The following is a 375,464-nucleotide window of genomic DNA, read 5'->3' as shown; positions in this document are numbered from 1 at the left end:
CACCCATGCCGCCATGGAAGGTGTCATTCCACGACGAGCCTGACAGAGTGTCGTTTCCGACCGTGCCTTTGAACCAGGCCCGACTGTTGATCTCGGAGAGATTCCAACTGGTACCGTCGGCGAATTCGAAGCGCTCGACGCCCCAATTGGCCGTCTGCGAGTAGAAATGCTCGTCGACCGTGATGGTCTGGCCTGTGCTGTTCACCGTGACGACGAGGTGCTGGCCAGCCCGCGCGAGTGTCAGATCAGAGGCATTGAGATTAGCGAACTTCAGGACATCGACTTCCGTGGTCGACCCCGACTCCTCGTTGATCACATCGCTGCCGTCACCCGAGCGATAGATATAGGTGTCGTTACCTGCTCCGGAGTTGAAGCGGTCATTGCCTCCACCTCCTTCGAAAACATCGTTTCCAGACGTTCCAGTGAGCGTGTTGTCGCCAGCATCACCCCTGATCCAGGCTGCCTGCTGGATCGCGGCCCGATCCAGGCTCGTGCCGTTGGCGAAGACAATCTGATCGATGCCGTAGCTGGTTGTGTAGAAATGATCTTGGACCTTCAGGGTTTCACCGGTCGCCTTGATGACGACGAAGAGGTGATTGCCGCTGCGGCTCAGCACCACGTCATCCGGATTGAGGCCCAGAAGCTCGATCCGGTCCGTGTCGGCTGCGCTCGAGGTCTCGATGACCACGTCGTTGCCGGACCCAGCACCAAACCGGTAGGTGTCCGAGCCGGTGCCGCCGTTCAATGTGTCGTTCCCGGCGCCGCCGTCGAGCGTATCGTTCGCTGCCGAGCCAGTGAGCGAATTGTCGCCGCCATCGCCTCTGATCCAGGCAGCCTGCTGGATCGCGACCCGGTCCAGCGTCGTGCCGTTGGCGAAGACGATCTGATCGATGCCGTAACTGGTCGTGTAGAAGTGGTCCTGGACCTTCAGGGTTTCACCGGTCGCCTTGATGGTGACGAAGAGGTGATTGCCGCTGCGGTTGAGCACGACATCGTCCGGGTTGAGCCCGAGCAGATTGATCCGATCCGTGTCGGCCGCGCTGGAGGTCTCGATGATCACGTCGTTGCCGGAACCAACACCAAAGCGATAGGTGTCTGAGCCGGTGCCTCCAGTCAGCGTATCGTTCCCGGCGCCGCCGTCGAGCGTATCGTTCGCTGCCGAGCCAGTAAGCGCATTGTCGCCGCCATCGCCCCTGATCCAGGCAGCCTGCTGGATTGCTGCGCGATCCAGCGTCGTGCCGTTGGCGAAGACGATCTGATCGATGCCGTAGCTGGCGACGTAGAAGTGGTCCTGAACCTTCAGGGTTTCACCGGTCGCCTTGATGACGACGAAGAGGTGATTGCCGCTGCGGCTGAGCACGACATCGTCCGGGTTGAGGCCTAGAAGCTCGATCCGATCCGTGTCGGCTGCGCTGGAGGTCTCGATGATCAAGTCGTTGCCCGAGCCAACACCGAACCGGTAGGTGTCCGAGCCGACACCGCCAGTCAGCGTGTCGTTTCCACCATAGCCATCGAACGTGTCGTTACCGGACGTGCCGGAGATCGTATCGTCGCCAGTCGTTCCAGGATGCGTGACGCCGCTGGAGCCAATCTGTTCGGCAATGATGTTCGCGATATCGGCTTTCGTCCAACTAACGCCATCCGAGAACGTCACGGTCTCAACGCCACGATCATAGAGCGATTGGTACTGCTCCTTCAGCTTGATACGTCCGCCATCGCCAGCGCCTGGAGCGCTTTCGGCAATCACCAGGGTCACGTCACTGCCAAAGCGTTCGACGGTGACCGCCGTTGACGCCACCCCCGTCAGCACCAGCGTGTCGGCTACCCCTTCTAAGAACCCGGTTTCGACGATGACATCGTGGCCGTCGCCGCGGGCGTACACATAGGTGTCGGCTCCGCCGCCGCCGGTCAGCGTGTCGTTGCCGAGCCCGCCGGTGATGCTGTCGTTGCCAGCGCCTGCATTGACGGTGTCGTTGCCGGCGCCGGCCGTGATGACGTCGGCGACGTCGAAGCCGGCGATGGTGTCGTCGCCTGCCGTCGAGGCTTGGGCGAGCAGCATCAGGCGCAGATCGGCCTTGGTCCAGACCGTGCCGTCGGCGAGGACGATCTGCTCGAGGCCCGAGCTGTAGTAGTCGTCGAGCGTGGCCTTGATCAGGATCGAGCCGCCATCGCCTGCCCCTGGCTCGCTCTCGGCGATCACCAGGGTGAGGTCATTGCCGTTGCGCTGAAGCGTGACCGCGCCCGGGTCGACCCCGGTGAGGACGAGCTTGTCGACCTCGTTGTTGTAGGAGGCGGCGTCGATGATGACATCGTGGCCGTCGCCGCGGGCGTACACATAGGTGTCGGCTCCGCCGCCGCCGGTCAGCGTGTCGTTGCCGAGCCCGCCGGTGATGCTGTCGTTGCCAGCGCCTGCATTGACGGTGTCGTTGCCGGCGCCGGCCGTGATGACGTCGGCGACGTCGAAGCCGGCGATGGTGTCGTCGCCTGCCGTCGAGGCTTGGGCGAGCAGCATCAGGCGCAGATCGGCCTTGGTCCAGACCGTGCCGTCGGCGAGGACGATCTGCTCGAGGCCCGAGCTGTAGTAGTCGTCGAGCGTGGCCTTGATCAGGATCGAGCCGCCGTCGCCTGCCCCTGGCTCGCTCTCGGCGATCACCAGGGTGAGGTCATTGCCGTTGCGCTGAAGCGTGACCGCGCCCGGGTCGACCCCGGTGAGGACGAGCTTGTCGACCTCGTTGTTGTAGGAGGCGGCGTCGATGATGACATCGTGGCCGTCGCCGCGGGCGTACACATAGGTGTCGGCCCCGCCGCCGCCGGTCAGCGTGTCGTTGCCGAGGCCGCCGGTGATTCTGTCGTTGCCAGCGCCCGCATTGACGGTGTCGTTGCCGGCGCCGGCCGTGATGACGTCGGCGACGTCGAAGCCGGCGATGGTGTCGTCGCCTGCGGTCGAGGCCTGGGCGAGCAGCATCAGGCGCAGGTCGGCCTTGGTCCAGACCGTGCCGTCGGCGAGGACGATCTGTTCGAGGCCCGAGCTGTAGTAGTCGTCGAGCGTGGCCTTGATCAGGATCGAGCCGCCATCGCCGGCCCCTGGCGCGCTCTCGGCGATCACCAGGGTGAGGTCATTGCCGTTGCGCTGAAGCGTGACCGCGCTCGGGTCGACCCCGGCGAGGACGAGCTTGTCGACCTCGTTGTTGAAGGAGGCGGCGTCGATGATGACATCGTGGCCGTCGCCGCGGGCGTACACATAGGTGTCGGCTCCGCCGCCGCCGGTCAGCGTGTCGTTGCCTTGGAAGCCGATGATGATATCTGCTTTCGTCGTTCCGACGATCGCCTCCCCTGCGACCGTGCCTTTCGTCAGGGCAGAGCCGTTCGACGCAAGATCGACCGCGAGAGTGGCTAGCCCCTTATCCGTCAGGTCGAGCAGATTAAGTCGAACATCCTCCACAAATCTTGCACGATCGCCGCTGTAAAATTCGAGAGTCAGGCCAGACAGGATGAAAATAACCTCGTCTATGTAGTCTATGGCAGCCTGGGGTTGCGCGGGAATGTTATGAAGTGCTTCGAATATGACAAATTTGGCCTGTCCCTGAAATCCGTCAGAGCCGGCTTCATATTTAAGGTGACGCAACGACAGGAAGGGAAGGTCAAGGAGATTATCCCAATCTGCCCCCAATTGGAGCATCGAGATCGGGACCGAGCTCAAAAAGCGAACTAGGAGAGCGCCGAACACCTCGGCAAAAGAGCTTTCGATTTCCTGGCCAAAGCGAGCATTTGGAATCCCTGGGCTTCCGTTGGAAGCTGGCCGAACGATCGGAGATCCAAAGAATTTATCCAGGAACGCCAAGTGTACGGCATCAACATTCGGGCCGCGACTGCCAGGAGCAACCCCTTCGACGCCAGCCCATCGATACATCAATGCCATGAAGGCCGAACTCATCTGCGCTCGGTCCATGGACCCGACGCCGAGCGTAAACTCCTGCACCATCTGCTTCAGATTTGAATCCAAAGTCATGGCGTAGTTCAGATCAGGCAGAGTCCCGTACCCCTTCAGAAGGGGCAAGACAGCGGTATCCGGGTCGAGAACAAATCCTTCTGGAGGATTCCAACGGGTTAGCGTCCGGTCTGCTTGAAAGAAGACGGCCCCGGTAGCCCCAACCGAACCATCGCCGCGAGCGAAACTGCCTGTGAAGGCAACCTCATTTCCAGCTATCGGTCGCCCGTGGGGGGTGCGCTCGAGGCCGATGGTTACGATGCCCAACGAGGATAGCGAAACGAGCTCGCCGGCCTCAGACGTGCCATTACCGTTGAGGTCGCGCCAAATTTGCAGTTGGGCGAACTGCTCGTCCGCCGAATTGATGACTCCATCCTGATTCGTGTCGAGCTCGCGCAGCTTCGTATAGCCATCGACGAGTTCATTGCCGAACAGTTCTGACGCACTGTTGATCGAGCCACTGGCATCGCGATCCAGCACGAGAAAGCCGTCATCGGGCGCAACCCAGCCGACGCGCTCGGAGAAGCCATCGCCATCGAAATCGAAATGCGTCGACGACGCACCTACGGAAATCAACTCGATCCCATCTCCATCGAGATCCAGTACGAGCGGGTCGACAGGCGGTGTTGGCACCTTCGGAGGCCACGGGCCCGGATTGGGACCAGGATTTGGGCCTGGGTTAGGCCCGGGATTGGGACCTGGGTTAGGCCCGGGATTGGGGCCGGGGTTAGGCCCGGGATTGGGACCGGGGTTAGGCCCGGGATTGGGACTGGGGTTAGGCCCGGGATTGGGACCGGGGTTAGGCCCGGGATTGGGACCGGGGTTAGGCCCGGGATTGGGACCGGGGTTAGGCCCGGGATTGGGACCGGGGTTCGGCTCCGGATTGGGATTTGGCTCCGGATTGGGATTTGGCTCCGGATTGGGATTTGGCTCCGGATTGGGGTTCGGCTCCGGATTGGGGTTCGGCTCCGGATTGGGATTTGGCTCCGGATTGGGGTTCGGCTCCGGATTGGGGTTCGGCTCCGGATTGGGGTTCGGTTCCGGATTGGGGTTCGGCTCCGGATTGGGATTCGGCTCCGGATTGGGGTTCGGCTCCGGGTTTGGATTGGGCTCTGGATTGGGGTTCGGCTGCGCATTTGCCTGAATCCGATCCAATGCACGGTCAAGGTAACCACGGTTGGAATCTGCATTTGGAAATAGGGCCCCATCGTAATTCGAGGCCCGGGGATCCAAGGTATCCATCCCATTAAACACAAAATCAACGCAACTATGGTTAAGCGCGTTATATGTTCCGGGGTTTGCAGAAATTCCGTCAACATAATTCTGAATAGTATTCAGTTGAGATGAAGTAAGATCAATAGTTTTGCTGTAGTCAACAGAATTATATGATCCTCTGTCAGTTTGGCGAACTTCTCCGGGCCCTCGTATGCGCTCGGCACCATCATTCCTTGGGTAATACCCGTAACTCCTCGTAATTCCGTCGTTGCCTGTGATTTCGATCCACGCGTGCCCGAGTGGCGACGTATGCCCAAAAACATCAACTCGTCCAGCGCCAACGATCTTCACGGTAAGTTTTGCCATGGCAATAAATCCTTAAATCGATATGAGCTATTTTATAGAATTCAAAATTGCCATATTACATGAGAAACTACATAGTCATATAATCTATTCGAATTTTGGTTTGACCCAGATGTTCTGAGTTGCTACTGTTAAGTAGTATTTTAAATACATACTCTCCTTTCTCTAAGCTAAATCTATCTAAAAGCCTACCGAGGGAGTTTTTTGAAAAAAATCCAATACCTTCAGTGCTTAATGTCTTTCTGAATGTCGTTTTCCCATTTGTGTCGGAAACTTCGAACTCAAAATTCAAAGGAATATTTCTGCCTGGCCCTTTTCCCGGGACTCGATCGGAGAAATTCATTAGAATGTCGTCTCTTCTAGCCTCTGAATCGGTCTCAAAATCGAGAACAAGAACATAGCTTCTATGCTCTCGAATATTGATTTTAAATTCTTGAGACCGTTTCCAATTATCTACAGGAAAAGAAGCTGGGGCGCTTTTATAGTAACTCATGATAGCATCCTTGGGAAATAAATAAGAGATCAACGAAGTTGTAACTAGCAGTGCGCCGACGTAAATAACGGTTCTGCGGCTACAAAAGATCACCGTGAGAGCAGAAGTAACTTTCACGCGGGTTCCTCTTCAACATCATTTCTGATGATTCTCTGGTGAGGGAACGGGCAGTCGACACCCTTCGCGTAATATCCGTGCCAAGGTTGCTTTGTTCCACTACAAGCTTCCCTCGCCGCCACCCACCGCTTCCGAGCCTGGTCGAGAAGTGGCTCGTCCTTGCAATCGGCGATCATCAGCTTGGCCGATGCGACCGACGCGAGCGGATAAGGAACCAGCTGCGCAAGCACGGCCCCCTTCCGCAATCGAATCTTGCCAGGCGCGGCAAAGCGGAAATTGATTGCGAACGGATAGGGCAGCTGATCCGTCTCGATGATCGCTTCCAGGTTCTGGAGCGGCCCGCTCTCAGTATTCGGCACACCCTTGACCCAAATGCCCCAGCCAGGGTCCGTCCGAAAGATATGCCCTTGGTCGAAGGTGACGATCCGCTCACCGAAGTGCAGCTTTGCATGCGACGGATCGCTCGACATCAGTTTCGTGCCGTCCCATTCGACCGTCACGTCTTTGGGATTCACGACGAACCAGCCAATGCCGTTGGCTATCCGCAACGGCAGACATCGATTGGAGAAGCGCGTCGCCGGCTTCATCATCCAGGCGCGCGTCTGAGAGGCCGGGCGAAGCGGAAAGGCATCCGAGCTAGTTCGGTAGGCCACGACGCGATCTAGCGGAAAAACAAACTCGCTCAACGTCCACCTGCCGCAGCCTGATGCCCTCTCAGGTTGCACAACCAATGCTGGCGGTCAACGCTAAAAAATCCATAACCGACGCATATTTTTCTCAGTTTTATGACATAATATAGAATATTATAGATATGTTTCGTATTGCAAGCTTTTAGTGTGTTCAGGAGGTTTAGATTTTGTGTGATAATTTGTTTATATAACAGTTATTATCTGTAATAGAATTCAGGTTGGCGGTTGATTATTCGAAGGGGCCGCGAAAAAACTTAGATATATCCTTATACGAAATTTATCCTTCGAACACGACCAGAATTTGGTTTTTGAGTAAAACGCTACGGTCGTTCTTTGAGATGGTCCTTCCATAAAATAGATCATCCAAAATCTGAGATATTTTTCTAATTCTAAGTGTTTCAGGTGTAATATGGGTTGTATCTTCTATGCATGAAATTATATGTGCAACAGCTGAGCCCAAATTAATGTTAGATTTAGAATGCCTAAGCCATAGAGAGAACGATTCTATCGTAGACAGCCCGAGTATTTTTGATACTATATAGAATGCACTGAATTTTTCACCAGACAGTATCGTATCATTACCAAAAATCTTTGGAGCAATGAACCTGCCCGGAAAGGAAATTACTGTATTTTTGTTTACGAAATAAGAAATTCCAGCCATAACGTTATACCTTCACCCCAAAATTACCGGCGGGCCAAGTTCCTAGCGGTTACTCGCTTCCCGGCAGCGAACTGGGCGATTGCTCTTGTGATTTTTGAATTGTCGTCGAAGCGTTCAGCGAAGCTGTCCGTGCGCATGTCAATAGTCTCGGCAAACCACGAATTAGGCGTCTGGGGTGAGCCGGTGGCTGACCCCGTCTCCATATGGCTACTTTGAGGCAGCGATCTCAGCAAGCCATTCACGCCATGCTTGGCGCCCAAGCCGGTTTCGCTATGTGATTAGGCGAGCCGCGTTCGCTCTTGTTCCTCGAACCCATCGGGCACCAGCTCCCTGACCTCACTCCAGGCGGCTTCGAGCACCGCAACTGCCCGTGCGAGATCGACCGGATCCAATGATCGAAATGGCATGTCCTTCCTCATGCGATTGCCTCAGACGGCGGGAAATTTAGTACCCGATCGCTCGTCGGCAAGAGGCCACAAAAAGCCCCATCGGCGAGGAGCACGTGTCACAGAGCGACAATTCACGCATGGACAACCGTTGGCTCCTTGTAGATGGGCACAGCCTGCCGTCCAGCCGGTCACGGCAGCGATAGCCGCGTGATGCTGGTTCACTCATCAGCCTGTCGCTCGACCGCCGTTGCTGGCGTTCGCCGCCAAGCGCGGATCCAGCCTTCTGGCGCACCTTCCCATCGGTGCCTGCTTCGGCGTGAACCTGCTCGCGGCGGACCAGGAGCGAGTTGCGAGGGACTTTGCAGCAGGAGGGCGGGATAGATTCGAACGCACGCTTTGGTGCCATGACAACGGTGTCCCGCGCATCGTTGGGAGCGCTGCTTGGCTCGTCAGCGAGGTGGCAGCGCGACACCTCGCTGGCGATCATGAGTTCATTGGCGGCCACGTCGTCGTGGCCAAGCGAGAGCATCGGCCACCCCTGCTATTTGCTGAGCATCGCTTCCACGCGTTCGTAGCGACATCTATCGGCCAGCGATCTTGTCCGTGCGGTCGCCAAATAGACCAGCGTGATTGATAGGGTCGCAGCACGTCTTCCAGCTTATCACTCAGGCTGAGCGCACCCGGCAGACCAGGCAAACAAGTCTCGATAGAAACAGTTTCCCGTCACCATTGCGCCAATAGCGGACATCTGGCCATCGCCTGACACCGGACCTTCGGAGGCGTTGGTTTCGTCCGAGCCTAGTGAGCAAGCGATGCGTCGATTGGTCTGCTGAGGTGTGCGGCGGCCGCGTCTTTAGCGCCGCCCCCACTCGAGCGGATCGACGCCTAATTCGCGGCTCGCTCCAAGGCGATCGCATCGCCACCGAAGGCCCGCGTGGCCCGCGCGGCAGCAGCGAGCAGCGGCCGTTTCATCTGTCCGATGAAAGTCTCGTCGATGCGCATCCGTGGTCCTGCGAGCGTGATCGCGCCGACCAGGGTGGCGCTGGGGCCGAACACGGGGGCCGACAAGCCGGCCGTATCGGGGTCGCGATCGCCGAGCGAGACATAGTGATAGTTTCGCCGGATCGTCTCGTAGGGCTCGCCGGACTCGCCCGAAAAGGCCGCCAGCACCCGTCCGCCCGAGCCCTGATGCAGGGGCAACACGTCCCCCTCGCGCACATGGTAGCGAATCGGGTGCTTGGACTCGATGCGATAGAGGCAGGTCCTTAAGTTCCCCGCCGGAGCATAGAACGCAACGCTCTCGCCGCTCTCTTCGGCGAGGTCGCGCATGATCGGTAAAAGGATGTCGGCCGCCGCGACTGAGCGCTGGTAGATCGCACCAAGCCGGAACGCTCCCGACCCGATCCGGTAGAGGCCGTCGGGCAGGCGCTCGAGCAGGTGGCCCCGGATCAGCGAGCCTGCCAGGCGCATGATGGTGCTCTTGTAGAGGCCCGTCCTGGCCGCGATCTCTGCCAGCGACAGCGCGCGGTCCTGCGGCGTGAAGGCGTTGAGGATCGCGACGGCGCGATCCAGCGCCGCGACCCCGTCCGACGATGCCGGCAGGGCTGCCGCGCCGTCCTGTTTCGTCTTGCTTGCCACGCCAACCGTCCTCGTCACGCCAGATCGATATCGGATCATGCCTGCTTCGTCCAGTTCGTTCTGTTACGCAGAATGATATTCTGATTGACAGAACGATTGGGTGCTGGCAAAAGCGCTCTCGATCAGGCCGCACGATGAGAACGAGCGATCAGCTCGCCGGTCCGATCCAGAGAGATGCCGACAGCACGGCATCGAACCATGGAGGAAACCGATGCTGTCTCGCCGTCACGTCCTGTTGGGTTCGCTTGCCGCCGGAGCTGTCGCTCACGCGCAATGGTCGATCGGCGCGGCTCTCGCGCAGAGCCCCGCCCAGCTCCAGCTATTCGTGCCGGCCGCGCCCGGCGGCGGCTGGGACCAGACCGCCCGCACGATGGAGCAGGTGCTGCGGGCGGAGAAGCTGATCACCGGTGCGCAAATCACCAATGTCGGCGGCGCCGGCGGCACGGTCGGCCTGCCGCAGTTCACCAATCAGTGGAAGGGCCGCTCCAACGCCCTGATGGTCTCCGGCATGGTCATGGTCGGCGCCATCATCGCCAACAAGGCGCCGGTGAAGCTGACCCAGACCATACCGATCGCCCGCCTGACCGGCGAATTCCTCGCCCTCGTCGTGCCGGCGAGCTCGCCCTTCAAGACGGCGACGGACTTCGTTGCGGCGCTCAAGGCCGATCCGGCCAAGGTCCCGGTCTGCGGCGGCTCGGCCGGCGGCTCCGACCACATCCTGCTCGGCCTGATGGCGAAGTCGGTCGGCGTCGCGCCGGCCAAGCTCGCCTATGTCCCCTATGCCGGCGGCGGCCAGGCGGTCGCATCGCTTCTGGGCAACCAGGTGGCGGCGGGCATTTCCGGCTATGGCGAGTTCTCGGAGCAGGTGAAGGCCGGCAAGCTGCGCCTGCTCGCCATCTCCGCCGACAAGCGCCAGCCCGGCATCGAGGCGCCGACGCTGAAGGAGCAGGGCATCGAGGTCGAGCTGTTCAACTGGCGCGGCGTCTTCGCCCCGCCGAACGTCAGCGCCGACCAGCGGGCGGCGATGATCACGCTGATCGAGAAGATGGCCGGCAGCCCGACCTGGCTCGACGAGGTCAAGAAGCGCGACTGGACCCCGATCCTGCTCACCGGCGACGCCTATGCCGGCTTCCTCCAGGAGGAGACGGCGCGCATCGAGGCGATCCTCAGGGATCTCGGCCTGGCCGCCTGATCGCGCCGGGGGCCCACTCCCCGACAATCTCACTCAAGGACATCCGTGATGACTGACGCTCATTCGCGGCAGCGCCCGCACGCGCGCCTTGCTCCGGCAGAAGCCCTGATCGGGCTCGGGCTGCTGCTCTTTTCCGGGCTCACCCTCTGGCAGACGCTCTCGATCCCGGTCTCGCCGATGTATACCCAGGTCGGCCCGCGGGTCTTCCCCTACATCACCAGCGCGGGTCTCGCGGTCTTCGCCATCCTTCTCCTGGTGCAGGCCGCCCGTGGCGGCTGGCAGCCGGTCGATGAGAAGGAGGTCGAACTCGACTGGAAGGCGGTCGCCTTCGTCGCCGCCGGGCTCGTCGCCAATGTCGCGCTGATCGGCCCGCTCGGCTTCTCGGCCGCGTCGACGGCGATGTTCGTGCTCGTCGCCCATGGCTTCGGCAGCCGGCGGCCGTTGCGGGATGCAGCGATCGGGCTCGTCCTCGCGCTCGCCGCCTATTTCGGCTTCGCCAAGGCGCTCGGCGTCAACATCGGCGCCGGCCTCATCGAAAATCTGCTGGGGGGCTGAGGTCGTGGACACACTCTCACAGCTCGCGAACGGCTTTTCGGTCGCCTTCTCGCCGAACAACCTGCTCTGGTGCCTCGTCGGCACCACGCTCGGCACCGCCATCGGCGTGCTGCCCGGCCTCGGGCCGGCGCTCACCATCGCGCTCCTGCTGCCGATCACCTTCCAGGTTGCGCCGGAGGCGGCCTTCATCCTCTTCGCCGGCATCTACTACGGCGCGATGTATGGCGGCTCGACCACCTCGATCCTGCTCAACACGCCCGGCGAGAGCGCCACGATCGTCACCGCGCTCGAAGGCAACAAGATGGCCCGCTCGGGCCGGGCCGGTGCCGCGCTCGCGACCTCGGCGATCGGTTCCTTCGTCGCCGGCACGATCGGCACCATGGGCGTCACCTTCCTGGCGCCGGTCGTCGTCAGCCTCGCTCTGCTGTTCGGCCCGGCCGAATACTTCTCGCTGATGGTGCTCGCCTTCGTCACGGTCTCGGCCGTGCTCGGCTCCTCCGCGGTGCGTGGCCTCGCCAGCCTGTTCCTCGGCTTCTATCTCGGCATGATCGGCATCGATCTGCAGACCGGGCAGCCGCGCTTCACCTTCGGCCTGACCGAATTGCTCGACGGCACCAATGTCATCGTCGTGGCGGTCGGCCTGTTCGCGGTCGGCGAGACGCTCTACGTCGCCGCCCGCCGTTATGCCGGCAAGGACGAGATCGTTCCCTTGCGCGGCTCGCTCTACATGACCCGCGAGGAATGGTCGCGCTCCTGGAAGCCCTGGTTGCGGGGAACCGCGATCGGTTTTCCGATCGGTGCCATGCCGGCCGGCGGGGCGGAAATTCCGACCTTCCTCTCCTATGTCGTCGAGAAGCGCCTGTCGAAGAAGCCTGAAGAGTTCGGCACGGTCGGCGCGATCGAAGGCGTCGCCGGCCCCGAAGCCGCCAACAATGCCTCCGCCGCCGGCGTGCTCGTGCCGATGCTGACGCTCGGCCTGCCGACCTCGGCCACCGCCGCGATCATGCTCTCGGCCTTCCAGAGCTACGGCATCCAGCCGGGGCCGTTGCTGCTTGATACCCAGCCCGCGCTGGTCTGGGGCCTGATCGCCAGCCTCTATGTCGCCAACATCCTGCTCGTCGTCCTGAACCTGCCGCTGGTCGGGCTCTGGGTCCGGATCCTGAAGATCCCGGCGCCGCTCCTCTATGCCGGCATCCTCGTCTTCGCGACGGTCGGCACCTACGGCATCTCGCAATCGCCGATCGACCTGATCCTGCTCTACGTCCTCGGCGGCGTCGGCTTCCTGATGCGCCGCTTCGACTTCCCGACCGCCCCGGTCGTGATCGGGATGATCCTCGGGCCGATGGCCGAGACCGAGTTCCGCCGGGCGATGACGATCTCGGGCGGCGACTGGACGGTGCTGTTCACCCAGCCGCTCTCCGCCGCACTGCTGGCGCTCGCCTTCACCGCGCTGTTCGGCCCGCGCCTCTACCACCTCATCCGCACCTGGCGGGGTCCGAGCCCGGACCACGTCCCCGGCGATGCGTAAGCGAGACATCCGATGACCCAGCTTCTCCACGGCCTTCGCGTTCTCGACCTCACCAATGTGCTGGCCGGCCCCTATTGCGGCTATCAACTCGCTCTGCTCGGGGCTGATGTGATCAAGGTCGAGGTGCCCAATGGCGGCGACCTCGCCCGCCAACTCGGCGCCTCGCCGGAGCTCAACAAGGCGGCGATGGGGGCCTCGTTCCTGGCCCAGAACGCCGGCAAGCGTTCCGTCGTCGTCGACCTCAAGAGCGAGGAAGGCCGGGCACAGTTCCGCGATCTCGTCACCACGGCCGACGCCCTCGTCGAGAACTTCCGGCCGGGCGTGATGGACCGTCTCGGGCTCGGCTACGAAAGCCTGCGCGCCATCCGGCCGGACCTAGTCTATTGCGCGATCTCCGGCTTCGGCCAGACCGGGCCGATGCGGGACAACCCCGCCTATGACCAGATCATCCAGGGCCTCTCCGGGGTGATGAGCATCACCGGCACGCCGGAGACCGCGCCCTTGCGGGTCGGTTACCCCGTCTGCGACACGCTCGGCGGCCTGTTCGGCGCGTTCGCGGTGGTCTCCGCCCTGCTGCGCCGCGCCAGCACCGGCGAAGGCGCCTTCCTCGACGTCTCCATGCTCGAATGCACGCTCAGTGCCTTGGGCTGGCCGGTGTCGAACTATCTGACGGCCGGCGTCGAGCCGCGGGCGATGGGTAACGAGAATATGACGGCGGCGCCCTCGGGCGCCTTCGAGACCGGTGACGGGCTGCTCAACATCGCGGCCAACAAGCAGGAGCAGTTCGTCACCCTCTGCGGCGTCATCGGGCGGCCCGAGCTTGCGAGCGATGCGCGCTTCAGCGAGCGCGAGGCCCGCAAGCGCCATCGCGGCGAGCTGAAGGGGCTGATCGAGGCGGCGCTCGCCGCCGCTCCCGCCGCGGACTGGGAGGATCGCCTCAATCGGGCCGGCGTGCCGGCTGGGCGGGTGCTGACGATCCCGCAGGTCCTGCGGGAGGAGCAGGTCACATCCCGCGACATGACCACCCGCTTCGAGACCGGCGCGGGGACCGGCCCGCTGACGGTGATCCGCGGCGGCTTCCTCGTCGACGGCGAGGCGCCTCGGCCGACGCAGCCGCCGCCGAAGCTCGGCGAACACAGCGAAGAGATCCTGACGGAGGCGCGCCGGCAGCGCGAGATGAGGAGGCAGGCATGAGCGACGGGGCGCGCAAGGAAGGCCGCGAGCGCGGCGAGGAGTGGTGGTCGACGCAGATCATCGAGATGCGCCCCGGCCTGATCCGGCTGCGAGGCTACCCGATCGAGGACCTGATCGGCCGGATCAGCTTCCCGGCGATGATCTGGCTGATGCTGCGCGGCGAACTGCCGAGCGAGGCCCAGGCCGAGCTGCTCGGCACGGCACTGGGGGCGGCGGTCGATCATGGCCCGCAAGCGCCATCGATCGCGATCGCCCGCATGGCCGCCACCTGCGGCGTCAGCATCAACAGCGCCATGGCCTCCGCCATCAACGTGCTCGGCGACGTGCACGGCGGCGCCGGCGAGCAGGCGCTCGGCTTCTTTGGCGACATCGCCGCGGCGATGGATGAGGGCCAACCGCTCGAAAGCGCCGTCGAGGATCGTGTCACCCGCTTCTTTGCCGAAGCCGGCTACGTACCGGGCCTCGGCCACCGCTTCCACCCGCTCGACCCGCGTGCACCTCGCCTGCTGGCGCTGGTGCGCGAGGCAGCCCGCGAGGGGACCGTGGGTGGGCGTTTCGCTGATATCGCCGAGGCGGTGGAGGCCGCCGTCGCGCGCCGCAAGGGCAAGCACATCCCGCTCAACATCGATGGCGCCACCGCCGTCATCTATGGCGAGCTCGGCTTCCCGCCGCCGCTGACGCGCGGCCTGTTCGTGCTCTCGCGCTCGGTCGGCATCCTCGCCCATGCCTGGGAGCAGTCGCAGCAGCCCGACCGCAACAAGGGCCCGCTGCCGCGCGAATGGCTCTGGGCCTACCAGGGCGCGCCGGAGCGCCGGCTGCCGGAAGCTGAGGCCGCGCAGTCACCGCCGGCCAACCGATCACCAAAAGCGATCTAGGGGGAGACCAACATGACGCATCTAAATCGCCGCTCGTTCCTGCACGCTTCGCTCGGGGCCTCCGCCGCCTCGCTCGGACTCGGCCGACTGTCCGGCCCCGCACTCGCGCAAGCCTATCCGTCGGCCAACATCCGGATGGTCGTGCCCTATGCGGCCGGCGGAACCACCGACTTCGTCGGGCGGCTCGTCGCGGAGGCGATGAGCGAGCAGGCCAACGGCCATCGCTTCTTCGTCGAGAACAAGACGGGAGCCGCCGGCGGCATCGGCATGAAGGATGTCGCGGCGGCCAAGCCCGACGGCTACACGGTGCTGCTCGGCGATTCCACCATGGCGGTGACTCCGACGCTGACGCCAGCGGCCGGGATCGATCCCCTCAGGATGTTCAGGCCGGTCTGCCTGATCGCGACCTTCCCCTCGGTGCTCGTCGTGCATCCGAGCGTGCCGGCCAAGACCGTCGCCGAGCTGATCGCCTATGCCAGGCAGAACCCCGGCAAGCTGAATTTCGGCTCGGGCGGCGTCGGCACCGTTCCGCATCTCCAGGGCGAGCAGTTCCGGCTGAAGACCGGCGCGAGCCTGCAACACGTGCCCTATCGCGGCGCGGCCGCCGCGCTCCAGGACGTTGTCGCCGGGCAGATCCAGATGCTGTTCACCGCGGCGCCGACCGCGCTCTCCTTCATCGAAGGTGGACAGTTACGGTTGATCGCGACGACGGGCGCCGAGCGCCTGCCGATCGCGGCCCAGGTGCCGACCCTGGTCGAGGCTGGCGTCAAGGATTTCGTCTCCTCGCAATGGTTCGGCCTGCTCGCCCCGGCGGGAACGCCGGAGCCGATCGTCGCCCGCCTCAACGAGCTCGCCGTCCAGGCGACGCGCAACCCTGGCGTCGCCAAGCGCATCACCGAGCAGGGCGGCTTCCTGCAGCCGGGCAGCCCTGAGGACTTCACCAGGTTCATCGCGAGCGAGCTCAAGAGCTGGGGCGAAGTCGTCCGCGCAGCGCAGGTGCAGTAGCTCTTCGAAGAGCCGCCGCCTTCCAAGGGAGTTGACCGATGAGCTGGTTCGCACCGCCGCAGCCGATTGAGACGCAGGTTCACACCAGCCTGCCCGATGCGTTCCGGGATCGGCGCGCGAGCGCCTGGAGCATCGCCAACAAAGGCGGACAGGCGATCGACTCCTTCCTGGAAGGGCCGTGCCTGGGCCCCGACGGCACGCTCTATGTCGTCGACATCCCGTTCGGACGGATCTTCGCGATCGACCTGGCCGGGCAATGGCGTCTGGTCACTACCTATGACGGCTGGCCGAACGGGATGAAGGTCGCTCCGGATGGCCGTCTGGCCGTCGCCGACTATCGCCGTGGCCTGCTTTCCGTCGATCCCGAGAGTGGAGTGATCGAGACCATCCTCGGGGCGGTCAACAGCGAAGGCTTCAAGGGGCTGAACGACCTCCAGCTCCTGCCCGATGGCTCGATCCTGTTCACCGACCAGGGCCAGACCGGCATGCAGGACCCGAGCGGCCGGCTCTACCGGCTCTGGCCGGACGGGCGCCTCGACCGGATCATCGCCAATGCGGCGAGCCCGAACGGCGTCGCCGTCTCGCGCGAGGGAACCCATGCCTTCCTGGCGCTGACCCGCGCCGCCCAGATCTGGCGGGTGCCGCTCGATCCCAGCGCCCAGGCCAGCAAGGCCCAGGTCTTCGCCCAATTGCCCGGCGGCCTGTCCGGACCGGACGGACTGGTGGTGGATGGCCATGGCCGCCTGATCGTCTGCGATCCCGGCCATGGTTGCGCCTGGATACTCTCGCCGCTCGGGGTTCCGCTCTACCGCGTCATCTCCTGCGCCGGCCGGACGGTGACGAATGCGGTATTGCTACCCGACGGAGCAACATTGCTCCTGACTGAATCCGAGACTGGGCAAATCCTGAAAGCGCGGCTGCCGCGCGCCGTGGCGCCGCAATCAGGCCCATGAGCCGAAGACCAGGCAAGACATGGATCTTGGTAGATTACGATCGTCGTGTTCTGGCGCGATAGGATCGAATCGGCGGAACTTGTCAGGAGCTTCTGCGCCACCAGCTGACATTGGCCCGTTGCCAGGGAGCTGACATTGCGACTGGACTGACTCAGGTCCCCTCCCGACTTAGCGGTTTAGCGAGCCCTTTGGACACCATTTGCTCCTCGCGCCTGCTGTCGTCGGGGTGGGGGCGGACGCACCGAAGATATTGAGCACGATCTCGCCGCGCCGCATGCAATCCTTACTCGCGCCTGCAACGAGCGCGGTCCCCTTCTGCTGCAAGCGTAGATCCAGCGAGCACTCGATCGGGCTTTGCGCTGCTCGCCGCCTTTTTTGCGATAGCGCGCTTGATGGCGGCGCGATCGCATATTGGGGATGCAACGAGTATCCGCTCAGCTTGCTGGCCCGGCTTCGCGGGAAGCTCATGACTGCGCAGGGGCGCGGGTGGATGGGAACGGCCGGCGCGTGACCCGTCGGCCGCCTCTGCCGCGCGCATAAATTGCAATGCTGCCATACCGTTCTTGCATGTTGCTATTGTCATCAGAACTACTACCGTCGCCTACAACTTATACGCTATTTGGAGTGATTTTTCCTGAAAATAATCGCTATTATAGTATGTTTATTGTTTAGCCGAATTTTTTCTGTCATTTGCGAAACGTTGTTACTGAGAAATCTTCAAAATCCCGCGAGGAGATCGGCGTTATGGCTACGAAATACGGAACCGAGCAGGCGGATGTTCTCTTTTCCGATGAAGAGTTCGTCGATGTTTCGGGGCTGGGTGGCGATGACCAGATCTTTGGCGATGCGCAGGCCAACGTTCTATCAGGTGATGCCGGGGCTGATTTGCTGGATGGCGGTGCTGGCGACGACACACTGATCGGCGGCACGGGCGATGATATCTATGTGATCGACAGTGCGGCCGATGCCGTCGTCGAAGCGGCAGCTGAGGGTGTCGACGAGGTCCGCACGAACCTTGCCGCTTATACGCTGGCTGCCAATATCGAGAACCTGACCTACACTGGCGCCAGCGCCTTCACCGGGGTCGGCAACAGTGCCAACAACGTCATCATCGGGGGCAGCGGCGACGACATCCTGATTGGTGGGGAAGGCGCTGACACGCTCGACGGCGGCGACGGGACTGACACCGCGAGCTATGCAGCCAGCGCGGCGGCTGTCACGGTCAATCTGGCGACGGGCATCAACACTGGCGGTGATGCCGAGGGCGACACGCTGATCAGCATCGAGAACCTTACGGGTTCGGCCTTCGCTGATAGCCTGACCGGTGATGCCGGCGCGAACGTGCTGGCCGGCGGCGCAGGCGCTGATTTGCTGGATGGCGGTGCTGGCGACGACACACTGGTCGGCGGCACGGGCGATGATATCTATGTGGTCGACAGCGCCTCGGATGCCGTTGTCGAAGCAGCGGATGAAGGCGCGGACGAGGTCCGCACCAGCCTGAGCGCCTACACCCTCGGCGCAAACGTCGAGAACCTCACTTATACCGGGACAGCCGCCTTCACCGGGGTCGGCAACAGTGCCAACAACGTCATCATCGGGGGCAGTGGTAACGATACCCTGATCGGCGGTGCCGGGGCCGACACGCTCGACGGCGCTGGCGGCAGCGATACCGCGAGCTATGCAGCCAGCGCGGCGGCCGTCACGGTCAATCTGGCGACGGGCATCAACACCGGCGGTGACGCCGAGGGCGACACGCTGATCAGCATCGAGAACGCTACCGGTTCGGCCTTCGACGACAGCCTGACCGGTGATGCCGGCGCGAACGTGCTGGCCGGCGGCGCCGGCAACGATACGCTCGATGGCGGCGCCAGGGCCGATACGTTGATCGGCGGCACCGGCAATGACCTCTATATCGTCGATGACGCCTCTGACGTTGTGACGGAGCTCGCGAACGAAGGCACGGATGAGGTCCGCACCAATCTGGCGGCCTACACCCTGGCGACCAATGTCGAGAATCTGACCTATACCGGCACAGGCAACTTCATGGGTACCGGCAATGCCGGTGCCAACACGATCATCGGCGGCTCGGGCAACGACACGCTCACTGGTGGCGCCGGCGCTGACACGCTCGACGGCGGTTCCGGTTCCGACACGGCGAGCTATGCGACCAGCTCCCAGGCCGTGACCGTCAACCTGGCGACCGGCGTCAACACCGGCGGTCACGCTGCTGGCGACACACTGATCAGCATCGAGAACGTCACCGGCTCGAACTTCGCCGACACGCTCACCGGTGATGGCGCCGCCAATGTGCTGAGCGGCGGCGGCGGCAATGACGTGCTGATCGGTGGTGCCGGCGCCGATACGCTCGATGGCGGTGGCAACACTGATACGGCAAGCTATGCCGCCAGCGCCGCTGGCGTCTCGGTCGACCTTGCGACCAATCTCAATACCGGCGGCGATGCCCAGGGCGATACGTTGACCGCGATCGAGAACGTCGTCGGCAGTGCCTTTGACGATACGCTGCGCGGCAATGGCTCGGCGAACGTGCTGACCGGAGGCGCCGGCAACGATACGCTCGACGGCGGAGCCGGAGCCGACACGCTTGTCGGCGGCGCCGGCGACGATCTCTACTTCGTCGACCATGCCTCGGACATCGTGACCGAGCTGGCTAGCGAAGGCACCGACGAGGTCCGCGCGAATGTGGCCGCCTATGCCCTGTCGGCCAATGTCGAGAACCTCGTCTATACCGGCACCGGCAACTTCACCGGCACCGGCAACGCGCTCGACAACACCATCATCGGCGGAGCCGGGAACGACACGCTGACTGGTGGCGCCGGCGCTGACACACTCGATGGCGCCGGCGGCAACGACACGGCGAGCTATACGACGAGCGCGGCGGCCGTCACGGTCAATCTCGCGACCGGCGTCAACACCGGTGGCGATGCCCAGGGCGATACGCTGATCAGCATCGAGAACCTCACCGGTTCGAACTTTGCGGACACGCTCACAGGTGATGGCCAGAACAACATCCTGAATGGCGGCGCTGGCGACGACAGCCTGACCGGCGGTGAAGGCGACGACGTCTATGTCGTCGACAGCGGTGCCGACACCATCATCGAAGCGGCGGGCGAGGGCGTCGACGAGGTCCGTACCAGCCTTGGAGCTTATACGCTCGCGGCAGCGCTCGAAAACCTGACCTACACAGGCACCGGCGCCTTCACCGGCACCGGTAACAGCGCCGCCAACGTCATCACCGGCGGCACCGGCAATGACAGGCTGATCGGCCTCGGCGGCGCCGACACGCTGAACGGCGGCTCCGGCTCGGATACGGCCGACTACTCGGCCTCGGGCGCTGCGGTGACGGTCAACCTCGCCACCGGCAGCGGCTCGGGCGGCGATGCCGCCGGCGACACGCTGGTCAGCATCGAGAACCTGATCGGCACGGCCTTCGTCGACAGCCTGATCGGCAACGGCGCGGACAACGTCCTGGCAGGCGGAGCCGGAGCCGACGTGATCGACGGTGCCGGCGGCTCGGACACGGCGAGCTATGCGACGAGCGCGGCGGCTGTGACGGTCAACCTGCTCACCGGCGTTCATACCGGCGGCGATGCCCAGGGCGATACGCTGACCTCGATCGAGAACCTGATCGGCTCGGACCTCGCCGACAATCTGCGCGGCGACGGCAACGCCAACACCATCGAAGGCCGGGCCGGCGCTGACGCGATCGACGGCGGCAACGGCAACGACACCGCAAGCTACGCCTCCAGCAATGCCGGGGTGAACGTCAATCTGGGCGTGACCACACAGTCTGGGGGGCACGCCCAAGGCGATACCCTGACCTCGATCGAGAATCTGATCGGGTCAGCCTTCGCTGATAACCTTACCGGCAGCGCGAGCGACAACCTGATCACCGGCGGGGCGGGCGACGACAACCTGCGCGGCATGGAGGGCGTCGACACGCTCAATGGCGGTAGCGGCAACGACACCCTGGATGGGGGCCTTGGCGCCGACATCCTCAATGGCGGCGACGGCATCGACGCGGCAAGATACCTCAACGCCGCGAGCGCGGTAGTGGTGAACCTGAGGACCGGCGTCCATGGCGGCGAGGCGCAGGGTGACGTCTACAACAGCATCGAGATCATCGAGGGCTCGCTGTACAACGATACGCTAATTGGCGATGCCGGCGACAACATCATCAAGGGCTATGGCGGCAGCGACGTCATCGAGGGCGGCGCCGGCGCCGACACCCTCGACGGCTGGGTCGACAATCCGGGCCAGTTCGACACGGTGAGCTATGCCGGGAGCAGCGCCGCGGTCTCGATGAACTTCGTGACGGGGGTGCATACAGGCGGGGACGCGGCCGGCGACGTGCTGACCGAGTTCGAGATCATCGTCGGCTCGGCGTTCGGCGACACCTTCGTGGCCAATGCCAGCACCGAGATCACCTCCTATCGCGGCGGAGCCGGCAACGACCTCTACATCTTCAACGACCTGAACGGCAGCGTGACCGAGCTTGGCGGAGAGGGCACCGACGAGGTCCGCACCAGCCTCGCGAGCTACACCCTCGCCGCCAATGTCGAGGTCCTGACCTACACCGGCTCAGGCAACTTCAACGGCACCGGCAGCGCGAGCGACAACCTGATCACCGGCGGGGCGGGCGACGACAACCTGCGCGGCATGGAGGGCGTCGACACGCTCAATGGCGGTAGCGGCAACGACACCCTGGATGGGGGCCTTGGCGCCGACATCCTCAATGGCGGCGACGGCATCGACGCGGCAAGATACCTCAACGCCGCGAGCGCGGTAGTGGTGAACCTGAGGACCGGCGTCCATGGCGGCGAGGCGCAGGGTGACGTCTACAACAGCATCGAGATCATCGAGGGCTCGCTGTACAACGATACGCTGACTGGCGATGCCGGCGACAACATCATCAAGGGCTATGGCGGCAGCGACGTCATCGAGGGCGGCGCCGGCGCCGACACCCTCGACGGCTGGGTCGACAATCCGGGCCAGTTCGACACGGTGAGCTATGCCGGGAGCAGCGCCGCGGTCTCGATGAACTTCGTGACGGGGGTGCATACAGGCGGGGACGCGGCCGGCGACGTGCTGACCGAGTTCGAGATCATCGTCGGCTCGGCGTTCGGCGACACCTTCGTGGCCAATGCCAGCACCGAGATCACCTCCTATCGCGGCGGAGCCGGCAACGACCTCTACATCTTCAACGACCTGAACGGCAGCGTGACCGAGCTTGGCGGAGAGGGCACCGACGAGGTCCGCACCAGCCTCGCGAGCTACACCCTCGCCGCCAATGTCGAGGTCCTGACCTACACCGGCTCAGGCAACTTCAACGGCACCGGCAGCGCGAGCGACAACCTGATCACCGGCGGGGCGGGCGACGACAACCTGCGCGGCATGGAGGGCGTCGACACGCTCAATGGCGGTAGCGGCAACGACACCCTGGATGGGGGCCTTGGCGCCGACATCCTCAATGGCGGCGACGGCATCGACGCGGCAAGATACCTCAACGCCGCGAGCGCGGTAGTGGTGAACCTGAGGACCGGCGTCCATGGCGGCGAGGCGCAGGGTGACGTCTACAACAGCATCGAGATCATCGAGGGCTCGCTGTACAACGATACGCTAATTGGCGATGCCGGCGACAACATCATCAAGGGCTATGGCGGCAGCGACGTCATCGAGGGCGGCGCCGGCGCCGACACCCTCGACGGCTGGGTCGACAATCCGGGCCAGTTCGACACGGTGAGCTATGCCGGGAGCAGCGCCGCGGTCTCGATGAACTTCGTGACGGGGGTGCATACAGGCGGGGACGCGGCCGGCGACGTGCTGACCGAGTTCGAGATCATCGTCGGCTCGGCGTTCGGCGACACCTTCGTGGCCAATGCCAGCACCGAGATCACCTCCTATCGCGGCGGAGCCGGCAACGACCTCTACATCTTCAACGACCTGAACGGCAGCGTGACCGAGCTTGGCGGAGAGGGCACCGACGAGGTCCGCACCAGCCTCGCGAGCTACACCCTCGCCGCCAATGTCGAGGTCCTGACCTACACCGGCTCAGGCAACTTCAACGGCACCGGCAGCGCGAGCGACAACCTGATCACCGGCGGCAACGGAAACGACGGCTTAAGCGGGTTGGCAGGCGCCGATATCCTCGTTGGCGGCGCTGGTAACGACACCTTGCTCGGCGGCACCGAAAGCGACGTGTTCGTCTTCGCATCTGGCTTCGGCAAGGACACTATCACAGATTTCGTGGCCGGGTCCGGCACGGCCGATCTTATCCAGATCGACGATGCAGTGTTTGCGGATCTCAGTGCGGTGCTGGCGGCGGCGACCCAAGTCGGCACGGATACGGTCATCACCTACGACGCCAACAACTCGATCACGCTGAAGAACGTCACCAAGACCAACCTCCATGCCGACGATTTCCAGTTCGTCTGAGCTGGCGAGCCGGAGCTGAGCGACCACCACACAGGCGCAATACGCCGGGAACGAATTGCCTGTTTCCGACGATACAGCCCTGGCCGGCGACAAGCTTGCGGACAGGAGGCCGTGGCATCCGTGTCTGGTCCAGCCCCCGAACTGGCCTCGGACCAGGCCGGCAGCGAGCCGGGTTTCTGGTAAGCGCAGCTGTGCTGGTCATGCTGTCTGTCGGCCACAGCGGCATCGCGGCCCTCCTAACGTTGGCGGGGTAGAAAGCTGAAGAATCAACCTTCTCTCGAGCAAACTTCGATGACGACCGAATGGACGGAAACCGAGTGAAGCCTGAGCCAACTTCGGCCACCACTCATGGCCGGTCAGGCTACCCGAAACCGGACGTTGCAAGTGTCGGGAAAGGGCCAAGACACGACCTTAGCTCGCGGCCCGAATGCGAACTTCAAAGCGCCGCATGAGCAAGACCGGAGTTGGCCCTTAGCTGACGCCCAGAATGTCTGCTTCCGGGTATGCCGGTCGGCCATCGGCCCAAGGAGCCGATCGGTCCTCTCCTGATGTCAGCAATGCCTGCTTTCCGGCAGAAGGGTGCCGAGGTTCAGCGCCACTGTATGCCGCCGATCGTTGGTATGGGGCGACAGCTGAAGCTTCGAGCGCCGGTCCTTTGCCGGCCTCCGCGCGGCCCTCATAGGGCCGAGGGCGGCGCTTGGGCCAGGCCCCGGCCATGGTCCTCGCGATTGTAGCCCGGGATTGTCCGATTGCATGACAGCTCCAGTCTGCTGCGGGTCTGACGCGCAGACGCCACACCGCTGTCGCGGAGCTCTGCCTGCCAGTGTAGCGCAGCGAGCCCCGCCACATGCGGGCAGGCCATACTCGTACCATTTTTGGCGACGAGCCCGTTGGAGCGGTGGTCGGCGCCCAGGATGCCGTAGCCCGGAGCGGACAGCACGGGGTTGGTGTTGGAGAACGATGCGACCTTGCGGCGCTCCGCCGCCGTCGGTCCTCCCAGAGCGGCGACAGAGACGACATCCGGCATCGCGGCTGGCATCGTGGCGCTCACCGTATAGGAATCGCGACGGCTTTCATTGCCGGATGCGGCTATGATGAGCGCCCCTGGGCCGTCGATATCGAGCGTCATCAACCGAAGCTGCGCCTCAAATTGCCGGACCACGTCGAGATAGGCGCGCAAAGTGAGCGATGTCGCGGCTGCGGGTGGGCGGCTGGCTTGAAGCCTGGCCTGCATCGCGACGAAATCGAGCCCGAGCGACATCGAGACGATATTGGCCTTCAGCTCGTGGCACCAGAGCAGGGATTTGAGCAGGATCGCCGTCGAACTCCCGCCATGATCGTCGAAAACCTTGCCGATCAGGGCGTGCCGCACGCCACGGGCGACGCCTATGCGGATCCCATCAGCGTCGCGGCCGAAGATCGTGCTGGCGCAGTGTGTGCCATGGCCCAGCACGTCGTGAGGCACACCCTTGGTGAAGTTTTTCTGGACGAGCGTGATCTGGTCCGCGGGGAAGGCGGGGTGGTCGTCCTTGATACCAGTGTCGAGCACGGCGACAAGGGCGTCGCGCCCGTCTTCAGTGGCTTTGTCGGCGCCGATCTCCGCGATGCCCCAGGCCACCCCCTCCGGTGCGAGCAATTCGCGGCGAGCCACGTCGTCCTCACCCTGTTCGGACTCCGCCGCCGGAGCGCCGATATGGACGAGAGGAAAGTTCGGGGCGATGAGATTGTTGGCGTCAAGCGCCTCGTCTCGCCGCTGCTTCTCGGTCAGCTTGGTCACTTCGACCGTGGCCTTCGGCGTGCCCTGCAGCGCATCGAAATCCAGGACCTCGGCGCTCGGCGCGCTTCCCAGGCTCTGGAGTCCGCGGCCGGTTGGGGCCGGTGCCGTTTTCGGGACGCCTTCGATCCTGACGACGACGTATTCATCTTCCATGGTCGGGTCCTCGCGCTGTCAGCCCGGCTGATCGAGGTCGATCCAGACCTCGATCGTGCCTGGGCGGGGGGGATTCTTCCAGTTGAGCAGGGCGACAGGCTTCATCTGGCGTGGCCGCGGCGAACGGTTCCATTGCTCGGCGATTGCCTCGGCGAAGGCGCGATCGTCCTGGTTGAAATAGCGAACCTCGGCGAGGCCCTTGGCCGAGGCAACCTCTTCCTCGGGCAGAATGCGCAAACCGAAATCGGTGACGACCGCTTTGATCTCGTTGAGGCGATCCTGCGGGCCGACATACTGGATGAAGACGTTGATGCAGTATTTGCGCTCGACCTTGGCCTTGAGCCACCATTGTTCGCCGCTCGGACGCGCGTAACCTCTGGCGGCGCCGATGCCGGTGATCATGGCGCCACGCGGCGCCACCCCGATCTCCGGCCGCATGACGTAGTCGTCGGCCCCCTTCGTCAGCGGAAAGTCCGAGCGGAGGCGGATCGGGATGGTGAGCTCAAAGCGATCGTCATTGACGTTCTTCGAGTCAGGCGGCGGCCTCACTTTCCAGTTCTTGTCGCCGCCGATCCAGAGATAGGCCTCGCAGGTCGTGGTTCCGCTCACGCTCGTTCTCGGCGGTGGCAGAGCGGACACCGCAGTTTCGGAGATGTCTTCGCGCCGCAACGGTGTGATCGTGTCCGCTGCCGGCGCGGCGCCCGTCGCGAGGCTGACGCGATTGACAAGGGCATCTGGCGCCTTGAAGTGCCGCAGCAGTGAACGCAGGGGCTCGACATTGTTCGCGCGAAGCCCGTCCAACGCGACGTTTACCTTGTTTACATACTCGTCGATCGTGCGTTGGTGATCGGCGGCTCGCTGCTTTTCTCTTTGCCCCTCGATTTGCTGGATCTGGGTTAGCTGTGTCTGCAGAGCAAGCTCCGCATCGAGCATAGACCAGAATGTCCAGACCACGAGAAACGTCACAAAAAAGACCGCAGCAATTCCAGTTCGCCTGACCCAACGATGGTAGCGTTGTTGAGTCTTACTCTCGTCCAGGAACGCGATGACAGCTTTCGAGGGATCGCGCGATCCGGCGACGATGACATTCGCTGTCTCGAGCGCATCCCCGGAAAGAAGATAGCCTTTGTCACGGTTGCTCTTCTCCCAAAGGGTAACCCATTGGCGCAGCTGCCAGGCGCCGCGGTACTGTTCGAGATCTCCTTTGAGCCAGCCGTCCAGGGTCGACCAGTGCCGGATCAGCGCCTCGTGCCTGATCTCGTACCAGACATCATTGTTGCTGGTGCCGTCCTCATCGCGCCGCAGCAGCCCGGCCACATGAAACTTGCCGAGCACCTGGTCGAGAAGCTCGGCTTTCAGCTCGACGCCCCGGCCGATCGCGGTGCGAATGGCATTGTCGAGCCAGTTGCGTGTCTGCGGCCGACGCAGGAACTGATTCTCGCCTCCCGGCGTCGCGAGCCGGATGAAGATCGCCCGGGCGATCTCCTGTTCATCCGGCGTCAGCGCCGTGTAGATGGCGTCGGCCTTCTTGCCGAGGGCACCGCGCACGCCGCCGATCTCCTCGACGTCTCGCCGTCGAATCCAGCCCGACTGGGCGCGCTCGACCAGCTGTTTCAAGGCGAATTGCAGGAGAGGCAACGGGTTCGGCGTATGGGCGATTTCGGCAATCAGGCTTTCGACGACGCCGTCCTCGAACCGGACGACGCCGCTGGCCGGCACACTGATGATCTTGCGGAGGTCTTCGGAGGAGAGCGGGGGCAGGGCATAGCGGTTCGCAGTCTTCCCCACGAAATCCTTGATCGGCTCCAACTTCTTGAGATCCGACAGGAAATCGTCCCGGATCACGATGACGGGCTTGTGCGGTGGATCGAGGCTGGCGATGACGCGGGCAAAATGCTCACGCGTCTCGCCGGACTGCACGAGCGTGAACAACTCTTCGAACTGATCCAGAATCAGGATGACAGGCTTGTCGCCGAAGCGCCCTTGCAGCAAGGAGGCCAAGCTTTTCGGATCGCTCTCCAGGGCATCGACCGCGACCTTGAAATCCGGTGCGCGCTCGGCGCCCTCCAGGACCGCCGCGACCAGTTCCTCGATGGGGGCGAGGCCGGGTCCGTTCATGATGACGTGGGCATGCGTACCGCTTGCACCGAGCATCCTTTCCTTGGTCAATTGCGGGACTACACCGGCTCGGATGAGCGAGGACTTGCCGCTGCCCGAGGGGGCGGCCACAATAACTAGGCGAAGCTCCGGATCTCGAAGCTTGGCGCAGAGTTCGGCCGTCGCTTTTTCCCGACCGACGAAAACCGCAGCATCCTGTTCGGAAAAACTGTCGAGACCCTTGAAGGGCGAGATCTTGATGGTCTCGGGCAGGCTCTCCGGTGCGAAGGCATCAAGCCCGATATCGTCGCTGAACCCCTCAGGAAGCGCCTTGTCGAGATAGAGCTCGGTGGCCCAATAATCGAGCTCGGCTTGGGCGCTCTCGCGCTCGCTCTTCTTGGGCAGACGCCTGCCGAACGATTTGATGTCGACAAGGAAGTGCTGGAGCTGCTTGATCAGGGCCGGCGCGGCGGATTTGCCTTTGCGACGTTCACCCCGCCGGTTCTTCCAAGCCTTGCGAAACGCATTGCCGCGCTCGCGGATGTCGTTGAGCGATTGGATCGGATTGGCAGAAACAGGAAGGAGAGGGGTCATGGCAAATGGCTCGCAATATCTTGGATGATTTCGCCGAGCTGATCAGTCCTATCGCATTGGAGGAGCATTTCCTCGTCTATTCTGAAATATAGCGATTGATATGATCTCCTAAAAACTCTGAACGAGTTAATTATCTTGTTACTTTCTCCGATTGAAAGGTTTATTTTAAATTCTTTACGCCAGACAATAAGCTCTGCGATATCAGTTATATTGAGGGCATCTTTTACTAAAAGGTCAATATCCTCTTCTATGCTGATCCATTTCTGCCGGATGTCGTCAATTACAAAATCGTGATCCGCCTGCAGCTCCCGGTCGACCACATGGATCTGGCTTTCTAGAGCCTGTGCGGTCTCGTGCTGGGTGGCAACGCACAGCAGTTCGTCATAGATTGCCTTGGCAGTTTGGGAGGCTGCCAAGGCCGCCTCTGGCGATCCCGCCCGCGCCGCGCGGCTGAGCTTCTTGAGCAATCCGGGGAGATCGCTGAGAGTCCCCGTCCTCACCGTATCGACGAGCGCCCGGGTGAGTAACGGCATCTCTCGCCGCACGACGGCCTGCATTAGCCTCGTCAGGGTTAGCGGGTTGGGCGCATTGCCCTGATGCCATTGTTCGGCTTCGTGGAGCGCCTGGGTCAGTTCGGCGAACCAGATGCTGTTGCGGCTCTTGTCGCTGATTCCAACAGCTGGCAGGCGGTTGATATCGCGGGCTAAACCTTTGCATTCCAGGAGGATGTCGCCGGCAATCTCGGCTGCCCTGCCGAAGTTCCCGGCACGGATATAGTCATCGAGTAGATTGATGCTCTGCTTCTGAAGCCGATGCAGAAAGTCATGGAGGTTCTTGTAGCTTCGGATTGTCTGCGTCTCGGCAAAGATGAGCTTCAGTTTGGTGCGAATCGCTTTGAGCGTCTTTTGCTGCTCGGAAGTGCCGGGTCCGGTCTTGGCTTCGGCGATGCCCCGAGCGAGTTTGACAACCGGTTTCAGCCTGTTTGCCATGTCGTAATCGGGAATAAGTGCGGCGGCACCCTGGCGGACGATATCGGCGCGGATGCGCTCGATCGGGACGGCTCGCTTCGCCGCCTCGGCCGGATGGCGAAAATGCGGATCGCCATAGACATGGAGCGCCACCAGGTCCCATTGCGAGGTGAACACGGGCGAGCCCGACGAGCCAGGCGCCGAAGAGATCCGATAGATGATCCGTGTCTTCGCGTCGGACAGGAAGCGCTCGAAACTCTTCGGCTGCTCGACAATATCCGCCGCCGCTGCTTGCGGGTGCTGGACACTTCTGAGCATTTGCCCGTACTGCAGCTGCACGGCCTTCTCGGGCAGCGGGATCCAGCCGCGCGGCAGCTGGTCGAACGATGAGGGCTGCTCGCCTGTGTCCTCGGCGAGTTCCAGCAGGGCGTAGTCGAGCTCGCCATCTGAAATGTCGGCCGACGAGTCGTTGTCGAGTTCGGCCTGGCTGGTGCGGCTAAAGACGCGAATCGCGATGACGGCGACCCTATCGCCCGCTCCCGCCCCACCTTGGGGCATCCTGTTGAAATCGAAAAGGCAGGCCAGGTCGTGGTCTGGGCGAAGCTGTCCGTTCGCGGCAATCCGGCCGCTGACGACGTGGTGGTTCGTGAGGACCGCCTTGGGGCCGACGAGGAAGCCGGTGCCGGCGCCGTGGTCGGCGATGTCGATGCGGCAGACGCAAAAATGAGCCCGCCGCGACCGGTCGTAGCTGATCAGAAGGTCAGTCGCCGGCATGGGGTATCTCCCGCAGGTTGCGGCCGACATCGTTCAGTTCGACGAAGAGATCCTGCGCCTTCGGCCCGCGTGCCGGCAGCTGTTCGAGATCGACCCTGTCATGCTTGGCGAAGATGAGGGGCCCGTCTTCGCTGACGATTGCCTCCAGTGCCAGGTCGGGAGGTGCGTATGCGGTTGGCGCGGCGGTCTCGGCCAGTGCGATCTGCACGGACAGGTCAGCAGCTGTCAGCTTCGCTTCACGGCGGGTCCGGCGCTCAGGAGGACGGGGGCTCGCTCGCTCGATCAACGCGCGGTTCTTGCGGTCCGTGTCTGCTAGGTCGGTCATCTGCTTGTCTCGGATGGACCATAGGTCGTCGTCGGCAGGGGCGGACACAGGCGTCTCAGCCGGACTTAAACGTGCCGCTGCGCTTGAGCAGCTCGGTCAGAACGGTATTGCTGCCGAGGCCGGCGCCGATCCCGAACAGCAGCGCCGTCACGAGATCGCTCGGGCGGCCCCAGGCATAGGAGTCGATCCAGAGCACCTGGACACCCGCCAGCACCGTGAGCGCGATAGACAGCCCAAAGACGACCCAGGCCAACTGCCGGGAGATGCGCTCGTACTCCAAAGGCTCGGCGACCAACGGTGGGCGAATGAACACGTCGAACGGCAGCGAGAATACGCGTGCATCGACCAATGGCGGCGGACCATCCGGCGTGTTCAGTACTACGGCGTCAGGGCCAACCGCCGGCGCGCCGGCCGCCAGGGCTGCCAGGCTCGCGGCCGTTTGCAGCCGGCGGCAATAAGCGTCGAACCATTGTTCAAACGCCTCAGCCGTGAGTGACGGCTCGGGCTCAACGAGCGAGCCCAGCAGCACGCCCCATTGTGCCTCGAGCTCCGGCGAGGCTGCTGCCTGCTTGCGACTTTCGACAGCCTGCCTGAGGCGGGCTGACCGCCATCGTGCATCCCGCCCGAGGAGCTGATGGAGAGCCTCGTCAGCGGCCGGTGTGGCCGCTCGCCACCCCCGGAATGCCTCCGTCATGTCGTCGGCATGCGCCTGCCATTCGGCGGACGTTACGCCCCAGGGCGCCGGTTGCGAGAGCCGGACAGCCGCGAGCGCGGCGGCGAGGGCTAGATAAGCACCCTTTGCTCCGCGGACCGAGGCGCTTGCCGCGGTTGCGTTGCGTTCCTCCAAGGCCTTGTTCAGCGCTGCGAGGTGCGCCTCGAGAACACTCAGCTCGTCGGCGACCCCAGCTCTCTCGCCCTTGGCGCCGAGCCAGGTCTCGAACGCCCTGAAGCTGTTGCGGAAGCGGACCGCGTCCAGGCGGATGGGCGCCAGGGCCTGGCAGGCGCGCAGAGCTTTGCCGTAACTTTCGAGCGTGGCCGAGCGCGTGGCGTCGATGGCTGCAAAGGGGCGCTCGAACAGCTGCTTGGCCTCGTCATACTTGGCGGCGAGAAAGCTTTTGTCGTCTTCGTCGAGCTCATCGAAGTCGCGATGCAACCGTCCCCAGATTTCCAGCAGGTCGACCTGTTGCCGGAGCCCGGCGACGCGCGCGGGCTGCGTCTCGGTTTGAGCCCCGCTGTCGCGCAACTCGCCCAGCAGGGCGTTGCCGTGACCAACGACCTGCTCGGCGCTCGCCCTGGCATCGCCTCGCGCTTCGAGCATCAGAGCCTGTGCGCGCTTGGTGGCGTGGGCCGCCTCCTTGAGATGCCGCAATCGCTCCTCGCCGCCACCGCGCCACCATTGCAACATGCCACCTTCGCATTCGATGGCAGCTTTACCGATCGCCGCTCCCAGGGAGTAGCTCGCCGCGCCGATCTTCTCGAGCACGTCGACGACCACGGCTTCCGGCCGCGGCAAGGCCCGCGTCGAGCCGTTTCGAAGCCAGCCGCGCATGATGATCGGGCTGTCACCGAGATCGGCGCGCGTATACGTGCTGGTGTCGAGTGTGATCTCCGCAGCACCGTTCGGCTTGCGCTGTATGGCGATCGGGATGGCGATGGTCGACCTCTGTTGCTCGCCGTGATCGATCCAAAGTTCGGCACGATAGTCGCCAGCCTGGTCGAGCTTCGCGAAGAGGGCGATTTCGACCGGCTGACGGCTATCGAGCGTGGTCTGGCTGCCGGCGGGCGCGATCAAGATCGGCTTCAGCTCTGCCCTGGCGCCGGCAGTCGAAACCAGGTCGGACGCCTTGACCTCGACGTTCTTCAGCTCGGTGCTGGTCGCGCGAATGAAGATCGCGCCGCGAAATTCGGTTTCGTCGGTTGAGAGGCTGACCTCGGCGTTCCGATTATTGGCCGTCACGATCGTGATGGCCGGCTCGGCCCAGGCGGCCGTAATCGAGATCAGGGCGATCGCCGGGGCCAGCAGACGGCGCATCAGCGCCGCCAGATGGCGCCTGCTCCCAACCCTGTGCTCACCATGGCGCCACGCCGGACCGATCTGGTTCACGTCTTGTCGGCTTGTGCTCTTCATCGCACGGCTCTCCGGAAAACAGGGGCATGCGCCGGCGAATGGGCGCTTCAGAACACGTCCAGTCCAAGCGCCGTCGCGCTTTGCGGCGAGAGGATGCCGTCCGCCTTGCCGAACATGGTCTGTTGGCGCTGCACGAGCGCCATGCGCGTGATCGGCCCGAGCATCGGATCCGTGTCGCGGTCGAGTCCGAGGGCGTCCTGGAGCTTGCCGACGGCTTCGCCGCGCGAACCATAGCGGAGACGCCGCAGCGCCACCTCGATGTCGCCTTGTGGCGCCGCGCGCTCGCGCAGGCTGGCCGCGAGCGCTGCGTCTGTTCCGGTCAGCAGGACGCCGGAGTACTGTTTGCCGTCATTGTTTCCGGCAGCAAGGCCGATCGCGTCGCGGAACTCCTTCCACAATCCGCTATGGACGCCCGCTCGCCAGAAGCCTGGAAGCGTGAGGCAGCCGGCGGAAGAAAAGCCGCTCGACATTTGTCCAGGGTGGATATTGTCCCCAGGCGCCGTCGTCTGCCAATGATCCATCGTGTCATAGATGAGATCGCTGAGTGAACGCAGGACGAGCACTGTCGATGCGCCAGCCGCGCTGGTCGAGAGACGCAGGACTTCCGGGATCTCGCCTGGCTGTCCGCGCTTGTGTGTGCCAACGGTAAAGGTGTAGCAGCCGGTTGGAAGAATATTGCCGATCCATTTGGCAGGTTGATTGGCCAGCGAGAAGCATTTGAAGACGTAGTGCGCGTTCGGCACTGTCGAGGCCTTGAAGGCTGAGAGCCGCTGGCGTGCGCGATCGTAGACCCCGATCACGCAACGGAAACTGCGATGGTCCGGCCTCTGGTCGGTCAGCAGGAGTGCCTCGTGGTCGAGTGCTTTGTCGCTATTGGCGAGGCGCGCGCCGCGCAGCATGAAGATGATCCGCGCCTCGGCCGGATCGCCGAGCACACGGAAGCCGTTCATTGTGATCAACTGCTCGAGATCGCCGGGACGAAGTGTGAATGTTTGCCCGATCGGCGCGCCGTCAAGATGAGCGTAATCCGGCTGGCGGCTGTCGTCGGGGTTCCATTTGACCGAATCCGGCGAGACGCCGGGCACGGCCAGCGCCTCGATCTCCAGAAGGCCCTCCTCATCGGGCTCCGCGATCTCGTCGCTGGCGGGAGCTGTTTCACTCTCCGGCAGTTCGCGCAGGCGAGAGAGCGGAGCGGCCTCCGGCGCCTCCATCTGCGACGCCAGCATGGCCATGATGCCGACCGTCCCGCTCTCGGCCAGACCGGCCTCGAACAGCTCGGCCTCGCCTTCACGTCGCTTGGCTAGGCTTGAGTTCTCGCCCCAAATGCGCTTCATGCTGCGCAGCTGAGCCGGAATCTGCCTAATTTCGGTGTCGCCTCCCGTCCGCATGAGGCGCGCGATCTCCCGCATTTCTGCATAGCGCTCGCCAGCAGCAGCAAAGGAGGCGCCGCGATTGAAGACGAGGCTGAGCAACGCGCCCCGGCAGTGCGGGTGCAGCCGGTCGAGACTGTCGAGGGCACCATAGAGATCGCGCAGGAGCTTTGGCATCTTGGAGGTGTCGAACTGCTCGATCGCGACATCCCAATTGATCTTGATGTCGGCAACTTGCGGGATGAATCCCTTGACCCAGGCGACCTTCGCGTCCCGATTTGGCTGGACCGTCTTGAAGCCCACCGCTGGCGAAAGCCGGCTGATGGCGGCCGCTTTGAGACGCGAACTCCAATCGGCGGCGAATTGCGAGGCAGTATGGTAGCCAAGATCGTAGCCGCACCCGATGGTGACGCCTGAAGCGTAGCCCGGCCAAATCGGGGCCTCCTTGATGACCTGCTTGTAATATGCCGGCCCACCGGTTTCCCAGCGTACGATGAATTCGTAGGCGACAGGCGAGATCAGATCGCGCCAATCGGAAGAAAGCGGCGTGGTCTCCAGAATGGACGGCGCTGCCTGGGACTGAGGCTGGAAATCGGCCGGCTCGCTTTCCTGACGAGCCTGGTCAACATCCATGTCGGTAACGGTCGACAAAAGGCGCGACGAGAGCGCGCTCCCATATTCAGAAAGCAACATGTTGTCCCTCATCCGTTTGAAGCGCTGAGCCTCAGCAGATCGATACGATATCGCGAAGCAAAACTGATGTATTTTCAGGTGATGGATCTTTTTTCATGATATTCGTCGTGTGGTAGACATCGTTCATTACCGGAAGCGGCTATTCTGTGCGTCGAATTCAAGCATCGCCTGGGTCTGCAATCTGACTATATGGCAGATTGCTTGGCGCGCGAGGTTCGACATCGCTTTCTCCCACCCTGTCGGCCAGCGCGATCAGCCAACCGATCACCCAGCGCTCGTCTGGTGTAAGCACGGCTCTTCCCGCGACACGGGCTGCAGTTGCTCGGAACTCCTGCCAGCGCAGGTGGAAATCTGCGACATCGCGCACATCGGCTGCGCGGGTCGGAGCTCTCGCCATGTCGCCACCTTGCGTCTCGTTTCGCTCATGACGCAATGTAACTGTGGGTGGATTCGATGACGCGTGAAGAAAGTGTGAAGTCGCTTTCTGTCGAAAGCCGTTTGATGTTACGTCTTCGCTGGGGATCATGGGCGACGTTTGACTATGTCCAGCAAGGTCATAGAAATCAGTCTGTTTGGCGCGTGCACCGTCCGAGGGCTGGGCGCTAATCGATTCGAGATTACGGGCACCAAGCACCGCGCCCTGTTCGCTTTGCTGGTAACCGCGCCTTTCGGCCGGCGGACGCGCAGTTTTCTGCAGGAAACGCTCTGGGGTGTCGCTTGCTACGATACCGGGCGGCAAAGTCTGCGCAGGGCGCTCGCCGACATCAAGCAGGTGATGGGAGACAGTTACGGCAAGGTTCTGTCGAGCACGAATTCAGACGTAACGCTTGACCTCAGCGCAGTGTCCTTCCTGGGGGCACCCGGAATCGGCGAATTCCTCGAAGGGCTGGACATTCGCGAGATCGGCTTCGCACAATGGCTGGCCGGCATTCGCCAGAATGCAGCGCAGCTCGAAGGCCTCTTCGGTCATCGCCGCCTCAGCATCCTGCCTGCTCCGCTCCCAGTCGTAGCAGTCTTGCCGTTCCGAGCGATCAGCTCTGACCCGAATGACACAATCCTTGGCGATTGGCTGGCCGAGGAGGTCTGTCGCTCTCTCAGCCGTTCGACGCTGTTGGCGGTCATCTCGCATCTATCGAGCCGCCAGTTCGTCAAGACCGGCTTCGACCTCGCGGGTGTCGCTTCCGTGCTGCAGGCGCATTTCTGCCTGTCCGGGAGCCTGCGCCGGGTCGACGAGAAGCTGGTGCTGGACCTCGATTTCATCGATGTCAGCTCGAGCCGCATCCTGTTCACGCGTCAGATCGCCTACGCGGCCCGGGATTTCCTCGGCCTGTCGGCGGCCGGAATCGGCACCGTCGTCAAGGCCGTGGGGGCCGCCATCGCCGACGAGGCCATCGGCCACAGCGTCGGACATGTCCCGTCCGAAATCGCCGATCATCGCCTGCTCGTCGCCGGCGTCGGCCTGATGCATCGTACGACGCTGCGCGATTTCGCCCGCGCGCGGGAGCTGATCGAGGAGGCGCTCCGGCGTGCTCCGCGAACGCCAGAGATCCATGCCTGGCTCAGCAAATGGTACATACACGGGGTCTTCAACGGCTGGAGCAGCGATACGCCGCGCGAAAAGCAGCTCGCCCTCGATCATTCGGCCCGAGCGCTCGATCTCAGCCCCGACAACGCTTTCTGCCTGACGATCGACGGCTTTGCGCACAGCAATCTGTTCCGCCGCCTCGACATCGCGGAACAGCGTTATGATCTCGCGCTCTCGGTCAATCCGAACGAGGCCCTGTGCTGGCTCTTGAAGAGTGCCTTGCACACTTTTCGTAGCGAGGGCGAGCAGGCCGTACGGGCCTCGGAGACGGCCCGGGCGCTCTCGCCGATCGACCCGTTCGGCTACTACTACGACGCCCATACCGCCGGCGCCTATCTCTCGGTCGGCGACTACGATCGCGCTTTGGAACTGGCCGAGCGTTCGCTTCGCAAGAACAATCGCCATCTCTCGACGCTTCGAATTCTCTTGTTCGCCGCGTACTACGCCCAAAAATCCGAGACATTCCGTACGGCCGCGCAAGATCTCATGCGCCGACAGCCGAGCTTCACCGTATCCGAATACATGAGAACTCATCCATCCGCCGATTCCGAAATGGGACGAAAGATGGAGAGGGCTCTGATTGCTGCGCAAATACCACTAGGGGGCTGACATGGCGATCCTCGGCAATATGGGCAACATGGCTGCCGCCGGCAACATGGGAAATATGGGCAATATGGGGAACATAGGCGGCATCGCGGGAGCGGGGGCTGCGGACCCTGCTCTGGCAATCGGCCTGATGGTCAGTGCCCAGATCCTGTTCGGGCACGCGGCAGATGCGGACGATCCGCTCGATCTTGTCAAGGTGGAGCCCGCGCATCACCTCGCGCCCGGGGCGGAGCGCAATCTGGGGCGCTGGTTCCCCTGGGTCCGCGCCTCGCTCTACCTGACCGATTTCCTGCGCGATCTGGACTGGGACGCAACCTATGGTTCGGCGGCGTCCCCGGGCGAGGTCGCGTTGTCCTATCGCAAGCGCGAGGGCGATGCCGCCGGGGCGAAAACGTTCTACGTCGTAAAGCGCCCCGCCATGGCGGTGTTCGCCGCGCAGCTCGAGCAGCTGCGCAACTATATGGATCAGCGCGCCGAACGCGCGACCGAGATTCTGAACCAGGTCGCCCTGCCGCCAGACTATCTCGGCTCGATCATCGGTCTGACTGCGCGCAACCGGAGGACGCTGGAGCTGATGAACACCGCTCTCGTCATCGCCGGCAATGTCGGAATGATCGCGAAGCACCATCTCGCCTGCCGCCGCCCGGGCGATATCGGAGCGCGCGTCCTGCCGATGCTGCCAACGCCGGATCATGGCTCCTTCCCGAGCGGGCATGCCACCGAGGCCTTCGCCGTGGCCACCGTCCTGTCGGGGCTGGTCAGGTCCGACGCCGGCCGCAAGCATTTCCCGGCCGGCGACAAGCTCGTCGCCTTGCTGCACAAGCAGGCGGAGCGCATCGCCGTCAATCGCACTGTCGCTGGTGTCCACTACCCCATCGACAGCTGGGCCGGCGCCGCACTGGGCGTAGCGGTCGGCCAGATCATCCTCGCGAAATGCGGCGAGCCATCGGCCGGGCCGGTTCGCTATGATTACGACGCCAAGGCCAAAAGCGATTTCCTGCTGGCCCATTTCCTCGACGATTCCAAAGCACTCGCCGAGGGGCTGACCGTGAACAGGGCCGCTTTCCCCGTCGATGTCAGCCCCGTTTTTCGATGGCTCTGGAGCGAGGTCAAGGCGGAGTTTGTTCCAACCTGATCCTGTGGAGCTGCGGACGCGGCCCGACAATCGAGGTTCATCTGGAGGCCACTATGGCGCCGAACGACACGCTCGCCCGGCTGGACGGGCCCTACGAGGCATGGGTCTTCGGCGACGAGGGGCAGTCCTATGCCGCGCCGCATGGAAAGCTGGCCGGAGCCTCGTTTGTCAGTGCACTCGCCGAGCTGCCGGTGGCTCACCAGCTTTTCAAGGAAGCGAGGCCGCTGGCGATCCCCGAGATGGGTGTCGCCCATCGCCCAACCATCTGGCGAAATGCGGCTGCGTCCGAAGTGACAGACGGGACCGCCTTCCTGCCAATCATCTTCGAACCGGTCGCCAGAATCGAACGATCGCTCGCGCTCCCCGATCTGCGCATGCTCATGCTCGCCGTCGCCAACCATCCCAGCCCGCCTCTCGTCGAGGTCGCGCCTAGGCCGCATCATGGCTTCCGGCTCAACACGCCCCTGCCGCCGGAAACCTTCGACCGGTCCTTCGCGGAGGCGGAGACGCGACCCGAGCCGAAATTGCAGCCGAACGCCCGCCTCAAGAAGGAGCTCCCGCGCGACGGCGCCGAGGGCGCGCCGCTGGTGATCATGGCCGTCATAGATGATGGTCTCGCCTATGCCCACCCGGCGCTGCGCGACACCAGGAACGACCCGCGCATGGAGTTTTGCTGGCTGCAATCGGCCGAAAGCGCCAGTCGGGAGGAAGACCGTACCGTCCTCTTCGGCCGCGAGCATACGCGCGAGACGCTCGCGGATCTTCTGAAGCATCACGGGGACGATGAGGACGCCTTCTATCGTGAGGCCGGTTCGATCCGACACAACGGCATGGCGCAACCGGTCATCGGCCTGAGCGCACATGGCGCTCACGTGCTTAGCTTGGCCGCCGGGTCCTGGGGCGAGGAGGCCACGCCCGCCGAATTGGACCGCATCCGTCTGCTCGGCGTCGAGCTACCGTCGCCGGTCGTGATGGACACCGTCGGCTTCGGCAAAGACGCCTATATCCTCAGCGCTTTCCACTACATCTTCGACCGGGCTGACAAGGTCGCTACAGCCTACGACGTCAAGGCGCTGCCACTGGTGATCAACTTCAGTTTCGGCTTCACTGGCGGCCCGCACGATGGCAATGACCGACTCGCGGACGCGATTAGCGCTCTCATTAAAGAGCGCAGCAAGCTAGCGCCGACTGAGCTGGTAATGCCTGCCGGCAACCAGTTTCTCAGCTCGCTGCATGCAAGGATACCTGCTCGCGCGCAGAAGGAGACGGGCGACCGCTTCATTGTTCCCTGGCGCATCCAGCCCAACGACCAGACCGCCAACTATCTTGAAATCTGGTATCCGCCCGAGGTGGAAGGCTCCCCCAGCGCAATGCCCGAGCCGCCGCGCATTAGCGGCCCGGGAAACCTGCGCTGGTGCTCCGAAATGGTCGAGGCGATGGCGACCCAGGCGCCGCCGCAGACCCTCTGGCCGCTTACAGTCGATGGGCGAACCTATGGCCAGGTGAGCATCGACAAGTTTCGCGAGGCGCGCTGGCGCGTCACCGTCATTCTGGCGCCTACGGAGACTACTGGGACGACACCGAGCGGTGCACCTGCCGGACTATGGCGCATCGATATCGACGCGACCCCTGCGCGCACGCTTGGCAAGATCATCTCGTGTCGCATTCAGCACGACCGCAATCTAGCCCACCCGCTGCATCACGGCCGGCAAAGCTATTTCGACCATCCGGAAGACCCGGTGTTCGCGGATGATGACAGCTGGAAACAGGACGACAGCGGCGCGAAATTCACCCATCGCTTCGGCAGCCTGAATGGCCTCGCCACCCGCGACGAGGTGATCGTGGTGGCGGGCGTCGTGGCACATTCGGCCCGTGGGCCGGATTTGCCGGCACCTTACAGCGCCGCCGGTGAGCCGGACTCACCGTCGAGCAAGCAGGTGACTTGCGCCGCCATCTCCGATCACTCACCGGTTCTGCCCGGCGTCAGGGCCGCAGGAACCCGCAGCGGATCGGTATCGCGGCTCTCGGGAACGAGTGCGGCGGCGCCGCAGGTCGCACGTGCCCGCGCACTGTGCCTGCTGCGCGGGAGCCGCAACAACACACTCAAGAGCGGCGATACTCCGCCGCAACAGGGCATCACAGCCAAACTCGACCTGAAGCCCCGGCCTGCGCAGTCCGGTCAGCTGCGGCAATCGGGTAACGATCCGCTGCTTGCACGGATCGGTGCGGGCGTGTTGGACGCCGGAGCACCCGGCTAATCACGGGCCCGTCTGGATGCCAGCGAAAATTGGGAAGGCCAAGTTTAGCGCCGGGAGTGCCCGCTTTCGGGCAGATGCGCGAGGTCCGCTCCTGGCGCATCGCTGACGTGGTTACTCACTACAGGAACAAAGCAACTGTCGGTGGTTTCACGTCCCCGCAACCAAACCTCCCAAGACCACCAAAAACCCCGGCGCGCACAATGCGGCCGGGGTTCTTGCGTTCGAAGACGCTCAAGTCAGAACACGCGCCAGGTCGCCGCAGAGCTCAAGCGCCCCACGCCGCCATTGCCCCCAAAGTGATGATCGCCGTATCTCTAAAGACTGTTTGCCAGCGCCGCAAAGAAGGCGTCGTCATTGATCTCCAGCCTGCGGCGATAGCCTGGCTTCGAGCGCGCGCTCAGGACCACGACCACGAGGCGCGTGCTGGGGTTGATGTGGATGAACTGCCCGTAGATGCCTTCGGCCTGGAACGTACCCTTCAGTGCCGGGTCATCGAGCACGGGAACCCACCACATATAGCCGTATGGGATGAGCGTCTCGCCGATCCGGTAGGGCGAGCCTGCCTCCTCGCGCCAGCCTTGCGGCAGCAGCTCCTGCGCGCCGACCCGTCCGTTGTCGAGGACGAACTGGCCGAAGCGGGCATAGTCGCGCAGCGTCGCATGCAGGCCGCTGCCGGCTATGCCCATGCCGTCCGGGCTCTCGCACCACCAGGAGGCGTCGGCCTCCATGCCGATCTGCGACCAGAGCTTCGTCGAGAGGTAATCGGCGAGGTTGCTGCCGGTCGCGCGCTCCAACACCAGGCCGGCGAGATAGGAATCACCGGTGTTGTATTTCCACGAGCCGCCCGGCGGCGTCTCGGCGGGCAGGCTCTCCATATGCCTGACGATGCCGCCCGGCTCCCAGTTCATCTGGGTGTCCATCAGCAGGCGCCGGTCGGAGGCCGGGTCGGTATAATCCTCGTTCCAGCGCACGCCAGTCGCCATGCGCAAGAGCTGGCGTACCGAGACGCCGGCATAGAGCCCGCCGAGTGGTACGTAGCGCGTGACGGGGTCGTCGAGGTTCTCGATCGCGCCTTCGTGCAGCGCGATGCCGTAAAGCGTCGCGGTGACGGATTTCGCCAGCGAGCAGGACTTCCATTGCGTCTGCGGCCCGATGCCGAGCGAATAGCTCTCCTCGACGACGGCGCCGTCCTGCAGCACCATCAGCCCGGTGACGCGGTTCACCGACAGATAGTCGTAGAGATCGAAGGTCCGATCGTGATCGCGGATCTCGAGTGGCGGCAGTTCGCGGCCGGCATTGGGAAGCGGCGAGACCGTCGCGCCCCGTCGCACACGCCGAGCGGGAAACCAGCCGGCCTCCTGCGACATCGCCGCGACCATCTCGTCGGGCCGCAGCGTGCCGTCATAATAGCGGCGGATGTGCTCGCGGGCGCCGGCGTCCATGCCCGTTCCCTGGGTCATCATCGATCCTCTCGAAACCCGTTCCGCTCTGCCATCGTCGTCATCAGAGCGGGGCATGCGGTGCCGAATAGGTGCCGCGGGCGAAACGGTCCAGCCTGAGCGGCGCGAGGGTCGCGGCCGGGCTCTCGCCTCTGGCCAGCCGGGCGACATGCCGGCCGACCGCGGGAGCGAGCCCGAAACCGTGACCGGAGAAGCCGGTGGCGACGATGAGCCCACCGACTTCGGCCGGGGCATCGAGCACCGGCAGCGCATCCGGTAGGACGTCGATGCGGCCGGCCCAAGATTTGACGATCTCGATGCCGGCGGCGCCGGCGAACAGGTCACGCAGGGCAGCGCCGGTCCGCGCCGCCAGCCTGCGGTTCGCCGGGATGCAGGGGCGCCGTGCGACAGCACGCTCGTGACCCGGCACAGAGAAGCGCTGATGCAGATCATCGACGAAAGGACGCCCCAGTCGCAGCGAGAAGCTGCCGCCATGGCGCAGCAGCCCCGGCAGGAAGAAGCGGGCGGCCCGGAAGGAATCGAGCGACAGGTCGATATCGGAGGTCGAATCGGCCGCAATGATGCAAGAGCCGTCGGCCCGTTGGCGCAGGCCGATACCGAAACCGCAGAAGCAGGCCTCGCTCAGTGGCGGCAGCGGCGCAGTCAGGGAGACGGTGCTGCGCACGCTCTGCTGCGGCAGCGACAGCCCGAGCGGGGCAAGAAGCCGGTGGCTCTGGGCGCCGGCAGCGCAGACCACGGCGCCACAGTGGATCAGGCCGTGCTCGGTCTGAACACCGCTGACAGCCCCGCCTGACGTTTCGATGGCGAGCGCACCGCAATCCTCGACGATGCGGACGTTGCGCCTTGCCGCGGCCCGGGCGAAGGCCAGGGTCGCCAGCACCGGCTCGGCCTGTCCGTCGGTTGCGGTGTAGAGCGCGCCTTCCGTCCTGCCGTGCAGCGACGGCAGCAAAGCGGTGACCTCGCTGGCGGAGAGCAGCCGGGCATCGCGAGCGGTATCGCGTGTTTTCTCATGCCAGCCGGCGAAGGCGGCCATTTCCTTTTGTGTCGCGGCGACGAAGACGCAGCCGGTCCGGCGCCAGCCAACGGTGGTTTCGAGCTCGCGCTCCAGGTTCGGCCACAACGCGAGCGCTTCGATGGCGAGCGGCAATTCCAGCGGATCGCGGTACTGCGTCCTGACGAAGCCCCAGTTCCGGCCGGATTGCTGCGAGGAGACCTTGTCGGCTTCGAGCAGTACTGTCCGCAGCCCGGCGCCGGCAAGATGAAAAGCGGCGGCGGCACCGATGATGCCGGCGCCGATGACGACGACATCGGCCTGCCCAGGAAGGGAATCGGCAGCCGCGATGACGTCGTCAGGAACGTGCGAGCGCAGGCTAAGCATCGACATCGACGAGGGCGTCCATGTCCATCTCGACCAGGATGTCGGGATCGAAGAGGCCCGCCTCGACTGTGGTGCAGGCCGGTCTCGCCTCCCGGAAGGCCTCGGCGAAGACTGCCATCACCGGCTCGTAGTCGGCGGCGCGAGCGATGAACATCCGCACGCGGACGACGTCGGGGAGCCCTGCTCCGGCCTGGGCAAAGGCGGCCGCAGCGTTGCGAAAGAGTTGGCGGGTCTGTTCCGCCGCGCCTTCGGCCAGTGTGCTCGTGGCATAATCGTAGCCGGTCGTGCCCGACAGCATGACATGCGTGCCGACGACGACTGCACGGCTGTAGCTGTACTGCGCCTCGAAGGCGCTGCCGGATGAGATGTTGCGCCGGCGCGGCGCTTGCAAACCGGTCCCGCTCATGGGTGTTGCTCCGCTGATCTGTTCGGGCCAAGGCAAGCCCCGAGGCGGCGGCGATGTCGATTTCAATAATTGGGGGCGGGGCTCAGGGAATTCGGCCCGTCCGCGTGCTGCCCAGCGACCCAGCTTTTGAGGTGCCGGCCCCCAATTATTGAAATCGACTGCGGGGCGGCGCGGTGCTGTCGTTGATCCTGCCGGTGGGTGGCTGCCGGTGGCCGATGACCGGAAAGCTGGTGTGGGGACGATGCGGGTCGATGTGATCATTGTGGGCGGCGGGATCGCGGGGGCATCCGCGGCCTATTTCCTGTCCCGGCACGGCTCGGTCGCACTGATCGAGCGCGAGGAGCAGGCCGGCTACCACAGCTCCGGTCGCTCCGCCGCGCAGTTCACGGTGGGCATCACCGCGCCGACGATGCGGCGGATGGCGCAGGCCAGCCGCGTCTTCCTCGAAGCACCGCCGGCCGGCTTCTGCATCCAACCGATCATGACGCCGCGCGGCTGCCTGACGGTCGCGGCCGCTAGCCAGGAGGCGGCGCTGGACCGGCTGGAAGAGCGCATCCTCTCGGTCGGCGCCAGGACGGAACGACTGGATGGACGCGCGTCCCTCGATCTTTTCCCGGCACTACGTCCTGAGAAGGTCCATGGCGGCGTCTACGAGCCCGACGCCATGGACATCGATGTCGACGTGCTGTTGCAGGGTTACCTGCGTGGCGCCAGGGCGAACGGCGCGACCATCGTTCTGAAGGCGGGCGTCGACACTATTCGTCGCGATGCTACCGGCTGGACGGTGGCCTGGCCCGGTGGTGACTTGCAGGCGCCGCTGCTGGTCAATGCCGCCGGCGCCTGGGCCGACGAGATCGCCGGCATGGCCGGCGTCGCCCCGCTCGGCATCGTGCCCAAGCGCCGTACCGCTTTCACCTTCGCGCACCAGCCCGACCATGACAGCCGCGGCTGGCCACATGTCAGCAATGTCGATTACCGCTGGTATGTGAAGCCCGAGTCCGGTTGCCTGATGGGCAGCCTCGCCGATGCGACGCCAACCACGCCGGGCGATGCCTATGCCGACGATCTCGATGTCGCGCAGGCGATCGAAAATATCGAACAGGACACCAGCTTCCGGATCGGTCGGCCGCTGAGCCAATGGGCCGGCCTGCGCAGCTTCGTCGCCGATGCGGAACCGGTCGCCGGCGCGCGGCCGGACGAGCCCGGCTTCTTCTGGCTGGTCGGGCAGGGCGGCTGCGGCATCCTGACTTCGCCGGCGATGGGAGAGGTGACGGCGGCCCTGCTCGCCGGGCGTGCGTTGCCGGCCGCCATGACCGAGCTCGGTGTCACGGCCGCAGACCTGTCACCGACCCGAAGCAGCCTGGAACGGTCCGGCTGAACCATCAGCCGAGAAGACATGGCCGAGGCTGAACACAGCCCGGACGCAATGAGGGGAGATCGACATGACCGAACCTGACAGCCGCAGGACATATCGGAGCCGGCGCGAGGCGCTGGCACTCGGCCTTGGCGCCGCTGCGCTGGCGGTGGGAGGTGCGCAGGCGCAGCCGCGTCCGCCGCAACAGCCGAAGGGGCAGGTGGTCGCGGGTCTTTCGCAGGAGCCGACGGTCTTCAATCCGCTGATGCCGGGCAGCGAGGTCGACCAGGGCGTCTGGTGGCAGCTCTTCAGCCCGCTCTGGTTCGTCGATCCCGATGGCAAGCTGGTCCCCGACCTTGCCGCCGAAGTGCCGAGCATCGGCAATGGCGGCCTCTCGGCCGACGGACTGAGCTGGAAGATCAAGCTGCGGCGCGACGCGAAATGGCATGATGGCACGCCGTTCACCGCCGAGGATGTCAAGTACACGCTCGATCTGATCAACACGCCCGGCTTTCGCGTGCGCAACCGCGTCGGGCACAGCCTCGTGCGCGACATCAAGGTTGTGGCGCCCGACGAGATCCACTGGCGCATGGGGAGCGCCTACTCGCCCTATCTCTCGATCCTGGCGCTGACCTTCATCGTCCCCAGGCACATTCTGGAAAAGGCGTCCGATCCCAATACCGCGCCGTTCAACGGGGCGCCAGTCGGCACTGGCCCATTCCGCTGGGGCGAGCGTGCCGCGGGCGATCATCTGCTGCTGCGGGCCAACACCACCTATCATGGCGATGGCCCTTATCTGGAGCGCGTCGTCTTCAAGTACATTCCGGACCTGACGGTCCTCTACACCCAGTTCCGCACCGGGCAGGTCGACTATCTCGGCATCGGCGGCATCGCGGCGCATTTCGTCAAAGAGGCGCAGGGTCTGAGAGGACGGCGCATCTCGCGCTCGCCGACGCCGTTCATCGAGCATATCGCACTCAATCTCGAATTCGGCCCCTTCGCCGACAAGGCGGTGCGCGAGGCGCTTTATCTCGCCATGAACAAGGCGGCGCGGATCGACGCGCTCTATTACGGCCTGCCGGTGCCGACCGAATCCTTCCTGCCGCGCGAATCCTGGGCCTATGACGACGGCCTGCCGGCGCATCGCCACGATCCGGCCAAGGCGAATGCCATCCTCGACGCGGCCGGCTGGGCGCGCGGCGCCGACGGCATCCGCCAGAAGAACGGCATGCGCCTCGAATTCTCCAATTCGACCACGGTCGGCAATCCCGGCCGCGAGCAGTCGCAGCAATTGCTGATGCAGGACTGGCGGACGATCGGCGTGGCGCTGCGCATCAACAACATGCCGGGCGCGGTGATCTGGGGCGATTTCTGGCAGAAGTCGAAGTTCGAGTCGGTGATGGTCGGCTCGAACTTCATGATCGGCAACGATCCCGACGTGACGCCGCGCTTCGCCTCGACGGCGATCCCGGCCAAGGCCGGCACCGGCCTCAACACCTCCCAATACCAGAACCCGGAAATGGACCGGCTGCTCGCCGAAGGCGCCAGCCAGTTCGACCCGCAGGAGCGCAAGATAATCTACGGCCGGATCCAGCGCATCATCCGCGACGACCTCGTCCTGCTGCCGATCTACCAGACGGTATTGGCCGAAGGCATCAAGGATGGCCTCCAAGGCTTTCAACCCAACATCAACTGCTCGTCGAGCTGCTGGAACATGCGACGCTGGTACTGGGCGGCGTGACCGGCTGAGATGGGTCCGTTCCTCGCAAGGCGACTCTGGCAGTCGCTGCTCCTCCTCACGATCGTCTCGGCGATCGGCTTTGCCATCCTGCACCTGGCGCCGGGCGGGCCGATGTCGCAATTCGCCCAGTCGGCCCAGATGACGCAGGAAGACCTCGACCGGATCAGCCGCGAGCTCGGCCTCGATCGGCCGCTGCCGGTGCAGTATCTCGACTGGCACCGGCGCATGCTGACCGGCGACTGGGGCCGCTCCTATCGCGACAATACCCCGGTCTGGAGCGTCATCGCCTCGCATCTGCGCGCGACCTTCGAGCTGATGGCGGCTTCGACCCTGATCGCCATGCTGCTCGGCTGCGCCATCGGCATCCTCGGCGCGATCCGGCGCTATTCGCTGTTCGACACGGTGGCGACGGTCGGCGCCATGATCGCGCTGTCGATCCCGACCTTCTGGTTCGGACTGATCGCGATCTATCTCTTCTCGGTCGAGCTCGGCTGGCTGCCGGCCGGCAACCGCCAGACGATCGGCGACGGTTCCCTCGCCGACGTGCTGCACCACATGATCGCGCCGGTCCTGGTCCTGGCCCTGGTCGAGACGGCGGTCTGGGCGCGCTTCACGCGCTCGGCAGTGCTCGACGTGATCGGCCAGGACTATATCCGCACCGCCCGCGCCAAGGGTGTGTCGGAGCAGGCGGTGCTGAGCCGTCATGCCCTGCGTAATGCCTTGCTGCCGCTGATCACGCTCGCCGGCCTGCAGTTCCCGACCCTGCTCGGCGGGGCGCTCGTCACCGAGACGGTGTTCACGTGGCCGGGCATGGGCCGGCTCTTCCTCGATTCGATCGAGTATCGCGACTATCCGGTGGTGATGGGCATCCTGATGCTGTCGGCGCTGATGGTGCTGATCGGCTCGCTGATCGCCGACATGCTCTACGCGGTCGCCGATCCACGCATCCGGTTGGGCTGATCATGAGTGCGGACGTCTTCCAGCTACCGATCGAATCCGAGGGGCTCGCCCGGAAAAACGCCTGGAGCCGCTTCCGGCGGCACCGGCTCGCCATGGCCGGCGCTGCGATCATCCTCATCCTTGCACTCGTCTGCCTCCTCGGCCGGTTCCTGCTGCCGTTCGACGAGACCCGTATCGACGTGATGAACCGCTTTGCGCCGCCTTTGACAGGAGCGCATGTCCTCGGCACGGACGAGCTCGGCCGCGACATGCTGGCCCGGTTGATGATGGGCGGGCGCATCTCGCTCGGCATCGGCTTCGCCGCCATGGCGATCGCGATCGCCATCGGCACTGGCGTCGGCATGATCGCCGGCTATCATGGTGGCGCCATCGGCTCGCTGCTGATGCGCCTGGTCGACGCGATCCTGTGCTTTCCGACGATCTTCCTGCTGCTGGCGCTGGCGGCTCTGGTCAAGCCGGGCCTGATCTCGATGGTCCTGCTCATCGCCGCGACCTCCTGGATGAACGTCGCGCGCATCGTCGAGGCCCAGATCAAGGTCCTGCGCGACCAGGACTACGCCGTGGCGGCGCGCTCCTTCGGCGCTTCGCATCTGCGGGTGATGGTGCGCGAGCTCCTGCCCAACGCCATGGCGCCGATCGTCGTCGCGGCGACGCTCAACGTCGCCCGCGCCATCCTGCTCGAATCCTATGTCAGCTTCCTCGGCTACGGCATCCAGCCGCCGACTGCGAGCTGGGGAAACATGCTCAACAATGCCCAGATCTACCTGACGAGCGCGCCATGGCTTGCGATCCTGCCGGGAGCTGCCATTACACTGGCGGTGACGAGCTTCAACTTCACGGGAGACGGGCTGAGGGATGCGCTCGACCCGCGCATGGACATCCGATGAGACGGGCGGCCGCGACAGCACCGCGCCCGAGCCTGCGGCCATGACCCGCCGGCTGCCCTCCCTCAATGCCCTGCGCTGCTTCGAGATCGTCGCCGCCCAACTCAGCATCAAGAAGGCCGCGGCCGCGCTCAATGTCAGCGAGAGCGCCGTCAGCCGGCAGGTCAAGATCCTCGAGGACCAGCTTGGCACGCCGCTGTTCCAGCGCACCCATAACGGGCTCGAGATCACCGATGCCGGCCAGCGCCTCGCACTCAGCGTCAAGGAGGCGTTCGACCATATCGCCGAGGCGATCACGCCGTTCCGCGCCGAGCAAGAGACGGTCACGATCAAGTGCCTGCCGACCTTCGCGCTGCGCTGGCTGTTGCCGCGCCTGAAGGCCTTCCAGGAGCGGCACCCGCTGGTGAAGGTCAGCGTTCAGACCCGGCTGAACGACATGACGCTCAACGATGCCGATGCCGATCTCGGCATCCGCTACGGCATGGGCAATTGGCCGCTCGACTGCGTCACCGAGCTCTATCCGGAATGGATCCTGCCGGTCTGCGCGCCTTCCTATGGCGGTGGCCGCTTCTCTGGCGCGGACCTGCCCGAGGCGACGCTGCTCCACCCGCTGCCCGACCGGCGCGACTGGCGGACCTGGTCCGAGAAATCGGGGATGCATATCGAGACCCGCCATGGGCTCGATTTCGACGCGCTCGACATGGCGCTCAGCGCGGCTGAGGCCGGGCTGGGTGTCGCCATGACCGATGTCGTCCTTGCCCATGAGGCGATCCAGGACGGCCGGCTCGTCGTGCCGTTGCGCAGGGCCGTGCCGACCGGCATTTCCTACTACCTCGTCCGGCCGCCCGGCATGCGCCGGCGCCGCGAGGTCAGGCTGGTCGACGAATGGATCTGCGACGAGATCTCGGCCGCACGCGAGCTGGTCAGGCGCTACTCAGCTTGAAGGCGAGCTGCCTCTAATTTTCAGAAGCCCCCCACGAATAAACGCGGTCGACGGTCAACGCCGCATCGCGGTACCGCATCGTTCGGACATGAGATGACGTCGCGCGAGCATTCGTGCGGCGCTGTCGGTGTGTTCACAAAAATGCATCGATTGAAGTAATTATAAAGTATTCGTTGCAAAATTAGCACGTAGGTATGCGATCTATTGATCGTTTTGCATTACAACGTCTGCGTGCTTTTCTTTTTAGCCCGTGACGAACAGGGTCCCCGCCAGCTGGAATCAACTCCGGCGGCGGTTCCGGGGTCTCGTTATGTCGAAAATTCGTCTCGCAATGTTGCTGCCTCGGTCTGTTCCCTGCGGTACTGCCGGGCGTGCAAGGCTCCCCTTGTCCTTGCTGGCGGGCACGGCCCTTGCCGTCGTCGCGGCTTCGGCAGCGAGTGCCCAGGAGCGCAATGACGGTCAGGTCCGGCTCGACGAGATCGTGGTCGACGGCCCGGCCCGCGCCTCCGGCGTGCCCGCTCCGTTTGCCGGCGGGCAGGTCGCCCAAGGCAGCCGGCTCGGCCTGCTCGGCAATGCGGAGACGCTGAAATCCCCGCTCAGCACGACGAGCTATACCGGTGAGCTCGCCCGCAATCTCCAGGCCTCGACGGTCGCCGATGCGCTGATCCTTGATCCCTCGGTGCGCAGCTCGCATCCGTCGGGCGGCATCGTCGATTCCTTCAATATCCGCGGCTTCCCGATCGGCGAGGGCAATAGCGGCGAGATCGCCTTCGACGGCGTCTATGGCGTCGCGCCGAACTATCGCGTCTTCACCGATTATGCCGAGCGCATCGAGGTGCTGAAGGGCCCGGCGGCGGCGCTGACCGGCATCGCGCCCAATGGCGGCGTTGGCGGCGTGATCAACGTCGTGCCCAAGCGCGCCGAGGCCGATCTCACCCGCGTCGGGGCCGAGTTCTCGTCGCGAGCCTATGGCGGCGCGACCTTCGACGTCGCTCGCCGCTTCGGCACGGGCCGCGAGTTCGGCGTGCGCGTCAATGGTTCGCTGCGCGGTGGCGATACGGCGGTGAACCGGCAATCCGAGACGACGGGCATCGGCTCGCTGGCGCTTGATTATCAGGGTGCGCGCTTCCGCAGCTGGCTCTATGCCCTGGCGCAGCGGGACGAGCTCGACGCGCCCAACCGCCCGTTCCTGATGACGCGAGGCCTGCGCGTCCCTTCAGCCCCGAGCGGGCGCGAGAACGTCATCCAGCCCTGGGAATGGTCGCGCATCGATGATCGCTCGGTGCTGTGGAAGAACGAGTTCGACCTCACCGACAACATCACCGTCTTCGGCAATGCCGGCGGCTCGCAGACCCGGGTCGAGCGCTTCTTCGGCCTGCCGACGATCCTGAACGCCCGTGGCGACACCAGCCACACCCCGCAATATTTCGATCTCGGCATCGGCCGCCAGAGCTATGAAGCCGGCATCCGTGCCCGCTTCGAGACCGGCTTCATCAAGCATTCGCTGACGCTGCAGGCCTCCTACTATCGCGAGACGCTGGAGCGGGCCCTGACGAACGGCACGGCCGTCCTCTCGAACATCTATGCACCGAGCTGGAGCGCCACGCAGTTTGCGAGCCGCGCCCCGCGCACGCGCCTCTCCGACAGCGACCTGACCAGCTTCGCGCTGGCCGACACGATGTCGGCCTTCGACGACCGCGTCATGCTGACGCTCGGTATCCGGCGCCAGTCGGTCGCGATCAACAATTATGCGGCGGGGACCGGCATCCTGACCTCGGCCTATGACGAAAATGCCACCACGCCAATGGTGGGCCTCGTGCTGCGGCCGCTGGACTACCTCTCGGTCTACGCGAATTACGTGGAGGGCTTGAGCCGCGGCGACGTCGCTCCGACCACGGCGAGCAATGCCGGCGAGACCTTCGCACCCTACCGCACCAAGCAGTACGAGGCGGGCGTCAAGCTGCAACATGGCAGCTTCGGTGCCTCGCTCGCCGGCTTCCAGATCAGCAAGCCCAGCGGCGAACTGAATAGCGGCCTGTTCTCCGTGACCGGCGAGCAGCGCGTGCGCGGGCTCGAGCTCAGCGTCTATGGCGAGGTCACGCCGCAGCTGCGCTTGCTGGGCGGCGCCTCGCTCCTCGACGGAAAGCTGACTAAGACCGCGGTCGCCGCCAATCTTGGCAACCGGCCGATCGGCGTCGCGCCGGTGCAGCTCAATCTGGGTGCCGAATGGGACGTGCCCTGGCTCAGAGGCCTGACGCTCACGGGGACGCTTGTCTACACCGGCAAGCAGTATGTCGACGCGGCCAATACCCAGTCGCTGCCGGACTGGACGCGGTTCGACCTCGGCGCGCGCTACGCCACCGAGATCGCCGGGCGCAAGACCGTGTTCCGCGCCACGGTCCAGAACGTCGCCGACACCAAGTACTGGTCGAGCGTCGCCTCGTTCGGCACCTTCTATGTCGGTGCGCCGCGCACCTTCCGGCTGTCGATGTCGATGGATCTCTAGCGTGAGCGGGCAGCGGCCCCGCTGTGCGAGCACCCTGCGCTGGTTTGCGCTTGCGCTGCTCACCTGGCTCGCGCTCATGCCAGCACGCGCGATGGCGGAGACCGTCACGGTGACCGACGTGGCGGGACGACAGGTCTCCGTCACGGTTCCCGTCCGTCGCGTCATTCTCGGCGAGGGCCGGCAGATCCATGTCACCGCGGCGCTCGACCGCGAGAATGCGTTCGGGCGGATCGTCGGCTGGGGCGAGGATTTCGAGAAATCCGATCCCGACACATATGCCGCCTATGTCGCGCGCTTTCCGCAGGCGGCGGCGCTGCCGCGCTTCGGCTCCCCCAGTCGCGGCTCCTTCGACATCGAGAAGGCGATCTCGCTGTGGCCCGATCTCGTCGTGCTCGGAGCCGAGATGCAGCGCCCGGCCGAGGAGATCCGTTTGGTCGAGCGGCTGGCAGAGCTGGGCATCCCGGTCGTCTATGTCGACTTCCGGCAAGCGCCCTCGCGGAACACCAAGCCGTCCCTGCGCCTGCTAGGGCAGCTCTTCGGCAAAAGCGAGATCGCCGAGGCGCTGATCGCCTTCCGGGCTGCGGAGGTCGCTCGCGTGACAGAGCGGCTCGCCGCGGCCGGCCCGCTGGCCAGGCCGCTGGTCATGCTCGACCGGATTCCCGGCTATTCCGACGAATGCTGCTTGAGCTTTGGCAACGAGAATTTCGGCGCCATAGTCGCCGCTGCCGGCGGCATCAATCTCGGCAGCGAGCTGCTCGCTGGCACGTTCGGGACGATCAATCCCGAGACGATCATTGTGCGCGATCCCGATGTGGTGATCGTCACCGGCGGCAACTGGGAAGCGCTGGCGCCGAATGGCGCCTGGGTCGGTCTCGGCCCCGGCGCCGATCTTCGCAAGGCGCAGGAGAAGCTTGCCGCGCTGGCGGCGCGGCCGGCCTTCCGAGCGACGAAGGCGGTCAGGGCCGGCCGCGTCCACGCGATCTGGCACCAGTTCTACACCAGCCCGTACCAGTTCGTGGCGCTCCAGCGGATCGCCCGCTGGCTGCATCCCGAACTGTTCGCTGATCTTGATCCCGATGACACACTGCGCCGGCTGCACGAGCAGTTCCTGCCGATTACCTATCGGTCAGGCTATTGGATCGATCTTCAGCGCTAACGTAGGGGCATTTTGCGCCACTACCAGACATTGGCCCATCGCCAGCAACCGGACATTCCCTGCCGGGTGGATCAAAGTTGGCTCTCGACCCATAGGCGAAGTTCGGAGCGTGTCAAAAATCCTCCTTAGCAACGGAATGTCGGTAGCGGGTCTGCCAAAATTTCTGGGAGCGGCGCCGGCCAACCCCGCGGGGATTATTCAGTCTTTGATTGTACAGCGTGCTCTCTCACCCTGCTCCTCCTGAGTGATCAGAACAAAGCGCCCTAGGGCGGAGGCTCATCCCGCGCCACACAACGGTTGGCGATTTCCGACCGGTGGGGATGGAGAATTGCCGGGCGCGATTGTGGCGAAATGGCAAGACAGGCGGACGCCTGTGTTGGGAAAGGGGCAGGCCCAATGCCAGACCGCGCTGTCGACGCCACGTTTGGCGTGGACAGGCCAATGTCGTCGACTTCCACGCGAGACTGAGACCATGGCTGCCGATTTACGGACCGACGAGCTCGAGGCTGCAACCGCGATGCTCCATCGTTTCTCCATGCTGATCGAGAACGGTCTGGCAGCGAGGTTCTCGGGATGGCTCTCTTCGGGTGGGGCGTGGCAGGATTTCCTCCAAGGACTCAAAACCGCTGATTATAGTCCTGCGCTGCTGGCTCTCGGCATTGTCGCGATTTGTCTGATCGCTGTTGTCGCAACGGCAGCGGTTGCTAGCTCGATCCTCGGGAGGTCGAAGGCTCGGCCGCTTCTGTCCGCGGCGGCCTGGATCGCGGCTGCCTTGCTCGTGGTGCTGGCGTCCTGGGTCCTGCTGCTGAGTCTCATCTTCGATCCAGTGCTCCGCCGCGCCTTGCTGAACTGCGTCGTTATCTCGGCTGTGGCGACAATGATATGTTTCCCGTTGACCACAGGTCGCAGGTCGATCTTCTCGCGTTGGCGGCGCGATCTCGCCGTCGCGATCGGAATCGCCTCCGGCGGCCTGGTGGTATTGGCCTGTCTACGCGTATGGAATGCGGCTGATCCGCCACGCGATCTCTTCGCGACATTCGCGGTGTCTTTGCCGTTCACCCGAGCTCGCCATTGGCCGAATGGCGAAACGGGTACGGCGGGCACCCGCGCTGAGCGCGTTCGAACCAACCATAGGGCCGAAGGAAGCTTGAGATGTTGCTTCCTCCTCCGGCCTGTATCGGCCTGTCAAAAGATCGAACCCGTCGGCAAGCCTAGCGCCATTGCACCGGCATAGCGTGCCTGGGGGCTGGCCTGGAGCGGGTGAAAACGTGCCCCTTGGATGTCACGGAAGCGCCGCTCCAATCCCGTTGCCCGGTAGAACGACGCACCGCCTGCCAGCTCCATCGCCAGATCGACGGCTGCAATCGCGTGACGGGCAACCAGAGTACGCCCGATCATGACCTCGTTGACTGTCCCGGCGCACGGCGCGTTACGCGCCACGGTATCCAGCATCAAACGGTGTGCGAGCTGCGCGGCCCGCAATTCGGTGTCCATGCGTCCGGCCAGCGACGGGTCGGATGCCTGCTTCTTCTTCGCGATCTCGATGGCGATGTCGCGCGCGCTCTCGGCAACTCCAAGGTAGACAGCATAGATCAGCGGGAAAGCGATGGTCGCAATTGTCTCGAAAACGGGGTGCCACTCGCCGGCCTTGCGCGAAAATGCGACATTCGCGGCAGGGATAAAGAGATCCTCGATCACGACGTCGTTCGACGCGGTGCCACGCATGCCCAGCGTGCGCCAGGTATCCTCAATGCGCACCGCCGAGGATTTCATCGGCGCACCGAAGTGAATGACCGACCGGTTCCCGTCTTCTCCTTCATGAATCGCTCCGGTCATCAGGATATCGCCGGCTTCGGCGCCGGAGGTGAACACCTTCCGCGCGGTGATACGGTAGCCGTCGCCGTCCCTCTCGGCTTTTCCTGATCCGCCGATCCAGTCCGAGCCGCCGGACGACAACAAGATGATTCTCTCCGCGGCGACCCGTTTCAGCAGGGGTTCCACAGCGGCGACCTTCTGGTGCCGCCAACGCCAGGCGGGGATGGCGACCTGATGGGTATGCATGGAAAAAGCCAGCGCCGTGGAACCGCATGCCCTTGCGAGTACGCGCAGCATCTCGGCGAGCTCGGATATCTCGGCGCCGCCGCCGCCGAGTTCCCGCGGGACGCCTGCCTCGACGAGGCCCGCCTCCTTCAGCAAGGAGTAGTTCTCGCTGACGAAACGGTCATTCTGGTCGATCTCGGCGGCACGCGCGGCGAGTTTCGGCGCAAGATGGCGCGCCGTTTCCACGATATTGGCGGGAGAGGCGGTGCCTCCGACGAATGACGGGGCCGAGGCTTTCGAAGCAGTGATCGTCGACATGGTGTCCTCCATTCCTGCGAGGCAAAAGGATCACCGCTGAGGTTCCGAGCTTCCAGTTCAGCAACTGAACTACCGGCGTTTTCCGTGCGGCCCTGATCTGGTACCATTCGCCAGAAGCAAAACGGGGCTCGCCATGAACAATCGCGGCGGTTACGGCCAGTTCTGCCCGGTGTCGATGGCCTCGGAGATATTGTGCAGTCGATGGACGACGCTGGTCGTGCGAGAGCTGCTCTGCGGCAGCACCCGATTCAATGATCTGCGGCGCGGCCTACCGAAGATGTCGCCGGCCTTGCTCTCGAAACGGCTCAAGGAATTGCAGCAGGCCGGGGTCATCACCGTATCGCGCAAGGCGAAGGGCTCGGTTGAATATCACCTGTCCGAGGCGGGCGAGGAACTGAGATCGTTGATCATGGGCCTCGGCAACTGGGCGCAGCACTGGATGGAATCGCGGCTCTCGCTCAAGAACCTCGACCCTTCGCTGCTGATGTGGGACATGCGCCGAAGTCTCAACGTCAAGCTGCTGCCGGCGCATCGCTGCACGATACAGTTTCTGTACCCCGAACTTCCGGGGTCACAGAAGAGGTGGTGGCTGGTGGTGGCCGACGGTGCAGTCGACCTTTGCAATTTCGATCCCGGCCATCAGCTCGATCTGCTGGTCACGAGTTCCCTGCGCACGATGACAGCGATCTGGATGGGGCTGACGACGATCAAGAAGGAGTCCGACACCGGTCACTTCGAGATCGACGGCGATCAGGCCCTGGCTTGCTCCATGCAACAATGGCTGGGGCTCAGCGCCTTCGCCTTCGAACCGCGTCGGGTGCAGTGACGGACGCGACGATCACGCGCGAATTCTGGCAAGAGGAAGGCTTGGTTGTGCCACTAGCGGACTCTTGGCCGCCGCCAGAAAGCGGGCATCCAGAGCTCGGCACCGGCCTATCGACCGACCTGGCAGGCCTCATCGAGCGCCGGATCGTCATAATCGATCCTCATTCGGGCATCTCGGCCCGTCACAAAGCGAGCGGGCTTGGCAGCGCTTCGATCCGTCCCGCAGCGGTCAGCCGGATCGAGGCGACATCTGCGCCTCGATCAGTTCCGCCGTCCGCCGATAATGCGCGGCAAGAAGATCCTGGGCCTTGTCGGCATCTCTTGCGAGAGCCGCGTCCATGATCTGCCGATGCTCGAACGCGACGTCGCGCGGGCCCGTCGGCATCTTTCCCGCGAGCGCCGGCAGGCGATAACGCTGGGTCTCGACATGGAGCTGGTCGGAGAGGTTGATCAGCCGGCGCGAGCCGCACCGGGCAATGAGTGCCCTGTGGAACTCCTGATGACGGATCTCGAGCGCTGACAGCTCGTCGACACTGAGCTCGCGGCCAGCCGGAACGTGCCGGCGCACCTGCAGGTCGAGCGCGTGAAAGGCCGCGACGATGCCGGCCTCCCAATCATCGTCGCCGCGAGCGATGGACCGCTTGAGAGCCTCGCATTCGATGAGCGTTCTTGTCTCCGTCACATCCCACATCTCTTCGATCGAGACTGGAGCGACCGAGAAGCCGCGTAATGCTGCCGCGAGGACGAGCCTTTCGGTCTGCAGGCGGTTCAACGCCTCGCGCAGCGGCGAGAAGCTCAGTCCGTAGCGCTGGCGCAGGAATTCGAGCCGCAGCGGCTGCCCGGGCTCGAAGACACCCGCGACGATATCGCTCCGCAGTTTCCGATAGGCGGTTTCAGCCGCTGTGAACGACGCCTCGGGGGAGGCCGTCTCCTCATGGCCCGCCATAGCTGCCGCATTTCGCTTCACGCGCACGATTCGATCCCATTCCTCGGTTCTGGACCGACCGTACACGAATGCGCGTCTAACGCAAAAACATCTTTCTTTCGAAAATACGGCATGCTAACCAAAATCCATATTTTGAGAGGAGGTCGCCATGTCAGCTCCGAAACAGAACCATCGAGAGGATGTCGCCGGCCGGGCGAACGTCGAGGACACGCCAGAGCTGCTGGCCTATTACGAGCAGCTGGAAGCGCTCGAAGCGGGCGCGCTCTGGACCGTGGCCAACAAGATCGAGCCCTGGGCGCCCAAATCGGCCTCCGTTCCCGTGCTCTGGCGCTATCGCGACCTGCGCGAGCATGTCCTGCGCTCGGTCGAGCTGGTCACGCCCGAAAAGGCCGGCCGCCGCGTGATCTATCTGAACAATCCGGGCCGGCGGGATGTCTCCGCCGCCGTGGGCTGGCTCTATTCGGGCCTGCAGGTCATGCACCCCGGCGAGACGGCCTCCGCCCACGCGCATTCAGCCTCGGCGCTGCGCTTCATCATGGAAGGCTCCGGCGCGTACACCATCGTCGACGGCCACAAGATGACGCTCGGAGCCAATGACTTCGTGCTGACGCCGAACGGCACCTGGCACGAACACGGCGTCTCGTCTGATGGCTCGACCTGCATCTGGCAGGACGGTCTCGACATCCCGCTGGTCAACGCGCTGGAAGCGAATTTCTACGCGGTCCATTCGGATCTGCGCCAGGCGGTCGGCTATCCCGTCGACGACATGACCGGGGCCTGGGGCAATCCCGGGCTGCGGCCGGCCGGCCACGACTGGGGCAAGCCCTATTCGCCGCTGCTGAAATACGAATGGGCGCCGACCTACGAGGCGTTGACGCGCTTTTCCAAGGTGACGGACGGCTCGGCCTTCGACGGCGTGCTGATGAACTACGTCAATCCCATCACCGGCGGGCCGGTGATGCAGACGATCGGCGCCTCGATGCAGATGCTGCGGCCCGGCGAGAAGACCAAGGCGCATCGCCACACTGGCAGCTTCATCTACCAGGTCGCCAAGGGCAGCGGTCACTCCGTCATCGATGGCAAGCGCTTCGATTGGCAGGAGCGCGACATCTTCTGCGTGCCGTCCTGGGCCTGGCACGAACACGCCAACGCGTCGGCCAGCGACGATGCCTGCCTCTTCGCCTTCAACGACATGCCGGTGATGAACTCGCTCGGGCTCTATCGCGAGGAAGCGTTCGGCGACCATGGCGGCCACCAGCCGCTCGCACTCTGAGGACTGCCGATCATGCGTCTCGTAACTTATCGCAGCACGATTGAAGCGGCAGCGCGGCTCGGCGTCATCGAGGGTGACCTCGTCGTCGACGTCGCCACGCTCGGCGCCGGTGTCGGCCTCGACCTGCCCTCGGCGATGCTCGATCTGATCGATCTCGGCCCGGCCGGGCAGGCGTCGCTGGGTGCGCTGCTGGAGCAGCATCGTGGGCGCTGGCCCGCCCACTCCGCGTTCCCGCTCGCCAATGTCAAGCTGCTGGCGCCGATCCCGCGTCCGCGGAAGAACATTTTCGGCATCGGCCTGAACTATGTCGAGCACGTCGCGGAATCGGCCGCCGCGCTCGACACGTCGAAGGACCTGCCGAAGCAGCCGGTGATCTTCTCGAAGCCGCCGACCAGCGTCGTCGGCCCCGGCGAAGCGATCGAGCACAACGCCAAGATTACGCAGCAGCTGGACTGGGAGGTCGAGCTCGCGGTGGTCATGGGCCGGACCGCGCGCCGTGTCACCGAGGCCGAGGCGATGAGCTTCGTCTTCGGCTACAGCGTGATGATCGACGTTAGCGCCCGCGATAACCGCCGATCCGGCCAGTGGATCTACTCGAAGGGCCAAGACACCTACGCGCCGTTCGGTCCCTGCATCGTGACCGCCGACGAGATCACCGAACCGCACGCGCTCGACCTCTGGCTGACCGTCAACGGTGAGACCAAGCAGCGTTCCAACACGCGCCACATGCTGTTCAAGATCCCGACCCTGATCGCGGACATCAGCGCGGCGATCACCCTGGAGCCCGGCGACATCATCGCCACCGGTACGCCGGATGGGGTCGGGGCGGGCCGGACGCCGCAGGAATGGCTCTGGCCGGGCGACGTAGTCGAGGCCGGCGTCGACGGCATCGGCCAGATCCGCCACCCCGTCGTGGCGGCCTGACATCCACGCATCAGTGACAAAAGGGCAGCGGCAACGACCGCGCCGTAACGGAGGGGAATTCGATGAACAGGTCAGCATTCACACGCAGGATGATCGTCGCCAGCCTCGCATCGGCAGCGGCAATGCCGATCACGCAATCAGCGTTCGCCCAGGCCGGTGCGAGCGCCCCGGTCACGATCGGCTTCATCACCACGCTGTCGACGCCGGCCGGCTATATCGGCGAGGACATCCGCGCCGGCTTCCAGCTCGCCTTGACCGATGGCAAGCTGGGCGGCGTTCCCGTCAACCTCGCTATCGAGGACGACGCGCTGAAGCCGGCGAACGCCAAGCAGGCCGCCGACCGGCTGATCCAGTCCGGCGTCAAGCTCTTCACCGGCGTGAACTTCTCGAACGTGCTCGCTGCCGTGGTTCCGGGCGTGCTGGAATCGGGCGGCTATTATGTCAGCCTCAATCCCGGCCCCTCATCCTTTGCCGGCGAACGCTGCCACCGGAACTATTTCGTCGCCTCCTACCAGAACGACGCCTTTCACGAGGCGGCAGGGCTCGCCGCCAACCGGCTCGGCTACAAGCGCGTCGCGCTGCTTGCGCCAAACTATCAGGCCGGCCGCGATGCGCTGGAGGGCTTCAAGCGCACCTTCAAGGGCGAGATCACCGGCGAGATCTACACCAAGCTCGACCAGACCGACTTCTCCGTCGAGCTTGCGCGCGTCCGCTCGCTCGCCCCGGAAGCGATCTACCAGTTCCATCCGGGCGGCGCCGGTATCAACTTTGCCAAGCAATATGCCAATGCCGGCCTGGCGAAGAGCATTCCCATGCTGATCCCGGCCTTCTCGATGGATGCGCATATGGTCGGCGCGACCGGCGATGCTGCAGACGGCATCTACGCTTCCGCTCTCTGGACGCCCGAGGCCACCACCCCTGCCTCCAAGGCGTTCGTGGAAGCCTTCCGCAAGGCCTATTCGCGGACGCCGACCATGTATGCCCAGCAGGCCTACGATACCGCCAACCTGATCGGCAGTGCCCTCAAGGTAGTGAACGGCGACATCGGCAAGCAGGACGAGTTCCGCAAGGCGCTGCGAGCGGCGCAGTTCACCGCCGTGCGCGGGAAATTCTCCTTCGGGCCCAACCAGCACCCGGTCCAGGATTACTACCTGACGAAGTTCGAGAAGCGCCCGTCCGGCGAGATCGTGCAGACGATGGTCCGCAAGATCGCCGAGGATTACGGCGATGCCTATGCAGCCCAGTGCAAGCTCAACTGAGCGCTGCGAAACCCATCGACACATCTGACCCCTGATTCACCGCGCAACAAGGGCGTGTGGAGATGATCCTCTTTATCGAGCAGGCTCTCAACGGCCTGCAATATGGATCGATGCTGTTTCTTCTGGCATCGGGATTGACGCTGATCTTCGGCATCATGGGAGTGATCAACCTCACCCATGGCGCCTTCTACATGGTCGGCGCCTATAGCGCGGCGTTCGCGGTGCTCTCGACCGGCTCCTTCCTGGTCGGCATCGCGGCCGCCCTGATCGGTGCCGGGCTCTATGCGGTGCTCGTCGAGGTCGCGGTGGTGCAATGGCTGTATCGCCGCGACCACCTCTACCAGGTGCTGGCGACGCTCGGCCTGATCCTGTTCACCAACGAGGCGGTGAGCATGATCTTTGGGCGCCGCCCGCCGCTGATGGACATTCCGCCCTTCCTGCAGGGCTCGGTGCCGCTGCTTCCGGGCCTCGACTACCCGCTGATGCGCGTCGCCTTCATTGTGACCGGGGCACTGGTCGCGATCGGCCTGTGGGCGCTGGTCAATCACACCCGCGTCGGCATGCTGATCCGTGCCGGTGCCGACGACCGCGAGATGGTCGATGCGCTTGGCGTCGACATCCGCCGGCTCTACACGCTGGTCTTCGGCCTCGGCGGCGCGCTGTGCGGCCTCGCCGGCGTCATGGCGGCGCCGCTGCTGGCCATCGAGATCGGCATGGGCGAGCGGGTGCTCATCACCACCTTCGTGGTCATCGTCGTCGGCGGCGTCGGCTTGGTTCGCGGCGCGCTGGTCGGGGCGCTGCTCGTCGGCATGGTCGACAGCCTGGGGCGGGCCTACATCCCGCAGCTGCTGCAATTGTCGCTGCCGGCCTCGACCGCCGACACGCTCGGCGCCGGGCTGGTCTCGGCCAGCATTTACGTGCTGATGGCGATCGTCCTCCTCGTGCGGCCGAACGGCCTGCTGCCGGCCAGGGGGTGAACGCGATGATGACCTCCCGCCTTCGCCTCGCCGTCATCGCCATCGGGCTTATCTTCCTGCTGGCCGCCCCCTTTCTCGCCCAGCTGACCGGCTCGGCCGGGCTGCTCGGCCTTGCCAACCGTATCGCCATCTACGCCATCGCCGCCGTCAGCCTCGACCTTATCCTGGGCTATGGCGCGCTGGTCAGCTTCGGCCATGCCATGTTCTTCGGGCTCGGCGGCTACGCCGTCGGCATCATCGCCTTCCACACCGGCGCGGGCGAGCCGCTCCTTGGTTGGCAGGGGTCGAATGCGGCGCTGATCGTCTGGCCGCTGGCGCTGGTAGCCTGCGCGCTTCTGGCCGCGATCGTCGGGACGCTCTCGCTGAAGACCAGCGGCGTGCAGTTCATCATGATCACGCTCGCCTTCGCGCAGATGGTCTTCTTCGTGCTGGTCTCGCTGCAGAGCTATGGCGGCGACGACGGCCTGCTGCTCGACCGGCGCAACACGCTGCCTTTCATCGACCTCTCGCGGCCGACGACCTTCTACTATGTCTGCATCGCGCTGCTGATCGGCTGGACGGCCTTCTGCGCCAGGGTCGTGAACTCCCGCTTCGGCCTCGTCCTCCAGGCGCTGCGGCAGAGCGAGCGACGCTCGATCAACCTCGGCGTCGATCCGTTCCCGTTCCGGCTCACCGCCTTCGTCATCTCCGCGATCGGAACCGGCCTCGCCGGCGTGCTCTGGGCCAACTACGCCCGCTTCGTCTCGCCCGACATGGCCGCGTGGAGCAAGTCGGGCGAGTTCATCGCCATCGTCGTGCTCGGCGGGCTCGGCACGCTGCTCGGCCCGATCGCCGGGGCCGCCGTCTTCATTGCGCTCGAGCAGATCCTCTCGATCTGGACCGAGCACTGGATGATCGTGATGGGGCCGATTCTGACGCTGGTCGCTCTGTTCGGTCGCCGCGGCATCGCCGGGCGCCTGTTCGGAGAGCGCAATGGTTGAGCTCTCCTCCCAGCAGCAAGCGCCGATCCTGGCGATCGACGGGCTGCGCAAGGCCTTCGGAGCCCTGGTCGCGACCGATGACGTCACGCTCGACATTCGTCCCGGCGAGCTCCACGCGCTGATCGGTCCGAACGGCGCTGGGAAATCGACGCTGATCACCCAGATCTGCGGGGAGTTGAAGCCGGATGCCGGGCGCATCCTGTTCGACGGGCGCGACGTCACCCGGCTGCGTCCGCATCTGCGCTCCCGGCTCGGGCTCGGGCGGACCTTCCAGATCACCCAGCTCTGCCCGGACTTCACTGCGATCGAGAACGTGCTGCTGTCGATCGAGACCCGGGGCGGCGGCTCGTTCGACATGTTGTCGAACCCGCGCGGCAATGCCGGCGCCATCGCCAGTGCGCGCGCGCGGCTCGCCGAGGTCGGCCTCGGCGAGCTCGCCGACAGGCGGGCGGAGACACTCGCCCATGGCCAGCGCCGGCAGCTCGAGATCGCGGTCGCGCTCGCACGCGAGCCGAGGCTGCTCTTGCTCGACGAGCCGATGGCCGGGCTGGGGCCGGAGGAATCGGGGCGGATGACCCGGCTGCTCGACGGGCTGAAGCGGCGCTACGCCATCCTCCTGGTCGAGCACGACATGGCCGCCGTGTTCGCGCTGGCGGACCGCGTCAGCGTGCTGGTCTATGGCCGCGTCATCTTCACCGGCACGGTGGCGGAGGTGCGCAGCGATCCGCAAGTCCGCGCCGCCTATCTCGGGGGAGAGCCGGCATGCTGAGCGTGCGCGAACTCGCGGCCGGCTATGGCCATGCCCGGGTCCTGTTCGGCTTGTCCTTCGACGCCCGCGCCGGCGAGGTCGTCTCGCTCATCGGCCGCAATGGCATGGGCAAGACCACCACGATCCGCGCCATCATGGGGCTGACGCGGCCCACCGGCGGCGAGATCGCCTTCGACGGCCGGCCGCTGTCCGGGCTGGCGCCGAACGCGATCGCCCGGCTCGGCATCGGGCTGGTGCCGGAAGGGCGACGGGTGTTCCCGTCGCTGACGGTCGAGGAGAACCTCATCGCCACCGCGCGCGGCGGCAGCGCCGGGCACTGGACCTTGCCGCGCGTGATCGAGCTGTTCCCGCGTCTCGGCGAAAGGCGGCGCCAGTCGGCGAGGACCTTGTCGGGCGGCGAGCAGCAGATGCTGGCGGTCGGCCGGGCCCTCATGACCAATCCGCGCCTTCTCATCCTCGACGAGGCGACCGAAGGGCTCGCGCCGCTGATCCGCGCCGAGATCTGGCGCTGCCTGCAGATGCTCAAGCAGGCCGGGCAAACCATCGTCGTCGTCGACAAGAACCTGGCGGAGATGGCGGCCCTGGTCGACCGCCACCACGTCGTCGAGAAGGGGCGGATCGTCTGGGCCGGCACGCCGGCCGCGCTCCACGACGACCCAGATCTCGCCAGCCGCTATCTCGGTCTGTGAGGACATCGCCATGGCACAAACCGCCAGCGAACCGGTCTATCGCGGCTTCGACCGCGTCGCGCTCGACCGCGAGTACAATGCCCGCGAAAGCGTCGCCTCATTCGACGCGGAGTACGCGAAATACGTCTCGGTCAGCGCAAAGGTGCAGCGGGAGAACGAGCGCATCGCCGACATCGTCTATGACGAGGCCAGCGGCGAGACGCTCGACCTCTATCCGGCCGAGCCGGGTGCGCCGCTCTTCCTCTGGGTCCATGGCGGCTACTGGCGGGCGAGCTCGAAGGACGACAACGCTTTCGTCGTGCCGGGCCCGAAGGCGCACGGCTTTGCCGTCGCGGTGATGAACTACACGCTGGCGCCGCAGGCTTCGCTCGACGAGATCATCAGACAGACCCGCACCGCCGTCGCCTTCCTCCATGCCCGGCGCGCGCAACACCGGACCGGTAGCCTTGCCGTCGGTGGCTCCTCGGCCGGCGGCCATCTCGTCGGGATGCTGCTGGCCGGTGGCTGGCAGGCCGATTTCGGGCTGCCGGGCGATGCGATCAAAGTCGGCATGGCCCTGTCGGGGCTGCACGACATCGAACCGCTGCGCTCCACCCATGTCGATGCCTGGCTCGGGCTGGACGACGCCGCGATCGCCCGCAACAGCCCGATCCGGCATATCCCCCAGAGCTCGGCCACGACATTGCTGGCCTCTGTCGGCGGACTGGAAACCAGCGAGTTCCGGCGGCAGACGGCCGAGTACGCCGCGGCTTGGCTGGCGGGAGGACGCACAGGCGAAGTCATCGCCATGCCGCGGCACAACCATTTCGACATCGCACTCGACCTGGCCAGGCCCGATGGCGTGTTGGCGCCCGCCCTCGCAGCCGCGATGGGCAGCTCCGGGCCGAAGGACTGAGGCCCGGACATGATTTTCGACATGGCGACGCTGCCGCCGCAGGACCGCTACAAGATCATGACAGCGACGATCGTGCCGCGGCCGATCGCCTGGATCACCACGCTGTCGCGCGACGGCGTGCTCAACGCCGCTCCGTTCAGCTTCTTCAATATGATGGGCAATGATCCGCCGACCGTTGCCATCGGCATCATGCCGAAGGCCGGCCTGCTCAAGGACACCGCCGCCAACATCCTCGAAACCGGGGAGTTCGTGGTCAACCTGGTGGCGGAAGCCGACGCTTCGGCGATGAACCTGACCTGCATCGATGCGCCGCCGGAGGTCGACGAACTGGCGCTGGCCGAGTTGGAGGCAGCGGCTTCACGTTTCGTCGCTCCGCCGCGCATCAGGACGGCGCGGGTCGCGTTCGAATGCCAGGCGCTCACCTCGCTCGTCACCGGACCGCTGCAGACCATCGTGATCGGCCGCGTCCTGTGCGCCCATGTCGAAGACCGCTTCGTGCAGGATGCGGAGCGCTGTCACATCGACACCCCGGCGCTCGAGCTGATTGCCCGCATGCATGGCGGAGAGGCCTATCTTCGGACGTCCGATCTGTTCCACCTGAAGCGGCCGAGTTGGGCCGAATGGCGAGGACCGACACCGCGAGATGAGAGTGCCGCCACGACCTGAGCCGGTCCGAGCTGCGACCTCTCTAATAATGCTGTGCTGCTGAATCAGCCCCCCAAATTGCTTCCCAGGACGGGGCGATCCGAAGGGGTGCTGCTACCGCGCATATGTTCGCGCGAGCAGTGGCGGTATTCGACAGTACGCGCAGTTCTCCGTTACGCCAGCCTCAACCGGCTCGTCACATCGCCCAAAACCGGATCTCGCTAAAGTCGGCTATGGGCCAGGAGCAGACGCTCTTCCTTCGTGCTCTCGGTGATTTCAGCCCCCCGCAACCAAATCAAACACACGCAGACCAAACAAAACCCCGCCCGCATCGCGGCCGGGGTTCTTGCGTTTAAGGCGCTCAAGTTTAGCCCTCACCGCCATGGCGGTGCTTCGTCGTGATCAGCAAGACCTTCGCTATGCTCTCGGCGAAACGTTTCTAGCTGTATGCCCGCGCAGCCCAATCGTTTTTCACCGCTTGTGGACATTGGATAAACGCCAGGAAGCGGGCGTTGGTGGAACGGATCATTGCTCTCACGCGCTCACGCGGCCATGGCATCACCGCCCTTCGCTTCGCTAAAATGATCTAAAAGCGAGCCGTCGTCAGGGCTCGCGCGCGACGCGGAAGCCATTGGTGTAGAAGCGCACATCGGCCTCGTATTTGAAGCGGGCGGCCGAGCGCAGATAGCGTGGATCGTTGTTGAAGGAGCCGCCGCGCAGCACGCGCTCGCGGCAACCAGGCGCGACATGGGCACTGCCATCGCGCGGTGCAGTGCGATAATTCTCGCTCCAGCAATCCGCGACCCACTCGGCCGCGTTGCCAGCCATGTCATAGAGGCCGAAGGCGTTGGGCGGATACTGGCCCGAAGCGGCGGCACTGCGGCGTGGCTGATCGTTGCAGCCCAAGCAGTTCGCGCGCTCCTTATCCACGGTCTGGCCCCAGGGATAGGTCGTCGTCGTGCCGGCACGAGCGGCATATTCCCATTCGCTCTCGCTCGGGAGCCGATAGCGCTTTCCCGTCTTGGCCGAGAGCCAGGCGAGATAGGCATTGGCGTCGTTCCAGTGAAGATCCGTGACGGGTCGCTTGCCGCGCCCCAGCCCGCGATCGTCAGGCCGGTAGTTGCAGCCGCCCTCGTTCACGCAGCGATCCCATTCCTCGAAATTCACCTCGCGCGTGCCAAGATAGAAGCCACGCACGGCAACGGGGTGAACAGGCTTCTCGAATTCGTAGAGATCGTTCGAACCCATCTGGAAAGAGCCGGGCGGAATCGCCGTCAGCTCGGGGCAGTCGTTGCAGTCGCGGATCGGGCCCGTCTTCGGCGCCGGCGCGGCGGGCGTTGCGGGGGCCGGAGGCCGGGCGGCCGAGGCTGCGGGCGCAGCCGCTCCGGGCTTGCCGCGGTAGAGCTGCTCGCGGGCGCGCGCCAGTGCCGAGAAACGGCCATTCGGATAGGCGTCGAGATAGGCGCGGTATTCGCTGGCATTCTCGCTGTTGCGGATCGATTCCCAGAAGGCGAGCTCGAAGGCGTCCGGCGAGGTGTCGGAACTGGGTGGTGACAGGATGACGGCGCGGTTCGCCTGCGCGACCGCGAGGGGCTGGCCGACCGGGGTCACCACGAGCCCCTTCGGTGGCGCCGATGAGAGCCAGATCTGCTGGCTGCGCCGGCTCGCCTTCGCCACCGCGTCGCGTACGCGCTCGACCGCCGCCGCCATGTCGAGACCGGGCGTGCGGATCGCCTTCAGCCATTCCTCGACCGCGGGATTGCCACGAGGACCGGAGTCCGCGACCGTTTTTCCCGGTGCGGCCGTGAACATCACTGCGACGGTCTCGAGGCGCTCGGTCGCACGCAGGCCCTTGCCTCGCGCCTGCCAGGGATTGTCGCGGCTGGCGTCGATCAGCACGAGGGCACTGGACGGCTTGGCAATGATCAGCGGGTCGATCACCTCGTCGAGATCGACTGCGTCCTGCACCGGATTGGGCGAGATCGGCACGAGGAAATCGCGGTCACGCTGCTGCACGGCATGACCGGAATAGAAGACCACAGCCGAAGCGCCGGGGCGCAGCTTGCCGGCAAACTGAGCGATGGCCTGCCGCATGTCCGCGCGGGCCCCATTTTCCACCGCGACTACCTCGAAGCCGCCTTCGCGCAGAGCCGCGGCAACGGCGCGGCCCTGTGCCGGCACTTGGGCGAGGGCCGCATCGGGGTAGGCGCCGTTGGCTATTACCAGCGCAACGCGGGTGGGCGGCGCAGCCTCCTGCGGCAGGGCAGGGATTGCCGCGAGCGCGACGAGCGGGACGGCGAGGACGAAGGAGCGCAACCAGTCCATGCTAGCGACCATCTGTCATCAGCGGCGTCTCGGGGCGCAGTCTGCCGCAGTCTCAGCGCACATAGATCGTGATCTTCTGCGACATCACAGGCGGATCATGCGGCGTGTGGGTGTGGTCCCCAAGCAATAATTGCAGCGTATGTGACCCTTTCGGCAAGGTGACGACAACCTCCGTTTGGCCGTTGCCAAGATGGATATTGTTGTAGTCGGACGGGATCGGCTGGCCGGGCGGGCCAGGATCGGTGTCGATCAGCAAATGGTGATGGCCGGTCGCCGCATGGTCGACGCCAGCCGGTGCGACACCCATGTTGCGCAGCCCGATCCGGACGGTGAAGCGCTCCGGTACGCGCAAGCCATCGAGGGGATAGTGAAAATAGACGAGCGCGCCGGGCGGCGGCTTCTGCCGCTTGGCGGCCTGCGCCAAACCGTCGGTCGCCCAGAAGGCGCCAGCCATCACATAAGAGGCCGCCAGGAGACCGGCCACGCTGCGGCGCGAAGTTCTCATCGACGCCTCGCCGATTTGCGGCCGCCTGGCATCACCGTGACGGTGATGCGCTCCGACATGACCGGCGGATCGTGCGGCACATGGGCTGCGTCCGCGAGAAGGAGCTGCAGCGTGTGCTTGCCAGGCGGCAAGGTGATGCGCCGCTCCGTCTGGCCACCGCCGAGATGAATGTGGTTGAGGTCGGACGGGATCGGCTCGCCGAGTGCGGGTGTCGGCACGTCGACCAGCAAATGATGGTGCCCGGTGTTCGGCTTGGTGACGCCGGCCGGCGCGACGCCCATATTGCGCAGCCCGAAGCGGATGGTCGAGCTCGGGAAGATCGTCGCGCCATCCTTCGGATAGATGAAGTAGACGGCAGCGTCGTTGGGCGCAGCCGTACGCGGGCGGCCCGCTCCCGCCGCCGGGGCTGCAGATGCCACAGAGCCAGCCTGCACCGCATCGACGACGCGCACGCGGATTCGCTCGGACATCACCGGAGGATCATGCGGGACATGCTCGTGATCGCCCAGGAGAAGCTGCAGCGTATGCTCGCCGGGGGGGAGCGAGAGCTCGACCTCGGTCTGGCCGCGTCCGAAATGCAGGTGGTTGAAATCGCTGGGGATCTCGCGGTCGAGCGCCGGCACCTCCGCGTCGACGAGCAGGTGGTGATGGCCGCCATTGGCGCTCACCGTGCCGGCGGGCGTGATGACGATACCCTCGATGCCGAAGCGAATCTTCGCGTGGGTCGGAATCGTCGCGCCGTCCTTGAGGTCGATGAAGAAGACCCGGCCGCCAGGGGCGGCGGCGGTGCGCGGCTTCTCGGCCGGATCGGCCGCGACCTCGACGGTGATCCGCTCGGACACGACCGGCGGATCATGCGGCACATGGCTATGGTCGGCGAAGAGCAGCTGGAGCGTGTGCCGGCCCGGCGTCAGTGCGATCTCGGCCTCGGTCTGTCCGCCGCCGAAGTGGATGTGGTTGAAGTCGCTCGGGATCGGCTGGTCGAGCGCCGGCAGCCCGGTGTCGATCAGCAGGTGATGGTGTCCGGCATTGCGCCTGGCTTGCCCGGCGGGCGCGATCTCCATGCCGCTGATCGCAAAGCGGACCGTGAATTTGCCGGGAACGCGGTCATTATTGGCGAGGCCGACGAAGCTGAGCCTGGCGGTTGCCGGGGCCGGGCTGCGCTGCATTGCGCGCGCTTGGGCCGCAACCTCGCCGACCGGAAGAGCAATGACCATGGCCCATGCCAGAGCCGCCGGTACCAGGGTGGGTATAAGGCGAAGCGCCCTCGATGGCATCGACGTCTCCCCATCCATGAGACGAGTGCAAGCAGGCTACCAGCGCGGCTGCACGTCTACAAGCGGAACACTTGGCGTTGACGTAGCTGGAGCGGCTTTGTTCTGGCGTCCAGCGAAGTCATGCGGTAGCCTGCGACGGTAGGAAGGGGCCATGATCCTCATCGCCAGACTCTGCGGGCTGATCATGCTCATGCTGACCGGGCTGGCCATGGCGGCGCCGGCTTCGGAGCGTCGCGTTGCGCTCGTCATCGGCAATTCCAGCTATCGCAATGCGCCCGTCCTGCCCAATACGGTCAACGACGCCCGCGACATGGCCACGGCGCTGCGCAAGGTCGGCTTCGAGGTGGTCGATGGCATCGATCTCGACAAGCGCGGCATGGATGCGGCACTGACCCGCTTCGCCCGGCTGGCGCAGGACGCCGATTCCGTGATGTTCTACTTCGCCGGCCACGGCTTCCAGTTCAACGGCGAGAACTATCTCGTGCCGGTCGAGGCCAAGATCGAGGACGAGGCCGGCGTCCAGTACGAGACGACGCGGCTCAACGACGTCGTCACGGCGCTGAACTTCGCCAAGGGCGTCAAGATCATGGTGCTGGACGCCTGCCGCAACAATCCTTTCGTCAACCAGCTCGCCAAAAGGCAGGCGACACGCGGCTTCTCCGTAGGCTCCGGCCTTGCTCCCGTGGCGCGGGCACAAGGCATGGTCATCGCCTATGCGACGCAGGCCAACGACGTCGCCGCCGACGGCGCCGGCCGCAACAGCCCGTTCACGGCGGCGCTGGTGCGCGAGATCGATCAGCCGGGACTCGAGGTGGCGACCATGTTCCGCCGCGTCCAGAAGAGCGTCTACGATGCAACCGCGGGGCGGCAAACGCCGGAGCTTTCGCTGTCCTTGCTCGGCGATTTCTACCTCAATCTCGCGGAGACCGATGCCAGTGTCTGGCAGCGCATCCGCACCAGCGACGAACCCGACATTCTCCGGGATTTCATGCAGCGCTATCCCACCAGCTCCTTGTCCATCGACGCACGCACGCGCCTCGACCTGATCGAGCGCCGCTCGGGTGCGGCCAATGAACGCGACCGGTTGGTGCGCGAGTTCGCTGAGCGCGAGCGGGCACTGCTCGAACGGCTCGAACGAGCCGAACAGGGGCGTAAGCAGGCCGCGACCGACCTTGCCCGGCAGGAGCCCGGCGAGGTGGTCGCGCCGCCACCGCCCACGAGCGGGGATGCCACGCAGGTGAAACCGGCTCCCATCACGCCCAAGCCATCGACCGGGGGTATGGCCGAGCGCTCCCGTCTCGCCGACGAACTGGCCCGGCGCGAGAAGGAGTTGGCCGCGCTCGAGGCCGAGAAGCAGCGCTTGGCAGAAGAGCGCCGCAATGTCGAACAGGCTCTGGCGGCGCGGCTCGGCACGTTGATGCTATCCCCGCCCGATCGTTCGGCTCAGCCCCAGACCGTGCCGGCGAGCGCGCCGCGCCCGGTCGAGCGCCGCGCCGATACTCCGGCTGCGGCGGCGCCGGCCAAGGCGAATTGCAGCGAACTGCTGCTCCAGGCCCAGCTCGGTGAACTGACTCCGTCAGCGCGCGAGCAGCTCCAGCAATGCCGCTGAGCGGCATACGACGAAATGAGGCGAAGGCCCGAAACGGGGAGGAATGAAGCATGTCGATCGTCACGCGCCTCGGCTGCATCCTCACTCCGCTGACGCTTCTGGCGAGTGCCGCTGCCGCTTGGGCACAAGCGGCATCGCCGCCGACACCAGTGCCCTTCCCGCAGGCTTTGCAGAAGGCGGCCGACGACCTCTTCGGCAAGGCCACGCTCACTGATCAGCAGGTCGATCTCGTCATCGACCCGCTGATCGACGCGGCCTCCGGCTCGCAATCGACAGCCACCCGCTCGATGCAGCAGACGCTGATCGAGATCGTTCGAAAATCCTATCCGCGCTTCACCGTGCAGTCCTTCGACAGCGCTTCGTTGGCGCGCAAGCCGGTCGTGTTGGTCGGCACCTTCACTGCCGTGAACAACAACGGAGCGGCCGACGGCGTGCGCGACGCCTACCGGATTTGCCTGACGCTTGCGGACCTGAAGTCGAACAGCGTTGTCTCGAAGGGCGTGGCGCGTGCCCGGATCGAGGGCGTCGACACAACGCCGACCCAATACTACAGCGACGCGCCGCTCTGGGCGAAGGACCAAGCCACCGACGTCTATATCAAGACCTGTCAGGGCACGAAGCTCGGCGAGACGATCGACCCGGCCTATGTCGAGCGACTGACGGCGAATGCCTTGGTCAATGACGGCATCCTTGCCTATGAAGCACAGCGCTTCCGCGAGGCGCTGGCCTATTATCGAGCTGCCCGCAAGTTGCCGGGCGGCGAGCAGCACCGGGTCAGGATCGGTACCTATCTCGCCGCCGGCAAGCTCGCGCGGCGCGACGATATGGTCGACGCTTTCGGCGACCTCGTCGACTATGGCCTGGGTGCCAATCAGTTGATGGTGAAGCTGCTGTTCAAACCCGGGACCACGCAGTTCATCGATGATCCCCGGATCGCCGAACCCTATCCGATGTGGCTGAGCCAGATTGCAACGCGTGCCCGCCAGAAGGGAGCTTGCCTCGAGGTTGTCGGCCACAGCTCGCGCACCGGGCTGCCCCAGGTGAACGAGCGCCTCTCGACACTGCGCGCCCAGTTCGTCATGGACCTGCTGCTGACCGGTGCGCCGGAAAACCGCAACCGCATCATCGCCACCGGGCGCGGCTTCAAGGAAAATCTCATCGGAACCGGCAAGGACGACGGCAGTGACGCGCTCGACCGGCGCGTGGAATTCAAGGTGATCGGCTGCTGACAGGCTGCCTGTTAGGAGCTGGATCAGGTCCATCCCATTCATCATCTTGAGATGCGTCGAAACGAAGTGACCTGAACGTACTCACGCCATGCTGACGGGGCTTGAAACCAAGTCTTTCATTGCGGCTATAAGGGCACTTGGACGCAATCGGTATGGGATGTCCGCATGGCCAAGGACTTCGCCGGCAAGAGAGTGATCGTGATGGGCGGCAGCCGTGGCATCGGACGCTCCATCGCGCTCGGGTTCGCGGCGGGCGGCGCATCCGTTTCGATCTGTGCTCGGGGCAGGGGACCGCTCGAAGCGACCCGCCGGGAGATCGAAACGCTCGGCGTCGCCGCTCACGGCGCCAGTGTCGATCTTGCTGATGCGAGTGCGATCGAGGCCTATGTGCCCGCGGCGGTGAAGGCTCTCGGAGGGCTCGATGTCCTCGTCAACAACGCCTCTGGCTTTGGCCATTCCGATGATGAGGAGGGGTGGGCAGCCTCGCTCAACGTCGACATGATGGCCGTTGTCCGCGGCAGCCATGCGGCGATCCCTCATATGAAGCCGGGCTCGTCGATCGTGAACGTCTCGTCGATCTCGGCCATGCGGGCTTCGTCCCGTTCGGCACCTTACGGCGCTATCAAAGCAGCCGTGATGCATTACACGGCGAGCCAGGCGAAAACGCTGTCGAAAAAGGGCATTCGGGTGAACTGCGTCGCGCCCGGTTCGATCGAGTTCCCAGGTGGCACGTGGGAGGATCGGAAGACGTCGAGCCCCGAACTCTATCAGTCGACACTGGCCAGCATTCCTTTCGGCCGGATGGGCAAGCCCGACGAGGTCGCCCAGGTCGTGCTCTTCCTCGCTTCCGACAAAGCCAGTTGGGTCACCGCTCAAACCGTAGTGGTCGACGGCGGCCAGCTCGTCGGGCCCTGATCTCAATCGGCACTCGCAATTGCTCGATCTCGTGGCGCAACTGATCTCGATCGGGCTCGACCTAGCGTCGGCGTGACGTTCGACCGAAGTCTGCTCCGGGTGGGGACTGCCAAACCGCGGATTGCAGCCGCCGAGGAAATCGAGGCAAGAAGGAGCGTACTGAATCGTTCGAGCCGGTCAGATTGCCGAGCTGGCGGTCCGGCGGGCAACTGGATGTTCTGATGGTTACACGCGTAGAGCTCGTGTCGCGGCTGGAGCGAGCGTTCCTCGACCATGGCTACGAGCACTTGACCATGACCGGCCTCGCCAAGGCCGTCGATGTCACGCGGCGGACGCTTTACAACTACTTCAGTAGCAAGGAACAAGCCTTTCGCTTCCTGATCGAGAACGTCAACGCGCAAGCGGTCGAGATCGGGATGGCGGCCGGGCGAGAAGCTCTGGCAGACGGGCGAGACGCCGCCGAGATTCTGGCGACCATTCTCGATACGCGATACGGCAATACGCGCCGGCGCCTGGCGACGTCGCCTCATTCCATCGAGATCAACGATCAGGCTTTCCGGCGCTGCCGCGACATCATGATCGCATCGGCAGTCGGGTTTCAGTCCGAGCTCGCGCGCTTCATCGGCGAGCTGGAGGCGGGAGGTATCCTGCTGGTCAAGCCGGATGTCGGCCCCGAAGCCCTGGCGCAATTGCTCGCAGATGGCGCGCGCGGCACCAATCAGAGTTTGCCTCCAATCGATCCAGCCAGGCTTCACCAGCGCTATCACAGCATGGTCCGCGCGCTGCTTCATGGAGCGACGCAGCCTGCCATCTGACAAGGCGGATCGATTGGCCGAAGCGTTGCGACGAAGACACTCTGCGGCGTGAAACGAGTACCGCTTCGCCGTGTTGTGAACGGCTGTTCAAAAGGGCTCGGCAGCGAGGCCTCCAACGCGAGTTGCGTAGCTGTACTGCACCGTGTCGAACGAACAATAAATGCCCGGCGTGCGAGCGCAGCAGGCGGGGGATCGGATGCAGACGCTGGAAGCGGAGATCGAGCGGCTGCTCGCCTATCCGCGGTTCGATCGCGTTGCGCGCCGCCTGGTCCAGGGATTCTTGGCGGTGCAGACCGCGGCGCCCCGGCTGGCCTCGCAGTTCTCGACCCAGCAGCGCTGGCTGATGTCGCATGCGGCGCTGTCCCGCTATTTCCGTGGGCTCGACCTCGGCCGGCCGGGATTGTCGCAGCGCGAGTTCATCGAGGAGGTTCTCGCTCATGGCCTGGCGAGCCGAAACACCGCTGCCTCCTTCTTCACCGAGGCGCTGCAATACGGGCTCGTCCAGCCGACCAGAATGCATGCCGGCTTGGCGGAGCCTGCGCCTTCGACCCTGTGGGCGCTGACGCAATGGTACGCCATTCATCTGACCGCGCTCGATTCACTCGATGATGGTGCCAGGACCTCGCGGTTGCAGGCGGCGGACGGTGCTCTCCTGAAGGGGATCGAGCCTGCCACCGCTGATGCTCTGCTGTCGTCCGCGGTGATCCGCGTGCCGCCGCCAGGCTATGCGGTGTTCGCCTCGGTCGACGAAGGCGGCAGCCTGATGGATCGGCTCATCGTGGGCGTCGACATCGCCGCGGCACGTGACGAGGAGAGGGAGTTGACTGACGTGACCTCTATCTCGGCGCTCGCCCGTCCCTTCAACCTCTCCCGGACACATGCCGGCCGGACGCTCGCGGCGGCGGTGGCGATGGGTAGCATCGGCTGGAGCGGTGTGCGCGGGCGCTCCCCGATCTGGCTGTCGCGAGGCTTCCGCAAGGAGTATGCGCGTTTCCAGGCGGCGAAGCTCGCCATTATCGGCGCAGCTTTCGCGCAAGCGACAGCGAGCTCGCCGCCAGAGTTTACGGACGAGAGCGCCGCCGGGGGGCTGTTTATGAAATCTCGGGTAGCGCGGCGTGCTGACCAGGGTTGAGAACCCAAACGCGTCGGTGCGGGCGATCGGCGAGCGCCTCGATGCCTTGCCGTTCTGCCGTCTGCGGCTTGCGCTCTTTGGCGTCCTGACTCTCGCTCTCTTCGCCGACATCGCTGAGGTCGCACTCGGCAACGCCCTGGGAGCCGTATTCCAGGCGCCGCCCCGCACGATGACGCAGGCCGAGCTGTCGCTGTTCCTCGCGGCGATCTTCGCGGGGGGCGCTGTTGGAGCCCCCGTCTTCGGCATGCTCGGCGACCGCTTCGGGCGCCGGCTCACATTGCAGCTGGCGCTGGTCGTGATCGCAGCCGGCTCGCTTGGCGCCGCGGCGAGTCAGCATCCCACGACGCTGATCGGCTTCCGCTTCCTGTCGGGCCTCGGCATCGGAGCCTGCCCACCGCTGATCGCCGCCTACATGGCCGATGTCATGCCGCCACGCTGGCGCGGCACCCTGTCATGCCTGTGCGCCGGCCTCGCCTTTCTAGGCGCACCAGCGATCATCTTCCTGATGCGTGCGGCGTCGCCAACGGCTTTTGGCCTTGAAGGCTGGCGTTGGGCTCTCGGCTCCGGTGCGTTCGTCGCCGTCGTCGCAGCGGGCCTGCTTGCGCTCTTGCCGGAATCGCCGCGCTGGCTTGCCGCCGCCGGCCGCTTCGCCGAGGCCGACGCTGCACTGCGGCGCTTCGGTGCGCGAAGCAAAGTGCCGTTGGCCACTTCGGACGGAGCTGGAAAGGCATCCCAAACGGCACTCGATCGCCCACAGACAGATCTGGGGCGCCGCCTGCTCCTGCTATGCACCCTCTATGCGCTCGCCCCCTGGGCGACGATCGGCTTTCCGCTGATGAGCGGGGCCGTAATGGTCGCGAAGCAGTTCAGCATCGGCGATTCCGTCATAGCGGCCGGCCTGATCATGTTCGGACCGGCACTGGGCAATCTGCTCGTCGCTCCGGTGATCGACCGGATCGGCCGCAAAGCCAGCCTGATCGGCGCCGCGGGTGCGATGGCTGCGCTGGGCTTGGCCTTTGCAGCCGCAACCACCTTCCTGCCGCTTGTCGCCCTCGGCATCGCCTTCGCGCTGGCCAGCGCCATCTATGCCAGCGTCCTTGCGGTCTACGCCGCCGAGATCATTCCAACCGAGCTGCGGGCCTCGCGGACATCCATAGCTTGGGGGGTAGGCCGCTTCATCTCCATCTTCGTGCCGTTGGTCTTTTTCGCGCTGATCCACCAGGTCGGAGCCTGGAGCATGTTCGTGCTGATCGCGGCGGCGTTGGGTCTCAGCGCAGCGCTGATTGCGGTCGTCGGACCACGGGGCCGATCGCAGCAGGCAGTCGCCTGAGACCGATCGGTGGGCCAATTCGGCGCCAAGGTGAACGGCTGTTCGCATTCGGCCCACCGCGCATTGATCAAAAGGGCCGATCGGGCAATATCCGATATGACCATTTTTGAAACTCGTATTGCGCAGTTTCGAGCAATTTGAGAAATCTGCGGCGTTCCGAGCACAGCGATCCTCTCGTTGAGCGACATGGCACGGCCGACAGGACATTGCGGATGAACTGGTCGGGCGACCTGTCGGTGAGAGGAGCTATCGCGGGGGCGAGGCGCCGGCGGCATGATTGGGGTAGGGGCGTGACAGCAGTGCACACATTGTTCGGTCCAGCGGTGCTGGGCGTGGCTCTCGCCATGGGCGCGGGCTCCGCCATCGCGCAGTCGACGGCTCCGAAACCCGGCAGTCAGCCCGCGCCACCGTCCACGCCCGCCGTCCAGCCGGTGTCGACGGAGCCCAGCAGCACCACCGCGAGCTTTGGCGACTGGACGCTGCGCTGCCAGCGCGTCTCGGACAATCCCAAGTCGGCCCGCATCTGCGAGGTCGCGCAAGTCCTGCAGAGTCAGGGGCAGCAGGCCCCGATCGCCCAGGTTGCCGTCGGTCGCGCAGCTGCCGGGGAGCCGTTGCGGGTTACGGCCGTGATGCCGATCAGCATCTCCTTCCCCAGCGTCGTGCAGATCGCCATCGGCGAGAAGGACGCAAAGCCGCTCGAGCTCGGCTGGCGGCGCTGCATTCCGAGTGGATGCTTCGCCGATGTGGCACTTGGCGATGAGATGATCAAGCAGTGGCGCAAGGCGAGCGAGCCGGGCCGGATCGTCTTCAAGGATGCCGCCGGGCGTGACCTGGCCTTGCCATTGTCGACCCGCGGTCTCGACCAGGCTGTCGAGGCCCTCGCCAAGGAACGGCTCTGATCATGGCCCGGCGGCGCGAGGCCCGTTCACAGACCGCAACCCGAGCCGACGGGGCGGTGTTGCGTCACATGACGGCTTCGAGCGAACGTCGCTCCGTTCTCGCTGCCCTGCGGCAGCGTTGCCTCGTCGGGCAGGCGATGGCGCTCGCTCTCTGGAATGCGCCCGCCTTCGCACAGAACGTCATCACGCCGGACGGACGCACGCAGACCAATGTCGCGGTCAGCGGCAGCACGACGACGATTACGACCAAAACGATTTCCGGCGGCGCCGGCTACAACTCGTTCTCGCGCTTCGAGCAGGGCGCCGGCTCGACGGTCAACATGCACCTGCCGCAGAACACCGGCGTGCTGGTCAACATCGTTCGCGATGGGCCGGTGGTCATCAACGGCATCCTGAATTCCTATCGGAACGGCCAGATCGGGGGCCATGTCTACTTCTCGGATTCGGCCGGCTTCACCGTCGGGCCGAGCGGCGTCATCAATACCGGCCGGCTGACGGTCAATACGCCGACACGTGAGTTCTTGGATCAGGTGATCGGTCCGGACGGCACCGTCAACGAGACGATGGCTGGCAGGCTCCGGGCGAACGACGTGCCGATCTCGCCCGATGGCAAGATCACCATTGACGGTGCGATCAATGCGCGGCGCGGCGTGTCGCTGAATGGCCATTCCGTCAGCGTCGTCGGGCAGATCAAGACGAACGCTGCTCCGGTCGACATTGCCGAGCGCCGCGAGCGGCATCGCACCGCGTTCTCTCAGAGCGTCAACACGGCCGGTCTCCGCCATGGCGGGGGCATGGTCGTCCGCAAGGGCGGCGGCATCGAGATCGTCGCCGCCGGCACTGTCAGCGTCTCTGGGCGGCTCAGTGCCGATGCGACGGCGCGGCGCGCCGCCGGCACCGTCACCGTCCGCTCGGGCAAGGGCACCACGATCGCGCAGACGGCGAAGATCACCGCCACGGGCGCCGCGCCCGCTCCCCTGCCGGCCGGGGCGGCTCCGCCCACCCCTGCGAACTCCATCCCTGTGAACACGGGGGACGGCGGCAAGGTCTCCATCACCTCCGACGCCGCGATCACGATCGCCCGTGGCGCGACGGTCGACGTCAGCGCGGCCCGCGACGTGGCTGGGAAGGGCGGATCGGCGATCGTCCTTGCCGGCACAAACCTCGATGTCGCGGCCGGCGCCATGTTCCGCGGCATGGCGGGCACGAGCGGGGATGGCGGCTTTATCGAGCTCAGCGCCAAGCAGACCGTCAGGCTCGGCGCCGTCGATGTCGACCTCTCGGCCCGCAAGGGCAAGGCCGGCCTGCTCTATATCGACCCGACCGATATTGTGATCGGGACCGGCGGCAACGCCAACATGATCACCAACGGCACGAACGTGCTGCTGGAGGCGACGAACAGCATCACCATTCTCGGCGACGGGATCATCGATACCCGCAACTTCAACCGTTCCGCCAATGGCGGGGTGCTTTCGGCTGCGAACCCCTCCCTCGGCAACTCCGGCAGCATCACGCTGGAGGCGCGACAGATCAACGTCGCCGGTCAATTGCTGGCCGGCGTCAGCCCCGGCAGCCTCTACACGGCCGGCGACGTCACGCTGAGCGCAAGCGCCTCCGATAGGCGCAATTCCGGCAAGGCGACGGCTGAGGCGACCATCGACGTCAGCGGCACGATCACCGGCCGTGACGTCAAGCTCCTGGCGGATGCGACCGGCATCTCCTCCTTTATCAATCCCGGCCCGGGCCTCGCGCTGTTCGCCGGGCTGACCAACCTGTCCATCCTGACCGGTCTCAATGGCGGTTATGTCGCGAGCGACATCACCGCCCGCGTTTCGGTCAAGAACGGCGCTTCGATCACCGCGACGCGCGACATCGTCATCAGCGCGACCGGGACGCAGGAAGCGACCCTGCCGGCCATCTCGGTCACGGCGGTGTCGCCGATGGCGGCCGCGGTGACCTATGCCGATCTCAAGGCGCGGGTGACCGCCGAGGTCGAGTCGGGGGCGTCGCTGACGATCGGCCGCAATCTGACGGTCGAGGCGAAGAACGAGGCGGCTTTGGGGGCGACGGCGCTCGCTGCGTCAGCCGGACAGACCCTGGCCGCCTTCGCCGTCGCGGTTGGCACCACCGACATCGAGACCAAGGCGATCGTCAGCTCCGGGGCGACTGTCACGGTCTCCTCCTCGGCGAGCAATGTCCGGGTCTCGGCGATCAACGAGAACACGTTCTCGACCTCGGCCACGGCGATGTCGATCAGCGGCGGCATGGTCGGCCTGTCCGTCGCCTATTCCGACGCCAAGGCGAGTGCCGAGGCGAGGCTCGGGGCCTCGCTCGGTTCGAGCAGCGGCCGGATCGGTAACGTCACGGTCGAGGCGATCTCGGACAACAGCAAGAACGCGACCTCCTCGGCGGTGACGCTCGGGCAGAACCTGATCATCGAGTCGCTCCAGGTCGCCAATGCGATGGAGACGCTCTTCGCCCCGCTGACCTCCCGGCTCGGCTCGCGCGAGATCGGCAAGTTCGGCAGCACGCTCACTTTGGCGAAAAGCGATCTTTCTGCGATCGCCTCGATCGCGGCCGATGCCGGCGGCCCGGCCCCGACGATCTACGCGACAAAGGCAGCCGTGGTCAGCGATGTCCGCGATTTCGCCCTGCGCGCCGCGGCCGATGCCGGCCTCAGCTCGAATTCGAAGAACCCGACGGCCGTCAATCCGGAAGCGACGGTCGCGATGTCGGCTGCCGTCGTGTACGGCGATTTCCGCCACACCTCGCGCGCCTCGATCGGTGCCGGCGTCACCGTCGACGCCAATCGCATCGGCGTCTCCGCGACGACCGCTGTGCCGATCGCCAATACCTGGACCGATTGGGGCGGCTTCGGCGAGACGCTCTCGCATCTGAACGGCACCTTCGGCGTCGCCGGCAACATCCTCACCAGCTATGCCAGCGCCACGGCGGAATCGAGCCAGCTCGGCCTCGCCGGCGCCGTCGACTACTACAAGATCGCCAACCAGACCGAGGCCTATGTCGGCCCCGGCGCGACCTTGCGGCAGAACAGCGGCCTCGGCTCCTGGGACATAGCGCTCGGCACTGGCGCGCTCCAGAGCTTCGACAAGGCCGTCACGGTCGCCGCCAGCACGAAGACGGAAACGATCGACGTCGCCGGCAACTACGGTATCTTCTCCGGGACCGGTACCTCCGGCGGCGCCGGGTCGGCAGTGGGTGGTGCCTTTGCCGATCTGCAGCGCGAGAGCCGTACCGTCGCGGCGGTCGGCGCCGGGGTCACGATCACCGCGCTCGAACTCGCGGTCACGGCGAAGACCGAAGACAAGATCTTCGTGCTCGCGCCGACCTCGGGCAAGGCTGCCGGTGCCTTCGCCGCCAACGGCATGGTCGTGCTGGTCGGCATCGACAATCACACGCTCGCTTCGATCAGCAACCAGGCGACGATCGACGTCACCTCGATCGATGTCACGGCCCGCCAGTTCATCTCGCTCTTCGCGCTGACCGGCGCCGTCACCTATGGCGGCGCCAACGCTATCGGCGTCTCGGTCGCGGCGCTCGACACGGCCGGGGTGACGCGAGCCTATATCGGCGACAACTCCGCCGATCTGTCCGGCGACCGTCTGGGCAATGGCTACGCACAAGGGCTGATCACCACCCGCTCGCTCGATGTCGAGGCGGTGACGGATGGGCGCATCACCGTCGCGTCGATCGCCGCGGCGATCTCCGACCCCAACGCCTCGAAGCTCAGCTTCTTCAAGGGCATCGCGGCCCAGGGCAAGGCCGATGCGGCGGTGCTGCGTTCCGGCGCAGGCAGCGGCATCAGCCTGACCGCGGCCGGCAGCGCCGCCGTCGCCACGACGACGCTGGGCACCTCCGCCTGGATCGATGGCGCGGTCGTGGTCGCCAAGGCCGGCGGCGCGGTCATCACCGATGTCGCGGCAACGAACGCCACGGTTGCCGAAGTGGCCTCCGGCTCGGCCGCCCTCAACCTGACCGGTGCCTCGAGCCCGCTCAGCGGCGCGCTTTCGGGTGCGGTCGCGATCGGCCTCTTCGACAACAGCACCGATGCCCGCATCGCCAGCACGACCATCACCGGGGCGGGCGACACCATCGTGCAGGCGCTGGCCGGCGGGCGCCAGACCGTGGTCGGCGTCAGCATCGCCGCCGCCCGCGCCAATAGCGGCGCGGCTGCGGTTTCGGCTGCAATCGGCATCATCACCGACAGCGTCAGCGCCCAGATCCGCAATTCGGCGATCAACGGCATTTCCGGGGCGTCGTCCGGCAACGACGTGCTGGTCAACGCCTATCGCGCCACGGATATCGGCATTGGCGGCGGCGCCGCCTATTTCGGCGCGCAGGCCGGCCTCGGCGTGGCGCTCACCTATGTCTCGATCGGCGACCCTTCCGGCCGGGACGCTGTGGCTGCGCTGATCACGGATACGTCCCTCTCGGCCGTCGACAAGCTGACTGTCGCGGCGCGGACCTCGAGCCGCATCGTCTCGAGCGCCATCGCCGGCGGTGGCGGCCCTGATTCGAACGGCCTGGCCGGCGCCATCGTCATCACCGAGATCAGCCCGACGACGCGCGCGGCCATCACGGATGGTTCGGGCGCCCCGTCGCGCATCGCGATGGACGGCGATGCCCTCGTCGTCGCCGACAGCGGCAAGGACGGCACGCTCGACGCCGCGCTGGATAGCCGGCTCGCCAACACCGATCCGGGTCAGATCGACTTCACCGGCAGCGCCACGAATGCGAACCAGGCTGCTAATCCCATCGGCGCCTCGATCATCGCCATTGCCGGCGCGGTCCAGGCCGGCAAGAACAATATTGGCTCGTCCTTCCTCAGCAATACGATTAGCCAGTCGCATATCGCGCTCATCGAGAACGTCGACCTGACGAGCTCGACCGGCGTCACCGTGCGTGCGCAGGACGGGTCGCTGATCACCGCCGTGGCGGTCGGCCTCGGTGTTGCGACCGGCCAGTTCGCCGGCGTGGCCTCGGTCGCGCAGCAGACGATCGATGCTGTCGTCAGCGCACGGATCAGCGGCGGCAGCATCATGAGCCGCGACGTTGCCGTGCAGGCGCAGGCCTCCTCGACGATCCGCGGCAGCGCCGGCTCGCTCGGCATCGGCATCGGCGCCGCGGCCGTCGGCCTTTCGATCGTCGAGAGCAGCATTGCCAACGATGTTGCGGCGGAGATCGACGGGACCCAGATTCGCGCCTCGCGCGACGTCGTGCTCACTGCCAGCTCGACGGCGACGATCGACACGATCGCCATCGGCATTGCCATGTCGCGCAATGTCGGCCTCGCCGGCTCGGTCGCCAACAACAGCGTCGCCACCGATGTCGGCGCGACGATCACCGATGCCGACATCATCGCCGGAAACAATCTCGGCGTGTTCGCCGCCAACACCGACCGGATCACGGTCTCGGCCGGCGCGCTCGGAGCCACCGCCGCGGCGCCCGGCGTCGCGGGCGGCGTTTCCGTCGTCAACAACACGATCGGCGGCGCGACTGCCGCCGCGATCGCAGGCAGCAGCGTCGATGCGCGTGCTGGCGGCACCGGCTCGCTGAGCTATGATGCCGGCCAGCTTCTCACCGCCTTCGATCTGAGCACGGCCAACGGCCCAAGCGCGGCGCAGCCTTCGCTGGCGATGACGGCACGCAGTGTCCATGGGCTCGGCGTCATCGCGACCTCGCAGCAATCGGTGCTGGCGAATGCGGTGACCGGCGGCGTCGCTGCCTTCCCGATCACCGGCGCGGTCGCGATCGTGCCGATCCGCAACGTGCTCGGCGGCAGCACGAGCGCCACGATCGACTCCAGCCAGGTCGACACCCGCCTGACCGGCACGGGCAGCGCCGCGGTCGCGATCGAGGCGGCAAGCCACTCCTATGCCGCGACCTTCATCACGGTCGGTGCGATCGGCGGTATCGCCGCCAGCGGCGCCAATGCCGGCACTGTGATGGAGCGCAGCACCAGGGCAGCGCTGACGCGTTCGACCACCGGCACCACGACCCCCGGCTACACCGGCCCCGGCGTCACTGCGCTCGACATCGCCGCGGCCTCCTCGCAATCGGCGGCGAGCAATGTGATCGGTTTCGCCCTCGGCCTCGGCGGCGCCGCGGCGATGGGTGTCGTCAACAGCTTTAACGCGTCGACAAGCGCCTCGCTGGATCAGGGCCTGGTCACGGCCGGGCGGGTCGGCGTCACCGCCGATAGCCGCAACGGCTTCTATGCCCGGACGGTCGCCGTGGGGATCGGCGGCGTTGGTGTCGGCAGCGCCTTCATCGTCGGCACCAGCCGCAATGCGACATTGGCGACGATCGGCGGCGGCTCCGGCCAGACGGTGCTCAACCTCAATGGCGCCCTCGCCGTGGCCGCAGCGAGCCGCAACGCCTTCACCACGCTCGCCGCAGGCGGTGCAGCCGGCGGCTTTGCCGGCGTCGCCGGCATGGTCAGCTTCGTCGATGTCGACAACCAGACGCGGGCGGGGCTTTACGGCACGACCGTCACGATCAAGCCGGGCGCGACGCAGACTGTCGGGGGTGTCACCAGCGCGGCGGGCGTCAGCGTCACTGCTCATGAGGCGACCAGCATCACGCCGACGACGGCCGCCGGTGCGACCGGCAGCATCGGTGCCGGCGCAGGCGCCAATATCGCCAGCCTCGACGGCCTCGTGCAGGCCGATATCCAGGGCTCGACCCTGGTTGCGCCGGGCACGGTTTCGGCCTCCGCCACCTCCGAGCGCGATGTCAGCGCGCTGACAGTGACCTATGGTGTCGGCGGTTCGGCCGGCATCGGGGCGGCAGTCGCCCTGATCTCGGTCGGCACCGGCGCGCCCTCGGGCGCATCGGGCGAGCTCACTGCCGGCGGCAGCGGCACGCTCTCCCGCATCGGCCAACTCACCGCCGGCAATGCCGATCTCGTCCTGAGTACCGCTGGGCTCGCCAGCTATCGCAGCTATCGTGGCGCCGCCGGAACGGCGATGAGCGAGAGCGAGCTGCGCGAAGCCGCGCGGACCGACTATAATCTCTTGCTGGCCAACGGCACTGTCTCCGGCGGCGCGTATACGTTGACCGATGCGGGTGTCACTGCGCTGCGCAGCAATGCGGCGACGGCGCTCGGTATCGCCAATCCATCCGACGCCCAGGTTCGCAGCTGGGCAGCGACGCGTTACGCGGCCTTCAGCGGCGGCGCGGTCAGCTATCTCCTCAGCGACACCGGCCTCAGCACCTATCGTTCGCAGGTGGTCGCGACGACCCCGGGCGCGAGCGACGACCAGGTCCGTAGCGCCGCCAACGACGCCTATGCCCGCCTGCTCGCCAACGGTACCGTCAGCGGCGGTGTCCTGACCTTGTCCACGGCTGGTCTCGAAACCTATCGGGCCGAGGCCAACGCCAGCCTTGGCCGTACGGCGACCGATGCCGAGATACGGAACTACGCCGCCCAGCAATACGGCTTCTTCACCGGCAATCGCAGCCGCATCGCGGCTCCGGCGGCGCAGAGCGCTGCTGCCCTGCTCGAAAGTGCCGGCTCCGCCACCACCGCCAGCGTCAGCGGCGGCAGCATCGTCAGCGGCGCCGTCTCCGTTTCGGCGCTATCGCGGACGAAGACGACCAATACCGCCAGCGGTGTCGGGGTGGGTGGTGGCGGCGTTGGTGCGGCGACCGCCTATACTGATGTCGGCGACAAGGTCTCGGCGCGTCTCGACCAGATCAGCGTGACCACTGGCTCCATCGCCGTGACCGCGAACTCGACTGACGGGACAGGCTCCGCCGCCCGGGTCGAAGCGACCGCGGGGGCCGGCGGTCTTGCCGCTGCGGCCGGCGCTGCCGTGGCCGACGGTGCGATTTCCAACCAGGTCACGGCGACGCTCGGCGGCACGCTGACCGTGACCGGCGCGACGAGCGTCAACGCGAACAACAGCCAGACCAGCCGGTCGGACGCATTCGGAGCCACGGTGGCGGGCGGTCTGGCGCTCGGTGTCTCGCTCGCGACGAGCAGAGCCGAGAGCACTGTTGCGGCGCGATATGCCAACGGCTCGAGCCTTACGGGCACCGGCCTCACGATCGGCGCGCAAAGCACCGGAGCGGCCCATGCCGCGGCCGTTGCCGGCGTCGGCGGCTTGCTCGTGGCCGGCTCGGGCGCGGCTGCGAATGCGACCGACAGCTCCAACGTCTCCGCGGTGATCGGCGCCGGCGCCAGGGCGAATGTCGGAACCGGCACGATCAGCGTCACGGCGACGGCATCGCCCGATGCGAAGGCAGCAGCCTTCGGCGTCGCGGTCGCCGGCGGCCTTGCGGTCGGCGTCGCCGTCGCCAAAGCCACTGTCGGCACGCAGGTACTCGCTGCGATCGAGGGCAATGCCAGCCTGATCGCGAGCCAGTTCACCGCCGGCCTCCTCTCGGTCACGGCGACCGGCTCGGTGTTCGGCACGGCTGCCGGTGATGCCGTCAGGCTGGCGGATTCGACCTCCGGCTTCGCGCGCGGCGGCTACTCCGCCGCCGCCTCGGCGGTTGCCGGCTCGGGCTCCTATTATGTCAGCGCCACCGGCACCGATGCGCGGGCGCGCAACACCAGTTCGGTGACGGCTTCGGTCGGCGACTACGTCCGCCTGCCGTCCGGCACGGTGACCATCACCGCGACGAACACCACGCTCCAGGCGGCCAAGGCGACTGGCATCACCGTCGGCGGGACGGGGGCCGTCGGCGCGGTCAACGCCCAGGCCGATGCCGCAACGACGACGACGGCCTCGCTTGGCGCCTCGTCCACCATGGTCGGGAGCGGCACCGGCAGGTTCACCCTGACCGCGACCGGGGAGGATACGCAGATCGTGCGTGCGGAGGCCGGCACTGGCGGCGGCCTCTATGCGGGCTCCGGCGCGACCGGCTCGACCTCCAACACCTCGGATGTGACCGCCTCGATCGGCGCCAATGCAGTGATCCAGACCGGGCTCGCGGCGATCGGCGCGAGCCACGTCGCGCGCTATGCCTCGCTAGTCGACAGCCTGCAGGCCACCGCGTTGGGCGCCAGCGCCGCGCTTGCCCGCAACAGCGCCAATGTCGACGTGCTGGTCTCGCTAGGCGCCAGCAGCCGGATCACCGCCGCTGGCCCGAATACCGCCGGCTGCTATCTGACGAGCTGCCTGCAGGCGATCTCGCTGACCAGCCGCAATGCGTTCACTCAGCTCGATCTCGGCGACTCCGTGCGCGCAGCCGCCGGCGGCGGCATCAACGGCGCCGGCGCGACTTCGCGGACGGAGATCGACGGCACGTCGAACGTCACGCTCGGCGACGGCACGACCCTGATTGCCGGCACAAATCCGATTGCTGCACCCGGCCCGATCCTGGTGCAGGCCTGGACGGAGTTGACGGGGAACGACACCGCGACGCTGACCACCGGCGGCCTCCTGCAGGGCGCGGGAGTGTCGGCGCGCTATCGCGCCGATGTCGACAATACAGTGACGCTCGGCAACAACGTCGTCCTGAACTCCTTCGGCGTCATCAATATCGGCACCTATACGCTCGCCGATGTCAGGGCGAACGCCTATGTCAGCACCTACGGGCTAGCCAGCGTCGGCCTCGCCGATGCCGACGTCACCATCCGCACCGACAACAAGGTGCTGATCGGCACGAACTCCGAATTGCTCGGCCTCTACGACGTCAACGTGACCGCCGGTCGCGACGGCTCCGGGCTACGGACGAACAGGCTTTCCGGCACGGCGACCGCGCTCGGCTATGTCCGCGGCCTGATCGCAGTGCCGGATGCCGACGCCTCGACCAACCTGCAGAACCATGCCCGCGTCGAGGTCGGCAGCGGCACCACCATCTCCAGCGCCCAGAACGTCACGCTCGGCGCCTATGACGGCGTGCTCGACGCCGATGCCGATGGCACCGGCCACGGCTACCAGCTCTATTTCATTCCGGTCACCTCCGGCTCGAGCAGCCCGGGCCGGTCCTCGACCTCGACCTTGGTGATGAACGGCACCGCGACGGCCGGCATCTACAACACCCAGCGCGTCGAGATCGGCTGCGGCGTGAACGCCTCGGTGCAATGCGGGCCGAATGAGACTCCGACGATCCGCTTCATCAGCGGCGCGCCGGTGACCGCCAGCTACACCACAGCCTTCGACCCCATCGCCTACATCAATGCCCGCTACGATGCTGCGGTCGCGAGCACGCTGATCTCCGGTGTCAGCTCGGCCCCGGTCAAGGCGGTGCGGCTCAGCCAGCTCTATGCGGCGGGCGGCAACGTCTTCGTCAATGCCAGCACGGTTCAGGGCAATGGTTCACTGATCGCCAATGGCGGCCCGTCGATCACCGTGATCAATCGCAGCGCCGCCTATCTCGTGCTCGACGGCGGCGCCTATATCCCGGAATCGACCGGCGGCCAGATCGTCGGCTCCAGCGGGTCCCTGACACGCCAGAGCAATCCGGACGCGACGCCGAGGATCATCATCGACAATGCCTATGGCGGCCAGCTCGACGCCAGCGGCAACGGGCCGGCGCTGCTGATCGCGGGCGATCTCACCAATCTCGGCGGCCTGGTCTCGATCAACAATACGCTTGGCTCGTTCGGCTTCTCCGGCCAGCGTATCGACGCGCTGCAGTTCAATGCGACCGTGCCGAACGGCGCGGTCGCGGTCTCGTCGAACGGGCCGAACGGCATGTACACGCCCGGCGCCTCGCCACAGGCTGAGTATGGCTCCTATATCTACTATCCGGGCGGCAGGCCGGGCTCGACCAGCTTCAACGCCGATGAAGCGGTCATCGCCGCGGCCAACGCGCTCGCAGCGGGGCAGGGCGCGACCGACCTGAACTACTTCCTGTATGGCAGGCAGAGCGAGGGCGCGACCCGCAACTTCTCGATGCAGTTCTTCGGAAATTGTGCCGGCTACATCGCCGATTCCGGTTACAACTGCACCGGCGGCTATGACATGGGCAACAATATCCGGTTCATGGTCATCCCGATGGTCCCGACCTACCGGGAGAGCAATCCGGTCGCGCAGGGCGGTGGCACGCAGATCTACGGCGCCCAGGTCGCGATCAAGGCGACGACGATCAACGTCAACGCCTCGATCGAGGCGGGGCGGATCACCAACTGGTCTGGCAATATCGGTGGGAACGTCGGCGATATCCTGCGCGGTTCCCGTCAATCCTGGCTCGATGCCGGCTACACGACAGTGAGCCTGGCCAGCATCTTCGGTGGAGGCTGGTCGGCCGCCGGCGCGGCCCCGGTCTCCTACGATCTCGTCAACGACCGGCTGGTCATGGCCGACGTCAACGCCTCCTCGGGCGGTGGCTCGGTGCTGCTCGACGGTCAGATCATCAGCACCAACACGCTCGGTCGCATCAAGATCAATGGCGGCTTCGGCGATGTCAGCGTCAACAACCAGTCAGGGCTCGATTTCGTCGTCAACCGCATCAACACCGGCACGGCCGCAGGAGTGAACGCCAGCGTCAGCAAGATCACGATCGTCGACCGGCTCGTCACCTCCGGCGCGAACACGACCGTCTACGCCTACACGCCCGGCTCCGGCATCGCAGTCTACAAGACGCATAATGGTGCGCAGCCGACCTTGAGCGGCGTCGGCGCCTCGACGCCTGTCGCCTTCATCTCCGGCGACACGACGAGCTACAATCCCGTCACGGGCACGCGCTATGAGTGGACCCAGCAGGCCATCCTACAGAAGGAAGGCTTGACCGAGGCAAACCGCAACCAGCGCGACATCCCGGGCGTCTACTGGCGCTTCGATTCAGGCACGTCGGGCAACCCTTGGGTCTATGTCGACGCCCAGTCGCCGAGCACCAATCCGGGTCAGGACTGGGGGTACTGGTGGTCGCGCAGCGCACAGGCTCCAAGCGCGACGACCGTGTCGGGCCGCCTGACGAACGACACCAGTCTGACCAATGTCGGGTTGACGCAGGAGATCACCGGCGGCCAACTCGACTTCATCCACAACTCGGCAAGCTATGGCGGCTGCAACGGGCAAGCGATCAATCACTGCGACCGCGACTTCGTCGCCCAGCCCGGGGCATCGCAAGCGCAGTGGGCCTACAACTATGTAACCCGGGCCTTCGTCCAGGTCACCGCTTCGGTGAAGGCCGACAATCCGTTCGCGGTCAGTTTTGCCGGCAACGCGGCCGGCCGCGTCAGCATCACCTCTAACAGCTCGGTCATCCAGCAGGGCAACATCGTCAATCCGAGCGGCACGACGACGATCGTCGCCTCGGGCGGCAGCTTCACCCAGGTGGCGAACGCCACGATCCTCAGCAACAACCTGACGCTGACCGCGCGCGATTCGATCGGCACGCAATCGTCGGCGATCCGGGCTACGCTCACCCCGGGTGCGCAGCTCGACGCCAGGACTGGCAGCGGTGGCATCAATCTCGACATCACCGGCAGCGCCCGGGTTGTCGCCCTGCGCGCCGACCAGACTCCGGGCGCTTACGGCAACATCAACGTGCGCGCCACCGGCAGCCTCGAGGCCGTGGCCACGGGATCGACGAACATCGTCGGCCGCAACATCACGCTGGTGAGCGACGAGGGCAGCATCGGCTCGCTCTCGAACCTGATGACGATGCGCGCGGTCGCAACGCAGCTGCCGAATGGCAGCTATGTCGATGGTGTCGTCAGCCTCACCGCCCGCGGCGATATCGGCATCTCTCAGGTCGTGGGCGATCTGCGCGTCGGGCAGATCGAGAGCAAGGCCGGCGATGTCCGCATCGACGTCGTCGCCGGCAGGCTCGTCTCGGCCTCGGGACAAACAGCGGCGCAGGCGCTGAGCGCCGACCAGCTCTCGAAGGTCTCGCGTGCGCTGAAACTCACCGCGGCGGATGGCGCCGCTGCCGCCGCCCAAGGCAGTATCACTGCGTTCGAGAAGCAGGTTACGCAGACCTACGCCCAGTATTCCGCGCTGCTCCGCGACGGTAGCGTCGCCATGGTCGACACCAACAATGACGGGGTGCCGGACAAGCGCGTCTTCACGCTCAACACTGCCGCTATTCCGCTCTATCAAGCCTTCGCGGATGCCGAGCTCGGGCGTACGGCCGGGACTGACGAAGTCGCGGCCTATGCCGCGCGACGTTACGCCGCCTATTCGGGCGTCTTCGAGTCCGCCTATGGCGGCGGCTGGGCGGATCAGGCTCGATTCAACCCGGCGACGCTCGAGAGCAATTACAGCTTCAGCGTCAATGGTGCGGGTGTCGCTCCCGGCCTTGCCAACCGGATCGCTGGCGATGCGGTCTGGACCGAGCGGCAGCTCGTCTCGGCGATCAATACCTCGGCGCTGCAGCCGGACCCGGGCGTCGTCGGCAATGGCCGGGCGCTGGTCATCGGCCACGACGTCACGCTGAACACCGCCGGCAGCATCGGCTCGCTCGCGCCGGATGTGCAGGTTGCGCTTGCGGACATCCGCAGTGGCTCGGTCTCGAATGCCCAGCTCGCCGCGCTCGCGGTTGCGACCACGCCTGGCACGGTCAAGCTCGTCGGGCAGCGGCAGGACGGCAGCCTCGTCGAGGTCACCGATCTCAACAACGTCCCGAACGGCGTCACGCTCGTTCGCGTCGACGTCAAGCAGACCGCGCCGCTCTTCATCAATGCGACCGGGACGTTCTCCGCCTCGGCGCAAGGGGACGTCTATGTCCAGTCGACGGGGGCGCCGAACTCGGCCGGCGGTACACTGACGATCGGGCGCATCACCGCGACGGGCACGGTCAATCTGCAGGCGCCGCAGGCGATCGTCGCCGGGACGCAGGCGGACGGCACGACGCCGCGCAACCCGGTGCAGATCCAGACCAATGGCGATCTCGTGCTGGTCGCGGGCGGGGGCGGCATCGGTTCCGCCGCGACACCGCTGACCTACCAGATCGGCGGCAGGCTGGTCTCCGCCTCTGCGGCCGCCGGCGATGCCTATCTCGTCGCCAATGCCGGCAATGCCGAGATCGGCCGCATCTTCGCGTCCGGCACCGCCTCGCTGACCGCGCGGGCCGGCGGCATCCAGGGGTATCTGCCGGGCGTCGCGATCTCGGCGAACTCGATCCGGCTCAGCGCGACCGGCAATGTCGGCTCGGCCAGCGCCGCACTCGGCCTGCGGGTCGGCGCCGCCGGTGAGATCTCCGGCACCGTCGGCGGCTCCGCCTGGCTCTCGGGCCCGACCGTGGCCGGCCAGACGCCGACCGCCTTCCGTATCGGAGAGCTCGCGGCGACAAACGGGCTCGACATCGTCGCCGATGGCGAGATCGACATCCTGCGCAATGTGCACTCCAGCGCCGGGGCGGCGTCCCTGGTCGGCGCCAGGATCACGATGGCGAGCGGCGCGGAAATCAGCGCCGCGGGCCGCGTCAGCCTTGCCTCCAACAGCGCCATCGTGCTCGGGCGGGTCGCCAGCACGCTCGCTGCTCCTGCCGGCGGCACCTCGATCGCCCTGACCGCGACGGGCACGATCATCGGCAACGGCGATAGCGGCCCCCTGCTCGACGCTTCCCAGGCAGGTGGCGTGGTCTCGCTCTACGCCGGAAACGGCATCGGCACGGCGAGTGCGTCACTCGCCTTCGCTGCCCCCATGATCACTGCGCGCAGCCTGAATGGCAGCGTTTATCTTTCAACGGTTGGCGCCACTCATGCCACCAGTCTCACCGCGGATGCAGGCGCGGTCACGCTGAGCGCTGGCGGCGATCTCGTCCTCGACACGGTCGCGAGCAACGCGGGTGCGCGGCTCTCGACGAGCAATGGCAGCCTGACGCTTGGAACACTCACGGCCGGTGGTGACAGCGCGCTTTCGGCGAGTGGTGCGATCGCAATTGCCTCCGCCACGACGACGGCCGGCGATCTTTCCATCGCCTCGACCGGCGCCGGTATCGTCGCCGCCAGCATCGATGCTGCCGACGATGCGACACTGATCGCTGCGACCTCGATTTCGGTCACGACCGGCCTGACGGCGGGTGACGTGGCCAATGTCACCGCTAGCGGCGGAACGCTTGCCCTCGCCAACCTGAGCGCCGGCGCGAGCTCGATATTGACGGCTTCGGGTGCAGTTACGCTGGGGAGCGCCGCTACCACCGCGGGCGATCTCTCCGTGACATCGACGGGCGCCAGCATCGCCGCTGCGAGCATTGAGGCCGCCGGTGCCGCGACACTGGCTGCTGCGACCTCGATCTCGGTCACGACCGGCCTGACGGCGGGCGGTGCGGCCAATGTCACCGCTAGCGGCGGAGCGCTCGACCTCGCCAGCCTGAACGCCGGCGCGAGCTCGGTGTTGACGGCGTCGGGCACGGTCACGCTCGGCAGCGTCACCACGACGGCCGGCGATCTTTCCGTCACTTCGACGGGTGCGGGCATCACTGCCGCAAGCATCGACGCAGCGGAGGATGCGACGCTTGCCGCAGCGACCTCGGTTTCGGTGACGAGCGGCGTGACGGCGGTCGGCGCGGCCAGCATCACGGCTAGCGGCGGCGCGCTGGGTCTCGGCAGCTTGAGCGCCGGCGCGAGTTCGTCGCTGACGGCCTCGGGCGCTATCACGCTCAGCAGCGCAGCGACAACGGTGGGTGATCTTGCGATCACCTCGACCGGCGCCAGCATCAGTGCCGTGAGCATCAACTCCGCCGCCGACGCGACGCTCGCTGCCGCGACCTCTATCTCGGTGACAAACGACCTGACGGCGGGCGGCACAGCCAGCTTCACCGCCAGCGGTGGGACGCTCGATCTCGCCAGCCTGAGCGCCGGTGCAAGCTCGACAGTGACCGCGTCGGGTGCGGTCACGCTCGGCAGCGCCACAACGACGGCAGGTGATCTTTCCGTAACGTCGACGAGTGCCGGCATCACCGCCACAAGTATCAATGCAGCCGAAGATGCGACACTTGCCGCAGCGACTTTGCTCTCGGTGGCGAATGGAGTGACGGCGGGCGGCGCGGCGAGCGTGACGGCCAGCAGCGGGGCACTCGGCCTCGGCAGCTTGAGCGCCGGCGCGAGCTCCTCGCTGACCGCTTCGGGGGCGATCACGCTCGGCACTGCGACGACGACGGCGGGTGATCTCGCGATCACCTCGACGGGCGCGGGGATCAGCGCCATGAGCATCGATGCGGCCGATGACGCGACGCTTGCTGCAGCGACCTCGATCTCGGTGACGAATGGCGTGATGGCGGGCGGCGCGGCCAGCGTAACCGCCAGCGGCGGGACGCTTGGCCTTGGCAGCCTGAGCGCCGGCGCGAGTTCGTCGTTGATGGCATCGGGTGCGATCACACTCGGCACTGCGACGACAACGGCGGGGGATATTTCCGTTACCTCGACGGGCTCGAGCATCGCGGCCACCAGGATCAATGCCGCTGACGCAGCCAGGTTGACCGCAGCTACCTCCGTCTCGGTGACGAATGGCCTGACAACCGGCAGCGTGGCGAATGTGACTGCCAATGGTGGGCCGCTCGCAATCGACAGCGTGAACGCGGGAGCAAGTTCGTCTCTGTCGGCTTCGGGGGCGATCACCCTTGGTAGCGCGATTACGACCGCAGGCGACTTCTCTGTCACGTCGACCAGCGCAGAGATCATCGCCGCAACCGTCAATGCTGCCGGAAACGCAACCCTCTCGGCTGCGACCTCGGTCTCGGTGACGAGCGGCGTGGTTACGGGCAGCGGTGTCAACCTCTCGGCCAATGGCGGAACGTTGACTGTCGCTCAGTTGAATGCCGGTTCGAGCTCGACGCTGACAGCTTCGGGCGCGGTCACTCTCGGTACCGCGACGACAACCGCGGGCAGTCTGACCGTCGTTTCGACCGGCGCTGACATCGCTGCCGCCAGCATCTCCTCCGCCGGGGACATGTTGCTTTCGGCAGCGAGCTCGATCTCCGTGACCAATGGCCTGATGGCGGGTGGTGTCGCGACCGTCGACGCCAGTGGCGGGACGTTGGATATCGACAGCCTGAGCACAGCCGGAGCCGTTCTATCCGCTTCCAATACTGTCACGTTAGGCAGCGCCACGACGACAGCAGGCGATCTTTCCGTCGTCTCGACCAGCGCCGGCATCGTCGCCGCCAACATTGACGCTGCCGACGATGTGACCTTGACAGCCGCGATCTCAGTCTCGGTGACGAATGGCGTGACGGCGGGCGGTGCGGCCAGCGTTACCGCCAGCGGCGGGGCGCTCGATATCGGCCGCGTGAGCGCGGGCGCGAGTTCATCGCTGACGGCATCGGGCGCGATCACGCTGGGCACTGCGACGACGGCGTCGGGCGATCTTTCCGTCACCTCGACGCGTGCTGGCATCGTCGCCGCGAGCATCGACGCGGCGGAAGATGCGACGCTTGCTGCAGCGACCTCGGTCTCGGTGACCAACGGTGTGACGGCAGGCGGCGCAGCCAGCGTCACCGCCAGCGGCGGGGCACTCGGCTTGGGCAGCCTGAGTGCCGGCGCGAGCTCCTCGCTGACGGCATCTGGTGCGATCATGCTCGGCAGCGCCACCACGACGGGTGGCGATCTTTCTGTCACCTCGACGGGTGCGGGCATCACTGCCGCAAGCATCGACACAGCGGAGGATGCGACGCTTGCCGCAGCGACCTCGGTTCTGGTGACGAGCGGCGTGACGGCGGGCGGCGCGGCTAACGTCGCAGCCGGCGGCGGGGGCCTCGCCATCGATACGTTAAGCGCAGGGGCGAGTTCGTTCTTGTCCGCTTCCGGGGCGATCACGCTGGGGCGCGCGGAAACAAGCGCGGGCGACCTCTCTGTCATTTCCACGGGGGCTGGGATTCTTGCGGCGACCGTCAACGCCGCCAGAAGCGCGACCCTTGCGGCTGCGACCTCGGTCTCGGTCACGAACGGGTTGAGCGCGGGGCGCGGCGCCAACCTCTCGGCCAATGGCGGAGCCCTGGCGGTTGATCAGCTGAATGCCGGAGCAACCTCTACGCTGACGGCTTCGGCGGCGATCACGCTTGGCAATGCGAGAACGACAGCAGGCGATCTCGTTATGACCTCGACGGGTGCCGGCATTACCGCGGCGAGCATCGAGGCAGCCGAAGATGCGATGCTGACCGCTGGGGCCTCGATCTCGGTGACGAACCGCCTGACGGCGGGCGGCACGGCGAACGTCACTGCCAATGGCGGGACATTGGGGATCAATACCCTGAGCGCCGCGAGCGCGAGCCTGTCCGCTTCCGATGCCGTAACGCTGGGCAGCGCCAGGGCGACGGCAGGTGATCTCGCCATAACCTCGATCGGCGTTGGCATCACCGCCGCCACCGTCGATGCCGCGGGCACGACGACGTTGCGGGCCGCGACGGATCTGTCGATCTCGCAGCTCGTTGCCGGCGCTTCGGCGCGGCTCTCAGCGGGCGGTTCGGTCATCGTCGGTAGCCTCAATGCCAGACACGACCTTGCTCTCGCGGCCGGTGAAAACCTCTCGCTCGGCACCGGGCGGGCGCGTTCGGGTGCGGTCTCGCTCATCTCCCAGCGCGGCGATATCCGGGTCGACCTGCTCGAAGGCGCCGGCACCGTGACCAGCTCGGCACTCGGGAACCTTGCTTTCGGCACGGTGCGCAGCGGAACGGACATCCTGCTCCAGTCCTCGGCCGGAACGATCCGCAGCGGAGCGCTGACCAGCGGGCGCGATATCGGCCTGCAGGCACGCAGCATCATCTTCGATCGCCTCGATGCCGGCCGCTCGGCCTCGCTCGCCGCCGAGGGGGATATAGCCGGCAGGCTTGTCGTTGCCACCGATGCGCTGGTACTGCAGGCAGGCCGCAGCGGCCACGGCTCGATCGCGATCGAAACCGGCGCCGCGCGTAGTGCCAGTGCCGCGGCCGACGAGGTCAAGCTCGGGCGGTTCGGGGCGGGCGACAGCATCGTCATCCTGGGCACGCGCATCGCCGCCGACATCGTCCAGCTTCCAGGCGGAGCGGGGCTGCCGCTCAAGCTCGACATTGCCGGCTTGCGCGAGCGCACCGCCCAGACGGTCGACCTGCGCATCGATACCGATCGTTTCCGGATCGGTCGCTTCGAGAGCATCGACGGTATGCTCACCACAACCTCGAACGACTTCGCGATTGCGGAAGCCTTCGTCCCCGGCGCCTTGCGGGTGGCGACACCGATCATGACCATCCTCGCCAATAACCGCAGCCTTGCTCCGGTGCCCGGTTATGATGTCCAGCTCTATCAGCGGGATCGGGGCTTCTCGCTGTCCGTCAACGGCAAGCGGCTGGCGACGAGCGCCTTCATCGTCGGGCTCGACTCCGATGTCGCCGATGCCCCGGAGGCGATGCATCTGGGCCGCGATCTGGCGCGGCTTGGCACTCTGTTGCCGAACGGGCTGTCCTTCGGCGAGATCGCCCGCGGCTTCGTTATGGGCACGGATGGCCGCTGGCGCAGCACGGGCTCCGACGAGCCTGCCACGACCGCCAGCACAGGCGCTCCGCCCAAGCCGATCGTCAATCTCGCTGGTTTCGAGGAGCAGCCTTGAACCGAGCAAGACGCGTTGCCGTCGGTTGTGTTCTAACTCTCGCGGCGGGCTTCGCCGCGAGCCCTACGCTTGCGCAGGTCCTGCCGCAGACCCTGGAGAACGAGGCTGCGCGCCAGCGGCGCGAGATCGAGCGCCAGACCGCACCGCCGCGTCAGCGCGGTCCGGGCGTGGTGGCGCCTACACCGGGGCCAAGACTCGAATTCCCCGCCGGCGGCGCGACCGTGGTGCTCACGCGGGTCGACTTCGACGCATCGAAATTTATCAGCCAAGCCGAGCTCGATGCTATCCGGTCCCGCTATCTCGGCAAGCGCGTCGATCTCGCCGCGATCGGCAAGCTCGTCCAGGAGGTCAACGACCTCTATGCCGCGAAGGGCCAGATCACGGCGAGTGCCGTGCTGCCGCCGCAGAAGCTCGACGGCGGCGTGCTCAAGGTCAAGCTCGTCGAAGGTCGGGTCGGCAAGGTCGGCATCAGCGGCGCCGTGCAGACTTGGCCCTGGTATGTCCGTTCGCAGGTGCCGATCGCGGAGGACGATGTCGTCGATGCGCCGGCGCTCAATCGCCAGGTCTCGATTTTCAACCGCCTCAATGAGTTGCAGATCCGGGCCCAGCTTGCGGCAGGCGCGGCCTTTGGGCTGACGGATGTCGAGCTCTCGCTGACCGAGCCGCTGCGCAACACCGCCCAGATTTCCTATGACAATCAGGGCGTGCTCTCGACCGGGCGTTATCAGGGCACGCTGTTCCTGCGCCACCACAATCTGCTCGGGATCGACGACAAGCTGGTGCTCTACGGCTCGCGTGCACGCGGCAGCATCCTCGGCAGCGGCAGCTATACAATTCCCGTTTCGCCCTGGGGCACGCGGCTGGGCGTGACCTATACGCGTTCGGCCTATCGCATCGTCGGCGGCTCCATCCGTGAACTGCGCCCCGAGGGCATATCCGAGAGCGGGGCGTTCACGCTTTCGCAGCCCATCTTCGCCACCGACACCATTTTGCTGCAGGCGACGGGCGCACTCGGCCGCGGGCGCGGCCGCAGCAAGCTCCTCGACATTTCCACGGTCGACACCAACTACATCAAGACCTCGGCTGGCGGCTTACTGACTGTGAACCTGCCGAACCTCACGCATTCCACGAGCGTGAACTGGACGCAGGTGGCGCATGAGGACACGCTGGCGGGCAGCAAGCGCAACTACACGATCTGGACCGGCAACAGTGCCTCGCTCTGGCGCATCACCGATGATATCTACGGCTCGCTCGTCGGGGCCGGGCAATACACCGCCGAATCGCAACTGCCGGGTGACCAGATATTCCAGATCGGCGGCCCGACGACGGTTCGCGGCTATCCGATCGGCAGCGCCTTCGGCAATTCTGGCTTCTACGGCCAGGCCGAGCTGCACTACGCGCTGCCCGAGCCGCTGAAGCTCGAAAGTTTCGTCTTCCTCGACCACGGCCAGACCTATCTCAACGGCGCGCGGGTGACGCACGCCACCTCGGTGGGCGCGGGCCTGATCTGGCGCCCACTCGAATGGGCATCGCTCGAAGGCGGCGTCGGGCGGCCGCTCCAGCGCGTTTCGGCTGCGCAGCGCGACGTCGAACTCTATTTCCGGCTCACTTTGCGCGCGAGCATCTAAGCTTTTCTGACGAGGAACCGATCATGGCGCCCCTGCCGCTGTTCTATTCAAGCATCACCGTGCTCGACCGCAACGAGCATCGCGAGGCGCGCATCGCGCCGTCGGAGGCACCTTACACCTTCGCGGCCGGAGCCCATGTGTTGCCGGCGCTGATGCCGGAATTTGCAGTCGCATGCCGGGACATGCCGATCCTTTTCCTCGATGAGGCCGGCACCGTCTCGCCGTTATTCATGGTCGGGATGCGTCCCGGCGAGAGCTGCTTCGTCGATGCGCAAGGGCGTTGGCGCGGCCAGCATGCGCCGGCCTATCTGCGGCGCTACCCCTTCGTCGGTGGTGAGGTCTCGGCGGAGCAGCAGGTCATCTGTGTCGATGGTGGCTTCTCCGGCCTGCAGAACGAGCAAGGCGAACGTCTCTTCACCGAGGAAGGTGAGCCGGCGGAAGCCTTGCAGCGGGTCATCACCTTCGTTGGCGAATATGCCGATGCTGCGAAAGCCACGGCCGCCTTCACCGCCGAGCTCAAGGCCCTCGACCTGTTCAACACGATCAACATCGAAATCCGCTCGGCCAACGGCGCGAGCTCGAGTTTCTCGGGCTTCATGGCGGTGAGCGAAGAGCGCCTCAACGCGCTGTCCGACGAGGTCTGGCTCGATCTGCGGCGGAAAGGCTATCTGGCGCCCATCCACGCCCACCTGATCAGCCTGGCGAATTTCGCCCTGCTCGGCGAGCGCTCATAGTCGAAATCACCGATCGCCATCGGCCTTGCCGCTGATATCTGGTTCAGAAGCCGTTCAAAGCGCCGAGCGTAGACGATCGGCGCTCTGATCGGACACGAAAGCTTCGTTTCGTCGCCGGATGCGGCAAGGAGACGATCCTCCTGGCCGGGCGCCGAACTATGGAAGCCTTGCCTCCCGCTGGCCGGCTAGTCTCGCGCCTGCGGCGCGTATGCCGTGCGCAGGCGAGGGTTCACGGTCATGGCAGAGGCGATCGAGCGCCGCTCCTTCCTCAAGATGTCGGCTGCGCTCGCGGCCGGCGCCGCCACCGGCTTCGCCTGCGTGGAGATCGCCAGCGCCGCGCCGATCGAAGTGCCTACCGTCGACCGCCTGTCGATGCGCGTGCTGATCGATTCGGCCCATGATCAGTTCCTGAAGCCGAGCACGGTCCAGGGCGTGCAGCATCAGCCGCCGGGCTCGGGCCGTGGCGCCGATTATCGCCAGGTCCTGCACAATCAGTGGGGTCTGTCGCTCTTCCTGGAATCGCAGCGTGCCGACGAGGCCCGCACCATCCTGCTCGATTTCGGCTACAGCCCGGATGCGCTGCTGAACAATATCGGCATCCTCAAGGTCGATCCGACCAAGGTAGACGCCCTGATCGTCAGCCATGGCCACCACGACCATTATGGCGGGCTGGGCGGCTTCCTCGCCAAATACCGCGACACGCTCGCGCCGGACCTCAAGCTCTATGCCGGCGGCGAGGACAATTTCTGCCATCGCGTCAGCCCGAGCGGCGTCCAGGGCCAGTTCACCGATTTCGGCCAGCTCGACCGCCGCGAGTTGACGGCGCGCAAGGTTGCGACCGTGCTCTGTGAGACCCCGACCGTCGTCGCCGGCCATGCCTTCACCACCGGGCAGATCAAGCGCCGCTCGATCGAGCGTATCCTGCCCAACACCTTCGTCGAGCGCGCCATCAAGGACGGACTCGGCTGCGATGCCAGCCACTACAGCTCGGCCGAGCTGCAGGGGAAGATCATCCCCGACGAACATGTCCACGAGCACGCGACCTGCTTCAACATCCGCGGCAAGGGCCTGGTGGTGATCAGCTCCTGCGGCCATGTCGGCATCGTCAATTCGGTCCGGCAGGCGCAGGAGGTCTCGGGCATCGAGAAGGTGCACGCCATCGTCGGCGGCTTCCATCTCGGCCCGGCGCCGAAGGACTATCTCCGGCAGGTCGTCGCCGAGGTCGGCAAGCTGAAGCCCGACGTGGTCGTTCCGATGCACTGCTCCGGCCTCAATTTCGCGCTGGAGGCGCAGGCGCAACTGCCGGAGAACGTCATCGTGCCGACGACCGGCAGCCGCCTGATCTTCTCGGCCTAAGCGATGCGCGCCCGTCAGCTCCGTATCGCGGGCCTGTTCTGGCAAGCGGTGATGGCCGCCGCGTTCACCCTGCTGTTCGTCACTATCTGGTCGGGTCTGCTGCGCGCCGAGGAGCCGCGCCGCTCGGCCGCCGAGCTGATGGACATCATGATGTGGAATCGCGAGCCGGTCGGCGGCGCTTTCGAGCTCACCGACCAGACCGGCCGCGTCCGCCGCGATACCGATTTCCGCGGCAAGCTTCTGCTGGTCTATTTCGGCTTCAGTTACTGCCCGGATATCTGCCCGACCGACCTCCAGGAGATATCCCGCGCTGTCGACCAACTCGGCCCGGATGGCGAGGCGATCCAGCTGCTCTTCATCACGCTCGATCCCGAACGGGACACGGCCGAGCATCTTTCGACCTATGTTTCGCTCTTCCACCCGCGCCTGATCGGCCTCACCGGTTCAGCCGACGCGATCCGCCAGGCGGCCGATGCCTACAAGGTGTTTTACGAGAAGGTCGACACCGGCAAGAACGAGTACACGATCGATCACTCGGCCTATGTCTATGTGATGGATCGTGGGGGCCAGTATCTCGGCTTCTTCCCGCCGAACACGCCAGCCGAGCGCATGCTCACCGTCATCCGCCCCCATCTCCAGGCGAAATGAGGTGCTCTCCGTGAGAGTAAAACGCCTGTCCGGGCAAATTCTGGAAGGTTGTTCTGCCAGCGGAGGGCGTAACTTTGAAAAGCCGTTTCATTGACGATGTGGGCTGCGTGGAAGATCATTCGTGACAACTGAAGCGATGACATCGCCGACGTCGCGGGATTTGCTGGAGCAGCTTGCACCGCGTCACCAATGCTAAAAGCACCACGATGAAATCGTGGGCTCCGAGAGCGGAGACACGTCAATGAAGCTGAGTATTACTTCGGGTCCCGAGCCCTTCGCGGCGCTGCCGCGATGTTCCTGATCCTTCGTCCCGCGGCCTGACCGCAGGACCTGTCTCTTTCCAGCAGATTCAGCGCGCCGGCTCGATCGGCAGAAGCGTCGTCACCTGGCGACGTGCGTTGCGCTGCGTCTTTTTCAGCCGAGGTCCCCATGACCGTTGTCTCGCTCGTTCCGCCCGCATCTGCTGTCTCCCGTCCGCTCGGCCGGATCACGCAAGCTGAGCCGCCGAGCTTCCGCTCAGCACTGCGTCATCTCGCCGGTGGCGTCAGCGTGATCACGACCGGGCAGGGCGAGGATCGCACGGGTCTCACCGTGACCTCGCTGTCCTCGCTCTCCGCCGAGCCGCCGACGGTGATGTTCGGGCTCAATCTGGCTTCGTCGAGTTTTCCGGTGCTCGCCCGCCATCGCAGCTTCGGCGTCAACTTCCTCAATGCCACGCAGAAGCAGATCGCCGACCGCTTCGCCGGTCGCGCCGGCGAGAAGGGCGAGGCGCGCTATGCCGGGGCGAGCTGGACGCAAGGCGTAACCGGCGCTCCGCTGCTGGAGGGCGCGCTGGCCGCGCTCGACTGCGAGGTCGAGGAACTGATCGAGCGCCATTCGCACGCCATCGTCATCGGCCGCGTGCGCGAGGTCAGGCTCGGTGGCGACGATGCGGCGCTGCTCTACTGGCGCGGTGATTATGAGCGCCTCGGCTGGATGGCCGAGGAAGCGCGTACGGCGCTCGGCCTGCGCAGCATCTGACACCGGCGAGACATCCCATGGCCTATTCCCTCAGCCTGCTCGACAAGAGCCCGATCCTCGACGGCGAGAGCGCGGTCGACGCCTTGCAGCGCACGATCGCGCTGGCGCAGGCCGCCGAGCGGCTGGGCTATCGCCGCTTCTGGCTGGCCGAGCATCATGGCTTTCCCGGCCTCGCCAGCTCGGCGCCGGAGATCCTGGTGGCGCATCTGATCGCCCGCACCCGCCGCATCCGCATCGGCTCCGGTGGCGTGCTGCTGCAGCACTACAGCCCCTACAAGGTCGCCGAGACCTTCAATCTGCTCGCGGCGCTTGCACCGGATCGCATCGATCTGGGCATCGGCAAAGCGCCGGGCGGCCTGCCGCTCTCGACCAGGGCGCTGCGCGTCCAGCACGGTCCGGAGCGGGCCCGCTCCTTCGAGGCGCTGCTGGCCGAGCTCGACGGCTTCCTTTCGGGTTCGCTCGATGCGGATGATCCGCTCGCCGGCGCGCAGGCCCTGCCCAAGCCGCCCGCGCCGGCCGAGCGCTTCCTGCTCGGCGCCAGTCCGGACAGCGCACGGCTTGCGGCGGAGCGCGATTGGCGCTTCGTCTTCGCCGGCCAGCTCAATGGCGACCCAAAGGCGATCGAGGCCAGCCTGGATGCCTATGCCAAGGCAGGTGCGAAGCAGCGGCCGCTGTTCGGCCTCGCCGCCCTCGCCGCGGCGACAGCGGAGGAGGCGCGGGCCCTCACTGATCCGTTGCGGGTGGTCAGGCTGACGCTCGACAATGGCCAGAGCGTCAACCTCGGCAGCGAGGAGCAGGCGGCCGAGTTCGCCCGCCAGGCTGGAGCAGCGTCCTACACCACCGAAATCCGTCGCCCGAGCATTCTTGCCGGTACCGCCGACGACGTCCGGCGCGAACTCGATGCGCTCTCGGCCCGCTTCGGCATCGCCGAATTCGTCATCGACACGCCCGCCGCCGCGACGGCCCAGCGCCTCGCCTCGATCACGCTGCTCGTCGGCGATGCGCCGGCCCTGGCCGCCTGAGCCGACAGGAGACATTCATGAGCAAGACCCGTCTCAGCTTTGGCCTGATGCTGCAGGGCCCCGGCAGCCACATGAACGCTTGGCGCCATCCCAGCAATCCGGCGGATGCCAGCGTCAATCTCGATTTCTTCATCCGCAACGCCCGCAAGGCGGAGGAGAACGGCATCGCCTTCGCCTTCGTCGCCGACGGGCTCTACATCAACGAGAAGTCGATCCCGCATTTCCTCAACCGCTTCGAGCCGCTGACCATCCTGTCGGCACTGGCGACGGCGACGAAGAAGCTCGGCCTCGTCGGCACGGTCTCGACCTCCTATAGCGACCCCTTTACCGTCGCCCGGCAATTCGCCTCGCTCGACCTGATCTCGGGCGGGCGCGCGGGTTGGAATGCTGTGACCTCGCCGCTGGAGGGGTCCGGCCGCAACTATGGCCGCCCGCATCCCGAGCATTCGCTGCGCTACGAGATCGCGCACGAATATCTCGATGTCGCCAAGGGGCTCTGGGATTCCTGGGAAGACGACGCTTTCGTCCGCGACCGCGAGGCCGGCCGCTTCTTCGATCGCGAGAAGCTCCACACGCTCGGCTACAAGGGCCGCTTCTTCCAGGTCGAGGGCCCGCTCAACATCCAGCGCTCGCCGCAGGGCCAGCCGGTGCTGTTCCAGGCCGGTGCGTCCGATGCCGGCATCGGACTTGCCGGCCGCCATGCCGATGCGGTTTTCGCCAATCATGTCTCGCTGGAGGAGGGGCAAGCGTTCTATCGCAGCATCAAGACCAGCGCGATCGCGCAGGGGCGTCTGGCCGACGACGTCAAGATCTTCCCGAGCGCCGGGCCGATCGTCGGGCGCACCCGAAAGGAGGCCGAGGACAAGTATCAGGCGATCCGTGATCTCGTCTCGGTCGACGATGCTCTCGCCTATCTCGGCCGCTATTTCGACCATCACGACTTCAGCGCCTATCCGCTCGACGCGCCCTTTCCGGAGCTCGGAGAGATCGGCAAGAACAGCTTCCGCTCGACCACCGACCGGATCAAGCGCACCGCGGCCCTGAAGCGCCAGACCCTGCGCGAGGCGGCGCTCGAAGCGGCGACCCCGCGCGCCGACCTGATCGGCTCGGCCGAAGAAATCGCCGATATCCTGATCGAACGCGTCGAGAAGCAGGCGGCCGATGGTTTCATCCTGGGCTTCCCGGTGATCGGCCAGGGACTCGACGATTTCGTCGAGCTGGTCATCCCGGTGCTGGAGGCTCGCGGAGTCTATGACCGCAACCTGCCGGGCGCAACGCTGCGCGACCATCTCGGCCTGCCGCGCCGCGAGAGCCGCTATGCCCGCTCAGCTCCGGCCTCGGCGCCACGCAAGGTCGGGTGAGGTCGAGGCTGTGACCGTCCACGCTCCCATTGCCAGCGCTGGAATCGATCCCGGTATCGCGGCCTCGGTCGAGGAGTTCATCGCGCTGCGGCGCGATCTGCATCGGCATCCCGAACTCGCCTTCCGCGAGACGCGTACCAGCGCGATCGTCGCCGGGCGGCTGGCGAGTTATGGCTACGAGGTGACGACCGGGCTCGCCGGTACGGGCGTGATCGGGCAATTGCGCAAGGGCGATGGCTTGCGCCGGCTCGGCCTGCGCGCCGACATGGACGCGCTGCCGATCGCCGAGCAGACGGATCGCGCCTACGCCAGCGAAACCGCCGGTGTGATGCACGCCTGCGGCCATGACGGCCATACCGCCATCCTGCTGGCGGCGGCCAAGCGGCTGGCCGAGCGCGATTTCTCCGGCACGCTCAACCTGATCTTCCAGCCGGCCGAGGAGATCGGCGCCGGTGCGCGCAAGCTCCTGTCGGAAGGGCTGTTCGAGCGCTTTCCCTGCGACGCCGTCTTCGGCCTGCACAACTGGCCGGGCGTACCATCAGGCCAATTCGGCTTCGTCGAGGGGCCGGCGATGGCGGCAGTCGACAAGGCCATCATCCGCATCGTCGGCAGGGGCGGGCACGGCGCCTCGCCGCATGAGACGGTCGATCCCGTCGTCGCTGCGTCCAGCCTTGTGCTGGCGCTCCAGAGCATCGTCTCGCGCAACATCGATCCGCGGCAGGCCGCCGTCGTCACCGTCGGCTCGATCCATGGCGGTGAGGCCTCGAACGTCATCCCCGATGCCGTCGAGCTGAAGCTGACCATCCGCAGCTTCGACGCAGGTGTACGCGCACAGCTGGAAGAGCGCATCCCGGCGCTGGCACGCGCGCAGGCCGAGAGCTTCGGCGCGACAGCCGAGGTCAGCTATCGCCGCGGCTTCCCGCCACTGACCAACCATGTCGCGGAAACACAGCTCGCTCGCGAGGTCGCGCTCGCCGCCTTTGGAGCGGGAAAAGTCGAGCATGATTTCAAGCCGCGTATGGCGAGCGAGGACTTCGCCTTCCTGCTCGAAGCCTGCCCCGGCAGCTATTTCTTCGTCGGCAATGGCGAGAGCGCCCCGCTGCACAGCCCCGCCTACGACTTCGACGATCGTCTGATCGCCCCGGCCGCGACCTTCTGGGTTCGCCTCGCCCGCACCTTCCTCGTCTAGATCCTGCAACTGAGAGGCTCAACGCCATGTCCGACCAGTTCCTCTACACCACGCCGCTCGATCCGCTCGCCCAGCCCTTGGTCGAGCAGCTGACCTGGGAATACGCCACCCGCTACGGCACCTATTTTGGCGAGGCGCCGGGCGCCGAGATGAGCCGTTACCCGGCCTCGCTGTTCGCGCCGCCTGAAGGCAATTTCGTGCTGCTGCTGCGCGAAGGCCGCGCCATCGCTGGTGGCGCCTTCAAGCGCTATGACGCGCAGACGGCGGAGCTGAAGCGGATGTGGACGGACAGCGCCTTCCGCCGCCAGGGTCTGGCCCGCCGCGTCGTCGAGGAGCTCGAGGCGCAGGCCGCGCGCCAGGGCTATGGCAAGATCTTCCTGACCACCGGCTTTCGCCAACCCGAGGCGAGGGACCTCTACCTCAATACCGGCTACACGCCGCTCTTCGATCCCGCCGTCGATCCCGAGGTCTACAAGAAGCTCGCCTTCGAGAAGGATCTGGCGGTTGCAGCCTATCGGCCGCGCCCGCCCGCCGAGCAACTGCCACTCAGCGCCGCCTGATCGCGCCGCTTCGCAAGCATCAAGGGGACGAATTCCAGCCATGACCCTCGCCAGCGATCTGGCGGGCCTGCCACCGCACGCCCGCAGCACTCCGCCGACCCGCGATTTCAGCCGCTACAAGATCGTCCCGGCGCGCTATCCGGCCCGGACGATCGGGACCGCCTTCGCGGTCGTCGTGATCTTCGCGATCGCCAACTCGATCCTGTCGAATCCGCGCTGGGGCTGGGACGTCTTCGCCGAATGGTTCTTCGCCGAGCCGGTGCTGGCGGGCCTCGCGCGCACGCTGCTGCTGACCTTGCTCGGCACGGTGCTCGGCTTCCTGCTCGGCACCGGCCTCGCTTTGGCGCGGGTCTCCGGCTCGCCGCTGCTGGCCTCTTTGTCCTGGGCCTATGTCTGGCTGTTCCGCTCGATCCCGCTGATCGTGCTGCTGCTGATCCTCAACAATCTCGGCTATCTCTATTCGACGATCTGGCTCGGCGTTCCCTTCACCGGGATCACCTTCGCCTCCTGGTCGACGACACAACTGATCACGCCGTTCTTCGCGGCGGTGCTCGGGCTGACGCTGCATGCCGGCGCCTTCTCCTCCGAGATCGTGCGCGGCGGCATCCTCTCTGTCGATCAGGGTCAGCACGAGGCGGCGGCGGCGCTCGGCCTGCCGCGCCACCGGCAGTTCTCGCGGATCGTGCTGCCGCAGGCGATGCGCACCATCCTCCCCAACGGCTTTAACGAGATCATCCTGCTGGCGAAGGGCACCAGCCAAGTCTACATCCTGGCGCTGCCGGAGCTGTTTTATACCATCCAGATCATCTATCGGCGCAATCTCGAGGTGATCCCGCTCTTGATGGTGGCGACGGTCTGGTACCTCGTCATCCTGAGCGTGCTCTCCTTCGTCCAGCACCATATCGAGCGCTATTATTCGCGCGGCGCGCTGCGCAATCCGCCGCCCTCGCTGATCGGTCTGGCACTGGCGCGCTTCGGCCGCTCGCGAGATGCCGCGGCGGCACGGCGCACCGAAGCTGCTTTGGCTCAGCCGAGTTCATCCGCCGCGGTGGTCCCTTCGCTGGCGAGCCTGCGGCGCAGCGGCGGCGAGATCCGCATCAGCAATGTCTCGAAGAGCTTCGGCCCGCTGAAGGTGCTCGACGATGTCAGCCTTGCGTTACGGCCTGGCAGCGTTACCGCGATCATCGGCCAGTCCGGCTCCGGCAAGTCGACGCTGCTGCGCTCGATCAACCATCTTGAACGCGTCGACCAGGGCTTCATCGCCATCGACGGCGAGCTGATCGGCTACCGCCAGGATGGCGACACGCTCTACGAACTCAAGGAGCGCGAGATCCTGAAGCGCCGTGTCGATGTCGGCATGGTCTTCCAGAGCTTCAACCTGTTCCCGCACCTCACCGCGATCGAGAACGTCATCGAGGCGCCGCTCTCGGTGCGCGGCGTGAGCCGCGAGCAGGCTCTGTCCGAAGCGCGCGAGCTGCTCGCCCGCGTCGGCCTCGCCGACAAGGTCGATGCCTATCCGCGCCAGCTTTCCGGCGGCCAGCAGCAGCGCGTCGCCATTGCCCGGGCGCTCGCCCTGAAGCCCAAGGTCCTGCTCTTCGACGAGCCGACCTCGGCGCTCGATCCCGAGCTCGTCAACGAGGTGCTCGACGTCATCAAGGAGCTCGCCCGCTCCGGCACGACGCTGGTGATCGTCACCCATGAGATCGGCTTTGCCCGCGAAGTCGCCGACGAGGTCGTCTTCATGGAAGCCGGCCGCATCCTCGAAGTCGGCCCGCCGGCTCGCATCCTCGGCGAGCCCGACCATCCCCGCACCCGCGAATTCCTCGCCAAGGTCCTCTGACCGCCATTTCTCAAGGAGCAAAACCATGATCACCAGACGCAACACGCTCGCTCTGCTCGGCGCCGCCTCGGCCAGCGCGCTTCTTCCCTCGCTCGGCCTCGCCCAGCAGGTGATCGACCTCTCGCCCGAGCAGGCCGGCCGGCCGCGCGCCGGGCGCGACGAACAGGCAATCAAGCTGATAGGCAAGGACGCGAAGTTCGTGAAGGACGGCGTCTTCACCGTCGCCAACGCCACCGGCCGTCTGCCTTTCGCCGGCTATACCGCCGATGCCAAGACCATCGTCGGTTCTGAGCCAGACATCGCCTACCTGGTCGCCGATGCGCTTGGCCGCAAGCTCGAGATCGTCCCGGTCTCCTGGGCCGATTGGCCGCTCGGCGTCGTCTCTGGCAAATACGATGCGGCGATCTCGAACATCACCGTCACCGAGCAGCGCAAGGAGAAGTTCGACTTCTCGACCTACCGCAAGGACCTGCTCGGCTTCTATGTGAAGAAGGACAACGAGATCCAGATCCGCGAGCCGCGCGACATCGCCGGCCTCAAGATCATCGTCGGCTCCGGCACCAATCAGGAGCAGATTCTGCTGCGCTGGAACGAGCAGAACGTGAAGGACGGGCTGAAGCCGGCCGAGGTTCAGTACTATGACGACGACGTCGTGCTCTATCTCGCGCTCGAGACTGGCCGCGCCGACGCCTATCTCGGCCCCAACGCTCTGCTGAGTTTCAAGGCGGCTCAGGAGAGCAAGACCCGCCTCGCCGGCAATTTCAGCGGCGGCTGGCCCCTGCTGGCCGAGATCGCGGTGACGACGCGCAAGGGCGCCGGCCTCGCCGAAGCGATCACCCACGCCGTCAACACCCAGATCGGTAATGGCAACTACGCCAAGGCGCTCGGGCGCTGGAACCTTGCCGCCGAGGCGATCGAGCAGTCGCGCACCAACCCGCCCGGCCTGCCGGCCAAGTGAACGCAGCGGGCGCCGCCGCGGCTGGCCGCGGCGCTCAATTCACCAGGAAAGACGGAAGACAATGATGTTGCGAGCGCGTGCCATGCTGGCCCTTCTCCTCGGTGGCCTGGCTATCTTCGGCTCGGGGCAGAGTCCGGCCGTGGCTCAGGCGCCCTTCGACCTCGGGCCGGAGCAGCCGGGCCGGATCAGGGCCGAGCAGCAGCCAGCGGCGATCGCCGCTATTCCGAAAAGCTTCAAACTCGCCGCGCCCGGCGTGCTCACCGTGGCGGTGAGCCCCGGCGGGCCGCCGCTCGCGACTTATGCGACGGACGCCAAGACCGTGGTCGGCGCCGATGCCGATTTCGCTCAGCTGATCGCCGACAGCCTCGGCCTCAAGCTCGACCTGCAGCCGATCGCCTGGGCCGACTGGCCGCTCGGCCTCGCCTCCGGCAAGTACGACGCGGTCATCTCCAATGTCGGCGTCACCGAGCAGCGCAAGGAGAAGTTCGACTTCTCGACCTATCGCAAGGGTCTGCACGGCTTCTTCGTCAGGGCGGATAGCAAGGTCACCGAGATCAAGGAGCCGAAGGATGCGGCCGGGCTCAAGGTCAGCGTCGGCGGCGGCACCAATCAGGAACGCATCCTGGTCGAATGGAGCAAGCAGAACGTCGCCGCGGGCTTAAAGCCGATCGAGCTTCAGCTCTTCGACGATGAAGCGGGGCGGCTGGTGGCGCTGCGCTCCGGCCGGGTCGACGTCATCGTCCAGCCGCATGCGCAGCTCGTCTTCATCGCGGCGCGCGACAAGGACATCAAGCGCGTCGGCACGCTCAGCGCCGGCTGGCCGCTGAAGTCGGATGTCGCGATCACCACCCGCAAGGGCAGCGGCCTGGTCGACGCGCTCACCGTCGCGACCAATGGCTTGATCGCCAACGGCAAGTTCCGGCAGTCGCTGGCGCGCTGGAGCCTGGAGGAGGAAGCGCTCGACCGTTCCGAGACCAACCCGCCTGGCCTGCCGAAATACTGAAAAGCGCCATGTCCTCGCTCGCCATCCGGCACCTCGCCTTCCTGACGCCTGGCAATTACGACGACGCCGATCCGCGCGCCGGCCTCGAGGAGACGCTCTCGCTCTTCGAATATGGCGAGGCGCTCGGCTTCGACAGCGCCTGGGTGCGCCAGCGCCATCTCGAGCCAGGCGTCTCCTCCGCCGCGACCTTCCTCGCAGCGGCGAGCCAGCGCACGAGCCGGATCGGGCTCGGCACTGCCGTCATCCAGATCGGCTATGAGAACCCGTTCCGGCTGGCCGAGGACCTGTCGCTGGTCGACGTGCTCTCCGGCGGGCGGCTCAATGTCGGCCTGAGCGCCGGCCCGCCGCCTTTCGGCAAGCTGCTGGGCGAGCGCTTCTTCGACGCCGATCCCGCAACTTACGATTTCTCGCATGCGCGCGTCGCCCGGCTCGCCGCCAACCTCGACGGCGATTGGCTCGGCGAAGCCGACAGCCGCATCACCTCGGCTGCGGGCGAGCATCGCCCGCGCCTGCGTCCGCATGCACCAGGCTTGCGCCAACGTCTGTGGTACGGCGGCGGCTCGCTGCGCTCGGCCCGCTGGGCTGCCGAAAACGGCTTCCACCTGCTCGTCGGCAACATCAACACCGGCGAGGACACCGACGAGTTCTTCGTGGCGCAGCGCCGCCACATCGAGAGCTTCCGCAGCCACTGGCGCGGCGAGGGCGAGCCCAGGGTCGCGGTCGGGCGTGTCATCGTGCCGCTCGACAGCGCCGATGGCGCCACGCGCCGGCGTTATCGCGACTACGCCGCCAGTCGTCATGCGCGCACGCTGCAGCCCCAGGGCGAGCGCCGAACCTTGTTCGCCCCCGACCTCGTCGGCACGGCGGCCGAGATCGTCGAGCGCCTCGCAGACGATCCGGTCCTGCCGCTGGTCGATACCTTGCGGCTGGAACTGCCCTACAACTTCTCCAGCGAGGATTATCGCCAGATCCTGTCGGACACGATCGCGCTGATCGCGCCGTTCCTGGGCCGTTCGGGCGAGCCCGCGGCGGTCTTCCGGGCCGCCGCCACGGTTGCCGGCTGAGCCGCGATCAGATGTCGAAGAACACCGTCTCGTCGTCGCCCTGGAGCTGGATGTCGAAGATATAGGTATCGCCGCTGCGCTGTGCGATCAGCGTCGGCACGCGCACCTTGTGCTCGATGCGGGCCAGCACCGGATCTTCGGCGTTGGCCGCGTCCTCGTCGCCGAAATACATCCGCGTGTGCAGGCCGATATTGATGCCGCGCGCGACGATCCAGACGGTGAGGTGAGGCGCCATCAGGCGCCCGTCATTGAAGGGCACGCGGCCGGGCTTGATCGTCTCGAAGACGCATTCGCCGCTGACCATGTCGGTCGCGCGCCGGCCCCAGCCGGTGAAGTGCGGATCGGCGGCGCCGCGCCGCTCGGCCGGAGAATTGTAGAGGCCGTCGGCATCGGCCTGCCAGATCTCGATCAGCGCGTCCTTGAGCGGCGTGCCGGCCCCGTCGATGACGCGCATCGTCACGGTGATGCGCTCGCCCTTGGTCTTGTCGCCGACCATGGCGGCGCCGAGATCATCAGGATAGACCCCGCCGATATCGGCGAAGTTCGGGGTCAGGCCGATATGGACGTAAGGACCGGCCGTCTGCGACGGGCTTTCCTTCAGGCGGTCGAGCTTCTGGGCCATCAATTGCCCTCCCGCCGGTTCTCGAACATCGTCGAGCGGCGCCCGCGCAGCACGATATCGAACTTGTAGGCGCGCATGTCCATCGGCAACGTCGCCTGCATGTCGAGCGCGGCGGTCAGTTGCTCGATCGCCTGGGGATCGTTGATCGTCTTCACGATCGGGCACTTCCAGATCATCGGATCGCCCTCGAAATACATCTGCGTGATCAGCCGCTGGCCGAAGCCGTGGCCGAAGACCGAGAAATGGATATGGGCCGGCCGCCAATCGTTCGGGCCGTTTGGCCAGGGATAGGGGCCGGGCTGGATCGTGCGGAAGCAATAGGAGCCGTCATCGCTGCTGATCGTGCGGCCGCAGCCGCCGAAATTCGGATCGAGCGGCGCCAGATAGCTTTCCTTCTTGTGGCGGTAGCGCCCGCCGGCATTGGCCTGCCAGACCTCGACCAGCACGCCAGGCACGCCGACGCCGCGCTCGTCCAGCACCCGGCCATAGACCATGATGCGCGGGCCGATGGCGCTTTCGCCAGGCTTGGCGAAATTGACGATCATGTCGTCGTCGAGCTCGCCCAGCATGTCGTGGCCGAAGACCGGCCCGGTGATCTCCGAGATCGTGCTGTTGAGCGAGAGCAGCGCCCGGCGCGGCGAGCGCAGCACCGAGGTCTTGTAGCCCGGCGTGAAAGCCGGCGGATGCCAGTCGCGGTCGCGCTGGAAAAAGGCGCCCGCCTCGGGCGGGCGGTTGGGAGCGACGATGTTGCTCATGACTTGGCTGCATCCATCTCGTCGAAGGTCTTCTTGGCGATCTTGATCGCATGGTTCGCGGCCGGCACGCCGGCATAGATCGCTACGTGCAAGAGCGCCTCGCGGATATCCTCGCGGGTCGCCCCGGTATTGGCGGTGGCGCGCACATGCATCGCCACCTCGTCGTCCTGCCCGAGCGCCGCCAGCAGCGCGATGGTGATCAGCGAGCGCTCGCGCTTGCTGAGCTCGGGCCGCGACCAGACATGGCCCCAGGCCGCCTCGGTGATCAGCTCCTGGAAGGGCAGGTCGAACTCGGTCTTGTTCGCTTCGGCGCGGTCGACATGGGCATCACCCAGAACTGAGCGCCGCGTCGCCATGCCTTGCCGATAGCGGGGAGAGCCCGGTTGCGTCATGTCCGCACTCCGTCGCGGTTATCAGTCATGAAATCGGCGATGAGCGCGGACAGCGCCTTAGGTTGCTCGACGCAAGGAATATGGCCGGCGCCGGCAATGATCTCGAAGCGCGCGCCCGGAATGGCCTCGGCCAGGCCGCGCACAAGATCGGGCGGCGTCGAGCCGTCCTGATCGCCGACGACCACCAGGGCCGGCACGGCGATCGCCGGCGCCGCAGCCGAGTAATCCGCATCGCGGAGGGCCTCACAAGCAGCCACGTAGCCGGCAGGTAATTGCCGGGAGAGCATGGTCTTGTAGCCGGTGAGATCGGCTGCACGCTGCCGGTGGAATTCCGGGGTGAACCACTTCTCCATCACGCCGTCGGCGAAGCTGGCGATGCCGGTCGACAGCGTCGCCGCGATACGATCGTTCCACGACTGCGGCGTACCGATCTTGGCTGCCGTGTCGCAGAAGATCAGTCTTTCGATCAGGCCGGGCTTCGTCCTGTAGAGGCTTTGCGCGATCAGCCCGCCGATCGAGAGTCCGCAAAGCGTCGCGCGTTCGATGCCGAGATGGTCGAGCAGAGCTGCCAGGTCGGCTGCATAGGTTTCGATGCTGGCGGGCGCATCGCCGAGCTCGCTCAGGCCATGGCCGCGCTTGTCGTAGAATACAAAGCCAAACTGGCTGGCCAGTGTGTCAGCGACATCCTGCCAGATGCGGAAATCCGTCCCGAGCGAGTTGATGAAGACCAGCATCGGCCGACCCGGCGCGGGCTCGTGGCGATAATGCAGGCAAACGCCGTTGATACGCGCGAACACGATGCTGCCATCCTCCCGTTTCGCGAAAAATGACGCTTCAGTTTGGTTATGTAAAATGATATTTTTGCGTTCAGAAATAACCTATAGGTTATGATTTGACCTTCCCAATCAAGCTCCGCCATCTTGAAGCCTTTGTCGAGGTCGCCCGGCAGAGGAGCGTTCAGAAGGCGGCGCATGCGCTCCATGTCAGCCAGCCCGCGGTCACCAAGACGATGCGTGAGCTTGAAGAGAGCCTCAATGTCACTCTCTATGAGCGCGAGGGCCGCGGCATCCGGCTGACCAATCAGGGCGAGGTCTTCCTGCGCCATGCCGGGGCGGCGCTCGTCTCGGTCAGGCAGGGTCTGGATTCTGTTTCGGACGGGCGCGCCGGCGAGCTTCAGCCGATCCGCGTCGGCGCCCTGCCGACGGTGTCGTCGCTGATCATGCCGCGGGCGATCGAGCTCTTCTTGCAGGATCAGCCGGAGCGGCGGGTCCGGATCGTCACCGGCGAGAACGCCGCGATCCTCGAACAGCTTCGCCAGGGCGAGCTCGATCTCGTGGTCGGGCGGCTAGCGGCCACCGAGTTGATGGTCGGCCTATCCTTCGAGCATCTCTACTCCGAGGCTGTCCGCTTCGTCGTGCGCCCTGGGCATCCATTGTCGCGGGCGTCGGGCTCGGTTCTGGAGCGGATCGTCGACCATCTCGTGCTGATGCCGCCTCCAGCCTCGATCATCCGGCCCTATGTCGACCGACTGTTGATCGCCAATGGCGTGCATGCCGTTCCCCGGCAGATCGAAACCGTGTCGGATGCGTTCGCGCGCGCCTTCCTGCGGACGAGTGACGCGGTCTGGATCATCTCGGCCGGCGTCGTGGCCAACGACCTCACCGACGGAGCACTGGTCGCCCTGCCAGTCGACACGACGCAGACGCTGGGGCCGGTCGGGCTAACGATGCGGGCCGATGGTCCCTTGCGTCCCGGAACCGAGCTGCTGGCGCGAGCGATCCGGGCCGCCTCGCGCCAGAGCGCGTGAGGCTCCTTCGGAGTGCGCTCAGGATCAGCGCAGCCGCTTGACCTCGTCCGCCGTGACGCTCGGCTGCTGTCCGCCCCAGTTCGCGCGCAGCCAGTTGGAGAGGTCGGCGACCTGCTGATCGGAAAGGTGTGCAGCGAAGCCCGGCATGGGCTGCATCCGTTCGAGCCCCGGGAAGCGCTGGGCCGGGATACCGGTCAGGATGACCTTGTTCAGGTTGCGCGCATCCGCCAACCGCAGCGAGGCATTGGTCGCCAGCGGCACCACGACATGTGGGATGCCCTGCCCTTCGATGCCATGGCAGCTGGCGCAAACGGCGAGATAGCTGGCGCGGGCCGATGTCGCGACCTCGGCGGAGACCGCGACCGGCTTCGGCGGTGCCGGCGGGGTCGCGCTCTCCGGCAGCTTGTCGAGGTCGAAGAGATAGGCCGACATCGCCGCGAGGTCGTCGGCCGTGAAATACTGGGTCGAGAAGTGGACGACCTCGAACATCTGGTTGGTCATCGCCCCCTGCGCCGAGATCCCTGACTTCATGAAGCTCGCGAACACCAGCGGGTCGAAGCCCATCTGCGTCAGCCCGGCCTTGGTGATATCCGGCGCGATCACGCCTTCGAGCTCGGAGCCTTGGAGATAGGCGCTCTCCTTCATGCCCATGGCGAGGTTGCGCGGCGTATGGCACTCGCCGCAATGGGCGAGCGCGTCGGTCAGGTAACGCCCGCGATTCCACATCGCCGAGCGCCCGGCAACCTCGCTCCTAGTGTCGGAGGAGAGGTTGACTAGATTCCAGAAGGTCAGTCCCTGCCGGATATTGAGCGGGAACGGCATGTGGTTGGCCTTGTTCGCCACCTTCATCGGCTCGCGGCTCATCAGGAAGGCGTAAACGGCGTCGACATCATCAGCCGTCAGCTTGCGATAGGAGGCGTAGGGCATCGCCGGATAGAGATGACCGTGCTTGCCGACGCCGTCGCGCACAGCGCGGTGGAATTCGGCGCGCGTCCAGTTGCCGATGCCATGTTCCTTGTCGGGCGAGATATTGGTCGAGAAGATCGTCCCGAGCGGCGTCTCGAACGGCAGCCCGCCGGCCCAGGGTGCGCCGCCCTTGACGACATGGCAGGCATAGCAATCGGCAGCCACGGCGACATAGGCGCCGCGCTTGGCGAGCGCCTTCATCTGCTCGGCCGATAATGGCTGCTCGATCTCCCTGGCGACCACGCTGCGCTCGAACAGACCGAGGAAGACGGCCCCAGCCCCAAGCGCACCGACGACAGCGACCGCCAGGGCGGCCAGAAGCAGCTTCCTCGCCATCAGCTTACGCCTTCACCAAGCCGGGAGTTCTGAGGGCGAGATCGCGCACCGCTTCGAAATAGCGGACATAGCCGGTGCAGCGGCAGATATGGCGGTCGAGCGCCTCGCTGATCACCTGTTCCAGCGCCTCACGCCTGACCGGATTACGCTTCAACTGGTCGAGCAGCACCGTCGCGCCGGTGACGAAGCCGGGTGTGCAATAGCCGCACTGGAAGGAGAAATGCTCGATGAAGGCCTGCTGGACCGGCGAGAGCTCGGTGATCGCGCCATTGGCGTCGCGCTTGGCCTGCCCCTCGACCGTCCTGACCTTGCGGCCGGCGAACCAGTGCGCGCCGGTGATGCAGGTCCGCATCTCCTCGAGCGAGCCGTCGGCCTTCTCCAACACCACGGTGCAGGCATGGCAGATGCCCTGGCCGCAGCCCATGCGCGAGCCAGTGAGGTTGAGGTACTCGTAGAGGAAGTCCTGCATCATCATCGTCTCGGGCACGTCGATCGGACCGACTGCCTTGTCGTTGATGGTCAGGGAAAGCGTCTTGGTCGCGATCGTCATGCCAGCGCCTCTCGGATCCTCTCAGGCGTGAGCGGCAGGGTGTAGAAGCGCTTGCCGATCGCGTTGGCAACGGCGTTCACGATCGCCGGCACCACGGCGATCATCACCACCTCGGCCATGCCCTTGGGCGGATCGGTGTCCGAGAGCGGCGGCAGCACCTCCGCCGTCTGCTTCCAGACGGCGACATCCCTGGAGGTCGGCAATTCGTAGCGGTTCCAGTTCCAGGTGCCGTCGCCCGGCCCGTCCTCATAGAGCGGCAGGTACTCCTTCAGCGCGTGGCCGATGCCCATGGCGAGCCCGCCCTGGATCTGGCCGGAGACCAGCTCCGGCACGATCTGGTTGCCGCATTCGAGGATGGAGTGGTGCGAGAGCAGGCTGACCTCGCCGCTGGCGGTATCGACGACGATCTCGGTGAGTGTCGCCATCGGCGCGTAATAGGTGACGCCGGCATTGTTGCGCTGCGCCGGCGGGTAGGAGACCGAGGCGCGCTCGACGAAGTGCCAGCCGCCCTGTGTCATCAGCGCCTTACGCTCGGCCGGCGCGCCGTTGCCGTACTTCACCGCCAGCGCGTCGATGGCGAAGCGGCGGCGGCCTGTCCCCAGCAGCTCGAACTCGGCCTCGGCCCATTGCCAGCGATTGAAACTGTGCACGGTGATACCGGTGACGAGGCCGAGCCGGTGCGCCTCGGCCGCGACCGCGGCGAAGGGCAGCGGCTGCATCGCTGCGGCCGTGATCCCGCCATTGGTGACGCGCAGATCCTCGCGCCGCACTGCTTCGGGCGCCATCTGGCCGCCGCCGATGCCGCGCGACCAGAGCGAGCGTGCCGCCGGCCAGATCGTGAGCTCGATTAGGGCGCGAGCGGCCTCGCGCGTCGCATGGCCGAGATAGTAGACGCTGTTGGAGGCGCTCATCGGCGAGGTGAAGCTCGGCGTCCAGCGCGGATTGGCCATCCGCTTGTCTTCTTCCTCCTGCGAGAGCGTATAGGGCTCGTCGGTGGTCTCCAGCGGCATTTGCGGCCAGCGCACCTTGCCGAACACGGTCTCGTCGGGCTGCTTGCCGAGGATGGCAGCGGCCATCACAGCCTGCGAGGTCGTCGCGCCCGTGCCGATCTCATGCGCGACATGCGATAGCTGCAGCCGCCCGCTCGCATCGAATTCGAGCGCGCAGAGCGCAGCCTCGGCGCCGGTGCCGTAGTCCTTGTGCACATGGCCGTAGCCGACGCCGTATTTCTTGCCGGGATTGGCGGCCTCGAACTCGGCCTTGCGCTTCTGCCGGTTCGCCCAGAGCGGGTGTTTTTCCGCCTTCGCCAGGATCTCGTCATGGCGGAACGCTCCCGAGGGGATCGCGCCTTGCGAGTTCTTCATCCCCGATTTCAGCGCATTGCGCCGGCGGAACTCCATCGGGTCCAAGCCGAGCGCCTCGGCGGCTTCGTCGACCATCATTTCGGTCGCCGCCATGGTCTGCAGCGTGCCGTAGCCGCGCATCGAGCCGGCGTCGACGGCGCGCGAGGACATGATCGCGGCGGAGAAGTCGCTCTTCGGCAGGTAGTAGATCGATTGCGCCGCCGTCGCGCCGACCGTACCGACCGAGACCGAGAAGTTCTCGCGCCCGCCGCCGTCGTTTTGGTAGCGGCCGGTCATCGCCCGGAACTTGCCGGTCTTGCGGTCGATGACCATGACCTTGTCCATCTGGAAGGCATGGCGCTTCAGCGCGGTCTGGAACTGCTCGTAGCGGTCATTGGCGAGCCTGACCGGGCGGCCCTCGGCGTAAAGGCCCGCGAGCACGCAGAAGAACGGGAAGATCGCGTGGTCCTTGGTGCCGTAGCCGACGGTGTAGCCGATCTTGAGGTCGATGCTCCCGAGCGCGAATTTCGACTTCGACAACATATGGGCCGCCATCTCGGCGACCTCGTGCGGCGACTGCGTCGCGATCAGCGCATGCAGCACGCCGCTCCCGCGCTCGTACCAGACATTGCCGTTGTCGGCCTCCATCGCCGAAGCATCGGCCGACTGGGTCGAATAGGAGCGCCGCAGCACCAGGACATCGTCGCCGGCAGTGGCGATCTCGCGCTCGATCTCGGCCGCCGCCGCCATGCCGCGCGCCATGGCGTCGCCCTCGCCGGCGGCGGGCCATTGCGGCTCGGTCCCCTTGAAGCCGGCGCGGATCGTTGTGTCCTTCAGCGCCGAATAGCGGTCCTCGGCATCGGGATTGCCGCCGTCGATCCGGACATAGCGCGCCGCGCCATAGGGGCCGGGCGTGGTCGAGGGCCCCTCAGTTCCGTAGCGCACGACCTTGTCGTTGAAGCGCAGCTTGCGCTTGGCCGCGTCGTAACGGGCGAAGTCGTGATAGATCAGCATCGCGACGGGCTGGCCGAGCAGCCGCGCCGTCTGACCCTTCGGCACGAAGAAGACGTCGCCATAGAAGCCCGGCCACGGCGCCGGCATCGCGACGCCGTCGGCGACGAGGTCCTCCTGCAGCACCAGCCGGTCCGGCTTGAGATCATCGCCGAGCAAGGCAAGGTCGACGCCGTCGAAGACGCGGTCGACCCGCGTCGCATGCAGCATGAAGGCGTGCGCCTGCTCCTTCGGCCAGCCGTCGAGATCGCGGGCGCGATAGTCACGGGTGAAGGTCTTGCCGCCAGTGACCTTGGCGATGGCGTCGAGTCGGTATTTCGGCTTGCCGCCAGCGGCCAGCCAATCGGCGCCGGGACGCGGCGGCGTCTCGATCAGTTCCGCCTGGGTGGCCGAAGGCAGCAGCGAGATCTTGATGGCGACGCCGGCGGCTCCGGCCTGGAGAAAGCCTCTGCGGGATAGACCTGTCTTCACGCTGACACCCCGCTCGGCGACGAGCCGACTCTGTTCTCCTGCCGATATTATGGGCACACGTCAGGCGCGTATACCGGATATTCGAATTGGTCTGGTTTAAGGATCGGAAGGCGGCGGACTGCGGGCCGCGTCGAGCGCACCCGGCTCGCTAGGCGCCTGTGCCGCTCGCCGGATGTGCCGCTGGTCTCGGGTGCGGCGATGGGCGCGGTCCTGCTGCTGGCGGCGGATCTGATCAGCCAGCGCTTCCCGTCCGGCCTTATCTGCCGATCGGGCTGACGACCTGACTTCTGGGCGGACTCTACCTGCTCTGGCGGCTGGCCCGCGATGAGAGGGTGGGAGGCTCGGCGCGAGCCGCAGCCAAAATGGCCTCACACGGTCGGTGAGTGGCTCCAATAGGCAACCAGCTTCTGACGCCCGTCGACGAAGCAAGGCAGGGACTTGGCCTGCTCACGCAGCTCCCGGACCGCAGACTTCTCGCCGGCGACCCAGAGATAGCCACCATCCTGGGCTCGCGGGGCGTTCGCGAGTAGGCTGCCAATCTTGCTTTCGGTGATGCCGTTGCCGCTACCGGTGAGCCAGGTCACGCGCGCTCCGGGGTGATCTGGCAAGGCCTGGACATGCGCTTCGTCGGCGAGCTCGACGAATATGTCGCTGAAGATCCCGGCCGGCGTCTGTTCGAGGATGCGGGCGACCGCCGGCAGGCCGGTCGCATCGGCGATCAGGAGCTGCCAGCGCAGGTCGGCCGGCGGCACATAGAGCCCGCGAGGATTGTTGATGACGATGTGCTCGCCAATCGGTGCGGCCATCGCCCAGTCGCTGGCCTGCCCGCCCTCATGGACGACGAGATCGATGTCGAGCTCGCGGTTGACCGCATCGAAGCTGCGGACGGTATAGGTGGAATAGCGGACGCGGTGCCGCTCTTCCGGGAAGGTCCAGCGGCCGTCGGCGTCGATGGTCGGCAGGACGAGCTGACCGCTCTCCGGATCGGGAAAGAACAGGCGGATGTACTCGTCGGGAATGCCGGTCGAGCGGAAGTTCGCGAGGCCTTCGCCGGAGAAGGTCAGCCGGACCATGCCGGGCGTCAGCATCTCGCGCCGCGCCAATGTCGCTTGGTGGAACGGGCTGGCGGTCATGGGCTCGCTGACGTGGCTGACACTGCTCATGGCAGCGCTTCTTCCATGCCTCGGACCCGTAGGCAAGCAGCTTAGATGTTTGATTTCTTTAGACTATCTCTAAATCATCGCCGTTGTGGCAGAAGGCCTGCGCTGTTATGGACGCGTCATGTGATGGCATCCGCGGAGCCTTTTTCGGCCATGTCCACGAGCCTCGATGACATCGAGAGCCTCTATGCGTTGGAGCAGCGCCGGCTCGAGCGATTGGCCGCGCGCCGGGTCGGAGCGGCCAATGCCGCCGATGTCGTGCAGGACGTCTTCATCACGCTGTGGACTCGGGCGCGCGAGCAGATCGGCTGTTCGTCGGCCTATCTGACGCGGGCGACCCATTACACCGCGATCAGCCATTTGCGGGCCGAGCGTCGGCGGGCCAGCCTGCCGCAACGCATCACGCAGGAGCAGTACGCCGCTCCCGTGGTGCAGCCGGACCAGGCGGTCGTGGCGCGGCAGGAACTCTCGCGGCTCGACGATGCGATCACCGCCCTGCCGGAGCGGACCCGACAGATCTTCCTGCTGAACCGGCTGCACGCCTGCTCCTATGAGGAGATCGCGGCGGCGCTCGGGCTGTCCTACAGCACGGTCGAGCGCGAGATCGCGCGGGCCCTGCTGGCTTGCCGCGACGGCCTGCGCTAACCAGCGGCCGAGCGAGCATAGAGGCGGCTTCCGGACCATGTCGGACGAGAGGCAGATCGAGAAGCAGGCGATCGCCTGGTTCACGCGCATGAACGGCAAGCCCTCGACGGCTGACCGCGAGGACTTTGCGCGCTGGCTTGGCGCTTCGCCCACGCACGAGCAGCACTACGCCAATGTGCAACGGCTGTGGACTGATCTCGGCCCGCTTTCCGATGCCCTCGAACAGCGCGACGCAGCTGCGCTGACCGGCCCCCTGCAGAAGATCGAGGAGTTGCGGCGCCAGCGCAGTCGCGGCAAGGTCGCGGCCGGTGCCATTCTCGGCTTGCTCCTATGCCTCGTCACCGGCTGGCTCTGGCTGGAGCGTCCGCATCTCCTCCAGGATTGGCAAGCGGACTATGCGACGGCCCGGGCCGAGCAGCGCAGCCTGACGCTGGCCGATGGCTCGATGGTGCTGCTCGACGCTGACAGCGCGATTGCGGTCGATCTCCGCGCGACCGAACGCCGGGTCGAGCTCATCCGGGGAACCGCCTTCTTCACAGTCATTCCCGGACAGACACCGTTCACCGTCGCGGCCCGCAATGGCGAGGCGCGCGTGCTCGGCACCCGTTTCGAGGTCGCGGCCGAGGATCGCGAGGTCAGCGTCACGCTCGACAGCGGCAGTGTCGAGGTCGCGCTGCCCGGCAGCGCTGACCGTCTCGTGCTGAAGCCGGGCGAGAGCGTTGCCTATGGCACCGGTGGCCTCGGCAGCGCCCATCCGGTCGATCTCGCCGAGACCACGGCCTGGCGGCAAGGTCGCTACATCTTCACCAATGCCCGGCTCGCGGATGTGCTGGAGCGGATCGGGCGCTATCGCGGCGGCCGCATCGTGGTGACGAGCAGTGAGCTCGGAGACCGGCGCGTCAGCGGCAATATCGCGCTGCGCGATGGCAATGCGGCGCTGGCGGCAGTCCAGTCTTCCGTCGGCTTCCAGGTCACCGGGCTTGGCCGACTGACGCTCGTCAGCCCCTGAGCAGGCCATTTTGCGGTCTCGCAAATTTTTTCTCGAAACGGTGAGGGTGGTGCCGGCTCCCGGACGACTAGGAGATGAAGGCAGCGCGCGACGGGTGCGCGGAGCTGCCGGCATCACTGGGTTTCGGGAAGGCTGGGGCATGAGCAAGGCAAGGCTGGGCAGGGTGGGGCTCCTGCTGGCGACGACGATGCTGGTCGGCGCGAGCGCCGTTGGCACTGCTCGACCGGCGCAGGCGCAGTCGGCCTACAGCTTCGACATTCCCGCCAAGCCGGTGCGCGCCGCAATGAACGACATCGTCCGGGTGACCGGCATCGACGTCGTCTTCGCCGAAACCGCGGCGGCCTCGCGCCGTGGCAACCCGGTCCAGGGTTCGCTGACGACCGGGCAGGCGGTCGCTGCGCTCCTGACCGGCACCGGCCTGTCCTATCGCTTCAGCAATGCGACGACGGTCGAGATCTTCGACCCGGCCCGGCCGCAACCGGGTACTGCGGGAATCCCGGCCGGGGCCATCCCGCTCGACACGATCAACGTCACCGGCACGGGCGTACCGGGCCTCGCACCGGTCTATCCCGGCGGCCAGATTGCCACCGGCGGGCAATTGGGCGTGCTCGGCGCCAGGAGCGTCATGGACGCGCCGCTCACCGTCACGAACTACACGGCCAAGCTGATCGAGGATCAGCGGGCGCAGTCGGTCGCCGATGTCGTCAAGAACGACTCCGCCATCCGCAATGTCGAGTCGACCAATGTCGGCAACGCCAATTACTTCGTCATTCGCGGCGTCCAGATCGGCAATGCCGCGGTCGGCTTCGGCGGCCTCTTCGGCATCGCCCCGAACGCGCAGACCACGCTCGCCGGCATCGAGCGGGTCGAGATCATCAAGGGGCCGGGCGCCTTCCTCGGCGGGCTCTCGCCGAGCGGTGTCGGCGGCGTCATCAACCTGATCCCAAAGCGTGCCGGCGACGAGCCGCTGACGCGCTTCACTGCGACCTGGATCGGCAACAGCCAGTTCGGCGGCCATCTCGACGTCAGCCGCCGCTTCGGGGCAAACAAGGAATTTGGCGTTCGGGCGAACCTGCTCTATCGCGACGGCGGCACTCCGATCAGCCAGCAATCGCAGACCCTGATCAACGGCACGCTGGCGCTGGACTATCGCGGCGAGGCGCTGAGACTCGCCCTCGATCTCGGTCATCAGATCCTGAATACCGACCGGATGAACAACACGGTGACGCCGCTCGCCGGCCAGCGCGTGCCGCGGCCGATCAAGCCCGACAAGAGCTATGTCTCGCCGTGGAACTACAGCAAGTTCGCCGACACCTACGGCATGCTCTCGGCCGAATACGACATCACGCCTGATGTCACCGTCTACGCCAAGGGCGGCGCCAGCCGGATGGACTGGGACCAGGCGGTCGAGGCCGGCACGCGGCTGATGTCGAACGGCAACTTCACCGCGACCAGCGCGGCCTACCTGATCGACATCAACCGCCACTCCGGCGAGACCGGCCTGCGCGGGCGCTTCGTCACTGGCCCGGTCGAGCATGAGGTCACGGTCTCCGCCAACACGCTCTATTCCGGTCGCGCCGGCGCTCCGCAGTCACCGGCCGTGGTGACGCAGTCCAACATCTACAATCCGCGGTTCTCGGTGATGCCGTCGCTCGGGTCGCGTATCCGCTACAAGCAGAACGAGAGCACCTTCAGCAGCGTCTCGGTCTCCGACACGCTCTCGATCCTCGACAAGCGCGTCCAGCTGACGCTCGGGCTGCGCCAGCAATATGTGGAGGCCAAGACCTTCGCGGCCGTGACCGAGGCCGTGACCTCGCGCAACAGGAGCAACGCCCTGACGTCGATGCTCGGCCTCGTCGTCAAGCCGCTCGAGAACGTCTCGCTCTATGCCAGCTATATCGAGGGGCTGACGGTCGGCACCGTCGTCGGCAACACCTTCGTCAATGCCGGCCAGATCCTGCCGCCCTTCGTCACCAAGCAGTACGAGGCCGGCGTCAAGGTCGACTGGGGCACGATGCTGACCACGCTCAGCGCCTTCCACACGACGCAGGCCTCGGGCATCGCCAACACCGTGACCAACACCTTCAACGATAATGGCGAGACCCGCTATCGCGGCATCGAGCTCAATGTCGCCGGCGAGGTCGTCCCGGGCGTGCGGGTGCTCGGCGGCGTGACCCTGCTCGATGCCAAGCTGACGCGCACGCAGGACGGGCTCTATGACGGCAACACGGCGCAGGGCACGCCGCGCCTCCAGGCCAATCTCGGCGTCGAATGGGGTCCGGGCTTCGTCCGCAACCTCACGCTGTTCGGGCGGATGATCTACACCGGCTCGAACTATGCCGACGCCGCCAACCTGCAGAAACTCAAGGCCTGGACCACCTTCGACATCGGCGCGCGCTACAAGATCGAGCGCGCCGACGGCAAGCCGATCACGTTGCAGGCCAATGTGAGCAACCTGTTCAACAAGGCCTACTGGACGACCTATCCGGGCTTCAACCTGCTCTATCCGAGCGAGGCGCGCATGGTCTCGGTGTCCTCGACCTTCGAGTTCTGAGCGGAGTGCGCGGACGGGCGAAGCTTTCGCGGCGCACCTTCGCCGCCGGGGCGGCGGCGCTGTTCGGCGCTCCCGTCGCCATGGCCGCAGCGGCGAGGCGGCAGGTCGAGACCACGCTCGGCCGGGTCGATATCCCGGCCGCGCCGCAGCGCGTGGTCGCGATCGACTCGCGCATCGGACTGGAGCAGGCGCTGGCCTTCGACCTGCCGCTGGTCGGCTACAGCCATAGCCGGGCCCGGCCCTGGGTCCCGGTGCCGGTGGGCGTGCCCTTTCTCGCCGCGCCGCCCGATCTCGAGCAGATCCTGATGCTGGCCCCGGACCTGATCCTGTGTCCGGACAGCGCGCCGAACTCCGACTGGTGGCCGCTGGTGCGCCTGCCAGCGATCGCCCCGGTTCTGCCAAGCAACCACCGCATCACCTGGCAGGAGAACCTCATCCGCCTCGGTGGCTGGTTGGATCGGCAGGAGAAGGCAGCGCGGATCGTCGCCACGCATGCCGAGACGATCGCCGCGATCCGGCGGCGCCACCGACAGGTGATCGAAAGCTCGCTCGTCGCCGCGGTCCATTACGATGCGATCAAGCGCCGGCTGCTGGTCCGCAGCGCCGGCACCCGCTACGGGCTCGTCATGCCGGCGCAGGTGCTGGCCGAGCTCGGTGGTCGCGAGGTCGCTGCCGACCGGCTCGGCTCCAATGGCGAGGTCGTGCTCGATTCCTTCGGCGACGTGCTCGGTGCCGTCGACGCGATCCTGCTGATCGATTTCGGCGATGGCGGGCCGCAGGCGCTGACGCGCGAGGCGCTCTGGCAGCGGCTGCCGGCAGTCCGGGCCGGTCGGGTCGAGACCGTCGCCGGCAACTGCACCTTCGGCTCGCTCTACACGGCGCGTTATCTCGCCCGCGCATGGGACGCGCTCTTTGCGCGGCTTTCGGCATGACCGGCTGCCTGCGCAGTACTCTCAGCGTTGGCCTCCTGCTCGCAGCCGCGATGCTGGCCAGCCTGGTTGCCGGGGCGAAGCTGCTGCCGCCGTCAAGCCTGCTCGAGCTGGCCCAAGGCCACGACAGCGAGGCGACATTGATCCTCCTGCAATTGCGCCTGCCACGGCTCATGCTTGGGCTCGTGGTCGGCGCGGCTCTCGGAGCGGCCGGTGCGATCATCCAGGCGGCGACGCGCAATCCGCTCGGCGACCCCGGCCTGCTCGGCATCAATGCCGGCGCGAGCCTCGCCGTCGTAACCGGCTCGGGCCTGTTCGGTCTTGCCCCGGCGATGACGGTCTGGCTCGCTTCCGGTGGCGCTGCGCTGGCAGCACTCGCCGTGCACGCGGTCGCCGGCGCGCCGCGCGGCTCGTCGCCACCGATCAAGCTCACCCTCGCCGGCGTCGCCGTTACCGCCTTCTGCCTCGGCATCGGGCAGGCGATCGCGCTGGCCGATCCCGAGCGCTTCGACCTCGTCCGCAACTGGCGTGTCGGCGCCTTGTCTGGAGACGGCCTCACCCTGCTGCCCGTGATCACTCCGTCGCTGTTGGCGGGCACGGTGCTCTCCGTCGTGCTCGCGCCACGGCTCAACCTGCTGGCTCTCGGCGAAGATCGCGCTGCCGCGCTCGGGCTCAGCGTTGGCTGGACCCAAGCGAGCAGCCTGCTCGCCGTGGTGTTGCTGGCGGGAGCGGCTGTCGCGGCCGCCGGGCCGATCGCCTTCATCGGCCTCGCCGCTCCGCATATCGCGCGCCGCCTTGGCGGCGTCGACCAGCGCATCGTGCTGCCTTTGGCCGCTGCCATCGGTGCGGCGCTTGTTGTCGTGGCCGATGCGATCGGGCGGGCTGTCGCGCCGCCGGCGGAACTGCCCGTCGGCATCGTTGCAGCCCTGATCGGCGCTCCCATCCTCGCCATGCTGGCGCGGCCCCGGCGCAGCGAGGCATGACGGTGCCGATGGCGGCCCAGGTTCCGGCGCAAGGTGGCTCATCCGCCAACAGGCGCATCACCCGCCGCTCTCTCGCAGTCGATCTCGGCCTTGTGGTGGCGTGTGTCGGCCTCGGGCTACTTGCACTCACGCTCGGTACCATGCGGGTCTCGCTGACGGATGCCGCCCGTGCGCTGGCCGGCGAGGCAACAGGTCCGGTTCAACTCGTCGTGCTCGAATGGCGACTGCCGCGGATCCTTGCCGCGCTTTGCGCCGGCGCAGCGCTCGGCATGGCCGGCGCCCTGTTCCAGACCCTGCTGCGCAATTCGCTCGGCAGCCCGGATGTGATAGGCTTTGACGCCGGTGCCTTCTCCGGCGCGATCCTAGCGATGCTGGCCGGTGCTGCGGCGTCGATTGTTGCGCTGGCCTCCTTTGCGGGAGGGCTCCTCGCCGGGCTTCTCGTCTATGCCGCGGCCGGCGGCGGCCATGTCGAGCGCAATCGATTGATCCTGATCGGCATCGCCGTGGGCGCCGGCTTCACCGCACTGAACGACTGGCTGATCTTCACTGCCCCGCTCGATTCCGCCCTGATCGCGGCGAGCTGGAAACAGGGCGCGCTCGCTGGTGTCGATAGGGGGCGTCTCGCGATTGGGGCAGCCATCCTGCTCGTGCTGCTGCCGCTGGGTCTCGCGTGCCGCCGAACGATGGATGCGCTCGTGCTCGGTGATGACAAGGCAATGTCGCTGGGCGAGTTGCCGGGCGCCGCGCGATTGCGTCTCGGTCTTGTCGGCTTGAGCTTGACCGCGACCGCCACCCTGATTGCCGGGCCGGTTGGGTTCGTCGCGTTGATCGCGCCGCATGCGGCTCACCGGCTCGCCGGCACTGCCGGGCTGCCGCTCTCGACCTCGGCCCTGTTCGGGGCGCTCTTCCTCCTCGGCAGCGACTGCGTCGCGCGGACCCTGTTCGCGCCACGCTCGCTTCCGGTGGGAGCGGTCACCGCCTGCCTTGGCGGTCTCTATTTCGTCCTGCTGCTGCGGAGCAGGCTGCGGCGCGGTGCGGAGTCATGAGCACGACCTCTCCCCTCGAAACCCGTGCCTTGCGCGCCGGACACGGCTCAAGGGAGATCCTGCGCGGGCTCGACCTGGCCTTTCCGCGCGGCGGCTTCACGGTCGTCGTCGGTCCCAATGCCTGTGGCAAGTCGACCCTGTTGCGCACGCTCGCGCGCCTGCATGAACCGTCCGGCGGCAGCGTCCTGCTCGACGGGCGCTCCATCGCAGATTTCAGCCATCGCGAGCGCGCCCGCAGGCTCGCCGTGTTGCCACAAGGCGCCGAGACGCCGGATGGGATCACTGTCGCCGATCTCGTCGCGCGCGGACGCCACCCGCATGGCGGGCTGTTCAAGCGCTGGTCGGCCGAGGACGAGGCGGCTGTCGCCGGAGCCATGGCGGCCGCCGGCGTCACCGCTCTCGCGGCGCGGCGGCTGGACGAACTGTCGGGCGGCCAGCGCCAGAAGGCCTGGGTCGCCATGGCGCTCGCCCAGGAAACCGATCTGCTGCTGCTCGACGAGCCGACGACCTTCCTCGACCTCGCCCATCAGATCGAGGTGCTGGAGCTCTGCCGGGCGTTGAACCGGGCAGGCAAAACCATCGTCGCCGTGCTGCACGACCTCAACCAGGCCTGCCGCTACGCCAGCCATCTCGTCGCGATGAAGGGTGGCGCGGTCCATGCGCAAGGCAGGCCCGATGAGATCGTCGACAGTGCCCTGATCCAGTCTGTGTTCGAGATACCGTGCGTGGTCATTCCGGATCCGGTCGCCGGGACGCCGATGATCGTGCCGGCATTTGAGGGAAGTGCTCCGCCTCGACCCTAGACCCGGCGGACCTACAGTCGCTCCGCTGTGCTGCGGCGCCAGGCTGCCGGCGTCTCGCCGACCATGCGGCGGAAGACGCGGGTGAAATGCGCCTGGTCGGAGAAGCCGGCATCGGCAGCGATCTCGGTCAAGGGCCGGTCACCCGCCGCGAGCAGGCGCTGGCCACGTTCGATCCGCGCCTTAAGCTGCCATTGGTGCGGCGGCAGGCCGGTCGAGGCCTTGAAGGCGTGGCTGAAATGCGATTGCGACATGCCGACGAGTTCGGCGAGGTCCTGCAGCCGGATCGTCCCTGCCGCATGCTCGCTGATGTAATCGGTCACCGCCTTGAGCTGCCAGCTGCTCAGCGGCGTGCGCTGACGTGGCGCGTTGGCGCGCACGCCGAAGAGATCGATCAGGACCGCCAGGACCAGCCCGTCGCCATAGAGGTCGTGCCGCGCATCCGGCTCGGCGCACTCGCCGGCGATCAATCGCGCTAATGTCAGGATGCGCTCGTTCGAGAAGGCGATGCGCGGCTGCGCCAGACGCTCGGGCGACAAGGCTTCTCCGAGCCGCTCACTGACGGTCGCGGCATCGAAATGCAGGTCGAGATGGCGGATGCGCATGCGCTGCTGCGTCCGTCCCCAGACCGGCAAGCCCGCCGGCATGAAGCTGATGGCGTTGGCGCGGGCCCGGCTGGAAATCCCCGGCTCGTTCGGATTGAGCCGCGTCTCGAAATTGCCGCCGACCTTGTCGAGCACCACGAACAGGCGCGGATGCTCGGAGACGTATTCGCCGCTGGCGCCAGCCTGGCATTCGGCCTGCCAGAGATCGGCGACGACGCCGTTCCACACTCGATACTTGAGCGAGCCGATGACGCTGATGCCTTCGCGGACCGAGCGCATGCGCGGCTGGAAACCCATCTTTAGCCTCCGCAGTGCGGATGATCGCGCCTCGGCGCGTGTTCAAAATGCAACGTGATCAGCGCAATTGTAGACGCGCCCAAGAACGTTCAATGCATGACAGGAACGATCAATCCTGTATCGCGCGATACTGATATTGCCCAACGGAAAGCTGAGTGCTGCTTTTGAACAGTTCTAAATTTGATCAGTTCTGAAGCAATGGCAATTATTGGGGCTGAGATTGAGAATGTGCTACTCGCGAACAATGAAGACTGGATTTCTTCTTGGCTCCACTGCGTCGCTCGCTCTGCTTTGTGCCGGTGCGGCATGGGCACAGGGGCAACCCGCTCCCACGGTCCAGCTCGACACGATCACGGTCGAGGGCGAGGGCAGTGCCACCGGGCCGGTGAACGGCTATGTCGCGACGCGCTCGACCACAGGCTCGAAGGCGAGCACGCCGATCACCGCGATCCCGCAGGCGGTCTCGGTGCTCGGCCGCGACGAGATCGACGATCGCAAGGCGCTCAAGGTCGACGAGGCACTGCGCTACACCGCCGGCGTCGCCGCCCAGGCCTTCGGCCCCGATCCCGACACTGATTGGATCTTTATCCGCGGCTTCCAGGCGACGCAGACCGGCGTCTTCATGGACGGGCTGCAGCTCTATGGCTACGGCTTCGGCGGCTTCCAGATCAACCCGTTCCTGCTCGAGCGCGTCGAGGTGCTGAAAGGCCCGGCCTCGGTGCTCTATGGCGGCTCCACCCCCGGCGGTATCGTCAATCTCGTCAGCAAGCGCCCTACGGCCAAGAATTTCGGCTATGTCGAGGCCGGCATCAACAATTTCGGCAACGCCTATCTCGGCATCGACGTCGGCCTCAGCGACAAGCAGGGCATCTGGAGCACGCGCCTGACCGGCAAGCTCTCCGGTGGCGACCAGTACACCGACGTCGCCAAGGATTTCCGCGGCACGATCATGCCGCAGATCACCTATCAGCCGACCGGCGCCACCCGCATCACCGCCTATGGCGTCTATTCGGCGCTCGACCAGATCCATGTCGGCGGCGGCTTCCTGCCCTATGTCGGCACCGTGGTGAACGCGCCCTTCGGCAAGATCCGGCGCAAGGCCTTCCTCGGCGAGCCCGCAATCGATGATCAGGAGCGCACCGAGACGCTGCTCGGCTACGAGTTCCAGCATCAGTTCGCCAACAACTGGAACTTCACCCAGAACCTGCGCTACGGCGTGATGAAGGGCTCGCAGCTCGGCCCCTACGGTTTCGGCTATGCCGGCCCCGATGCGCCCTTCGGTGATCGGCTGCAGCCGCTTGGACCCGACTACCAGCTCTATCGGATCGGCTTCCAGGAGCGGACGCGGGTCAATACCTTCACGGTCGACAACCGCATCGACGGCAAGGTCGTCACCGGGCCGCTCGAGCATTCGCTGCTCTTCGGCGTCGACTACAAGTACTTCAACATCGACCACACCCAGGCCTCGGGCGGCGCGACTACGATCAGCGTCACCAATCCGATTTATGGGGCGCAGCAGGGCCCGACCGGCGTCTATCTCAACCAGAACCTGAAGCACCATCAGATCGGCTTCTACGCCCAGGACCAGATCCGCTTCGGCGGCGGCTTCCTGCTGACGCTGAACGGCCGCTACGACTATGTCGACAAGAAGTCGGTCAGCCCCGCTGGCCTGCTGTTCTCGCCGACCTACGACAAGAAGGAAGCGTCCTGGAGCGGCCGCGCCGGCCTCGGCTACGAGTTCGCCAACGGGCTCACCCCCTATGTCAGCGCCGCGACCTTCTTCACCCCGGTCTTCGACGCCGTGCCCAATCTGCTCGGCGGCCCCGGCCAGCCTTTCCGTCCCGAGGAGGGCCGGCAGTTCGAGGCGGGCGTGAAATACAAGCCGACCTTCATGGACGCGCTGTTCACCGCCTCGGTCTTCCAGATCACTAAGCAGAACGTGCTGAACCCGGCCCCGACCGCGCTCAACCCGTTCGCCCAGCAGCAGCTCGGCGAGGTCACCTCGCGCGGCGTCGAGTTCGAGGCCAAGGCCAATATCACCAAGGACCTGAAGGCGCTTGCCTCCTTCACCGCCTTCGACCTGAAGACGACCAAGGACACGCGCCCGCTGCTGGTCGGCAAGACGCCGGTCGTCGTGCCCGAGGTCACCACCTCGGCCTGGCTCGACTACACCGTTCCGGAGGGCGTCTTCAAAGGTGTCGGGCTCGGTGCCGGCGTGCGCTATGTCGGCAGCTCCTACGCCAATGCCGAGAACACGCTGAAGGTGCCGTCGGCGACCCTGGTCGATGCCGCGATCCGCTACCAGATCGGCAATTGGGGCATGGCGCTCAACGTCACCAACCTCTTCGACAGGGCCTATGTGAAGAGCTGCAACGGCCAGTCCGGCTGCGGTTATGGCGATGCCCGCACCGTCACCGTCTCGGCCAATTATCGCTGGTAGAGGCATTGCACCCGGTACGAAGGCCGCAGCGCCTGCTGCGGCCTTCGCCTGTGATAGACCGCTGACATGATCGACCCGACGGCGTTCCCGACCCGACGCTCCACGCTCGCCATGCTGGCGGCGGTGGCCTTGCCGCGACAGGCGCAGGCGGCCGGTCTTCGCATCGCGACCATCGACTGGTCGGTGCTGGAAACGCTGCTCGCGCTTGGTGTTGCGCCGGTTGCTGCGCCCGAACTTCTGCAGTTCCGCGAGGTCGCGGTCGAGCCGCAGGTGCCGGGAACCGTCACCGATCTCGGCTTGCGCGGCACCGTCAATTTCGAGCTGCTGCTGCTCTCCCGGCCGGAGCTGATCTACTCGTCGAGTTTCTACGCCAGCTCGGAGCCGCGGCTGCTGCGGATCGCGCCGGTGGAGCGTTTCTCGATCTACGCGCCGGGGCGACCGCCCTATGAGCCGGCAGCGGCGATGATGCGCAGCATCGGCGCGCGCCTCGGCATCGGCGTCGTCGCCGAGCGCTATCTTGCCGAGACCGAAGCCGAGTTCGCTGTGCTGCGCGAACGCCTGAAGCCGCATGCGAGGCGCCCGGTGATCCCGATCAATCTCGGCGATGCCAGGCATTTCCGTGTCTTCGGCGCCGACAGCATGTTCGGCGAGGTGCTGAAGCGGCTAGGCCTCGCCAATGCCTGGACCGACGACACCAGCTACTCCGCTACGGCGCCGGTCGGCCTCGAGGCGCTGGTGCGTGTGCCAAACGCCTGGATCGCCTTGATTCCGCCGGTTCCGCCTGGCGCATTGGAGGTGCTCTCTGCCAGTACCTTCTGGAACGCACTGCCCAACCTGCGCGAGCGCCGGCTGCTATGGCTCGCCCCGATCAATCCCTATGGCGGCCTGCCGGCGGCGCGGCGGTTCGCCCGACTCCTGACCGAAGCGTTGTTGGTGGCGGAGGCGAGCCGTGGCTGATGCCGCCCTGCCGCTGCGACGGCTGCCCCATCGCTATCTCGGCCTCTGGTTCCTCGCCGCGCTGGCGGCTGCGCTGCTCTTTGCTGCCGTGGTGGCGACACGCCCGCCGCTGCCGGCTTCGGGCGAACTCGCCCGGACGCTTCAATCCATCCTTCTCTGGCACAGCCTGGTGCCGCGCAGCGTCACCGCGCTGATTTGCGGTGCAGCGCTCGGCCTCGCTGGAGTCTTGCTGCAGCGCGTCCTGCGCAACCCGGTCGCGGATGCCTCGACGCTCGGGGTCGTCTCCGGCGCGCAGCTCGCCTTGACTGCCGCCACCGCCTACGCGCCGGCCCTGATCGTCTTGTCGCGCGAAGCTGTCGCGCTGGCGGGCGCTGTCGCTGCAGTCACGCTGGTGCTCGGCCTGAGCTGGCGGCGCGGGCTCGATCCGATGACGGTCATCCTCTCCGGCATGGTCGTCTCGCTGATCGCAGCGGCGCTGAGCGCGACCGTCATCCTTGCCAAGGGCGATTACGTGCTCTCGCTCTTCATCTGGGGCGCCGGCTCGCTGAGCCAGCAGAGCTGGGATGCCGCGCTGTCGCTCGGTCCGCGCCTGCTGGTCGGTGGCGTTGCGGCAGCGCTGCTGCTGCGCCCGCTCGGCCTGCTCGGTCTCGGTGACGATATCGCCCGCAATCTTGGTCTTGCCTTGCATGCCGTGCGCTTCGCCGTCCTCGGCGTTGCGGTCTGGCTCGCGGCCAGCGTCACCGCCGAGGTCGGCGTCATCGGTTTCGTCGGCCTCGCCGCGCCGACGTTGGCGCGCGAATTCGGCGCGCGTACGCAACGCCAGCTGCTGCTGGCGGCGCCGGTGCTCGGCGCGCTCCTGCTCTCGATCACCGACAGCGCCGTGCAGTTGTTCGGTTCCGGCTTCAACGACTTTGCTCCCACTGGCGCCGCCACCGCGCTGCTCGGGGGGCCGCTGCTGCTCTGGCTGATGCGCCGCGTGCCCTCGGCCCCGCCCGCGCAAACTGTCGATGCGATGGCGCTGACGCGCCGCATTAAACTGCCATTCCCGGCGCTCGCCATCCTCGCGGTGGTGATAGCGATCGTCGCCATGCTCGGCCTTGTCCTTGGACGCGGGCCGCAGGGCTGGGGGCTGGCGACCGGCGCGCTCTTCGCCGACCTGCTGTCCTTCCGCGGGCCGCGCCTGGTCGCTGCCGGTGCTGCCGGCGCTCTGCTCGGTGCAGCCGGCTGCCTGATGCAGCGCCTCACCGCCAACCCCTTGGCCGGGCCGGAAGTGCTCGGCGTCAGCGCTGGTGGCGGGGTCGGGCTGACGCTCGCGCTCGCGCTTCTGCCCTTCAGCCCGTTCTCCATGCTTGCCGGCATCGCCGGCGGCTCGCTCGCTGTGCTCCTCGTCATGCTGATGCTGACGGGCCGTCCGGGCATCGGCTCGCAGCGCCTGCTGCTTGCCGGCATCGCCATGGGTGCGCTTTGCATGGCGCTGGTTTCGACCGCGCTCGCGAAGGGCGATCTGCGGGCCTATGTGCTGCTGACCTGGCTGTCGGGCTCGACCAATCGCGCCGGCGAGTTCGAGGTCTGGATTGGCCTGATCGGATGCCTCGTCCTGATCACGCCGCTGTTTCTCGCGGCGCGCTGGCTCGATCTGATGCCGCTCGGCGAGGCGACGAGCCGCGGCCTTGGCCTCGGCATCGAACGCAGTCGCCTCATCCTCGCTGCCGTCGCGGCCCTGGCGACGGCGGTCGCGTCGTTGTTGACCGGGCCGCTCAGCCTGGTCGGGCTGATCGCGCCGCATCTGTCGCGTCTCGCCGGCTTTGCGCGCGGCCGCGACCAGCTTGCCGCCTCGGCCCTGATCGGTTGCGGCGTGATGATCCTCGCCGACTGGCTCGCGCGCCTCGTCGCTTTCCCTTATCAGGTGCCGACTGGGCTGTTTGCGGCGCTGATCGGCGGGCCCTATCTGATCTGGCTGTTGAACCGCACAGGGAACCGGCATGGCTGACGAGACCGAGCTGCAAGCCACTACGACCGTCGCTTTGGCGGATCCGGCAGGCATGCTCGAGCGCCTCTGCGGCCATTTCGTCGAGCATGGCACCGTGACACGTAGCGAACGCGGCGCTCGGCTCGACGGCCAGTTCGGTTCGGTCGATTTGAGTGAGGATGATGGCGTGCTGCGCATCGCCGTGACCTGTCCTGACGAAAGCCGGCTCTTCGTCGTCAAGTCTTCCGTCGCCGAGCATCTCTTCGAATTCGCTGAGGGCGAGACCGTCTCGCTGAGCTGGCAGGGCGATGCTCCCGCGCCGACACGCATTCCCTATTTCCGTGAGGTCGTGGTGCGCTGCGCCCGCGACATCACCCCGGCGATGCGGCGGATCACCGTCGCCTGCGACGATCCCGGCCATTTCGCCAGCGGCGGCCTGCATGTGCGCGTCTTGATCCCCCCGCAGGGGCGCGTGCCGGTCTGGCCGAGCGTTGGTCTCGACAGCCGGGTGATCTGGCCGGAGGGCGAGGATGCACTGGCCAAGCGCACCTATACCGTCCGCGCGATCGACCAGGCGCGTGGCGAGCTCGATATCGACGTCGTGCTGCACGACGATTCACCGGGCTCGGTCTGGGCGCGCGAGGCGAAAGCCGGCGACCGCATCGGCCTGCTCGGGCCGGGCGGCGGCGACGTGATACCGGCCGATTGGTATCTGCTGTGCGGTGACGAAACCGCCTTGCCGGCGATCGCGCGCATTGCCGAGGAGTTGCCGAGCTCCGCTCGCGCCAGCATCGTCATCGAAGTGGCCGATGCCAGCGAGCAGCAGGATATCGCCTCCAAAGCCGCGATCGAGGTGACCTGGCTGCACCGCAAGGGCGCGCCCGCGGGCTCGACAGATCTGCTGACACAAGCGGTGCGCGGCATCGCCCTTCCGGAGCATGGCAGCCCGTTCGTTTTCGCCGGTTGCGAGCAGGCGACGGCGCGCGCGATCCGCAAACACCTGCGCAGCGAGCGACAGCTGCCGAAGGATCGGCATCTCGTCGCAGCCTACTGGCGCAAGGGCCACGCCGATGTGCACGACCATGGTGACTGATGCAGACTGAAGCCATCTCCAGCCCAACCGACCTCATCGACATTGCATCGCCCGGTAGCGCAGCCGAGGCCGCTTCAAGCGACCCGCTCTTCGCGCTGGAAAGCGTCGGCTTCTCGGTCGGCGACCGCGTCCTGCTCGAACCGCTGACGCTCGATCTCGGCGCCGGCAAGGTGATCGGCATCCTTGGCCATAACGGCTCTGGCAAGTCGACGCTGCTGAAGCTGCTGGCACGCCAGCAGCGGCCATCGCGCGGGACCTTGAGTTTCGCCGGCCGGCCGATCGAGAGCTGGGACAATCGCACCTTCGCCCGCAAGCTCGCCTACCTGCCGCAGCAGACGCCGCCCGCGGCCGGGATGCTGGTCAAGGAGCTGGTCGCGCTCGGCCGCTATCCCTGGCATGGCGCGCTCGGCCGCTTCGGGCAGCGCGACCGCGACAAGGTCGCGCAGGCGATGGCGCTGACCGATGTCGAGCCCTTCGCCGAGCGCCTGGCCGACAGTCTCTCAGGCGGCGAGCGTCAGCGCGCCTGGCTGGCGATGCTGGTCGCACAGGACGCGCAATGCCTCCTGCTCGACGAGCCGATCGCGGCGCTTGATCTCTCGCATCAGGTCGAGGTGCTGACGCTGGTGCGGCAGCTCTCGCACCAGGCGGGTCTCGGCATCGTCGTCGTGCTGCACGACGTCAACATGGCCGCCCGCTTCTGTGACGAGATTGTCGCACTCCATTCCGGCCGGCTGGTCGCGCGCGGCACGCCCGAAGACATCGTGCGGCCGGATATCCTGCGGGCGATCTACGGCATCGAGGTCGGCGTGATGCCCCATCCCGATGGCGGCCGGCCGCTCGCCTTCGTCTGACGCTGCGTTCAGAGCCGTTCTGTGCGACGCACCGTCGCTTGCATGCTCACTCGAAGAAGCAGCTCACAGTGCCGAGCGGGCCGTAATCGGCTGTGATCGTGTCGCCATGGCGCGCTTCAACGGGCCGGATGAAGGACCCGGCCAGCACGATCTGCCCCGCCCTGATCTGACCGCCATAGCTCGCGAGCCGGTTTGCAAGCCAGGCGATGCCGCGTGCCGGGTCATTGAGCACGCCGGCGCCGAGACCGGTTTCCTCGACCTGGCCGTTGCGCGAGACGATGGCGCCGACCCAGCGCAGATCGACCTGATCCGGGCGCATCGCGCGCCCGCCGGTGACGATGCCGGCATTGGCGGCATTGTCCGAGATCGTGTCGACGATGGTGCGCGCCTTCTTCGTCTGCGGATCGACGCGCAGGATGCGCGTATCGAGGATCTCGAGCGCCGGAACGGCGTAGTCGGTCGCGTTCAGCACGTCGAAGACCGTGACGTCCGGGCCTTTCAGGTCGGCCTTCATGACGAAGGCTATCTCGGCCTCGATGCGCGGCTGGATAAAGCGATCCTTGGGAATGTTGCTACCATCGTCGAAGCGCATATCGTCGAACAGCACGCCGGAATCGGGCGTGTCGATGTCGAGCGCGTACTGCATCGCCTTCGAGGTCAGGCCGATCTTCCAGCCGATGATCCTGCGGCCGGCCGCACGCTTGCGCTCCACCCAGGCGGCCTGGACCGCATAGGCGTCATCCATCGTCATCTGCGGAAAGCGCAGCGACATCAGGCCGGTCTGCTGGCGTGTCCGTTCGGCCTCGTCGAGGCTGAGGGAGGCGGCTGAGATCTCGTCGGCGGACAGCATCGCTCAGGCCTCGTCGGAAATGGTATTGCGCAGGAGGCCGATACCCTCCGCCTCGACCTCGACGACATCGCCGGGCTTCAGCCAGATCGGCGGGTCGAAGCGCGCGCCGGCGCCGGTCGGCGTCCCGGTGATCAGAATGTCGCCCGGGACGAGGGTGGTGAAGGTCGAGATGTAGCTGATGATCTTCCTGAAGGAGAAGATCATGCGGCTGGTGCGGTCGCTCTGGCGCAGCTCGCCATTGACCTTGGTGGTCAGGGCGATATCGGCGATCTGCGCCTCGTCGGTGAAGGGCACCAGCCAGGGGCCGATCGAACCGGAGCGATCGAAGTTCTTGCCCTGGGTGACGTTGAACTTGGCGTGGCGCACCCAGTCGCGGAGCGTCCCTTCGTTCGACAGCGTCAACGCCGCGATGTGGCCGATCGCGTCGTGCTCGGCGATGCGGCGCCCCGCCTTGCCGATCACGATCGCGATCTCGCCCTCGTAGTCGAGCTGCTCGCTTTCCGGCGGCCTGATCAGCGACTGCTCATGGGCTGTGAACGAGCGCAGGAACCGCGGAAACAGCGACGGGTTCGGTGGCGCTTCCTGTCCATCCTTGTACTCGGCGTTGCGGTCGGGGAAATTCACGCCGACGCAAATGATCTTCTCGGGCGCGAGGCTCGGAATCTCGTAGCGGAGCCCGTCGAGCGGCAGATCGGGAGCGAGCGCCGCGCCCTTCGCCGCCAGGGTCTCGAAAGCCCCGTCGACGACGATGTGCCGCAGTGTCGGCCACTGCGTCCGATAGCGGGCAGACAGGTCGACGACGCCGTTCGGAACGACCAGGCCATAGCGCGCCTGATCGCCATGACTGAAACTGACGAACTTCGGGGTCAAGGATCGCGTCCTCATGTTTGGCGAGGCGATGAGCCGCTGAATTCACGCATGGCGCCCACTCCCAGTGCTACCCGAATGGAAGCTTGCGAGCACTATGTCATATCAATTAATTATCATGTTAATCAGTTTTGGTGGCGTGGTGTCAATCGGCGGGCTCAAAGCCTCGGCAGCTCGGCCTTGATATGCTCGCTCAGGGCTTTCGCGGCCGCCGATGGTCGCTGATCCGCGAACTCCACAGCGATGCCGATTGAGGGAAGTGGCGGCAGCCCGACGTGCACGACATGGAGATCGGGTGGCACCGCCGTCTCGGTCAGGACGCTGATGGCATGTCCGGAGCGGGCGATTGCGATCAGCCCGGCAAGGCTGTTGCTGGCGAAGGCGATCCGGTAGCGCCGGCCGACCGCTTCCATCGCATCGCAGGCCGCCCGGTGATCGAGTGTCATCGGCGCGGACAATGCCAAAGGCAGGTTGGCGCTGTGGAGGATGGCGGGCTGCGCCTCATTGGCGACCCAGACGAAGCGCTCCGGCCGAATGACCTCCGTGCTGCTGGCGTCGGCGAGCGAGACGAGCGCCATCTCGATCTGGCGGCGATGCAGCAGCGGCCGCAATTCCGAGGTCGGCGCACAAACCATGCGCAATTCGACGTCCGGGTGCAGGGCGCAGAAGCTGCGCAGCAGGTTCGGCAGGAAGGCGATCGAGTAATCCTCGGGGCAGCCCAGGTTCAACGCGCCCTTGAGCCCGGTCCCGCGCATGTCGGCGAGAACTTCATCATGGGCGGCAAGCAGGGCTTCGGCCTGCGCCAGGAACTTGTGGCCCGCCGTGGTCAGATGCACGCCTGAGCCGCTTCGATGCAGGAGCGGTTGGCCGATCTGGTCTTCGAGGCGCTGCATCTGCATGCTCAGCGCCGACTGAGTGCGTCCGATCTGGAGCGAGGCGAGGCTGATCGAGCCGGTGCGTGCGATGACGGCGAAGTTCCTGAGCAATACGAGGTCGAGCATCAGTCGCCATCAATTCGATCGATATCGGATTGAAGAAGTATCAATTTGCCTGCTGAGGCAAGCATCGGTAGCGCTCTGGAACGGCAATTGCTGGGAAAACTGCCGAAAAGGGGAACGTGATGTCGCTCAATGCCGATTCCGCCTTCTGGGCCATCGCCGACAAGCACCTGACGCGCTATGGGCCCAGCTTCGAGTCGATCATCGTCGAGCGGGCCGAGGGCTCCTTCGTCTACGATGCCGATGGCCGCGGCATTCTCGACTTCACCTCCGGCCAGATGAGCGCTGTGCTCGGCCATACCCATCCCGACATCGTCGCGACGGTGAACCGGCAGATGGCATCGGTGGCGCATCTGTTCAGTGGCATGCTCTCGCGCCCGGTCACGGCACTGGCCGAACGGCTGGCCGCGCTCGCGCCCGGGCTCGACCGCGTGCAGTTGCTGACCACGGGAGCGGAGTCGAACGAGGCGGCCATCCGCATGGCGAAGCTGGTGACCGGCGGGCACGAGGTCGTCGCCTTCGCCCAGAGCTGGCATGGCATGACCGGTGCGGCGGCTTCGGCGACCTACAGCGCTGGCCGACGTGGTTATGGGCCTGCCGCAGCGGGCTCGTTTGTGATACCCGCGCCGAATTCCTATCGCCCGCGCTTCAAGAACCCGGACGGCAGCAATGACTGGCAGGCCGAGCTCGACGATGCGTTCGAGCTGATCGATCGTCAGTCGACGGGCAACCTCGCTGCCTTCATCGCCGAGCCGATCCTGTCGAGTGGCGGCATTTTGGAGCTGCCTTCCGGCTATCTCGCCGCGCTGAAGCGCAAATGCGAAGAACGCGGCATGTTGCTGGTTCTCGATGAGGCTCAGACCGGCGTCGGCCGGACCGGGCACATGTTCGCCTTCCAGCGCGACGGCGTGACGCCGGACATCCTGACGCTCTCCAAGACCCTCGGCTCCGGCCTGCCGCTGGCCGCGGTGATGACGACGGAAGCGATCGAGCAGAAGGCCTTCGAGCGCGGCTTCCTGTTCTACACCACCCACGTCTCCGATCCGCTCACGGCGGCGGTCGGTGTCACGGTTCTCGACGTGGTCGAGCGCGACGGCCTCGTCGCCCGGGCGCGGGAGCGCGGCGAGCGGCTGAAGCAGGGGCTGCTCGCCCTTCAGCAGAAATACGAATGCGTCGGCGACGTGCGCGGGCGCGGGCTGCTGCTCGGGCTCGAGGTCGTCAGCGACAGGCAGACCAAGGCGCCGGGCTTCGAGCTCGGGGCGCGGATCATGGAGGAAGCCATGCGCCGCGGCCTGAGCATGAACATCGTCAAGCTTCCCGGCATGGGCGGCGTCTTCCGCATCGCGCCGCCGCTGACGGTGTCGGAGGCCGAGATCGACCACGGCCTCGCCATCATGTCGGACGCGATCGAGACCGCCGCCAGAGCGCAATGAGCCTGGCAGGAGATCGAGCTAGGAGACGGGAGATGTCACCTCGCGACGCTCACCACGTCACGGGCGTGTGCTACGCTGCGAAGGATTGGCAGCTCGCTTCGTCCTTGCCGGCTTGAGGGCCCGAAAGGACTTCAGAGCCCGAAGACCATCGAGCCGCGGCGCTTCATCACCAGGTAGAAGACCGTTGCGATCGTGCTCATCAGCAGCGACCAGAGCAGGCCGAGCGCCGCGACCTCGCTCAGCTCGCCATTGACGGCACGGTCGAAGATCGCAACCGCGATGGTCTTGGTGTCCGGGCCGGCGAGGATGATCGCGGTCGAGAGATCGCGCGAAGCGTTGAGGAAGATGAAGACCCAACCGGCCATGATCGCCGGCCAGAGCAGCGGCATTACGACCTTGAGCAAGATCTTGCCGGGCGAGGCGCCGCAGACGCCGGCCGATTCCTCGAGTTCCTTGTGGATCTGCAGGACGCCGCCATAGGTGTAGCGCATGCCGAAGGGCAGAAAGTGGACGACGAAGGCGATCACCACGATCGTCAGCGTCGAATAGAGCGGGATCGGCGCGCGCAGCGCGACGTCCATCATCGCGACGCTGAGCACGATGCCGGGCAGGATCATCGGCAGCGTGATCAACTGGTCGGTGACGGCATGAAAGGCCAGGCGGCGCGCGACGAGCCAGCCACAGACGACCATCAGTGCCATCGTGATGCTGGCCGCGGCAGCCGCCGTGATCAGCGTGTTGGCGATCAGCTCGAGATAGCCCTGGCTGCCAAGCACGACCCTGAAATTGTCGAGAGTCAGCGACTTGAACGCCGCGACGCGGACTGGCCGGACGAAGGGCGTCAGCGCGATCCAGAGCAGGGTCAGGATCGGCAGCACCAGCACCACGATGCAATTGGCCCAGATCAGTCCGCCGCCGAGCCAGCGCAGCCGCCCGAGCGGCAGGGGGCGCGGGCGAAAACCCTTGCCGGTCACCGTGGCGAAGCGCGAGGCGTTCAGAGACAGGCGGCTGTAGAGATACATCAGGCCGGCGACGAGCACGGTCAGCACGACCGAATAAGCGCTGGCATGGCCGACCCTGGGCGGCACCGCAGCGCGGATGTCGTCATAGATGTCGGTTGTCAGGAGCTTGATGCCGGCGGAGGTGCCGACGAGCTTGGGCACGTCGAAGGCCTGCAGCGTCTTGATGAAAATGAACAGGCCTGTCGCCAGCGCGGCCGGCGCCGCCAGCGGGATCGAGATGCGCAGGACCATGGTCAGGATGCCGGCCCCGCTCATCCGCGCCGCTTCCTCCAGCTCGGCATTGGCGGTGCGGAAACTCGCGGCAAAGAGCAGGAACGACATCGGCAGCCAGCCCAGTGTCTCGATCACGACCATGCCGGCGATCGAATTGACGCTGAACAGGTTGCCGTCATTGCCGGTGAGGTTGCGGTAGAACTCGTTGAACGGGCCGACCGGGCCAAGCAGGAAGAGCCAGGCCGGGACATAAATGATCAAGGGTATGCCGAGCGACACCACCGTCATCAGATAGGCGAGCGAACGGTGCGGCGCGTCGGTCCGCTCCACCACCCAGGCGAGCGAGGCGCCGAAGACGAGCGAGAACAGCGTCGACAGCGCCGCGAACTGGATCGACTTCCAGCCGCTGGCGAGGATGCCCTTCTCGCTGACCAGATGGGTGAAGTTGTCGAGGGTGAAGGCGCCGTGCGAGCCGTCGGGGTTCATCACGAACAGGCTGTTCTGGACCAGCGTGACGACTGGCGGCAGCACCAGGCAGGCGATGACGAGTAGCATCGCCAGCGCCAGCAGGTTGGTCTGCGCCGGGCGCTTGGCCAGCCCGGCGCGGCGTTGCTGCGGCAGCGCCGCGGCAGCGTCGATGACTTCGGTCATTTGAACAGCTCGTCATAGATCTTCAGCCAGCCCGCCAGCGGCTCGCTCTCCTGCGAGGAGATTTCCGGCGCGAGCAGGGTCGAGGTGAAGTTGCCGGTCACCGGGCCGATCGAGGGATCCTTCGGCGGCACATCGGGATTGCCCGGCGGATAGCCGGCCTCGGCGATGATCTTCTGCCCGTCATCCGAGAACATGAATTCGAGGAAGAGCTTGGCGGCGTTCGGGCGCGGAGCGTTCTTGACCAGCGCGATGACGCCGAGATTGGCGACGAGCGGCTCCATCTTGACCCAGGCGATCGGGGCCTCCTTGGCCCGGCTGATCACCGCGTGATGATTATAGGTCATCAGGCCGATCGCGTATTGGCCGGAGATCACCTTGTCGAGGATGACGCGCTGGTTGCCGGGCTCGCGCACGATCTTCTGCTTCGACAGCTCGCGCAGATAGGCCATGCCCTTGTCCTGGCCCATCACCGAGAGGACATTGCCGATGAAGCCGGGCGGGCCGGAAATGGCGCGGGTGTCGGACCAGACCATCTTGCCGCGCCATTTCGGGTCGAGCAGGTCGTCATAGGACTTCGGCGCTTCGGCCGCTTTGACCAGGTCGGTGTTGTAGGTCGTCGTCAGGTAGAGCGCGTAGATGCCGGAATAGAGTTGGCTCTGCGGCTTGAAGGTCGGCGCGTATTTGGCGAGCGCCTCGGGCGCGAAGGGCTCGATCAGCCCGGCCTTGCTCAGCGGCGGAATCGAGGTGCCGGGCGAGTCGAACAGATCGGCCTCCATCTTGCCGGCCCGCGCCTGGCTGGTGATTTTCAGCACCGTGTCGGAATCGCCGGTCGTCGCGTAGCGGACCTCGATGCCGTACTTGGCCTGGAATTTCTCGGCCAGCGGCCGCACCACCTGGCTGACCACCATGCCGGTGTACCAGACGAGCTGGCGCTCGGCCTTGGCCTTGGCGATCAACTCGGCAGCGGGCTGGCTCTGGGCGAAGCCGGCGGTCGGCAACAGCGCAAGCGTGCTCGCCCCGGCAATGAAGCCGCGTCTGGTCTGCATGTCCTTCCTCCCAATCCTCACGCTGCGCCGATGCCGGCGCTCGAGCTTCTGACGGTCTGACGCCGCCGTGTTGCTCCCTTTGGTCGAGAGGGGAGCATGTTAGGGAAACTGCCTGTCCGATCATGGCTGGTCAAACGAGTAAACGAGACAGGCGTATGAGGAATTCTCAATAGTCTCGGGGTTGACCATCTACTGGCCGGGCACCCGCGAAACCTGTTCGGGCGAAGAAATCCCGGAGTGTCGCTGCCACCAGTTCGGGCGTATCGATCGCCATGACATGGCCAGTCTCCAGGACCAGGAATTCCGCGCCCGCGATCTTGTTGGCGACGCCCGCGACATGCTCCGGCGGGCGGGCCGCATCGTAGCGCCCGGCGACGACGAGGGTCGGACAGCGTATCGCTGCCAGATCGGCATCGAGATCAAGCCCTGCCAGCATTCGCCAGGTTGCAGCGAGCCCGGCGGGGTCGGCCGCGAGGCGCAATTCTTCATAGCGCGAGAGTGGCTTTCCCGCCTCGTCTGCGAAAGCACGTCGGACGCCGAGGCGCTCGATCGCCGCGATCCGCTGCTCGGTCCGTGCCCGCTTGGCCTCGTCGAGCACGGTCGCCGGCGCGAGCAAGGCGAGCGCGGCGACGGTCTGCGGATGGCGCGCGGCGAAGGCGGCGGCCACCGCCGCCCCGACCGCAGCGCCGGCCACCGCGACAGGCCCGGTGATGGCGAGCGCGGCGAGCAGGGCGGCAAGATCGTCGGCGGCCTGCGCGACGGCGTAGGGGCCGGGCGGTTTCTCCGACAGTCCGGCGCCGCGCAGGTCATAGCGCAGCACGCTGGCGAAGGGCGCGAGCCGCGGTACGACCGCATCCCAGCTCTCCAGCATGCCGCCCATCTCGTGCAGCAGCACGATCGTCCGGGGCGGTCCTGCCTGCAACTTGTAACGCAGTTGGACCCCGTTGGCCTCGATCCAGCGGTTCGGCATGAAACGCACCTCCGACCGCGAGCCTTGGCTTCGGAACGAGCCGGCGTCAAACGAGGGAAACTGAGCCGGGTTTGAGGAATGCTACGGCATCGCCTCTTGTGAGCATTGCTCAATCGCCCTTTCGGTTAAGTCGTTTGACCCTTCGCCGGCATTGCGAAAAACCTCCGAAGTCTCGCCGGCCGATCCGGCCGAGGCTTTCGCGCAAGTCAGAATGAGGTTTCCGCATGACGGGTTCGCTGTCCGGGGTCGCTTCGGTGATCGGCATCGGCCAGAGCGATTGGGTCGGGGACCACAAGCGGGTTCGGGCCGGCGAACGGCCGCATGATTCCTATGGCTATGGCGCGCAGGCCTTCCTCTCGGCGCTGGCCGATTCCGGCATTGCCCGCGACGAGATCGACGGGCTGATCGTCGGGCCGACCACCGCCTATGAGCGCGTCGGCGAGCTGCTCGGCCTCAATGTCCGCTGGGGCGGGCAGGCGGATGCGATGACGGCAGTGATGGAGGCCTGCATGGCGATCCGTGCCGGTCTCGCCTCGGTCGTGGCGCTCGTCTACGGCAACGACCAGCGCTCGGCGCAGGTCAACTATGGCGGCCCTGACGCGCAGGGCGGCGGTGCCTTCCTCGCCTATGTCTATCACGCGCCCTGGGGCTTCACCTCGCAGGGCGCGCTCTATGCGATGATGGCGCGCCGCTACATGCATGAGCGCGGTCTGACGCAGGCCGAACTCGGCGAGGTCGCGGTGGCGCAGCGTCTCGCCGCCTCGCGCAATCCCCGCGCCCTGATGCGCAAGCCGATCACTGTCGAGGACTATCTCGCCTCGCCCTTCATCTGCGAGCCGCTGCATCTCTTCGATTATTGCCTGATCAATGATGGCGGCGTGGCGCTGATCATCGCCGAGGCCGGCAAGGCGCGCCGCGCCGGCCGGGCCCCGGTCGCGATCAAGGGTGTCGGCCGCTATGATCTCAACCGCGGCGCCACCAGCCTCGAGCCGCGTTTGCTCGACTATTATTTGCCGGCGCAGCAGGCGGTTGCCGCCCAGGTTTTCGAGATGGCCTCGCTTGGCCCGAAGGACATGGACGCGCTGCAGATCTATGACAGCTTCTCGCTTCACATCCCGCTCGCGCTCGAAGGCTATGGCTATTGCCCGGTCGGCGGGGCCGGGCAGTTCATGCGTGAGACCGGCATCTCGCTAGCCAAGGGCCTGCCGGTGAACACCAGCGGCGGGCATCTCTCCGAAAGTTATATGCAGGGCTGGAACCACCAGATCGAAGCGGTCCGGCAGGTCCGCGGCGAGGCCGGGGACCATCAGGTCGAGGGCTGCCGCCACGTCCATTACAGCTCCGACGTCGCCGGCAAGGCGATCTCGATCATCTACGGAGCCTGACCATGGCGAACAGCCAGCCCGTCGTCGCGCTCTACGACGCTCCGATGTGGGAGAGCCTGTCCCGCGAGCGCATGCAGCTCCAGTCCTGCGGCCATTGCGGCACGCTGCGCTATCCGCCCGGGCCGATCTGCACGACCTGCACCAGCCTCGACTATCGCTGGACCGATCTCTCCGGCGGTGGTGAGATCCTGTCCTGGGTGCGCTTCCACCGCGCCTATTTCGACGATCACCCGCCGCCCTACAACGCCGTCGCGGTGCGGCTCGACGAGGGGCCGATCGTCGTCTCCAACCTGATCGGCCCGGAGCCGGAGGGCGAGTGGATCGGCCGGCGCGTCAGTCTCGTCTATCGCCGTCATCTTGATCGCACGCAGCACGCCTTCATGCTGTCTGAGCAACCCTGACGGCGAGCCGTCGCGTGGAGAAGATCATGTTCGAGAAAGACGTTTCCATCGTGACGCGGCACGGCCGGATGCCGGCCTTCGCCGTCAGGCCGGAAGGGCCGGGCCCTTATCCGGTCGTCATCCTCTACATGGATGCGCCCGGCATCCGCGAGGAGCTACGCCATATGGCGCGCCGGATCGCGACGGCCGGCTATTACTGCCTGCTGCCCGATCTCTATTATCGGATCGGCACCGTGCGTTTCGATCTCCCGCGGCGCGACGAGCGCATGTCGGCCGTGGTCGGCGCCTGCATGCGTTCGATCGACAATGAGCGCACCACCGACGACACCGCCGGCATGCTCGCCTTCCTCGACGGGGAGGCCGAGGCCAACGCCCAGAAGGTCTCCTGCCTCGGCTTCTGCATGAGCGGGCGCTATGTCGTCGCCGCCGCCGCGAAGTTCGGCCCGCGCATCGCCTCGGCCGCCTCGCTCTATGGCGTCGGCCTCGTCACCGAGGATGAGGGCTCGCCGCACAAGCTGGTCGCGAAAGTGCCGGGCGAGCTCTATTTCGCCTTCGCCGAGACCGACGGCGCCGCCCCGCCGGCGACGATCGCCGCACTGCAAGAAGCGCTCGCCGCGACCAGCGTGACGCATGATGTCGACGTCTTCCCGAACAGCGAGCACGGCTACTGCTTCACCGCCGGCCGCTGCTACCAGCCGGAGGCGGCCGAGGCGACCTGGGCCAAGCTCTTCGCGCTCTGGAAGCGGACGCTGGCGTAAGCCTATGGCCCTTGCAACGCGCAGCATGCTCGATCGGACGCGGCCATGACGGCGCGGCGCCCCTATGCCGGCCTCACCGTCGCCGAGGTGATTTCCGATGCGGCCGACGATGCGCTCGTGCTCGCCGCCGGAATGGCAGGGCGCATCCTCGCCGATCTCGGCGCGCAGGTGCTCTGCCGGCAGGGGCGCGAACGCGGCTTCGATGATAGTACCGAGTTGTTCCTGTCGCGCGGCAAGGCGATGTCGAACGAGAGTGTGGGCGAACTGCTCGGCCGTGCCGACGTCGCGCTCGTCGATGGCGCTGTGTTGCGGGAACGGGGGCGGGCGGGCCTGCCCCCTGTCACAGCGGTGCTCAGCCTGTTCGGTGGAGCCCTCGCCGAAAGCGGCGGGCCGGCGAGCGCCTTCACTGCCGCAGCGTCGGCCGGCTTGCTGGCGATGGTCGGCGATCCCCAGCGCGAGCCCTTGCGCCTCGGCGGTCATCAGGAGGCCTTCGCCCTCGGCCTCTCCGCCTATGCCGGCCTCGCGGCGGCGCTGGTCTCGGCGCGCCCAGAGGGCGTTCCCGTCACGATCCGGGCAAGCCTGCTCGAAACCCTCGTCTGGCTGAATTGGAAGGCCGTGCCGCTGGAGGGCTACGAAGTCCTGCCGGCCCGAACCGGCGCTGCTGCCGAATGGCAGGTGCTGCGCTGCGCCGACGGCTATGCCGTGCTGGTCTATCAGGAGCCGGACTGGCCGCGGCTGAAGGCTGCGCTGGCCGAGCCGGCTCTGGAAGAGCCGCGTTTTGCGACAAGGGCAGGGCGGCTCGGACATCTGGCCGAGCTCGCCGCGATCATCGAGCGGCGCTTCCTGACGCTGACCCGCCGGGAGATCCACGATTTGGCGCGGCAGCATCGCCTGCCGCTGGGGCCGGTCTGGAGTCCGGCCGATGCCTTCCATGAGCCGCACAACCGGGCGCGCGGCCTGTTCGAGCCGCTTGGTTCCGATTCCGGGGTGAAGGCGCCGCGCCTGCCGCTCATCTGGCTCGATCAGGCGGCGGCCCGTCGGGTCGATGTCGCGGTGGGAGCGGCCTGATGAGACTGCTGGAAGGCTGTCGCGTCCTCGATCTCGGCATCATAACTGCCGGCGCCGCGACGGCCGCGCTGCTCGCCGATTTCGGTGCCGAGGTGATCAAGGTGGAATCGCCGACCTATCGCGATCCGTTCCGTGTCTGGAGCGCGCAGGACGAGCCGGGTGCGATGCCGCCGCTGTTTCGCGCCACCAACCGCAACAAGCGCGCGATCAGCATCGACCTGAAGCGGCCGGAAGGGCAGGCGATCTTGTTGCGCCTCGTGCGCCGGGCCGATGTCGTGGTCGAGAATTTCCGCCGCGGTGTGATGGAGGGGCTCGGGCTGAGCTTCGCCAGATTGCGCGAGGCCAATCCCGACATCATCCTCGCTTCGATCTCCAGCCAGGGCGAGGCCGGTCCCGATGCCGGCCATGTCTCCTATGGCTCGACGCTGGAGGCACTGAGCGGCCTCGCCTGGGTGACCGGCTATGAGGGCGGCAAGCCCGAAGTCTCCGGCCGCGACGTCAACTATCCCGACCAGATCGTCGCGCTGTTTGCTGCCGGGGCGATCGCGACCGCGCTGCGCTCGGTGCGCAATGGCGAAGGCGGCAGCCATCTCGATCTGTCGCAGCGCGATCTCGCTGCCTTCATGATCGGCGATCGCTTCGCCGCAGCTTCGCAAGGCGCGGCCGTCAGCCGCCAGGGCAATGCCCAGCCGCATTATCCGCTGCAGGACTGTTTCCTCGCCGCCGATAGCATCTGGGTCGCGCTCTCGGTGCCGACCTCCGCGCTGCCACTCCTGTCGGATGGGCTTGCTGTTGGCGATTCCGATCGTCCGGACGCTCTTCGGAAGGCAGTCGCGGCGGCGACCGCGGCACGATCCGCCCGCGAGGCGGTAAGCTTCTTCGTTGGGCTCGGCATGCCAGCTGCCATCGTCAATGACGGCAACGGCATGATGGCCGATTGGGGTGAGGCCTGGCAGCACGCCTTGCAGCGCGACGAGCAAGGCCTGATCGTCAAGGGCTTCCCGCTGCAGGTCGACGAGGCGCCGCTTGCGATCGAACGTCCGGCTCCGGAGGTTGGCGCCGAGACCTATGCCGTGCTTGCCGAGATCGCCGGTTATAGCCGCAGCGAGATCGCTGGCTTTGCCGCGGCGGGGATCGTCGAGACCGCGCGCTGAGGCGAAGGGTGCCGGCCGCTCAGGCCGGCACCAGGCTCTCGCCGCCAGGCAGCCGCATATGGCGGACGGTCGCTTCGTATTCGATTGATTGTCCCAGGATCCAGTCGCGGAATTCGGCCACGCCGGGCTTCTTCACCGCGTGCTCGACATAGGTGAGGTAGTAGGCGATGCCGCTGTCGTGGATGAAATCGAACGGCGCGACCAGCCGGCCGGCGTTCAAATCCTCCAGCACCAGCGCCATCTGTCCGATCGCCATGCCGATGCCTTCCATCGCCGATTGGTAGGCGAGGGTCGAGCTTTCGAAATAGAGGCCGCGGTCGCTCTCGATCTGCTCGCCGCCGGCAGCGTCGAGCCATTCGCGCCAATCATCGGGCCGGACGGTGGAGTGCAGCAAGGTCTGCTCGGCGAGGATATCGATGACAATCTCTGGGCCGAGGCGCTCGAGGAAGGCCGGGCTGCATACCGGGATGAGAGCGCTGCCGGCGAGGCGATGCGAGACCAGCCCCGGCCAGTCGCCGTCGCCCTGCTGGATCGCGATGTCGATATCGCCCATCGAAAGCTGGTTGATCGGCCGCGGCGAGAGCGAGGTGGCGAGCTGGATTTCCCGCTTCGGATAGAGGCGATGGAACAGCGGCAGGCGCGGCACGAGCCAGCGCAGCGTGAAGGTCATCGGGCAGTGCACCCGCAGCGAGCTTTCGCCCTGCGCGCCCATCAGCCGCTTGGTGGCGCGCTCCATCTGGTCGAAAGCGGTGCCGAGCGCCGCGACATAGTCGTTCGCCTCGGCGGAGATGCGCAGGTCCCGGCCGGTGCGTTCGAACAATTCGACGCCGAGGACGTCCTCCAGCAGCTTGATCTGCCGGCTGATCGCTCCGGGCGTCACCGAGAGCTCGTCGGCGGCCTTGGTGAAGCTGACATGCCGGCCGGCCGCCTCGAAGGCGCGCAGCGCGTTCAGCGGGGGCAGGCGACGCAGCATATCTCACACGCTTGATGATTTCTCACAGGTGGCCTCCCTTTTAGTCGATTGACGCTTCTGTGCTTTTCGCGTTGCTTGTGGGGCACTGGCGATGATGGATCAAATCGCTTGGATCATCAACAGGATGAAGCATGTTTTGCCTCGGTTTCGGGCCGATTTCGATGCAGATGCGAGCGCGGCGGCGAGATTCCGCTGCGGCGCCATCTCATGTGATTTTTCCTGAGTCTGGGCCGGAAAAATGATGAGGCTTTTCTGGTCGCCGCGCTCGCCCTTCGTCCGCAAGGTCCTGGTCGTCGTCCATGAGGTCGGTCTGAACGATGCGATCGAGCGCGTGCCGATGGTCATCCTCTCGACTCAGCCGAATGACGGGCTGCTCGCGCTCAATCCGCTCGGCCAGATCCCGACGCTCGTCACCGAGGGCGGCGAGGCGATCTACGATTCCGTGGCGATCTGCCATTACCTCGACGTCGTGCGCGGCGCCGGACGGCTGCATCCGGTGGCTTCCGACGCGCGGACGGCCGCGCTCCGGCGACAGGCCCTTGGCGATGGGCTGTCATGGTTGTTGCTCAACTGGCTGGGCGAGCGTTCGCGTCGACAGGGCGAGCAATCGGCCATGCGTATCGCCGCCGTGCACAAGAAGCTGCCGCACATCTTCCGGGTGCTCGAGGCGGAGGCTACGGCGGCTGACGCCGCTACTTTCGATGTCGGCCACGCCGCGATCATCGCGGCGCTCGGCTATCTCGATTTCCGCTTCGCGCCGGATTTCCTCTGGCATGAGCGCTATCCGCGCCTGGCGCAGTGGTGGCAGGCGGCGCAGCAGCGTCCCTCCGTTGCCGCGACGGTGCACTACGACGAACTCGCGACGGCCGGCTCCGCCCTGTCGCGCCAGAAGGGCCGGGCATGAGCATCAACGGACAAGCCTATATCGCTGGCGCCTATGAGCATCCGCTACGCAGGGCGCCGGACAAGTCGCTGGCGCAGCTCCATGCCGAGGTCGCACTCGGCGCGCTCGCCGATGCAGGGCTGAGCAAGGACGATGTCGACGGCTATTTCTGCGGCGGCGACGTGCCGGGCACCGGCCCGTTCTCGATGGTCGACTATCTCAATCTCAAGGTCCGCCACGCCGATTCCACCAATATCGGCGGCGCCTCCTACATCCTGCACGTCAACCATGCGGCGCAGGCGATCACGGCCGGGAAATGCGATGTGGCGCTGGTCACGCTCGCCGGCCGGCCGCGCAGCGAGGGCGTTCCCAAGGGCGGGCTGAAGCGGGCCGACAGCCCGGTCCAGCCGGACTATGCCTGGGAAACCCCCTTCGGCATGACGATCCTCAACGTCTACGCCATGTGCGCGATGCGCCACATGCACGAGTTCGGCACGACCAGCGAGCAACTGGCCTGGGTCAAGGTCGCTGCCTCGCATCACGCCCAGCACAATCCCAACGCCATGCTGCGCGATCTCGTCACGGTCGATGATGTCCTGAACTCGACGCTGGTCGCCGACCCCTTGCACAAGCTCGATTGCTGCATCGTCTCGGATGGCGGCGGCGCCGTTATCGTCACCCGGCCGGAGATCGCCCGCCAACTGAAGCGCCCGCTGGTGAAGATCCGCGGCGCCGGCGAAGCGGTGAAGCACACCGCCGGCGGCGCGATCGACCTGACCTATTCCGCTGGTCGCTTCAGCGGCGCGGCGGCCTTCGCCGAAGCCGGTCTGACGCCGGCCGATGTCAAATACGCCTCGGTTTATGACAGCTTCACCATCACCGTGATCGTGCAGCTCGAGGATCTCGGCTTCTGCGCGAAAGGCGAAGGCGGCCGCTTTGTCGCCGACGGCAACCTGATCGCTGGTGTCGGCCGCTTGCCGGTCAACACGGATGGCGGGGGCCTCTGCAACAACCACCCGTTCAATCGCGGCGGCATCACCAAAATCATCGAGGCCGTCCGGCAATTGCGCGGCGAGGCGCATCCCGCCGTCCAGGTCGCCAATTGCGACATCGCGCTGGCGCACGGCACCGGCGGCATGCTCGGCACAAGGCATGGCGGCGCCACCCTCATCATGGAGCGGGAGTGAAGCCCATGTCGGTTCTGCGTGAGGCGCTGGATCACCAGCCCGAGACCAAGGCGTTCTGGAGCGAGCTCGCCGAGGGGCGTTTCAAGCTGCGGCATTGCCGCGCCTGCGAGCGGGCGCATTGGTATCCGCGGGCGATCTGCCCGCATTGCGCCAGTCCGGAGACGGAATGGCGGCCGGCGAGCGGGCAGGGCACGATCTATTCCTACAGCATCGCCCGCACTACGGCCGAGCCCTTCGTCATCGCCTATGTCACCCTCGCGGAGGGGCCGACCATGATGACCAACATCGTCGGCAGCGACTTTGCGGAGATTGCGATCGGCAAGCCCGTCGAGATCGCCTTCGGCCATCAGGTCGAGGACGGCATCACCTTGCCGGTGTTCAGGGTCGTCTGAGGCGACGCCTGCGCCGGACCGATTTGCGCGGCGTGCTCGATCACCCTGCGCGCGACCATAAAGACATCAGAGGAAACGACCATGCCGACAGCCCTGTCACGCTCGCTTGCCGGTTTCACTTCTGGCCTGCGCTATGAGCACTTGCCGGCCCGCGCGCTCGAAGCCGTCCGCATCGGCATGGCCGACACGGTCGGCGTCATGCTTTCGGGCATCGATATGCCGGTCTCCCGCCATGTCCTCGCCAGCCTTGGCACGCGAGGGCTGAATAACGAGGCCCGCATCCAACTCGGCGCCGAAAAAGCCTCGGTCGCCGATGCGACGCTGGTCAACGCCGTGACGACGAGCAGCGTCGTCTTCGACGATGTCGCCTTCGCCGGCTGCCATACCAGCACGGTGCTGATGCCGGCTCTGCTCGCCGAGGGCGAACGGATCGGCGCCAGCGGCAAGCAGGTCATCCAGGCCTATGCGGCCGGCTACGAGGCCTGGGCGCGGCTCGCCGAGCGCGATCCCGACAGCTATTCGAGCAAGGGCTGGCATGCCACCGCCTGCTTCGGGCCATCGGCCGTCGCATTGGCGCTCGCCAATCTGCGCGGCTTCGACGAGGCGACGACCTTGCGCGCCCTCGGCATTACAGCCTCGATGTCGGGCGGCATCACCGCGAGCTTCGACACCGATGTCGGTCCGTTCCAGATCGGCCGTGGCGCTGCCGGTGGCGTGCTGGCGGCGCAGCTCGCCGAGGCCGGCATGTCGGCGCCGGCTGATGCGCTGGAACGCTCCGGGCGCGGCATGCTGGTCGCGCTCTCGCCCAAGGGCGCGGTCGATCTGGAGAGCCCGCTCGACGATCTCGGCCGCGCCTGGCGCCTCGAAAGCATCGGCATCAACGTCAAGCAGTACCCGTTCGGCAACATCGCGCAGCGGGCCGTGGACGGTGCGCTCGATCTTGCTAAGGCTCATGACGTCAAGCCGCAGGAGGTCACGCGGGTCGAACTGCTGATCAGCGACGCCCAACATGCGGTGATCTCGAAATCGCCCTCGGTGCTGCATTTCGTGCCCTCGCACAGCGTGCCGCTGGCGGTTGTGGCAGCGCTGTTCGAGCGGCGCGTCACCTTCGATGCGCTGGAGGAAGCCTTCCACGGCCGCCCGGAAGTTCAGGCGCTCTTGCAGAAGGTCGAGACCGTGGCCGACAGCCGCATCCCGGCCGACACTCAGCCCAATCTCGGCTTCAGCGGCGGCGTCCGCTTGCATCTCGCTGATGGCCGCGTGCTCGAAAGCCCCAGCGTCGACTATGCCCGCGGCCACTGGACGCGGCCGATGAGCGAGGCCGAGCTCTGGCAGAAGTTCTGGTCCTGCAGCGCAAAGCAGCTCGCCCAGCCGCAGGCGGAAAAGCTCTTCGCCAGCCTGATCAGGCTCGACGAGATCGCGAATGTCGGAACGCTCAATCGTTGAGCGATCGCGATGGTGAGTGCTCGCGAAGAGCGGCCGCATCGGTCCTTCGATTGAGGAAAGCTCATCGGCCTGCGCGGTTAACTCGTTTGACCGGCACCGGTGTAGGGGCCTACCTAGGTGGCAACCAGCGCTTGATCCGGCGGAGAGACTGAATGGTCCCCGAAACCCCATCGCTCCAGTTCAGCCAGGCCGGTCATGTCGCGACGATCGTGCTCGACCGGCAGCAGGCACTGAACGCGATCGACCCGGAGACGGGCGCCGCGCTCGTCGCCTGTTTCGAGCGCATTGCGAGCGACGACAGCATCCGGGCGGTGGTCCTGACCGGGGCGGGCGAGCGGGCTTTCAGCGCAGGCGCCGACCTCAAGAAGACCGCGGAAGTCAGCGGCCAGTATGCGGCGCAGGCCTTTGCTGGCAGTGGAGACAACAGCTTCGCATCGGCGCTCGATTGCGAGAAGCCGCTGATCGCTGCGATCAATGGGCTCGCGCTCGGGGGCGGGCTGGAACTCGCTCTGGCCTGCGACATCCGTCTCGCGGCGCCGCAGGCGCGCTTTGGTCTGCCGGAGGTCAAGGTCGGCACGATCCCGGGCGCCGGCGGCACGCAGCGCCTGCCGCGCAGCATCGGCCAGAGCGACGCGATGCTGATGCTGCTCTCTGGCGACATGATCGACGCGCCGGAAGCTCTGCGCCTCGGGCTGATCAGCCGGATCGTTCCCGCGCCGGATCTGCTGGCGGAAGCGCAGGCGCTCGCCGCCAGGATCGCGGCGAATGCGCCGCTCTCGGTCCGGGCGGTCAAGCGCCTCGTCCGCAGCGGTGGCGAACTGCCATTGCCCGAAGCGCTGCGGCTGGAGCGCCTGGTCTGGGGCATGCTGCGCGACACGCAGGACAGGGCGGAGGGCCGGCGTGCCTTCGCCGAGAAACGCCCGCCCGTCTTCACCGGGCGCTGAGACTGGAAGTGAGAGCCTATGATCGACAAGCAGGTTCCCGACATGGCCGCGGCGTTGGCTGATATAGGCGACGGCGCCTCCGTCCTGGTCGGCGGCTTCGGCGCGGTCGGCCAGCCCAATGCGCTGATCGATGCGCTGGCGCTGAGCGGCGTGCGCAATCTGACGGTGATCGCCAACAATGCCGGCTTCGAGCCGCAGACCGGGCTCGGCAAGCTGATCGGCAGCGGCGCCGTCTCGAAGCTGATCTGCAGCTTCCCGCGTGGCTCCACCGCCTTCGATGCGCGCTATGAGAAGGGTGAGATCGAGCTCGAAGTCATGCCGCAGGGCACGCTGGCCGAGCGGATCAGGGCGGCCGGGGCCGGGATCGGGGCCTTCTATACGCCGACCGGCGCGGGCACGCGCCTCGCCGAGGGCAAGGAGACCCGCAACATCGGCGGGCGCGACCATGTCCTGGAATATGCGCTCGGCGCCGATGTGGCGCTGATCCAAGCCTACACCGCCGATCGCTGGGGCAACCTCACCTACAAGGGCAGCGGCCGGAATTTCAATCCGATCATGGCGATGGCGGGCAGACTCACCATCGCCCAGGTCGGCAGCGTCGTCCCGCTCGGCGAGCTCGATCCCGACATCATCGTCACGCCCGGCATCTTCGTGAACCGCGTGCTGACGGTCGCGGGCGGTGATCCGCCTCTGGCGGCGACATCAGCCAGCAAGGAGGGCGCCCGATGACCGCTGCGCTGGATCATACCCCGTTCAGCCGCAAGGAGATGGCTGATCTCGTCGCGAACGACATCGCCGAAGGCTGGTACGTCAATCTCGGCATCGGCCTGCCGACTTTGGTTGCGGACCACATCCCCGCCGGGCGAGAGGTTGTGCTGCATTCCGAGAACGGCATCCTCGGCATGGGCCCGGTGCCCGGCCCGAACGAGGCCGATCCCTGGCTGGTCAATGCCGGCAAGGAGAACGTCACCTTGGTGGCGGGCGCCGCGCTTTTCCACCATGCCGACAGCTTCGCGATGATCCGCGGTGGCCATATCGACCTCTGCGTGCTCGGCGCCTTCGAGATTGCCGAGACCGGCGATCTCGCCAATTGGTCGACCTCCGGCAGCGACCGCACCCCGGCAGTCGGCGGCGCCATGGACCTCGCCGCCGGTGCCCGCAATGTCTGGGTGATGACCACCCATGTCACCAAGGCGGGCCAGCCCAAGCTGGTGCAGCAGTGCCGCTACCCCCTGACAGCGGCAAAGGCGGTGAACCGCGTCTACTCCGATCTTGCAGTCATCGACGTGACCGAGGGCGGCTTCGTTGTGCGGGCGATGGCGCCGGGGATGACGCAGGGCAGATTGCAGGAATTGACCGGCGCTCCCCTCACATTTTCGTTGAGGTGAATGCGTGTCGCGGGAGGAAAGACAATGACGGCGGATACCACCGCAGCGATCGAGGTTCGGGGCCTCGAGAAGATCTTCTTCAACACGCAGGACGGTCCGGCTGGCGGCGTCCGCGATGTCGCGTTCACGCTGAAGCCCGGCACCTTCTTCACCCTGCTCGGGCCTAGTGGCTGCGGCAAGACCACGACCCTGCGCTGCATCGCCGGGCTGGAGCAGCCGGATCGTGGCTTGATCCGCGTCGGCACGCAGCCGCTCTTCGATGATGCCCGCGGCGTCAACGTGCCGCTCAACCGGCGCAATATCGGCATGGTCTTCCAGTCCTACGCGATCTGGCCGCATATGAGCGTGTTCGAAAACGTCGCCTTCCCTTTGCGCGTCTCAAAGGGGCACGGCTTCGACCGCTCGCAGATCGAGCGGATGACCAATGATGCGCTGAAGCGGGTCGGCCTCGACGGCTATGGCAGCCGCTCCGCGACGCGCCTGTCCGGCGGCCAGCAGCAGCGCGTCGCGCTTGCCCGCGCCATCGTGCGCCAGCCGAAGTTGCTGCTGCTCGACGAGCCGCTCTCCAATCTCGATGCGACCCTGCGCGAGGAGATGCGCACCGAACTGAAGCGGCTGCAGCAGGAGGTCGGCGTCACCACGATCTACGTGACGCACGACCAGGCCGAGGCGCTCGAAATGTCGGATCTCGTCGCGGTCATGGATCGCGGCCGGATCGTCCAGCTCGATCATCCGCGCGAGATCTATTTCCGGCCGGCCAATCGTTTTGTCGCCGGCTTCGTCGGCGCGACCAATCTGCTCGACGGCACGCTCGCCGCGGAGCCCGACAGCCGTGGTGTTGCCAGGGTCAGCCTGGGCGCGGCCGGAGAGGTCGGCTGCCTGCTGCAGGGCGGCATCACTGTCGGCCAGCCTGTTGCCGTTTCGATCAGGCCTGAGGCCTTTGCGCTCCGGACGCCGCAGGAGCCGGTGCCGGACGGCTCGAGCCGCCTTCACGGCACAGTCGAGCTCTCCGGCTTCCTCGGCAACATGATGCGCTATCGCGTGCGGGTGGCAGGCGGCGTGCTTCAGGTCAGTGCCGGGGCCGAGACGGTGTTCGACAACGGCACTGCGGTCTGCCTCGACGTGCGCGACGAGGCCGTGCTGGGCCTTGCCTCGGAGGCACGGGCCGAGGCCGCCTGAGCCGAAACACCGGAGATGCCGACCGGTCGTATCGGCGCGCCGATGCTTGAAAAGGGGTTGCCGGATTTGAGTTTTGATCGTGCCTAGATGAGAAAATTGGCATGGATGCAGAGTAGATAATTTGCATTGATTGCTCTCGTCATTGTCATAACAAGAAGAGGGTGATCATGATTTCTGAAGACAACGCTTCCGCAGGCGATCGTCTCGTATGCGAGCCGGGGCGCCGGAGTCTTCTGCGAGCCGGTGCTGCCCTTGGCCTGGCCGCGTTCGCATTCTCGCAGATGAGCGGCGCGAACGCTGCGCCGGCCGCCGATCAGGGTGTGAAGCCGGTGCCGCCGCCGGCGCCGATCAAGGCGGCCGAAGGTCTGGTCGAGGTCGGGGACGGGCACAGCATCTGGTATTTCGACACCGGCGGCGACGGCGTTCCGGTGATCTTCCTGCATGCCGGGACGGGCAGCGGGCTGGTCTGGCTCTATCAGACGCCGGTCTTCGCCGAGGCCGGCTATCGCGTCATCGGCTATTCCCGGCGCGGCTACCACGGCTCGGTCGTCGGCGATCCCGCCAAGCCCGGCACCGGAGCCGCTGACCTGCTCAAGCTGGTCGACCATCTCAAGCTGGTGAAGTTCCATCTTGTCGGCTCGGCCGCCGGCGGCATGGTCGCGACCGATTTCGCGGTGTCGCATCCGCAGCGCCTGCGCAGCCTCGTGCTCTCCAATACGATCGTCGGTATTCGCGACGAGGATTATCGGGCGATCTACAAGCTGATCTGGCCGAAGGAGTTCGACGCCCTGCCTCATGACTTCAAGGAGCTCGGTCCATCCTATCGCCATCTCGACCAGGAGGGTCGCCGCCTCTGGAATGAGCTGGAGCACAAGGCCAAGACGGCGAAGATGGAGAGCCAGGCCTACGAGAACAACGTCACCTGGAAGTCTATCGCCGCCTGGCGCATGCCGGTGCTGGTGACGACCGGCGACGGCGATCTCTACACGCCGCCCTCGATGGCGCGCCTCGTCCACTCCCGCATCCAGGGCGCTGAGTTCAGCCTCATCCCCGATTGTGGCCACTCCGCCTATTGGGAGCGACCGGACCTTTGGAATGATTTGGTCCTGGGCTTCATCAAGAAGCACAATTCCTGAACGCATACAGGCTTCAGGGGCTGTGTCAGCTCCCGAAGCCTACTTCGTTTTCATGAGAGGCGCCGGCGCGGTTGCTTTACAATGTCCGCGCCAGGCGAGGGTCGAGCATATCGCGCAGGCCGTCGCCGATCAGGTTGATGAACAGCACGGTGGCTCCGAGGAAGAGGCTCGGATAGAGCACGACCCAGAAGGCGAGCTGCACGACATTGCGCCCCTCCGAGATCACGCTGCCCCAGGTCGGCGTGGTCGGCGGGATGCCAAGGCCGAGGAAGCTGAGATAGGCCTCCGACAGGATCGCGGAGGCGCAGACGAAGCTCGCCTGCACGATCAGCGGCGCGATCGTGTTCGGCAAGACATGCCTGATCAGCAGGCCGGGAAAACGCACACCGCTCAGGCGCGCTGCCTCGATATAGGGCTGCTCGCGGATGCTGAGCACGACCGAGCGGACGAGGCGCACGACGCGTGGAACTTCGGGAATCGCGATCGCCACGACGACCGTGGTGATGCTCGGCTTGACGATCGCGACGAGCGCGACGGCGAGCAGGATGCCGGGGATCGCCATCATCCCGTCCATGATCCGCATCAGGATCGCATCCGCGATCCGGTTGAAGCCGGCGATCATGCCGATCGCGAGGCCGAGGCAGACCGACAACGCGGCGACGCCGATGCCGACCGTGAGCGAGACCCGCCCGCCCCAGATCACCCGGCTGAAGACGTCGCGGCCGAACGGATCGGAGCCGAACAGCCAGGCATCGCTCGGCGGGCGCAGCCGGGCCGCCGGATTGATCGCGACAGGATCATGCGTCCCGATCAGCGGCGCGAACAGTGCGAGCAGGATGATCGCGGCCAGCCCGATGCAGCCGAGGATGAAGAGGGGATAGCGCCGGAGCCAATAGCTCGGCGTCTTGGACCTGGCGCTCTTGCGAGGGGCCTCGATGGCGATGCTCATGGGCTCGTCCTCAATAGCGGATGCGCGGATCGAACAGCGAATAGGACAGGTCGATCAGGAGGTTGATCAGCACGTAGAGCGCCGACAGCACGAGGATCACCCCCTGCAGGATCGGGAAGTCGCGGCGGATGATCGCGTCGATCATCAGGCGGCCGATGCCGGGGATGGCGAAGACGGTCTCGGTGACGACGATGCCGCCGAGCAGCGACGACAGCCCGATGCCGACCATGGTGACGATCGGCACGGCGGCGTTCTTCAGAGCATGCACGGCGAGGATACGCGGCGTCGCCATGCCCTTGGCGCGGGCGGTGCGCATATAGTCTTGGTTCAGCACGTCGAGCACGGTCGCACGGGTCATGCGCGTCAGCAGGGCGATGTAGATGAAGCTGACGGTCAGGCTCGGCAGCACGAGATGCGAGAAGAATTTCGCCGGCCCTGAAGACATCGGCTGATAGCCGCGGACCGGGAACCATTTCAGCTCGACCGAGAACTTGAAGATCAGGAGATAGCCGATCAGGAAGATCGGCATCGAGAACGCGATGACCGCGAGCGTCATGATCAGCTGGTCGATCCAGCTGCCGGCCTTCCAGGCGGCGATCACGCCGAGCGGGATCGCGACGATCACCGCGAAGGTCATGATCGTCAGGCCGATGATCAGGGTCGGCTCGATCCGCTGCGCGATCAATTGCGCGACCGGCATCTGGTTGAACAGCGATGTCCCGAGATCACCCTGCAGGACCTGCCAGAGCCAGCCGAGGAATTGCTCGGCGATCGGGCGCTCCAGGCCGAGCTGCTCGCGAATGCGGCGCAAATCCTCGGGCGTCGCGAGGTCGCCGCCGATCAGCGCGGCCGGGTCGCCGGGCGTCAGATGCAGCAGCATGAAGACGATGACCGCGACGGTCGCCATCACCGGGATGGTCGCGAGCAGGCGCTTGAGGATATAGGCCAGCATCGGTGTTTTCCGTTCTGCAGGGCAGGCCACGCATTAGACCGCCGATCTTGCCGATCGCCCGGTGGCGTGAGCTTGCTCGAGATGGGAGGCGGCGCACGCAGGGGGCGCGCGCCGCCGGCCGCTCATTTCTTGCGGATGTTCCAGAACAGCGGGATCGGTGAATCGATCAGGCCGTCGACGGATTTGCGATAGGCGGTCAGCTGCTTGTACTGGCCGGTCAACCCATAGAGCGAGGCGGTGTAGGCCTCCTGCTGGATCTTGTCGGCGATCGCGCCTTGCTCGGCCTCCGGCGCCTTGAGGAAAGCGGTCCGGAGAGCCTCGATCGCCTCGTTCTTCGGCCAGCCGATCGAGGCCTTGCCGACGCCGCCGGCGCGCAGGGCGTTGTTGAGGAAGGGTACGGAGTAGTTCGTGCTGTCGGCATATTGCGGGCCTATGTTCCAGCCACCCTGCGCGATCGGCTCCTGCTTCAGCATCAGCGCGAAGATGGTGGCGCCATCCGTCGCCCGGAGCTCGACATTCATGCCGATGGCCTTGAGGTTGTCGAAGAGCACGACGGTGACCGGATGCAGGATCGCGTCGTCGACGGCGTCGAGCAGCACGACCTTCTCGCCCTTGTAGCCGGAGGCGGCGAGCGTTTTCTTGGCTTCGTCGAGGTTCTTCTTGAACAGCAACTGCTCGGGCGCGAGGTCCCGGCCGAAGCGGGTGCCGCAGAAATAGAAGCTCCGGCAAGGCTCCCAGCTGCGCTTGTCGTCGCTGAGGACACGCAGATATTCGCCCTGCTCGATCGTCTGCAGGACGGCGTGCCGGACCTTCTCGTTGTCGAAGGGCGGATGGATATGGTTGAAGCGGATCATGGTCTGCATGCCGAAGGGATCGACGGCGCGGACGGTGATATCCTTGTCGTTTTGCAGCGTCGGCAGCAGGTCGGAAGGCGGATGCTCGAGCCAGTCGACCTCGCCGGCCATCAATGCGGCGGCGGCGGTGGCGCCGCTGGGGATGAACACCCACTCCATGCGCTCGACATTGGCGATTTTGCCGCCGGACATGAAGTCGGAGGGCTCGGAGCGCGGCTTGTAGCCCTTGAACCTCTTGTAGACAGCCTTGTCGCCCGGCATCCATTCGTCGCGCGCGAAGATGAATGGACCGGAGCCGATGGCCTCCTTGATCTGCTCGAAGCCGCTGGTCCTGGCGATGCGCTCGGGCATCATGAACGGCACCGGCGAACCGGTCTTGGCCAGCGCGGAGAGCACGTGGCCGAACGGCTCCTTCAGCACGATCTCGAACGTGTCCGTCCCGGTCGCCTTGATTTCGCCGGCGGTGGCGATCAGCGCCTGGCCAATGGAGTCGCGCTGGCCCCAGCGCTTGATCGAAGCGACGCAGTCGGCGGCGGTGACCGGCGCGCCGTCATGCCAGGTCAGGCCGGGCCGCAGCTTGAACTTGTAGTGCAGCTTGTCGTCGGAGACGGTCCAGCTATCGACCATCTGCGGCTTGATCTGGAACTTGGAATCGTAAGCGAACAGCGTGTCGTAGACGAGATAACCGTGGTTCCTGCTGTTGTATTCCAGCGACCAGATCGGATCGATAACGCGGATATCGGTCGCCGCGGCAAAGCGGAACGTATCCTTGTCCTGCGCGAGCGCCGTCGTCGCCACGCTGGTAGCGATCACGACGCCCGCGGCGCGCATGGCACGGGCAAAATTTATCCGGATGTTCATTGTCTGAGCTCCTCCACCTGACGAGATCACGGATCGCGCGCTCTTTGGCGCTTCGTCGACCTGTGTCGGTGAGGAAAGCTCGATATAACGAGGATTGAATCCCTCGCTATCGCCAACCGCCTGATCTTTGAAGCCTGAGGCCATGCCTCTGGAATGTCAAGTATTCTCCGATAGTTGCGGCAGCCCCGAGCCGACACCTTGCGGTAGAGCGAGTTTGCCTGCCTGGGCTGCCAGGCCGGTGAAGGGATCATCGAGCAGATGGTCGAATTCGGCGAACTCGACCGGGTAATGGAAGGACGGCAACGCCGCGGCCAGATGCAGGCATTGCGCGGCGATGAGCCGTGGGCCGTAAGCCGTCCCGACCCGGTAGGCGCGTCCCGCTGCCTCGCAGATCTGGGCGGCGATGAAGACCTTGCCGAGCCCGCCGAGCACCGAGCCCTTCAAGTTGAAACTGTCGCAGGCGCCTTCCGAGATCAGGGTGACGATGTCGCGCAGCGAGCGGATCGCTTCGTCCGCCTCGACCGCGATCGGGCTGCGCTGCGAAACGAAGGCCAGGCCGGCAATGTCTGCGGCGGGGACCGGCTGCTCGATGAGATCGACACCATGGCGGGCGATGCGCTCGATCATGCGCAGCGCGGCCTTCGGCGTGTAGCTCTGGTTGGCGTCGGCGGAGAGCCGGATGGCCGGGCCGACGCTTTCGCGCACGGCCCTGACGCGGGCCTCGGCGAGATCGGCATCGCCGTCGACCTTCACTTTGAGGCAGCGATAGCCCAGCCCTGCCAGCCGCGTGGCGTCCGCGGCCATGCCTTGCGGGTCCTTCAGCGGCAGGATGCGCTGGAGTTCGACGCTTTGGCGTCGCGCGCCGCCGAAGAGCACATGCAGCGGTACCTGCAAGGCTCGTGCAGCGAGCTCATGGAGCGCGCTGTCGATGCCGGCCTTGACCGCCTCGTGCCCGGACAGGGCCTTGTCGAGACGATCCCGCGTCTGGGCGTAATGCAAGGCATCGGCGCCGAGCAGGACGGGGCGCAGCACCTCGATTGCGGCCTCCGAGCCGGCGAGATCGTCGGCATAGAAGGCCATGGCCTCGACATGCCCCTCACCGGCGAGGCCGGAAGCCGTGCGCAATGTCACGATCAGGCCGTCGAGGCGCGGGATGCCACCCAGCGCGAAGCGCCAGGCGGGATCCTGCTGCGGCTGGACGCAGCGCCTGACCTCGACGGCGACGATCCGGTCGGCCTCGGTGGAAGGGATAGCCATTATCGAACGACTCCTAGCGGCTCACCGAGCCGAGAAAACTCAGGATTTCGCGGTTGTAGAGCTCCGGCACCTCCCACCAGGGCGAATGGCCGGAATCGGGCAGGATGGCGAGGTGCGCGCCGGGGATCTTGCTGGCGATCAGGCGCGCATTGGCCGGCGGGGCATAGAGATCGGCATCGCCGGTCAGCACGAGGACCGGAAAGTCGAAGCACTGCAAATCGACCCAGCGGACGCGGTTGGCGAAGCGCAAGGGAACCCGCTCAATGCCCGAGCGCGCCAGCATTACCTTCCAGCGGGCGACACCCTCAGGGCATTGCGCGCGGTAGGACGGGCCGAGCTCGCGGAAATCATGCGGGAGCTGCTCGAACTCAGGCGGCAGCAGCCGATGCAGGACCACCTGATAATCGTCATCGACCAGCCCGACGATGCTGCTGGAGATGACGAAGCTGAGCAGGCGCTGCGGATGCGAGACGGCAAAGTCGGTCGCGACCATGCCGCCGGCGGCGGTGCCGATCAGGTGGAAGCGGTCGAGCGCGAGTGTATCGACCAGCCCGAGGAGATCGGTCGAGGCCGGCGTCGTGGTCGCCGCATCGCCGGCCTCGGAGCCGAAATGCCCGCGCCGGGAATAGCCGATGACGCGGTAGCCGGCTTCGGCGAAGACCGGCCATTGCAGATCCCAGCACTCGCCGCTGCCGGCCGAGGCGTGCAGCAGGACGATGGCCGGCCCAATGCCGCCCGTATCCCAGACCCAGAGCCGGCCGCCGTCGCCGACATCGACTTGGGCTTCGTGCCGGGCGCGGCCTTGGGGGAGGGCGGCGTTCACCGGTTCAGTCCGCCTTGAAGGCGATAGCGTCGGCCTCGATCAGCCAGGCGGGGTTGGCGAGGCCGCCGACCACGAAGGCCGTCGTCGCTGGTGGCTTATCGGAGAAGTAGCCGTTGCGGATGCCGGCATAGCCGATGATTTCCTCGGCGCTGCGGCAATAGGCGGTGATCTTGACGATATCGTCGAAGCCCATGCCAGCCGAGGCGAGGACGGCGCCGATATTCTGCATCATATGGCGGACCTGATCGTCGAAGGCTTCGGGGACGGAGCCGTCGGGCCGCACGCCAACCTGCCCGGCGATGAAGAGCTGGCGGCCAGGGCCACGTGTCTCGACGCCGTGCGAATAGAGATTGCGGGCGGGCGGCGCGATCGAGGCCGGGTTGTGCTGGATCGTGGTCATGGATCGTCTCTCGAACGTGAAGGGTTAGGTGCTCAGGCGCCGACCTGGCTGATGAACTTGGTCGACAGATAGGCTTCGAGCCCCTCCGTGCCGCCTTCGCTGCCGTAGCCGGAATCTTTGATGCCGCCGAACGGGGTCTCGGCCGCAGCGAGGCCGAAATGGTTGATCGAGACCATGCCGCTCTCGAGCCCATCGGCGAATTGCGCGGCGCGCCGGGTCGAGCGGGTGAAGGCGAAGGCGGCGAGGCCAAAGGGCAGAGCATTTGAGCGTTCGATCGCCTCGTCGACCGAGCCGACCCGCAACAGCGCCGCGATCGGCCCGAACGGTTCGTCGCGCATGATGCGAGCGCTGTCTGGGACGTCGGACAGCACGGTCGGCTCGAAGAAGAAGCCCTCATTGCCGATGCGGCGGCCGCCGGTTTCGAGCTTGGCGCCGTGCTGGACGGCATCGGCGACGAAATCCTGTATCGCATCGAGCCGTCGGGCATTGGCGAGCGGGCCCATCTGCGTGCCCTCGGCCGCGCCCGGGCCGACCTTGACCGCCTTGGCCGCTTCTGTGAAGGCGGCGCGGAAGCCGTCATAGATAGCATCTTGCACATAAAAGCGCGTCGGCGAGGCGCAGACTTGGCCGGCATTGCGGAATTTCAGGCCGACGCCCAGCTTCACCACTGCTTCGAGATCGACGTCGTCGCAGACGATGAAGGGGGCATGGCCGCCGAGCTCCATGGTGGCGCGCTTCGCTTGCGCTCCCGCCAGCGCGCCGAGATGCTTGCCAACCGGGACCGAGCCGGTGAACGAGACCTTGCGGATCACCGGCGAGGCGATCAGCCGCTCCGAGATTTCCGCCGGCACGCCGAACAGGATGTTGAGCGCGCCCTCGGGCAGGCCGGCCTCCTGAAAGGCTTTGGCGAGTTCGATGCAGGCCGAGGGCGCCTCTTCCGGCGGCTTGGCGATGATCGAGCAGCCGGCTGCCAGCGCCCCGGCGATCTTGCGGACGAGCTGGGCGAGCGGGAAGTTCCAGGGGCTGAAGGCTGCGACCGGGCCGACCGGCTCCTTCACGACGATCTGGCGCGCGCCGGGAATGCGCGAGGGGATCACCCGGCCATAGGCGCGCCGGCCTTCCTCTGCATACCATTCGATGTGTTCGGGCGCGGTGCCGGCTTCGCCCCGCGCCTCGGCCAGCGGCTTGCCCTGCTCGCGGGTCATATGCTGCGCCATCACCTCGGCGCGCTCGCGGACCAGCGCGGCGGCGCGATGCAGGATGCGCGCGCGTTCGAGCGCGGTCATGGCGCGCCAGGCGGCGAAGCCCTTCCGCGCGGCCTCCAGGGCAGCGTCGACATCGGCGGCCTCGGCGTAACCGAGCTTGCCGATGACCGCACCCGTGGTGGGATCGGCGACATCGCCGGTGCGGGAGCCGGACGGTGTGCGCCAGCTGCCGGCGATGAGAAGGGGCTTGTCGAGCATGATCCGATGTCCTGCGTTGGAAGCTTGGGGCCGCTGCTGCGCGGCCTTGGTGACTGGTCGAAAGAGGAGGGTGGGCGCTATTCGAGCTTGACCCCGATCGAAGCGATCAGCGGTCCCCATTTCGCTCGCTCGGCCTTGATGAAGGCGACGAACTCGTCCGGGGAGGTCGGCGAGGAGATCGCTTCCTGGCTCTCGAACTGCTTCAGCAACTCGTCCGAGCGGAGCGTCGCCAGGGCGGCGGCGTGGATCCGGCTCGACACCTCCGCCGGCATCCCGGCCGGGCCGACCAGTCCGTACCAGTTGTCGGAGACGACCTTGGGAAAGCCAACTTCCGCCGTGGTCGGGACATCCGGTAGGGCCTTGATCCGCTTATCCGTGGTGACCGCCAGAGCATTGACGTTGCCGGCCTGGATCTGCGGCAGCAGTACCGGGATATCGGCCGTGACCATGTCGATATGACCAGCGATCAGGTCGGTCACGGCCGGCGCCGCGCCACGATAGGGCACATGCGTGATGTCGACCCCCGCTTCCGCCTTGAACAGCTCGCTGGCAAGATGGGTGATGCTGCCGAGCCCGGCCGAGCCGAAATTGACCTTGCCCGGATTCTTCTTCGCGTAGGCGACGAGGTCGGCGAGGCTCTTCAGGCCGAGCTTGGCGTTGGTGGTAATCACCTCCGGAACGCGCGACACCAGAGTGAGCGGCGTCAGGCTCGTCTCCCAATCGAACGGCATCTTCGCGACCATGAACGGCACGGTCGAGAGCGCCGCCGCGCCGACCAGAGCGAGCTGGTAGCCGTCCGGCCCTGCTTTCGCGATCGCGTCGATGGCGGGCAGGCCCGCTGCGCCGCCCGGGCGATTGTCGATGACCACCTGCTGGCCGAGCCGGGCGCTCATCCCGCTGGCGAGCGTGCGGGCGAACAGGTCGGCCGGGCCGCCGGCCGCAAAGGTCACGATCAGGCGGATCGGCCTGACGGGATAGCCCTGCGCGCCAGCGCTGCGCGGCGCCAGCATGGCTGCCCCGGCCGTCGCCATGAATCTGCGCCTGTCCATGCCGTTCCTCCTCCCGTTTGTTGGTTTTTCCTGTCCCCGGCTGCGGGGATGGTCACGAAGGCTGCAAGGCGGGTTCGCGCGCGGCTTCGACTGCAGGAAGCCGTGCCAGTGTCGCCCGGTATTCCCCCGCGATCCGCGCCACGAGCTCGCCAGCCGGGACGATGTCGTCGATCAGTCCGGCGCTCTGTCCGGCCTCGACCTTGCCGTCCTCGACGTCGCCGTCGAAGGCGGCGAGCTTCAGCGACGAGCGCTGGAACAGCTCGCGCCGCTCCTCGTCGGGACGCCCGGCGCGCTCGGCTGCCGCCATCGCCTCGGCGAAGCGGTTGCGCAGCACGCGGATCATGCCGAAGCCGCGGCCGACCACCATGGTGTCGGAGACGGAGGCCGTGACGACGCGGCGGCGATAATCGTCATGCAGGCGCGCTTCCGGCGTCGCCATGAAGCGGGTGCCGAGCTGCACGGCGTCGGCGCCAAGGGCGAGCGCGGCCGCAAGGCCATGGCCGTCGGCGATGCCGCCGCCCAGCACGATCGGCAGCTCGGGCACGGCTTTCGCCACGGCCCGCCCGATCACCAGGGTCGAGACCAGTTCGGGCGGCGGGTGGCCGCCAGCCTCGCCGCCGACCACGACGAGGCCGTCGACGCCCTTGGCCGCCGCCTTGGCGGCATGGACCTCGGAGGCGACCACGTGCAGGCAGAGCGCGCCGACCGCCTTGAAGCGATCGAGATAGCGCTCCGGTCCGCCTTGCGAGGCGATGATGACCGGGACGCGTTCGTCCACGAGCAGAGCGAGGATGTCATCGACCTCCTTGCGATAGAGCGGGACGTTGACGGCAAAGGGCCGGTCCGTCTGCGCGCGGACGCCGGCGATCGCCGCCTTGAGGTCGTCGCGCCGCATCGGCCCGGCGGCGATGACGCCGAGCCCGCCCGCGCCCGAGACCGCTGCCGGCAGCGCCGCGCAGGAGGAGGCCCAGCTCATCCCGGCCTGCACGATCGGCAGGTCGATGCCGACCATCCGGGTGAAGCGGGTCTCGATGCGCAAGCTCATGCCACTGCCTCGAGGCCGAAGAGCTGGCGCGCATGGGCGGCGAGCTTGTTCTTCTGGACCTTGGAGCTCGCGGTCATGCCGATCTGGTCGAAGCTCTCGACGATCTCGACATAGCGCGGCACCTTGAAGCCGGCGAGGTGCTCCTTGCTCCAGGCGATGATCTCGTCGGGCGCGAGCGAGGTGCCGCTCGCCAGGATCACGAAGGCGGCGGGCACCTCGATCAAGCGCTTGTCGGGCACGCCGACGACCTGCGCCTGCTGGATGCCGGGATGGCGGTGCAGCACGTTCTCGATATCGGCTGAGGCGACATTCTCGCCGCCGACGCGGATGATGTCCTTGGCCCGCCCGACGAAGGCGAGCCGGCCATCGGGCGCGAGGCGGCCGAGATCGCCGGTGCGGAGCCAGCCGTCTTCGCTGAGAACCGCGCGGGTTTCCTCGGGCTTGGCGTAATAGCCCTGCATCACGTTCCAGCCGCGTGCATAGATCTCGCCGACCTCGCCGGGGCCGGGCTCGGGGCCATCCTCGGTCGCCCGGATCTCGACCTCGACGCCGGGATGGATGCGCATCCAGCCGGCGATCCGGTCGGCGAGCGGGTCCCACCAGGCGGCGGTGCAGATGTTCGGGGAGGCTTCCGACTGGCCGTAGCAGACCGCCATCTCGGTCGCGCCGAGCTGGCGCGCGATACGCTCCATCACCGAGGGCGTCGCCGCGGCCCAGCCGCCACGCAGCGAAAGCTTGCGCTGGGGCAGGTCGGGATGGTCGAGCAGCATCAGGAAGATGGTGTCGTTGCCTGACATCAGCGTGCAGCGCTCCTCCTCCATCAGGCGCAAGGCATCGCCCGGCTCGTAGCGCTCGCAGCTGACGAGGCAGGCGAGATGCTGCAGAGAGGCGATGACCGCGAGCGTGCTGCCGGCGACATGGAAGAAGGGGCGGGGGCTGAAATAGCGCTCGCCCGAGCGCAGGCCGAAGAAGCGGCCGGCGGAATAGGCGTCCCACGTCATGTTGCGATGGGTCAGCACCGCCCCTTTCGGGAAAGAGGTGGTTCCGGAAGTATATTGGATCAGCAGCGGGTCATCCGCTGTCGGCACGGGCTCCGGCACTGGCTGGCCGGCGCCCACCTTGAGGAAGTCGGCGAAGCCGGTTGCGCCCGCCGGGACGGTCTCGCCTAGAACGACGACGCGGGTCAGCTTGGGCAGGGCCGGGTCAGGCAGCTTCGCATCGATCGCCGGGCAGATCTGCCTGATGATCTCGACGAAATCGATCTTGAGCAGCCGGTCGGTCATGAACAGCAGCGAGACGTCCGACTGGCGCAGCGTGTAGGCGATCTCCTCGGCCTTCAGCCTGGTGTTGACCGGTACGGTGACGGCGCCGAGCCGGGCGATGGCGTGGAACAGCACGATCCAGGGGATGCTGTTGCCGAGGCAGATGCCGACATGGTCGCCCTTGCGCACGCCATGCGCGGCGAGGGAGGCGGCGACTTCGTCGACCCGCGCGGCCAGCGCGGCATAGCTGATGCGTTCGCCATTGCAGACGACGGCCTCCTCGTGGCCGGCCAGGCGCACGGCACGCGCCAGTGCCTCGGGCAAGGTGTCGGCGCAGCCGAACAGATCGGATGGCAGCTCGCTGGCGCTCATGAGTTCTTTCCCTGTGCGTCGCGTTCGGCGAAGGCCTCCAGGCCCTTGCGCCATTCGGTGTCGGCGAGCGCGCGCTCGATCGCGGCGAGCTCGATGCGGATGCCGGTGGCGAGATCGGTCTTCTCGCCGAGCTCGATCGACTGCTTGGCAAGGGTCAGTGCCAGCGCCGGCGCCTTGGCGATCTGAGCCAGCAGTTCCGTGACGGTCGCTTCGAGCGCGTCCGGCGCGACGACGCGGTTGACGAGGCCGGCGGCCAGCGCCTCCTCGACCGGCCAGCGCCGCGCGGTGAACAGCAGCTCCTTGGCCAGCCTCTTGCCGACGACGCGCTGCAGGCGCTGCGTCGCGCCGACCGTGCCCCAATGCGCTTCCGGGAAAGTGAAGCTCGTGCGCTCCGATGCGATGATGAAGTCGCAGGCCATGGCGATCTCGCCGCCGGAGCCGACCACGGGCCCGTCGACGACGCAGATCACGGCCTTGCTGGAGCGTTCGATCGCGTCATAGGCGGCGAAGGAGGCGAGCCGGCGCTGCCGGACCCAGATCTCGTCCTTGCCCTTGCGCTCCTTGAGGTCCGCCCCGGCGCAGAACACCGGGCCGGCGCCATCGACACGGACGATGCGGATCGCCGGATCGGCCTCGATCGCCTCGAACACGGCGCGCAATTCGCGGCACATCGTCAGGTCGAGGGCATTGCGCGCCTCGGGGCGGTTGAGCGTCACCCGCAGGATCGGGCCATCGGCGGCGACCGCGAGGCGCTCGAACGCCATTCCGGATAAAAGGCTCTGGCTCATGCGCCGATCTCCTTCAGGCCGAATTCGGCGGCGAGGGCAGCGCTGTCGGCGCCGTGCAGCGGTGGCGTGCCGAGAGACGGGGCGTCATAGCCGGTGAAGCGCAGCGGGTTGCGCAGCGCCGGGAAGGCGCCGGCTGTCGGATGCTGGAACTCCGCCACCATGCCGCGCGCCTGTACATGCGGGTCGGCCAGCGCCTGCGCGACCGTGTTGACCTCACCGGCGGGCACGCCGGCCGCTCGCAGGGCCTCGGCGACATCGGCGCGCTTGCGCCCGGCCAAAACCTCGCGCATCGCCGCCATCACGCGCTCGCGCTGCTTCACCCGCTCGGCATTGCGGGCGAGGGCTGTGTCTGCGGCGAGTTCGTCGAGGCCAAGGACCGAGCAGATCGCCTGCCAATGCTGGTCGCTGCCGCTGATATGGAGCCATTCGTCGCCGGCGCAGGCGAAGGCGGCGGAGGGCACGCGGCCGGGATGCTCGGTGCCGGTGCGCTGCGGGTCCTCGCCGAGGGCGAAGAGGCGCGCTGCGGCGATGGTCAGCAGGCTGATCTGGGTGTCGAGCATCGAGAGATCGACATGGCAGCCCTTGCCGCAGCTGGCGCGGCCGACGAGCCCGGTTAGGATGGCGACGGCGTTCCACAGGCCAGCGGTCAGGTCCGCCATTGGCACGCCGACCTTGGCGGGCGGGCCACCCGGATGGCCTGTCAGCGCCATCACGCCGCTCAGCGCCTGGAAGATCGTGTCGTAGCCGACGCGGTCGCGATAGGGGCCGCTCTGGCCGAAGCCGGTATTGGAGACGTAGACGAGCCCCGGCTTCTCTTGGGAGAGCTCAGCATAGCCCAGCCCCATCTTGTCCATCTGGCCCGGCAGGAAGTTCTCCAGCACGACGTCGGCCTGCAGCGCGAGCCTCTTCGCCGCGGCGCGGCCAGCCGGCGTCTTCAGGTCGAGGACGATCGATTCCTTGCCGCGGTTGAAGGCGAAGAAATAGGCGCTCTCCTCGCCGACGCGCGGCTCCCATTGCCGGGATTCATCGCCCGTGCCGGGACGCTCGACCTTGATGACCCTGGCGCCCATCTCGGCCAGGATCATCGTCGCCATCGGCCCGGCGAGGACGCGCGAAAAGTCGACGATGGTGACGCCGTCGAGCGGTCTCATGCGCCGTCCCCGTCGCGGAAGCTGCGCATCAGCGCGTTGATGTCGCGCCCGGCGGCCATCGCCGCCTCGAAAGGCAGGTCGGCGACGCGGTAGAACAATCGCTTGGTCGCCTCCATTGCGACCGGCTTCACCTTGGCCCAGCCCTCGGCGATGGCGAGCGCCTCGGCCAACACGTCTTCGGGCGCTACGACCTTGTTGACGAAGCCGAGCCGCAGCGCCTCCTCGGCGCCGACCATCCGCCCGGTGCTGACCAGTTCGAAGGCGAGCTTGCGACCGATGGCGCGCTGCAGGCTCGTCATCACGATCGCGGGGACAATGCTGTGGCGTAGCTCGGGATAACCGAATTTCAGGTCGCTGCCGGCGACGACCATGTCGCAGCCGATCGCGGTACCGGCGCCGCCGCCGACCGCGACGCCTTGCACGGCGGCGACGATCGGTTTTGACAGGCCCGGCAGCAGCATGTGCAGGCGCGTGGTCAGGTCGGCGCGAGTGACCACGGCCTTCTGGTTGGCGGGGGTCAGGTCGGCGAATTCCTTGAGGTCGGCGCCGGCGCAGAAGCCGCGCCCGGCACCCGCCAGGACGACCGCCCGGATCGCCTCGTCCGCCTGCGCCGCAAGGAGCGCGTCGAAAAGCGCCTGTGTCAGCGCCGTGTCGAGGGCGTTGAGCTTGTCGGGCCGGTTCATCGTCAGGATGCGGACGGCGCCGCGGGTCTCGACGAGCAGCGGGCTTTGGGTTTGGGACATGGTTCCTCTTTCGGATCAGGCGACGAGGCCGAGCCCGGAGCGGGCGACCATCGAATGGAGCTGGCGACCGAGCACTTCCTCGCAGCGATGCGCGGTCTCGATCAGGGCGGTGAGGTCGAGGCCGGTCGAAACACCCATCGCCTCGAATATGTTGACGAGGTCCTCGGTCGCGACATTGCCGGTGAAGCCGCCGCCATAGACGAGCTGGGCCGGGTGGCCGCCGATGCCGCCGAAGGCGCTGTCGAAATTGCGGATGCCGGCTTCGTAGGCGGCAACGCAATTGGCGAGGCCGGTGCCACGGGTGTTGTGGAAATGCACGATCAGGGTGAGTTCCGGCACGGCCGCGGCGACCGCTTGGAGCAGGGCCTTGGTGGTGCGCGGCGTGGCGAGGCCGGTGGTGTCGCCGAGCGTGACATGGTGTACGCCGAGGGCTGCGAACCTGGCGGCGTCGGCGATGACGGTCGCGGTCTCGACCGGCCCCTCGAACGGGCAGCCGAAGGCGACCGAGATCGTGCCGATCAGGCGGAAACGGCCCTGTGCGGCGGCGACCATCGCCTCGACATTGGCCCATTGCTCGGCCCGCGAGCTCTTGAGGTTGCGCTCGCTATGCGCCTCCGTCGCCGAGACCAGCAGGCTGATCTCGTTGGGTCCATAGCCGGCTTCTGAATCTGCGATGGCGCGGGCGACGGCGCGCGGATTGGGGCAGGTCGCCTTGTAGAAGACCCCGTCCTTGCGCCGGATGCCGGCGAGGACCTCGCTGGCGTCGGCGAAGGCCGGCACGACCTTGGGGTTGGAATAGGAGGTCGCCTCGATCCGCTGGAAGCCGATGGCGGTGAAGGCATCGATCAGCGCGATCTTCTGCCCGCTCGGCAGGAAGACAGGCTCATGCTGCAACCCGTCGCGGGCAAAGCATTCGCAGATGACAACCGCATCGGTCATGGCGTGAGTCCAAAAAAAAACCGGCACACGGACGAGCGGGGTTTCCGCTCCTGCGTGTGCCGGTCCGATTTGTTGTGATCCCGCTGCCTTGAAGGGCGTCGGGGCACAAATCTCCTAGCTGCTTTCAGGTCTATGCCCGTGTCCGGCGCCCCGTCAAGTGGCGAAATTCGGGGCGCTCACCGATGCGCAAGTGGCCGGTTCCTCCCTCACCGGGGCATGGCGGATGCGCGCCACCCGGTTTGACAACTACCGTGCCCGCAGGCATTTTCGGTGCTGTCAGGCGATTGGCGATGGGCCGCTTCGACGGCTGCCCAGACAAGCGATCGAACCGGCTCTTCCCGAAATTTTGCGCGGATGCGAGGCGGTTTTCGGCTGCCTTGAGCCGGCATGCGAGGTGCGCCATGACCGCCAATTCCAATCACGCCAGAGACATCGCCTACCAGCTCCATCCGCAGACGAATTTCTCGCTGCACGAGAAGATCGGCCCGACGATCATCTCCCGCGGCGAGGGCTTCCACGTCTACGACGACGCCGGCAACCGCTATCTCGAAGCCATGGCCGGCCTGTGGTGCGCGGCGCTCGGCTTCAGCGAGAACCGGCTGGCGGAAGCCGCGGCAAAGCAGTTCGCGGCGCTGCCCTACTACCAGAACTTCGCGCACCGGACCTCGGAGCCGGCGATCGCGCTGTCCGAGCGCCTGATCGAGATCGCGCCGGTGCCGATGTCGAAGGTGCTGTTCCAGAGCTCGGGCTCGGAAGCCAACGACACCGCGGTGAAGCTGGCCTGGTATTATTTCCACGCGATCGGCAAGCCGCAGAAGCGCAAGATCATCGCCCGCAAGCGCGCCTATCACGGCACCTCGATCGCTAGCGCCAGCCTGACCGGCCTCCCGCACATCCACCGCGACTTCAACCTGCCGCTCGACGGTTTCCTGCATGTCACCTGCCCGCATTTCTACCGGGAAGGCTTGCCGGGCGAGAGCGAGGAAGCCTTCGCCGACCGCCTCGCCAAGGAGATCGAGGACCTGATCCTGGCGGAAGGGCCGGAGACGGTCGCCGCCTTCTTCGCCGAGCCGGTGATGGGCACGGGCGGCTGCGTCGTGCCGCCGAAGGGCTATTACGAGAAGGTCCAGGCGATCCTGCGGAAATATGAGATACTCTTCGTCGTTGACGAGGTCATCACCGGCTTCGGGCGCACCGGCAACTGGTGGGGTTCGCAGACCTATGACCTCAAGCCGGACATGATCAGCAGCGCCAAAGCGCTGACCGCGGCCTATCAGCCGCTCTCGGCCTTGCTGCTGTCGGAGCCGATCTATCAGGCGATGAAGGAGCAGGGCGACAAGATCGGCGTCTTCGGCCATGGCTATACCTATGGCGGCCACCCAATCGCCTGTGCGGTCGGCCTGGAGGCGTTGACGCTCTACGAGGAGCGCGGGCTGATCGCCGGCGCCCAGGTGTTGGGCGCCCAGCTGGAAGGGCGCCTCAAGGCCTTGCTCGACCATCCGCTCGTCGGCGAGGTCCGCGGCGTCGGCCTGATGTGGGGAATCGAGCTCGTCCGCTCCAAGGCGACGCGGCAGGCCTTCGAGCCCTCGCTGAAGTTCGGCCTGGAGATCCAGCGTCTCGCCTTCGAGAACGGCCTGATCGTGCGGGCGCTCGGCGATACCCTGATCATGACGCCTCCGCTGATCATCACGCCCGAGGGCATCGACGATGCCGTCGACCGCTTCACCAAAGCGCTCGACCTCGGGCTCGATCTGCTGACGACGAAGGGCATTGCGCTGGATAAGGCCGCCTGACGGCAGCCGGATCCATCCTTCTCAGCCGCGATTGTCGCGGATCTGGAAATAGCGCTGCACGGCGGCGCGCGTGGCGACGATCAGCGCCTCGCGCGACGGCGTGTGCACGGCCGTGGAGATCAACCGCTCCAGCGGCGCCATGCCGTTGCTGACGTCGTAGCCGACGATCAGCCGCGAGTAGAACGAGCGTGCGAGCTGGGTGACGAAGGTGGCGTCGACCGCCACGATGACGTTCGTCGCCGGGTCGATCTCGAGCACCACGCCGGCGTGCTTGAACTCCTCGAACATGCTGGTGCCTTTTGGGGCGGCTGAGTAGCCGCTCACCAACACTGTCCTGACATCCGACATGACGTTCCCCTGTTTCGTGCTTGCTTGGCTCGACGGCTCTCACACTCGCCTGCCAGCTGGCAAGGCTGAAAAGACAGGTGCGGGACGACGGTTGACAGGGGTGAAATTCCGGCGCGTACTAAACGAGCTAGGTGATTTGTGCTGGGCCTGCCCCTCTCGCGACGGGCTCCCAGAGGAACAATTCAGACCGGCGCTTTTTCTCCAGGCCGATCCGGCCGGGGTCAAAGCGCCGGTCTTTTTTTGTTCTGGATCACCTCGGCGCAGAACAATTCCGAGGGGTTGGCAATGACCGACAGGACAGACAGCGCAAGGCGCCGACAGATCGCCATGATCGTCGGTGTGGCGATTTCCGCAATGCTTCCCGCTGCCGCGATCGCGCAGGAGACCGTGACTGTAGCCGGCTATGGCGGCGCCATGCGCAAGGGCTTCGATGCGGCGCTGGTCAATCCCGCCGCACAGAAACTCAGCCTCAAGATCCGCAGCGAGACGCATGGTGACCTGCCTTCGATCCGGGTGCAGGTCCAGTCCGGAGCGCCCGCCTGGGATCTCGTGCATCTCGGCGGCGACGAATGCGCTCGCGGCGAGAGCGAGGGGCTGTTCGAACCGCTCGACCTCTCGAAGCTCGACGATGCCTCGATCCCGGCCGCGGCGCGCGGCAAGAGCTGGGTCGCGACCAATTATTATTCCGTGGTCCTGGCCTGGCGCACCGACAAGGTGAAGCAGCCGCCGAAATCCTGGGCCGATTTCTGGGACGTCAAGGCGTTTCCGGGTCGCCGCGCCATCGCCGGTCTCGCCCAGGAGACGCTGGAGATCGCATTGCTCGCCGACGGCGTGCCGAAGGACAAGCTCTATCCGCTCGATGTCGAGCGCGCGCTTGCCGCGATCAAGCGGCTCAAGCCACAGATCGGCGTGTTCTGGACGACGGGCGCCCAGTCGACGCAGCTGATCAAGGATGGCGAGGTCGATCTGATCGCGATCTATGGCAGCCGGGTCTCACCGGTGATCGAGGACGGCAGCGCCGTCAAGTTCACCTATGACCAGGGGCTGCTCGGCTATGGCTGCATCGCCGTTCCCAAGGGCGCCAAGAATGCCGCCAAGGCGAAGGAGCTGGCTTTGGCGATGATCTCGCCCGAGATCCAGGCCAACATCATCGAGAAGATGGACAATTACGGCCCGGTCAACGCCAAGGCCTATGAGGTCCGCAAGTTCACGCCGGAACAGCTCGCCAAGACCAACTCCTCGCCGCAAAACGCTGCCAAGCAGGTGCTGATCGACGCAGCCTGGTGGGCCAAGAACGGCGACAAGGCGGAAGAGGCCTTCAAGTCGGCGATCCTGCAATGAAAGTTCCGGTTTCGATCCGGGGGCTCTCGAAGAAATTCGGTTCGTTCGAGGCTCTCAAGGACATCAATCTCGACATCGCGCCCGGCGAGTTCGTCACGCTGCTCGGCCCCTCCGGCTCGGGCAAGACCACGCTGCTGCAGGTGCTCGCCGGCTTCGTCACCCCGACCAGCGGCAGCATCCTGGTCGCGGGCGAGGAATTGCTGACGAGGCCGCCGCATCAGCGCGAGATCGGCCTCGTCTTCCAGAACTACGCGCTGTTCCCGCACATGAACGTGTTCGAGAACGTCGCCTATCCGCTGAAGCTCCGGCGCCTCTCGCGCAGCGAGATCGAGACCAGGGTGCGCGGCGCGCTCGACATGGTCAGGCTGAGCCAGTTCATCGATCGTCCCGTCGACAAGCTCTCGGGCGGGCAGAAGCAGCGCGTCGCTCTGGCGCGGGCCATCATCTTCGAGCCGCGCATCCTCCTGATGGACGAATCGCTCTCGGCGCTCGACAAGAAGCTGCGCGAGCAGATGCAGATCGAGTTGCGCCATCTGCATGAGCGCCTGCACACGACGACGGTGTTCGTGACGCATGACCAGCGCGAGGCGCTAACCATGTCGGACCGGATCGCCGTGATCAACAACGGCGCCCTGATCCAGTTCGACACGCCGCGCGCGATCTACGACCGACCGAGGACGCGCTTCGTCGCCGATTTCGTGGGGGAGACAACCTTCCTGCCGGTCGAGCTCGGCAGCGGCGGCGCGAGCGTCTTCGGCACGCCCTTGCGCCTGCCCGATCATGCGGGAACATCGACGGCCAATCCGCGGGAAAGCTGGCTGGCGCTGCGGCCGGAAAAACTGGCGATCGGGCCGGTCGCCGGTCCGGAGGCCGAGGTCAACTCGTTTTCCGCCGTGGCGCGCGAGACGATCTTCCAGGGCGACAGCCTGCTAGTGATCGCGGGCTTCCCGGACGGCCAGAACATCGCGGTGCGGCTGGTGCCGCAGGAGGCCAATCGCGGGCTCGTGCCGACCCCGGGCCAGCCGATCCACATCAACGTCCACCGCAATGACAGCATCCTGGTCAGCGGCGATGTCTGAGGCGCGGCCCATGACCGGCTTGATCGCAGCGGCGTCGTCAGACACTGCCGATGCATCCTATTTCGCCAGCGCCGAGCGGCGCGAAGCCTGGTCCTTCGCACTCCTCGCAGTGCCCGGACTCATCGTCATCGGGCTCCTGCTGATCGTCCCGGTCGGTTGGCTCTTCGTCCTCTCCTTCATCGGCAAGGATGGCGGTGTCTCGCTCGAGAACTACGCAAGGCTGGCGCAGCCGGTCTACGTCATCACCTTCGTCACGACCTTCCAGATCGCGGGGATCGTCACGCTCGGCTCGATCCTGCTCGGCTATCCCGTCGCCTATCTGCTCTCGCAGCTCAGCCCAAGGGCGGCGGCGATCTGCATGATCTTCGTGATCCTGCCGTTCTGGACCTCGGTGCTGGTCCGAACCTATGCCTGGCTCGTGCTGCTGCAGCGACGCGGCCTTGTGAACAGCTGGCTGATCAGCCTCGGCATCATCAACGAGCCGATCCCGCTGGTGAACAACTTCATCGGCACCACGATCGGCATGCTGCACGTGCTGCTGCCCTTCATGATCCTGCCGCTCTATTCGAGCATGAAGACCATCGACACCGATTATCTGAAGGCGGCGTCGAGCTGCGGCGCCTCGCCGATGCGAGCCTTCTGGGACGTGTTCTTCCCGCTCAGCCGGCCCGGCCTCTTCGCCGGCACCGTGCTCGTCTTCATCCTGAGCCTCGGCTTCTACCTGACGCCGGCCTTGCTGGGCGGCGGACGGGTCAGCATGTGGTCGATGCAGATCGCCACCAATGTCTCGACCTACAGCAACTGGGGCGCGGCGAGCGCGCTCGGCGTGCTGCTGCTCGTCGTGACCATCGCCATCCTTGCCGCGCTGAACAAGGTGTTCCGCGTCGACAAGCTATACGGGGGCCGCTGATGCTGACCGCCGCCGCCAGCGCCACGCAGATCAGGCACTATCAGAGGCTCTGGCTGTACAGCCTGTGCGCGCTGATCTTCACCTTCCTGATCGTGCCTTGCGTGCTGATCGTGCCGATGTCGTTCTCGGCCTCGAACTATCTCGAGTTCCCGCCGCGAGCCTGGAGCTTGCGCTGGTATCGCGAGTTCTTCGACTCCGCCGAGTGGATGGATGCGCTCTGGCTCTCGCTCAGGGTCGGCGGGCTGACCACGCTGATCGCGACGCCGATCGGGACCGCGGCGGCTTACGGCCTCTCGCAGATGCCGGAGCGATTGACCAAGCCGCTGCGCATGTCCTTCCTGCTGCCGATGATCGTGCCGAACATCCTGGTCGCGATCGGCGTCTTCTTCGTCTTTGCCAAGCTCGGGCTCAACAATACGGTCACCGGCCTCGTGCTCGTTGGCATCATGCTGGCGCTGCCCTTCGTGCTGGTGACGGTGTCGAGCGGGCTGCAATCCTTCGACGGCAATCTGGAGCGGGCGGCGCGCAGCCTCGGCGCGACCAGGTTGAAGGCGTTCCTCACGGTGACCGTGCCGCAGATCAAGAGCTCGATCGCGGCCGGAGCACTCTTCGCCTTTGTCGCCGCCTTCGACGAGGTGGTGATCGCCCTCTACATCTCCAGCGGCGAGAACTCGACCTTGCCGCGCCGGATGTTCGCCAACATCCGCGATCAGGTCGACCCGCTGGTCGCGGCGGTTTCCTCGGTGCTCGTCGTCGCCTCGATCGTGCTGCTGCTCATCGTCCAGATCGCGAAGCGGCCGGAAAAGGGAGCAGCACGATGACGGCCAGATCCGTTTCGAAGCGTGACGACAGGGACGCGACAGAGCTTGACTCGCTCTGCCAGTACGCGATCCAGGGCGTGCATGAAGCCTCCTATCTGGAATTCCTGCGCTTCGCGCCACTGGAGAAGCCGGGCGCCGTGATCAAGGCGACGCTGCATCCCGGCTGCGACCGGATGCGCCTGCCCGCGCATATCGAGGCGCGCGCCGGCTTCTATCTCGTGGATGCGCTTACGGCGGTCTCGCCCTCGACCTGGCCGGACGCCTTCAGTGACGCACGAAGCGTCATGGCTGGCGCCTTGCGCGTCGCGGCGGGCGAGCGGCAGGTTGTCATCCGCTGTGCTGGCAGCGGGCGCCATGCCTATGCCGGACGTGCGGCGCATGGTTGCTACCTCAACCATGCGGCGATCGCGGCGTCCTATCTGCGCGAGAACCTGCCGCGCGTCGCGGTGCTCAGCCTTGGCGAGCACCATGCGAGTGGAACCCAGTCGATCTTCCTGTCGCGTGCCGATGTGCTCTGCCTGTCGGTTCATGGCGATCCCGCCCTGCGCTATCCCTTCTATACCGGCTATGCTGACGAGCATGGCGGCGAGGACGCCGCCGGCGCCAATCTCAATCTCGTCCTCGGGGCCGAGGCCGACGAAAAGGCTGCCGATGCGGCGCTGGCCGAGGCTTGCGAGGCGATCAGGCGCTTCTCGCCCGGCGCGGTCGTGGTCGATATCGAGGCTGGGCTGACGGCGCCGTTCGACCGCCCCGCCCTGTCGGGCCCCGCCGCCGCAGCGCGCAAGCTTTCCGGCGCCCTGAATTGTCCGGTCATGGTGATCGCATGTGAGACCAGCTAGCCGGCCGCGCGCCCTCGACTAGGGCGCTCGGCCCGAACCCGCCTTTTTCATCAACGTCGCAAGGCATTTCGCGGTGTCCTTCCCGCAAGGATGGACACGAGCAAGCGGATGGACCGGCGCCGGCATGCGGACAGCCCGTCCGCGTGCGCGGCGCCGTTTTCACATGGGGAGGAGAAGAAACATGACGCAGTTTTCATCGGGCATGATGACGTCGCGCTTCGCATTCGCTGCCGCCGTGCTGATCGGTTCGGCGCCGGTCGCCATCGCGCAGGAATCCGTCACCTTCGCCGGCTTCGGCGGGCAGTATCAGGGCAGCGTCCGCAAGGCGCTGTTCGACCCGGCCGGCAAGAAGCTTGGCGTGCGCGTCCGCGAGGAGAGCCATAGCGGGCTCGCCAGCGTCAGGGTGCAGGTTCAGTCCGGCAAGCCGGGCTGGGATATCGTACAGCTGGGCGAGGCCGATTGCGCCCGCGGCCAGAGCGAAGGGCTGTTCGAGCCGCTCGACTATTCGAAGATCGATACGACCGGCATCGCGCCGCTGGCCCGCGGAACGGCCTATATCGGCAGCAACTACGTCTCGACCGTGCTGGCCTGGCAGAAGGACAAGTACAAGGACAAGCCGCCGCGCAACTGGAAGGATTTCTGGGATCCCAAGGCGTTCCCGGGCCGGCGGGCGATGCACATCTACCCGCAGGAGAGCATGGAGGTCGCGCTCCTCGCCGATGGGGTCGACAAGGACAAGCTCTACCCGCTCGACGCCGACCGGGCCCTGGCTTCGCTGGCGAAGCTGAAGCCTTCGATCGACGTGTTCTGGCAATCGGGCGCCCAGGCCGCACAGCTGCTGAAGGATGGCGAGGTCGACATGATCGTGATCTGGGGCAGCCGGGTCGCGAGCGTGCTGGCCGACGGCGCGCCGGTCGACTTCACCTATGACCAGGCCCTGCTCGGCTTCGGCTGCTTCGGCATTCCCAAGGGTGCCGCCAACGCCGCCGCCGCGCAGCGCATGATCGCGCAGATGGTCACGCCCGAGATCCAGGCCAACATCCCCGATGTGCTGCCCTATTACGGGCCGATCAACGAGCGCGCCTTTGCAGCCAAGCAGTTCTCGGCGGAGGCGCTGGCGAAGGCCAATTCCTCGCCGCAGAACAAGGATCGCCAGGCGCCGCTCCAGCCTGCCTGGTGGGCCGACAATATCGCCAGCGTGCAGGAGCGCTACCAGGCGCTGATCGCGAAGTGAGCCTTTGAGGACTGCCTGAGATGAAGACGATCTTCCATCCTGACCAGTACGGTCATCTCGTGCGCACCCGGCTCTCGGGCGGGGCGCTCACCACGGCGCTGGAAGTGCCGGACCGGGCGCGCGTTCTGCTCGCGGCGGCCGAGGGCTGTACCGAGGCCGTGGTCGCGCCGGGGCCGGCCGACCTCGCGCTGATCCGGCGCGTCCACGACGCCGATTATCTCGCCTTCCTCGAAACCGGCTTCGCCGCCTGGAAGCAGCGCTTCCCGGCGAGCGAGGAACTGCGCCCGAGCCTGCATCCCAACGCCTATATGCGGCGCCTTCCGCAGGACCTGCTCGGACGGGCCGGCTACTACATCGCCGATGCGGCGAGCGTCCTGCTCGCCGACAGCTGGGCCGCGATCCTTGCCAGCGGCGCGACGGCAATTGACGCAACGGTACGGGTCCTGAACGGCGAGCGGGCGGCCTATGCGCTGTGCCGGCCGCCGGGGCATCACGCCTATTGCGACCAGGCCTGCGGCTACTGCTTCCTCAACAATACGGCGCTGGCGGCGACGTTGGCGCGCGATCACGTCGAACGCGTCAGCATCCTCGATATTGACGTGCACCACGGCAATGGCACGCAGGCGCTGTTCTATGATCGCGCCGACGTCCAGACCATTTCCGTCCATGCCGACCCGGCGACGGTCTACCCGTTCTATGCCGGCTATGCCGACGAGGTCGGTGAAGGCGCTGGCGAGGGCTTCAACCTCAACCTTCCGGTTCCGGAGCGGGCCGACGACGAGGTCTATCTCACCGCCGTCCGGCATGCGGTCGAGCAGGCGAAGGTGTTCTCTCCCGATGTCCTGGTGATCGCGCTCGGTCTCGATCCCTCGGTGGCCGATCCTTTCGCCTGCACCGCTGTGACGACCGAAGGCTTCCAACGCATGGGCGAGAGCCTGGCGAGCTTGCGGCGGCCGACGGTGATCATCCAGGAAGGCGGTTATCCCTCGCCGGTGCTGGGGACCAATCTCGCGGCGTTCCTGACCGGCTTCCAGGAGGCGATGGCGTGAGCGGCGTTGCTGCGCCCGCGCTGGACGACGCGCTGATGGCGCCGCTACCACAGTTCGCCGGCGATGAACCGGCGCAGGTTCTTCGCGAGCATTTCGGGATCAGCGGCTCGTTCGCGCGGATCAGCGGCGAGCGCGATCTCAACCTCCATGTCCGCGGCGCGGATGGCAGGGACTACGTCTTCAAGGTCTGCGGCGACTCCGACAGCGCGGAGGAGCTCACCTTCCAGAACGCGGCGCTCACCCATCTGGCGCGGACCGATCCGGCCCTGCCGGTGCCGCGCGTGGTCGCCGCACGCGATGGCAGCACCATCGTGGCGCATGAAAGTGGCGGCCGGCGCCATCTGATGCGCGTCCTGACCTATCTGCCGGGCGAGCCGGCGCTCGGCAGCACGCTGTCGCGGGCCCAGCGCGTCGAGGTCGGCATGCTGGCGGCCCGGCTCGATCGCGCTCTGGCCGATTTCGATCATCCCGGAGCCAACCGGGCCTTCATCTGGGACCTCGTCCACTTCGCCAGCCTGCGCGAGAAGATCGCCTTCCTCGATACCGACCAGCGCAAGGCCCTGGCGGAGCGGGTGCTCGACCGCTTTGCCGAGCGCGTCGTGCCGCTGCTGCCGGCGCTGCCCCGGCAGGTCATCCATAACGACCTCAACCAGAACAACCTCCTGCTGCGGCCGCAGGACGGGGCGGTCTCCGGCATCATCGATTTCGGCGACATGATCAGGACGATCCGCGTCGCCGAGGTCGCGATCGCGGCTGCGCATCTCATCTATCGCGAGGCCGACCCGGTGAGCGCGATGGCGCAGGTGGTAAAGGGCTATGCCCGAGTCTTGCCGATCGAGGCCAGCGAGATCGCGGTGCTGCCGGTTCTCATTCAGGCGCGGCTCGCGACCCGCGAGCTCATCGTCTCGTGGCGCCGCCAGGCCAATCCCGCCGCGACCACCTCCTATCGCGACGATGTCAGCCGCTTCGGCTGGGAGGCGCTCGCCCGCTGCGACGCGCTGCCTCCGGCCGAACTCCACGCTCGCCTCGCCGAGGCCGCCGGCCTCGGCAATCACTGACAGTCTCTCCCGGAAAGAAGCCCGCCATGTACGATACGCTGATGGAACGCCGCGCCCGCCTGCTCGGGCCGATGTACAAGCAATTCTACCAGGCTCCGTTCGTGCCGGTGCGCGGCGAGGGCGTCTGGGTGACCGATGAGAGCGGCAAGCGCTATCTCGACGCCTACAACAACGTCCCGCATGTCGGCCATTGCCATCCCAGGGTGGTCGAGGCGGCGAGCCGCCAGCTCGCGACCTTCAACTCCAACACCCGCTATCCCAGCGAGCTGATCGTCGACTATGCCGAGCGCCTCGCCGAGACCATGCCGGACCCGCTCAAGGTCTGCATGTTCGTCTGCTCGGGGACCGAGGCGAACGAGCTAGCCTGGCGGATCGCCATGGCCAATTCCGGGGGCAGCGGCGCGCTGATCACCCGCTCTGCCTTCCACGGCAACTCGACCATCATCGGCGCGCTCGATTCCTCGACGATCCCCGCCGAGCGCCAGCAGGGCTGGGTCGCGACCGTGCCAGCCCCCGAGCACCGCGGCACCGGCGACCGGACCCCGAAGCTGACGGCCTCGGACTATACCGAGCAGTACCGCGGGGCGATCGCCGGGCTCGCCGAACGCGGGCACCGGTCGGCGGCGTTGTTCGCCTGCCCGGTCTTCGCCAGCGACGGTCTCTACAGCCCGCCCGCCGGCTACCTCGATGAAGCGATCGCCGAGGTCCGCAAGTCCGGCGCATTGATCATCGCCGACGAGGTCCAGTCGGCGCTCGGCCGCACTGGCACGCATTTCTGGGGCTTCCAGCACGCCGGGGTCGTGCCTGACATCGTCACCATGGCCAAACCCATGGGCAACGGGCTGCCGCTCGCCGTCGTCATCACCCGCCGCGAGCTGGTCGAAGGCTTCCTTAGGACAGAACGCTACTTCAACACCTTCGGAGGCAATCAGGTCGTCGCCGCCGCCGGCATCGCCGTTCTCGACGTGCTGCGCGACGAGGGTTTGCAGGAGAACGCGCTTCAGGTCGGAGCCTATTTGCGCCAGCGCCTCGCAGGGCTGATGGAGAAGGACGAGCGCATCGGCGATGTCCGCGGCACCGGCCTGTTCGTCGGTGTGGAGATCGTGAAGGATCGCGCCGGATATGCGCCCGCGCCGGAGACGGCCCGCGCCTTGATCGAGGGCCTGATGCAGCGCGGCGTCCTTGTCGGCATCACCGGCGGCGGCCGCAACCTGCTCAAGATCCGTCCGCCGATGGTCTTTTCGCGGGAGAATGCCGACCAGCTGGTCACAGCGCTGGAGCAGACGCTCGAGGCGACGAGGCGGTAGGCGTACCACAAGGCGGCACCCTGGCGGTGCGCGCATTCAATCTGCTCGATCACCTGAGCTGTCGCGACATCAAGGCCCGGACTTCGCCGCAGACGCTCCGATCACCAGCGCAAAAGCCGGGGAAGCGCCAGTGCGCTGACGCCGGCAACCAGCGCAACGGCGAGCGTATACCAGATCGCCAGGAACGGAATCGTGTCGTCCGGACAATGCAAGGCATAAGCGACTGCAGCCAGTCCACCGGACGCAAGCCCGGCGGAGGCGCCGGTCAAGCGCCCGTCGATCGGTGCACCGCGGCGGGCCAACAGCAGAAGGACGGCTAGTGGTAGCAGCGCATAGAGTGGCACGTTGACGAGGCAACTGCGCCAATAGCGACCGAAGATCAGTGAATTCCACTGCTCGGCTGGCGCCTGGGCTAATGTGAGCAGGGCAAAGCCGGCGATCAGCGCGGCCGGAATCGCGGCCAGAGGCAACAAGCGCCGCGGCTGCAGCCCAGGCCGCAAGCTCTGCTGGAACAGGATGAGGGCGATCACGGCGATGCTGCCGCCGAAGAGCAGCTTGGCGATGACCGGCATCGTCATGATTGCAGCCGCCAGATCCGGACGTACGCCGAGCGTGTTGACGAGCACCGTCGCGGTGACGCCGAGCGCCGCCGCCGCCGCGAGCCAGGTCGCGTGGCGCAGCCGGCCGGTGTCCACCGGCTGGTGGCTCGCGGCCATGAGGGAGATCAACTCGTCGGTCTTCATGTCCAATTCCGCCCAGGGGCTGGTTTAAGGGAATTCGCCGCAAGCCGGCGAAAGGTTACGCTGCTGCTGATCTCCGAGCCGGTCACGGCGAGCGCCCGCGCCGCGATAGGAACTTCGCCATCGCCTGAAGGCCGCGATGGATCGCGACCTTGGCTGCCGTTTCGGTCATTCCCGCAGCGCCTGCTGCCTCGGCGACGCTCGCGCCCTGCAGCTTGACCTGCTCGACCAGGCGGCGCGTCCGCTCCGGTAGCGCCTGCATGGCGCGCTCGAGGTCGAGCCTTGCGTCGGCCGCACCGCTTTCGGGCGCTGCGAGCTGATAGACCTCGTCATCGAGCGGCAGGTTCCCGGCATGGCGGCCGGTTCGGCGCAGATGGTCGACGAGCTTGTAGCGCGCGATCGCATGCGCCCAGGCGGTCACCGGGCTCGACGGCTCATAGGTATGGCGGGAGAGATGCAGCGCCAGCAGCGTTTCCTGCAGAACGTCCTCGGCCTCGCTCGGCTCGCTGCGGCCGGTGCGCGCCAGCAGCCGGCGCAGATAACCGCGTAGACGGGTGCTGATCGTATCGAGGAAGACCTTGTAGGCCGCGGCATCGCCGGCGAGCGCGGCGAGGAATATAGGCCGAAGCTCGGTTTCGAGGTCGTCCAGCGACAAGGCTTGCTTTTCCGAGGATGCACGAACTCGCCAATGCGTGCCATGGCGCGGGCCGGCTCACAAGCCGGCGCTGCCTTTCGGCACCCTGGCCGGGCTCATATCCAAAGAGCCTGTAACCAAACCCCCTCCGATTGCGATCTCGTCAGCAAGCCGCTGCAGCGGCCGGCGGAGAGAGTGTATGCGGCAGGACCTCGAGCGAAGCGAGACAAGCGCAGGTAATAGCCCGCAGCTCATGGTGACGGGCGCCGATCTGCTGGCGGCGCGGCTACGGGCCGCCGGCGCGACCCACGCCTTCGGCATTCCCGGCGGCGAAGTGCTGGTCCTCGTCGATGCGCTGGAGCGGGCCGGCATCCGCTTCGAGCTCGCCAAGCACGAGAACGCCGCCGGCTTCATGGCCGAGGGGCTCTGGCATGCGACCGGCGCCTTGCCTGTCCTGGTCGCGACTCTGGGGCCCGGCGTCGCCAACGCGGTCAACGTCGTCGCCAATGCCCAGCAGGACCGCGTGCCGCTGATCTTCGTCACCGGCTGCGTCGACCAGGCCCTGGCCGAGAGCTACACGCATCAGGTCTTCGACCATCAGGCCGTGCTGCGGCCTCTGGTCAAGGCGAGTTTCCGTGCCGCGCCGGGCACCGAGGATCTGGTGGCCGAGAAGGCCGTGGCGGTCGCCCGGCGCGGTCGCCCCGGTCCGGTGCATATCGACCTGCCGATCTCGGTCGCCGAAGCGCGCACCTCTTGGCGAACACCGCCGATGACACCGGTGATGCAGCCTGCTGTCCCCGCCAATCTGAGTTTCGCCCGGGGTCTGATGGCGCAGGCGCAGAGGCCGCTGGTCATCGCCGGCCTCGACCTCGTCAACCAGGTTGGCGCCGCCGCACTCGATCGCTGTCTCCAACGGATCGGCGCGCCCCTGCTGACGACCTACAAGGCCAAGGGCCTTGTGCCGGAGGACGACGCGCGCGTCATTGGCGGCGTCGGACTGTCGCCGAAAGCCGATGCGATCGTCCGGCCGCTGATCGACGCCGCCGACCTGATCGTGCTCGCCGGTTATGATCCGATCGAGATGCGGCAGGGCTGGCGCAATCCCTGGCCCGACGGGAAATGCGTCATCGATATCGTCGCCGAGGACATGCCGCACGGGGTGCATGCGGCGACGCTGCGGCTCGAAGGCGATGTCGGCGCGATCCTCGATGCGTTGACCGATCGCCAGGCCGCCAAGGCAACATGGCCGGAGGGCGAGCCGGCGGAACTTCGCTCGCGCTTTCGCGCCGCCTTCGCCGCACCGTCCGCGTGGGGGCCGCATGCGGTCTTCGAGACCCTGCGCGAAGCCGCTCCGGCCGGCACCGTCGCGACCGCCGATTCCGGCGCGCACCGCATCCTGCTCAGCCAGATCTGGCGCTGCGACGGACCGCGCCAGCTGCTGCAATCGACCGGGCTGTGCACCATGGGCTGCGCACTGCCGCTCGCAACTGGCGCAGCGCTGGGTTCAGGCAAGCCGGTGCTGTGCTTCGTCGGCGATGCCGGGCTGGAGATGGTGCTGGGCGAACTCGCCACGCTGCGCGACCTGAAGCTGCCGGTCGTGATCACCGTCCTGGTCGATGAAAGCCTCGGGCTGATCGCGCTGAAGCAGCGTCAGCTCGGCCTGAAGCGTGCCGGAGTCGATTTCGGCGCGACCGATTTCGCTGCGGTCGCTCGGGCGATGGGCGGGCATGGCGTCACGGTCAGTGATCGCGAAGGCTTGCGGCGCGAGGCGCAGGCCGCCTTCCGGCGCGAAGGCTTCACCGTGCTCGCCTGCCGCATCGATGCCGCCGATTACGAGGGGGCGTTCTGATGAGTGTGGCTCACCGGACGTCCGAGAAGCGGTCGCGCGACGAACGGCTCGATCTCTTCCGCGGGCTGACCATGCTGATCATCTTCGTGGCGCATCTGCCGGCGAACAGCTGGAACGCCTTCATCCCTGCCCGCTTCGGTTTCTCCTCCGGGGCGGAGCTCTTCGTCTTCTGTTCGGGCTTTGCCAGCGCGCTTGCTTTCGGCAGCGTCTTCGTCCGGCGCGGCCTGCTGCTCGGCAGCGCGCGTATCGCCTACCGGATCTGGCAGGTCTACTGGGTCCAGCTCGGCCTCGTGCTGGCGGTGATCGCGCTCGCTGGCCTGCTGGATCATGCCTTCGGGATGGCCGAGCTGCCCAAGCAGTTCGCGCCGCTCGTCGCCGATCCCGCCGGGGCGATCGTCGGCCTCGTCACCCTGACCTGGCAGCCGGACTATCTCGACATCCTGCCGATGTATCTCGTCATCCTGGCACTGGTGCCGGTGATGATGGCGCTGCGCCGTCTGCAACCAATGCTGCCCTTCGCGCTGTCCGGATTGCTCTACGCGCTGACCTGGACGACCGATCTCAACCTGACCGGCAATCCCTGGAACGGCGCCGGCTGGTTCCTCAATCCCTTCGCCTGGCAGTTGATCTTCTTCATCGGCTTCTTCCTCGGGATGGGCTGGCTGCCGGCGCCGCGCCTTCGCGACCGGTGGCTGATGCTGGCCTGCGCCGCGATCCTGGTGTTCGCCGTGCCGCTGTCCTTCTGGGGCATCCTCGAACACTGGCCGGCGGTGCAGGCGCTGCGCGATCTCGTCCTGCCCGCGAGCGAGAAGAGCAATCTGCATCTCCTGCGTCCGCTGCACTTCCTCGCTCTGGCCTATCTCGTGCTGAGCCTGATCGAGCCGGTGCGCGACCGGCTCGACAGGGGCGTGGGCCATCTCCTCGTCCTGATCGGCCGGCAATCGCTCGCCGCCTTCCTCGCCAGCGTCGTCCTCGCCCGGCTCGCCGGCAGCACCGCCGAGCTGGCTGGACACAGCGAACCCGTGGTCGCGGCGCTCAACCTCGCCGGCTTTTCCCTGATCCTCGCCACGGCGGTGGTGGTCGGCTGGTTCAAGCGCGCGCCCTGGGCCGGGCCGGCGCCGAAGCCCGAGGCCAATCCGCTGTCCGAGCCGACCAGCGCCGGTCCGTCCATGCCTACACGCGTCCGTGAAGCGAGTTGATCGCCGTTTGATCGCCCGCCTGCGAACTCCCTGATGAGCGCTCGTCGAAAGCGCTGCAAAGGAGCCTGCCATGTACCACGACCTTTCCGGCGACCGTGTCACCGTCGCGAACGATGCCGCCAGGCTCGCCTGGAACGACACGCTCGAAGCGGTGCTGGCGCATGCCGCCGCGGCGCCGGATCACCTCGCCCGCACGCTTGCCGCCGATCCCGATTTCGCGCTTGCCCATGCCGCCAAGGGGCTGATGCTGATGTCGCTCGCCCGGGCCGAGCTGCTCGGCCCCGCATACGACTGTCTCGCCAGGGCGCGTACTGCCGTCGCGCAGCGGCCGGTGACGCCGCGCGAGCGCATGGTCATCGAAGCGCTTGCGCTTTGGCTTGGCGAGGCGCCGCGGCGAGCAGCCGAACAGCTCGAAGCGATCCTGAAAAGGCACCCCCACGACGTGCTGGCGCTGAAAATCTCGCATGGCATTCGCTTCATGCTCGGCGACCAGCGCGAGATGCTGGCGACCTTGCACCGCACCGCGCCCGGTTTCGGCGAGCACCACCCGCTCGCCGGCTATGTCCATGGTTGCTACGCCTTTGCTCTGGAGGAGCGTGGCCTCTATGCCGAGGCTGAGCGGGTCGGCCGTCGCGCCGTGTCCCTGAGCCCGCGCGACGCCTGGGGCCGCCACGCCGTCGCTCATGTCCTGGAGATGACGGGTCGTGTCGACGAGGGTATCGCCTGGCTCGGCGACAGTCGCACCTTCGCTCATGCCAACAATCTGCGCTTCCACATCTTCTGGCACCTCGCGCTGTTCCATCTCGAGCGCGGCGAGACCACCGAGGTGCTGCGCCTCTACGACGAGGAGATCCGGGCCGAGCAGACCGACGATTATCGCGACATCGCCAATGGTGCCTCGCTTCTCGCGCGGCTGACCTATGCCGGCGTCAATGTCGGCACGCGCTGGGAGGAGCTCGCTGCCAAGGCGGAAGGCCACGCCCAGGACGGCCGTCTCGTCTTCGCCGACCTGCACTATGCGCTCTCGCTGCTCGGCGCCGGCCGTCCTGACGGCGCCGAGGCGATCGCCCGCTGCCTCGTCCTCGATGCGCGGTCCCACCCCAGTGAAGAGCGCGCCGAGGCCGCCTATGCCGGCGCGCTCGCCGCCCTGGGCCTGATCGCGTTCAACGAAGGTGATCATGCCGAAGCGGCTCGCCGTCTCGGCACCGCTCGCGATCATCTCCTGGCCATCGGCGGCAGCCACGCCCAGCGCGACCTGTTCGAGCAGGTCTATGTCGAGAGCCTGATCCGCTCCGGCAATCACGACCGCGCTGCGGTTGTGCTGCGGCAACGCTTGGCCCGGCGTGGCGGTCACAACCGCTTCGCCAGCCGAAGGCTCGCAATGCTCGGAAAGTCTGCCGGCGGTCTCATCGCCGCGCTCGCCGTCGCATCGACCCCGCTCGCCATCGCCCATTGAACCCCGAAACCAGGGAGCCCACCGTCATGACCAGCGCCACCATGTCCCGCAGCCTCGCGCTGCCCTCCGCCCGCACAGTGCTCAATCTCGCGCTTGGCGGCTTCGCGGCTCTCGGCTTCTGGGAGCTGTTCTCGGCGGTGCCGACCGCCTGGTTCGCCGAATACCCGCTGGAGCCACCGGAGCTGGTCAAGTCGCTGTTCTCGCATCAATTCGGCCTGGCGCTGTCGACGCCGGTCGCCAAGCTGCTGCATTTCCTCACCGGCTTCCTGTTCTACCCGCTCGGCTACTGGCTGCTGACCCGCTGGGTGAAGAGCTTCGGCATGCCGGCCGATGGCTGGATCTGGGGCGTGATCACTTATTTCATCGCGCTCGGCTTCTTCGCCCCGCTCGCCGGCCAGCATTTCCTGCTCAGCGATGTGCCGCGCCTCTCGCTGATGAGCCTGATCGGCCACGCCATTTACGGCTATCTCGCCGCTTACGTCTTCGAAGCGCTCGAAGCGCGCTCGGCTTGACCGTCACCACAGGGAGAAACGCAATGTTCGACAGGCGCAGTTTCATCCGGATCGCGGTCGCAGCCTTTGCAGCTGCAATCGTAACAAACGGCGTCAGTGCCGACGAAACCCGTCCCGTCAACACGCTCGGCTCGCCCGACGGCATCGCGATCCGCGGCTACGATCCGGTCGCCTATTTCCGCGAGGGTGGCCCAAGGCTCGGCAAGGCGGAATTCTCGGTCAGTCATGCCGGCGCCACCTGGCGCTTCGCCAGTGCCGAGAACAAGGCTGCGTTCGAGGCACAGCCAGCGCGCTACCAGCCGGCCTATGGTGGCTTCTGCGCCTACGGCACCTCGCGCGGCTACCTGGTCAAGATCGAGCCGGAAGCTTGGTCGATCGTCGATGGCCGGCTCTACCTCAATTATGACCTCGGCGTCCGCAAGACTTGGGCCGGCAAGCCGAAGACATACATCACCCGCGCCGACGGCAACTGGCCGCGTCTGGGCAAGGCGGATATTCGCTAGGTAGCACGACCGTCCGCCGGCATTCGCTGTGCGCCAATTGCGGATGGAAGCCAGCTCGGGCTGACGAAGCTGAGCGTTGCACGATCGACCACTAGTCCCGCGGCAGGCTGCGGGCGGTGAAGTCGCAGGATTGCTGGGCGATCGCCGCGACGCGTTCGGCCAGCGGCGAGACATCGCCCTTGCGGTGCACCGCGTAGTAGCGCAGCGGCGGGATCGGCGGCTCGGTCCGGATGACGCGCAGCCGGCCGCGGGCGATCTCCGGCCCGAAATAGCTCGCGGTCAGGAAGGTGACGCCCAGCCCAGCGGCGGCGAGACCGGCCAGCACGTTCAGGCTGTTGCACTGGACGACGCGGTTGATCTGAAGCCCGTTTGCCACGGCCCAATCGAGCACCAACTTCTGGAGGCCGGAACCCTGTGTCTGGCTCAGGATCGGATAGCGCGCCATCTCGCCGAGTGGAATCGTATCCAACTCAGGACCGAAGCCCGGCGCCGACACCCATTCGAGCTGGACCGCGTCGAGCGGCAAGCTGGCGAAATCGGGACGCTGCGGCGGGTCGAGCGCGATAACGAGATCGAGCTCGTTGGCGCCGAGCTTGCCGAACAGGTCGACGCTGGCGGCGACTTCGGGAACCGGGATCACATTGGGGTAGTCGCGCTTCATCGCGACGATCAGCTTGGGCAGCCAGGTCAAGGCGACGAGCTCGGTCGCGCCGAACCGGAACGGGCCCGAGAAGGTCGCGGCCCCGCCCGCCGCCTCACGGAAGCGCGGCTCCAGTGCCAGCAACTCGGCCGCGATCGGCAGGCTCGCTTCGCCGGCCCGGGTCAGGCGCAAGGCGTGGTTGGAGCGGTCGAAGAGCGGGCCGGCGACGACGCTCTCGAGCTCGATGATCCGCTTCGACACCGTCGATTGCGCGAGGCTGAGATGGTGCGCAGCCTCGGTGAAACCTCCCAGCCTGGCCGTCCAGTAGAATGCCTCGATCTGCTTGAGGCTGGCCGATCTCATGATGCGTGTCCTCGCGTCCAGCAATCGACTGGTTATGAAGAAAAGCGATGCCTATCGAGAATTATATTCGCTTTCTGTCATCGTCGCTATGTCACATAATTTTTGCAATGGCGTCATCCGGGACAGAATCTTCCATGCCGTTGATCGGTCATCGCACTAATCCGAGCTCTCCCGCCGTTCCCGGCGTAGTCCTCGACGGGTTCCGCAACGCCGCGGTCTCGCTCATCTCCGATGTGATGAACCGACTGCATGGGACGAAGGCCTTGCGGCCCTATCATCGCTCCGGCGTGCTCGTCGGCACGGCGGTGACGGTCAAGACGCGGCCCGGCGACAATCAGACCCTGCACCGCGCCTATGAACTGCTGCGCGCCGGCGACGTCCTCGTCGTCGATGGCGGCGGCGACCTGACCCAGGCGCTGGTCGGCGAGATCATGATGAGCCGGGCTCGCGCCATGGGCGTCGCCGGCTTCGTCATCGACGGCGCGATCCGCGACGTCGATGCCTTCCTGCAGTCCGACTTCCCCTGCTACGCCCGCGGCGTCACCCATCGCGGCCCCTACAAGAGCGGGCCGGGCGAGATCAACGTGCCGGTCTCGATCGACGGCATGGTGGTGATGCCGGGCGATGTCGTGGTCGGCGACGCCGACGGCATCGTCGCCTTCGATCGAACCGATGCGGCCGAGCTCCTCATGTTGGTGCACCAGCAGGAAGAACGCGAGGCGAACGCCCTCGCCGCGATCGCCGAGGGCCGGATCGACACGTTCTACATGGGTGCCGGAAAGGCTGCGTCGTGACCGTTTCCGCGATACCGCTCTCGGCCCGGGTCGGCCGGATCAAGCCCTCGCCCAGCATGGTGGCGCGCATGCGTGCCCAGGAGCTCAAGGCGCAGGGTCGCGACATCATCGACCTCACCACCGGCGAGCCCGACTTCGATACGCCCCTTCATATCCAGCAGGCGACGACCGCGGCGATGGCAGCCGGCGAGACGCGCTACGCGCCGGTCAACGGTACGCCGCGCCTGCGCAAGGCGATCATCGCCAAGTTCGCGCGGGAGAACGGGGTGACCTACGCTGCCGACGAGATCGTCGTCGGCAGCGGCGCCAAGCAGGTGATCTTCAATGCGCTGGCGGCGACGGTGGGCGAGGGCGACGAGGTCGTCGTGCCGGCGCCCTATTGGGTGTCCTATCCCGACATGGTGCTGGCCTGCGACGGCACCCCAGTCATCGTCGCCTCCGGCGAGAATGCCGGCTTCAAGCTAACCGCCGAGGCACTCGAAGACGCGATCACGCCGCGCACGCGCTGGCTGCTTCTGAACACGCCGTCGAACCCGACCGGCGCCTTCTATTCGGCTGCCGAGATGACGGCGCTGACCGAGGTCCTGAAGCGCCACCCGCAGGTGGCGCTGATGACTGACGACATCTACGAGCACATTCGCTTCGACGGCGGGAAGCCGGTCTGCCCGGTGGCGCTCGCACCGGAATTGCGCGAGCGTACCTTGCTCGTCAACGGCGTCTCCAAGACCTATGCGATGACCGGCTTCCGGATCGGCTACGGGGCTGGGCCGAAGGGGCTGGTCAAGGCGATCAATATCATCCAGTCGCAGACGACGTCGGGCGCCGCCTCGATGTGCATGGCCGCGGCCGCGGCGGCGCTCGAAGGCGACCAGAGCTTCGTCGGCGAAGCGCGGGCCGCCTACCGCCAGCGGCGCGATCGCGCCGTCGAACTGCTCGACGCGATCGATGGCATGAGCTGCCTGAAGCCGGATGGCGCCTTCTATGTCTATCCGAGCTGCGCCGGGCTGATCGGCCGGCGCCGGCCGGACGGGCGGGTGCTCGAGAGCGATCTCGATGTCGCTCTCTATTTCCTCGAGGAAGCCGGTGTCGCCGTCCTCGACGGCTCGGCCTACGGGCTCTCGCCCTATCTGCGCCTGTCGATCGCGACCTCGCTTGCTGCGATCGAGGAGGCCTGCGCCCGCATCAGACGGGCGAGCGAAGTACTGCAACGATCATAAGAAGGGGATGACGATGAAGCTCTTTTCGGTTCTGGGCCTGACGGCTGTTCTCGCCGCCGGCCTCTGCGGCACCGCGCAAGCCGACCAGCTCGCCGACATCAAGGCGCGCGGCAAGCTGATCTGCGGCACGCTCGGCACTGCCGAGCCGTTCTCCTTCCAGCATCCGCAGACCCGCCAGATCGTCGGCTACGACGTCGACATCTGCCAGAAGGTCGCCGACGCCCTGGGCGTTTCGCTGGAGCTCAAGGGCATCGCGGTCGAAGCCCGCATCCCAGAGCTGCTGCAGGGCCGGGTCGACATCCTCGCTGCCAATCTCGGCTACACGCCGGAGCGCGCCCAGCAGATCGACTTCTCCCATTCCTATTTCGTCAGCCAGCAGAAGCTGCTGACGACCAAGGATTCCGGCATCACCACGCTGGAGGGCCTGGCCGGCAAGAAGGTGACCGCGATCAAGGGCTCGTCCTCCGAACAGGGCGTGCGCCGGCTGATCCCGACCGCCGAGACCGTGACCTTCCAGGACACCTCCTCGGCCTTCCTGGCGCTGGCGCAGGACAAGGTCGATGCGTTCTGCGGTTCCGAGCTGATCCTGGTGAAGCTCGCCAAGCAGTCGAAGGTGCCGATGCTGGTGATCGAGAAGTCGCTCTTCGTCGAGCCCTGGGGCCTTGGCCTGCGCAAGGGCGAGACCGCCTTCAAGGAACAGGTCAACGGCGTGCTCAGCAAGCTCGCGAGCTCCGGCGAGCTCGACACGATCTTCGGCAAATGGCTCGGCGAAGGCACCGCCTTCAACATCAAGCGCGACTACAAGGTCGAAGAGATCAAGAGCTGATCGCGCGGCGAGCGCCAGGGGGCGTGGTCGGATGGGCTATGTCTTCGATCTCGGCAGCGTGCTGAACGGGAAATATCTCGACTGGTTCCTGATCGGTCTTGCCACCACGCTGGCACTGACGGTCGCGGCTTGGTGCCTCGCCATGGCGATGGGGATCATCCTGACGCTCGTCCGGATGATCCCGTTCCCGCCGCTCGGCTGGTTCGTGGCGCTCTATGTCGAATACCACCGCAACGTGCCGCTGCTGGTCCAGATCTTCGTCTGGTATTTTGGCGTGCCCTCGCTGCTGCCGCGCCCGGCGCGGCAATGGATCAACGCCCATCACGGTGAATTCCTGCTGGCGGCGATCGCGCTCGGCCTCGCCGCCGCAGCCTATGTCGCCGAGGACATCCGCAGCGGCATCCGCTCGATCCCCAAGGCGCAATACGAGTCGGCCCGCTCGATCGGCTTCGGCTATCTCGGCGCCATGGGCTATGTCGTGCTGCCGCAGGCGCTGCGCATCGCCGTGCCGCCGCTGATCAACCAGACCTTGCTGCTGTTCAAGAACACCAGCCTCGCCATGGCGATCGGCGTCGGCGAACTGACCTACCGGACGCGCGAGGTCGAGAGCTACACCTTCAAGACCTTCGAGGCCTTCGCGGTCGCGACCGCGATCTACCTCGCCATCTCTTTCGGCATCATGGCGCTGGGCAGCTGGTCCGGCCACCGCCTCAAGCTCGAGACGCGCTGATGCTCGAGATCCTTGAGAACAACTGGCTGCTCTTTCTCGTCGGGCAGTACCCGCACGGGCCGATCGGCGGCCTCGCCATGACGCTGTTCATGGCCTCGATTTCGCTGGCGCTGTGCTTCCCCTTCGCCATCGCGCTGGCGCTGGCGCGCCTCAGCCCCTATCGCTGGCTGCGGCTGCCGGCGACCGCAATCGTGCACACGGTGCGCGGCCTGCCGCTGATCATGTTCATCTTCTGGACCTATTTCTTCTCGCCGCTGATCATCGGCCGGGCGGTCGGCGGGGTCGAGACGCTGGTGATCGCGCTCGTAATCTATGAAGCAGCTTATCTCTCCGAGATCATCCGCGCCGGCATCGAGGGCCTGCCCAAGGGCCAGGTCGAGGCGGCGACCTCGCTCGGCCTGCGCTACTGGCCGACAACCTTCAAGGTCGTGCTGCCGCAGGCGCTGCACAACATGCTGCCGAGCATGGTCAGCCAGTTCGTCTCGACCATCAAGGAGACCTCACTCGGCTATGTCATCAGCGCCCATGAGCTCACCTTCGCGGCGGCCCAGGTCAACAACGTCCTGCTGACTCAGCCCTTCGAGGTCTACGGCATCCTGGCGCTGACCTATTTCGCGCTCTGCTTCGCGCTGACTTCGCTGGCCCGCTTTATCGAGCGGCGTATCTCGGGCGACCGCGGCGGCACGCCCGGCGTCACCATTGCGGCATGAGGCTGGCATGATCCGCTTCGAGAACGTCGACAAATGGTTCGGGACGCTGCAGGTGCTGGCCGACGTCTCCGGAGAGGTCCGGCGCGGCGAGGTCAAGGTCCTGATTGGACCATCGGGTTCGGGCAAGTCGACCCTGATCCGCACCGTGACGCGGCTGGAGAAGGTCCAGGGCGGGCGCGTCTGCGTCGATGGCGCGGATGTCGCAGCACGCGGGCTCGACATCAACCGCCTGCGCCAGCGCGTCGGCTTCGTCTTCCAGGCCTACAACCTGTTCCCGCATCTCACTGCGCTCGGCAACATCACGCTGGGCCTGACCAAGTTGCGCGGCCTGTCCAAGGCGGCAGCACGCGAGCGCGCCATGGAAGAGCTCGCCCGCGTCGGGCTGACCGAGAAGGCGAACGAGATGCCCGGCCTGCTCTCGGGTGGCCAGCGTCAGCGCGTCGCCATCGCCCGCTCACTGGCGATGGACCCGGAGGTGATGCTGTTCGACGAGCCGACCTCGGCGCTCGATCCGGAGATGGTCGGCGAGGTGCTGGCCGCGATGAAGCGGCTCGCCGCCGGCGGCATGACCATGATCTGCGTCACCCACGAGATCGGTTTCGCCCGCGAGGTCGCGGACGAGATCTGGTTCATGGAGGCGGGGAGGGTGATCGAGCGCGGCAGGCCGGCGGAACTCGGCGACGCGGCAGCCTATCCGCGGCTCGCAGACTTCCTGCGCATGGTCGGTCACCACCGATAGATTCCGGCAGAGAGACGAAGGCCTTGTCGCGCACGACCGATGAGGTGTTCTCGGTCCCGATCGGCAGTCTGACCTCTGGCCGAAGGCCCAGAGGCGACGGCCTTCGGAAGGCCGACGTCGAGGTCATAGAATCCCAACTTGGTAGTGAAGGGAAATGCATCGAAAGGGCTACGCAAGCCCCTGTCAATGCTGAACTCTTTGACGCCGAAGCGAGAAAGAGTGGTGCCCAGGAGAGGACTCGAACCTCCACGCCCTTGCGAGCGCCAGCACCTGAAGCTGGTGCGTCTACCAATTCCGCCACCTGGGCAACGGCGGTTCGTTTACGGGGGCCGAACGCACCTGTCAACGGGCGAAGCCGGCTTTATTGGTAACACTGCATCTGCCCGTCCTCCGGCAACGTCTCGCTGCCTTCACAGCCGCGTTGCGATGCACTAGGACAGGCGCAGCGATCCCAGTTTTCAGCGCTTCCAAACGGAGCTTCGCGGCATCATGACGGTCCTGCCTCCCGCTTCGCAACTCGTCACGGTTTTCGGCGGCTCGGGCTTCCTCGGGCGGCATGTCGTGCGGGCGCTGGCGCGGCGCGGCTATCGTGTCCGCGCTGCGGTGCGCCGCCCCGATCTCGCCGGCTTCCTGCAGCCGCTTGGCACCGTCGGCCAGATCACCGCGGTGCAGGCCAATCTGCGCTACCCCGATTCGGTCGCGGCCGCTGTGAAGGGCGCCGATGCGGTGATCAACCTCGTCGGCATCATGCAGGAGAAGGGCCGGCAGAACTTCTCGTCGGTGCAGGCGCAGGGCGCGCGCACCGTCGCGCAGGCCTGCGCGACTTTCGGCGTCGACCGGCTGATCCAGGTCTCCGCGCTCGGCGCCAGCGCTGATTCGAAATCAGCCTATGCTCGCAGCAAGGCCGAGGGCGAGGTGGCCGTTCATGCTCTGGTCGAGCAGGCGATCGTGCTGCGCCCCTCGGTGATGTTCGGGCCGGAAGACACCTTCTTCAACCGCTTCGCTTCGCTGGTGCGCATGCTGCCGGTGCTACCGCTCGCCGGCGCCGAGACCAAATTCCAGCCGGTCTTCGTCGGCGACGTCGCCGAAGCGGTTGCTCGTGCCGTCGACGGCAAGCTCGAGGCCGGCAAGGTCTATGAGCTCGGCGGTCCGGAGGCGAAGACCCTGCGGGAACTGATCGGCTATGTCTGCGAGGTCACCGGTCGCAGGCGCCTGATCGCGCCGATGCCTTTCGGGCTCGCCCGCCTGCAGGGGCAGGTCCTCGAGATCGCGGACATGCTGACGCTCGGCCTTTTGCCGAAAGAGCTTATTCTGACGCGCGACCAGGTCCATCTGCTCGAGAGCGACAATGTCGTGTCCGAGACGGCGGAGAAGGAAGGCCGGACCCTGCGCGGGCTCGGCATCGCTCCGGTCTCGGCCGAGGCTGAGGTACCGGGCTATCTCTGGCGCTTCCGCAAGTCCGGCCAGTTCGACACCGCCCGCGCTGGCGGCTGACCCCGGTCACGGCACCAGCACAAGCTTGCCGGCCGTCTGCCGACTTTCGAGCGCGGCATGGGCGGCGCTCGCCTGTGCCAGCGGGAAGGTGCCGCCGGGCAGGAGCTTCAATTCGCCAGCGCTAGCCAGCGCGAACAGCTCGCCAAGATCCTGCGCGAGGCGCTCGGGCGCCAGATGCTGTAGGAGCGAGAAGCCGGCAATCGCGCGATTGCCGAAGATCAGGGCGTTCAACGCCTCTGCATCCGGCCGGAAATCGGCTATCGAGAGCGGGCCGTAAAGCACGAGACGTCCAAATGGCGCGAGCAAGGCGAGGCATTGCGCCGGGATGTCGCCGCCGGACGCATCGAAGATCAGGTCCGGACCTGCGCCGTCGGTTAGGGCACGGACCTGTTCCGGCCAATCGGGCCGTGTGTAGTCGACGCCCGCATCGGCGCCGATGTCCTGTGCCAGCGCGAGTTTCTCGTTCGAGCTCGCCATAGCGATCACGCGCTTCGCCCCGGCCCGCTTCGCCAACTGGACCAAAAGGCTGCCGACGCCGCCAGCCGCGGCGCTGATCAGGACGTTGCGCCCGGCGGCCGGATTGCTGCGCTGCAGATGCAGCGCGGTCAGGCCCTGCACCTGCAGCGCGGTAGCGGCCGCAAACGGCAGTGTCTCCGGCAAGTGCACGAGGACATCCGCGCTGACCGCGACATAGTCGGCGTAGCCGCCGCTCTGACGGTCTGCGAGATAAAGGGCTGCGGCGACGCGCTCGCCGACCGAAAACGTTGTGACGCCTTCCCCTAGAGCCGCGATGGTGCCGGCAATCTCGACACCGGGATTGAAGGGCAGGGGCGGTGTCACGACATAGCGGTCCTGCCGCATCAACACCTCGAAGAAATTGACGCCGACGGCGCCGACCGCGATGAGCACCTCGCCGGGGCCAGGCGAGGGCTGGTCGATCTCGACGGTCTCGAGCACGTCGGGGCCGCCGAAGCGGCTGTACTGGATGGCTTTCATGGCAGGCCTCACGCGAAGGGGCTGAACGTGAGGCGCGTTCTGGGCTAGGGTAGCGAGCGGTGGCTACACACCGATTTGTTCGCTGCAGACCAAGAGGTGAGCATGGCCGACCCGATGAAGCGCTTGCCGATGCTGCCGGTCGAGCGGGCGCTCAAGGTGATCTCCGGCCGCTGGAAGGCCGTGATCCTCTACCAGCTCTTCGACGGCCCCAAGCGCCTGTCGGAGCTGCAGAAGCGCATTCCGCCAATCACCCAGAAGGTGCTGATTCAGCAATTGCGCGAGATGGAAGAGCACGGCCTCGTCAGCCGCGAGATCTTCCGGCAGGTGCCGGCGCGCGTCGACTATGCGGCGACACCGCTTGGCCAGAGCCTCGCCCCGGTGATTGCAACGCTGTGCGACTGGGGCCGCCGCCATGCCGCCGATCTCGGCGAGCTCGACACCCTGTCCGAGTGCCGTTACCGCCCGGGCGAGCGTTCCGAGGCGGCCTGAAGCCGTCTCAAAGCATGCTGGGCAGGACGCGGTCCGGAGGCTTGTGCCCGTCCATGAAGGTCTTGATGTTGACGATGACCTTCTCGCCCATGTCGGCGCGGCCCTCATGCGTGGCCGAGCCCATATGCGGCAGCACGACGACGCGATGATTGCGCGCGAGCTTGAGCAGGCGCGGATTGACCGCCGGCTCGTGCTCGAACACGTCGAGGCCGGCGCCGGCGAGTTCGCCGGCCTCCAGCATGCGCGACAGCGCCGTCTCGTCGACGATCTCGCCGCGCGCCGTGTTCACCAGGATGGCGTCCGGCTTCATCAGCTTGAGCCGGCGGGCCGAGAGCAAATGATAGGTCGCCGGCGTATGCGGGCAGTTGACCGAGACGACGTCCATCCGTGCCAGCATCTGGTCGAGCGAATCCCAGTAGGTCGCGTCGAGCGCCTCCTCGATGCGGGCGTCGAGCCGGCGGCGGTTGTGGTAGTGGATCGAGAGGCCGAAGGCGGAGGCCCGCTTTGCCAGCGCCTGGCCGATCCGGCCCATGCCGACGATGCCGAGGCGCTTGCCGGTGATGCGACGGCCGAGCATCCAGTTCGGCGACCAGCCGCCCCACTCGTCGTCGGTGATGATGCGTGCGCCTTCGGCGATGCGGCGTGCCACGGCGAGGATCAGCGCCATCGTCATATCGGCGGTGTCGTCGGTCAGCACGCCCGGCGTGTTGGTCACGGTGATGCCGCGCTGCACGGCGCTGGCGACGTCGATATTGTCGACGCCATTGCCGAAATTGGCGATCAGGCGCAGCTGCTCGCCAGCCTGGGCGATCAAGCGGGCATCGATCTTGTCGGTCACGGTCGGGACCAGCACGTCGGCGGTCTTCATCGCCTCGACCAAAGCGGCCTGGCTCATCGGCGTGTCGTCGAGGTTGAGCCTGGCATCGAAGAGCTCGCGCATGCGCGTCTCGACCACGGCGGGCAGCTTGCGCGTGACGACGACCAGGGGCTTCTTCTTCGACATGGGCGGCTCCTTGAAGGCCCCTCAGGCTCCGATATTACTGGCGAGCGCCGGCTAGGCGCGACACCGTGGCTGCTTCGTCGCCATTCCGCCTCAACCCCCCATTAACCGAGGCACTTCAGGAATTGAGTCGGACAGTTTCGACGGACAGCAGCCGTTTCGTTGTCTAGCAGCGTTGCGGCGGAACACAACCTGACCCATTGGCGCGTAGTCGGCGCCGGGCAGGTCGAGGAGTGGGTTGAATGACGGTTCAGACGATGCGCGGCGCCGCCGGCCTTCTGCTCGCAGTGGGCCTGGCCCTGCTGGCGACGCGGAGCACTGCGCAGGAGGTCGCCGCCGGCCCCGTCTCCGGCCTGCCGTTGCCGCGCTATGTCAGCCTCAAATCGGACCGGGTCAATCTGCGCGAGGGCCCGTCGAAGGAGCATCGCACCAGCTGGGTTTTTCAGCGCGCTGGCCTGCCCGTCGAGATCACCGCCGAATTCGAGACCTGGCGGCGCGTGCGCGACGCCGACGGCACTGAAGGCTGGGTTCTGCACAGCCTGCTCTCGGGGCGGCGCACCGTGCTGGTCTCGCCCTGGTCGAAGAACAAGAACGAACCGTTTTCCCTGCGCGATGCCGCGAATGAGGGCGGGGCCGTGGTCGCGACCCTCGAGCCCGGCGTCATCGCCAATGTGCAGTCCTGCCAGAATGCCTGGTGCCGTGTCACGGTCAGCAAGATGTCGGGGTATATCCGGCAGGATCGGCTCTGGGGCGTCTATCCCAACGAAACCGTGCAGTAGCGCTTCGATCCGGGAAGCGCTGAACGGTCGGACCCGCCCCTGAACCAGGGGCTTCAGTCGGCGATCTTGCGCAGCCTGACCACGACATCGACCCGGCTGATCTCGTAACCTTCGGGCGCGGGCGGCAGTTCGGCGACGTCGATTGCCGAAGCCGGGATGTCGATCACCTTGTCCTCGCCGTCGACGACAAAATGGTGATGGTCGCTGTTGTCGGTGTCGAAGAAGGTCTTGGCGCCGTCGATCGCGAGCTCGCGCAGCAGGCCGGCCTCGGTGAACTGATGCAGCGTGTTGTAGACGGTCGCGAGCGAAACCGGCACGCGCGCCTTCATCGCTTCCTCGTAGAGGATCTCGGCGCTGACATGCCGATCCCCCTTGGCGAAGAGCAGCCAGCCGAGCGAGACGCGTTGACGGGTCGGTCTCAGGCCTACCCGGCGCAGCTTCTGGCGCACATCGTGGAAGGGGCAGCCCTGCCGCGCATCCGCTCCATTGCCCTCGTCCTGCGTCAGGCGGTCCATGCCTTGCGTCAACTCCTCATATCTTTCCCGGAATGGGAAAGCGCCAGCTTAGATTCGATGTAAGGCTTTGATCCCCTGGCCGCAAGCATCGCAGCGCCGCCGCCAGGACCTGCGAGAGACTAACACAGTGTCGCCGGCTGATCATCCACGGCCGCGCCGGCCTTGCGCCCTTCCGTTCCGCAGCGACGCTGTGTTAGGCACATTGCATCGGGGGTTGGCAGCCGAATGCATGGCGGCCGGAATGGAGTGAAGTCGGATATGGAGCGGCAATCGTCATTCAGCTACGAGGAAATCCTCGCTTGCGGGCGCGGTGAACTCTTCGGGCCGGGCAATGCGCAGCTGCCGCTGCCGCCGATGCTGATGTTCGATCGTATCGCCGAAATCAGCGAGGATGGCGGTCCGCACGGCAAGGGCCTCGTCCGTGCCGAGTTCGACATTCGCCCGGACCTCTGGTTCTTCGATTGCCATTTCAAGGGCGATCCGGTCATGCCGGGCTGCCTCGGGCTCGACGCGCTCTGGCAGCTCACCGGTTTCTTCCTTGGCTGGCTCGGCCTGCCGGGTCGTGGCCGGGCGCTCGGCGTTGGCGAGGTCAAGTTCGCCGACCAGGTGCTGCCCTCCGTCAAGCGCGTCGTCTACGGCGTCGACTTCAAGCGCGTCTTCAAGTCCAAGCTCGTCCTCGGCATCGCCGATGGCTGGCTCGAAGCCGACGGCAAGCGTATCTATACGGTCTCGGATATGCGCGTCGGCTTGTTCAAGCCCGAAGCGGCCTGAGCCAAACCAGCCGGATCGGGATGCGGAAAAGTGGCAGCCGCTTTTCCGCAGGGACGCCGCTCTAAAATATTAGAATCGATGGCGTTTGCGATTTTGGACCCTTCTTGTCCGGAATCATCGTGATCGAGGTGTCTTGCGTTCGCCGTCCGCGCGGTCCATTTGCGCAGGTATCGACTGAACGAGGGTCCGGGGCTGGCCTCCCGGCCTGTCACCAAAGAGCCGGAGAAGCAGCATGAGACGCGTTGTGGTCACCGGGATGGGCATCGTCTCGTCCATCGGCAACAATACGCAGGAAGTGCTGGCCTCGCTGCGCGAGGCCAAGTCCGGCATCTCCTATGTACCGGATTTCGCCGAGCACGGCTTCCGCAGCCGCGTCGCCGGCGTGCCCTCGCTCGACCCCGCGACCGTGCTCGATCGCCGCGCCATGCGCTTCCATGGCGGCGGCTCGGCCTGGAACCAGGTCGCGATGGAGCAGGCCATCCGCGACGCCGGGCTGGAAGAAAAAGAAATCAGCCATGAGCGCACCGGCATCATCATGGGGTCGGGCGGCCCCTCGACCCGTGCGCTGATCGATGCCTATGACAAGGCCCGCGAGAGCGGCTCGTCCAAGAAGGTCGGCCCGTTCGCAGTGCCCAAGGGTATGTCCTCGACCGCTTCGGCGACGCTTGCCACCTGGTTCAAGATCAAGGGCGTCAATTATTCGATCTCCTCGGCCTGCGCGACCTCGAACCATTGCATCGGCAATGCCTATGAGCTGATCCAGTGGGGCAAGCAGGACGTGATCTTCGCCGGCGGCTGCGAGGAACTCGACTGGACGCTCTCCGTGCTGTTCGACGCGATGGGCGCGATGTCGTCCGACTTCAACGAGACGCCTGCGGTCGCCTCGCGTGCTTATGACGCGAAGCGCGACGGCTTCGTCATCGCCGGCGGCGCCGGTGTCGTCGTGCTGGAGGAACTCGAGCACGCCAAGGCCCGCGGCGCCCGCATCTATGGCGAGGTCGTCGGCTATGGCGCGACCTCGGACGGCTATGACATGGTCGCGCCCTCGGGCGAGGGCGCCGAGCGCTGCATGCGGATGGCGCTTGATGGCGTGAAGGCTAAGGTCGACTACATCAACCCGCATGGCACCTCGACCCCGGTTGGCGACGCCAAGGAGATAGAGGCGATCCGCGCGGTCTTCGGCGCCGGCGACAAGAGCCCGCCGATCTCGGCGACCAAGTCGCTGACCGGCCATTCGCTTGGCGCCACCGGCGTACAGGAGGCGATCTACTCGCTGCTGATGCTCAACAACGACTTCGTCGCCGAGAGCGCCCATATCGAGGAGCTCGACCCGGCCTTCGCGGACATGCCGATCGTGCGCAAGCGCATCGACAATGCCGGTCTCGGCTGCGTGCTCTCCAACTCGTTCGGTTTTGGCGGCACCAACGCCACGATCGTAATGAAGCGCCTGGAAGCCTGAGGCCGCCATGCTCTTCATGGTGATCGAACATTTCGACCAGGCGCGGGTGAAGGAGATCTATGCCCGCTTCCACGAGAAGGGCCGGATGATCCCTGACGGGCTGACCTATGTCGACAGCTGGATTTCGGCCGATTTTGCGCGCTGCTTCCAGGTGATGCAGTGCGACGACGTCACCAAGCTGCAGGAATGGGTGCTGGCCTGGGGCGACCTCGCCCGCTTCGAGATCGTGCCGCTCGCGGCCTCGAAGGATACGGCGGCGGCGGTGAAGAAGCATTTGTAGCGAGCGGGCCTGCCGCTTAATGGTTGGAGAGCGCTTCTAACCACGCCATAGAATTCCCATCCCTTTCCGAGTTCCGGAAATCCGCCCGAGACAGGCTCATGCTCCCCTTGATGCACAACAAGCGCGGCCTCGTCATGGGCGTGGCCAACCAGAACTCGATCGCCTGGGGCATCGCCCGGACTCTGCACGCGCATGGCGCCGAGATGGCCTTTACCTATCAGGGCGATGCGCTCGGCAAGCGCGTCAAGCCGCTCGCCGAGAGCATCGGCTCGAAGCTTGTGATTCCCTGCGACGTCGAGGACGTCTCGACGGTCGATGCTGCCTTCGCCGCGATCGACGAGGCCTGGGGCGGTGACCCGGAGCGCAACACGCTCGACTTCCTGATCCACGCCATCGGCTTCTCCGACAAGAACGAGCTCAAGGGGCTCTATGCCGACACCACCCGCGAGAATTTCTCGCGGACGATGGTGATCTCCTGCTTCTCGTTCACGGAAGTCGCGAAGCGCGCTGCCGAGCGCATGCCGCAGGGCGGCAGCATGATCACGCTGACCTATAGCGGCTCGACCCGCGTGATGCCGAACTACAATGTCATGGGTGTCGCCAAGGCAGCGCTGGAAGCCAGCATGCGTTACCTCGCCGCCGATTACGGGCCGAAGGGCATTCGTGTAAATGCGCTCTCTCCCGGGCCGGTGCGCACCCTTGCCGGCGCCGGTATCTCCGATGCACGCGCCATGTACTCCTGGCAGCGTGCCAACTCGCCGCTGCGCAAGTCCGTGACGCTGGAGGAGATCGGCGGTTCGGCGCTGTATTATCTCTCGGACCTGTCCGGTGGGGTGACCGGCGACATCCATCATATCGATGCCGGTTATCACATCACCTCGATGCCCGTGCTGGATGGTCTGCGCGCCGCCGATACCGGCAACGGCGACTGAGTCAGCCAAGGCCTTCCGCCGACCGCGCGGCAGGACTATCCTCCCCACCGGTGGAACCTGGGGCGCATGCCGTCGGTTCGATCAGTGAGCCATGGAGGACGCTCATGGTCATGGTGAAATACGAGATCGTCCAGCACGATGGCGGCTGGGCCTACAAGGTCGGCGACGCCCTCTCCGAAACCTTCCGCTCGCATGATGCGGCGCTCAAGGCGGCCAATAAGGCTGCCGCCCGCCAGAAGCGGCCGGGCGTCACCGACGGCATCGTCTATCAGGATGCGAAGGGCGAGTGGCACGAAGAGCTGGCCGATGGCCGTGACCGGCCCAATACCCGGATCGTCGATGGCGGCTGAGGCTGCGCCTCACCTCTGCGTGAAAAAGGTCAGCAGCACTTTGCCTTTCTCGCCGATGAGGCAGAGGAAGCGGCGCGGCTTGTCGGATTTGTCGGTCTTCAGATAGGCCTCGCCCATCAGGATGCGCGTGATCGGCGTCGTCTCGACCTTCGTCTCCGCGACCGCGATCGTCAGCCCATCCTCGTCGATGAAGATGTCCTTGATCTCCGGCTCGCGCGCGGTTAGCGCCGCCATTGCCGTCGATTTGCAGGCGGCAAGCTCGGGCGAGGCCGGCTTCTCGACTGGCGCGGGAGATGCCGGTGAGGCGTCCTGGGCGAGCGCCGGGGCGGCCAGGAAAGCGAGCAGCGCAGTCGTACAGGCGGTTTTGCGGAGCATGTGAACCTCGGTTGTTGCCGAGGTTCAAACGCGCGGTCGCGGTTCTGGTTCAGATCAGGCAGCCAGCGCCTGCTGGAGATCGGCGATCAGGTCGTCGGCGTGCTCCAGGCCGATCGAGAGGCGGATCAGCCCGTCGCTGACGCCCATGCTGGCGCGAACCTCCGGCGTGAAGCGCTGATGGGTCGTTGTCGCCGGATGCACGATCAGGCTCTTGGCGTCGCCGAGATTGTTGGAGATCCGGATCAGCCTGAGCTTGTTGAGGAAACGGAAGGCGGCGTCTTTGCCACCCGCGACCTCGAAGGCGATCAGCGTCGAGGGGCCGCTCATCTGCTTCGCGATGATCTCGGCCTGCGGATGGTCAGGGTCGCCGATGAAGGCGACATGCGGCAGTTCCTTGCGGCCCTTCAGCCACGCAGCGACCACAGTCGCGCTCTCGGCCTGGCGGCGGACGCGCAGGGGCAGCGTCTCCAGCGCCTTCAGCATCACCCAGGCATTGAAGGGCGACATGGCCGGGCCGGTCTGGCGCAGGAAGGTCTGGATATCTCCCTCGATCAGCTCCTTCGAGCCGAGCACGAGGCCGCCGAGGCAGCGACCCTGACCGTCGATGTGCTTGGTGGCGGAATAGGCGACGAGATCGGCGCCGAGTTCGAGCGGACGCTGGAACAGCGGCGTCGCGAAGACATTGTCGACGATCAGCTTGGCACCGGCCTCCCTGGCGATCGCAGCGACCGCGGCGATGTCGATCACCTCCAGCGTCGGGTTTGCCGGGCTTTCGAGGAAGAAGGCCTTGGTGTTCGGCCTGACGGCGGCGCGCCAGGCGGCAAGGTCGGTGCCGTCGACCAGCGTCGACTGAACGCCATAGCGCGGCAGATGGTCCTCGACGATGTAGCGACAGGAACCGAACAGCGCGCGTGCCGCGACGACATGGTCGCCGGCCCGCACCAGGCTCGACAGCGCCGCGGTGACGGCGGCCATGCCGGTCGCGGTGGCGCGGCAGGCTTCGGCGCCTTCGAAGGCGGCCATGCGCTGCTCCAGCATGGTGACGCTCGGATTGGAGAAGCGGGCGTACTGGAAGCCCGGATCCTTGTTGAGGAAGCGCGCCTCGCACTGCTCGGCGCTGTCGTAGACATGGCCTTGCGTCAGGAACAGCGCTTCCGAGGTCTCACCGAACTGCGAGCGCAGCGTGCCGGCATGGACCAGTCGGGTCTCGGGGTGGAGCGCTGCTGCGCTAGTCGCATCGTTCGCCATGATAGGTCGCCCGTTCCGTTCTATATAACGGACGAAGGGAATATCACTGTCGATTGCGTTCGTAAAGGCGAACGAAATTTCCTTTTGGGGAACGTTGGATTGCGGCAGTCAGCGGCGATCGGAGCCAGCTTGCGAACCAAGGCGTCATCTGAAATCGACTGCGACCAACGCTGATGGGATCGTCTTCAGGCTTGTCGCCCCCAGGCCTCCGACTGTTCCTTCTTGATCATCTCCTCGGCACTGGCTGGGCGCACGGTGCGATAGGCGGGTTTATCCGCCTCGATCACTTCGATGATGGCCTGGATCATTTCTGCTGGATCGTGCTGACGGTTGAGCTCACGCACGGGCCAGTGCTCGACGATGCGCTCGCCTTGTCCCCACCATTGGTCCATGCTTTCCATGCCGGTGTCGTTGAAACCGGTCCGAAAGGCGCCGGGGTTCACCGTGACGACTTCGACCCCGTAAGGTTTGAGTTCTTCATGCATCGCCGAGCAGATGCCTTCGACCGCGTGTTTCGAGGCTGCATAAGCGCCGTCGAAAGGCACCTTCACCAGCCCAGCGACCGAGGATGTCCAGACGATTCGTCCGGAGCCGCGCTTCACCATGATGCGCGCAAAGCTTTGCGCAAGCTCAAGCGCGGCAAAGACATTCGTCTCGAAGACCGAGCGGAATACGGTCATCGGAATCTCGACCAGAGGCCCCGATTCCATGATCCCCGCATTATTGAACAGGACGTCTACATCGAGGCTGATGGCGTTTCTCCGGTCGATCTCGTTGAGCACGTCGAGTTTGATGACCTGTATGTCGACGTCCTCTGCCCTGGCGGCGTTCCGAAGCTCCCAGACTTGCGGCCAGATTTGGCAGCCGGCGATGACCTTGTGTCCATGTCTTGCGAGCCCCCACGCCACCCCGCGGCCAAAGCCGGATGCAGCCCCTGTGATGAGAACTGTCTTGACCATGCCGTTTTGCCTCCCAGGTCTTGCGTATTAGCCTTCGATGTCGCCGTTGCGGATCGCCACCCTGACTGCTTGGGCTGTCGTCGTGACCCCAAGGCGCTGCCGTGCCCGGCGCAGATGGTTTTCGACGGTGCGCTCCGACAAGCCGAGTGTTGCGGCGATATCGATCTGACGGCGACCGGCGGCTGTCCAGGCGAGAACCTCGCGCTCACGTTCCGAGAGTCTCTTGCCGGTATCGTTGGTCGGCAGTTCTAACAATCTGCGGGCGGCAAGAAAGGCTGCGATTGCCACCGTTGCCAGCGCCAGCCGAGCTTGAGGCGAGGCATCGATGCGCTCTCCGCCGAGGCTTACCGCTCCTTCGAGTCCGAGCGGGCCGAAGACCGGAACTTGCAGGCCGTGGATGCCGCCGCCGCGAGGTATGCGGACGACGCGATAGCGCTCTCCGTTCTCCTCACTGACCTTGGTCCAGAAGAACGGTTCCCGTGCTTCGATGACGTGCCGGGTTACCGGGCAGAGACGAATATACGTCTCCGTATCGACATTTTCTGCGTTGTCGAACCAGTCCCCCTCGACCCAGTAAATCCGCTCGATGACGTCGCTTCGGGCGGGCGAGGCGGAGAACATCACGAAGCGGTCATATCCGAGCGGGTGTGCGCAGGTGCGAACCACCTGCTCTATCGCCAAGAGGGTTTCGCTGTTCTCTATGTCGAGAGCAGCGCGGAACACCATCTCGGCCTGCAGCGGCTTCACCCCGCCGCGACCTCTTCGAGCAGCGCACTGGCCGCGAGCTTGCCGAGTGCATTGCCCGCGAGCGGGCTGTCGCCGGTCAGCAGCTTGCGATCCCGGTAGGTCATGCCGGAGATGTCGGTGTTGATGATCTCGATGCCGAGCGCCTGCAGTTTCTTACCGAAGGCCCAGGTCAGGTGGCCGGGCATGTAACCTATATCGGGCGTCTTTGCGTCGAGGCTGTCGGGGAAGGCACAGATCTTGTAGCCGTTGTAGATGTAGCTCTCCTTCGTGGTCCCGGTGCCTGCAGCGAGGAAGGCGGCCGGCCCATGGCACAGCGAGATCACGAACTTGTCCTTCGCGGCGGCCCATTCGAGGACAGCCTTGACCTCTTCGCTCGCTGGCAACCCGATCAGTGCGCCATGGCCACCAGGGATGAAGACGGCGATATAATCGGATGTGTCACCGAGTGCCTGCTTGACCACATCCGACAGCTTCAGTGGCTGCTTGAACCGGTCGCGATACTTTGCAAATAGCCCTTTCACCTCGTCATCTTGGGATGGCATTGCCCAGAGTTCGAACTTGACGGGATTGCCGGACAAGGTCGCGATGTCGAAGGAGAATCCCGCTTTGTCTAGATGGTACATCGGCAGCAATGTCTCCACGGGGTGGTTCCCGGTCGAGAACATCGTGCCGTTATCGGTCAGCAGGTAGCGCTCATCGGCGCCGATCAGTAGGATCTTCCAACGCCCGTCAGCATAAGGCGCCGGATAGTCCGCGCCCTCGAGATTGGATTTCGGCGCAGTGAACTGACTGAGGGAATAAGGAGAGGGAAAGAACGCGTTGTCCTCAGCCTGATCCGGGGTCGGGCGCTTGTCGGGGGATTGCGAGTCGGCCATGGCTTCCTCCGTCGTTGCAGGCGATTGCTACTGCCAAACCTAAGAGGTCGTCGTTCGGCGACAATGAGGGATTTCCCTCAACCATAGCAAGGCGCCTTCGGAACGCAGTCAGGCGAGTCAAATCGCCGCGCCGTCGGCAACGATGTCCGCGCCGAGATCGACGCGCACCGCCCGCACGATCTCCGCCTCGGCTTCTGCCCCGCGCCGGCGTGGATGGGCTGCCGAAATCCGGTGCTCGGCGATGATCTGGCCCGGTGCTCCGGAGAGCACCACGACCCGGTCAGCGAGATAGGCCGCCTCGTCGATGTCATGGGTGACGAACAGCACGGTCTTGCCCGTGCGCTGCCAGACGCGGATCAATTCGTCCTGCAAGGTCTCGCGCGTCAGCGCGTCGAGTGCCGAGAACGGTTCGTCCATCAGCAGGATCTCAGGCTCGACCGCGAGCGCCCGCGCCAGCGAGACGCGCTGGCGTTGGCCGCCGGAGAGCTGGTGCGGCCAGCGCTGGGCCAAGGGCCCGAGGCCGACAAGATCGAGCGTCTCCTGCGCCTTGGCGAGGCGTTCCGCTCTCGGCTTCTGACCTTCCAGCCCGAAGCCGACATTGGCGATCACCTTGCGCCAGGGCAGCAGCCGCGAATCCTGGAAGACCAGTGCGACCGGCCGCCTTGTATTGTCCTTGGCGTTGATCACGACCTCGCCGCCGCTCGGCTTGGCGAGGCCGGCGATGACGCGCAGCAGCGTCGACTTGCCGACGCCCGACGGGCCAACAATGGCAAGGAACTCGCCGCGCGAGACCTTGAGATTCAGCTTGTGCAGCACCTCGGTCGCTTCGCCGTCGCGGGTGAAGGTGAGCGACAGTTCCTTGATGTCGATCACGCTTTCCAACGCAGTACCCATCCCTGGAAAGCGACGAACAGCGTGTCGAGCAGGCCGTACAGCGCCGCCATGGTCAGCATGTAGATCACCACGAGATCGGTCGCGAGCAGGCTGGAAGCCTGCATCATGCGCTGGCCGACACCGGCAACGCCGAAGATCTCGGCCGCGACCACCGCCATCCAGGCTTGGCCGAGCGCAGTGCGTACGCCGACGAGGATGCCGGGCATCGCCGCCGGCAGCAGGATTTTGACCAATCGCTGGAAGGGCGAGCGGAAGCCGAAGGCGTCGGCGACCTCGATCAGGTCGCGATCGACGCCGCGGATAGCGCCCTGCGCTGCGAAGAAAACGATCCAGAACACGCCGATCGCGATGATGAACACCGCCGCCTGCGGATTGACGCCGAACCAGATGATCGCGAACGGCACCCAGGCGAGGCCGGGGATCGGCCGCAGCAGCCGGACCACCCAGGCGGTCGTCTCCTCGGCGATCCTCGACATGCCGGTCAGCACGCCGAGCGCGATGCCGAGGCCGGCACCGGTGATGAGGCCGATGAAGTAGTGGCCGAGCGAGCCCATGATGGCCGTGAGCCAGGCGCCGGACCTCACTTCGCGCAGGAAGGCGCTCGGCAGGGCGCTCGGTCCTGGCAGGAAGGCCGGGTTGACCAGGCCGAAATAGGGGATCGCCTCCCACAGCAAGAGGAAGGCGATGAGGCCCGTCAGGGCGAGGGCCGGAGCCCGCAGTGAACGCAAATCGGTAGTCCCGTCAGCCCTTGATGGCGCGCTCGTAATACTGCGTCTCGAACAGGCCGTCGAACGGAAGTTCCTTCTCCAGCGAGCCGAGCTTGACCTGATAGGCCTGCATGGCACGCGCCGGCTCGATGATCTTGCGCGGGTCGATCTCGAACCTCGTCGCCGGCGAGACCAGCGACTTCTCGATCAGAGCGGGGTCGACGATGCCCTTGCCGAGTGCGGCGCCGACATGGGGCGCGGCCTTGGCGGGCGTCTTTACCAGCACCTCGGCCGCTTTGACGAGGCCGGACACCAGTCCCTGGACGGCGGCGGAGTTCTTGGTGAGGAAGGCGCCGGAGACAGCGACGACGGTGCCGGGCTGGCCTGGGAAGACGTCCTCACCGCCGGCGATCAGCTTGATGCCGGGATTGCGGGTCTGGATGATGGTCAGCGCCGGCTCGCGCACGATCGCACCCTCGACGGCGCCGGCGAGCACCGCCTGCTGCGTCGCGTCGATGCCCATCGGCACCACCTCGATATCGGCCTTGTCAGCCTTGGCGACCTCCCAGAGCCAGTACTGCAGCACGGTATTGGGCACCGAGCCGGCCGGTTGGGTGGCGAGACGCGCCGGCTTGCCGGTCGCGGCCTTGTGCGCCTTGAAGGCGGCGGCCGCGCTCGTTCCCTCCGTGAAGAACTTCGCCAGAGCGGGAGCGGCGACGAAGACGTTCTCGCCGGTCGCGGTCGAGGCGACGACGCGGATGTCGACGCCGCGCGAGCGGGCCACGGCGAGCGGGGCGACGCCGGCGACGTAAAGGTCGATCGTGCCCGAGGCGAGCGCCTGGATCATGTTCGGGCCGGATTCGAACACCGTGAACGTCGGCGTGATGCCGGCCTGCTTCAGCCAACCCTCGCCATTGGCGACGAAGATCGGCGCCGTGCCGATGACGGGGATGTAGCCGATCCGGGCCGGGACCGCTTCCTGCGCGTTGGCGCCGGCGAAAGGCGTGGCGGCCAAGGGCAGCGCGGCGAGCGAAGAGCCGGCAAGCAGGAACTGGCGGCGATCCATAATCGTATTTCCCCAGACGGTGTGTGATATCTAGCCTATTGACGTTTGATAAAAGGATTTTCTATCTAAATACAAGATGAGCCCTTCAAAAAGAAGAAAATTCTCTATTGCCTAGCTCTGGCAAAAGGAATTTTCTCCATCATCATGGATCGAGAGATGGACGCCATTGATCGCAAGATTCTGACTGTGCTGCAGGCAGACTCAAATATCTCGATCGCGGAGCTCGCCGATCGGGTCGGGCTGTCGCAGACACCGTGCTGGAAGCGCATCCAGCGCCTCGAACAGACCGGCGTGATCATCAAACGCGTCGCCCTCGTCGCACCTGAGAAGATCGGGCTCGGCCTCACCGTCTTCGTCCAGATCGAGACGGCCGATCATTCCGGTCCCTGGCTGGAGAAGTTCGCCCAGAGCGTTGCCGCGATGCCGGAGGTGATCGAGTTCTACCGCATGGCCGGCGACGTTGATTACATGCTGCGCGTCGTCGTCGCCGACATGGCCGCCTATGACACCTTCTACAAGAAGCTGATCGAGACGATCCCGCTCAAGAACGTCACCTCGCGCTTCGCCATGGAGCGGATCAAGGCGACCACCGCCTACAAGGTGCCGGACCTGCCGAAGGCGTCCTGATCCTCATTGCGAGGAGCGCAGCCCCGCCAAGCGACGCGGGGCACTTGCCCCGGCGGGCGTGCTCCCGCATGAACGCTCCCGCATTTCTCGAACGGGGCGCCTCATGTCCAGCTATGTCATCGATCAGCCGAAGGTCGTCGCCATTCCGGTGGCCGGCGGCGGGCTCTTCCCGGTGCGCCGTATCTTCTGCGTCGGCCGCAACTACGCCGAGCACACCCGCGAGATGGGCGGCGATCCCGATCGCGAGGAGCCGTTCTTCTTCACCAAGCCGTCCGACGCCGTGCTGACCGGCGGCGCCGACATGCCCTATCCGCCGAAAACCGCCGATCTCCATCATGAGATGGAGTTGATCATCGCGATCGGGAAGGGCGGCAAGGATATCGCCGAGGCCGACGCGCTCTCTCATGTCTTCGGCTATGCCGCCGGCTTCGACATGACCCGCCGCGATCTGCAGGGCGCCGCCAAGAAGGCCGGCAAGCCCTGGGACATGGGCAAGGGCTTCGATTCCTCGGCTCCGATCGGCGAGATCGTTCCGGCTGCCGAGGCCGGCCATCCCGACAAGGGGCTGATCGAGCTCAAGGTCAACGGCACCATTCGCCAGAGCTCCGACCTCGCGAAGATGATCTGGAACGTGCCGGAGACGATCTCGTACCTCTCCGGCTTCGTCACGCTGGCGCCGGGCGATCTGATCATGACCGGAACGCCGGAAGGCGTCGCCGCCGTCGTCAAGGGCGATCTGCTGGAAGGCACGATCGCGGGTGTCGGCACTGTCCGCACCAGGATCGTCTGACCGGCTGGTCTAAGGAGAATACCATGCGTCTGACCACCGAAGCCTCCGGCGTCTTCCCGATCGCTCCGACGCCGTTCAATCCGGACGGCAGTGTCGACTGGACCTCGGCCGACCGGCTGTTCGAGTTCTATCACGGCATCGGCTCTGATGGTGTCACCGTGCTTGGTATCATGGGCGAGGCGCCCAAGCTCGAGCCGGAGGAATCGCTCGGCCTGGTCAAGCGTGCCGTTGCGAAGATGGGCGGCAAGCCGATCATCGTCGGCGTCTCGGCACCGGGCTTCGCGGCGATGCGCTCGCTGGCGCGGCAGGTGATGGAATTGGGCGCCGGCGGCGTGATGATCGCCCCGCCGACCAACCTGCGCACCGACGACCAGATCACCGGCTATTACGCCCAGGCGGTCGAGGCGATCGGCGCCGACATCCCCTTCGTCATCCAGGATTATCCGCTGACGCTCTCGGTGGTGATGACCCCGGCGGTGATCCGCAAGATCATCCAGGACAACCCGTCTTGCGTGATGCTGAAGCATGAGGACTGGCCGGGCCTTGAGAAGATCTCGACGCTACGCAAGTTCGAGGCGGAGGGCTCGCTACGGCGTGTCGCCATCCTGACCGGCAATGGCGGGCTCTTCCTCGATTTCGAGATGGAGCGCGGCGCCGACGGCGCCAATACCGGCTACGCTTTCCCGGAGCTGCTGATCGACGTGGTCAGGGCCAGCAAAGCCGGCCGCCGCGACGATGCCCACGACATCTTCGACGCGCATCTGCCGCTGTTGCGCTACGAGCAGCAGCAGGGCGTCGGCCTCGCCGTGCGCAAATACGTCATGATGAAGCGCGGCATCCTGGCGAGCGACGCACAGCGCAAGCCCGGCCCGGGCCTCACCGCCGCCGCCAAGGCTGAGGTGGACTATCTGCTCGGCCGCCTGGCGAAGCACGATCCGCGCGCGAAGCTCTGAGTAGCAGCAGCGGGCCGATTAGATTGCGCGGGCCGCGGGTTCAGAGCGCGGTTCTCGAAGGCCATGGACGCGGCCCCCGAGCCATGCAACCCTGAGCTGCGGCTTGGGGGATTGAATATGCGTCTTGCTCTTCTGCTCGGCGGTGCCGCGCTGATCGCTCTTGGTTCGTCGGGACCTGCATCGGCGCAAGGCGGCGCCCATCCGGAATGCCGCGGCATGAGGGATCAGCGTTCCTGCAATTGCGCGCTCAGCAATGGCGGGCGGGTCATCGACGATCCTGCTCGCCCCGGTCGCAAAGCCTGGCGGACGGCCAGGCACGGCACGGCCGCCCACATGGCGTTCATGAATTGCACCAACGGCTCGGGGCGATAGCCGCGTCGGGCTTTAACTTGCTCATACGTCGAAGCCGCCGCAGCGCCATGCGCAGCGGCGGCTTCTTTATCAGTTCGCCAGCTGCACCAGCCGGTCGAGCGCCGGGCCAAAACCGTTCAGCGCGATGTTGAACGAAACGACGTCGTTGTTCGAGAGGTTGAGCGCGGCCGCAGTCAGTGTCTTGCCGCCCTTCATTGCGTCGGTCGCGACGGTTGGGAAGGAGACCGGCAACAGGCAGCCTGAGGGTGAGCAGGTCGAGAAGCGCAGGCCCTGGCCGAGGTCCCTGTCGTCGAGTTTGAGCACCGCGCCGTTTTCGAGCTTGAGCCAGAACGGCATCAGGATCGTCCCCTCGGCGCGGCCATCCTTCGGCGCGCGCAGTTCGATCGCAAAGACGCGCTGATTGGTGCGGCTGTCACCTTGCGATTGGGTCAGCACGCAGAGCTTCTGGCCGTCATTGATGCGGCAATCGACCGTCCAGTCGCCATAAACCTCGCTCACCGCCGAGGCGCCGTTCGGCAGCCGCGCGGCCTGGGCCGCCGGCTGGCTCACGGTCGGCGCTGCAGCCGGCGCCTGTGCTGTGGCAGGGCGAGCCGGATTCGCTGGCCGGGTGGGCGGATTCGCCGTTGCCGGGCGGGCCGCAGGTGCTGGGCGCGTCGCAGGGGCAGGGCGAGTGGCCGGTGCGCGCGGCGCCGGTTCCACTTGCGGTTCGGCTTCCTCGGCCTGTTCGGTCGCGGGCGGCTCGCGCTGCGCGAGCGCGGGAGAGGTCAGCAAGGCGAGGGCGAGGCCGCCGGCGAGGAGCGCGGCGGAGAGAGGCGTGCTGGATTGGGTCATGATATCGAATTTCGATAGAAGCTGAAGCATAGGCCAGTTTGGGCAAGCCGATGCTTCAGCTTCTATCAAAAAGTCAGAAAGTGTCCACCGGAGTGTGCTTGCCAAGAGCCTGGCACGCATCGTTCGGCGTTAGTTTTATACTATAGTAATTCCAAATATAGGGCGATCCTCGGCCTGATGCTTCAGGCCACGTAAGCCGCTTCGGTCCTCAACACCTCCACCGACGGGATGCGGCCCTCGTACCACCAGGCTGCTGCAGCCCGTGACATCGCCGCGCCGTCATGGCCGATGCCGGGCACGGTGATCAGCGACCAGCTGCAGGGCAGGCCGCGCCGCGCCGCTTCCGCCTTGGCGAAGTCGAGCATGAAATGCGCGCGCGCATAGCGCATCGGCCCCTGCGCCAGCGCTTCGGCTTGCGCCGGCAGGTTCGGATCGCTGGTGACGATGTCCTGGTCGCCGGCGAAGATCACCATCGGCCAGGCCAGCCAGCGCGCCAGCTCCGCTTCGCCGAGGCCAAGTCCGTCGAGCCCTTCCGGAAAACGTCGCTCCAGCGTCGGCAGCGTGTACCAGCCGGAATTGGCGGCGAAGGCCGCCTCGTAGGGCGTCTCAGCCTGCGTCGCCAGCAGGCGATGCACGAACTGGCCGCCGGCGGAATGGCCGAACAGCTTGACCTTGTCGCGCCTGGTGACGCCGGCCTTGCGCAGCGCCGCCAGCACGCGGGCCGGCACGGCGTAGAGCCAGTCATCCTGCGGAGCGATCGCGCCATCCTCGCCTACGAGGAGGCCGTTATTGTAGCCTTCGGCCTTGGGGTAGTGCTCGTTGCCGAAGGTCGGGGCGACGATCAGCAGGTTGTGCTTTTCGGCGGCTTCGATCCAGAAATCGCGATAGTCATCGCCATTGCGCAGCATGCCGTGCTGGACGAAGACGACCTCGTCGTCCGGACCATGCCTGGCTGGCCGGTAGAAGTTGACTTCGAGCGGGCGCTGCGGATGGCGCGCGTCGACGAAGGGCAGGGCGCTGCGGCCCTGCGGCGGATCGAGAACGAGCGTGGTCATGCGGCTTTCGCTATCGTGTGCAGGTGGCAGGCGGCGCTGCGGCCGGGGGCGATTTCCGTGAGCTCCGGGCGGACCTCGCGGCAGACCGCCATGGCGTGCTCGCAGCGCGGGTGGAAGGGGCAGCCGGGGGGCGGGGCCAGCGGCGACGGCAGTTCGCCCTTGAGAGGCTGGAAGGCGCTCTTGCGCCGCCCGGCCGAAGGGATCGCCTTGATCAGCGCGGCGCTATAGGGGTGTGCCGGTTCGGCGAAGATCGCGGTGGCGCTGCCGATCTCGACGATGCGGCCGAGATACATGATCGCGACGCGGTCGCTGATATGGCGGACGAGGCCGAGATCGTGGCTGACGAAGAGATAGGTCAGCCCGTGTCGCGCTCGGATATCCATGAACAGGTTGATCACCTGCGCCTGGATCGAGACGTCGAGCGCCGAGACCGGCTCGTCGCAGACCAGGAAATCGGGCTTCACCGCGAGCGCCCGGGCGATGCCGATGCGCTGGCGCTGGCCGCCGGAGAACTGATGCGGGTAGCGCTCGCGATAGGCAAGATCGAGTCCGACCTCGCTCAGCGCCTGGTCGACCGCGCCGTCGAGCTCGGCCTTCGGCACGAGCTTATGGACCGCAAGCGCCTCGCCGACGATGCGGCTCACCCGCATGCGCGGGTCGAGCGAGGCGTAGGGGTCCTGGAAGATCATCTGCACCTTGAGCAGATAATCGAGCCGGTCCTTGCCCTTGAGGCCAGCCGCCGAGCGGCCCTTGTAGAACACCTCGCCCTCGGTCGGCGGCAGGATGCCGGTGGCGATGCGCGCCAGCGTCGACTTCCCACAGCCCGATTCGCCGACGAGGCCAAGCACCTCGCCCTTCTTGACGCTGAGATCGACGCCATCGACGGCCTTCAGGGTCGAGGGCGGCGCGTGCCGGCCGATCGCGGTCAGGATGCGCTCGGCGATATTGGCCTTGCCGCGAAAGTATTTGCGGACGCCGCGCAGCTCGAACAAGGTCTCGCTCATGCCGCCACCCGGTCGGGCACGGGGTTGTGGCAGCGCAAGGTGCGGCCGTCGTAGGCCTGCGGCTGCGGATCGCTATCCGCACAGACCGGCAGCGCCCGCTCACAGCGCGGCCGGAACGGGCAGCCGGAGGGGCGCGAGTCGATACGGGGCGCCATGCCGTCGATCTGGTGCAGGCGCTCGCCGGGCTCGACCATCGTCGCCGAGGAGTTGAGCAGGCCGAGCGTATAGGGGTGGCGCGGCCGGTCGAGCACGGTCTCGACCTCGCCGATCTCGACGATGCGGCCGGCATACATCACCGCGACCCGGTCGGCGAGCTCGGCGACCACGGCGAGGTCATGCGTGATCCAGATCACCGCGGCGCCGGTCTCGCGCGAGAGCTTCTGCACCTCGTAGAGGATCTGCGCCTGGATGGTGACGTCGAGCGCCGTGGTCGGCTCGTCGGCGATGATCAGGTCGGGATCGTTCAGGAGCGCGGTCGCGATCGCGACGCGCTGGCGCATGCCGCCGGAGAATTCGTGCGGGAACTGTTTCAGGCGCGTCTCCGGCGAGGAGATGCCGACCCGCGCCAGTGCCTTCGCCGACTTGGCGAGCGCCTCGTTGCGACTGCAGTCGCGATGCTCGAGGATCGCCTCGCTCATCTGCTCGCCGATGCTGAGCACCGGGTTCAGCGTCATCAGCGGATCCTGGAAGATCATCGCGATCCGGTCGCCGCGCAGTTGGCGCAAGCGCTCCTGCGAGGCGGCGCGCAGATCGTTACCGTCGAACAGCACCTCGCCTGCGACGACCTCGCCCGGCGGGTCGATGAGTTGCACCAGCGAGAAGCCGGTCACCGACTTGCCCGAGCCGGATTCGCCGACGAGGCCGAGCACCTCGCCCTTGGCGACGCTGAAATCGACGCCATCCACCGCCGGCCAGGCGCCATCCTGCGCATGGAACACGGTCTTGAGGCCGCGCACGGAAAGGAGAGGGGCTCCGCTCATGCGCGGACGTTGAAGCTGCGGCGCAGGCGATCGCCGACGAGGTTGAGCGACATGATCAGGAGCACGAGCGCGATGCCGGGGAAGACGGCGATCCAGTATTCGCCGGAGAGCAGGAATTCGAAGCCGTTGGCGATGAGCAGGCCGAGCGAAGGCTGCGTTACCGGCACGCCGACGCCGAGGAAGGACAGCGTCGCCTCCAGCGTGATCGCCGAGGCGATGCTGATGCTGGCAACGACAAGCACGGCGCCGACCGAGTTTGGCAGGAGATGTGCCAGCATGATGTGGCGGGTCGGCAGGCCGAAATTCACGGCCGCCTCGATATATTCCTTGCGCCGCTCGACCAGCGCCGCGGCCCGCATCAGCCGGGCATATTGCGCCCACTGCACCAGCACGATGGCGAGGATGACCTTGTCGACGCCGCGGCCGATCGAGGCGAGCAGGACGAGTGCGACTAGGATCGAAGGGAAGCCGAGCATGAAGTCGACGATGCGCATGATCACGGCGTCGATCACGCCGCCAAACTGTGCCGCCGCGAGCCCGGCGAGGATGCCGATCGAGAGCGCGCCGATCGTCGACGCCAGGCCGACGAGCAGGCTGGTGCGCAGGCCGTAAAGAATGGCGCTCAGCATGTCGCGCCCCTGCGCGTCGCTGCCGAGCCAGAAGGTGAAGCCGGTCATGCCCTGCTCGCCGGGGGCCAGCCGGTTGTCCATCACGCTGAGTGAGCCGAGATCGTGCGGGTTCTGCGGCGCGATCACCGGCGCCAGCAAGGCGAGCAGTACCATGATGCCGAGCAGGATTGCGGCGCCGCGCGTCGTCGGCCGGTTGCGCAGGCGGCGCAGCACCTTCTCGCGCAAGGGCGTATCGGCCTGCATGGGGCCGGCGAGGCCGGGAGCGTGACTCATGCTTGCTCTCCGGCGAGCTTCACCCGCGGGTCGAGCGCGGCGTAGAGCACGTCGACCAGGAAGTTGACGGTGACGAAGAGCAGCGTCGCCAGCAGGACATAGGCGACGACCACCGGCCGGTCGAGCTGGTAGACCGAGTCGATCAGCAGCTTGCCCATGCCCGGCCAGGCGAAGACGGTCTCGGTGATGGTCGAGAAGGCGACGAGGCTGCCGAATTCGACGCCGACCACGGTGACGACCGGGATCAGGATGTTGCGCAGCACATGCCGGTTGACGATGCGCCGGGGCCGCACGCCCTTGGCGCTGGCGTATTTCACATAGTCCTGCGTCATCGTCTCGGTGGTGCCGGCGGCGACCAGGCGCACGATCAGCGCAAGGTTCGGGATCGCGAGGTTGAGTGCGGGCAGGGCGATGTGATGCAGCCCGTCCAGCGTCAGCAGGCTGGTCTGGAGACCCAGGATCGAGACCGTCTCGCCACGCCCTGCGGTCGGCAGCCAGCCGAGCAGCACGGCGAAGAGCAGGATCAGCATCATGCCCTTCCAGAAACTCGGCAGCGAGAAGCCGAGCACGGTTCCGGCCATGACGATGCGGGCGCGCCGGCTGTCCGGATTCAAGCCCACCATCAGCCCGAGCGGGATGCCGACGGCGAGCGCCAGCGTCATCGCCAGCAGCACGAGCTCGAATGTCGCCGGCAAGCGCGCGAGGATCAGCTGAAGCGCCGGCACGCCGTGTACGAAGGAGCGACCGAGATCGCCCTTCAGGGCATTGGCCATGAAGGTCAGGTACTGCTGCCAGACCGGCAGGTCGAGCCCGAGTCGCCGGATCAGCGCCTGGCGCTCGGCCTCACTGACCGAGGGCGAGACCAGCAGCTCTACGGGATCGCCGATGCCGTAGACGGCGAAGAAGACCACGACCGAGACCGCGAGCAGCACGAGCACGCTCTGGATCAGCCGCTGCAGGACATAGGCGGTCATGCACCGAACGTCGAAAGGGCGATCGCCGGCTTACTTTGCCGGCTTCACCGACATGGCGAGCATGAACTGGTCGGCGCGGCCGACGACCTGGAGCTCGGCCTTGTGGGCCCAGATGCCGCTTTCGAAGTGCAGAGGGATGAAGGCGCCGTCGGCGAGAACGAGCGTCATCGCCTGCTGCAGCAGTTCGGCGCGCTTCTTGTCGTCGAGCGTCGAGACCGCGGCGCGGATGACCTTGTCGAACTCATCATTCTTGTAGCCGCCATAGTTCGAGCCGCCGAGCGTCTTGGCCTCGTTCGGGGTCGGCGGCCACTGGCGCAGGAAGGAGGCGGCCTCGCCGGTCGCCGAGCCCCAGCCGCCGATCGCGACGCTGAATTCCTTCTTGGCGCGGCGCGGGAAGTAGATCGCCCGCGTCATCGCGTCGACCTCGGCCTTGATGCCGATCTGGGTCAGGTATTGCGCGACCGCCTGGGTGATCTGGCTGTCGTTGATGTAGCGGTCATTGGTCGAGGACAGCGTCAGCTGGAAGCCGTTGGGATAACCGGCCTCGGCCAGCAGCTTCTTCGCTGCGGCAGGGTCGTAGGCGAGCTTGGGCGGGTTCGCCAATGTGCCGAACATGCCGGTCGGCAAGTACTGGTAGGCCGGCTCGGCCGCGCTATCCATGATGCGCTTGACGATGGCCTCGCGGTCGATGGCGAGCGACATCGCCTTGCGCACGCGCGCATCCTTGAGCGGGTTCTTGCCGTCCGAGGCCTTGACGAAGGGGCTCTCGTCGCGTGCGACGTCGAGCTGGAAATAGATCACGCGGGTCGAGGGCGTGATGACCGAGCCGAAGCGCTTGTCGCTCTTGATACGGCCGAGATCGCGCGCCGCCGGGTTCTCGATCACGTCGTAATCGCCGGCGAGCAGGCCGGCGAGGCGCGGGCCGGCATTGGTCACCGGCAGGAGGCGCACGGTTCCCCAGGGCTGGTGGCCGCCCCAATGGTCCGGATTGCGCTCGAGTTCGATCGCCGAGCCCCGCACATAGGACTTCAGCTTGTACGGCCCGGTGCCGATCGCCATCGTGCCGTCGTTGAAATTGTTGACCGCCGGCCAGGGCCCAGTGACGCCGCAATTACTGGCGATGTCGTATTTGATCTCGCCATGCTGGACGATCGAGGCGGAGAGGATCGGCAGGCCCGAGAGCAGGTTCGGCAGCAGCGGCTCCGGCTCCTTGGTCTCGATCACGAGCGTGCTGGCGTCTGGCGTCTCGACCTTGGCGAAGTTGCCGGTGATGTCGGCGAAGGAATCGGAGACCTTAGTCTCGTTCTTCAGCGTGCGGCAGAAGGTGAAGACCACGTCCTGAGCGCCGAAGGGCTGGCCGTTGGTGAACTTGACGCCCTGGCGCAGCTTGAAGGTCCAGCGGTTCTTGCCGTCATTCTCCCAGGAGGTGGCAAGGCCGGGCTGCAGCGCCTGCTTCTCGTCCTGGCGCACGAGATTGTCGAAGATGTGCTGGGCGAGTGCGTTGTTCGGGGTGAGGTCGTGATAATGCGGGTCGACCGCGGTCGGCTCAGATGCGAGCGCGATACGCAGGGACTGCGCCCAGGCCGGCGCGCTGAGCATGCTGGCGCCGAGCAGAATGGTGATGAATGCGCGCTGACGCATCGGTCCGTCTCCGTTCCCGTAGCTGATGGTTTTGACAGCTTTATTTTCACGCGGTAGCAAACATGAAAATGATCCGACGTCAATCACCGGGAGAGCCATGTCACGCGCCCTGAAGCCGACGACGGACCTCGCCAACCGCATCGCCCGGATCTACCCTTCGCTGAGTGAGGGCCATCGCAAGGCGGCCGACTTCGTGCTGCAGAGCCCGCTCGACTCGGCGACTGTCACGATCGAGGGACTGGCCGAGAAAAGCGGCACCTCGACCGCGACCGTGACCCGCTTCGTCCGGGCGCTGGGCTATCGCAACTACGGCGACTTCCGCGCCGCGCTCTCGACGGCACTGAAGGTCGCGATGGGACCGGTCGAGGGCCTTGCCGGCGCCCGCGCCGCGGCCGGCTCCGTCTTCGCCACCATGGCGACGACGTTGAAGGGCGAGGCCGCCAATCTCGACGAGGCGATCGCGACGCTGGAGGAGGAGACGGTCAACCGCGCCATCGCCCTGCTGTTGAAGGCGCGCCGCATCTTCATCGTCGGCTCCGGCGCCAGCCATTATGTCGGGGCCTTCCTGGAGGATGGGCTGGCGCTCTATCTCGATGCCGAGGTGGTCTTCGCCTCCTCGCGCGGCGGGCCGGAACGCGCCGTGCGTCACATGCTCTCGGCCGGGCCAGAGGACGTCGTCATCGCGATCTCGCTGCCGCGCTATTCACGCGCCACGCTGGAGCTCGCTAGGTTCGCCAAGAAGCGCGGCACCGTCCTGATCGCCCTGACCGACGGGCCGTCATCGCCGCTGGTGCCGCTGGCCGACATGACGCTGTTCGCCCCGGCCCGCAACAGCTTCCTGCCGAACTCGCCGACCGCCGCCTTCGCCGTGGCCGACGCTTTGATCACCACGCTGGCGCGCGAGCGTCCCGATGCGGTCGAAGCGCTGAAGGGTCTGAGCGAAAGTCTGCTCTGGACCTTCCATTACTAGCTATCAGCCGAGCTCGACCATCGCGCCGGTCTCGGCCGAGCGCTGCACGGCGGCGATCACCTTCAGTGTGTCCAAGCCCTCGCGACCTGAGGCGATCGGCGTCACGCCCTTGCGGATGACGTCGCAGAAATGCCGGACCTGGACCCGGAGCGGGTCTTCGGGAGCGACATGGACCCGCTCGCGCACCAAGGGCTCCCACCAGCTGCGCTTGCCAGGATTGGACCAGATTTCGAGCTGTGGGATGGTGAGCGAGCCATGCGTGCCGCCGATCTGGTAGCAGGACTGGTCCTGCTGCGGGTAGACCGGGTTCTCGCCGGTCGTCATCTCCCAACTCCACGGCGCGACAATCGAGTCGGAGACAGTGACCGTGCCGAGCACGCCATTGGCGAAGCGCAGCAGGATCGCAGCCGTCTCCTCGACTGCATGGCCGCGCACGGCGTTCGATGAATGTGCCTGGACCGAGACGATCTCGCCGCAGAGGTAGCGGAACAGGTCGACATCGTGGATCAGGTTGAGCAGGATCGGCCCTGCGCCCTTCTCGCGCCGCCAGTCGGCCTCGAAGTAATTGTCCGGCTTCATCAGCCAGAAATGCCCGCTCAGCGCCAGCACCCGGCCGAGCCGGCCGGAGTCTACGACCTCCTTGGCCTTGCGGATCATCGGGTTGTAGCGCCGGTGATGGCCGGTGAGCAGCGGCACGCCAGCCTGCTCGGCCGCTGCGACCAGGCGCTCGCCCTCGGCGAGGTCGTCCGCCAGCGGCTTCTCGACGATGGCCGGGATTCCCGCCTCCACCGCCTCCAGCCCATTGCGGACATGGAGCTGGTTCGGCGTTGCGATGATCACACCATCGGGCCGTTCCGCCGCCAACATCTCGGCGAAGGACGGGAACCAGGGCGCGCTCAGCGCCGCCGCGACCGCGCGGCCCGCCGGTGTCGGGTCGACCACCGCCGAAAGAACGGCGCGCGACTCGGCCGCGACATGCTCGGCATGGCGCCGGCCGATCAGCCCGGCGCCGATAACGGCCAATTTGACCGGAGTCATGAGCGGTTCAGGCCTTCTTCTCGTCGGCGAGCTTAGCGACACGGCGCAGCGAGAGCAGATAGCCCTGCGTGCCGAAGCCGGCGATGACGCCGTCGGCGCGCAGCGACATGTAGGAATGGTGCCGGAAGCTCTCGCGCTTGTGTACGTTCGAGATATGGCACTCGATCACCGTGCCGTCGAAGGCATTGAGCGCGTCGAGGATCGCGACCGAGGTGTGGGTGAACGCGCCGGGATTGATGACGATGCCGGCCGCGGTCTCGCGCGCCTCATGGATCCAGTCGATAATCTCGTATTCGCGGTTCGACTGGTGGAAGCGGATATCGAGGTCGAGCTCCTTGCTCAGCGCCCGGCAGGCATCCTCGACATCCGCCAGGGTTTCCGAGCCGTAGATATGCGGCTGGCGCTTGCCGAGCAGGTTCAGGTTCGGGCCGTTGAGGACGTAGACGAGGCGGGACATGGAAAGCTCCTAGGATCGCGGCGGCATGTTGCCGCTATCGAGCCGCGGCGCAAGATCGAGTTCCGGGGCCGAAGCTCAGCCGCCGATGCGTCGGCTGCTGGCGATGCCGAAATGGTAGATCGCCTCGCCGAGCTTGGGCGCGGTATTCGGGAAGATGATGTAGCCGTCGCGCGATGCCGTCACCCTGGTGCCGTCGGCGCGATGGGCGAGGGTGGCGCCGGCCTTGACCGCGTCCCCCGTGCGCCAGCCGGTCTCGGCGCGGTCGCCTTCCGCCTCGCAGAGCAGGACCTCGACCATCTCAATCACGTCGCTGAGCGCTGCGGGCGAGAGGGCAGCGTCGACCAGTTGCAACTGCGCCAGCGTGTTGCGGATCGCGGCATAGCCGATATCGGCGGCCTTGGGATCGTCATGCGTGCCGCATTCCAGCGTCACCGCATAGCCGCCGCTAAAGCGCATGAATTCGGTCGTGCCATAGCCCTCGGTGACATTGAGCTTGGGCACCGGCAGGCGCGAACGGATGTCGAGCAGCCGGGCATAGTTGTCGAGCCAGCCATGGATCGCGGTTGAGACGCCGAGGCAGGAGGCGAGCGCCATCTCCTCCTGCGCCCGGGCGAAAGGTTCGAGCTCGCCGCGGTTATTGCTGGGTCCGAAGAAGACGAAAGGTTCGCCCTCCTGCCGGAAGGAATGGATGTCGAGCAGGGCATCGTGCTGGCGCAGCAGCGCGCAGATCGGGTTGCCGATCCGGTCCTCGTAATCGCCGGCGAGCGGGCGCTCGCGCAGGTCGCGGTTGAAGTTGCGGTCGCCCTCGCGTGTCTTCTGGCGGAAGGCTTTTGGATTAGTCACGGGCAGGAAGGTGACCTCGCCGCGCAGGATCTTGATGCGGCCGCTGCGGCAATCCTCGATGGCGCGCCTGATCGCAGTCGGCCCGCAGGGCTCGTTGCCGTGCACGGCGCCCGTCACGATCAGTTTCGGGCCGGGCTTCAGCCCGATGAAGCGGACGGCTTCGAGCGGGCCGTCGTCGAGGTCGGTAGTGGTCAAAGGCGTGGTCTTTCGTCGGATGGAAAAGTCAGGCGAGCGCCGCTCAGGCCTTTCGCGTCTGCGAGTGCGGATCGAGGATGTCGCGCAGGCCGTCGCCGAGCAGGTTGAGGCCGAGCACCGTCAGGAAGATGGCAAGGCCCGGGAAGATCGAGATCCACGGCGCGGTCGAGATCTGGTCGCGCGCGTCCGACAGCATCGAGCCCCAGCTCGGGAAGGGCGGGCGGATGCCGAGGCCGAGGAAGGAGAGCGAGGCCTCGGCCAACACCGCGCCGCCCATGCCGAGCGTGCCGATCACGATGATCGGGCCGGCGATGTTCGGCAGGATCTGCGTGAACATGATCCGGAAGGTGCCGTATCCCAGCGAGCGGGCGGCCTCGACATAGCCAAGCGATTTGACCGAGAGCGTCGCCGCCCGCGTCAGCCGGCAGGTGAAGGACCAGTTGGTCAGGCCAAGCGCGATCAGCAGGCTGGTCAGGCCCGGCTGCAGGATCGCCATGATCGCCAGCGCGAAGATCAGCGAGGGGATGGCGAGCATCATGTTGGTGAGGCCGTTGACGAAGTCGTCCCACCAGCCGCCCCAGTAGCCGGCGGAAAGGCCGAGCGCGACGCCGATCAGCGTGTTGATCAATTGCGAGACGATGCCGACCGTCAGCGAGATACGTGCGCCATGGAGCACGCGGCTGTAGATGTCGCGGCCCTGCGCATCGGTGCCGAACCAGAACTCGGAGCCCGGTGGGACCTCGGCGTTCATCAGGTTGGCGTCCATGACCGGGTCGGTATGGGCGAGCCAGGGCGCGAAGACGCCGCCTGCGACGACGAGCGCAAAGCAGGTGGCGCCGATCCAGAGGTTGGCACGGAACTTCATCAGGGCGGCCTAGCTGTACTTGATGCGCGGATCGACGACGGCGCAGAGCACGTCGACGGCGATGTTCACGACGAGGAAGAAGAGCACGATCGTCAGGATGCAGCCCTGCACCGCCGGGATGTCGCGCCAGGTGACGCTGTCGACCAGCAGCGAGCCGAGTCCCGGCCAGGCAAAGAGCTTTTCGACCACCACCGCCTGGCCGAGCACCGAGCCGAACTGCAGGCCGAGCGTGGTCAGGACGATGACGAGCGCGTTGCGGGCGACGTGCCAGCGCATCACCCGGTAGGCGCTCGCGCCCTTGGCACGGGCGGTGCGGACGAAGTCGGCGTGCAGGATCTCGAGCACGGCTGCGCGGGAGGTGCGGGCCAGGAGGGCCAATGGCGAGACGCCGAGCGCGATCGCTGGCAGCACGATGTAGCGCGGATCACCATCGCCATAGCCGAAGCTCGGGAACCAGTTCAGCGTCAGCGCGAAGGCATACATCAGGAGCAGGCCGAGCCAGAACATCGGCAGCGACAGGCCGGACACGGCGAAGACCATCGAGAACATGTCAAGCCAGCCCCCCGGCTTCAGCGCCGCCAGAAAACCGAGCGGCACGCCGATGACGATGGCGAAGAGCATGGCGGCGAGCGCGAGTTGCAGGCTCGGCCAGAGCCGCTCGCCGATCAGTTTGGTCACCGGCTGGCGGGTGCGGAAGGAATCGCCGAGATCGAAGGTTGCGAGGCCCCCGACATATTTTGCGAAGCGCAGCGGCAGCGGATCATTGAGGCCGAACTGCTGGTTCATCCGCTCGATCGTCGCGGCGTCGATATTGCTGCGCCCGTCGGCCATCTGGCTAGTGGCGAAGTTCCCCGGAATGACGCTGAACAGCACGAAGATCAACGCGGCGACCGCGAGCAGGATCGGAACGGCCTGCAGCAGCCGGCGAAAGACATAAGGCAACATGACGATAGGCTCCTGAGCGCCGGGGCGTGGCCGGCGGGCGGAGGCGGGCAGGCCCCCGCCGGCTGTGACGGCGGGGGCCTGGGATGGGTTTACTTCGCCGCAGGCGAGGTGGTGTCGACCCAGAGCTCCTCATAGCGCTGCAGCGCTAGCTCGGTCGAGTTTGGCTGGAGGCCATGCAGCCAGGGCTGATAGGCCAGCACTGCCTTGTTGTAGTTGAAGAACCAGACGGGTGCTTCTTCCTGCAGGAAGGCGTTGGCCTTCTTCAGGAGGTCGAGCTGCTTGGCCGGATCGGCCTCGTTCGAGGCGTCGTCGATCAGCTTGTCATAGGCCGGGTTCTTGAAGGTGGTGTAGTTGCAGGACGAGCGCGGCGTCGAGGAATGGAAGCACTTCAGCGCCGTCAGCGAGTCCGGGCCCGAGGTGTTCGACCAGATATAGGCCTGGAAATCGCCGCCCACGACGACGCCACCGAGCGCCGAGGTCTCGACCGGCTTGACCTTCACCTTGATGCCGACCTTGGCGAGCATCGGGATCGTGGCCTCGACGATCGGAACGCCCCAGCTCTCGTTCGGCGTTGCGGTCCATTCGAACTCGAAGCCATCGGGATAGCCGGCCTCGACCAGGAGCTTCTTGGCCTTGTCCGGATCGAAGGCGTAGGACTTGGCGTCCTTGTCGAAGGCCGGCGAGGACAGCGGCAGCCAGCTCGCGGCGCGGTAGGCCTTGTCGCGGACGAGGCGCTTGATGATCAGCTCGCTGTCGATGGCGTGGTTGATCGCCTGGCGCACCCGCTTGTCGGAGAAGGGCTTGAAGGTCGGGTTCATGCCCATGTTGCGGGTGAAGACCTCGGCGACCTCGAGGATGCCCTTCGAGAGGTTGGGGTCGGCCTTGTAGGCGACGTACTGGGTCGAGCCCAGGATCGAGACGTCGACCTCCTTGTTGCGGAAGGCGACGTCGCGCGCCGCCGCTTCGCCCATCGGCGAGATCACGAGCTTGTCGGCATAGGGCTTGCCGGCCAGATAGTATTTGTCCCAGCGCTCGAAGGCCATGCGCGATCCCGGCACGTGCTCGACGAACTTGAAGGGCCCAAGGCCGATCGGCTTGTCGAAGAAGCCGGCGGCTTGCGCCTCCTTGGCGGGCAGGATCGCGGTCTGCGCCTGGAACAGGAAGTAGCCGGGATCGGCCTTGTCGGTCAGCGTCATCGAGAAGGTGGAATCGTCGATCTTCTTCAGGCCGGAGATTTCCTTGACCTGGCCCTTCTGGACGTCGGTCGCGCCGACGATACGGGCGACATAGCGCGCGCCCGGATAGTTCTTCGAACCATCCATGATGCGGGTGTAGGACCAGATGACGTCGTCGGCCGTCAGCTTGCGGCCGTTGTGGAAAAGCGCATTGTCGCGCAGCTTGTAGGTATAGGTCTTGCCGTCGGCCGAGACCTGGACGCTCTCGGCGATGTCGAGCACTGGCTTGCCGTTCTTGGCATCCCATTTGTACAGCATGCCGTGCAGCGCATAGCCGTAGATCTCGTCCTGGATCTGGTTCGAGACATGGCTGTCATTGCTGACGAAGGAGGCGCCGTAGGGGGCCGTGAAGCGGATCGTCCCGCCACGGCGCGGCTCCTGGGCCTGCGCCTGTAGGGTGAAGGCCGCGAATGTCAGCGCGGTCGTGAAGGCAAGCTTTTTCAACACGTCGAAACCTCCCAATTTATTGGTGAACTCTTTTGAGGTCGGCGCCGTTGGCCGGCGCCGGTATTTGTTCCATCTGAGACTTTAGCGGGCTTTCACGCCCTGTCTTCTTGTTTCCATTGTGCAGCGCGTTCAGGCAGCGCCCGAACGCTCGTACACGACCTTGCCGCCGCGAATGGTGAGGTCGCAGCGCGTGTCCTTCAGGATATCTTCCGGCGCGGCCGAGAGCAGGTCCTGCGAGAACACGGCGACATCGGCGAGGAAGCCCGGAACGAGCTTGCCCTTTACAGCTTCCTGCTTCTGCGAGAAGGCGCCGTATTCGGTATAGGCCTGCAGCGCTTCCTCGATCGAGACGCGCTGGCCGGCATCCATCACCGTGCCGCGCCAGGTCTGGCGCGTCAGCATGGTGTGGAAGTTCGGGAACGGATCCGGGTCGCAGACCGGCGCGTCGCTGCCGGTCGCCGGCTTCAGGCCAAGGTCGAACCAGGTCCGGAACGGGTAGCTCGGCAGTGCCCGCTCCTCGCCGAGCACCTTGACGTAGGCGTCGCCGAAATCGTGGATGAAGACCTGCTGCGGGCAAGGATAGATCCCGGCCTTGACCATCCGCTCGTGCTGCTGCGGCGTCGAGAAGCCGCAATGCTCGATGCGGTGGCGCCGGTCGGGATCGGGATGGGCTACCAGCGCCTTCTCATAGGCGGTGATCAACTGCTCGATCGCGGCGTCGCCGATGGCGTGGCAGGCGAGCTGGTAGCCCTTGGCGTGGGCGTCGAGCACCTGGCGTTCCAGCTCCTCGTTCGAGAGCATCTGCACGCCGGTGGTCTTGTCGTCGCCGAGATAGGGCTCGCTCATCCAGGCGGTGCGGCCGCCGGCCGAGCCGTCCAAGAAGATCTTGACCGCCCCGATCATCAGCATCTCGTCGCCGGTGCCGGAGATCAGCCCCGCTTCATGGCATTGCGGCACGATCGAACGGCCCTCGTCTCCGAGCAGAGCGAGCCAGGTACGCACCGGCAGGCGGCCGTCGCGCTTGGCCTTGTGATAGGCCGCGATCTCGTTGAAGCCGGTCACCATCCCGACCGCCGCATCCATGCAGCTGGTGATCCCGAGCGACAGCAGGTACTGCCCGCCGCGCTCGATCGCGGCAATCAACTGCTCCTCGTTCGGCGCTGGAATTGCGGCTTTGACCGGGGCGCGGGCGTTCTCCGCCAGCATCCCGGTGAGCCTGCCGTTCTGCTGCTCGATCAGCCCGCCGGGCGGGGTCGGCGAGGTCTCGTCGATGCCGCCGAGCTTGAGAGCCAGCGAATTGCAGATCGAGATGTGGCCGCAGGTTCGGACCAGCATGACCGGATTGTTCGGGGAGGCGCGGTCGAGCTCCTCGCGGAACGGGTGCCGGCCGGTGTCGAGCTTGGTCTGGTCGTAGCCGCGCGCCAGCACCCAGTCGCCGGGTTTCAACTGCGCCGCACGGGCAGCGATCTGGCCGAGCAACGCCTCCAGCGTCGGCGCTGCGGCGGGGCGGGCATCGACCCAGTCCATAGTCAGGCCGACCGAGATCAGATGGAGATGGGAATCGTTCAGTCCCGGTGTCGCCAGCCGGCCAGCGAGGTCGATGACCTTGGTCGTGGGCCCGATGAGATCGGCGAGTTCGGCCTCCTTGCCGGCGGCGAGCACCTTGTCGCCCCAGAGCGCCAGCGCCTCGACCACGCCCTCCTCGCGCCCGCACCAGATAGGCCCGCCGCGCAGCACGATATCGGCCTTGACGCTCATGCCCTTGTCTCCGTCATCCCTGCATCCTCCAGTCTTGTCGCTGCCGGCGCTTTCGGCCGGTCGTGGTCTTCAATCCTGCTCAGATGTCGTCGAGCGGGAAGATCGGGCGGCGCACCTTCCTGTAGGGGCGCTCCTTGAAATTCTTGGTCGAGAGCGCGCCGGTGTCGACCTCGATCACCTCGCGGGCGATCGGCTCGAAGGCGGCGCGAAAATGCTGCATCGACTTGACGATGACCGTCGATTTCCGCGTCGGCTCGACGCCGAGCGAGGTGAACTGGGCAAGGTCGGTCGCCTGGCCATTATGGGTGATGACGATGATCTCGACATCGTCGACCCGCAGCAGGGCCGAGAGCCCGTAATTGCGCCAGACGCCGCCGGCCATCGGCCCGTAGCAGATGAAATGCCCGTCGGTCAGCGCCACGACATGGGCGTCGAGATCGAGCGGTCCGCCGCCGGTATTCGGATCGACCTTGCCGCCGAGCTTCAGCCTGACGCGGTTGCCGACGCCGGCCGCCTGCGCCGCGAGCGCCGCCTCGGGATCGCGGATGGCATGGAAGCCGACATTCCTGAGGCCGGCCTCGAGCACGGCACGCAGCAGGTTGGTCGCGTCGCCATAGGCGCCGGAGCCCGGATTGTCGGAATAGTCGGAGATCACCAGCGGCTTGCCGCCTGCCTCGGGCCCGAGCGTGCCTTCGCCCGCCTTGGCCCTGGCCATCGCCTCCTTCAGCGGGGTGAAGTGGATCGAGGAGAAATGCCGCTGCTCCCAGGCATAGTCCATCAGCTCCTCGGCGATGGCCTGCGCCTTGCCGCGGTCGTCATGGGTGACGGCGATTGAGGGGCCGATATCGTGCACATCGGCCGAGGAGAAGCCGGCCTGGACGCTGACCACGAGCGCATCACCCGCCGCTTCCAGCACGTCGCCGCGACGCAGCAACTCCATGAACGGCGGCGAGGTCGTGCGCCCGCCATCGAGAGCGTAGAGAATCGGCCGGCGGGCGACCGCGACGCGCGGCCTGATCTCACCCTTCATCGCCCGTTCGAGCAGCTCGGCCGCCTGCCAGGTCCGCTCATACTGGTCGATATGCGGATAGGTCCGGTAGGAGATCAGCGCATTGGCATTGTCAGCCATCAACTGGGTCAGAGTCGCGTGCAGGTCGAGGACCGCGATGACCGGCACGTCAGGACCGACCTTGGCACGGATGCGCTTCAGCAATTCGCCTTCGCCGTCGTCCGAGCTTTCCGTCGCCATCGCGCCGTGCAGATGCAGCAACACGCCGTCGAGCCGCTCGCAGGCGGCGAGGATCATGTTGGCGAAGACGTCAAAAGCAGCATCGGTGACGCGGCCGGAGGGATTGGCGCCGGTGACCAGCGGATGGACCAGGCTCCAACCGAACTTCTCGGCCGCTTCGAAGGCTGCACCCATCGAGGTCCGGGTGCCCTGGAAGGCAGCGGGAACCTCGTTGTCGCGGAAGACGCCGTGATGGCGGAACACCGCCTCATCGGTGAGCTGAACACTGAACGTGTTCGTCTCATGCATGAATTCCGCGATCAGGACGCGTCTGGCCATCGTTCGGTCGTTCCCCCGGAAACGTTCCCTATGGAACCATTTTTTGTCTTGTAGCTCGGCTTTGGGCCGCTGCCAGCCCAAAGTCGTTCATGCGCGCCCTGCATTGGCTCGCTTGCGAGCCGAGGGCGAATATGCTTGGCGCCTGCTCAGGCGGCGCGGGCCGCGTGACTCTCGCCGGGCGCGTTGCCGAGATCCTCGGGCCGGGCATAGGCGCGGCCGAAGCGGTTGGCGAGGAAGGCGTCGAAGCCGATGTCCTCCTGCTTGACGAAGCCCTTTTGCGGCAGTTTGCCCTGGGCGAGCAGATCGAGCACGGCGCAGATGCCCGATGCCGTGGTGATCTGGATGGCGCTGCGCATCACGCCGCCGACCACGGCACTGTAGACCTTGTTGGCATAGGTCTGCTGGGTCAGCCGCCCGTTCAGCCGACCGCTGGCGGTGACGAAGATCACGACCACGTCTTGCAGGGTGCTCGGCAGGGCGTTCTCGAAGATGTCCTTCAGCACATCGCGGCGCTCGGACAGGCGCAGATCCTGCAGCAGCGCCTTCATGATCGCGCAATGGCCGGGATAGCGGATGGTGCGGTAGTTCAGCGTGCGCACCTTGCCGGCGAGCGTGTCGCAAAGCGTGCCGAGCCCGCCCGAGGTGTTGAAGGCCTCGTAGGTGATGCCGTCGAGCGAGAACTCCTCGCGCTCCTCCATCGCCGGCACCAGCACGCGCTCGCCGTTGACGACCGCTTCGCAGGGTTCGCAGTACTCGTTGATGACCCCGTCCGTGCTCCAGGTCAGGTTGTAGTTCAGCGCGTTCGACGGGTACTGCGGCAGCGCGCCGACGCGCAGCTTCAGGCTGTCGAGCTGGTCGAAGTCGCGGGCGAGATCGGCGGCGACGATCGAGATGAAGCCCGGCGCCAGCCCACATTGCGGAATCAGCGCCGCCTTGGCGGTCAGGGCCAGTTCCTTGACCCGCCGCGTCGAGGCGACGTCCTCGGTCAGGTCGAGATAATGCACGCCCTGCGCCGCGGCCGCTTCGGCGATGCGCGTCGTCAGGTCGTAGGGCGCGGCCGAGAGCACGGCGAAGGCGCCGTTGAGGACCTGGGCGAGCTCGGCCGCGTCGGTAATGTCGACCCTGCGCGTTGAGATCGTCGGGCTGGTCTTGATCGCGGCGAGCTGTTCGTTGGAGCGGTCGGCGATCACCACGCGGTAATCCCCGGTGGCGCCGAGCAGGTCGGCGATTGTTGCGCCAATCTTGCCGGCGCCGATGACGACCACGTTTTTCATGGTTCCCCCGATGAGTCTGTTTCTAGAGACAGAGTCACCGAAGAGTTCGTCGGTTAGAAGCAGGCGACACGACGATTCATATGGGATTTTTCAGCGAAACGCCGTAAGGTCTCGGCGCTATGCTAACCGACCAGACCGATCGCCAGCTCCTGACCCTGCTCACCGAGAACGCCCGTGCGCCGGTGGCCGAGCTCGGCCGCAAGCTCGGCCTGTCGCGCACGACGGTGCAGAGCCGGATCGAGCGGCTGGAACGCCGCGGCGTCATTGCCGGCTATACCGCCCGGCTCTCGGATGACTACGAAAAGGGCCAGGTCAAGGCGCATGTCCTGATCACCGCCTTGCCGAAGCTCGCGGGTCGCGTCGAGGCGGAGCTGCGCCGCATCTCCGAGATCAGGACGCTGCACTCGGTCAGCGGTCAGTTCGACATGATCGCGGTGGTCGTCGCGCCCTCGATCGGCGAGCTCGACGGGTTGATCGACCGGATCGGCGCACTCGAAGGTGTCGAGCGCACTATGTCCTCGATCATCCTGTCGACCCGGATCGAACGCTAGCTCAAGCCGGCAGCACCCGCGCGCCGATCCGCGCCGCCGCGTCGAGCAACGCGTCGAGATGCACCGGATGGCCTTCCGGCGCGACGATCGAGGTCAACGAGGAGATGCTGAGCGCCCCTGCGAGCGCGCCGCTGCGGTCGAAAATCGGCACGCCGACGCCGGTCAGCCCGATGAAGAAGTCGTCGGCAGCAAGCTCCCAGCCCTGTTCCCGGATGCGGTCGGCTTCGCGCCAGAGCAGTTCGGGATCGGTCTGACTCGCCGGCGCGCGCTTGGGCAGGTCGAGCGAGAGGGCCGCCCGGCGCTGCTCGTCGTCGAGATAGGCGAGCAGCACGCGCGGGCCGCCGCCGCAGTTTAGCGGCGCCTGCGCCCCTACCGCAAACCAGGTTGCGTCGACATGCGGCAGCGAAGCGCGCACGCGATCGACGCAGAGGCCACGCCCGGCGATATGGACCCAAAGGAAGGACGTCGCGCCGGTCTTCTCGGCGATCTCGGTCAGATAGGGCCCGGAGATGTCACGGAGTTCGCGACCGGTCGTGACGGCGCTGCCGAGCTCGATCAGGCCGACGGCGAGGGCATAGCTCTGCGAATGCTCGTCATACTCGACGAGCTCGTTGAGCTGGAGCGTCAGCAGCAGCCGCCGCGTCGTGCCCTTGTCGAGCCCGACCTGCCGCGCCAGCTCGCTCAGGCCGAGCCGCGGGTGCTCCGGGCGGAAGGCCCTGAGCAAGGCGATGGCGCGGTCGACCGCCCGGACGATCGGCACGCCCGGTGGCAATTGCGCGGTCCTGTCTCGGTCTTCCTGATTCATTGCACCTGAAGGCTGCGCCATGTTCGTTTGCTGAGCGTGTCGCCTAATAACACAGCATGTCAATCCTTGACACGGAATTTGTCTCTCGCTTTCATTGCGGCGGAGCTTGCCAACGGGCGCTTGATCGGGTGCGATCGGCCTGAGCTGGCTGGTGAACGAAAAACGGGGACGCCTGGACCGCTGCGTGCTGCGGATCCCGGCGCTGGGAACGGAGAACGACGATGACCGGATTGAGATTTGGCCTGGCGCTCGCCGCCTCCGTCCTGGCGCTCGGCGTGGCACAGGCGCAGGAACCGAAGAAGGGCGGCACGGTCCACGTCGTCGTCCAGCCCGAGCCGCCGATGCTGATGCAGGGGCTCAACCAGAACGGCCCGACCAACATGGTCGCCGGCAACATCTACGAATCCCTGCTGCGCTATAACGAGAAGCTCGAGCCGCAGCCCTCGCTGGCCAAGAGCTGGGAAATTTCGCCGGACGCCAAGGTCTACACCTTCAAGCTGCAGGAGGGTGTGACCTGGCATGACGGCAAGCCGTTCACCGCCGACGACGTTGTCTTCACCCTCGACAAGTTCCTGCGCGAGGTCCATCCGCGCTGGCGTCCGATCGTCAACGCCCAGGTCGAGAAGATCGAGAAGGTCGACGACCTCACCGTCAAGATCACGCTGAAGCAGCCCTTCGGCCCGATGATCATGACGCAGGAGGTCGCCTCCGCGCCGATGATCCCGAAGCACATCTATGATGGCACCGATTATCGCGCCAACCCGGCCAACAATACGCCGATCGGCACTGGTCCGTTCAAGCTTAAGGAGTGGAAGAAGGGCTCCTACATCCACCTCGTCAAAAACGAGAATTACTGGCTGAAGGGCAGGCCGAACCTCGACGAGATCTACTGGCAGATCATCCCCGATGCGGCGGCGCGCGCGGTCGCCTACGAGACCGGCAAGGTCGACGTGCTGACAGGCGGCTCGGTCGACGTCTACGACGTGGCGCGGCTCGCCAAGCTGCCCAACACCTGCATGACCACAAAGGGCTGGGAGATGTTCGCGCCTCATGCCTGGCTGACGCCGAATGTCCGCAACGGCATTTTGGGCAACAAGCAGTTCCGCCAGGGGTTGATGTACGCGATCGATCGCGAATTCGGCCGCGAGGTGGTCTGGGGTGGGCTCGGCAAGCTGCCGACCGGCCCGATCTCGTCGAAGACCAAGTTCTACTCGTCCGATGTGCCGCTCTACGCCTTCGACCCGAAGAAGGCGAAGGAATTGATCAAGGCCTCCGGCTATAAGGGCGAGACGATCCGGCTGCTCAACCTGCCCTATGGCGAGACCTGGACCCGCTGGACCGAGGCGATCAAGCAGAACCTCGAGGATGTCGGGGTCAAGGTGCAGGTCGAGAACACCGACGTGCCCGGCTGGACACAGAAGGCCAGCAACTGGGACTTCGACCTCAACTTCAACTTCCTCTACCAGCTCGGTGACCCCGCCATGGGCGTGGCGCGCAGCTACATCACCTCGAACATCGCCAAGGGCAATCCCTTCGCCAATGTCGGTGGCTACTCGAATCCCGAGGTCGACAAGCTCTTCGCCGAGGCGGCGATCGCGCCGACGGACAGCGCGCGACAGGAGCTTTACACGAAAGTGCAGAAGCTCCTGGCCGACGAACTGCCGGTGCTCTGGCTGCTGGAGATGGATTTCCCGACCATCTATCGCTGCAACGTCAAGAACCTCGTCACCACCGGCGTCGGCGTCGACGACGGCTTCCGTGATGCCTGGAAGGAGTGATGTGATCCGACAGGATCACGTCATGCTCGGGCCTGACCCGAGCATCTCCTGCAAGAGATTCTCGGGTCTGCGCTGCGCTTCGCCCGAGAATGACGCCAGCGGAGCCTGAATGAACCTCGCGCAATTCCTCGCCGGCCGGCTCGCGAAGGGGATCGTCGTCCTCTTCGCCATCGCGGTGCTGAACTTCTTCCTGATCCGGGCCGCCCCTGGTGACCCGGCGCAGGTGCTGGCTGGCGAAGCCGGCGCTGCCGACGAGCAGTTGCTGATCCAATTGCGCGAGCGCTTCGGCCTTGACCAGCCGCTGCTGACCCAGCTCTGGGTCTATCTCAAGGGCTATCTCACCTTCGATCTCGGCTTCAGCTACCGCCAGCAGCAGAGCGTGCTGAGCCTGATCCTCGACCGTCTGCCTGCGACGCTGCTGCTGACCGGTGCGGCTTTCCTCGTCTCGCTGGGGCTGGGCGTCCTGATGGGCGCGCTCGCCGCCCGCCGCGCCGGCCGCTGGCAGGACAGCGTCATCACCACTCTGGCGCTGGTCTTCTATGCGACGCCCTTGTTCTGGGTCGCGCTAATGAGCCAGATCGTCTTCTCGCTGAAACTCGGTCTCGTACCCAATGTCGGCTACGAGAGCATCGGCGCGAACTATACCGGGCTCGCCCGCGCGCTCGATATCGCCAGCCATCTCGTCCTGCCGGCCCTCACGCTCGGCCTGTTCTTCACCGCGCTTTACGCAAGGATGATGCGGGCCTCGATGCTCGAGGTTGCCGGCGCCGATTTCGTCAAGACTGCGCGTGCCAAAGGCCTCAGCCCCGGCGTTATCTCGCGCCGCCATGTCGCCCGCAACGCGATCCTGCCGGTGGTGACACTGGCGGGCCTGCAGGCCGGGCAACTGGTCGGCGGCGCCGTGCTGACCGAGACGGTCTTCGCCTGGCCTGGTATTGGGCGCCTGATGTTCGATGCCCTGGTGCAGCGCGATTATTCCGTGCTGCTCGGTGTCTTCTTCATATCCTCGGCCATGGTCGTCGGTTTCAACATCCTGACCGATCTCGTCTACCGGCTGGCCGATCCGCGCATCGAGGCGGTGTCATGAACTTCCTCAAGCGCTTCGCCCGCAATCGCGGCGCCCTGATCGGCCTTACCATCCTGGTCGTGGTGGTGCTCTTCGCCATCCTCGCGCCCTCGCTCTATCAGCAATCGCCCTGGCGCACGGTGGCGCGACCCTTCCTCGCGCCCTTCGTGATGGACCGTTTCCCGCTGGGCACTGACACGCTCGGGCGCGACATCGCCTCGGGCCTGGCGCATGGCGCCCGCGTCTCGCTGACGATCGGGCTGGTCTCGACGATTGTCGCGCTCTTGATCGGGGTGCCGCTCGGCGCCATCGCCGGCTATGCCGGCGGGATCGTCGACGATGCGCTGATGCGCTTCACCGAATTCTTCCAGACCATTCCGTCGTTTGCGCTCGCCATCGTGCTGGTCGCGATCCTGCAACCGAAGCTTGGCTCGATCGTACTCGCCATCGGCGTGGTCAGTTGGCCGCCCGTGGCGCGATTGGTGCGCGGCGAGGTGCTCTCGCTGAAAACGCGCGAATACGTCCAGGCCGCGATCACCATCGGCCAGCCGACCGCGCGCATCATCTGGAGCCAGGTCCTGCCCAATACGATCGCGCCGATCATCGTCATGGGCTCGCTGATGATCGGCTCGGCGATCCTGCTCGAATCCTCGCTGTCCTTCCTCGGCCTTGGCGATCCCAATCTGATGAGCTGGGGCTACATGGTCGGCGCCGGTCGCACGCGCCTGCTCGACGCCTGGTGGATCAGCTTCTTCCCGGGCGTCGCGATCTTCCTGACCGTGCTGGCGCTCAACCTCGCCGGCGAGGGACTGAACGACGCGCTGAACCCGCGCCTTGCCCGGGAGAGGGAATGATGGCCGCTCCCGTTCTTGCGATCGAAGGCCTCAAGCTCGCTCTGCCGTCGCTGGCCGACCGCCCCTTTGCCGTCGAGAATGTCACGCTCGCCATCGCGCCCGGCGAGACGCTCTGCGTCGTCGGCGAATCCGGCTCCGGCAAGTCGATGATCGCCCATGCCGTGATGGGCTTGCTGCCCAAGGCGGTGAAGCCGGTCGCGGGCGCGATCAGACTCGCCGGCCGCGATCTGCTGGCGCTGTCCGAGGACACCATGCAGGACGTGCGCGGCCGCGAGGTCGGCATGATCTTCCAGGAGCCGATGACCTCGCTCAACCCGGTCATGCGCGTCGCCGACCAGATCATCGAGACCTTCGAGGCGCACGGGTTGCTCAGCAAGCCGGAGCGCTATGCCCGTGCCGTGGCGCTGCTGACCGAGGTCGGCCTGCCCGAGCCCGAGCGGCTGGCGCGCGCCTATCCGCACGAGCTTTCGGGCGGCCAGCGCCAGCGTGTGATGATCGCGATGGCGCTGGCGCTCGAACCCAAGCTGCTGATCGCCGACGAGCCGACCACCGCGCTCGACGTGACCACGCAGGCGCAGATCCTCAAGCTGCTCGACAATCTTCGCCACAAGCATGGCACGGCGGTCTTGTTCATCACCCACGACATGGGCGTCGTCGCCGAGATCGCCGACCGCATCGCCGTGCTGGAGAAGGGCGTTCTGGTCGAGGAGGGCACCGTCGATCAGGTGCTGGGCTCGCCGCGCCATCCCTATACGCAGAAGCTGCTCGCCGCCGTGCCTTCGCTGACGCCGCCGGAGCGGCCGCCGCTGCCGGAGAGCAAGCCGGTGCTCACCGTCGAAAAGCTCGGCAAGGTCTATCGCAAGCGCGCCTTTTTCCGCCCGGGCCGTGAGGTCAGGGCGGCCGACGATGTCAGCTTCACCCTGGCCAGGGGCGAGACGCTCGGGCTCGTCGGCGAGTCCGGTTCGGGCAAGTCGACGGTCGGGCGCTGCTGCCTGCGCCTGATCGAGCCGGATTCAGGCCGCATCGTCCTCGGTGATCTCACCATCACCGACCTCAGCGTCGCGGCGCTGCGCCCGCATCGCAAGCGCATCCAGATGGTCTTCCAGGACCCGTTCGCCTCGCTCAACCCGCGCCAGACTGTCGGGCGGATCATCTCGGACGGGCCGGTCGCGCACGGCACGTCACGCAAGGACGCGCTGGCGCGGGCGAAGGAGCTGCTCGAGCTGGTCGGGCTCTCCGCCAATGCGATCGACCGCTATCCGCACGAATTCTCCGGCGGCCAGCGCCAGCGCATCGGCATCGCCCGCGCGCTCGCGCTCGAGCCGGACGTGCTCGTCGCGGACGAGGCGGTCTCGGCGCTCGACGTCTCCGTACAGGCGCAGATCCTGACGCTGATCAAGGACATCCAGCAGCGGCTCGGCCTCGCGATCCTGTTCGTCACCCACGACCTGCGCGTTGCCGCGCAGATCTGCGACAAGATCGCGGTGATGCAGCGCGGCAAGATCGTCGAGAGCGGTCCGACCGCAGCGCTCTTCGCCGCCCCCCAGCACGCCTACACCCGCCAACTGCTCGCCGCCGTCCCGGGCGGGGAGCGGTTCGGGCGGTGAGCCATGCGTCATTCTCGGGCGGAGCGCAGCGCAGACCCGAGAATCTCGTGACCAGATAGCTGGTTTCCGAGATGGTCGGGTCAAGCCCGACCATGACGAGCCAGCGAAACACTCGTCTATGTGACCGGAGACCCCAGCCATGCCGCTCGATCCCGCCTTGCGTGACCGCATCCTCGCTTCCGTCGAAGCGGGCTTTGCCGAGCAGATCGCCTTCACCCAGGAGATGATCCGCTTCCCTTCGACGCGCGGCGATGAGCACACCGTTCAGGATTTCGTCTTCCGAGCCCTCAAAGCGCGCGGCTTCACCATGGACCGCTTCGCCATGGATCATGAGGCGATCGCCAACCATCCCGGCGGCGCGCCGTTCTCGGACACGCACTCGGAAGCGCCGATCGTCGTCGGCATCCACCACCCGCGCGAGGAGAAAGGGCGCTCGCTGATCCTGCAGGCCCATGTCGACGTGGTGCCGACCGGCCCGGCCGAGCTCTGGACGCATCCGCCCTTCGATCCGGTCGTGGACGGCGACTGGCTCTATGGCCGCGGCGGCGCCGACATGAAGGCCGGCGGCGCGGCCAACCTCTTCTGCCTCGACGCGCTCGCGCGCATCGGCCTGCAGCCGGCGGCGACCGTCTACGTCCAGTCTGTGGTCGAGGAGGAGTCGACCGGCAACGGTGCGCTGATGACGCATCTACGCGGCTACAAAGCCGATGCCGTGCTGATCCCCGAGCCGGAGGAGGAGATGCTGGTTCGCGCCAATACCGGCGTGCTCTGGTTCCAGTTCGAGGTCCGTGGCGAGCCGGTGCATGTCCGCGAGATGGGCGTCGGCGCCAATGCCATCGATGCGGCCTATCGCGTCGTCGGCGCGCTGCGCGAGCTCGAGGAGGAACTCAATCGCGAGAAGTCCGGACGGGAGCATTTCGCGGAGATCGCACACCCGATCAATCTCAACATCGGCAAGATCGAGGGCGGCGACTGGGCCTCCTCGGTGCCGTGCTGGTGCAAGGTCGACTGCCGGATCGGTCTCTATCCCGGCATGTCCGCCGCCGAGCTCGGCAAGCGCATCGAGGCGAAGGTGCTTACCTTCGCGCGCACCGACAATTTCCTCTCGAACAACCCGCCCAAGGTTGTCTTCAACGGCTTCTGGTCAGAGGGCTATGTGCTCGCACCCGGCAGCGAGGCGGAAGCCGTGCTTGGCCGCGCCCATCAGGGCTCGACCGGCAAGCCGCTGAAGAGCTTCATGACCCCAGGCTATCTCGATACCCGCGTCTATGCGCTCTACGACAAGGTGCCGGCGCTCTGCTATGGGCCGATCTCGCAGAACATCCACGCCTTCGACGAGCGCGTCAGTCTCGCGTCGCTGAAGCGCATCACCGGCACCATGGCGCTCTTCGTCGCCGAATGGTGCGGCGTCGAGCCGGTCGCCGGCTGAACGAGGCAGGCTGGACGCCCGCCTGTCGTGCATCCAGCTTCCATCGAAATGGCATGACGTCGCCAACGCATCCTCCCGCATAGTCGCCTCATGCTGCCTCTTCCCGCCCGCTCGCTCCTGCTCGTCCCGCTGCTCGGGCTGCTCTGGGGCTTCAACTGGCCGGCGGTCCGGATCTCGCTAACCGAGATCGCGCCCTGGACCTTGCGGGCCGGCGGCATGACCTTCGCCGGCCTCGCTCTGGTCGCGGTCGCTCTGGCGCGGGGCGTCAGTCTCAAGGTGCCCGCGGCGCATTGGCCGAGGCTGGTCGTCGCCGGCATCCTCTCGATCGCCGCCTTCAATATCCTGCTCGCCTTCGCGCAGTTGATGGCGCCGACTTCGCGTGCCGCGATCCTGACCTTCACCATGCCGGTCTGGGCGACACTGATGGCCTGGCCGGTGCTGGGCGAACGCTTCGACCGCCCGCGGCTGATCGGCTTGGGGTTGGGCATTGCCGGATTGCTCTGTCTTGGCCTGCCGCTGATCCAAGCGGGCCAGCTCTCACCGGGGCTCGCCCTCGCTTTGCTCGCCAGCGTCAGCTGGGCGCTGGGCACCATCATCACCAAGCGCTGGCCGGTCGCGGCGCCGACGCTGGCGATCGCCGCCTGGCAATTGCTGATCGGTGGCGCCACTGCCGGCATCGGCATGCTGATTTTCGAAGGCCTGCCAGTTCCAAAGACGCTGTCGCCTCCGGTCGCGGCCGCGCTCACCTTCCATATCCTTGGCGCGCAGGCGCTCGCGTATTTCCTCTGGTTCACCGTGATCGCCCGGCTCCCCGCCGGCATCGCCAGCCTCGGCACGCTGATGGTTCCGGCGGTCGGGGCACTGGGTTCTGTCCTTCTGCTCGGCGAACGCCCGGCGACGAGCGACTGGCTCGGACTGGTGCTCGTCGTCGCGGCTTCGGGTGCGATTCTGGTCTCGCCGAAGCCCGCGCGCTGACCATAGGTCAATTTTTCTTTGTTCCACCGGGAACCTTTTCCGAAGTGCCGCGTTCAGCGCGTTCGACATGTCAGACGCCAAGGTTCCAAACGTGCTTCAGATTGCGGAAGGTCCGGTGACCGCCGAGCGCTACCGGCTGCTGGTGGAGTCCGTCACCGACTACGCCATCTATATGCTCGATCCGCAGGGAATTGTGATCAGCTGGAACCCGGGCGCTCGACGGTTCAAGGGTTATGAGGATCACGAGATTATCGGCCAGTCGTTCTCGCGCTTCTATACCGAGGAGGACCGGGCTGCTGGGCTGCCGGCGCGCGCGCTGCGCCAAGCCGCCGAAGAGGGACGCTTCGAGAAGGAAGGCTGGCGCATCCGCAAGGACGGCACCCGCTTCTGGGCTCATGTCGTCATCGATCCGATCCTCAACCCGGCGACCGGCCGGGTGCTCGGCTATGCCAAGGTCACGCGGGACCTGACCGAGCGGCGCGAGGCCGACCAGGCGCTGCGGCGCAGCGAAGAGCGTTTCCGCCTGCTCGTCCAGGGCGTCACCGACTATGCGATCTACATGATCGATCGCGATGGCGTGGTCACGAACTGGAATGCCGGAGCGCAGCGGATCAAGGGCTATTGCCCTGACGAGATCGTCGGCCGGCATTTCTCGTTGTTCTATCAGCCCGCAGACCGCGCCAATGGCGAGCCCGAGCGCGCCTTGCAGACCGCCATCGACAATGGCAGCTTCGAGAAGGAGGGCTGGCGCCTGCGCAAGAACGGCGAGGCGTTCTGGGCGCATGTCGTCATCGACCCGATCCGCGACGATGGCGGTGAGATCATCGGCTTCGCCAAGATCACCCGCGATCTCACCGAGCGCCACAAGGTCCAGGCCGAGCTTGATGCGGCGCGCGAGGCGCTGTTCCAGGCGCAGAAGATCGAGGCGCTCGGCCAGCTCACCGGCGGTGTGGCGCATGACTTCAACAACCTGCTCACGGCCGTGCTCGGGAGCCTCGAACTCGTTCGTCGCCAGATCGGCGACGAACGCCAGCTCGGCCTGATCGACAATGCGATCAAGGGGGCGAGCCGGGGCATCTCCCTGACGCAGCGCATGCTCTCCTTCGCCCGCAAGCAGGAGCTCGAATTGAAGCCCGTGGCGGTCGACGTTCTGGTTGCCGAGATGGGGGACCTCCTGCAGCGCTCGCTGGGGCCGCTGATCCGGATCGAGACGGATTTTCCGGCCGATCTCGTCATGGCTGCCGCCGATCCCAACCAGCTCGAAACCGCCGTGCTCAATCTCGCCGTCAATGCTCGCGACGCCATGCCGGAGGGTGGCGTGCTGCGGATCAGAGGTAGCAATGAGCGGGTCGGCAGCGGGCACAGGATCGGCTTGCCGGCAGGACGTTATGTCCGCCTTTCGGTAGGCGACACCGGCAGCGGGATGGATGCCAGAACGCTCGCCCAGGCGACCGAGCCGTTCTTCACCACTAAGGGCGTGGGCAAGGGCACGGGTTTAGGCCTCTCGATGGTGCATGGCATGGCCGAGCAGCTTGGTGGCCGGCTATTGCTCGACAGCCGGCTCGGGCAAGGGACCACGGTGGAGATCTGGCTGCCGGCTGCGACCGCAGCCATTGCAGCCGAACCTGCGCCAAGGCCAGTCGAGCCAAAGACCGAAGCCGACATGGCGCCGCGACCGCTCACTGTTCTGGCGGTCGACGACGATGCGCTCGTGCTGATGAACACCACGGCTCTGCTCGAGGATCTCGGCCACAGGGTCATCGAGGCCAGCTCGGGTCGGGAGGCGCTGGCGGCTCTGGAAGGCGGGGAAGCCATCGACCTGCTGATCACCGACCACGCCATGCCGCAGATGACCGGCGCGCAGCTTATCGCAGAGGTCGGCGAGCGCTGGCCGGCCCTGCCGGTGATTCTCGCGACCGGCTATGCCGATTTGCCAGCCGGCGCCAGGTCGGGCGTGCTGCGGTTGAACAAGCCGTTCTGGCAGGCCGATCTCGAGAAGGCGGTTGCGGCTGCCATGGCACGGCGCGCGACGGCGGCTGCCGCCTGAGCTTATCCTAGCCGGTGAGTTCGCTTGGGTGGCGCGGCTGCCGAGGCGCGCTCGACCAATCGCGTCGGCAGCACCAGGTCGCGGTGGTCGCCCCGCCCCGCCAGCTGTTCGATCAGCAGCGCCATCGCCGCCTGGCCGATCTCGCGGCGCGGCTGGTGCACCGTGGTGAGCTGCGGCTCGACCGCCTCTGCCAGCACGATGTCGTCGAAGCCGACGACCGAGACGTCGTCGGGCACAGTGCGGCCATGGGCGCGCAATTCGCCCATGGCGCCGACCGCCATCTGGTCGCTCGCAGCGAAGACGGCAGTGTAGTCCGCTCCTCGGGTGTCGAGCGTCCGGATCGCAGCGCGACCGGCAGCAAGACCGAAATCGCCCTCGACGACGAGACGCGGATCAGCAGCGATGCCGGCATCGGCGAGGCCGGCGAGATAGCCGTCGCGGCGGTCGAGGCTCATCGGGTCTGGCATCGGGCCGGCGATATGGGCGATGCGGCGATGGCCGAGCCTTGCGAGATGGGCGACGGCGGCGCGCGCCGCAGCGTGGTTGTCGACCTTGACTGTCGGCAGGTTGAGCCCCGGCAGCATCTCCAGGGCGACCACGATCGGCGGCAGCCGGCCGCGGGCGGCTAGCGCCTCGGGAAAGCGGCCGACCATCAGGATCAGCCCGTCGGCATGGCGCTCGCGGACCATGTCGACATAGCGCAGGATGCGCTCGTCATCGTCGCGGGCATCGCCCATCAGCACCTTGTAGCCGGCGTCGATCGCCGCCTCTTCGACGCCCTTGTAGATCTCCAGATAGAACGGGTTGCTGATGTCGCGCACCAGCAGGATCACGGTGCGCGTCGCCTGGAGGCGGAGATTGCGCGCCTGTGCGTTGGGAATGAAGCCGATCGCCTTGACCGCTTCGAGCACGCGCTCGCGGGTCCGCGCCTTGACCTTTTCCGGCTGTGCCAAAGCGCGCGACACAGTCGCCGTCGAGACACCGGCAAGGCGGGCGACTTCGGCGATGGTCGGTGCGGCTGGGGTTGCGTCTTGCAAGATGGGTGATCTGAAAAGAGCGGCAGCGAATCGGCAGGAGGAGGCAGGAAGCCCATCATGCCGCAATCGCTGCCGATAGGGCAGGGGTGGGCGCCCGCACCATGCGGGCGCCCACCGGCGTCGTTACTTGCCGCCCCAGCGGGCCGGGTAGTTCGTCATCTGCTCGCAGCCGCAGAGCGCATAGTGCAGCGGCGGCATCTTGTCGTTGACGAACTTGTCGAGGTTTTCGGCCGTGATCGCTGGCTGCGGCAGCTTCCAGGTCGGGCCAACGACCGGCTCGCCCTTGAGGATGCGGATCGCAGCGATCACCGGAGTGCGCCACTGATAGGTCGGATAGGTCGGCGCGATCGCGGTGAGCTTGTTCTTCTTCCACTTCTGCAGGAAGTCCTGCTGGTCCTCGCCATTGATCACCGGATAGGGCTTGCCGGCGTCCTCGAAGGCTTCGAGCGCCGCGACCGCCGTCGCGCCTGCGTCCATCCAGACGCCGTCGATCTTGCCGAAGCGGTTGATGTAGTCCTCGACGATCGCCTTGGTCTTGGCGTTGTCGCCATTGGTGAACTCGGCACCGACGACCTTGATGCCCTTCTCCTTGAAGATGCGCTCGGCCGCGGCCCAGCGGTTCTCCAGCACGTCGACGCCCGGCAGGATGCGCAGCGCCAGCACCGAGCCGCCGGCGGGGATCTTCTCGGCGATGAAGCTCGCGCCCTGGATGCCGAAGCCATAGCCGCCGATCGGGTTGATGAAGGTGACCGGGGCCTTGCTGTCGACGCCGCGGTCGAAGACCACGACCGGCAGCTTCTTTGCGGCAGCTTCGACCGCCGGCGTCAGCGCCGCGGTGGTGTTCGGGGAGACGATCAGCGCGTCGCACTGGCCGCTGTTGACGAAAGCGTTGATGTCCGAGATCTGCTTGTCGTCCTTGCCTTCGGCATCGGCATGGGTGAACGAGGCGATGTCGGCCTTGTTGGCGTCGACCTCGGCCTGCATGTTGGTGAAGCCGACGACGCGCCAGGGATTGTTCACGCCGGCATTGGAGAAGCAGAGCTTGTAGGGGCCCGGCTTTTTGTATTTGGCGGTATCGACCTTCTCGCCGCCGAGATTCTGCTCCCAGGGCTTGCCGTCCGGTCCCTGCGGGGCAACCGTGAGCAGCGCCTTCTGGCGCTCGAACTCGGCCGGGTCATTGAAGTTCTGCGCGATGGCGCCGGTGGACAGGCCCGCCAGCAATGCCACCAAACCGATCTGCGTCTTCATGTTCACCTCCCTCTGTCGCGCCGCCTTGCCGGCGGCCTTTGGCGGAGCGCGTGGGATCACGCGCTTCCGAAAACTCTCAGTCTCAGGCGCGCCGCATGCGCCAGGCGCTCGACGCCACCGCGGCAATCAGGATCAGGCCCTGCACGGTCTCGCGCAGCGGCTGCGGCAAGCCCATCAGGTTGAGCAAAGTGAACAGGGCGAACAGGCTGAGCGCGCCGGCGACCGCGCCGGTCACGCTCGCGCGCCCGCCGAGCAACTGCGCCCCGCCGATGACGCAGGCGGCGATCGCCTGCAGCTCCAGTCCCTGGCCGACCGCGGTCGAGACCCCTGCGAAGCCGCCGAGCAGGATGCCAGCGGTCACCGCCGACAGCGCCGAGACGATGAAGACCAGCACCCGCGTCGCGCCGACCGGCACACCGGAGAGTTCGGCCGCGCGCGGGTTGTCGCCGACCGCCAGCACCTGCCGGCCGAAGACGGTGGCGTGCAGCAGCCAGGCGGCGAGGGCGACGAAGACCGTGAGAATGATCACCGAGAGCGGCATGATCCCGGTGATCGGGACGTCGCGGTAGACGAGCCGTCCGAGCGCCCGGAAGTTCTCCGGCAGATAGCCGCGCGGCGCCCCGCCCGACCACATCAGCGCCGCCCCGTTGAGCGAGAGCAGCATGCCGAGCGTCGCGATGATCGATGGCACCTTGAGCAGGGTGACGACGAGCCCGTTGACCAGCCCGACGCCGAGGCCGATCAGGTAGAGCACGCCGATCGTCCACCAGGTGTTGTCGGGATTGCCGCCGGCCAACATCGAGCCGCCGAGCACGGTCAGCGTCACCAGCGAGCCCATCGACAGATCGAAGCCGCCGCCGGCGATGACGAAGAGCTGGCCGCAGGCGAGGATGATCAGCGGCGCTGCCCGACGCAGGAGATTGAGGAAGCCCTCGACCTCGAAATAGCTCGGCTGCAACACGGCGATCGTGCCGTAGAGCACGAGGAAGACGGCAACGCCGACATTGATGCCGCGGACGAAGCGTAGCGCCGTCGACGGTCCGGACTGGGCGGCTGCGGCGCTCATGCGACATGCCCCCTGCTGCGCACCGCATAGACGGCGACCGCGAGGATGACGATCGCGCCGCGCAGCACCTGCTTCGGAAAGGCGTCGATGCCGGTCATGTTGAAGACGGCGTCGAGCGTGGCGAACAGGAAGACGCCGGCCAGCGTGCCCCAGACACCGCCGCGCCCGCCGGCGAGCAGCGTGCCGCCGATCACCACCACGGCGATCGATTCAAGGTCGTAGACGCCGTCGCGGCCGACCCAGGGCGCTCCGGCCCGCAGGCGGCTGGCGAGATAGAGCCCGGTGAGGCCGGCCATCAGCGAGCACAGCACATGCGCGCCGATCATCACGCGTTCGGTGCGGATGCCGGCGAGCCGGGCGCCATCGCGGTTGCCGCCGGTGGCGTAGAGGTGGGCGCCAAAGCGCGTGCGGCTCAAAAGCAGCCAGATCGCGAAGGCCAGCACGAACAGCAGCAGCACCGACCAGGGCAGGGGGCCGATCCGGCCATAGGCGAAGGCCTGGAAGGCTGCCGGAACCGAGCCAGCGAAATTGCTGAAGCTCGCCGAAAGCAGCCCCTGCAGGATCAGCCCGACGCCGAGCGTCGCGATCAGCGGATTGACGTCGAGCCGGGCGATGATCAGCCCGTTGACGAGGCCGACCGCCGCAGAGAGCGCCAGCACCGCCAGTACGGCAGGGGCGATCATCGCCGGCTCGCCCTTCATGATGAAGGAGGCGAGCACGGCGGAGACGCTGATCAGGTTGGCGACCGAGAGATCGATCGAGCCGACCAGGATGGTCAGGGTCTGTCCAAGCGCAACGATGCCGAGTGCGACCATGCGCTGGGTGAGGCCAACAAAGCCCTCCCCAGTGAGATAGGCATGCTGGCCGGTCGCGAGCGCGGTGACGACATAGAGTGCGAGCGAGCCGGCGAAGAGCAGTGGTGCCACCGGCACTTCGCGCACCGGGCGAGGGGCTGCGATGCCTGCGCTCGCGCTCATGCTGCGGCCTCCGTCGCACCGGTGCCCAGCGCGAGGTGCATGACGTCTTCCTCGCTGGCGCCGCGCGCAAGCTCGCCCGCGATGCGGCCCTCATGCATGACGAGGATGCGGTCGCTGACGCCGACGATTTCCGGCAGATCGGAGGAGATCATCAGGATGGCGCGGCCGCGATCGGCAAGGCCGCGCATCAGCTGGTAGATCGCCGCCTTGGCGGCGACGTCGATGCCGCGGGTCGGCTCGAGGAAGATCAGCACCTTGGGATCGCGCGCCAGCCAGCGGCCGATCACGACCTTCTGCTGGTTGCCGCCGGAGAGCTCGCGGATCTCCTGCGCGAAGCCGGCCGCCCTGACATCGACCTCGGTCAGTTGCCGGTCGGCGGCGGCGCGCGCCATCCCGCCGGAGCCCGGCGGCAGCAGGCGCCGCGCGAAGGCCCGCAGCGTCATCAGGACGTTGTCGCGTAGCGATTGCTGTGGCGCGATGCCCTCCTTCTTGCGGTCGTCGGAGAGGAAGCCGATGCCGGCGGCGATGGCGGACCGCGGCGAGGCGATCAGCCCGTCCTGCCCATCGACGACCATGCGGCCGCGCGTGAAGGCCTCGTCGCCGAACAAGGCGCGCCCGAGCGCCCCCTTGCCAGAGCCCTCGAGCCCGGCGACGCCGACGATCTCGCCGGCGCGCAGATCGAGAGCGATGTGGGAGAGGATGGCGTTGCCGCCACCCTGCACCGACAGGACGACCGGGCCGACCTTGGCAGGATCACCGGGCGGCGGGAAGAAATCGGCGAGGTCGCGCCCGACCATCAGCCGAACGATCATGGCCGGCGTCAGCGCGGCGGCCGGGCGTGTCGCGACGAGCTTGCCGTCCTTCAGCACGGTGATGCGATCGGCGATCGCCTTCAGCTCGGCCATCCGGTGCGAGATGTAGAGGATCGCCGCGCCCTCGCGCTTGAGCGTCCCGACCAGCTCCAGCAGCCGGCCGGCGTCGCGGTCGTCGAGCGCCGCGGTCGGCTCGTCCATGACGATGATGCGGGCGTCGAGCGCCAGCGCCTTGGCGATCTCGACCAACTGCTGCTCAGCGATCGACAGCGATTTCACCAGCGCGCCCGGATGGACCCTGGCGCCGACGCGTTCGAGCAACCGGCGGGCGCCCTGCTGCATGGCGGTGCGGTCGAGCAGGCCGCCGCGGGTCGGCTCCAGGCCAAGGAAGATGTTGTCGGCGACGCTGCGCTCGGGCAGCAGGCTGAGTTCCTGGTGGATGATGCTGATCCCGGCCCGGCGCGCCTCGACCGGATGCCGGAACGCCGTCGGTTGCCCGGCCAGGAGAATCTCGCCTTCGTCGGGGCGATAGACGCCGCCCAGGACCTTCATCAGCGTCGATTTGCCGGCACCGTTCTCGCCGCAAATGGCGTGGACCTCGCCGGCCTGGCAATCGAGGCTGACAGCGTCGAGCGCGCGCACGCCGGTGAAGCTCTTGCCGATGCCGCGCATCGAAAGGACCGGCGCGCCCGCAGTCATGCGGCACCTGCCTTGGCAGGCTCGCCCGCTTCCGCCCAGCCCCGCCGGATGAAGCGGTGGCTCTCGACGAGCAGCGTGTCGAGATCGGGGAAGAGGTCGCGCCAGACCCGCGTCGCCGCAGCCAGGGAGGGCAGCGCCCGGCCGAAGGCCTCGACCGTCAGCCAGCTATCGTAGCCGGTGGCACGGATGGCGCGGAACGTCTCGTCCCACGGCACATGGCCACGCCCGACGATGCCGCGATCGTTCTCCGAGAGGTGGATATGGTTGATCTCGGGAGCGTAGCGGCGATAGGCGCCGACCGGATCGCGCTCCTCGATATTGGCGTGGAAGGTGTCGTACATGTAGCCGAAGTTCGGATGCCCGACCCGCGCATGGAGCGCGCTCGCGGCTGCCATCGTGTTCAGCGCGTAGCATTCGAAGCGGTTGATCGCCTCCAGCGAGAGCGCGATCCCGGCCTTGCCGGCATAGTCCGCCATGGCATGCAGCGCCTCGGCAAGATGAGCGAGTTCGTCCTCGCGCGGCCCCTCGCCGGTGAAGACGCCGACCGGCGAGTGGTAGGGGCCGGCGATGACGGTGGCACCCAGCGCTGCGGCACAATCGACCGCCCAGCGATGACGTTCGCGCGCTTGTCGGCGGATGGCCGGATCGGGCGAGAGCGGGTTAGTGTCTTCCGCGACGATGGTGACGATGGTACGGGCGAGGCCGATCCCGCCGAGGCGGCGGCCGAGGCGCTCGTAATGGCCCACATCGCCTTCGAAGACAGGGATCTCGACCCCGTCATAGCCGATCTCGCGGATGCGTTCGCACAGCGGCAGATGCGCCTCGTCGATGAAGCCGCCGACCGTCAGCAGGTTGAAGCCGATCTGGACCATGCCCGGGCTTTCGCGACCGCGCTCAGCGCAGCCCGGCGGCATCGCTGCCCCGGCCGGAAAAGACGGATGAACTGGTGGCGCTGACGCACATGACCGGTACTCCTCCCTCGCGCGGCTCATTCTGTGGAACCGCTTCGGAATGGATTATGTAATCGATTGCAAAACTGTCAACCGGCGAGTTTCGTGACTGTTCGCCAGAGCGCGGCATCGCCCAGATGGCCGGGCCTAGTCCTCGTCCCGGGTCGGAAACTCCTCCTTCCCGACTGCCCAGCCGTACCTGCCGATCAGCGGCACGAAGCTGACGGGCGCGAGGCGTTCGCTGGCGAAGGTGCCCTCGGACTGCCGCGTCAGCTTGGTCAGCACCTGGTCGTATCCGTTCAGCCCGACCGGGATGACGAGCCGCCCGTCGATGGCAAGCTGTTGCTTCAAGGCGCCGGGAATCTTGGGGCTGCCGGCCGAGACGATGATCGCGTCGAACGGCGCCTCCGCGGGCAAACCTTCAGTCCCGTCGGCGCAGAGGATCTCGGCATTGTCGCAGCCGAAGTGCTGCAGCCGCTTCGTTGCCTGGGCTGCTAATGTGGCGTGCCGCTCGATCGCGAAGACCTTGCGCGCCATGCGGCTGAGCAGAGCCACCACGTAGCCCGAGCCGGCGCCGACTTCGAGCACCTTGTCCTGCGCAGCGATGGCGCCCGCCTCCAGCATCAAGGCGACGACATAGGGTTGTGAGAGCGTCTGCCCTTCCCCGATCGGGATCGGGCCATCCTGGTAGGCGAATGCCGCGAGCTGGGTCGCGACGAAAGCCTCGCGCGGAACCAGTCGCATCGCGTCCAGCACTTTCCGGTCGCGAATTCCGCGACCGGCGAGCTGCTGCTCGACCATGCGCTGGCGGGCACGGGTGAAATCGGGGGGCTCCGGCATGACGGCCTCCGCGGGCGGTGGCCCTACGGAACGAATTGTCGCCCGCGAAGCCGCTGCTGGAGATTCAACGTCAGGACAAGGCGCAGGTTCACGTGGGCCGGGCGCTGCGAGGCCAGGCCCTGCTCAGCGCCGCGCAGTCACGGCCTGAAGCAACGCGGCATAGCTGCCGCGCCCGCCACTCGTAAACGACGCTGGTCAGCCCTTCTGGCCGGCCAGCACTCGCTGCATGCCGCTCAGCACCGCCTTGAGCGAGGCCATGACGATGTTCGGGTCGATGCCGACGCCGTGCACGACCCGGCCCCTCTCGTCCTGGAGCTGGACATAGCAGGCGGCGGTCGCATTGGCGCCGCGCCCGACCGCGTGCTCGTGATAGTCGAGGAAGGAGAACTCGACGCCATAGGTCGTCTTCAGCGCATCGACGAAGGCATCGATCGGCCCGTTGCCGACGCCTTCGATCGTGCGGATCGCGCCGTCCTGCTTCAGCTCGGCCGTCAGCGTGCGCGAGCCCTGCGCGTCGGGGAAGGTCTTGTGCGTGATCAGCTCCAGCGGCGCGTCGGCGAGGAGATAGGTCTTGCTGAACAGGGACCAGAGCACGGCGCTAGTCAGCTCCTTGCCCTCTTCGTCCATCTGCTCCTGCGCGATCCTGGAGAACTCGATCTGCAGCGGGCGCGGCAGGTCGAGACCGTGATCGGCCTGCAGGATATAGGCGATACCGCCCTTGCCCGATTGCGAGTTGATCCGGATCACCGCCTCGTAGTCGCGGCCGACATCCTTGGGGTCGATCGGCAGATAGGGCACCTGGAAGATCGGGTCGTTGCGCTTCTCCTGCGCGTCGAAGCCCTTCTTGATCGCGTCCTGATGCGAGCCGGAAAAGGCGGTGTAGACGAGCTCGCCGACATAAGGATGGCGCTCGTGCACCGGCAGCTGCGTGCAGTATTCGGCGATGCTGCGGATCTCGTTGACGTCCCGCAAATCGAGCGCGGGGTCGATGCCTTGCGTGAACAGGTTCAGCGCCATGGTGACGATATCGACATTGCCGGTGCGCTCGCCATTGCCGAACAGCGTGCCCTCGACGCGGTCGGCGCCGGCCATCAGCGCGAGCTCGGCTGCCGCCACCGCCGTGCCGCGATCATTATGCGGATGGATCGAGAGCAGCACGCTGTCGCGGTCGGAGATGTTGCGCCCGAACCATTCGAACTGGTCGGCATAGACATTGGGCGTCGCCATCTCGACGGTCGCCGGCAGGTTGAGGATCAGCTTGTTCTGCGGCGTCGGCTTGATCACCGCCTTGACCGCCTCGCAGATCTCCAGCGCGTAGTCGAGCTCGGTGCCGGTGAAGCTCTCCGGCGAGTATTCGAATGTGAAATTGGTCTCGGGCGCCTGCGCCGCGAGTGCCTTGATCTGGGCCGCCGCATCGGTCGCGATCTTGACGATGCCCTTGCGGTCGGAGCGGAAGACGACGTCGCGCTGCAGCGTCGAGGTCGAGTTGTAGAAATGCAGGATGACGTTCTTTGCCCCTTTCACTGCTTCGAAGGTGCGCTCGATCAACTCGGAGCGGCACTGGGTCAGCACCTGGATCGCGACATCATCCGGGATCGCGCCGCTCTCGATGATCGAGCGGACGAAGTCGAAATCGGTCTGCGATGCTGCGGGGAAGGCGACCTCGATCTCCTTGAACCCCATTTTCACCAAGAGGTTGAACATGCGGTCCTTGCGATCGACGCCCATCGGCTCGATCAGCGCCTGGTTGCCGTCGCGCAGATCGACCGAGCACCAGATCGGCGCCTTGGTCAGTACCTGCGAGGGCCAGCGGCGATCGGGCAGGTTGACCGGCGCATAGGCGCGGTACTTGGAAATCGGCATTGTGGTCATGGGACAACCCTTGCGAAGGATGCGGCGTCCGGCCTGCTCAGGGCTGGGCTGCGCCGCCATGCGATGGACAGGCCTTTTATCCCGGCGCGCTCACAGCGCCGGGCGGCTAAGTCGAAGGGTCAGGCCCCGGATGGCGGACCGAAATCGCATGACCGGACCTAACCATCATGGCGGAGGAAGATCAACCTTGACGCTGCTGCCGATGTCCGAAGCCTTTGGCCGAAAGGCGAACTGTCATTCGTTTGTCGCGTAAGCATCCGCAAAAGCTCGGCTTTGATCAACGAGCTCTTTGGTGATGCTGCGCTTCCTCGCCCTTCGCACCCTGCGCGCCTTGCTGACTGTCGCCATCTGCGTCTCGGCGGTGTTCCTGGCGTTGCGGCTGGCCGGCGACCCCGCCGACATCATGCTCTCGATCGAGACGCCGCCGGACGTCCGCGCCCATTACCGCGAGCTCTGGGGGCTCGATCGCCCGCTCGCAGAACAATATCTGCGCTATCTCGCGAGCGTCGTTCGGGGCGATTTCGGCCTCTCCTTCGCCGATGACCGGCCGGCCTTCGCCGCGGTCGTCGACGCCCTGCCGAAGACCTTTCTGCTGGGCGCCTGCGCGCTCATGCTCGCTCTGCTGATCGGCCTGCCGCTCGGCGTCCTGGCGGCGCTGCGCCACAACAGCGCGGTCGACCGGCTTGCCATGGCGGTCGCCGTGCTTGGCTATGCGATCCCGATTTTCTTCCTCGGCATCCTGCTGATCCTGCTCTTCGCGCTCAAGCTGCGCATGCTGCCCTCGGCCGGATCCGAGACGCTCTGGCACCTGATCCTGCCGGTGGTGACCCTGGCCTTGCCGCTAGCCGGGCGGCTCGCCCGCTTCGCGCGGACCGCCACGCTCGAAGTCCTCGGCAAGCCGTTCATCCGGGCCGCACGTGCCCGAGGGGTGATGCCGCTCTCTGTCATCCTGCGCCATGCACTGCCCAATGCCGCCGTGCCGCTCTTGATGTTCATCGGCATCGAGATCGGCCATATCCTCGCCGGCAGCGCGGTGGTCGAGACGATCTTTGCCTGGCCCGGTATCGGCCGGCTCCTGGTCGATTCCGTTTCGACGCGAGATCTTGCCGTGGTCCAGGCGGTGATCCTGACGGTGACTGTCGTCATGGTCGCCGCTAATCTCTTGGTCGACATCCTGCACATCCTGCTTGATCCGCGGCTTGGCGGCTTCTCCCGCAGCGCGGGCAAGCCGGCATGACGGCGAGCCTCGATCTCGGAACGGTTCCCGCCCCCCGTCCGCGCGGGCGCCGCATGTCGCCGGTGGTGAAGCTCTCGGCCGGCTTCCTGATTCTGGTCGTGCTCGTCGCGATCCTGGCCGACTGGCTGGCGCCGATCCACTACACCACCCAGAACCTTCTCGCGCGGCTGAAGCCGCCGCTGACGCAGAGCGGCGGCACGACTTATTGGCTTGGCACCGACCAGCTCGGCCGCGATATCCTCAGCCGCATGATCTACGCGGTGCGCACCTCGATCCTGATCGCTGTCATGGGGACGCTGATCGGGGCGGTGTTCGGCACGCTGCTTGGCTTCCTCGCGGCACGGATGCGCGGCATCGTCGACCAGACGATCATGATGCTGGTCGATGCGCAGGCGGCGATTCCGGCGCTGTTCCTGGCGCTGACCATGCTCGCCTTCTTCGGCAACAACATCGTGCTGTTCATCGTCCTGGTCAGCATCGACGGCTGGGACCGCTACACCCGCCTCGCACGTGGCCTCGTCGCCTCCGAGCAGGAGAGCGACTACATCAACGCGGTCGAGGCGCTGGGCGCGCGCACCTCCCGCGTGGTCCTGCGCCATCTCCTGCCGAACATCGTTGCCGCGCTGGTGGTGCAGGCGACGCTCAATTTTCCCGGCACGATCCTATTGGAGACCTCGCTCTCCTTCCTCGGCCTCGGCGTGCAGCCGCCCGGCACCTCGCTCGGCCTGATGCTCGGCGAGGGCAGGCGTTATCTGCTGAACGCCTGGTGGATCGCGGTCTTTCCCGGTCTCGTCATCTTCCTGACGACGCTGTCGATGAGCCTGTTCGGCGATTGGCTGCGCGACCGCCTCGATCCGACAAGCGAACGGCACTGAGCCCATGGGTTTTGACATCGGCAAGGTCACGGGCCCCCTCCCGCTCGCCATCGCCCATCGTGGCGGGGCTCTGCTCGCAGCTGAAAACACCGCCGAAGCGTTTGAGCAGGCCAGGGCTGTCGGCGCCGAGATGATCGAGACGGATCTGCGGCTAAGCACCGACAGCGCGCTGGTCTGTCTACACGATGCGGACCTGCAGCGCATCGCCGGCGATCCGCGCCTCGTTGCCGAAACCGGGCTCGCCGAGTTGCGCGCAATCCTGCCGGGCCTGCTGACGCTGGAGGATGCGCTCGCCGCCTCCGCGCCCATCGGATTGCTGCTCGACGTGAAGCTCGCCGACCCGACGGTGCTGTCGCGCATCCTCGACGCCGTCGCGACAGCCGGCGCCGAGAAGCGCGTGCTGCTCGGTCTGCGCTCGCTCGACCTCATCCCCGCGGCCCGCGCCCTGTCGCAGGAGATCGAGATCCTTGCGCTGGTTCCGGATCCTGAATCCTACGAGCAGGTGAAAATCCTCGGCGCGAACTGGTTCCGCTTCTGGCAAGGCGAGGCGACGGCCGAGCGTATCGGCGCAGCTCGCACTGTTGGCCTGCGTACGGTGATCATGGTCGGGCAGCCGCGCTCGGTCGCCATAGCCGGCTATCCGCCGTTTCCGGTCGGGCTGATCGATGCCGACGGGATCGATCGCATCCTGTCGCTCGCGCCCGATGCGGTGATGCTCGACGATCCCCGCCAGCTGCTCTCGGCCCGCTCCGTCACGGCCCTGTCGTCCAACTGAGGCATGGCAGCGCGATTGCGTGGCGAGCCGGCTCGGCCTCGTCGCCGACATCGATGCGAGACACGCCATGACCCCGATCTCCCGCCGCCGTTTCCTCGAGGGGGCATCTGCCGCTTCCGCGCTGCTGACCGCCCCGCAGGTCTTCGCCGCCGGCGAGACGCGCCCGACCTTCACCGTCGCGGTCGCCGACCTGTCGGCGACGCTGGAGCCGGCGCGCGAGCTGTCCAATGTTGGTACGCGCGTCACCTATTCGATCTTCGACACGCTGATCCGGCGCGATTTCCTCGGCGCCGCCGATGGCGGCGGCTCCGAGCTGAAGCCGCATCTGGCGGTGAAGTGGGAGCGGGTCTCGCCGCAGGAGCTGATCGTCACGCTGCGTCAGGGCGTGAAGTTCCACAATGGCGACGAGCTGACCTCGGAGGACGTCGCCTACACCTTCCGCGATGGCCGTCTCTGGGGCGACAAGGCACAGATTCCTGGCGGCAAGCCCTATTTCGGTATCCTCGCCAGCGTCGAGCCGATCGACCGCTACACCGTGCGCTTCCGCACCAAGGTCGCAGATGTGTTGCTGGAGCAGCGCCTCGCCTCCTGGTGCGCCTGGATCGTCAACAAGCGCGCCTATGAGGCGATGGGCTTCGAGGCCTATTCGCGCAAGCCCGTGGCGACCGGGCCCTATCGCGTCGTCTCGCATTCCGCCGCCGAGGCGACGGTGCTGGAAGCCTTCGACGACTATTTCATGGGCAAGCCGACGGCCAAGCGTGTCACCTTCCGCCGCGTGCCGGAGCTGGCGGCACGCGTCGCCGGGCTCGTCGCTGGCGATTACGACCTGATCACCAATATCCCGCCCGACCAGATGAGCGTGGTCGGCGGCTACAAGGACATCGACGTGCGCTCGGTCGTGCTCGCGAACGTCCATGTCCTCGCCTACAACGAGCAGGACAAGGTGCTGGCCGACAAGCGGGTGCGGCAGGCGCTGAACTGCGCCATCGACCGGCAGAAGCTTGTCGATGCGCTCTGGCAGGGCACGGCGCAGGTGCCGGCGAGCCACAACTTCCCGGAATACGGCCAGATGTTCGTCGAGGGCCGCAAGCTCCCTTACGATCCCACCAAGGCCAAGGCGCTGCTGCAGCAGGCCGGCTACAAGGGCGAGCCGATCGTCTACCGCACCATGGCCAACTACTACACCAATGCGCTGGAAGCGGCGCAGATCCTGGTCGAGCAGTGGAAGGCCGTCGGCATCAACGCTTCGCTGCAGGTGGTTGAGAACTCGACCCAGATGCGCGGGGCGGGCGCGCAGATCTTCAACTGGTCGAACTCGACGCGCCTGCCCGATCCGCTCGGCGCGCTCTGGGTCGCCTGGGGCCCAGCCGGCGAGCACCAGGTCTCGAAGTTCTGGACCTCGGCTGAAGGCTTCAACAAGGCCGGCACGGCGCTGGAGGCGGAGGTCGATCCGGCCAGGCGCAAGGCGCTGTTCACGCAGATGCTCGACATCTGGGAGGACGAGGCGCCGGCGACGATCCTCTACCAGCCGAGCGAGGCCTATGCGATCAAGAAGGCGATCGCCTGGCGGCCGACGACCTTCTATTTCATGGATCTGCGCCCGGACAATCTGTCCTTCGCCCGCAGCTGAGCGCCGCGAAAACGGCAAAGAAAAAGGGGCGGCAGGTGCCGCCCCTTTTTTCGTGCGTGTCGCTGGATCAGTGGCCGCCGAGGATGAAGCGGCGGCCGTCCTGTTCGGCGATTTCGACGTGCTGGGTGAAGCCGCCGCGGCCGGTCGCGAAGCGCTGCGTGTGGGCCTCCTCTCGCGCCGGGCGTGAGAGATCGCGACCGACCATGCTCGGCGCCTTGGCGAGGCCGGCGAAGCCGAGCACGGTCGGGCCGATGTCGATGATCCCCGCAGGCTCCTGCGAGATGCTTCCGCCGCCGGCCATGCCGCCGGAGACGATGAGAACCGTATTGAGCTCATGCGGGTTGATGCCGCCATGCATGCCGCCGCCGAGCGGCACGTCGCCCGGCGTCATCGCGCCGAGGCCGGGCAATCCATACTGATCGGCCTCCAGCGATGATTTCAGGATGAACATCAGGTCGGGCTGGCGCCCGGCATGACCGGCTCCGATCAGGTCAAGCGACAGGGTGCCGGCGATTTCGCCTTCCTCTCCGCCGCCGCGCGAGAAGAGATGGCCGATGGTCGGCTGTTCCATCAGCCAGGCGGCGATGCGCTCGAGCTCAAACCGGCCGCTGCCGCGCAGACGGATCTCGCCGCTGATGCCGCCGGTTGCGATGAAGGTGGCGCCATCGACGGACTTGGCGTTGCTGAGGTCGAAGCCGGCCTGGCGCGCGCCATCGAACAGCGGCTCGATCGCGCCGGTCGAGATTTGGCCGTGGTCGGAGGCGGCGATCACCGCGATGCCCTCGCCGTCGGGCTGGGCATCAACCCAGTCGAGGATGGCGCCGAAGGCGCGGTCCGCCTCCTTGAGCCCGGCCTTCGCCTCCGGCGAACCGAGCCCGCGATAATGGAAGGTGGTGTCGGGCTCGTTGAACCAGATCAGCGCGACATCGGGTTTCAGATTCGGCAGCACATGCTCGGTCATCACCCGGCCGCCATAGGCGACCTCGCCGATACGAGGCAGCTCGCGCTCGGGCAGCGGGCCGATCCTGGCAAGCGCCTCCTCGACCGCTTCCGGCGTCTGCGTTGCGCCGGCGCCGTGCATGGAGAAGGTCCAGTGCCCGTTGGCGCGGGCGCGTGGATTGATGAAATGCGCCGACCCGGCCGAGCCGGTATGGACGACGGCGAGCCTCTTGCCGGCCTGCGCCAGCACGTCGCCGAAGGTGTCGACCGCGACCAGCCGGCCGCCATGATGCGCCTCGGCCCGGCGGATCAGCGCGGCGTCGCTGGTGTCGAAGATGCGCTCGGGGATGGCGTCTTCGAGATAGAAGGCGTTGCCGACGATGCCGTGCACGCCGGGCGGTGCGCCGGTGGCGATTGCGCTGGTCGCGACCCGGGTCACGGACGGAAAGACGCTGCGCGCCCGCCGGAACCAGGTGCCGCGCGCCGCCAGCCGCAGGATGTTGGGCGTCAGCTCCGGCGTGACGAGATCGGGCCTCAACCCGTCGAAGACCGCCACGATCACGCGTGTGGCGGGGGAGCGATCGTCTTGGGCCATGTCGAGTTCCGGTAGGTGGGATGGATCAGGCGGCAGCCGCTCGGGCGTCGGCAGCTAGCGGTACCAGATGGCAGGCGGCCAGTCGCCCGTCGCTCGCTGGGCGCAGCGTCGGCGCCTCCTCGCGGCAGCGGGTGATGGCGCGTGGGCAGCGCGGATGGAAGGCGCAACCCGATGGCCGGTCGACCGGATTGGGCGGGTCGCCGCGCAGGATGATGCGCTCGCGCGTGCCGCGCTGGAGCGTCGGCACGGCCGAGACCAGCGCCTCGGTGTAAGGGTGGGTCGGCGTATGGAACAGCGCCTCCGGCGGGCCCTGCTCGACGATCTTGCCGAGATACATCACCGCGACTTCGTCGGCGATCTGCCGGACCACCTTCAGGTCGTGGCTGATGAACAGATAGGCCATGCCGAAGCGCGCCTGCAGATCTTGCAGGAGATTGATCACCTGGGCCGCGACCGAGACATCGAGCGCCGAGATCGGCTCGTCACAGACCAAAAGCTCAGGACCGAGGATCAGTGCCCGGGCCAGCACGACGCGCTGGCGCTGCCCGCCCGACAGCTCGTGCGGATAGCGCTGGAACAGGTCCGGCCTTAAGCCGACCGCTTCGAATAGCGCGAGCGCCTTCTGCCGCCGGGCCTCGGCACCTGCTTCGAGACCGTGGATGACGAGCGGCTCGACAATCTGCTCGCCGACGGGAAGCCGCCGGTCGAGAGCCGCGAGCGGATCCTGATGCACCAGCTGCATCCGCCGGCGCAGCGCCCGCCAGCGGCGATCACGCGTCGCGTTGACCGGCTCGCCGGTGAAGTCGATCCGTCCGCGCGTCGCCGGCAGCAGGCCGAGCACCAGCCTCGCCGTGGTTGACTTGCCGCAGCCGGATTCCCCGACGACGCCAAGTGTCTTGCCGGCGGCGAGGGTGAAGCTCACGCCGTCGACCGCATGGAGCATCCGCTTCTGCCCCGTTGCCGTCGCGGCCGGATAATGCCGTGCGAGGTCGCTGACCCGAAGGAGCGGGCTCATGCGAACGCTCCCGCGGGTGCAGGCTCATGCGCCGTTGGCGCCATCGCGGTCTCGGCGAGGCGCAGGCAGGCGGCGCGTTGGTCCTGCGCCGCCAGCACGAGAGCGGGCGTCTCGCTTCGGCAGTCCTCGATAGCCAGCGAACAGCGTGGCGCGAAGGCGCAGCCCGGCGGCATCCTGTCGGGGGCGGGAACGGTGCCGGCGATCGGCGTCAGCCGTTGGCGCGGGCCGCCGAGTGTCGGCAGGGCGGCGAGCAGGCCGCGCGTATAGGGATGGCGCGGCCGGCTGAGCAGGTCTTGCGTCGCGGCGGTCTCGACGACGCGGCCGGCATACATCACCGCGACGCGGTCGCAGAGATCGGCGACGACGCCGATATCGTGCGAGATCAGCACCAGCCCCATGCCGCTCTCGCGGCGGATGTCGCGGATCAGGTCGAGGATCTGCGCCTGGATCGTCGCATCGAGCGCCGTGGTCGGCTCATCGGCAATCAGCACCTCGGGCTCGCCGGCGAGCGCCAGCGCGATCATCACGCGCTGGTTCATGCCACCTGAGAATTCGTGCGGATACTGCCGCAGCCGCCGCGGTGCATCGGCGATGCCGACGCGATCGAGCAGGCGCAACGCTTCGCGATGGGCCGCGTCGCCTCTGAGTCCGCGATGCAGCCGCAGCACTTCCGTGAGCTGCGTGCCGATCCGCTGCACCGGGTTGAGCGAGCTGGTCGGATCCTGGAAGATCAGCCCGATGCGTCCGCCGCGTATGCTCGCCAGAGCGCGCTCCGGCAGGCGGGTGATATCCTGCCCCTTGAGCAGGACCTCGCCAGAGGTCGCGACACCGCGGCCGAGCAGACGCAAGGCCGCGAGCCAGGTCACGCTCTTGCCGCAGCCCGATTCCCCGACAATCCCAAGCGCTTCGCCGGGCGCGAGCTTGAGGTCAATACCGCGCACGACCGGGACGGGGCCGTGGGCTCCCTCGAAGGCGACCGAGAAATTGTTCAGCGCCAGCAGCGGCGGCGGATTCGCCTCCGCGCCGGGCAGCAGCGCGGCGATGCCGGAGCGATCTTGGTCGCGGGCGGTCAGGAGCGTCATCGCAGCGGGATAGACGCCTTTGAGTGACCGTGATGTGACGGAGCGGACAGGCAGTCGCGCTTGGCCGCTGCCACACAAGGGCAGGATGTGTGAGCGGGCGAGATCTGCCAGGCAAGGGTTGCTGATGTGAGATCGGTTCGCTGCGGCAACGGCCAGTGAATGTCGAGGCCGATGCTGCCGAATTTAGAAGACCCGTAATCTGGGCGCCAAATCTTGAGGTCGGAAACGATTGAACTATGCTGTTCCAGTGAACGCGATGCAGACTTTTTCCGATCCTGAATCCTTGGTGGGTATTCCGCTGTTCTCGCGGCAGCTATCGCTGTCGGCGGGCTACTTTCCAGTGCCGGAGGGCGAGCGGATCGTTGGGCCGATGCGCCGGGGCTTGAAGATCGCGGTCATGCTGGATGGGCGACAATCCCTGGAGATCGATGACCGGCCCGCCGTCCTCGTCCGCGGTCCGGCCCTGCTGGTCGCTGCGAATGGCGGCGATCATGTCCAGCAACGCACTGGCCTTAGCGGCGGCGTGGTCCGCTGCGTCCTGATGCAGTTCGACCTCGATTTCGTCGAGCGGGAATTCGAGGCCCCGATGCAGCAATTGTTCGCGCTCGCCGGAGCCGAGGATGCCGGGATTTGGGTGCGTCCGGCCGATGCCGACCTGTGTGCGCTCGCCCTCCAGATCGCCAAATGTCCCGTGGCCAAGCCGCTGCGGCGGCTCTATCTCGCCGGAAAAGCGCTGGAGCTTACCGCTGTGGCGCTCGACCGGATCGTCGGTCAGCCGCCTTTGCGCCCGGCGCGGCTATCGGCCCGGACGCGCGAGCAGGTTCACGCGGCCCGCGACATGCTCGTCGTTGCGATGCAGGAGCCGCCGAGCCTCGCCGAGCTTGCCCGCGCCACCGGCCTCAACCCGACCAAGCTGACCTCTGCCTTCCGTGCCGAGTTCGGCGACAGCGTCTTCGGCTATCTGCAGGAGCTGCGGCTGCAGCGGGCGCACGCGCTGATTGCCGAAGGTGAGGCGAGCATCGCCGAGGCCGCCTTCCGCGTCGGCTATACGCCGGCGCATTTCTCCGGCCTGTTCCGCAAGCGCTTCGGCATGTCGCCAAGCGCGCTGCGTTGAGGAACTCCTCCTGTTTCAGAGCTGGAAAGTCTCGAAACTGCAGCGAAAGAAATACTGCCGCGATCGAAAGCCGACAGCGTTGCCGGCCAAGCATGCTTCCTGAAAGAACCCTCCCAACGGGTCGCCAGAACGGCGAAGGGGCAAGGGCGAAGGCATGACTGGGGTTTTCATCACCGGCAATCGCGCGGCATTGGCTGCCGGCGTCGCGTTCGGTGCCATCATCGCAGCCTGGTCTGGCGAAGCACTGGCGCAGGCTGCAGGCGGGATCAGTCTTGATACGATCGAGGTCCAGGGCGAGCGTGCCAACGGGCCAGTCAACGGCTATGTCGCCCGGCGCAGCGAGAGCGCGACCAAGACCGACACACCGCTGATCGAGACGCCGCAATCGGTCACCGTCGTCACCCGCGACCAGATGGACGACCAAGGCGTCCAGAGCGTCAGTCAGGCGCTGCGCTATTCGTCGAGCGTGCTCGGCGAGACGCGCCTGTCGATGGGCCGCTATGACAGCGTCTTCATCCGCGGCTTCGGCGGTGCCGGCACCGGCGCCGGCTTTGTCAACTTTCTCGACGGCCTGCGGCTGCAGCGCGGTGTCAACTTCCTGGTGCCGAGCGTAGACCCCTGGGGGCTGGAGCGTGTCGAGGTCATCCGCGGCCCGGCTTCGGTGACCTTCGGCCAGGTCAAGCCCGGCGGCCTGATCGAGATGGTGAGCAAGCGTCCGCGCGATGTCGCGCATGGCGAAGTCCAGCTTCAGTTCGGCAGTTTCGAGCGCAAGCAGCTCGCCTTCGACATCGGCGGGCCGGTGACGCCGGACAAGACCGTGCTCTACCGCATCGTCGGGCTCGGCCGCGCCGCCGACACCCAGGTCGATTTCACCAAGGAGGAGCGCCTCTACATCGCGCCCTCCGTCACCTTCCAGCCCAATGCCGCGACGAGCCTGACGCTGCTGACCTCGTTCCAGCGCGATCCTGAGACCGGGTTCTACGGCTTCATCCCGTCGGTCGGCACCGCGCTGCCGAACCGCAACGGCCGCATCCGCAGTAACTTCTTCCCGGGCGAGCCCGGCTATGAGGGCTACAGCCGAAACCATCTGACGGCGGGCTACGCCTTCGAGCATCGCTTCAACGACGTCCTCAGCTTCCGCCAGAACGTCCGCTATTCGGATCTGGAATCACGCTTCCGCACGGTCGCGGCCGCTTCGCTCGGAGCCGACCAGCGCACCCTGGCGCGCCGCGTCACCGCCTCCAACGAGAAAGCCAAGACCTTCGGCATCGACAACCAGCTCCAGGCCGATTTCCGCACCGGCGCGCTGACCCACAAGGTGCTGTTCGGCGTCGACGGCTATTGGAGCGACGGTACCGCTTACACGGGCGCCGGCGGCACGGTGCAGACACTCGACGCCTTCAACCCGGTCTATGGCCGCTTGCCCTTCGCGGTCCCGGCGTTGCCGGGCACCGGGCAGGCTCAGCAGCAATATGGCGTCTACATCCAGGACCAGATCAAGCTCGACCGGCTCTCGCTGGTGGTCGGTGGCCGCTTCGACCGGGCGATGGCGCGCACGCGCAACCTCGTCAATGGTGCGCTGACCAAGCAAGACGATTTCGCCAATACCGGCCGTGTCGCGCTGATGTACAATTTCGATAACGGCTTTGCGCCCTATGCGAGCTATTCGACCTCGTTCGAACCGGTCGCGGGCACGACATTCCGCGGCGTCGCGTTCAAGCCGACCGAGGGCGAGCAGTACGAGGCCGGTTTCAAGTACCAGCCGCCAGGTACCAATGCCTTCCTGCAGGCGGCGCTCTACCAGCTGACCCAGGCCAATGTGCAGACGGCGGACCTCGCCAATCCCGGCTTCCAGATCCAGACCGGCGAGGTCAGGGCGCGCGGCGTCGAGGTCGAGGCGCGGGCGACGGTCTTCGACAATCTCGATCTCGTCGCGGCCTATACCTTTACCGACGCCGAGGTGACCAGGAGCGCCGGCGTCGATCTTGGCAAGCAGCCGACCGTGGTGCCGCGCCACATGGCCTCGCTCTGGGCGCACTACACTTTCAAGACCGGCCTGTTCTCGGGGCTCGGGCTCGGAGCCGGCGTGCGTTATGTCGGCAAGGGTGCCGGCGATCCCGGCAACACCTTCTTCACCGACGACTACACGCTGGTCGATGCCGCGATCAGCTATGATCTCGGCGCTGCCAATGCTGCGATGAAGGGCTGGAAGGTGCAGGTCAACGCCCAGAACCTGTTCGACAAGGAGTATGTCGCCGGCTGCTACGGTGCCGTGCAGTGCTCCTTCGGCATGCGCCGGACCGTGCTCGCCACCTTGTCCTATCGCTGGTGAGGGCGGGATGCTGCGGCCGGAACGATTTGCCTTCGAGGGATATCCAGCCCCGGCGCTCCGGCCGGTCGAGCTGCCGCACACGCACAGCCTCGCCTTCACCTCGCCAGGAGGAGCCGAGTACCGGCTGCTGGTCGCGATCCCGCCCGAGCTGGCCCCGGCCAGCGGCTTCCCGGTGTTGGTTCTCGTCGACGGTGATGCGCTGTTTGCGACGGCGTTGTCCGCTGCACGGCTGCAGGCTGGCCGGACCGAGGTGACGGGCGTCAGCCCAGCGATCATCCTCGGCATCGGCTATCCCGGGGCTGCGCCCTTCGATGCCGAGCGGCGCCGGCAAGACCTCTTGCCGACGGACGGCGGTGCCGACCGCTTCCTCGATCTGATCGCCGGCGAAATCCTCACCCTGATCGAAGGGCTCGCGCCTGTCGATCGCGCGCACCTGTCGCTGGTCGGCCATTCCTTCGGCGGGTTGTTCGCGCTGCACGCGCTGTTCGCGCGCCCGGGCCTGTTCCGCAGCCATGTCGCCGGCAGCCCGTCGATCTGGTGGGACGAGCGCACCATCCTCGCTACGCGCGAGCGCTTCCTGAATTCGCCCGCGACGACGGCCTTGCCACGCCTGCTGATCACCGTCGGCGGCGAGGAGCAGAGCAGCGACGAGCGACGCGATCCGCAGCGGGCTGCGCGGCTGCGCATGGCCCGCATGATCGACAATGCTGCCGAAATGGCAGAGGTGCTGACGGCATGCGGGCGTGTCGATTGCGAGCACTTCGTCTTCACCGGCGAGAACCATATCTCGGTCCTCCCGGCCATGCTGTCACGTGGCGTCGCTTTCACCCTCGGCGATGGCGGAAAGGTCCCGGCATGATCGCTTCCTCACTGCGGCTTGCGACACGCCTGCTGCTCGCCGTCGTTCTGCTGCTCCCCATTCTGGCGAGTGCAGCGATCGCCGAGCCGATCACGGTCACCGATCTGCTCGGGCGCAGCGTTACCTTACCCGGCCCGGCGAAGCGGATCGTGCTGGCGCAAGGACGCCAGCTCAACGCCCTCGGCCTGATCCATCCTGACCCGATCAGCCTGCTGGCCGGCTGGGGCGCCGATCATCGCCGCCAGAATCCTGACGCCTATGCCCGCTACCTCGCCAAGTTCCCGGTGATCGAGTCTGTGCCGACCGTCGGCGATGGCGCGACGCCGGACGGCTTCTCCTTCGAGAAGACGGTGTCGCTGTCACCGGACTTGGTGATCCTCAGCTCGTCGCTCGCCGGTACGCGGCGCGGACCGGGCGATCTCGTTCAGCGTTTCGAGGCGGCCGGCATCAAGGTCGCCGTCGTCGATTTCTACCTGCAGCCGATGCGCGACACGCTGCCGAGCCTGCGCATCCTCGGCAAGCTGATCGGCCGCGAGGGCCAGGCCGAGGCCTATATCCGCTTCTACGAGGAGCGCCGGCACCTGATCGAGGAGCGCGTGCGCAGCGCGGAGCGTCCGGCTGTCTTCATGCATGCCCATGCCGGCGGCTTCGATTGCTGCCCGACGCCGGGCAAAGGCACGTTCGACGACTTCATCACCGCAGCTGGCGGCCGCAACATCGCCGCCGCGATCCTGCCGGGCGCGACCGGGCAGATCAGCCTCGAGCAGCTCCTGGCCGCCGATCCCGCGATCTATGTCGCGACCGGTGGGACGCATCTGGCCAAGCTGGGCGGTCTCGTTCTCGGACTAGGCGTCCCCCGCGAGACCTCAGCGCAGAGCTTCGCTGCCCTGCTGGAACGGCCCGGCATCGCTGCGCTCGCAGCGGTACGCAATCGCCGCGCTTACGGGCTCTGGCAGCTGTTCAACGACACCCCGCTCCACATCGTCGCCATCGAGCGATTGGCGAAATGGTTCCACCCGGATCGCTTCGCCGATGTCGACCCGCAGGCGACGCTGTCTGAGATATCCAACCGTTTCTCGGCGATCCCGCTCGACGGTCCGCTCTGGATCGAGAGCGCCGGCCAGGCAAAGCCCTGAGCCTCCAGGGCCGCGACAGGACAATTCCCATGACCATGCTTCGCGCCGAAACGCGTATCGCCTTGCCCGATCCCGCAGCCGTGCTGCAGCCGCTTTGCGCGCACCTGCTCGAGCATGAGGCTAAGGTGAGCGAGGCCGATGGCGTGACGACGATCGGCCTCGGTGACAGCCGGGCCGAGCTGAGCGCGGTGCCGGGTGCGCTGTCCGTCGTCGTCGAGGCGGTCGATCTCGCCGGCGTTCAGGGCATGAAGCTTGTGATCGCGAGCCATGTCGTCGAGTTCTCGCCCGAAGGCGCCGCGCCGGCGATCCGCTGGAGTGGTGACGGCGCCGAGCCGATGCTGCCGCCCGATTTCCGGGTGCTGACCGTGACCGGCGTCGAGCAGCTGACGCCGCATATGCGCCGCATCCGCTTCCGCGGCGACGACCTCGCCCGCTACGACTCGCTGGAGGCGCTGCATGTGCGTCTCTTCATTCCGCCGGCGGGCCTCGCTGAACCGGTCTGGCCAATGATCGGGGCGGATGGCCTGCTGCAATCGCCGCCGCCGGAGCAGCGGCCGGCGATCCGCAAATATACGATCCGCGAGATCGATGTCGCGGCCGGCACGCTCGCCATCGATTTCGTGCTGCATGACGATGCCGGTCCGGGCTCGGCCTTCGCCGCCGGCGTGAATATCGGCGACCGGATCGGCATGGCAGGCCCGGGTGGGCGCGGCCTGAAGCAGGCCGATCGCTACCTCTTCGTCGCCGACGAGACCGGGCTACCGGCGCTGGCGCGCATGCTGGCAAACTTGCCGAGGCAAGCGAGCGGGCTTGCGCTGATCGAGGTCGCCGACGCGAATGAGCGTCAGGCCCTGCCGCTGCCGGAAGGGTTCGATGCCCGCTGGCTCCATCGCGATGGCGCGGCGCCCGGCTCCACGACTCTGCTGACCGACGCGCTGGCGACGCTCGACTGGCCGGTGGGCGAGGGCAGCCTCTATCTCTGGGCTGCCTGCGAGCATGCGGCTTTCCGCGAGATCCGTGCTGTGGCGCGTCGGCATCTGCGCCCCGACATCGATGCTCATCTCGTCGTCAGCTACTGGCGCTCCGGTCTCGCCGAGGAACAGCACATGGCGGAGAAGAAGCAGGCCGCAAAGGCTGCTTGAGCGCGTTTGGCGATAAGGTCGACCTCCGCTTCAGGCCTTCAGATGCAGCGTCACCAGCACGGTGATCTCGGCGCCCTCAGGCAGCGTCGCGGCAACGCGCACGAAATTGCCGAAATGGGCGAGGCGCTGGAAGGTCACCGCGTCCTTCGCTGCAGGCAGCGCAAACTCCGAGCCCTCGGCGCACCAGTGCATGCCGTCGGCGGAGATCTCGATGCGGGCCTTCGGCAACGATCCCTTCGGCTGCTTCAACGCCCGCACGAAGACGATGGCTTCCTTGGCCCAGCCGGCCTCGTAGGGCTCGCTCGCGCTTGTCCCGGTCCAGCTCTCGTTGCGGGCGACGACGGCGGTCAGGTTCTCGGGCAGCATCAGAACTCTCCCGACAGGCAGACGGAATCGAGATAGGCGAAGGCGCGCTTGTCGGTGTCGGTCTCGGCGAAGAAGCAGAGGTTGAGCATGCACCAGAGGTTCTTCATCGCGGGGATGCGGATGCAGTCAAAACCGTCCATGGCGAAGACGCGGTCGTTGACCTGAAATCTGGTCGCCTGCATCGAGCCGAGGTCGAAGTCGAAGCGCAGATAGTGCCAGTTCACCTTGGTCGGGATCTCGTTGTAGCAGAGCCGCTGCTCGCCGCCCGGCAGGTCTTCCCAGTCATCGGGCGCGAGATGGTAGTGCGTGATCGTCTTGCCGGCATTGCCGATCGGCTTGATCGGCGTCGTCTTGCGCTTGAACTGCCATTTCTGCAGGTGCTTGCCGTCTTGCGCGTTGAGGAAGCGCAGATGCGGCATGACGCGGTCGCCCGGCCCTGAGCTGTCGCCGATCTGGAGATCGTAGAGGAAGCCGAAGGAGCGGATATCGGTCTCCGAGAGCTGCAGATCGGTCGCCTCGGGCTTGAAGGTGAAATAGGCCTCGAGCCGGATAGGCCCCGGCTTGCGGAAGGTCAGGCGCTTGATCGCGACGTTCTGCGCGCCCTTCTTCGGCCGTGTCGCGATCTTCAGCGCATAGGAGCCGTCGACGCCGCCATGCGAGCCGAAATCCCAGTTCGGTAAGGTCGAGAGCATGGCTTGGCTGTGCTGGGCATAGCCCGGCAGCATCGCGTCGAGGCTGTCCTCGTAATTGCCGACGAGCTGGGTCCAGCCGCACATGCCGCGGTCGAAATCGTCGAGGCAGATGATGCGGGGCAGCGGGTCGAAGCGGCTGAGCTGCGGATCGGCCTCGCGAATCGCGCGGCGCATGTCGTCGAGCTGGGTCATGATCCTACCCTTTCACCGCGCCGGCGGTCAGGCCCGCGACGAGGTGCTTCTGCATGAGGATGACGAAGGCGAGCACCGGCACGAGTTGCACGGTCGAGGCGGCAAAGAGCACGCCCCATTCGACGCCTTCGACGGCGCCGATCATCTCGGAGATCACCAGCGGCGCGGTCTTTGCCTTGGTCGTGGTGAAGATGAAGGCGAAGAGGAACTCGTTCCAGGCGTAGACGATGACGAAGACCGAGACCGCCAGCATGCCCTGCGCCGCCATCGGCAGGATCACGCGCATGATGATCTGGAACTGCGAAGCGCCGTCCATCATCGCGGCCTCGTCGAGCTCGCGCGGGATCTGGTCGATGAAGGTGCGCATCACCACCGTCCCGAGCGAGACGAAGAAGGTGGCGTAGAGCACGATCAGCACGAAATGCGTGTCGTTGAGGCCGAGCCAGTTCACCACCGGAAAGAGCGGCAGCGTGATCACGATCGGCGGGACCAGCCGGATGAAGATCAGGAAGAAGGCCGAGGCCTGCAGGCCCTTCGAGGCGAAGCGCGAATAGGCGAAGCCGGCGAGCAGCGAGACGGCGACGGCGAGCACGGTGGCGCCGACCGTGACCAGGAAGCTGTTCCACAGCCCGAAGAAGAAATCGCCCCAGCGGCTCCAGAGCGCCTCATAGTTCGCCAGGGTCGGCATGAACGAGAAGGTGCTGGAGGTCGAGAAGATGTCGCGGTCGGCCTTGAAGGACGACAACGCGATCAAGCCGATCGGCACGAGCGACCAGGCGACGATCGCGAGGACGCCGACGAGCTTGAGCAGGGAGCGCAGGAGCTTAGGCATGCTTGCCGAACATCTCCCTGTAGAGCCCACGCAGGTAGAACAGCGCGAGCAGGAGCGAGGCGAGCACCAGCAGCCAGCCGGTGGCGGCGGCCGGGCCGAAGGCGTTGTAGCGGAAGGCCTCGAGATAGAGATAGACCGCCATCACCTCGGTCGAGCGGGCCGGGCCGCCGCCGGTCATCAGCCAGACCTCGGAGAACAGGCGGAAGGCGAAGATGTAGCGGAACAGCGCGGCGATCAGCAGCGCCGGCATCAGCAAAGGCAGCGTGATTCGGCGAAACGAGGTCCAGGGCGAGGCGCCGTCGATCGCCGCGGCTTCGTAGAGATCGCCGGGGATCGAGAGCCTCGCCGCATAGAGGATGATGAAGCTGAAGGGCAGGTGCAGCCAGATCGAGAGCAGGCTGACCATGGCGAGGCCATGGCTCGGGTTCACCGCCCATTCGATCGGCGGCAAGCCGAGCGACATCAGGAGCCGGCTCATCATTCCGACATCCGGCTCGAACAGGAAGCGCCACATCACCACCGCCGAGACCTCGCTGACGGCATAGGGCGCGAGCACGATCGCCAGCAGCAGCGGCCGGAACGGCACGCCCGAGGCGAAAAACAGCGCCATGCCGAGGCCGAGCAGCAATTCGACATGCACCACGACGGCGACGACGATCACCGTGTTGAGCAGCGCCTTCCAGAAATAGGCATCGCCCAGCACCTTGGCGTAGTTGGCGAAGCCGACGAAGCTCGCCGCCTGACCGAAGGAGGACTGGTTGAGGCTGAGCCAGAAGACGTAAATCGCCGGCAGGAAGATGATGCCGCCGATCATCAACTGGACCGGCGAGACCAGCGCGATCGCGGAGAGAGGGGTGCGGGCGCTCATCGGGCGATCCTGAAGCGCGCCAGCGCGTCGCGGTCGATCTCGATACCAAGCCCCGGCCCCTGCGGCACGGAAAGCTTGCCCTCGACCAGCTGCGAGCCTTCGCCGACGATCGGATGGGTGAAGGCGTCGCGCAGCGGGTTCTGGTAGACCATGCACTCGAAGGTGCGGAAGGTCTCGGCCGCGGCGGCGAGCTGCAGGCTGGCAGCGACGCAGATCGCACCCGACCAGCCGACATGCGGCGCGTAAGCGGTGTTGAAGGCGGCGGCGAGCTCGCAAATCCGCCAGGTCTCGCTGATGCCGCCCGAGCGTGTCACATCCGGCTGGATCAGCCCGAGCGAGCGATCCTGCAGCGAGATCAGCGCGTCCGAGGCGACGAAATCGCTCTCGCCGGCGGCGAGCCTGATCGGCAGATGCTGGGCGAGACGGCGATAGCCCTCGCGATCCTGCGGCGCGATCGGCTCCTCGAAGAAACCATAATCGAGATCGGCCAGCGCGCGCCCGACGATCAGCGCGTCGTCGACATCGTAGGCCCAGTTGGCATCGACATAGAGGGCGATGTCGTCGCCGGCGAGCTTGCGGACGAGCTTGGCGCGGGCGATCGCATCCCGGAGCGGATGGCCGAGCTTGACCTTGATCTCGCGAAAGCCCGCCTTGAGCACTGCGGCGACCTCGGCCTCGACGGTGGCATCGTCGAGCCAGTTGATCGAGGAGGCATAGGCCGCGACCTCGTTGCGTCCCATGCCGCCGAGCAGCTTGTGGATCGGCAGGCCGGCCTGCTTGCCGGCAATGTCCCAGAGCGCGATGTCGATCGCCGCGATCGCCTCGACGATCTGGCCGCCCGGGCGCCCTGACAGCGCGGCGCGCATCGCCTTCCAGAGCGCCCGCCGGTCGGCCGCATCTCGCCCCATCAGGCGCGGCACCAGCGCCTCCTCGATGAAACGGGCATAGCCAGCCGCGCCTCGGCGGCAGAGTCCCTCGCCGAAGCCGACGGTGCCATCTTCGGTCTCGACCTCGACCACGACGAGCTCGATCGCCGGATGGTCGCCCTGCGACGTCCGCTGGACCTTGGGCAGCGTCGCCCGCAAGGGATGTGCGATGATCTTCGAGATGCGGCTGGCTGGCATGCAGCGGCGTCCTCTTGACTCCTTAACTTATCTGATAGGTTGAACAGTTGCCAAGCTCAGCGGCATCTGTCAATGATCATCGAACGGAGGTGATCGATGAGCGGTGCCGCTTCATCCCTGCTGGGTAGCGACGACCCATTCGCTGGTGGCGACGTCGTGCCTATGCGGCTGGGCGACGCCGTGATCCAGCGCATCACCCAGGCGATCCAGGACGGCCGCCTGAAGCCGGGCGACACCTTGCCATCGGAAACGCGGATCGCCGCCTCCTTCGGCGTCAGTAAGCCGATCGCCCGTGAGGCCATCCGCCAGCTCGCGGCGATGGGCGTCGTGCATATCCAGCAGGGCAAGCCGACCCGCATTCAGGCGCTCGACGCCGCTCCGCTCGATCGCTTCTATCGTTTCGCGGTGCGTGGCCGCGCCAACGGCCTGACCGAGGCGGTGGAACTGCGTCGCATTCTCGAGCCGCCGATCGCGGCCCACAGCGCTGCGCGCCGTTCGCCTGAGGACATCGAGAAGCTCGACCTGATCCTCGCCCGCATGGAGGATGCGCTGGGCCATGTGCCGCGCTGGATCGAGGCCGATCTCGACTTCCATGAGGCCATCGCGGCGTCCTCGGGCAACCGCCTGCTCGACTTCCAGATCAGGGGCCTCAGGCCAGTGATCCGCGAAGTCATGGAGATCTTCAATTCGCGCGAGAAGCGCACCAAGGAAGATTGGCGGCGCACCTTCGAGCGGCATATGCGCGTCGTCGAGGCGATCCGCGCCGGCGATCCGGCTGCGGCCTTCGCCGCCATGAACAAGCATTTCGAAGCGGCAGAAGCCGCCATCGCGGAACTCGCGAACCATCGGGAGGACAGGCATGAGCACGGAGACAGGACTGAACCGTAGGCAGTTCGGCGCGGGCATTATCGGGCTGAGCTTCGCGACGTTGGGCGCCGGTGCTGCCCGTGCGCAGCAGAGCGGGCCGTTCAACGTCTTCGCCCATCGCGTCATGCAGACGGTCTCGACCGGCGCGCAGGGCGGCGACATCACCAGGGACTGGGCCGCGAAGAACGGCGTGACCGTCCAGTGGACGACCTTCGACACCGGGCCGTTGCAGGAGCGGCTCTTTCGCGAGGCGAGCCTCGGAGAGAGCTCGGTCGATGTCGGCTTCGTCCTCAACACGCAGGTCGTGCCGCGCGCCGCAAACCTGTTCGAGGCGCTCGACGACTATCTCAAGCGCGATCCGCTCGAGGACCCCGCCGACATCTTCCCGGGATTGATGCAGGGCATGACTGTCGGCGGCAAGCAGCTCGCCGTGCCGTTCCGGCATGCCTCCTCCGGCCTGCACTACAATGAGGAGATCCTGGCCGAGAAGGGCTTCTCCAAGCCGCCGGCGACGATCGAGGAGATGATTGAGATCGCCAAGGCCTGCAGCTATCGCCGCTCCGACGGCACGCAGATCGTCGGCCTGTGCACGCCGGGGGTGACCTATCCCAATGTGATCGATCTCGCCCGTGCCTGGGACGGCGAGTTCATCACGCCCGACTTCAAATGCGCCGCCGACCAGCCGCCGATGCTGACTGCGATCAGGACCTTGCGCGAGCTCTTCCAGGCCAATGCCTTCCCGCGCAATTTCGCGACGCTCTCGCCCGAGGACGTCAATGTCTGGATGCAGCAGGGCCGGGCGGCGATGAGCCTGCAGAGCATGGGCCGCAACCGCATCTACAACGATCCGCAGAAGTCGAAATTCTCCGGCAAGATCAAGACGATCGCCGTGCCGGCCTCGAAGACGCTGGCGGGCAAATACGATGCTGCCCCGGCCAAGGTCGAGTTCTGGGGAATGGTCATCCCGAAGAACGCCAAGCGCAAGGACCTCGCCTGGAACTTCATCAAGGCGATGGCCTCGAAGGAGGCGACCCTCAAGGCCGCGCTCAACGGCAACGGCCCGGTGCGCGCCTCGACCTATGCCGACCAGAGCTTCGCCGGGACCGTGCCTTACGCGGCCGAGGAATTGAAGGTGCTGAAGGTGGCGCGCGTGCCGCTGCCCGCCTTCGACGAGGCGGCCCGCGCCGGCGACCTCTTCAAGGAGGAGGCGGAGGCCGCGGTGCTCGGCATGAAGACGCCGGAAGAGGCAATGGCCTCGCTGGTCAAGCGCGTGCAGCCGCTGCTGCCGGCCTGAGCCCCGCGCGACAGGGCGCGACGACAGCGCCCGACAAGCTTGTGAAGGAAGTCCATGTCACAGTCGATCTCGCGCCGCCGGTTCGGCGCTCTCGCTGGCGCGGCTGTGGCCGCTGCCGCCTTGCCCGGCCGGGCCTTCGCGCAGGCGAAGACGCTGACCGCGCTCGGCCATCGCGTCCACCAGACCGCCGCGACGACCGGGCCGGGGGGCGACGCCACCGAAGCCTTCCGCAAGGCGAGCGGGGCGAACCTGAACTGGGTCACCTTCGGCGACGTCAACGCCGTGCATGAGCGGCTGTTGCGCGAGGCATCGCTGGCCGAGACCTCGATCGACGTCGCCTATCTCGTCAACGGCCGCGCCGTGCCGCGCAATCTCAGGCTGTTCGAGCCGCTCGATGCGCTGCTGAAGGACGCGCCGATCGAGGCTTTCGACGATTTTGCGCCGGGGCTGATCGGCCCGCTCAAGGTCGATGGCGTATTGCACGGCGTCCCCGTCCGCCACGCCACCAATGCGCTGATCTACAATGAGGCGCTGCTGGAGGAGCGCGGCGTCAGCAAGCTGCCGGCGACCTTCGAGGAGCTGGTCGAGGCGGCGCGCAAGCTGACCTTCAAGCGCGAGGACGGCACGCAGGTCCATGGCCTCGCCTTCACCGCGGTGTTCGCCTCTAATTTCCTGACTTTCTCGCGCTGCCTCGGCGGCGACTACATGACGGCCGACGGCAAGCTCACCGCCAACGAGCCGACGATGGTCAAGGCGCTGACGATCCTGGCCGACCTCTACAAGGCCGGCGTGCTGCCGCGGAACTTCGCCACGGTGAACAATGAGGAGATCACCACCTGGATGCAGCAGGGCAGGGCGGCGATGACGATCAATCCCTTCGCCCGGCTGGTCTCCTACAACGATCCGGCCAAGGGCAAATATGGCGGCCGCTTCAAGTCGCTGCTGCCGCCGATGGCGGCCGATCTTGCCGGCAAGGTTGCGTTCGCGCCGACGGTCGAGTTCTGGTCGCTGATGATCCCGAAGAACGCGAAGCAGAAGCCGCTCGCCTGGGAGCTGATCCGCGCTTTGTTGTCGAAAGCCGGCACCACGACGATGGCGCTCAACGGCAATGGCCCGACCCGGATTTCGACCTATGCCGACGACAAGCTCAGGGCGGCGATGTCCTATGCCGCTGACGAAGCCGCGGCGCTGAAGGCCTCGCGCATCCATCTACCTGCCTTCGACGAGCAGGCGCGCGCTCATGACATCTTCATCGAGGAAACGCAGGCCGCCGTGCTCGGCCGGAAGCCGCCGCAGCAGGCGATGGATGATGCCGTCGCCCGCGTGAAGCCGCTGCTCGGCTGATGAAGGGTCTGCTTTTAGGGCGCGTCGCCCTCGTCACTGGCTCGGCGAGCGGCATCGGTCTGGCGATCGCGACACGGCTCGCTGAGGCCGGCGCGCATGCGATCATCCATGATCGGGACGCCGCGGCCGCGACCGCGGCGGCCCTGGATCTGCGAACATCAAACCTCACGGCATCGACCTTGATCGCCGATCTCGCTGATGTCGGGGCTCCTTCCGCCATGGCAGCGGAGCTGACGGCGAACGGGACCGAGGCCGACATCCTCGTGCTTTGCGCGTCGGTCGAGACCCTCGAGACCTGGGATGCGGTCTCCGAAGCGGCGATGGCTGCCCAGACGCAGATCAATCTCCATGCCACGGTGCGGCTGCTGCGGGCCTTCCTGCCGGGCATGCTGGCACACGGCTTCGGACGGGTGATCGCCATCGGCAGCGTGCAGGAGGCGCGTCCCAATCCGACGCATTTCTATTACGCCGCCACCAAGGCCGCGCAGACCAACATGATCCTCAATCTGGCGCGGACCCTGCGCGCGCCCGACGTCACCTGCAACATCATCCAGCCCGGCGCGATCCTGACCGATCGCAATCGCGCCGTTCTGGCTCAGCCGGGACGGGAGGAACAGGTGCTCGCGCGCATCCCTCTCGGCAGGCTCGGTCGTGCCGATGACTGCGCCGGCATCGCGCTGCTGCTCTGCTCGCCCGAGGGGTCGTACATCAACGGCGCTGAGATCGCGGTTGATGGCGGCATGCGGCTATGAGCTGCTCTCCGATGCGGAGCGCTCCAGCTTCGGCAAGGAGAGCGTGACGCGCAGACCGCCTTCGGTGCGGTTCTCCAGCGTGACCGAACCACCGTGCGATCGAGTGATGGCGAGCGCGATCGTTAGCCCAAGGCCCGAGCCACCGGTCTGACGACCGCGCGATTCCTCCAGCCGGACGAAGGGGTGGAACACCCGCTCCCGATCGGCCTCCGCGATGCCAGGTCCCTCATCCTCAACGGTGACGGAGAAGCTGTCGTTGGCATCGGTAATGCTGACCCTCACCGTCTGACCATACTTCACGGCATTGCCGATGATGTTGGACGCCGCGCGCTTCAGGGAGAGCAACCTGCCCTGGACCGGAGCCGACTTCAGCCCGACGAGCGAGACAGAGTGACCCTGGTCGACATGTTCGTCGACGATCGTCTCGATCACCGAGGCGAGGTCGACCGGGCGCAGCGGCTCGCTGGAAGTCCCGCCACGCAGATAGTCGAGAGTCGAGTCGATCATCGCCTCCATCTCGCCGAGATCGGCGTCGATCAGGGCGCGGGTCGCCTCGTCTTCGAGGAACTCGGAGCGGAGCCTGAGGCGCGTGATCGGTGTGCGCAGGTCGTGCGAGACGGCCGCCATCGCCTGCATCCGCTCGGTGACGAGGCTTCGGATACGCTCACGCATCGTGTTGAAGGCGCGCGCGGCGCGGCGAACCTCGACCGGGCCGGTTTCGGGCAGGGGTTGCGGTGTCTGGTCGAGGCTGAAGCGCTCGGCCGCCAGAGCGAGATCGCGCAAGGGTCGTGTCGCCCAGCGCAGCAGCAGCAGCGCGACGACGACGATGGCGACCGCGAAGCAGATCATGATCGCGGTCAGGCCCCAGTCGAGATGCTGTGAGGCACCAAGCGCGGAGGAGGAGAAATTGACCCAGGAGCCGTCTTCGAGCTGCACCGAGACCAGCATCATGTGCTTGTAGGCATTGGCCTCGCCGGCACCGAGCGCGCCATCGTCGGCGAAACCGACCCGAAAGGATTCCGCCGCCAGTTCCGGCGCCAGCTCCTTGAGCCGGGTTTCCATCGCCCGGGTCCGCTCGGTCATCGGCGCCGAGCCGAGAATCAGGCTGACCTTGCTCCAATGCACTTCGAGGCTCGCACTCGACAGGTCGTGCGCGACGCGGTCGCGTTCCGGCGCCTGCGGCAGGCTCGCGATCGCCCGCTTGATCGAGACGATGCGCTCGGCGAGGCCGCGATCCTGGCCTGCCGTCGCAAGGTTTTCGACGCCGACGCGATAAGCCCAGTAACCGAGCAGATGGAAGGCGAACAGCGCCGCGACCAGGATCAGGATGGCGCGGCTGGCGACCGTATCGGGCCAGAGCCGCTTGGCGAGGCTCGTCAAGCGGGCTGTCCTTGCTGGTGGTCGACCTGTGAGGCGAACAGGTAGCCGGCGCCGCGGACCGTCTTGATCAACTGGCTGCCGTTCGCGTCGGCTTCGAGCTTGCGGCGCAACCGGCTGATCTGGACATCGATGGTGCGGTCGAACGGGTCGTCGCTCGTCCGCGTCTTGGCGAATTGCATCAGCGCCTCGCGCGACAGCACCCGATTGGCGTGCTCGACGAAGGCGACGAGCAGGTCGAACTCGCCGGTCGAGAGGTCGATCAGCGTCCCGGACGGCGATAGCAGCTCGCGCCGCCGCAAATCCATGCGCCAGCCGTCGAAAGTCACGATCGCGCTCGCCTGCTGGGCGGCAGAACCCCGCGCCGCACGTGCGCGCCGCAACACGGCTCTTATCCGTGCCAGCAATTCGCGCGGGCTGAAGGGCTTGGTGACGTAGTCGTCCGCGCCACCTTCGAGGCCGCTGATGCGCTCGCTCTCCTCGGTTCGGGCGGTCAGCATCACGATCGGCACCTGCGAGGTCGCGCGCACGTCGCGGCAGAGCTCGACGCCGGAGCGCCCGGGTAGCATCAGGTCGAGCACGATCAGGTCGATGGCGCTGTGCGCCAGCGCCTCCATCATGGCGCGCCCGTCCGGCGCGCCGGTGACCTGATAGCCGTATCGCTGCAGGAAGCGCGCGACGAGCAGCCTGATCTGCGGATCGTCGTCGACCACCAGGATATGGCCATGGTCGTCGGCGGTCATCGCGGCGGGAGCCTGCTCCATCTCTGGCTGTGCTTCGGTTGGAATGTCCGTGTCCCCGCAAGCGGGCTCCTGTCATCTCGCCAGCACAATAGCGCGCTCATCGGCCAACCGCCCGCACCGCTTTGAAACAATTTGTAACGGACGCCCCCGAAAGGCCGCTGCTACCCCTGCTGCATCGAAACAGGGGAGCCGAGTCGTGAGGTTGGTGAAGGTGCCGTTGCTGATGGCGGTTGGTCTGGCGCTGGGCGCCTGCTCCGCCACGGTCCCAGATCATCTGGCCCGGCCGGCCGATCCGAACGTCCGTGTTCCCGCGCTCGCCTATCGCAGCGTGACGGCCGGCGCCGCCAGCTTCCGCCCCGCCGAGCCCAAGGACTGGCGCGAGCTCAATCGCCAGGTCGGACCGAAATCATGATGTTGCCCTCCTATCCGACCGCTCTAAGCCTTCCGAATGGTCGCCGCCTGCTGCGCTGGAGCCTGCTCGCCGGCACGGCAGTTCTGCTCGGCGGGTGCGCCGGTTTCTCCGCCGATGGCGGGATGGCGCCGATCCAGACCGCGACTTACACCGAGATCGGCAAGGATGTCGTCAAGATCAGCGACGACAAGATCGCGCTCACGGCCAAGGCGCGGGTCGATCAGCTCCTGCGCAAGCCGCTGACGGCCGATGCCGCGGTGCAGGTCGCGCTGCTCAACAATCGCGGCCTGCAGGCCGCTTTCAACGAACTCGGCATCGCCGAAGCGCAGATGGTCGCGGCCAGCCTGCCGCCCAATCCGCGCTTCGGCATCTCCAAGCTCTCCGGCCGCTTCGAGGTCGAGATCGAGCGCCAGATCGTCGGCAGCCTGCTCGCGCTGGTGACCTTGCCGGCCAGGGCCGAGATCGCCGGCGACCGCTTCAAGACCGCGCAATTGCGGGCGGTCGAGGCGGTGCTCAGGCTCGCTGCCGACGCGCGTCGGCAACACTATCGCTTGGTCGCCGCCAACGCCCAGGTCGCCTTCTACCAGGAGGCCAAGGGCTCCGCCGATGCGGCCTCCGAGCTGTTCAAGCGGCTCGGCGAGTCCGGCGGCGTCAACAAGATCGACCAGGCGCGCGAATTCGCCTTCGAAGCCGAACTGACCGTGCAACTCGCCCAGGCGCGCCAGCAGCAGAGCCAGGAACGCGAGCGGCTCATTCGCCAGCTCGGGCTCTGGGGCGAAGATCTGAAATTCCGGGTCGGCACCTTGCCGCCGTTGCCACGGCTGCAATCAGTCAAGGCGATCGAGGCCGAGGCGCTGCGCAAGCGCGTCGATATCCAGATCGCGCGAGCCGAGCTCGACACGCTGGCAAAGTCGCTCGGCCTCGCGAATGCGACGCGCTTCGTCAACGACATCGACCTGCTCGGGCGCCGCACCTATGACCGCGGCCGCAGCGTGGGCGCCGACGGCCATGTCGAGCGCGAGGCCAGCCGCAACCGCACGCTGGAGCTGGAGATCGACATCCCGATCTATGATTTCGGCCAGTCCAAGGTCGCGCTTGCCGAGCAGACCTACATGCAGGCCGCCAACAGGCTGGCGGAGAAGGCGGTCAACGCCCGCTCGGAAGCGCGCGAGGCTTATACCGCCTATCGCGCCAATTACGACATCACCCGGCAGTACCAGAACAACGTCCTGCCGCTGCGCAAGATCATCCAAGACCAGTCGCTGCTGCACTACAGCGGCATGCTGAACGACGTCACCGACCTCATCACCGATGCCCGCAACCGTATCCTCTCGAATGTCGCGGCGATCAATGCCCGCCGCGATTTCTGGATCGCCCATACCGACTTCAAGCACGCGCTGATCGGCGGCGGCAGCGGAGGCGGCGGCCCGGCCACGGTAGCCGCAGCTGGCGGCGGCGATGCCGGCGGCGGCGGACACTGAGCGGGCGGAAGGAGCAGAACCATGACCACGCTATCGCGCAGAGGCTTCATCGGCTCGTCCGGGCTAGTCCTGGCCGGAGCGACCGCAGTGTCGGGACGCACAGCCTTCGCCGCCGTGCCGGAGGCCCCGACCATGACCGAGGCGACGACGCAGGCGCCGCTGGTGCCGACGACCGGACCAGACTACCAGCCGGTCGCCACGCTCAACGGCTGGACCTTGCCCTGGCGCATGAACGGCGACTGGAAGGAGTTCCATCTCGTCGCCGAGCCGGTGGTGCGCGAACTCGCGCCCGGCATGAAGGGCTATCTCTGGGGTTATAACGGCCAGTCGCCGGGGCCGACCATCGAGGCGGTCGAGGGCGACAAGGTCCGCATCTACGTCACTAACAAGCTGCCGGAGAGCACCACGATCCACTGGCACGGCCAGCGCCTGCCCAACGGCATGGACGGCGTCGGCGGCTTGAACCAGCCGCATATCCCACCGGGCAAGACCTTCGTCTACGAGTTCCAGCTCAGGCGCTCGGGCACCTACATGTACCATCCGCATTCGGACGAGATGGTCCAGATGGCGATGGGGATGATGGGCTTCTTCGTCGTCCATCCGAAGGACCCGGCCTTCCGCCGCGTCGATCGCGACTTCGTCTTCCTGCTCAACGCCTTCGACATCGAGCCCGGCTCCTATGTGCCGCGCGTCGCCGAGATGACCGAGTTCAACATGTGGTGCTGGAACAGCCGCGTGTTCCCGGGCATCGCCCCGCTCGTGGTCGGCAAGAACGACAAGGTCCGGATCCGCTTCGGCAACCTGACCATGACCAACCACCCGATCCACATGCACGGCTACGAGTTCAAGGTCTCGTGCACCGATGGTGGCTGGGTCGACCCGGCGGCGGCCTGGGACGAGGTCTCGATCGATTGCGCCGTAGGCCAGATGCGCGCCTTCGACTTCGTCGCCGACGAGCTCGGCGACTGGGCGATCCACTGCCACAAATCGCACCACACCATGAATGCGATGGGGCATTCGGTGAAGAACTATATCGGCGTGAACAAGAAGGACCTGGCCAAGCGCATCGCCAGGATCGCGCCGGGCTACATGCCGATGGGCTCGAACGGCATGGGCGAGATGGGCTCGATGGAGATGCCGCTGCCCGAGAACACCTTGCCGATGATGACGGGCTTCGCCCAGTTCGGCCCGGTCGAGATGGGCGGCATGTTCTCGGTGGTGAAGGTCCGCGAGAGCCTCGCCAAGAACGACTACAAGGACCCCGGCTGGTTCAAGCACCCGGAAGGTACCGTCGCCTTCGAGTACAAGGGCCAGAAGCTCGCCGAGGCGCCGCGCGGCGCCTCCCCGGACAGCGGCATCGAACCGACCGAATGGCGGGTCAAGGACCCGCGCAAGCCGAATCTCGGGCCGGACGGCAAGCCGCGGCCTGCGGCGAAGAACCCGCATTCCAACCACTGAAGACATCAATCTCAGCAGGAGAGCCTCATGACGACAGCATTCAAGCTCGCCGCGATCGCGGTCCTGTTCTCTGCCGGCGCCGCCCTGGCAGGCCCCGGCGGGGCGGGGCACGGCCATGGCGACGAGACCGCCTATGGCAAGCCCGGCGATCCCAAGAAGCCGGCCCGCATCGTGCAGGTCGCGATGGCCGAGAAGGACGGCAAGATGTCCTTCATTCCCGACCGGATCGAAGTACGTCGCGGCGAGCAGATCCGTTTCCAGCTGCGCAACAATGGCGAGCTCGATCATGAGCTCGTCGTGGCCACGCTGGAGGAAAACCTCAAGCACGCCGTCGAGATGCAAAAGAACCCCGACATGGAGCATGACGATCCGAACGCCAAGCGCCTCGCGCCGAAGAAGACCGGCGAGATCGTCTGGGCCTTCACCAAGGCCGGCGAGTTCGATTTCTCCTGCCTGATCCCCGGTCACCGCGAAGCCGGCATGACCGGCAAGATCATCGTCAAGTAAGCCTCACGAAAGGAGCATCCCATGCTCAGGACGGCAACCACCCTCGCATTCATCCTCATCGCCTTGCCGGCTGCGGCGCAGTCGATCAGCGGCACGGTCACCAAGGTCGACGAGCCCCAGGGCAAGCTCACCATCAATCACGGCCCGATCAAGAACCTCGACATGGACGCCATGACGATGGTGTTCCGCGCCGGCGATCCGGCCATCCTGAAAGGGCTCAAGGCGGGAACCAAGGTCAAGTTCGACGCCGACCGCGTCAACGGCCAGATCACCGTCACCAAGCTCCAAAAGGCGAAGTGATCCGACCTAGCGGGGATGGATCGCGCCGGTCCATCCTGCTGTGCCGGGGCAGCGCCCCGGCATTGGTCTTCCTCGGCAGCTTTTCCGCCGCATTCGCCTCCGATGGCGACCTGCAGCGCATTCTGCTCGGTCACGCTTGCGTCAAGCCGCGGGTCGAGACTGTGCTGAAGCAGGCGTCCCTCGTCGCCTATCGCGTCAACTGCCTCGGCACCGCGCACAAGGTCCTCGATGTCCTGTGCGACGGCCATCGTTGCAGCGCCAGCCAGCGCAGGGACAGGGCGGATTCACCCTAGCCGGCTCGCCGCGGCGAGGATTACTTCAGCCCGCTCGTGACGAAGTTACGGATGTAGAACTTCTGGAACAGCAGGAACGGCACGAGCGCGACGAGGCCGGCGAGCGTGGTCGAGGAAAACAAGCGACCCCATTCCGTGCCCTCCAGGCTGATATTGCGCGCGATCGCCACCTGCACGAGCGTGTGCTCCGGCGACGGCGCCGCCACCAGCGGCCAGAAGAACGCCTCGAACTGGTGCATGAACAGCATGATGCCGCCGGTCAGCACCACCGGCCAGGAGATCGGCAGCGCGATCTTCAGCCAGATATGGCCCCATGACGCCCCGTCGACCCGCGCCGCCTCGTAGAGCTCGCGTGGCAGGCCGGCGAAGAACTGGCGGAACATGAAGATGACGAAGCCGTTGGCGAGGTCGGGCAGGATCAGCGCGGCGTAAGAGTCGATCAGGCCCAGACTCTGCACGAGGATGTAGAGCGGGATGACGATCGCCTCGAACGGCATCATCGCCGCCGCGAGGACGAAGGCGAAAATGACGTTCTTGAAACGGAAATCGAAGACCGCGAAGGCAAAGCCCGCGGCGGCGTTGATGATGACGCCGACCACCATTGTGGTCAGCGCGACGAAGAGCGAATTGCCGACGGCGCGCGGGAAGCCGGTGCCGATGAGCGAGGTGTAGTTCTCCAGCGTCAGCCGGTCGGGGATGAGCATGCCCCAGCCGAGCCGGCTGCCATGGGCGAAGATGTCTGCGGGCGGGCGCAGCGAGGAGACCACCAGCCAGATCAGCGGCAAGAGCAATACGAGCGCGATCAGCGACATCGTGACGTAGCGCGCGGCGCCGAGCGCCAGCATGGTGGAGCGGCGATCGACGCTCATGCCTCGGCTCCTTCCTTGTCGCGGAACAGCCTGAGCTCGATCGCGGCGATCACGCCGATGATGACGAGGATGATCGTCGACAGCGCCAGCGAGCGCCCCCAGTTGATGAAGGTGAAGGCGTTCTCATAGGCGCGGAACATCAGGAGGTCGGTCGCGCCGTTCGGGCCGCCCTTGGTGATGATGTAGACCGGCGCGAAGAACAGGAAGTTGATCGCGGTATCGGCGACGAACACGAAGGCGAGCGGCCGGCGCATCTGCGGCAGGGTGATGTGGACGAGCTGGTGCCAGCGACTGGCGCCGTCGATGCGGGCGGCCTCATAGAGCTCGCCCGGAATGCGATAGAGCCCGGCCAGCAGGAAGATCATCCAGTAACCGCAGCCCTTCCAGGTCGCGATGGCGATCATGGTGCCGAGCGCCTGATGCTCCGACAGGAAGAAGGGCTGGCGGCCGATGCCGATGCCTTCGAGGATGGCGTTCACCGGCCCGAGATTGGAGTCGAGCATGATGTTCCACAAAACGGCGGTGAGGCCGGTGGAAAGCGTCATCGGCAGGAAGAAGGCGGCACGGAAGAAGGTGACGCCCCTGCCCGGCGCCATCACCAGCAGCGCGTAGCAGAAGGCGATCGCGATCTGCAGCGGGTTGATGATGATGTTGAAGATCAGCGTGACCTTCAGCGAATTCCAGAAGCGCTCGTCACCGAAGAGCTGGGCAAAGTTCGTCAGGCCCCCAAAGGAGGTCTCGCCGGCGAGGTTTTGGGTGAACAGGCTGCCGCCGATGGCGATCACGATCGGCGTCAGCCGAAACAGGACGAGGAAGGCCAGCGCCGGCAAGAGGAAGGCGAGCAGTACCAGCGTGCGCGGCTGCATCGGATCGGCGGAGCGGCGCCGCGCGACACGCGGCGCCTCCGAGGCGGCGACAGGGGCGGAAGCCCGGTCGGACAAGGCGGTCATCTCCGGTCAGCCGCGATACTTGGCGAATTCGCGGTCGATGTCGCGGGCGGCCTTCTTCAGCCGCTGCTCGACATTGGCGCCGCCCTGGATCTCGCGGAAGGCGCCGCGCAGGATGTCCTCGTATTCGAGCCAGCCCGGCGTCGCCGGCCGCGGCACGGCGGTGTTCTCCATCTCGGAGCGGACGATGCGCCAGCCGGGCGTGTCGAGCTCGGCGCCCATCGAATCCCAGACCGATTTCAGCACCGGCGGGTTCGGCCGCAGGCGCGCCTGCGCCTCGACATACTCAGGCTGGGCGAAGGCCTTGATGAAGGTCTCGGCCGCGGCGCGCTGCTTGGTGCGCGGGTTCATGCCGATATGCCAGCTGCCGGTCGGCGTCACCGCCTTGCCGCCCTCGAAATAGGGCTGCGGCGCCACGGTCCAGTCGAGATCCTTGCGCGCCGAGATCGAGGCGAGGCTGGGCGTCGTCGCAAGATACATCGAGGCCCGGCCGGTCGCGAACATTTCGAGCGCGAGATTGGTGTCGAACACGCCGGTCGGCGTCACCTTATGCTTGTTGAAAAGGTCGGCGTAGAACTGCATCGCATCGATGAAGGGCTTGGAATCGACATAGCCGGTCGCGGTCAGCCCGTCCTCGCTCAGCACCTGCGCGCCCTTCGACTGCGGCAGGGTCAGCGCCTGATAGGGCCGGTCGGCCATCTCGAAGACGAGGCCCCACTGGTTCTTGGCGGGGTCGGTCAGCTTCTTGGCAGCTTCGAGCGTCTGCTCCCAGGTCCAGCGCTTGGCGACGTCGGGCTCGGGCAGGGCGACGCCGGCGTCCGCGAAGTGCTTGCGGTTGAGGAACAGCACCATGCCGCTGCTGATATAGGGCAGCGTCATCAACTTGCCCTTGTAGGTGCCCTGCGCCAGCGCCGCCTTGCTGTAGCGGCTGAGATCGTTGCCGAGGATGCCGTCGAGCTCGGCGAGATGCTTGCGGATCGAGTAGGAGGCGGTCAGCGGCCCGTCGGCGAAGAAGATGTCGGGCAGCGGCGTGCGCGCCTGCAGGCGCACTTCCAGCGCCGGGAACAGCTCGTTGAACGGGATGCGCTCGAGCTTCAGGCCGATCGTCGGATTGTTCTTCATGAACATCTCGGCCATCGGCGTGATGTGGCCCTCCGGCCAGCCGACCCAGATCACGTTGAGCTCGGTCTTGGCCTGGGCGCGCAGCAATTGCGGCGCGGCGAGCAGGCCGCCGGCTGCGGTCATGCCCTTCAGAACGGTGCGGCGCGTCGTCATCCAATCCTCCTGATCGTTCTTGTCAGTTGCAGGCAGCAGGCAGTCGAAGCCGGACGCGCTCAGCCGCGCCCATAGCTCGCGATCGTCTCGATCACATGCCGGGTCGCAGCCGGGCCATCCATGCGGATGCCGGCCTTGACGTTGGCACGCGGCGGCTCCGGCTCGTCCGGGCGGCGCGTGACGTTGCGCTGGTCTGCCACGGTCATGCCGCGCAGCAGCGGGCTCGCCAGCTCGACCTGGATGTGGAAAGGCTTATGCTCGACCAGATCCGGCCGCACGAAGGGCACGAAGGCACTGGGGTCGTGCATCGGCGAGATCGGCTTGCCGTAGCGGGCCTCGTTGCGGGTCAGATAGAAGTCGAGCATGCCGGCGACGGTCTCGGGCACCGCTCCACCCACCTGCCGCAGCATCTCGGCATGGCTGCGGTCGAGGGTCGCCTGGCGGGTGAAGTTGAGGCCGGCGAGGTAGATTTCGGCATCGCTGGAGAAGACGGCGGCCGCCGCCTCCGGGTCCTTCAGGATGTTCGCCTCGGCGTAAGGCGCGGCGTTGCCGATATCGAGGCTGCCGCCCATGATGGTGATGCATTTCAGCCAGTGCGCAAGCCGCGGCTCGGTGCGCAGCGCCACGGCGACATTAGTCAGCGGGCCGATGGCGGCGAGCACGAGTTCGCCCTGCGCTTTCTTCGCCTGCTCGATCATCATCGTCACCGCATGCATGTCGACCGGCTGGCGCTTCGGCTCGGGCAGGTCGGCGCCGTCGAGGCCGCTGGCGCCATGGATCATCGACGGCGCGAAGCTGCCGACCAGGGGCGCGCCCATGCCGCCGGCGACTGGGATGTCGAGCCTGGCGAGCTCGCAGATCTTCAGCGCATTGCGCGTGGTGTTCTCGACGATCGAGTTGCCGAACACCGTGGTGAGGCCGCGCAGCTCGAAATGCCTGGCGGCATAGAGGATGGCCATGGAGTCGTCATGGCCGGGATCGCAGTCGATGAGCAGCGGGATCATGGGCGGTCATATCCGAGGATGGTGTCGATGACGGCGTCGACGCAGGCCTCGCCGTCCACGGCGACGGCGACGTCGCAGTTCGTCGGCCGGCTAGCGCCGGGCTGGTCATGGTCGCGACGCATCGGCCGGGCGTCGCAGGCGGTCATGCCGCGCAACGGGCCGTCACCGAGCTCGATATGCACGGGCAGCGGCTGGAAGGTGATCAGCCCCGGCCTGACCAGCGGGATGACGGCGCAGGGATCGTGCATCGCCGCGGTCGGCGTGCCGTAGCGCTCCTGCATCCTGGCGAGATAGAAGGCGAGCAGATCGGCCATGACCGCAGAGACGCGCCCGCCCGTCTTGCGCAGCCGCTCGATATGACGCTCGGCGATGCCGGCCTGTCGCGTCACGTTGAGCCCGACCATGCTGAGTGGCACGCCGGCAGCGAAGGTGATCGCCGCGGCCTCCGGGTCGCAGACGATATTGAACTCGGCATAGGGCGTGCGGTTGCCGCTGGTTGTCGAGCCGCCCATGATCGCGATTGACTTCAGCCAGCCGGCGAGGCGCGGCTCCAGCCGCAGCGCCATGGCGACATTGCTCAGCGGGCCGATCGCGATCAGGCTGAGTTCGCCGGGTGTGGCCCTGGCTGTCTCGATGATGAAGTCGACGGCGTGCCGGTCCAGCGGATCATAGCCGGGCGCCGGCAGTTCGGCGCCGTCGATCCCGGTCGCGCCATGGACGTAGGCGCCGTCGAGCGGCGGCTCGATCAAGGCGCGGTCGAGACCCGGTACGACTGGGAGCTTCAGGCCTGCCAGCGTGCAGATCGCCAGCGCGTTGCGGGTCGAATTCTCTAGTGAGGAGTTGCCGGCGACGGTGGTCAGGCCGACGACATCAAGATGGGCGGCAGCGTAGAGGATCGCCATCGCATCGTCATGCCCGGGATCGCAATCGATGATGTAGCGCGTCATGCGAGCCTTCCAGGGTTCGTCGGATCAGAAGAGTCGAGTGCGGCGCGGCCGGGGCCCGGCGCAGCGGTCACCGAGAGGCGCTCGACCAGCACCGGCTCCAGCGCCAACGCGCGCGGCAGCGGCTGGCCGTGGTCGAGCAGGCCGACGAGCAATTCGGCCGCCTTGACGCCGATATCGTAGGCTGGCTGGCGGATGGTCGTCAGCGGCGGCGAGGTATAGGCGGCGATGTCGATATCGTCATAGCCGACAACCGCGAGGTCCTCCGGCACGCGCAGGCCACGCTGCTGCGCTGCGCACATCGCGCCGATGGCGACGAGATCGTTGAAGCAGAAGATCGCATCCGGTCGCTCGCTGCCGCGACGGGCGAACAGCTCGACCATCGCCGCATGGCCGCCGCCGACGGTGAGGTCGGATTGGATCCTGAAAGACGGATCGAGCGGCATGCCCGCCTCGGTCAGCGCTGCGGTGAAGCCGGCGAGGCGTTCGGCACTGCGCGGGTGATCGGCCGGGCCGGTGATGCAGCCGATGCGGCGAAAGCCCTTCGCGGCCAGATGCGCCCCTGCCAGCCGGCCGCCCAGCAGTGAATCATCGTTGATCAGGCAATCGACGCGCGGGATCGTCGTGTCGAGCGCGATGATCGGCACTGTCTTGATCTGCTCGATGCGGCGGAAGAAATCCGAGCTGGCATTGCTGGTCATCACCAGGAGGGCATCGATACGCTTCATCATCAGCGTGCGCAGATAGGCGGTGAGCTTCTGCGCGACGTCGCCGGAATTGCATAACATCAGGCTGTAGCCGCGATCGAAGCAGCCGGTTTCGACGCCGCGGATCACCTCGGCGAAGAACGGGTTTGTAGAACTGGTGACGATCATGCCGACGGTGTGGGTGCGATTGCTCTTCAGCGCCCGCGCGACATCGCTCGGTTGGTAGCCAAGCATGTCGATCGCCGCCTGCACCTTCTCGATCGTGTCGGGGTTCACATAGCGCGTGCGGTTGACGGCGTGAGACACCGTGGTCATCGAGACGCCGGCTGCGCGGGCGACATCCTTGATCGTTACCATCGTCAATGCCGTCGGCGGATGAGAGCCGGCCGGAGGCGCGTCGCGAGGCCAGCCGCACCGACGCGGCGCCCGAAGCGAGAAATCCTGCGAGCCTTTGCCAACTCGTCCTCCTTGAGGCGTTCGAAGGCGCCATTTCAAGGAAGGTAACATCCGAAAACGTTTGCGCAAACGTTTTGTATGCAAGCTTTGCGACGAAGCCGGCACCGCGCGGTCCGGAGTTATGGCTTGGCAGTCAGGCGAGAGGTGGCCCGGCGCATAAGGTCGAGCAGGTGCATGGCGGCGGGGGTCAATGGCAGGTCGGCACGCCGGACCAGGACTAGCGGTGGCGCTGTCAGTTCTTCCCCGACCCTGATCGTGGTCAAAGCCTTGCCGGTCATCTCGAAGTGCTCCCATTGTGCCGGGACCATCGCCAGGAGATCGCTGTTAGCGAGGCAGGTCAGCAAGGTCAGAGCCGACTGGCTGCGGACCGCCAGGCGTGGCGGCGGCAGGTCGTGGCGGGCGAAGAAGGCGTTGATCTCGTCGCTGGCGTCGGCGGTGATCGAGGTTGTGACCCAGTCCTGCCCGACGAGCTCGCGCAGGGAGCTCGCCGCTGCCAATGGATGGCCGGCGCGGCACAGCACGATGCGGCGGTTGTGGAACAGCACCTCCCGGCTGAGCTGCGGCACCGGCTGAGCTCCGCCATCGGGGCCGATGTAGAAATCGACCGTGCCGTCGCGCAGGCGCTCCTCGAGCGTCGGGTAGAAGCCCTCGATGATATGCAGCCTGATGTCGGGATAGCGCGCGCGGAACGGGCGCAGGCTCGGCGGCAGCAAAGCGAGATGCGCCGCGATCGAGAGCCCGACCGTAACCGTGCCCGTGCCGGCGCCTCTGAGCTGCTCGACTTCCTCGCGGGTGCGCCTGATCTCGGTCAGAATCGACCTGGCGCGGGCGATGAAGGCCTCGCCCAACGGCGTCGCGACCACGCCGCGGGCCCGGCGCTCGAACAGGGGCGCGCCGAGCTCGCGCTCCAGCAAGGCGAGGCTGCGCGTCAGGGCCGGCTGGGCGATCTGCAGATGCCGGGCTGCGGCCCGCATGCTGCCGCGCTCGGCGATCGCCACCACCTCCTCGAAATGATCCAGCTTCATCGGCTCGGCCTCGCAGCTCGGCCTAGCGATACCGTTTTGCTATCGCTCCTGCAATCTTGCCATCTGTTCAGGTATCTATGCCGGAGTTAGCCATTCCTCACGAACAAGCAGCGGCCGCCTCGGAGAACCGGGAGATGGCCCTTTCGGGAGGAAGGCATGGAGATCATCAAGCCCGCATTCCATCACGTCACCTTCAAGACGAGCCGGCTCGACGAGATGGTGGCGTGGTACGGCACGGTCGTCGGCGCCCGGCCGAACTTCCGGGACGCCAACAATGCCTGGACGACCAATGACGAGGCCAATCACCGCGTCGCCTTCCTCTCGGCGCCCGGGCTCGGCGACGACCCCGACAAGCGCAGCCATAACGGCATGCACCACAGCGCCTTCGAGTATGAGAGCTTCGCCGACCTGATGGCGTCCTATGCCCGGCTGCGCGACGAGGGCATCGAGCCGGCCTTCAGCCTCGACCACGGCATGACGATCTCGATCTACTACCGGGATCCCGAGGGCAATTTCGTCGAGCTGCAATCCGACACCTATGGCGACTGGAAGCAGTCGAGCGAATGGATGCGCTCCTCGCAGGATTTCGCCGAGAACCCGATCGGCACCTTCTTCGATCCGGAACGGGTCTACCAGGCTCACAAGGCCGGCAAGAGCTTCGACGACCTGCATGTCGCGATGCGCCGGGGCGACTATCAGCCCGCCGGCACGCCCGATCTCGGATTGCCGGCATGAGCGGCGCCGGGCTCGCCCCGGAGGATCGGCTCGCCATCGAGCAATTGATCCAGCGCCATGCCTGGCTGATCGACCATGGCGAGGCGGACACGGTCGGCGAGCTCTTCGCAGAGGACGGGGCGCTCTACGGCATCGGCCCCGACAAGGTGGGTCGCGCGGCCATCGCCGAATGGGGCCGCCAGCGTGCTGCCATGACCGAGCGCCGCTCGCGCCATCTCCAGAGCAACATCCTGATCGAGCCCCTCGCTGCGGATGCGGCCCGCGGCTGGGTCGCGCTGACGCTCTACCGCCATGACGGGCCGGGCCAAGGCTCGGCCACGCCACTGCTCATCGCCGAATATGCCGATCGCTATGCCAGGGAGCCGGATGGTTCCTGGCTCTTCACCGAACGGCGGCTGACCGTCCTGTTCGGCACCGCCTGACGACCCCGACAGCCATCGCCTCGCCGCACTGGCTGGAGGCGCCCAAGAGGAGGAAACCATGCGTCTTGCAACCATCCTGAGCGGCGGCAAGCCTGTTCTCGCCGCCTATCGCGGCGCCGATCTGATCGATCTCGGCAAGGCCGGTCCGGGCCTGCCGGGCGACATCCTCGCCTTCATCGCCGGCGGCGATGCGGCCCGTGCGGCGATCGCCCGGGCACTTGAAAGCGCGCCTGCCACGGCGGTGCTCGATCCCGAGCGCACGACCTTCCTGCCGGTGGTGCCGCGCCCCGGCAAGATCATCTGCGTCGGGCTGAACTATGCCGACCACTCGGCCGAGAGCGGCTTCAAGCAGCCGGATTACCCGACATTGTTCGGTCGCTTCGCGACCAGCCTGATCGGCCATCGCGCCCCGCTGATCCGGCCGAACCTTTCCGACCAGCTCGACTATGAGGGCGAGATCGCCGCCGTGATCGGCCGGCGCGCCAAGCATGTGCCGAAAGCGGCCGCGCTCGACCATGTCGCCGGCTATGCCGTCTTCAACGAGGGCTCGGTGCGCGACTATCAGTTCAAGGCGCCGCAATGGACCGTCGGCAAGAATTTCGACGGCACTGGCGCCTTCGGTCCGGCGCTGGTCACTTCGGACGAGCTTCCGCCTGGAGCACGCGGTCTCAGGATCGCGACAAGGCTCAATGGCGAAACTGTGCAGAGCGCCAGCACCGACGACATGGTCTTCGACGTCGCGAGCCTGATCTCGATCATCAGCGAGGCGATCACGCTGGAGCCCGGCGACGTCATCGTCACCGGCACGCCGGCGGGCGTCGGCGTGGCGCGCAAGCCCCAGCTCTTCATGAAGCCCGGCGATATCTGCGAGGTCGAGGTCGAGGGCATCGGTCTCCTGGCCAACCCGATCGCGCAGGAAGAGGCCAAGCAGGCTGCGGCCTGACGGCAGACCATGGCGGAGCAGGAAACCGTGAACCAGACCGGCAAGGACATCGAGGTGCTGATCGCCGGCGCCGGGCCCGTCGGGCTCGCGGCCGCGATCGAACTCGGCCAGCGCGGCATCCGCTGCCTCGTGGTCGAGCGCAATGACCGCGTCGGCTATTCGCCGCGCGCCAAGACGACCAATGTCCGCAGCCGCGAGCATCTGCGCCGCTGGGGCATCGCCGACGCCTTGCGCGCGGCCTCGCCGATCCCGCCGGACTATCCCTCCAACGTCGTCTTCGCGACGCGGATGAACGGTCCCGAGCTCGCCCGCTTCGGCAATGCGCTGAACGGCAGCCGCGCCCGCAACGACCTCTATTCGGAAGAGGCGCAATGGGTGCCGCAATATGTGCTGGAGGAGGTGCTGCGCCAGCACGCGGCCTCGCTGCCCGGCGTCACCATCAGCTTCAATACCGAGCTCATCGCCTTCGCCGATGACGGCCGCGTGGTCGTTTCGCGCCTGAAGGACGTCACCAGCGGCGCGGAGCGCGAGGTCGCGAGCGCCTATCTGATCGGCGCAGACGGCGCGCGCAGCTCGGTGCGCGAGGCGATCGGCGCCAGGATGGAGGGCGAAGGCGCCTATTCGAAGAACTACAACATCATCTTCCGCGCGCCGGATCTCGCTTCCCGCCATGCCCATGGCCCGGCGATCATGTACTGGATGGTCAACGAGGAGGTGCCGTCCCTCCTCGGTCCGATGGACAGCCAGGGCCTCTGGTTCTTCATGGCGACCAAGCTCGCCAACGATGTCGATCCGGCCAGCGTCGATCCCGTCGAGCTCATTCGCCGCGGCACCGGCCTTGCCGACCTCGAGATCGAGATCGTCGGCCGCGATCCCTGGGTCGCGCATCGCCTCGTCGCCGACCGCTACGACAAGGGCCGCGTCTTCCTCGCCGGCGATGCCTGCCACCTGCATCCGCCCTTCGGTGGCTTCGGCATGAACATGGGCATCGGCGACGCGGTCGATCTCGGCTGGAAGCTGGCGGCGGTGCTGCAGGGCTGGGGTGGGCCGGAGCTGCTCGCGAGCTATGCGGCGGAGCGGCGCAAGGTGCATGAGCGCACCATCGCCGAAGCGGTGATCAATTACGGCGCCGTCGGCAACCAGCTCGTCCGCCAGGGGCTGGAGGAGCCGGGCCCGCTCGGCGACGCCACGCGGCGTGAGGTCGGCGAGCTGATCGAGGCGACCAAGCTGCGCGAATTCCGCACGCTTGGCATCGTGCTCGGCACGCGCTACGAGGATTCTCCGATCATCGTGCCCGATGGCAGCGCGCCGCCGGTCGAGCATTTCATGCTCTATGTGCCCTCCGCTCATCCGGGGTGCCTGGCACCGCATCTCTGGCTCGCCGACGGCTCATCACTTTACGACCATTTCGGCCAGGGGTTCACCTTGCTGACCACTGCCGGCGACGGGACGGGCGCAGCACCGTTGATCGCCGCCGCGACCCGTCTCGGCGTGCCGGCGAAGTTGCTGCTGCCGGGTGATCGGCGCCTGCCCGCCCGCTATGGCGCGCGCTTCGCCCTGATCCGGCCGGACCAGCACGTCGCCTGGCGCGGCGATGCGCTTCCGGCCGATTGCGAGGCGCTGCTCGCCATCGTCACCGGCCGGACGAGGCCGGACGCTGCGATCGGGATACCGGCCACGGCCGCCTAGTCACCAAGCACAAGAAACAAGACCACAGAACGGGGAGGATAGGATGAAACGGGGAGTGATCGGCGCCTTGCTCGGCGCGACGCTGGCGGTCTCGCTGGCCAGCACGGGAGCCATGGCGCAGACGGTCGAGCTCAAGGTCTCGCATTACCTGCCGCCGAACCACCAGATGCACAAGCAGCTGGAAGCCTGGGGCGCCGAGCTGTCGCAGCGCTCGAATGGCCGGCTCAAGCTCGCCATCTTCCCGGCTGCGCAGATGGGGCCGATGCCGCGGCAATACGATCTCGCCCGCACCGGCGTCGCCGACATCGCCTTCTTCCTGCACGGCGCCCTGCCCGGCCGCTTCCCGCTGACCGAGATCTCGCATCTGCCCTATGCTTTCAATCGCGGCGAGGGGGCGAGCGCCAAGGCGCTGAGCACCGCCGAAGCCTCCGGCATCTTGACCGAGCTCTCCGGCAAGCTCGCTGCCGAGCACGAGGGCACCAAGCCGCTCTACTTCATCGCGACGCCGACCCTGAGCCTGTTCTTCAACCGACCGGCGGTAAAGAGCCCCGCCGGCCTGCGCGGCCTGCGCATGCGCCATAACGGCCCGATCGCCTCGGCGATGCTGGAAGCCTGGGGCGCGACGCCCGCCGCGGTCGCACCTGCCGAGCTGGCGGACTCGCTCTCCAAGGGCACGATCGCCGGCATGTTCTTCAATTACGAGGCGGCGAAGTCCTTCCAGATGGCCGAGAGCGTCAAATCGGTGACGCAGCTCGACGCCGCCGCCGGCACCTTCGCGCTAGTGATGAACGCCGAGAAGTACAAATCCCTGCCGGAGGACCTACGCAAGCTGATCGACGACACCACCGGCCCGGCGGCCGCCCGCAAGGTCGGGGCGGTCTACGACCAGGCGGAGGAGGAAGGCCGCACCTATCTGCGCGCCGCCAATGCGGAGATCCCCGAACTCAGCGGTGCCGAGCGGGCCGCCTTCGAGGAACTTGCCAAGCCGATCACTGCGAGCTTCATCGCAAGGGTCGAGGCCAAGGGCATCAAGGCCAGGCAGTTCTATGACGAGCTGCGCGCAGCCGTCGGTGCCGCCAAATGAGCGCCGGGAAGCTCCGCCATCTCGATCCGGCGCGACTATTGACCATGGCCGGAGCGCTGGCCCTCGCCGTCATGGTGCTTTGGACGATGATCGACATCGGCGCTCGGCTCGTCTTCAACAAGCCGCTGCACGGCACGCTCGACCTCGTCGAGGTCACGCTGGTGCTCGTCGCCTTCCTCGCCCTGCCGGAATGCTTCCGCCGCGACGAGCAGATCAAGGTCGACCTGTTCGACACCATGGTTCGTCCTCGAACCCTGGCTGCGATGCGGCTCGCCGGCGAGATCGCGACGCTCGCTTTCCTCGTCCTGCTGGCCGCGACCTTGATCCAGCCGCTCGCCGACGCCTATCGCTTCGGTGACCAGAAGCCGGACCTGCCGGTGCCGATCTTCCTGCTGCTGCTGGCTATCGAGCTGGCGCTGGTCGTCTCGGTCTTCGTCGTGCTCGGCCGCGCGGTCGGACAGGTCCGCGCCTTCCCGCGCGCCGCCGCTGGCACTGCTGATCCCAATCCTCAGGCCCTGCACGGCAGCAATGGAGCCGCATCATGAGCGCGACCTCCATCGGCCTGATCGGCATGGCGACGCTGGTCGGCATGATCCTGGTGCGCATTCCGGTCGGCGTTGCGCTCGGCCTCGTCGGCTTCGTCGGCTATGCTGCGATCGACGGCTTCGCCAAGGCGCGCCTCGTTTTCGGCGCGGTGCCGCTCGAGCTTTCCTCCGCCTATACGCTCTCGGTCCTGCCGCTGTTCACGCTGATGGGCGCACTCGCGACGATGGCCGGCCTTTCAGGCGACCTGTTCCGGGCGAGCAATGCGATCTTCGCCGGCATGCGCGGCTCGCTCGCCATGGCGGCGGTCGGCGCCTCCGCTGCCTTCGGCGCGGTCTGCGGCTCCTCGCTGGCGACGGCTGCGACGATGAGCCGGATCTCGATCCCGCAAATGCTCAAGGCCGGCTATTCGCCGGCGCTCGCGGCCGGTGTGGTCGCAGCCGGTGGCACGCTCGGCATCCTGATCCCACCGTCTCTCATCCTGATGATCTACGGCATCATCGCCCAGCTCTCGATCATCAAGCTGTTCGCCGCCGCGCTGATCCCCGGCCTCGTCCTGACCGGGCTCTATCTCATCACGGTGTGGGTCTGGGTCCGTTTGCGGCCGGAGGCGGCGCCGAAGCTGCCGAGCGAAGGCAAGGCGCAGGCGTTCCGGCTCGTCCTGAACATCTGGGATGTGGCGGCGCTCTTCCTCGTCACCTTCGGCGGCATCTATCTCGGCTGGTTCAGCCCGACCGAGGCGGCCGCCGTCGGTGCCTTCGGCGCGCTGCTGCTCGGCCTGCTGCGCAGGGGCTTCGCCCGCGGCGACGTCACCACCGCCTTCACCGAGACGACGCGGATCACCGCCAATCTCATCCTGATCGTGCTGGGGTCGACGATCTTCTCCTATTTCGTCGTGCAGACCGGCATGGCGCAATCGGTGGTCAAGGGGATCACGGCGCTCGGTCTGTCGCCGCTCGCCGTGATGCTGCTGCTGATCGCCTTCTACGTCTTTCTCGGCTGCTTCCTCGAAGGCATCGGCATGGTGCTGGTGACGGTGCCGGTGCTGCTGCCGCTGGTGCTGTCGACCGGCTACGACCCGATCTGGTTCGGCGTGCTGCTCGTCATCGTCGTCGAGATCGGGCTGATCCACCCGCCCGTCGGGATGAACCTCTTCGTGATCCGGACCCAGGCGCCCGAGATCAGCCTCGGCGCGATGTATCGCGGCGTATTGCCTTTCCTGGCAGGGCCGTTCGTCCTGATCGCCATGCTGCTGGCCTGGCCGGATCTGGCACTGTGGTTGCCCCGATCGATGTCGCTCAATTAGTGCGCCTGAGCTCAGCAACGACCCAGGAAGCTGTAGCCGTCACGCCATTGGCGGACGTTGCCTCCCAGCCAGGAAGCGGACGTCTGCGTGTTATTCGAATGCGACGGCGGGCAGCCCGGCGCCACATACTGACGTCACGCTCTTGCTGCAGTCGTGACCACCTCGATCAAGGCACGCCCGCCGAGATCGGCGACACCGACAGTCGCCCGTGTCGGCATGTCATCGCCGAAGAAGCCGGTCCAGGCGGCGTCCATCTCTTTCTTCTGCGAGAGATCGGTGACGAAGATCTGCGCGGCCACGATCGCCTTGCGGTCGAGCCCGACCTCGCCGAGATAACCCTCGATCTTGGCCAGGATGTTCTGGGTCTGCGGGCCCATCGACTGGGTGGTGTCGTCGGCGATGACGCCGCCGACGAAGACGAGGTCGCCGGTCTCGACGATGCGGTTCTGGATCGGCGTGCGGATGGAACGCTTGATGGTCATGGTCTTCTCCTTGGGTTGAGGTGGTCAGTGTGCCTGCTGCGTGAAGCGGGTGATGCCGAGCCCGTCGATCGGGACGTTGCTGGCGCCGGTCGCGATGATCTCAGCCATGACCGCACCGGCACCCGGCCCGAGCTGGAAGCCATGGGCCGAAAAGCCGAACTGGTGATAGACGCCCTCGTGCCTGGCACTTGCGCCGAAGACCGGAAGGTCGTCCGGCATGCGGGCTTCGATGCCGGCCCAGGCCCGTACGACGGGTACGCCGCGCATGATCGGGAACACGTCCCAGACCGTCCTGGCATTGGTCGCGAGCTTGCGCCAGTCGAGGATGGTGCGGTTCTCGTCGCGCAGTGGCGTGCCGCTATAGCCGCCACCGATCAGCACGGTGCCGTTGCCGAACTGCTTGAAGGAGAGCTTGCGGCTGCGCATGATCACAACCGGCTTGATGAAGGCCGGCATCGGCGTCGTGATCATCAGCATCGGCGCGATCACCTCGAGTGGCACTGGCTCGCCGAGATCGGCCGCGATGCGGTCAGCCCAGGCACCGGCAGCATTGACGATGCGAGGGGCGAGGAAATCGCCGGCATCGGTGGTGACGCGCCAGTTCCCGCCGTCCTGCGAGACCTTCTCGACCTTCACACCCTCGCGGATGGTGGCTCCGAGATTCTGAGCCTTGCGCTTGAAGGCCTGCGTCGCCCGCAAGGGGATCGCCGCGCCGTCGCGGCGCGAGACCACGCCGCCGGGACATGTCTCCGAGACGGCGGGAACGAGCCGGCGCAATTCCTTCGTGTCGATCAGCTCCTCGTGGTGGAAGCCGCGCAGGGTGAGGTCATCAACACGCGCCCGGCAGTCTTCAAGATCGGCCTCGGTCTCGGCGACGAGCACCTGCCCGTCGCAAGTGAAGCCGCAATCATCGTCGACCAGCTCGGCGATGCGGTGCCAGAGCGCCATCGAGGCGTTGGAGAGCGGGATCTCGGCGACATCGCGCGCGAGCTGGCGCACGCCGCCGGCATTGACCCCCGAGGCATGGCGGCCGGCATGATCCTTCTCCAACAGGATCACCGACATGCCGCGCAAGGCGCAGTGCAGCGCCGTCGAGCAGCCATGGATGCCGCCACCAATGACGATGACATCGGCGCTGCGGCGCTGGGCGCTCATCGCACGACCGCTTTCACCGCGGCTTCGCTCTGCGGCAAGGCTGCGAGCTCGGCCAATGTGACCGGCTTCACCGGCGGGCGCAGGCGATAATAGCCGACCTCGGCCGGCGTCGTGCCGTTCGCCTCGGCGATCAGCTCGACCACCGTCGGCCCGCAGAGGCGGCCCTGGCATGGCCCCATGCCGCAGCGCAGGAAGGCCTTCATCTGGTTGGGGCCGGTGACGCCGAGTCGGGTCGCTGTGTCGCGGACCTGGCCGGCGGTGACCTCTTCGCAGCGACAGATGATCGTCTCATCCTGCCGCGGGGCAAGGAATTGCGGCGCCGGCCTGTAGAGCAAGTCGAGAAAGCGCCGGCCATGCAGGGCACGCACCAGCTTGGCGCGCAGCGGCTCCGCCTCGCGATCGCGCTCGCGGGCATCGAAGCGGCCAAGCCTGTGCGCCGCGCTAAGCGCCGCGACCTCGCCGCGTAGCGCAGCGCTTTCGGCTCCGCCGATGCCAGCACCGTCGCCCGCAACGGCGATTCCGGGTACGGATGAGGTCAGCCAATCATCGAGACGCGGCACCCAGCAATGCTGGACAGTATCGAAATCATGCGCGCAGCCGGCGGCATTGGAGAGATTGACGCCCGGGATGACGCCCTGATGCAGTAGAAGCGTGTCGCAGGCGATGGTCGTGATACTGCCGCCCCGCTCGACCCGGACGGCTGCGAGTTTGCCAGCCCCCTCGGCCGCGAGGCCGGTGACGCCACCGACGAAGCGCAGCGAGCGCCGCGCCTTCGCCATCAGTCTCAGACCCTTGGCGAGATAAGGCGAACGGAGGAAGTTCGGCAGCGCGGCAGCAGCCTTCAGCCAGTTGCTGCGCGGCGTGGTGTCGAGCACCGCGACGATCTCGGCGCCCGCGGCCGCGAGCTGTCCGGCGAGCAGATAGAGCAGCGGGCCGCAGCCGGCGATCACGGTCCGTCCGGCCGGGACAATCGCGGCGCTCTTCAATGCGATCTGCGCTGCGCCGGCCGTCATCACCCCGGGCAAGGTCCAGCCGGGGATCGGGAAGGGTCGCTCCTGGGCACCGGTCGCGAGGATGAGCTGGCGCGCGCCGATCAGCCGGGCGCGGCCGTCGAGCGACAGGCCGATCTCGAAGCCACCCCCTTCCGGGACCGCCGCGTCGGGCCCAATCGACCAGAGCGTGCAGCTTCCGGCATAGCTCGCCTGCGAACGTTCGAAGCGCGCTACAATCTCGGCGCCGCGCCAGTAATCGGTGCCGAGGACGTTGCGGTCGGTGACCGGCGTCATCGTGACCGCCCGATAGATCTGGCCGCCCGGTGCCGGGTTCTCATCGACGAGCAGCACGTTGACGCCTAGCTCGGCCGCGCGGGCAGCCGCCGACAGGCCGGCCGGGCCAGCGCCGACCACCACGAGATCGTAGCTTTCGGCGAGTTGGTCGATAGCAGTCACGGCCTTCATCCGTACACCTCCTCGGGCTGGCGTCGGCCATGCTGGGTCTCGATGCGCATGCCTTCACGCAGGGGCACGAGGCAGCCCTGGCGGTTGCCGATGCCGTCGATGACGACGAGGCAGTCGAAGCAGACGCCCATCAGGCAATAGGGGGCGCGGGGAACGCCCGAGACCGGCGTTTCGCGGCAGGCCGTGACGCCGTTCGCCAGCAAGGACGCCGTGACGGTGTCGCCCTCGCGCCCGGTCAACGGCCTTCCATCGAAGGTGAAGCTGAGCCTGGCGCCAGCTTTGGCGTCACGCATGGACCGGAACATGGAACCTCCGCGCGGAAAAGCTCGCGACCATCTCGGGCAGTTCACCGGCGAGGATGGCGGGGGCGAGCGTCAGGACATGGTTGGCGGCGAGGGTCACGCCGGAGTGGCAGGTTACGACGAAGGCGCCGGGATGGCTCTGCGACTGGTCGTAGATCGGGAACCCGTCCGGGCTCATCACGCGTAGCGCCGACCAGGTGCGCACAACGTTGAGGCCGGCGAGACGCGGGAAAGTGCGCACGGCGCGCTCGGCCATCACCGAAATCACCGGCTGGCCAACGATCGTGTCGAAGCCGCGATCCTCCTGGCTGTCGCCGATCATGACGCCGCCCTCGTCAGTCTGGCGAATGGTGCCCATCGGATGGTGCAGGAAGGGCGTAGTCTTCTCGGTGACGATGATCTGGCCCTTGCTCGGCTTCACCGGCGCATCGAGCCCGACCATCGGCGCGAGCCGCGCATTGCCGAGGCCGGCGGCAAGCACGACCTTACCGGCAGCGATTTCGCCCCAGGGGCCGCGGATGCGAAAGCCCCCGTCGCAGGGTTCGATCGCCGCGACCGCGTGGTTCGGGCGGTAGTCGACGCCGTGCCGCGCGCTGGCCTCGCGCAGCGCGCGAAAGAGCTTGAGCGAGTTCACATGGCCGTCGAGCGGGCTGTAGAGCGCGCCGACGACGTCCTTGCCGATATCCGGCAGCCGACGCTTCGTCTCAGCGCGACCCAGCACCTCATAGGGGAAGTCGGCGAGGCCCGGCAGATTGTGCAGGCGGCGCATCGCGGTGGTGCGCTTCTCCAGCTCGGCCTCGGACAGACAAGGTACGAAGCCGCCGGGCTGGCTGTGGACAACATCGATACCGGCCTCGTCTCGCAGGATCGCCGCGAGCCCATGCCAATCCTCGGCCGAACGACGCGTCCAGAGCGCGTATTCGGGCATGCCGAGGCCCTTGGACTGGACCCAGACCAGCGCGAAATTGCCGCGCGAGGCGCGGAAGGCGACGTCGCCCTCGTCGAGAACGATGACGCGCGCGCCCGAGCGGGCAAGCCCGAGCGCGACGGCGGCGCCGACCACCCCGCCGCCGATGACGACGACGTCGCCCTCGTTCCGGTTTGCGTTGGTAGTCATGATCAGCCCTTTCCGGAACCGACGAAGAGACGGTCGAGCCCGTAGAGCCGGTCGAGCGCGAAGAGCAGCCCGGCGGTCAGCACGATGAGGCAGGTGGAGACGGCCGCGATCAGCGGATCGATATTGTCCTGGATGTAGAGGAACATCCGCACGGGAAGCGTGGTGGTGGTCGGCGAGGCGATGAACACCGTCATCGTGACTTCGTCGAAGGAATTGATGGCGGCGAGCAGCCAGCCCGAGACGACACCGGGCAGGATCAGCGGCAACGTCACCCGCCGGAACACTGTCATCGTGTCGGCGCCGAGCGAAATCGCCGCATGCTCGATCCTGCGGTCGATGCCGTAGGAGGCGGCGAGCACGAGCCTGAGCGCGAAGGGCATGATGACGATGACGTGGCTCAACACGAGGCCGGTGAAGGTGCCGGACAGGCCGAGCTGCGTGAAGAAGCGCAGGAAGGCGATGCCGAGCACGACATGCGGCACCATCAGGGGCGACATGAACAGTGCCGTGATCGCCTCGCGGCCGGCGAAGCGATAGCGCGCGATCGCCAGCGCCGCCGGCACGGCGAGCGCGATCGCCGCGGTGGAGGACAGGGCCGCGAGCCAGAGCGAGGCATAGAAGGCGCGCAGGAACTCAGGGTAGCCGAGGATCGCCTTGAACCAGCGCAGGCTCGGCCCCCGCGTCGGCAGCGAGAGGTAGCCCTCCGGCGTGAAGGCGACGACACAGACGATGGCGAGCGGCGCCAGCATGAAGACCACGAACAGGAGGTGGAAGACGAGCGCGAGGGGGCCGTTGCGTCTCATTCGAACGATCTCCTCATTCGAACACCTGCGCGTAGCGGCGCTCGATCAACCGGTTCGAGCCGACGATGATGGCGACGAGCGCGAGGAGCAGCAGCATCGCCACCGCGGCACCGAGCGGCCAGTTCAGCGTGTTGAGGAACTCGTCATAGGCGAGCGTTGCCGCGACCTTGAGCCGGCGCCCGCCGATGATTGCCGGCGAGGCGAAGGCGCTCGCCGCCAGCGCGAAGACGATGATCGAGCCAGAGAGGATGCCGGGCACGATCTGCGGCAGGATCACGCGCCGCCAGATCGTCCACCAGCCGGCCCCGAGCGACATGGCCGCATTCTCGATCTGCGGGTCGAGCCGCTGCAACGAGGCCCAGACCGCCAGGATCATGAAGGGCATCAGCACATGCGCGAGCGCGATGACGACGCCGGTCTCGGTGAACATGAATTCGAGTGGCGCGCTGATCAGCCCGAGCGCCATCAGCCCCTGATTGACCAGGCCGGTCGAGCCGAGCAGCAGCGCCCAGCCGAGCGTGCGCGCCACGACGGAGACTAGCAGCGGGCCGATCACGACCAGCATGCAGATGCTGCGCCAGCCCGGCGCCATACGGTTGAGGATATAGGCTTCCGGCACGCCGATCAGGATCGTGGCGACCGTCACGAGGACGGCGATGCGGAAGGTGCGCAGGAAGACTTCGAAGAAGTAGGAATCGGTCGCGATCTCGACCCAGTTCTTCAGCGTGAACGTCGGGACGATGCCCTTGTACTGGCCCCAGTCATAGAAGGAGAGCAGGGCCGTCATCCCGAGCGGGATGATGACGAGGCCGAGGAAGACGAGCAGCCCCGGCGCGGCGAGCCAATAGGGCGCATTACGTTCGCTGGCGACGAGACTCATGACGCCGCTCCGTCCTTGAGCAACGCGGCATCGCCGGGTGCGAAGGAGGCCATGACGGTGTCGCCCTCTGCCGGGACGTCGCCGCCGTCGTTGCTGCGCATCAGGATCAGCGGCCCGGCGGCGCTCTCGGCATTCAGGAGCCAATGCGCCCCCTGAAAGACGCGCCCTGTGATCCGCGCCGGAAAGCCGGAGGCGCCGGGCGGCGCGATGGCAAGACGCTCGGGCCGGACGGCGAGCGCGACCTCGCCGGTTTCCGCCCCGGGGACCGTGACGGCAAATCCGTCTATGATGACCCGATCACGGCCTTCGCAGCGCCCCCTCAGCACATTGGTCTTGCCGAGAAAGTTGGCGACGAAGGCGCTGAGGGGGCGGCCATAGACGGCATCGGGCGCGCCGATCTGTTCGACCCGGCCCTGGTTCATCAGCACGATCCGGTCGGACAGCGCCATCGCCTCGTGCTGGTCATGGGTCACGAGGATGGTCGTGGTGCCGATCGTGCGCTGGATCTGGCGCAGTTCGCCCTGCATCTCCTCGCGCAGCTTGGCGTCGAGGTTGGAGAGCGGCTCGTCGAGCAGGAGCAATGCCGGCTTGATGACGAGCGCCCGCGCCAGCGCGACACGCTGCTGCTGGCCACCCGACATGCGCCGCGGATAGCGCTCGGCGAAGCCTTTCAGCCCGACGAGTTCCATCGCCTGCAGCGTCCGCTTCTCGCGTTCGTCCTTGGCGATGCCACGCATCTCGAGCCCGAAGGCGATGTTCTCCGCCACGGTCATGTGCGGAAACAGCGCGTAGCTCTGGAAGACGATGCCGAGGCCACGCTTGTTGGGGGCGACGGCGGCGAGATCGCCGCCGTCGAGCAGGATGCGTCCGCGATCGACGGAGGCGAAGCCCGCGATCATCTGCAGGGTCGTGGTCTTGCCACAGCCGGAGGGGCCGAGCAGCGAGACGAACTCGCCGCGCTCCACGGCAAGATCGAGCCCTTCCACTGCCGTGACGGCGCCATAGGACTTGCCCAGCCCTTCGAGGACGAGATGCGACATGAGCTTGATCCGATCCGCCGGCGCGGCTCAGCGCTCGATCTCGCGGTTCCAGCGGCGCGTCCACTCCTCGCGCTTGTCGTTGGCGACATCCCAGTCGACGGCCTTCAGCAGCTTGACCTGCTCGCCATAGGGCAAGCCTTTCTGCTGCTCGGGCGTCAGCGTGACCTTGGTGTTGGCCGGCCCCGACCCGCCGCCGACCGCCATGACGACCTGGACCGGCGGCGTCAGCATGTATTGCAGGAAGGCGTTGGCTTCGGCGGCGTTCTTCGAGCCCTCGACCGGGCAGCCGGCGATGCCGAGTGCGTAGCCGCCTTCCTTCGGATAGACGAATTCGGCCGGGAAGCCGGTATCGGCGAAGGACTTGACGCGGCCCGAGCCCCAGACGCCGATCACGGCCTGGCCGTTCTGGAAGAGCTCGGTCATCTTCGCCGGCGACGGCTCATAGGCGAGGACGTTGGCGTTGATCTCGTCCTTGATCGTCTTGAAGCCGGCTTCGATCTTGGCCTCGCCGCCACCGCCGAGTTGCGCGAAGGCGATCAGCGCGTGCAGGCCGTAGGTGTTGTTGATCGGCGGGATCACCAGCTTCTTGCGGAACCTGGCGTCCTTGAGATCGGTCCAGGAGGTCGGCGCCGGCCACTTGTTCTCCTCGAAAGCCTTCTTGTTGTAGAACAGGCCCGTCGCGACCATGCCGAGGCCGATCGCCTTGTTCGACTTGAACTTCATCACCGGAGCGACATCGGCATAGACCGCTGCGTCGGTCAGCGTGCCGCAGAAGCCGAGCGAGACCGCCTGATAGGCCGGGCCATCATCGACGATGATGACGTCGATCTGCTGGTTGCCCTTTTGTGCCTGAAGCTTGGCGAGCGTGTCGGTCGAATTGCCGGCGACGTACTCGACCTTGACATTGGCCTGCTTCTCGAAGGCCGGGATGACCTCCTTGCGCATGACCTGCTCGTAGGAGCCGCCATAGCCGGCGACGTAGAGCGTCTTCTGCTGCGCGAATGCGACGGAGCCAGCGAGCGCGGTACTGGCGACGAGCGCAAATGTGATGGTCGATTTCATGGCTTCCCCTCCTCGTTTTCGAGTGATGCGCCAAGGTCGGGGGAAGTTTCGAACTGGTCAAATCGAATGATTCGAGCAATCCATGTCGAAATGTTATGATTTGGACAGAGGCCTGAACCATGCTGAATCCGCGCCAGATCGAGGCTTTCCGCACGGTGATCGTGACCGGCGGCGTGACCGCCGCGGCTCATGCGCTGCACATCAGCCAGCCGGCGGTGACGCGCCTGATCCATGACCTGCAATATGCGCTCGGCCTGAAGCTGTTCGCGAAGCGCGGCACGCGGCTCGTGCCGACCAACGAGGCCCTGTCGCTCTATCGCGAGGTCGAGCGTCAATTCGTCGGGCTGGACCGCATCGAAAGGGCTGCAAAAAGCCTGCGCGACGGAGAGTCCGGGCGACTGAGGATCGCGGCGCTGCCGACCTTCAATGTCGGCTTCCTGCCGCGCATCCTCGGCCGCTTCATGCTGGACCGGCCGGGGCTGGAGGCAGCCGTCTACGGCAGCATCTCGTCGCAGGTGGTCGATTGGGTCGCGAGCGGCTTTTGCGATGTCGGCTTCGCGCAGGGCCCGCTCGACTTCCCCAATATCGAGGTGGACATGCTGGCGCCCGTGTCAGGCGTCGCGGTCCTGCCGGAAGGCCATCGCCTGACGGAGAAATCCGTGCTGGAGCCGGCGGATTTCATCGGCGAGCCCTTTGTCTCGCTCGAGCAGACCACGCCGATGCGGTATCGCATCGACGCGGTTTTCTCATCCGCCGGCATTGCGCGGCAGGCGCGCGTGGAAACGCCGCTCTCGATGATCGCCTGCGGGTTGGTTGCCGCTGGTGCCGGTGTGGCGATCGTCGACCCGTTCACCGCTTTCGAATTCCACGGCCGTGGCATCGTGGTGCGACCGTTCAGGCCCGCTGTCCTCTACGAGATCGGCGTCGTCTGGGCGAGCGGCCGCTTCAGGTCCGCCTTGGCGCTCGACTTCGTCGACGCAGTGCGCGCGGCCGTCGGGGAGAGAGCCGACGAAGGAACCGCGGCTGCCGCTTGCTTCTCGCCAAAGTGTGAGTAGCTCACCCTCTAAGGGAAGACGCGAGTTGCGGATCCTGGTGAGCCGCCTTCAAACGGACATTCAGAATCTGCGCAGCAGAAGAGTGATTCAACGTCGCCCCATGCGCGACGCCGACATGTCGCCCCGAGAATTTTCTCCAATCCGCCGAGTGCGAAACACCCTAGCTCAGCACCATCATGCTGGGAGAGGCCTCCATGTCGACTGTTCCGATCGTACTCGCCAATCGTGCCGGCACCTCCGGCATCAAGTCGCTCTCCGAACAGGATCCCTTCGCTGTTGGCCGGGGGGTCGTCTGGAGCGGCGCGCAGGATCTGGCAGTGGGGAGCGCTGCGTTCTCCGGCGCGACGGAAACTGCGGCCTTCCCGCACACGGAGGTACTCGTCGTCACGACCGGACGCCTCGACTTTTCGCTCACGGACGGCAGCAAGCGTTCGATCCAGACCGGCGAGAGTATCGTGATCGCGCGTGGCACAGCTCTGCGTGTCGAGGCGGCGCCCGGTACGAGCTGGGCCTTCTGCGCCAGCACCGGCGATGCTTCCGCAGCGCCCGGCGTGACGGAGTTGCCGGCCGATGCGCCGCTTTCGCCCTCGTCACCGCCTCCATCCAATCTTCTCGAAGGGCCGGTGCCACAGTGCCGCAGCTTCAACGCCTTCACCGACGAGGCATCGCGTTTGCGGGCCGGCATCTGGGATTCGACGCCGTATCGGCGCGTCCTGCGCCCGCAGCCCGTCAACGAGCTGATGCACATCCTCGTTGGCAGCGTCACGCTCACCGGGGAGGACGGGCGTCCGGTTCAGGTCAAGGCGGGCGAGAGCGTATTCGTCCCCTATGGCACGCAATGCGCTTGGGACAGCGATGAGCATCTCGCCAAGGTCTATGTCGTCCAGGAGGTCGGAGCGTGAGCGCCCCGGGGCCCGGCGCCATGGCCGGGATTACCAATGGTTGAAGTCGCCGCACCGGAAGCGCTGACGCTGCGCGAGATCGGGATCGGCGACGCGGCGCTCGGCGCGGAGCTGTCGCGGCGCGTCGGCTGGCCGTATCGCCGCGAGGACTGGGAGTTCGCGATCGGACTCGGCGGTGGCGTCGTCGGCGTGCGAGACGGCAAGCTCATCGCCTCGGCCCTGTGGTGGCCCTATGGCAAGAGCCATGCGACGCTCGGGATGATCATCGTCGCGCCCGAGGCGCAAGGAAGCGGCATCGGCCGGCGTCTCATGCAGGCCCTGCTCGTGCAGGCCGAAGGGCGCTCGCTGATGCTGAATGCCACAGCCGCCGGTGAGCCGCTCTATGCCAAAAGCGGCTTCCGGCCCTGCGGTGGCGTACGCCAGCAGCACGGGCACGTGCTCGCCGTTGCCGCGCCGCAACTTGGCGCTGGCGAGCGGCTGCGTCCGGCAAGCTCCGCCGACCTTCCCATTCTGGAGCGTCTCGACCGCGCCGCGACCGGCTTGGAGCGCGGGCCGAGCCTTGCGGCCCTGCTGGGATGTGGCGAGTGCCTGGTGTTGGAGAGGGCCGACCAGCCCGTCGGCTTCAGTATCCTGCGGGCCTTCGGCCGCGGCCATACGATTGGCCCGGTCGTGGCGGTTGACGAAGCCGACGCGCGCACGCTGATCGCCTGCTGGCTGCATGGCCGGACCGGCCAGTTCATCCGGGTCGATCTGCAGCTCGGCTCCGGGCTCGGCGATTGGCTGGCGCAGCATGGTCTTGCACCGGCAGGAGACGTTGTCGCAATGGTGCGCGGCGATCTGCCGGCCGCGCCCGGCCCGGCGCGCCTCCATGCCCTGATCAATCAGGCGCTCGGCTGATGTCCGCGAGGTCGACACGATGACGCTACTGCTCAAGTCCGATGCCGCCCGCGGCGAGGAATGGACGCGGCTATTGGCGCAGAAGGCGCCCGAGCTGCCGTTTCGGATCTGGCCGGATATCGGCGACCCCGCCGATATCCGCTATCTTGCCGCCTGGCTTCCGCCCGACAACCTGCTCGGCCAGTTCCCTAATCTCGAATTGCTGGTCTCGGTCGGCGCCGGTGTCGACCAGCTGAACCTGGCTGACATACCGCCGCAGCTGCCGATCGTGCGGATGATCGAGCCCGGCCTCGTCGACAGCATGGTCGAATACGTCACCATGTCGGTCCTGGCCCTGCACCGGGATCTCGTCCCCTACATCGCGGCACAGCGCGAACAGGCCTGGAAGCCGCTCCGTATCAGGCCGACGTCAGAGCGCCGAGTCGGCGTGCTCGGGCTCGGCATGCTCGGCAAGGCCTGCGCGCTGAAGCTCGCCGAATTCGGTTTCGAGGTCGCCGGCTGGAGCCGTTCGCGGCATAAGGTCGACGGCATCGAGACCTTCGCCGGCGATGACGAACTGCCGGCCTTCCTCGCCCGCACCGACATCCTGATCTGCCTGCTGCCGCTGACCGATGCGACGCGCGGCCTGCTCGGCGCCGAGCTCTTCGCCCAGCTGCCGCAGGGCGCGATGCTGGTCAATGCCGGCCGGGGCGGCCATCTCGATCAGGATGCCCTGCTGGCGGCGCTGGACAACGACCATCTCGCGGCGGCGGTGCTGGATGTCTGCGAGCCGGAGCCGTTGCCGGCAGGGCATCCGCTCTGGAACCATCCCAAGGTCCTGCTCACGCCGCATATCGCCAGCCGCTCGCGCTCGGAGGCCTCGCTCGACATCGTCCTTGAGAACCTGCGGCGCCACCAGGCGGGCGAACCCCTGATCGGCCTGATCGACCGCCATCGCGGCTACTGAACGAGGTCCTGCATGTCGATTGTCGCTCTCGAAGACCGCAGCCTTTTCGTCGGCCGCGCCCTGATTGGCGGCGAGTGGGTCGGCGCCGCCTCCGGCGAGGAACTGCCGGTGCGCGATCCGGCGACGGGCGTCGAGATCGGTACGATTCCGGCCTGCGGTGAGGCGGAAACCAACGCGGCTATCGCCGCAGCGGAGGCTGCGTTTCCGGCGTGGAAGGCGCGGCCGGCGACCGAGCGGGCCGCTTTGCTGGAGCGCTGGCACGACCTCGTGCTGGAACACCGCAAGGACCTCGCCCGCATCATGACGGCCGAGCAGGGCAAGCCGCTGGCGGAAGCCGAGGGCGAGGTGCTCTACGGCGCCGGCTTCATCAAATGGTTCGCCGAGGAGGCGCGCCGCGTCTATGGCAGCACCGTGCCGGCGCCGACCGCTGACCGCCGCATCCTCGTCCTGAAGGAGCCCGTCGGTGTCTCCGCCGCGATCACGCCCTGGAACTTCCCCAATGCGATGATCACCCGCAAATGCGCGCCGGCGCTGGCCGCCGGCTGCCCGATCGTGGTGAAGCCCTCGGAGTTGACGCCCTTTTCGGCGCTGGCGCTCGGCGTGCTGGCTGAGCGCGCCGGTTTCCCGCCCGGCGTGATCAACATCGTCACCGGCCTGCCGCAAGGGGTTGGCGCAGCGCTGACGCAGAATCCCATGGTGCGTAAGCTCTCCTTCACCGGCTCGACCCGGGTCGGCGCGCTGTTGATGCGGCAATGCTCGGATACGCTGAAGCGATTGAGCCTCGAACTCGGCGGCAACGCGCCCTTCATCGTCTTCGATGACGCTGACCTCGACGCAGCCGTCGCCGGTGCCATCGCCAGCAAGTTCCGCAATGCCGGCCAGACCTGCGTCTGCGCCAACCGCATCCTGGTGCAGGACGGTATCCACGACGCTTTCGCCGATCGCCTCGCCAAGGCGGTCGCGGCGATGCGGGTCGGCGATGGGCGTCAGGCCGGCGTCACCATTGGCCCGCTGATCAATGCGGCGGCCGTCGAGAAGGTCCACGCGCATCTCGACGATGCGCTCACGCTCGGCGCAACGCGCGTCGCCGGGGCGCAAGGCGAGGTCGACGGTTCCCGCTTCGTGGTGCCGACGGTGCTGACCGGCGCGACCACGCGGATGCGGTTGGCCAATGAGGAGACCTTCGGTCCGGTGGCGCCGCTATTCCGCTTCCGACACGAGGACGAGGCGATCGAGATCGCCAACGGCACGCCCTACGGCCTTGCCGCCTATTTCTACACCGAGAATCTGAAACGCTCCTGGCGTGTCGGCGAGCGCCTCGAATTCGGCATGGTCGGCCTCAATACCGGCTCGGTCTCGATGGAGGTGGCGCCCTTTGGCGGCGTCAAGCAGTCCGGCATCGGCCGCGAGGGTGGTGCGACCGGCATCGAGGAGTATCTCGAGCTGAAGAGCTTCCACATTGGCGGGCTGGCGTCCGCCTGACGGACAGGCCGAAGCACGATCTGCCGATCGCGTGCCCGAATTGGGCAGGGGATATCAAAGCGGCGCACCAAAGCCACCGCACTCCCCGGCCGGCCGCTCCTAGCCTCTACCGATAGGCGCTATTGCGCCAGTAGAGGACGAGGCGGTCCATGCTCCAGTCTGTTTCCAGTCCTGCCGCCCGAGCGGCCGAGCCGCAGAGCCCTGGCATCCGCCGGGCGCTGGTCCATATCGAGCGGCATTTCACCGAGGCTCTCTATCTCGACGATCTGGCGGCCGTGGCGGGCCTCAGCGTCTGCCGCTTCGTCACCGTCTTCCGCCGCCAGGTCGGCTTGACGCCGCACCGCTTCGTCTGCCGGCAGCGCGTGCGCTATGCGCGGGTGCTGCTCGCCGATGGCGTCCCGGCGGCGCAGGCCGCGCTGGACGCCGGCTTCTTCGATCAGAGCCATCTCTCGCGCCATTTCAAGAGCGTCTACGGCACGACTCCCGGCCGCTATCTGCGCGAGCAGGTGCAGTCCCCGCCATCGCGGGCCGGCCGGATCGCCTATCCGGCGCCCACTGCCTTCTCTCCCGTTCCGACTTCCCGTCCTGCCTGAGGTCTCGCCATGAGCGTCAATTCCCTCGAAGCTCTCGATCGCCGCCACTGGGTCCATCCGGTCGCCAACTGGGCCGGCCATGAGAAGCGCGGCGTCACCGTGATGAAGTCGGCCAAGGGCGCCTTCGTCACCGATGCCGACGGCCATGAGCTGATCGACGGCTTCGCCGGCCTCTGGTGCGTCAATGTCGGCTACGGTCATGACAGCATCGTCGAGGCGGCCGCCCGCCAGATGCGCGAGCTGCCTTATGCTACCGGCTATTTCAGCTTCGGCAGCGAGCCGACGATCCGGCTTGCCGCCAAGCTCGCCGAGCTCACCCCCGGCGATCTCGATCACATCTATTTCTCGCTGGGCGGTTCGGATGCCGTCGATAGCGCGCTGCGCCTGATCCAGTTTTACTACAACGTCACCGGCCGGCCGACGAAGAAGGCGATCCTCTCACTTGAGCGCGGCTATCACGGCTCGAGTTCGACGGGCGCGGGCGTCACGGCGCTGCCGGCCTTCCACGCCAATTTCGACTTTCCGGCGCATGTGAATCACTACGTCGCCCCGCCCTATGCCTATCGCAGCCCGACCGGCTCGGGCGACGCGGCGGTGATCGCGGCGAGCGTCGCCTCGCTGCGCGCCAAGGTCGCGGAGCTCGGCGCCGAGAACGTCGCGGCCTTCTTTTGCGAGCCGGTGATCGGTTCGGGCGGCGTCATCGTGCCGCCGAAGGGCTGGCTCAAGGCGATGCGCGAGGCGGCAGCCGAGCTCGACATCCTCTTCGTCGCCGACGAGGTCATTACCGGCTTCGGCCGTACCGGCCCGATGTTCGCCTGCGAGGCTGAAGGCGTCGTGCCCGATATGATGACCATGGCCAAGGGGCTGACCTCGGGCTATGCGCCGCTCGGCGCGCTCGCCATCGGCGAGAAGGTCTACCGCGCCATCGCCGACAACGCGCCGGCCGGCGGGCCGATCGGCCATGGCTACACTTATTCGGGCCATCCGGTCAGCGCCGCCGTCGCGCTCGAAGTGCTGCGCCTCTACGAGGAAGGCGGCATCCTCGCCAACGGCCAGCGCGTCGGGGCCTATTTCGAGGAACGCCTGGCGACACTCGCCGATCATCCGCTCGTCGGCGAGGTCAGGGCACGCGGTCTGCTCGCCGGCGTCGAACTGGTCGCCGACAAGGCGACGAAGCAGAAGCTCCCGCGTGAAGCGAAGCTGCCGGACCACCTCTTCGCCCGTGGCTACGCCAATGGCGTGATCTTCCGCGCCTTCGCCGACGACATCATCGGCCTTGCGCCGCCCCTTTGCTGCAGCGAGGCGGAGATCGACCTGATCGTGACGCGGCTGCGCAAGACGCTCGACGAGGTCATGGCGCTGCCGGAGGTGGCGGCGGGCCTGGCGATGGCGAAGGCGGCGTGAGATTTGCTTGCTCGGCTACGCCGCCGTTCCTTGTCGGAAGGACGCGAGAGCCTCTAGGGTGTCGCAAGGCGGCTCTGGCATGAGGCATTCGTCGTGACACCGGGTGTGCGGCTCGACCGCATCGACATGAAGATCCTGATCGAGCTGCAGAACAACGGCAGGATGACGAACGTCAATCTGGCCGATGCGGTGGGGCTGTCGCCGAGCCCGTGCCTGCTGCGGGTCAAGCGGCTGGAGCAGGCCGGCTTCATCTCCGGCTACGGCGCGACCATCAACCTGCAGAAGCTCGGCGAGACGATCACCGTCTTCACCGAGATCACCCTGGCCGACCACACCAAGGAATACTTCATCCGCTTCGAGACGGCGCTCCGGCGCGTCGACGAGGTGGTCGAGTGCCATATGGTCAGCGGCGGCTACGATTATCTCGTCAAGTTCGTCACGCGCGGGCTGACCCATTACCAGTCGCTGATCGAGACGCTGCTCGACCGCAATATCGGCATCTCCAAATACTTCAGCTACATCGTGATCAAGTCGCCGATCCAGAAACCGGGCTATCCGCTCCCGGTGCTGTTCGGCCTGTAGCGCTCAACCCAGCGCCTGGGTGACGAGGCCGAAGGTCCGCGCCTGACCGCTCGGACCGTGATTGCGGCCGCGGATCATCGTCGTCACCGTGTCGAAGACGGTCATGCCGCAATCTTCGAGGAAGCCGCCGAACTTGCCCTGCTCCTGGGCGGTGTCGGCACGCAGGAACTGGCCGTCATGGGCGAGTACATGCGGCCGCACGAGCGCGATCGCCGCCTCGTCGCTCTCGGCGACGACAGGGCCGACGACATGGCCGCGGCCGAAACGGCGGCAGAGCGCGAAGCCGACCAGCGCGCCGTCCCGCTCGATCACCGTCCCGGTTGCGAGCTTCATCAGCGCTGCCATCACACGCGAGCGGTCGGCGCCATAGGCGTCGGCGTCGAGCCGGGCGATCGCCTCGCCGTCCGCGGCGGTCACCGGGCGGACAGCGAACTCGTCGGGCGCAGCACCGGCCGGCGCCTGGACGCGGCCCTGATGCTGGAAGATCCGGCCGATCGGCTGGAAGTCGAGCGAGCGATAGAGGCGGTAGCCGGCGCGCGTCGCATTCAGCCTGAGGTCGCGATCGCCCGCCTGCTCGAAGATCGTGTCCATCAGTCGCCGCCCGGCGCCCTGCATCTGCAGGCGCGGTGAGGTGATGACCATGCCTACCGTGGCGAAATGCGGCCCGTACGGCCACCACATCGCCGAGGCCAGGGCCCGGTCGATCGCGTCGCAGGCGACGAAGCCGTGCCCGACCTCCAGCACGAAGCGCCAGTCCTCCGGCCGATGCGGCCAGCTGACACCGACGGAGAGCTGGTGCGCCTGGGAGATATCCGCTTCTGTCATCGGCCTGATGGCGAGCTCGTAATCGAGCCGGCGCCGAGCCGTATTGTAAGCCACCGCTGCAGGCCTCGTTGCTTGAATACGGGCCGACTATAGGCGGGCAGCAAGGGCCGGAGAACTGCAAAATCGTCCAAGAACCTGCCGGGTAAGGCGGTATTCTCGGCGGCTGGAGCCGGCTCGACCGGCGAAATGATATCCTTGCCGTCCTGTCCGAAGCACTGAGGCCCTGTCTTCCATGAAGCTCGAACCTTACTGGCTCGCGACGGCGCCGAGATTCACCGCCGGCTCTACGGCTCCGATCGCCGGCAAGGTCGATGTCGCCATCGTCGGCGGTGGCTTCACCGGCCTGTCGGCAGCGCTAGCTTTGGCGAAGTCGGGGGCGAGCGTCGCCGTGCTGGAGGCCGGGCGCGTGATCGGCGAGGCCTCCGGACGCAATGGCGGGCATTGCAATAACGGCCTCGCGCATGATCTCGGCAGCCTTGCCGCCAGCCTCGGCGAGGAGAAGGCGGTCGCGCTCTATCGCGCCTTCGACAGCGCTGTCGACACCGTCGAGGCGCTGGTCGCGCGCGAGGCGATCGATTGCGATTTCATCCGCACCGGCAAGATCAAGCTCGCCGCCAAGCCGGAGCATTTCGCCAAGCTGGAGAAGAGCGCCGTGCTGCTGCGGCGCACGGTTGAGCCGGACCTGGCCGTCGTGTCGCCGTCCGAGATTCGCCGCGAGATCGGCTCGGACGGCTTCTTCGGTGGGCTGCTCTATCCGCGCAGCGCCCATATGCATATGGGCCGCTTCGGCGTCGGCCTCGCCGAGGCGGCGGCGCGCAATGGTGCGGCGATCCATGAGAATGCGGCGGTGACCGGACTCGAGCGGCTGAGCGGCCATGCCCACCGCGTCGTCACCAGCCGGGGGACGCTGGAAGCCGGGCAGGTGCTGCTCGCGACCGGCGCCTCGCGCCGGGGGCCCTTCGCCTGGCTCCGGCGCCGCATCGTGCCGGTCGGTAGCTTCATCATCGCGACCGAGCCGCTCTCGCCCGAGCGCGCCGCGGCGATCATGCCGACACGGCGGACGGCAACAACGACCAAGAACATCGGCAACTATTTCCGGCTCACACCTGACAACCGGCTGATCTTTGGGGGGCGGGCGCGCTTTGCGCTGTCGAGCCCGGCCTCGGACGCCAAGAGCGGCGCGATCCTGAGGGTCCGCATGCTGGAGCTCTTCTCGGAGCTCGCGGATACGCGCATCGACTATTGCTGGGGCGGGCTCGTCGACATGACGGCAGACCGGCTGCCGCGCGCCGGCGAGCGCGACGGCATCTTCCACGCGCTCGGCTATAGCGGCCACGGCACCCAGATGTCGGTGCATATGGGGCAGGCCATGGCCAGGGTCATGGGCGGCGAGACGAAGGCGAACCCCTTCGCCGGGCTCGACTGGCCGGCAGTGCCCGGCCATTTCGGCCCGCCATGGTTCCTGCCCTTCGTCGGCGCCTATTATCGCTATCAGGACTGGCGACACTGAGCCCGCTCCGGTGCTCACGGACGAAAAGTCCGCTCCGCTCCGGTTCTCGACGACCACGCCAGTCGACTCACCAGAGCGCGCTCCAAAGCGGCCTCTGATGGAGCCTTCTACGTGTCCTTCTTCTGTCCGCTCATGGCGAGCAGGACGAGCAGGAAAGAGGCGACGGTCAACAGGGTCGAGATCGAGGCGATGGTCGGGTCGATCTCGTCGCGCAGGGCGGTGAACATGCGCTTGGTCAGGGTCTGGTACTGACCGCCCGACACGAAGAGCGCGATGATCGTCTCGTCGATCGCCGAGATGAAGGCGAAGACGGCGCCGGCGAAGACGCTGGCCTTGATCTGCGGCAGCGTCACGGTGAGGAAGGCTCGCAGGCGGTTCATGCCGAGGCTGCGCGCCACCATCTCCTGCGTCTTGTCGAAGCTCTGCAGGCCGGCGACGACCGAGGTGATGACATAGGGCAGGCCGAGCATGACATTGGCCAGCACCAGCCCGGTCAGCGTCTGGATCAGGTCGAGCTTGGCGTAGACGAAGAAGATGCCGATCGCGACGATGATGATCGGCACGATCAGTGGCAGCATCAGCACCATATGCAGCGAGCGCATCAGCCGGTTCTGGGCGTTGCTGATGGCATAGGCCGCGGCAGTGCCGAGCGGTGTCGCGATCAATACGGTCAGCACGCCGAGCATCAGGCTCATGCGCGTGCCCTGCATCCAGTTCGGGTTGCCAAAATACTCGGCGTACCAGCGCAGCGAGAGCGCCGGCGGCGGGAAGGTCAGGAAGCGCGTGCTCGAGAACGACATCGGCACGATGATCAGCACCGGCAGCATCAGGTAGATCAGGACGAGCCCGACGACGAGGCCGAAGGCGAGGCGCGGCAGCAGCGAGGTTTTCATTTCTGCCCCAGCATCTTGTCGAGGGGGATGATGCGGCCGACGGCGGCGAAGATCGCGAGTACGCAGGTGAGGAGCACGACGCCGACCGCGCTCGCTGCTCCCCACTGCGCGTAAAGCTCGACATTGCGGCTCACCACCATCGAGATCATCACGGTGCGCCCGCCGCCGAGCAGCTCGGGCGTGATGTAGAAGCCGAGCGTCAGCACGAAGACGAGAGTCAGCCCCGCGACGACGCCCGGCAGCGACAGCGGCAGGAAGATGCGCAGGAAGCTGTAGAGCGGGCCGCCGCCGAGGCTGGCGCCGGCGAGCATCAGCTCGCGCGGAATCTTCTGCATGGTCGAGTAGAGCGGCAGCACCATGAAGGGCAGGAGGATGTGCACGGTCGCGATCACCGTGCCGAGCTCGTTGTGGACCATCGCCAGAGGCTCTGTGATCAGTCCGAAGCGTTCGAGCAGCTGGTTGGCGACGCCGGTTCGCTGCAGCAGCACGAGCCAGGCATAGGCGCGCACCAGCACGCTGGTCCAGAACGGCAGCATCACGCAGGCCAGGATCAGCACGTTCCAGGGCCGCTTGGCGTGGGCCGCCGCATAGGCGACCGGATAGCCAAGAAGCAAGGTGAGAACCGTCACCATCAGGGCGATGCGGAAGGTCAGCGCGAAGCTGCGCCAGTAGACCTCCTCGGTGAAGATGCGGCGGTAGTGCTCCAGCGTGAAGCCGTTGTCATAGATCGACTGGGCCGCCAGCCAGCCGACCGGGATCACCACCAGCGCGACGATCACCAGCACGGCAGGCGCCGCGAGCAGCGTCATCAGCGCCTGCTCGCGGCGCTGATGGGCGAGGGATGGATCGATCGCGCTCACGAGCCGTCTGCTCCTGCTCTCACGAGGTCGGTGTCATTCCGGAGCGATCCGAAGGATCGAGCCTCAGAATCCAGAGCCGATGCGTTCGATCGAGAGAGGGGAGGCGAACTCCCGATCTGGAACCGGCATCGTTTCTGGATTCCGGGCTCACCGTTTCGCGGCGCCCCGGAATGACAGGGTTGCGCTGTGCTTATTTCTGCATGAACTGCAGCCAGCGCTTCTCGGCCGCCTCGCCGGCCGGCGAGGTCCACCAGGCATAGGACATCAGGGCCTGCACCTTGGCATTCTCGGGCGCACTCGGCAGCTCCTTGACCCGCGCCTCGGAGATGACCTTGGTGTCGTAGGCCTTCGGGTTGGCCGGGCCGTAATCGATATGCAGCGGCAGATTGGCCTGGTGCACCGGGTCGACCGCCTCGTTCAGGAACTTGATCGCGGTCGGCAGGTTGGGCGCGCCCTTGAGCACGCAAAGCGAGGTGCTCTGCAGGATGCCCTGGTTGTAGGTGTAGGTGACCTTGGCGCCTTCCTTGGTCAGCGCGCTGATGCGGCCGTTCCAGGCCATCACCATGTCGACCTCGCCGTCATTGAGGAGCTGCGCCGATTGGGCGCCCGAGGTCCACCAGACCGTGATGTTCGGCTTGATCTCCTCGAGCTTCTTGAAGGCGCGCTCAACATCGAGCGGGTAGAGCTTGTCGGGCGCGACGCCGTCGGCCATCAGCGCCGCTTCCAGTGTCGCGAGCGGGTGGTTGCGCAGCGAGCGGCGGCCCGGGAACTTCTTCACGTCCCAGAAATCGGCCCAGCTCTTGGGCGCCGAGGCCGCGTCCGGGAATTTCTTCAGATTGTAGCCGAGCACACTCGAATAGAACTCATAGGCCACCGAGTAGTCGCTGCGGTACTCGGCCGGCATCGCTGCTGCGTTCGGGATCTTGCTGAAGTCGAGCTTCTCGACGATGCCCTGCTCGCCGCCGCGCAAGCAGAAATTGGTGGCGACGTCGACGACGTCCCAGGTCGGCTTACCCGATGCGACCTGCGAGCGCATGATCGGCCAGGCATCGGGCACGCTGTCCTGGTTGATGGTGATGCCGAGCTTCTTGGCGCTCGGGTCGAGGATCGCGATGGTCTGCGCCTTCTGATAGGCGCCGCCCTGCGAGACGAACATGATCTGCTCGGCCGCCATGGCGGAGCCGAGCAGCGCGAGGGATAAGCCTGCTGCGGCGCAGGCAGTCCGGATCTTCAAGCTCTTAGCCATGTCCTGTTCCCCTGTTGTTTTGGATCGGAGCTTCGAGGCCTACCGTCCGATCGCGTCTAGAAACTGGTACCAACCGGCGACCAGGCGGACGGCCGGTTCTCGAAGTGGGTAGAAGGGCACGGGCCGCATGCGGCCGACGTCGAGCAGCCCGACATCGGGGCGCTCGCCGCGCGCAAAGGCAGCGAGATAGCGCCCCATCAGGCTCGACATGGCGACGCCGGCGCCGTTGTAGCCCATGGCGACCATGACTCGGTCGTCGACGCGTCCGACATGCGGCACGGAATCGAGCGTCATCGCGACGAGTCCGGACCAGGAAAAGGCCAGCGGCACGTCGGCGACCTGCGGGAAGATGCCGACCATCGCCTTGTGCAGGGCGGCGAAGGCGGCGGCGGAATCCGTCTTGCCGAAGGCGCCGCGGCCGCCGAAGACGATCCGGTCGTCGACCATGCGGAACCAGCGCATCATCCGCTTGGTCTCGGTATAGGTCCGGCCTGTCGGCATCACGCTGGCAGCGAGGTTCGGCGAGAGTTTCTGCGTCGCGATGATCGCGCTGCGGAACGGGATGAGCGTGCGCTGGTATTCGCGGGTCGCGGGCGTCAGGTCTGAGTAGCTGTTGGTGGCGATGATCGCCTGCCTGGCCCGCACCGTGCCCCGCGGCGTCTCGACCAGCACGCCGTCGCGTTCGCGCTTGAGGCTGAGTGCCGGCGTCTGGCTATGGACGGGGATGCCCTGCGAGGCCACGCCGCGGGCGAGGCCGCGCAGATAGCTGAGCGGGTGGATGCCGCCCGAGCCGGCATTGAGCACGCCGCCGACGAACCCGGCGGAACCGGTCTCCTCACGCACCTGTCCGGCATCGAGCACGGTCATCGTGGTGTCGCCGAGTTCGGCGCGCAGCCACTGCGCTTCCTTCACCGCATAGGCCAGCGTCTCGTGGTTGTGCGCCGCCTTGACCTGGCCGGCGCGGGTCAAGCCGGCGTCCGCGATGCCATGGGCGCCGACCAGCTCGGCGACGATGTCGGTCGCCTCATGGGCGATGTCGTACATGCGTTTCGCCATGTCCCGGCCATGGCTGGCGGCGATCGCCGGGAAGGACAGGCGAAACTTGGCGGTGATGACGCCGCCATTGCGCCCGCTCGCACCCCAGCCGGGCTCGTTCGCCTCCAGAACTAGTGGCGCAAGGCCGCTGGCGGCGAGATGATGGGCGGCCGAGAGCCCTGTATAGCCGGCGCCGATGATCACGACGTCGGCCTGCGCATCGCCGGCGAGCGCCGGCAGCGCCTGCAGCGGCGATGCCGTCGCCCGCCAGAGCGAGGGCGCGGCGTCGAGGGCCTGCCAGGATGTCGGCGCGGCCGTCACGGGATCAGGCCCGTTCCGCCTCGACCGCGTCGGCAAGCGCCTTCAGCGTCGTGAAGTGATAATCGGGCTTGGTGATCTCGGGCACCGCCGGCGTGCCGCCGAAGCCCTTCTGGCCTTGGCGCCGCTCGATCCAGCAGGTGGCATAGCCCAGCGATTTGGCGACACGGATGTCGTGATACTGGCTCTGCGCGACATGCAGGATCTCCTCCTGCTTGTAGCCGAAGGCCGATTGCCGGCCGCGATTATAGGCGAAGTAGAGCGGATCGGGCTTGGGGTGGATCGCCTCGTCGGCGGTGATGCTGTCGTGGAACGGATTGCCGAGCGTGTGCGAGTAGCAGGTGAAGCTCGGCCGGTCGGCATTGGTCATCGCCACCAGCCGGTAGTGCTTGCGCAGTCGCGTCAGCGCTGCAGCCGAATCCGGGAAGGCGGGATGGCGCAGGATGGCGAGCTGGAAGGCGTCGGCCGTGGCATCGTCATTCGGCAGGCCGAGTTCCTTGGCGAGGTGGATGTAGACCAGCTTCATCACTTCGCTCGAGCGCTCGTAATGCAGCTCGCGGCCCTTGAGATAGGGCGCGAAGATCTCGTCGTCGCTGAGCTTGGCGGCAGCCGGGCCGCCAAGGCGCCGGACCGCGCCGAGGACGCCGGCCTCGAAGTCGATCAGCGTGCCGACGACGTCGAATGTGAGAACCTTGAAATCGCTGAGGGCCATGGTCTTGCGTCTCTGCTGGGGGAGGGAGATCAGGCGCCGATTTTCGGCACGATGATCGTGTCCTGCGGGTGGAGGCTGACGGCGAGGCGCTCGCCGACCGGCGGGATGCGACGGGCGGCCTCGTAATGGCTGGGCTGACGCAGGCTGAGCGCCGTGCCGTCGTCGAGCGCGAGGAAGACCCGCAGGCTCTCGCCCTGGAAGACGATATCGGTGACCCGGGCTTCGAGCCGGTTGCGCTCGGGGTTGCCGGAGCCGTCCTCGACCAGCAGCTTCTCGGTCTGTATCGCGAGCACAAGCTCGCCGTTCGGCGCGATCGGCCGGGCGCTCTTCAGCACGGTGCCGGCGAGCGAGACGCTGTCCTGCCCGGCGCGCTGGACCGGCAGCAGCGTCGCCTCGCCGATGAAGCTCGCGACGAAGGCGTTGGCGGGATGGTCGTGCAGGCGCTCGGGCCTGTCGATCTGGACCAGCTTGCCGTCCTTCAGGATGGCGACGCGGTCGCTCATCGTCAGCGCCTCGCGCTGGTCGTGCGTGACGTAGATGATCGTCGCGCCCAGCCGCTTGTGGAGCTGGCGCAGCTCGATCTGCATGTTTTCGCGTAGTTGCTTGTCGAGCGCCGAGAGCGGCTCGTCCATCAGGATCAGGCGCGGCTCGAAGATCATGGCGCGGGCGAGCGCGACGCGCTGGCGCTGGCCGCCGGAGAGCTGGCCGATCCCGCGCTCCTCGTAGCCGGCGAGGTCGACCATGGCGAGCGCGCCGCGGACCTTCTCGGCATAGGTCGACTTGGGCAGGCGCCGCGCTCTCAGGGGAAAGGCGACGTTCTCGCCGACGCTCATATGCGGGAACAGCGCGTAGTTCTGGAAGACGATGCCGATGTCGCGCTTGTGCGGCGGGGTATAGGTGACGTCGCGGCCGCCGAGATGGACCGAGCCGCCGGAAGGCTGGATGAAGCCGCCGAGAATGCCGAGCAAGGTGGTCTTGCCCGAGCCGGACGGGCCGAGCAGCGAGACGAATTCCTGCGGGGCGATGTCGAGCGAGACATCGTCGAGCGCACGCACCGAGCCGTAATGCTTGCTCGCCGATCTGATCTCGACGCGTTCGCCGCCTATGTTGGCCATGGCACTCTCCCGTCCGGATACAGCGACATCGCGGCACTGCGCAGGCAAAGACCGTTTTCGGGACGGGCCATAAGGTGATCTTATGGCGATCCGTGCCGGCGCTGGTGCTGTTCGGCGGTGCGGGCCTCTGCCGGGCCGTCACCGCAAGCTGCATTCGATCAGCTCATGAAACGGGATTTCGGCCCCCTGTCGCAATTGCCAAATAATCAGGGAGAACATAACCTGGTGTAATGTCAGAGCTGCGCCGCATGGTCTCGTCGAGCAATGCGCTCTTCGTCTTCGAGGCGGCGGCGCGCAGCGGCAGTTTCACCCGCGCAGCCGAGGAGCTGAACGTCACCCAGCCGGCGGTCAGCCGCATGCTGTCGCGCTTCGAGAGCCATCTCGGCCTGCGACTTTTCGAGCGCGGCGGGAGGGGCGCGATCCTGACACCGGAGGGCGAAGTGCTCTATCGCCGCGTCGCCGACGGCTTCCGCAGCATCGAAGCGGGCCTGCGCGAGGTCGAGCAGCTACGCGGCGGCAAGGAGACGGTGACGATCTCGGTCTCCTCCGCCTTCACCACGCATTGGCTGATGCCGCGCATGGACCATTTCCAGCGCCGGTTTCCCGCAGTCGACCTGCGCTTCCAGATGATCGCCGGCTCCCTGCGCGGCCCGGTCGACAATGTCGATCTCGGCATGCGCTTCCTCGATGGCGACGAGGCGGTGCCGGCCGAGGCGATGGTGGTGCGTGAGGTGATGCTGCCGATCTGCAGCCCCGGCTACCGGCAGGCCGAGCCCGAAGCCGAGGTGACGGGCGAGGGCAACACGATCATCAACCTGACCGATTCCGCGCTCGACTGGGCCGAACGCTATCCGCCCTTCGCTACCGGCCGGCCCGGACCGGTCAAGACGCTGAGTTTCTCGGACTACGCCGTGGTGGTGCAGGCGGCGCTGCTCGGCCAGGGCGTCGCCTTCGGCTGGATCACCGTCGTCTCGCATGCGCTGAGGTCAGGCGCGCTGGTGCCGGCGAGCGACCGGCTGACGCGCGGCGAGCGCAACTGCGTGCTGTTGACGCCGCGCAACCGCCCGCCGAGTCCGGTCGTCCGCGCGATCCGGGACTGGATCGGGGCGGAGCTGAAGGCCGAGATCGAGGCAATCGACGCGCTTCATCCCGGCCTCGGTTTGAGGCAGGCCTGCTACGGCTGACGGTGCTGCGCGGTGCATTCAGTTCGCGATGTCGATCAGCACCGTCTTGTGCCGCAGGTTCTGCTCGACCGCCTGCCGGCCGAGATCCTTGCCGATACCGGAGCTCTTGTAGCCGCCGGTCGGCAGGATGAAGTCGAGCGTGCGGCTGTAGCGGTTGACCCAGACGGTGCCGGCCTGCAACCGGCGCACGGCACGCAAGGCCCGGCCGAGATCGCGGGTGTAGACGCCGGCGGCGAGGCCGTATTCGGGATGGTCGGCGAGGGCGAAGCCCTCGTCCTCATCGGCGAAGGTCTGGATGGTGAGAACCGGTCCGAAGATCTCCTCGCGCACAGCGGCATTGTCGGCGGTCACGTTGGCGATGATCGTCGGCTGGTAATAGGCGCCGCCATAGCCGGCCATCAGGCCGCCGCCGAGCAGCACCTCGCCGCCTTGCTCCCGGCTGGCGGTAACGATGCGGTCGATGCGGCGAGCCTGCACCTCGGACACGATCGGGCCGAAATCGGTCGCAGCCTTCCAGGTGTGCCCCGGCGTGATCCGGGGGAGCTTGACCTTCAACAGGTCGATCAGGGCCTCGGCGATCGGGCGCTGCACGATCACCCGCGAGCCGGCGACGCAGCCCTGTCCGGAATTGGCCAGGATCGAGCTGGCGATGCAGGTCGCCGCTTTCTCAAGATCGGCATCGGCGAAGACGAGCTGCGGGCTCTTGCCGCCGAGCTCGAGCGTCACCGGCTTGATGCCGCTCTCAGCCGCCGCCTTCATGATCGCAGCGCCGGTCCGCGTCGATCCGGTGAACGAGATTTTGCCGATACCCGGATGGCGCGCCAGCGCATCGCCTGTGACGCCGGTACCCTGGACGATATTGAAGATGCCGGCCGGCATGCCCGCCTCGATCGCGAGCTGCGCCAGCCTGACGGCGGAAAACGGCGTCAGTTCCGACGGCTTCAGCACGATCGCATTGCCCGCCGCGAGCGCTGGGCCGAGCTTCCACGACGCGGTGCTGAGCGGCACGTTCCAGGGCGCGATCGCGCCGACGACGCCATAAGGCTCGGAGACGATCAGGCCGAGATTGTCGCTGCGCGTCGCCGCGACTTCGCCCCCGAGTTTGTCGGCCCATTCGGCGAAGAAGCGGATGCCGTCGGCCGTGGCTGCGACGTCGCCGGTCACGGCCTGGGAGATCGGCCGCGTCGATCCGACGGCTTCGATCCGGCCGAGTTCTTCGGCATTGGCTTCGATGAGCTCGGCCCAGCGCCTCAAGATGCGGGCGCGCTCGCGAGGCGGTCTCGTCGCCCAGCCGCTGGCGGCGACGGCTGCATGAGCGCTGCCGACGGCCCGGTCGACCATGGCGGCGTCGGCGATCGGGATCTCGGCATAGTCGACGAGGTCGGATGGCCGAGCGACCGGTATCGTCTCGCCGCCGCCGATCGCCTCGCCGGCGATGAAATGCCCGGTCGTGACGTGGATCGTGGCCGGGTCGAAATCACCCGGCATGATCAGAGCCCGACCAGGGCCGGCAGGCCGCCAATGTCCTTGATCTCGTGCGTGCTGTAATAGGGGTTCGCCGGCTCGTGGCCGCGATTGACGAAGACGCGGCGAGCGATCTTCATGTCGTAGGCGGTCATCTGGTCGTAGCGGAAGCTCGACGAGCAGTGCATCACGTCCTGCGGGCCGCAGCCGAGCATGTCGAACATGTACTCGAAGGCGCGCATGCGAGGCTTGTAGGCCTGGGCATCCTGCGCGGTATAGGCGGCGTGGAAGGGCGCGCCGAGCTTGGCGACCGAATGCGGGATCAGGGCGGTCATCGAGTTCGAGAGGACGACGAGCGGGATTTCCTTCGCGACCTTGGCGAGACCGGCCGTTACGTCGGGATGCGGGCCCCAGCTCGGGATCTCGTCGACGATGGCCTGGGCATCGGCCGGATCATAGGCGACGCCGAGCAGCTTGCAGGTCCGCTCCACCGCATTGCTGACGACATCCTGATAGGGCTTCCACGGGCCGAGGACCTCGTCGAGACGATAGCTCGAGAAGGCGTCGCAGAATGCGTCCATCTGCTCGGGCGAAAGACGGCCGGCATAGGCGCGCCGGGCGGCCGGAGCCATCTCAAAATAGATCAGCGTGCCGTAGCAGTCGAAGGTGATGAATTTCGGCCGGAAGCTGCTCATCGTCTCGCTCTTGCTCGTTGCGACGGCTGTCTGCCGTTGGGAAGAGGCTAGAGTGCGAGCGCGGCGAGGGAGGCGGAATCCGATCGACGCGACCGAATATTCTGCCGATGAGCGGGTATGCTTCGGCATGGATTGCTGCGGCAGTCGGGGCAGGATGGACATGCTAGGCCGCCTCGCCGAGTTTCGGCTGAACCAACCTCAAGCGAATCCCATGACCGTCGAAACCGTTCTCGCCGATCTCGTCGGCTTTCCCTCCGTCTGTCGCACCCCGAACGGGGCGATTATCGAGCATGTCCGCGCCTATCTTGCCGGCCACGGCGTCGACAGCGTGATCATGCCGGGGCCGGAGGGCGACCGCGCCAACCTGTTCGCGACGATTGGGCCGAGAGTCGAAGGCGGCGTCATACTCTCGGCCCATCTCGATGTGGTTCCGGCGGCGCCGGAAGGCTGGGTCGGCGATCCCTTCAAGCTGCGCCGCGACGGCGAACGCCTGATCGGGCGCGGCGCAGTCGACATGAAGGGCTTCGTCGCCTGCATGCTGGCGAGCGTTCCCGCCCTCGTCGGCAAGAAGCTGGCGCGGCCGGTGCACATCGCGCTGTCCTATGACGAGGAGGTCGGCTGCGTCGGCGTGCGCCATCTGATCGCGCGACTGCCGGAGCTATGTCCGCCCGTGCTCGGCTGCATCGTCGGTGAGCCGAGTGGCTTGCGGCCGGTTTTGGCCCATAAGGGCAAGATCGCCCAGCGCGTTACGGTCGATGGCAAGGCAGGGCATTCATCGCGCACCGATCTTGGCGACAACGCGATTCACTACGCCGCCAGCTTGATCGCCGCGATCCATGAGGAGGCGCTGCGCCATGCCGTGCAAGGGCCTTTCGCCGAAGCTTTTGCACCGCCTTATTCGACGATCCAGGTCGGCGTGATCAGGGGCGGCACCGGGATCAACATCGTGCCGGCGCAATGCGTGTTCGAGGTCGAGGCCCGCGCCATCGCCGGCCAGGAGCCTGCCGATCTGCTCGGCTTCCTGCCCGGTGTCGCCGAGCGGATCGCGCGCGAGGCTGCCGCGACCGGGCACAAGGTCGCGTTCAGCTTCGAGACCATGAGCGACTACCCGCCGCTCGCACTCGACGAGGCCGATCCACTGGTCGCCTTCACCGAGGCGGCTTCGGGCCAGGCGCGCCAGGCTGCCGTGAGCTACGGCACTGAGGCCGGCCGGTTCCAGCGCGCCGGCATCGCCGCGATCGTCTGCGGGCCAGGCGATGTCGACCGCGCCCACAAGCCGGAAGAGTACATCACCGATGCCGAGCTCACTGGAGCGATGGCGATGATCGCTGGTGTCGCCGACCGGCTCAGCTGAACCTCAGAACTCGCCGATCGCGCCGCGGGAGCCGTCGACGAGGCGGGCATGCCTGAACGGGCGCGGATCGACGATCGGCGTGTCGCCGGTGGCGAGATCGGCGGCGAGATGGCCGGCGGCGGGGCCGAGGCCGAAGCCGTGGCCGCTGAAGCCGGCTGCCAGCACGAAGCCGGAGAGGCCGGCGACCGGCGAGATGACCGGGACCGCATCGGGTGTGGAATCGATATAGGCGCCCCAGCTTTCGCGCACGGCGACGGTCTTCAAGGCCGGGAACATGGCATGGGCGCGCTCGAGCAGGGTCGCAAGCGCACGCCGGCTCGGCGCCGGATCGAGCACGCGGATCGTCTCGAACGGCGTGACCTCGTCGAGCTTCCAGCTGCCGAACGCTTCCGGCCCCTTGAAGAAGGAGGAGCCGATGCCGAGTTCGACCGCCTTCAGCCGCTTGATGAACATCGGCAGGAAGTCGCGCGCGTAGCGCAGGCCCTGCGGCGTGATCTCGAGCGTGCCCTTGCCGCTGATCGCGATTGTGTAGCTTCCGTCGAGGCGGCGAGTCAGCGCGATCTCGGGGGTGTAGAAGGCGTCGAGGAACTCCGGCGCTGCTTCAGTGCGCAGGCTGGTCGCGCGGATGCTTGCCTGCGGGAAGGCGATGCCGTGGCGGCGGCAGAAGGCCGAGGCCCAGGCGCCGCCTGCGAGCACCACCGCATTGGTGCGGATCGTACCCTTCTCGGTGACGACGCCGGTGACGGCGCCGTTGGTGATGTCGAGCCCGCGTGCCGCGCAGCCCTGATGGACGCTGGCGCCGGCGCGGCGGGCGCCGTCGGCCATCAGCGGCGCTGCGAGCGCCGGCTCGGCCTTGCCGTCGGTGACGGAATGCAGCCCGCCGAGCCAGCTCCGACCACTGGCGGCAGTCATCGCTGCGGTCTCTGTTCCGGTCAGCATCCTGGTCTCGACGCCGAAGGCCCTGGCGGTCTCGCGCCAGCGCTCCCATTGCGCCAATTGTGCGGCATCGCTGCTGGCGTAAACCAGGCCGCAGCGGCGAAAACCGCTGTCGCAGCCGAGCTCCTCGCTCAGTCTCTCCCAGAGCTCCATGGCGCGGATCGCGAGCGGCAATTCGCGGGCGTCGCGGTTCTGCTTGCGGCACCAGCCCCAGTTGCGGCTCGACTGCTCGCCGCCGACGACGCCCTTCTCGACCAGAGCCACCGAGCGGCCGCGCCGTGCCAGATAATAGGCCGCCGCCGCGCCGACGATGCCGCCGCCGATGACGACGACATCCGCGGCGGCGGGCAGCGCCTCGCTGCTGGCGATGCGTTCGATGGTCAGTGGCATGGATGGCTCCGGAGGCGGCCATGCCACGAAGCGGCACGGCCCGGGATGTCCCTGTGCGGCGGGACTATGTGGCTAGAGCCGGATCCGATCGGATTGGATCAATCTGATCGGAACGGGTTCTAGGGCAGGGGCTTGCGTCACATCAGACCGGGCTCGCCGAGGTCGGTCCCGTCGACGAGGCGGCTGTAGCGATAGGGGGTAGGGTCGACGATCGGGGCATCGCCGGCGACGATATCGGCTGCGAGCCGCCCCGCCGCCGGGCCGATGCCGAAGCCATGGCCGCTGAAGCCGGCAGAGACATGTAGGCCCGGCAGCTTGTCGACAGCGGAGATGACTGGCACCCAGTCGGGCGTGAAATCGATCAAACCACCATATTTGTGCTTGATCTCGACAGTGGCGAGCTGCGGAAAGATCTCGCCGAGCCGCTTCTTGGCGAAGGTGATCAGCTCCTCCTGTGGCGGCGGGTCATAGGTCCGCATTTTCTCGAACGGCGAGATCGTATCGTTGCTCCAGCGCATCAGCGCTTCCGGCCCGAAGAAGAAGGACTTGCCGGCCCGGATCGTCAGCAGCTTGTGGCGCTTCTTGAAGGTGCGCCAGAACGGCTGGGCGTTGAGCATGCCGTGCGGCGAGAGCTCGAGCAGGCCGCGCCCGCTGATGCCGACGGTGAAGCCGCCATCGACCCGGCGGCGAATAGTGAGATCGGGGGTCGAGATGCCGCCCATGGTGATCTCAGGGGCCGGCCCGGTGAAGAACGAGGTCGACTTGATGCCCGCGAGCGGCATGCGGATGCCGTGGTGGCGGGCGAACATCGCCGTCCAGACACCACCGGAGAGCAGCACCGTCGAGGTGCGGATCGTGCCCTTCTCGGTGACGACGCCTGAGACGCGCCCAGCGGCGGTTTCGAGACCACGCGCCGCGCAATCCTGATGGATGGTGACACCGAGACGCCGGGCCGCCTCGGCGATCGCGGGAACGGCCATGGCAGGCTCGGCCCGGCCGTCGGTGGGTGAATGCACGCCGCCGACCCACTCGCCCTTGGCATGTGGCGCCATGGCCTTGGCTTCCTCGGCGCTCAGCATGCGCGTCTGCATCTGGTATTGCCGGGCCTTCTCGCCCCAGCCTTCCCAGGCATCCAGATCGGACTGGCGCGTCGTCAGATAGGTCAGACCACTGCGGCGGAAGCCGACATCGGCACCGACCTCTTCCGAAAGCCCGTTCCACATCTCGACCGCCCGCATCGCCAGCGGCAGCTCGCGCAGGTCGCGGTTCTGCTGGCGACACCAGCCCCAGTTACGGCTCGACTGCTCGCCGGCGAGATAGCCCTTCTCGACCAGCGCGACCGAATGCCCCTTCTTCGCCAGATGATAGGCGGCGGTGACGCCGGCGATGCCGCCGCCGATGACCACGACGTCGGCTGCTGCGGGCAAGGCTTCGTCGCTGTGGACGCGGTTGACCGGTGGCGACATGGCGGCGTTGTCCTTGGCGGGAAAGGTCGTGCTGGCAGCGCCGACCGGGCGGGAGGCCGGTATTCAAGCCCGATCCGCCTGGAACCCTATGCCAAAGGAAGGGCAGGATTCGGCAGATTCTTTTGGTTGTCCCCGCACAGGACGGTGACCATCGCCGGTCGGGGCCTGCCTATGATGGGGCCGGGCCGTCAATTCGACGGCCGATACGGCCAGCCGCCAAGCAAAAGGCGGCGGCCGTGCCACGGTCTCGTAAGGCCGTCGACAACGAGGGGATCAACGATGAACAAGCCGTCCACGAAGGCGTCCGGCCTCGCTTTGCCTGCCCTGCATCGCCGCGAGGTCCTGGCGCTGGGCGCCGGCGGCATCCTCGCCGCGTCCGGTCTCGGCTCTCGCGCCCAGGGCAAGGCGCCTCCGCCCCCGCCCGCGAAGCCGAGTGGCCAGGTTGTGGTCGGCCTGTCGCAGGAGCCGACCGCCTTCAACCCGCTGATGCCCGGCATCGAGGTCGACGAGACCGTCTGGATGCAGATCTTCAACACGATGTGGCTGGCCCAGCCCGACGGCTCGCTGGTCCCCGACCTCGCGGCCGAGGTGCCGAGCGAGGCCAATGGCGGCATCTCGGAAGGCGGCCTCGCCTGGAAGGTCAAGCTGCGCGAGGGCATCACCTGGCATGACGGGACGCCGTTCACCGCCGAGGACGTCAAGTACACGCTCGAGCTGATCAATGCGCCGGGCTTCAAGGCGCGCACCCGCGTCGGCCATTCGCTGGTCAAGGACATCAAGGTCACTGGCCCGCTCGAGATCTCCTGGCGCATGGAGAAGGCCTATGCGCCCTATCTCGCGCTGCTTTCCAACACCTTCATCGTGCCCAAGCATCTGCTGGAGAAGGCGGCCGATCCGAACACGGCCCCGTTCAACGGTGCGCCGGTCGGCACCGGCCCGTTCAAATGGGGCACGCGCACACCGGGCGACAACATCCAGCTCGTCGCCAACGAGAAATACCACGGCAAGGGGCCTTATCTGGAAAAGGCGGTGCTGAAATACGTGCCGGACCAGACCGCGCTCTACGCCCAGTTCCGCACCGGCCAGGTCGACCTGATCATCGGCACCGGCATCCCGGCCAATTTCTATGCCGAGGCGGTCAAGCTGCCCGGCCGCAAGGTGGTGAAGATCCCGAGCGCCTCGCTCGAGGTGCTGATGCCGAATCTCGAGCACCCTGCCCTGTCGGACAAGGCGGTGCGCAAGGCGCTCTATGCCTCGATCAACAAGCAGGCGATCATCGACATCGTCTTCTACGGCCTGCACATCCCGACCGAATCCTTCATGCCGCAAGAATCTTGGGCCTATGACCCGAACCTGCCGAAGCAGGTCTACGATCCCGCGCTCGCCGGCAAGATCCTCGACGATGCCGGCTGGAAGCGCTCCGGCTCGGGCGTGCGCATGAAGAACGGCGTGCCGCTGGAGTTCGCGGTCTCGACCACGACGGGCGCGGCGCTACGCGAGCAGTGCCAGCAATTGATGCAGCAGGACTGGCAGCAGATCGGCATCAAGATGGCGATCAACAACATGCCCGCCGCGGTGATCTGGGGCGAGTTCTACACCCGCTCCAAGTTCCAGTCCCTGCTGGTCGGTACTGCCTTCCGCACGGTGATCGACCCGGATCCGGCGCATCGCTTCGGCTCGGACGCGATCCCGGCCAAGAGCGGCAACGGCGCCAACCAGATGCAGTGGCAGAACGCCGAGGCCGATGCGCTAATGAAGCAGGGCCAGGAGACCTTCGACACGGCGAAGCGCAAGGAAATCTACCAGAAACTGCAGGTGCTGGTGCGCGAGGAACTGCCGATCCTGCCGATCTACCAGTATGCGCCGGTCGAGGGCTACAAGGAGGGGCTGATCGGCTACCAGCCCAACATCAACGCCAGGCAGAACACCTGGAACATGGGCCAGTGGTACTGGGCCAAGTGACGTGGTGCGTGATCTGAACCGCGCCGGCATGAAGCCGGCGCTGGCGGGAGGTAGCGCGCCATGATCGCCTTCCTCCTGCGCCGCCTCGGGCAGTCGCTGCTGCTGCTGCTGATCGTCTCGGTGATCGGTTTCGCCATCCTGCATCTGGCACCGGGCGGGCCGATGTCGCAGTTCGCGGCCGGCGGCGACATGACCCAGGCCGATCTCGACCGCATCGCCGAACAGCTCGGCCTCAACCGCCCGCTGCCGGTGCAATACATTGAATGGCTCTGGCGCATGCTGCGCGGCGACTGGGGCGTGTCCTATCGCGACCAGCAGCCGGTGCTGCACATCATCGCCTCTCATATCGGCGCGACGCTGGAGCTGATGCTGACCTCGACGCTGCTCGCCATGGTGATCGGCGCCTGGGTCGGCATCCTCGGCGCGATCCGGCGCTATTCGCTGTTCGACTCGCTCGCCACTGTCGGCGCCATGATCGCGCTCTCGATTCCGACCTTCTGGTTCGGTCTCGTCGTGATCTATGTCTTCTCGGTCGGGCTCGGCTGGCTGCCCTCGGGCAATCGCTACACCATGGGCGACGGCTCGTTCCTCAACCAGGTGCATCACCTGATCGGGCCCTGCATCGTCTTGGCGCTGGTCTCGACAGCGGTCTGGAGCCGCTACATGCGCTCCTCCATGCTCGAGGTGGTCAATCAGGATTACATCCGCACCGCCCGTGCCAAGGGCGTGCCGGAGCGGCAAATCCTGCTGCGCCATGCCTTGCGCAATGCGCTACTGCCGATGATCACCATCACCGGCCTGCATGTGCCGACGCTGCTGTCGGGTGCACTGGTGACCGAGACGGTCTTCACCTGGCCCGGCATGGGCCGGCTCTTCCTCGATTCGATCAGCTATCGCGACTACCCCGTCGTCATGGGCATCCTGATGTTCACCGCCGTGCTCGTCCTGATGGGGTCCCTGCTCGCCGACCTGCTCTACGGCGTCGCCGACCCGCGTATATCGAGGAGCGGGCGATGAGCGGCGTGCCCTTCACCAGCACCGCCGAGCCGGCGCTGCCGCCGGCCCCCGGCTTCTGGAACAGCCCGGGCCTGCGCCGCTTCCGGCGCCACAGGCTCGCCGTCTTCGGCGCGGCGACGATCGTCTTCCTGACGCTCGCCTGCATCGTCGGCCCCTGGCTCCTGCCTTATACCGACACCTTCATCGACATCCGCAACCGTTTCGCACCGCCCCTCGCCGGCCCGCATGTGCTCGGCACCGACCCGCTCGGGCGCGACATCCTCGCGCGCCTCCTGATGGCCGGGCGGATCTCGCTGGCGGTCGGCTTCTCGGCCATGGCGATCGCGATGGCGATCGGCATCGTGGTCGGCATGGTCGCGGGCTTCTACGAGGGCGCGCTGGGCGCTGCGCTGATGCGCTTCGTCGACGCGATGCTGTGCTTCCCCTCGATCTTCCTGCTGCTGGCGATCTCGGCGCTGATCGCCCCCTCGGTGCCGTCGATCATCCTGCTGATCGCGATGACCTCCTGGATGGAGGTGGCCCGCGTGGTCGAGGCGCAGATCCGCTCGCTGAAGACGCGCGAATTCGCGCAAGCCGCCGTCTCCTTCGGCGCGAGCAACCGGCGCATCATGATCCGCGAGCTGCTGCCGAACGCGATCGCGCCGATCGTCGTCGCGGCGACGCTCAACGTCGCCCACGCGATCCTGGCGGAGAGCTATATCTCCTTCCTCGGCTTCGGCATCCAGCCGCCGACGCCGAGCTGGGGCAACATGCTGGAAAGCGCCCAGAGCTATCTCACCAGCGCGCCCTGGCTCGCGATCATCCCCGGCGCCGCGATCACGCTCGCGGTCACCAGCTTCAACTTCATCGGCGATGGCCTGCGCGATGCGCTCGACCCGCGGATGGAGGGCCAGTGACGGGAAAGGTCGCCGAACTCTGGCGCTACCCGGTCAGCTCGATGGCCGGCGAGCGGCTGGAGCAGACTCACGTCGATACTGGGGGAGTCGCCGGCGACAGGATCTGGGGATTGCTCGATGCCACGACCGGCCGCATCGCCTCGCCCGGCCGCGAGAAACACTTCATCGGCGTGCCGCGTGCCTATGCCAAAGCCTCGGGGATTGGTGTCGCCCTTTCGCTCGATGGCGAGCGCTGGGCAGGGCCTGATGACGCCGAGCTGCTGGCGAATCTGTCGCAGGCTTTCGGCTTCATGCCGGTGCTGAAGCCGTTCGACACCTTTGGCTCGGGCGGGTTCAGGCCGCGCTACGAGCATGCGCCGATCCATATCGTCACCAGCGCGGCGCTGCGCAGCCTCGAACGCGAGCTGCCCGGCAGCGTCATCGATACCCGCCGCTTCCGGCCGAACATTCTGGTCGACTGGCCTGACGGGCTCGAGACCATACCCGAGCATGGCTGGATCGGGCGCGAGATCAGGATCGGGGACGTCGTGCTGAAGGCGCGCGAGCCCTGTGGGCGCTGCGGCTTCATCACGATCGCGCAGGAAGGCCTGCCTCAGGACGTCGAGATCCTGCGGACAGTGGTCAAGCACCACGAGCGCAATTTCGGGATCTATTGCGACGTGGTGACGCCCGGCGAGATCGCGACCGGCGTCACCGTCACCGTTCGCTGATCCAGGCGACTATTCGGCCGCCTGTGCGATCTCGGGCGCGTCCTGCCCGACCTCCGGAATTTGCGGATAGTCCCGCCGAACGATTGCGAAGGCCGCTGCCAGGTCCAGCTTGCCGGAACCGTCCCGCATCATGGCGAAAAGCTTGGTCTTGGTGAAGAAGCGCCAATGCACCGGCAAGCCGGCCAGCAGCCGCGTCAGTGCCGCATAGTTCTCCGCCGTCCAGACCTGCTCGAAAGCGTCCCGCTCCGGGCCGAAATGGAAATGCGTCCGGTGGGCTCGCGTCCTCAGCTCCGCTCGCAACGCAGCAGTCGCCTCGGGATCGACGGCGCCCCCTTCGATCACCACGCCGTAGAGCTCGCGTGCTGCGTCAAGGCCGACATAGCCGCGCTCGACATCGAGCAGGACACGTTCCGGCTCGCGCTCCAATGGCGAGCCGCGCCCGCCGCCGCCCGGCGAATGGATATGGATCACGTCGCCCGGCTCAGCGATGGCGATGTCAGTGTTGCCGAGGACGCGCTCATTCGGGCGGCGGGGGTTGATGATGAAGTTCGAGGTCTCGGCGGAGAGGCCGCCGAGCGTGCCCCAGGGCCGGAAGTGCGAGCGGTCGCGATTGCGCACGGTGATGCGCGAGTTGGGCGAGAACACCTTGAATTCCATCACTGTCGCGAGCCCGCCGCGCCAGCGCCCGGCGCCGCCGGAATCTGGCAGGAGCCCGTAGCGCATGAACCGGATCGGCACCTCGGTCTCGGTGATCTCGATCGGCGTGTTCTTGAGATAGGCGGCGTCGGCGCCCGAGCCGTTCGGACCGTCGCGATGCGGCATGCCGCCGCCGCCGCCGACCACCGGGTTGATCGCCGCGATGACGCTGCGATGCGTCTTCTCGTCGGTCGTCATCACGTTGACGATCGAGCTGGAGCCGGCCGGCGCCGCCGGCAAGCGCTCAGGCGCGGCAAGGCTGAAGGCCCCGAAGATCAGGCTGCGCAGCCGTGCGCAGGTTAGGCTGCGCATGCCGACCGCCGCCGGGAAGGACGGGTTCAGCACCGTCCCTTCCGGTGCGATGCAGGTGAAGGGCCGGGTCAGGCCGGAATTGAGCAAGAGCTGCGGGTTCAGCGTGTAGAGCACGTAGTAGACGCCGACGAGCAGCAGCGTATGGCGCGGGTCGGAGCCGGTCGGCACGTTGAGCGAGGAGCCGAGCTGCGGGTCCGATCCCGTGAAGTCGAGGACCGCCTCGTCGCCCCTGATCGTCAGCGTCAGCGCCAGCCGGCAAGGATTGCCGTCGACACCGTCCTCGTCGGCATAGTCGGAGAAGACATACTCGCCATCGGGGATCGAGCGCAGGATCTCGCGGGCCTGATGCTCGGCATAATCCATCAACCCGTCGAGCCCGTCCATGAAGCCCCTGGCGCCGAACTTGGCGACCATCGCCAGGATCTTGCGCTCGCCGGTGTTGAGCGCACCGGCCAGCGCCTTGAGGTCGCCCATGTTCAGCGCGGGCTTGCGCACGTTCATCATCATGATGCGCAGCACGGTCTCGTCGAAGGCGCCGTCACGCATCAGCGTCATCGGCGGGAAGCGGATACCCTCCTGATGGATTTCGGTGAGCGAGCGCGACAAGCTCGCCGGCACCGCCCCACCCATATCGGTGTTGTGGACATGGCCGCCGACGAAGCAGACGATCTCGCCCTCGTGGAAGATCGGTTTCCATAGATGTGTGTCGGGGGCGTGAGTGGCGAGATAGCCGCTATAGGGATCGTTGGTGAAGGCGATGTCGCCCGGGCGATACTCCGGCACCATCTCGATGGCGCGGTTGTAGTTCATGCCCGGATACCAGGTCGCGCCGAGATCCATCGGCACGGCGACGACGCGCCCGGTGCGGTCCATCACCATCACCGTGAAGTCCTCCGTCTCCTTGACGAAGGTGGAATGGGCCGTGCGGTAGAGCGTGTAGGCCATGTTCTCGGCCGCGGCCCGGCAGTGATTGGCCAGGACCTGCAAGGTGACCTTGTCGACCATGATCAGGCTCCCTCGCGCAGGATGAGATGCAGGTTGAGGAAGGCGTCGACCTTCGCCTCGAAACCGGCAGGAATGCAGATTGTCGTGTCTTCCTGCGCGACCACGGCCGGGCCGGAGAAATGCTGGCCGCAGCGCAGCGTCTCGCGGTGGAAGAGCGCGACCTCGCGCTCGCTGCCGTCGAGCCAGACCGTGATGAAGCGCGCAGGGGTCGCCGCCTCGTCGACCGCCTCGCTCGCCGGGGCGAGCTCGGGCCGCGGCGTCGCGCCGGTGACGACGAGGCGCAGATTGACGATCTGGACCTCGGCCGCCTCGTCGTTGAAGTCGTAGATGGCAAGATGCTGGCGGTGGAAGGCAGCACGGATCGCGGCGAGATCGCCCTCGACCAGCCAGTTCTCGGAGAGCGGCACCTCGATCTCGAAGGACTGGCCGTGATAGCGCATGTCGGCGCTCAGGCTTTCGACGACCGGCCCGGTGAAGCGCTGGTCCTCGCGGATCCAGGCGAGCCCGTCGCGCTTGAGCTGCGCCAGCGCCTCGCGCAATTGCGGCAATGAGGCCGGTTCCGCCGCGGCGAAGACGCTCTGGATGAAGTCGCCCTTCAGATCGGCGATCAGCCCGCCCAGTGCGCTGACGACGCCGGGGCGGCGCGGCACCAGCACGCGCGGGATGCCGAGCTCGCGCGCCAGGAAGCAGCCGAGCATCGGCCCGGCGCCGCCGAAGGGCATCAGCGCGAAGTCGCGCAGGTCGACGCCGTAGCGGGCGACGAGCTTGTTGACCTCGACGAACATCTCGGAGACGGCGATGGCGATGATCGCCTCGGCCGTCGCCTCCGCGCTGCGGCCGAGCATCGCCGCGACCTCGCCAACGACCTTCTGCGCCAGATCACGGCGCATGCCGATCTGGTCATAGGCGAGGGCGGTGTGGCCGAGGAAGCCGCAGGTCGCCATCGCGTCGGTGACGGTGGCACGGGCGCCGCCGCGGCCATAGCAGGCGGGGCCGGGCGTCGAGCCTGCGCTTTCGGGGCCGACCTTGAGCACGCCGAAGGCGTCCGCCCAGGCGATCGAGCCACCGCCGGCGCCGATCGAGGTCACCGAGACGCTCGGCACATAGAGCGGGAAGTCGCCGACGACCTCGCCGGTGCCGAATTGCGGCTGGCCGTCGATGATCAAGGCGAGGTCGGCGCTGGTGCCGCCGATGTCGAGGGTGAGGATGTTCCTGGCGTCCGCCTGCTCGGCGAGATAGGCCGCGCCGATCACGCCCGAGGCCGTGCCCGAGAGCAGCATGTTGACGCAGGCGCGCTTGCCGGTTGCGGCGTTCATCACCCCGCCATTCGACTTGGTCAGCATCGGGCCGGCCGGCACGGCACGCGAGGCGAGCGCCTCCTCGAGCGCGTCGAGATAGCCTGAGACGCGCGGATGGACGTAGCCGTTCAGGATCGCTGTGGTGGTGCGCTCATATTCGCGGATGACCGGCCAGACCTCGCTGGTGGTGAAGACGAAGAGCTCCGGCGCCAGCCCGGCTATCAGCGCCCTGGCTTCGGTTTCGTGGGCGGGATTGCGATAGGCATGCAGGAAGGAGACGATCACGCCATCGATGCCGCGCGCTTTGAGCCTAGTGGTCGCATCCGCGAGCGCGTCGCGGTCGAGCGGCTCGGCGATGCTGCCATCGGAGAGGATGCGCCCGCCGACGCCGAAGACGCGGTCGCGCGGGATGAGCTGCTCCGGGCGGGCGCAGAACAGCGAGTACATGTCCGGCATGCGCAGGCGCGCCAGCTCGATCACGTCCTCGAAGCCGGCGGTGGTGATCAGCCCGAGGCGGCTGCCCTTGCGCTGGATGATGGTGTTGATGCCGACCGTGGTGCCGTGGACGAAGGAGACGATCTCCTTCGGTGGGACCGCATGGCGCTCGTTCAGTAGGTCGAGCCCGGCGAGGAGTTCGCGCCCCGGGGCGTCAGGTGTCGTCAAAACCTTGATGGTCTCGACGCGGCCGCTGCCGGTTTCCAGTGCGCAGAAGTCGATGAAGGTGCCGCCGATGTCGACGCCGATACGCCAGCTCATGATGGGCCCGTTCCACAAAAGACGGACCAGTCTTGGAGAGGGTGCCGTGCAGGGTCCAACACCAAAACGGCAGTGCCGGATAAGTCGCCCTTATGCCTCGGGCGCAGGCTGGTCGAGATCGAGCTGCCGGCAGGCGGTGCGGATATGGTTGCGCAGCAGCTCATGGCTGCGCGAGAGCGGCCGGCGCGTGCTGGTGAGCAGGCAGAGCGGCAGCGCGACATGCGGCCGGAACGGGCGCGTCACCAGGCCGGGGAAATTGTGCCAGGGCAGGAGGCCGTCGACGACGGCGATGCCGAGGCCCTGCTGTACGAAGGCGAGCGCGATGATCGAGACGTCGATCTCCATCTCCGGCCGGAATGGCAGGCCTTGCTTGGCCAGCGCGTCGCGCAGCAATTGCCCGGGCAGCGATTCGGCGCGGTAGGAGATCAGCGTCTCGCCATCGAGATCCTCGGCACCGACAGAGTCACGCTCGGCCAGCGGATGGCCGGCGGGCAGCACGCAGACCACACGGGTGTAGCCGACCACTTCGGTCTCGATGAAGGGCGTCGGCTGGTCCATCATCGCGATGCCGAGCCCTGCCTGGTCGCGGTCTAGCATGGTCAGGATGACCTCGGCCGGCACGACATAGGAGCGCACGCGCGTGTTCGGATGGGCAGCGCGGAAATGGCGCAGCGCCTCCGGGACGAAGGAGAGGGATGGCGGCGCCGAGGCGGCGAGACGCACGAGCCCGGCCTTGCCATGGCGCAGGTCGCGGGTGCGCCGCCTGAGCATTTCGAGGTCGCCGAACAGGCGCTCGACCTCGGGGTAGATTTCCTCGGCCTCGGGAGTCGGGATCAGCCGGCCCTTGACGCGCAGGAACAGCTTGAAGCCGAGTTCGTCCTCGGTGTGCAGCAGGATCTGGCTGAGCGCCGGCTGCGAGACGGCGAGCGCCTCGGCGGCGCCGGTCAGCGTGCCGCAGCGCATGACCATGCGAAAGACTTCGATCTGGCGGGCACGCATGGCGCGATCCTAGAGGCGGTCGCGGCACCTGTCAGCAGCCGCCGCTTCCGGCTATTGCCGAACTAAAGCCCATCTGCGCTCGGCGGATCAGCTACCCTGCGCATTGTCAAATTGGACCGCCTGGAAGCGGATGTTCCCATGCCTAGCTTGGCTGCAGGTGCCCAGAATAGTCTTCGGCTTGTCTGCTGCACCATCGCCGAGCGATTGCGGGCCGCGAATGGAGACCCCAGCACCGGAAAGGCTCCTGGCCGTCCCGGTGATTTAGGCGCCAGCGATTCTGCAAGAGGCGGAACGGACAGCCACGCCCGGCTCAGGCGAAGATGAGATGGTCGCCGAGCAAAGCCGTGCTGAAGTTGCTGATGATGATGCCACCCGAGCCGCCGAGGGCGTCGGTGCTGATCACGAGGCTACTTCCGACGTCGGTGTAGGTAAGGCGCGCGGGGTCAATGCCCTCGAAGCGCAGATAATCGAAATTGCCGGCCGACGAACCGAAGTCATTGATGACGTCGAAGACACCCGCCTCGAAATCCGCGGCCAGCGTCCAGAACTGATCGTTGCCGGCACCACCGGAGAGGTAGTCGGCTCCGGAGCCACCGATGATCTGGTCCGAACCATTGCCGCCGTAAAGCTGGTCCGCTCCGCCCTGGCCATAGAGCCAGTCATCGCCATCCTGGCCGAAGAGAACGTTGCCGACACTGTCGCCGATGAGGAAATCCTGGAGGGCGGAACCCAACACGCCCTCAATATTGATCAAGGTGTCGCCCTGCGCCTCGCCGCCAACGCCCATGCCGACATCGAGGCGCACGACCACGCCGGAGACCCAGTTCGTATAGACGGCGTAGTCGAAGCCGGCCCCACCATCGATCCAGTCAGCGCCCTCGCCAGCGCGGAGAATATCGTTGCCATCGCCACCAAAGAGAGCGTCGTTGCCCTCCCTGGAATGAAAGGTGTCGTTACCCGTGCCGCCGAGCATGGTGTCGTTGCCGATGTCGCCATCGAGCTCGTCGTCGCCCGCGCCGCCGTCGAGATAGTTGGTGCCGGTCCCGCCGGCGAGGCGATCGTTGCCATCCTCACCATAGAGGGTGTCGTCGCCGTCCCCGCCAACGGCTAGGTCATTGCCGGCTCCGCCGAGGAGGGTATCATTCCCCCCGTAGCCCCACATATTGTCATCGCCGTCGCCTCCGAAGAACTCGTCGTTCCTTGCGAACGCGGCATCGGCCTCCAAGAAGTCATTCCCGGCCTCGCCATACATCTTTCCGCTGGCGTCGACCCCCTCTGCGAAAATCAGAAAGTCATTACCCTCTCCGCCGAAGAGGGTGAACGATCCGGCACCCGCAACCCGAAGCACGTCGTTGCCGCCCAATCCGTACTGGATGGTTTGCCCGCCAAAATTGACGTCGTCGCCATTCGTTCCGATGTACGTAGCCATTAGAGTTCATTCCCTGATCGACGTTTATCCGCGCCATCTGAACGGAGGCATTGCAACCAATCCGTGCGACCGCAAATAGTCAACTCCCCACTTTCGTCGGCCGTTCGAACGACATGTGGCCTTGCTCAAAGTGCGGCGGCCTTCTCCAGTCCCGTTAAGCGATTGAGGCGCGCGTTGTTGATAGGCCGATCGCGCGACGTTCGAGGCGCATCAGCTGATCGGCGCCCGAGATGGTGCAATTGCCAACCTGTGGGAAGGTTGGATCCATGTCCATTCTGTTCTCGCGCCGTTGTCGGCTATCCGGCAGCCCGCCAACTTCGGCTGCTGGCCCCCTGGCTGACGTCCAAGAGGTCAGGTGTCGAGCCTTTGCTCCTCTGATCCTTGATCGCAAATCGCAGAAACCTTGTCACTGCGCACATAGCGCCAGAGCACTTCGGCGATCTCCACCCGGCGTCGGGTCTTCGCTTCGGGCGAGGACATGTCCCAGCGGAATTGAGCCTCGAAGGTATGCCGGTTCGCCACCGAGAAGATCGACAGGGCGTTTAGCGTGGCGTGGAGTTCGTAAGCGTCGACCCCGGGCCGGATTGCGCCAAGGCTCTTGCCCTTAGCCAGGACGCGCTCGATCTGGCCGATGACCGGCCGCGTCATCTGCTTGAGTTTCTCGCTGCTGTTGATGTGCCTGCCGCGATGGATGTTCTCGATCGCGACGAGCCGGACGTATTCCGGATTCGCCTGGTGGAAATCGAAGGTGAATTCGGCGAGCCGGCGGATCGCTGCCTCCGGCTCGAGTGTCTCGAGATGGAGGCTCTCCTCCGCCAGGCGCATCTTGCCGTAGGCCATCTCCAGCACGGCCGTGAATAGCTCTTCCTTCGAGTTGAAATAGTAGAAGATCAACCGCTTGGTGATCCCGGCCCGCGCGGCGATCGCGTCGGCATTGGCGCCGAGAAGGCCGCTCTCGGCAAACTCCTCGAAGGCGATCTGCAGGATCTCGGCTTTCGTCTTCTCGCGGTCACGGCGGCGAACCTTTGGTTCGGTATCCGCCGGCACACGCGCGCCCGCTACTTTCATCCCGCGATCCCAGCTGTCCGTTCCGATGATGGTGCTTGCCAGCTTAGCCGATTTGACGGCGCTTGACAGCAATTATCCGTAGGGATAATTAGATTGTAATTATCCAATAGGTTAATTATAGGGAGGCCGCATGACGATCACGACATCCGGTCGGTTGGCTCGGGCTTGCTTGTCCTCTCCAGGCATTGCGCTGCATCTCGGGCTGCGCGCTGACCTGCCTGCAGGCACCGGTCAATGAGTGCGTTCGGTCTTGCCCATTTGACGGCGCTGGAACTTTCGCCGCCGGAGCTGGTGAGGGAGGCGGCGGGCGCGGGCTTCGTCTCGATCGGCCTGCGCGTCCATCCGGCGATGCCGGGGGGCGTCGCCTATCCGCTCCGGGTCGGATCGTGGGCCCAGCGCGAACTGCGCACGATCCTGGCCTCGGAAGGCGTGCGCCTGAACGAGATCGAGTTCATCCAGCTCACACCCGGCCTCGACATTCGCTCCTTCGCCCCGCTGCTCGAAGCCGGAGCCGAATTGGGCGCGGCAGCGGTGACCGTGTCCGGCGACGATGCCGATCGCGTCCGGTTGACGGCCAGCTTTGCCGCGCTGTGCGATCTCGCTGCGGAATTCGGTCTGCGGGTCGATCTGGAATTCATGCGCTGGCGCGTGGTCGGGACCCTGGCGCAGGCCGAGGCGGTCGTGCGGCAGGCGGGCAGGCCCAATGGCGCCGTGCTCGTCGACGCGCTGCACCTTAGCCGCTCGGGCGGCGTGCCGGGCGATCTCGCGGCCCTGCCGAGACAGTTTCTGCGCGCGGCCCAGCTCTGCGATGCGACTACGACTCAGCCGGTGACCGATGCCGAGGCCATCACCGAGGCGCGCGAAGGGAGATTGCCGCCAGGGGAGGGCGCGCTGCCGCTCGCCGCTCTGCTGCAGGCATTGCCGGCCGATGCCGCGCTCAGTGTCGAACTGCCGATGCGCGGGCTCGACGCGCGCTCGCGGATCGTGACGGCATATGCCGCGACGCGCCGAGTGCTCGACGGCCTGCCGCGGCGCGAGGCGCCTGCGGCCGGCAACACTCCGAGCCGCACGAAACCACAGGGATCCGTGAGAGCATGACGAATATCGCAATCGGCGTGATCGGCGCAGGGCTGATCGGGCGCAAGCATCTGGCGAAGATCGCCGAGCATCCCGACTTCGATCTCGTCGGGATCGCCGACGTCAATGCCGGGCAGGTCGCGGAGCAGAACCCGGATGCGCGCGTTTTCGCCGATTATCGCGCGATGCTCGACGAGACTCGGCCGAGTGCCGTCATCATCGCCTCGCCCAACCAGCTGCATGCCGAGAACGGCATCGAATGCGCCCGCCGCGGCATCCACATCCTGATCGAGAAGCCGGTCACTGACACGCTGGACTCGGCAAATGCGCTGATCGATGCGGCCCGGGCGGCCGGCATCCGCTCGCTGGTCGGTCACCACCGTCGCCACCACCGCCAGGTCGCGACCTTGCGGTCGTTGCTGGGCGAACGCCGGATCGGCGATCTCGTCGGCGTCTCCGCCATCTGGGCGGTCTACAAGCCGGACGCCTATTTCAACGCGGCGCCCTGGCGGACGCAGGCCGGCGGCGGCCCCGTCCTGATCAACCTGATCCACGAGATCGACTTCTTGCGCTTCTGCGTCGGCGAGATTGTCTCGGTCAGTGCGATCCAATCGAACCGCCAGCGCGGCTTTGCGGTCGAGGACACGGCCGGCGTGCTGATCGAGTTCGAGAACGGGACGATCGGAACTTTCTTCGTCAGCGACAGCGCCGTCTCGCCCTGGACGACGGAGCAGGGTGTCGGGGAGGCACCTGAGTTCCCGTTCAGCGGCGAGAGCAGCTACCGCTTCATGGGCAGCCGCGGCGCGCTCGAATTCCCCAATCTGGTCGCCTGGACGCAAGCGAACGGCGAACCAAGCTGGAACCAGTCGATTCAGGCGCAGCGGATTCACGCGCCAACGCTCGATCCCTACATCGCCCAGCTCGACCATTTCCGCGACGTGATCCGCGGCACGGCTGTGTCCCTGCAACCGGTCGAGGACGGCGCACGCACGCTGATCGCGACGCTCGCCGTGGCCGAGGCCGCCGCGAGCGGCAAGCGGATCGATCTGCGGGATCAGTACGTGGCTCTGCTCTCGTCGCAATCGGAGCAGCCACGGCGACAGGCGTCATGAGCCGGGAGCGGCGACGCCAAGAGAGCGGCGCCGGAGCCAAAGACGGCTGAGGGGAGACGAACCGCAGCCAAGACCACCGGCCCCGCAAGAAGGGCCGGCAAGGAGGGGAGAAACGTCTTGAATTACAAGTTCGATTTCGGCCCCGTCATCGACGGGCTTCCGGACCTGTTATGGGGCTGCCTCGGCACGCTCGGCCTGGCGCTCGCGGGCATGGTGCTCGCGCTCGTCATCGGCATCGGCGGCGTCGTCCTGCGCGACTCGCCCTATCGCGGTTTACGCTGGCTGGTGATCAGCTTCGTCGAGCTGATCCGTAACACGCCCTTTCTGGTCCAGATCTACTTCATCTTCTTCGCGCTGCCGCTCGCCGGGATCCGGCTCGACCCGACGCCGACGGCGATCATCGCGCTCGGCGTCAATGGCGGCGCCTATGCGATCGAGATCATCCGCGGCGGCGTGCAGTCGATCAGCAAGGGGCAGATCGAGGCCGGGCTGGCGCTCGGGCTGCACAAGGGCCAGGTCTTCCGCCTCGTCGTGCTGAAGCCGGCGCTGCGCGCGATCTTCCCGTCGCTGACCAGCCAGTTCATCCTGCTGACGCTGACGACCAGCATCGCCTCGGCGATCTCGGCCTATGAGCTGACCTCGGTCGCGCAGAACATCGAGAACAATACGTTCCGCAGTTTCGAGGTCTACGGCGTCGTCACGCTGCTCTACCTCGCCATGTCCTGGCTGATGATGCGGATGTTCGCGCAGATCACGGCGCGCCATTTCAGCTATCCGGTGAAGTGAGGCGCGCCATGAACTGAAGCGAATTCCTCTTCCTGCTCACCGGGCTGAAATGGACGGTTTTCCTGTCCGCGATCGGCTTCGTCTGCGGCTCGGTCAGCGGCCTCGGCATCGCGCTGGCCCGCACCTCCGGCATCCGCCCGCTCGAGCAGGCGACCGCCGGCTACATCGCATTGTTCCAGGGCACGCCGCTCCTGATGCAGCTCTTCGTGGTCTATTACGGGCTCGCTCTGGTCGGGCTGAAGCTCGACGCCTGGCTCTCCGTCGCCATCGGCTTCACGCTGCACGCCAGCGCCTTCCTCGGCGAGATCTGGCGCGGCTCGATCGAGGCCGTGCCGAAGGGGCAGACCGAGGCGGCGAAGGCGCTGAGCCTTGGCTATGTCTCGCGCATGCGGGACGTAGTCCTGCCGCAGGCGATCCGCATCTCGCTGCCGGCGACGATCGGCTTCCTTGTCCAGCTGATCAAGGGCACCTCGCTCGCCGCCATCGTCGGCTTCACCGAGCTCGCCCGGGCCGGAACCATCATCTCCAACCAGATCTTCAAGCCGCTGCTCGTCTTTGGCGTGGTGGGCGCCCTCTATTTCCTCATCTGCTGGCCGCTTTCGCTCTACGGCGCGCGGCTGGAGCGCAGGCTTGCCGCGGCCTCGCGCTGATACCAGCGGCATCACCAAGACCAACAACGTAAGGAGGGAACGATGACCCATACCACCAAAGCAGGCCTCAATCGCCGCCAGCTCATTGCCACCGGCACCGCGACGCTGGCCATGCCGATGCTGATCACCAGACCGGCCCTGGCGGTGACGCCGGCCGAGATCAAGAGGCGCGGCAAGGTCATCATCGGCATTCAGGGCGACAACCCACCCTGGGGCTTCGTCAACTCCGCCGGCAAGCAGGAGGGTCTCGACGCCGACATCTCCGAGCTCTTTTCCAAGGAGCTCGGCGTCCCCGCCGAGTTCGTGCAGCTCGCCGTCGCCAACCGCATTCCGGCCCTGACCTCCGGCCGCGTCGACGTGCTCTTCGCCACCATGGCGATGCTGCCCGAGCGCGCCAAAGCCGTGCAGTTCAGCAAGCCCTACGCCGCCAACATCATCACCTTCATCGCGCCGAAGGACGTGGTGGTGAAGACGCATGCCGACATGGGCAAATACACGATCGGGGTTGCACGCGGCAGCGTGCAGGATGCCGACGTCACCAAGACTGCGCCCCCCGGCACGACGATCCGGCGCTTCGACGGCGACGCGCCGACGATCCAGGCACTGCTCTCCGGCCAGGTCCAGGCCGTCGGCGGCAACATCTTCTACATTCCGCGCCTCGAGGAGGCGAAGCCGGGCGTCTACGAGAACAAGCTCGAATTCACCAAGCTCTACAACGGCGCCTGCACGCGCCTCGGCGAGAAGGAGATCAACGCCTTCATCAATGGCTTCATCGACAAGATCAGAGTGAATGGCGAGCTGGCGAAGATCTATCCGAAATGGATGAAGAACCCGCTGCCGCCGTTCCCGGACAGCGTGCCGGAGATCCCGTTCGTCGCCAGCTGAGGCAATGACGCTTTGAAAGGCATCGCCATGACCGACAAAGCCGCCGCATCGCCCGCGCCGATGATCACGATGCAAGGCGTGAACAAGTGGTTCGGCAGCTTCCAGGTCCTGACGGACATCAACCTCTCGGTTCGCGCAGGCGAGAAGATCGTCCTGTGCGGGCCGTCAGGCTCCGGCAAGTCGACGCTGATCCGCTGCATCAACCATCTCGAGCCCTATCAGGAGGGGCAGATCGTCATCGATGGCACCGCGCTGATCGAGAATGCCGGTGTGATCGACGCCATCCGCCGCGAGGTCGGCATGGTGTTCCAGCAGTTCAACCTGTTCCCGCACCTGACCGTGCTGGGGAACTGCGTGCTCGCGCCGATGCGCTCACGTGGGGTGTCCCGCGCGCAGGCCGAGGCGACCGCGCGGCGGCTGCTCGACCGGGTCAAGATCCTCAACCAGGCCGACAAGTTCCCGGCTCAGCTCTCGGGCGGGCAGCAGCAGCGCGTCGCCATTGCCCGGGCATTGTGCATGGAGCCGAAAGTGATGTTGTTCGACGAGCCGACCTCGGCCCTCGATCCGGAAATGGTCAAGGAGGTGCTCGACACGATGGTCGGGCTCGCCGAGGACGGCATGACGATGATCTGTGTCACCCATGAAATGGGCTTTGCGCGCCAGGTCGCGGATCGGGTGATCTTCATGGCCAGCGGCGCGATCGTCGAGGAGGGCGCGCCTGGAGAGTTCTTCGGCAATCCCCGCCACGAGCGCACGCGGAAGTTCCTCGGGGAGATCCTGCCGCGGCACTGAGGCCTGTGTCGGGGCGCGCGACTGAGCAAGCTGTCAGGCCGTGTGCCGCACGGCGCAAGCCCGCTTTCGGGAGACGAGGCAGAGTCCGCTTCTGGCGCGAGACGTCTGCAAAAGCGATCTGCGGTATCTTTCGTCCGCTATGGAGTGAGGATGACGCGTCGGCGACGGTCAGGCCGGGCTCGTAGTAGACGTCCTGCGGCAGCCCGGCGACCAGCGCTTGAAGCGCGTCGCGACCCTGCGGAATGTCGGGATTGTGCTGGATGTAATCCGGCGCGTAGAGGTGCTCCACGGCCGCCGCGTCACGGCGCTGAAACAGCGAGGTCATCGCCTCGAGGAGGAGCGCCTTGTTGCGCTGGGGACGATCGTCGAGAACCCGATCGGCCGGTGTCGACATCGTCAGTGTCCTCTTCGGGGATGAAACGCTCGTCACGACTTGCTCCAAGCAGCGCGGACGATCGGCGCGACCTCGGTACCCAGGAGTTCGATCGACCGCTTCATCGCAGCCGTTTCGAGCGAGGCGGTACTCATCTGGAAGGTGATGCGCGAGACACCGCCCAGCACCTCGCTCACCTGAAGCATCTTGGCTGCGACCGTCGCCGGATCGCCGATCAGGAACGCACCTTCCGGACCCGCCATGGCGTCGAACTGCTGGCGCGACGGCGGCGGCCAGCCGCGCTCGCGGCCGATCTTTTCCGTCAGATGCGCCCAACCGGGGAAGAACGCCTCCCTGGCCGCCATGTCGGTCTCGCCAACAAAGCCCATTGCATGGACGCCCACCTTGAGCGTCTCAGGACTATGCCCGGCGCTCAAGCCGGCCTCGCGATAGAGATCGACGAGCGGGCGGAAGCGCTCGAAGGTCCCGCCGATGATCGCCACCATCAGCGGCAGGCCGAGCGTGCCGGCGCGAGCGAAGGATTGCGGCGTGCCTCCAACGCCGACCCAAAGCGGCAGGTGCGGCTGATGCGGACGCGGATAGACCCCCTGACCCTCCAGCGCCGCGCGGAAGCGCCCCTTCCAGATCGGATAGGTCGTCTCGTTGAGCTTCAGGAGCAGGCCGAGCTTCTCCGCGAAGAGCTCGTCATAGTCCCGCGGGTCCGCGCCGAACAGCGGATAGGCCTCGCCGAACGAGCCGCGGCCGACGATGATCTCGGCACGCCCCCTGGCGACCAGATCGAGGGTCGCGAACTCCTGGAAGACCCGGACCGGGTCGGCGGCGCTCAGCACCGTCACCGCGCTGGTCAGTCGGATCTGGCTGGTGCGGGCCGCGGCCGCAGCCAGGATGATCGCTGGTGCGGAATCGAGGAACTCGGCGCGATGATGCTCGCCGATGCCGAAGACATCGAGCCCGGCCCGGTCGGCGACCTCGACCTCGTCGAGGAGATCGGCCATGCGATCGGTCGGCGAGGGAGGTTTGCCCGTCGCCGGATCGGGGAGGATCGCTGCAAAACTGTCGATACCGATTTCCATAGGTGATCCTTAAGCTCGTTCAGCGGCGCGGCGTGGGGACATGGGTTCGAGAGCAGTTAAGAACGGCATGGTCAGAATCGATAGTTCGCCATGACGCCGATTAGCTTGATGACCTGAGCCGGGCCGGTCTCCCGAATGAACGTTCCCGGAGCGAAGACTCCGATCGAAGCCGCGAGGTTCAGCTCCGGCGTTGCCTGCCATGCTGCGGCGATCTCGGCCTGCGTTCCGATGAAGCGCGCATCGCTGTCCTTGCCGCTGCGGACGAGGGCGCCTGAGATCGCATAGATGCCGTCGCCGGTGCTCTGTCGCCAATAGGCCGTACCCGACAGCGACAGTTCGACATCCTTGTGCGGGCGGATCGTGATGGAAGGCCGGACATGGATCAGGTTCCGCTGTCCGATCGGCGACTGGGAGGCAAAGTACTTGCCCCTGGGAAAGAGCGGATTGAGCGTTCCGAGTTCGGGATCTTCCGGGTCGTCGTCGCCCGAGATCACGTCCGCGGTGAGTCTGAGGTCGGGCTGCAACGGGACTTGCGAGAACCGGTGACCGATCTCGCCACCGATCCCCCAGGCCGCCCTCCGGTGGCCTGCGAACGTCCCGTGCTGAACGGCGCCCTCGAGGTTCCAGTACGTGCTGCCTGTGTCTCCGAATATGCGGGTTCCGATGGTATGGACCAGCTCTTTACCGGCGCCCTGGTCGTAGACCGCATTCCGGTCCCGCAGCCCGAGATAATAGACGTCGAAGCCGTTCGCACGACTATCGCCCAGCCATCGCGTCGCATAGACGCCCCAGAGGGATTTCTGGGTCGACGTTCGGTCATCGAAATCGTCCAGCCGGTTGTCGACTGGGCGAAAATAAAGAGCCGTCACCTGCCAGGCCTTGGCTGTCAGAGACATGTCGAAGCCGTCGAACGCCTGAGGGATATTGGGGCCGTAGCGCGTGTCGACGAAGCGTCCCGCGCCCAGCGAGATCAGCTTGCGACCTGCCGACATCCGCAGCGAGGTCGCCTCCGCGACATCCGTCTCCACCTCGACGAATGCCTGCAGCATATCCGCGCCGGTCGTATCGACGGGCCGCTTTGCGCGGCGGACGCCCGAGATCCCGGAGACGATAGGCTGAGCGAACAGGCGCAGCTTTCCCACATGGAAATCGGCATAGGGCATGAAGCGATGCCAGACATAGCCGTCGTCCGGCGCCTCACCCCAGCGGACATTGGCATAGCCTTCGTAGCGCGATCGGACTTCGAGGCCTGTCGTGAGATAGGTCGATCCATCCGTGCTCAAAGGGATGTATTTGAACGGCTCCGTCCACCGCCCTGTCCGCCGGGCGGGGTCTGCCAGATAAGACCAGCTTTCGGGGTAACGCTCGATCGTCAAGGTCGGCGCGCGGCCGATATCCGTGCCTGTCTGTGCACCCGCAATAACAGGCAGCGTTGCTGCCGCGAAAGCGATGATCCACTTTCGCGGCGACAATTGTTTCAGGCTTCGGCGAAAGCGCTGCCTGGATCGCCGGAGCTTCACGGGGCTTGGCACAAAGGGGATGGCGAGCCGCGACACCGGACCCATCGTCTCGCAGGGCATCTCGTCGCTACTCGCCACTCGACCAGGTCAGCCGGCAGCGCTCGGTACTGGCGTGTTGAGCAGTTGCTGCTCCCACAGATAGGCGATGCCGCTGCCCGCAGCATGTTCCTTGAGCACGTCTGTCACCTTGCCAGCGGTTTCGATGCGGGCCCAGTCGCGCTGCCATTCGGCCATCACAGCGAGCCATGTCATCATATTCGCGCCGGCCGCGATCATGCGCTGGATGGCGACCTCATGGGATTCGACCGAAATGCCGCCGCAGGCATCCGTGACCACGGTCACGTCCCAGCCCTCGCCGAGGGCCTGGATCGCCGGCATCGCGACGCAGACTTCGGTCCAGAGGCCCGCGATGATCAGCTGCTTACGGCCCGTCGCCTTGACCGCGTCCACCACCTTCGGATCTTCCCAGGTGTTGACGAACGTCCGGTCGATCACCTCCTGGCCCGGGAAGACATCGGTGATCTGCGGGAAGATGAGACCGCCTCGCTCAGCGATCACGCTCGTGAGAATGGTCGGGACGCTAAATGCCTTGGCGGCCTTCGCCAGAGCCGTCGCATTGTTGACCGCCATATGCGGGTCGTGGCTGTTCAGATTGGTGAGCTGGAAAGGCTGGTGGTCGATCAGGACGAGAACGGAGTCTTCCGGGCGAAGAAGCGACTTCAGGCCGTTGCGAAAGGTCATGACTATCCTTTTCTGATGTCGTCGGTGAGCGGCGGTGTCTGCCTGGCAGTTTCGCCAGGGGCGGCGCCAATCGGGTAATGCCGTTCCCTGGTGCGCTACGATAGTGCCGAGATTCGGTAAGCTGTGTCGCAAGATGAGGAACGCCAAATTGGAGATCGAAGATCTGCAGACATTCGTGGCGGTTGCCGATGCGGGAGGCGTCTCGCCCGCCGCGCGCCGGCTCGGCCTGTCTAAGTCCATCGTGAGCCGACGGCTGCTGCGGCTAGAGTCGGAGCTTGGAGTTCAGCTGCTTGCGCGCACGACCCGCGGCGCGGCGCTCACGGAAGCCGGCGCGACATTCCGCGATCACGCGGCCAGGGTCTCCGCCGAGATCGAGCTGGCCAGGGAGGCGATCCTGCAGAACGGCGACCTTCGCGGCCGCCTGCGGATCGCCATGCCGCTGACCTTCGGGCCGACGCACTTCGCTCCGATGCTCGCCGAACTGGCGCGACGCCATCCGCAGCTCCACATCCATACCGTCTACAGCGACCGCTTCGTCGATCTCATCGCCGAGGGCTTCGACTGCGCGATCCGGGTCGGCTACCTGCAGGACTCAAATCTGGTCGCAAGGCGTGTCGGCCCGATCTATGGCAAGCTCGTCGCGAGTCCGGACTATATCAAGACTCACGGCTCCCCTGAGAAACCCGAGGAGATCGCTGCTCACCAGGCTCTCATGCAGGGCACCGAGACCTGGCAATTCATGGATGGCGACAAGATCGTCACGGTCCAGCCGCAGGGGCGCTTCAAGGCCGACAACGGTACGGCTCTCGTCGTTGCCGCAGCAGCAGGGCTCGGTATCGCTTGGCTGCCCAACTGCATAATCCACGAATATGTAGCCGCTGGCGCACTCGTTCCAATCATGATGCGCTATCCGCCGCCGCCAGCCGGCGCCTATGTTGTCCGTCCCCCGGGCCAGCACCCCGAACGCAAGATCCGGTTGCTCACCGAATTGTTGATCGAAATGCTCGAACACGATCCGCGTTTCGCGGAGATCGATCAGTCCAATCCGAATGGCGAAGTCGTTGTGCCGGTCATGTGAGTTCCGCTTTTCGCGACACAGCTGAGCGGCTCTTGCGGCTAGTCGCGGGAGCGGCGGCTCGCTAGGTCGACCGTCTGTAGAGGCGGCTGCCAGGGAGATCGCGACGCACATGAGTTGGAACCCAGCCATCGAACCGGGCTGCCCGGACGAGGTCGGCATGGACGCGATCGAGACCCTGATCGTGCCGCGCGCCCGGGACCTCGGCGGCTTTGAGGTCCGGCGCGCCTTGCCGGCGCCGAAGCGGCAGCTGGTCGGGCCGTTCATCTTCTTCGACCAGGCCGGGCCGGCCGAACTGCTAACCGGCCAGGGCATCGACGTTCGGCCGCACCCGCATATCGGTCTCGGCACCGTAACCTACCTGTTCCGCGGCGATTTCCATCACCGCGACAGCACTGGCGCCAACCAGATCATTCGCCCCGGCGCACTGAATTGGATGGTCGCCGGGCGCGGCGTGTCCCATTCGGAGCGTACTTCCGCAGCCAGCCGAAGCGGGCCGAACAGTCTGTTCGGCATCCAGACCTGGGTGGCCTTGCCCGAAAGCCATGAAGACATGGCGCCTACCTTCGAGCATCACGGCAAGGAGGCCTTACCGGTCATCGAGGACCGCGGCGTCTCCGTCAGGCTCATCCTCGGGAACGCCTATGGCGAGCGCGCACCGGCGACGATGTTCTCGGAGACGTTCTACGCCGATGTCGGGCTCGAGGCGGGAAGCCGGCTGCCGATGCCGGACGATCACGAGGACAGGGGCATCTACATCGTCGAGGGCTCGATCTCGATCGCTGGCCAGGAGTACGAGGCTCCCCAGATGATGGTCTTCCGCCCCGGCGACAGGATCACGGTCGCGGCTGGCGCCAGGGGCGCGCGGCTGATGATCCTCGGCGGCGCCACGCTGAGCGGACCGCGCTACATCTGGTGGAACTTCGTCGCTTCATCCAAGGAGCGCATCGAGGAAGCCAAAGCCGAATGGCGCGCGCAGAACTGGGGCAAGGGACGCTTCGATCTCCCGGTCGACGACCGTGACGAGCATATTCCTCTTCCGGACTGAACAGCGCTCTCGTCCCGAATGCGACCCTGGCGGTCTATCTCGGCAGATCGCATGGGCTCGCCGAGACCGAGGCCGAACGCTTCAATGCCGGTGTCCCGAGCTTCATCCGTGCCTGTGCGCGCCTGCATTCCCTGAAAGGAAAACCATGTCCAAGATCGCTGCAACGGTTACTGTCGCGACCGCTCTTCTGTCCGGCGTCGCGGTGGCCCAGCCGGCCAAGCCCACCATCGTCTTCGTCCATGGCGCCTTCGCCGACTCGTCGAGCTGGAACGGGGTCATCGCCAATCTCCAGAAGAACGGATACACGACAGTCGCCGTCGCCAATCCGCTGCGGAGCGTGTCGGGTGATGCGCGCCTGGTGTCCGACGTCGTCGCGAGCATTGCAGGTCCGGTGGTCCTCGTCGGGCATTCCTATGGCGGCCAGGTCATTTCGAATGCGGCGAAGGGCCATGACAACGTCAAGTCGCTGGTCTATGTGGCTGCGTTCGCGCCGGATGCCGGCGAGGCGGCGGCCGATCTCGCTGGCAAGTTCCCGGGCGGGACGCTCGGCGAAGCGCTCGCGCCTCCGGTCAAGCTCGCCGGCAGCGGCGGCGACCTCTACATTGATCAGGCTAAGTTCCGCGACCAGTTCGCTCACGACGTTCCGGTCGAGGCGACCGCACTCATGGCCGCCGGCCAGCGGCCGATCGCCGAAGCGGCCCTGAGCGAAAAGTCCGGCGAGCCTGCCTGGAAGTCGCTGCCGTCCTACTTCGTCTATGGCGACGGGGACAAGAACATCCCGGCCAAGGCGCTCGCATACATGGCCGAGCGCGCGCGGTCCAAGCGCACGGTTGTGGTCAACGGCGCATCGCATGTCGTAATGGTCTCGCAGCCTCAGCTCGTCGCGAGGCTGATCGAAGAAGCAGCACGATAGCCTCGGACAGGGCCACGGCGCGTGGATGCCGTGACCCATCTGCTTATTCGCCTATACGGCCGTTTGAGCATCTCAAGCTACGCTAAGGTCTAGAATGTCCGGTTTCGGGCAGCGCGCCAATGTCCGGTTGTGGCGCTGCGCGAGTGTGATGCTTTGCAGCGCGCGTTTTCGGGCCGGCCGTCCGGCGCTCCATTGAAAGGATGGGCTCATCACTGGCTCGGACGTCGCGGTTGGCGGCAGACCCGGGCTTCAGGAGATCCAGCGCAGCGCGCTTGAGAACTGTCGGCAAGTCACGTCATCTGCCGGGGCGTTTCGCTATCGGTCCGCTTGGCCGTGGCGCCCCTCTCCTGATTGGAGCGGAGGTAGAACAGGCCTCTCTATGACCTGACGGAGCGCAAAGCTTGATTGGATCCGCGCGACATGCGGCAATCGGGACAACTGCGTCTTGTGAACATGCTCGAAGTCCTCGACGTCTCGGGCGACGACAGTGAGCAGATAATCGTCCTCCCCCGACATCAGGAAGCACCTCAAAACCGAGGGGCATTTGGCGACGGCCTTTTCGAATGCAGACAGAGCGTCTTCGCTCTGGCTGTTCAGAGCCAATCTGATGATGACGGTTACCCCCAGACCAAGCACCTTCTGGCTCAATCGTGCATGATAGCCGACGATCACGCCTTCCTCCTCCAAGGCGCGTTGTCGTCGGGCGACCGCTGTGGCGGACAGGCCGATGCGCTCGGCGAGCTTGATATGGCTTGCACGGCCATCTTCCACGAGTTCGGACAAAAGGATGCGCGACAGATTATCGAGAGCCATGTTGTGTTCCTGCGACCATGGCCAAGCTTACGCACGATACTAGCGCCATATCCATAATCATCGCTTGAATCCGATGGAGTTGACGATAATTCCACCGCAATTCGTCTAAATCCGCTCAAGCTCCTGCGCTACTATCGTCGCTCCAAACTCGGGAGGATCAAATGCGCGTAGGCGTTCCCAAGGAAATCAAGGTTCATGAATACCGGGTCGGCCTGACGCCGGAAGCTGCGCGAGAATATGTGTCTGCCGGGCACGAGGTGCTTGTCGAGACGAATGCCGGTGCTGGCATCTCCGCCTCAGATCAGGCTTACGAAGCTGCCGGCGCACGCATCGCGGCAACCGCGGCCGAGATTTTTGCCAAGGCCGAGATGATCGTAAAGGTCAAAGAGCCTCAGCCGTCAGAATGGACCCAGCTTCGCGAAGGACAAATTCTCTTCACGTACCTGCACTTGGCTCCAGATCCGGAGCAGACGACAGGTCTGCTGAATTCCGGCGTAACCGCGGTCGCCTACGAAACGGTGACGGATCGCTTTGGCGGCCTCCCTCTGCTCGCTCCCATGAGCGAAGTTGCCGGTCGACTTTCGATCGAAGCAGCGGGGTCTTGCCTGCAGCGGCACTCGGGTGGCCGAGGCGTGCTGATCGGAGGCGTGCCGGGCGTAGCGCCTGCGCGCGTCGCCATCATTGGCGGTGGGGTGGTTGGGACACACGCCGCCCGGATGGCCGCTGGGCTTGGAGCTGACCTTGTCATTCTCGATCGGTCTCTCCCCCGCCTCAGGCAACTGGACGAGCATTTCGGTGGTCGCGTAAAAACCCGCTTTTCCACCCAACAGGCCATCGAAGAAGAGGTGCTCACGGCCGACGTGGTGATCGGAGCCGTCCTCATTCCGGGGGCCGCAGCCCCCCGTCTCGTTTCCCGCGAACAGCTTTCGCGGATGAAGCGCGGAGCGGTGCTCGTCGATGTCGCGATCGATCAGGGCGGCTGTTTCGAAACATCCCGACCGACGACGCACGCTTCGCCCACCTTCGAGATCGAAGGGGTCATTCATTATTGCGTCGCCAACATGCCCGGAGCTGTCCCGCTCACATCGAGTTATGCCTTGAACAACGCCACGCTGCCGTTCGGCCTGGCATTGGCGGCACGTGGCCTGAAGGCAATTGAAGAAGACCCGCACCTCGCCGCCGGCCTGAATGTGCATCGAGGCCGAATCACAAATCTCCAGGTCGCCGAGAGCCTCAACAAGCCATACGAGCCGGTTCAAAAGGCGATTGCCGCCTGATGATCGAGCTCTAGCTTCAAAGGAGGACAGGGGGCCGAAGCGGACTGTGATCCTGCCCCCTCCCGTGCCCTCACAAGGTCTGAAACGCTCCTTCCGGACGGCACTGGAGGCGGGCGAACACAAGCCGAATGTCCGCACCAGCCCTTTTCGGAGAGAAAAATATGTTCACTCACGTCATGTTAGGCAGCAACGACTTGGAGCGGGCCAGAGTTTTTTACGACGCCACGTTCGCTGCGTTGGGAGGCGAGCCGGGCGAGATGGATGCCAGGGGCAGGTTGATCTATGCCCACAACGACGGTCGGCTGATGATCACGAAGCCGATCGACGGCAATCCAGCGACCGCGGCCAACGGTGGGACTATCGGTATCGCCGCTGCGAGCCGTGACCATGTTCTCGCGTGGCATAAGGCGGGCACAACGCATGGCGGGACGGCGATCGAGAGCCCACCCAGCGAGCGCCCGAATGGAGCGTTCGTCGCCTACCTTCGCGATCCGGACGGAAACAAGCTCACCGCGCGCTCGCGGCCGACGAAGTAACGCAATCGGCGACAGCCGTGCCGAAGATTATCCCGAGTTTCTGGAAATTCGCCGGCAAGCGGACGGCCCCGATCTCGGTCTCTCCTTTCGAATCAATCGGCGCGCCAGGGCCCGGCCTCCGCGCAGTCCCAGAAGGGTCGCTTCCGGTCGTTCCGTCGCTGCGCCTTAGAGTCTGCTTCCGGGCGGTGCCTCAATGTCCGCAACTGGCGCAGGGTCGACGGCAATATCTTGCCGCACTAGGAATGCCGGTCTGACGAGAAGCAGGCATTCGAGCTGACCTTCGTGTGGCAGCACTAGCTGCATATCGATCAAGGCCATACGGTTTCGCGCCGCAGAACATGGCAGCCGATCATCAGCCAGATCGCAGGCTCCAGCGGATCCTTGATCGCGATTGTGTCGTCTGCTGCGAGCGCCCCACGCCGATCGGCAAAGATGCAGCTCGTATCGGAAAGCTCGAGAGTAGCCAGTAGCGAGTTGGTGTTTCCGCGCGCTTGCAGCTCGCCGCCGCGATCGGATTCAATCCGTACGAAGCGATCATGAGCTGTTGAGAAATGCCGAGTGACCGACTCAGCTATGTGTTTGCAGCCCCTCAGCGAGCGCCCACCATTGTTGGGGCGAATGTTGGGGTAGATGAGAGAAATTCTGCTCAAAACCGTAGTTTTTTGAGCTGCTTAGATTAAAATGAATGGCGGACAGGGCGGGATTCGAACCCGCGATACGGTTTCCCGTATACACACTTTCCAGGCGTGCGCCTTCAACCACTCGGCCACCTGTCCGGCGCGCTGCTTATGGCGTCCGCGCGCGCTTCTTTCAAGGCCTAATGCCGCAGCCCGGCGAGGTTGCGCGCAATTGTCCTTTGCCGTTGCAATGCACCCGGTGAGGGGACACATGCGGGTTGGCCACGCCAGTGCCGGCCAGTACGGGAATCGGGGGGCGAATTGCGCTTTTTCGTCAGGATGTTGGGCTACCTACTCGTGGCCGGAGGCTTCGTCGCCTTGCTCACCGATGGGGCACGCTCGATCGCCAATTCGGTCCTGCGCTTCACGCCGCTCGGCGAGACCCTGCTGACGCTCATCGGCGAGCGTTTCCGCCTGCTGCAGTCTGCGGTCGAGCGCAATCTTCATCCCATGCTTTGGGATCCGGTGCTCGTGCATGTGTTGCAGATGCCGACCGCCGCGGCCGGTTTGCTGCTCGGTTTCCTGCTGCTCTGGCTCGGTGCTGTGCGCAAGCCCGAGATCGGCATCGTCACGCGACGGTGAAGCAGCCTCCCCGAGGCCGGTACTAGGCATCCACGTGGGCAACACCTCTATGCGCGTCCGTTCCCAGCACAGGCGGAGCGCGACACGGTATATGGCAGGTCTGTCTGCGATAATGGAGGACCCTGCATCGTCTCGTCTGCTGCTTCGAAGGTTCTCTATCTGTTCTTGCAACCATAGCGCGCTTCGGCTAGCGTTACCGAGCGGGGCTGGGGTGGACTTGGATGGTGACGCGGGTCGCGACGGTGGCGTTCGAGGGCATCGAGGCACGCGCCGTCGATGTCCAGGTCCAGGTCACGCCGGGCGGCGTCGCCTTCATCCTGGTCGGCCTGCCCGACAAGGCAGTCGGCGAGAGCAAGGAGAGGGTTCGTGCCGCGCTGATCGCCTCGGGACTGGCGCTGCCGGCCAAGCGCATCACCGTCAATCTCGCTCCGGCCGACCTGCCCAAGGAAGGTAGCCATTACGACCTGCCGATTGCGCTCGGCGTCATGGCTGCGATCGGCGCGATCCCGGCCGATGCGCTCACCGGCTACACCGTGCTCGGCGAGCTTGCCCTCGATGGCTCGATCACCCCGGTCGCCGGCGTGCTGCCTGCGGCGATAGCTGCCTATGGCCGAGGGCAGGGGCTGATCTGTCCGGCGGCGAGCGGACCGGAGGCTGCCTGGGCGGCGCGTGATCTCGACATCCTCGCGCCCCGCTCGCTGATCCAGCTCGCCAATCACTTCAAGGGTACGCAGGTGATGGCACGGCCGCAGCCCGCCGTCGCCCGTCAGAACGGATTGTTGCCCGATTTGCGCGAGATCAAGGGTCAGGAGAGCGCCAAGCGCGTGCTCGAGATCGCCGCGGCAGGGGGCCACAATCTGCTGATGAACGGCCCGCCTGGCGCCGGAAAGTCGATGCTGGCGAGCCGTCTGCCGTCGATTCTGCCGCCGCTCGATCCGCGCGAATTGCTTGAGGTTTCGATGGTGCTGTCGGTCGCCGGCCATCTTGCCGACGGCGAATTGACCGATCGGCGCCCTTTCCGCGCGCCGCATCATTCGGCCTCGATGGCCGCGCTCGTCGGCGGCGGCCTGCAGGCAAAGCCGGGCGAGATTTCGCTCGCCCATCACGGCGTGCTTTTCCTCGACGAATTGCCAGAGTTCCAGGCTCAGGCGCTCGATGCGCTGCGCCAGCCGATGGAGACTGGCGAGGTGCTGATCTCGCGTGCCAACCACCGCACCGTTTATCCCGCGAAGTTCCAGCTCATCGCCGCGATGAACCCTTGCCGCTGCGGCAAGGCGACCGAGCCGGGCTATGCCTGTCGTCGCCAACCGAACGAGCGCTGCATGGCGGGCTATCAGGCCAAGATCTCGGGCCCGATGCTCGACCGGATCGACATCACCATCGACGTGCCGGCACTGACGGCGGCAGACCTCATCCTCCCAACTGCGCCAGAAGGCTCGGCCGAGGTTGCCGGCCGCGTCGCGGCGGCCCGCGCCCGCCAGTCGGCGCGCTATGGCGCGCTTGGACTCCCGGGCGGCACGACCAATGCCCGCTGCCCCGCTGCCTTGCTCGACGATGTCGCGCGGCCGGACGCATCCGGGCTCGCGCTCCTGCGCAGCGCAGCCGATGCGATGCGGCTGACGGCGCGCGGCTATCATCGCGTGCTCAAGGTCGCGCGCACGCTCGCCGATCTCGATGGTGAAGAGCAGATCGGCCGCATCCATCTCGCTGAGGCGTTGTCCTATCGCTCGCGCATCGACCAGGCAGCGCAGGCGGCGTGATCGCCCCAATCCATGCTGAAAGGTTAACAAAGCCATTCAAACCATCCAGCATCCTCGCGGATGGGGCGAACGCTTTCTCAAGAGGGTAGATGCTAGATGGGATGGCATGATCGAGCCGCTGTCCCCACTCGCCCTGCTGACAGGCGCTGCCGTTGCCGTGGCCATGACCTGCGCCTTCGTCGCGTTCCGGCTGCTGCGCGAGCGCCAGCAGGTCACGCGGCAGGCGAAGGCCCTGACGCGTGATGTCGAGAAGCTGAGTGACCGGCTCTGGGAGCTCGCCGACAGCGAAGAGCGCTATCGCAGCCTGATCGAGGCGCAAGGCGACCTGATCGTGCGCCGCAGTGAGGGCCGGATCATCTATGCCAATGCCGCCTATGCGGCGCTCATCGGCAAGAGCGAGGCTGAGGCTATCGGCAGCAGCGAGCAGCCGCACGTACGCATCGCCAGGCCAGTGCAGGCGCTGCCGGGCGGAGCCCGCGTCTTCGACGAATGCATCGAGACGGACGCTGGCGAGCGTTGGTTGTCCTGGGTCGAGACGGTCGTCCCTGTCGCTGCGGGGCAAACAGTGCTGCAGCGTGTCGGTCGCGAGATCAGCGGGCGCATCGCTGCCGAAACCGCCCTTGAGGAGGCGCGCAGCAAGGCAGAGGAGGCGAGCGCCGCCAAGTCGCGCTTTCTGGCGACCGTCAGCCACGAGTTCCGCACCCCGCTCAACGGTATCCTCGGCATGGCCGATCTACTCGGCGATACCAGGCTCGACCCGGAGCAGAGCACCTATGTCAAGGCGCTGCGGACATCGGGCGAAGCCCTGCTCGGGCTTGTCGACGACATCCTCGATTTCGCCAAGGTCGAGGCCGGCAAGCTCGAGCTTGTTGATGCCCCGTTCGATCCGGCCGCGTTGATCGAGGACATTACAGAGCTGATGGCGCCGCGCGCCCAGGCCAAGGGCGTCGAGATATCCGCCCTGCTCGGATCGGACGTGCCGCACCGGCTCGTCGGCGACGCCGAGCGGCTGCGCCAGATTCTGCTCAACCTCGTCGGCAATGCCGTGAAGTTCACCTATGAGGGTGGCGTGGGCATCGAAGCGGATACCATCGAAGGCGAGTTCATCGTCACCATCGCCGATACTGGTCCGGGCATCCCGGCAGAGCGGCTGGCGACGATCTTCGAGGAGTTCGAGCAGGGCGGCCTGACCGGGCATCGCGAGCAGGCCGGCACTGGCCTCGGCCTCGCCATCGCGCGTCGGCTTGCTCGCGCCATGGGCGGGGACGTCGAGGCGAGCAATCGAGAAGGTGGAGGCGCGCTGTTCCGGCTGCTTCTACCGCTGCGGGTCGACGCGGCCGCAACCACACCGAGCGCCTCGCCGGACTGGCAGGGCAGGCGCATCCTTGTCGCCTCGTCGGTGCCGTTCAGCGCTGAGCATATCGCTGCCAGTCTCGAGCGGCATGGGGCAGAGGTTCGCCGAGCCGCTGACCACGCACAGGCGCTTGCCGAGCTTGCCGAGCTTGCCGGCGATTCGGCTCTGTCCGCGGTGCTGGTCGACAGCAATCTCCCGGGTGGCGAGGTCCAGGCGGTGGCGGCTGCGGCGCGGCGGGCCGGCGTCGCCGAGATCGTGATCATGCTGGCGCCGGCAGAACGCCGCAGCTTCGGCTCGCCCTATGCCGCCGGCTTCACCGGCTTTCTCGTCAAGCCGATCCGGGCGCGCTCGCTGCAGGTGCGGCTTGATCCGATGGAGCGCTCACAAAGCGTGGCCATTGCGGCGCCTGCTGCCGATCCTTCGATGCGGCCGCCGGGTGCCGGCCTGCGGGTTCTCGTCGCCGAGGACAATGAGATCAACGCGCTGCTGCTGACGCGCACCCTGGAGCGGCTCGGCTGCACGGCGGTGTGGGCACGCGATGGCGGTGAGGCTATTCGCTTCGTCGAGGCTACGCTCGGTGGAGTAGGGCAGGGCTTCGATCTCGTCCTTCTCGACATCCGCATGCCGGTCCAGGACGGGCTTGCCGTCGCGCGCCGGATTCGCACGCTCGAGGCGGCGCTCGGCGCCGGCCGGCTGCCGATTCTTGCCGTTACCGCCAATACGGCAGAGGAGGATCGGCAGCAGGCGCTTGCCGCCGGCATGGACGATTGCCTGGCTAAACCGCTCTCGCGCGAGCAGTTGCGCGGCTGGGTCGATCGGCTTTCGCCGCCGCGAACGGTCGAGGCTTTATCGGCCTGAGCCTCACTTCGATCCACAGGCGGTTGGCTTCGTCATCGCACTGACGTAGTTTTGTCGCGATCTCGTAAGACGCTCGGCGCAGAGCTGTCATGCGCCGATCCGAGATCGCAGAGGCCAGACTGTCTATGACGCGCGATGTTTTCCAGGGTTTACGTCAGCCGGCAAAGCAGAAGCCGGCCGGCCAGGCCTTGTTGCAGCGCTTCTCGCCATCGAACCTGTTTGCAGCTGGCAAGCAACTCGGTGGCTTTGGTTTTCCCGGTCCCGACGCGCTGTCCGGCACGCTCGGCCGCTCCGGCTCGCTCGAAGTCAGGCTGGCCCGCGGCCCGCGCGAGATCTGGCGGGCGCAGCGCCTGCGCTACCGCGTTTTCTACCAGGAGATGTCGGCCAAGCCCGACGTGGTCTCGCGCATGTTCCGGCGCGACGCTGATCGATTTGACGCCGTCTGCGACCATCTGCTCGTCATAGACCATGCCGCGCGCGGCCGTTTCGGCGGGATCAAGCCTAAGGTCGTCGGCACTTACCGGCTGATGCGCGAGCAGGCCGTCGCCAAGCTCGGCGGTTTCTACACGCAATCCGAATTCGATATCGCACCGCTCCTGGCGCGCCATCCTGATCTGCGCTTCCTCGAGCTCGGTCGCTCCTGCGTGCTGAAGCCCTACCGCACCAAGAAGACGGTCGAGCTGCTCTGGCACGGTATCTGGGCCTATTGCCGGCATCACCGCATCGACGCGATGTTCGGCTGCGCCAGTTTCGATGGCGTCGACCCCGACATGCTCGCGCTGCCATTGAGCTTCATCCACCATCACGCCACTGCCCAAGGCGATTGGCGGGTTGTGGCGCAGCCTGAGCGCCAGGTCGCGATGGATCGCCTGCCAGCCGGCATGATCGACGCCAAGCTCGCGCTGAAATGCCTGCCGCCGCTGGTGAAGGGCTATCTGCGCGTTGGTGCCCGTTTCGGCTCCGGCGCGGTGATCGACAAGCAGTTCGGCACCACCGACGTGCTGGTCATCCTGCCGGTCACCGCGATCGACCGGCGCTATATCGAGTATCTCGACGGCGAAGCCGGGCGTTACGCCGCCTGATCCGAGGTTACGCGCCCATTGCTGCGAGGTCGCGCAGCGCCTGCCGATAATCCGGGTAACGGAAAGCATAGCCGAGTTCGCGCTTCACCAGCGCGTTCGAGACCCGCTTGTTTTCGCTGTAGAAGCTCGCCGCCATCGGCGAGAGCTTTGCAGGATCGAATGGCGTTTCTGGCGGCGGCACGAGCCCCGCGACCTCGGCCGCAAAGCTGATGACATCCTGCGGCGGCGCCGGCTCGTCGTCGGTGACGTTGTAGACCGCGCCGGGGCGCGGGTTCTCGAGCGAAGTCATCAGCACGCCGGCGATATCGTCGACATGGATGCGGTTGAAGACCTGGCCGGGCTTGATCAGCCGGTTGGCGCTGCCGGCCTGCAATTTGGTGATCGCATTGCGGCCGGGGCCATAGATGCCCGACAGGCGGAAGATCTGCACCGTCTTGCCGCTGTTCGCGCCGAAGGCGAGCCAGTCCTGCTCGATCTCCAGCCGCTGCCGCGAGCGTCGGCTGGTCGGCCGGCACTCGGCTGTTTCGTCGATCCAGGCGCCACCATGGTCGCCATAGACGCCGATGGTCGAGAGATAGCCGATCCAGCGCAGCTTCTCGGCGGAGGCGAGCTTGTCGGCGAGTGCGCCGAGCACCGGGTCGCCGGCTTCGTCGGGCTGGGCCGAGACCAGCACCGCATCCGCCTCGGCGAGTATCTTGGCGAGCGGCGTCGAGACGGCGAAGCCTCCGAAGACCAAGGTGTGTAGGCCCTGCTTGCTGAGCTCGCCGGCCTTCTCTGCCGAGCGGACCGTGCCGGTCACCTCCCAGCCCCTAGCCAGGGCGGCGCGCGCGAAGAACCCGGCCGAATAGCCGAGGCCGAAAATGACGAGCTTCATGCAGGTTCCAGTTCGTTCGGATCGCGACGGGCCCATTCGGCCCTGACGTCGGGATCGGTTTCCAGCGCGAGCCTTGCCGGTGCGAGCTCGGCGGCGCGGGCCGGGACAAGCCGCCTAAGCGCCCAAATCGCCATCGCCCGGATTAGCGGCGAGGCGTCGTTGAGCAGAGCTTCGGCGCTCGTGGCCAGTGCCGGGTCATCGCTGTTGCCGATCGCGATCAGCACGTTGCGGATGAAGCGATCGCGGCCGGTCCGCTTCACCGGCGTGCCGGCGAAGAGTGTGCGAAAGGCGGCGTCGTCGAGCGCAGCGAGATCGGCCAGCGGAAGCGCGTCGAGCTCGTCCTTCAGCGCAAGGCGCGTCTCGTGCGCAGCCTCGGCGAACTTGTTCCAGGGACAGACGGCGAGGCAATCGTCGCAACCGAAGATGCGATTGCCGATATCCTCGCGGAATTCGGGTTCGATATGACCCTGATGCTCGATCGTCAGATAGGCGATGCAGCGCCGCGAATCGAGCTGGTAGGGCGCCGGGAAAGCCTTGGTCGGGCAGATGTCGAGGCAGCGCGTGCAGGAGCCGCAATGGTCGCGTTCGGGCTCATCCGGCGGCAATTCGGCCGATGTGTAGATCGCTCCGAGGAAAAGCCAGGCGCCATGCTGGCGCGAGACCAGCACGGTCTGCTTGCCCTGCCAACCGAGCCCGGCCGCCTGAGCGAGGGGCTTCTCCATCACCGGGGCGGTGTCGACGAAGACCTTGACCTCGGCATTGCCGCGCGCCGCGAGCACGCCGGCGACGCTTTTCAGCTTGCCCTTGATCACATCGTGGTAGTCGCGCCGGCGGGCATAGAGCGAGATCGCGCCGCGATCGCGCTGCGCCAGGACGGCGAGCGGGTCGCCTTCGGCGGCATAGCTCATGCCGAGCATGACGACCGAGCGCGCCGCTGGCCACAGCGTCGCCGGATCGGCGCGCTCCGCAGTGCGTTCGGTCAGCCAGGTCATCTCGCCGTGATGGCCGGCTTCGAGCCAGCCGGCGAGGCGCTGCGGCGCCTCGGGAATCGCGTCGACGGGTGCGACGCGCATGACCACGAAGCCCTCGGCCTTGGCGCGCGCGGCGATCGCGGCCTTGAGCTTCTCGCCGCTCAGAAGTCCAGGTCGTCGTAATGGGCTGAGGGCGCCATTCCGGGAATCCGGTCGCTCAGCAGCGGCCGGAAGCTCGGTCTGGACTTGATCCTCGCATACCATGCGCGGGCAGCCTCATCCTCGTCCCAGGGCACGTCGCCGAGATAGTCGACGCAAGACAGATGCGCCGCCGCGGCGAGATCGGCATAGCTCAGATTATCGCCGGCGAGCCAGTTCCGTTTCGCCGTCAGCCAGGCGACGTAGCGCAGATGATAGCGCACATTGCCGCGCGCCGCGCGGATCGCACTCATTTCCGGTGGGCCGCCGCCCTCGTCCCGGTTCATGAAGCGCTTCATCACCTTCTCGAGCACGAGCGGGGCGGTGATCTCCTCATTGAACTTGATGTTGAACCAGTCGAGCAGCCGACGCACTTCGATCCGGCCGCCCGGCCCCTCGGGGAGCAGGCGCCGCTCGCCCAGCGCCAGCCCGCGCGTCTCGTCGAGATATTCGGCGATCGGTCCGGGGCCCGGAATGACAAGCCCGCTGTCTTCGCGCAGGACGGGGGTCGTGCCTGCCGGATTGAGCTCGAGGAATTCCCGCCGCCGTTCCCAGACGCGTTCCTCCACCAGCGCGGCATCGAGGCCGAACTCGCCGAGCGCGAGCCGGATGAAACGCGAATGCGGGCAAAGTGAGTAATGGTGAAGCGTGGCCATCGAACTGCTGGAAAAATGGGAGGTTCGGCGGGGGAAGCAGGCGCCTAGTGCAGCGCAATAGAGCGCCCCCGTATAGGCCTGCCGGCTAAGCCTCACAACCCAGGACCGGGAAAAGGGGCGATTTGCGCCGAAATCCTTGCCGGTCTGGTAACCAATTTGCAAAGACCGTGCGCCATAGCTTTAACGCGTTCGGCGCGCTTTTGTTGCGCCGCACCAGCAAGGCTCGGAAGGACCCTCCCATGCATGACCTTCTTGTCGCCGCCGTGCTCGGCGTGGTCGAGGGGCTGACCGAATTCCTGCCGGTGTCCTCGACGGGGCATCTGCTGCTGCTCGGGCATTTCCTCGGCTTCGAATCCAAGGGCAAGGCCTTCGAGATCCTGGTTCAGCTCGGCGCGATCCTGGCGATCTTGCTGGTCTATTTCCGTCGCCTGCTCGATATCGCCCTGCGCCTGCGCACCGATCCGTCCGCCCGCCGCTTCGTCCTCGGCGTGCTCGTCGCCTTCCTGCCGGCGGCGGTGATCGGTGCGCTCGCGCACGGCTTCATCAAGGGCGTGCTGTTCAACCCCTTCCTGGTCTGCTGCACGCTGATCGCCGGTGGCCTCGTCCTCCTCGTCGTCGACGAGCTGGAGCTCGAGGTGAAGCACCACGACGCCACCAGGTTCCCGCTGGCGATGTATCTCAAGATCGGCTTCATCCAGTGTCTTGCCATGGTGCCGGGCGTCTCGCGCTCCGGCTCGACCATCGTCGGCGCCATGCTGCTCGGTGCCGACAAGCGGGCGGCGGCCGAGTTCTCCTTCTTCCTGGCGATGCCGACCATGGCCGGCGCCTTCGCCTATGACCTCCTCAAGAACTACAAGGAGCTGACGACCAACGATCTCACCCTGATCGGTATCGGCTTCGTCACTGCCTTCATCTCGGCGCTGATCGTGGTGCGCAGCTTCCTCGACTTCGTCTCGAAGCGCGGCTTCACCCCCTTCGCCTGGTGGCGGATCATCGTCGGCTCGGCCGGGCTCGCCGGGCTCTGGGTCTTCGGCTGAACCTTACTCTGAAGCGGGTAGGGGCCCGCGCCAGGTTCCGAGCAGCATTTCCAGGAAACGCTCCGCTGCCGGCGCCAGTTTGACGCCGCGACGCCTGACCACGCCGATGGTGCGCGAGACCTCGGGATCGCGGATCGGCCGTGTCACGATGATCGGATGGTTCTCGCCCGGCGTCGCCAGCTTCGGCAGCACCGAGATGCCGAGGCCCGCCTCGACCAGGCCGAGCGAGGTCGAAAGATGCGTCACCTCGAACGACCAGTCGAGCCGGACGCCGACCTTGACCAGCGCCGCATCGAGGATGGCGCGGTTGCCGCTGCTGCGGCTCACGGTGACCAGCGGGTGACCTTCGAGATCGCCCCAGTTCAGCGCTGATTTCGATGCCAGCGCATGATCATGCCGGCAGGCGAGCACGAACGGGTCCTCCATCAGCGGCTCGAAGCTGAGCTCGGCATCTGAGCCGCCGATCAGGTTGATGCCGAACTCGACCTCGCCGCGCGCCACTGCCTCCAGCCCGTCATTGGCCGAGAGATCGAGGATACGGAAGCGGATGTTCGGATACTGCGTCTGGAAGCGTGCGATCACCGAGGGCAGGAAGTAGAAGGCGGCTGTGGGCACACAGGCGAGGGCGATCAGCCCGGCGCGGCGGCTGCCGAGATCGCGCATGGCGAAGATCGAGGTGTCGAACTCGTCGAGCATGCGCCGGACCAGCGGCAGCATCTCGCGCCCGACCATGGTCAGTGCAACCCGGCGCGTCGTCCGCTCCAGCAATGCCGCTCCGACGGCGCTTTCCAGGCGCTGGATGCGGCGGCTCAGCGCCGGCTGGGACATGTTGAGCGCCTCGGCGGCCCGATGGAAACCGCCGAGCTCGACGACCGAGATGAAAGCGCGCAGGTCGAGGGCTTCGAAATTGATGCTCATAGCGCATTAATAGCGCCGGTCTCTGCATTTCACAGCGATTATTCGATTTGAGAAGAGAGGGCATCGCCAAACACCGGGTGACGCCCTTGTCCGCTCCCTTCCATCTTCCGCATGCTCAGACTCTGCGCATCCCCTGCGTGCTGATGCGCGGCGGCACCTCGCGTGGCCCGTTCTTCCTGGAAAGCGACCTGCCGAGCGATCCGGCGGCTCGTGATCGTGTCTTGCTCGCAGCGATGGGCTCGCCGCATCTGCTCCAGCTCGACGGGCTCGGCGGTGGCAATTCGCTGACCAGCAAGGTCGCGATCGTCAGCCGCTCCAGCCGGCCCGACGCCGATGTCGACTATCTCTTCGCCCAGGTGGCGGTCGAGCGCGCCCATGTCGATCTCAGCCCGAATTGCGGCAACATGCTCTCCGCTGTCGGCCCCTTCGCGATCGAGGCCGGCCTGGTCCCGGCGGTCGATGGCGAGACGGTCGTGCGCATCCACAACCGCAACACCGGCGCGCTGATCGAGGCGGCCGTGCAGACTCCGGGCGGCGTCGTTGCGTATGACGGTGCAACCGCGATCGACGGGGTCGCCGGCACGGCGGCCCCGATCAGGCTGAGTTTCCTTCAAGCCGTCGGCTCCAAGACCGGCGCATTGCTGCCGACCGGCACCGCCCGCGAGGTGATCGACGGCGTCCCGGTGACGCTGATCGACTACGCCACGCCGATGCTGCTGCTGCGGGCCGCCGATCTCGGTCTTTCCGGCGACGAGACGCCGGCAGAGCTCGACGCCAACGGAGCTCTGTTGGCGCGGCTGGAGCAGCTGCGCCGCGAGGCCGGCCGCCGTATGGGCCTCGGCGATGTCGCTGGCCGTGTCATTCCCAAGGTCGGGCTGCTCTCGCAAGCGCGCCGCGGCGGCGGCGTGACCTCGCGCTATTTCACGCCGGATCGCTGCCATCGCAGCCATGCCGTGACCGGTGCGCTCTGCGTCGCCGCCGCGAGCCGCATCGCCGGCAGCGTCGCCTCGGAGATGCTGAGCCTGGAGACCGGCTCGCTGGTCACGATCGAGCATCCGAGCGGCGCCATTCAGGTCGACCTTGCGCTCGACGCCGCCGGCCGGGTGACCCGCGCCAGCCTGGTGCGCACCGCGCGCCGCATTTTCGAAGGAAACGTCATCGTCCCCGCAAGCACGATTCTCGCGCTTGCAGAGAGGGCGGAAACGGGAGGAGAACTGACCCATGACGATCACGCGCCGCCATCTCTGCAGCCTGATCACAGCCGCCGCGGCCAGCGCCTGCCTGCCTGAGTTTGCGCACGCCCAGGCCGCCTTCCCGGACCGGCCGATGAAGCTGCTGGTGCCCTATGCTGCCGGTGGCGGCACGGACGCGATCGCGCGCCTCGTTGCGCAGGGGGTTGGCGAGCGGCTCGGCCAGTCGCTGGTGGTCGAGAACAACGGCTCGGCCGGCGGCAACCTCGCCACGGCCCAGGCGGCTGCAGCCTCGCCCGATGGCTATACCGTGCTGATGGCCAATCAGGGCCCGATGGTGGTCAATCCGCATCTGTTCAAGAATGTCCGGGTCGATCCGCTGACCGCCTTCGACCCGCTGACGCTGATCTCCGCCGCGCCGCTCGTCGTGGTCGTTGCGGCGGGATCGCCGCACAAGACGCTGGCCGAGCTCGTCGGTCAGGCCCAGAAGAACCCGGGCAAGCTGACCTATGGCTCGGCCGGCAACGGTTCCGCCAGTCATCTGGCGACGGTATTGCTGGCGCAGACTGCGCAATTCGAGGCCGTGCACGTGCCCTATCGTGGCGCCGGACCGGCGCTGACCGATCTGCTCGCCGGCAATAGCGACTTCATGATCACCACCGTGCCGTCCGCGCTCGGCTTGATCCATGGCGGCAAGGTCAGGGCGCTGGCGGTGACCGGCACGGCGCGCGCCAAGCTCTTTCCCGAAGTGCCCTCAGTCTCCGAGAGCGGCTGGCCGGACTACGAGGCGACGGCCTGGTACGGCTTCGTCGTGCCCAAGGGCACCCCGAAGGATGTCGCGGCGAAGCTGCGCCAGGCGACGGTCGAGGCCATCAACAGCCCGCTCATCCGCGAGCGCCTGCAGAACGAAGGCGCCGAGCCGATCGGCAACAAGCCGGAGGAGTTCGCCGCGATGATGGAGGCTGAATCGCGCCGCTGGGCCGGCATCATCAAGCAGGCCCGCCTCGCCATCAATTGAGGCGCGTCAGGCGATCCGCTTGTCGGCGGAATCGCAGAGATCGGCGACGACGCAAGCTTCGCAGGCCGGGCGCAGCGCCTTGCAGGTGTAGCGTCCGTGCAGAATGAGCCAGTGATGCGCGTGCCGGCCGAACTCGGCCGGCACCGCCTTTTCCAATCCAAGCTCGACGTGCAGCACGTTCTTGCCGGGCGCGATGCGCAGGCGGTTGGCGACGCGGAAGACATGGGTGTCGACCGCATGGGTGATTTCGCCGAAGGCGATGTTGAGCACGACATTCGCGGTCTTGCGGCCGACGCCGGGCAGGCTCTCCAGCGCCTCGCGCGCGGTCGGGACCTCGCTCCCGAACTCGGCGATCAGCTTCTCCGAGAGCGCGATGACGTTCTTTGCCTTGTTGCGGTAGAGCCCGATCGTCTTGATCAGTTCGCGCACCCGGTCTTCGCCAACGGCGAGCATCTTTTGCGGTGTATCGGCGAGCTCGAACAGCTGCTTCGTCGCCTTGTTGACGCCGGCATCGGTCGCCTGTGCCGAGAGCACGACGGCGACCAGCAGGGTGAAGGCGTTGATATAGTCGAGCTCGCCCTTTGGCTCAGGTCTTTGCTGCCGGAAGCGGCTGAAGATCTCGTAGACCTCGGCGGCGCTGCGTGGCTTCGGATCTGTGATCCGTGTGGGCGGCGGGCTGCGGCGTTTCGCACTGTTCGGCACGGGCATTGCGGCGTTATAATCTGCGAATGACCTTGGGCAAGCCCAATTGCGACGTTGCAGCCGAAGCGGCCGAGCGGCCGGTCTTCGACGCGACGATCACGCCGTATCGCTCACTCGGTCAGGATAATTTCCGTATCGTGATGACTTTGGTCTGCATGACCAGCGTCGCTGCCTCGATCCCCTTCATGGTGCTCGGCGCCTGGCCAGTCGCCGGCTTCTTCGGGCTCGACCTGCTCGCGCTCTACATCGCCTTCAAGGTTAACTTCAACGCGGCGCGCGCCTTCGAGCGCATCATTGTGACACCGCTCGAGGTGCTACTGCGTAAGGTCTCGCATCATGGCCGCGAGAAAATCTGGCGCTCCAACCCCGCCTGGACCAAGCTCGAGCGCGAGGATGACGAGGATTACGGCCTGCTCGCGCTTTCACTGGTTTCGCGTGGGCAGCGGACCGTGGTCGCTTCCGCGCTCTCGCCGCAGGAACGCGAGGGCTTCGCGCAGGCGCTCGGTACAGCGCTCGCCAAGGCCAAGCGCGGCCCGGATTTCGAGCCCGCCTGAGCATGGCCGCGACGATCATCCCGCTGATCGCGCTGGCGGTGATCGTGGTTGTGCTCGGCGCCACCTTGCGGGCGACGCTGCGCAAACCAGGCCCGGCATCGGCGGCGCAAGTCAGCGATGGCGAGGCGAGGGTTCGCGCCTACGGCCTTGTGCTGCGCGACAAGCTCGATCGCGCCTTGTTCGGCCCTGTGTTGGCGGGTCAGGTCTGGGACCGCGTGATGACCTGCCAGGTCGGTGAAGGCCTGATCCACGAATTCCACCGCGATTTCTGCGGACACGGACTGATCCGCACTGAGGCCGGCATCAAGCTTTGCGACATCCTGGACGGCTATCATCCGGGCGAGGCGATCGCGGAATGGCGCTCGCGCGAGGCCTTCGCCGCCTTCTTTGCCGAGCAGTCTGACTATAGCTGCAGCGGCTGGGACGAGGGCTCGCCGGTCTTCTTCACCAGCGACGAGTGGCATCGCAACAATCAGCGCCTCACCCGCGAGAAGCTGCTGCGATTCCTGGCGGGGCCGCTACCGGCCTGAGCCGCACTCAACGCAGTCGGGCAAGCCAGACAGTATGCCCGCCGCAGCTCGCATCCTCGGCGATATGGTCGACGACAATGAAACCGTTCTCGTGCAGCAGGGCGCGGTATTCGGCTGGGGCGAGGCTGGCGTGATAGAGCGGCTCGCCCTCGAACGTGCCGACCGCCTCGCCATGACCGGGACCGCTGGTGAAGAGCAACGCCGTGCCTTCGGCCGCATGGTCCCGGAAAATCGGGAACATCCGCCGTTGAGCCTCATGGCCGAGGTGGAAGAAGCTGTCCCAGGCGATCAGCCCGTCGAAGCACTGGCCGAGCGCGAGCGAGCGCATGTCGGCGACTTGCCAGGCCTGCTCTGGAAAGCGCTCGCGGCAGAGCGCGATCAGTGGCGCCGACGAATCAATGCCGGTCACCGCGCAGCCGCGTGCGATGAGATGCCGGGCGATCGGCTCGCCCATGCCGCAGCCGATGTCGAGGACCGAGGGGCTTGCCGGCAGCAGCGACAGGAAGCGGTCGAGCCAACACGCTTCCATCAGCGATCGGCCGCGCTGCTGGTCGTAGGCGGCGGCATGACGCTCATAGAGCGAGCCGATGGCGTCGGCGGAACTGGTCATCTCCGGACTCTATGCGCCCTCGATGGTGAAGACGAGCTTGTCAGCTTTCGGGTGGGAGACGCATGCTGACATGACTAGCTTCGTGAGCATGAGAGATCAGATCGCGAGGATAGAAAGATGAACGCTCACTTCAGAACTGCGATGAAACCGATCACCGTCTCCAATGCCGTGCTCGCCCGCGCCGCCGAGGCCATGCCTTCGGAGGCCGATTTTCCGGCGGCAGCGCCGGGCTCGGACTACGATACGGTGCGCCGCATCCTGTCCTACATCACCAACAACTGGCGCCAGCAGCCGACGATCGAGGCGATCGCCGATGCCGCCGGCGCGACCCCGACCGATGTGCATCACCTGTTCCGGCGCTGGTGCGGGCTGACGCCGAAAGCTTTCCTGCAGGCGATCACGCTCGACAACGCCAAGGGGCTGTTGGCCTCCTCCGCCAGCATCCTCGACACCAGCTTCGAGGTCGGGCTCTCCGGCCCGGGCCGTCTGCACGACCTCTTCGTCACCCATGAGGCGATGTCGCCGGGTGAGTGGAAGACC

322 protein-coding genes and 2 tRNA genes (2 of these 324 cut by a window edge) are annotated in these 375,464 nt (G+C 66.4%); 182 read left to right on the top strand and 142 right to left on the bottom strand.

Annotation, left to right across the window (positions count from 1 at the left end; translation table 11 throughout):
• The 3 genes from BLM15_RS18500 to BLM15_RS18485 form a co-directional block, all read right to left on the bottom strand.
• Positions 1 to 4,621, bottom strand: the 5' portion of a protein-coding gene (locus BLM15_RS18500; RefSeq protein WP_126114130.1) for a beta strand repeat-containing protein. Its footprint begins 650 nt before the window's first position; 4,621 of the gene's 5,271 nt are visible here — the first part of the coding sequence; the start codon lies at positions 4,619 to 4,621; the stop codon falls past the left edge of the window.
• A gap of 1,015 nt (positions 4,622 to 5,636) precedes the next feature.
• Entirely contained in the window at positions 5,637 to 6,059 is a 423-nt protein-coding gene (locus BLM15_RS18490; RefSeq protein WP_126114128.1) for a DUF5625 family protein, read from the bottom strand.
• Positions 6,060 to 6,172: 113 nt separating this feature from the next.
• The gene (locus BLM15_RS18485; protein ID WP_126114127.1) at positions 6,173 to 6,862 is read right to left on the bottom strand and encodes a DUF6065 family protein; all 690 of its coding nucleotides are present in this window, start codon (positions 6,860 to 6,862) and stop codon (positions 6,173 to 6,175) included.
• Positions 6,863 to 8,162: 1,300 nt separating this feature from the next.
• On the opposite strand from BLM15_RS18485, the gene BLM15_RS32330 reads away from it, so the two are divergent.
• On the top strand, positions 8,163 to 8,549 hold the full coding sequence (locus BLM15_RS32330) for a flavin reductase family protein (RefSeq protein WP_126114126.1): 387 nt from the start codon (positions 8,163 to 8,165) through the stop codon (positions 8,547 to 8,549).
• A 251-nt stretch (positions 8,550 to 8,800) separates the two neighbouring features.
• Here the strand turns inward: BLM15_RS32330 and BLM15_RS18475 are convergent, their stop codons facing one another.
• Entirely contained in the window at positions 8,801 to 9,553 is a 753-nt protein-coding gene (locus BLM15_RS18475) for an IclR family transcriptional regulator (protein WP_236846348.1), read from the bottom strand.
• A 211-nt stretch (positions 9,554 to 9,764) separates the two neighbouring features.
• Here BLM15_RS18475 and BLM15_RS18470 point away from each other — a divergent pair, with 211 nt between their 5' ends.
• The 8 genes from BLM15_RS18470 (at position 9,765) to BLM15_RS18435 (ending at position 23,308) form a co-directional block, all read left to right on the top strand.
• On the top strand, positions 9,765 to 10,745 hold the full coding sequence (locus BLM15_RS18470) for a Bug family tripartite tricarboxylate transporter substrate binding protein (protein ID WP_126114124.1): 981 nt from the start codon (positions 9,765 to 9,767) through the stop codon (positions 10,743 to 10,745).
• A 48-nt stretch (positions 10,746 to 10,793) separates the two neighbouring features.
• The gene (locus BLM15_RS18465) at positions 10,794 to 11,300 is read left to right on the top strand and encodes a tripartite tricarboxylate transporter TctB family protein (RefSeq protein ID WP_126114123.1); all 507 of its coding nucleotides are present in this window, start codon (positions 10,794 to 10,796) and stop codon (positions 11,298 to 11,300) included.
• Between the two features lie 4 nt (positions 11,301 to 11,304).
• Complete coding sequence (locus tag BLM15_RS18460; protein ID WP_126114122.1) at positions 11,305 to 12,828, top strand: tripartite tricarboxylate transporter permease; 1,524 nt, start codon at positions 11,305 to 11,307, stop codon at positions 12,826 to 12,828.
• A 12-nt stretch (positions 12,829 to 12,840) separates the two neighbouring features.
• On the top strand, positions 12,841 to 14,022 hold the full coding sequence (locus tag BLM15_RS18455) for a CaiB/BaiF CoA transferase family protein (RefSeq protein WP_126114121.1): 1,182 nt from the start codon (positions 12,841 to 12,843) through the stop codon (positions 14,020 to 14,022).
• Positions 14,019 to 14,897 carry a citryl-CoA lyase gene (locus BLM15_RS18450; RefSeq protein ID WP_126114120.1) on the top strand — a complete coding sequence of 293 codons (879 nt, stop codon included), beginning with the start codon at positions 14,019 to 14,021 and terminating at the stop codon, positions 14,895 to 14,897. The genes BLM15_RS18455 and BLM15_RS18450 overlap by 4 nt, the downstream gene beginning before the upstream one ends.
• 12 nt (positions 14,898 to 14,909) lie before the next feature.
• A complete protein-coding gene (locus BLM15_RS18445; protein WP_126114119.1) occupies positions 14,910 to 15,902 on the top strand; it encodes a Bug family tripartite tricarboxylate transporter substrate binding protein in 993 nt (330 codons plus the stop codon).
• 38 nt (positions 15,903 to 15,940) lie between these two features.
• A complete protein-coding gene (locus BLM15_RS18440) occupies positions 15,941 to 16,855 on the top strand; it encodes an SMP-30/gluconolactonase/LRE family protein (protein WP_126114118.1) in 915 nt (304 codons plus the stop codon).
• A gap of 744 nt (positions 16,856 to 17,599) precedes the next feature.
• Positions 17,600 to 23,308, top strand: a complete 5,709-nt coding sequence (locus BLM15_RS18435) for a calcium-binding protein (RefSeq protein WP_126114117.1) — start codon at positions 17,600 to 17,602, stop codon at positions 23,306 to 23,308.
• A gap of 676 nt (positions 23,309 to 23,984) precedes the next feature.
• On the opposite strand, the gene BLM15_RS18430 is transcribed toward BLM15_RS18435, so the two are convergent.
• The 6 genes from BLM15_RS18430 to BLM15_RS18405 form a co-directional block, all read right to left on the bottom strand.
• A complete protein-coding gene (locus tag BLM15_RS18430) occupies positions 23,985 to 25,085 on the bottom strand; it encodes a S8 family serine peptidase (RefSeq protein WP_164547567.1) in 1,101 nt (366 codons plus the stop codon).
• Between the two features lie 171 nt (positions 25,086 to 25,256).
• A complete protein-coding gene (locus BLM15_RS18425) occupies positions 25,257 to 27,929 on the bottom strand; it encodes an ATP-binding protein (protein WP_126114115.1) in 2,673 nt (890 codons plus the stop codon).
• The gene (locus tag BLM15_RS18420) at positions 27,926 to 29,671 is read right to left on the bottom strand and encodes a trypsin-like serine peptidase (protein ID WP_164547566.1); all 1,746 of its coding nucleotides are present in this window, start codon (positions 29,669 to 29,671) and stop codon (positions 27,926 to 27,928) included. The genes BLM15_RS18425 and BLM15_RS18420 overlap by 4 nt, the downstream gene beginning before the upstream one ends.
• Positions 29,658 to 29,996, bottom strand: a complete 339-nt coding sequence (locus BLM15_RS18415; protein ID WP_126114113.1) for a hypothetical protein — start codon at positions 29,994 to 29,996, stop codon at positions 29,658 to 29,660. The genes BLM15_RS18420 and BLM15_RS18415 overlap by 14 nt, the downstream gene beginning before the upstream one ends.
• Positions 29,997 to 30,051: 55 nt before the next feature.
• Entirely contained in the window at positions 30,052 to 32,124 is a 2,073-nt protein-coding gene (locus BLM15_RS18410) for a hypothetical protein (protein ID WP_126114112.1), read from the bottom strand.
• Positions 32,125 to 32,171: 47 nt separating this feature from the next.
• Positions 32,172 to 34,187, bottom strand: coding sequence for a lysozyme family protein (locus tag BLM15_RS18405; protein WP_126114111.1), 2,016 nt, complete (start codon positions 34,185 to 34,187; stop codon positions 32,172 to 32,174).
• A 541-nt stretch (positions 34,188 to 34,728) separates the two neighbouring features.
• Here BLM15_RS18405 and BLM15_RS18400 point away from each other — a divergent pair.
• The 3 genes from BLM15_RS18400 to BLM15_RS18390 are packed head-to-tail and all read left to right on the top strand — an operon-like array spanning position 34,729 to position 39,771.
• A complete protein-coding gene (locus tag BLM15_RS18400; protein WP_126114110.1) occupies positions 34,729 to 36,381 on the top strand; it encodes a hypothetical protein in 1,653 nt (550 codons plus the stop codon).
• 1 nt (position 36,382) lies between these two features.
• Entirely contained in the window at positions 36,383 to 37,513 is a 1,131-nt protein-coding gene (locus tag BLM15_RS18395) for a phosphatase PAP2 family protein (RefSeq protein ID WP_126114109.1), read from the top strand.
• Positions 37,514 to 37,566: 53 nt separating this feature from the next.
• Complete coding sequence (locus BLM15_RS18390) at positions 37,567 to 39,771, top strand: S8/S53 family peptidase (protein ID WP_126114108.1); 2,205 nt, start codon at positions 37,567 to 37,569, stop codon at positions 39,769 to 39,771.
• Positions 39,772 to 40,085: 314 nt separating this feature from the next.
• Here the strand turns inward: BLM15_RS18390 and BLM15_RS18385 are convergent, their stop codons facing one another.
• Genes BLM15_RS18385 through BLM15_RS18375 form a run of 3 tightly spaced genes read right to left on the bottom strand, consistent with a single transcriptional unit; the run spans position 40,086 to position 43,015 of the window.
• Positions 40,086 to 41,234 (bottom strand): serine hydrolase domain-containing protein, encoded by a 1,149-nt coding sequence (locus BLM15_RS18385; RefSeq protein ID WP_206438539.1) that lies wholly within the window; start codon positions 41,232 to 41,234, stop codon positions 40,086 to 40,088.
• A 40-nt stretch (positions 41,235 to 41,274) separates the two neighbouring features.
• The gene (locus tag BLM15_RS18380; RefSeq protein ID WP_126114106.1) at positions 41,275 to 42,615 is read right to left on the bottom strand and encodes an NAD(P)/FAD-dependent oxidoreductase; all 1,341 of its coding nucleotides are present in this window, start codon (positions 42,613 to 42,615) and stop codon (positions 41,275 to 41,277) included.
• The gene (locus tag BLM15_RS18375) at positions 42,602 to 43,015 is read right to left on the bottom strand and encodes a Rid family hydrolase (protein WP_126114105.1); all 414 of its coding nucleotides are present in this window, start codon (positions 43,013 to 43,015) and stop codon (positions 42,602 to 42,604) included. Before BLM15_RS18375 ends, BLM15_RS18380 begins: the two co-directional genes overlap by 14 nt.
• Positions 43,016 to 43,256: 241 nt before the next feature.
• On the opposite strand from BLM15_RS18375, the gene BLM15_RS18370 reads away from it, so the two are divergent.
• From BLM15_RS18370 to BLM15_RS18335, 8 genes are all read left to right on the top strand, one after another.
• Positions 43,257 to 44,393 (top strand): NAD(P)/FAD-dependent oxidoreductase, encoded by a 1,137-nt coding sequence (locus BLM15_RS18370; RefSeq protein ID WP_126116252.1) that lies wholly within the window; start codon positions 43,257 to 43,259, stop codon positions 44,391 to 44,393.
• A gap of 64 nt (positions 44,394 to 44,457) precedes the next feature.
• Positions 44,458 to 46,110 (top strand): peptide ABC transporter substrate-binding protein, encoded by a 1,653-nt coding sequence (locus BLM15_RS18365; RefSeq protein WP_126114104.1) that lies wholly within the window; start codon positions 44,458 to 44,460, stop codon positions 46,108 to 46,110.
• Positions 46,111 to 46,119: 9 nt separating this feature from the next.
• Entirely contained in the window at positions 46,120 to 47,070 is a 951-nt protein-coding gene (locus BLM15_RS18360; RefSeq protein ID WP_126114103.1) for an ABC transporter permease, read from the top strand.
• A 2-nt stretch (positions 47,071 to 47,072) separates the two neighbouring features.
• Positions 47,073 to 47,957 carry an ABC transporter permease gene (locus tag BLM15_RS18355; protein ID WP_126114102.1) on the top strand — a complete coding sequence of 295 codons (885 nt, stop codon included), beginning with the start codon at positions 47,073 to 47,075 and terminating at the stop codon, positions 47,955 to 47,957.
• A gap of 40 nt (positions 47,958 to 47,997) precedes the next feature.
• Positions 47,998 to 48,897: a LysR substrate-binding domain-containing protein gene (locus BLM15_RS18350; RefSeq protein WP_164547564.1), complete on the top strand. Its 900-nt coding sequence runs from the start codon at positions 47,998 to 48,000 to the stop codon at positions 48,895 to 48,897.
• A gap of 385 nt (positions 48,898 to 49,282) precedes the next feature.
• A complete protein-coding gene (locus tag BLM15_RS18345; RefSeq protein WP_236846347.1) occupies positions 49,283 to 51,403 on the top strand; it encodes a TonB-dependent receptor in 2,121 nt (706 codons plus the stop codon).
• Between the two features lie 76 nt (positions 51,404 to 51,479).
• Positions 51,480 to 52,559, top strand: coding sequence for an ABC transporter substrate-binding protein (locus tag BLM15_RS18340; RefSeq protein WP_126114100.1), 1,080 nt, complete (start codon positions 51,480 to 51,482; stop codon positions 52,557 to 52,559).
• 472 nt (positions 52,560 to 53,031) lie between these two features.
• Positions 53,032 to 53,793 carry a hypothetical protein gene (locus BLM15_RS18335; RefSeq protein WP_126114099.1) on the top strand — a complete coding sequence of 254 codons (762 nt, stop codon included), beginning with the start codon at positions 53,032 to 53,034 and terminating at the stop codon, positions 53,791 to 53,793.
• On the opposite strand, the gene BLM15_RS18330 is transcribed toward BLM15_RS18335, so the two are convergent.
• Positions 53,745 to 54,917 carry an acyl-CoA dehydrogenase family protein gene (locus BLM15_RS18330; protein ID WP_126114098.1) on the bottom strand — a complete coding sequence of 391 codons (1,173 nt, stop codon included), beginning with the start codon at positions 54,915 to 54,917 and terminating at the stop codon, positions 53,745 to 53,747. The two genes, BLM15_RS18335 and BLM15_RS18330, sit on opposite strands and share 49 nt — an antisense overlap.
• Before the next feature lie 133 nt (positions 54,918 to 55,050).
• On the opposite strand from BLM15_RS18330, the gene BLM15_RS18325 reads away from it, so the two are divergent.
• Complete coding sequence (locus BLM15_RS18325) at positions 55,051 to 55,743, top strand: winged helix-turn-helix transcriptional regulator (RefSeq protein ID WP_126114097.1); 693 nt, start codon at positions 55,051 to 55,053, stop codon at positions 55,741 to 55,743.
• A 228-nt stretch (positions 55,744 to 55,971) separates the two neighbouring features.
• Here BLM15_RS18325 and BLM15_RS18320 read toward each other — a convergent pair whose 3' ends face one another.
• Positions 55,972 to 56,715, bottom strand: coding sequence for a GntR family transcriptional regulator (locus BLM15_RS18320; protein WP_236846346.1), 744 nt, complete (start codon positions 56,713 to 56,715; stop codon positions 55,972 to 55,974).
• A gap of 121 nt (positions 56,716 to 56,836) precedes the next feature.
• Here BLM15_RS18320 and BLM15_RS18315 point away from each other — a divergent pair, with 121 nt between their 5' ends.
• The 9 genes from BLM15_RS18315 (at position 56,837) to BLM15_RS18275 (ending at position 65,120) form a co-directional block, all read left to right on the top strand.
• Positions 56,837 to 57,961 carry a cupin domain-containing protein gene (locus tag BLM15_RS18315; RefSeq protein WP_126114096.1) on the top strand — a complete coding sequence of 375 codons (1,125 nt, stop codon included), beginning with the start codon at positions 56,837 to 56,839 and terminating at the stop codon, positions 57,959 to 57,961.
• A gap of 12 nt (positions 57,962 to 57,973) precedes the next feature.
• Entirely contained in the window at positions 57,974 to 58,885 is a 912-nt protein-coding gene (locus BLM15_RS18310) for a fumarylacetoacetate hydrolase family protein (protein WP_126114095.1), read from the top strand.
• A gap of 62 nt (positions 58,886 to 58,947) precedes the next feature.
• The gene (locus BLM15_RS18305) at positions 58,948 to 60,144 is read left to right on the top strand and encodes an ABC transporter substrate-binding protein (RefSeq protein ID WP_126114094.1); all 1,197 of its coding nucleotides are present in this window, start codon (positions 58,948 to 58,950) and stop codon (positions 60,142 to 60,144) included.
• 62 nt (positions 60,145 to 60,206) lie between these two features.
• Positions 60,207 to 61,121, top strand: coding sequence for a branched-chain amino acid ABC transporter permease (locus BLM15_RS18300; protein WP_206438538.1), 915 nt, complete (start codon positions 60,207 to 60,209; stop codon positions 61,119 to 61,121).
• A 5-nt stretch (positions 61,122 to 61,126) separates the two neighbouring features.
• Positions 61,127 to 62,101 (top strand): branched-chain amino acid ABC transporter permease, encoded by a 975-nt coding sequence (locus BLM15_RS18295; RefSeq protein ID WP_206438537.1) that lies wholly within the window; start codon positions 61,127 to 61,129, stop codon positions 62,099 to 62,101.
• On the top strand, positions 62,094 to 62,870 hold the full coding sequence (locus BLM15_RS18290) for an ABC transporter ATP-binding protein (protein WP_126114092.1): 777 nt from the start codon (positions 62,094 to 62,096) through the stop codon (positions 62,868 to 62,870). The genes BLM15_RS18295 and BLM15_RS18290 overlap by 8 nt, the downstream gene beginning before the upstream one ends.
• On the top strand, positions 62,864 to 63,559 hold the full coding sequence (locus tag BLM15_RS18285; RefSeq protein ID WP_126114091.1) for an ABC transporter ATP-binding protein: 696 nt from the start codon (positions 62,864 to 62,866) through the stop codon (positions 63,557 to 63,559). The genes BLM15_RS18290 and BLM15_RS18285 overlap by 7 nt, the downstream gene beginning before the upstream one ends.
• Positions 63,560 to 63,569: 10 nt before the next feature.
• Positions 63,570 to 64,454, top strand: coding sequence for an alpha/beta hydrolase (locus tag BLM15_RS18280; protein ID WP_126114090.1), 885 nt, complete (start codon positions 63,570 to 63,572; stop codon positions 64,452 to 64,454).
• 9 nt (positions 64,455 to 64,463) lie between these two features.
• Complete coding sequence (locus BLM15_RS18275; protein ID WP_126114089.1) at positions 64,464 to 65,120, top strand: flavin reductase family protein; 657 nt, start codon at positions 64,464 to 64,466, stop codon at positions 65,118 to 65,120.
• A 582-nt stretch (positions 65,121 to 65,702) separates the two neighbouring features.
• Here the strand turns inward: BLM15_RS18275 and BLM15_RS31910 are convergent.
• From BLM15_RS31910 to BLM15_RS31905, 3 genes are read right to left on the bottom strand one after another with little or no spacing between them, the layout of a single operon-like run.
• Positions 65,703 to 67,424, bottom strand: a complete 1,722-nt coding sequence (locus tag BLM15_RS31910; protein WP_164547563.1) for an SUMF1/EgtB/PvdO family nonheme iron enzyme — start codon at positions 67,422 to 67,424, stop codon at positions 65,703 to 65,705.
• 52 nt (positions 67,425 to 67,476) lie between these two features.
• A complete protein-coding gene (locus tag BLM15_RS18265) occupies positions 67,477 to 67,929 on the bottom strand; it encodes a DUF4399 domain-containing protein (protein WP_206438536.1) in 453 nt (150 codons plus the stop codon).
• A complete protein-coding gene (locus tag BLM15_RS31905; protein ID WP_236846345.1) occupies positions 67,926 to 69,146 on the bottom strand; it encodes a DUF4399 domain-containing protein in 1,221 nt (406 codons plus the stop codon). Before BLM15_RS31905 ends, BLM15_RS18265 begins: the two co-directional genes overlap by 4 nt.
• Before the next feature lie 211 nt (positions 69,147 to 69,357).
• Between BLM15_RS31905 and BLM15_RS18255 the strand changes: the two genes are divergently transcribed.
• The 21 genes from BLM15_RS18255 to BLM15_RS18155 all read left to right on the top strand — a co-directional run bounded on the left by BLM15_RS18255 (position 69,358) and on the right by BLM15_RS18155 (position 110,963).
• Entirely contained in the window at positions 69,358 to 70,815 is a 1,458-nt protein-coding gene (locus tag BLM15_RS18255) for a caspase family protein (protein ID WP_126114086.1), read from the top strand.
• Positions 70,816 to 70,865: 50 nt separating this feature from the next.
• Complete coding sequence (locus BLM15_RS18250) at positions 70,866 to 72,044, top strand: OmpA family protein (protein WP_126114085.1); 1,179 nt, start codon at positions 70,866 to 70,868, stop codon at positions 72,042 to 72,044.
• A gap of 165 nt (positions 72,045 to 72,209) precedes the next feature.
• Positions 72,210 to 72,959 carry an SDR family NAD(P)-dependent oxidoreductase gene (locus BLM15_RS18245; RefSeq protein ID WP_126114084.1) on the top strand — a complete coding sequence of 250 codons (750 nt, stop codon included), beginning with the start codon at positions 72,210 to 72,212 and terminating at the stop codon, positions 72,957 to 72,959.
• Between the two features lie 293 nt (positions 72,960 to 73,252).
• Complete coding sequence (locus BLM15_RS18240) at positions 73,253 to 73,774, top strand: TetR/AcrR family transcriptional regulator (RefSeq protein WP_206438535.1); 522 nt, start codon at positions 73,253 to 73,255, stop codon at positions 73,772 to 73,774.
• A 160-nt stretch (positions 73,775 to 73,934) separates the two neighbouring features.
• The gene (locus tag BLM15_RS18235; RefSeq protein WP_126114083.1) at positions 73,935 to 74,906 is read left to right on the top strand and encodes a hypothetical protein; all 972 of its coding nucleotides are present in this window, start codon (positions 73,935 to 73,937) and stop codon (positions 74,904 to 74,906) included.
• The gene (locus BLM15_RS18230) at positions 74,890 to 76,236 is read left to right on the top strand and encodes an MFS transporter (RefSeq protein WP_126114082.1); all 1,347 of its coding nucleotides are present in this window, start codon (positions 74,890 to 74,892) and stop codon (positions 76,234 to 76,236) included. The genes BLM15_RS18235 and BLM15_RS18230 overlap by 17 nt, the downstream gene beginning before the upstream one ends.
• Positions 76,237 to 76,526: 290 nt before the next feature.
• Complete coding sequence (locus tag BLM15_RS18225) at positions 76,527 to 77,135, top strand: invasion associated locus B family protein (protein WP_236846344.1); 609 nt, start codon at positions 76,527 to 76,529, stop codon at positions 77,133 to 77,135.
• Between the two features lie 68 nt (positions 77,136 to 77,203).
• Positions 77,204 to 96,580 (top strand): leukotoxin LktA family filamentous adhesin, encoded by a 19,377-nt coding sequence (locus BLM15_RS18220; protein ID WP_164547562.1) that lies wholly within the window; start codon positions 77,204 to 77,206, stop codon positions 96,578 to 96,580.
• Positions 96,577 to 98,208 carry a ShlB/FhaC/HecB family hemolysin secretion/activation protein gene (locus BLM15_RS18215; protein WP_126114079.1) on the top strand — a complete coding sequence of 544 codons (1,632 nt, stop codon included), beginning with the start codon at positions 96,577 to 96,579 and terminating at the stop codon, positions 98,206 to 98,208. The genes BLM15_RS18220 and BLM15_RS18215 overlap by 4 nt, the downstream gene beginning before the upstream one ends.
• Before the next feature lie 23 nt (positions 98,209 to 98,231).
• A complete protein-coding gene (locus tag BLM15_RS18210) occupies positions 98,232 to 98,942 on the top strand; it encodes a SapC family protein (protein WP_164547561.1) in 711 nt (236 codons plus the stop codon).
• Between the two features lie 237 nt (positions 98,943 to 99,179).
• Positions 99,180 to 100,298 carry an MBL fold metallo-hydrolase gene (locus tag BLM15_RS18205; RefSeq protein WP_126114077.1) on the top strand — a complete coding sequence of 373 codons (1,119 nt, stop codon included), beginning with the start codon at positions 99,180 to 99,182 and terminating at the stop codon, positions 100,296 to 100,298.
• 3 nt (positions 100,299 to 100,301) lie between these two features.
• Positions 100,302 to 100,946: an SCO family protein gene (locus BLM15_RS18200; RefSeq protein ID WP_164547560.1), complete on the top strand. Its 645-nt coding sequence runs from the start codon at positions 100,302 to 100,304 to the stop codon at positions 100,944 to 100,946.
• A 429-nt stretch (positions 100,947 to 101,375) separates the two neighbouring features.
• Positions 101,376 to 101,966 carry a flavin reductase family protein gene (locus tag BLM15_RS18195; protein ID WP_126114076.1) on the top strand — a complete coding sequence of 197 codons (591 nt, stop codon included), beginning with the start codon at positions 101,376 to 101,378 and terminating at the stop codon, positions 101,964 to 101,966.
• A gap of 17 nt (positions 101,967 to 101,983) precedes the next feature.
• Positions 101,984 to 102,988 (top strand): MsnO8 family LLM class oxidoreductase, encoded by a 1,005-nt coding sequence (locus BLM15_RS18190; RefSeq protein WP_126114075.1) that lies wholly within the window; start codon positions 101,984 to 101,986, stop codon positions 102,986 to 102,988.
• Positions 102,989 to 103,005: 17 nt separating this feature from the next.
• Entirely contained in the window at positions 103,006 to 104,349 is a 1,344-nt protein-coding gene (locus BLM15_RS18185) for an LLM class flavin-dependent oxidoreductase (protein ID WP_126114074.1), read from the top strand.
• Positions 104,350 to 104,359: 10 nt separating this feature from the next.
• Positions 104,360 to 105,538, top strand: coding sequence for a M20 aminoacylase family protein (locus BLM15_RS18180; protein ID WP_236846343.1), 1,179 nt, complete (start codon positions 104,360 to 104,362; stop codon positions 105,536 to 105,538).
• Between the two features lie 26 nt (positions 105,539 to 105,564).
• Positions 105,565 to 106,098, top strand: coding sequence for a GNAT family N-acetyltransferase (locus tag BLM15_RS18175; protein WP_126114072.1), 534 nt, complete (start codon positions 105,565 to 105,567; stop codon positions 106,096 to 106,098).
• Positions 106,099 to 106,138: 40 nt separating this feature from the next.
• Entirely contained in the window at positions 106,139 to 107,938 is a 1,800-nt protein-coding gene (locus BLM15_RS32220; protein ID WP_126114071.1) for an amino acid ABC transporter permease/ATP-binding protein, read from the top strand.
• Positions 107,939 to 107,963: 25 nt separating this feature from the next.
• Positions 107,964 to 108,896 carry an ABC transporter substrate-binding protein gene (locus tag BLM15_RS18165; protein WP_126114070.1) on the top strand — a complete coding sequence of 311 codons (933 nt, stop codon included), beginning with the start codon at positions 107,964 to 107,966 and terminating at the stop codon, positions 108,894 to 108,896.
• An 82-nt stretch (positions 108,897 to 108,978) separates the two neighbouring features.
• Positions 108,979 to 109,899 carry an ABC transporter substrate-binding protein gene (locus tag BLM15_RS18160; RefSeq protein WP_236846342.1) on the top strand — a complete coding sequence of 307 codons (921 nt, stop codon included), beginning with the start codon at positions 108,979 to 108,981 and terminating at the stop codon, positions 109,897 to 109,899.
• 8 nt (positions 109,900 to 109,907) lie between these two features.
• Positions 109,908 to 110,963: an LLM class flavin-dependent oxidoreductase gene (locus BLM15_RS18155; protein ID WP_126114068.1), complete on the top strand. Its 1,056-nt coding sequence runs from the start codon at positions 109,908 to 109,910 to the stop codon at positions 110,961 to 110,963.
• 7 nt (positions 110,964 to 110,970) lie between these two features.
• On the opposite strand, the gene pcaG is transcribed toward BLM15_RS18155, so the two are convergent.
• From pcaG to pcaD, 4 genes are read right to left on the bottom strand one after another with little or no spacing between them, the layout of a single operon-like run.
• Entirely contained in the window at positions 110,971 to 111,585 is a 615-nt protein-coding gene (gene pcaG / locus BLM15_RS18150) for a protocatechuate 3,4-dioxygenase subunit alpha (RefSeq protein ID WP_126114067.1), read from the bottom strand.
• Positions 111,585 to 112,340 (bottom strand): protocatechuate 3,4-dioxygenase subunit beta, encoded by a 756-nt coding sequence (gene pcaH / locus BLM15_RS18145; RefSeq protein WP_126114066.1) that lies wholly within the window; start codon positions 112,338 to 112,340, stop codon positions 111,585 to 111,587. The genes pcaG and pcaH overlap by 1 nt, the downstream gene beginning before the upstream one ends.
• Positions 112,337 to 112,732: a 4-carboxymuconolactone decarboxylase gene (gene pcaC / locus BLM15_RS18140; protein WP_126114065.1), complete on the bottom strand. Its 396-nt coding sequence runs from the start codon at positions 112,730 to 112,732 to the stop codon at positions 112,337 to 112,339. The genes pcaH and pcaC overlap by 4 nt, the downstream gene beginning before the upstream one ends.
• Positions 112,729 to 113,532 (bottom strand): 3-oxoadipate enol-lactonase, encoded by an 804-nt coding sequence (pcaD, locus tag BLM15_RS18135; protein WP_126114064.1) that lies wholly within the window; start codon positions 113,530 to 113,532, stop codon positions 112,729 to 112,731. Before pcaD ends, pcaC begins: the two co-directional genes overlap by 4 nt.
• A gap of 92 nt (positions 113,533 to 113,624) precedes the next feature.
• Between pcaD and pcaQ the strand changes: the two genes are divergently transcribed.
• Positions 113,625 to 114,539: a pca operon transcription factor PcaQ gene (gene pcaQ, locus BLM15_RS18130; protein WP_126114063.1), complete on the top strand. Its 915-nt coding sequence runs from the start codon at positions 113,625 to 113,627 to the stop codon at positions 114,537 to 114,539.
• Positions 114,540 to 114,563: 24 nt separating this feature from the next.
• Here pcaQ and BLM15_RS18125 read toward each other — a convergent pair whose 3' ends face one another.
• From BLM15_RS18125 to BLM15_RS18105, 4 genes are all read right to left on the bottom strand, one after another.
• Positions 114,564 to 115,841: a cytochrome c gene (locus BLM15_RS18125; protein WP_126114062.1), complete on the bottom strand. Its 1,278-nt coding sequence runs from the start codon at positions 115,839 to 115,841 to the stop codon at positions 114,564 to 114,566.
• A gap of 4 nt (positions 115,842 to 115,845) precedes the next feature.
• The gene (locus BLM15_RS18120; RefSeq protein WP_126114061.1) at positions 115,846 to 116,391 is read right to left on the bottom strand and encodes a (2Fe-2S)-binding protein; all 546 of its coding nucleotides are present in this window, start codon (positions 116,389 to 116,391) and stop codon (positions 115,846 to 115,848) included.
• Positions 116,388 to 119,216 carry a xanthine dehydrogenase family protein molybdopterin-binding subunit gene (locus BLM15_RS18115; protein ID WP_164547559.1) on the bottom strand — a complete coding sequence of 943 codons (2,829 nt, stop codon included), beginning with the start codon at positions 119,214 to 119,216 and terminating at the stop codon, positions 116,388 to 116,390. Before BLM15_RS18115 ends, BLM15_RS18120 begins: the two co-directional genes overlap by 4 nt.
• A gap of 368 nt (positions 119,217 to 119,584) precedes the next feature.
• Positions 119,585 to 120,379, bottom strand: a complete 795-nt coding sequence (locus tag BLM15_RS18105; protein WP_126114060.1) for a siderophore-interacting protein — start codon at positions 120,377 to 120,379, stop codon at positions 119,585 to 119,587.
• A gap of 150 nt (positions 120,380 to 120,529) precedes the next feature.
• Here BLM15_RS18105 and BLM15_RS18100 point away from each other — a divergent pair, with 150 nt between their 5' ends.
• From BLM15_RS18100 to BLM15_RS18070, 7 genes are all read left to right on the top strand, one after another.
• Complete coding sequence (locus BLM15_RS18100) at positions 120,530 to 121,021, top strand: RNA polymerase sigma factor (RefSeq protein WP_164547558.1); 492 nt, start codon at positions 120,530 to 120,532, stop codon at positions 121,019 to 121,021.
• Positions 121,022 to 121,058: 37 nt separating this feature from the next.
• The gene (locus tag BLM15_RS18095) at positions 121,059 to 122,030 is read left to right on the top strand and encodes a FecR family protein (protein WP_164547557.1); all 972 of its coding nucleotides are present in this window, start codon (positions 121,059 to 121,061) and stop codon (positions 122,028 to 122,030) included.
• Between the two features lie 139 nt (positions 122,031 to 122,169).
• Complete coding sequence (locus BLM15_RS18090) at positions 122,170 to 124,584, top strand: TonB-dependent receptor (protein WP_126114057.1); 2,415 nt, start codon at positions 122,170 to 122,172, stop codon at positions 124,582 to 124,584.
• 5 nt (positions 124,585 to 124,589) lie between these two features.
• The gene (locus BLM15_RS18085) at positions 124,590 to 125,516 is read left to right on the top strand and encodes an ABC transporter substrate-binding protein (protein WP_126114056.1); all 927 of its coding nucleotides are present in this window, start codon (positions 124,590 to 124,592) and stop codon (positions 125,514 to 125,516) included.
• Complete coding sequence (locus tag BLM15_RS18080) at positions 125,513 to 126,496, top strand: FecCD family ABC transporter permease (protein WP_126114055.1); 984 nt, start codon at positions 125,513 to 125,515, stop codon at positions 126,494 to 126,496. The genes BLM15_RS18085 and BLM15_RS18080 overlap by 4 nt, the downstream gene beginning before the upstream one ends.
• Complete coding sequence (locus BLM15_RS18075) at positions 126,493 to 127,542, top strand: FecCD family ABC transporter permease (protein WP_126114054.1); 1,050 nt, start codon at positions 126,493 to 126,495, stop codon at positions 127,540 to 127,542. Before BLM15_RS18080 ends, BLM15_RS18075 begins: the two co-directional genes overlap by 4 nt.
• On the top strand, positions 127,539 to 128,345 hold the full coding sequence (locus BLM15_RS18070; RefSeq protein ID WP_126114053.1) for an ABC transporter ATP-binding protein: 807 nt from the start codon (positions 127,539 to 127,541) through the stop codon (positions 128,343 to 128,345). Before BLM15_RS18075 ends, BLM15_RS18070 begins: the two co-directional genes overlap by 4 nt.
• Before the next feature lie 11 nt (positions 128,346 to 128,356).
• Here BLM15_RS18070 and BLM15_RS18065 read toward each other — a convergent pair whose 3' ends face one another.
• Complete coding sequence (locus BLM15_RS18065; protein ID WP_126114052.1) at positions 128,357 to 129,244, bottom strand: helix-turn-helix domain-containing protein; 888 nt, start codon at positions 129,242 to 129,244, stop codon at positions 128,357 to 128,359.
• A 244-nt stretch (positions 129,245 to 129,488) separates the two neighbouring features.
• Between BLM15_RS18065 and BLM15_RS18060 the strand changes: the two genes are divergently transcribed.
• The 5 genes from BLM15_RS18060 (at position 129,489) to BLM15_RS18040 (ending at position 136,554) form a co-directional block, all read left to right on the top strand.
• The gene (locus tag BLM15_RS18060; protein WP_236846341.1) at positions 129,489 to 131,684 is read left to right on the top strand and encodes a TonB-dependent siderophore receptor; all 2,196 of its coding nucleotides are present in this window, start codon (positions 129,489 to 129,491) and stop codon (positions 131,682 to 131,684) included.
• Positions 131,685 to 131,750: 66 nt separating this feature from the next.
• A complete protein-coding gene (locus BLM15_RS18055; protein ID WP_126114050.1) occupies positions 131,751 to 132,641 on the top strand; it encodes an ABC transporter substrate-binding protein in 891 nt (296 codons plus the stop codon).
• Entirely contained in the window at positions 132,634 to 134,631 is a 1,998-nt protein-coding gene (gene fhuB, locus BLM15_RS18050; protein WP_236846340.1) for a Fe(3+)-hydroxamate ABC transporter permease FhuB, read from the top strand. The genes BLM15_RS18055 and fhuB overlap by 8 nt, the downstream gene beginning before the upstream one ends.
• Positions 134,624 to 135,703, top strand: a complete 1,080-nt coding sequence (locus BLM15_RS18045) for a siderophore-interacting protein (protein ID WP_126114049.1) — start codon at positions 134,624 to 134,626, stop codon at positions 135,701 to 135,703. The genes fhuB and BLM15_RS18045 overlap by 8 nt, the downstream gene beginning before the upstream one ends.
• Positions 135,703 to 136,554 carry an ATP-binding cassette domain-containing protein gene (locus BLM15_RS18040; protein ID WP_126114048.1) on the top strand — a complete coding sequence of 284 codons (852 nt, stop codon included), beginning with the start codon at positions 135,703 to 135,705 and terminating at the stop codon, positions 136,552 to 136,554. Before BLM15_RS18045 ends, BLM15_RS18040 begins: the two co-directional genes overlap by 1 nt.
• Positions 136,555 to 136,600: 46 nt before the next feature.
• Here the strand turns inward: BLM15_RS18040 and hpaH are convergent, their stop codons facing one another.
• The 3 genes from hpaH to BLM15_RS18025 all read right to left on the bottom strand — a co-directional run bounded on the left by hpaH (position 136,601) and on the right by BLM15_RS18025 (position 139,272).
• Entirely contained in the window at positions 136,601 to 137,404 is an 804-nt protein-coding gene (gene hpaH, locus BLM15_RS18035) for a 2-oxo-hept-4-ene-1,7-dioate hydratase (RefSeq protein WP_126114047.1), read from the bottom strand.
• Positions 137,405 to 137,407: 3 nt separating this feature from the next.
• Positions 137,408 to 138,274, bottom strand: a complete 867-nt coding sequence (locus BLM15_RS18030; RefSeq protein ID WP_236846339.1) for a fumarylacetoacetate hydrolase family protein — start codon at positions 138,272 to 138,274, stop codon at positions 137,408 to 137,410.
• Between the two features lie 155 nt (positions 138,275 to 138,429).
• Positions 138,430 to 139,272 carry a LysR family transcriptional regulator gene (locus tag BLM15_RS18025; RefSeq protein WP_126114045.1) on the bottom strand — a complete coding sequence of 281 codons (843 nt, stop codon included), beginning with the start codon at positions 139,270 to 139,272 and terminating at the stop codon, positions 138,430 to 138,432.
• Positions 139,273 to 139,391: 119 nt separating this feature from the next.
• On the opposite strand from BLM15_RS18025, the gene BLM15_RS18020 reads away from it, so the two are divergent.
• Positions 139,392 to 140,702 (top strand): aspartate aminotransferase family protein, encoded by a 1,311-nt coding sequence (locus tag BLM15_RS18020; RefSeq protein ID WP_126114044.1) that lies wholly within the window; start codon positions 139,392 to 139,394, stop codon positions 140,700 to 140,702.
• A 131-nt stretch (positions 140,703 to 140,833) separates the two neighbouring features.
• Here BLM15_RS18020 and BLM15_RS18015 read toward each other — a convergent pair whose 3' ends face one another.
• The 3 genes from BLM15_RS18015 to BLM15_RS18005 all read right to left on the bottom strand — a co-directional run bounded on the left by BLM15_RS18015 (position 140,834) and on the right by BLM15_RS18005 (position 144,604).
• Positions 140,834 to 142,588, bottom strand: a complete 1,755-nt coding sequence (locus tag BLM15_RS18015) for an ABC transporter permease (RefSeq protein ID WP_126114043.1) — start codon at positions 142,586 to 142,588, stop codon at positions 140,834 to 140,836.
• Positions 142,585 to 143,634 carry an ABC transporter substrate-binding protein gene (locus BLM15_RS18010; protein WP_126114042.1) on the bottom strand — a complete coding sequence of 350 codons (1,050 nt, stop codon included), beginning with the start codon at positions 143,632 to 143,634 and terminating at the stop codon, positions 142,585 to 142,587. The genes BLM15_RS18015 and BLM15_RS18010 overlap by 4 nt, the downstream gene beginning before the upstream one ends.
• Before the next feature lie 166 nt (positions 143,635 to 143,800).
• Positions 143,801 to 144,604, bottom strand: coding sequence for an alpha/beta fold hydrolase (locus BLM15_RS18005; RefSeq protein WP_126114041.1), 804 nt, complete (start codon positions 144,602 to 144,604; stop codon positions 143,801 to 143,803).
• A gap of 224 nt (positions 144,605 to 144,828) precedes the next feature.
• Between BLM15_RS18005 and BLM15_RS18000 the strand changes: the two genes are divergently transcribed.
• Genes BLM15_RS18000 through BLM15_RS17980 form a run of 5 tightly spaced genes read left to right on the top strand, consistent with a single transcriptional unit; the run spans position 144,829 to position 149,370 of the window.
• Entirely contained in the window at positions 144,829 to 145,989 is a 1,161-nt protein-coding gene (locus BLM15_RS18000) for a thiolase family protein (protein WP_126114040.1), read from the top strand.
• Positions 145,990 to 145,991: 2 nt separating this feature from the next.
• Entirely contained in the window at positions 145,992 to 146,390 is a 399-nt protein-coding gene (locus BLM15_RS17995) for a Zn-ribbon domain-containing OB-fold protein (RefSeq protein ID WP_126114039.1), read from the top strand.
• A gap of 26 nt (positions 146,391 to 146,416) precedes the next feature.
• Complete coding sequence (locus BLM15_RS17990) at positions 146,417 to 147,148, top strand: dienelactone hydrolase family protein (RefSeq protein WP_126114038.1); 732 nt, start codon at positions 146,417 to 146,419, stop codon at positions 147,146 to 147,148.
• Positions 147,149 to 147,193: 45 nt separating this feature from the next.
• Complete coding sequence (locus BLM15_RS17985) at positions 147,194 to 148,216, top strand: CoA transferase (protein ID WP_126114037.1); 1,023 nt, start codon at positions 147,194 to 147,196, stop codon at positions 148,214 to 148,216.
• A complete protein-coding gene (locus tag BLM15_RS17980; RefSeq protein WP_126114036.1) occupies positions 148,216 to 149,370 on the top strand; it encodes a CoA transferase in 1,155 nt (384 codons plus the stop codon). The genes BLM15_RS17985 and BLM15_RS17980 overlap by 1 nt, the downstream gene beginning before the upstream one ends.
• 19 nt (positions 149,371 to 149,389) lie before the next feature.
• Here the strand turns inward: BLM15_RS17980 and gcvA are convergent, their stop codons facing one another.
• The gene (gene gcvA / locus BLM15_RS17975) at positions 149,390 to 150,343 is read right to left on the bottom strand and encodes a transcriptional regulator GcvA (RefSeq protein ID WP_126114035.1); all 954 of its coding nucleotides are present in this window, start codon (positions 150,341 to 150,343) and stop codon (positions 149,390 to 149,392) included.
• Positions 150,344 to 150,584: 241 nt separating this feature from the next.
• Here gcvA and BLM15_RS17970 point away from each other — a divergent pair, with 241 nt between their 5' ends.
• The 9 genes from BLM15_RS17970 to BLM15_RS17930 all read left to right on the top strand — a co-directional run bounded on the left by BLM15_RS17970 (position 150,585) and on the right by BLM15_RS17930 (position 158,898).
• Positions 150,585 to 151,247, top strand: coding sequence for a glutathione S-transferase (locus tag BLM15_RS17970; protein ID WP_164547556.1), 663 nt, complete (start codon positions 150,585 to 150,587; stop codon positions 151,245 to 151,247).
• Entirely contained in the window at positions 151,244 to 152,413 is a 1,170-nt protein-coding gene (locus tag BLM15_RS17965) for a thiolase domain-containing protein (RefSeq protein ID WP_126114033.1), read from the top strand. The genes BLM15_RS17970 and BLM15_RS17965 overlap by 4 nt, the downstream gene beginning before the upstream one ends.
• Before the next feature lie 5 nt (positions 152,414 to 152,418).
• On the top strand, positions 152,419 to 152,805 hold the full coding sequence (locus tag BLM15_RS17960) for a Zn-ribbon domain-containing OB-fold protein (protein WP_126114032.1): 387 nt from the start codon (positions 152,419 to 152,421) through the stop codon (positions 152,803 to 152,805).
• An 81-nt stretch (positions 152,806 to 152,886) separates the two neighbouring features.
• A complete protein-coding gene (locus BLM15_RS17955; protein ID WP_126114031.1) occupies positions 152,887 to 154,251 on the top strand; it encodes an MmgE/PrpD family protein in 1,365 nt (454 codons plus the stop codon).
• Positions 154,252 to 154,403: 152 nt separating this feature from the next.
• Positions 154,404 to 155,195 carry an enoyl-CoA hydratase/isomerase family protein gene (locus tag BLM15_RS17950; protein ID WP_126114030.1) on the top strand — a complete coding sequence of 264 codons (792 nt, stop codon included), beginning with the start codon at positions 154,404 to 154,406 and terminating at the stop codon, positions 155,193 to 155,195.
• A gap of 21 nt (positions 155,196 to 155,216) precedes the next feature.
• Positions 155,217 to 155,924 (top strand): 3-oxoacid CoA-transferase subunit A, encoded by a 708-nt coding sequence (locus BLM15_RS17945; protein ID WP_442859463.1) that lies wholly within the window; start codon positions 155,217 to 155,219, stop codon positions 155,922 to 155,924.
• Positions 155,921 to 156,583, top strand: coding sequence for a 3-oxoacid CoA-transferase subunit B (locus BLM15_RS17940; protein ID WP_126114028.1), 663 nt, complete (start codon positions 155,921 to 155,923; stop codon positions 156,581 to 156,583). Before BLM15_RS17945 ends, BLM15_RS17940 begins: the two co-directional genes overlap by 4 nt.
• A gap of 24 nt (positions 156,584 to 156,607) precedes the next feature.
• The gene (locus BLM15_RS17935; RefSeq protein ID WP_126114027.1) at positions 156,608 to 157,762 is read left to right on the top strand and encodes an ABC transporter ATP-binding protein; all 1,155 of its coding nucleotides are present in this window, start codon (positions 156,608 to 156,610) and stop codon (positions 157,760 to 157,762) included.
• 281 nt (positions 157,763 to 158,043) lie between these two features.
• Positions 158,044 to 158,898, top strand: a complete 855-nt coding sequence (locus BLM15_RS17930; RefSeq protein ID WP_164547555.1) for an alpha/beta fold hydrolase — start codon at positions 158,044 to 158,046, stop codon at positions 158,896 to 158,898.
• Positions 158,899 to 158,974: 76 nt separating this feature from the next.
• Here BLM15_RS17930 and BLM15_RS17925 read toward each other — a convergent pair whose 3' ends face one another.
• From BLM15_RS17925 to BLM15_RS17860, 14 genes are all read right to left on the bottom strand, one after another.
• Positions 158,975 to 159,847, bottom strand: coding sequence for an ABC transporter permease (locus BLM15_RS17925; RefSeq protein WP_126114025.1), 873 nt, complete (start codon positions 159,845 to 159,847; stop codon positions 158,975 to 158,977).
• Positions 159,848 to 159,857: 10 nt separating this feature from the next.
• Positions 159,858 to 160,799, bottom strand: a complete 942-nt coding sequence (locus tag BLM15_RS17920; RefSeq protein ID WP_126114024.1) for an ABC transporter permease — start codon at positions 160,797 to 160,799, stop codon at positions 159,858 to 159,860.
• 122 nt (positions 160,800 to 160,921) lie between these two features.
• Positions 160,922 to 162,514 (bottom strand): ABC transporter substrate-binding protein, encoded by a 1,593-nt coding sequence (locus tag BLM15_RS17915; protein WP_164547554.1) that lies wholly within the window; start codon positions 162,512 to 162,514, stop codon positions 160,922 to 160,924.
• Positions 162,515 to 162,670: 156 nt separating this feature from the next.
• Positions 162,671 to 163,771, bottom strand: coding sequence for a mandelate racemase/muconate lactonizing enzyme family protein (locus BLM15_RS17910; protein ID WP_126114022.1), 1,101 nt, complete (start codon positions 163,769 to 163,771; stop codon positions 162,671 to 162,673).
• A 13-nt stretch (positions 163,772 to 163,784) separates the two neighbouring features.
• A complete protein-coding gene (locus tag BLM15_RS17905) occupies positions 163,785 to 164,594 on the bottom strand; it encodes an alpha/beta fold hydrolase (RefSeq protein WP_126114021.1) in 810 nt (269 codons plus the stop codon).
• Between the two features lie 4 nt (positions 164,595 to 164,598).
• Complete coding sequence (locus BLM15_RS17900) at positions 164,599 to 164,994, bottom strand: RidA family protein (protein WP_126114020.1); 396 nt, start codon at positions 164,992 to 164,994, stop codon at positions 164,599 to 164,601.
• A 32-nt stretch (positions 164,995 to 165,026) separates the two neighbouring features.
• On the bottom strand, positions 165,027 to 166,460 hold the full coding sequence (locus BLM15_RS17895; protein WP_126116243.1) for an NAD-dependent succinate-semialdehyde dehydrogenase: 1,434 nt from the start codon (positions 166,458 to 166,460) through the stop codon (positions 165,027 to 165,029).
• A 74-nt stretch (positions 166,461 to 166,534) separates the two neighbouring features.
• A complete protein-coding gene (locus tag BLM15_RS17890) occupies positions 166,535 to 167,506 on the bottom strand; it encodes a Bug family tripartite tricarboxylate transporter substrate binding protein (protein WP_126114019.1) in 972 nt (323 codons plus the stop codon).
• A gap of 52 nt (positions 167,507 to 167,558) precedes the next feature.
• On the bottom strand, positions 167,559 to 168,551 hold the full coding sequence (locus tag BLM15_RS17885; RefSeq protein ID WP_126114018.1) for an NAD(P)H-dependent flavin oxidoreductase: 993 nt from the start codon (positions 168,549 to 168,551) through the stop codon (positions 167,559 to 167,561).
• Entirely contained in the window at positions 168,548 to 170,185 is a 1,638-nt protein-coding gene (locus tag BLM15_RS17880; protein ID WP_126114017.1) for an AMP-binding protein, read from the bottom strand. Before BLM15_RS17880 ends, BLM15_RS17885 begins: the two co-directional genes overlap by 4 nt.
• The gene (locus BLM15_RS17875; RefSeq protein WP_236846338.1) at positions 170,182 to 170,973 is read right to left on the bottom strand and encodes an enoyl-CoA hydratase/isomerase family protein; all 792 of its coding nucleotides are present in this window, start codon (positions 170,971 to 170,973) and stop codon (positions 170,182 to 170,184) included. Before BLM15_RS17875 ends, BLM15_RS17880 begins: the two co-directional genes overlap by 4 nt.
• Positions 170,970 to 172,124: a CaiB/BaiF CoA transferase family protein gene (locus BLM15_RS17870; RefSeq protein ID WP_126114016.1), complete on the bottom strand. Its 1,155-nt coding sequence runs from the start codon at positions 172,122 to 172,124 to the stop codon at positions 170,970 to 170,972. Before BLM15_RS17870 ends, BLM15_RS17875 begins: the two co-directional genes overlap by 4 nt.
• Positions 172,121 to 172,867: an enoyl-CoA hydratase/isomerase family protein gene (locus BLM15_RS17865; RefSeq protein ID WP_126114015.1), complete on the bottom strand. Its 747-nt coding sequence runs from the start codon at positions 172,865 to 172,867 to the stop codon at positions 172,121 to 172,123. The genes BLM15_RS17870 and BLM15_RS17865 overlap by 4 nt, the downstream gene beginning before the upstream one ends.
• 15 nt (positions 172,868 to 172,882) lie before the next feature.
• Entirely contained in the window at positions 172,883 to 173,806 is a 924-nt protein-coding gene (locus BLM15_RS17860; RefSeq protein ID WP_126114014.1) for a hydroxymethylglutaryl-CoA lyase, read from the bottom strand.
• A 401-nt stretch (positions 173,807 to 174,207) separates the two neighbouring features.
• Between BLM15_RS17860 and BLM15_RS17855 the strand changes: the two genes are divergently transcribed.
• Positions 174,208 to 175,599 (top strand): aminotransferase, encoded by a 1,392-nt coding sequence (locus BLM15_RS17855; protein ID WP_126114013.1) that lies wholly within the window; start codon positions 174,208 to 174,210, stop codon positions 175,597 to 175,599.
• 21 nt (positions 175,600 to 175,620) lie between these two features.
• Here BLM15_RS17855 and BLM15_RS17850 read toward each other — a convergent pair whose 3' ends face one another.
• Positions 175,621 to 175,923, bottom strand: coding sequence for a DUF3870 domain-containing protein (locus BLM15_RS17850; RefSeq protein WP_164547553.1), 303 nt, complete (start codon positions 175,921 to 175,923; stop codon positions 175,621 to 175,623).
• 309 nt (positions 175,924 to 176,232) lie between these two features.
• Between BLM15_RS17850 and BLM15_RS17845 the strand changes: the two genes are divergently transcribed.
• The 9 genes from BLM15_RS17845 to BLM15_RS17805 all read left to right on the top strand — a co-directional run bounded on the left by BLM15_RS17845 (position 176,233) and on the right by BLM15_RS17805 (position 185,585).
• A complete protein-coding gene (locus tag BLM15_RS17845; protein WP_126114012.1) occupies positions 176,233 to 177,288 on the top strand; it encodes an ABC transporter substrate-binding protein in 1,056 nt (351 codons plus the stop codon).
• Positions 177,285 to 178,367 carry an ABC transporter ATP-binding protein gene (locus BLM15_RS17840; RefSeq protein ID WP_126114011.1) on the top strand — a complete coding sequence of 361 codons (1,083 nt, stop codon included), beginning with the start codon at positions 177,285 to 177,287 and terminating at the stop codon, positions 178,365 to 178,367. Before BLM15_RS17845 ends, BLM15_RS17840 begins: the two co-directional genes overlap by 4 nt.
• 10 nt (positions 178,368 to 178,377) lie before the next feature.
• Positions 178,378 to 179,277: an ABC transporter permease gene (locus BLM15_RS17835; RefSeq protein ID WP_126114010.1), complete on the top strand. Its 900-nt coding sequence runs from the start codon at positions 178,378 to 178,380 to the stop codon at positions 179,275 to 179,277.
• Positions 179,277 to 180,098 carry an ABC transporter permease gene (locus tag BLM15_RS17830; RefSeq protein WP_126114009.1) on the top strand — a complete coding sequence of 274 codons (822 nt, stop codon included), beginning with the start codon at positions 179,277 to 179,279 and terminating at the stop codon, positions 180,096 to 180,098. The genes BLM15_RS17835 and BLM15_RS17830 overlap by 1 nt, the downstream gene beginning before the upstream one ends.
• Positions 180,095 to 180,937, top strand: a complete 843-nt coding sequence (locus tag BLM15_RS17825; RefSeq protein WP_126114008.1) for an arginase family protein — start codon at positions 180,095 to 180,097, stop codon at positions 180,935 to 180,937. The genes BLM15_RS17830 and BLM15_RS17825 overlap by 4 nt, the downstream gene beginning before the upstream one ends.
• 181 nt (positions 180,938 to 181,118) lie before the next feature.
• Positions 181,119 to 182,171, top strand: a complete 1,053-nt coding sequence (locus BLM15_RS17820; protein WP_164547551.1) for an ABC transporter substrate-binding protein — start codon at positions 181,119 to 181,121, stop codon at positions 182,169 to 182,171.
• A 20-nt stretch (positions 182,172 to 182,191) separates the two neighbouring features.
• Positions 182,192 to 183,220, top strand: a complete 1,029-nt coding sequence (locus BLM15_RS17815) for a histone deacetylase family protein (protein ID WP_126114006.1) — start codon at positions 182,192 to 182,194, stop codon at positions 183,218 to 183,220.
• Positions 183,217 to 184,278 carry a phosphotransferase gene (locus tag BLM15_RS17810; protein WP_126114005.1) on the top strand — a complete coding sequence of 354 codons (1,062 nt, stop codon included), beginning with the start codon at positions 183,217 to 183,219 and terminating at the stop codon, positions 184,276 to 184,278. The genes BLM15_RS17815 and BLM15_RS17810 overlap by 4 nt, the downstream gene beginning before the upstream one ends.
• Positions 184,279 to 184,304: 26 nt before the next feature.
• Positions 184,305 to 185,585, top strand: coding sequence for an aspartate aminotransferase family protein (locus BLM15_RS17805; protein ID WP_206438534.1), 1,281 nt, complete (start codon positions 184,305 to 184,307; stop codon positions 185,583 to 185,585).
• A gap of 101 nt (positions 185,586 to 185,686) precedes the next feature.
• On the opposite strand, the gene BLM15_RS17800 is transcribed toward BLM15_RS17805, so the two are convergent.
• Together BLM15_RS17800 and BLM15_RS17795 are read right to left on the bottom strand one after the other, a co-directional pair.
• On the bottom strand, positions 185,687 to 186,328 hold the full coding sequence (locus BLM15_RS17800; protein ID WP_126114004.1) for an NrsF family protein: 642 nt from the start codon (positions 186,326 to 186,328) through the stop codon (positions 185,687 to 185,689).
• An 82-nt stretch (positions 186,329 to 186,410) separates the two neighbouring features.
• The gene (locus tag BLM15_RS17795; RefSeq protein ID WP_236846337.1) at positions 186,411 to 186,980 is read right to left on the bottom strand and encodes a sigma-70 family RNA polymerase sigma factor; all 570 of its coding nucleotides are present in this window, start codon (positions 186,978 to 186,980) and stop codon (positions 186,411 to 186,413) included.
• Positions 186,981 to 187,158: 178 nt separating this feature from the next.
• Here BLM15_RS17795 and BLM15_RS17790 point away from each other — a divergent pair, with 178 nt between their 5' ends.
• From BLM15_RS17790 to BLM15_RS17770, 5 genes are all read left to right on the top strand, one after another.
• Complete coding sequence (locus BLM15_RS17790; RefSeq protein WP_206438533.1) at positions 187,159 to 188,808, top strand: thiamine pyrophosphate-binding protein; 1,650 nt, start codon at positions 187,159 to 187,161, stop codon at positions 188,806 to 188,808.
• Positions 188,808 to 190,007, top strand: a complete 1,200-nt coding sequence (locus BLM15_RS17785; protein WP_126114003.1) for an OpgC family protein — start codon at positions 188,808 to 188,810, stop codon at positions 190,005 to 190,007. Before BLM15_RS17790 ends, BLM15_RS17785 begins: the two co-directional genes overlap by 1 nt.
• Positions 190,008 to 190,077: 70 nt before the next feature.
• Positions 190,078 to 191,463: a tetratricopeptide repeat protein gene (locus BLM15_RS17780; RefSeq protein ID WP_126114002.1), complete on the top strand. Its 1,386-nt coding sequence runs from the start codon at positions 190,078 to 190,080 to the stop codon at positions 191,461 to 191,463.
• A gap of 26 nt (positions 191,464 to 191,489) precedes the next feature.
• Positions 191,490 to 191,975 (top strand): hypothetical protein, encoded by a 486-nt coding sequence (locus BLM15_RS17775; protein ID WP_126114001.1) that lies wholly within the window; start codon positions 191,490 to 191,492, stop codon positions 191,973 to 191,975.
• A 23-nt stretch (positions 191,976 to 191,998) separates the two neighbouring features.
• A complete protein-coding gene (locus BLM15_RS17770; RefSeq protein WP_126114000.1) occupies positions 191,999 to 192,478 on the top strand; it encodes a YHS domain-containing (seleno)protein in 480 nt (159 codons plus the stop codon).
• A 91-nt stretch (positions 192,479 to 192,569) separates the two neighbouring features.
• Here the strand turns inward: BLM15_RS17770 and BLM15_RS17765 are convergent, their stop codons facing one another.
• Positions 192,570 to 193,481, bottom strand: coding sequence for a LysR family transcriptional regulator (locus BLM15_RS17765; RefSeq protein WP_126113999.1), 912 nt, complete (start codon positions 193,479 to 193,481; stop codon positions 192,570 to 192,572).
• A gap of 134 nt (positions 193,482 to 193,615) precedes the next feature.
• Here BLM15_RS17765 and BLM15_RS17760 point away from each other — a divergent pair, with 134 nt between their 5' ends.
• Genes BLM15_RS17760 through BLM15_RS17735 form a run of 6 tightly spaced genes read left to right on the top strand, consistent with a single transcriptional unit; the run spans position 193,616 to position 198,497 of the window.
• Positions 193,616 to 194,275: an RraA family protein gene (locus tag BLM15_RS17760; protein WP_126113998.1), complete on the top strand. Its 660-nt coding sequence runs from the start codon at positions 193,616 to 193,618 to the stop codon at positions 194,273 to 194,275.
• A gap of 56 nt (positions 194,276 to 194,331) precedes the next feature.
• On the top strand, positions 194,332 to 195,492 hold the full coding sequence (locus BLM15_RS17755; RefSeq protein WP_206438680.1) for an aminotransferase class I/II-fold pyridoxal phosphate-dependent enzyme: 1,161 nt from the start codon (positions 194,332 to 194,334) through the stop codon (positions 195,490 to 195,492).
• A 13-nt stretch (positions 195,493 to 195,505) separates the two neighbouring features.
• Entirely contained in the window at positions 195,506 to 196,318 is an 813-nt protein-coding gene (locus tag BLM15_RS17750; protein WP_126113996.1) for an ABC transporter substrate-binding protein, read from the top strand.
• Between the two features lie 31 nt (positions 196,319 to 196,349).
• A complete protein-coding gene (locus BLM15_RS17745) occupies positions 196,350 to 197,048 on the top strand; it encodes an amino acid ABC transporter permease (RefSeq protein ID WP_126113995.1) in 699 nt (232 codons plus the stop codon).
• Entirely contained in the window at positions 197,048 to 197,758 is a 711-nt protein-coding gene (locus BLM15_RS17740) for an amino acid ABC transporter permease (protein WP_126113994.1), read from the top strand. Before BLM15_RS17745 ends, BLM15_RS17740 begins: the two co-directional genes overlap by 1 nt.
• Before the next feature lie 7 nt (positions 197,759 to 197,765).
• Positions 197,766 to 198,497: an amino acid ABC transporter ATP-binding protein gene (locus BLM15_RS17735; protein WP_126113993.1), complete on the top strand. Its 732-nt coding sequence runs from the start codon at positions 197,766 to 197,768 to the stop codon at positions 198,495 to 198,497.
• 220 nt (positions 198,498 to 198,717) lie between these two features.
• Here BLM15_RS17735 and BLM15_RS17730 read toward each other — a convergent pair.
• A tRNA-Leu gene (locus tag BLM15_RS17730) sits at positions 198,718 to 198,804 on the bottom strand.
• 182 nt (positions 198,805 to 198,986) lie between these two features.
• Between BLM15_RS17730 and BLM15_RS17725 the strand changes: the two genes are divergently transcribed.
• Positions 198,987 to 199,991, top strand: coding sequence for a complex I NDUFA9 subunit family protein (locus tag BLM15_RS17725; protein ID WP_126113992.1), 1,005 nt, complete (start codon positions 198,987 to 198,989; stop codon positions 199,989 to 199,991).
• A 6-nt stretch (positions 199,992 to 199,997) separates the two neighbouring features.
• Here BLM15_RS17725 and BLM15_RS17720 read toward each other — a convergent pair whose 3' ends face one another.
• Positions 199,998 to 200,987, bottom strand: coding sequence for a quinone oxidoreductase family protein (locus BLM15_RS17720; RefSeq protein ID WP_126113991.1), 990 nt, complete (start codon positions 200,985 to 200,987; stop codon positions 199,998 to 200,000).
• 102 nt (positions 200,988 to 201,089) lie between these two features.
• On the opposite strand from BLM15_RS17720, the gene BLM15_RS17715 reads away from it, so the two are divergent.
• Positions 201,090 to 201,476 carry a winged helix-turn-helix transcriptional regulator gene (locus BLM15_RS17715; protein ID WP_126113990.1) on the top strand — a complete coding sequence of 129 codons (387 nt, stop codon included), beginning with the start codon at positions 201,090 to 201,092 and terminating at the stop codon, positions 201,474 to 201,476.
• A gap of 7 nt (positions 201,477 to 201,483) precedes the next feature.
• Here BLM15_RS17715 and BLM15_RS17710 read toward each other — a convergent pair whose 3' ends face one another.
• Entirely contained in the window at positions 201,484 to 202,479 is a 996-nt protein-coding gene (locus BLM15_RS17710; protein ID WP_126113989.1) for a 2-hydroxyacid dehydrogenase, read from the bottom strand.
• A 239-nt stretch (positions 202,480 to 202,718) separates the two neighbouring features.
• On the opposite strand from BLM15_RS17710, the gene BLM15_RS17705 reads away from it, so the two are divergent.
• Positions 202,719 to 203,255, top strand: coding sequence for an SH3 domain-containing protein (locus BLM15_RS17705; protein WP_236846336.1), 537 nt, complete (start codon positions 202,719 to 202,721; stop codon positions 203,253 to 203,255).
• 53 nt (positions 203,256 to 203,308) lie between these two features.
• Here BLM15_RS17705 and irrA read toward each other — a convergent pair whose 3' ends face one another.
• Positions 203,309 to 203,770 (bottom strand): iron response transcriptional regulator IrrA, encoded by a 462-nt coding sequence (gene irrA, locus BLM15_RS17700; RefSeq protein WP_126113988.1) that lies wholly within the window; start codon positions 203,768 to 203,770, stop codon positions 203,309 to 203,311.
• Positions 203,771 to 204,028: 258 nt separating this feature from the next.
• Here irrA and fabA point away from each other — a divergent pair, with 258 nt between their 5' ends.
• The 5 genes from fabA to BLM15_RS17675 all read left to right on the top strand — a co-directional run bounded on the left by fabA (position 204,029) and on the right by BLM15_RS17675 (position 207,562).
• Complete coding sequence (gene fabA / locus BLM15_RS17695) at positions 204,029 to 204,541, top strand: 3-hydroxyacyl-[acyl-carrier-protein] dehydratase FabA (protein WP_110490985.1); 513 nt, start codon at positions 204,029 to 204,031, stop codon at positions 204,539 to 204,541.
• A 232-nt stretch (positions 204,542 to 204,773) separates the two neighbouring features.
• Entirely contained in the window at positions 204,774 to 206,000 is a 1,227-nt protein-coding gene (gene fabB, locus BLM15_RS17690; protein WP_126113987.1) for a beta-ketoacyl-ACP synthase I, read from the top strand.
• A gap of 7 nt (positions 206,001 to 206,007) precedes the next feature.
• Entirely contained in the window at positions 206,008 to 206,280 is a 273-nt protein-coding gene (locus tag BLM15_RS17685) for a DUF3303 domain-containing protein (RefSeq protein WP_126113986.1), read from the top strand.
• A 98-nt stretch (positions 206,281 to 206,378) separates the two neighbouring features.
• The gene (fabI, locus tag BLM15_RS17680) at positions 206,379 to 207,212 is read left to right on the top strand and encodes an enoyl-ACP reductase FabI (protein ID WP_126113985.1); all 834 of its coding nucleotides are present in this window, start codon (positions 206,379 to 206,381) and stop codon (positions 207,210 to 207,212) included.
• 104 nt (positions 207,213 to 207,316) lie between these two features.
• Positions 207,317 to 207,562, top strand: a complete 246-nt coding sequence (locus tag BLM15_RS17675; RefSeq protein ID WP_126113984.1) for a DUF2188 domain-containing protein — start codon at positions 207,317 to 207,319, stop codon at positions 207,560 to 207,562.
• 9 nt (positions 207,563 to 207,571) lie between these two features.
• Here BLM15_RS17675 and BLM15_RS17670 read toward each other — a convergent pair whose 3' ends face one another.
• The 8 genes from BLM15_RS17670 to BLM15_RS17635 all read right to left on the bottom strand — a co-directional run bounded on the left by BLM15_RS17670 (position 207,572) and on the right by BLM15_RS17635 (position 214,433).
• Positions 207,572 to 207,937 (bottom strand): hypothetical protein, encoded by a 366-nt coding sequence (locus BLM15_RS17670; protein WP_126113983.1) that lies wholly within the window; start codon positions 207,935 to 207,937, stop codon positions 207,572 to 207,574.
• A gap of 54 nt (positions 207,938 to 207,991) precedes the next feature.
• The gene (locus tag BLM15_RS17665) at positions 207,992 to 209,185 is read right to left on the bottom strand and encodes an O-succinylhomoserine sulfhydrylase (RefSeq protein ID WP_126113982.1); all 1,194 of its coding nucleotides are present in this window, start codon (positions 209,183 to 209,185) and stop codon (positions 207,992 to 207,994) included.
• A gap of 185 nt (positions 209,186 to 209,370) precedes the next feature.
• Positions 209,371 to 210,144, bottom strand: coding sequence for an SDR family oxidoreductase (locus BLM15_RS17660; RefSeq protein ID WP_126113981.1), 774 nt, complete (start codon positions 210,142 to 210,144; stop codon positions 209,371 to 209,373).
• Positions 210,145 to 210,171: 27 nt separating this feature from the next.
• Positions 210,172 to 210,891 carry a PA1136 family autoinducer-binding transcriptional regulator gene (locus BLM15_RS17655; RefSeq protein ID WP_236846335.1) on the bottom strand — a complete coding sequence of 240 codons (720 nt, stop codon included), beginning with the start codon at positions 210,889 to 210,891 and terminating at the stop codon, positions 210,172 to 210,174.
• Positions 210,888 to 211,766: a glyoxalase III HchA gene (hchA, locus tag BLM15_RS17650; protein ID WP_126113980.1), complete on the bottom strand. Its 879-nt coding sequence runs from the start codon at positions 211,764 to 211,766 to the stop codon at positions 210,888 to 210,890. The genes BLM15_RS17655 and hchA overlap by 4 nt, the downstream gene beginning before the upstream one ends.
• Positions 211,767 to 211,883: 117 nt before the next feature.
• Positions 211,884 to 212,660 carry an ABC transporter ATP-binding protein gene (locus BLM15_RS17645; RefSeq protein WP_126113979.1) on the bottom strand — a complete coding sequence of 259 codons (777 nt, stop codon included), beginning with the start codon at positions 212,658 to 212,660 and terminating at the stop codon, positions 211,884 to 211,886.
• On the bottom strand, positions 212,636 to 213,388 hold the full coding sequence (locus BLM15_RS17640) for an ABC transporter permease (protein WP_126113978.1): 753 nt from the start codon (positions 213,386 to 213,388) through the stop codon (positions 212,636 to 212,638). Before BLM15_RS17640 ends, BLM15_RS17645 begins: the two co-directional genes overlap by 25 nt.
• A gap of 13 nt (positions 213,389 to 213,401) precedes the next feature.
• The gene (locus BLM15_RS17635; protein WP_126113977.1) at positions 213,402 to 214,433 is read right to left on the bottom strand and encodes an ABC transporter substrate-binding protein; all 1,032 of its coding nucleotides are present in this window, start codon (positions 214,431 to 214,433) and stop codon (positions 213,402 to 213,404) included.
• A gap of 156 nt (positions 214,434 to 214,589) precedes the next feature.
• Here BLM15_RS17635 and BLM15_RS17630 point away from each other — a divergent pair, with 156 nt between their 5' ends.
• The 3 genes from BLM15_RS17630 to BLM15_RS17620 all read left to right on the top strand — a co-directional run bounded on the left by BLM15_RS17630 (position 214,590) and on the right by BLM15_RS17620 (position 216,803).
• Positions 214,590 to 215,060 (top strand): Lrp/AsnC family transcriptional regulator, encoded by a 471-nt coding sequence (locus BLM15_RS17630; protein WP_164547550.1) that lies wholly within the window; start codon positions 214,590 to 214,592, stop codon positions 215,058 to 215,060.
• 103 nt (positions 215,061 to 215,163) lie between these two features.
• A complete protein-coding gene (locus BLM15_RS17625) occupies positions 215,164 to 215,850 on the top strand; it encodes a fumarylacetoacetate hydrolase family protein (protein WP_126113976.1) in 687 nt (228 codons plus the stop codon).
• 23 nt (positions 215,851 to 215,873) lie between these two features.
• On the top strand, positions 215,874 to 216,803 hold the full coding sequence (locus tag BLM15_RS17620) for a dihydrodipicolinate synthase family protein (RefSeq protein ID WP_126113975.1): 930 nt from the start codon (positions 215,874 to 215,876) through the stop codon (positions 216,801 to 216,803).
• A 441-nt stretch (positions 216,804 to 217,244) separates the two neighbouring features.
• Here the strand turns inward: BLM15_RS17620 and BLM15_RS17615 are convergent, their stop codons facing one another.
• From BLM15_RS17615 to BLM15_RS17585, 7 genes are all read right to left on the bottom strand, one after another.
• Positions 217,245 to 218,006, bottom strand: a complete 762-nt coding sequence (locus tag BLM15_RS17615; RefSeq protein ID WP_126113974.1) for an invasion associated locus B family protein — start codon at positions 218,004 to 218,006, stop codon at positions 217,245 to 217,247.
• A gap of 182 nt (positions 218,007 to 218,188) precedes the next feature.
• On the bottom strand, positions 218,189 to 219,061 hold the full coding sequence (locus tag BLM15_RS17610; RefSeq protein ID WP_126113973.1) for an alpha/beta hydrolase family protein: 873 nt from the start codon (positions 219,059 to 219,061) through the stop codon (positions 218,189 to 218,191).
• The gene (locus BLM15_RS17605; protein WP_126113972.1) at positions 219,058 to 220,065 is read right to left on the bottom strand and encodes an ABC transporter ATP-binding protein; all 1,008 of its coding nucleotides are present in this window, start codon (positions 220,063 to 220,065) and stop codon (positions 219,058 to 219,060) included. Before BLM15_RS17605 ends, BLM15_RS17610 begins: the two co-directional genes overlap by 4 nt.
• Complete coding sequence (locus BLM15_RS17600; RefSeq protein WP_126113971.1) at positions 220,062 to 221,045, bottom strand: ABC transporter ATP-binding protein; 984 nt, start codon at positions 221,043 to 221,045, stop codon at positions 220,062 to 220,064. The genes BLM15_RS17605 and BLM15_RS17600 overlap by 4 nt, the downstream gene beginning before the upstream one ends.
• A complete protein-coding gene (locus BLM15_RS17595; protein WP_126113970.1) occupies positions 221,042 to 221,947 on the bottom strand; it encodes an ABC transporter permease in 906 nt (301 codons plus the stop codon). The genes BLM15_RS17600 and BLM15_RS17595 overlap by 4 nt, the downstream gene beginning before the upstream one ends.
• Complete coding sequence (locus BLM15_RS17590) at positions 221,944 to 222,921, bottom strand: ABC transporter permease (protein WP_126113969.1); 978 nt, start codon at positions 222,919 to 222,921, stop codon at positions 221,944 to 221,946. Before BLM15_RS17590 ends, BLM15_RS17595 begins: the two co-directional genes overlap by 4 nt.
• Before the next feature lie 30 nt (positions 222,922 to 222,951).
• Positions 222,952 to 224,562 carry an ABC transporter substrate-binding protein gene (locus tag BLM15_RS17585; protein ID WP_126113968.1) on the bottom strand — a complete coding sequence of 537 codons (1,611 nt, stop codon included), beginning with the start codon at positions 224,560 to 224,562 and terminating at the stop codon, positions 222,952 to 222,954.
• A 97-nt stretch (positions 224,563 to 224,659) separates the two neighbouring features.
• Here BLM15_RS17585 and BLM15_RS17580 point away from each other — a divergent pair, with 97 nt between their 5' ends.
• A complete protein-coding gene (locus BLM15_RS17580) occupies positions 224,660 to 225,532 on the top strand; it encodes a MurR/RpiR family transcriptional regulator (protein ID WP_164547549.1) in 873 nt (290 codons plus the stop codon).
• Positions 225,533 to 225,535: 3 nt separating this feature from the next.
• Here the strand turns inward: BLM15_RS17580 and BLM15_RS17575 are convergent, their stop codons facing one another.
• The 9 genes from BLM15_RS17575 to BLM15_RS17535 all read right to left on the bottom strand — a co-directional run bounded on the left by BLM15_RS17575 (position 225,536) and on the right by BLM15_RS17535 (position 236,156).
• Positions 225,536 to 226,570 carry a Gfo/Idh/MocA family protein gene (locus tag BLM15_RS17575; RefSeq protein WP_126113966.1) on the bottom strand — a complete coding sequence of 345 codons (1,035 nt, stop codon included), beginning with the start codon at positions 226,568 to 226,570 and terminating at the stop codon, positions 225,536 to 225,538.
• A 7-nt stretch (positions 226,571 to 226,577) separates the two neighbouring features.
• The gene (aroQ, locus tag BLM15_RS17570; protein WP_126113965.1) at positions 226,578 to 227,027 is read right to left on the bottom strand and encodes a type II 3-dehydroquinate dehydratase; all 450 of its coding nucleotides are present in this window, start codon (positions 227,025 to 227,027) and stop codon (positions 226,578 to 226,580) included.
• A gap of 75 nt (positions 227,028 to 227,102) precedes the next feature.
• Positions 227,103 to 228,065: a succinylglutamate desuccinylase/aspartoacylase family protein gene (locus BLM15_RS17565; protein ID WP_126113964.1), complete on the bottom strand. Its 963-nt coding sequence runs from the start codon at positions 228,063 to 228,065 to the stop codon at positions 227,103 to 227,105.
• 43 nt (positions 228,066 to 228,108) lie between these two features.
• Positions 228,109 to 228,930: an ABC transporter permease gene (locus BLM15_RS17560; RefSeq protein ID WP_126113963.1), complete on the bottom strand. Its 822-nt coding sequence runs from the start codon at positions 228,928 to 228,930 to the stop codon at positions 228,109 to 228,111.
• A 9-nt stretch (positions 228,931 to 228,939) separates the two neighbouring features.
• On the bottom strand, positions 228,940 to 229,875 hold the full coding sequence (locus BLM15_RS17555) for an ABC transporter permease (protein WP_126113962.1): 936 nt from the start codon (positions 229,873 to 229,875) through the stop codon (positions 228,940 to 228,942).
• Positions 229,876 to 229,964: 89 nt separating this feature from the next.
• Positions 229,965 to 231,554 carry an ABC transporter substrate-binding protein gene (locus BLM15_RS17550; RefSeq protein WP_236846764.1) on the bottom strand — a complete coding sequence of 530 codons (1,590 nt, stop codon included), beginning with the start codon at positions 231,552 to 231,554 and terminating at the stop codon, positions 229,965 to 229,967.
• A 132-nt stretch (positions 231,555 to 231,686) separates the two neighbouring features.
• On the bottom strand, positions 231,687 to 233,315 hold the full coding sequence (locus BLM15_RS17545) for an amidohydrolase (RefSeq protein ID WP_126113960.1): 1,629 nt from the start codon (positions 233,313 to 233,315) through the stop codon (positions 231,687 to 231,689).
• Positions 233,316 to 233,394: 79 nt separating this feature from the next.
• Positions 233,395 to 234,882, bottom strand: coding sequence for a M81 family metallopeptidase (locus BLM15_RS17540; RefSeq protein ID WP_126113959.1), 1,488 nt, complete (start codon positions 234,880 to 234,882; stop codon positions 233,395 to 233,397).
• Between the two features lie 146 nt (positions 234,883 to 235,028).
• Entirely contained in the window at positions 235,029 to 236,156 is a 1,128-nt protein-coding gene (locus BLM15_RS17535) for a saccharopine dehydrogenase family protein (RefSeq protein WP_126113958.1), read from the bottom strand.
• Positions 236,157 to 236,275: 119 nt separating this feature from the next.
• Between BLM15_RS17535 and BLM15_RS17530 the strand changes: the two genes are divergently transcribed.
• The gene (locus tag BLM15_RS17530; protein WP_126113957.1) at positions 236,276 to 236,707 is read left to right on the top strand and encodes an Lrp/AsnC family transcriptional regulator; all 432 of its coding nucleotides are present in this window, start codon (positions 236,276 to 236,278) and stop codon (positions 236,705 to 236,707) included.
• 1 nt (position 236,708) lies between these two features.
• Here BLM15_RS17530 and BLM15_RS17525 read toward each other — a convergent pair whose 3' ends face one another.
• The gene (locus BLM15_RS17525) at positions 236,709 to 237,512 is read right to left on the bottom strand and encodes an IclR family transcriptional regulator (protein ID WP_164547548.1); all 804 of its coding nucleotides are present in this window, start codon (positions 237,510 to 237,512) and stop codon (positions 236,709 to 236,711) included.
• A 221-nt stretch (positions 237,513 to 237,733) separates the two neighbouring features.
• Between BLM15_RS17525 and BLM15_RS17520 the strand changes: the two genes are divergently transcribed.
• The 7 genes from BLM15_RS17520 (at position 237,734) to BLM15_RS17490 (ending at position 247,268) form a co-directional block, all read left to right on the top strand.
• Positions 237,734 to 239,290: an ABC transporter substrate-binding protein gene (locus tag BLM15_RS17520; RefSeq protein ID WP_126113955.1), complete on the top strand. Its 1,557-nt coding sequence runs from the start codon at positions 237,734 to 237,736 to the stop codon at positions 239,288 to 239,290.
• A 109-nt stretch (positions 239,291 to 239,399) separates the two neighbouring features.
• Positions 239,400 to 240,377, top strand: coding sequence for an ABC transporter permease (locus tag BLM15_RS17515; RefSeq protein ID WP_126113954.1), 978 nt, complete (start codon positions 239,400 to 239,402; stop codon positions 240,375 to 240,377).
• On the top strand, positions 240,374 to 241,210 hold the full coding sequence (locus BLM15_RS17510) for an ABC transporter permease (protein ID WP_126113953.1): 837 nt from the start codon (positions 240,374 to 240,376) through the stop codon (positions 241,208 to 241,210). Before BLM15_RS17515 ends, BLM15_RS17510 begins: the two co-directional genes overlap by 4 nt.
• Entirely contained in the window at positions 241,210 to 242,817 is a 1,608-nt protein-coding gene (locus tag BLM15_RS17505) for an ABC transporter ATP-binding protein (protein ID WP_126113952.1), read from the top strand. The genes BLM15_RS17510 and BLM15_RS17505 overlap by 1 nt, the downstream gene beginning before the upstream one ends.
• 139 nt (positions 242,818 to 242,956) lie before the next feature.
• Positions 242,957 to 244,246, top strand: a complete 1,290-nt coding sequence (locus BLM15_RS17500; RefSeq protein WP_126113951.1) for an ArgE/DapE family deacylase — start codon at positions 242,957 to 242,959, stop codon at positions 244,244 to 244,246.
• 90 nt (positions 244,247 to 244,336) lie between these two features.
• Positions 244,337 to 245,221, top strand: a complete 885-nt coding sequence (locus tag BLM15_RS17495; protein WP_126113950.1) for a DMT family transporter — start codon at positions 244,337 to 244,339, stop codon at positions 245,219 to 245,221.
• Between the two features lie 91 nt (positions 245,222 to 245,312).
• The gene (locus BLM15_RS17490; RefSeq protein WP_236846334.1) at positions 245,313 to 247,268 is read left to right on the top strand and encodes a hybrid sensor histidine kinase/response regulator; all 1,956 of its coding nucleotides are present in this window, start codon (positions 245,313 to 245,315) and stop codon (positions 247,266 to 247,268) included.
• A 2-nt stretch (positions 247,269 to 247,270) separates the two neighbouring features.
• Here the strand turns inward: BLM15_RS17490 and BLM15_RS17485 are convergent, their stop codons facing one another.
• From BLM15_RS17485 to leuA, 8 genes are all read right to left on the bottom strand, one after another.
• The gene (locus BLM15_RS17485) at positions 247,271 to 248,305 is read right to left on the bottom strand and encodes a LacI family DNA-binding transcriptional regulator (protein WP_126113948.1); all 1,035 of its coding nucleotides are present in this window, start codon (positions 248,303 to 248,305) and stop codon (positions 247,271 to 247,273) included.
• Between the two features lie 123 nt (positions 248,306 to 248,428).
• The gene (locus BLM15_RS17480) at positions 248,429 to 249,553 is read right to left on the bottom strand and encodes a substrate-binding domain-containing protein (RefSeq protein ID WP_126113947.1); all 1,125 of its coding nucleotides are present in this window, start codon (positions 249,551 to 249,553) and stop codon (positions 248,429 to 248,431) included.
• A gap of 82 nt (positions 249,554 to 249,635) precedes the next feature.
• Positions 249,636 to 250,619, bottom strand: a complete 984-nt coding sequence (locus BLM15_RS17475) for an ABC transporter permease (protein WP_126113946.1) — start codon at positions 250,617 to 250,619, stop codon at positions 249,636 to 249,638.
• Positions 250,616 to 251,596, bottom strand: a complete 981-nt coding sequence (locus tag BLM15_RS17470) for an ABC transporter permease (RefSeq protein WP_126113945.1) — start codon at positions 251,594 to 251,596, stop codon at positions 250,616 to 250,618. The genes BLM15_RS17475 and BLM15_RS17470 overlap by 4 nt, the downstream gene beginning before the upstream one ends.
• Positions 251,593 to 253,107 (bottom strand): sugar ABC transporter ATP-binding protein, encoded by a 1,515-nt coding sequence (locus BLM15_RS17465; RefSeq protein WP_126113944.1) that lies wholly within the window; start codon positions 253,105 to 253,107, stop codon positions 251,593 to 251,595. Before BLM15_RS17465 ends, BLM15_RS17470 begins: the two co-directional genes overlap by 4 nt.
• Positions 253,104 to 253,979, bottom strand: a complete 876-nt coding sequence (locus tag BLM15_RS17460) for a sugar phosphate isomerase/epimerase family protein (protein WP_126113943.1) — start codon at positions 253,977 to 253,979, stop codon at positions 253,104 to 253,106. The genes BLM15_RS17465 and BLM15_RS17460 overlap by 4 nt, the downstream gene beginning before the upstream one ends.
• Positions 253,980 to 254,204: 225 nt before the next feature.
• A complete protein-coding gene (locus tag BLM15_RS17455; RefSeq protein WP_126113942.1) occupies positions 254,205 to 254,897 on the bottom strand; it encodes a protein-L-isoaspartate(D-aspartate) O-methyltransferase in 693 nt (230 codons plus the stop codon).
• Between the two features lie 195 nt (positions 254,898 to 255,092).
• A complete protein-coding gene (leuA, locus tag BLM15_RS17450; protein ID WP_442859381.1) occupies positions 255,093 to 256,829 on the bottom strand; it encodes a 2-isopropylmalate synthase in 1,737 nt (578 codons plus the stop codon).
• Positions 256,830 to 257,064: 235 nt separating this feature from the next.
• Here leuA and BLM15_RS17445 point away from each other — a divergent pair, with 235 nt between their 5' ends.
• The 4 genes from BLM15_RS17445 to BLM15_RS17430 all read left to right on the top strand — a co-directional run bounded on the left by BLM15_RS17445 (position 257,065) and on the right by BLM15_RS17430 (position 261,286).
• Positions 257,065 to 258,006 carry an ABC transporter permease gene (locus BLM15_RS17445; RefSeq protein ID WP_126116235.1) on the top strand — a complete coding sequence of 314 codons (942 nt, stop codon included), beginning with the start codon at positions 257,065 to 257,067 and terminating at the stop codon, positions 258,004 to 258,006.
• Positions 258,003 to 258,881 carry an ABC transporter permease gene (locus BLM15_RS17440; protein WP_126113941.1) on the top strand — a complete coding sequence of 293 codons (879 nt, stop codon included), beginning with the start codon at positions 258,003 to 258,005 and terminating at the stop codon, positions 258,879 to 258,881. Before BLM15_RS17445 ends, BLM15_RS17440 begins: the two co-directional genes overlap by 4 nt.
• Positions 258,882 to 258,885: 4 nt before the next feature.
• Positions 258,886 to 259,656, top strand: a complete 771-nt coding sequence (locus BLM15_RS17435) for a glycerophosphodiester phosphodiesterase (RefSeq protein WP_126113940.1) — start codon at positions 258,886 to 258,888, stop codon at positions 259,654 to 259,656.
• 67 nt (positions 259,657 to 259,723) lie between these two features.
• The gene (locus BLM15_RS17430; RefSeq protein WP_126113939.1) at positions 259,724 to 261,286 is read left to right on the top strand and encodes an ABC transporter substrate-binding protein; all 1,563 of its coding nucleotides are present in this window, start codon (positions 259,724 to 259,726) and stop codon (positions 261,284 to 261,286) included.
• 67 nt (positions 261,287 to 261,353) lie between these two features.
• Here BLM15_RS17430 and BLM15_RS17425 read toward each other — a convergent pair whose 3' ends face one another.
• The 3 genes from BLM15_RS17425 to BLM15_RS17415 are packed head-to-tail and all read right to left on the bottom strand — an operon-like array spanning position 261,354 to position 264,917.
• Positions 261,354 to 262,820, bottom strand: coding sequence for an alkaline phosphatase family protein (locus BLM15_RS17425; RefSeq protein ID WP_126113938.1), 1,467 nt, complete (start codon positions 262,818 to 262,820; stop codon positions 261,354 to 261,356).
• A gap of 25 nt (positions 262,821 to 262,845) precedes the next feature.
• Entirely contained in the window at positions 262,846 to 263,835 is a 990-nt protein-coding gene (locus BLM15_RS17420) for an ABC transporter ATP-binding protein (RefSeq protein ID WP_126113937.1), read from the bottom strand.
• Positions 263,832 to 264,917: an ABC transporter ATP-binding protein gene (locus BLM15_RS17415; RefSeq protein WP_126113936.1), complete on the bottom strand. Its 1,086-nt coding sequence runs from the start codon at positions 264,915 to 264,917 to the stop codon at positions 263,832 to 263,834. The genes BLM15_RS17420 and BLM15_RS17415 overlap by 4 nt, the downstream gene beginning before the upstream one ends.
• Positions 264,918 to 265,203: 286 nt before the next feature.
• Between BLM15_RS17415 and BLM15_RS17410 the strand changes: the two genes are divergently transcribed.
• The 5 genes from BLM15_RS17410 (at position 265,204) to BLM15_RS17390 (ending at position 271,500) form a co-directional block, all read left to right on the top strand.
• Complete coding sequence (locus BLM15_RS17410; protein ID WP_129266952.1) at positions 265,204 to 266,031, top strand: helix-turn-helix transcriptional regulator; 828 nt, start codon at positions 265,204 to 265,206, stop codon at positions 266,029 to 266,031.
• A 154-nt stretch (positions 266,032 to 266,185) separates the two neighbouring features.
• Positions 266,186 to 268,363 carry a TonB-dependent siderophore receptor gene (locus BLM15_RS17405; RefSeq protein WP_206438531.1) on the top strand — a complete coding sequence of 726 codons (2,178 nt, stop codon included), beginning with the start codon at positions 266,186 to 266,188 and terminating at the stop codon, positions 268,361 to 268,363.
• A gap of 7 nt (positions 268,364 to 268,370) precedes the next feature.
• The gene (locus tag BLM15_RS17400; protein WP_164547547.1) at positions 268,371 to 269,222 is read left to right on the top strand and encodes an alpha/beta hydrolase; all 852 of its coding nucleotides are present in this window, start codon (positions 268,371 to 268,373) and stop codon (positions 269,220 to 269,222) included.
• Positions 269,219 to 270,358 (top strand): ABC transporter substrate-binding protein, encoded by a 1,140-nt coding sequence (locus BLM15_RS17395; protein WP_126113933.1) that lies wholly within the window; start codon positions 269,219 to 269,221, stop codon positions 270,356 to 270,358. Before BLM15_RS17400 ends, BLM15_RS17395 begins: the two co-directional genes overlap by 4 nt.
• A 29-nt stretch (positions 270,359 to 270,387) precedes the next feature.
• Complete coding sequence (locus BLM15_RS17390) at positions 270,388 to 271,500, top strand: siderophore-interacting protein (RefSeq protein WP_126113932.1); 1,113 nt, start codon at positions 270,388 to 270,390, stop codon at positions 271,498 to 271,500.
• 30 nt (positions 271,501 to 271,530) lie between these two features.
• On the opposite strand, the gene BLM15_RS17385 is transcribed toward BLM15_RS17390, so the two are convergent.
• Genes BLM15_RS17385 through BLM15_RS17365 form a run of 5 tightly spaced genes read right to left on the bottom strand, consistent with a single transcriptional unit; the run spans position 271,531 to position 275,574 of the window.
• Positions 271,531 to 271,866: a hypothetical protein gene (locus BLM15_RS17385; RefSeq protein WP_126113931.1), complete on the bottom strand. Its 336-nt coding sequence runs from the start codon at positions 271,864 to 271,866 to the stop codon at positions 271,531 to 271,533.
• Positions 271,866 to 272,750 (bottom strand): DUF6772 family protein, encoded by an 885-nt coding sequence (locus BLM15_RS17380; protein ID WP_335904804.1) that lies wholly within the window; start codon positions 272,748 to 272,750, stop codon positions 271,866 to 271,868. The genes BLM15_RS17385 and BLM15_RS17380 overlap by 1 nt, the downstream gene beginning before the upstream one ends.
• A gap of 4 nt (positions 272,751 to 272,754) precedes the next feature.
• Positions 272,755 to 273,582, bottom strand: coding sequence for a carbohydrate ABC transporter permease (locus BLM15_RS17375; protein WP_126113930.1), 828 nt, complete (start codon positions 273,580 to 273,582; stop codon positions 272,755 to 272,757).
• Positions 273,575 to 274,450 (bottom strand): carbohydrate ABC transporter permease, encoded by an 876-nt coding sequence (locus BLM15_RS17370; protein ID WP_126113929.1) that lies wholly within the window; start codon positions 274,448 to 274,450, stop codon positions 273,575 to 273,577. The genes BLM15_RS17375 and BLM15_RS17370 overlap by 8 nt, the downstream gene beginning before the upstream one ends.
• Positions 274,447 to 275,574, bottom strand: coding sequence for a mandelate racemase/muconate lactonizing enzyme family protein (locus tag BLM15_RS17365; protein WP_126113928.1), 1,128 nt, complete (start codon positions 275,572 to 275,574; stop codon positions 274,447 to 274,449). Before BLM15_RS17365 ends, BLM15_RS17370 begins: the two co-directional genes overlap by 4 nt.
• A 96-nt stretch (positions 275,575 to 275,670) precedes the next feature.
• On the opposite strand from BLM15_RS17365, the gene BLM15_RS17360 reads away from it, so the two are divergent.
• The 4 genes from BLM15_RS17360 to BLM15_RS17345 are packed head-to-tail and all read left to right on the top strand — an operon-like array spanning position 275,671 to position 279,831.
• On the top strand, positions 275,671 to 276,462 hold the full coding sequence (locus tag BLM15_RS17360; RefSeq protein ID WP_126113927.1) for a FadR/GntR family transcriptional regulator: 792 nt from the start codon (positions 275,671 to 275,673) through the stop codon (positions 276,460 to 276,462).
• On the top strand, positions 276,434 to 277,735 hold the full coding sequence (locus BLM15_RS17355; RefSeq protein WP_126113926.1) for an ABC transporter substrate-binding protein: 1,302 nt from the start codon (positions 276,434 to 276,436) through the stop codon (positions 277,733 to 277,735). The genes BLM15_RS17360 and BLM15_RS17355 overlap by 29 nt, the downstream gene beginning before the upstream one ends.
• A gap of 54 nt (positions 277,736 to 277,789) precedes the next feature.
• Positions 277,790 to 279,079, top strand: a complete 1,290-nt coding sequence (locus BLM15_RS17350) for an ABC transporter substrate-binding protein (RefSeq protein WP_126113925.1) — start codon at positions 277,790 to 277,792, stop codon at positions 279,077 to 279,079.
• Complete coding sequence (locus BLM15_RS17345) at positions 279,079 to 279,831, top strand: SDR family NAD(P)-dependent oxidoreductase (protein WP_126113924.1); 753 nt, start codon at positions 279,079 to 279,081, stop codon at positions 279,829 to 279,831. Before BLM15_RS17350 ends, BLM15_RS17345 begins: the two co-directional genes overlap by 1 nt.
• Here BLM15_RS17345 and BLM15_RS17340 read toward each other — a convergent pair.
• On the bottom strand, positions 279,826 to 281,211 hold the full coding sequence (locus BLM15_RS17340) for an ATP-binding protein (RefSeq protein ID WP_126113923.1): 1,386 nt from the start codon (positions 281,209 to 281,211) through the stop codon (positions 279,826 to 279,828). The two genes, BLM15_RS17345 and BLM15_RS17340, sit on opposite strands and share 6 nt — an antisense overlap.
• Positions 281,208 to 281,972 (bottom strand): response regulator, encoded by a 765-nt coding sequence (locus BLM15_RS17335; RefSeq protein ID WP_236846333.1) that lies wholly within the window; start codon positions 281,970 to 281,972, stop codon positions 281,208 to 281,210. Before BLM15_RS17335 ends, BLM15_RS17340 begins: the two co-directional genes overlap by 4 nt.
• Positions 281,973 to 282,147: 175 nt before the next feature.
• Between BLM15_RS17335 and BLM15_RS17330 the strand changes: the two genes are divergently transcribed.
• The 6 genes from BLM15_RS17330 (at position 282,148) to BLM15_RS17305 (ending at position 286,402) form a co-directional block, all read left to right on the top strand.
• Complete coding sequence (locus tag BLM15_RS17330) at positions 282,148 to 282,363, top strand: hypothetical protein (protein WP_126113922.1); 216 nt, start codon at positions 282,148 to 282,150, stop codon at positions 282,361 to 282,363.
• A complete protein-coding gene (locus BLM15_RS17325) occupies positions 282,360 to 283,844 on the top strand; it encodes a TolC family protein (RefSeq protein ID WP_236846332.1) in 1,485 nt (494 codons plus the stop codon). The genes BLM15_RS17330 and BLM15_RS17325 overlap by 4 nt, the downstream gene beginning before the upstream one ends.
• A gap of 21 nt (positions 283,845 to 283,865) precedes the next feature.
• Complete coding sequence (locus tag BLM15_RS17320) at positions 283,866 to 285,302, top strand: multicopper oxidase family protein (RefSeq protein WP_126113921.1); 1,437 nt, start codon at positions 283,866 to 283,868, stop codon at positions 285,300 to 285,302.
• A gap of 27 nt (positions 285,303 to 285,329) precedes the next feature.
• Positions 285,330 to 285,809 (top strand): cupredoxin domain-containing protein, encoded by a 480-nt coding sequence (locus tag BLM15_RS17315; RefSeq protein WP_126113920.1) that lies wholly within the window; start codon positions 285,330 to 285,332, stop codon positions 285,807 to 285,809.
• 21 nt (positions 285,810 to 285,830) lie between these two features.
• A complete protein-coding gene (locus tag BLM15_RS17310) occupies positions 285,831 to 286,109 on the top strand; it encodes a copper-binding protein (RefSeq protein ID WP_126113919.1) in 279 nt (92 codons plus the stop codon).
• A 62-nt stretch (positions 286,110 to 286,171) separates the two neighbouring features.
• Positions 286,172 to 286,402, top strand: coding sequence for a hypothetical protein (locus tag BLM15_RS17305; RefSeq protein WP_126113918.1), 231 nt, complete (start codon positions 286,172 to 286,174; stop codon positions 286,400 to 286,402).
• Between the two features lie 20 nt (positions 286,403 to 286,422).
• Here the strand turns inward: BLM15_RS17305 and BLM15_RS17300 are convergent, their stop codons facing one another.
• The 7 genes from BLM15_RS17300 to BLM15_RS17270 form a co-directional block, all read right to left on the bottom strand.
• Entirely contained in the window at positions 286,423 to 287,271 is an 849-nt protein-coding gene (locus BLM15_RS17300) for a carbohydrate ABC transporter permease (RefSeq protein ID WP_126113917.1), read from the bottom strand.
• Positions 287,268 to 288,221, bottom strand: a complete 954-nt coding sequence (locus BLM15_RS17295; protein ID WP_206438530.1) for a carbohydrate ABC transporter permease — start codon at positions 288,219 to 288,221, stop codon at positions 287,268 to 287,270. Before BLM15_RS17295 ends, BLM15_RS17300 begins: the two co-directional genes overlap by 4 nt.
• 6 nt (positions 288,222 to 288,227) lie before the next feature.
• The gene (locus BLM15_RS17290; RefSeq protein WP_126113916.1) at positions 288,228 to 289,493 is read right to left on the bottom strand and encodes an ABC transporter substrate-binding protein; all 1,266 of its coding nucleotides are present in this window, start codon (positions 289,491 to 289,493) and stop codon (positions 288,228 to 288,230) included.
• Positions 289,494 to 289,552: 59 nt separating this feature from the next.
• Positions 289,553 to 290,497: a nucleoside hydrolase gene (locus tag BLM15_RS17285; protein ID WP_126113915.1), complete on the bottom strand. Its 945-nt coding sequence runs from the start codon at positions 290,495 to 290,497 to the stop codon at positions 289,553 to 289,555.
• Positions 290,494 to 291,444: a nucleoside hydrolase gene (locus BLM15_RS17280; protein WP_126113914.1), complete on the bottom strand. Its 951-nt coding sequence runs from the start codon at positions 291,442 to 291,444 to the stop codon at positions 290,494 to 290,496. The genes BLM15_RS17285 and BLM15_RS17280 overlap by 4 nt, the downstream gene beginning before the upstream one ends.
• Positions 291,441 to 292,505 (bottom strand): LacI family DNA-binding transcriptional regulator, encoded by a 1,065-nt coding sequence (locus tag BLM15_RS17275; protein ID WP_126113913.1) that lies wholly within the window; start codon positions 292,503 to 292,505, stop codon positions 291,441 to 291,443. Before BLM15_RS17275 ends, BLM15_RS17280 begins: the two co-directional genes overlap by 4 nt.
• A gap of 218 nt (positions 292,506 to 292,723) precedes the next feature.
• Positions 292,724 to 293,629 (bottom strand): LysR family transcriptional regulator, encoded by a 906-nt coding sequence (locus BLM15_RS17270; RefSeq protein ID WP_126113912.1) that lies wholly within the window; start codon positions 293,627 to 293,629, stop codon positions 292,724 to 292,726.
• Positions 293,630 to 293,785: 156 nt separating this feature from the next.
• Here BLM15_RS17270 and BLM15_RS17265 point away from each other — a divergent pair, with 156 nt between their 5' ends.
• From BLM15_RS17265 to BLM15_RS17235, 7 genes are read left to right on the top strand one after another with little or no spacing between them, the layout of a single operon-like run.
• Positions 293,786 to 294,364, top strand: a complete 579-nt coding sequence (locus BLM15_RS17265; RefSeq protein ID WP_126113911.1) for a VOC family protein — start codon at positions 293,786 to 293,788, stop codon at positions 294,362 to 294,364.
• Positions 294,361 to 294,786 (top strand): nuclear transport factor 2 family protein, encoded by a 426-nt coding sequence (locus tag BLM15_RS17260; RefSeq protein ID WP_126113910.1) that lies wholly within the window; start codon positions 294,361 to 294,363, stop codon positions 294,784 to 294,786. Before BLM15_RS17265 ends, BLM15_RS17260 begins: the two co-directional genes overlap by 4 nt.
• Positions 294,787 to 294,844: 58 nt before the next feature.
• Complete coding sequence (locus tag BLM15_RS17255; RefSeq protein WP_126113909.1) at positions 294,845 to 295,729, top strand: fumarylacetoacetate hydrolase family protein; 885 nt, start codon at positions 294,845 to 294,847, stop codon at positions 295,727 to 295,729.
• A 9-nt stretch (positions 295,730 to 295,738) separates the two neighbouring features.
• A complete protein-coding gene (locus BLM15_RS17250) occupies positions 295,739 to 297,418 on the top strand; it encodes an FAD-dependent monooxygenase (RefSeq protein ID WP_126113908.1) in 1,680 nt (559 codons plus the stop codon).
• A gap of 43 nt (positions 297,419 to 297,461) precedes the next feature.
• Positions 297,462 to 298,502, top strand: a complete 1,041-nt coding sequence (locus BLM15_RS17245) for a TRAP transporter substrate-binding protein (protein ID WP_164547546.1) — start codon at positions 297,462 to 297,464, stop codon at positions 298,500 to 298,502.
• Positions 298,499 to 299,047 (top strand): TRAP transporter small permease, encoded by a 549-nt coding sequence (locus BLM15_RS17240; RefSeq protein ID WP_126113906.1) that lies wholly within the window; start codon positions 298,499 to 298,501, stop codon positions 299,045 to 299,047. The genes BLM15_RS17245 and BLM15_RS17240 overlap by 4 nt, the downstream gene beginning before the upstream one ends.
• A complete protein-coding gene (locus tag BLM15_RS17235; protein WP_126113905.1) occupies positions 299,044 to 300,351 on the top strand; it encodes a TRAP transporter large permease in 1,308 nt (435 codons plus the stop codon). Before BLM15_RS17240 ends, BLM15_RS17235 begins: the two co-directional genes overlap by 4 nt.
• Before the next feature lie 134 nt (positions 300,352 to 300,485).
• Here BLM15_RS17235 and BLM15_RS17230 read toward each other — a convergent pair whose 3' ends face one another.
• From BLM15_RS17230 to BLM15_RS17190, 9 genes are read right to left on the bottom strand one after another with little or no spacing between them, the layout of a single operon-like run.
• On the bottom strand, positions 300,486 to 300,833 hold the full coding sequence (locus tag BLM15_RS17230) for a Rid family hydrolase (RefSeq protein WP_126113904.1): 348 nt from the start codon (positions 300,831 to 300,833) through the stop codon (positions 300,486 to 300,488).
• 24 nt (positions 300,834 to 300,857) lie between these two features.
• On the bottom strand, positions 300,858 to 301,988 hold the full coding sequence (locus BLM15_RS17225; protein WP_126113903.1) for an NAD(P)/FAD-dependent oxidoreductase: 1,131 nt from the start codon (positions 301,986 to 301,988) through the stop codon (positions 300,858 to 300,860).
• On the bottom strand, positions 301,985 to 303,445 hold the full coding sequence (locus BLM15_RS17220) for an FAD/NAD(P)-dependent oxidoreductase (RefSeq protein WP_126113902.1): 1,461 nt from the start codon (positions 303,443 to 303,445) through the stop codon (positions 301,985 to 301,987). The genes BLM15_RS17225 and BLM15_RS17220 overlap by 4 nt, the downstream gene beginning before the upstream one ends.
• Positions 303,442 to 303,750: a (2Fe-2S)-binding protein gene (locus BLM15_RS17215; protein WP_126113901.1), complete on the bottom strand. Its 309-nt coding sequence runs from the start codon at positions 303,748 to 303,750 to the stop codon at positions 303,442 to 303,444. The genes BLM15_RS17220 and BLM15_RS17215 overlap by 4 nt, the downstream gene beginning before the upstream one ends.
• Complete coding sequence (locus BLM15_RS17210; RefSeq protein WP_126113900.1) at positions 303,731 to 304,864, bottom strand: NAD(P)/FAD-dependent oxidoreductase; 1,134 nt, start codon at positions 304,862 to 304,864, stop codon at positions 303,731 to 303,733. Before BLM15_RS17210 ends, BLM15_RS17215 begins: the two co-directional genes overlap by 20 nt.
• Before the next feature lie 2 nt (positions 304,865 to 304,866).
• On the bottom strand, positions 304,867 to 305,667 hold the full coding sequence (locus tag BLM15_RS17205) for an ABC transporter permease (protein WP_126113899.1): 801 nt from the start codon (positions 305,665 to 305,667) through the stop codon (positions 304,867 to 304,869).
• Between the two features lie 13 nt (positions 305,668 to 305,680).
• Positions 305,681 to 306,547 (bottom strand): ABC transporter permease, encoded by an 867-nt coding sequence (locus BLM15_RS17200; RefSeq protein ID WP_126113898.1) that lies wholly within the window; start codon positions 306,545 to 306,547, stop codon positions 305,681 to 305,683.
• On the bottom strand, positions 306,544 to 307,587 hold the full coding sequence (locus BLM15_RS17195; RefSeq protein ID WP_126113897.1) for an ABC transporter ATP-binding protein: 1,044 nt from the start codon (positions 307,585 to 307,587) through the stop codon (positions 306,544 to 306,546). The genes BLM15_RS17200 and BLM15_RS17195 overlap by 4 nt, the downstream gene beginning before the upstream one ends.
• A gap of 27 nt (positions 307,588 to 307,614) precedes the next feature.
• On the bottom strand, positions 307,615 to 308,649 hold the full coding sequence (locus BLM15_RS17190; RefSeq protein WP_126113896.1) for an ABC transporter substrate-binding protein: 1,035 nt from the start codon (positions 308,647 to 308,649) through the stop codon (positions 307,615 to 307,617).
• 119 nt (positions 308,650 to 308,768) lie between these two features.
• Between BLM15_RS17190 and BLM15_RS17185 the strand changes: the two genes are divergently transcribed.
• The 8 genes from BLM15_RS17185 to BLM15_RS17150 all read left to right on the top strand — a co-directional run bounded on the left by BLM15_RS17185 (position 308,769) and on the right by BLM15_RS17150 (position 316,510).
• Positions 308,769 to 309,704, top strand: coding sequence for a LysR substrate-binding domain-containing protein (locus BLM15_RS17185; protein WP_126113895.1), 936 nt, complete (start codon positions 308,769 to 308,771; stop codon positions 309,702 to 309,704).
• A gap of 194 nt (positions 309,705 to 309,898) precedes the next feature.
• A complete protein-coding gene (locus tag BLM15_RS17180; protein WP_164547545.1) occupies positions 309,899 to 310,606 on the top strand; it encodes a cupin domain-containing protein in 708 nt (235 codons plus the stop codon).
• Positions 310,607 to 310,642: 36 nt separating this feature from the next.
• On the top strand, positions 310,643 to 311,503 hold the full coding sequence (locus BLM15_RS17175) for a GNAT family N-acetyltransferase (RefSeq protein ID WP_126113893.1): 861 nt from the start codon (positions 310,643 to 310,645) through the stop codon (positions 311,501 to 311,503).
• 19 nt (positions 311,504 to 311,522) lie between these two features.
• Positions 311,523 to 312,449 (top strand): 2-hydroxyacid dehydrogenase, encoded by a 927-nt coding sequence (locus BLM15_RS17170; RefSeq protein WP_126113892.1) that lies wholly within the window; start codon positions 311,523 to 311,525, stop codon positions 312,447 to 312,449.
• A 12-nt stretch (positions 312,450 to 312,461) separates the two neighbouring features.
• Positions 312,462 to 313,931: an NAD-dependent succinate-semialdehyde dehydrogenase gene (locus BLM15_RS17165; RefSeq protein ID WP_126113891.1), complete on the top strand. Its 1,470-nt coding sequence runs from the start codon at positions 312,462 to 312,464 to the stop codon at positions 313,929 to 313,931.
• A gap of 149 nt (positions 313,932 to 314,080) precedes the next feature.
• Positions 314,081 to 314,524: a helix-turn-helix domain-containing protein gene (locus BLM15_RS17160; protein ID WP_126113890.1), complete on the top strand. Its 444-nt coding sequence runs from the start codon at positions 314,081 to 314,083 to the stop codon at positions 314,522 to 314,524.
• A 9-nt stretch (positions 314,525 to 314,533) separates the two neighbouring features.
• Complete coding sequence (locus tag BLM15_RS17155; RefSeq protein WP_126113889.1) at positions 314,534 to 315,928, top strand: aminotransferase class III-fold pyridoxal phosphate-dependent enzyme; 1,395 nt, start codon at positions 314,534 to 314,536, stop codon at positions 315,926 to 315,928.
• 105 nt (positions 315,929 to 316,033) lie between these two features.
• A complete protein-coding gene (locus BLM15_RS17150; RefSeq protein WP_210212003.1) occupies positions 316,034 to 316,510 on the top strand; it encodes an Lrp/AsnC family transcriptional regulator in 477 nt (158 codons plus the stop codon).
• Between the two features lie 3 nt (positions 316,511 to 316,513).
• Here the strand turns inward: BLM15_RS17150 and BLM15_RS17145 are convergent, their stop codons facing one another.
• On the bottom strand, positions 316,514 to 317,335 hold the full coding sequence (locus BLM15_RS17145; RefSeq protein ID WP_206438678.1) for a GNAT family N-acetyltransferase: 822 nt from the start codon (positions 317,333 to 317,335) through the stop codon (positions 316,514 to 316,516).
• Between the two features lie 232 nt (positions 317,336 to 317,567).
• On the opposite strand from BLM15_RS17145, the gene BLM15_RS17140 reads away from it, so the two are divergent.
• On the top strand, positions 317,568 to 318,845 hold the full coding sequence (locus BLM15_RS17140; protein ID WP_126113886.1) for an NAD(P)/FAD-dependent oxidoreductase: 1,278 nt from the start codon (positions 317,568 to 317,570) through the stop codon (positions 318,843 to 318,845).
• Between the two features lie 107 nt (positions 318,846 to 318,952).
• Here the strand turns inward: BLM15_RS17140 and BLM15_RS17135 are convergent, their stop codons facing one another.
• The 6 genes from BLM15_RS17135 to BLM15_RS17110 form a co-directional block, all read right to left on the bottom strand.
• Entirely contained in the window at positions 318,953 to 319,738 is a 786-nt protein-coding gene (locus BLM15_RS17135; protein ID WP_126113885.1) for an ABC transporter permease, read from the bottom strand.
• Positions 319,735 to 320,547, bottom strand: coding sequence for an ABC transporter permease (locus BLM15_RS17130; protein ID WP_126116229.1), 813 nt, complete (start codon positions 320,545 to 320,547; stop codon positions 319,735 to 319,737). Before BLM15_RS17130 ends, BLM15_RS17135 begins: the two co-directional genes overlap by 4 nt.
• Positions 320,548 to 320,788: 241 nt before the next feature.
• Entirely contained in the window at positions 320,789 to 321,772 is a 984-nt protein-coding gene (locus tag BLM15_RS17125) for an ABC transporter substrate-binding protein (protein WP_236846762.1), read from the bottom strand.
• A 111-nt stretch (positions 321,773 to 321,883) separates the two neighbouring features.
• Positions 321,884 to 323,200, bottom strand: a complete 1,317-nt coding sequence (locus BLM15_RS17120) for an NAD(P)/FAD-dependent oxidoreductase (protein WP_126113883.1) — start codon at positions 323,198 to 323,200, stop codon at positions 321,884 to 321,886.
• Between the two features lie 4 nt (positions 323,201 to 323,204).
• On the bottom strand, positions 323,205 to 323,909 hold the full coding sequence (locus BLM15_RS17115; RefSeq protein WP_126113882.1) for an HAD-IA family hydrolase: 705 nt from the start codon (positions 323,907 to 323,909) through the stop codon (positions 323,205 to 323,207).
• A 29-nt stretch (positions 323,910 to 323,938) separates the two neighbouring features.
• Positions 323,939 to 325,024: an ABC transporter ATP-binding protein gene (locus tag BLM15_RS17110; protein WP_126113881.1), complete on the bottom strand. Its 1,086-nt coding sequence runs from the start codon at positions 325,022 to 325,024 to the stop codon at positions 323,939 to 323,941.
• 230 nt (positions 325,025 to 325,254) lie between these two features.
• Between BLM15_RS17110 and BLM15_RS17105 the strand changes: the two genes are divergently transcribed.
• Complete coding sequence (locus tag BLM15_RS17105; protein WP_126113880.1) at positions 325,255 to 326,208, top strand: LysR family transcriptional regulator; 954 nt, start codon at positions 325,255 to 325,257, stop codon at positions 326,206 to 326,208.
• 18 nt (positions 326,209 to 326,226) lie between these two features.
• Here BLM15_RS17105 and BLM15_RS17100 read toward each other — a convergent pair whose 3' ends face one another.
• Together BLM15_RS17100 and BLM15_RS17095 are read right to left on the bottom strand one after the other, a co-directional pair.
• Positions 326,227 to 327,696: an aldehyde dehydrogenase family protein gene (locus tag BLM15_RS17100; RefSeq protein ID WP_126113879.1), complete on the bottom strand. Its 1,470-nt coding sequence runs from the start codon at positions 327,694 to 327,696 to the stop codon at positions 326,227 to 326,229.
• A 2-nt stretch (positions 327,697 to 327,698) separates the two neighbouring features.
• Complete coding sequence (locus tag BLM15_RS17095; protein WP_126113878.1) at positions 327,699 to 328,367, bottom strand: haloacid dehalogenase type II; 669 nt, start codon at positions 328,365 to 328,367, stop codon at positions 327,699 to 327,701.
• A 211-nt stretch (positions 328,368 to 328,578) separates the two neighbouring features.
• Between BLM15_RS17095 and argE the strand changes: the two genes are divergently transcribed.
• Positions 328,579 to 329,721, top strand: a complete 1,143-nt coding sequence (gene argE, locus BLM15_RS17090) for an acetylornithine deacetylase (protein WP_126113877.1) — start codon at positions 328,579 to 328,581, stop codon at positions 329,719 to 329,721.
• A 3-nt stretch (positions 329,722 to 329,724) separates the two neighbouring features.
• Here the strand turns inward: argE and BLM15_RS17085 are convergent, their stop codons facing one another.
• The gene (locus BLM15_RS17085; protein WP_126113876.1) at positions 329,725 to 331,047 is read right to left on the bottom strand and encodes an NAD(P)/FAD-dependent oxidoreductase; all 1,323 of its coding nucleotides are present in this window, start codon (positions 331,045 to 331,047) and stop codon (positions 329,725 to 329,727) included.
• A 137-nt stretch (positions 331,048 to 331,184) separates the two neighbouring features.
• Positions 331,185 to 332,513: an NAD(P)/FAD-dependent oxidoreductase gene (locus BLM15_RS17080; RefSeq protein ID WP_126113875.1), complete on the bottom strand. Its 1,329-nt coding sequence runs from the start codon at positions 332,511 to 332,513 to the stop codon at positions 331,185 to 331,187.
• Between the two features lie 279 nt (positions 332,514 to 332,792).
• On the opposite strand from BLM15_RS17080, the gene BLM15_RS17075 reads away from it, so the two are divergent.
• From BLM15_RS17075 to BLM15_RS17060, 4 genes are read left to right on the top strand one after another with little or no spacing between them, the layout of a single operon-like run.
• Positions 332,793 to 334,475 carry a peptide ABC transporter substrate-binding protein gene (locus BLM15_RS17075; protein ID WP_126113874.1) on the top strand — a complete coding sequence of 561 codons (1,683 nt, stop codon included), beginning with the start codon at positions 332,793 to 332,795 and terminating at the stop codon, positions 334,473 to 334,475.
• Positions 334,476 to 334,535: 60 nt separating this feature from the next.
• Positions 334,536 to 335,492 carry an ABC transporter permease gene (locus tag BLM15_RS17070; protein ID WP_126113873.1) on the top strand — a complete coding sequence of 319 codons (957 nt, stop codon included), beginning with the start codon at positions 334,536 to 334,538 and terminating at the stop codon, positions 335,490 to 335,492.
• Complete coding sequence (locus tag BLM15_RS17065) at positions 335,489 to 336,388, top strand: ABC transporter permease (protein ID WP_126113872.1); 900 nt, start codon at positions 335,489 to 335,491, stop codon at positions 336,386 to 336,388. Before BLM15_RS17070 ends, BLM15_RS17065 begins: the two co-directional genes overlap by 4 nt.
• Positions 336,385 to 337,098, top strand: a complete 714-nt coding sequence (locus BLM15_RS17060; protein WP_126113871.1) for an MOSC domain-containing protein — start codon at positions 336,385 to 336,387, stop codon at positions 337,096 to 337,098. The genes BLM15_RS17065 and BLM15_RS17060 overlap by 4 nt, the downstream gene beginning before the upstream one ends.
• A 9-nt stretch (positions 337,099 to 337,107) precedes the next feature.
• Here BLM15_RS17060 and BLM15_RS17055 read toward each other — a convergent pair whose 3' ends face one another.
• From BLM15_RS17055 to BLM15_RS17035, 5 genes are all read right to left on the bottom strand, one after another.
• Positions 337,108 to 339,111 (bottom strand): hydantoinase B/oxoprolinase family protein, encoded by a 2,004-nt coding sequence (locus tag BLM15_RS17055; protein ID WP_126113870.1) that lies wholly within the window; start codon positions 339,109 to 339,111, stop codon positions 337,108 to 337,110.
• Between the two features lie 2 nt (positions 339,112 to 339,113).
• Positions 339,114 to 341,165: a hydantoinase/oxoprolinase family protein gene (locus BLM15_RS17050; RefSeq protein ID WP_126113869.1), complete on the bottom strand. Its 2,052-nt coding sequence runs from the start codon at positions 341,163 to 341,165 to the stop codon at positions 339,114 to 339,116.
• Between the two features lie 90 nt (positions 341,166 to 341,255).
• Positions 341,256 to 342,164 carry a LysR family transcriptional regulator gene (locus tag BLM15_RS17045; RefSeq protein WP_126113868.1) on the bottom strand — a complete coding sequence of 303 codons (909 nt, stop codon included), beginning with the start codon at positions 342,162 to 342,164 and terminating at the stop codon, positions 341,256 to 341,258.
• Between the two features lie 310 nt (positions 342,165 to 342,474).
• Positions 342,475 to 343,593: a calcium-binding protein gene (locus BLM15_RS17040; RefSeq protein ID WP_126113867.1), complete on the bottom strand. Its 1,119-nt coding sequence runs from the start codon at positions 343,591 to 343,593 to the stop codon at positions 342,475 to 342,477.
• Between the two features lie 351 nt (positions 343,594 to 343,944).
• The gene (locus BLM15_RS17035) at positions 343,945 to 344,661 is read right to left on the bottom strand and encodes a TetR/AcrR family transcriptional regulator (RefSeq protein WP_126113866.1); all 717 of its coding nucleotides are present in this window, start codon (positions 344,659 to 344,661) and stop codon (positions 343,945 to 343,947) included.
• A 234-nt stretch (positions 344,662 to 344,895) separates the two neighbouring features.
• On the opposite strand from BLM15_RS17035, the gene BLM15_RS17030 reads away from it, so the two are divergent.
• The 6 genes from BLM15_RS17030 (at position 344,896) to BLM15_RS17005 (ending at position 349,963) form a co-directional block, all read left to right on the top strand.
• Positions 344,896 to 345,759 (top strand): sugar phosphate isomerase/epimerase family protein, encoded by an 864-nt coding sequence (locus BLM15_RS17030; protein ID WP_126113865.1) that lies wholly within the window; start codon positions 344,896 to 344,898, stop codon positions 345,757 to 345,759.
• A complete protein-coding gene (locus BLM15_RS17025) occupies positions 345,756 to 346,850 on the top strand; it encodes a Gfo/Idh/MocA family protein (RefSeq protein WP_126113864.1) in 1,095 nt (364 codons plus the stop codon). Before BLM15_RS17030 ends, BLM15_RS17025 begins: the two co-directional genes overlap by 4 nt.
• Before the next feature lie 117 nt (positions 346,851 to 346,967).
• Entirely contained in the window at positions 346,968 to 347,636 is a 669-nt protein-coding gene (locus tag BLM15_RS17020; protein ID WP_126113863.1) for an amino acid ABC transporter permease, read from the top strand.
• Between the two features lie 32 nt (positions 347,637 to 347,668).
• Entirely contained in the window at positions 347,669 to 348,286 is a 618-nt protein-coding gene (locus BLM15_RS17015) for an amino acid ABC transporter permease (protein ID WP_164547697.1), read from the top strand.
• 42 nt (positions 348,287 to 348,328) lie between these two features.
• Positions 348,329 to 349,171 carry a transporter substrate-binding domain-containing protein gene (locus BLM15_RS17010; RefSeq protein ID WP_126113862.1) on the top strand — a complete coding sequence of 281 codons (843 nt, stop codon included), beginning with the start codon at positions 348,329 to 348,331 and terminating at the stop codon, positions 349,169 to 349,171.
• 60 nt (positions 349,172 to 349,231) lie between these two features.
• Entirely contained in the window at positions 349,232 to 349,963 is a 732-nt protein-coding gene (locus BLM15_RS17005) for an amino acid ABC transporter ATP-binding protein (RefSeq protein ID WP_126116228.1), read from the top strand.
• A gap of 426 nt (positions 349,964 to 350,389) precedes the next feature.
• On the opposite strand, the gene BLM15_RS17000 is transcribed toward BLM15_RS17005, so the two are convergent.
• The 3 genes from BLM15_RS17000 to BLM15_RS16990 form a co-directional block, all read right to left on the bottom strand.
• On the bottom strand, positions 350,390 to 351,430 hold the full coding sequence (locus BLM15_RS17000; protein ID WP_126113861.1) for an LLM class flavin-dependent oxidoreductase: 1,041 nt from the start codon (positions 351,428 to 351,430) through the stop codon (positions 350,390 to 350,392).
• 71 nt (positions 351,431 to 351,501) lie between these two features.
• Entirely contained in the window at positions 351,502 to 352,986 is a 1,485-nt protein-coding gene (locus tag BLM15_RS16995) for an alginate export family protein (RefSeq protein ID WP_164547544.1), read from the bottom strand.
• A 51-nt stretch (positions 352,987 to 353,037) separates the two neighbouring features.
• Positions 353,038 to 353,691: a hydrolase gene (locus BLM15_RS16990; RefSeq protein ID WP_126113859.1), complete on the bottom strand. Its 654-nt coding sequence runs from the start codon at positions 353,689 to 353,691 to the stop codon at positions 353,038 to 353,040.
• Between the two features lie 148 nt (positions 353,692 to 353,839).
• On the opposite strand from BLM15_RS16990, the gene BLM15_RS16985 reads away from it, so the two are divergent.
• The 3 genes from BLM15_RS16985 to BLM15_RS16975 all read left to right on the top strand — a co-directional run bounded on the left by BLM15_RS16985 (position 353,840) and on the right by BLM15_RS16975 (position 356,727).
• Positions 353,840 to 354,769 carry a LysR family transcriptional regulator gene (locus BLM15_RS16985; protein ID WP_126116227.1) on the top strand — a complete coding sequence of 310 codons (930 nt, stop codon included), beginning with the start codon at positions 353,840 to 353,842 and terminating at the stop codon, positions 354,767 to 354,769.
• Positions 354,770 to 354,878: 109 nt separating this feature from the next.
• Entirely contained in the window at positions 354,879 to 355,814 is a 936-nt protein-coding gene (locus BLM15_RS16980) for a pirin family protein (RefSeq protein WP_126113858.1), read from the top strand.
• A gap of 145 nt (positions 355,815 to 355,959) precedes the next feature.
• Complete coding sequence (locus tag BLM15_RS16975; RefSeq protein ID WP_126113857.1) at positions 355,960 to 356,727, top strand: alpha/beta fold hydrolase; 768 nt, start codon at positions 355,960 to 355,962, stop codon at positions 356,725 to 356,727.
• A gap of 315 nt (positions 356,728 to 357,042) precedes the next feature.
• Here BLM15_RS16975 and BLM15_RS16970 read toward each other — a convergent pair whose 3' ends face one another.
• Positions 357,043 to 357,540 carry an Lrp/AsnC family transcriptional regulator gene (locus BLM15_RS16970; RefSeq protein ID WP_126113856.1) on the bottom strand — a complete coding sequence of 166 codons (498 nt, stop codon included), beginning with the start codon at positions 357,538 to 357,540 and terminating at the stop codon, positions 357,043 to 357,045.
• Between the two features lie 161 nt (positions 357,541 to 357,701).
• Between BLM15_RS16970 and ald the strand changes: the two genes are divergently transcribed.
• Entirely contained in the window at positions 357,702 to 358,817 is a 1,116-nt protein-coding gene (gene ald / locus BLM15_RS16965) for an alanine dehydrogenase (RefSeq protein ID WP_126113855.1), read from the top strand.
• A 161-nt stretch (positions 358,818 to 358,978) separates the two neighbouring features.
• On the top strand, positions 358,979 to 359,353 hold the full coding sequence (locus BLM15_RS16960; RefSeq protein WP_126113854.1) for a VOC family protein: 375 nt from the start codon (positions 358,979 to 358,981) through the stop codon (positions 359,351 to 359,353).
• A gap of 686 nt (positions 359,354 to 360,039) precedes the next feature.
• On the opposite strand, the gene BLM15_RS16955 is transcribed toward BLM15_RS16960, so the two are convergent.
• Positions 360,040 to 360,129, bottom strand: a tRNA-Ser gene (locus BLM15_RS16955).
• A gap of 198 nt (positions 360,130 to 360,327) precedes the next feature.
• Between BLM15_RS16955 and BLM15_RS16950 the strand changes: the two genes are divergently transcribed.
• The 4 genes from BLM15_RS16950 (at position 360,328) to olsB (ending at position 365,666) form a co-directional block, all read left to right on the top strand.
• The gene (locus tag BLM15_RS16950) at positions 360,328 to 360,612 is read left to right on the top strand and encodes a hypothetical protein (RefSeq protein ID WP_126113853.1); all 285 of its coding nucleotides are present in this window, start codon (positions 360,328 to 360,330) and stop codon (positions 360,610 to 360,612) included.
• A gap of 221 nt (positions 360,613 to 360,833) precedes the next feature.
• Positions 360,834 to 362,372, top strand: coding sequence for a YifB family Mg chelatase-like AAA ATPase (locus BLM15_RS16945; RefSeq protein ID WP_126113852.1), 1,539 nt, complete (start codon positions 360,834 to 360,836; stop codon positions 362,370 to 362,372).
• A gap of 106 nt (positions 362,373 to 362,478) precedes the next feature.
• Entirely contained in the window at positions 362,479 to 364,584 is a 2,106-nt protein-coding gene (locus tag BLM15_RS16940) for a response regulator (protein ID WP_126113851.1), read from the top strand.
• A gap of 125 nt (positions 364,585 to 364,709) precedes the next feature.
• Positions 364,710 to 365,666, top strand: coding sequence for a l-ornithine N(alpha)-acyltransferase (gene olsB, locus BLM15_RS16935; protein ID WP_236846331.1), 957 nt, complete (start codon positions 364,710 to 364,712; stop codon positions 365,664 to 365,666).
• A 7-nt stretch (positions 365,667 to 365,673) separates the two neighbouring features.
• On the opposite strand, the gene BLM15_RS16930 is transcribed toward olsB, so the two are convergent.
• Genes BLM15_RS16930 through BLM15_RS16920 form a run of 3 tightly spaced genes read right to left on the bottom strand, consistent with a single transcriptional unit; the run spans position 365,674 to position 368,365 of the window.
• Complete coding sequence (locus tag BLM15_RS16930) at positions 365,674 to 366,540, bottom strand: SDR family oxidoreductase (RefSeq protein WP_126113849.1); 867 nt, start codon at positions 366,538 to 366,540, stop codon at positions 365,674 to 365,676.
• Entirely contained in the window at positions 366,537 to 367,613 is a 1,077-nt protein-coding gene (queG, locus tag BLM15_RS16925) for a tRNA epoxyqueuosine(34) reductase QueG (RefSeq protein WP_236846330.1), read from the bottom strand. Before queG ends, BLM15_RS16930 begins: the two co-directional genes overlap by 4 nt.
• Positions 367,614 to 367,672: 59 nt before the next feature.
• Positions 367,673 to 368,365, bottom strand: coding sequence for a glutathione S-transferase family protein (locus BLM15_RS16920; protein ID WP_126113847.1), 693 nt, complete (start codon positions 368,363 to 368,365; stop codon positions 367,673 to 367,675).
• Between the two features lie 239 nt (positions 368,366 to 368,604).
• On the opposite strand from BLM15_RS16920, the gene BLM15_RS16915 reads away from it, so the two are divergent.
• Positions 368,605 to 369,402: an undecaprenyl-diphosphate phosphatase gene (locus tag BLM15_RS16915; protein ID WP_126113846.1), complete on the top strand. Its 798-nt coding sequence runs from the start codon at positions 368,605 to 368,607 to the stop codon at positions 369,400 to 369,402.
• Between the two features lie 3 nt (positions 369,403 to 369,405).
• Here BLM15_RS16915 and BLM15_RS16910 read toward each other — a convergent pair whose 3' ends face one another.
• Positions 369,406 to 370,320, bottom strand: a complete 915-nt coding sequence (locus BLM15_RS16910; RefSeq protein ID WP_126113845.1) for a LysR family transcriptional regulator — start codon at positions 370,318 to 370,320, stop codon at positions 369,406 to 369,408.
• Positions 370,321 to 370,463: 143 nt separating this feature from the next.
• On the opposite strand from BLM15_RS16910, the gene BLM15_RS16905 reads away from it, so the two are divergent.
• Complete coding sequence (locus BLM15_RS16905) at positions 370,464 to 371,609, top strand: 4-oxalomesaconate tautomerase (protein ID WP_126116226.1); 1,146 nt, start codon at positions 370,464 to 370,466, stop codon at positions 371,607 to 371,609.
• Entirely contained in the window at positions 371,542 to 372,528 is a 987-nt protein-coding gene (locus tag BLM15_RS16900; protein ID WP_126113844.1) for a Bug family tripartite tricarboxylate transporter substrate binding protein, read from the top strand. The genes BLM15_RS16905 and BLM15_RS16900 overlap by 68 nt, the downstream gene beginning before the upstream one ends.
• A 6-nt stretch (positions 372,529 to 372,534) precedes the next feature.
• Here BLM15_RS16900 and nth read toward each other — a convergent pair whose 3' ends face one another.
• A complete protein-coding gene (gene nth, locus BLM15_RS16895) occupies positions 372,535 to 373,236 on the bottom strand; it encodes an endonuclease III (RefSeq protein WP_126113843.1) in 702 nt (233 codons plus the stop codon).
• A gap of 20 nt (positions 373,237 to 373,256) precedes the next feature.
• On the opposite strand from nth, the gene BLM15_RS16890 reads away from it, so the two are divergent.
• Both BLM15_RS16890 and BLM15_RS16885 read left to right on the top strand, forming a co-directional pair.
• A complete protein-coding gene (locus BLM15_RS16890; RefSeq protein ID WP_126113842.1) occupies positions 373,257 to 373,784 on the top strand; it encodes a DUF2244 domain-containing protein in 528 nt (175 codons plus the stop codon).
• A 2-nt stretch (positions 373,785 to 373,786) separates the two neighbouring features.
• The gene (locus BLM15_RS16885; protein WP_126113841.1) at positions 373,787 to 374,314 is read left to right on the top strand and encodes a hypothetical protein; all 528 of its coding nucleotides are present in this window, start codon (positions 373,787 to 373,789) and stop codon (positions 374,312 to 374,314) included.
• 7 nt (positions 374,315 to 374,321) lie between these two features.
• On the opposite strand, the gene BLM15_RS16880 is transcribed toward BLM15_RS16885, so the two are convergent.
• Positions 374,322 to 374,924, bottom strand: a complete 603-nt coding sequence (locus BLM15_RS16880; protein WP_126113840.1) for a class I SAM-dependent DNA methyltransferase — start codon at positions 374,922 to 374,924, stop codon at positions 374,322 to 374,324.
• A gap of 192 nt (positions 374,925 to 375,116) precedes the next feature.
• On the opposite strand from BLM15_RS16880, the gene BLM15_RS16875 reads away from it, so the two are divergent.
• A protein-coding gene (locus tag BLM15_RS16875; protein WP_126116225.1) for a methylated-DNA--[protein]-cysteine S-methyltransferase crosses the window boundary here: on the top strand, positions 375,117 to 375,464 show its 5' portion. 558 nt of this gene lie beyond the right edge of the window; 348 of the gene's 906 nt are visible here — the first part of the coding sequence; the start codon lies at positions 375,117 to 375,119; its stop codon lies beyond the right edge, outside the window.

It is taken from the genome of Bosea sp. Tri-49, from assembly GCF_003952665.1.
In the GTDB taxonomy this organism is placed as follows: Bacteria; Pseudomonadota; Alphaproteobacteria; order Rhizobiales; family Beijerinckiaceae; genus Allobosea.
Note: the sequence above shows the minus strand (reverse complement) of the source record. Positions and strands in the feature narration are given on the sequence as shown.

Excerpts from the sequence above, each read along its gene's own strand:
- BLM15_RS18490 (WP_126114128.1), bottom strand. The coding sequence starts at position 6,059 with ATGAGTTACTATAAAAGCGCCCCAGCTTCTTTTCCTGTAGATAATTGG.
- BLM15_RS18470 (WP_126114124.1), top strand. The coding sequence starts at position 9,765 with ATGCTGTCTCGCCGTCACGTCCTGTTGGGTTCGCTTGCCGCCGGAGCT.
- BLM15_RS18465 (WP_126114123.1), top strand. The coding sequence starts at position 10,794 with ATGACTGACGCTCATTCGCGGCAGCGCCCGCACGCGCGCCTTGCTCCG.
- BLM15_RS18455 (WP_126114121.1), top strand. The coding sequence starts at position 12,841 with ATGACCCAGCTTCTCCACGGCCTTCGCGTTCTCGACCTCACCAATGTG.
- BLM15_RS18450 (WP_126114120.1), top strand. The coding sequence starts at position 14,019 with ATGAGCGACGGGGCGCGCAAGGAAGGCCGCGAGCGCGGCGAGGAGTGG.
- BLM15_RS18445 (WP_126114119.1), top strand. The coding sequence starts at position 14,910 with ATGACGCATCTAAATCGCCGCTCGTTCCTGCACGCTTCGCTCGGGGCC.
- BLM15_RS18440 (WP_126114118.1), top strand. The coding sequence starts at position 15,941 with ATGAGCTGGTTCGCACCGCCGCAGCCGATTGAGACGCAGGTTCACACC.
- BLM15_RS18435 (WP_126114117.1), top strand. The coding sequence starts at position 17,600 with ATGGCTACGAAATACGGAACCGAGCAGGCGGATGTTCTCTTTTCCGAT.
- BLM15_RS18425 (WP_126114115.1), bottom strand. The coding sequence starts at position 27,929 with ATGACCCCTCTCCTTCCTGTTTCTGCCAATCCGATCCAATCGCTCAAC.
- BLM15_RS18420 (WP_164547566.1), bottom strand. The coding sequence starts at position 29,671 with ATGCCGGCGACTGACCTTCTGATCAGCTACGACCGGTCGCGGCGGGCT.
- BLM15_RS18415 (WP_126114113.1), bottom strand. The coding sequence starts at position 29,996 with ATGACCGACCTAGCAGACACGGACCGCAAGAACCGCGCGTTGATCGAG.
- BLM15_RS18410 (WP_126114112.1), bottom strand. The coding sequence starts at position 32,124 with ATGAAGAGCACAAGCCGACAAGACGTGAACCAGATCGGTCCGGCGTGG.
- BLM15_RS18405 (WP_126114111.1), bottom strand. The coding sequence starts at position 34,187 with ATGTTGCTTTCTGAATATGGGAGCGCGCTCTCGTCGCGCCTTTTGTCG.
- BLM15_RS18400 (WP_126114110.1), top strand. The coding sequence starts at position 34,729 with ATGTCCAGCAAGGTCATAGAAATCAGTCTGTTTGGCGCGTGCACCGTC.
- BLM15_RS18395 (WP_126114109.1), top strand. The coding sequence starts at position 36,383 with ATGGCGATCCTCGGCAATATGGGCAACATGGCTGCCGCCGGCAACATG.
- BLM15_RS18390 (WP_126114108.1), top strand. The coding sequence starts at position 37,567 with ATGGCGCCGAACGACACGCTCGCCCGGCTGGACGGGCCCTACGAGGCA.
- BLM15_RS18385 (WP_206438539.1), bottom strand. The coding sequence starts at position 41,234 with ATGATGACCCAGGGAACGGGCATGGACGCCGGCGCCCGCGAGCACATC.
- BLM15_RS18380 (WP_126114106.1), bottom strand. The coding sequence starts at position 42,615 with ATGTCGATGCTTAGCCTGCGCTCGCACGTTCCTGACGACGTCATCGCG.
- BLM15_RS18375 (WP_126114105.1), bottom strand. The coding sequence starts at position 43,015 with ATGAGCGGGACCGGTTTGCAAGCGCCGCGCCGGCGCAACATCTCATCC.
- BLM15_RS18370 (WP_126116252.1), top strand. The coding sequence starts at position 43,257 with ATGCGGGTCGATGTGATCATTGTGGGCGGCGGGATCGCGGGGGCATCC.
- BLM15_RS18365 (WP_126114104.1), top strand. The coding sequence starts at position 44,458 with ATGACCGAACCTGACAGCCGCAGGACATATCGGAGCCGGCGCGAGGCG.
- BLM15_RS18360 (WP_126114103.1), top strand. The coding sequence starts at position 46,120 with ATGGGTCCGTTCCTCGCAAGGCGACTCTGGCAGTCGCTGCTCCTCCTC.
- BLM15_RS18355 (WP_126114102.1), top strand. The coding sequence starts at position 47,073 with ATGAGTGCGGACGTCTTCCAGCTACCGATCGAATCCGAGGGGCTCGCC.
- BLM15_RS18350 (WP_164547564.1), top strand. The coding sequence starts at position 47,998 with ATGACCCGCCGGCTGCCCTCCCTCAATGCCCTGCGCTGCTTCGAGATC.
- BLM15_RS18340 (WP_126114100.1), top strand. The coding sequence starts at position 51,480 with ATGCCAGCACGCGCGATGGCGGAGACCGTCACGGTGACCGACGTGGCG.
- BLM15_RS18335 (WP_126114099.1), top strand. The coding sequence starts at position 53,032 with ATGGCTGCCGATTTACGGACCGACGAGCTCGAGGCTGCAACCGCGATG.
- BLM15_RS18330 (WP_126114098.1), bottom strand. The coding sequence starts at position 54,917 with ATGTCGACGATCACTGCTTCGAAAGCCTCGGCCCCGTCATTCGTCGGA.
- BLM15_RS18325 (WP_126114097.1), top strand. The coding sequence starts at position 55,051 with ATGAACAATCGCGGCGGTTACGGCCAGTTCTGCCCGGTGTCGATGGCC.
- BLM15_RS18315 (WP_126114096.1), top strand. The coding sequence starts at position 56,837 with ATGTCAGCTCCGAAACAGAACCATCGAGAGGATGTCGCCGGCCGGGCG.
- BLM15_RS18310 (WP_126114095.1), top strand. The coding sequence starts at position 57,974 with ATGCGTCTCGTAACTTATCGCAGCACGATTGAAGCGGCAGCGCGGCTC.
- BLM15_RS18305 (WP_126114094.1), top strand. The coding sequence starts at position 58,948 with ATGAACAGGTCAGCATTCACACGCAGGATGATCGTCGCCAGCCTCGCA.
- BLM15_RS18300 (WP_206438538.1), top strand. The coding sequence starts at position 60,207 with ATGATCCTCTTTATCGAGCAGGCTCTCAACGGCCTGCAATATGGATCG.
- BLM15_RS18295 (WP_206438537.1), top strand. The coding sequence starts at position 61,127 with ATGATGACCTCCCGCCTTCGCCTCGCCGTCATCGCCATCGGGCTTATC.
- BLM15_RS18290 (WP_126114092.1), top strand. The coding sequence starts at position 62,094 with ATGGTTGAGCTCTCCTCCCAGCAGCAAGCGCCGATCCTGGCGATCGAC.
- BLM15_RS18285 (WP_126114091.1), top strand. The coding sequence starts at position 62,864 with ATGCTGAGCGTGCGCGAACTCGCGGCCGGCTATGGCCATGCCCGGGTC.
- BLM15_RS18280 (WP_126114090.1), top strand. The coding sequence starts at position 63,570 with ATGGCACAAACCGCCAGCGAACCGGTCTATCGCGGCTTCGACCGCGTC.
- BLM15_RS18275 (WP_126114089.1), top strand. The coding sequence starts at position 64,464 with ATGATTTTCGACATGGCGACGCTGCCGCCGCAGGACCGCTACAAGATC.
- BLM15_RS31910 (WP_164547563.1), bottom strand. The coding sequence starts at position 67,424 with ATGGACTGGTTGCGCTCCTTCGTCCTCGCCGTCCCGCTCGTCGCGCTC.
- BLM15_RS18265 (WP_206438536.1), bottom strand. The coding sequence starts at position 67,929 with ATGAGAACTTCGCGCCGCAGCGTGGCCGGTCTCCTGGCGGCCTCTTAT.
- BLM15_RS31905 (WP_236846345.1), bottom strand. The coding sequence starts at position 69,146 with ATGGTCATTGCTCTTCCGGTCGGCGAGGTTGCGGCCCAAGCGCGCGCA.
- BLM15_RS18255 (WP_126114086.1), top strand. The coding sequence starts at position 69,358 with ATGATCCTCATCGCCAGACTCTGCGGGCTGATCATGCTCATGCTGACC.
- BLM15_RS18250 (WP_126114085.1), top strand. The coding sequence starts at position 70,866 with ATGTCGATCGTCACGCGCCTCGGCTGCATCCTCACTCCGCTGACGCTT.
- BLM15_RS18245 (WP_126114084.1), top strand. The coding sequence starts at position 72,210 with ATGGCCAAGGACTTCGCCGGCAAGAGAGTGATCGTGATGGGCGGCAGC.
- BLM15_RS18240 (WP_206438535.1), top strand. The coding sequence starts at position 73,253 with ATGACCGGCCTCGCCAAGGCCGTCGATGTCACGCGGCGGACGCTTTAC.
- BLM15_RS18235 (WP_126114083.1), top strand. The coding sequence starts at position 73,935 with ATGCCCGGCGTGCGAGCGCAGCAGGCGGGGGATCGGATGCAGACGCTG.
- BLM15_RS18220 (WP_164547562.1), top strand. The coding sequence starts at position 77,204 with ATGACGGCTTCGAGCGAACGTCGCTCCGTTCTCGCTGCCCTGCGGCAG.
- BLM15_RS18210 (WP_164547561.1), top strand. The coding sequence starts at position 98,232 with ATGGCGCCCCTGCCGCTGTTCTATTCAAGCATCACCGTGCTCGACCGC.
- BLM15_RS18205 (WP_126114077.1), top strand. The coding sequence starts at position 99,180 with ATGGCAGAGGCGATCGAGCGCCGCTCCTTCCTCAAGATGTCGGCTGCG.
- BLM15_RS18200 (WP_164547560.1), top strand. The coding sequence starts at position 100,302 with ATGCGCGCCCGTCAGCTCCGTATCGCGGGCCTGTTCTGGCAAGCGGTG.
- BLM15_RS18195 (WP_126114076.1), top strand. The coding sequence starts at position 101,376 with ATGACCGTTGTCTCGCTCGTTCCGCCCGCATCTGCTGTCTCCCGTCCG.
- BLM15_RS18190 (WP_126114075.1), top strand. The coding sequence starts at position 101,984 with ATGGCCTATTCCCTCAGCCTGCTCGACAAGAGCCCGATCCTCGACGGC.
- BLM15_RS18185 (WP_126114074.1), top strand. The coding sequence starts at position 103,006 with ATGAGCAAGACCCGTCTCAGCTTTGGCCTGATGCTGCAGGGCCCCGGC.
- BLM15_RS18175 (WP_126114072.1), top strand. The coding sequence starts at position 105,565 with ATGTCCGACCAGTTCCTCTACACCACGCCGCTCGATCCGCTCGCCCAG.
- BLM15_RS32220 (WP_126114071.1), top strand. The coding sequence starts at position 106,139 with ATGACCCTCGCCAGCGATCTGGCGGGCCTGCCACCGCACGCCCGCAGC.
- BLM15_RS18165 (WP_126114070.1), top strand. The coding sequence starts at position 107,964 with ATGATCACCAGACGCAACACGCTCGCTCTGCTCGGCGCCGCCTCGGCC.
- BLM15_RS18160 (WP_236846342.1), top strand. The coding sequence starts at position 108,979 with ATGCTGGCCCTTCTCCTCGGTGGCCTGGCTATCTTCGGCTCGGGGCAG.
- BLM15_RS18155 (WP_126114068.1), top strand. The coding sequence starts at position 109,908 with ATGTCCTCGCTCGCCATCCGGCACCTCGCCTTCCTGACGCCTGGCAAT.
- pcaG (WP_126114067.1), bottom strand. The coding sequence starts at position 111,585 with ATGGCCCAGAAGCTCGACCGCCTGAAGGAAAGCCCGTCGCAGACGGCC.
- pcaH (WP_126114066.1), bottom strand. The coding sequence starts at position 112,340 with ATGAGCAACATCGTCGCTCCCAACCGCCCGCCCGAGGCGGGCGCCTTT.
- pcaC (WP_126114065.1), bottom strand. The coding sequence starts at position 112,732 with ATGACGCAACCGGGCTCTCCCCGCTATCGGCAAGGCATGGCGACGCGG.
- BLM15_RS18125 (WP_126114062.1), bottom strand. The coding sequence starts at position 115,841 with ATGGCGAGGAAGCTGCTTCTGGCCGCCCTGGCGGTCGCTGTCGTCGGT.
- BLM15_RS18120 (WP_126114061.1), bottom strand. The coding sequence starts at position 116,391 with ATGACGATCGCGACCAAGACGCTTTCCCTGACCATCAACGACAAGGCA.
- BLM15_RS18105 (WP_126114060.1), bottom strand. The coding sequence starts at position 120,379 with ATGAGCAGTGTCAGCCACGTCAGCGAGCCCATGACCGCCAGCCCGTTC.
- BLM15_RS18100 (WP_164547558.1), top strand. The coding sequence starts at position 120,530 with ATGTCCACGAGCCTCGATGACATCGAGAGCCTCTATGCGTTGGAGCAG.
- BLM15_RS18095 (WP_164547557.1), top strand. The coding sequence starts at position 121,059 with ATGTCGGACGAGAGGCAGATCGAGAAGCAGGCGATCGCCTGGTTCACG.
- BLM15_RS18090 (WP_126114057.1), top strand. The coding sequence starts at position 122,170 with ATGAGCAAGGCAAGGCTGGGCAGGGTGGGGCTCCTGCTGGCGACGACG.
- BLM15_RS18080 (WP_126114055.1), top strand. The coding sequence starts at position 125,513 with ATGACCGGCTGCCTGCGCAGTACTCTCAGCGTTGGCCTCCTGCTCGCA.
- BLM15_RS18075 (WP_126114054.1), top strand. The coding sequence starts at position 126,493 with ATGACGGTGCCGATGGCGGCCCAGGTTCCGGCGCAAGGTGGCTCATCC.
- BLM15_RS18070 (WP_126114053.1), top strand. The coding sequence starts at position 127,539 with ATGAGCACGACCTCTCCCCTCGAAACCCGTGCCTTGCGCGCCGGACAC.
- BLM15_RS18065 (WP_126114052.1), bottom strand. The coding sequence starts at position 129,244 with ATGGGTTTCCAGCCGCGCATGCGCTCGGTCCGCGAAGGCATCAGCGTC.
- BLM15_RS18060 (WP_236846341.1), top strand. The coding sequence starts at position 129,489 with ATGAAGACTGGATTTCTTCTTGGCTCCACTGCGTCGCTCGCTCTGCTT.
- BLM15_RS18055 (WP_126114050.1), top strand. The coding sequence starts at position 131,751 with ATGATCGACCCGACGGCGTTCCCGACCCGACGCTCCACGCTCGCCATG.
- BLM15_RS18045 (WP_126114049.1), top strand. The coding sequence starts at position 134,624 with ATGGCTGACGAGACCGAGCTGCAAGCCACTACGACCGTCGCTTTGGCG.
- BLM15_RS18040 (WP_126114048.1), top strand. The coding sequence starts at position 135,703 with ATGCAGACTGAAGCCATCTCCAGCCCAACCGACCTCATCGACATTGCA.
- hpaH (WP_126114047.1), bottom strand. The coding sequence starts at position 137,404 with ATGCTGTCCGCCGACGAGATCTCAGCCGCCTCCCTCAGCCTCGACGAG.
- BLM15_RS18025 (WP_126114045.1), bottom strand. The coding sequence starts at position 139,272 with ATGCTCGACCTCGTATTGCTCAGGAACTTCGCCGTCATCGCACGCACC.
- BLM15_RS18020 (WP_126114044.1), top strand. The coding sequence starts at position 139,392 with ATGTCGCTCAATGCCGATTCCGCCTTCTGGGCCATCGCCGACAAGCAC.
- BLM15_RS18015 (WP_126114043.1), bottom strand. The coding sequence starts at position 142,588 with ATGACCGAAGTCATCGACGCTGCCGCGGCGCTGCCGCAGCAACGCCGC.
- BLM15_RS18010 (WP_126114042.1), bottom strand. The coding sequence starts at position 143,634 with ATGCAGACCAGACGCGGCTTCATTGCCGGGGCGAGCACGCTTGCGCTG.
- BLM15_RS18005 (WP_126114041.1), bottom strand. The coding sequence starts at position 144,604 with ATGCCGAACCGCTGGATCGAGGCCAACGGGGTCCAACTGCGTTACAAG.
- BLM15_RS18000 (WP_126114040.1), top strand. The coding sequence starts at position 144,829 with ATGACGGGTTCGCTGTCCGGGGTCGCTTCGGTGATCGGCATCGGCCAG.
- BLM15_RS17995 (WP_126114039.1), top strand. The coding sequence starts at position 145,992 with ATGGCGAACAGCCAGCCCGTCGTCGCGCTCTACGACGCTCCGATGTGG.
- BLM15_RS17990 (WP_126114038.1), top strand. The coding sequence starts at position 146,417 with ATGTTCGAGAAAGACGTTTCCATCGTGACGCGGCACGGCCGGATGCCG.
- BLM15_RS17985 (WP_126114037.1), top strand. The coding sequence starts at position 147,194 with ATGACGGCGCGGCGCCCCTATGCCGGCCTCACCGTCGCCGAGGTGATT.
- BLM15_RS17980 (WP_126114036.1), top strand. The coding sequence starts at position 148,216 with ATGAGACTGCTGGAAGGCTGTCGCGTCCTCGATCTCGGCATCATAACT.
- gcvA (WP_126114035.1), bottom strand. The coding sequence starts at position 150,343 with ATGCTGCGTCGCCTGCCCCCGCTGAACGCGCTGCGCGCCTTCGAGGCG.
- BLM15_RS17970 (WP_164547556.1), top strand. The coding sequence starts at position 150,585 with ATGAGGCTTTTCTGGTCGCCGCGCTCGCCCTTCGTCCGCAAGGTCCTG.
- BLM15_RS17965 (WP_126114033.1), top strand. The coding sequence starts at position 151,244 with ATGAGCATCAACGGACAAGCCTATATCGCTGGCGCCTATGAGCATCCG.
- BLM15_RS17960 (WP_126114032.1), top strand. The coding sequence starts at position 152,419 with ATGTCGGTTCTGCGTGAGGCGCTGGATCACCAGCCCGAGACCAAGGCG.
- BLM15_RS17955 (WP_126114031.1), top strand. The coding sequence starts at position 152,887 with ATGCCGACAGCCCTGTCACGCTCGCTTGCCGGTTTCACTTCTGGCCTG.
- BLM15_RS17950 (WP_126114030.1), top strand. The coding sequence starts at position 154,404 with ATGGTCCCCGAAACCCCATCGCTCCAGTTCAGCCAGGCCGGTCATGTC.
- BLM15_RS17940 (WP_126114028.1), top strand. The coding sequence starts at position 155,921 with ATGACCGCTGCGCTGGATCATACCCCGTTCAGCCGCAAGGAGATGGCT.
- BLM15_RS17935 (WP_126114027.1), top strand. The coding sequence starts at position 156,608 with ATGACGGCGGATACCACCGCAGCGATCGAGGTTCGGGGCCTCGAGAAG.
- BLM15_RS17930 (WP_164547555.1), top strand. The coding sequence starts at position 158,044 with ATGAGCGGCGCGAACGCTGCGCCGGCCGCCGATCAGGGTGTGAAGCCG.
- BLM15_RS17925 (WP_126114025.1), bottom strand. The coding sequence starts at position 159,847 with ATGAGCATCGCCATCGAGGCCCCTCGCAAGAGCGCCAGGTCCAAGACG.
- BLM15_RS17920 (WP_126114024.1), bottom strand. The coding sequence starts at position 160,799 with ATGCTGGCCTATATCCTCAAGCGCCTGCTCGCGACCATCCCGGTGATG.
- BLM15_RS17915 (WP_164547554.1), bottom strand. The coding sequence starts at position 162,514 with ATGAACATCCGGATAAATTTTGCCCGTGCCATGCGCGCCGCGGGCGTC.
- BLM15_RS17910 (WP_126114022.1), bottom strand. The coding sequence starts at position 163,771 with ATGGCTATCCCTTCCACCGAGGCCGACCGGATCGTCGCCGTCGAGGTC.
- BLM15_RS17900 (WP_126114020.1), bottom strand. The coding sequence starts at position 164,994 with ATGACCACGATCCAGCACAACCCGGCCTCGATCGCGCCGCCCGCCCGC.
- BLM15_RS17890 (WP_126114019.1), bottom strand. The coding sequence starts at position 167,506 with ATGGACAGGCGCAGATTCATGGCGACGGCCGGGGCAGCCATGCTGGCG.
- BLM15_RS17885 (WP_126114018.1), bottom strand. The coding sequence starts at position 168,551 with ATGAGCTTGCGCATCGAGACCCGCTTCACCCGGATGGTCGGCATCGAC.
- BLM15_RS17880 (WP_126114017.1), bottom strand. The coding sequence starts at position 170,185 with ATGAGCGCCAGCGAGCTGCCATCCGATCTGTTCGGCTGCGCCGACACC.
- BLM15_RS17875 (WP_236846338.1), bottom strand. The coding sequence starts at position 170,973 with ATGAGCCAGAGCCTTTTATCCGGAATGGCGTTCGAGCGCCTCGCGGTC.
- BLM15_RS17870 (WP_126114016.1), bottom strand. The coding sequence starts at position 172,124 with ATGAGACCGCTCGACGGCGTCACCATCGTCGACTTTTCGCGCGTCCTC.
- BLM15_RS17865 (WP_126114015.1), bottom strand. The coding sequence starts at position 172,867 with ATGTCCCAAACCCAAAGCCCGCTGCTCGTCGAGACCCGCGGCGCCGTC.
- BLM15_RS17860 (WP_126114014.1), bottom strand. The coding sequence starts at position 173,806 with ATGACCGATGCGGTTGTCATCTGCGAATGCTTTGCCCGCGACGGGTTG.
- BLM15_RS17855 (WP_126114013.1), top strand. The coding sequence starts at position 174,208 with ATGACCGCCAATTCCAATCACGCCAGAGACATCGCCTACCAGCTCCAT.
- BLM15_RS17845 (WP_126114012.1), top strand. The coding sequence starts at position 176,233 with ATGACCGACAGGACAGACAGCGCAAGGCGCCGACAGATCGCCATGATC.
- BLM15_RS17840 (WP_126114011.1), top strand. The coding sequence starts at position 177,285 with ATGAAAGTTCCGGTTTCGATCCGGGGGCTCTCGAAGAAATTCGGTTCG.
- BLM15_RS17835 (WP_126114010.1), top strand. The coding sequence starts at position 178,378 with ATGACCGGCTTGATCGCAGCGGCGTCGTCAGACACTGCCGATGCATCC.
- BLM15_RS17830 (WP_126114009.1), top strand. The coding sequence starts at position 179,277 with ATGCTGACCGCCGCCGCCAGCGCCACGCAGATCAGGCACTATCAGAGG.
- BLM15_RS17825 (WP_126114008.1), top strand. The coding sequence starts at position 180,095 with ATGACGGCCAGATCCGTTTCGAAGCGTGACGACAGGGACGCGACAGAG.
- BLM15_RS17820 (WP_164547551.1), top strand. The coding sequence starts at position 181,119 with ATGACGCAGTTTTCATCGGGCATGATGACGTCGCGCTTCGCATTCGCT.
- BLM15_RS17815 (WP_126114006.1), top strand. The coding sequence starts at position 182,192 with ATGAAGACGATCTTCCATCCTGACCAGTACGGTCATCTCGTGCGCACC.
- BLM15_RS17805 (WP_206438534.1), top strand. The coding sequence starts at position 184,305 with ATGTACGATACGCTGATGGAACGCCGCGCCCGCCTGCTCGGGCCGATG.
- BLM15_RS17800 (WP_126114004.1), bottom strand. The coding sequence starts at position 186,328 with ATGAAGACCGACGAGTTGATCTCCCTCATGGCCGCGAGCCACCAGCCG.
- BLM15_RS17790 (WP_206438533.1), top strand. The coding sequence starts at position 187,159 with ATGCGGCAGGACCTCGAGCGAAGCGAGACAAGCGCAGGTAATAGCCCG.
- BLM15_RS17785 (WP_126114003.1), top strand. The coding sequence starts at position 188,808 with ATGAGTGTGGCTCACCGGACGTCCGAGAAGCGGTCGCGCGACGAACGG.
- BLM15_RS17780 (WP_126114002.1), top strand. The coding sequence starts at position 190,078 with ATGTACCACGACCTTTCCGGCGACCGTGTCACCGTCGCGAACGATGCC.
- BLM15_RS17775 (WP_126114001.1), top strand. The coding sequence starts at position 191,490 with ATGACCAGCGCCACCATGTCCCGCAGCCTCGCGCTGCCCTCCGCCCGC.
- BLM15_RS17770 (WP_126114000.1), top strand. The coding sequence starts at position 191,999 with ATGTTCGACAGGCGCAGTTTCATCCGGATCGCGGTCGCAGCCTTTGCA.
- BLM15_RS17765 (WP_126113999.1), bottom strand. The coding sequence starts at position 193,481 with ATGAGATCGGCCAGCCTCAAGCAGATCGAGGCATTCTACTGGACGGCC.
- BLM15_RS17760 (WP_126113998.1), top strand. The coding sequence starts at position 193,616 with ATGCCGTTGATCGGTCATCGCACTAATCCGAGCTCTCCCGCCGTTCCC.
- BLM15_RS17755 (WP_206438680.1), top strand. The coding sequence starts at position 194,332 with ATGGTGGCGCGCATGCGTGCCCAGGAGCTCAAGGCGCAGGGTCGCGAC.
- BLM15_RS17750 (WP_126113996.1), top strand. The coding sequence starts at position 195,506 with ATGAAGCTCTTTTCGGTTCTGGGCCTGACGGCTGTTCTCGCCGCCGGC.
- BLM15_RS17745 (WP_126113995.1), top strand. The coding sequence starts at position 196,350 with ATGGGCTATGTCTTCGATCTCGGCAGCGTGCTGAACGGGAAATATCTC.
- BLM15_RS17740 (WP_126113994.1), top strand. The coding sequence starts at position 197,048 with ATGCTCGAGATCCTTGAGAACAACTGGCTGCTCTTTCTCGTCGGGCAG.
- BLM15_RS17735 (WP_126113993.1), top strand. The coding sequence starts at position 197,766 with ATGATCCGCTTCGAGAACGTCGACAAATGGTTCGGGACGCTGCAGGTG.
- BLM15_RS17725 (WP_126113992.1), top strand. The coding sequence starts at position 198,987 with ATGACGGTCCTGCCTCCCGCTTCGCAACTCGTCACGGTTTTCGGCGGC.
- BLM15_RS17720 (WP_126113991.1), bottom strand. The coding sequence starts at position 200,987 with ATGAAAGCCATCCAGTACAGCCGCTTCGGCGGCCCCGACGTGCTCGAG.
- BLM15_RS17715 (WP_126113990.1), top strand. The coding sequence starts at position 201,090 with ATGGCCGACCCGATGAAGCGCTTGCCGATGCTGCCGGTCGAGCGGGCG.
- BLM15_RS17710 (WP_126113989.1), bottom strand. The coding sequence starts at position 202,479 with ATGTCGAAGAAGAAGCCCCTGGTCGTCGTCACGCGCAAGCTGCCCGCC.
- BLM15_RS17705 (WP_236846336.1), top strand. The coding sequence starts at position 202,719 with ATGACGGTTCAGACGATGCGCGGCGCCGCCGGCCTTCTGCTCGCAGTG.
- irrA (WP_126113988.1), bottom strand. The coding sequence starts at position 203,770 with ATGGACCGCCTGACGCAGGACGAGGGCAATGGAGCGGATGCGCGGCAG.
- fabA (WP_110490985.1), top strand. The coding sequence starts at position 204,029 with ATGGAGCGGCAATCGTCATTCAGCTACGAGGAAATCCTCGCTTGCGGG.
- fabB (WP_126113987.1), top strand. The coding sequence starts at position 204,774 with ATGAGACGCGTTGTGGTCACCGGGATGGGCATCGTCTCGTCCATCGGC.
- BLM15_RS17685 (WP_126113986.1), top strand. The coding sequence starts at position 206,008 with ATGCTCTTCATGGTGATCGAACATTTCGACCAGGCGCGGGTGAAGGAG.
- fabI (WP_126113985.1), top strand. The coding sequence starts at position 206,379 with ATGCTCCCCTTGATGCACAACAAGCGCGGCCTCGTCATGGGCGTGGCC.
- BLM15_RS17675 (WP_126113984.1), top strand. The coding sequence starts at position 207,317 with ATGGTCATGGTGAAATACGAGATCGTCCAGCACGATGGCGGCTGGGCC.
- BLM15_RS17670 (WP_126113983.1), bottom strand. The coding sequence starts at position 207,937 with ATGCTCCGCAAAACCGCCTGTACGACTGCGCTGCTCGCTTTCCTGGCC.
- BLM15_RS17665 (WP_126113982.1), bottom strand. The coding sequence starts at position 209,185 with ATGGCGAACGATGCGACTAGCGCAGCAGCGCTCCACCCCGAGACCCGA.
- BLM15_RS17660 (WP_126113981.1), bottom strand. The coding sequence starts at position 210,144 with ATGGTCAAGACAGTTCTCATCACAGGGGCTGCATCCGGCTTTGGCCGC.
- hchA (WP_126113980.1), bottom strand. The coding sequence starts at position 211,766 with ATGGCCGACTCGCAATCCCCCGACAAGCGCCCGACCCCGGATCAGGCT.
- BLM15_RS17645 (WP_126113979.1), bottom strand. The coding sequence starts at position 212,660 with ATGGGTACTGCGTTGGAAAGCGTGATCGACATCAAGGAACTGTCGCTC.
- BLM15_RS17635 (WP_126113977.1), bottom strand. The coding sequence starts at position 214,433 with ATGGATCGCCGCCAGTTCCTGCTTGCCGGCTCTTCGCTCGCCGCGCTG.
- BLM15_RS17630 (WP_164547550.1), top strand. The coding sequence starts at position 214,590 with ATGGACGCCATTGATCGCAAGATTCTGACTGTGCTGCAGGCAGACTCA.
- BLM15_RS17625 (WP_126113976.1), top strand. The coding sequence starts at position 215,164 with ATGTCCAGCTATGTCATCGATCAGCCGAAGGTCGTCGCCATTCCGGTG.
- BLM15_RS17620 (WP_126113975.1), top strand. The coding sequence starts at position 215,874 with ATGCGTCTGACCACCGAAGCCTCCGGCGTCTTCCCGATCGCTCCGACG.
- BLM15_RS17615 (WP_126113974.1), bottom strand. The coding sequence starts at position 218,006 with ATGACCCAATCCAGCACGCCTCTCTCCGCCGCGCTCCTCGCCGGCGGC.
- BLM15_RS17610 (WP_126113973.1), bottom strand. The coding sequence starts at position 219,061 with ATGACCACGCTCGTTCTCGATCCGCCGCAGGGCCGCAGCGCCCTGCCC.
- BLM15_RS17605 (WP_126113972.1), bottom strand. The coding sequence starts at position 220,065 with ATGAGCGAGACCTTGTTCGAGCTGCGCGGCGTCCGCAAATACTTTCGC.
- BLM15_RS17600 (WP_126113971.1), bottom strand. The coding sequence starts at position 221,045 with ATGAGCGGAGCCCCTCTCCTTTCCGTGCGCGGCCTCAAGACCGTGTTC.
- BLM15_RS17595 (WP_126113970.1), bottom strand. The coding sequence starts at position 221,947 with ATGAGTCACGCTCCCGGCCTCGCCGGCCCCATGCAGGCCGATACGCCC.
- BLM15_RS17590 (WP_126113969.1), bottom strand. The coding sequence starts at position 222,921 with ATGACCGCCTATGTCCTGCAGCGGCTGATCCAGAGCGTGCTCGTGCTG.
- BLM15_RS17585 (WP_126113968.1), bottom strand. The coding sequence starts at position 224,562 with ATGCGTCAGCGCGCATTCATCACCATTCTGCTCGGCGCCAGCATGCTC.
- BLM15_RS17580 (WP_164547549.1), top strand. The coding sequence starts at position 224,660 with ATGTCACGCGCCCTGAAGCCGACGACGGACCTCGCCAACCGCATCGCC.
- BLM15_RS17575 (WP_126113966.1), bottom strand. The coding sequence starts at position 226,570 with ATGACTCCGGTCAAATTGGCCGTTATCGGCGCCGGGCTGATCGGCCGG.
- aroQ (WP_126113965.1), bottom strand. The coding sequence starts at position 227,027 with ATGTCCCGCCTCGTCTACGTCCTCAACGGCCCGAACCTGAACCTGCTC.
- BLM15_RS17560 (WP_126113963.1), bottom strand. The coding sequence starts at position 228,930 with ATGAAGTTCCGTGCCAACCTCTGGATCGGCGCCACCTGCTTTGCGCTC.
- BLM15_RS17555 (WP_126113962.1), bottom strand. The coding sequence starts at position 229,875 with ATGTTGCCTTATGTCTTTCGCCGGCTGCTGCAGGCCGTTCCGATCCTG.
- BLM15_RS17545 (WP_126113960.1), bottom strand. The coding sequence starts at position 233,315 with ATGAGCGTCAAGGCCGATATCGTGCTGCGCGGCGGGCCTATCTGGTGC.
- BLM15_RS17540 (WP_126113959.1), bottom strand. The coding sequence starts at position 234,882 with ATGGCCAGACGCGTCCTGATCGCGGAATTCATGCATGAGACGAACACG.
- BLM15_RS17535 (WP_126113958.1), bottom strand. The coding sequence starts at position 236,156 with ATGAAAAACGTGGTCGTCATCGGCGCCGGCAAGATTGGCGCAACAATC.
- BLM15_RS17530 (WP_126113957.1), top strand. The coding sequence starts at position 236,276 with ATGCTAACCGACCAGACCGATCGCCAGCTCCTGACCCTGCTCACCGAG.
- BLM15_RS17525 (WP_164547548.1), bottom strand. The coding sequence starts at position 237,512 with ATGAATCAGGAAGACCGAGACAGGACCGCGCAATTGCCACCGGGCGTG.
- BLM15_RS17520 (WP_126113955.1), top strand. The coding sequence starts at position 237,734 with ATGACCGGATTGAGATTTGGCCTGGCGCTCGCCGCCTCCGTCCTGGCG.
- BLM15_RS17515 (WP_126113954.1), top strand. The coding sequence starts at position 239,400 with ATGAACCTCGCGCAATTCCTCGCCGGCCGGCTCGCGAAGGGGATCGTC.
- BLM15_RS17510 (WP_126113953.1), top strand. The coding sequence starts at position 240,374 with ATGAACTTCCTCAAGCGCTTCGCCCGCAATCGCGGCGCCCTGATCGGC.
- BLM15_RS17505 (WP_126113952.1), top strand. The coding sequence starts at position 241,210 with ATGGCCGCTCCCGTTCTTGCGATCGAAGGCCTCAAGCTCGCTCTGCCG.
- BLM15_RS17500 (WP_126113951.1), top strand. The coding sequence starts at position 242,957 with ATGCCGCTCGATCCCGCCTTGCGTGACCGCATCCTCGCTTCCGTCGAA.
- BLM15_RS17495 (WP_126113950.1), top strand. The coding sequence starts at position 244,337 with ATGCTGCCTCTTCCCGCCCGCTCGCTCCTGCTCGTCCCGCTGCTCGGG.
- BLM15_RS17480 (WP_126113947.1), bottom strand. The coding sequence starts at position 249,553 with ATGAAGACGCAGATCGGTTTGGTGGCATTGCTGGCGGGCCTGTCCACC.
- BLM15_RS17475 (WP_126113946.1), bottom strand. The coding sequence starts at position 250,619 with ATGAGCGCCGCAGCCGCCCAGTCCGGACCGTCGACGGCGCTACGCTTC.
- BLM15_RS17470 (WP_126113945.1), bottom strand. The coding sequence starts at position 251,596 with ATGAGCGCGAGCGCAGGCATCGCAGCCCCTCGCCCGGTGCGCGAAGTG.
- BLM15_RS17465 (WP_126113944.1), bottom strand. The coding sequence starts at position 253,107 with ATGACTGCGGGCGCGCCGGTCCTTTCGATGCGCGGCATCGGCAAGAGC.
- BLM15_RS17460 (WP_126113943.1), bottom strand. The coding sequence starts at position 253,979 with ATGGTCCAGATCGGCTTCAACCTGCTGACGGTCGGCGGCTTCATCGAC.
- BLM15_RS17455 (WP_126113942.1), bottom strand. The coding sequence starts at position 254,897 with ATGCCGGAGCCCCCCGATTTCACCCGTGCCCGCCAGCGCATGGTCGAG.
- leuA (WP_442859381.1), bottom strand. The coding sequence starts at position 256,829 with ATGGCGGCGCAGCCCAGCCCTGAGCAGGCCGGACGCCGCATCCTTCGC.
- BLM15_RS17445 (WP_126116235.1), top strand. The coding sequence starts at position 257,065 with ATGCTGCGCTTCCTCGCCCTTCGCACCCTGCGCGCCTTGCTGACTGTC.
- BLM15_RS17440 (WP_126113941.1), top strand. The coding sequence starts at position 258,003 with ATGACGGCGAGCCTCGATCTCGGAACGGTTCCCGCCCCCCGTCCGCGC.
- BLM15_RS17435 (WP_126113940.1), top strand. The coding sequence starts at position 258,886 with ATGGGTTTTGACATCGGCAAGGTCACGGGCCCCCTCCCGCTCGCCATC.
- BLM15_RS17430 (WP_126113939.1), top strand. The coding sequence starts at position 259,724 with ATGACCCCGATCTCCCGCCGCCGTTTCCTCGAGGGGGCATCTGCCGCT.
- BLM15_RS17425 (WP_126113938.1), bottom strand. The coding sequence starts at position 262,820 with ATGGCCCAAGACGATCGCTCCCCCGCCACACGCGTGATCGTGGCGGTC.
- BLM15_RS17420 (WP_126113937.1), bottom strand. The coding sequence starts at position 263,835 with ATGAGCCCGCTCCTTCGGGTCAGCGACCTCGCACGGCATTATCCGGCC.
- BLM15_RS17415 (WP_126113936.1), bottom strand. The coding sequence starts at position 264,917 with ATGACGCTCCTGACCGCCCGCGACCAAGATCGCTCCGGCATCGCCGCG.
- BLM15_RS17405 (WP_206438531.1), top strand. The coding sequence starts at position 266,186 with ATGACTGGGGTTTTCATCACCGGCAATCGCGCGGCATTGGCTGCCGGC.
- BLM15_RS17400 (WP_164547547.1), top strand. The coding sequence starts at position 268,371 with ATGCTGCGGCCGGAACGATTTGCCTTCGAGGGATATCCAGCCCCGGCG.
- BLM15_RS17395 (WP_126113933.1), top strand. The coding sequence starts at position 269,219 with ATGATCGCTTCCTCACTGCGGCTTGCGACACGCCTGCTGCTCGCCGTC.
- BLM15_RS17390 (WP_126113932.1), top strand. The coding sequence starts at position 270,388 with ATGACCATGCTTCGCGCCGAAACGCGTATCGCCTTGCCCGATCCCGCA.
- BLM15_RS17385 (WP_126113931.1), bottom strand. The coding sequence starts at position 271,866 with ATGCTGCCCGAGAACCTGACCGCCGTCGTCGCCCGCAACGAGAGCTGG.
- BLM15_RS17380 (WP_335904804.1), bottom strand. The coding sequence starts at position 272,750 with ATGACCCAGCTCGACGACATGCGCCGCGCGATTCGCGAGGCCGATCCG.
- BLM15_RS17375 (WP_126113930.1), bottom strand. The coding sequence starts at position 273,582 with ATGCCTAAGCTCCTGCGCTCCCTGCTCAAGCTCGTCGGCGTCCTCGCG.
- BLM15_RS17370 (WP_126113929.1), bottom strand. The coding sequence starts at position 274,450 with ATGAGCGCCCGCACCCCTCTCTCCGCGATCGCGCTGGTCTCGCCGGTC.
- BLM15_RS17365 (WP_126113928.1), bottom strand. The coding sequence starts at position 275,574 with ATGCCAGCCAGCCGCATCTCGAAGATCATCGCACATCCCTTGCGGGCG.
- BLM15_RS17360 (WP_126113927.1), top strand. The coding sequence starts at position 275,671 with ATGAGCGGTGCCGCTTCATCCCTGCTGGGTAGCGACGACCCATTCGCT.
- BLM15_RS17355 (WP_126113926.1), top strand. The coding sequence starts at position 276,434 with ATGAGCACGGAGACAGGACTGAACCGTAGGCAGTTCGGCGCGGGCATT.
- BLM15_RS17350 (WP_126113925.1), top strand. The coding sequence starts at position 277,790 with ATGTCACAGTCGATCTCGCGCCGCCGGTTCGGCGCTCTCGCTGGCGCG.
- BLM15_RS17345 (WP_126113924.1), top strand. The coding sequence starts at position 279,079 with ATGAAGGGTCTGCTTTTAGGGCGCGTCGCCCTCGTCACTGGCTCGGCG.
- BLM15_RS17335 (WP_236846333.1), bottom strand. The coding sequence starts at position 281,972 with ATGGAGCAGGCTCCCGCCGCGATGACCGCCGACGACCATGGCCATATC.
- BLM15_RS17325 (WP_236846332.1), top strand. The coding sequence starts at position 282,360 with ATGATGTTGCCCTCCTATCCGACCGCTCTAAGCCTTCCGAATGGTCGC.
- BLM15_RS17320 (WP_126113921.1), top strand. The coding sequence starts at position 283,866 with ATGACCACGCTATCGCGCAGAGGCTTCATCGGCTCGTCCGGGCTAGTC.
- BLM15_RS17315 (WP_126113920.1), top strand. The coding sequence starts at position 285,330 with ATGACGACAGCATTCAAGCTCGCCGCGATCGCGGTCCTGTTCTCTGCC.
- BLM15_RS17310 (WP_126113919.1), top strand. The coding sequence starts at position 285,831 with ATGCTCAGGACGGCAACCACCCTCGCATTCATCCTCATCGCCTTGCCG.
- BLM15_RS17300 (WP_126113917.1), bottom strand. The coding sequence starts at position 287,271 with ATGAGCGTCGATCGCCGCTCCACCATGCTGGCGCTCGGCGCCGCGCGC.
- BLM15_RS17295 (WP_206438530.1), bottom strand. The coding sequence starts at position 288,221 with ATGACCGCCTTGTCCGACCGGGCTTCCGCCCCTGTCGCCGCCTCGGAG.
- BLM15_RS17290 (WP_126113916.1), bottom strand. The coding sequence starts at position 289,493 with ATGACGACGCGCCGCACCGTTCTGAAGGGCATGACCGCAGCCGGCGGC.
- BLM15_RS17285 (WP_126113915.1), bottom strand. The coding sequence starts at position 290,497 with ATGATCCCGCTGCTCATCGACTGCGATCCCGGCCATGACGACTCCATG.
- BLM15_RS17280 (WP_126113914.1), bottom strand. The coding sequence starts at position 291,444 with ATGACGCGCTACATCATCGATTGCGATCCCGGGCATGACGATGCGATG.
- BLM15_RS17275 (WP_126113913.1), bottom strand. The coding sequence starts at position 292,505 with ATGGTAACGATCAAGGATGTCGCCCGCGCAGCCGGCGTCTCGATGACC.
- BLM15_RS17270 (WP_126113912.1), bottom strand. The coding sequence starts at position 293,629 with ATGAAGCTGGATCATTTCGAGGAGGTGGTGGCGATCGCCGAGCGCGGC.
- BLM15_RS17265 (WP_126113911.1), top strand. The coding sequence starts at position 293,786 with ATGGAGATCATCAAGCCCGCATTCCATCACGTCACCTTCAAGACGAGC.
- BLM15_RS17260 (WP_126113910.1), top strand. The coding sequence starts at position 294,361 with ATGAGCGGCGCCGGGCTCGCCCCGGAGGATCGGCTCGCCATCGAGCAA.
- BLM15_RS17255 (WP_126113909.1), top strand. The coding sequence starts at position 294,845 with ATGCGTCTTGCAACCATCCTGAGCGGCGGCAAGCCTGTTCTCGCCGCC.
- BLM15_RS17250 (WP_126113908.1), top strand. The coding sequence starts at position 295,739 with ATGGCGGAGCAGGAAACCGTGAACCAGACCGGCAAGGACATCGAGGTG.
- BLM15_RS17245 (WP_164547546.1), top strand. The coding sequence starts at position 297,462 with ATGAAACGGGGAGTGATCGGCGCCTTGCTCGGCGCGACGCTGGCGGTC.
- BLM15_RS17240 (WP_126113906.1), top strand. The coding sequence starts at position 298,499 with ATGAGCGCCGGGAAGCTCCGCCATCTCGATCCGGCGCGACTATTGACC.
- BLM15_RS17235 (WP_126113905.1), top strand. The coding sequence starts at position 299,044 with ATGAGCGCGACCTCCATCGGCCTGATCGGCATGGCGACGCTGGTCGGC.
- BLM15_RS17230 (WP_126113904.1), bottom strand. The coding sequence starts at position 300,833 with ATGACCATCAAGCGTTCCATCCGCACGCCGATCCAGAACCGCATCGTC.
- BLM15_RS17225 (WP_126113903.1), bottom strand. The coding sequence starts at position 301,988 with ATGAGCGCCCAGCGCCGCAGCGCCGATGTCATCGTCATTGGTGGCGGC.
- BLM15_RS17220 (WP_126113902.1), bottom strand. The coding sequence starts at position 303,445 with ATGAAGGCCGTGACTGCTATCGACCAACTCGCCGAAAGCTACGATCTC.
- BLM15_RS17215 (WP_126113901.1), bottom strand. The coding sequence starts at position 303,750 with ATGTTCCGGTCCATGCGTGACGCCAAAGCTGGCGCCAGGCTCAGCTTC.
- BLM15_RS17210 (WP_126113900.1), bottom strand. The coding sequence starts at position 304,864 with ATGACTACCAACGCAAACCGGAACGAGGGCGACGTCGTCGTCATCGGC.
- BLM15_RS17205 (WP_126113899.1), bottom strand. The coding sequence starts at position 305,667 with ATGAGACGCAACGGCCCCCTCGCGCTCGTCTTCCACCTCCTGTTCGTG.
- BLM15_RS17200 (WP_126113898.1), bottom strand. The coding sequence starts at position 306,547 with ATGAGTCTCGTCGCCAGCGAACGTAATGCGCCCTATTGGCTCGCCGCG.
- BLM15_RS17195 (WP_126113897.1), bottom strand. The coding sequence starts at position 307,587 with ATGTCGCATCTCGTCCTCGAAGGGCTGGGCAAGTCCTATGGCGCCGTC.
- BLM15_RS17190 (WP_126113896.1), bottom strand. The coding sequence starts at position 308,649 with ATGAAATCGACCATCACATTTGCGCTCGTCGCCAGTACCGCGCTCGCT.
- BLM15_RS17185 (WP_126113895.1), top strand. The coding sequence starts at position 308,769 with ATGCTGAATCCGCGCCAGATCGAGGCTTTCCGCACGGTGATCGTGACC.
- BLM15_RS17180 (WP_164547545.1), top strand. The coding sequence starts at position 309,899 with ATGTCGACTGTTCCGATCGTACTCGCCAATCGTGCCGGCACCTCCGGC.
- BLM15_RS17175 (WP_126113893.1), top strand. The coding sequence starts at position 310,643 with ATGGTTGAAGTCGCCGCACCGGAAGCGCTGACGCTGCGCGAGATCGGG.
- BLM15_RS17170 (WP_126113892.1), top strand. The coding sequence starts at position 311,523 with ATGACGCTACTGCTCAAGTCCGATGCCGCCCGCGGCGAGGAATGGACG.
- BLM15_RS17165 (WP_126113891.1), top strand. The coding sequence starts at position 312,462 with ATGTCGATTGTCGCTCTCGAAGACCGCAGCCTTTTCGTCGGCCGCGCC.
- BLM15_RS17160 (WP_126113890.1), top strand. The coding sequence starts at position 314,081 with ATGCTCCAGTCTGTTTCCAGTCCTGCCGCCCGAGCGGCCGAGCCGCAG.
- BLM15_RS17155 (WP_126113889.1), top strand. The coding sequence starts at position 314,534 with ATGAGCGTCAATTCCCTCGAAGCTCTCGATCGCCGCCACTGGGTCCAT.
- BLM15_RS17145 (WP_206438678.1), bottom strand. The coding sequence starts at position 317,335 with ATGACAGAAGCGGATATCTCCCAGGCGCACCAGCTCTCCGTCGGTGTC.
- BLM15_RS17140 (WP_126113886.1), top strand. The coding sequence starts at position 317,568 with ATGAAGCTCGAACCTTACTGGCTCGCGACGGCGCCGAGATTCACCGCC.
- BLM15_RS17135 (WP_126113885.1), bottom strand. The coding sequence starts at position 319,738 with ATGAAAACCTCGCTGCTGCCGCGCCTCGCCTTCGGCCTCGTCGTCGGG.
- BLM15_RS17130 (WP_126116229.1), bottom strand. The coding sequence starts at position 320,547 with ATGACGCTGCTCGCGGCGCCTGCCGTGCTGGTGATCGTCGCGCTGGTG.
- BLM15_RS17125 (WP_236846762.1), bottom strand. The coding sequence starts at position 321,772 with ATGGCGGCCGAGCAGATCATGTTCGTCTCGCAGGGCGGCGCCTATCAG.
- BLM15_RS17115 (WP_126113882.1), bottom strand. The coding sequence starts at position 323,909 with ATGGCCCTCAGCGATTTCAAGGTTCTCACATTCGACGTCGTCGGCACG.
- BLM15_RS17110 (WP_126113881.1), bottom strand. The coding sequence starts at position 325,024 with ATGGCCAACATAGGCGGCGAACGCGTCGAGATCAGATCGGCGAGCAAG.
- BLM15_RS17105 (WP_126113880.1), top strand. The coding sequence starts at position 325,255 with ATGTCAGAGCTGCGCCGCATGGTCTCGTCGAGCAATGCGCTCTTCGTC.
- BLM15_RS17100 (WP_126113879.1), bottom strand. The coding sequence starts at position 327,696 with ATGCCGGGTGATTTCGACCCGGCCACGATCCACGTCACGACCGGGCAT.
- BLM15_RS17095 (WP_126113878.1), bottom strand. The coding sequence starts at position 328,367 with ATGAGCAGCTTCCGGCCGAAATTCATCACCTTCGACTGCTACGGCACG.
- argE (WP_126113877.1), top strand. The coding sequence starts at position 328,579 with ATGACCGTCGAAACCGTTCTCGCCGATCTCGTCGGCTTTCCCTCCGTC.
- BLM15_RS17085 (WP_126113876.1), bottom strand. The coding sequence starts at position 331,047 with ATGCCACTGACCATCGAACGCATCGCCAGCAGCGAGGCGCTGCCCGCC.
- BLM15_RS17080 (WP_126113875.1), bottom strand. The coding sequence starts at position 332,513 with ATGTCGCCACCGGTCAACCGCGTCCACAGCGACGAAGCCTTGCCCGCA.
- BLM15_RS17075 (WP_126113874.1), top strand. The coding sequence starts at position 332,793 with ATGAACAAGCCGTCCACGAAGGCGTCCGGCCTCGCTTTGCCTGCCCTG.
- BLM15_RS17070 (WP_126113873.1), top strand. The coding sequence starts at position 334,536 with ATGATCGCCTTCCTCCTGCGCCGCCTCGGGCAGTCGCTGCTGCTGCTG.
- BLM15_RS17065 (WP_126113872.1), top strand. The coding sequence starts at position 335,489 with ATGAGCGGCGTGCCCTTCACCAGCACCGCCGAGCCGGCGCTGCCGCCG.
- BLM15_RS17055 (WP_126113870.1), bottom strand. The coding sequence starts at position 339,111 with ATGGTCGACAAGGTCACCTTGCAGGTCCTGGCCAATCACTGCCGGGCC.
- BLM15_RS17050 (WP_126113869.1), bottom strand. The coding sequence starts at position 341,165 with ATGAGCTGGCGTATCGGCGTCGACATCGGCGGCACCTTCATCGACTTC.
- BLM15_RS17045 (WP_126113868.1), bottom strand. The coding sequence starts at position 342,164 with ATGCGTGCCCGCCAGATCGAAGTCTTTCGCATGGTCATGCGCTGCGGC.
- BLM15_RS17040 (WP_126113867.1), bottom strand. The coding sequence starts at position 343,593 with ATGGCTACGTACATCGGAACGAATGGCGACGACGTCAATTTTGGCGGG.
- BLM15_RS17035 (WP_126113866.1), bottom strand. The coding sequence starts at position 344,661 with ATGAAAGTAGCGGGCGCGCGTGTGCCGGCGGATACCGAACCAAAGGTT.
- BLM15_RS17030 (WP_126113865.1), top strand. The coding sequence starts at position 344,896 with ATGAGTGCGTTCGGTCTTGCCCATTTGACGGCGCTGGAACTTTCGCCG.
- BLM15_RS17025 (WP_126113864.1), top strand. The coding sequence starts at position 345,756 with ATGACGAATATCGCAATCGGCGTGATCGGCGCAGGGCTGATCGGGCGC.
- BLM15_RS17010 (WP_126113862.1), top strand. The coding sequence starts at position 348,329 with ATGACCCATACCACCAAAGCAGGCCTCAATCGCCGCCAGCTCATTGCC.
- BLM15_RS17005 (WP_126116228.1), top strand. The coding sequence starts at position 349,232 with ATGATCACGATGCAAGGCGTGAACAAGTGGTTCGGCAGCTTCCAGGTC.
- BLM15_RS17000 (WP_126113861.1), bottom strand. The coding sequence starts at position 351,430 with ATGGAAATCGGTATCGACAGTTTTGCAGCGATCCTCCCCGATCCGGCG.
- BLM15_RS16990 (WP_126113859.1), bottom strand. The coding sequence starts at position 353,691 with ATGACCTTTCGCAACGGCCTGAAGTCGCTTCTTCGCCCGGAAGACTCC.
- BLM15_RS16980 (WP_126113858.1), top strand. The coding sequence starts at position 354,879 with ATGAGTTGGAACCCAGCCATCGAACCGGGCTGCCCGGACGAGGTCGGC.
- BLM15_RS16975 (WP_126113857.1), top strand. The coding sequence starts at position 355,960 with ATGTCCAAGATCGCTGCAACGGTTACTGTCGCGACCGCTCTTCTGTCC.
- BLM15_RS16970 (WP_126113856.1), bottom strand. The coding sequence starts at position 357,540 with ATGGCTCTCGATAATCTGTCGCGCATCCTTTTGTCCGAACTCGTGGAA.
- ald (WP_126113855.1), top strand. The coding sequence starts at position 357,702 with ATGCGCGTAGGCGTTCCCAAGGAAATCAAGGTTCATGAATACCGGGTC.
- BLM15_RS16960 (WP_126113854.1), top strand. The coding sequence starts at position 358,979 with ATGTTCACTCACGTCATGTTAGGCAGCAACGACTTGGAGCGGGCCAGA.
- BLM15_RS16945 (WP_126113852.1), top strand. The coding sequence starts at position 360,834 with ATGGTGACGCGGGTCGCGACGGTGGCGTTCGAGGGCATCGAGGCACGC.
- BLM15_RS16940 (WP_126113851.1), top strand. The coding sequence starts at position 362,479 with ATGATCGAGCCGCTGTCCCCACTCGCCCTGCTGACAGGCGCTGCCGTT.
- olsB (WP_236846331.1), top strand. The coding sequence starts at position 364,710 with ATGACGCGCGATGTTTTCCAGGGTTTACGTCAGCCGGCAAAGCAGAAG.
- BLM15_RS16930 (WP_126113849.1), bottom strand. The coding sequence starts at position 366,540 with ATGAAGCTCGTCATTTTCGGCCTCGGCTATTCGGCCGGGTTCTTCGCG.
- queG (WP_236846330.1), bottom strand. The coding sequence starts at position 367,613 with ATGCGCGTCGCACCCGTCGACGCGATTCCCGAGGCGCCGCAGCGCCTC.
- BLM15_RS16920 (WP_126113847.1), bottom strand. The coding sequence starts at position 368,365 with ATGGCCACGCTTCACCATTACTCACTTTGCCCGCATTCGCGTTTCATC.
- BLM15_RS16915 (WP_126113846.1), top strand. The coding sequence starts at position 368,605 with ATGCATGACCTTCTTGTCGCCGCCGTGCTCGGCGTGGTCGAGGGGCTG.
- BLM15_RS16910 (WP_126113845.1), bottom strand. The coding sequence starts at position 370,320 with ATGAGCATCAATTTCGAAGCCCTCGACCTGCGCGCTTTCATCTCGGTC.
- BLM15_RS16905 (WP_126116226.1), top strand. The coding sequence starts at position 370,464 with ATGCGCGGCGGCACCTCGCGTGGCCCGTTCTTCCTGGAAAGCGACCTG.
- BLM15_RS16900 (WP_126113844.1), top strand. The coding sequence starts at position 371,542 with ATGACGATCACGCGCCGCCATCTCTGCAGCCTGATCACAGCCGCCGCG.
- nth (WP_126113843.1), bottom strand. The coding sequence starts at position 373,236 with ATGCCCGTGCCGAACAGTGCGAAACGCCGCAGCCCGCCGCCCACACGG.
- BLM15_RS16890 (WP_126113842.1), top strand. The coding sequence starts at position 373,257 with ATGACCTTGGGCAAGCCCAATTGCGACGTTGCAGCCGAAGCGGCCGAG.
- BLM15_RS16885 (WP_126113841.1), top strand. The coding sequence starts at position 373,787 with ATGGCCGCGACGATCATCCCGCTGATCGCGCTGGCGGTGATCGTGGTT.
- BLM15_RS16880 (WP_126113840.1), bottom strand. The coding sequence starts at position 374,924 with ATGACCAGTTCCGCCGACGCCATCGGCTCGCTCTATGAGCGTCATGCC.